The following is a 461,373-nucleotide window of genomic DNA, read 5'->3' as shown; positions in this document are numbered from 1 at the left end:
CCATGGAAAAAGCCCGCCTGGCCGGAAACAGCGCAAGCGGGCTTTCAAAAATGGCGCGGCTGGCAGGATTCGAACCCACGACCCCTTGGTTCGTAGCCAAGTACTCTAATCCAACTGAGCTACAGCCGCAAAACGATGGGCCTTGTTGCTGGCGGGTGCCGCTAAAAACGGCAGCGCATTGAGCGCAACAAGACTTTGAAAATGGCGCGGCTGGCAGGATTCGAACCCACGACCCCTTGGTTCGTAGCCAAGTACTCTAATCCAACTGAGCTACAGCCGCTGAAAACCGAGATTCTAGCACAGAAAAAACGCTCCTCGGAAAAACAAGGCCTTCAGGCCACGGGCGCTTTTTCGACGCCGATGGTGTGCGCCAGCCAGGGCTTGCGCGCCAGACGTTCGGCCTCGAAGGCGCGGATCTTGTCGGCATGGCGCAAGGTCAGGCCGATGTCGTCAAAGCCGCCCAGCAGGCAGTATTTGCGAAAGGGCAGGATGTCAAAGGGCAGCTCCTCGCCTTGGGGCAGGACGATGCACTGGCGCTCCAGATCGATGGTCAGGGTGTAGCCGGGGAAGGCGTAGACCTCGTTGAACAGGCGATCGACGACGCTGGCCGGTTGCACGATGGGCAGCAGGCCGTTCTTGAAGCTGTTGTTGAAGAAGATATCGGCATAGCTGGGTGCGATGATGGCGCGAAAGCCGTATTGCGCCAGCGCCCAGGGGGCGTGCTCGCGCGAGGAGCCGCAGCCGAAGTTCTGCCGCGTCAGCAGGATGGAGGCGCCCTGGTAGCGCGGTTGGTTGAGCACGAAATCCGGATTGGGCTTGCGCTCGGACTCGGGCACGCCCGGCTGGCCGGGCTGGTCCAGGTAGCGCCATTCATCAAACAGATTGGGCCCGAAGCCGGTGCGCTTGATGGATTTGAGGAATTGCTTGGGGATGATGGCGTCGGTGTCGACGTTTTCACGGTCGAGCGGCGCCACCAAGCCTTGGTGGATGGTGAACTTTTGCATGTCAGTCGGACGAAGGCTTGGCGGCGCGCTGCTGCGCGCGCCAAAGGCGGAATTTGTGCTCGAAGCCCAGCAGGCGGCTGAGCTCGAAAAACAGCAGGCCCAGCAGCATGCTGCCGAACTGCAAGGGCCTGAGCGAAAACAGCGAGCTGAGCAGATCCAGCACCTTGGGGCCGGCTTTGTGGATGGGCACCAGATCCACGGCCGCCAAGACCCAGAGCAGCTGCAGCGGCGCAAGCACGGCCATTAGGTAAATCAAGGCCATGCCGGCACGGCGTAGCCAGGTGATGGGGCCAGGAAACAGATAGGCGTCGAGCAGGTGCGGGTCTTGGCTCAGCAGGGTCAGGCGGTACAGCGGCAGGGCCAGCACGAGCGCGGCCAGCAGCAGAGAGACCAGGGACATCAGCAGGCTCATGAGCCGGCTGATGTCCCAGTAAAGCACTTGCATGATGCTCAGGAACAGCACCAGCAGCGTGGTGCCGGCCGAGAGCATCAGTGCGATCAGGTTGATCGCATAGGCCAGGCGGAACTGGGGCGTGACGCGGATCATGGGCGCAGTACCGGCAAGAAGTGATGGGTCGCAGCCCTCTTTCTGAGAGAGAGGAGGGATGCGACAGGCGTGCCGCCGGGATTACTTGGCGGCGCGTTCGATGGCGCGGCCGCCTTGCTGCACGTCTTGGCCGACGCCTTGCACGGTGTTGCAGCCGGCCAGGGCCAGGGCGGCGACGAGGGTGGCCAGGATGCTGGATGCGATGGTTTTCATCATGATCTCCTTGTGGGGCTGCCTGAACATTTTCTGCAAGGCAGCAGGGTTGTGAAAAAGGCTGGGCAGTTTGTAGCCCAATCGCGCCGGCCAGGCAACTGCCAGGGGCGCTCAATGTGTGTGTTCAATGCGCGCTCAAGGCGCGTTCAGGCAAAGCGCCGGATGTCGACGAAGTGGCCATGGATGGCAGCGGCAGCGGCCATGGCGGGGCTGACCAGGTGGGTGCGCCCGCCGGCACCCTGGCGGCCTTCGAAGTTGCGGTTGCTGGTGGAGGCGCAGCGCTCGCCTGGCTCCAGCCGGTCGGCGTTCATGGCCAGGCACATGGAGCAGCCCGGCTCGCGCCACTCGAAGCCAGCGGCCTTGAAGATCTGGTCCAGCCCTTCGCGCTCGGCCTGTTCCTTGACCACGCCCGAGCCGGGCACGACCATGGCCAGCTTGATGTTGCGCGCCACTTTCTGGCCGAGCTTCTTGACCACGGCGGCCGCCTCGCGCATGTCCTCGATGCGGCTGTTGGTGCATGAGCCAATGAACACCTTGTCCACGAAGATGTCGTGCAGCGGCTTGCCTGGCTCCAGCGCCATGTAGCTCAGCGCGCGCTCCATGGCGCTGCGCTTGACCGGGTCTTTTTCCTTGTCCGGGTCGGGCACGCGGGCGTCGATGCCCAGCACCATCTCGGGCGAGGTGCCCCAAGTGACCTGTGGCACGATCTGCGCCGCATCAAGCTCGACCACCTTGTCGAACACAGCGCCGGGGTCGGAGTGCAGGGTTTTCCAGTACTGCACGGCCTGTTCCCACTCCAGCCCGGTGGGCGCCAGCGGCCGGCCCTTGATGTAGTCGATGGTTTTGTCGTCCACGGCCACCAGGCCGGCGCGGGCGCCGGCTTCGATGGCCATGTTGCACACCGTCATGCGCCCCTCCATGGACAGGTCGCGGATGGCCGAGCCGGCAAATTCGATGGTGTAGCCCGTGCCGCCGGCGGTGCCGATCTTGCCGATGATGGCCAGCACGATGTCCTTGGCGGTGACGCCAGGCGCGGCCTTGCCTTCGACCTTGATGAGCATGTTCTTGGCCTTTTTGGCCAGCAGCGTTTGCGTGGCCATGACGTGCTCGACCTCGCTGGTGCCGATGCCGTGCGCCAGCGCGCCAAAGGCGCCGTGCGTGGAGGTGTGGCTGTCGCCGCAGACCACGGTCATGCCCGGCAGCGTGGCGCCGTTTTCCGGGCCCATGACGTGCACGATGCCCTGGCCCTTGGACATGAAGGGGAAGAAGGCCGCCGCGCCGAATTCGTTGATGTTGGCGTTGAGCGTGACGATCTGCTCCTTGCTGATCGGGTCTTCAATGCCGTCGTAGCCGCGCTCCCAGCCGGTGGTGGGGGTGTTGTGGTCGGCGGTGGCGACGATGGAGCTGACGCGCCAGACCTTGCGGCCGGCCTCGCGCAGGCCTTCGAAGGCCTGCGGGCTGGTGACTTCGTGCACCAGGTGGCGGTCAATGTAGAGGATGGCGGTGCCGTCCTCCTCGGTGTGGACGACGTGCTCGTCGAAGATCTTGTCGTAGAGGGTCTTGTTCATGGGGCGGGGCAATCAGGGGTAGCGGTGGATGTTCTGGGTGCGCAGTAGTGGGCGCGCATTGTAGGTGGCACAGGCCCTCAAGTCTGAACAGGCGGGGCCTGGGCTCGGTGCTGCAAATGCTCGGCCAGCAGGCGGGCCGCTGGTGGCAGGGCCTCGAAATCGCGCGCAATCAGCCAGGACTGGCGCTGCGCCCAGGCGTCGAGCAAGGGCATGGCGCACAGCCCACCCCAGCTTTGCATCAGCGCAAAGGCGCGGTCGGGCATGAGGCCGATGCCCAGGCCGTTGTCGATCATGCGGCACATGGCATCCAGCCCGGTGACCTGGATGCGCTGGCGCAGGGTCTTGCCAGCCGCCGCGGCAGCCTGCCGCATCAACAGGCCGATGCTGCTGTCGCTGTGCAGGCCGACGAAATCGGCCTCCAGGGCCTGCGCAAAGGCCAGGCCAGGCGCGCCGCCAGCGTTGGCCAGCGGGTGGCTGCGTGGCATGACCAGTACCAGGCGGTCGCGGTGATAGGGGCGCGCCTGCAGTGCAGCGGGCGGCTGGCCGGGCGTATGGCAGATGCCCAGGCCTACGGCGCCCTCCTGTACTGCGGCCAGGGTGTCGCGGCTCATGCGCTCCTGCAGGTCGATCTTGATGGCCGGGTGCTGGCGCACGAAGTGGCCCAGGTCTTCAGGCAGGAATTGCACGATGGCCGAGAGGTTGGCAAACACCTGCACATGGCCGCGCACGCCTTCGGCGTATTCCTGCAGATCGCTGTGCAACCGCCTGATTTCGTTGAGGATGCTGCGCGCGTGCTGCAGCAGGTTTTGCCCTGCCGGGGTAGGGCGCACGCCCCGGCTGTGGCGCTGCAGCAGTGGCATGCCAATTTCTCGCTCCAGATCGGAAAGGCGCTTGCTGACCGCGGAAGCGGCGATGAACTCACGCTGCGCCGCATGTCCGATGCTGCCGCTGTCGCAGACGGCCACGAACAATTGCAGCGTCGTCAGGCTGGGCGGGCGCAGCAGGCGGGGAGCGAGGGGCGTGGGCGTCATGGCTTTTGGTATCGCTTTTTGCGAATTTGCTTAATTATTTCCGATAAAAATGCCTTTTGGTTTCGTGGGTTGAGATGCTTTGCTTGACGGCTGGGCATCGCAGCATTGCGCTGCCCGTGGACGCGAGGGGATTTTTGCCGGCTGTTACGTCTGTTGGGGGTGCCGGCCAGATGGCGGCAGTTCACTTTTATCTACAATCGCGCCCTTCATTTTTTTGAAGGGCTTACCGGGGTGGCTGTGCTGCATGCCCCGCAGCCCATTTGATCGATTTGACTACTTCACCAATGAACAATGGACACAGTCTTCTGAAGATTGCCGTGATTTACGACGGCAGCTTCTTCTGGCGCATCAGCAACTACTACCGTTTCACCCACGAGCGCCAAAGCCATTTGAACATTGGCGCGCTGCACAACTACCTGCGCCACCACATCAGCGCCATCGAGAAAGACGGCCTGACCGGGCTGTGCCAGATTGCGGAGGCGCATTTCTTCCGTGGCCGCTTCTCGCTCAAGGCCGTGCAGGCCACCCGCGATCCGCTCAAGCAACTGGAGACGGACCGCTTCCAGGACCAGGTGCTGATGTGGGCGGGCGTGATCCCACACTACCAGCCCATGAACGAGGCGGTCAGCCCGCCGGAGGAAAAAGGCGTGGACATCAGCCTGGCGCTGGAGACCTACGACCTGGCCTTGCACCACCGCTTCGATGTCGTGGTGCTGTTCACCGGCGCGGCCGATTTCTCCCCGCTGGTGCGCAAGTTGCAGGGCATTGGTTGCCGCGTGATGGTGCCTGAGTTCGACCTGCCCAACTACGCCAAGACTTCACAGCGCCTGCTGGAAGAAGCCGCCTACGTGCTGCCGCTGTCGGAGCTGATCGACGGCCACGTGGACGACGAGTACGAAACGCTGCTGGAAGAAGTCTTCCGCTGAACTTGCGGTTTCGGCAGGCCAGGCCTATGGCATAGTGGGCGCGCTTTGTGCGTTTGAAACGGTCGGTGTGCAGCCACAGGCTGCTCACAGACGTTGAGATTTCCAACAGCACCTCACAAACAAGGAGCCCAAAGTGCCGCATACCAAGTTTCACCTTTCGATTTTGCTGGGGCTGACGGCCTGCATCACGGCAGGCAGCGCATGGGCTCAGCAGGATGCGCTGGGGCGCTTGATCGAGGAAAAAACCTCAGCAGGCCAGCACCGGCCCGCTGCCTCAGGGGCTGCCTTGCCTGCAGGCCTTGGCACTGGGCTCGCTGGTACGTTGGCGCCAGGCGGCGCCTTGGCTGGGCTGGGTATGCCCAACCTGCAGGGCACGCCGCTGAGCAATATGGCCGGGGTGCTGGAATATTGTGTGCGCCAGCGCCTGCTGGAGCAGACGGTCCGCGTGACTGGGCTGCGCGACGGCCTGTTGGACCGTGCGGGTCTGGCGCCAGCCACTGCACAGTCACAGGACAGTCACTATGCCAGCGGCCTGGCTGGCCAGCTCATGGGCAGTGGCTCCAGCCTGGATTTCGGCAAGCTGCAAAAAGAATTCAAGGCCAAGGCCTGTGAATATGTGCTCAAACACGCGGCATCGCTGCTCTGAGGGAGCCGCGCACGAATCGCCGCGCCATGTGCCCCATCTCCATCTGCAGCGCATAGGCATACTGGCTACTGAGTTTGCGCAGCGTTTTCTGGCCGTGTCGCTGCCAAGCCGTGCTGCGGGAGGCCATCACCGCAGCCGCTGCTGGAACGCATTGGCCTTGGGCATGGCGGCGGCCTTGGCGCTACCCCAGGCTTGGGCCGAGTCGGCGCAGCCCGATCCGAAAGCGGTGCAGCCAGCGCACATGATGCTGGCCCAGGAATACCGTGGCCAGGCCGTGGCCGGTTGGTTGATGAGCGAGAAGCTCGATGGCGTGCGTGCGTTTTGGGATGGCCGCCAGCTCATTGGGCGTTCGGGTAAAGCCTTCACGGCGCCAGCGTGGTTCACGCAGGGCTTTCCGCCGTTTGCGCTCGATGGCGAGCTGTTTGCCGGCCGGGGCCGCTTCGAGCTGGCCGCAGCGGCCGTGCACAGCAGCGATCCACAGGCCTGGCAGCCACTGCACTATGCGGTGTTCGACGTGCCCAATGCCGCAGGCGGCCTGCTGCAGCGCCTGCAAGTGCTGCGCGACTATCTGGCGCAGAGTGCGGCTACTGCTGCTGCTACTGGGGCCGCTGGGGCTGGGCCGGGCCGCATCCGTATCGTGGAGCAGCGCCCGGTGGCCGATGCGGCGGCGGCTCAGGCCTTCTTGCGCGAAGTCGAAGCCGGCGGCGGTGAGGGCGTAATGCTGCGCCACCCTCAGGCGGCCTATCCGCGCGGGCGCAGCGAGCTGCTGCTGAAGATGAAAAGCGCGCACGATGCCGAATGCGTCGTGGTCGCGCACCATCCAGGCCGGGGGCGTTTGCAGGGGCGGATGGGCTCGCTCAGCTGCGAGAACGCGCAAGGCCGCTTTCGCATCGGCTCGGGCTTTAGCGACAGCGAACGCAGTGCCTCGCCGCCCATTGGCAGCACCATCACCTACCGCTATCGAGGCCTGACCGCCAAAGGCTTGCCGCGCTTTGCCACTTTTGTGCGCATTCGCCCCGCGCAGGGCGATTGAGCGTTTTGCCTGGGGTATAAACGGGCGCTGGCGCTGCCTTGGGGCTTGTGGGTTTCTCTTGCGGGATGCACAGCCAAGGGCCTTGCCAGTCCTGAACATCCCTGCACATGCCCAGCCAGCCCATTGAAGACGCCCCCGCCGTGCCGCACGGCATGGCCCGCCCGCTGTCGCCGCGCCGGCGCGCCTGGCAGCGCTTTCGGCGCAACCGGCTGGGCTACTGGAGCCTGCTGCTGTTTGCCGCGCTGCTGTTGCTCAGCCTGATGGCCGAGCTGCTCTCCAACGACAAGCCGCTGCTGATGCGTTATGAGGGGCGGCTTTACCTGCCGCTGCTGCACAGCTACCCGGAGACCACCTTCGGCGGTGATTTCGAGACCGAAACCGATTACCTCGATCCGCTGATCCTGCAGCGCATCACCAGCGCAGGCAATTGGGCGCTGTTTCCGCCCAATCGCTATGGCCCCAAAACCATCAATTACTACAGCAGCGCCCCGGACCCGGCGCCGCCCTCGCGCGAAAACTGGCTGGGCACGGACAACCGCGGCCGCGACCTGCTGGCCCAGCTCATCTATGGCTTTCGCGTCAGCGTGCTGTTTGCGCTGGCGCTGACGGCCATTGGCGTGGCGCTGGGGGTGGCCGCCGGCGCGGTGCAGGGCTTTTTTGCCGGCAAGGTGGATTTGGTCGGCCAGCGCTTTCTGGAAGTCTGGGGCTCCATGCCTGAGCTGTTTTTGCTCATCATCCTCAGCGCCATCTTCCAGCCCAGCATTGGATTGCTGCTGCTGATTTTGAGTCTGTTTGGCTGGATGGGCCTGTCGGACTATGTGCGCGCTGAATTCCTGCGCAATCGCCAGCTCGATTACGTCAAGTCCGCGCGGGCGCTGGGCGTGAGCAATTGGCAAATCATGCGCCGTCACATCCTGCCCAACAGCATGACGCCGGTGGTCACCTTCCTGCCCTTTCGCATGAGCGCGGCCATTGCCTCGCTGGTGGCGCTGGACTTCCTGGGCCTGGGCGTGCCGCCGGGCACGCCCTCGCTGGGCGAGCTACTCAACCAGGGCAAGAGCAATCTCGACGCCTGGTGGATCGGGGTGTTCACCTTCTTGCTGATGGTGCTGACGCTGCTGCTGCTGACGCTCATGGGCGATGCGCTGCGCGATGCGCTCGATCCGCGCAAGCAGGCCGCATGAGCGGCACTCCAACAGCCCATGCACCATTCACCGATGAGCCAATACTCCAACCAGCAAGCCAATGCCCGCCAGCCGTTGCTCGATGTGCAAGGCCTGAGCGTGGCCTTTGGCAGCCAGCAGGTCGTGCACGGCGTGGATCTGCGCATTGCCCAGGGCGAGCGCCTGGCGCTGGTCGGGGAATCGGGCTCGGGCAAAAGCGTCACAGCGCTGAGCCTGCTGCGCCTGCTCGAAGGCGCGCAGCTGAGCGGCCGCGCACTGCTGGCCGGGCGCGATCTGCTGACCATGGACGAGGCGCAGCTGCGCGCCGTGCGCGGCGGCGAGGTGGCGGTGATCTTTCAAGAGCCCATGACCGCGCTCAATCCATTGATGACGGTTGGGCGGCAGATTGCCGAGGTGCTGCAGCTCAAACAAGGCCTGTCATTGGCTGCTGCGCAGCAGCAGGCCGTGGCCTTGCTGGAAAAAACCGGCATCCCGGAACCCGCGCGGCGTGCGCACAGCTACTCGCACCAGCTCAGCGGCGGCCAGCGCCAGCGCGCCATGATCGCCATGGCGCTGGCCAACCGCCCGGCGCTGCTGATCGCCGACGAGCCGACAACGGCGCTGGACGTGCAGCTGCGCCAGCAAATCCTGCAGCTGCTGGCCGATCTGCAGCGCGAGACGGGCATGGCCATCCTGCTGATCACGCACGACCTGAACCTGGTGCGCCAGTTTGCCGATCGCATCGCCGTCATGCAGGCCGGGCGCATCGTCGAGCAAGGCCCAGTGCAGCAGCTGTTCGCGGCGCCGCAGCAGCCCTACACCCGGCAGCTCATCGGCAGCCGCCCAGTGCGCGATGTCGTCGAAGCGCCCGACAAGCCCCCCGCGCAGCAGGCATCCCAGCCTGCGCCCGCCATCGAGGCGCGCGGCCTGGCGGTGCACTACGAAGTGCCCATCCCCGGTCTGCGCGGCTGGCTGCGCAAGGGGCGTTTTACCGCCGTGCAGCCTATGGACTTCACGCTCGCGCCGCAGCAGACGCTGGCCATTGTGGGCGAGTCCGGTTCGGGCAAGACCACGCTGGCCCAGGCCGTGCTGGGCCTGCTGCCCATGCAGGGGCAGCTGCGCATCAATGGCCAACCCTGGCAACAGCCGGCCATGCGCAACAGCGCGCACAACCAACGATTGCGGCGGCAAATCCAAGTCGTGTTCCAGGATCCGTTCTCGGCCCTGTCGCCGCGCCTGACCGTGGGCGAAATCGTCGAGGAGGGCGCGCTGGCGCACGGCTTGGGCCTGAGCGCGGCCCAGCGCCGGGCCAAGGCCCTGGCGCTGCTGGCCGAAGTGGGGCTGACGCTGGCGCAGTTCCCCCAGCTGCTGGAGCGCTACCCGCACGAATTCTCCGGTGGCCAGCGCCAGCGCATCGCCATCGCCCGGGCGCTGATGGTCGAGCCTTCCATCCTGGTGCTCGACGAGCCCACCAGCGCGCTCGATGCCACCATCCAGCAACAAGTGCTGGCCCTGCTGCAGCGCTTGCAGCGCGAGCGCGGCCTGGCCTATTTGCTCATCACCCACGACGTGGACGTGGTGCGCGCCATGGCCCACCATGTGCTGGTGATGAAAAACGGCCAGGATGTCGAGGCCGGCCCCATCGCCGCTGTGCTGCAGCGCCCGCAGCACCCCTACACCCAGGCGCTTTTGGCAGCTGCTCAGGCCCCGGCGCCGCACCATTCATGAGCTGCGCCAATGCCGCGCAAGGCGGCCTTGGCGTTTGTTATACAATGCGCGGTTTGCAGCGTTTTTGCCCCGCAGCAAAACGGCATGGCTGATGCAGCGCCTGGCTTGCCAGGCTTTTGTTTTGTGGCCCACGCCGCCCACCACCTAAGAGGCTCCGCTCCAAGAAGAGCACCGACCGTGGCAATAGGGCAAGTTTCTTGTTTTCAAAGGAAAACCGCATGTCTACATTCAGCGCAAAACCCGCTGAGGTGCAACATGAGTGGTTTGTGATCGACGCCACCGACAAGGTGCTCGGCCGGGTAGCCAGCGAAGTTGCCCTGCGCCTGCGCGGCAAGCACAAAGCCATTTACACACCTCACGTTGACACGGGCGACTATATCGTCGTCATCAACGCCTCCAAGCTCAAGGTCACCGGCAACAAGAGCCTGGACAAGATGTACTACCGCCACACCGGCTATCCCGGCGGCATCCGCGCCACCAACTTCCGTGACATGCAGGCCAAGCACCCCGGCCGCGCACTGGAGAAGGCCGTCAAGGGCATGCTGCCCAAGGGCCCGCTGGGCTACGCCATGATCAAGAAGCTCAAGGTCTATGGCGGCGCCGAGCACCCGCATACCGCCCAACAGCCCAAAGTGCTGGAAATCTAAGGAGCCTGCAACATGATTGGTGATTGGAACAATGGCACCGGCCGCCGCAAATCCAGCGTGGCCCGTGTCTTCCTGAAAAAAGGCTCCGGCAAGATCGTCATCAACGGCAAGGAGATCGAGAACTACTTCGGTCGCCAGACCTCGATCATGATCGCCAAGCAGCCCCTGGTGCTGACCGACCATGTCGAAACCTTCGACATCCAGGTCAACGTGCACGGCGGCGGTGAATCCGGCCAGGCCGGCGCAGTGCGCCATGGCATCACCCGCGCGCTGATCGACTACGACGAGACGCTCAAGCCCCAGCTGTCCGCTGCCGGCTACGTCACGCGCGATGCCCGCGAGGTTGAGCGCAAGAAGGTTGGTCTGCACTCCGCCCGTCGCCGCAAGCAGTTCTCCAAGCGTTAATTGCTGGTGTGCGGACAAAAGCCATGCTTGGCAACAAGCATGGCTTTTTTTATGCCTTGTGCCCCGCCTTGAATCTTGCTTTGGTGTGTTCCATTCGCGCTCCGTTCAATGGTTTTGCAGATGAGTCTGACCGAGCTCCCGCCCGAGCCGCGAAGGCAGCAGCAGCAGCGATAATCGCGCCACTATGAGCGGCAGCACCTTTGGAACCCTATTTCGCGTCACCAACTTTGGTGAATCCCACGGCCCGGCCATTGGCTGCGTGATTGATGGCTGCCCGCCGGGCATGGCGCTGGCCGAATCTGACATCCAGCGCGAGCTTGACCGCCGCCGCCCTGGCACCAGCCGCTTCGTCACGCAGCGCAACGAGCCTGACCAAGTGGAAATCCTCTCGGGCGTTTATGAGGGCAAGACCACCGGCACGCCAATCGCGCTGCTGATCCGCAACGTCGATCAGCGCAGCAAGGACTATGGCGAGATTGCGCGCCAGTTCCGCCCCGGCCATGCCGACTACAGCTACTGGCACAAGTACGGCATCCGCGATCCGCGTGGCGGCGGGCGCTCCTCGGCGCGCCTGACCGCGCCCACCGTGGCCGCCGGTGCGGTGGCGCGCAAATGGCTGCAAGAGCAGTACGGCACGCAGCTGCACGGCTTCATGGCGCAGCTGGGGCCACTGGAGATCGGCTTTGAATCGCTGGAGTACGTAGCGCAAAACCCGTTCTTCGCCCCGGTGCGAGACACCAGCGCGCTGGAGCAGTACATGGATGCGCTGCGCAAGCAGCACGACTCCTGCGGCGCCATCGTGCGCGTGATCGCCAGCGGCGTGCCCCGGGGCCTGGGCGAGCCGCTGTACGACCGGCTCGATGCCGACATCGCCTACGCCATGATGGGCCTGAACGCCGTTAAGGGCGTGGAGATCGGCGCGGGCTTTGCCAGCGCCACGCAGCTGGGCAGCGAGCATGGCGACGCCATCACCCCGCAGGGCTTTGCCAGCAACCACGCCGGCGGCATCCTGGGCGGCATCAGCACCGGCCAGGATATTGAGGTGCGCATTGCCATCAAGCCCACCAGCTCCATCCTCACGCCCCGGCCCTCGATCGACGTGGACGGCCAGCCCGTGCAAGTCGTCACCAAGGGCCGGCATGACCCTTGCGTGGGCATTCGCGCCGCGCCCATTGCCGAGGCCTTGCTGGCCCTGGTGTTGATGGACCACGCCCTGCGCCAGCGCGCCCATGCGCCGGCGTCCATCCCCGTTTGAATAAGGCTGAGCCCTGCACGGGGCAGGGGGGGCTTGAAGGCAGTCCCTCAGCCGCGCGCTTGCTGCAGCTGCCACAGCGTGGCGAAGTGGCTGATGGGGCCGTGGCCCTGGCCGACCTGCAGCGCATCGGCGTGCCGGATGCTCTCGGTCAACCAAGCCTTGGCGCGCGCCACGGCCTCGGCCCAGTTGGCCGTTTGCGGGCGCAGTGTGGCCAGCGCGGCGGAGTACGAGCAGCCCGTGCCATGCGTGTTGCGCGTGGCAATGCGCTCACCGGGGAACTCCTGCACGCTGCCATCGGGCGCCACCAGCGCATCGGGCACCAGCGCGCCTTGCAGATGGCCGCCCTTGGCCAGCACGTGCACCTGGTAACGATTGGCCACCTGCTGTGCCTGCTGCAGCACCTGCGGCCAATCGCTGGCCTCGGCGGCATCGGCCAGAACGGCCAGCTCGGGCATGTTCGGGGTGATGAGATCGGCCTGGTGCAGCAGGGCGCGCAGCGCATCCTCGGCGGCGGCGTCCAGCAGACGATCGCCGCTGGTGGCGACCATCACCGGATCGAGCACCAGCACCGGCGGGCGGTGCTGGGCCAACCAATCGGCCACCGTGGCGATGATGTCCGCTGTGCCCAGCATGCCGATTTTCAGCGCGTCGATGCGCACATCATCGCTGACGGCATCGAGCTGTTCGCGCAAGAACGACATCGGCGGCACATGGATGGAGCGCACCCCTTGGGTGTTTTGCGCCACCAGCGCTGTGACCACGGCCATGCCATAGCCGCCGTTGGCGGCAATGCTTTTGAGATCGGCCTGCACGCCAGCGCCGCCGGTGGGGTCGGTGCCGGCAATGCTGAGCACGCGCGGAATGCGGGGCGCAGTCGGGGCCGCGCCGGTGGAGGAGGGGCTGGAGGCAGAGTTCATGGGCATGCAGTTCGGGTGGATGGAAGTGAATGGCTGGAGCTTTGGCGGGCCTCATGCGCCGTGCTGCCAGGCCTGCAGCAGCGCCTGCGCGGCCTGGCTGGGATCGGGCGCGGCGCAAATGGCGCTGACCACGGCCGCGCCATCAAAGCCTGCGGCGCGCAGCCCGGCCATGTCGCCGCTGCCGATGCCGCCAATGGCCACGGCCGGCAGGCGCACGCCCTGGCGCAAAGCCTGCAGCGCCGGCAGGCCCAGCGCCGGCGGCGCATTCTTCTTGGTCGTGGTGGTGTTGAGCGGGCCAATGCCCACGTAATCCACCACGCCGCAGCGCTCGGCTTCGGCCAGTGCAGCGGGCGTGGCCGCGCTCAGGCCCAGGATGGCCTGCGGGCCAATCAGCTGGCGCGCCAGCTCGGCCGGGATTTCCGATTGGCCAATGTGCACCCCGGCCACGCGCGCGCCGGCGGCGCGGGCCGCCAGGAACACGTCGATGCGGTCGTTGACCAGCAGCGGCACCTGCGCGGGCAAGACCTGGGCGACGGCGCAGACGTTGGCGAGGAACTCGCGCGCGCCGGCCTCTTTTTCGCGGATCTGCACGATGCGCACGCCCCCTTCGACGGCGCGCAGCACCGTCTCCTGCAGGCTGCGGCCGGCGCGGGCGCACTGGCCCGAATCGGTCACCAGATACAAGGCAAGATCAAGAGACATGGTTCAGGGCCTGTTCACAAAACTGAAGAGCTTGCACTGGCAGCGCCCGCGCGCTCAATGCCTTGCACCTGCGCGTGCGTGAGCACATCGTGCGCCGTGATGAGCGCCAGCCGGTCGATGAACTGCACGGCAAAACTGCCTGGCCCCTGCTGCTGGCGGGCCACCTGCTCGGCAGCCATTTCCGCGGCGATGGTGTAGACCAGCACGGCCGCAGCGGCCAGTGGCAAATGCTCGGCGCGGGAGTTGGCCAGCGACAAAAACGCCGCCATCACGCTGCCCAAAGCGCAGCCGCCGCCGGTGACCTTGGTCAGCAAAGGCGTGCCATTGGCCAGGCGGATCTGAGACTGCCCATCGGTCAGAAAATCCACGGGTCCGGAGACCGCCACCACCGCGCCGCTGGCCGCTGCCAGCTGCATCGCGGCCTGCTCGGCCTGGGCCACGCTGGCCGTGGCATCCACCCCGCGCCCGCCCGCGCCGCAGCCGGCGGCGGCCAGAATCTCAGAGGCATTGCCGCGCACGGCGCTGGGGCGCTGCTGCAGCAACTGCGCCGCCAGCGCCGTGCGCACCGGCAGGCTGCCAATGGCCACCGGATCGAGCACCCAGGGCGTGCCCGCCTCGGCCGCAGCGCAGGCAGCCTCCATCACCGCCTCGGCCTGCGAAGGCACGGGCGTGCCCAGATTGATCAGCAGGCCCGAGGCCATGCGCGCAAACGGCCCGGCCTCGCGCGGAATGTCCACCATCGCCGGCGCCGCCCCCAGCGCCAGCAGGACATTGGCGGTGAAATTGGCCACCACCGTATTGGTGATCGATTGCACCAAGGGCGTGCGCGCACGCAGCAGCGTCAAGGCCTGCGCAGCAAACGCAGGCAGGGTCTCAGGGTTCAGGGCGGTGGCATCGGGCAGGGCAGCGCTGGTGGTCGTGGCGGTCATGGCGTGGCACTCATCGCGGAGGATGGTCGAAGAAGCGGCCAATCCTAACCGCAATCGCAGCGCAGGCTGCAGCCAGCGCGGCTTGACCGCAGCCCCTGATGCCAGGCCGGCTCAGCCGGCGATGCGTTTGGCAAAGTTCTGTCAAAATCGCAGCCATTATTCGATCGCGCGTCGCGCTGCGATCTTTTGTTTTTTGCAACCCACAGCGAGAACCTGCCATGTCCAATGCCCTCACATCCCCCGTGACCGATGCCAACTTCGAAGCCGAAGTGCTGCAGTCGCAGACCCCAGTGCTGCTGGACTTCTGGGCCGAATGGTGCGGCCCATGCCGGCAAATCGCCCCCGTGCTCGAAGAGCTGGCCGCGGCCAACCAAGGCAAGCTGCTCATCAAGAAAATCAACGTCGATGAAAACCGCGAAGTGCCCGCCAAGTACGGCATCCGCGGCATCCCGACGCTGATGCTGTTCAAGAACGGCCAGGTCGCAGCCACCCAGGTTGGCGCGCAAGGCAAGACACAAATCCAGGCCTTCATCGACGGCGCACTGAACGCTTGAACGCCTGAGAAGCCGCGCGCGCGGCGGGGTCCTCAAGCCAATGCCGCGCCGCATCCCCAAAAAGCCCGGCCCTGGGACACCAGGGCCGGGCTTTTTGGCGTGAGACGTGAAGCATTTTCTCCCTGCCTGTTGCCATCTGTTGACCTGCTAATGCCATCAAGCTCTTTGGATTCTCATGTTCACAGCGCCTCGCCCGGCCGCGCCTGGCTGGCGGTGCTGGCCTTGGCCTTGGCGGCGTTTGTGTTCAACACCACGGAGTTCGTGCCCGTGGGCCTGCTCGGCGCCATGGGCGAGAGCTTTGGCATGCGCGCCGAGCGCGTTGGGCTGATGCTGACGGTTTATGCCTGGGCGGTGGCGCTGGCTTCGTTGCCCTTGATGCTGGCCACGCGCCGCATGGAGCGCCGTGGGCTGTTGGTGGGCCTGTTCGCGCTGTTCGTGGCCAGCCATGGCGTGTGCGCGCTGGCGCCCAATTTCAGCGTGTTGCTGTTGGGGCGGCTGGGTATTGCGGCGGCGCATGCGGTGTTCTGGTCGATCACGGCTTCGCTGGTGGTGCGCGTGGCGCCGGCCGGGCGCAAGGCGCAGGCGCTGGGCCTGCTTGCCGGCGGCACTTCGCTGGCCATGGTGCTGGGCATTCCGCTGGGGCGGGCGATGGGCCAGTGGCTGGGCTGGCGGGTGACCTTTGCCGGTATCGGGGCCGTGGCGCTGCTGGTGTTGCTGCTGCTGTGGTGGCTGTTGCCGCGCTTGCCCAGTGAACGCAGCGGCTCACTGCGCAGCCTGCCGCTGCTGCTGCGCCGCCCGGCGCTGGTGAGTGTGTATGTGCTGCTGGTGGCTGGGGTGACGGCGCATTTCATGGCCTACAGCTATCTGGAGCCTTTCATGCAGCGTGTGGCCGGGCTGGATGGGCCGCCCATCACCCAGATGCTGCTGCTGTTTGGCGCGGCCGGGCTGGTGGGCAGTGCCTTGTTCAGTTGGCAGGGGCTGCGCCATCCGGCGGCGTTCTTGCTGTGCGCCTTGGCGGCCTTGGTGCTGTGCCTGGGCCTGCTGCGCCCGGCGGCGGCGCAACCCTGGGCGCTGGCGGCGCTGCTGGGCCTGTGGGGCGCGGTGTTCTTGTGCTTTGCGCTGGCCATGCAGGCGCGGGTGCTGGGCCTGGCCGCCGATGCGGGCGATGTGGCCATGGCCTTGTTTTCCGGCCTGTTCAATGTGGGCATTGGCGCCGGGGCCTTGCTGGGCAGCGGCGTCATCGGGCACTGGGGCGTGGCCCATGTGGGCTGGCAGGCCAGCCTCCTGGCCTGCCTGGCGTTGCTGGGCGCTGGCGCTGCGCTGCGGCGTTGGCGCAGCGCCTTTGCCCAGGGGCGTCTGGTCGATTGAACTGAGCTGATATGGATCAGCGGCCCACCATGTTCTCAGGCACCACCCACTGGTCGAACTGCTCGGCCGTGAGGTAGCCGCTGGCAATCGCCGCTTCGCGCAGGCTGGTGCCTTCCTTGTGCGCTTTCTTGGCGATGAAGGCGGCCTTGTCGTAGCCGATGTGCGGGTTCAGCGCGGTGACCAGCATCAGCGAGTTGCCCACCAGCTCGGCAATGCGTTCGCGGTTGGGTTCGATGCCCACGGCGCAGTGGTCGTTGAAGCTGCGCATGCCGTCGGCCAAGAGGCGCACGCTTTGCAGGAAGTTGTGGGCCACCACGGGGCGGAACACGTTGAGCTCGAAGTTGCCCGATGCGCCGCTGATGTTGATGGCCACGTCGTTGCCCATGACTTGCGCGGCCAGCATGGTCACGGCTTCGCTTTGCGTGGGGTTGACCTTGCCGGGCATGATGGAGGAGCCAGGCTCGTTCTCGGGGATGGTGATTTCGCCGATGCCGCTGCGCGGGCCGCTGGCCAGCCAGCGCACGTCGTTGGCGATCTTGGTCAGGCTGGCGGCCAGGGTTTTGAGCGCGCCGTGGGCGTGCACCAGCGCGTCTTGCGAGGCCAGCGATTCGAACTTGTTGGGCGAGGTCACAAAGGCCAGGCCGGTGATTTTTGCCAGCTCCTTGGCCACGCCTTCGGCATAGCCCTTGGGCGCATTCAGGCCCGTGCCCACGGCGGTGCCGCCCAGGGCCAGCTCGCAGAGGTGGGGCAGGGCGTCCTGCACGTGTTTCTTGCCGTGTTCGAGCTGGGCGACCCAGCCGGAGATTTCCTGCCCCAGCGTCAGCGGCGTGGCGTCTTGCAAGTGGGTGCGGCCGATCTTGACGATGCCGTCAAAGGCCTTGGCTTTTTCGGCCAGGGTGTTTTTGAGCAGGTCGATGGCGGGCAGCAGCTTGTGGGTCAGGGCATCGACGGCGGCCACGTGCGAGGCGGTGGGGAATACGTCGTTGGAGGATTGGCTTTTGTTCACGTCGTCATTGGGGTGCACCAGGCGGGCCTCGCCGCGCTCGCCGCCCAGCAGCTCGCTGGCGCGGTTGGCGATGACTTCGTTGAGGTTCATGTTCGATTGCGTGCCCGAGCCGGTCTGCCAGACCACCAGCGGGAATTCGTCCGGGTGCTTGCCCTCGATCACTTCCTGCGCGGCGGCGATGATGGCCTTGGCTTTTTTCTCGTCCAGCAGGCCCAGCGCGTGGTTGACGGCGGCCGAGGCGCGCTTGACCTGCGCCAGCGCCTTGATGATTTCACGCGGCTGCTTCTCGCCGGAGATGTCGAAGTTTTGCAGCGAGCGCTGGGTTTGCGCGCCCCAGAGCTTGTCGGCGGGCACTTCGATGGGGCCAAAGGTGTCTTTTTCGGTGCGGGTCTGCTGTGTCATGGTGCGGTGCAAAGGGTTTTGAAGTCGAGAAGCAGGATTATTACTGCAAATTATTCTTATTCTTCGGTGCTTGCGCTGTAGAGCCAAGCCCAGGCAGAAGTTCCATAGAATCCGCGCAGCCAATTTTCCGAACTGATTGAAGAACCGCATAACGGAGCCCGCCTGTGCAAGTCGCCCCCAGTGTTTTCAAAGCCTACGACATCCGCGGCACCACGCCCGTGACCATCAACGAAGCCCTGGCCGAAGCGCTGGGCCGCGCCTTTGGCACGCGCGCGTTGGCCGAGGGGCAGCGCACCGTGGCCGTGGGGCGTGACGGGCGGCTCTCCGGCCCGGCGCTGGCCGCAGCATTGATGCGCGGGCTGGTGGCGGTGGGCATCGAGGTGATCGACATCGGCCAGTGCACCACGCCCATGCTGTACTTCGCCGCCAGCACCTTGTGCCAAAGCGGCATCCAGGTCACGGGCAGCCACAACCCGCGCGACGACAACGGCTTCAAGATGGTGCTGGCCGGCCGCGCCATTTACGGCGATGAGATCCAGGCGCTGCGCCGCATCATCGAAGAAGAAAGCTGGCAATTGAAAGAGGGCGGCAGCATGCGCCAGGCGGACGTGCTGCCCGCTTACCGCGAGCGCATCGTGGGCGACGTGCGCCTGGCGCGCCCCGTGCAAACCAGCGGCCAAAGCGCCAGCGCGGGCCTGTGCGAAATCAAGCAGACGATGACGCGCCCCATGAAAGTGGTGGTGGACTGCGGCAACGGCGTGGCCGGCGCATCGGCCCCTGGCATCCTGCGCGCCCTGGGCTGCGAGGTGATCGAGCTGTTCACCGAGGTGGACGGGCGCTTTCCCAACCACCACCCCGACCCCTCCAAGCCCGAAAACCTGCGCGACGTGATCCGCATCCTGCAAGACACCGACGCCGAGCTGGGCCTGGCCTTCGACGGCGACGGGGACCGCCTCGGCATCGTCACCAAGGACGGGCAAACCATCTTCCCCGACCGGCAAATGATGCTGTTCGCGCAGGACGTGCTCACCCGCGTGCCCGGCAGCACCATCGTGTTCGACGTCAAATGCAGCCAGCGCCTGGCCCCTGCCATTGAGGCCGCGGGCGGCGTGCCGCTGATGCACAAGACCGGCCACTCGCTCGTCAAGGCCAAGATGAAGGAAGTCGATGCCCCGCTGGGCGGCGAGATGAGCGGCCACATCTTTTTCAAGGAGCGCTGGTACGGTTTTGACGACGGCACCTACGCCGCAGCGCGCCTGCTGGAAATCCTCAGCCGCTATCCCGACCCCAGCGCCGTGCTGAACGCCTTGCCCACCAGCCACAGCACGCCCGAGCTGAACGTGCCCTGCGCCGAAGGCGAGTCGCACCGCCTGGCCGCCGAACTGCAAGCGCTGGCGGCCGATGCCTTCAGCGCCCCTGCGCAGGTCAACACCATCGACGGCCTGCGCGTGGACTGGCCCGACGGCTTCGGCCTGATCCGCGCCAGCAACACCACGCCCGTGCTGGTGCTGCGCTTTGAAGGCCACACGCCCGAGGCGCTGGCGCGCATCGAAGCCGACATGCTGGCGCTGCTGCGCCGCGTCAAGCCCGATGCGCAAGTGGGCGGGGCAGGGCATTGAGGCTTGGCGCAGGCTTTGAGGCTCTACTCTCCGCCAAAGGAGCAGCCATGCACGATGGATATCCGTCTTCTACCTCCAAGGCCGCTGATCTTTCGTCCGGAGTCTTGCCTGAAGCTTTGCGGCGCCAGCTCGCTCCTGATGAGCAAGTGCTGTGGCACGACAGCCCTCGTCAAGGCTTGATGCTGCGCCCCGCCGACGCAGTGCTGATTCCGTTTTCCCTGCTTTGGGGCGGCTTTGCCATTGCTTGGGAGATCAACGCCCTGAGCATGGATATGCCCCTGATCTTCAAACTCTGGGGCATCCCCTTTGTGCTCGTTGGGCTGTACCTCATCGCCGGGCGTTTTTGGTGGGATGCCCGCCTGCGGGCGCATACGCATTACGCACTGACCAACGAGCGCATCCTCGTTGTCAGCGGCTTCAATGGTCAGAAAGTGCAATCGCACCCCTTGCGCACATTGCCACCCATCACCCAAACCGAGCGTGCCGACGGCAGCGGCACCATCGCCTTGGGCAGCCCTGCCTTGATCCAGCTCCCCTTCGGCTGGCCCGGGGCCGCCGCCACGCCAGAGCTGCACATCAAAACCAATGTGCAGCAGGTTTTTCGGAGCATTCTTGACGCCCAGCGTCGTCAAAACATGTAAGAGCCTGTTCAAAATCTTTGCACGGCGGTCAAGAGAGCGGATTTGGGCGCTCTGCTGCGTTGCAAAGCCTCGCCATAGCCCCAGCTATGGCTGCGTTTTGCGCCTTGCAGCCCATCCCAAACCGCTTCTTGCCCATTCGCGCCGAGATTTTGAACAGGCTCTAACAGGCTGCTGAAATACTGAATCGACAGGCGGAAAAGCCCCAGACTTGCCGCCTCAAGCCATCGTAAATCGTTGATTTATGGTCGGCGAAGGGGAACTGAGGGCATCTGTTGGATGTTTTTCGCCCATCTTCGGCAGTATTTCAGCAGCCTGCTAAGAAAAAAAACCAGTCGATCTCAAAACGAAGTTTGAAATCGACTCAGTCAATCAGTGGGTAGTAGCGCCTTGCTGTTCCTCAGTGGCCTGCGTGAAATATTTGAACCTTTGATGGGTATCAGGAGGGGGCAGCATTGGATTGTTGTCTCTGGTCATGGCTCAAGCCAATTGAAATCAAAGTCGGTGCATTTTTGTATGCAATCGTCCGTCAAACAGAAAGAGTCGCCGGTATAGATGGCCCCATCCGGCCTTTGCTGCGTGCTGCCAAAGCCAAGCCAGTAATAGCCGTATGGGTCGATGTCCGTGACCAGCGATTTGCGCCCGATATAGCGCATGAATCGGAAGAATTCCTCCAGGCTGGAATCTGAGACCAGCCAGTCAGGGATTTTCTTCAGCAGCACGACATCGCCCACAGCCACGCCTGGTGCCAGCACTTGTTTGACAGCCATTGTGTGGTGCCCCCCTTCTTGGCCTATTGCGCCGCCGCAGGCCCCATCCAATGGATCAGGGCGGCCAGTGTGGCCACTGAGGCGATGGTGGAAAACAGCACGGTGCGCGCCGTCACGCTGCCGTCGCGGCCGTACAGGTCGGCCAGCATGTAGGGGCCGGTGCCGGTGGGCAGGGCGGCCAGCAGCACGGCCAGCAGCAGCGGCGTGGCCGGCAGCTGGAAGACCCAGGCGCCCAGCGCCCAGGTCAGCATTGGCAGCAGCAGGAGTTTGATGGCCGTCAACTGCCAGGCCAGGGCGCTGGCCTGCCTGTCGCCCAGCGCCTGGGGCGCGGCGCTGCCGGCCGATGCGGCTGGGCTGGCCAGGAACAGCCCCAGGCTGACCAGCGCGCAGGGGCTGGCCGCGCCCGCGAGCAGTTGCAGCAATTGCGCGCCGCTGGCCGGCAGCGGCCAGCCGGTGGCGGCATACAGGGCGCCGGCCAGCGGCGCGGCGATCAAGGGGTTTTTCAGCAGCGACCAGGTGATGCGTGGCAGCAGCAGCCAGGGCTGGCGCTGCCCGGTGGGCAGGCGGGCGTATTCGATCAGCAAGATGGCCAGGCCGAACATCACGCACACCACCAGCATGGTGGCAATGGTGGTGGGCACCAGCGAGGCCTGGCCGGCGAGCAAAAAGGTCAGCGGAAAGCCCATGTAGCCGGTGTTGGGGTAGGCCGCGGCGAGGGCATCGACGCTGGCATCGGCCAGGCTGCGGCCGCGCCAACGCTGCACGGCGGCCACAGCGGCAAACAGGCCCAGGCCGGCCAGCGCGAAGGTGGCCGTGAAGGCCGGCTGGTACAGCTGGCGCCAGTCGGCCTTGGCCATGCTGAGAAACAGCATGGCTGGCAGGGCCAGCCAGACCACGAAGCGCCCCAGCTCGGCAGCGGCGGCCGGGCCCAGCACCCGCAGGCGGCGGCACAGCCAGCCGGCCAGGATCAGGCCGAACACGGGGAAGATGATGGCGAGGATGGAGGACACGCGAGGCACCGGGGGTATGGATGGCAGGGCGGCACAAGCGGGGCGCTGCGCCAAGCGCGGCGGCAAGTGTAGAGGGTGTCGAGACTGAGTGTTGCAGCGGTGTTCTCGGTCGAAACCCGCAGCTGCTGCGTTGAAAACGCTGGCAAGGCGCTCAAGCTTGGGCGCACTGGCACCTGGCACCTGGCAGCTGCGGTTTCCCCTTGAACAACTGCTTCGCAAACCGTCTCTCAATCGCGCTATCTCATCAGTTCCCGGCGCTGGGCGCGATGCTTTCATAATGGCGGGCTTTTTTGATGTGGGCGCGGCCTTTCGGCTGTGCCGCTTGGGGTTGAGCCTTGTCCAGTTCCGATTGCCCGCAGGCGCTGCAAATCCTGCAACAGGTGTTTGGCTATCCGCAGTTTCGCGGGCTGCAGGCCCAGATCATCGACACCGTCATCGCCGGTGGCGATGCGCTGGTGTTGATGCCCACCGGCGGCGGCAAATCGCTGTGCTACCAGATTCCGGCGATTGCCCGGCGCGAGCAGGGCAAGGGAATGAGCATCGTGGTCTCGCCGCTGATTGCGCTGATGCACGACCAGGTGCGCGCGCTGCAGGAGGTGGGCGTGGCCGCCGATGGCCTGCATTCGGCGCTGGATTTTTCCCAGGCCCAGGCCGTGCAGGCGCGCGCCTGGCGCGGCCAGACCTGCCTGCTGTACGTGGCGCCCGAGCGCATCACCACGCCGGGCTTTCTGGAGTTTCTCGATGGCCTTTACCAACGCGGCCAGCTGGCGCTGTTTGCCATCGACGAGGCGCACTGCGTGAGCCAGTGGGGCCATGACTTCCGCCCCGAGTATCGCCAGCTCAGCCTGCTGCACGAGCGCTACCCCACGGTGCCGCGCATTGCGCTGACGGCCACGGCCGATGCCATCACCCGCGCCGACATCATTGAGCGCCTGCAGTTGCAGCAGGCGCGGCAGTTCATCAGCAGCTTCGACCGCCCCAACATCTTCTACCAAGTGGTGGAAAAGAGCGATGCGCGCCGCCAGCTGCTGCGCTTCATCGAGGACGAGCACGAGGGCGATGCCGGCATCGTCTATTGCCAAAGCCGCAAAAAGGTTGAGGACACGGCCCAGTGGCTGCTGGAGCAGGGCGTCGACGCCTTGCCCTACCACGCCGGCCTGCCGCCCGATGTGCGCCAGCGCCACCAGGACCGCTTTCTGCGCGAGGACGCGCTGGTGATGGTGGCCACCATCGCCTTTGGCATGGGCATCGATAAGCCCGACGTGCGCTTCGTGGCGCATCTGGACATGCCCAAGAACATCGAGGGTTACTACCAGGAGACGGGCCGCGCCGGGCGCGACGGCGAGCCCGCCGATGCCTGGATGGCCTATGGCCTGGCCGACGTGGTCAACCAGCGGCGCATGATCGACGACCCGCAAAGCCCGGCCAGCGAGGCTTACCGGCAGGTCATGCGCGCCAAGCTCGATGCGCTGCTGGCCATGGCCGAGACCACCGAATGCCGCCGCCAGCGGCTGCTCGCTTACTTTGGCGAGCAGGCCCAGCCCTGCGGCAATTGCGACAACTGCCTGAATCCGCCGGCCACCTGGGACGCCACCGACGCGGCGCGCAAGCTGCTCAGCTGCATCTACCGCGTGCAGCAAAAAAGCGGCATTCACTTCGGCGCGGGGCACCTGATCGACATTCTGCGCGGCAAGGCCACGCCCAAGGTCGAGCAATACGGCCACCAGGGCCTGAGCACCTTCGGCATTGGCCAGGAGATCGGCGAGCGCGAATGGGGCAGCGTTGTGCGGCAGCTGATTGCCATCGACGCCATCGTGGCCGATGCTCAGGCCTTCAACACCCTGCGCCTGGGCCCGGCGGCCCGCAGCGTGTTGGCCGGCCAGCGCCCGCTGCAGCTGCGCCGCATCGAGCGCGAGGCCCGGCGCGGTGTGCGCCGCGCCGCGCCGGGCGCGCAGAGCGGCAGCGCACGCCAAAGCCGCCAGGAGCGCCTGGCCGCGCTGGACGATGCCAGCCGACAGCGCTTTGAGGCGCTCAAGGCCTGGCGGCGCGAAGTCGCCCAGCAGCACCAGCTGCCGGCCTTCGTGGTCTTTGCCGATGCCACCTTGCTGGCCATTGCCAGCGAAAACCCCCGCAGCCTGCAGGCGCTCAGCGCCATCTCCGGCGTGGGGCAAAAGAAACTCGATGCCTATGGTCAAGAGCTGCTGCGCGTGTGCGCCAGCAGTTGAGGCGGGCAAGTCAATGCATAGCCCGCTGGGGCAGGGCGCTCCAAGGCCTGTTGAAGCCCTGTTGAAGGTCGGTTCAAAGGCCCTGAAACCCGCCCTGCAATACCCCCTGCGGCGCAGTAACCCTTCACCTGTCTGAGCGGCTTGAAAAGCATAGAATGCCCCGCACATGGGCTATGGCTGTGACACAACGCAGAGTAGTTGGCCCTGGCGCCTGTTGGCAGCGAGCGGGGCACGCCCAGAGCGATGCAGCGCGCCTTTTGTTTTTCCTCAACCTCTTTTTCCGACCCAGGCGATCAGCGCCGCCAGGCCTGGGTGGCTGGCCCGATGGCGGCAGCGGCACGATTACTCAGTACTCAGGAGCAGTGGCTTGAACAATCAATGGATTTCCAAAGTGGCGATGTGGCTGGTGCTGCTCGTCGTTTTGTTTACCGTATTCAAACGCTTTGATGGCGGCCCCGGCGCTGGGGCCACGTCGGTGGCGTACTCCGACTTCATCACCGCCGTGCAAAACGGCGAGGTGCGCGAGGTGAACGTGCAGGACACGGGCACGGGCAGCTTCGACATCCTGGCCATCCGCAATGACGACCGGCGCATCCGCACCACCGGCTCCATGGCCGACCGCGGCCTGTTTGACGATCTGCTCAACAGCAACGTCAAGCTCAACCTCAAGGAGCGCGAGCAGCGCTCGCTGCTGGGCTCGCTGCTCATCAGCTGGGGGCCGATGCTGATTCTGATCGGCGTGTGGATCTACTTCATGCGCCAGATGCAAGGTGGCGGCAAGGGCGGGGCCTTCAGCTTCGGCAAGAGCAAGGCGCGCATGCTCGACGAGAGCAACAACACCGTGACCTTTGCCGACGTGGCCGGCGCTGACGAGGCCAAGGAAGAAGTCAAGGAGGTGGTGGACTTCCTGCGCGATCCGCAGAAGTTCCAGCGCCTGGGCGGTCGCATCCCGCGCGGCCTGCTGCTGGTGGGCCCGCCGGGCACCGGCAAGACGCTGCTGGCCAAGTCCATCGCTGGCGAGGCCAAGGTGCCGTTCTTCTCCATCAGCGGCTCGGACTTCGTGGAAATGTTCGTCGGCGTGGGCGCGGCCCGCGTGCGCGACATGTTCGAGAACGCCAAGAAGAACGCGCCCTGCATCATCTTCATCGACGAGATCGACGCCGTGGGCCGCCAGCGTGGCGCAGGCCTGGGCGGCGGCAACGACGAGCGCGAGCAAACCCTCAACCAGATGCTGGTGGAGATGGACGGCTTCGAGACCAACCTGGGCGTGATCGTGGTGGCCGCCACCAACCGTCCGGACATCCTGGATTCGGCGCTGCTGCGCCCAGGGCGTTTTGACCGCCAGGTGTATGTCTCCCTGCCAGACGTCAAAGGCCGCGAGCAAATCCTGAACGTGCACATGCGCAAAATCCCCGTGGGCGCGGATGTGGACGCCAACGTCATCGCGCGCGGCACGCCTGGCATGTCCGGCGCCGATCTGGCCAACCTCTGTAACGAGGCCGCGCTGATGGCCGCGCGCCGCAATGCCCGCGTGGTGGAGATGCAGGACTTCGAGGCCGCCAAGGACAAGATCTTCATGGGCCCGGAGCGCCGCTCGGCCGTGATGGACCCCGAGGAGCTGAAGAACACCGCCTACCACGAGGCCGGCCACGCGCTGATCGGTCGCCTGCTGCCCAAGTCCGACCCGGTGCACAAAGTCACCATCGTGCCGCGCGGCCGCGCCCTGGGCGTGACCTTCACCCTGCCCGAGAAAGACCGCTACGGTTACGACAAGGAATGGGCGCTGGCGCGCATCTCCATGCTGTTTGGCGGCCGCATTGCCGAGGAAGTGTTCATGAACCAGATGACCACCGGCGCCTCGGACGACTTCAACAAGGCCACGCAGCTGGCGCGCGATATGGTCACGCGCTACGGCATGTCCGACGAGCTGGGCCCGATGGTCTATGCCGAGAACGAGGGCGAGGTCTTCCTGGGCCGCTCGGTGACCAAGACCACCAACGTCAGCGAGGCGACCATGCAAAAGGTCGACAAGGAGGTGCGCCGCATCATCGACGAGCAGTACGCGCTGGCGCGCCGCCTGATCGAGGAGAACAAGGACAAGATGCACGCCATGGCCAAGGCCCTGCTGGAGTGGGAGACCATCGACTCCGCACAGCTCGACGAAATCATGGCCGGCAAGCCGCCCACACCGCCCAAGGACTGGGTGCCCAAGAAGCAGCCCTCGGTCGATGGCGGCAATGGCAACAACAGCGGCGGCGGCGGCGCAGCCGTGGATTCCGACCCGGCGCCGACGGCGGCCTAAGAGCTGGGTCTAAGGGGGGCTGTTGAGACAGCCATTCAGACGCAAGGAGAAAACGCTTGCAAGGCATGAGCGCCTTGCAAGCGTTTTTCAATGTGGCAGTTGCACAGTTTTGACCGACAACACCGCCGCAACACCAAATTTCAACAAGCCCTAAACTCCAGCCCCAGCGCAGCACCCATTCCCATTTGGGGTGTTGCGCTGCGAGCTGAAGTGCAAGCTGCCAGCCGCATCATGCGGCGGCGTTTTTTCAGGAGAGTTTTCAGGAGGTGAAGATGAAAAACAAGGCTGTTCGGTGCATTGGCGGGCTTGCGCTCGGGCTGTTGCTTGCTGGGCAGGCAGCTGCTTATTACGGCGGAACGTTTTCGTGGTCAGACCCTGGCGGCGGCTACGCCGATTGGTCGCGCGCACGGATGTATCAACAAACCGTTGATTACAACCGAAAACTGGCGCAGCGCTACAGCAGTCGCAGCAGTGGAAAAAACAGCGACAAAGGCAGCAACAAAAAAGAAGTTGCGCCCAAGCCGAAACTCAACCCCTCGGCGTATGAATATCAGCCCTCTGCGGCCGTGAGTGCGGCGGTCATGGAAGATTTCCTCAATGAATTCCATGCCCATGCACAGAAAAACGGCGCAGATGCGCAAACGCTTGCCGATATTCGCGCGATGCGCAACTGGGGGGCGATGGATTTGATGCGCCAACAGATCAAAGCAAACGGCCTGCCCCCCGACAGCCTTGCCACCGCGATGACGCTCTGGCTTGCCGTCAATTACGGAGCCATCCATCAGCACGAAGGCACAGAGAAGCTCAATAGCGGGCTATATACGCAATTGCGCGCGGCGATGAGCGAGGATAAAACCGTGCTGGCGATGAATGACGAACAAAAACAGCGCGCTGCCGAAGGCATGCTGTGGATGACGTTTGTGCAGATCTATGCGCAGGCAAAATTGGAAAACGATCCGCAAGGCCGCAGCGAAGCGGCGAAACTGGCGCGGCAAAGCCTGAAAAGCGGCGGTATCGATCCCGATTTGATGCACATCACCAAAAACGGGCTGGAATTGAAATAAGCAATGCGGGATGGGCAATCAAGGCGCAGGGCTTGTATGCCTTTTTGGCCCACCCCCCAGTTTCTTTCCGCTTTTTTTCAGGTCTTCTCCCGTAGGGGAAAAGGCCTTTCAAAGTTTCTGAACGAATTCCGCCTGCGGCTTGCGCAGGCCTGCTTCCCTCACTTTCCCGAGCGGGGCGCCCCGGCGATGGCTTGGCCACCGCCACATGGGGGCCCTGCCGCATCATGGAGCCATGCCACCCGTGCCCAACAGCGCCCCCAGCCCTGCGCGGCCCTGCGCCCCGGCCAGCGATCACGCCACTAATCAGGCCGCGCATCAGGCCAGCGGCCAGCGCGGCGCGCCGGCCATCTGGCAGACCGCCCGCCACGCGCTGAGCCTGCAGCGCCCGCTGCTCATGGGCATCGTCAACCTCACGCCCGATTCCTTTTCCGATGGCGGGCGGCATGCCAGCGTCAGCGCCGCGCTGCGCCATTGCGAGCAGCTGATCGAGGAGGGCGCGGACATTCTGGACATCGGCGCCGAATCCTCGCGCCCGGGCAGCGCGGCCGTGCCGCTGGAGGAGGAGCTGCGCCGCCTGCAGCCCGTGCTGGCCGAGGCCGTGCGCCTGGGCGTGCCCATCTCGGTCGATACCTACAAGCCCGAGGTCATGCGCGCGGCGCTGGCGCTGGGCGCGGACATCGTCAACGACATCTGGGCGCTGCGCCAGCCCGGCGCGCTGCAGGCCGTGGCCGAGCACCCGCGTTGCGGCGTGTGCCTGATGCACATGCACGGCGAGCCCGAAACCATGCAGCGCGAGCCGCTGACCGGCGATGCCGTGGCCACGGTGCAGGGCTTTCTGGCCGGGCGCGCCCAGGCGCTGCGCCAGGCCGGCGTGGCTGCCGAGCGCATCGTGCTCGACCCCGGCATTGGCTTTGGCAAGACCGTGGCGCAGAACTTCGCGCTGCTGGCGCAGCAGCCGCAGCTGCTGCAACTGGGCTACCCACTGCTGGCGGGCTGGTCGCGCAAATCCTCGCTGGGCGCGGTGACTGGCCGCGATGTGGGCCAGCGCCAGGCCGCCAGCGTGGCCGCCGCGCTGCTGGCCGTGGAGCGCGGCGCGCGCATCGTGCGCGTGCACGACGTGGCCGCCACCGCCGATGCGCTCAAGGTCTGGCAGGCCATGCAGGCCCAGGGCCAGGCTTGAAACCTGGGGCAAGGCCTGGGCCGGAGCGATGGCTTGTGCAATTGCGCTGCGCAATAGGGCAGGGCGCTTGCGGCAAGAATCGTAATCAAAGGTTTCTGCCCTCTGGCCTGGCGTTGGCAGGCCAAAAGCCTGCTCCACAATAGCGGCGCATGAGCAAACAGTATTTCGGCACCGACGGCATTCGCGGCACCGTCGGTCGCAGCCCCATCACCCCCGATTTCATCCTGCACCTGGGCCACACCGTGGGCCGCCTGCTCAAGGCGGGCAACGCCGCCGCGACGGTGCTCATCGGCAAGGACACGCGCATCTCTGGCTACATGCTCGAAAGCGCGCTGGAGTCGGGCTTCAACTCCGCCGGCGTGGACGTGGTGCTGCTGGGCCCCATTCCGACCCCGGCCGTGGCCTACCTGACGCGCGCCGTGCGCGCCGATCTGGGCGTGGTCATCAGCGCCAGCCACAACCCTTTCGAGGACAACGGCATCAAATTCTTCAGCGCCCAGGGCAGCAAGCTGCCCGATGAGTGGGAGGAAGAGGTCGAGCGCGGCCTGGCCCTGCCGCCGCAGTGGGCCCCCTCGGCCGCGCTGGGCAAGGCGCGGCGCATGACCGACGCGGCCGGGCGCTACATCGAGTTCTGCAAGAGCACCTTCCCCACCGAGCTCAGCCTCAAGGGGCTGAAGCTGGTGGTCGATGCCGCCCACGGCGCGGCCTACCAGTGCGCGCCCAAGGTGTTTCACGAACTGGGTGCCGAAGTCATCGCCATGGGGGCCGAGCCCGATGGCTTCAACATCAACCTGGACGTGGGCGCCACCGCGCCGCAGGCGCTGATCGAGCGCGTGCGCGCCAGCGGCGCCGACTACGGCATCGCGCTCGATGGCGATGCCGACCGCCTGCAATTGGTTGACGCCACTGGGCGGCTGTTCAATGGCGATGAGCTGCTGTACCTGATGGCGCGCGCCCGGCTGGAGGCCGGCGAGCCGGTGCAGGGCGTGGTCGGCACGCTGATGACCAACCTGGCCATCGAGCAAGCCTTTGCCCGCCTGGGCATCCCGATGCAGCGCGCCAAGGTCGGCGATCGCTACGTCATCGAGGCCTTGCAGCGCAATGGCTGGGTGCTGGGCGGCGAAAGCTCCGGCCACCTGCTGGCGCTGGACCGGCACACCACCGGCGACGGCATCATCAGCGCGCTGCAGGTGCTGCAGCAGGTGGTGCGCGGCGGCCACAGCGTGGCCCAGGCGCTGCAGGGCGTGCAGCTGTTCCCGCAGACCATGATCAACGTGCGCCTGGCCGACCGTGACTCCTGGCAACAGCACGCGGCCTTTCAAAACGCCATGCGCGAAGCCGAGGCTGCGCTGCAAGGCCAGGGCCGCCTGCTGGTGCGCCCTAGCGGCACCGAGCCGGTGCTGCGCCTGATGGTCGAAGCCCAGGATCCGGCCCTGGCGCAACACTGGGCCGAGCGCCTGGCCAGCGTGCTGCAGGACTGAGCCTGTTCAAAACAAAACAAAAGCCCGCGCGAGCGGGCTTTTGTTTTGAACAGGCGCGCGGGCCTTGGCATGCACGCAGTCTGCGGCGCGCGTTGCCGTGTGCCCGCAGCGCCCGCAGTGCTCGTTCAATCGGCCTGCACGCGCAGCAGGGCCTGCCGGCCCGCGTAGTACAGCGTCTGGCCGTCGCCGGCGGCGAATGCCATGCCCTGCAGTTGCGGGTGCTGGGCATGCACGGTCGTGCCTTCGATCGGCTGCGCGCGCTGCAGGTCATACAGCTGCAGTCTGCCAGGTTGATCGGGGTCGCGCCGCCAGGCCCGCCCATTGCCAGCCAGCGCCACCAGCCACGCAAAGTCTGCCCTGGGCAGGCTGTATTGCTGCCCGCTGGGCAGCTCCACGGCGGTTACCTGCTGTGGCGCATCGCCGTCCGGGCGCAGCGCGGCCAGCGCCCGCCCGGCCGCGCCGCACACCAGCCCCTGCAACTGCCGGCCCTGTGGCCCATGCCGCAGCGTCGTTACTCGGCCATCGAGGTCGATGCTGCGCAGCACGCCGGCATCCAGCGCGTAAAAGCGCTGCGGCTCGTGCGAGGCGCACAGCGCCGTCAGCGATGAAAAACTGGCCGCAGGCCCTTGTCCATCCCGGAACGGCCCTGGCGCGCCTGACCGATTGGGCGTGGCAAAGCCTGCCAACTGTTGCAGCTGGCCATTGGCGTGCAGCAGCCAAAGGCCATTGCCAAAACCGGGCTTGTCGCGCCGGGTGATGCCCAGCCCGCCGGTGAAAATGTCCGAATCGGCAATCAGGTAGCGCCCCTGGCCCAGATCCAGCACGGCGCTGGGCGAGAGCAGCGACTGCGGCTGCGCCGCAGAAAAATCGGGCCGGGCCGCCGTGTACACGGTGTGCATCTGGCCGTTGCCCAGATCCAGGCGCCGCAGGCGCCATTGCCGATCGCAGGAGCCTTGCTCCAGCGTCAGCAAGGCGGCGCTGGCGCTGGCATGGGCCGGCGCCAGCGCCTGGGTGTGGCCCAGCAGCGGGCCGCCCTCCGTGCCGCTTGGGCCATCCACGCAGCCCGCTTGCTGCACGCGGGCCGCGTCGCTGACCGGGCGCAGCGGGCCCCACAGCAGCGCCAGCCGCGCCCGTGGCTGGGCCGTGATCAGCTCGGCATCGGGCGTGCCCGGCTGTTGGCTGCCAGGGTCTGGATTGGCGCCAGGGCCGGGGCCCTGATCGCTGCCGCTGCCGCAGGCGCACAGCAGCGCTACGGCCGAAGCGATCAGGGTGGAAAGCAATGTGGTGCGCATGTGAGAAAACTCCTTCAATGGTGATGTGTTCTTCAATGGTGATGTGAACAGGCCCCAGCTAAAGGCCGCCAAAGCCAATTGTTGCCCAGCGCCGGTGTATTGAGGCAGCGGGATTTCCCCCGCTGTCCTGTGTCCCAGGCCTTGTAATGCGTGCAGGCCTTCAGGCCTGAAGGCGTGCGGTGGCTGCAGCAGGTCGTGTGAATTGGGGGTGGCGCTGGCCTTGTGGCACACTCACGCGCTTTTCGTTTTTGAGCAGCTTTTTCAAGCGCCTCAAGCCTTTGCATGCGGCTTCGTGCCGCCAGACCCTCGACCGATTTGCCATGTCTTCTGCAGCCATCGCCCCCAGTACCCAACAGGCCATCGAGCAATTGATTGCAAAAGAGCTGGGCGCGGCTGCGCGCCAGGTCGAAGCGGCCGTCAAGCTGCTGGACGAAGGCGCGACCGTGCCCTTCATCGCGCGCTACCGCAAGGAAGCCACTGGCGGGCTGGATGATGCCCAACTGCGCACGCTGCAAGAGCGCCTAGGCTACTTGCGCGAGCTGGAAGAGCGCCGCCGGGCGGTGCTCAAGAGCATTGAGGAGCAAGGCAAGCTCACGCCCCAACTGGCCGCCTCCATCGCCCAGGTGCAGACCAAGCAGGAGCTGGAAGACCTGTACCTGCCCTACAAGCCCAAGCGCCGCACCAAGGGCCAGATCGCGCGCGAAGCCGGGCTGGAGCCGCTGGCCGATGCGCTGTTTGCCGACCCGAACCTCACCCCCGCCGAGGCCGCGCAGCCCTACGTCAAAGCCGAAAAAGGCGAGGACGGCAGCGACTTCACCACCGTGCAGGCAGTGCTCGACGGCGCACGCGACATCCTGGCCGAGCGCTGGGCCGAGGACGCGGCGCTGGTGCAGGCCATGCGCCAGTGGCTGTGGGAAGGCGGCGTGCTCAGCAGCCGCTTGATCGAGGGCAAGAACCCGCAAGACCCGGAAATCGCCAAGTTCAAGGACTACCACGAATACGACGAGCCGATCGCCAAGGTGCCCTCGCACCGCGCCCTGGCCGTGTTCCGTGGTCGTGCGCAGGACATCCTGCACCTGCGTCTGGCCCAGCCGCAAGAGCCCGAAGCGGGCCAGCCCAGCCTGGCCGAAGGCCACATCGCCCTGCAACTGAAGTGGAACCACCAGGGCCGCCCGGCCGACGACTGGCTGCGCAAGGTGGTGGCCTGGACCTGGCGCGTCAAGCTCAGCCTGTCGCTGGAGCGCGATTTGTTCGCCCGCCTGCGTGAAGCGGCCGAGGCCGTGGCCATCAAGGTCTTTGCCGACAACCTGCACGATTTGCTGCTGGCCGCGCCCGCGGGCGCGCACACCGTGATGGGGCTGGATCCGGGCATCCGCACCGGCGTCAAAGTCGCCGTGGTGGACGCCACCGGCAAGCTGCTGGACACCGCCACTGTCTATCCGCACGAGCCGCGCCGCGATTGGCAAGGCAGCCTGCACACCCTGGCCGCGCTGTGCGCCAAGCACCAGGTGGCGCTGATCGCCATCGGCAACGGCACGGCCAGCCGCGAGACGGACAAGCTCGCCGGCGAGCTGGTCAAGCTGCTGGCCGACAAGGCCGGCCAGCGCGTGCAGAAAGTCGTCGTCAGCGAGGCCGGGGCCTCGGTCTATTCCGCCAGCGCCTTTGCCAGCGAGGAAATGCCCGACGTGGATGTGAGCCTGCGCGGCGCGGCCAGCATCGCCCGCCGCCTGCAAGACCCGCTGGCCGAGCTGGTCAAGATCGACCCCAAATCCATCGGCGTGGGCCAGTACCAGCACGATGTGAACCAGACTGAGCTGGCCCGCACCCTGGGCGCGGTGGTGGAAGACTGCGTCAACGGCGTGGGCGTGGACCTGAACACCGCCAGCGTGCCGCTGCTCTCGCGCGTCTCGGGCCTGAGCGCCTCGGTGGCGCGCTCGGTGGTGCGCTGGCGCGAAGCCAACGGCGCGTTCAAAAACCGCCAGCAACTGCTCAAGGTCACCGGCCTGGGGCCCAAAGCCTTCGAGCAAAGCGCGGGCTTCTTGCGCATTCGCGGCGGCGACAACCCGCTGGACATGACCGGCGTGCACCCCGAAACCTACCCTGTGGTGCAGTCCATCCTGGACGGCACGGGCAAATCCGTCGAGCAAATCATGGGCGACACCGCCTTGCTCAAAAGCCTCAAGCCCGAGCAATTCGCGCGCGAAGGCTTTGGCGCCATCACCGTCAAGGACATCCTCGCCGAGCTGGAAAAACCCGGCCGCGACCCGCGCCCGGACTTCGTTGTGGCGCGCTTCAACGAAGGCGTGCAGGACATTGCCGACCTGAAACCCGACATGGTGCTCGAAGGCACGGTCAGCAACGTCGCCCAGTTCGGCGCCTTCGTCGATCTGGGCGTGCACCAGGACGGGCTGGTGCACGTGAGCCAACTGGCCAACAAATTCGTCGCCGACGCGCGCGAAATCGTCAAGACCGGCCAGGTTGTCAAAGTCAAGGTGCTGGAAGTGGACGTGCCGCGCAAGCGCATCAGCCTGACCATGCGCCTGGACGCCAGCGCCGCCAACCACAGCCAAGGCGCTGCCGCGCGCAACGCCGCGCGCCAGGCCCAACCGCAATCGGCCATGCAATCGGCCTTTGCCAAGTTGCAGGGGCTGAAGAAGTAAGCGTTTGCGCAGCAAGGTCTGTACGAATCGCCGTGCCGCGTGCCTCTGCAGATTCGCGCGGACTGTGTCGCCTCTTGTTCTTGCAACAGATTTCCCTTGGCACAATGCGCGGCTTGCGCCCGTGTTGGGCGCGGCGCGCTTGGCATGCAGGGCATCCCAAGGGTGTGAGAACCTTTCAAAGCAAAGGAAGACGCTGCGATGAAATTGGGGATTGAAGGGCGCTGGGCCCTGGTGTGTGGCTCCAGCGCCGGGCTGGGCCTGGGCTGTGCCAAGGCGCTGGTGCAAGAAGGCGTGAACGTGGTCGTCAATGCCCGTGGCGCGGTGCGGTTGGGCAAGGCTGCCGATGAGCTGCGCAAGCTGGCGCGCTGGTATGCGCAGCAGCACAGCGATACGCATGCGCCGCAGCCGCAGGTGCTGCCAGTGGCCGCGGACGTGACCACGGCGGCCGGCCGCGAGCAGATTTTTGCCGTCGAAGGCGGGCCGGGCGTGGATTTCGACATCCTGGTGACCAATGCCGGCGGGCCGCCGCCGGGCGACTTCCGCCAGTGGGAGCAGGCGCAGTGGCTGGCGGCGCTGCAGGCCAATATGCTGACCCCGATCGAGCTGATCAAGGCAGTGCTCGATGGCATGGCCGGGCGCGGCTTTGGCCGCATCGTGAACATCACCTCCAGCGCAGTGAAGGCGCCCATCGAGGTGCTGGGCCTGTCCAACGGCGCGCGCAGCGGGCTGACGGGCTTTGTGGCCGGGCTGGCGCGCTCGCCCATGGCCGCGCAAGGGGTGACGATCAACAACCTGCTGCCGGGCAAGTTCGACACCGAGCGCCTGCGCAGCACCATGCACGCCCAGGCTCAGCGCATGGGCCTGAGCGATGAGGACTTGTGCGCGCAGCAGCGGGCGCTGATCCCGGCCGGGCGCTTTGGCACGGCCGAGGAGTTTGGCGCCATCTGCGCCTTTTTGTGCAGCCAGCAGGCGGCCTATGTGAACGGGCAGAACTGGCTGATCGATGGGGGCGCCTATCCAGGCACGTTTTGAGCGTTTGTTTTGAGCGTTTGTTTTGAGCGTTTGTTTTGAGCGTTTGACCAAGAGGAAATGGAACGACTATGGCAATGACGGTGCAAATCGCCCAGTTCGGTGGGCCCGAGCAAATGAAGCTGGTGGATCTGCCGCTGCCGCCCGTGCAAGCCGGGCAGGTGCATGTGCGGCACAAGGCCATCGGCGTGAACTTCATCGACGTATACCACCGCACAGGCCTGTACCCCAATGAGCTGCCGCTGGCGCTGGGCATGGAGGCTGCAGGCGAGGTGCTGGCCGTGGGGTCGGGCGTGGAGCATTTGCGCGTGGGCGATCGGGTGGCCTATGCGACCGGGCCCATGGGCAGCTACACGCAAGAGCGCGTCATGCCGGCGCAGAACGTCTGCCGTCTGCCCGATGAGATCTCTTTCGAGACGGGCGCAGCAATGATGCTCAAGGGCCTGACGGCGCAGTATCTGCTGAAGAAATGCCGCCCGATGGAGGGGCTGGAGCCGGGCGACCACGTGCTGTTTCACGCCGCCGCCGGGGGCGTAGGCCTGATTGCCTGCCAGTGGGCCCGGCACCTGGGCCTGCAGCTCATTGCCACGGCCGGCACGGACGAGAAATGCGCGCTGGCGCTGGCCAACGGCGCGGCCCACGCCATCAACTACCGGCGCGAGGATTTTGCCGCCCGCGTGCAAGAGATCACGCAGGGCCAGGGCGTGAAGATCGTGTATGACTCGGTCGGCAAGGACACCTGGGAAGGCTCGCTGGCCTGCCTGCGCGCCTTTGGGCTGATGGTCAGCTTCGGCAATGCCTCGGGCCCGGTGCCGCCGTTCGCCCCGGCCGTGCTGGCGGCCAAGTCGCTGTTCGTGACGCGCCAGACGCTGTTCACGCACACCAGCTCGCGCCAGCGCACCCAGACCATGGCCGACGACTTGTTCGCCGTCGTGCAGCAGGGCGCGGTGAAAATCCACATCGAACAGCGCTTTGCGCTGCAGGACGTGCAGCAAGCGCACCAGGCGTTGGAAGCGCGCAAGACCACGGGCTCGACCATCTTGCTGCCTTGAGGGCCTGTCTCGAATTTCTGCACGGACAGGTCAAGAAAAAAAGACTGCCTTTTGGTAGCGCCGTTTACTGAGCCCAGTGAGCGGCATTACCGCAAGAAGCCTGTTATTGACTCAACTATGGGAGAAGCTTGGCTGCATCAAAACGCGCCTCCCAAGTGTTTTCCTGTGCAAATGCACGGTCTACGCCTGTACCGCCTTTGAATTGCAGGGCGGCCTCAGCCATCGCAGGCACGTCAGCCTCGATCTGCGTGATAAATACGCCACGCTCTCCTGCGCGCAGGCTCATTTCTCCAAAATCCGTAGAGACCACTGGCAGGTTCAGTGCGCGATATTCGTAATATTTGATCGGATCAACCGAGGCAGTCAGCGCATTTTTTCTGAACGGAATCAGCCCAGCGTGAAACTGCGTCATCGCTTTCAAAGCAGTCGCATGATCACAGGTAGGCAACAAGGTAATGTTGTCGGGCAGCTTACTGGGCGAGCGGTTGAAAATCGGGCCAATCAAGCGAATTTCGTCGTTCGGCCTGGCCCTTGCCAAAGCGCACACCCAGTCCCAGTCGAACCATGAAGCAATGGTTCCAACATAGCCAAAGACTTTTTTGCTGGATGCAGCAGGCCCCTGCTGCATGCTTGGCATCACCGACAGATCCAGCCCGTTGTAAACCAGCCGCACATCCTGATGTACGCGCGCCCAGCGTGATTTAAGCTCTGTGCTCGAAACTGTGATGATGTCCACACAATGGGCAATTTCCAGCTCCCGCCGAGCCAGGGTTGACCGGGAAAAGCCTTCATAAAAGGCCGGAAACTCATCCATGGCGTCGTACAAGGATGGGCAGTCACGCAGGCGCTTCAAGAGATTGCGCGCAAGAACCGATGGCTTGCCAATCACCAACCAGGTTCTGGACTGATTGGCAAAATCAGTCATTTGGAGCCATTGGCGTTGCCACAAGCGCCCATTCACCCAGCCGGAGCCCGGCAATGGTTCAATAGGCACAGCACTGGGCTTGAGCACCGTAAGCCAAGCGGGCCTGTTGTTGTGCAGATCGTGCGACGCAGAGGGGCGCAGCCGCCGCAAATCCCTCCAATTGGGAAAACGGGTGGGATAGGGATCGACCCACAGGACAGAGCCGCCTGTCCGGCTATGGAACCACTCTACGAACTTATGCGGTCGCTGGGCAAAGCTATTCCACGGCACTGGCGATAAATAGATGAGCTGCATCAGCTGAAATGCGCGCGCAGCGTCTTCACAATTCGTTCGGCGGCATGGCCATCGCCATAAGGCGAAACGCCGCGCGCCATCGCACGATAGGCCGACTCATCATCGAGCAAACGTTGAGCCTCGCTGACGATATGCTCAAAGTTTGCCCCAACCAACTTGACTACCCCTTGCTCAACCGCCTCTGGCCGCTCTGTTTCGTCTCGCAGCACCAGCACAGGCTTGCCAAGGGCCGGGGCCTCCTCTTGTACGCCACCAGAATCGGTCAGGATGATGTGGGCGCGCTTCATCGCTGCAATGAACGGGGCGTAATCCAGCGGCTCGCACAACATGAAATTGGGCAACCCAGCCAGAAACTCATGGGCCACATCCTTGACATTGGGATTGGGATGCACTGGGTAGAGAAACTGGACCGACGGGTTATTCTCAGCCAGCGTGCGCAGGGCGCGGCAAATGTTGCGCAATGGCTCGCCAAAATTCTCTCGGCGGTGGGATGTCACCAAAACCAGCCGCTTGTCAGAATCCAGTGGCACTGCAAGCTCCAGCTCCTTGGATGCCGTGATCAGCAATGCGTCGATGACAGTATTACCGGTGACAACAATCTCGGTATCCGGCACACCCTCCTTCAGCAAGTTCTGCCGAGAACCCTCGGTCGGTGCAAAGTGCCAGCGCGCCAGCTTGCCGGCAATAACCCGGTTGGCCTCTTCCGGAAAAGGGTTTTGCATATCCCAGGTGCGCAGCCCCGCTTCGACATGCCCGATCGGGATGCGGTGATAAAAGCAGGCCAATGCCACCGTCATCACGGTGGTCGTGTCCCCTTGCACCAATACAGCATCCGGCTTCTCCGCCTGCAAAACATCGTCGAGCTCAAGCAGCAACCGGGCCGTCAAAGTCGTCAGCGCTTGATTGGGCCGCATGATATTCAGGTCAATATCTGGAGCAATGCCAAAAAAATCATTGACCTGATCGAGCATATGACGGTGCTGCGCAGTTGCAAGAATCCGCACGTTCGCCCACGGCTCCTTCTGCAAGGCCAGAATGACAGAGGCCATTTTGATGGCTTCCGGGCGGGTGCCGATGACACAAAGTATTTTTTTACTCATTATTCAAACCTTTAAAACATTCTTCCAATGCCTTCGCTCGCGCTCTCCAATCATTCTTGTCGGCAAGGGTACGCAGTTTGGACTTGAATTTCTTCGAGTCTTTTACCTGTAGGGCCGAATCAAAGGCATGACTTAGGTCAGCCGCTGAGCCTCCTTTGAATACTTCGCTGTAGGCCGTGCATTCATCCATATCTGATGTCACAACGACTGGTTTTTCTAGTGCGAAATATTCAAAAAGCTTTAGAGGGGAAGTTGTTTTCGCAATGTCGCCCGGTTTGAACGGTATGAAGCAGATATCAAACTGTCTAGCGTAGGCGGGGAGTTCCTTGTAATCGACTGTACCCATATACAGTACATTTTCAAACTTGGGGAGTTTTTCAATTCCGCCATAGTAGTCCGGGCCAATAAAAACAAACCCGAGATCGGGTCGCATTGCTGCAAGTTCACTCATAACTTCATACCAAAGCCAGGGCGCAATTGCACCAAAGTAACCGACAATGGCCTTGTGCTTTTCCTTGAAATCAACAAGTGATTGTGGAATAATTGTTTTCAGATGGGTCGGGCTGCGATAATGTCGCGTGTCGACGCCGTTAGGAACCATAATGACCTTTTCTTTCCCAACGATCGAGGCGGCTTCATCGTAAAGTTTCTTTGCGGAAGCAATCACGTAGTCGGCACCACCCTCGAAGGCAAATTTCTTTTGATTTAAGAGCCGTTTGATGTTTTCGTTATCGCCGCTAATTTCTGGATCTATGTGGTCAATGTATTCGTAGATAATGCGTCCACGTTTTCCGTTTTGCATTATCAAATCTGGAGTTTGGACGTATGCCGTTGAATATATTGATCGAATGACATCATGAATGGTGTCCACTTCTGGGCTGTTGGTAACCCAGACGTTGGTGCCAACCTTTCTGAAACCATTTACGTCATCCGCAACCCAGTTTACAGTCCGATATATGACCAGATAGCCCAACCTTCCTAATGCAGAAGAAATATGTTGAGGTCGCTGATACAAGGGCACATTCCAGTCGATAACTGCCTCCTGGACAAAAATCCCCTTGTATTCTGCCCTATTGGCAAGAACCGTTTCGTTAAACTCTGACCAAGAGAGATCAGCATTGTTTTGGTTGCTGGTGTCTTGGTGCTTACGGGCTGGCAGGCCACGTACATATCTCACAAAGGCGTGGCGAGGACCATGCAGGCTCTGCCGCACACCAGAAGGCAGACTCCAAAATAATTTTCGAACTATCGAATAGGCCGTTCTTTTGGGTGAAATGACAAGATTCTTGGTGACGCGAAACGGTGATGTTATTTTCCAGGAATTGGACTGTTTGATATTTGTAATTTGATAGGTTAACGCGTTTATCTCGCCATCGCGTTCGGCTACCGTTTGGTTGAGCTTGGCAAGCTGCCCATCACGCTCGGCTACGGCTTGATTAAGCAGGGCAAGCTGGCCGTCGCGCTCGGCTAGCAACAGGTTCTGATTGGCAATCTGTCCGTCACGTTCGGTTATGGCTTGATTGAGCTGGCTGAGTTGCCCGTTGCGCTCGACTATCGTTTGGTTGAGGTTGACAAGCTGCTCATCACGTTCGGCTACCGATTGATTGAGGTGAGCAAGCTGGCTGTCACGCTCGACCACGGTTTGATTGAGGTGGGCAATCTGCGCATCGCGCTCAGCTAGCGCCAGATTCAGGCTGGCAATCTGTCCGTCACGTTCGGTTATGGCTTGATTGAGCTGGCTGAGTTGCCCGTTGCGCTCGACTATCGTTTGGTTGAGGTTGACAAGCTGCTCATCACGTTCGGCTACCGATTGATTGAGGTGAGCAAGCTGGCTGTCACGCTCGACCACGGTTTGATTGAGGTGGGCAATCTGCGCATCGCGCTCAGCTAGCGCCAGATTCAGGCTGGCAATCTGTCCGTCACGTTCGGTTATGGCTTGATTGAGCTGGCTGAGTTGCCCGTTGCGCTCGACTATCGTTTGGTTGAGGTTGACAAGCTGCTCATCACGTTCGGCTACCGATTGATTGAGGTGAGCAAGCTGGCTGTCACGCTCGACCACGGTTTGATTGAGGTGGGCAAGCCGCTCATCACGTTCGCTTACCGCCTGATTGAGATGAGTAAGCTGGCCGTCGCGCTCAGTTGCCGTTTGGCTGAGACTGGCGATCTGCTCATCGCGCTCAGCCAGTGCCAGATTCAGGCTCGCAATCTGCCCGTCGCGCTCGGCCACGGCCAGATTGACTTCGTTGCTCGCCTGCCTTTGCCGGCAGAGCGAAACGGCAGCCAACAGTCTTGGGTCGTAGAATTTCTTGCTGCATACCACCGCCTCTATCTGATCCAATAGCGCTTTGCTGTAGAGGTATGGTGTTGTTCCAGTGATCGTGTTTGTGGAAAGATGGTGGTGCAAACCGGTCAATACCGTAGTGGCCGGAGCCGGTATCGAGCTCATCTTGTCTAGGAAGCGGGTCCATGCATGGTGCGCGTTGAAGTGCGTTCTGGCAAATTCAAAAACATCAGAAATGTGTTCCCTGCCTGTCTTGGCGCCTAGCTGGTCAAGCAGTTCATTGTCGTCAATGACAGGAAGGTTGCGGCCGGAAAAATTATGTTCGGCTGCTTGCGTCAACAGTTGTTCGTCGACAACGCCCTTCACCCCATCATAGCCCACCAACACCACGGGTTTGTGCGACGAAACTCCCTCAAGAACCACGCGCCCCATTCCCGCAATGCCGGAAAATTTTTGAATCAGGGTGGGAATTTCGTTGCTCGGTCCGATCAATTCAACGTAATCCGAATCTCCATGTTCTTCAAGCATTTGGCAGAGCTGTTGCTTCGCTGGCCCATCGCCGGCAATCACTACGCCAGGTATTCCGCACGCTTTTGCCTTGCGGCAGAAATCGAAAATGCCTTGTATCTTGAATTCATCCATTCGAGATACAACCAGCCAGCGCGGATCCAGCGGGCTGACTGCTGAATTTGCGCCATGAGGCTCTTCAAATAGCACCGAATTTGGGATGTAAGCAACGGATTGATCGGATGCATGAATGCTCAGTAGATCCTGAACCTCTGGCGATACCGCAACAATCAAGGGCGTGCTGGGCAGGATGATGTCCTTGACCAACAGGTCATAAATCGGCCCGTAGCTGGCCATGGAGGCTGGGCCGTGCAGCGTGATGGCATAAGGTACGGACTCCAGTTCGGCTGCCGCAACAGCAGGAATGATTGACGTGAAAGGGTGAATATGAACGTATCCGATTGCGTGCCGGCGAATGATCTGTCGGAGATGCTGGATCACCGACAATAGCTCTTCGGGTGAACACTCAGGCCCCAGAGGCAATCCATGTGTTATAGAAGTCAGTTCGGCGGGCAAGAGTGCATCTTCAAAAGCCTTACCGGCAGCCAAATGAACGGTAACGCCTGCCTTGCTGAGATACTCAATCTCTCCACGAATGTGCGTTTCGAGACCCCCTAAGGTAAATTGCTCAGTGACGATTAGTAGCGATTTCATGCTTTCGTTCCCAACTCAGTTACCATCACCTTTGTATCAAGCATGGCTATGCCGCTGGCGAGAATGCGAGGTTGATGTACAGTAAAAACAATGACATCGGTCTTGCGGTCAAGGTAGGTCATATCGCCGTGTGATATCGCCTCCGCTATTGCTAGAGTAGCAAAGTAAGTCCCGGCGCACAGGTCGGCGCGCAACTCGAAATCAAAAACAAGGCGTGTGCCGGGTTGGGCGTTGGTAAAGTTCTTTTGGTGATAAAGCGTACTCGTTCCAAATGCACTGACGCCCTCCACGGTGCGGATCAAGAGGCCTGCCTGGATTTCATCAATAGGACGCAAAACATCCGCACAGAAACGAAGCGTCATTGTCTCACCGGTCATGAACTGATCGCAGGGGTTGCCTGAAGCATCCAGAATCTGCCAATGGGCGATCACGGCGCGCATGCCTGTCGTGTTGGTTTCTCCCTCATCGCTAATGAGGGATTCTGCCTGCTGATGCGTTGTTGTTTGATCAGCTGATGCCAGGGGGGTGTCCGTTGCCTGGCTTTGCTGAAGATATCGAATATAGGTTTTCTCGTCCGAGTAAAGCAGGGCGTGATACTGATCGACGATTTCCTTGGCGGGGCCAATGCCGTGAACGTTGCCTTTGTGCAAAAGCACGCCGCGTTGACAAAATTTTTCCACAGTAGCGGTTGAATGCGTTACCAGTAGGATGGAACATCCTTCCTCACGCAACCGCTCGATGTAATCGAAACATTTCCTCTGGAACTTTTCGTCACCCACGGATAGTGCCTCATCAACAATGAGCACCTGGGGTGACACGCAGGCTTGCACGGCGAAGGCCAGGCGAACAACCATACCGCTGGAGTAAGTTTTGATCGGCCGATCAAGGTGCTCCCCAATATCAGCAAAGGCAGCAATCTCATCAAACCGTTCATCCATTTCCTGTTTGGAAAAACCCAGGATTGAACCATTGAGGTAAACATTCTCTCGGCCAGTGAAATCAGGGTTGAATCCTGAACCCAGCTCCAGCAGTGCGGCAATGCGGCCGTGGGTTTCAACCCATCCGGAAGTGGGTGCCAGTGTCCCGGTGATGATCTGCAGCAGCGTGCTCTTACCACTGCCATTACGCCCAAGAATGCCGACGGTTTCCCCCTTTCTGACGTCTAAAGTGACACCCTTCAATGCCCAAAATTCGCGGTAATACTGTTGGGGCTGTTGCCAGAGCAACCGTTGCAGGCGTGGCAGTATGAATTGCTTGAGTCGATCTCGAGGTTGCTCGTAGATTTGGTAACACTTTTTCAGGTTTTCAACCTTGATGGCAGTTTCATAGGACATCGGCAAAACCTTTCCTGGTTTTTTGGAACCATGCGAATCCAAGCCATGCAATGAAGGCTGAAAACAGTGTGTAGATGCCTAACAACTCAAAATCGGGTAGTTTGCCCCAATAGAGCACGTCCCGCGTCTGCTCAACTATCGGTGCGAGTGGATTAAGATAGAGCCATTGACTGAACTCTTCTGGAAAGGCGGTTGTTGGGTAAAAAATCGGCGCCATGAACATCGAAACCAGCACAAGAGAGCCAATGAACTGTGAAACATCGCGAAGGTACACACCCAGCGAGGCCAGCAACCAGCTCAGGCCGAGGATAATCAGCAGTAATGGCAGGATGACCAAGGGAAGATAGAGCACGGTTGGCTGCGGTACGCCGAAGAACAACATATAGCCGATCAGCCAGACACAGAGACTGACGAAGCCATGAAACAGGGCAGAGAGCAGTGAGACGACAGGCAAGATTTCCAATGGGAAGATCGCCTTCTTGACATAGTTGACGTTGGCAACCACCAATGACGGCGCCCGGTTGATGGTTTCACTGAACAGAAAAAAGACGATTAGGCCAGCAAACAACACAAGTGCAAATTCGGTCTTGGATTCGGTTTCCACATTCCAGCGCGCCTTGAACACAACGCTGAATACAAACGTGTAGACCGTAAGCATCAAGAGCGGGTTGAAAAATGACCATAGCAAGCCCATTACAGAGCCACGATAACGCCCCAGCACTTCGCGTTTGGTGGATGCCATGATCAGTTCACGGTTGCGCCAGAGAGCGCTAAACATTTCCAATGGTGCAATTGAAAAGTTCCGCATCAACGCCTCTCTTTCACGCCATTAAAGGCTTGTAAAATCATACGTGGTTTTTTCAGTTTATCTTTGCCTTTGGCGCATGCATGCCAATTTTATTGGGATTCTCATTCTGAACCGAAGTGGCCGAACTTGAATCTGAACAACAAGTAGTGGAATCGCCAAAGCGGCAAGATGTTTTGGCGTGAAGCACTGTGGAGAGGTGCTTCCAAAATCCTGTCGGAAAATGAGTCCATAAAATGGGATAAATAATGCGCAGACTTTTGATGCTAATGTTATTGATATCACACTCAAAAGCCAACAGTGTTTCAAATGATATCTCAATCACAGCGTAAAGGCGGGCGCTTTAAAGAGGGATATTAAAGATTACATCGATCCTAGCAATACCCCAAGTTGCGTCAAGATAGCAAAGTATACCTGTCTCAATTCAATCGATTGTCAATAATTTTTTAACATCAATTTTTTACTTGATGCTGCTGATATTGGCAGCCAATGTAACCACAGCAAGCTATAGCGTGGCAGGCCGCGTCACTTACGGGCGTGACCCATTTCGTTGTAGTCGAGAACAGCAGCAATACGCTTTGTGAGCAACAAGATTGGAGGCAGACGGGGAAGGTCAACGAACCGCGGGGATGACAGCGTCACGGAGCTGCCCTCAATTGCGTTTGTGGGCCTTGACCAGCTCGGTATTACCTGATGCACGATGCAGTTTTTGTCGAGTCTGGGATGCTTTGCTCGCCTACAACCTGATCAGATTGGAGAGGTCGAAGTTGTCAAGCAATAGGGGGGTGCCCACGGACTTGCGCTTTACCGTGGCTTTGACCTATATGCGCTACGAGTGGCTCAGCCTGACGAGCACCAGCCAGGGATTTGTTGCTCAGGTACTTGCTGTGGCTGCTCCAGCGCTTGGGCGAACAACCGCGCCCAAACAACAACGGGGGCGACAGCGCCCCCGTTGTTGTAAGCAATTTGCCTGCTTGCTATCCGTGCAGGCTGGTTTGTGCATGCTAAATGCGTGGCATTACCCAGGCTCTTGGCCTTGGGCTGTCGCACTGCAGGGGCAGTGCAGCTTGCATCAGCCCTGGCCGCCCTGGCAGGCAGGGGTGGCCGCATCCCAGGCGTCGAGCACGGCGCCTTTGCTGGCGCTGGCGGCGTTGTGGGCGAATTTGGCCAGCACGCCACGGGTGTAGCGCGGCGCGGGTTGCTGCCAGTGCTTGCGGCGCTCGGCCAGCTCCTCGTCGCTGACGTGCACTTGCAGCAGCAGTTGCTTGGCGTCGATGGTGATGGTGTCGCCCTCGCGCACCAGGCCGATGGTGCCGCCCACGTAGGCTTCGGGGGCGACGTGGCCGACCACCATGCCCCAGGTGCCGCCGGAGAAGCGCCCGTCGGTGATCAGGCCCACGCTCTCGCCCAGGCCCGCGCCGATGAGCGCGCCGGTGGGGGCGAGCATTTCGGGCATGCCGGGGCCGCCTTTGGGGCCGAGGTAGCGCAGCACCATCACGTCACCGGCCTTGATCTTGCCTTCCAGAATGGCTTGCAGGGCCGATTGCTCGTCGTCGAACACGCGCGCGGGGCCGGTGATGGCGGGGTTTTTCAGGCCGGTGATCTTGGCCACCGCGCCTTCGGGGCTGAGGTTGCCGCGCAGGATGGCCAGGTGGCCCTGGGCGTACAGAGGCTTGTCGATGGGGCGGATGACGTCCTGATCGGCGCGCGGCGCATCGGGCACGTCGGCCAGGGTTTCGGCGATGGTCTTGCCGGTGATGGTCATGCAGTCGCCGTGCAACAGGCCGGCGTTGAGCAGGATTTTCATGACCTGCGGAATGCCGCCTGCGCGGTGCAGATCGACGGCCATGTATTTGCCCGAGGGCTTGAGGTCGCAGATCACGGGCACTTTCTTGCGGATGCGCTCGAAGTCGTCGATGCTCCAATCCTCGATGCCGGCGGCGTGGGCGATGGCCAGAAAGTGCAACACGGCGTTGGTGGAGCCGCCGGTGGCCATGATGACGGCCACGGCGTTTTCCAGTGCCTTGCGGGTGACGATGTCGCGCGGGCGCAGGTTGTTGCGGATGGCTTGCAGCAGCACTTTGGCCGATTCCTTGGCGGAGTTTTGCTTCTCGTCGTGCGGGTTGGCCATGGTGCTGGAGTAGGGCAGGCTCATGCCCAGGGCCTCGAAGGCGCTGGACATGGTGTTGGCCGTGTACATGCCCCCGCACGAGCCGTTGCCGGGGATGGCGTGCTGCTCGATTTCCTTGAGCTCCTCATCGCTCATGTTACCGGCGGCGTTCTGGCCCACGGCCTCGAACACGCTGACGATGTTCAGGTCCTGATCCTTGTAGCGCCCGGGCAGGATGGTGCCGCCGTAAACGTAGATGGCGGGCACGTTGGCGCGCAGCATGCCCATCATGCCGCCGGGCATGTTCTTGTCGCAGCCGCCGATGACCAGCACGCCGTCCATCCACTGCCCGCCCACGCAGGTCTCGATGCAATCGGCAATGACTTCGCGGCTGACCAGCGAGTACTTCATGCCCTCGGTGCCCATGGACATGCCGTCGGAGATCGTGGGCGTGCCGAAGATTTGCGGGTTGCCGCCCGCTTGCCGGATGCCCTCCACGGCGGCATCGGCCAGGCGTTGCAGGCCTGCGTTGCAGGGCGTGATGGTGGAGTGGCCGTTGGCGATGCCGACCATGGGCTTGTCGAAATCGCTCTCGGTGTAGCCCAGCGCGTAGTACATGGAGCGGTTGGGCGCGCGCGATTTGCCCTGGGTGATGTGGGCGCTGCGCTCGTTGGCGGGGCGGATGGGGATGGTTTTTTGCTCGCTCATGGTCTTTCTCGGGGTGGGGCAGGGGCGATGCGCGGGCGGGTGGGGCCCGTTCACGAAAAGTGTCTATTGTGCCGCCTGCTGTGGCCTGGGGCGGGCTTGCGTGGGCCTGTCTGACTTTGGCGCGGTCTTCTTCCAGCTTGCGAACGGCCTCAGGGCTTGGGGCTGGCAGCAGTTGCTCACTGCCCGACATCAGCGCCCGAGATATAAGCTCATGCCATGTCGTTGTGTAGCCTTGATCACAATGCGCTGCACGGGCGCTCCGGTTGGTCGGGCGCTGATGGAGAGTCACTATGAACATTCGCAACATCAATCGCCGCGCTGCGCTGGGCGCATTGGCCTTGCTGGGCGGCGCGGCCACGCTGGCCGTTTCTGCCTGGGCCAGCGGCGGGCAAAAGCTGCCTGAGCAAACAGCCACGCAGGCGGCACAGTCAGTCGCCAGCTGGCCCGCGCAGCCCATCACACTCATCATGGCTTTTCCCGCCGGCTCGGGCGTGGATGTGATTGCGCGGCTGATTCAAGAGCCGCTGGCCAAGGCCCTGGGCCAGCCCATCATCATCGACTACAAGCCCGGCGCGGCTGGCAACATCGCCAGCGAGTTCGTCGCGCGCGCCCGGCCCGATGGCTACACGCTGGCCTTTGGCACGGCGGCCACGCATGGCAGCAATGCTGCGCTGTACAAGAATCTGCCCTTCGATGTGGAGGCCGACTTCGTGCCCGTGGCGCCGATCAACGATGTCTCCAACGTGTTGACCATCAACCCCGAGGTCATCGACGTGAAGAATCTGGCCGAGTTCGTGGCCGAGATCAAGGCCCATCCGGGCAAGTACAACTTTGCCTCCACCGGCAACGGCACGGGCACGCACATGGCCTTTGCCGAGTTCAACTCGCGCCTGGGGCTGGACATGGTGCACGTGCCCTATAAGGGCGGGCCGGACGCCATTGGCGCCGTGCTGCGCGGCGAGACCTGCTGCATCATGAACCAGGTGCAGACCGTGTTGCCGCACGCCAAGGCGGGCAAGGTGCGCCTGCTGGGCGTGACCACGGCCCAGCGCGTGCCGGCCGTGGCCGACGTGCCGCCCATTGCCGACAGCGGCCTGCCCGGCACGCAGGGCTTTGACAGCGCCATCTGGTTTGGCGTGTTTGCCCCCAAGGGCACGCCCGCGCCCATCGTGCAGCGCCTCAATGCCGCCATCACGGGGGTGCTAAAGCAGCCTGCGATGCGCGAGCGCATCGAATCCATGGGCAATGCCGTGCGCATCGAAACGCCCGAGCAGTTCGCCATCACGGTGCGGGACAATCGCCGCAAGTGGGCGGAGGTGGTCGAGGCTGCCAAGGTGCAGATCAACTGAGGCCCGCATTGCTATGCCAGCAAGCGATCTTTCAACCATTCCTCCCTCCAGCCCCAGCGCCCCAGAGGCTGCCTGGGCCGAGCGCATCCTGCCGCCTGTGCCGCCACAGGCCCTGGCCAGCGCGCGCGATACGGCAGCGCTGGCGCGCCTGGCCCAGCAGGCGCGCGCCGATCTGGCCCGGCTGAACTGGCCCGTGCCGGACTGGTCGCTGCCCGCAGCGCAACCCGGCGGCGGCCATGCGCTGGACGTACTCATCGCCGGCGCTGGCATGTGCGGCCAGACCGTTGCTTTTGCCCTGATGCGCGAAGGCATCGGGCGCATCCGCCTCATCGACCGCGCCGCGCGCGGGCAGGAGGGCCCCTGGGGCACCTACGCGCGCATGCTCACGCTGCGCAGCCCCAAGCACCTGACTGGCCCCGATCTGGGCGTGCCCAGCCTGAGCTTTCGCGCCTGGTACGAGGCGCAGCACGGCGCTGATGGCTGGGCCGAGCTGCACAAGGTGGGGCGGCTGGACTGGCGCGACTACCTGCTGTGGGTGCGCGACACCGTGGGCCTGCCGGTGGAAAACGGCGTGCAACTGCTGGACGTGGCGCACGACGGCCCACTGCTGCGCGTGCGCCTGCACGGCCCGCAGGGCGAGGAGAGCGTCTACACCCGCAAGCTGGTGTTGGCGCTGGGCCGCGATGGCAGCGGTGCGCCGCGCTGGCCGCATTACCCCAGTCTGCGCCGCGATGACCCCCTGGCCGCTGGACGGGTGTTTCACAGCGCCGATGCCATCGACTTCGCCGCGCTGGCTGGCCGCCACGTGGGCGTGCTGGGCGTGGGCGCCTCGGCCTTCGACAACGCCGCCTGCGCTCTGGAGGCTGGCGCGCGCGTGACGCAATTTGCCCGCCGCGCCCAACTGCCGCAGGTCAACAAGAGCAAATGGACTTCGTTCCCTGGTTTCTTCCACGGCTTCGAGCGGCTTGATGACGCGCAGCGCTGGCGTTTTTACACCTACATCTTCAGCGAGCAAGTGCCACCGCCTTGGGAGACCGTGCGCCGCTGCGATGCCCATGCCGGCTTCAACCTGCAGCTGGGCCAGAACTGGCTGGACGTGGCGCCCGATGCGCAGGGCGTGCGCGTGACCACGCCGCAGGGCCAGCAGCGCTTTGATGCCGTGATCTTCGGCACCGGCTTTGACGTCAACCTGCTGGACCGCCCCGAGCTGGCCCCCTACGTCAGCGCCATCGACACTTGGGCGCAGCACGTGCCCTCAGAGCAAGCCGCCAGCCACGCCGAAGCCGCGCGCTTTCCCTACCTGGGGCCGGGCTTCGAGCTGCGCGCCAAGGCAGGCCAGCCGCAGGAGGTGGCCCAGGCGCTGGCGCGCATGCACCTGTTCAACTGGGGCAGCACCCTCAGCCACGGCGCGCTGGCCGGCGACATTCCCGGCCTGGGCATTGGCGCGCGCCGTCTGGCCGCGGCCATCGCCAGCGATCTGTTCACGCTCGATGCCCAGGCCCACTGGCAGCGCCTGCTGGCGCACGACGAGCCTGAGCTCAAGGACACGCGCTGGTACGTGCCGCCCCTGTCCCAGCCCTGAGCTGAAACAGGCCCATAGTTTTCCCCTTGATGGCTGCCTGCCGCAGCCCCATCACCGCCTTGCCATGACCATCAACGCCCCCGAGGACAGCGCCACGCTGGCCTGCTACTACAGCCTCTCTTCCCCCTGGGCCTACTTCGCCGGCCCGCAGCTGCAAGACATCGTGCGCCGCCACCGTGTGCGCCTGGTCTTCAAGCCCTTTGACTTCCAGGCCGTGGTGCCGCAGACCGGCGGCATCCCACTGCGCACCCGACCTGCGGCACGGCGCAGCTACCACCAGGAAGAACTGGCCCGCTGGAGCGATTACCTGGGCCTGCCCATCGTGCTGCAACCGCGCCATTACCCGCAAGGCGCGCACCCCGACCCCCACTGGAACAAACACGCCGGCTGGATGCTGATTGCCGCCCAGGCCCAGGGGCTGGATGTGCAGGCCCTTTCGCACGCGCTGCTGCGCGCGCTGTGGCTGGAAGAGCGCGATACCGCTCTGGCCGAGGTGCGCATTGCCGTGGCCAATGAAAACGGCTACGACGGCGCAGCCCTACAGGCGCTGGAGCAAGCCCCTGCCACCCAGGCCCTGTACCGTCAGTACACGCAGGAAGCGCTGGAGCAGGGCATCTTCGGCGCGCCCACCTACGTTCTGGATGGTGTGCGCTACTGGGGGCAGGACCGGCTGGGCTTTGTGGACCGCGCACTGGCGCAGCGCGCGGCTGGCTGCCGCTGACGCGTGTGGCGCCCTGCACGGCAGGCCATCCTGCAGATCAGGGCGGCTTGCGGTTTTGCGCCATTGCGCCTTGCAGCCCGGCCCGAGCTGCTGCCCACTCGCGCCTCGATCTTGAACAGTCTTGAACAGGCGCTTAACAGGCGTTCAAAAAGCCTGGCTATTGCCGCGCACCAGCGACATGAGCCGCGTGGCATTCAGGCCCTGCGCTTGCTGGCGCATGTCCGGCAGGTATTGCGTGTGCAGTTGGCGGCCGTCCTGCAGCATGTGGGCATAGCTGTCCTTGAGCATTTGCGCCGAGATGCTGCGCCCAGCAGCGTAGTACTGGTTGGCGACGTGGCCCAGCGCGTAGGTGGAGGCAAAGCTCATGCCGGAGCTGACGGCCTGTTTGCCCAGGCCGCCCAGCAGCCCCTTGCCCGCCTTGCCCAGCAGGCCGCCCAGCAACTTGCGCCCGGCCTGCTCCAGGTATTGCGAGGTCATGCCCACGCCGATGGTGGCCAGGAAGTCGCGGATGTGGCCCTTGTCCAGCTCGTAGCCGTAGCTTTGGCCGATCTGATAGACCAGGCGCATTTGCAGCGGGATGATGGCCATGGTGGAGAGCGACTCGGGCAGCAGCTCGATGGCGCCATTGAGCGTGGCGGCGCGCAGGATTTTTTGTCTCATGGCCTGCTCGTCGAGCGTGCTGGGGCGCCCAGCCGGCTGGGCCGTGGCCGCTGTCTGGGGCGTTATCGGGGCCGTCACGGCGCTGGCAGCGGCCACGGGCGCGGCAGAGGCCGTTTGCAGCGGCGCCTGGGCCATGGCCTCGCCATCGTGCAGGGTTTGCTGGGCGAATTGCTGCTCCAGCCCCAACGCCTGGTGCAGCTCACCCAGGAAGGCGCGTTCGCGCTCGCTGGTGCTGCCATCGGCATCGCAGACGCACACGGCCATCTCGTAGGCCAGCTGGCGGCTTTCCATGCTGGGCAGCCCGGCAACGGCCTGCGCCAGATTGGTGCGCTTGAGCAGCACGTCCTGGTACAGCGTGGGCAGATTGACTTCATCGGCCTGGCTCAACCCTTCGGCGATGCGGCGGATTTCCTCGCGCTCGCGCGTGTGCTTGTCGCTGTCGGCATAGGCGGCCAGCAGGCTGATGGTGAGTACGGAGCGGATTTCCTGGGTGGTCATGGTCATGGGGTGCCTTGGCTGTGAAAGGGATGGGATACCGGCGCATGTGCCCCGGCGCAGGTGCGGGCCCATTGTCGGCGCAGATCAATGGCCGTGCCCGGGCGCGGCCAATGGGCTGGCCAGGGGCCTATACTCGGCGCTTTTTCGCGCGGGCCTGCGCCGTGCGCATGCCAATACAGAGCATGTTTGGCACAGCGGCCTGCAGTTCTTGGCGGATTGGCGGCTTTTCAAGCCCCATGATGGTGAAAATTGAAAACGACGCTCAAAGACGTGCGCGACCGCTACGACCAGTACGCGCAGATATACGACAAATTGTTTGGCTTGGTGCTGGAGCCAGGCCGCCGCGCGCTGGCGCAGGAGCTGCAGCGCAGGCCGCCGCAAAGCATTCTGGAAATCGGCGTGGGCACGGGCCTGCTGCTGCCGCTGTATCCGGCCCATGTGCCGGTCACCGGCGTGGATTTGTCGCCCGGCATGCTGCAAAAGGCGCGTGGCCGGGTGGATCCGGCGCGCGCCGCGCCGGTCACGCTGCTGGTGGCCAATGGCGAATCGCTGCCGTTTGCCGATGGGCAGTTCGATTGCGTGACCTTGCCCTACACCTATTCGGTCACGCCCGATCCGCAGGCCTTCATCCGTGAAGTGCGGCGCGTGTGCCGCCCGGGCGGGCGCATTGTGGTGCTGAACCACTTCTCCAATGCAGGGCCGGTGTGGCGCGTGCTCGAACGCATGGCCAAGCCTTTCACCAAGCGCATTGGCTTCGATTCGGACTTTGCCTACGACCAGCACATCGAGCGCTACGACTGGCGCATCGAATCGGTGCGCCCGGTCAATGCGCTCAATCTCTCGCGCCTGGTGGTGATTGAAAACCGCTGATGCGCCAATGCGTCGATGGCTGATGCGCCGATGCAGCAATGGCGTGGCGCATTCAGTCGGCAGAGCCGCGTGGGCCTGGGCGCGCGCGGCGCGACTCGAAGAACAGCAGGTAAATCAGCGCGGCGATGTTGAGCAAGGCCAGCGTGAACCAGGTCAGCGCGTAGCTCAGGTGGTTGTTGCGAAATTGCAGCTGCGTCAATCCCGGGCGCGGCCACATCTGGGCGGCGCTGCCCCCAGCGGCGGGCAGCGTGTGGCTGGGTTCGATCTGCTGCGCATCGACGAAATAAGGCGCTGTCACTTGAGTGGGCAGGGCCTGCGCGGCCGATAGCTCGGCCGGGTTGCGCTGGTACCAGCGTTGCTCGGCCGGGCGGTTGTCGCGCGAGAACCAGTGCGGGCGCGGCGGCAGGCGCAGCAGGCCGGTGACCTGCACGCTGCGCTCGGCTTCGGCAGCTGGTGCGCTCAGGCGGGCGTAGTCCGGGCTGTGGCGCATGGCCGTGGGGATAAAGCCGCGGTTGATCCAGACCACGCCGGGCGCTGTGGCGCGCGCGTCGGCGCTGGTGTTTGCATTGGTATTCGTACTGGCATTTGCACCGACATCGGCAGGCTGCGACGCCAGTTGCAGCGGCGCCATGAGCCAGTAGCCCGGCCCCAGATCGGTGTTGGCATAGACGGGGATGCTGCGCTCGGTCAGCAACTGGCCGGCCAGTTGCAGGCGTCGGTATTCGTCGCCTGTGCTCAGCTGCGGCCATTGCGCGGGGGCGGGCGGGGCCTCGGGGCTGGCCTGCACGCGCGCCTGCACGCGCGCGATCAGGTCTTTTTTCCAGCCCAGGCGTTGCACCTGCCAACTGCCCAGGCTGCAAAACAACAGCGTGTTCAGGCTCAAAAAGGCCAACAAGGCCCAACGTTTGGTTTTGGAAGGCGCGGCGGTGGCGGCGCCTGCTGCAGAGCGGGTGTCAGGCATGTGGGGGGAGTCTCCAATCTGCCATCTGCCGCGCGCCAGGGCGATGGCCGCGATGGCGGCGGGGCAGGGCGGGGGGCTGAATTCGCGCCCGGTGCTCATTCACGCCAGTGCGCGGCAATCCAGCGGGCCGGGCGGATGTAGCGAAAGCGGCGGTTGCGCCGGCCGGCCAGGGCATCGGGCGGATTGCATTCGCCATGGAAGATGACGATTCTGGCCTGCTCGGGGATGAAGGGCTCGCGCCAATAGTTGCTCGGCCAGGTGGGGATGCCGTGGTACTTGAAGCTGGGGCACCAGGGCTCTGGCCAATAGGCCAGCTGGCCCTGGCGGTGCAGGTAGTCCGACAGATAGGCCTGCTCGTTGCGAAACTGCTGCTGCACCTGGGCCACGTTGCGCTGGAAGTATTCCAGCACGTCCGGGTGGGCGCCGATCTCGAAGCGGTAGACGGAGGAATTGCCGGTGATGCGGCGGCGCTTCCAGGGCCGTGGGTAGTCGTGGATGATGCGAAAAGGCCCGGGCAGGGTGAAAAAATCATCGAGCGGGCCGACGACCACCACATCCAGATCGAGAAACAGCGCCACGCCTTGCAGGCCATAGCGCTCGCGCAGATCGGGCGAGAACGTGGCCAGCTTTTTCCACGCGCGGTCGGGCTGGCGCGGGTAGCGTTGCCAGTCCAGCTCGGGGATGGGAAAGCACTCCACCTCAGGGCGAATGCCCTGCACGTCGTCGGTCAGGCAGACGAAGCGAAACGCCCCCTGCAGGTGGCGCTGCGCCATGGCGTAGAGGCGGTTGACGTACTCAGGGCCGTATTTGTTGCCCCATTTCATGCACAGCACATGCCGCGTGGCGGCAGGGGCTGGGGTATCGTGCAAGCGCATGTCTGCGGCGTTGGGGTGGGTGGCGGCCTGCATCAATCCAGCGACTTTTTCTTGGCCGAGCTTTGGCGCGGCTTGGCCTTCTTGACGTTGCCGCCGGCGGTCAGGCGCTGGTTGCCCAGCACGCGCACGTGCTTGATCTCTGGGCGCTGGCCGGCGCGCTTGCTGGGCTTGACGACCTTGACATCGGTGGGGGCCTTGCCGCCCGTGCCCGCTGCGCGGGCCTTGGGCGCCTGCGGGCGCCAGAGCACCAGCAGCTTGCCGATGTGCTGTACGGCGGCGGCGCCGAGTTGTTCGCACAGCTGCTGCAGATATTGCTCGCGCAGCTGGCGGTCGTCGTTGAAGACGCGGATCTTGATCAGGCCATGCGCTTGCAGGGCGGCCTGGACTTCCTTTTCGACGGCGGGGCTCAGGCCCTCCGCGCCGATGAGAACGACCGGGTCGAGGTGGTGGGCATCGGCGCGCAGGCTGCGGCGCTGGGCCGGGGTCAGGGTCAGGACAGTCATGGCATGATTATCGGCCATGCGGCCAGGCTCTCAGAGCCTGGCCGCCCTCTTTGACCATATCGCAAGGCGCAATCTGGAGAGCATCGATTCATGACGGGCAAGCACAGTCGTGCGGGCAACGCCGGCAAGACCGGCAAGGTCAACAAGGCCTGGCTGCACGACCATCTCAATGACCCTTACGTCAAGCTGGCGCAGAAGGAGGGCTACCGCGCCCGCGCGGTGTACAAGCTGCAGGAGCTCGATCAGGAGTTCCTGCTGCTCAAGGGCGCGCGCGTGGTAGTCGATCTGGGCTGCGCCCCCGGGGCCTGGTGCCAGTACCTCAGCCGCAAGCTGGAGCTGGGCCGCGCGGCGGCCGAGGGCGAGGCGGCAGGCCAGGGCGCAGCTGCTGCGCCGCTGGTGGTCGGGGTGGACTTGCTGCCCATGGAGCCGGTGGCCGGCGTGCATTTCATCCAGGGCGATTTTCAGCAGGACGAGGTGCTGCAGCGCCTGCAGCAGGCCGTGCAGGGCAGGGCTGTGGATCTGGTGGTCTCTGACATGGCGCCCAACCTCAGCGGCCATGCCACCACCGATGGCGCGCGCGTGCAGACATTGGTGGAAATGGCCGTGGACTTTGCGCAGGCGCATCTGCACAGCGATGGCGCCATGGTGGCCAAGGTGTTTCACGGCCCTGGCTACGATGATCTGATGGCGCTGTTTCGCCAGACTTTTCGCAAAAGCCGACCCTACAAGCCCAAGGCCTCGCGCAGCCGCTCGGCCGAGGTTTTTCTGATCGGCCAGGGCTTGCGCGGCGGCCAGGACTGAGCGCCCATCGCCATCTGCCCTTTGCCACCGAACGACGCCAAGCACCGACAATCGAGCAGCGACACGCACCATGCGCATTCCCACCTCCTCATACCGCCCCATCGCCGACTTGCCCGACACCCTCATCAGCCAGATCGCGGCCGGAGAGGTGGTTGAGCGCCCGGCCTCGGTGGTGCGCGAGTTGCTGGACAACGCCCTGGACGCCGGCGCCAGCGAAATCCAGCTGCGGCTGTTGGCTGGCGGTATCCGCCACATCGTGCTGGAGGACAACGGCCGCGGCATGCCGGCCTCGGACCTGCCGCTGGCCATTCGCCGCCATGCGACCAGCAAGATCCGCAGCCTGGACGATCTGGAGTCGGTCACCACCATGGGCTTTCGCGGCGAGGCGCTGGCCGCCATCGGCTCGGTGGCGCAGCTGCGCATTGTTTCTCGCACAGCCAGCCAGCCCCAGGCCATGATGATTGACGCGGCCAGCGGCGAGCTTGAGCCGGCCGCGCGGGCCGTGGGCACGACGGTGGACGTGCAGGAGCTGTTCTTCGCCACGCCGGCGCGACGCAAATTCCTCAAGGCCGAAAACACCGAGCTGGCGCACTGCGTGGAGACCGTGCGCCGCCATGCGCTGGCCCGGCCTGACGTGGGCTTTGCCATCTGGCACGGCGGTAAGCTGCAGCACCAGTGGCGCGCCGTGCCGGCGCAGGCGCAGCCGATGCAGGCGTCCAAGGATGCGGCGCAGCCTGTGCCGACCGGCTTCAAGCTGCTGGAGCCGGCGCAGTGGGAGCGCCGCATTGCCGACATCATGGGCGCGGAGTTCATGGCGCATTCCGTGCCCGTTGCGCATGAGGAAGGGGGCGTGGCCGTCTATGGCCGCGCCGGCATGCCGACCCACTCGCGCGCGCGCGCCGATCAGCAGTACAGCTTCGTCAACGGGCGCTTCGTGCGCGAGAAAACCCTGGCGCACGCCGCGCGCGCTGCCTACGAGGACGTGCTGCATGGCCAGCGCCAGCCGGTGTACGTGCTCTACGTCGAGATCGACCCGCAGCAGGTGGACGTGAATGTGCACCCGACCAAGATCGAAGTGCGCTTTCGCGATGGGCGCGTGGTACACGCCGCCGTGCGCCACGCGCTGGAGCGCGCCCTGGCGCCTTCGCGGGCGCTGGCAGGCGCTCCACCCGCTGGCGCCGCTGGAATCGATGCCGCCGTGGCCCTTGACGCGCCGGGCGGCATGGCCCAACCCATGGCGGCGCGATCGCCCTTGCCGCTGGCACAGCAGCGCCGCCTGGGCTTTGCGGCCGACATCGAAAAAACCCGCCAGACCCTGGCTGCGTTGTGGGGCGATGGCCGCGATGCGCAGGCCGCAGCCCCTGGGGCGGCAGAGCCCCTGGCCCAGCCGCCCCAGGGGCTGGGCGCTGCCGCCTATGCCATGCCCGCTGCAGGCGCTGCAGCGCTGGCGCTGCACGAGCCAGTTCGGCCCTGGCCAGCGCAGGCTGAAGCCCAGACCGAGGCGCAGCCCGAGTGGCCGCTGGGGCGGGCGCTGGCGCAGCTGCACGGCGTCTACATCCTGGCGCAGAACCAGCACGGCCTGGTGATCGTGGACATGCATGCCGCGCACGAGCGCATCGTGTACGAACGCCTCAAGCAGGCATTGCACGACGCCCACATCCCCAGCCAGCCGCTGTTGCTGCCCGCAGCCTTTGCCGCCACCGCGCTGGAGATGGCCACGGCAGAAAAGCACGCCCAGTTGCTGGTGCAGCTGGGTCTGGAAGTCACGCCGCTGGCAGCGCAGCAGCTGGCGGTGCGCTCCATCCCTTCTGAGCTGCGCCAGGCCGACCCCGTCGAGCTGGCGCGCAGCGTGCTGGGTGAATTGGCCCAGCACGAAGACCTGGGCATGCAGGCAGCGCCAGCCAGCGGCCCAGCGGACGGGCAGGGCGCGCTGGCCGCAGCGCCGCCCACCCAGCGCAGCGCCGTGCTGCAGCGCGCGCGCGACGAGGTGCTGGCCACCATGGCCTGCCACGGCTCGGTGCGCGCCAACCGCCAGCTGGGCATCGAGGAAATGAATGCCCTGCTGCGCCAGATGGAGGCCACGCCCCGCTCGGACCAGTGCAACCATGGCCGCCCCACCTGGCGCCAGCTGCGCATGGCCGAGCTCGACCAGCTGTTCCTGCGCGGGCGCTGACCTGGGGGCTGACAGGGCGCTGCGTGGCCGCCGCAATGCGCTGATCCGTATGTATAATGCGCGGTTTCCTTGCCACAGCCGCTGTTTGACGCTGCGGGTGGCAGTTCATTCCACAAGGGAGTTCAACGATGCGTCACTATGAAATCATTTTGCTGATCCACCCGGACCAGAGCGAGCAGGTGCCAGCCATGCTGGAGCGCTACAAGAGCATGGTCACCGAAGGCGGCGGCAAGATCCACCGCGAGGAAGACTGGGGCCGCCGCCAGCTGGCCTACCCGATCAACAAGCTCTCCAAGGCGCACTACCTGTGCCTGAACATCGAGGCCGGCCAGGCCGTGATGGACGAGCTCTATCACGCCTTCCGCTTCAATGATGCCGTGCTGCGCCAGCTGACGGTGCAGAAGAAAAAAGCCGAGACTGCACCCTCCTCGATGATGAAAACCGTCGAGCGCGAGGAAGCTCGCAAGAGCGCACAGGCCGCTGAGGCAGAGCAAAAGGCTTGAGGGCGAGACCGCTTTCTTGAGCTTGCATCCCCAGACAGCTTTATTTATCAAGATTTCATCAGGAGCCCATCATGGCTGGACCTAAGCGTTTCAATAAAGATCGCCGCCCCAAGCGCAACAACCAGAACCTGCTCTTCCGTCGCAAGCGTTTCTGCCGCTTCACCGTCGCCGGTGTGGAAGAAATTGACTACAAGGACGTGGACACCCTGCGCGATTTCATTGCCGAGAACGGCAAGATCATCCCCGCCCGCCTGACCGGCACGCGCGCCATCTACCAGCGCCAGCTCAACACCGCCATCAAGCGCGCGCGCTTCTTGGCCCTGCTGCCCTACACCGACCAGCACAAAATCTGAGATAGGCGGAGCACACCATGCAAATCATTCTTCTGGAAAAAGTCGTCAACCTGGGCAACCTGGGTGAGATCGTGACCGTCAAGGACGGCTACGCCCGCAACTTCCTGATCCCCACTGGCCGCGCCCGCCGCGCCACCGCCGCTGCCAAGGCCGAGTTCGAAGCCCGTCGCGCCGAGCTGGAAAAGGCCGCTGCTGAAAAGCTCGCCGCTGCCCAGGCCCTGGGCGAGAAGCTCGCTGGCCAGACCGTGCGCCTGTCGCAAAAGGCCGGTGTGGACGGTCGCCTGTTCGGCTCCGTGACCAACCAGGACATCGCTGCCGAGCTGGTCAAGCAAGGCTATGAGGTGCACAAGTCGCAGGTGCGCCTGCCGGCAGGCCCAATCAAGACCGTGGGCGATTCCACCGTGGTCGTGGCCCTGCACACCGACGTGGACGTGGAAATCACCGTGGCCGTTTACGGCGAAAGTGCCTGACAGTGTTTGCGTGCAGCGGGCAGGCGCTCCGAGCCCCGCTGCCATTGAAAGCCGCCTCGCAAGAGGCGGTTTTTTCTTTGTCGCCTGCCGTTGGTGTGGTGATGCCGGCGGGCTTTTGGGCACAGCTTATCCACAGCTTGTGCACGGTTTGCCCCATGCCCATCCACAGGCTTGTGCGGTGACAGCCCCGCCTGGCCTGCGTAAGATGCGGCGCGCAGCCGGTGCGCCGGTCGTGGCGGGACAACATGGAAATGGTGAGAGTCAATGGATGAGAAGGGCCGTGGCGCCATGGGCGTCGAAGTGATGGATTTTTCCGAACAGCCGGTGCGCGGCGGCATGCCTCTGGGGCCGCTGGGGCAGGGCGCTGACCCGCAGGTGGCCGATCTGCGCCTGCCGCCGCAGTCGGTGGAGGCCGAGCAAAGCGTGCTTGGCGGCCTGCTCTTGGACAACCAGGTCTGGGAGCGCGTCTCCGATCTGCTCAAGCAGTCGGACTTCTACCGCAGCGAGCACCAGCAAATCTTCCAGGCCATCGCCGCGTTGCTGGAGAACGACCGCCCGGCGGACGTGGTGACGGTGTTCGAGCACCTGCGCGGCATCGGCAAGGCCGAGGAAGTGGGCGGCATCGCCTACCTGAACTCGCTGGCGCAGTACGTGCCCAGCGCGGCCAACATCCGCCGCTATGCGGAAATCATTCGTGAGCGCGCCATCCTGCGCAAGCTGATCGCCGCCAGCGACGAGATCGCCTCCAACGCCTTCAGCCCCAAGGGGCGCGAGGTCGGCCGCATCCTGGACGAGGCCGAGGCCAAGATCTTCAGCATCGCCGAGGAAAGCTCGCGCATGAAGCAGGGCTTTCAATCGCTCGATGGCCTGGTGGTCAACCTGCTGGATCAGGTCGAGGAAATGGCGCAAAGCCCGCACGACATCACCGGCGTGCCCACGGGCTTCAGTCATCTGGATCGCATGACCAGCGGCCTGCAGCCGGGCGATCTGATCGTGCTGGCGGCGCGCCCTTCGATGGGCAAAACCGCGTTTGCCATCAACATTGCCGAGCATGTGGCGCTGCGCGAGAGCATGCCGGTGGCCATCTTCTCGATGGAAATGGGCGCATCGCAGCTGGCGGTGCGCATCGTTGGCTCTATTGGCCGCATCAACCAGCAGCGCCTGCGCACGGGCAAGCTGCTCGACGAGGAATGGCCGCGCCTGACCGAGGCGGTCGAGCGGCTGCGCAACGTCTCGCTGCACATCGACGAAACCCCGGGGCTGACGCCCACCGAACTGCGTGCCAACGCGCGCCGCCTGGCGCGCCAGTGCGGCAAGCTGGGCCTGATCGTGGTGGACTACCTGCAGCTCATGAGCGGCTCGGGCAACTCCTCGGACGAAAACCGCGCCACCGAGCTGGGCGAGATCTCGCGCGGGCTGAAGATGCTGGCCAAGGAGCTGCAATGCCCGGTGATTGCGCTCTCGCAGCTCAACCGCAGCGTCGAGCAGCGCACCGACAAGCGCCCCATGATGAGCGACCTGCGCGAATCGGGCGCCATTGAGCAGGATGCCGACGTCATCATGTTCATTTACCGCGACGACTACTACAACAAAGAAAAGAGCACCGCCCCCAACCAGGCCGAAATCATCATCGGCAAGCAGCGCAATGGCCCCACCGGCACCGTGAACCTGTACTTCCAGAAAGACCAGACCCGCTTCGAGAACCTCAGCCTGCACGAAGACACGGGGCCGATGTAAGCGCCTTTCGCAGCCTTGGCGCGATGGCTCTTTGGGCAAGCCGTAGATCGCGGCAGGCGGGGTGCGCTGGCATCCGGCCGCATAATGCCCAGTTTGCCCACCGCCGCCGCAACTGTAGGCATAAGCGCGGCGGGCCGACTTTTTTGCCTTTGCCATGAACGCTGCATTGCACACCGGGCCCCGGCCCGTGGACTTGATCGCCTTCGACTGGGATGGGACCTTGTTCGACTCCACCGCGCTGATTGCGCGCTGCATCCAGCAGGCCGTTCGCGACGTGGGCGGCACGCCGCCCGATGAGCAGCAGGCGCGCTGGGTCATCGGCATGGAGCTGGGAAGCGCGCTGGCGCGCGCCGCGCCCGATGTGCCGCCCAGCGCCTATGCCGAGCTGGCGCGCCGCTACCGCTACCACTACGTGCAGCAGCAGGACGAGATCGTGCTGTTCGACGGCGCGCTGGAGCTGTTGCACAACCTCAAGGCGCGCGGTTTTTTGCTGGCCGTGGCCACGGGCAAGAGCCGCCGCGGCCTGGACCACGTGCTGGCCAGCCACGATCTGCACGGCCTGTTCGACGACTCGCGCACCGCCGACGAAACCGCCGGCAAGCCCAATCCGCTGATGCTGCAGGAGCTGATGCAGGTGCACGACGTGGCGCCTGCGCGCCTGCTGATGATTGGCGATACCAGCCACGATCTGGAAATGGCGCGCAACGCCGGTTGCCCCAGCGTGGGCGTGGCCTATGGGGCCCATGCTGGCGATGGCCTGCAGCAGTTCGCGCCGCTGGCCGTGGCCGACTCCGTGGCCGTGCTGCGCCAGTGGCTGGAGCAACACGCCGAGCCGGGGCGCCGCCCATGAGCGCCGGCGCATTGCCCCCGCAGCCGCTGTGCAGCAGCCAGGCCCTGGCCGAAGGCGGCTCGGCCGTGGTGTTCGAGGTGCGCTACCAGGGCCAGCAGCAGCAGGCCTTTGCCGTGCGCGTGGCCGGCCTGCCGCGCGCTTACCTGAACCGCTGCACCCACGTGGCCATGGAGATGGACTACCCGCGCGGCCAATTCCTCGACGACAGCGGCCAGTGGCTGATCTGCGCCCACCACGGCGCGGCCTATGATGCGGCCACCGGCGCTTGCGCCGGCGGGCCTTGCCAGGGGCCTTTGACCTCGATTGAACTGAGCGAGCAGGGCGGGCAGGTGTACTGGCACCCGCAAGGCGCGCTCCAACCCGTGGAGTTCTGAATGCAACCGTACGACCCATCCTCTTCCCCCACCGCTGCAGGTAGCGGCAGCGACGTCTGGGCCGAGCGCCCGGGCATCGACCCCGCCGCCGCGCAGGCGCATGGCGCGAGGAAAAAAACCGCCAAGGGCGGCCCCGGCGATGGTCACTGGGAGCGCAGCGTGCTGGAAAAGCTGGCCATGGCCAGCATCAAAGAGCAGCGCGCCGCGCGGCGCTGGCGCATTTTCTTCACGCTGATCTTCCTGGGCTATCTGGGCTTCATCACCTGGAGCGTGCTGCAGAAAACCGTGCTGCAGGCTCCGTTGGCCGAGACCCACACGGCCGTGGTGCGCATCAAAGGGCTGATCGCCGACGAGGAGGAGGCCAGCGCCGGCAACCTCTACCGCTCGCTGCAAAAAGCCTTCGAGGCGCCCAATGCCAAGGCCGTGCTGCTGCAGATCAACTCCCCCGGCGGCAGCCCGGTGCAGGCCGGCATTTTGCGCGACGAAATCCTGCGCCTGAAGGCCAAGCACAGCAAGCCGGTGTACGCCGTGATCGGCGAGCTGGGCGCCTCGGCGGCCTATTACGTGGCCGTGGCCGCTGACCGTATCTATGTGGACAAGGCCAGCATGGTCGGCAGCATCGGCGTGCTGATGAACGGCTTTGGCTTTACCGGCACCATGGACAAGCTGGGCGTCGAGCGTCGCCTGCTCTCGGCCGGCGAACACAAGGGCTTTCTCGACCCCTTCAGCCCGCAGGATCCGGCCGACGTGGCCCACGCCAAGACCATGTTGCGCCAGATCCATGCGCAGTTCATCGCCGTGGTGCACGAAGGGCGCGGCGCGCGCCTGAAGGAATCGCCCGAGCTGTTCAGCGGCCTGGTGTGGACGGGCGAACAGGCCATCGAGCTGGGCCTGGCCGATGGCACGGGCTCGGTGTACTCCGTGGCCCGAGACGTGGTCAAGCAAGACAAGATTGTTGATTACACGCAGCGCAAGAGCCTGGCCGACAAGCTGGTGCGCCAGCTGGGCAGCACGGCAGGCCACGCCCTGGGCAGCAGCCTGGGGCAAGAGGCGGCCCAGGCCTTGCGCGCCCAGGGCCCGCAATTGCGGTGAGCCGGTTTGCGCGCCCAGGCCATGGCATGCCGGGCGCACCGCACGCCGCTGTGCGTCTTTGCATGTCCTCATGCTCCCATGCGCTCATGCGCGCCATGCTGAACAATGCCCGGGGCGCGAAGCGCCGCCCCATGCCGCCCGCAAAGGGTTTGTCCGATGGAAACCTCCCAATCGCCTGATGTGCGCCACATCGCACCCGGCACGACTTCAAGCCCAAGCCCAAGCCCGGCCATGCGCTCAGTGGCCCTGGGCCTGAAAAGCCTGCAGCGCGATTGGCGCGCCGGTGAGCTGACGGTGCTGCTGCTGGCCGTGCTGCTGGCTGTGGCGGCGCTGTGCGCCGTGGCTTTTTTTGCCGACCGGCTGCAGGCCGGCCTGCAGCGCGATGCGCGCCAACTGCTGGCTGCCGATGCCGTGCTGGCCAGCGACCACGGCATCGAGCCAGCCTGGCGCCAGCAGGCCCAGGCGCTGGGCCTGCAAACGGCCGTGACGGTGGTTTTTCCCACCATGGCGCGCGCCGACGATGCCCAGGGTGGCGCCAGCCGGCTGGTTTCGCTCAAGGCCGTGGAGCCGGCCTACCCGCTGCGCGGCGCGCTGCGCATTGCCCGGCAATGGGATGCACAGACCACACCTGCGGCGCTGGCCGCCGCTGGGCAGGCGGTCGCCGGCGGCCCGCCGCCCGGCCAGGCCTGGGCCGATGCGGCGCTGCTGGCCAATCTGGAAATCGGCCTGGGCGATACCTTGCACTTGGGCGATGCGGCTTTTGTCGTCAGCGGCGTGATCGCGCAGGAGCCCGACCGTGGCGCTGGCTTTCTGAACTTTGCCCCGCGCGTCATGATCGGCATGGCGCAGCTCGAAGCCACGGCTCTGGTGCAGCCGGCCAGCCGCCTGAACTGGCGCCTGCTGGTAGCCGGTGAGGCCGACAGCGCGGTGCAGCGCTTCGAGCGCCAAATGCAGGCGCTGCTCGATGCAGGCACACAGCGCGGCCTGCGCCTGCTGACGCTGGAGGGCAGCAGCCCGCAGATGCAGCGCACGCTCGAGCGCGCCGAATCCTTTCTGCGCCTGGTGGCCTTGCTCTCGGCGCTGCTCTCGGCCGTGGGCGTGGCGTTGGCGGCGCGCTCCTTCGCGCAGCGCCACCTCGACGCAGCCGCGCTGTGGCGCGTGCTGGGCCTGAGCCAGCGCGCCATCATGGCCGCCTATCTGGTGGAGTTCGCCGTGGCCGCTGTGCTGGCCAGCCTGCTGGGCGTGGCGCTGGGCTATGGCGTGCATGCCCTGTTCGTGCACATGCTGGCCGATCTGCTGCAGGTGCAGCTGCCAGCGGCCAGCGCCTGGCCGGTGCTGTTGGGCCTGGGCATGGGCTTGAGCCTGCTGATGGCCTTTGGCCTGGCGCCGGTGCTGCAATTGGCGCAGGTGCCGCCGCTGCGCGTGCTGCGCCGCGATCTGGGCGGGCTCAAGGGGGCATCGCGCAGCGTGGTGCTCGCCGGCCTGGCCGGCTTTGCCGTGCTGCTGTTTCTGGTCAGCGGCAATTGGCGTCTGGGCGCCATCGCTGTGGGCGGCTTTGCCCTGGCATTGCTGCTGTTTGCTGCGCTGGCAGCGCTGGCCCTGAAGCTGCTGCGCTGGGGGGTGCGTGAGGGCAAGGCGCCGCGCTGGCTGATGCTGGCCACGCGCCAGCTGGCGTCGCGGCCGTTCTTTGCCGTGCTGCAGGTCGGCAGCCTGGCGGTGGGCCTGCTGGCGCTGGTGCTGCTGGTGCTGTTGCGCACCGATTTGATCCAGAGTTGGCGCCAGGCCACGCCGGCCGAGGCCAACGACCGCTTCGTCATCAACATCCAGCCCGAGCAGGCGCAGGCCTTCCGTCAGGCCTTGCAGCAGGCCGGGGTGCGCGACTACCAGTGGTACCCCATGGTGCGCGGTCGGCTGATGGCCATCAATGGCCGCGCCGTGCGCGCCAGCGACTACGCCGATGAACAGGCGCGCCGCCAGGTCGAGCGCGAGTTCAACCTCAGCCACAGCACCGAGCTGCCGCGCGACAACCAGATCGTGGCCGGGCGCTGGCTGCCCGGCCAGGCCCAGGGCCTGAGCATCGAAGAGGGCATTGCCCAGCGCCTGGGCATTGCGCTGGGCGACCGGCTGCGCTTTGACATCGGCGGCCTGCCGCACGAGGCCGAGGTGACCTCGGTGCGCAAGGTCGATTGGGCGAGCATGAACGCCAACTTCTTTGTGCTGTTCCCGTTGGCGGAAATGCCGGGCCTGCCTGTGAGCTACCTCAGCGCCTACCGGGCGCCGGCCACGCCGGGCTTTGACAACGCGCTGGTGCGGCAGTTTCCCAACATCACCAACATCGACCTCTCGGCCACGCTGCAGCAGGTGCAGCAGGTGCTGGGCCAGGTCAGCCGCGCTGTGGAGTTGCTGTTTGGCTTTGCGCTGGCCGCCGGCATGGTGGTGCTGTTTGCGGCTGTGACCGCCACGCGCGAGGAGCGCGCGCGCGAATACACCATCATGCGCGCCATGGGCGCCAGCGCCGCGCTGCTGCGGCGCGTGCAGCGCGCCGAGCTGGCTGGCGTGGGCGCGCTGGCCGGGCTGCTGGCCAGCGTGGCGGCCATCGCCATCGCCTGGGCGCTGGCGCATTACGTATTTGACTTCACCTGGCGCTGGCCGCTGTGGGCGCCCCTGCTCAGCGCCGTGGCCGGCGCGCTGCTGGCCTTGTTGGCCGGTTGGTGGGGGCTGCGCGGCATTCTGCGTCGCTCGGTCAGCAGCAGCCTGCGGGCCTTGGTGCAATGAATTCGCCCATTCCCGTGCCCATGCCTTCGCCCAGCGCTGCCGCCATGCCCGATGCCGGGCACGCGCACTGGATGCGCCTGGCCCTGGCCGAGGCAGAGCAGGCCGCCGCCGAAGGCGAGGTGCCTGTGGGCGCGGTGCTGGTGCGCGATGGCCAGCTGCTGGCGCGCAACCACAACCGCACGCGCCAGTTGGCCGACCCCAGCGCCCATGCCGAAATGTTGGCGCTGCGCGAAGGCGCGGCCCGGCTGGGCAACCACCGGCTGGGAGATTGCACGCTGTACGTGACGCTGGAGCCCTGCGCCATGTGCAGCGGCGCGGTGTTCCAGGCCCGCCTGGCCTGCGTGGTCTTTGGCGCCAGCGAGCCCAAGACGGGCGCGGCAGGCTCGGTGCTGGATTTGTTCGCCCATCCGGGGCTGAACCACCACACCCAGCTGGTGCGCGGCGTGCTGGCCGATGAGTGCGCGGCGCTGCTGGAGCAATTCTTCCAGCAGCGCCGCCGCCAGCAGGCCCAGGCCAGCCAGCCGCTGCGCGACGATGCCTTGCGCACGCCAGAGGCCTGCTTTGCACCATGCCCCGCGCCCGGCCACTACACCAGCGCTTTACCCGAGCTGCAGGGCCTGCGCCTGCACTACCAATATTGGCCCGAAAGCCTGCCCCAAGGCCAGCCCAATCACCCACCGGCCCAGCCGCGCACGGCGCTGCTGCTGCTGCACCCGCCCTGGCACTGGAGCGCCTGGTGGGCGCCGCTGCTGCAGGCCTTGCCGCGCGGCGCTTATCCGGTGCTGGCCCCCGATCTGGTGGGCTGGGGGCGCAGCGACAAGCCCAAGAAAAGCCCCTGGCACGATGCGGCCCGCCATGTGCGCATCCTGCTGCAGCTGCTGGATGCGCTGGGCCTGCGGCAGTTCACGCTCGTGAGCCTGGAAGGGGCGGGCCCCAGCCTGGCCCCGGCCTTGCTCCAGGCTCTGGCGCAGGCCGAGCCCGCTCGGCTGGCTGGCTGGCTGCGCCTGCTGCCCGCACAGGGCGAGCCCGACGCACTGGAGCCGCTCTGGCCCATCGCGTCTGGCCACATGGACAAGCGCTGGTGCGTGGCGGCGCATCTGCGCCGCTGTTTGCCCACAGGCGCTGACCAGGAGCTGCTGCTGCAGGCGGCAGCGCCATACCCCAGCGCTGCCCATGCGCGCCACTGGCTGGCGGCGCAGCTGCAAGCGCCTGCCAACGTGGCGTCACACTCCATCGCCTTGCCGCCAGAGCGCCAATGGCAGCTGCGGCTGCAGCCTGCAGGGCTGGCTGGCTGGCCAGGGCTGCCGCCGTCACAGGCCATTGATGCCGTGCACCGCCGCTGGCTGGCGCACAATGGCCCTGGCGCTGACAGCCAGTGACAATGATGGCGCTACGACGGTTCTGAGGAGAAGATGCGATGCAGTTCGATTGGACGGGCCCGTTGATAGCCGCCCTGGCGGCGGCCTGGGGTTTGTACGTGTTGGTGCTGGTGGTCTGGGTGGTGTTGCAAAAGCGCCCGCCGGAGGCCACCATCGGCTGGATTCTGGCCCTGGCCCTGCTGCCTTATGTGGGCTTCTTCATCTTCTATTTGTTCGGGCCGCAGCGCCTGCGCAAGCAGCAAATGCGCCGCCTGCGCCACCAAATGGCCAGTTACGTCAGCGGCGATCTGGAGGCGCTCAAGCAGCGCACGCACAGCTCGCCGGGCACCCTGCGGCAGCTGGCGCGCCTGGGCATTGCCAGTACAGGCATTTACCCCTGCAGCGCGCAATCGGTCAAGCTGCTCAACAGCGGCGCGCAGACTTTCGACGCCATCTTCGAGGCCGTGGCCCAGGCGCGCCAGCATGTGCACCTGGAGTACTACATCTTCGAGCCCGACCAGACCGGCACGCGGCTGCGCGATCTGCTGATTGCCAAGGCCCGCGAAGGCGTGCAGGTGCGGCTGCTGGTTGATGCGCTGGGCTCCAAGCGGCTGCGCAAGAGCTTTGTGCAGCCCATGCTGGATGCTGGCGTGCAGTTTGCGCGCTTTCACGATACGCGCTTTGGCCGACGCTGGCGCCCGGTCATCAACTACCGCACGCACCGCAAGATCGTGGTCTGCGATGGCACGCTGGCCTTCACCGGCGGCGTGAACATCACCGATGAGGAGGACAAGCGCATCCGCGCCGATGCCTACCACGATGTGCACGTACAGCTGCAGGGCAACCCGGCCTTCTGGCTGCAGGTGGTGTTCTTGGAGGACTGGGTCTATGCCACCGGCCGCCCGCTGGAGCAGGAGGTGCCCGACTGGCGCAGCTTGTTGCCCGTCAGCGACGTCGGGCCCTACAACGTGCAGGTGCTGACCTCGGGGCCCAACAACCCGCTCGAGCCCATCCACCGCTGCTATATCGAGGCCATCCACGATGCGAGCGAGCGCGTGCTGCTGACTACGCCGTACTTCGTGCCCAGCGCGGCGGCCAAGACTGCGCTGACCAGCGCTGCCCTCAGTGGCGTGGACGTGCAGGTGTTGGTGCCGCGCCAGTCCGACTCACACCTGGTGACACTGGCCGCGCGCTCTTACTACGACGAGCTGGTGGCCGCTGGCGTGAAGGTGTGGGAGTACGACGACGGCATGCTGCATTCCAAGACACTGGTGATTGATGACCAGTTTGGCTTCATCGGCACGGCCAATTTCGACATCCGCAGCTTTCGCCTGAACTACGAAGTGGGCGTGGCCGTGTTCTGCGAGCACTTCAACCAGGCCCTGGCCGAGCAGTTCCGCCAGGACGTGGCCCGCTCGCGCGCCGTGCCCGCGCAGCGGGACATCGGCTTTGCCAGCGAGCTGGCCGAAGCCACGATGCGGGTGTTCTCGCCAATGCTGTGATTGGGCCAGCGCCGGCGCTGGCTCAAGCGCGCTCGTCAGCCAGGGCCTGCAGCGCCGCGCCGCTGAGGCGGTAGCGCAGCCATTCGCGCTGCGGCTGGGCATCCAGGCGCTCGTAGAACTCGATCGCCGGGGTGTTCCAGTCCAGCACGCTCCACTCGAAGCGGCCGCAGTCGCGCTCGACGGCGATGCGCGCCAGATGCTGCAGCAGCGCCTTGCCGCCGCCCAGGCCGCGCCCCTCGGGCGTGACGTACAGGTCTTCAAGGTACAGGCCGTGGCGGCCCTGCCAGGTCGAGTAGTTGAAGAAATAGATGGCAAAGCCGATAGGCTCATTGCCGGCCTGCAAGATCAGCGCGAACACCGCAGGCTGCGCGCAAAACAGCGTGCGCTGCAACTGTGCTTCGCTGGCCTGCACGGCCTGTTCCGCCTTTTCGTAGCGCGCCAGCTCACGGATGAAGCGCAGGATCAAGGCGCAATCCTGCGGCGTGGCTTCGCGAATGTGCAGCTGGGCCGGGGCGTTTGCGTTGGTGGGGCAGTTGGGCATATGGGTTTTTGCTGCGAGGGCTTCAATTTCAATGTGAACTTTGAACAGAGGCGCAACGCATCAGGGCGCCAGCCGCTGGCGTTGCCAGGCGGCTGCACCATCGCCCTGCGCTGGGCGCAGGTAGGCAATGCGGTCGTGCAGTCGGCCGCTGCGGCCTTGCCAAAACTCCCAGTAGCTGGGCCGCAGCCGGTAACCGCCCCAGAAGGGCGGGCGCTGCGGCGCCTGGCCGCTGGCGGCAAGCTCGGCCTCGATGCGGGCGAAGGCCTCATCCAGCGCCTGGCGGCTGGCCACGGGCTGGCTTTGCGGGCTGGCCAGGGCGCCAATGCGCGAGGCCAGCGGGCGGCTGTCGAAGTAGCTGGCGCTGTCTTCGCCATCGATTTGTTCCACCACGCCTTCAATGCGCACGCTGCGCTGCAGCGGGCCCCAGTAAAACAGCAGCGCGGCCTGCGGGTTGCCGGCCAGCTCCTGCCCCTTGCGGCTGTGGTAGTTGGTGAACCAGACCAGGCCGCGCGCGTCATGCCCCTTGAGCAGCACGATGCGCGCGCTGGGGCGCAGGTCGCTGCCCACGGTGGCCAGCGTCATGGCATTGGGCTCGTGCAGCTGGGCCTGCACGGCTTGCTGCAGCCAGGCATCGAACAGCGCTGCCGGCTCGGCCGGGGCCTGCTGCTCGCACAGCTCGGCCAGGGTGTAGTTCTGGCGCATGGCGGCCAGGTCCAGGCCGGCGCTCTGCGGGGCCTGGGGCGGCGGCTGATGGCTGGGCGTGGCGCTCATCGCAGGCCCCCGCCAGCGGCCTGGGCATTTTTTCTTTCTATCAATTCGATTTTGTAGCCGTCCGGGTCTTCCACGAAGGCGATGACGGTGGTGCCGCCCTTGACCGGGCCGGGCTCGCGCGTGATCTTGCCGCCGGCCTGACGGATGCGCTCGCAGGCGGCGTAGGCATCGGGCACGCCCAGGGCAATGTGGCCGTAGGCCGTGCCCATCTCGTAGCGCTCGGTGCCCCAGTTGTAGGTCAGCTCCAGCTCGGCCTGGGCCGGGTTGCCGCCCCCGAAGCCGAGAAAGGCCAGGGTGTAGCGGTATTCGGGGTTTTCGGAAGTGCGCAGCAGCTGCATGCCCATGACCTGGGTGTAGAAGTCGATGGAGCGTTGCAGATCGCCCACGCGCAGCATGGTGTGGAGAAATTGCATGGCAGTTTTGATGGATCGGGGGGAGTGGCAAAAAAAATGGCTTGACGTGCGCATCATCCAAAAGGGATGGCAAGTCTGGGCAGCGGCTGGCTGAACAAGGCGGGGGCAATGATTGAGAACTCCAGCCACCTCAGCACCATCAGGGCGATGGCCAGCAGCAGGCCCAGGGCCATGGGCGAGAAATCGATGCCGCCGGCCGTGGGCAGCAGGCGGCGCAGCGGGGCCAGCCAGGGGGCGCACAGGCGCTCGCTCAGGCTGTGCAGCCAATGTCCTGGCAGAAGCCAGGACAGCGCTACGTACAGCAGCAAGATGCCCAGCGCCAGGTACAGGCCCAAGCGCAGCAGCGAGAACAATGCCTGCAGTGGCGCCAGCGCAATCAGATTCAAAGGCAGGTTGCCGGCCCACAGCAGTCGCTGCAGCAGCCACATCAGCAGCCAGTGCGCCAGCAGCACGGCGTAGGCCAGCAGCAGCGTCAGCCAATCCCAACGGCCCTGCGGGCGCAGCACGCGGCGCGCCGGGCGCACCAGCCAGTCCGTCAGCGCCAGCAGCAGCTGGCCCAGTGGGTTGCTGAAGCTGATGCGCTGCGCTTGCAGCAGCACTCGCAGCAGGCAAGCGCCGGCGATGGTGCAGGCGATCGAATACAGTACGAACGAAAAAATAGTGAGCAGCAGCATGGCGCGCGATCTTAGAGCCTGTTCAAAGCCTCTGCACGGCTGGCAAGAAAGTGGATTTGGGCGGCCTGCTGCGTTGCAAAACCTCGCCATAGCCCCAGCTATGGCTGCGTTTTGCGCCTTGCAGCCCATTCCAAGCCACTTTTTGCCCGCTCGCGCCAAGACTTTGAACAGGCTCTTAGAGCCTTCTGTGCGCCAACGCCCGCCAGGGCAAAGGAAATTTGCATGAGCCATATACCACCGCGCAGCCTGGCCGCGCAGCCCAGCCCCTTGGCCGATGCCGCGCCGCAACCCAACACGCGGCAGCGCCATCACCGGCAGTTGCTGCTGACGCCGGCGCAAATGGGCCAGGCCGATGCCGCCACCATCGCCAGTGGCGTGCCCGGCATCGAGCTGATGCGCCGCGCCGGGCAGGCCGTGGCGCTGGCCGTGGCCAGGCGCTGGCAGCCCTGCCGCGTGGCCGTGCTGTGCGGGCCGGGCAACAACGGCGGCGATGGTTTTGTGGCGGCGCAGTGGTTGAGCGAGCGGGGCTGGCCGGTGCGCGTGTTTCTGCTCGGTCAGCTTGAGCGCTTGCGCGGCGATGCGGCCTGGGCCGCCAGCCAATGGCAGGGGCAGACCGAGGAGGTCGCAGCCTTCAACCCCGCGCAGTGCGACATCGCCATTGATGCGCTGTTCGGCGCTGGCCTGTGCCGGCCGCTCGATGGCCTGGCCGCCGATCTGGTGCAGCAACTGGCTGCCAGCGGCCTGCCGGTGTGCGCGGTGGACGTGCCCAGTGGCCTGGATGGCGCCAGCGGCCAGCCGCAGGGGCCGGTGGCCGCTGCGGCGCTGACGGTGAGCTTCTTTCGCGCCAAGCCTGGGCACTGGCTGTACCCGGGCCGCGCACTGTGCGGCGAGCTGGTGCTGGCCGACATCGGCATTGCGGACGATGTGCCGATCCAGCCCGCGCCCAGGCTGTGGCGCAATGTGCCCAGCCTGTGGCAGGGGCTGCTGCCGCAGCCGGCGGCGCAGGGCCACAAATACCAGCGCGGCCATGTGCTGGTGCTGGGCGGGGCGCGGTTGACTGGCGCGGCGCGGCTGTGCGCCCAGGCAGCGCAGCGCAGCGGCGCCGGACTGGTGACGGTGTTGGCGCCGCAGACGGTCTGGCCCGTCTATGCCCAGGCGCTGCAGGCCAGCATGGTGCAGCCCTTTGCCGATGCGCAACAGCTGGGCGCGCTGCTGGACGATGTGCGCGCCCAGGTCTGTGTCATCGGCCCGGGCGCCGGGGTGCAGGCGCTGACGCGTCAGGCCGTGCTGGCTGCAGCGCAGCGCGGCAAGGCTTTGGTGCTGGATGCCGATGCGCTGACGGCTTTCGCGCAGGAGCCGCAGGCGTTGTTCCAGGCCCTGGCGGCCAACCGGGCCGCCACAGCGGTGCTGACGCCGCACGAGGGCGAGTTTGCCCGGCTGTTTCCTGAGCTGACTGGCAGCAAGCCCGAGCGGGCCGCGCAGGCCGCGCGCCTGGCCCAGGCTGTGCTAGTGCTCAAAGGAGCCGATACCGTGATTGCAGCGCCCGATGGCCGCGTGCTCATCAACAGCAATGCGCCGCCTGAGCTGGCCACGGGTGGCACGGGCGATGTGCTGGCCGGCATGGTGGCGGCCTGGCTGGCCCAAGGCGCGCCAGCATTGGCGGCAGCCTGCGCGGCAGTCTGGCTGCACGGCCAGGCGGCGCAGCGAGCCTTGGAGCGTGGAGGGGCTGTCGGCTGGGGGAGGCGCTTGACGGCCGAAGATTTGCTGCATGCGCTGTGATGCGCAGCCGCTACGGCCTGTGCGCGCACATGTGCGCTTCGGTATAAGCATCTATGGCAAAGTCGGTAAGGGGCAGGCACACTGTATTCCCAGCCTGCCAAGAAGCAGGGAACATTCAGCGACAAGGAGAGTTGCCATGTGCCATGCGTGCGTCATCGAAACCGTCAAGAAACAAATGTTGGCGCAAGGGCGCCACAGCCAGGCAGAGGTCGATGCCCAGGTGGCTCAGGCCCCGGCGGCGCTGCGCAGCGGCCATGAAATGGTGGTGGACATGACCCATGTGCTGGACGAGGACTTCCCGACTTTTTTCGGCCAGCAAGAGCTGTTTCGTCAGGCGCGCTACCAATTTGAAGAACATGGCTTCAACCTCAGTGAGCTGCGTTTGCACGAGCACATCGGCACACATGTGGATGCGCCGCTGCACTTCAGCGCCGATGGGCAGTCGATTGCTGAAATTCCCATAGGCAATCTGGTCGTGCCCTTGTGCGTGGTGGATATCCGTGAGCGCGCCGCTGCCAATGCCGACGCGCAGCTCACGCCCGAGGATATTCAGGCATGGGAAGCCAAGCACGGCCCGCTGCCGCCCCAAGCCTGCGTGGCCATGATGTCAGGCTGGGACAAGCTGGCTGCGACTGAGCGCTTTCGCAACGCCGACGAGGCGGGCGTGATGCACTTTCCGGGTTTTCATCCCGATGCCGTGCAGTACCTGATGGAAAACTCCCAGGCGGTGGGGATTGCCGTGGACACCTTGTCGCTGGACTATGGCGCCTCGGCAGACTTCGCCGCCCATCGCATGTGGCTGCCATCGGGGCGCTGGGGCCTGGAGGCCATCAGCAATCTGGAGCAAGTTCCGGCCGCGGGGGCCACGCTGGTGGTTGCGGTCTCCAAGATCGCGGGCTGCTCCGGCGGTCTGGCGCGTGTCATGACCTTGGTTTGAACAGGCTCTGAAGGCTGGGGCGAACACAAAAAAGCCGGTGGGCGTGTGCAGCGCCACCGGCTTGTTTTTTGACGGTTGACGGCGGGCCTGTTCAAGCCCGACGATGCAATCACTTCACGTTGGCGATGCCGTCGCTGATTTCCTTGTGGGCTTCATCAATGCCGGCCCAGCCCAAGACCTTGACCCATTTGCCTTTTTCCAGATCCTTGTAGTGCTCGAAGAAATGACTGATGGCATTGAGCGTGCCCTCGTTGACGTCGGCAATGCTCTTCATGTGGGCGTAGGCCGGCAGGATTTTTTCCGTTGGCACAGCCAGCACCTTGGCATCGACGCCGGACTCATCTTCCATGCGCAACATGCCCAGCGCGCGGCAGGGCACGACCACGCCAGGCTGCAGCGGATAGGGGGTGAGCACCAGCACGTCCACTGGATCGCCGTCGCCAGAGAGCGTTTGCGGCACGTAGCCGTAATTGGCCGGATAGAACATGGCCGTATTGATGAAGCGGTCGACAAAAATTGCGCCCGTTTCCTTATCGACCTCGTACTTGATCGGGTCGGCATTCTGCGGAATTTCAATGATGACGTTGAACACTTCCGGGGCCTTGCTGCCGGCGGGGACTTTGCTCAGGGACATGATGGTCTTGCTTATGGTTGAAGGGGGGAGAGGGGGCTCTGAAGCCTGATGGAGGGTTTATGCGGCTTGTTTTTCAGAGGCTTTCTTCAGGGCCTTGACGGCCTTGAGCACTTCGTCTACGTGACCGGGCACCTTCAGGCCGCGCCACTCCTGCGCCAGCGTGCCGTCCGGGGCTACCAAAAAGGTGCTGCGCTCGATGCCCTTGACCTTCTTGCCATACATGATTTTGTTTTTGACCACGCCGAACATATGGCACATCTTCTCCTCGGTGTCGGCAATCAGCTCAAAGGGCAACTCCAGCTTTTCCTTGAAGCCATCGTGCGATTTCATGTTGTCGCGCGAGACGCCAAACACCACCGCGCCGAGCTTTGTGAATTTGTCGTACTTGTCGCGAAACTGCATGGCCTCGGTGGTACAGCCGGGCGTATTGTCCTTGGGGTAGAAGTAAAGAATCATGATCTGGCCATTGTGTGAGGTGTTGCTCACCGTCACACCACCAGTTGCGCTGGCTTCAAACTCAGGAAGAGGCTTATTGACAACGATCGCCATATGTATAAGTGTCTCTCAGTCTAGGGCTGGGAATTGCAGCGGCGCGGCTGCGCTGCCTTACAACGGTAAAACAGGGCAGGCCACACCAAGGCAAACCCAAGGTGTCGTTGAAACATGTCGAACCGTGCGCGAAATTGCAAAAAAAGCTTGACAACCCAAAAGCAGCCCGCAAAGATGCGCATTCTGCAAAAAATGCAACGGCGCATTTCGGCGTTTTTGACGATTTCGCTGCAGCAAGTCGCTGCCATGCAAGAAGCGGCGCATGCAGGCGGACAGCAACCAGTGCAGGCACAGCCAATGGGCACTAGGCTGTGCAGTTTGTGCTCAAGGGGATTTGCTCAGCCGAAAGCCACGGGCGCCGCGAGGCTGTGGCTGGCCAAAGTGCCAAGGCAAAAGGGCTTGCCGGTGGGGCAGGCCTTGCGCCAAAGGGGTCAAGCCAAGCAAACCATTCAGAGGGTGGTTGTTGCCCGATCCCGTGACGCCCTTGCAGTCAAATCTTCTTGTTGCTCTTTCTCTGGTTGCTGGTTTCGCTTGCAGTTGCCACAACCTGCATTTGCAGGCCCGGCGCAACCTGCGATTGTAGCGCATTCGCGATTGGCATCGCCGCGACATTGCGCCTGAGAAAGCCTATATCGACTCGGCGCTGCGTTCGAGAATCAATCCGGCGAGCACTCGGCGGCCTTCACCGACTAGGATATTGAAGGTGCGGCAGGCGGCCGCTGTGTCCATGACCTCCAGCCCCAACTGTTGCGTGATGAATGGGCGCAGCCATGCCGTGGCGGGAAAGCGGGTGCGTGCGCCGCTGCCCAGCAATACGACCTGGGCCTGGTGCTGACGGGCAGCATCGGCCAAGGCCTGCAGATGCGCTTGCTGTAAAGCGTCGAAGCGGGGGCAGGCCCAGGGCTGATGCCAGCCTTCGCCGCTGAGCAGCAGGCTGTGCTCGAGCCGTTCTTGGGGCAGCTGCAGCCAGCCGTCGCCGTAGGCGATGATGGAGCTGGCAAGGGGCAGATCGGCGTGAAGTTTCATGGCGGTGTTGGCTGCAGCGGCTGCCACAGGCCCATGGCAAGAGTGCGCAAAATCGGCCCGGGGGCCGGGCCATCTGTGTTCAAATTATAGGTTTTACGATTTTGCGCCGGCCTGCTTGGGGCGGCGCCAGGGCAGGGCGCCGTTGGTTGCGCGGCCTGCCGATGCCGGGTGCGGCACCTGAATCACACTGTCATGAAACCCATTCACAAATCCGCCAAGCTGGCCAATGTGCTGTACGACATCCGAGGGCCGATCGTCGATGAGGCGCGGCGCATGGAGGACGAGGGCCAGAAGATCATCAAGCTCAACATCGGCAATCTGGCGCCGTTTGGCTTCGATGCTCCGGAGGAAGTGCAGCAGGACATGATCCGCAACCTGCCGGCATCGGCAGGCTACTCGGACAGCAAGGGTATTTTTGCCGCGCGCAAGGCCGTCATGCATGAGACCCAGCGCCAAGGCATTGCCGGCGTGACGCTTGACGATATTTACCTGGGCAATGGCGCCAGCGAGCTGATCGCCATGGCTACCAATGCCTTGCTTGACGATGGCGATGAGTTGTTGCTGCCCGCGCCGGATTACCCGCTGTGGACGGCGGTGACCAACCTCTCGGGCGGCACGCCGGTGCACTATCTGTGCGACGAGGCCAACAACTGGGAGCCCGATCTGGACGACATCCGCAGCAAGATCACGCCGCGTACCAAGGGCATCGTCGTCATCAACCCGAACAACCCCACGGGCGTCATCTATTCACTGCAGACGCTGCTGGGCATTGTGGAGATCGCGCGCGAGCACGGTCTGGTCATCCTCTCCGATGAGGTCTACGACAAGGTGCTCTACGACGGGCACACGCACACCGCGCTGGCCAGCCTCAGCAGCGACGTGCTGACGCTGACCTTCAACTCACTGTCCAAGAGCTATCGCTCCTGCGGCTATCGCGCAGGCTGGATGGTGGTCTCGGGCGACAAGGGCTGCGCGCGCGACTACATCGAGGGCCTGGACATGCTGGCCAACATGAAGCTGTGCTCCAACGTGCCTGGGCAATGGGCCATCCAGACTGCGCTGGGCGGCTACCAGAGCATCAATGAGCTCACCGGCGAGGGCGGGCGCCTGAGGCGTCAGCGCGATCTGGCCTACGAGCTCATCAGCGCCATCCCGGGCGTCAGCTGCGTCAAGCCCCAGGCCACGCTGTACATGTTTCCCAAGCTGGATCTGCAGGTCTATCCGATCACCGACGACCGCCTGTTCTTTCTTGAGCTGCTCAAGGAAACGCGCGTCATGCTGGTGCAGGGCACGGGCTTCAACTGGCCCCACCCCGACCATTTCCGCATCGTCTTTCTGCCACACGAGCCCGACTTGCGCGAGGCCATCGAACGCATCGCCCGCTTTCTGAAAACCGTGCGCGAGCGCAAGAACAGTAGGCTGCATGCGGGCCACCCTACAGCGGGCAAGGCATCTGCAACGTCATCCGCCTGATGGGCCACAGCGCCCACTGCCCGATTTCCTCTCTTTTCTCTCCATCTTTTTCACACATGACTCGCATCCGAGTAGGCCTGCTGGGCATCGGCACCGTTGGCGCCGGCACATTCACGGTTCTCAAACGCAATCAGGAAGAAATCAGCCGCCGCGCTGGTCGGGAGATCGCCATTACCGTGGTGGCCGATTTGGACACCCAGCGCGCGCGCAGCATCGTCGGTGATGACGTGGAAGTCGTCAGCGATGCCGCCCAAGTCGTGGCGCGCGACGATGTGGATGTGGTGATCGAGCTCATCGGCGGCTATGGCATTGCCAAAACCCTGGTGCTGGCCGCCATCGAGGCGGGCAAGCACGTCGTTACCGCCAACAAGGCATTGCTGGCCGTGCATGGCGCGGAAATCTTCGCCGCTGCGGCTCGCAAGGGCGTGATCGTCGCCTACGAAGCCGCCGTGGCCGGTGGCATCCCCATCATCAAGGCGCTGCGCGAAGGGCTGGTGGCCAACCGCATCAACTGGGTGGCCGGCATCGTCAACGGCACGACCAACTTCATCCTCTCGGAAATGCGCGACAAGGGGCTGGACTTTGCCACCGTGCTCAAGGAGGCCCAGCGCCTGGGCTACGCCGAGGCCGATCCGACCTTCGACATCCAGGGCATCGATGCGGCCCACAAAACCACGCTGATGTGCGCCATCGCCTTCGGCGTGCCGGTGCAGTTCGACAAGGCCCATGTCGAGGGCATCACCAAGCTGGAGAAAACCGACATCCAATACGCCGAGCAACTGGGCTACCGCATCAAGCTGCTGGGCGTGACCCGCCGCACGGACAAGGGCATCGAGCTGCGCGTACACCCGGCACTGGTGCCCACGCGCCGCCTGCTGGCCAGCGTGGAAGGGGCGATGAACGCCGTCGTCGTCAATGGCGATGCGCTGGGCACCACGCTGTACTACGGCCAAGGCGCAGGCTCCGAGCCCACGGCCAGCGCGGTGATCGCCGATCTGGTGGACATCGCCCGCTTGTATGGCGCTGATCCCAGCCATTACACGCCAGTGCTGGGCTTTCAGTCCGCCAGCCTGGAGGCCGCGCAGGGTAGCCTGCCGGTGCTGCCGATCGAGGAAGTCATCACCAGCTACTACCTGCGCGCGCGCGTGCTCGACGAGCCTGGCGTGCTGGCGCGCATCACCACCATCCTCGCCGAGCATGGCATCAGTATCGACGCCATGCTGCAGCGTGAATCGGACGACTTGCTGGGTGAGGGCGCAGATCAGACGGACCTCATCATCCTTACGCATCGCACGCGCGAGGGCACGATGAATGAGGCACTGGAAAAAATCCAGGGCCTGCCCACAGTGTTGGGCTCGGTCGTGCGCCTGCGCAAGGAAGAGTTGAACTAGTTCGAGATTCTTACCCGCCATTTCCTACATCACGCCCGGCTTGCCGGGCTTTTTTTGCAAGGCGGCCGCCTTGCCTGCGAGCCCTGCGGGGCCAGAGAAAAAACATACACATGCCAGCTTCACTGCCCCTGACGCCTTTGCCATTTGCCCGCCGCTCCCAGTGCGCCCCCAGGTCCGATACCGCTCGGGCGCTGGGTGCACGCCTGCTTTGCTGGCTGCTGGCCTGCTGGGCTTTGCTGCCCGGTGCCGTGCAAGCAGCCAGCCTGGATGGCGCAGCACTGGGTTTGTGGTGGGGTGTGCCGTTTGCCGGCGTATTGCTGTCCATCGCCATCCTGCCGCTGCTGGCGCCCAGGCTTTGGCACGGTCATTACGGCAAAATCACAGCGGCCTGGGCCTTGGCCTTTTTGCTGCCCTTTGCCGTGGTCCATGGCTGGCATGCTGCACTGGCCAATGTGGTACACGCGCTGCTGGCCGAGTACATCCCTTTCGTGCTGTTGCTGACGGCTTTGTTCACCGTCTCGGGCGGTATCTATCTGCGCGGTAACTTGCGCGGCACCCCGGCGCTCAATACTGCCATCCTGGCGCTGGGCACGCTACTGGCCAGCCTCATGGGCACCACGGGCGCTTCCATGCTGCTGATCCGCCCGCTGCTGCGCGCCAACGATGACCGCAAGCATCGGGTGCATGTGGTGGTGTTCTTCATCTTCCTGGTCTCCAACATCGGCGGCTCGCTCACGCCCTTGGGCGATCCCCCGTTGTTCCTGGGCTTTCTCAAGGGGGTGCCGTTCTTCTGGACCATGCAGCACATCTGGTCAGAGACGTTGTTCCTGGTGGTGGCGCTGTTGGTGATCTTTTATCTGCTCGACAGCTGGTTCTACCGCACCGAGGGCCGCTCGCGCTTCGACCCTACGCCCACCGACAGTGAAAGCCTGCGCATTGAAGGTGGCGCAAACTTCATCTGGCTGACTGGCATTGTCGCGCTGGTGCTGATGAGCGGCATCTGGAAGCCGGGCATCACCTTCGACATCATGGGCACGGAGGTCGGCCTGCAAAGTCTGCTGCGCGATCTGGGCTTTGTCGGCATCACGCTGGCCTCGCTCAAGCTCACGGCGCGCCACATCCATGAGTCCAATCAATTCAATTGGGAACCGATGCTGGAGGTTGCCAAGCTCTTTGCCGGCATCTTCCTGACCATCATCCCGGTCATCGCCATGCTGCAGGCGGGCGTGCATGGCCCGTTTGCGCCCGTGGTCCGGGCCGTCACCGGCGCCGATGGCCAGCCCATCCCGGCCATGTACTTCTGGGCCACCGGCGTGCTCAGCGGTTTTTTGGACAATGCGCCGACCTACCTGGTGTTTTTCAATTCCGCCGGCGGCGATGCCCAGACGCTCACGACCACGCTGGCTGCCACCCTGACGGGCATCTCCGCCGGGGCCGTGTTCATGGGCGCGCTGAGCTACATCGGCAACGCCCCGAACCTGATGGTCAAGGCCATCGCCGAACACCGTGGCGTGCCCATGCCCAGCTTCTTCGGCTACGTGGCCTGGGCCGTGTGCATCCTCACGCCGCTGTTCATGCTGCAGACCTTGCTCTGGTATCTGTAAGAGCCTGTTCAAAGTCTTGGGCGCACACATGGCCCCTGCAAGCAAACCACGGGTGCTGGTGGCCACAGCCCACCTTCAACGAAGTGCTGCAGCAACTGCGCGCGCATTTCGAGGCGCACGCGCCTGGCCATGGCCCAGCTGGCTGCCGACAACCTGATGGCCTTCTTCGAAACCGGCCGCGCCTTAACGCCGGTGACGCGCTGAGTGCCGGCCCTTGGCCTTGGCGCGTTGGCCAGCAAAAAGCCCACGCCGCCATGGCTGGCGTGCGCGGGCTGGTCAGCAGACCCTCAAGTCTTTCAGGAGCGGCGCAGGCGGCCCAGCCCCAGGGCGGCCGTGGCCAGGCTCAGCAGCCACAGCATCCAATGGCCCAGGGTGGGTACGGGCGTGGCATTGCCGGGCACTGGCGCTGGGCCAGCACTCACCGTGAAGCGGATCGCAGCCTGCACGCACTGGGCAGGTGTACTGCGATCGCACAACTGGTATTGCAGCGTGTAGCTGCCTGCAGGCACCGATGCGGCCATGCGCACTTCGCCCGTGTTCGTATTCAGCGTGATGCCCGCAGGCCAAGTCCCCACCATGGAGACCGTGGCATTGCCGCCGGTGCCCAGCGTGGCGGGCTGGCCATTGATGGTGTCGTTTTGGACGATGTTGTCCACCACGATGCCCTCCGTGCCAGCAGGCAGTGCCTGCGGGCGGATGTCGTCCGCAGCGGCCACAGGCGTTGCCGAGACCGTCAGCGTGATCGTGCTGTCCTGGCAATTGGGCGTGGGCGTGGCGCGGTCGCACAGCTTGTAGTTCAGCGTGTGCACGCCTGCTGGCGTGGCCGCCGTGGTGCTGACGACGCCGGTGTCCGGATCGAGCGTGACGCCAGCGGGCCAGGCGCCGACCGTGGCCACGGTGGCATTGCCGCCGGCGCCCAGCGTGGCGGGCTGGCCGTTGACGAGGTCATTGGCGGCGATGTTGGGCACGGCATCGGGCTTGGCGGCGCCGGCGGTGGCGTTGCCGCTGTCGGGCTGCGGCGCGATGTCCGGGTCGATGCGCACCTTGATGGTGGCGCTGTCGCACAACGGGTCGGGTTTTGTGCCGGCGTTGCAGATCTTGTAGCTCAGCGTATGGATGCCTGGGGCGGCGGTGTCGGCCACGGCGAGCGTGCCATCGGCATTCAGGGTGATGCCGGGCACAGTGGCGGTCAGCTCCGGGTTGGCCACGTTGGCCTGCGTGGCCTGGGAGCGGTTGACGGTGTCGTTGGCGAATACCGGCCCGATGGTGGCGGTCGCGCCTGCCGGAATGGGGGTGCTGGTATAGTCGTCATCGACGGCGTCGATGTAGGTGGCCGGGTCGCTGGGGTCGAACAGGGCGCTGGGCGGAATGTCTTCGATCGCGCCGCCCGGGGTGACCCATTGCACGTTCAGGTTTGCGTCCGAGCCCCAGTTGTTCCAGGCCACGCGCAGGTTGTACAGCCCTTCTTGCAGCGCGGCGGAATTGGGCGCGTCGTAGCCGCCCTGGGGCGTGCCGATAGTGGCGCCGATGACCAATTTTTGGTCGTAGTTCAGATCGCGATAGCCCAAGCCGCCGTCGCGGTTGGCGTCGATCAGCGCGCCGTCGTTGCCCTGCTGCACGCGCAGCTTGTAGCCCGCTGCGGGCAAGTGCACGGCCACGTACATCACCGCGCCTTCGATGCCGTTCTTGCAGGCGGCCTCGCCGGCCTGGGACCAGGTGCCGCCGGCGCGGTTGTATTCGCACAGCACATTGGCCCCACTGGGGATGTTCAGCGAGGGCAGGGTCTTGGTCAGCGCGGTGCCGGCCACGGGCGCCGGGGCGCCGGTAACGCCGGAATCGACCGCATTGCCGCCCGGCGGCGTGGCATGGGCCAGCAGCCGCTGCAGGGCGGCCAGACGCGCTTCGGGCGTGCCTGCGGATGGGTTGGCCGAATTCAGGCGCGGGATGTTGTCGTAATAGGGCTCCAGCGCCTTGCCGGGCAGCCAGCGCGGGAAGTTGACGTTGTTGGTGGCAGGCGGCAGCATGGGGCCTTCATGGCCCCAGCCGCGGTAGGAATCGACTTGCACGGGATCGGCAGCCAGGGCCCAGGGGCTGGCTGCCAGCAGGCTCATCAGCAGCGCCGCAGGGCGGGCCGCTGGCCGTTGGGTGGAGCGTGGATGGCGCATGGGGAAATTCTCCTCTCGGTGCGAAAAAGCCATGAATTGTGTATCCGCGCGCGATTGTCGCGCCTGCGGGGCGCGTGCGGCATACATTTTTTAGCGAATTGTTTCTTTTGCACAGATGGCAGTGGCTTGGCGCGGCATGTCAGCGCACCAGCAGATTGCCCATCATGCCCAGGTCTTCGTGTTCGAGGATGTGGCAGTGGAACATGCGCAGGCCCGGCTCGGTGATGCACATGCGGATGCGGGCGCTTTCGCCAGCGCGCAGGTTGAGCATGTCGCGCCAGGCCAGGAAGGGCTCGGGCGTGACCTGGCCCTGGTATTCGCGCTCGATGACCTGGAAGTGCCCGCCGTGGATGTGGAAGGGGTGGTCCATGCCCATGGCCGAGGCGTTGACCAGAGTCCACTCCTCGACGGCGCCGAGCTGGCCTTCGATGTCCACGCGCTGCAGGTCGTAGGCCTGGCCGTTGACGAGAAACAGCATGTCCTTGGGGCGCTCGTAGGGGTTGGATGGCGGCGCAGCCTGCAAATCCACATAGTCAGAGAAGGCCACCATGTGCTGTGCCGTGGGGTTTTGCAGCTCGGCGATGGGGCGCAACACGTCGGGAATATCCAGCGCAGGGTGCTGGGGCGAGAGCAGCATGTCGATGTCGGCCAGCAGGCGCCGTTGCGACGGCCCGGCCAGGCGGCCCATGGCGCCACGGTCATAAGGCTCGGCAATCAGCTGCGCGCGCTGCTGGCCCGGCTGGGCGCTGACGATGATCTCGGCGCGCTCGGCCGGCGCCAGCAGCAGCTCCTGCAGGTTGCGCCGCGGCGCGCCCAGCAGCCCGCCATCGGTGCCCACCAGGGTGAAGGGCACGCCGTCCAGGCTCAGGCGCAGGTAGCGCGCGCTGCAGGCGTTCCAGATGCGCCAGCGCTGCGTGCCGGCCAGGGTGATGAGCGGCAGTTGCCGGCCATTGATGAGGATGAACTGGCCCTCGCGCCCGTTCATCCAGTCCTCGCGGTCGTTGGGCAGGATCTGGCCGTCCTGACCGAGCTTGAGGTCCGAGATGAACAGCTCCTGCTCGGGGATGTGGCGCAATGGGTCGTTGCGGTCGCGCACGATCAGCGCGCCAGCCAGGCCGCGGTAGACCTGCTCGGCCGTGAGCATGTGCGGGTGCGGGTGGTACCAGTGCGTGCCGGCGCTGCCCGGTGGCAGCGTGAACTGGTAGCGGCGGTGCCCGCCAGCGGGGATGAAGTCCTGTGGCGCGCCGTCCTGGTCGGCGGGGATGGCCAGCCCGTGCCAGTGGATGGTTGAGGGCTGAGGCAGGCGGTTGAAGAAGTCGATCTCGACGCGGTCGCCTTCATAGACCTCCACCAGCGGTCCGGGCGTGCTCAGGTTGTAGCAGTAAGCGGCGGTGCGCCCGCGCTTGGCCAGCTGCAACTGCGCTGGCATGGCCACGATGCGGCCGCGAAACAGCCCCGGGCGGCGCGAGCGGTTGGGCAGGCGTGGCAGGCGTTGGTGTGCGCGGTGCCGGTGCAAGGCCGAGAGGGGGGCCAGCTCGCTGGAGCCCGTATAGACCAGCTCGGCGTGCGAATCCATGGCTGCGCGCAGGCCCAGTGGGGCCAGTGCGGCGCTGGCGCCCAGGCCGAGCACGAGGCGGCGGCGCTGCTGCTGCAAATGTGACAAGGGCATGTGAGGAATCGGTGGAAAAGGGCGGATGTCCTGTGCGGCTCAGTGTCGAGAGCTGCCAGCTTGCGAATCGCACCGGATTGTGCGCCATCTTGGTGACGGCCCCGCAGGCGGTTGCCGGCGCGCAGGCCAGAAGCCCCCACTACAATAGGCCGCTTTGGCCGCAGGGCCACCGATTTGCCGATATTTGCCTGCCCTGCCTGCTTTCTCACGGCCTTGACCACCATGCGTGCCGCACCCAAAACAGAACAAGCAAAGCGTGCGCCGATGGGCTTGCGCCCGCCGTGGGCATGGCAGCCGCTGAGGCCCGAGCGGGGCTGCAGCGCTCTGGGCCTGGCGCAGTGCGCCGGGCCTGCTCACCGTTTTCTTACTTCTGGAGTCTTCCCATGTCTGAACGCTTTGCAGCGACTGCCCTGGTCGTACCGTTTGAAAACCTGAGGATGAGCGACGTCGAGGTCGTCGGCGGCAAGAATGCCTCGCTGGGCGAGATGATCTCGCAGCTGCCGCAAGGGGTGCGTGTGCCCACCGGCTTTGCCACCACGGCCCATGCCTTCCGCGAATTTCTCAAGCACGATGGCCTGTCGGACAAGATCAGCCAGCGTCTGGCGGCGCTGGATGTGGATGATGTGCGCGCCCTGGCCGAGGCCGGCGCGCAAATCCGCGCCATGGTCCAGGCCCAGCCCTTCCCGCCCGAGCTGGAAAAAGCCATCCGCGAGGCCTTTGCCACGCTCAGCGAAGGCAATGCGCAAGCGTCGTTTGCTGTGCGCTCCTCGGCCACGGCCGAGGACTTGCCCGATGCCTCCTTCGCCGGTCAGCAGGAAACTTTCCTGAACGTGGTGGGCATCGAGGCCGTGCTGGAAAAGACCAAGGAGGTCTTCGCCAGCCTCTACAACGACCGCGCCATCAGCTACCGCGTGCACAAGGGCTTTGCCCATGACGTGGTGGCCCTCTCGGCTGGCGTGCAGCGCATGGTGCGCTCGGACACTGGCGCCGCTGGCGTGATGTTCACCATCGACACTGAATCGGGCTTCGAGGACGTGGTCTTCATCACCGCCAGCTACGGCCTGGGCGAGACCGTGGTGCAAGGCGCCGTGAATCCGGACGAGTTCTACGTGCACAAGCCCGCACTGCGCGCAGGCAAGCAGGCCGTGATCCGCCGCAACCTGGGCTCCAAGCTGATCCAGATGGTGTTTGCCACGCCCGAGGAAAAGGCCGCTTCTGGCCGCCTGGTGCAAACCGTGGACGTGCCGCCCGAGCAGCGCAACCGCTACGCCCTCAGCGACGAGGAGGTGATGGAGCTGGCGCGCTACGCGCTGGTCATCGAGCAGCACTATGGCCGCCCGATGGACATTGAATGGGGCAAGGACGGCGGCGACGGCCAGCTCTACATCCTGCAGGCCCGCCCGGAAACCGTCAAAAGCCAGCAAAAGGGCAAGACCGAGCAGCGCTACAAGCTGGTGGGCACCGGCCAGGTGCTCAGCGAAGGCCGGGCCATCGGCCAGAAGATCGGCACCGGCCCGGTGCGCCTGGTCAGTGACGTGGCCGAGATGGAGAAAGTCCAGACCGGCGATGTGCTCGTCACCGACATGACCGACCCCAACTGGGAGCCTGTGATGAAGCGCGCCAGCGCCATCGTCACCAACCGCGGCGGGCGCACCTGCCATGCCGCCATCATTGCGCGTGAGCTGGGCATCCCGGCCGTGGTCGGCTGCGGCGATGCCACGGCCAGGCTCAAGGACGGCGCGCTGGTCACCGTCAGCTGCGCCGAGGGCGATACCGGCAAGATCTACGACGGCTTGCTGGAGACGGAAGTCACCGAAGTGCAGCGCGGCGAAATGCCCGCCATCGGCACCAAGATCATGATGAACGTGGGCAACCCGCAGCTGGCCTTTGACTTCGCTCAGCTGCCCAATGATGGCGTGGGCCTGGCGCGGCTGGAGTTCATCATCAACAACAACATTGGCGTACACCCCAAGGCCATCCTGGACTACCCCAACGTTGATGCCGATCTGAAAAAAGCCGTGGAAAGCGTGGCGCGCGGCCACGCCAGCCCGCGCGCCTTCTACGTCGATAAAGTGGCCGAAGGCGTGGCCACCATCGCTGCGGCCTTCTGGCCCAAGCCCGTCATCGTGCGCTTGTCGGACTTCAAGAGCAACGAATACCGCAAGCTCATCGGCGGCAGCCGCTACGAGCCCGAAGAGGAAAACCCCATGCTGGGCTTCCGTGGCGCGACGCGCTACATCAGCGAGGACTTTGGCGCCGCCTTCGAGATGGAATGCCAGGCCCTCAAGCGCGTGCGCGAGGACATGGGCCTGACCAATGTGGAAATCATGGTGCCCTTCGTGCGCACGCTGGGCCAGGCCGCCGCTGTCGAGCAACTGCTGGCCAAGAACGGCCTCAAGCGCGGCGAGCATGGCCTGCGCCTGATCATGATGTGCGAGGTGCCCAGCAACGCCATCCTGGCCGAGCAGTTCCTGCAGCACTTCGATGGCTTCTCCATCGGCTCCAACGATTTGACCCAGCTGACGCTGGGCCTGGACCGCGACTCCGGCCTGGAGCTGCTGGCCGCCGACTTCGACGAGCGCGACCCGGCGCTGCAATTCATGCTGGCCCGCGCCATCAAGGCTTGCCGCGATCAGGGCAAGTACGTGGGCATTTGCGGCCAGGGCCCCAGCGACCACCCGGACTTTGCGCAATGGCTGGCCGACCAGGGCATCTCCTCGATCTCGCTGAACCCCGACAGCGTGGTCAGCACCTGGAACCAACTGGCCAAGAAGGCCGGCTGACGCACAGCGCCTGTTCAACGATCTCGGTGCGACGGAGATTCTGAACAGGCGCTCAAAGAGCAGCCATGAAAAAGCGGCCCATACGGGCCGCTTGCTTTTTTGTCTGCCGCCCTTGCTGGCGGCTTGCCGTGGCCCGCAGGATGCGCGGCCACGGCAAGGCTTTTACACCTTCTCCACCCGCACTGGCAGGCCCTGGCGTACGACGGCGCCAGAGACCCAATCGATCCAGACGTTGTCGTGCGCCGGGCGGGTCGGGTCGGTAAAGCCCAGGCGGTTGAGGTTCACGCCCCGGCCATGCTGCGGGTTGTGCGCCGTGGGCTTGCCATCCACCAAGTGCGCCACCGTGCCCAGTTGGGTGTGGCCATAGCCGTACTCGATGGCGATGGCGCCTTTGGCGATGCCGCCGCGCACCAGCGCCACGCCTTGCAGCGAGCCGCCGGGGGTGGTGACGCGGATGTGGTCGCCATTGGCAATGCCCAGGGCCTGCGCATCCTCGCGGTTGATGGAGATGGGGTTGTGCGGGTGCACCTGGCGCAGGCGCGAGGCGGCGATCGACATGGAGCTCATCAGATTGGATTTGTAGGAGCTCATGGTCAGCGGCCAGTCCTTTTCCGGGTAATGCTCGCGCATGGCGCTGCCGTCGGCAAAGCGGGTGGGGTACCAGGTGGGGCAGCCGCTGTAGCGCTCGCCGGTCATGGAGTGGCGCATCTTGGCCAGCGGCTCGTGCCAGATTTGCACCGGCTTGGCGTAGGCGGCCTTGATGTGATCGCCCTTCCAGGCTGCGTCGATGCTGTCAAAGCGCCCGCCACGGCTCATGACCATGGCCACGCGGCGCACTTCCTCGGGTGCCAGGCTTTGCTCCAGAGTGGGCATCCAGCGCGTCAGGCCGGTGATGGCGATGTCGTCGTCGCTGGCCTCGGGCACGGGCTTGCCGGCCTGGTAGGCGATGTTGCCCATGCCGCGCAGGAAGAACTGCTCGGGCGTGTCCAGATCCAGCGGCTGACCTTCCTTGGTGGACATGCCGTTTTTGCCAAAACCGGGCAGGCCGAGCTTTTTCGCCACGGCGAAGAGGAAGGTTTCGCAGTTGATGGGGCGGCCTTCAGCGGTTTTGGCGGTGGCCGGCTCCACCACGGGCCAGCGCACGGTGGAGGTTTTGGCGATCACATCGGCCCAGGGCGCGCCGATGCCCCAGCTTTCGTAGGTGACGGTGTCGGGCACGATGTAGTCGGCCAGCGCAGTGGTTTCGTTGATGAAGGGGTCGATGGAGATGAACAGCGGTAGTTTTTGGGTGTCTTTGACGCCTTCGACCAGGGCCTGCTCGAAGCCGCAGATCGAGTACACCGGGTTGCTCATGTGGTTGATCCAGGCCTTGATGCCGTAGGGGTAGCCCATCAGGCCGGCGGCCAGCATTTCGCTGCTCATGGGGCCGGGCGCGGGATACCAGGGGGCCTTGGCTGGATAGGGGTTTTCGCCCGCTTCTTTTTTGCGCTTGAATTCGCTGGTTTTCTCGTAGGGGAAGCGCGTGCGCGAGAGGGTTACGCCCTTGGCGGCAACCATGCCGTCGAACTTGGCGAAGTTGTAGCGCGGGCCAGGGCCGAAGGGGCCAAACGGGCCTGCATCGAGCACCCAGCCGCCTTTGACGTTGAGGTTGCCGATCAGGTTGTTGAGCATGGCAATGGCGTAGGCGGTGTAAAAGCCCGCGCCGCTCATGGTGCCGCCGTGGGAGTTGGCGACAGCGCGCTTGCCGTGGCTGGTGAATTCGCGTGCCAGGTCTTCGATCTCCTTGACGGGCACGCCACACAGGTCGGAATACTCCTGCAAGGTTTTGAGCCGGGCCTGCTCGCGCAGTTTGAACAGCGAGCTGCACACGGCCACTGGCACGGGCGGCAGGGGCGCGGCGGCGGCTTGTGGTGTTGCTGCAGGTGCGGCGGCCTGCCCCTCGGCGGCAGGGGCTGGCGCAGGAGTAGGCGGCAGGATTTCCACCATGCGCTCGACGAACAGCTCGGCAGCTTGGGCCACGGTGTGTGGCGCCAGCGTGCCATCGGCCAGTTGCACGACATACACATCCTCAGCCGGGGTTTTCTCATCCTTGGGCGCGGGCATGGGCCAGCCCATGTCTGCGCCGCGCAGGAACTGGCCGTAGCGCGGGTGCTTGGGGTCGTTGATGAGCAAGTGCGTGGCATTGCTCCATGAGGCCTCGCCCGCCGCAGTCATGGCCGCAGGGCCGGGCTGGGCGAGGAATTTCGCGTCGTAGCGCTCGTTGTCGATGATCCAGCGGATCAGGCCCATGGCAAAGGCCAGATCGGTGGCGGGCTTGATGGGCAGCCAGCGGTTGTTGTCGCCTGCGGCGTGGCTGGAGGAGGTGGGCAGCAGCGGCGAGACGACCACGTACTGGTAGGTCTTCTCATCGCGTGAGCGCGCCTCGGCCAGCTCGCGGCCCATGCGCTGGAAGGGGTTGCCTGCCTGCGCGGGCGCGGTGCCCAGAAACAGGCCAAAGCGCGAGTTCTTCCAATCGGGCTTGCCGTGCTTCATGGCCGGGATGTCGCCCAGCGCCGCGGCTGTGCCCACGCGGTAGGACTGGCCGCAGTAAGCGCCGTGGTTGGCCAGGTTGTTGGTGCCAAAGGATTGTTTGGCAAAGCGGTTGATGAGCGGGCGGCGGCCTTCGTTGGAGGCGTCGGTGAACAACAACTGGTTGGCCTTTGGGCCGTATTCGGGGTTGTCGGGGTCGATGGGCGTTTGCACATCGCGGATGGCGCGCAGGCCTTCCACGTGGCCTTCGCCGAACAGGTCGCCGCCTTCGCAGACTTCTTCAATCAGTTGCTCAAAGGAGATGGTCTGCCACTGGCCCGAGCCGCGCGGCCCCACGCGCTTGAGCGGCGCGAGCACGCGGTGCGCTGCGGTTTGGTGCTCGAACATGGACGAGCCGCGCGCGCAGGAGGTGGCGCGCCCCTCCAGGCCGTTGTCGCCGCCCAGCATGGCGTACACCTCGCGCACGGGCGTTTCCATCGGCGCGGGGTGGGTGGTGGCCAGCGGGTGGTAGGGGTTGCCGGCCACGCGCAGGATTTTGTTGTTCTCTGTATCCACGCGCACGCGGATGCCGCACTGCGTCCAGCAGCCCAGGCAGCTCGATGGGCTGACGACTTGGCCGGGCTGGGTGTCCAGCAGGCCGGTGGCGGGGTTGATGCGGAACTCTGGTTGCAGCGAGTTGCCGCGCGTGGCATTGGCCGTGGGCACGCCCGAGGTGCCGGTCAAAAGGCCCTTGGCGCCCTTCATCAGGGTTTCGCCATAGCCTGCGGCAAAGGCTGCCGCGCCGCCTGCGACCAGGCCGCCGCGCAGCAGATTGCGGCGGTTGGCATCGGGGGAAGAGGTTTTTTTCTTGTCAGTCATGGGGAAATCCTTTGGCGATGCAGCCAACTGAGGCTGCGTGGCTCACGATTTTTTTAGAAGGGGGCGCGCCGCTGCGGCGCTGCCGCCCCGGATGGGCTCGGCAATGTGGCTCAGGCTGCGCGCAAGACGGCAGCGGGCTGGCGTTGCGGCCACAGATCCAGCGCCCACAGCACCAGCGTGAGCACCGCGACGCACAGGCCGAATACCCCAACGATGCCCATCAGCCCTTCGCCACCCAGCGGCATGTGGTAGACGTACAGCCCGGCGCCGTACTTGGGCACGCCCTGCACGCCCATGAACAAGGCCCAGCGAAAGCCCCAGGCGGCGGCGCACACGGCCGTACCCAGCACCGCGATCATGGCCGGCGAGTGCAGCCAAAGGGCGGGGCGCAGCCAGAACACCATCACCAATGCGCCGAAGATCACCGACAGCCACAGGCTGATGCGCCAGATCGGGAAGTTGGCATACAGCTCCTTGGCGGCTAGGAACGACGGGGTTTGCAGCCAGTGCCCGCCAATGGCCCAGGCGCAGGCCACGGCCAGCAGCGCCAGGCTCAGGCCAAGGCCCAGCTTGCCCAGCCAGGCCCGCACGGCCACGTCGCGCCCGGCCTGCATCCACAGCGTCAGTCCCAGCGCGCAGCCCACGGCTGCCAGCCAGGCTGTCAGCGTCAGGTTCAGCGGCACCCAGGGGTTGCTCCACAGCGGGCGGGCGCGGACGATGGCAATCTCGGCGCCGGTATAGACCGCAATCGTGATGGATGAGAACACCAGCGCCAGCGCCAATGCCCGCATCCAGCGGTGCCAGCCCAGCCACCAGGTCAGGCACACGCCCAGCGAGAGCGTCACGAACACCGGCAGCAGCAAGGCGCCCAGCGACATCCACGACCAAGGGGTGAAGTGGGCATAGAAATGCCAAAAGCGCGCCGGCTGGTGCAAGTCCGCCAGCAAGGCCACTGGCGCGCTGATGGCAGTGACGGCCAGCAGCACGATGGCCAGCGGCAGGGCCTTGGCCGCCGGATGCTGGGCCGGGGCCCAGGCGCCCCAGGCGGCCAGCATGGCCGCACCTGTGGCCATGCCGATGAGGAAGAAGTACTGCACGGCCCAGGGCAGCCATGCGGCTTCGTAATACGGTGTCAAAAGCTCAATGATCTCCATGATGGAAGTCCTTCGGGGATGGATCGAATCTGCGTTGAATTGCGGCGCGGCGCTCAATGCTCGGCAATCAGGCGCACGCTGGCTTGCCCATCGACGCCATTGACGAACTCATCGGGCAGGCCGATGTAGAACACGCGGGGGGCGGTATTCATGCCGGGCTTGAGGACTTTGATCTCCTCCTTGGACTCGGCCATGCGGCGGTTGATCTCGCTGTTCGGATCCATCAAATCGCCAATCACGCGCGCGCCGCCCACGCAGCTCTCCACACAGGCGGGCAGCAGGCCCACCTCCAGCCGGTGCTCGCAGAACGTGCACTTGTCGGCCGTTTGCGTCTCGTGGTTGATGAAGCGCGCGTCGTAGGGGCAGGCCTGCACGCAATAGCCGCAGCCCACGCAGCGGGTGTTGTCCACCAGCACCACGCCGTCCTCGCGCTGGAAGGTTGCCTGCACGGGGCAGACTGGCACGCAGGGCGGGTTGTCGCAGTGGTTGCACAGGCGCGGCAGGCTCACCATCGCGGGGGCCGTGCCATCGTTGCGGTCAATCTCGTACTGCAGTACCGTGGTGCGGAACTGCCCAATGGGCGGCTGGTTCTCCGCCGAGCAGCTGACCGTGCAGGCCTGACAGCCGATGCACTTGCGCATGTCGATCAGCATGCCAAAGCGCTTGCCTTCCATGCCTGGGCGGCGCGGCGGCTGGTCGTTGATGCCAGCGCGCGCGGGCAGGATGGGGATCACCGTGGCCGTGGCGCTCAGGCCCAGCAGGCCCTTGAGAAAGCCGCGCTTGCCACGGCTGGGCTTGGCGCCCGAAGCGCAGGGAGAGGAGGGTTGGTTCATGGCCGCACCTCCAGAGAACGGGCAAGGACTGGGTAGGAAATTGAAATTTTGGTCATCGTGGCACCTACTGCAAATCTCATGACTTGCCAGAGTAAGTGGCTATTGACCATTTTTCAATTGGGGGCTTTGGCCAGTGCCCTAGATGAAATTACCTATTGCCTTGTGTGTGGCAAGTGTTTGCAGGCGCGGCGCACGCTGCCAGGGCCAGCGCGGGGGGCAAAGTGCATAACACGCTCTAAAGGCCTTTGCGTCGCAGTAGAGCGCTGCAGTTGGAGATGGCTGCAAGGTGCGCTCATTGCTTTGCATGTCGCAAAACGGGGCGCGAACAAACTTTGGGTGTGAGCAGGCCCTAATCCAGCGCCTGCGCATCGGCGGCGAGCATGAGTCTGGTCAGCTCGGCAGCGTTGGCGACTTCGGTTTTCTCCAGCACGTGCTGGCGGTGCACATGCACGGTTTTTTCGCTGATGTCCAGCAGGCGGGCCACGGTTTTGTTGGGGTGGCCTTGCGCGACCAGGCGCGCCACTTCGTGCTCGCGCGGCGAGAGCCGTTGCAGCCGTGCGCGGGCGCCGGCCTGGCGCTGGTTGTGCTGCTGCAGTTCGCGCGTACGCTGTACGGCCTGATCCACGGCATCGAGCAAGGCCTGGTCTTTGAAGGGCTTTTCCAGAAAGTCGCAGGCCCCTGCCTTCATGGCCTGCACGGCCAGCTCGACATCGCCGTGGCCGGTCATGAAGACGATGGCTGCGTGCCAGCCGCGGCTGCGCAGGTGCTGTTGCAGCACCAGGCCGCTCATGATGGGCATGCGGATGTCCAGCAGCAGGCAACCCAGGTCGGCGGGCGGCTGCGCGTGCGCGTCCAGAAAGGCCTGGGCGCTGTCGTATTGCACGACCGTCCAGCCCACGGAATCGAGCAAAAAGGCCACGGAGCGGCGAAAGGCGGCGTCGTCGTCCACCAGGTAGATGGAAAGGTCTTGGGCTGTGTTCATGGGGCGGGCAGGCTGAGGGAAAACACCATGCCGGGGCCATCGGCGGGGCGATGGCCTTGCAGCTGTCCGCCATGGGCCTCGGCAATGCTTTTGCAGATCGACAGGCCCAGGCCTAGGCCTTCGTCCTTGGTGGTGTAGAAGGGCTCGAACAGGCGCTGCAGTTGCGCATCGGACATGCCGATGCCGTAGTCGCGCACATGGATCCAGGCCCAGCCCTCGGTCTGTTCGAGCTCGATGCGAATGTGTTGCTCGCCGGCGGGCACGGTTTGCATGGCGTCCTGCGCGTTTTTGAAGAAGTTGAGCAGGATTTGCTGGATTTGCAGCGGGTCGGCCTGCACCCGCAGCTGTGGGGGCAGGCGGTCGAGCACCTGAATGTAGGGGGCGTTGCGCTGCATGCCCTGAAACAGGGCGATGGCATCCTGCACCAGCGCGGGCACGGCGCAGGGCTCGCGCACGTTGGTGCGCTTGCGCACGAAGCCTTTGATGCGCTTGAGGATTTCGGCAGCGGCGTGGGCTTGCGTGACGATGCTGGAGGAGGCCTCGCGCACGGCGTCGTCGGTCAGGCGGCCGTTGTCCAGGCGGCGCAGCAGGCTTTGGGCGTAGTTGCTCACACCGGCCAGCGGTTGGCTGAGCTCGTGGGCCAAGGTGGTGGAGAGCTCGCCCAGCACCGACAGGCGCGAGAGGTGCTCGGCCTGCTCCTGGTTGGAGCGCATGCGTATCTCGAAGGTCTCGCGCTCGTGCAGGGCGCGCTCCAGCGCGGCCGTGCGGCTGCGCACCAGGTAATTCACGCGCAGCGTGTAAGCGGCCCAGCACAGCAAGGCCAGCAAGGCAAAAGGCCAATACTGCTGCGCGATGCGCTGCAAATGGCTGCTTTGCAGATATTGGTAAGAGCCCAATTGCAGTTGACGGAACACGTCGTGGATGGGCTGGTAGTCGGCCGGGGCCGTCCAGCCGATGCCATGCTCGGCGGGCTCCATCTGCAGCAGGGCAATGGCCATGGCGCGCGCCAGCTCCGCAGGGGTGCTGCGCAGCCCGGCCATGGGCCAGTTGGGGTATAGGCGCGATGAGACCGAGCAGCCCAGCGCAGGCACGAACTGGCCCGAGAGCACTTTGTAGCGCTGGCGCCAGTCGGGCAGGGTCTCCAGCAGGCAGGCGCGCACCACGCCAGCATCGGCGCGTCCCTCGTCGATGGCGCGCAGCACCTGAGGCATGGGGTAGCCCACGAACAGCAGCCGGGCCAGGTCGCGCCGTGGGTCGATGCGCAAATCGTCAAGTTCGCGCCAAAGGATCTGGTAGCCGCCAAAGCCTTCAGAGGAGATGGCCGCGAGCGTCTTGCCGCGCAGGTCTTCCAGCGTTTGCAGGTCGCTGCGGTCGTGCCGAGCCACCACCGTGGCTGCAACCGCCAGACTGGAGGTGGGTGAGCGGCCATGCTCCAGCGTGGCAATGCGGCGCAGGCCAAAGGCCGTCTCCAGCTCCACATACTGGCCCGGATTGGTCAGTACGAAATCGACGTTGCCTTGTGCCACGGCTTGGCGCAAGGTCTCAAGCCCTAGGTATTGCAGCACCACTTGGTGCTGCGGCAGGGCCGTTCGCAAGTAGTCTGCCAGGGGCTGCCATTCCTGGGCTGCTGCTGCCTCACCCAGATAAGCCAGGATGCCGATGTGAACGATGGAGTCGCCCGCAGGCGCATCGGACGCATCGGGCGATGAGGCCGTGGCCTTGGGCGCTGTCAGATGTGCGCTGATCTCATTCGGATGCCCAGGTGCAGCTTGCGCTGCACAGAGCAGCATGGACAAACCCACCAGTAGACAGCTTGTGGCTAACCAAGTCCGCCAGCGCGAGCAGGGCAGGGCGCTGGCCTGGGCTGCACTGCGTGGCAGAGTACGGTCCGAAGTCACAAGGTTCTGGGCAGGCATGGTGGGCAGTGGGCGATGATACGCAACAAAACCAACGCCAAGCCGCAGCCTTGGCTACGGCGGGAAACTCGCTAACTCTTATATAAGACATAAGAATTGAGCGATGGGTATAAACCCGGGTACAATGCCGGGTTGCGCGCTGGCTTGCGACTGCTGTTTGGGTGTGGCCTTTGTGGCCTGTCGTGCTGACAGTGGTGCAACGCGCCGTTTTCCTTCAAACCTAGTGGAGTTTTCGTATGAGCAAAAAAGCCGCACGCGTCGCGGTGACTGGCGCTGCCGGTCAGATTGGTTATGCCCTGTTGTTTCGTATCGCCTCGGGCGAGATGTTGGGCAAGGATCAACCCGTGATCCTGCAATTGCTGGAAATTCCCGACGAAAAAGCCCAGAAAGCGCTGCAAGGCGTGATCATGGAGTTGCAAGACTGCGCCTTCCCGCTGCTCGAAGGCATTGTGGCCACGGGCGACCCTGAAGTGGCCTTCAAGGATGCCGACTACGCCCTGCTGGTGGGCGCCCGTCCGCGCGGCCCTGGCATGGAGCGCGCCGATCTGCTGGCCGCCAACGCCCAGATCTTCACTGCCCAGGGCAAGGCCCTGAACAAAGTGGCCAGCCGCGACGTGAAAGTGCTGGTGGTGGGCAACCCGGCCAACACCAATGCCTACATCGCCATGAAGAGCGCGCCCGATCTGCCGCGCGAGAACTTCACCGCCATGCTGCGCCTGGACCACAACCGCGCCGCCAGCCAGATCGCCGAGAAAACCGGCGGCAAAGTCGGCGAGATCGAAAAACTCACCGTCTGGGGCAACCACTCGCCCACCATGTACGCCGATTACCGCTTTGCCACCATCGGCGGCAAATCCGTCAAGGACACCATCAACGATCAGGAATGGAATGCCAACGTGTTCCTGCCCACCGTGGGCAAGCGCGGCGCTGCCATCATTGAGGCGCGTGGCCTGTCCTCGGCCGCATCGGCCGCCAACGCCGCCATCGACCACATGCGCGACTGGGCGCTGGGCTCCAAGGGCCAGTGGGTCACCATGGGCGTGCCTTCCAACGGCGAATACGGCATTCCCAAGGACGTGATCTTCGGCTTTCCCGTGACCACCGAGAACGGCAAGTACAAGATCGTCGAGGGCCTGGAAATCGACGCCTTCAGCCAGGAGCGCCTGGACAAGACGCTGGCCGAGCTGCAGGACGAGCAGGACGGCGTCAAGCACCTGCTGTAAATTGGCACAAGCGCTTGCACCTGCATTCTCGCGGGTGCGGCGCTTTTGTCTTGCCCTCTTGCAACGCCTTCCTTCGTCCATCGCACTATGTCTGCCGCTTCTTCCCACCCCCGTAACGTCCTGCTCGGAGCCCAGGCATCGGCCTGGTTGCTGCCAGTGTGTGACCACTACAGCGGTGTGGAGGCGCGCATGCGCAAAAGCCTGCAGCTGCAGGCCGAGATGGCCCAGGAGTTTGGCGCCTGCGTGTTCGACGTCACGTTGGACTGCGAGGACGGCGCGCCCGTGGGCGGCGAGCGCGAGCATGCCGCCTTGGTGGTGGAGCTGCTGCGGGGCGTGGCCCCCGGCATGCGGGTTGCAGCGCGCGTGCATGCGGTGGATCACCCCAGCTTTGCTGAGGATGTGGCCTGCATTGTTGGCCAGGCGCATCAGCGCATGTGCCATTTGATGGTACCCAAGGTCGAGAGCCTGCAGGACGTGCAGCGCGCAGTGGCCCATGTCGACGCCGCAGGCGGCGTTGCCTTGCCGCTGCATGTGTTGATCGAGTCGCCACTGGCAGTGCACAACGCGTTCGAGATTGCTGCGCACCCGCGCGTGCAGTCGCTCAGCTTTGGGTTGATGGATTTTGTTTCGGCCCATGGCGGGGCCATTGGCGCCGATGCCATGGGCGTGAGCGGGCAGTTTCGCCACCCGATGGTGCTGCGCGCCAAGCTGGACATGGCCGCCGCCTGCCACGCACACGGCAAGACGCCGTCGCACTGCGTCGTGACCGAGTTTTCCGATACAAAGGCCATGGCTGCCGCAGCACGCCAGGCCAGCCGCGAGCTGAGCTACACGCGCATGTGGAGCATCCACCCGGCGCAGATCCGCCCAATCTTGCAGGCCTTCGCGCCCGATGCCGCCGAGATCGAGGCCGCATGCCAGATCATCGAGGCGGCCCAGGCGGCGCAGTGGGCGCCGATCAGCCACCAAGGTGTGCTGCACGATCGAGCCAGCTACCGCTACTACTGGCAGGTGTTGGAACGTGCCTGGCGCACCGGCCAGTCTTTGCCGCATGCGGTGCGTGCCTGGTTGGCGGCCTGATGCGTGTGCAGGGGCATTGGTCTTGTTTTTCCGTAGTTGGTGCCGAATACGTTCCAATACGGCCCATGGCGTGGCGCTCGTGAACTCTGCTGGCAGATGGCACGGTAATAGCTCAGCCCTTTCTTCAACTCACCCCAACGATTGAACCACCATGCGAGTGTTATCGAAACTCCCCGTACTGGCCTTGGCCGCATACGCCTTGGCGGGCTGTGACATGGGAACGCTGCCGTTTTTGAGCAAGGCCAATGGTGCCTCCATGCCTGCAGTCCAGACAGGCGGCCAGCAAGATCAAGCCATCGCCGACCCGCCAGCGCCTGCGCCAGGGCAGTTTGGCAAGGCCCCCGCAGCGCAGGCTGCACAGGCGCAACAGCCCGCGCCGCTGACCGGGATCGACTACGTCATCAGCAAGGTCAAGCGCGGTGATTTCCTTTGTGCAGGCGCTGTGACGATCAACGTCAGTGACGCCGCAGATAACCCGCGTGAGTTCGTCATCAAGAGCAAAAGCTTTGAGTTCCGCATGGTGCCCGTAGTCACCGCCAGCGGTGCCGTGCGCTTGGAAAATGAAGCCAAAGGAGTGATCTGGCTGCAAGTGGCTAACCGCGCCATGCTGATGAATCAGAAAAAAGGCCAGCGCATGGCTGCAGAGTGCTTGGCCAAGACCTGATGCCCAGCACTTGAACATGCACTGCCCAAGCACAACCTAAAACGAAACCGATCAATAGCCCCAGGAGAAAAAACATGCTCAATGAGTACCGCCAACACGCCGCCGAGCGCGCCGCGCTCGGCATCCCGCCGCTGCCGCTGGACGCCAAGCAGACTGCCGAGCTGATCGAGCTCATCAAAAACCCGCCAGCAGGTGAAGAAGAATTCCTGATGGAGTTGCTCACGCACCGCGTGCCGCCGGGCGTGGACGATGCGGCCAAGGTCAAGGCCAGCTTCCTGGCCGCCGTGGCGCATGGCGACGTGCAGGTTGGCCTGATCTCCAAGGCCAAGGCCACCGAGCTGCTGGGCACCATGGTGGGCGGCTACAACGTGCACCCGCTGATCGAGCTGCTGGACGACGCCGAAGTGGCCGACGTGGCCGCCGAGGCGCTGAAGAAGACGCTCTTGATGTTCGACTTCTTCAACGACGTGGCCGAAAAAGCCAAGGCCGGTAACGCCAAGGCCAAGGAAGTCATGCAAAGCTGGGCCGATGCCGAGTGGTTCACCAGCCGCCCCAAGGTGGAGGAGAAGATCACCGTCACCGTGTTCAAGGTGCCCGGCGAGACCAACACCGACGACCTCTCGCCCGCGCCCGACGCCTGGAGCCGCCCGGACATCCCGCTGCACTACCTGGCCATGCTGAAAAACACCCGGCCTGACGCGGCCTTCAAGCCCGAGGAAGACGGCAAGCGCGGCCCCATCCAGTTCATCGAGGACCTGAAGAAGAAAGGCCACTTGGTCGCCTACGTGGGCGACGTGGTGGGCACCGGCTCGTCGCGCAAGTCCGCCACCAACAGCGTGATCTGGGCCACGGGTCAGGACATCCCCTTCGTGCCCAACAAGCGCTTTGGCGGCGTCACGCTGGGCGGCAAGATCGCGCCCATCTTCTTCAACACGCAGGAAGACTCCGGCGCGCTGCCCATCGAGGTGGACGTGAGCCAGATGGAAATGGGCGACGTGATCGACATCTTCCCCTACGAGGGCAAGATCGAGAAAAACGGCCAGAAGATCGCCGACTTCCAGCTCAAGAGCGAAGTGCTGCTGGACGAAGTGCAGGCCGGCGGTCGCATCAACCTCATCATCGGCCGCTCGCTCACGGCCAAGGCGCGCGAGGCCCTGGGCCTGCCCGCCTCCACCGAATTCCGCCTGCCCAAGGCCCCGGTCGATACCGGCAAGGGCTTCACGCTGGCGCAAAAAATGGTGGGCCGCGCCTGCAGCCTGCCCGAAGGCCAGGGCATCCGCCCCGGCACCTATTGCGAGCCGCGCATGACCACCGTGGGCAGCCAGGACACCACCGGCCCCATGACCCGCGACGAGCTCAAAGACCTGGCCTGCCTGGGCTTTTCCGCCGACATGGTGATGCAGTCCTTCTGCCACACCGCCGCTTACCCCAAGCCGGTCGATGTGAAGACGCATCGCGAGTTGCCCGCCTTCATCAGCAACCGCGGCGGCGTGGCCCTGCGCCCGGGTGACGGCGTGATCCACTCCTGGCTCAACCGCCTGCTGCTGCCCGACACCGTGGGCACGGGCGGCGACTCGCACACGCGCTTTCCGATCGGCATCAGCTTCCCCGCAGGCTCCGGCCTGGTCGCCTTTGGCGCAGCGACTGGCGTGATGCCGCTGGACATGCCCGAGAGCGTGCTGGTGCGCTTCAAGGGCGAGCTGCAACCGGGCGTCACCCTGCGCGACCTGGTGCACGCCATCCCGCTGTACGCCATCAAGGCCGGGCTGCTGACGGTGGCCAAGGCCGGCAAGAAAAACATCTTCTCCGGCCGCATCCTGGAAATTGAAGGTCTGCCCGACCTGAAGGTGGAACAAGCCTTTGAACTCTCCGACGCCTCCGCCGAGCGCTCGGCCGCCGGCTGTACCATCAAGCTCAACAAAGAGCCGATCATCGAGTACCTGACCTCCAACATCGTGCTCATGAAAAACATGATCGCCGATGGCTACGAGGACGCCAAAACCCTGGCGCGCCGCATCGAGAAAGTGGAGCAATGGCTGGCCAAGCCCGAGCTGCTGGAAGCCGACGCTGACGCCGAATATGCCGCCGTGATCGAGATCGACATGAACGAGATCAAGGAGCCCATCGTCTGCTGCCCCAACGACCCAGACGACGCCAAGTTCCTCTCCGAAGTGGCGGGCGAGAAGATCGACGAAGCCTTCATCGGCTCGTGCATGACCAACATCGGCCACTTCCGCGCCGCGGCCAAACTGCTGGGCGGCCAACGCGACATCCCCGTCAAGCTGTGGGTGGCCCCGCCCACCAAGATGGACCAGAACGAGCTGATCAAGGAAGGCCACTACGCCGCCTTCGGCACCGCTGGCGCGCGCACCGAAATGCCCGGCTGCTCGCTGTGCATGGGCAACCAGGCGCAGGTGCGCGAGGGCGCGACGGTGATCTCCACCAGCACGCGCAACTTCCCCAACCGCCTGGGCAAGAACACCAACGTCTACCTGGGCAGCGCCGAGCTGGCCGCCATCGCCTCGCGCCTGGGCTACCTGCCCACGCCCGAGGAATACCTCAAGGAAATGGGCGTGATCGACGCCGACAAGGCCAGCGTGTACCGCTACATGAATTTCAACGAAATTCCCGAGTATGCGGAAGTGGCCGAAGGCGTAAAGAACGCGCTGGAGCAACATCCCTAACGGTCACATCCCGCACGCTTTGATGTTTTTGCGTGATCACTGAAGTAAAAACGGCACCGCGTTGTGGTGCCGTTTTTTTGCTTTGGCGGGGGGGCTTGCGCAGCACCACGCTGTTGAAGTAGGAGCTTGACAGGCGCCAGGGATTGGAGTTTGCCCTGCCCAGAATTTGAAATGGCTGCGGATGCTTGCTTGTACACTCGGCGGGTTACGAATTGTTTGACCCTGCCGTCCTTTGGAAAGCCCATGAGTACTTCTGAATTCAAGTCACACAGTATTTCCGACTGGGAAAAAGCCGCCAACAAGACCGCGCCCGGTGGTGATTGGCAGAACCTGAACTGGACCACGCCCGATGGCATCGTCGTCAAGCCCCTGTACACGGCTGAGGACACCAAGGATTTGCCCTACACGAACACACTGCCGGGGCTGGAGCCGTTCATCCGCGGGCCGCAGGCCACCATGTACGCTGGCCGCCCCTGGACGATCCGCCAGTACGCGGGCTTTTCCACGGCGGAAGAATCCAACGCTTTCTATAAAAAGGCGCTGGCTGCAGGCGGGCAGGGCGTTTCCGTGGCGTTCGACTTGGCCACGCACCGCGGCTACGACTCCGACCACCCGCGCGTGACGGGCGACGTGGGCAAGGCCGGGGTGGCCATCGATTCGGTCGAGGATATGAAAATCCTGTTCGACGGCATTCCGCTGGACAAGGTGTCGGTCTCCATGACCATGAACGGTGCGGTGTTGCCGATTCTGGCCGGCTACGTGGTGGCGGCCGAGGAGCAGGGCGTTTCGCAGGATCAGCTGGCGGGCACGATCCAGAACGACATCCTCAAAGAATTCATGGTGCGTAACACCTACATCTACCCGCCCAAGCCGTCCATGCGCATCATCGGCGACATCATCGAGTACACGGCGCAGAACATGCCCAAGTTCAACTCGATCTCCATCTCCGGCTATCACATCCAGGAGGCGGGCGCCAACCAGTCGCTGGAGCTGGCCTTCACGCTGGCCGACGGCAAGGAGTATGTGAAGACCGCACTGGCCAAGGGCATGGACGTGGACGCCTTTGCCGGCCGCCTGTCCTTCTTTTGGGCGGTGGGCATGAACTTCTACCTGGAAATCGCCAAGATGCGCGCCGCGCGCCTGCTGTGGTGCCGCATCATGAAGGAGTTCAACCCCAAGAACCCCAAGAGCCTGATGCTGCGCACGCACAGCCAGACCTCGGGTTGGTCGCTGACCGAGCAAGACCCCTACAACAACGTGGTGCGCACCACCATCGAGGCCATGGCGGCCGTCTTCGGCGGCACGCAAAGTCTGCACACCAACGCGCTGGACGAGGCCATTGCCCTGCCCACGGAATTCTCCGCCCGCATTGCGCGCAACACCCAGCTCATTATTCAAGAAGAGACGCACATCACCAGCGTGGTCGATCCCTGGGCGGGCAGCTACCTGATGGAAAAGCTCACCCAAGACATGGCCGATGCTGCCTGGGCCATCATTGAAGAAGTCGAGCAAATGGGCGGCATGACGCAAGCGGTCGATTCAGGCTGGGCCAAGCTCAAGATCGAGGCCGCCGCCGCTGAAAAACAAGCGCGCATCGACAGCGGCAAGGACGTGATCGTCGGCGTCAACAAATACAAACTGGCCAAGGAAGACCCGGTCGAAATCCTGGAAATCGACAACATGAAAGTGCGCGATGGCCAGATCGCGCGGCTGAAAAAAATCCGCGAAACCCGCGACAGCGCTGCCGTGCAGGCCGCGTTGGATGCGCTCACCGCCGCGGCCGAGAGCGGCCAAGGCAACTTGCTGGATTTGTCCATCAAAGCCATCCGCCTGCGCGCCACGGTGGGCGAGGTTTCTGATGCGCTGGAAAAAGTCTTTGGGCGCCACCGCGCCGATACGCAAAAGGTCACTGGTGTGTACGCTGCCGCTTACGACTCGGCCGAAGGCTGGGAAAAACTCAAGCAGGAAATCAACCAATTTGCCGAAGAACAAGGCCGCCGCCCGCGGGTGATGATTGCCAAGCTCGGGCAGGACGGGCACGACCGAGGCGCCAAAGTGGTGGCCACGGCCTTTGCCGATCTGGGCTACGACGTGGACATGGGCCCGCTGTTCCAGACCCCCGAAGAGTGCGCGCGCCAGGCCATTGAAAACGACGTGCACGCCGTGGGCGTCTCCACCCTGGCTGCAGGCCACAAAACCTTGGTGCCGGCCATCATTGCCGAGCTGAAAAAACAGGGCGCAGACGACATCATCGTCTTCGTCGGTGGCGTGATCCCGGCGCAGGACTACGACTTTCTGTTCCAGGCAGGCGTCAAAGGCGTGTATGGCCCGGGCACCCCCATCCCGGCCAGCGCCAAGGACGTGTTGGAGCAAATCAGGAAAGCCGTGGCCCTTGAGGGTTGAAGTGGCTCTCGTGATACAGTAATACGGCAATTGATCTTTTGGGAGTTGCATCATGGCCGTATCTGTTCGCATGGAACCGCTGCTGGAAAAAGAGCTGGAGCTGGCCGCTCAGCGCAAAGGCATCACCAAGTCGCAATTCATCATCGACGCGGTAGAGCGTGCGCTGGGGCGCAAGGACCCGTATCAGCTTTTTCTCAAGGTGAAAGCTGAGTCTGCACAGGATCCTGATGCGCAAAGACTGGCCCAGGCTTTCGTGGCTGAGCCTGGCGTGCCCTACGACACCGAGGCCGCGCGCGCCGCGTTGATCGCCAAGCTGAAAGCCAAGCATGGCATCAGCCTTGATTGACGCCAGCGCCCTGGTGGCCCTTTTTGGCCCGGGCCAGCCCCACGGTGAGCGCTACCGCGACCTGCTGGAGCTCGCCGGTCTGGAGCGCTGGGTGCTCTCCACCACTTGGCCTTGCGTAGTGGAAGCCAGCTATCTGCTGGCACCGCCGCAGCGCTTTGACATGCTCAACTGGCTGGGCGAGGGGGCGGTCTCGGTCTTCCCATTCGGCCAGGAGGCATTGCTGGATTTTGTGCCGCTGATGCGGCGCTACACCGAGCGCCCCCGCACCGAGATGGACTTGGCCGATGCGTCGCTCTACTGGCTGGCGGCTGATACGGGCATCACCCGCATCATGACGCTGGACAAGCGCGATTTTTCACGCTATCGGCTGCCCGATGGGCGGGCGTTCGAGATTTTGTGAGGCGTCTGCCATGCGCATTCCTTTGGCACGAGAAGAGAACTTTGACATGCAAGAAATTCGAGGCGCTCAATATGCTGTCGCGCCGCCAATCACAGCATGGCTGCGTTGGGAGGCACTCACGGGCCTGTTGCTGGCGCTCGGGCTCTATGCTCATATGGACTTTGCCTGGGGCAAGTTTGCCCTGTACTTTTTGCTTCCGGATGTGGCCTTGCTGGCTTACCTCTTCTGCAATGCGCATTACGCGGCCTGGCTCTATAACCTGACCCACAACACCATAGGCGCTGCGCTGCTGGGGGTGATGGCGTTGGCTTGGAATATGCCCGTGCTCTTGCAAGCCAGCCTGATCTGGTTTGCTCATGCCTGCTTTGACCGCGCATTGGGCTACGGCCTGAAATACGGGCTAGGCTTTCATGTGACGCACTTGGGTGTCATCGGCTTGCGCGGCTTGGGGAAAAAGCGGGCTCAAGAGGAGCGGGCATGATGAATACCCTCATGCAGGATCACATCCTGCACGGCAACGCCGCGCAGCAACGCCGCGCCATGGCCAAGGCCATCACGCTGCTGGAATCCACCCGCGCTGACCACCGGGCGCAGGGCGATGAGCTGCTCACGCAACTGCTGCCTCACACCGGCAAAGCCTTGCGCCTGGGCATCAGCGGCGTGCCGGGCGTGGGCAAGTCCACCTTCATCGAGGCCCTGGGCATTCACCTGATTGAGCAAGGCCACCGCGTGGCGGTGCTCAGCATCGATCCGTCCTCCAGCGTCTCGGGTGGCTCCATCCTGGGCGACAAGACGCGCATGGAAAAGCTCTCCGTCAACGAGCGCGCCTACATCCGCCCCAGCCCCAGCGGCGGCAACCTGGGCGGCGTGGCCGAAAAAACCCGCGAGGCCATGCTGGTGTGCGAGGCTGCGGGCTACGACGTGGTGATTGTGGAGACCGTCGGCGTGGGCCAAAGCGAAACCGCCGCCTGGGGCATGACCGACATGTTCGTGCTGCTGCAACTGCCCAACGCGGGCGACGATCTTCAGGCCATCAAAAAAGGCGTGATGGAAATGGCCGACCTGGTGGTCATCAACAAGGCCGACATCGACCCCAAAGCAGCCACGCGGGCGCAGGCGCAAATCACTTCATCGCTGCGGCTGTTGGGCATGCACGGCACGGCCGAGCAGCACGATGGGCGGCACTGGTCGCCCAAGGTGATCCAGATCAGCGCCTTGCTAGGCCAAGGGGTGGAGAACTTCTGGGCCACAGTGAGCGAATACCGCCAGCTGCAGACCGACAATGGCGAACTGGCCCAGCGCCGCCAGCGCCAGAACATGGCCTGGATGTGGGAGCGCATCGACGCCGGCCTCAAGCTCGCCTTCCGCCAACACGAGGCTGTGCGCCAGCGCCTGCCGCAGCTGCAGCAGCAAGTGCTGGGCGGTCAGCTGGCAGCCTCCACAGCGGCGCGCCAGCTGCTCGACGCCTATGGCGCTGCCTCGACCGCCACGGTGGCCAAGGCCGCAGACAACACCTCAGAGAGCGCGGGCGCTGATCGCCCGGCCTCTTCATAGCGCCGCACACTGCCATGGCAGTGTGCGCAAACCGTAGACAATGCGCGGTTGCCGCCCTGGGGGCTCCAGCCGCAAGCCATTCGATCGACCCAAAGGAAGACCATGCAAGACATCGTTGAAAAACTCAAAGAAAAACGCGCCCAGGCCCGCATGGGCGGCGGGCAAAAGCGCATCGATGCGCAGCACGCCAAGGGCAAGCTGACTGCGCGCGAGCGCATCGAGCTGCTGCTCGACGAAGGCACGTTTGAAGAATGGGACATGTTCGTCGAGCACCGCTGCTCCGACTTCGGCATGCAGGACACCAAAATCCCCGGCGACGGCGTCGTTACCGGCTACGGCATGATCAACGGCCGCCTGGTGTTCGTCTTCAGCCAGGACTTCACCGTCTTCGGCGGCGCGCTCTCCGAGGCCCATGCCGAGAAAATCGTCAAGATCATGCAGCAGGCCATGAAGGTCGGCGCCCCGGTCATCGGCCTGAACGATTCGGGCGGCGCGCGCATCCAGGAAGGCGTGGCCTCGCTGGGCGGCTATGCCGACGTGTTCCAGCAAAACGTGCTGGCCTCGGGCGTCATCCCGCAAATCAGCGTCATCATGGGCCCCTGCGCAGGCGGCGCCGTGTACTCGCCGGCCATGACGGACTTCATCTTCATGGTCAAGGATTCGAGCTACATGTTCGTCACCGGCCCCGAAGTCGTCAAAACCGTCACCCACGAAGAAGTCACCGCCGAAGAACTCGGCGGCGCGCTCACCCACAGCAGCAAGAGCGGCGTGGCCGACATGGCCTTCGAGAACGATGTCGAAGCCCTGATGATGGTGCGCAGGCTCTACAACTACCTGCCGCTGTCCAACCGCGAAAAACCGCCCGTGCGCCCCACCAGCGACCCGGCCGACCGCATGGACTACAGCCTCGACACCCTGGTGCCTGCCAACCCCAACCTGCCCTACGACATCAAGGAGCTCATCCTCAAAGTCGTGGACAACGACGACTTCTTCGAGCTGCAACCGGACTACGCCAAGAACATCGTCATCGGCCTGGCGCGCATGAACGGCCAGACCGTGGGCATCGTCGCCAACCAGCCGCTGGTGCTGGCCGGCTGCCTGGACATCAAGAGCAGCATCAAGGCCGGGCGCTTCGTGCGCTTTTGCGACGCCTTCAACATCCCCATCGTCACCTTCGTGGACGTGCCCGGCTTCATGCCCGGCACCGCGCAGGAATATGGCGGCATCATCAAGCACGGCGCCAAGCTGCTTTTTGCCTACGCCGAGGCCACCGTGCCCAAGATCACCGTCATCACCCGCAAAGCCTATGGCGGCGCCTACGACGTGATGGCCTCCAAGCACCTGCGCGGCGACGTCAACCTGGCTTGGCCCAACGCCGAAATCGCCGTCATGGGCGCCAAGGGCGCGGTGGAAATCATCTTCCGCCAGGACAAGAACGACCCGGAAAAACTCGCCGCCCGCGAGGCCGAATACAAAGCCCGCTTTGCCAACCCCTTCGTTGCAGGCGCGCGCGGCTTCATCGACGACGTCATCCACCCGCACGAAACCCGCAAGCGCATCTGCCGCAGCCTGACCATGCTCAAGGACAAGCAGCTGGACAACCCCTGGCGAAAGCACGACAACATTCCGCTGTAATGGCTTCAATCAATGGTTCTGATATGAGCGGTAGAGTGCATAAAATGAGCTCAATCGCTCATATTTGGACAATTGATATGGATTGTGCATTGCATGTTGTCTCTGACTCCCCCCGAATCGGTCTGCCAAGCGCTGGGCGAGCGCCTGCGCGCGCTGCGGCTGGCGCGCAACATCTCGCAGCAGGAGTTGGCCGCGATGGCCGACGCTTCGCTGTCGTCCATCCGGCGGCTGGAGGCTTCGGGCCAGGCCTCGCTGGAGCTGCTGGTGCGCGTGGCGCAGGCCTTGCAGGTGGCGCAGGCGCTCGATGCCTTGTTCGTGCACGTGCCGCAAACCATCGCCCAGGCCGAGCAGCAGGCCGCCGCCGCCCGGCGCCAGCGCGCCAGCAAGCGCGCGCGGGGCGCACCTGGCGCATCTGGCGGAGCGGGTGCATGAACCTGAGCCTGTCGCCCATCACGCGCCTGAACGTCTTTTATGGCGGCTGGGGCGAGCGCTGGCTGGCCGGGCAATTGGCGCAGGTGGGTGGCCGCCTGCTGTTTGAGTATTCGCGCGAGGCCATTGAGCGCGGGCGCGAGTTCTCGCCCCTGCACGCGCCTCTGCCGCGTGCGGGCGCTGCGCCTGCGGCCTTGACCGGGCCGGCCCATGCGCACGGTTTGCCAGGCTTCATTGCCGATGCGCTGCCCGACGGCTGGGGCATGCTGCTGATGGATCGCGCCCTGCGCCGCCAGGGGCGCGATCCGCGCGCCGTGTCCGTGCTGGAGCGTCTGGCCATGGTGGGCGAATCAACCATGGGCGCATGGTCTTTCGAGCCTGCGCACCCTTTGGCCGAGCCTTTGCCCGCAGGCCTCAGCCTGGCCGCGCTGGCGCGCGACGTGCAAAGCCTGCTGGCCAGCGTGGAAGAAGGGCCGGATGCCACGCCCGAGGCCCAGTTGCAGCGCCTGCTGCTGGTGGGCGGCTCGCCCCAGGGCGCACGCCCCAAGGCCTTGCTGCGTTGGATGCCAGAGGCAGCGCGTTTCATGGCCGACACGCCTGTCACGTCCGATGCGTCAGCCGCCCAGGCCCAGGGCGAACCCTGGCTGATCAAGTTCCCCGCATGGGGAGAGCACCGCGAGGTTTGCGCCATCGAAACGCTGTACGCCCGCCTGGCGCGCGCTGGCGGCATGGACATGCCCGAGCCGCGCCACTTCGCGCTGGCTGGCGGCCACGCCGCCTTTGGCGTGCGGCGCTTCGACCGCCTGCGCCTGCCCGGCAGCGGCGCTGAAGTGCGCGTGCCCATGCTCAGCCTGGCCGCCGCGCTGCACGCCGACCACCGCCTGCCTGCGCTGGACTACAGCACCGTTCTGCTGGCTACCGCGCGCCTGACGGGCGATTACCGCGAAACCCTCAAGGCGTTCGAGCGCTGCGTGTTCAACGTGCTCACCCACAACCGCGACGACCACGCCAAGAACTTTGCCTACCTGATGGACGCCGATGGCCGCTGGCGCCTCTCGCCCGCGTTCGACATGACGTTCAGCCACGGCCCCGGCGCCGAGCACAGCACCAGCGTAGCCGGCGAAGGCCGCACCCCCGGTCGCCGCCAGCTGCTGCAAGTGGCGCGCCAAGGCGGCATCAAGCCCAAGGACGCCGAGCGCGTCATTGAGCACTGGCTGCAAGCCCTGCAACCGGCGCCTGATCTTTTGCAGGACTTACCCATCCGCGCCACGACGATGCAGCAGATGCGCGCAGCCTTGACGCCGGTGTGGCAGGCGGTGCAAAGCCACTGAAGCCCAATTTGTTCCTACCATGATGAACACCCAAACCATCCGCAGCCGCGACTTCAGCGCCGACCGCCCCTGGGGCAGCCTGCCCATTGCCAGCATGAACGGCGTGACCGTCAAGCTGCACTGGACCGACCAGCCCTACATCTGGCACGTCAACGACGGTGAAGAAGTCTTTGCCGTCATGGACGGCGCGGTAGACATGCACTACCGCCAAGGCGGTCAGGAACACGTGGCGCACCTGCAAGCGGGCGATATCTTCTACGCCGGCATCGGCGCCGAGCACGTGGCGCACCCCAGGGGCCAGGCGCGCATTCTCGTGATCGAGAAGGAAGGCAGCGTGTGAGCATTCCGCAAGCCAGTGCGATCAAGGCGGCCTTGCCGTCCCCAGCACCCGCAGCGCGCAAACACGGGACCAAGCGCATGAGCGCCGCCGCGCAGGATTACCCGGCCTTAAAAAACGTGCTTGCCCACCAGATCGACAGCCAGAGCTACGAAAAATCGCTGCTCGGCCAGACCAATTTCGACCAGACGCTGACTGCGGACTTGCGCGCGCAGGCCAAGCTGGCCGTGAAAGACGAATACACCTTTCAGGAAATAAACCGTGCATGCTCAAGAAAATCCCCATTGTCAACCGCGACGAAAACGCGGCTTTATCAAACCGCCTGCTGCGCGCAGCGCAGGCAGGTGATTTAGTCGCCCGCACGCCAGTCATTAGCTGAAAGGCCCATCGCATATGTTCAAGAAAACCCTCATCGCCAACCGCGGCAAAAACACCGTTTCACCCAATGGCCTGCTGCGCGCAGCGCAGGCAGGCGATTTCGTCGCTTCCACGTCAGTCATTAGCTGAAAGGCCCATCGCACATGTTCAAGAAAATTTTGATCGCCAACCGCGGCGAAATCGCCTGCCGCGTCATTGCCACGGCCAAGAAAATGGGCATTGCCACCGTGGCCGTGTATTCCGACGCCGACAAGGAGGCGCGCTTTGTGCAAATGGCCGACGAGGCCGTGCGCCTGGGGCCGCCGCCTTCGCGCGAGTCCTACCTGCTGGGCGACAAGATCATCGAAGTGGCCAAAGCCACGGGGGCCGAGGCCATCCACCCCGGCTATGGCTTCTTGAGCGAGAACGAGGAGTTCGCGCGCAAGGTGGAGGAAAACGGCATCGCCTTCATCGGCCCCAAATACGAGGCCATTGCCGCCATGGGCGACAAGATCGCCTCCAAGAAGCTGGCCAACGAGGCCAAGGTCAACACCATCCCCGGCTACAACGATCCGATCGACACTGCCGAGCAGGCCGTGGAAATCGCCAAGGGCATTGGCTACCCGGTGATGATCAAGGCCAGCGCCGGCGGCGGCGGCAAGGGCCTGCGCGTGGCCTTCAACGACAAGGAGGCGCTGGAAGGCTTCGAGTCCTGCCGCAACGAGGCGCGCAACTCCTTTGGCGACGACCGCGTGTTCATCGAGAAATTCGTCGAGCAGCCGCGCCACATCGAAATCCAGGTGCTGGGCGATGCGCACGGCAACGTGGTCTACCTGCACGAGCGCGAGTGCTCCATCCAGCGCCGCCACCAGAAGGTGATTGAGGAAGCGCCTTCGCCCTTTATCAGCGCCGAAACCCGCAAGGCCATGGGCGAGCAGGCCGTGGCGCTGGCCAAGGCGGTGAAGTACCAGAGCGCGGGCACGGTGGAATTTGTGGTGGGCAAGAACCAGGACTTTTACTTCCTGGAGATGAACACCCGCCTGCAGGTGGAGCACCCGGTGACCGAGTGCATCACCGGGCTGGATCTGGTGGAGCAAATGATCCGCGTGGCCGCCGGTGAAAAACTCGCCTTCACCCAGGCCGATGTGAAGCTGGAGGGCTGGGCCATCGAGTGCCGCATCAACGCCGAGGATCCGTTCCGCAACTTCCTGCCCTCTACCGGGCGGCTGGTGCGCTTTGCCCCGCCTGCGCAAAACCTGTTCCAGGGCCAGGCCAGCACGGATTTGGGCGTGCGCGTGGACACGGGCGTGTATGAGGGCGGCGAGATCCCGATGTACTACGACTCCATGATCGCCAAGCTCATCGTGCATGGCAAGGATCGCGCGGACGCCATTGCCCGTATGCGCGAGGCGCTCAACGGCTTTGTCATCCGCGGCATCAGCAGCAACATCCCGTTCCAGGCGGCGCTGCTGTCGCACCCGGATTTCGTCTCGGGCAACTTCAACACCGGCTTTATCGCCCAGCACTACCCCGAAGGCTTCCGCGCCGAGGATGTGCGCCACGATGAGCCTGAATTCTTGCAGGCGCTGGCGGTGTGGACGACGTTGCGTTTCCGCGACCGCGCCAGCCGCATCTCCGGCCAGTTTGCCGGCCAGGAAGTGCGCGTGGGCAAGGAGTTCGTCGTCGTTGAGCTCGATGCGCGCCAGGGCCAGCACACTTACGTGGATGCGCTGGTCGAGCAGTACGACCACGAGCAGGACGACAAGGCCGTGGTCGTGATCGGCGGCAAGCGTTACGAGCTGCAGGCGCAGACTGTGCTGGGCCACCAGGTGGCGGTGCAGGGCATGGTCAACGGCCAGCCCTTCACGGCGCAGATCGAGCGCGGCGTGGGCAAGAGCCCGCTGGCGCTGCGCATCAGCCACAACGGACGCCAGATCGAGGCCATGGTGCTGTCCACGCGCCGCGCCGAGCTGTTTCGCCTCATGCCCTTCAAGGCGCCGCCCGATCTGTCCAAGTTCCTGCTCTCGCCCATGCCGGGGCTGCTGGTCAACGTCGAGGTCGAGCCTGGCCAGAAGGTGCAGGCCGGCGAGCGCCTGGCGGTGATCGAGGCCATGAAGATGGAGAATGTGCTGTTTGCCGCGCAGGATGGCGTGGTCAGCAAGGTCGTCGCCAGCAAGGGCGAGTCGCTGGCCGTGGACCAGGTGATCCTCGAATTCGAGTGATGCACCGCTGACCTGCATGGGCATGCGGCATGGCTTGCGCACCAGGCCATGCCGCAGCGCCTTGCGCCCTGTGCCCTGCGGCTGTGCCCAGGGCCATTGCCTGCTTGGGGGGAAGAATCGCCATGAACATGAACTATGTACACATCGTCGCCTTGCTGGCCATCGCCCAGTTTTTGGCCTTTGGCGCGCTGGTGGGCCGCATGCGTGCAAAGTACGGCGTCAAGGCGCCGGCCATGACCGGGCATGAAATGTTCGAGCGCGCGTTGCGCGTGCAGATGAACACGCTGGAGCAGCTGGTGTGCTTTCTGCCCGCATTGCTGATTGCCAGCCTGTACTGGCCCAATGCCGTGATCGCTGCCATCGGAGTGGTCTACCTGGCAGGGCGGCTGCTGTACTGCCGCCAGTACCTGGCCGATCCGGCCAGTCGCGCGCCCGGCTTTTTGCTCAGCGTCATCCCCAACATGGTGCTGCTGCTGGCAGCGCTGGCCGGGGCGCTGTTGCGCCAGCCGGCGTGATTTTTTGGGGGGGGCTCCAATGGCGATTGGCCTGCGCTTTGGCATGAAGTGCGACCCATCTGGCGCACTGGCTCGTGCCAGAGTGGCCCAGGCGAAGAACAATCAGGCCGGGCTGCAGGCCGCTGGCACAGGCGGCCTCTGAATGCAGCACAACGCATTGCAACGCACACCGGAGGCTGCGCCCCGCCGCGGGCGCGGCCATGAGAAAAAGGACGGAGATGGAAAACTACACCACACCACTTGAGGCCCCCGCTGCGCAGTTCGATGGCGGCCAGCCACTGGTCTTTCACACGCCGCGCAGCAAAAAAACGCCAGCCGATGCCAAGCCCCAGCGCTGGAGCGTGGAGGCCGTCCAGCAACTGCTGGATTTACCTTTCATGGACTTGCTCTACCAGGCCCAGACCGTGCACCGCCAACACTGGCCCAAGGGCGATGTGGAGTTGGCCACGCTGCTGTCGGTCAAGACCGGCGGTTGCCCCGAGAACTGCGGCTATTGCCCGCAATCGGCGGAGTACGACACGGGCGTGAAGGCGCAAAAGCTCATGGCCGTGGACGAAGTGCGCGCCGCCGCCCAGGCCGCCAAGGACGCGGGCGCGACCCGCTTTTGCATGGGCGCAGCCTGGCGCGCGCCCAAGGACCGCGACATCGAAAAAGTCGTCGAGCTGATTGCCGCCGTCAAAGGCCTGGGCATGGAAACCTGCGCCACCATGGGCATGCTCCAGCCGCACCAGGCCAAGGCCCTGCGCGCCGCCGGGCTGGATTACTACAACCACAACCTCGACACAGCGCCCGAATACTACGAATCGGTGGTCGATACCCGCAACTACCAGGACCGCCTCGACACCCTGCAGGCCGTGCGCGATGCGGGCATCAACGTCTGCTGCGGCGGCATCATCGGCATGGGCGAGGCGCCCGTGCACCGCGCCGGGCTGATCGCGCAGCTCGCCAACCTCGATCCCTACCCCGAATCCGTGCCCATCAACAGCCTGGTGCCCGTGCCTGGCACGCCGCTGGCCGATTCCGACCCCGTCGATCCGCTGGACTTCGTGCGCATCATCGCCGTGGCCCGCATCACCATGCCCAAGGCGCGCGTGCGCCTCTCCGCCGGCCGCCAGCAACTGGGCGAAGCCGTGCAGGCCCTGTGCTTTCTGGCCGGGGCCAACTCCATCTTCTACGGCGACAAGCTGCTGGTCACCGGCAACCCCGAGGCCGGCGACGACGCCCGCCTGCTGGCCAAGCTGGGCATCAACGGCCGCCACACCCAGGTCGAGGACGAACACCACGCCCACAGCCACGCCCATCTGAACATCCAGCAAGGCGCAGCCCGCTGACGCCAGGGCTTTCAAGGAGAAACAACACATGAGCACCCAAGCAACACGCCCCTTCAAGGTGCTGGGTATCCAGCAAATCGCCATCGGCGCGCTGAGCAAGGGCAAACTGCGCCAGCTGTGGGTTGACGCCCTGGGGCTGCAAGTGACTGGCCACTTCCGCAGCGAGCGCGAGAACGTTGACGAAGACATCCTCAGCATGGGCCAGGGCCCCTACAAGGTCGAGGTCGATCTGATGCAGCCCATCGACCCCGAAGGCAAACCGGCCGTGCACGCCACGCCGCTCAACCACGTTGGCCTGTGGATCGACGACCTGCCCAAAGCCGTCGAGTGGCTCAGCAGCCAGGGCGTGCGCTTTGCCCCCGGCGGCATCCGCAAGGGCGCAGCCGGCCACGACATCTGCTTTCTGCACCCCAAGGCCAATGACGAATTCCCCATCTCGGGCGAAGGCGTGCTGATCGAACTGGTACAGGCCCCGCCGGAGGTGATTGCGGCGCTGGGGTGATGGGCGTTTGCGGCCGGCCTTGTGTGCCCTGATGTGTGCCTTTGTTCAAGCCAAAGAAAGGAACCCGTCATGAACCTGAACCGCATCGCCTGCATTGCCGTGCTGCTGGCGGCCAGTCTGGCCTTTTCGCCCTGGGTGCAGGCTGAGGAACCGAAGTCGGAATTCGCTGTTGTTCAGGCCGAGGCGCAAAAAGGGGATGCGCATTCGCAGTACGTTTTGGGATTGATGTATGACCTAGGCGAAGGCGTACGCCAGGACGATGCCCAGGCCGTGGAGTGGTACCGCAAAGCCGCGCAGCAGGGGCATGCGGAAGCGCAATTCATCCTTGGGGCGAGCTATGCCGAAGGCCAAGGTGTGCGCCAGGACTATGCCAAAGCAATGGAGTGGTATCGCAAAGCTGCGCAGCAGGGGCATGCAGATGCGCAACGCAACCTGGGGGTGATGTATGACCTAGGCCAAGGCGTGCGCCAGGACTACGCCAAAGCAATGGAGTGGTACCGCAAAGCTGCGCACCAGGGGGAAGCGAAGGCGCAATACAACTTGGGAGTGATGTATGCCCAAGGCCAAGGCGTGCGCCAAGACTACGCCAAAGCAATGGAGTGGTTCCGCAAAGCTGCGTACCAGGGAGAAGCGAAGGCGCAATACAACTTGGGAGTGATGTACGACCAAGGCCAAGGTGTGCGCCAGGACTATGCCAAAGCAATGGAGTGGTATCGCAAAGCTGCGCAGCAGGGGCATGCGAAGGCGCAATACAACCTGGGGGTGATGTATGACGAAGGCCAAGGCGTCAGACAAAACACCGCTACAGCCAAAGAATGGTTCGGCCAAGCCTGTGACAACGGCCTTCAAGAAGGCTGCGACGAATACGCCCGCTTGAACAAGGCAGGTTTTTGAGCACCATCAGATGAAGCAACGGTGCTTTTTTTGAGCGCACAGAAAGAGCGAGCGGATTGGGGCCGTAGCAAGAGCGAGGGAGTGCCACTGGTTGGCGTATGTTTTTGTAGTGCCGCCACAGGCTTTTGGAAAGGAATGAGATGACACGCATTCTGGAATCGTTCTGGCGCGCCCTGGTCGACAGCTTTCGGCCGCGCATCATCGCCTTGTCGCTGCTGCCGCTGGGGCTGATCATTGCCGCCAGCCTGTTGCTGGGCTATCTGTACTGGGACAGCGCCACCGCTGCCATGGCTACTTGGATGGAGGGCAGCAGCATTTGGGGCTGGTTCGATGCGCGGCTGGTCGAGCTGGGCTTTGCCAATGCCACGGCGTTTTTTGCCCAGCTGCTGGTGGTGATGCTGGTCACGCCGCTGCTGATCGTGCTCAGCCTGATGCTGGTGAGCCTGTTCATGACGCCGATGATGGCCAAGGATGTGGCCGGGCGGCGCTTTCCGGGGCTGGAGCGGCGCGGCGGCAACCAGTTCTTTCAGAGCCTGGGCTGGTCGCTGCTGTCCACCGCCATGGCCTGCATGGCGCTGCTGGCCACGCTGGTGCTGTGGCTGATCCCGCCGCTGGCGCTGGTGCTGCCGCCGCTGATCTGGGGCTGGCTGGCCTATCGCATCCTGAGCTTCGATGCGCTGGCGCAGTACGCCAGCCCTGCCGAGCGGCGCCAGATCATGGCCCGGCACCGCTGGCCGCTGTTGCTCATCGGCGTGCTGTGCGGCTTCCTCAGCGCTGCGCCCAGCGTGGTCTGGGCCTCGGGCCTGATCTTTGCCGTGGCCTTCGTGGTGCTGATCCCGCTGGCCGTCTGGCTGTTCACCTGGGTGTTTGCGCTCACTTCGCTGTGGTATGCGCATTACTGCCTGGATGTCTTGGCCGCGCAGCGCGGCCCGCTGGCAATGGCGCCGTCGACCCCGCCGACCCCGCCGACCCCGCCGACCCCGCCGACCCCGCCGACCCCGCCGACCCCGCCGACCCCGCCTGTGCCGCCTGTGCCGCCGTTGCCCAGCCCTGTGCCGCCCCAGCCGCCTTCCACCCCGGCGCTGCCATCTGCTGACGACGTGGGCGATACCGGCCCCGGTGCGACGCCCGATGCCGCCGCTGACGAGGCGCGCCGCGCGGACTCTGCGCCAGCGCCCGTGGCTGGCGCTGCAGCCCCTGGCCCTTTGGGCAATGCCCAGTCCGATGCTGGGGCAGCGTCTGCCCAGCAGCGGCCTGCCCAGGGATCGACAGGCGCAGCAGGCGCTGCAGGTGCGGTGGCCACGCCAGTGCCGCAGTCGCCCACGCCACAGCCGCCAGAGGCCAGCGCCCCTGCGCAGCCCAGCGCGTCGCCCGCGGCTGAGTCAGGGTCGGAGCCAGGATCGTCCAGCGCCTCGGCATCCGCCTGAAAGCCTGCCCGGCGCCGCTGGGCAGGGTGCGCAGCTATGGTATGGTTTGCGCCGGCCTGCGCACGCAGGCCGTTTTGCCGCTGCCCGCACGGGAGGCCCTGGGGCTGGTGGCGCATTGATCTGTTCTGGAGCGTGTGATGCACTTTGCGCGGGGGCGTGAAGCGCATCACATGCTCTAAGCCCCGACGAGAACAAAGCAAAGAGAGGTTGGCCATGCATTCAAGGAACCGAACCATCGCCCCATCATCTTCAACTGCCCCCGCCGCAGTCCGCAGGCTGGGGGGCGGCATGGCCAGCGCGCTGCTGGCAGGCCTGCTGGCAGCGTGCAGCAGCACGCCCTTGCCGCCGTGGGAGCAGGGCACAGTCGTGCAGGCCGGGCAGGTGCATCGTCTGCCCCCGGGCCAGGCAATGCCCATGGGTGTGCAGGGCGAGGCGGCAGCGCCCTACAGCCCGGCCGTGGTGGCGCGCTTTGCCGAGCCGGCCGTGCGCTATGCCACGCCGGGCCTGCAGCAAGGGCGCGAACAGTTCAGCAGCAATGAGGAAATCCAGTCCTTCCTGGGCCAGTTGGCGGCCCGGCCTGTGGCTGGCGTTGCGTCGCAGCCGCTGGTGATTGGTCGCTCGCAGGCCGGCGCGCCCATCCATGCGCTGTTGGTGGGCAAGGGCGTGACGCTGGATCCGGCGGGCTTTGCGCGCTCGGGCAAGCCCACGGTGTTGCTCATAGGCCAGCAGCATGGCAATGAGCCGGCTGCTGGCGAAGCCCTGCTGGTGGCGGCCGAGCAATTGCTCAATGGGCAGTGGGCCTCGGCGCTCAATCAGCTCAACGTCATCATCGTGCCGCGCGCCAACCCCGATGGCGCGCTGGCGGGCCGGCGCGCGCTGGGCAACGACATCGACCTCAACCGCGATCACCTGCTGCTGCGCACGCCCGAGGCGCGCGCGCTGGCGCAGCTGGTGCGCGATTACCGGCCGCTGGTCATCGTGGACAGCCACGAGTTCAGCGTCATGGGGCGCGTGCAGCAGAAGTTCCAGCTCGTGCAGGCCTACGACGCCATGCTGCAGTACGCCAATACGCCCAACATTGGCGACTTCACCATCAAGGCGGCGAACGAGTGGTTCGTGCAGCCCATGTTCCAGGAGCTCAAGCGCCACGACTTGCGCGCGCAGTGGTATTTCACGACCTCCAGCGACATGCAGGATCAGTCGTTGTCCATGGGCGGCATCCGCCCGGACACGGGGCGCAACGTCAACGGCCTGAAGAACGCCGTGAGCCTGCTGATCGAGACGCGCGGCGTGGGCATCGGCCGCCACCACATCCAGCGCCGCGTGCACACGCATGTGGTGCTGGTGCGCAAGGTGCTGGAGCAGGCCGCCGTGCGCGCCTCGCACCTGCAACAGGTCAAGAGCTATGTCGAGCGCGAGGCGGCTTCCTCGGCCTGCAGCGGCCAGGTCGTCATCGAGGCGGCGCAGACGCAGGAGCACAAGGAAGTGCTGCTGCTGGATCCGAACACCGGCGCCGACGTGGTACGCAAGCTGCCCTGGAAATCCTCGCTGCAGCTGCAAAGCACGCGCCAGCGCAACCGCCCCTGCGGCTACCTGCTGGCGCAGAGCGAAGGCGATGCCGTGGCCCGTTTGCAAATGCTGGGCGTGAACGTGCTGCGCGTGGCCGAGACTGGCGCCCTGCAGGTCGAGCGCTACCAGGAAACGGCCCGCGAGCAAGGCCAGCGCCAGGATGTGCTCGGCCCGATGGGCAGCGAAGCGCAAATCCTGCGCGTGCAAGTGCAACTGGCGCGCGAGCGCGTCACCGTGCCGGCGGGCAGCTACTACGTGCCCATGGGCCAGCCGCTGGCCAACCTGGCCATTGCCGCGCTGGAGCCCGACACGCAAAACAGCTACTTCGCCAACCGCATCCAGCACGACCTGGGCAGCCTGGTGCGCGTCGTCGAGCCGCCCGCGCTGGTCTTTGAAGAAGTCGAATAAGCCCGGCCAGGAGCACGCACGCATGGACGGCATGGACGGCATGGACGATCTGGCCCAGCGCCTGCAGCGCCCCAGCTGCATCACCGATGTGCCGGGCATTGCCGCCGGCCACGCCCAGATGGCTGGCCGCGCCACCGGCTGCACCGTGGTGCTGGCCGCCGGTCATGCCCATGCCGCGCCGGGCGGGCAGGGCGCCATTGCGGCAGTGGACGTGCGCGGCGCCGCCCCCGGCACGCGCGAGACCGATTTGCTCGCCCCAGGCAACCTGGTAGAGAAAGTCCACGCCATCGCTTTGTGCGGCGGCAGCGCCTTCGGCCTGGACGCCGCCAGCGGCGTGGTGCGCTGGCTGGAAGAGCAGGGCCAGGGCCTGGACACTGGCGTGTGCCGCGTGCCCATCGTGCCTGCGGCCGTGCTGTTCGATCTGCTCATCGGCGATGCGCGCATCCGCCCCGATGCCGGCTGCGGCCATGCGGCCTGCGTGGCCGCCCAGGCCCAGGCCAGCGCCCGCACGCCGCTGGCGCAGGGCAATGTGGGCGCGGGCAGTGGCGCCATCGTGGGCAAGATGTTTGGTCTGGAGCGCGCCATGCGCGGCGGCATCGGCTCGGCCTCGGTGCGCGTGGGCGGCGTCACCGTGGGCGCGCTGATCGCCTGCAATGCCGTGGGCGACGTGCGCCACCCCGAGCGGGGCGCCATTCTGGCCGGCGCGCGCAGCGCGCCAGGCAGCCTGCAGCCTTGCGATGCACAGCGCGCCCTGCTGGCCGGCCAGGCGCCATTGCCCGCGCTGGCTGGCAGCAACACCACCATCGGCGTGATCGCCACCGATGCGCCGCTCACCCGCCCCCAGGCCCTGCGCCTGGCCGGTCAAGGGCACGATGGCCTGGCGCGCTGCATCACCCCCGTGCACACGCAGTCTGACGGCGATACCTTGTTCATGCTCTCCACCGGCCTGGCGTCCAGCTCGCCCGGCACCATGGTGCTGGGCGCCATGGTGGCCGAAGCTGTGGCCCTGGCCACGCTGCGGGCCGTGCTGCACGCGCAGGACTATGCCGATGCGCAGCTGTGCATCCCTGCCGTGGCGGCCGCGCAGCGCCACGCTCTGCTGGGCGAGTGAAAGGAAGAAGGGAGCGGCACATGCAGGCATTGGTGCAACGCGTGGCGCAGGCCCAGGTACAGGTCGATGGCCGCACCGTCGGCGCCATTGGCCAGGGGCTGCTGGTGCTGGTTTGCGCCGAGCACGGCGACGGCAGGCCACAGGCCGACAAACTGCTGGACAAGCTGCTGAAGCTGCGCATCTTCAGCGACGCCCAGGGCCGCATGAACCGCAGCGTGCAGGACGTGCAGGGCGGGCTGTTGCTGGTCAGCCAGTTCACGCTGGCGGCCGACTGCAGCGGCGGCAACCGCCCCAGCTTCAGCGCCGCCGCAGCGCCCGAGCTGGCGCGCCAGCTCTACGACTACTTGCTGGCCCAGGCTCGCGCCCGCCACGCGGACGTGGCGCAAGGCATCTTCGCGGCCGACATGCAAATCGCCCTGGTCAACGACGGGCCTGTGACCATCCCCCTGCGCATTGCGCCGGCAGCTGCCGACGCTGAATAAGGCACAGGCAGGGCTTCTTGGCAGTTGCCATGTCTGCATAGGCATGGAGGCCGATCAGCGGAAATCACCAGACTGACAGCCCGATTGCGAGAGCCAGAACATCAATACGTCAAAAACGCCCCGCAGCATGGCGGGGCGGGGCGGGCGTCAGTCAGAGTCTGCTTGCAATTTTCACAGCGGGCCAAGGCACTGGTCTGGGCGTGCCGCCGCCGTTGCAGGCCGGCCAAGCTGCACTGTGAGGGCGGGCCCTTTTAAGCCTGTTGTTCCAGAAAGCGCTGTGCGTCCAGCGCGGCCATGCAGCCGGTGCCGGCGCTGGTGATGGCCTGGCGATAGACGTGGTCCTGTACGTCGCCAGCGGCGAACACGCCGGGCACGCTGGTTTGCGTAGCAAAGCCCTCATGCCCGCCCTGGGTGAGGATGTAGCCGTTTTTCATCTCCAGCTGCCCTTGGAAGATCTCGGTGTTGGGGGCGTGGCCGATGGCGATGAAGGCGCCTTGCAGGGCCAGATCCTCGGTGCTGTCGTCCTGCACGTTGCGGATGCGCACACCGGTGACGCCGCTGGCATCGCCGAGGACTTCGTCGAGCACGCTGTGCAGCTTGAGCTCGATCTTGCCGGCCTGAACCTTTTCCATCAGCTTGTCGATCATGATGGCTTCGGCGCGGAATTTGTCGCGGCGGTGGATCAGCACGACCTTGCTGGCGATGTTGGAGAGGTACAGCGCCTCCTCCACGGCAGTGTTGCCACCGCCGACGACGGCCACGGGCTGGCCGCGATAGAAAAAGCCGTCGCAGGTGGCGCAGGCCGAGACGCCACGGCCCATGAAGGCCTGTTCGGAGGGCAGGCCCAGGTATTTGGCTGAAGCGCCGGTGGCGATGATCAGGCTGTCGGCGGTATAGCTGCCGCTGTCGCCATGGAGTTTGAAGGGGCGCTGCGAGAGGTCCACGCTCTGGATGTGGTCGAACACGATCTGGGTGTTGAAGCGCTCGGCGTGCTTGAGAAAGCGCTCCATCAGCTCCGGGCCTTGCACGCCGGCGGCATCGGCGGGCCAGTTGTCCACTTCGGTGGTGGTGGTCAGCTGCCCGCCCTGGGCCATGCCAGTGATGAGCACGGGCTGCAGGTTGGCGCGCGCGGCGTAGATGGCGGCGGTGTAGCCTGCCGGGCCGGAGCCGAGAATCAGAACTTTGGCGTGTAATGTGTTGGTAGTGCTCATGTTTTTCACCAAAAATGAGGTTGCGGATGAAGCGTTTCAGCCGCTCTTTGCGATAATGCGGGCTTTGTTTGCCAAGAGCCTGCCATTGTAGGGATTTCCTGTATTGGCGGCCTGTGGCAATGCTTTGATGGCCCTCGCCCCAGGGTCTGTTCAACACCATGAGTTCCCGTTCCCGTTCTCGCTCCCGATCCTCTGGCAACACCTTCAATTCCTCGCCCCAGGAGGCTGGGCCGGGCTTTCTGAGCCGTTTTGGTCAGGACGTGCTGCTGTTCATCGCGTTGGTGGTTGGGGCTGCCTGGGTGGCGGCGCTGCTGAGCTATTCGCCGCAGGATCCGGCCTGGTCTTCGTCGGGGCAGGGCGTGGCTGCGCGGGTGCCGCACAATTGGCTGGGCAGTTTGGGGGCGTACTGGTCGGATGTGAGCTATTTTTTGCTCGGCTACACGGTCTGGGTGCTGGTGGCGGCGCTGGCGCTGCTGTGGTGGTGGGCTTTTCGCGCCTGGCTCAGCGGCAAGAGCCTGGCGCGCAGCGATGGGCGGCTGATGATGCTGCGCATCTGGGGCAAGCGGTTTTTCTGGCTGGGCAGCGTGTTGCTGCTGCTGTGCGCCTGTGCTGTGCTGGAGTGGACGCGCTTGTACCGATTCGAGGGCCAATTGCCAGACCATTCCGGCGGGGTGCTGGGCTATTGGGTCGGGCCCCTGGCCGTGCGTTGGCTGGGCTATACCGGCTCGACCGTGGCGGCGCTGGTGCTGGCGCTGCTGACGCTGTCGTGGGTGCTGGGTTTTTCCTGGGGCAAGGTGGCCGAGCGCACGGGCGCCTGGATCGAGCGCTGGATCGACCGCGTGCGCCTGGGCCATGAGCATTTGCGCGATGCCCGCGCCGGGCGGCGCGCCCAGCGCGAGCGCGAAGAGCATGTCAGCAAGGAGGCCGTGCTCACGCGCGATGCCTTGAGCGATGCGCTGCCCGAGCACCTGGCAGACATCCCAGAGGAGCAGCTGCCGCAGTTGCAGGAGCTGCCCGAGGCCGCATTGCCAAAAGCAGGCATTGCGCCTGCCAGCGCAAGTGATGCGGGCGCCGAGCCGGCTGCGCCCCCCCCGGCCTACAGCGAAACCGTGGATTTGCCCTGGGACGAAGAGCCCGAGCCAGGCAAGAGCTACGCCACGACGCGCCCGGAAGACCGCATTGAGCCGCTGTGGGACGACCCCAGCCCGGCTGCGGCCAACGAGACGGCCCTGATCTCCACCCCCGTCAAGCGCCAAAAGCACTTGTTCGATGACGCCAGGAGCGGTGCGCTGCCCTCGGTGACGCTGCTTGATCCGATCGCGGCCAAGCAGGAAACCGTCACCCCCGAAACGCTGGAGATGACCAGCCGCCTGATCGAGAAAAAGCTCAAGGACTTCGGCGTGGAGGTGCGCGTGGTCGAGGCCCAACCCGGCCCGGTGGTCACACGCTACGAGATCGAGCCGGCCACGGGCGTCAAGGGCGCGCAAATCGTCAACCTCTCCAAGGACCTGGCGCGCTCGCTGTCGCTGATGTCCATCCGCGTGATCGAGACCATCCCTGGCAAGAACTACATGGCGCTGGAGCTGCCCAATGCGCGCCGCCAGTCCATCCAGCTCAAGGAGATCCTCTCCTCAGAGGTGTACCAGGACGAGAAATCCAAGCTCGCGCTGGGCCTGGGCAAGGACATCATCGGCAAGCCCATCGTGGCAGATCTGGCCAAGATGCCGCACTGCCTGGTGGCCGGCACCACCGGCTCGGGCAAGTCCGTGGGCATCAACGCCATGATTCTCTCGCTGCTGTTCAAGGCCGAGCCCAGCGAAGTGCGCCTGCTGATGATCGACCCCAAGATGCTGGAGATGAGCGTCTACGAAGGCATTCCGCATCTGCTGTGCCCGGTGGTGACCGACATGAAGCAGGCCGCACACGGCCTGAACTGGTGCGTGGCCGAGATGGAGCGGCGCTACAAGCTCATGAGCAAGCTCGGTGTGCGCAACCTGGCGGGTTACAACGCCAAGATCAAGGCCGCGCAGGAAGCCGGCGAGATCATCGGCAACCCCTTCAGCCTCACGCCCGAAGACCCCGAGCCGCTGGACGCGCTGCCGCACATCGTCATCATCATCGACGAGCTGGCCGATTTGATGATGGTGGTGGGCAAGAAGATCGAAGAGCTTATCGCCCGCCTGGCGCAAAAGGCGCGCGCCGCTGGCATCCACCTCATCCTGGCCACGCAGCGCCCCAGCGTGGACGTCATCACCGGCCTGATCAAGGCCAACGTGCCCACGCGCATTGCTTTTCAGGTCAGCAGCAAGATCGACAGCCGCACCATCCTCGATCAGATGGGCGCAGAGGCCCTGCTGGGCATGGGCGACATGCTCTACATGAAAGGCGGCACCGGCTTGCCCGTGCGCGTGCACGGCGCTTTTGTCAGCGACGATGAAGTACACCGCGTGGTCGAATTCATCAAGCAAAGCATGGGCGAGGCCGAATACATCGACGGCGTGCTCGATGGCGTGAGCAGCGAGAGTGAAAGCGACTGGGCCGTGGACTTTGAAGGCACGCCCGCTGGCGCAGGCGGCGGCGAAAAAGACCCCATGTACGACCAGGCGGTGGAGATCGTGCTCAAGGATCGTAAATCCAGCATCTCCCATGTGCAGCGCAAGCTGCGCATCGGCTACAACCGCGCCGCGCGCATCCTGGAGGACATGGAAAGCGCTGGCCTGGTCGGTGCGCTGGGCAGGAATGGCCAGCGCGACATTTTGGTGCCCCACCGTGGCGAATGAGCCCGTTGCCGTCGCGGCTGCCGATGGCGCCGCTGCGCCGCTGCGCCTGATCGGCCTGTGCGCCGCCTGGTGCGGCGTGTGCCGCCAGTTCGAGCCCATTTTTGCGCGGCTGCGTCGCAGTCATCCGCAGGTGCACATCACATGGCTGGATGTGGAAGAGCCGGCTGTCAGCGATGCCCTGGGCGAGTTGGACATTGATACCTTCCCCACCATCGCGCTGGGCCGCGGCCAGCAGCTGCTGTTCTGGGGCAGCATCGTGCCGCAGGTGGCGGTGCTCACTCGCTTGCTGCAAGAGGGCGCGGCCATGGGCGGGCCGCACGCCAGCGCCACCAGCCCTCAGCCGCTGGAGCAACAGGCCTGGCGCTCCCTGCAGGCCATGCTCGATGGCGCGTCAGGCAAGGCATAGCTGCGCGCTGCCAGCCAAAAGCCCACCAGGCCCAGCGGCGTTTTTGGCTTGCATGGTGTGAACACGCTCTAATCCGAAGCGTTCGGCGGCTGGGCCAGGGCATTGCCCTGCGGCTGCAAGCCATTGGCTGCGCCGTTGGCCGAGCGCGCGGGCCATTGAAAATACACCGGATACAACTGCGCCACGGCCTGGCCGTTGAAGTCCCAGGTCATGCAGCCGCCCAGGTGCGGCGGCGGAGGCCGGTTGGCATCGGGCGGCAGGCCGTGGAAATGTGCCAATGCCATGGGGGCCAGCGTCTGGTATGCCGCAGTGGCCATGTTGTAGAGCAGCTCGCGCATGTGGGTGCAGCCCTGCACGCCGCCCAGGTGGGCGTCGATGCTTTTGCGCCAGCCCTTGGCCATGGTGCTGCCAATCATCTTGCGCATGTGCTGGTCGGCCTCGTGGCAGGAGCCGTGCGGGAAATTGGCCATGCGGGTGGCAATGTCGCGCACCACCAGATGCTGATCGATGGTCAGGCGGATCTGCATGCGATGCAGCGCTTGCCCAGGCGGCAGGCCGCTGCCATCGGCCAGTGCAAATTCAAATGGTTTGGTATCCACCATTTCCGCTTCGATGTCCCACAGGCCATCGTCACGCTGATAGCCGTGAAAAGTGGTCTGACGGGTATGGGACAAGCGGCGCGGGGCGGGAGGGGGCAGAGTCATCGCGGGTTTCTTCGTCATGGGCGTTCGCGCATGGACAAGCCCATGCGCCAGCAGCCGGGCGGCAAGGGTAATGGATTTTCCAGCGCGGCGCTGTCACACGTTATCAGGTCGGTGCGCAGCCGTTAGCAGGCACGCCCGCAGGCATGAAAAAACCCGGCCCTGAAAAAGGGCCGGGTTGTATCAGAGCCGGCAGGGCGCTGCCGCCTGCCAGTTTATGGGGCCTCAGCGGCGCTGACGGCGGGCCAGGCCAGCCATGCACAGCGCCAGCAGTGCCAGCATCCAGGGCGCGCCCACGGGCACAGGCACGGTGCCTGTGGGGCTGGGCGCGGCGATCACTGGCACGGCAGCGTTGCGGGCCGAGCAGCCGGTGGCCGGGTCGCAATCCACGTTGCTGGGCAGGTCGCTCAGCGTGGCGACGTTGATCACCTGGCTGCCCACTGGCAGGGCGGCATCGGTAGTGGCCTCAATCTGGAAGCGGACCTGGCCGCCGCTGGGCAGTTGGGTCAGCACGGCATTGAGCGCGCCACTGCCCTGATCGGGCGTGGGGCAGCTGGCGCCGCCTGTGGCTGCGGTGCAGCGCCAGGTCTGGCTGGCGATGCCCGCTGCCAAGGGGTCCTGAATGCGCACGCCGTGCGAGTCACGCCCGCCGCTGGCCGAGACCACGATGTCAAAGGTGATCTTGCCGCCGGCAGTGACACTGGTGCTGCTGGCCGTCTTGCTCACGGCCACGACGCCATTCGACGGAATGGGGCCAGGGCCAGTCGAGGTGGGAACCTGGGCGCTGGCCTCACAGGTGGATGCGGGGTCGCACGTCGCGCCAGCAGGGGGCGTGATGCGGGCCGTGTTGACGACTTGCGCCGGCAAGTTGGCAGCTTCGGCCGTGGCCGTGATGGCGATGGTGGCTGTGGCGCCAGCGGGCAGATCCAGCGTCAGGCTGATGGCGCCATTGCCTGCGGCGCTGGAGCAGCTGCCAGCGGGCGCGGCAGCGCAGGTCCAAGCCTGGCTGGCAATGCCGGCAGGCAGGGCGTCGTTGAATTGCACCGCATTCACTGCCGTAGTGCCTGTGTTCTGCACTTGTACGGTGAACTGTGCCGTGCCGCCAGGCGTGAGCTGTGTGCTGCTGGTGGTTTTGGTGATGCGCAGCACAGATGCCGGCGGCGGGGGCAGGGCGCCAGGCGTCAGGCTGACCGGGGCCTCACAAGCCTGGCCTGCGGGCTGGATGCCTCCAGCGACCTGGCAGAAGCCGTCTGCAGGCGGCGTCAAGCGTGCGATGTTCTCCAGATTACCAGTGAAGCCGGCAGGCACTTGCACTGCCACCGTATAGGTCTGGCGCGCGTCAGGGGCCAGCACCAGGGCGGGCAGATCCAAGGCGCCCGCGCCATTGCCGCAGGCGTTGCTGGCCTGGTCCATGCACTCCCAGCTCATCACGGTGGTGCCTGCGGGCAGTGCGTCCTGCAGGCGCACGGTGGCCTGGCTGGTGGTGCTGAGGTTGCGCACCTCGACGGCGAACTTCACCTCGCTGCCTGGGGTGTAGCTGGTGGTGCCAGCGGGCAGGGCCGTCTTGCTCAGTGCCACCAAGGTGGCGCCGATGCTGGCATCGGCTTTGCAGGGCGGGGGCGCGGACTGGTTGGTGGCCGGGTCGATACAGCCAGCGCCTGGCGGTAGCTCCAGCGTGGCGCTGTTATCCACCTGAGTCGGCAGCTGACCAGCAGGCAGCTTGCCCTTGATGGTCAGGGTGATCTCGCCCACGGCAGTGCTGCTGGTGGCTGCTGGGATGACGGCGCCAACCGAGATGGTCTCGCCGCCAGCGCCAGCGCCATTGGGCGTGGCGCAGGAGCCGCCGGCCGTGCCGGTGCTGGCGCAAGTCCAGGTGAAGGACTCGAACATGGCGGGCACGGTGTCCTTGATGGTGCCGTTGGTGGCCGAGGCGCTGATGTTGCTGGCCACGATGGTCCAGGTGATCTCGCCGCCGGGCTGCAGCGGGCCTTGTACGGTCTTGGCCAGCTTGAGCTGCGGGCCGGAGATCAGATAGGTGTCCTTGCTGGCATTGAAGCCAAAGGGATCCAGGTAAGTGGGCCCGGTGCCAGCGCCGTTGTGGGGATCGACGTCAGCCCGTGTCTCATTGGTGTGCAGGCCGGCAGTCAAATCCTTGCCCTTGATGGTGCAGCGGATTTCCGCGCCGTCCTCGATCTCTGGGACGGTGACCTTGAACTCGTTATTGGCGCCGATGTTCGCCGCCGAGACTGGCGGGTTGGGCAGCACGGCATTGCCTTTGACCACCTCACAGCTCACGCCATTGGCGTCGGCCGTGAAGCTGGCGGGCAGGGGATCGCTGAGCACCACCTGCTTGAGCGGGTTGACGGCGCTGCCCACAGGGCTGATCAGGCCGGTGTTGGCGCTGGTGGAGTTGGTGAATCGCAGCCTGAACTCCACATCGTGCGGGGCGCTGGTGATCACAGCGTCCTTTTGTGCGGTCATGGACACGCACAGGGGCAGCTCTGCCAGCAGCTCCAGCGGGGTTTGGTGGGTGCCGGTGGGCGAGTCGGCGGGCGCGCCGTCGGACTCGATGTTGCCGGAGAACACGATGCCTGCGTCTTCGGGCTGTCGCTTGACGGCCTCGACGTTCAGCGCATTGACCATGGTGTTGATGTTCTTGCGGCACACCGGGGCTGCGGTACCAGGGTTGTGGCGGTATTTCACGGCCAGACGCAGCGTGACGGTCTCATCCAGGCCCAAGGCAATCTGATCCCACATGGCCGAGCCGCTGCCGCTGACAATCGGGCCCCAGTCCTTGCCGTGGTTCGGGTTGCTGGGGTCAAAGCCATGATCTGTCGGATTGCGCAAGGCGCAGGCCTTGCCCGGGATGCTGCTGGTGCAGCTTTCCACCTTGATTTGCTCCTGCAGGGAGTTGTTGGGGTGGAAGCTCGGCGCTGTGCCAAAGTTGCCCGTGCGGTACAGGTCGTACAGCGTGAACAGGATGTCATTGGGCGTGTTGGGCCGGGCCAGGTAGTCTTCCAGCGTTTGCGTGCGTCCGTTGGTGACCTTGATTTCAAACACGGCGGTGGACTCTGCACCAGGGCCCGGGTTGGGCAGGGCCTGCGTGCCTGTGCCCGTGACGGGCTGGCCGTTGATTTCCACCAGCTTTTTCGTTGCTTGGAGGTTCAGCTCGACGGCCTGGCACGCCCCCTGGGCGCCCAAGGGCAGGGCCAGAAACACCTCATCGATGCCCCTGCCGTTGCCTTGCCATTGCACCTGCATGGACTGGGCGCTGTTGGAATATTTGTTGACCTCCCACTCAATGCCATTGCGCAGCAGGGATTCACCGCAATCGGAAGGCTGGTAGGTGCGGTCGTACTCCAGCACCATGGTCTCGCCTGCGGCCAGCATGACGCCGCTCATGGGGCGCCGGATCTCAATGGGGCGCAGATCCGTGCCTTGGCCGCCGTTGAGCTCGATGTCGGCAATGTTGGGGTCGTTGTCAACCACTTCCGGGCAGACCGATTGTGTGGCTGTGCCCGGTGGTTGAGGCGTGTTGTGCTCCACGACGCAGCTGGCGTTGGTGGTGGTGGAGCTCACCGGGCGGTGGTGGCTCAGCCAACGGGTGCCGCGGCCAATGGGGTATTCGTAATCGCCCCAATAATCGTTGAGCTCGCCCAGGTTCAGCGGCACGTCCGAGGCGTTGGTAAAGCGCAGTTGATAGCGCACAGGCTGGTCATAGCCAGCCTCAAAGGCCTTGATGCCGGCCAGATCAGGATCGGCCGATGGATTGGCTGGCTGGCCATTGATTTGCACAATGGTTTTTTCCACCTTCAGCGCCACGGCTTTGACGGCCACGGTGCGGTTGCTGTCCACCAGCACAGGATCGGTGGCGCCGGCCTGCTGGCTGTCTGCCGGGCCGGTGGCCACTTGGGCAGCAAAGGCGTAAGAGCCAACCATCAACGGCGCTGCCTCGAAGACGTACTCGCAGCTGGCGTTGGGTGCCAGCGAGGCAATGGTCCAGGAGACGGTGTGACCACCGCCAGAGCTTGCCGGCACGTCAATGGGCGCAGTAGTGCAGTTGGCCGCGCCGCTGGAGATCAGCTTCAGCCCGCCCAGGTTGGGGGGCAACTGCAGCTCGACCGGTGCGTTGGTGGCCGTGCCCGGCAGGGACGGTTCATTCTTGATGACGACCTTGATCTGGTGCGGCTCCAGCGTCAGGCCGTTGATCGAGCCGGGGTCGAGATTGATCCCCAGCAATACGGTGTCGGCTTGCGCGACACCGGCCATCGCGGCCCATGCAGCCGCTACGCCAATGGCGCGCAGCGCATGCTTGCTTCTTCTTTTCATGTGAAAGTTCCCCCTGAAATATTGAAGCTGTTGTAAAAGGTTGCGAACGTGCAATATATCGGGCTTACCCGTAGCTTGGAAGCTGGGGGCTGCATTGTTTGCAAAAGCACACAGTTGAAACATGAGCGACTGCGTTGCCTGTCTGCGCTGCCCGTGTGCGGGTGCGGGTGCGGGTGCGATGTGGCGCAGGGTGGCAGGCGCTGCCTGCAGGATAATCCGCCCCCGATGAATTCCGACTCCGCCACCGACTCCGCATCTGGCCCGTCCCGGCCCGCTCGCCCTCGCTCCGGCCTTGCCGCCACGCCGCCCTCGGCACCGAACACGCCCGCTACACCAGCGGCCCCGTTGCACATCAGCTTCCCAGACAGCCTGCCCGTGTCCGCGCGGCGGCAGGAGATTGAGCGCGCCCTGCGTGCGCATCAGGTGGTCATCGTCTGTGGCGAGACCGGCTCGGGCAAGACCACGCAACTGCCCAAGATCGCCCTGGCGCTGGGTCGGGGGCTGGGGCGCGGCCAGCGCGGCAAGGATGGGCGGCGCGGGCAGTGGATTGGTCACACCCAGCCCAGGCGCATTGCCGCCTCCAGCGTGGCCAAGCGCATTGCCGAGGAGCTGCAAACGCCGCTGGGCGAGGTGGTGGGCTACAAGGTGCGCTTCAACGACCGGCTGGGGCCCAACGCGCGCGTGAAGCTGATGACCGATGGCATCTTGCTGGCCGAGACGCAGACCGACCCACTGCTCAAGGCCTACGACACGCTCATCATCGACGAGGCGCACGAGCGCAGCCTGAACATCGATTTTTTGCTGGGCTACCTCAAGCAAATCCTGCCGCGCCGGCCCGATCTCAAGCTCATCATCACCTCCGCCACCATCGATGCTGAGCGCTTTGCCCAGCATTTCGCCTCGGCCAAGGGGCCAGCGCCGGTGTTGTACGTCTCGGGCCGCACCTATCCGGTGGAAATCCGCTGGCGGCCGTTCGAGGAAAGCCGCGAGACGGACTTGAACACCGCCATTGCCGATGCCGTCGATGAGCTGTGGCAAGGCCGCCCGGGCGGGGACATTCTGGTGTTCCTGCCCGGCGAGCGCGAGATCCGCGAGGCCGCCGACCACGTGCACAAGCACCTCTCGCACGACCCGGTGCGCCGCCACTGCACCGTGCTGCCGCTGTTTGCGCGCCTCTCGCAGGCCGAGCAAGACCGCGTGTTCGAGACCGGCGGGCCGCCGCGCGTGGTGCTGGCCACCAACGTGGCCGAAACCTCGCTGACCGTGCCTGGCGTGCGCTATGTGATCGATGCGGGCACGGCGCGCGTCAAGCGCTACAGCTATCGCAGCAAGGTCGAGCAGCTGCTGGTCGAGCCCATCAGCCAGGCCGCGGCCAACCAGCGCAGCGGGCGCTCGGGGCGCGTGGCCGATGGCGTGGCCATCCGCCTGTATGAGGAAGCGGACTTTGCCGCCCGAGCGCGCTTTACCGATCCGGAAATCCTGCGCTCCTCGCTGGCCGGGGTGATTTTGCGCATGAAGTCGCTGGGCCTGGGCGCGGTGGAGGAGTTCCCGTTTCTCGAAGCGCCCTCGCAGCGCGCCATCACCGATGGCTACCAGCTCTTGCAGGAGCTGGGCGCGGTGGACGAGCAGCGCGAGCTGACCGAGATGGGCCGCCAGATGGCGCGCCTGCCGCTGGACCCGCGCGTGGCGCGCATGCTGATCGAGGCGCGCGCGCGCGGCGCCTTGCAGGAGGTGCTGGTGGTGGCCGCCGCCCTGTCGGTGCAGGACGTGCGGGACCGCCCGCTGGACAAACAGGCCCAGGCCGACCAAGCCCACGCGCGCTTTGACGACGAGAAAAGCGAGTTCACCAGCTACCTCAAGCTCTGGCAGTGGATTCACGACGCGCGCGGCGGCAAAGCCGCCAACCTGCCCTCGGCGCGCCAGCAGGCCCAGGCCGCTGCGCAGGCGCAAGGCCGTGGCAAGGCCAGGCGAGGCCACGCAGCCCTGCCGGTGGCGCAGCGCGCCGTGGCCGCGCCCGCCCCCGCCCCACTCGCAGCGGCCACCACGCCCGCAGCGCCAGGGCCGGAGGGCGCAGCGCCAGCCCAGGCCACGCACCGCCTCTCCAACCGCCAATACGAAAACCTGCTGCGCAGCCACTACATCAATGTGCGGCGCGTGCGCGAGTGGCGCGACATCCACCAGCAACTGGCCGCCGCCGTGGCCGAACAGGGCTGGAAGCTGCACGAGCAAAACGGCCCGGCCAGTTACGAGGCGCTGCACCTCTCGCTGCTGGCCGGCCTGCTGGGCAACGTCGGCTTCAAGCCCGAAGAGGCTGAGCATTACCTGGGCGCGCGCGGCATCAAGTTTTACCGCCACCCCGGCGCGCGGCTGCGCAAAAAGCCCGGCCGCTGGGTGGTGGCCGCCGAGCTGGTGGAAACCACGCGCCTGTATGGCCGCGGCATGGCCAACATCGAGCCGCAATGGCTGGAGGAAGTGGGCGCGCACCTGCTGAAAAAACAACTGCTGGAGCCGCACTGGGAGCAAAAAGCGGCCGAGGCCGTGGCGCTGGAGCGCGCCACGCTTTACGGCCTGGTCGTCTACAGCGGGCGGCGCGTGCCCTTTGCCCGCATCGACCCGGCCGCCGCGCGCGAGATCATGATCCGCCAGGCGCTGGTGCAGGGCGACTACGCCAGCGAGTGGGAGCGCAAATTCCCCTTTCTGGTCACCAACCGCAAGCGCATCGCCAAGGTCGAGGAGCTGGAGCACAAATCGCGCCGCCAGGATGTGCTGGTCGATGAGGAGCTGATCTACGCCTTCTACGACCGCCTCATCCCCGAGGCCGTGTGCAACGGCCGCCAGCTCGAGCAGTGGTACCGCCAGGAGCGCCGCCAGCAGCCGCAACTGCTGGAGCTGCAAAAAGACGAGCTGATGCGCCACGAGGCCGCGGGCATCACCACCGCCGCCTTCCCGCCCACCATCAAGCTGGCGGGCATGGATTTGAACGCCAGCTACCTGCACGAGCCGGGCAACCCGCGCGATGGCGTCACCGTCACCATCCCGCTGTACGCCCTTAACCAGGTGCAGGAAGCGCGCGCCGACTGGCTGGTGCCCGGCATGCTCAAAGCCAAAGTGCAGGCCCTGCTCAAAAGCCTGCCGCAGCGCCCGCGCTCGCGCCTGCTGCCGCTGGCCGAAACGGCAGAAGCCATCGCCAAGGCCTGGCTGGAGGAGGGCAGCTTTGCCCAGGGCGATTTGCACGAGCGCCTGCGCCAATGGGTGCGCGCCAAGACCGGGCTGGAGATCAAGCCCACGGACTTCAAGGCCGACATGCTCAGCGCGCACTTGTTCATGAACTTCCGCGTCGTGGACGAGCACGGCCGCCAGCTCGGCCAGGGCCGCAACCTCGCCGCCCTCAAGGCCGAGCTGGGCCAGCAAGCGCGCGGGGCGTTTCAGGCCCTGGCCGGGCTGAAACTGGCGCAGAGCGAGGAGGGCGGCAAGAGCAGTGGCGAAAAAACGGGCGAAACAACGGCTGAAAAAGCGGGCAAAGAAGCGAGCAAAAACGCTCGCCCAACCACCGCTGCAACGCCCACCGCCGCCAGCGGGGCAGGGCAGGGCAAGGGACAAACGCCCGCTGCCCAGAGCGAGTCCAACACCCTGGGCGAGCCCGAGCAACGCCACACCAGTTGGGACTTTGGCGAGCTGCCCGAAATCATGGAATGGGGCAAAGGCAGCCGCAAACTCATCGGCTTTCCGGCCCTGGTCGATCAAGGCGACGCTGTCACCATCGAAGTCTTTGACGAGCCCGAAGCCGCCGCCCAAGTCCACCGCCAGGGCCTGGCGCGCCTGTTCGCGCTGCACATCAAGGACGCGCTCAAATACCTGGAAAAAAACATCCCCGAGCTGCAAAAAATGGCCGTGGCCTACATGCCGCTGGGCACGCTGGAGGAGCTGCGCGCGCAAATCATCGCCGTCGCTATCGACCTGGCCTTCCTGCAAGAGCCGTTGCCCATCAACGCCGAACAATTCGAGCAGCGCTTCAAGGATGGCCGCCCGCGCCTGTCGCTGCTGGCGCAGGAGGTGGCGCGCCTGGCAGGGCAAATCCTGGCCGAATACGCCCAAATCGTGCGCAAGCTCAAGGACATGAAAGGCGCCGAGCAGGCCGTGGCCGACGTGCGCCAGCAGCTCGAGCGCCTGATGGGCAAGCGCTTCGTGCAGGCCACGCCGCAGGCCCAGCTCAAGCACTACCCGCGCTACCTCAAGGCCATGCTGATGCGGCTGGACAAATACCGCGAAGACCCCGCGCGCGACCAGGCCCGCCAAGGGGAAATCGCCCCGCTGGAGGCGCGCTACTGGAAGCTGCTGGCCCAGCGCAAGGGCCAGCAAGACGCGGCCTTGCAAGACTACCGCTGGCTACTGGAAGAACTGCGCGTGAGCTTTTTCGCCCAGCAACTGCGCACCCCGCAGCCGGTGTCCGTCAAGCGGCTGGAGAAAGTCTGGGCGCAGGTGGTGGCTTGAGCGCCTGCTCAAAGTTGCTGCACGGGCGGGCAAGGGCGCGGATTTGGGCGGTCTGTGGGGTGGTTTTTTCGTTAGTCCATGCCAGCCCCCTGCACGAGATGGCATGGGATAGTTGCTGCCTGCGCCGGCTTTGAGGGCCGAGGCCGGGATGTGCGCCCGGCGGCGCAGTCACTTTCTTTTTTGTCGAAAAAAGAAAGTGACCAAAGAAAAACGACCCTGCTGCCTGCGACCCCGGCGCTGCGCGCCGGAGCGACCTGTGCCGCTGACCGGCCAGGGCGGGTGCTGCGGAAACTCGCTGCGCGGCTTTGCCGCTACGCTCAGACAGCCGCAGCGAAATTTGATTTTTGGAAGCAGGCCCACTGTGTGTGGGCCTGCCCGCCCTGGCCGGCCAACGGCATAGGCGCAGTCAAAAAGGGGCGCTGCCCGGGCCATCGCTACGCTCGGCCTTGGGCCGTCGTCGCCCAAGCGCCAGTTCTCAACATTGCCGAGAAATAGAGCCGTTTCGATTCTCACAAAGACATTTCCTTCAAGCGCAGCTGGTTCTCGTCACACCCGCGAAGGCGGGTGTCCAGTTGCGACGCTGACAGGGGCGACGCTGACGGGGCGGCGCTGCCGTTGCCCCCCCTCTCGTGCACAAGTGTGGCGCTGGATGCCCGCCTTCGCGGGCATGACGAGAGCGACCTGCGAGATGGCGACGCCAGTCAGCGGCCAGGTCTTGGATTTGTCAACGTTCGAGAAGAACACGCTCTGGCGATTGCGCCGGGCGCACATCCCGGCCCCGGTACGAAACACTGGCGCAGGCGGCAGCCACCAAGTGCGATCTCTGCATGGGGTGTAAAAGCGGGCGCTCGCACTGCGGTACGAAAGGTCATGAAAGGGCACAAAGGGGCAGGCTCTGCGCCATGGCCTGTCCGCGTCATCAATGCCTGCCGGCGGCCAGCGGTTTTTCGCGCACAATGGCGCAGCCGCGGTCACAGCGGTGGAGAGACACAGCCATGAGGGAGCATCTGCACGCAGCCAACAGCGCCGCCGCATTGAAGGCGGCCGCGCCGTCCACCAAGCCGCCCGCCGCGCCGCAGCCGGCACCGCCAGCGCGCGAGCTGATTTTTCGCGCCCAAGGTCTGACCAAGGTCTATGGCATGGGCGAAGTGCAGGTGCAGGCGCTGCGCGGCATTGACCTGGAGTTGCACGCGGGCGAATTCGTGGTGCTGCTGGGGCCTTCGGGCAGCGGCAAGTCCACGCTGTTGAACATCCTGGGCGGGCTGGACGTGCCCAGCAGCGGCCAAGTCTGGTACTGCGGGCAGGATCTGAGCCGCGCCAGCGATGCGGCGCTGACGCGCTTTCGGCGCGAGCACGTGGGCTTTGTGTTCCAGTTCTACAACCTCATCCCCAGCCTGACCGCGCGTGAGAACGTGGCCATCGTCACCGAGATCGCGCCCGACCCGCTGGAGCCGGCCCAAGCGCTGGCGCTGGTCGGGCTGGACAAGCGGCTGGACCACTTCCCCGCCCAGCTCTCGGGCGGCGAGCAGCAGCGCGTGGCCATTGCCCGCGCCATTGCCAAGCGCCCGGCGGTGATGCTGTGCGACGAGCCTACCGGCGCGCTCGATTCGGCCACCGGCGTGCTGGTGCTGCAGGCGCTCGAGCGCGTCAACGCCGAGATGGGCACGACCACGGTCATCATCACCCACAACGCAGACATCGCCCGCATGGCCGAGCGCGTGCTGTGGATGCAGGACGGGCAGATCGTGCGCGAGCAGCGCAACGCCCAGCGCCTGGCCGCGCAGGAGCTGCGCTGGTGATGCGGCGCATGGCGGCCAGGCCGGGGGCAGGCCCGCGATGAAGGCGCTGCACCAAAAGGCCCTGCGCGATCTGTGGCGCATGCGCGGCCAGGCGCTGGCCATTGCGCTGGTCATCGCCTCGGGCATTGCCATGCTGGTGATGTCGCAGGCCACGCTGGAGTCGCTGCGCAGCACGCGCGCGCAGATCTACCAGGAAAGCCGCTTTCCTGACATCTGGGTGCAGCTCAAGCGCGCGCCGCAAAGCCTGGCGCGCCAGCTGGCTGAAATCCCCGGCGTGGCCGAGGTGGAAACCCGCCTGGCCGCTGGCGCGAAGCTGGAGATCCCCGGTTTTGACGAGCCGACCCAGGCGCTGGCGCAATCGCTGCCCGACGATGGCCGCCAGCCGCGCCAAAACCGCCTGTACCTGCGCGCCGGGCGCCTGCCCAGCGCGGCCGATGAGGTGCTGGTTGGCGAAGCCTTTGCCAAGGCGCACCGGCTGGGCCCTGGCGATGCGCTGCGCGTGACGCTGCAGGGCCGCGCGCAGCGCATGCGCATCAGCGGCATTGCCATGTCCGCCGAGCACATCTACCAGGTCAAGCCCGGGGCCATGTTCCCCGACGAGGCGCGCTACACCGTGCTGTGGATGCCCGAGCGCAGCCTGGCGGCGGCGCTGGACATGAAGGGCGCTTTCAACCAGGCCACCATCGCCCTGGCCCCCGGCAGCAACGAGCAGGCCGTCATCGGCGCGCTCAACCGGCAGCTGGCGCGCCACGGCAGCAGCGTGGCCACCGGCCGCATGGAGCAGCTCTCGCACCGCATCCTGCATGAGGAGTTCCGCCAGCTGGCGACCATGACCTGGATGTTCCCGGCCATCTTCATGGGCGTGGCCGCCTTCTTGCTGAACATGGTGTTCAAGCGCCTGATCAGCCTGCAGCGCGATCAGGTGGCCACCCTCAAGGCCTTTGGCTACAGCACGGCGCAGGTGGCGCTGCACTATGGGCTGATCGTCGGCTTGATCTGCGCGCTGGGCACGCTCATCGGCGTGGCCGCCGGCATCTGGCTGGGCCAGGGCATGGCCGGGCTCTACCAGATCAACTTCCACTTCCCCTATCTGCGCTTCAGCCTGAACCTGCACGTGGTGGCCATCGGCGCGGGCATCAGCCTGCTGGCGGCGCTGGTGGGCAGCGGTCATGCGGTGTATGCGGCCGCGCGCGAGCCCGTGGCCCAGGCCATGCGCCCGCCCGCGCCCGAGCGCTTTGGCCGCACCGTGCTCGAGCGCCTGGGGCTGGCGCGCTTTCTCTCCCAGCCCACGCGCATGATCTGGCGCCAGCTCGAACGCCGCCCCGGCAAGGCGCTGCTGAGCCTGCTGGGCCTGGCCGCGGCCGGCGGCATCGTCGTGGTGGGCAACTTCCAAAGCGCCTCGGTGCGCCACATGCTGGACGTGGAGTACCGCCTGGCGCGCCGCCACGATGTCTCGGTGGCCTTCGTCGAGGCCATGCCGCGCAGCGCGCTGCACGAGCTGGCGGCGCTGCCGGGCGTTGAGCAGGTCGAAGGCCAGCGCAGCGTGCCCGTGCGCCTGCACCTGGATGGGCGGCAAAAGCTGCTGATGCTCGAAGGCCTGGCCGGCGATGCGCAGCTGCGCCAGCTGCTCAGCCCCGCGCTGCAGCCAGTGGCGCCGCAGCCCGGCGGCATCATCCTGGGCGATTACTTTGCCCAGTGGTTTGGCCTGCGCGTGGGCGATCGCATCTGGGTCGAAGTGCTCGAAGGCCGCGGCAAGATGCTGCAACTGCCCGTGGTGCAAACCATCTACGACCTCAACGGCAGCTCGGCCTACATGGAGCTGGGTACGCTCAACCGCAGCCTGGGCGAAGGCCCGCTGGTGAGCAGCGCCGTGCTCACCGTGCTGCCCGGCCATGAGCTGGGCGTGCTGCGCGCGCTCGATGCGCGCCCCAAGGTCGTGGGCACCGATCAGCGCCACACCGCCATCGAAGCCTTTCTCGACATGATGGCCCGCGTCAGCGGCACCTTCTCGGCCATCGCCATCGTCATGGGCATGATCGTCAACGTCGGCGTGGTCTACAACGCCATGCGCATGGCCCTGTCCGAGCGCGGCCGCGAGCTGGCCAGCCTGCGCGTGCTGGGCCTGAGCCAGGGCGAGGTGGCCTACATCCTGCTGGGCGAGATGGCTGTGCTGGTGCTGCTCTCGCTGCCGCTGGGCATGGCCGTGGGCTACGGGCTGATCGCCGCCATGATCGCCGGGCTGCAAAACGACCTCTACCGCATCCCGCTGGTCGTCGAGCCCAGCACCTACGCCATCGCCGCCTTGACGACCCTCACCAGCGCCGCGCTCTCGGCCCTGGTGATCGTCTGGCGCCTGCGCCGCCTTGACCTCATCGAAGTCCTGAAAACCCGGGAGTGACCCCCATGCTTCGCAAAATCCTGCTCGTGATCCTGGCCGCCGCCGCCGTGCTGGCCCTGCTGGCCGTGGCGCTGCGCGAACCCACGCAACTGGTGGCCACGGCCAGCGCCAGCCAGGGGCCGCTGACCGTCAGCTTCACCGAAGAAGGGCGCACGCGCATCCGCCAGCGCTACGTGCTCAGCGCGCCAGTGGCAGGCCAGCTGCGCCGCATCGCCCTGCAGGTGGGCGATGCCGTGCAGGCCGGGCAAACCCTGGCGGAAATCGAGCCGGCCACCTCGGGCCTGCTGGACGCGCGCACGCGCAGCCAGCTGCAAGCCCAGCTGCGCGGCGCCCAGGCCACGCTGGCCGCCAGCCGCCAGCGCAGCGCCGCCGCCCAGGCCGAGCTGCAACTGGCGCGCAGCGAACTGGCGCGCCTGACGCCGCTGCAGGCCGCAGGCGCGGCCAGCGCCGGGCAGCTCGACCAGGCCCGCAGCCGCGCCGAAACGGCGCGCGCCCAGCTCGCCGCCGCCCGCGCCGAAGAGCGCGTGGCCCAGCAAGGCATCGAAGCGGCCCGCGCCCAACTGCAACAAGGCAGCAGCCAAGCCCCCGATGGCAGCGCCGCGCCGGTGCTGGCCGTGCGCGCGCCCATCGACGGGCAGGTGCTGCGCCGCATGCAGGAAAGCGCCACGCCCGTGGCTGCCGGCCAGCCCCTGCTGGAAATCGGCGATCTGAGCGATCTGGAACTGGAAGTTGAGGTGCTCTCGGCCGACGCCGTGCAACTGGCCCCCGACATGGCCGCGCAAGTGCTGCGCTGGGGCGGCCCCGGCCAGCTGCAGGCGCGCGTGCGCCGCATCGAGCCGGCGGGCTTCACCAAAGTCTCGGCCCTGGGCGTGCAAGAGCAGCGCACCCGCGTGCTGTTGGACATCACCAGCCCCCGCGCGCAATGGCAGGCGCTGGGCGACGCCTTCCACGTCGAGGTCGAATTCATCACCCAGCAACGCGAGCAAGTGCTGCAAGTGCCCGCCAGCGCGCTGTTTCGCAGCGCCGAGGGCTGGGCCGTCTACCGCATCGAACAAGGCCGCGCCCGCCACACTCCGGTGCAAATCGGCCTGCGCGCGGCCAGCGCCGTGCAAATCGAACAAGGCCTGCAAGCGGGCGACACCGTGGTGCTGCAGCCCGACAGCCAACTGCACGACGGCGCACGCGTGCGCAGCAGTGGGGATGGGGCTGTTTAACGCGTGCCATGCGCTTTGCGCCCCCCATTGCTTGGATGACCGGGCTTGGCTGAAAAAGCCATGAATCCTCCAGGAGTGAAAGTGAAATTCAATGATTTGCCTTGGGATGATGCCTGTTTGATGGGCTTGCACATCGACAGAAGCCGCCCAGGGCATCAGGATGAAATCGGCATTGACATTGCCTGGGGCTCTGGCAGGCGACAAAGGCTGGTGTTTTCCGACTGCTATCAATGCAATATGGCGATGAATATGGGTGTCATTGCCGAAGAAAAACTGTTGTATGCCAATGCGGCTTTTGTAAAGGACAAAGACGAGCAATTCCTGCAAAAGTGGGCGCGCATTGAGGTCGATATTGCCCCACTGCAGTGTTTTTCATTCGTGACGGAAGCTACGCACAGCAAGATTGAAATCTACGCCATGCAGTTCATCGTGCTTGATCTTTGAATGTGGGCGAACAATTCGCGGAAATTTTCAGTTGGCCTTCAAAATGTGCTGTCAATGACTCAGCGCCTCTTCCTCAAGGCGCGCGACACGCTTTAAAAGTCGCCAAAAATAATCTGCACGAATCCAGCGGCCAAGCGCGCTGATATTCGTGCAGATCGTTTTGAAGGGTTGATTTAAAATCTTTCCATTAAGGCTGCAAAGGCTTTGAATAAACCCTAAGCCTGCACCACCGGATAAAACGGCCGCGCCTGAAAGCGTTCGGGCGCCTCCATCATCACCGCCAGCATGGCAGGCAATACCCGCGCCAGAATCACCCGGCCATCGCGCACCTGCGAGCGGTTGACCGAGCTGCCCCAGGTCGCCCCGCCGTGCATCAGCTGATTGCGCAAGGTGTAAAGCCGCTGGAACACCACGAACAGCACTTGCGCCGTATCCTGGCGCGCCAGCGCCTTGCCTGCAGCGGCCTTGGCCCTGTCAAACGCAGCACGCCACTGCGCCTCATCACCGCCGCTGTTCCAGCATTCCCAAAACGGCTGGAATACATATGGGTTATCCAGCAGCACCCGGATTGGCCCGGAAAATTCGCGCCACACCAGCCCATACAGCAAATTCGCGCGGTCCAAATCGCAAACCTGCTGCATAAAGTTTTTGAACGTGCCTTTTTCCGTATAACCCGGCAAATCCTGCGCATACGCTGCGTTGAACGCAATCCAAAGGCAAATGAAGGCCACATCGTCGTCATCGCCCGCATCCTCCGCGCGCTGCAACCAGCTCAAGGCCCGATGCATGCGCAAGGTGAAATCGGTGCGGCCCTGCGCAACGAGGACTTGATGGCGGATTAATAGATTTTTCAATTCACAGTCGTTTTTAGAGGAGATACTCACTCGAAAACCCCTTAAGAACGAAAAAAATCTTCCAAATAAGATTGAAAAACTTCGATCTTGTTTGCCGTACTGGATTTCAGTGGTTGAGTATTGCAACGTGGGCAACGATCAAAATAATCTACACCTCTGGCCAAGGCATCGCTTGAGGGTCTGACGGTTTTGCTCCAGCCGCAGGCTGGGCAGCGGTAGGTACATGGTGGTGGTGGGATGGGCATGCGACATCCTTTGTCTTAAGTTATTGATCCGAAAAAAACAACTTGAACCAATAAATCGGTCAGGCTGCATATTTGACACGGTCCTGTTGGAAAGCCTGTCAGCTAAGGCTTTGCTGCCTTCTTCCTCGTAGCGCTTGCAGATCTCGAAAACATCTGTGCGAGACAAGCTCAGCTCGGTACCAATGGCTTCGTACGTCCACCCCTGCCGACGCAGCTTGATGACCTGTCTGCGCCGCTTCTGCCGCGCCTCAGGAGTCAGTCTTCTCATGTCGATCATTTCCATGAAATACTATCTGCAGATTGAGGCTTTTATTTCAATTTTTATTTCGGATTAATAATCTCTGCAAAGTGCCGAAAATCACCTCATCAAGGCTTATGATGAATTTCGGGCTTGCAGAGATGTTTTTTAGTCTTCTTTTTTAGGGAATTTTTTGTTTTTGAGTTCCTCGTTGATTTCTTTAATCAGTCCTTGCATCATTAGCTCATGCTTTTTTCTTAAAAATGCTACCTGAGCTACGGCAGGGATGGTGACCCTAGTTGCCGGGCCTGCGATATCCCAAGCGGTCCATAATCCAGTTAATGTCCAGCCAATAGGGCCAGTCATAATGGATGCTGCGCGCATCAGTGCAGCATTTCCGGCAAGCTTTAAGCCATGTCCAAAAATGCTTCTCATCACCGTGTTCACAATGGTTAGAGTTAGTTGATATGATTTAAATCCCCCGGCCTTAAAGATAACCTGAAAGGCTGCAAATAATGCTTCTGGACTGTATGAGACGGCATCACTCAGAGAGAACTCATGACCTAACTCTTTCAGTTGATCGGGAGTCATTTTGTTTACTGACTCATAAAGCAGCCTCATAAGAAGCTTCTCTTCAATGTCCTTGGGCTCATCAGATTTTTTATAGGATATTTTTAGCTTGTCAGCAACATCCCTCAAAATTTCTTCATACAGAACACCTTTACCACCACGAAATAGAGTGGCTAGGCTGTTTGCGCCAAAGCACTGAATTTCTGCGGCAATTTCTTGCCAGTACTTTTGATGGTCGGGATGATATTTTTTGTATTTTTCTGATCCTGTCAGTTCTTCAGTCAGTCGTGGGCTTCCATCCTTGTCCTTGATCAGGCAGTGGACGAGACCATTGAGGTCCTCGCTGTCCATGTCTTCAAGAAATCTTAAATGAGGGTCTTCACGATATGCCATGGCTGTCCTCTTATTTATTGAAGAATTTTTTGAAAATGAAAGATGCGGCAGGAGCGATCGTTGATATTACTTCTTTTGCAGGCTTTGCAAGTTGCGTGGCGCTTTCCAAGATATTTTTCACATTCTGATAAATTTCCTTTCCACTCTCGGAGATATTTTGAATGGCTTCCTTGATGTTCTCGATAAGAGAGTTTTGAAATAATCCATCGAGGGATTGGATGTAGTCTTTCGCTTTATCGTTAGTGGCAAAATTCTCTTCATTCTGATTGATGTCGTTGATGACGGAGATGCGCTTTTTGCTGGGGAGCTTTTCCGTGATGAAGTTTAAAAGCTTGGCCAGGTTGTATGGTTTTGGATCAATGCCCTCTTCCTTATAGCCTGCGCTGTAATAAATGGCTTCAATATCAAGATTTGTGTCTTCTTTGATTCTTGATTTGGTTGTTGCTACTTTTTCATCCAGGAATTTTTTTAATTCTTCATTTGGTTCGCTCTTGCTGTAATCCCAGTTGCGGCCTTTCATCGCCATGTCGGCTTGGTTGATGGCTACCAACAAGCGTTTCTCGCACCCTTCTTCCTTGCTGCCAAGATTGGGAGCAATAATTTCATTGATGAGGGTATATGCGGAGCTGTAGTCGCGAGAGCCTCCATCGATCAAGAGTAAGACCAAGTCAATCAAGAAGTTCCCATTTTTGTCTTTTTCCAGCAGCTTGTTTTTAATCTGCTCCTTGTAAATATTATCTTTTTGGGTGCTGTCACCAAGGCCAGGAGTATCCCAAAGCACCATGTTGTTCAACTCGTAGCAAGCGATTTCGTTGGTCTCCGGAGTAGTGCCTCGCCCGACTTTAGCGCAGTCCATGGAGAAAATGGCGTTGATTGTGGAGCTTTTGCCAACTCCTGTGCCGCCAACAATCAGAAGATTGATTTTGGTGTTTCTTATTTTTTCCAGCACCATCTGGAGTGCTTTTTTGCTCGCTCCAGAAAGCTCAGCATTTTGTGTAATGTCTTCGAATGGCTTGTTCATGTGACCTCCATGTAAGGTTGGGTTGGTGGGTAAAGAGAAAGTGGGCTTCATTTCGGAAAACAAATTGATCTTAATCATTTTGATTTTTCGAGAGTTTTGGCTGACTTGGATCTGGATTTATTTCTGCATATTTTTACATTGTGGGTAATTTGTGAAACAATTGCTCGAAATCTCATATGTTCCAAGTGAGTGAGGCATTTCATTGGTGGTCTTTTGTTTGCTTTAATGTTAATAAGACTTTCATTGCTTCAAAGTATTAACCATTTAGAAAAACATAAGCCATTTTCTCAAGAAAATTTGCCCTGCTGATAAATAAAGGAAAGGAACCGCATTTGGGGCATGATTCAGGGGCAAGTGGCGGGCCATAGGACCTGAAAGTGACTTTTGCGGGCTTGATTTTTTTTCCATCCGCATGCGCTGCAACGACAGACAAAAATGCCATCTACAACCGTTGAGCTATCGCACATGAAAATGGGGTCATATGCTTTTTTCGGATTTCTACTCATGTCATCCCCCTTTGATCAGGCAAAACGCTGCTCAGAATCTGCTGTTTGATTTTTTCAAATTCCGCTGGCGCAATCACGCCTTTTTCCCGCAGCGCATCGGCTTCGCGCAATTGGGCCAGTGCGGCGCTCATGGGTGATTCCTTTGGCGTGGTTTGGGGCGCGGCTTGAGGGGCGGCTTGAGGGGCGGACTGGGCGCGCGGCGCGCGTTTGGTCTCGCGTGGGTTTTCAATGACGGTGACGTCTGTTTTTTCGGTGAGTTGTAGTGGCTTCGGAGCCTCTTCGATGTCTTGCGCGCTGCGCTGGATATGGCGGCGCTTGCTCCAGCGCCGGGCGGCGTCCTTGGCGTTGCCGAACAGGGAGGCAACGCCCCAGAGAAAGCAAAACAGCAGAAACAGGCCCACAGCAATCAGTACCGGCATGACGCGTCCTTTCAAAAACAGGGTGGTTGGATGTCAGTGGCCGGCGGCCTGGGGAGCGGCGCTGGTTGCAGTGCCGCAGTCACAAGAGCAACCCCAGCGCTGCAGGGCCTGCTGCAGGCTGTGCACCAGCGCCTCGTGCCATGGCTGTGGCTGGAGGATGCGCACATGCGGCAGCCAGTAGCGCACCACGGGCAGCAGTTGCTCGGGGTGGGCGATGCGGGTGGTGACCAGCAGGCTTTGGTCGCTGTCGTCGCGCCGGTGTTGCTGCTCGGGCAGCAGCTCGCGGCGCATGAAGTAGCGGGCCACTTCAGGGGCCACGCGCAGCGTGACTTCAGTGGTCTCGGGGCTGAACCACACGTCCCTCTTGTGGTGGATGTAGTCCAGGTGCTTTTGCTGCGGGGCAAAGCGCGCGGCCTCGTCAAGCTGCAGCGCCTCGATGCGGGCAATGCTGAAGTTTTTCAGCCTGCCGCCTTCCACGGCGGCCAGATACCAGATGCCGTTTTTGTGCACCAGCCGATAAGGTTGGGCGCGGCGGGGCGTGTTTTTGTAGGTGAACAGGCACTCGCAGTGCTGCTCGATGGCCTGCTGCAACTGGGCAAAGCGCCGGTCGCCCCGGGGCAGGGCCTCCTGCGCGGTGGGTTGCACGTGCAGCGGGCGCTGGGCCGCTGGGGTTTGCAGCTGGGCAATGACCTGGGCCAGGCTGTAGTCCGGAAACAGCGCGCTGGTGCCGGCCATGGCCGCATATTCATTGAGCATTTGCGCGGCCACGGTGCTGCGCAGATGGGGCCTGAGCTGCCAATGCCCATTGGCGCCGCGCTCGATCAGCCCGTGCATGCGCTCGTGCAAATCGCGCTCGATGGTGCGCACATCGACGTTGAACTGCGCGGCCAGCTGGTGCTTGTCCAGCGTATCGCCCTGATGCAGCAGGGCCAGGATGTGTGCCAGGCGGTAGGCCAGCCGCTCACTGGCCGGGCGTTGTGCGCCGCTATGCGGCATGTGGGATTGGGGTGCTTTCTGCATGAGTAACAAACGGTGTGGATGTGGACTCGATGGGCGGCAGTCTAGAAAGCGTTGCCGACAGGGTTTGTCGGGCCTGGAATGCGAAAGCGGTGATGAAGTGAAAAAAGATGCAAGTGATTGTATCTTCATTTTGCAGTATATATGCGGCAGATTAAGGAACTCCTGTCGCATCCTGCTTGGCCATGGGCGATGTGGTCGATCAGGCACTGGGGCAGACCTTGCGAAAGCTGCGCATGGAGCGTGGCTGGAGCCAGTCGGAGCTGGCCTTGCGTGCGCAGATGGATCGCAATTACCTGTCTTTGATTGAGCTGGGGCGCAACAGCCCCAGTGTGCGCATGCTGGTGCGCCTGTGTTCGGCGCTGGATGTGCGCACAGCCGACGTGCTGGAGGATATGGAGCGGCGCGTGCAGGCCCAGCGGCCGTTTTGATGCGGGCCGCGGGGCGTGGGGCTCTTCGTCAGGCCAGAGGAGGGTTTGCGGCGCATGGCTGCAGCCATGCGGGTGGGCGCCAGGGCCCTGTGCGTGCTCTGCCTGCGCCTACGGCATCAACGCGCAGGATGGCGCGGGCTTGCTGAAATTGATTGCCTCGCGCACGCCCGAGCAGCAGGCTGCACTGCTGGCGGTGGCCTTTGAGGGGGAGTATTGGCGCCCCACTTGCGCCAGTTGTGGCGTGAAGATGGCCGAGCGCGCCCACGGCAAGACGGGGCAGCGCTTCTGGGGCTGTGTGAATTACCCGCGCTGCAGGAACACGCTGGCCATGCGTTAGGGGTTGTTGAGATTGAGTGTTGCGGCGGTGTTTTCGGTCAAAACCCTCAACTGCTGCGTTGAAAACGCTTGCAAGGTGTCCAACCTTGCGCGCGCTTTCTCCTTGCATTTGCGGCTTTTGCCTCGAAAAACCGCTTCGCAAACCCAATCTCAACCAAAGGGGCTTCTGCGCTGGCTCAGCGAAACGCCACGTCGGCGTGGCTGCGCAGTTTGCGGCTGTGCAGGCGGGCGTGTTCCTGCGCTTGCAGGATTTGGATGGCCTGGATGCCGATTTGCAGGTGTTGCAGCACGCGGCCGCGGTAGAACTGGTTGGCCATGCCGGGCAGTTTGAGCTCGCCGTGCAGGGGTTTGTCGCTCACGCACAGCAAGGTGCCGTAGGGCACGCGGAAGCGGTAGCCGTTGGCGGCGATGGTGGCGCTTTCCATGTCCAGGGCGATGGCGCGGCCTTGCTTGAAGCGCGTCAGCGGGGTTTGGTAGTCCAGCAGCTCCCAGTTGCGGTTGTCGGTGCTGGCCACGGTGCCGGTGCGCATGATGCGCTTGACCTGCAGGCCGCTGACGCCGCAGACCTGGCCCACGGCTTGCTCCAGCGCCTGCTGCACTTCGGCCAGCGCGGGGATGGGCACCCAGGTGGGCAGGTCTTCATCGAGCACGTGGTCGTCGCGGATGTAGCCGTGCGCCAGCACGTAGTCGCCCAGTTGCTGGCTGCTTTGCAGCCCGGCGCAGTGCCCGAGCATGATCCACACGTGCGGGCGCAGCACGGCGATGTGGTCGGTCATGGTTTTGGCGTTGGCCGGGCCGATGCCGATGTTCACCAGGGTGATGCCCTGGCCGCCGGGCTGCACGAGGTGGTAGGCGGCCATTTGCGGCAGGCGGCCGGTGCTGTGGCCGCTGGCGGCGTGGTTGGCGCTGCCGCTGGCCTGGGCGGTCTGGGCTGCCAGTGCGGCCAGCCAGGGTTCGACCTGGGCGCTGGCCGGGCCCAGGCCGCTGCGCCAGCTGATGCGGTTGCCCGGTTCGATCAGCGCGGTGTAGGCACTGTCCTCGCGGGCCAGCTCGGCCTGCGCGGTGCGCAGGAATTCTTCGATGTAGAACTGGTAGTTGGTGAACAGCACGTAGTGCTGAAAGCACTCGGGCGCGGTGCCGCTGTAGTGGCGCAAGCGCTGCAGCGAGAGGTCCACGCGCTGGGCGGTGAACAGCGACAGGGGTTGAGGCTCGCCGGGGGCGAAGCGGGCCGTGCCGTTGGCCACGTCATCGTCCACGCGCAGCAGGTCTGGGGCGTCGAAGTACAGGTGCAGCAGCTGCTTGCGCTGCGGGCTCAGCGGCGCATCGGCCAGGGCCTGCTCGACGTCGGCAAAGTGCAGCGCCATGGGCTCGCCGCTCAGGCCCACTTGCAGCGGCACGCGGTGGTGCTGCAGCAGCAGCGCAAACTGCTCGCGGTAGTAGTCGGCGAACAGGTCAGGGCGCGTCAGGGTCGATTGGTAACAACCCGGCCCGGCTACGAAACCATAGGCCGATTGGGTGTTGAAGGAGGCCAGGGCGCTGTCCACAGTGTGGGCTGGCGTGATCCGCACCTGTGGATAGCAGGCCCGCACGGGGCCCGTGTCCTCACCGGCCAGAAAGCGCTGCAGACCGTGGCGCAGCAGGCTGGTTTGCTGCTGGTACAGCGCGGCCACGGCGGCCAGCGCGCTGTCGGCGTCGGTGTGCAGGCTCCAGGAGGAGGGGCAGGGCGTATCGGGCTCGGGGCTGTCGTGCAAGAGGGGCTCGGGCATGTTGGGGCGCTGGGGGTTTCCAGAGATGGGCCAAACCCCGCAGTATGCCCGGCGATTGTGACAATGGCCGGCATGGCACGATGGGCCACTGCAAGGCACAGCAAGGCACAGCGAGGCACGATGTGGCACCGCGAGGCATGACAAGGCGCGATGGGCTACGGTCTGGAATCTGCAAAAAAGGGTAATTGCCGCTTGGGGCGCTGAACTGTGCAGGCGCGTCTGCCTCCAAGGGAAGTTTTTTGCCGTGGCTGGCTTGGGCACAATGCGGGCCAGTCTGTTCCCAAGAATCTGTTCACAAGGCCTGGCGCTGCGCTGGGCCTGTTTTTGATTTGATGAAAGCCTTTCCCATGAAGAAAACCGCAGTTTCCCTGGCGCTGGCCTTGTTGGCCCCCTGGGCCTGGGCCGATGGCCTGCAGGCGTTGGAGCGTTTTGTGCAGCAGGTGCAATCGGGCCAGGCCAGCTTCACGCAGACGGTGACGGCGCCGCCGCGCGATGGCGAGGCTGGGCGCGTGACGCGCTCGAGCGGCACGTTCGCCTTTGCGCGTCCGGCCGGGCAGTTCCGCTTTGATTACCTCAAGCCATTCCCGCAACAAATCGTCGGCGATGGCAAGACGCTGTGGATTTACGACCCCGATCTGGAGCAGGTCACGGCGCGCGATCAGCAGCGGGCGCTGAGCAGCACGCCGGCGGCCATCGTCTCCTCGGCCAGCACGCGCGCTGCGCTGGAGCGCGACTTCAAGCTGGAGAGCGCCCCGGATGCCGATGGCCTGCAATGGGTGCTGGCCACGCCCAAGGCCAGTGATGGCACGCTGCGCAGCGTGCGCATTGGCTTTGCCGGTGATGCCCTGGCGGCGCTGGAGATCGAGGACAACTTCGGCCAGCGCTCGGCCCTGCGTTTTGAGGGCTTTGAGAAGAACGTCGCTTTGCCGACCAAGCGCTTTGAGTTCACGCCGCCGCCAGGCGTGGACGTGGTGCGCGACCCAGCGCAGTGAAGCTGCGGCGCGGGCAGCCGCGCCTTTGCCTTGATTGGAGATAGAAAAAAGGCGTGCTTACCGGGATTGCCAGCGTTGCCGCGCCAAGCTGCTGCGGGCAAATTTGCTGCCTGCGGCGTGGATGCCCCAGATCAGCTCCACCAGGGCGCGGTTGTTGAGCAGCGGCTCGCCGCCGAGGATGAGCCAGTAGCCCACGCCGTCCACCCAGAACAGGGCCAGTGAGGTGTCGGGCATCAGCATGTCGATGCCTTGGTAGAAGGAGATGGCGCGGCCGCTGTTGTGCCAGCCGCGCTGCTGCTGGCGCTGCATGAAGTCGCTGAAATCGGCCGCGACGGCGCACAGGGTCTCGGCCTGGCGCTCGTCGTAGCCCACGCGCCCCAGGCAAAAGCCCTGGTCCGAGGCCAGCGCGGCGGTGCGCGTGCTGGACAGGCCGGCGATGGCGTGCGGCAGGTAGTGGTCGAGGTTGAGCGTGGGCGCGGGCAGGCTGCGCGGCAGCTCATCCACCCAGCCTTCGTACAGCGCGCGCGCCAGCACGGCGCGGTGCTCGGGCGATTGCGCCAGCCAGGCGCTGCGGCGCGGCGTTTGCTCGCCGTGCATCAGGCTTTGCAGGGCGGCGCAGGCTTCGTCAGGCTGGCGCAGCGCATGGCTGTGCAAGGCGCCTGCGGGAGTGAGCATCAAAAAGGCGTCGTCCATGGTGATCAGCCCTGGTGCGAGCCGTTGAAGGGATCAATGCCGTAGATCAGGGCCTTGACCAGGATGGCCATGTGCGCGCGGTTGCGCGCGTCGGTGTCCATGGCTGTGGGCGGCAGCCCCAGCTCCAGCAGCGTGCGCGAGAGGGTGTGGCGCACCTGCGGGCTGCGGCTTTCGCTGTGGGTGATGCCCACCACCAGAGAGGTTTTGTCGATGAAGGGGCGGAAGGCCTGGGTGTAGGTGCGCAGGTCGGCCACTGGGTCGGGGGCGCTGGCCTTGATCATCAGCACCAGGCCCAGCGCATTTTCGGTGAGGATGTCCCACATGAAGTCAAAGCGCTTTTGCCCGGGCGTGCCGTACAGGCGCACCTGATCGCCGCTGGCGAGCTTCATCAGGCCGTAGTCCATGGCCACGGTGGTGGTTTGCTTGAGCAGGCGCACCTCGTCGGAGGCATTGGCTTCGGTGCGAACGACCTCGATGTCCGACAGGGACTGGATGGCCGTGGTCTTGCCCGCGCCCACGGGGCCGGCGAAAACGAGCTTGTAGGTATTGGCCATGGCAGCAGGGTCAGAAGAGCTTGTCCAGCAAGGACTTGAAGAAGCCGCGCCGCGCCTTGGCGGCGCCGCTGGCGGGGGCTGGCGCTGTTGCCGGGGGCGCTGCTGCAGGTGTGGGCTTTGCCGTGGCAGCCTGATCGGGGCTTGGGGTGTCTTTGTGCTGGTGGGCGGGCGTGTCCAGCACCACTGCCAGGCCGCAGGCCACGCTCAACGTGATAAAGCGCAGCACGGCCTGTTCATGGCGGGGGAAAGCGCGCAACAGGTCATTCACGGATTGGGGGATGCGGGCACAGATGGCTGCCAGCTGCACGTCCAACGGATCGCTGCGCGTGAGGTGCGGGAAGTTGGGAAAGCTGCGCAGTTGCAGCGTGAAGTCGTCCTGCGCCTGCAGCGTCAGGCCGTCCAGCGATTCGCTGAGCAAATCCCAGGCCAGCACATCCAGCGGTCTTTGCATGCGCTCGAAAGACTGCCCAAAGAACTGCTGGACTGCGCTGGGCAACTCATCGGCGGGCAGGGATTGGCGCTGCACGCGTTGCAGCAGGCCGGGGGTGTGCACCATTTTTTGCAAGGTGGCCGCCGGAGCTGTCGTGGCCATCCAGCCCTGGCGCACATGCACCAGGCAAACGACTGGGCCAATGCGCCAGAGTTGCAGGCCTTCGCCCAGTGTGTCCTGCAGCGTTTGGCCGATAAAGTCTGCCAGCGCAACCCCCTTCAGGGCTGGCAGGGTGCGCAGCAGCTGGGCCCAGGCACCTGTGCGCAGGCCCATGGCTTGGGCGGACAAAGGCACGGCTGGCGGGGCCACGGACAGGCTTTCGGCTGCCCCTGTCTGGCTTGGCGGGGCTGCTGCGATGCTGCGGGCAGGCGCCTGGGCGCTGCGGGCCGGGTGACTGGCCGGGCGATTGGCCACTGGCTGTGGGGGTGTGGGGGCGATGGGATCGCGCGGCGGGTTCGGGGTTGGTCGAGCGCTTGGCGCTGGGGGCGGGGCGGGCTGCTGGGCGGCAGCGGGCTGGCGCGCGCTGCGCTCGGCGTGCAGGCGCTCGGCCAATTGCAGGGCGCGGCGCCAGGCGGGCATGGGCGCGGGCGCCGTGGCAGGAGCAGGCGCGGGGGAGGGCGCAGAGCGGGAAGGTGCAGAGCGCGACGGCATGGCCTCCGCGCGCGGCCTGTCAGCCGCTGCGTCGTCAGTGACGCGGGATTGAGTTGCTCCTGCGGACGAGGCAGATGGCGCTGATGCGGCGGCATGCACAGGCTGGCGGGCGCTGGGCTGGACTGCGGCAGGCGGGCGCTGCGCATCGGCGGCGTTGGCGTTTTTGATTTTCTGCAGGGCATCGCGCAGGGCGATGCTGCTGTAGGGCATGCTCAGGCAGGTGATGTGCTGGCCAGGCTGCAGCGGCAGCAGGGCGTCGAACCAGCCGCTGCCGCTGCCGCGCACCAACAGCACGGCAGAGCGGCCAGCCAAAAACTGCAGCAGCAGAACTTCGTTTTCGGGCGAATGCTTGCGCAGCCCCAGGCTGAACAGGTCGATGACGCAGTAGCGACAGGCTTTGGCCTGCGCAGTCTGCTCAGGGATGCTCAGCGAGAGGTCGCGGCGCAGGGTAATGCAGCGCTGGTCGCGCCAAGTCATGTTGATCATGATCTCGATGGCGGCGGCCTCGTGGTCGGTCAGCCCGGCCAGCAATACCCAGTTGTCGTTCATGCATCCATCCTTTGCTGCAGCGCCTGCATGGTGTGCTCCCATTGCGGGGACAGCGCGATGCTCTGGCGTTGCAATGCACGGCGCGCGAGCATGAAGGCCAGGGTGTCGTGCGAGCCCAGGCAGTGCGCCAGAAAGTCTTGCTCGGCTTCTGCATCGCCTGCCTGCAATGGGGCCAGCGCGTGCGCGGCAATGTTGCGCGAATCGTCCACCCCGCACAGCCAAGCCCGCTGCGGCACATCCAGTGAGGGGCTGGCCAGTATGCACCAGCGGGTGGCCAGCGGCGTGACGCGCGGCAGCGACCGGCCGCTTTGCGCCTGGGCGTGCAGCGCTTGCCAGGCGGGGGCGGGCAGGCGCTCGCGCACGGCCGGCTGGGCCAGCACCTCGCACAGTGCCTGGGGCGGGGCTTTGCAGCCGCACAGCATGTCCACCAAGGCCGCTTGCAGCGGCTCTGTACCCGGCAAGGCCAGGGCCATTTGGATGCGCTGGGCATGCAAGGCCAAGTCTGTTGGCGCTTGCAGCACCAGACGGCTGGCCTGACGCAAGCGGGCGCGGGCGGCATGATGGGCCTGCGGCGCGGCCAGGCCGGCGGGCGCCGTGGCGCCCTGGGCCTGGGCGGTCTGGGGCAGTCTGGCCGGGTGCTGTTGCGCGGTCATGGGGTGTGCCGCCGTTTCAGTCCAGCAGGGTGTCCATCAGGTCGATCATGAACTCTGCATCTTCCTCGCTCATGGCTTCAAAGCCGCCGCCCATGCCCAGCTCATCGAGCACGGGCTGACCATCGGGCGTGCCTTTCAGATCCAGCAACGCCGCGCTGATGCGCTGGGCCGCATCCGGCTCGATGCCGCCTTGCACCAGCAGCACATGGGTGATGTCGGCCAGTTTGCTTTCGATCAGTGGCTTGAGCTGCGAGCGCGTCAGGCGCGAGAGCGAGTGGTAGGCCTCGGCCAGGAAGAAACTGGCATCGACCTCGCCCTTGATGGCCAGGCGCGCGGCGGCCTGGTAGTTGTCCACCAGCTGCCATTGCACGTCGGCTTCTCCCAGGTCGGCCGGCTCCAGCAGGCGCAGTCCGATGAGCTTGACGTCCTTGTTGTCGGTCAGCGCGATGCGCGCGCCGGGCTGCAGGTCTTCCACGCTGTTCAGCGCCGACCCAGCGCTGGTGGCGATGACCATTTCATCGGATTTGCCCACGGGCCGCGCGATGGCGCGGTAGCCGGCCTCGCGCACCATCGAGGCGGCATCGAACGGGTTGGCATAGACCAGGTGCACCTGGCCCTGGGCGATGAGCTCGGCCTGCTCGGCCGCCGAGGCCGGGGTCAGCAGGTGCAGGTGCAGGCCCGACTTCTTCTGCAGCAGGGTGTTGAGCATGTGCCAGCCGGCAAAACGCTCGGGGGCGAAATCCGGTGCGATCAGCAGATTCAGTGTCATGACGCGCTCCCTTCGGCGGCCAGCCATTGCTGATACAAGGCGCTCATCTCAGCAATCTTCTTGCGAGATGGCTTGCGACGCACCGAGGTGTAGCCCACGATTTGCCCGTTGCGCACATTGGGCACGGCCGTGGCGTAGACCCAGTAGTGCGCGCCGTCCTTGCGCAGATTTTTCACGTAGCCGTGCCACTTTTTGCCAGCGGCGACGGTGTCCCACAAATCCTTGAAGGCCGCGCGGGGCATGTCCGGGTGGCGCAGCACGCAATGGGGCTGGCCGATGAGCTCCTCGCGCGTGTAGCCTGAGAGCTCGACGAAGGCCTCGTTGGCGTGGGTGATGATGCCTTGCAGGTCGGTTCGGGAGATGATCAGCCGCCCGTCCGGGTAGGGGATTTCACGCTGACTGACCTGCACGGTGCGGCTGCTGCCGTCATGAAAGTGCAGCGTATGCGTTTGCTGCGCGTCGTCAGCGGGTTGCATCGGGGGGAATGCCATTGGCCGGCCCTCCTTGCGTCAAACCAGCTTGGACAGCGCTTCGGCTGCGCGCTTGATGTCCAAAAACAGCAGGCCGAGCTTGGCGTTGTGCTTGGCCAGCACGGTCAGCACCGCTTCGGTGCCAGAGGAGCTCATGATGACGTAGCCGCGATCGCCCTGCAGCAGCACGCGCTCGAGCGTGCCGCGCGCCAGCTCGCGCACGGCGCGGTCACCCAACGACAGCAGCGCCGCCGACATCGCGCCCACGCGGTCCTCGTCCATGCCGTTGGGCAGGGCGGAGGCAATCATCAGCCCGTCGGTGGAGATCAGCGCGGAAGCCTCCACATCGGCCGAGGAGCCCTTGAGTTCTTCCAGCACCTGCTGGAGCATGTCGGTACGCATGGTCAGTCCCTTCTTTTTCAGATTGAATGCCCAGCGCCAAAACCTGCCTGCAGCGGCGCAGTCGCCCTGCGCCGCTGTGGCCAGGTGGCCATGGGCTCAAGAGATGCCCTGCAAGAATCCAGCAGCCAAGCAGGCGCTGGATTCTTGCAAGGCACCCCTGACAGCAATTGCTACATTTGAATACAAAATAGCACAAAAAGGAAGATTTCGCCTGAATTTGCTTGGATCGAAAGTCACATTCTTGCAGGGCTTTTAAAATTGTGATAGCGAGTTTATGCGATAGTGTCGTCAAAGCGAATCGCTGTTTGACCAGGCCCTGTTCACGCTGGCGAGGCTCGGCACGGCAAAGTGACGCTGGCTTTTGCCCAGCTTGATTTGCCAGTCTTATGGGTTGCTGGGTACGGTGGGCGGGCAAAGGCATCGTTTACAATTTTGTATCAATGTTTCCAATCGCCTGCCAGTCCAGCCCAATTGACGCTGCGGCGCAGCAATGGGTGATGGCGCCAGCGACGGCCAGATCAATTTTTCAAGGGAGTTGCCATGCTGTTCGGGAAGCTCTTGCCTCGTGAGGGCAATTTTTTTGCGCTGTTCAACCAGCACGCCGATTACGTCATGCGCGCGGCCCAGGCGCTGCTAGAGCTGGTGGACAACTACAGTGATCCGGCTGCGCGCGAGCGCCACAACCGCGCCATCGACGATGCCGAGCACGAGGCTGATGCGATCACCAACCAGGTCAACAGGGCCATTCACCAGACCTTCATCACCCCTATTGACCGTGAGCAGATCCACAGCCTGATCAATGCGCTGGACGATGTGGCCGATCTGATTCAAGACGTGGCTGAGGCGCTGGTGCTCTACGACGTGCAAAAGCTCACCCCAGCCATGCGCAATCTGGCGGAGCTGGACTTGCGCTGCTGCGAGCGCCTGCACAGCGCCATCGCCATGCTCGACAAGATTGCCGATGCCAGCGTGGCCGAGGCGGCCCTGAAAACCTGCGAGGAGATCGACCAGCTCGAAAGCGATGCCGACCGCGTGCTGCGCACGGCCATGAGCGCGCTGTTCCGCGAGGATCTTGACGACGTGCGCGAGCTCATCAAGCTCAAGGCCATCTATGAGTTGCTGGAGACCATCAGCGACCGCTGCGAGGACGTGGCCAACATCGTCGAAGGCATCGTGCTGGAAAACTCCTGAACATGCCTGGGCCTGGGATGCGCAAAGCCCAGCTGGCCTAGCGTGCGCCTTGGCTATGCCCTTAAACCCGTTTTGCAGGATTGAGCGATGGAAGTGATGGCAGTGACGCAGGCCGCCCTGTGGGTGGTGGTCTTGCTGGTGGTATTGGCCCTGGTGTTTGACTTCATGAATGGCTTTCACGATGCGGCCAACTCGATTGCCACCGTGGTTTCCACAGGCGTGCTCAAGCCCACGCACGCTGTGCTGTTTGCGGCTTTTTTCAACTTCATTGCCATCTTTGTTTTTCACCTGAGTGTGGCCGCCACCGTGGGCAAGGGCATTGTTGCGCCGCAGTTCGTCGATACCCATGTGGTTTTTGGCGCGCTGGTCGGGGCCATCAGCTGGAACTTGCTGACTTGGTATTACGGCATCCCCAGCAGCTCCTCGCATGCGCTGATCGGCGGCATTGTGGGCGCTGTCATCGCCAAGTCCGGCCCGGGCGCGCTGGAGCTGCTGGGCGTGGCCAAGGTGGTGCTGTTCATCTTCGTCTCGCCGCTGCTGGGCTACCTGCTGGGCTCGCTGATGATGGTGGCCGTGGCCTGGCTGTTTCGGCGCACCCGGCCCGGCCATGTGGACAAGTGGTTCCGCCGCCTGCAGTTGGTCTCGGCCGGCGCCTACAGCCTGGGCCATGGCGGCAACGATGCGCAAAAGACCATCGGCATCATCTGGCTGCTGCTCATTGGCACCGGCTACATGGGGCAGGAGGCCAGCGCCCCGCCGATGTGGGTGATCCTCTCGTGCTATGCGGCCATTGCGCTGGGCACCATGTTCGGCGGCTGGCGCATCGTTAAGACCATGGGCCAGAAGATCACCAAGCTCAAGCCCGTGGGCGGCTTTTGCGCCGAAACCGGCGGCGCGCTGACGCTGTTTCTGGCCACCATCATCGGTATTCCCGTCTCCACCACGCACACCATCACTGGCGCCATCGTGGGCGTGGGCTCCACCCAGCGCGCCAGCGCTGTGCGCTGGGGCGTGGCTGGCAACATCGTCTGGGCCTGGATCTTTACCATCCCGGCCAGCGCCTTTGTGGCTGCGCTGGCCTACTGGCTCAGCCTGTTGATTTACTGAAGCCTATGAATCGCCTGCCCCGAGCCATGATCTGCACGCAGGCGCTTTGAAACCACCGATCAGGATTGCCCCATGAGCATCAACCACGACACGCTGCACATCGTCGATCACCCGCTGGTGCAGCACAAACTCACGCTGATGCGCGTCAAGACCGCCAGCACCAGCAGCTTTCGCCGCCTGCTGCACGAGCTGAGCACGCTCATGGCCTATGAGGTCACGCGCGACATGCCAGTGCACATGGTGCAGATCGAAACCCCGCTGGAGACCATGCAGGCGCCGATGATCGACGGCAAGAAGCTGGTGCTGGTGTCGATCCTGCGCGCCGGCGGCGGCATCCTCGAAGGTGTGCTCGACGTCGTGCCTGGCGCGCGCGTGGGGCATATCGGCCTGTACCGCGACCCCAAGACGCTGCAGGCCGTGGAGTACTACTTCAAGATGCCTTCCGAGGTGGCCGAGCGCGACGTCATCCTGGTCGATCCCATGCTGGCCACCGGCAACTCGGTCGTGGCCGCCGTCGATCGCGTCAAATCGCTGGGGCCGCGCTCGATCAAGTTCCTGTGCCTGTTGGCCGCGCCCGAGGGGGTGCAGCTGCTGCAAAAGGCCCACCCGGACGTGCACATCTACACCGCCGCGCTGGATCGTGAGCTCAACGAGCACGGCTATATCCTGCCTGGCCTGGGCGACGCGGGCGACCGCATCTTCGGCACCAAGTAAGCGGCCGCACGCCACGCCAGCCGCGCATTGCGCCCCACGCGGCTGACTGGCCCAGCCAGGCCAGAGGGCGGCATGCATCGCGCCCGCCATTGCACAGGCTTGCACAGGCGCGATGGCAGGCGCTCAGGCTTTTCAAGCCTCCTGCCGGTGGCGCAAGGCAGGGAACAGGATCACGTCGCGGATGCTGGCGCTGTCGGTCAGCAGCATCATCAGCCGGTCGATGCCGATGCCGCAGCCGCCTGCGGGCGGCATGCCGTATTCCAGCGCACGAATGAAGTCGTGGTCGAAGTACATGGCCTCGTCATCGCCGCTGTCCTTGGCCTGCACCTGGGCGTTGAAGCGCGCGGCCTGATCCTGCGCGTCGTTCAGCTCAGAAAAGCCATTGGCCATTTCACGACCGGTGATATAGAGCTCAAAGCGCTCGGTCACTTCCGGGCGCTGGTCGTTGGCGCGCGCCAGCGGCGAGATCTCCGTGGGGTGCTCCATGATGAAAGTGGGCTGCCAGAGCTTGGCCTCGACCACTTCCTCGAACAGCAGCACCTGCAGGCCGGCCAGACTGCGGCGCTCGAGCTGCTGCTCCTGCGCGTCGATGCCCGCGCGCGCCAGCGCCTGCAACAGCCACTGGCGATCGTCCACGGCGCTGCCGCCTTCGCAATGCTGCATGATGGCCTCACGGATGGTCATGCGCGCAAAGGGTTGGGCCAGATCCACGGCCTGGCCTTGGTAGTTCAGCTTCAGGCTGCCTGTGGCCTGCAAGGCGGTGTGGCGGATCAGCGCCTCGGTGAAGTCCATCAGATCGCGGTAGTTCCAGTACGCGGCGTAGAACTCCATCATCGTGAACTCGGGGTTGTGGCGCACCGAGATGCCTTCGTTGCGGAAGTTGCGGTTGATCTCGAACACGCGCTCGAAACCGCCGACGATCAGGCGTTTGAGGTAGAGCTCGGGGGCGATGCGCAGGAACATGTCCTGCTCCAGCGCGTTGTGGTGCGTCACAAAGGGGCGCGCATTGGCGCCGCCGGGGATGGGATGCAGCATCGGCGTTTCCACTTCCAGAAAGCCATGCTCGACCATGAAGGCCCGCATACCGGAAATGGCCTGGCTGCGCTGCACGAAGCGCTGGCGCGTGCTGGCATCGCTGATGAGATCCACATAACGCTGGCGGTATTTGAGCTCCTGATCGGCCACACCGTGGAACTTATCGGGCAGGGGGCGCAGGCTTTTGGTGAGCATGCGCAGTTGATCGGCCTGGATGGACAGCTCGCCGGTCTTGGTTTTGAACAGCACCCCCTCGGCGGCAATGATGTCGCCCAGATCCCAGCGTTTGAACTGGGCATAAAGCTCCTCGCCCACGCCATCGCGCGTGATGTAGAGTTGGATGCGGCCTGTGGCGTCCTGGATGGTGGCAAAGCTGGCCTTGCCCATGACGCGCTTGAGCATCATGCGTCCGGCTACGCGCACGCGCTCGCCCTGGGCCTGAAGCTCCTCGGCCGTGCGCATGCCATGTGCATCCTGCAGCGGCTGGGCGCGGTGGCTGGGCTGGAAATCGTTGGGGAAGACCGGCGCGCCGCTGGCCTGGGCGGCCTCGCGCAGCTGCTGCAGCTTTTCGCGGCGCTCGGCCAATAGCTGGTTTTCATCGACCGCAGGGGCCGCATCGGCCTGGTGCGGAGCTTGGCTCGAAGAGGTGGGGGTGGACTCGGACATGCCAAAGGCCCGGCGTAGCGGGCAGTTGCAAAAAACCGCGCATTTTAGAACCTGTTGGCGGCCTGCACCGGCCTGCCAGGCCCAGCAGGGCACTGCCCGGCCCATGCCAGAATGGCCAGGCGCGATGCGGTGCATTGTTCGGTGGCAGGCAGGCCTGGGCGCTGCGTGCATGATTGACAAGAAAAAGGAGAAAACCTTGTTCAAACCAGCAATCTTGTGCGCTTGTGCCTGGCTGTGCGCCGGCGCAGCCTTGGCCGATGAGGCCCGCGGCACAACGCCGCCGGGGCAGGGCGGCGGCATGCAGGCCACGTTCACGCCGCCGCTGAGCCAGGCGCCAGCGGCGCTGCGGGCGCGGCTGCGCGATTGCGATCGGGCCTGCCCGCAGCTGCAACTGCGCTACGCGGCCACGCCGCAGGCGGCCATCAACCGCCGCATCAATGCCGAGATCAACCGGCAATTGCAGGCGCACCTGGGCGCGGCGGCCTTGCGCCAGGCCGGGCTCGACGAACATGGGATTGCGCGCGACTTTGCGCCGATCTGGGCGGCCTTTGATGAGGCCATGCCGGGCAACAGCAGCCTCTCGCTCGAGGTCAGGTACCTGGGCGCTTACCGTGGCTGGCAGCAATTTGAGCTGCAGTCAGGCCATTACTTCGAAGGCAAGGCCCACCCGGAATACGCGCAGTGCAGTTACGTGATCGATGACCAGGGCCAGGCCCTGGATGTGCAGGGTCTGCTGCAGCCAGGCCAACAAGCGGCTTTGCTGGCCTTGTTGGAGCAAGCGCGCCAGGGGGCCTTTGACGGCCCGGCGCAGCACTATGCGCAGCTGCGCGCGCAGTTTGCCACCTTCATCAGCCCCTGCTTTCACTTCTCCGAGGATGGCAGCGAGCTGGTGTTTCTTTACAGCCCCTATGAGCTGGGGCCTTTCACCGATGGGCTGCAGGAGCTGCGCCTGCCGCTGGACAGGCTGGACAAGATCCTGCGGCCGCAGTGGCTGGGGCCTATCCAGAATCGTTGATGACGCCCAAGCGTGCATCGCAAGATTGGCACACCCGCTCCGCTTCCATGCCTGATCCTGACCGTGCCCTGCTCGATTTCCCGCTCGAGCGCCTGTGGGCGCTCTTTCCCATGCGCCTTCAAGCGCACTGCGCTGCATGGCAGGCGTGGTACGCAGAAGAAAAAGCGCAACTGCAAACACTGCTTGGCGAAGACGCCCTGGCCATCCACCATATTGGCAGCACCGCCATTGCTGGCATCCGCGCCAAGCCCATTGTCGACATCCTTGTGGAAACGCCCGACCCGGCCGCCCTGCAGCGCGCTGCCAAGCGCCTCGATGAGAGTGGCTATCTGCCCATGTCGCGCAGCGATGGCCGTATCACCTTCAACAAAGGCTACACCCTGCAAGGCTACGCCGCGCGCGTTTTTCACATCCATCTGCGCCTTGCCGGCGACACTGACGAAGTGGCCTTCCGCGACCTGCTGCGCAGCCGCGCCGATCTCGCGCAAGCCTACGAGGCGCTGAAAATCCGCCTGCTCGCAGAACACGCGCCCGACCGCGATGCCTACACCGCAGGCAAAAGCGCTTTCATCAGTGCGAGCAAGGGTAAGGGCAGAGGCAAAGCATGTTAGTCACTGCGCGCCTCGGCGCTGCTGGGGGGCGCAGCGCTGGCATTGGTTTGAGCAGTGCTGGATGCAATACCGTCTGACGAGGCGGCGGGCGCTGGCGCGCTGGCAGCGGCCTCGGGCTGCAGGGGCGAGGCATCGCCGGGGGCGCTGGGCGGCTGCGGGGCGTTGCTGTCGGCCTGGGCCTGGGGCTGCTCTGGCGCTGGCAGCGGCGTGGCTGGGGTTTCGTCCGAGGCGCTGGGGGCCTGGGTTTCTGGCTCGCTGGGGGCGTTGCCGCTGGCGGCGGCGTCGCTGCGCGGGGTGGCCTCGGGCAAGGCCTGGTTCAGGGCGCGCAGCACATCGGTCTGGGTGATGATGCCCAGCAGGCGCTGGTTTTCGCCCACCACGGGCAGGTGGTAGAGCCCGCCCTGGCACAGCAGGCCCAGCAGCTCCAGCACGGGCTGCTCGCCATGGGCCACGGCCACCGAGGGCACCATGATGTCGCGCACGCGCTGCGGTGCGGTGGGTGTGGGTTCGGGCGCTGGTGGCTCGGGCGGGGCGGCCAGGGCTTTCCAGGGCAAGCGCATCCACTGACGCCAGCGGCTGCTCTGGGCTTGCTGACCGGCGCTGTCGGCAGCGGCGGCTTGGGTTGCAGCCTGTGCGGCAGGCTGCTGGTCTTGTAGGTCCATCCATTGCGCCAGGCCGACTGTGCCCAGCAAATGCCCGTCGGCATCGAGCACGGGCAGCTCGCGGTGGCGGTACTGGCGCATGTAGGCCTCGAATTCGTCGATGGCCATGTCGGCCTGCACGCTGTGCACCTGGGTGGTCATGACGTCGGCGCAGCGCAGCTCGCCAAAGGTGCGCTCGTAGGCTGCGCCACTGGCTTTTTGCAGCATCTTTGTCAGGTCGTTGCGGCTGATGGCCAGCAACTCGTTGTGCCGCGCCAGCACCTGGTCCACATCGGTTTGGGTGAGCAATTGCTTGCCCTGCGCGCTGGCTTCGTCTGGAGCGGCGGTGCTGATTTGCCGGTGGGGGTAGCGCCGCCCAGTGGCGTGGTTATAGGCAATGGCAATGGCAATGAGCAGCAGCAGGTTGAAACCGATCGGAAACAGCAGCACGCTCGGGGCGTGGATGTGTTGCAGTACGGCGTACAAGGCCAGCGAGGTGGCTGGCGGATGCACGGCGCGCAGATAAATCATGGCCACGATGGCCAGTGGCACGGCCAGGCAGGCGGCCAGCACGGTGTTGTGCCCCAACAGCCAGGAGCAGGCCATGCCCACGGCCGTGCACAGCAGGCTGCCCATCAGCACGGCCCAGGGCTGGGCCATGGGGCTGAAGGGCAGTGCGAACACCAGCAGCGCCGAGGAGGCCAGCGTCGCGCCATGCCAGAACAGCTCCAGCTGGCTTTGCGCCAGCCACTGCGCCAGCGTGGCGACAATGCCCACCGAGAGGGCGCAGCCGCCCATGATGCGCAAGCACTCCTTGAGGGCAATGCCCGTTGGGGCCGGGCGCAGGTCGAGCAGCAGTTGGTGCAGGCGATGGGTCAGGGAAGAGGGCGTGGACATGGCAGGGCGCGGTGCAAACAGGTTTTCAGCGCGAGGGCTGCCGGGCCTGGCTGCGCTGACCAAGGGGAGGCCTGCACACATTGCAGCGCCGCGTGCAACTGCGGATTCGGGCCGTTTGCTGCGGCTTGCGCCTTGCAGCCCAGCCCGAGCCTCAACGCCCGCGCTGCCGCTGGATGGATGTGGACTTCCCAAGGCGGCGATTGTGCCGCAAGGCATTCATCGCACAGGCCAGCCTGGCAGCGAAAAAGTGGCGTATCAGTGGCGCGCCTGCTCAGCCCTGCGTCTGTGCGGCAGGCTTGGGCAGCAGGGTGTAGGCGCTCACGCCCAAGGCCATCACCAGGGCGATGCAGACAAACACGGTGAAGAAGGGCTCGCGCCCGTGCGCCAGGGCCCAGCCGGCGGCGGCGCCGGTGAGGGTTTGCATGACCGCCACGCCCAGGAACATGGACATGGTGAACAAGGCCATGGCCCGGCCCGTCATGTGGCTGGGGTAGGCGGCGCGCACGTCGGCGTATTGCCATACGCCATAGCCGCCCAGCACGGCAATGCTCAGGATGGCGGCCACGGCCAGCCACAACTGCTGCGTGGCCGCCAGCAGCAGAAACAGCGCCACGATCAGCCAGGGCAGCCGCATCAGCAGCCAGCGTCGGCGCTGGTTGCTGCCAGGATCCAGGCGGCCAAACAGCGAGGGCGAGAACAGTGAGATGACCGACAGCGCCAGCGCGATGTTGCCGCTGAAGATCAAATCCTGGCCAAAGCGTTGGTCCAGGTAGGGGGCCAGCCACAGGCCGCGCAGCGCGATGAAGGCGGCATAGCCGACGAACACCAATGACAGGATGCCGGCGGTGTGCGGCATGCGCAGCAGCATGCCGTAGCCCTTGAGGGCCTGCCAGGGCGATTCGCGCTGGGCTGGGGCGCTGGTCGCGCTTTGGTGGGCGTTGGCGCTGGCCGGATCGCTGGCCGGGGCGCTGGGCTCGAACACGCGCCAGTAGATCAGCAGCCAGGCCAGCAGGCTCAGGCCGGCCAGCAGGCCAAAGCCGGTTTGCCAGCCAAAGCGCTCGACCAGCCAGGCCAGTGGCGTGCCGGTGAAGATCATGCCCAGGCTGCCCACGCCCAAGGCCAGGCCGGAGATGGCGGCAAAGCGATGCGCGGGAAAGTAGCGCGCAATGAAAACGGTGCAGACCAGAAAGGCCGGTGCGCAGCCCACGCCGATCAGCGCCTGGCCCAGCACCAGCTGCGCGGCCGAGCTGGCCAGGGCCGAGAGTGTGGCGCCGGCGATGGTCAGCGGGAAGGCCAGCAAGATGGTGCGGCGAATGCCGAACAGATCGATGCCGATGCCCATGAGCAGCTGCATGCCGCCAAAGGCGTAGTGGAAGGTGGCGGCAATCAGGCCCATGGTTTGCGGACTGAGCTGGAAATGCTCGGTCAACGGCACAGAGAGAATGCCCGCCAGCGTGCGGTAGGCCTGGCTGAGGGCGAAACCGCTGATCAGCGTCAGCAACATCAGCCAGGCGCTGCGCAGCGGCAGCTGGGGCAGGCCGGGCTGGGTGGCAGGCGTGGCGGCTGGCATGGCGGCAATCGGGCGGTGCAGGTGATGGCGGCGCTTATGGTTTGCGAGGGGCGGCCGTCACTGGCTGGTGCGCAGGCTCCACAGCTCGGGGAACAGCACCACGTCCAGCATCTTGCGCAGATAGCTCACGCCGCCGGTGCCGCCAGTGCCTCGGCGAAAGCCGATGACGCGCTCGACGGTGGTGACGTGGCGAAAGCGCCAGAGGCGGAAGGCGTCTTCCAGATCGACGAGTTTTTCGCCCAGCTGGTACAAGTCCCAGTACTGCTGCGGATTGCGGTAGACCTGCAGCCAGGCGGCTTCGACCTGCGCATCGGCGCTGTAGGGCTGGCGCCAGTCGCGCTGCAGGTGGCTGGCGGGCACGGTCAGGCCTTGCTTGGCCAGCAGCTGCAGGGCCAGGTCGTACAGCGAGGGCGCCTCGTAGGCGGCCTGCACCTGGGCCAGCAGGTCGGGGCGGTGTGCGTGCGGGCCGAGCATGGCGGCGTTCTTGTTGCCCAGGCGGAACTCGATGCAGCGGTATTGGTAGCTCTGGAAGCCGCTGGAATGCCCCAGGTAAGGGCGGATGGCGGTGTACTCGGGCGGCGTCATGGTCGAGAGCACATCCCAGGCGGCCACGAGCTGCTCCATGATGCGCGAGGCGCGCGCCAGTTTCTTGAAGGCGTTGGGCAGTTGGCCGATAGCCACGTCCTGCATGGCCGCGCCCAGCTCGTGCAGCATGAGTTTCATCCACAGCTCGCTGGTCTGGTGCTGGATGATGAACAGCAGCTCATCGTGCTCGGGCGAGAGCGGCTGCTGTGCGCTGAGGATGGTGTCCAGCTGCAGGTAGTCGCCATAGCTCATGTCGCGGCTGAAATCCAGCTGCGCGCCTTCCTGGTGGACGATGGCCTCGGCGCTGGCCGGGGCTGCGGCAGGCTGGCGGGGGGCGTGGGCGGTGCTCATGGTGTGGGGTCGTGGCAGTGGGGATGCAAAAGGCTTTGAACAGGCCAAGAGAGCCTGTTCAGAATCTCAGGTCACGGCCTGGCGCTGGTTGAAGCGCGGCTCGCGCCATTGGCCCGAGTCCAACACGTCGCGCAGCTGGGCCACGGCCTGCCAGACGTCCTCGAAGCCGACGTACAGCGGCGTGAAGCCAAAGCGCAGGATGTCCAGGTGCGGGCTGCCAGGGCCGCCGCCGGCGCGGAAGTCGCCGATCACGCCGCGCGCGATCAGCGCCTGCATGATGGCGTAGGCGCCACTGTCCTGGCCATCGGCGCCGGCGCCCCAGGGGCGCGTGAGGCTGACCTGCGAGCCGCGCCGCGCGTGCTCGCGCGGCGTGGCCAGGCCCAGCTGGTGGCCGGCGCATTCCTGCTCGACCAGGGCGATGAACAAGTCCGTCAGGGCCAGTGATTTCTTGCGCAGCGCGGCCATGCCGCCCAGCGCCTGGGCCTGGTCGAACACGTCCAGCCCGCATTGCAGCAGCGAGAGGCTGACGATGGGCTGGGTGCCGCACAAGTAGCGGGCAATGCCGCTGGCGGGGCGGTATTGCGGGTCGAACTGGAACGGTGCGGCGTGGCCAAACCAGCCCGACAGCGGCTGCCAGAAGCGGTCCGCATGGCGCGGGTTGACCCAGACAAAGGCCGGCGCGCCGGGCCCGCCGTTGAGGTATTTGTAGCTGCAGCCCACGGCGAAATCGGCCCCGCTGCCGCTCAAATCCACCGGCACGGCCCCGGCGCTGTGGCACAGGTCCCAGATGGTCAGCAGGCCCTTGGCCTGGGCGGCGGCGGTGATGGCGGCCATGTCGTGCATGGCGCCGGTGCGGTAGTTGACGTGCGTGAGCATCAGCACGGCCACGCCAGCGGCGCGCTCGGGTTGCAGCCAGGCGGGCAGTTCCTCCGGCTCGATCAGCGCCAGCTCGAAGCCCAGCTGCTGGCACAGCGACTGGGCGATGTACAGATCGGTGGGGAAGTTGCTGCGCTCGGAGACGATGGTCTTGGCCTGCGGGCGCTCGCTGCGGGCGATGTGCAGCGCCGCGTGCAATACCTTGTAGAGGTTGATGGAGGTCGTATCGGTGACCACCACTCCATCGGCGCCAGCGCCGATCAGCGGCGCCAGCTGCGCGCCCAGGCGCTGGGGCAGGTCGATCCAGCTGGCCGAGTTCCAGGCGCGGATCAGCTCCTGGCCCCATTCCTGGCCGACGACCTGCTGCGCGCGCGCCAGCGCGGCCTTGGGCTGCGCGCCCAGGGAGTTGCCGTCCAGGTAAATCACGCCCTCGGGCAGGTGAAAGTGCGCGCGCAGCGGCGCCAGCGGGTCTTGCGCGTCCAGCGCGCGGCAATCGGCTTGGGTGATGCGGGTGGGGGTGTGAGCGAGGGCGTTCATGGCAAGAGCGTTTTCAGTCAGGCACTCATTCTTGTGCTGCCGCTGCAGCGGCTGGCGCGCGGTGGCGGTAGTGCACTTGGTAGGCGATGGTCAGCGCCAGCAGGAAGGGCACGCCCACGAGCAAGGTCATGCGGAACTGCGGCACGAACAGCGTGGTCAGCAAGATGGCGAACATGAGCGCCGCGCCCAGCAGCGTGAGCCAGGGAAAGCCCCACATCTGAAACGGCAGCGCCGGCGCCTGGCTGCGCTGGCGCTGTCGACGGAAGAACCAGTGCGTGACGAACACCATGAACCAGGTGAACATGGCGCCGAACATGGAGATGGCCATCATCAGCAAGAAGGCCTGCTCGGGCTTCCAGAGGTTGAGCACCATGGCCACGGCAATGCCCATGCAGGAGATGGCCAGCGCTGCCAGCGGGATGCCGCGCGCATTGAGTCGCCCCATCGCAGCCGGGGCGTGGCCGGCGCGCGCCAGGCTGAACATCATGCGCGTGGTGATGTAGAGCTGGCTGTTCATGGCCGAGAGCGCGGCCACCAGCACGACGAAGTTCAGCACCGCCGCGGCGTGCGGGATGCCGATGATCTCCATGACCTTGACGAACGGGCTCTTGTCGGTGCCGGCGCTGCTCCAGGGCACGATGGCCAGCATCAGCGCCAGCGTCAGCAGGTAGAACACCACCAGGCGCAGCACGCTGGAGCGGAATGCGGTGCGGATGGCGCTTTGCGGGTCGCGCGCCTCGCCGGCGGCCACGGCGATCATCTCGATGCTCAGGTAGCTGAAGATGGAGATGATCACCGCCACCCACATGCCCCAGGCGCCCTTGGGGAAGAAGCCGCCGTGCGCGGTGTAGTTGTGCAGCCCGATCTCTGGGCGCTGCGCGCCGAACACCACCCAGCAGCCCACCAGGATGAAGGCCACGATGGCGATGACCTTGATGCTCGAGAGCGCGTACTCCATCGCGCCAAAGGCCTTGACGCTGGTGGCGTTGATGGCGATGAGCAACGCCGAGAACAGCAGCACCCACCACCACTGCGGCACATCCGGGAACCAATAGGCCATGTACAGGCCCACGGCCGTGACCTCTGTGCCCACGGCCAGCACCACCGCAGCCCAGTAGGCGTAGCGCACCAGAAAGCCCGCCAGCGGCGAGACGAAATGCTCGGCATAGGCGCCGAAGGAGCCGGCCGTGGGGTGCGCCACGGTCATCTCCGCCAGGCAGCCCATCAGCAGCAGCGCCACCAGCGCGCCAATGGCGTAGCTGAGGATGACGCTGGGGCCGGCAAAGCCGATGGCAAAGCCGCTGCCCAGAAACAGGCCGGTGCCGATGGCCCCGCCAATGGCGATCATGGCCATTTGGCCGGCGCTGAGGTGGCGCTGCAGGCCGGATTCACGCTCAATGATGTGGTTGAAGCTTTTCATGGTGCAAGCAAGATCAGGGGCAGGGACGATGGATGCGCGCTCAGGCCGCCGTGGCCTGGCGCACGGCGTGCTCCCAGGCCTGCATGGATTCGGTGGCGCGCTCGGCGCTCATGGTGGGCAGGAACTGGCGCTCGGCCTGCCAGAGGCTGGCCAGCTCGTCCGTGCCGGCGTACAACCCAGCGCCCAGCCCGGCCAGCCAGGCCGCGCCCAGGGCCGTGGTCTCCACCACCTGCGGGCGCAGCACCGGCACGCCCAGCAAGTCGGCCTGGAACTGCATCAGCAAGTCGTTGACGCAGGCGCCGCCGTCCACGCGCAGCGCCGTCACCGGCGCGGCGCCGGCGGCTTGGGCGTCGCGCTGCATGGCCTGCAGCAAGGCTGTGCTTTGGTAGGCGATGCTCTCCAGCGCGGCGCGGGCGATGTGGGCGATGCTGGTGCCGCGCGTGATGCCGGTGATGGTGCCGCGCGCATCGGGCTGCCAGTAGGGCGCGCCCAGGCCAGTGAAGGCCGGCACCAGCATCACGCCGCCGCTGTCGGGCACGGTGGCGGCCAGATCCTGCACCTGGCTGCTGTGGCTGATGGCTTTCAGGCCGTCGCGCAGCCATTGCACCACGGCGCCGCCGACGAACACGCTGCCTTCCAGCGCGAACTGCGGCGCGCCCGGCGCGGTTTGCGCGGCGCTGGTGGTCAGCAGGCCATTGCCCGAGAGCTGAAACTCCCCGCCGGTGTGCATCAGCATGAAGCAGCCCGTGCCGTAGGTGTTCTTGCTCATGCCGCTGTCAAAGCAGGCCTGGCCGAACAGCGCGGCCTGCTGATCGCCGGCCACGCCGCAAATGGGCATGGCCTGGCCCAGCCAGTCGGCATGCACCTGGCCGAAGGCGCTGGCCGAGGGCTGCACCGTCGGCAAGATGGCCGGCGGGATGCGCAGCAGCTCCAGCAGCTCTTGGTCCCACTGGTTGCGCTGCACATCAAACAGCATGGTGCGCGCGGCGTTGCTGACGTCGGTGACGTGCGCCGCGCCGCGCGTGAGGTTCCAGATCAGCCAGCTGTCCACGGTGCCGAAGGCCAGCTCGCCGCGCTCGGCCTGGGCGCGTGCGCCGGGGATGTTGTCCAGCAGCCATTGCAGCTTGGTGGCCGAAAAGTAGGCATCGACGCGCAGGCCGGTGCTGCGCTGGATGCGCGCCTCATGCCCGCCCTGGCGCAGCGCCGCGCAGGCCGGCTCGGCGCGCCGATCCTGCCAGACGATGGCATGGTGCAGCGGCTTGCCGCTGCTGCGATGCCACAGCACGGTGGTCTCGCGCTGGTTGGTGATGCCCATGGCGCGCACCTGGCGGGCTTGGATGCCTGCCTGTTTGAGCGCTTGGCGGGCCGTGGCCAGCTGGCTGTGCCAGATCTGCAGCGGGTCGTGCTCGACCCAGCCTGGGCGAGGGTAGATCTGCGGCAGCTCCTGCTGCGCCATGGCGTGGATGCGCCCTTGGGCGTCGAAGACGATGCTGCGCGAGCTGGAAGTGCCCTGGTCAAGGGCGAGAAGATAGGTCATGGCAAGGCGAGGCAAGGGCAGTAGAGGCGGGCAATGCAATGCGGCCGGGCAGGGCGCGGCCGATTATTGCTTGAGCGGAATGGGCGTGGCGTGGTCCACTGGCACGGCCGCGACGCTGTTTTGCGGCGATCCGTCAATCAGCCGATCCGAGTACGTCAGATACACCAGCGTGTTGCGCGGCGCATCCACCATGCGCACCACGCGCAGGCGCTTGAAGACCAGCGAGGTGCGCTCGCTGAACACCTGCTCTTGCTGGCGCAGCGGCTGGGCAAACTGCACTGGGCCGACCTGGTGGCAGCTGATGGAGGCCTCGGAGCGGTCCTCGGCTAGGCCCAGCGAGCCTTTGATGCCGCCGGTGCGCGCGCGCGAGACATAGCAGGTCACGCCCTGCACGGCCGGATCGTCGTAAGCCTCGACGATGATGTCGTGGTCGCGGCCGATGAGCTTGAAGGCTGTGTCAACCGTGCCAATGGTCGTTGGCCCCGCAGCCAGCGCCGCGCCCGCCGGCCATGCCAGGCAGGCGGCCAGCCAGGCCAGCCAGGCAGACAGCGCCTGGTGGCGCAGGCGCTTGAACTTCGCAGAGCGTGCAGGAGGCGAGGGGCAAAGGGCGGCAGAAAAAGGCAATGGCAAAGTCATGGCAATCGATGTGGATGGTGTGGCAGGTTCTATCTAACGACGGGGGCGATTGTGCGCCATGCCGTGGCCATTGCTGCCTCTGCTGGAGGTTAGTATCGGTGCGTCTGCACAGCCCTTGTTTGCCCCTTGCCCGTATCGCCCACCATGCTTGCCGCCCACTGCCCTGAAGCTGTCATGCCAACGCCGGCCCAAATTGCGCGCGATGCCTGCCTGGCAGAGGCGGCCGTGGCGGTGGTCATCCCCTGCTACAAGGTCAGCGCGCACATTTTGGAGGTGCTGCGGGCCATGCCTGCGGGGGTGCGCCACGTGCTGGTGGTGGATGACGCCTGCCCGCAAGGCAGCGGCCAACTGGTGCAGCAGCAGGTGCGCGATGCGCGCGTGCAGGTGCTGTTCCACGCCGAGAACCAGGGCGTGGGCGCGGCTGTGATGACCGGCTATGCGCGGGCGCTGGAGCTGGGGGCGCAGGTAGTGGTCAAGGTCGATGGCGATGGCCAGATGGACCCGGCGCTGATTCCCAAATTCGTGCAGCCCATCGTGCGCGGCCAGGCCGACTACACCAAGGGCAACCGCTTCTACCGCCCCGAGTCGTTGCGCGGCATGCCTGGCGTGCGCCTGCTGGGCAATCTGGCGCTGTCCTTTCTCACCAAGCTCAGCAGCGGATATTGGCCCAACATGGACCCGACCAATGGCTACACCGCCATCTCGGCCAAGGTGCTCAAGGCGCTGCCGCTGCAGCACATCGCTCGGCGCTATTTTTTTGAGACGGACATGCTGTTTCGCCTGGGCACGCTGCGCGCCGTAGTGCGCGACGTGCCCATGGATGCGGTGTATGCGCAAGAAGTCTCGAACCTGAAAATCCGCCAGGTGCTGCCGCAGTTCCTGCTGGGCAATCTCTCGCGCGCGCTCAAGCGCTATGCCTACAGCTATTGGGTGCGCGACTTCAACCTGGGCTCGCTCTACAGCGCCATGGCCTTGCTGCTGCTGGGCTTTGGTTTGCCCTTTGGCATCTACCACTGGCAGCACAGCATTGCCACCGATGTGCCGGCCAGCAGCGGCACGGTGATGCTGGCCGGCTTGACGGTGATGGTTGGCGTGCAATGCCTGATTGCCTTCTTGCACTACGACGTCAGCAACGTGCCCACGCAACCCATTGCCGATGCGCTGGAGTGAGCGCTCGCTGAGAATCTGTTCAAAGCCCCGGTGCGAGCTTCGGTCAAGACTTGCAACTGCCGCGTCGAAAGTGCTTGCAAGGTGTTCAGACCTTGTGCGTGCTTTCGCCTTGCATGTGCGACTTTTGCCTCGAAAAACCGCTTCGCAAACCCAATCTCAACAACCCCGACAAAGAAGCAAAGAAAAAAGCTCAAATTCAACCTTTAATTGACATTTGACTTGCTTGCTTCTGTTACAAACCCGACTGGGCTGTTCAGAGAAATGTGGGAGAGGCCGTCGGCGTGGCGTACCGCGACAAACCCCGAAAAAGAATCCGGCAGCCCAAGGCCAGGCGTAATGGCAAGGCGGTTGCGCTTTGCAATCTTTGTGTGCCCGCCGTGCCTGTCAGCCTGTTGAGGAGTGGATGGCTTGCAAGCAAAGCCAAAGGCTTGCAGCCGTACCGTCAAGAAGAAGAGGGTTTGTCATGACCATTGCATCATCCCCACCGCCGGAGAAAGAGGCGCAAGCCGCGCCTTCCGCGTCGCACAACCCACCCAATGCCGCAGCGGCACAGACCACGGCATTGCCACCGGCGCCACAGCCCCCATCCCAAACCCTGCCTTCGCTGGGCATGCTGCTGGGCCTGGGCTCTGCCGTGGCCTCGCACACCCTGCGCAGCTCCAGCGGCCTGGCTGCCATGGTGGCCTTTACGCTGGCCGCCTGCGGCGGTGGGGGCGACGATGCAGGCGCGCCCGCGCCGGGCATGCCGCCGGCGCCCGGGCCCAACCCTGGGCCGACGCCAGCGCCCGCCCCAGGCGCGCCGCAAAGCCCGCCCGTGGCCGGCCCGCCGCCAGATCCGAACCGCCCGCCCGCGCCCATTCCCCCGGCGCCCGCGCCTGTGCCCACGCCGCCGCCTTCGCCCACACCTTCGCCCGCGCCCGCACCAGCGCCGACCCCTGGCCCGGCCCCAGCCCCAGGCCCGGTGCCTTCGCCAGCGCCATCTCCGTCACCATCCGTGCTGCGGCCCCAGACGCCTGCCCAGGCGGCCTCGTTCATTCTGCGCTGCCAGCACTACGTGACGGAAAAGGACATCGAGGACGTGCTGCGCATGGGCTACGAGCCTTGGCTGGATGCGCAGCTGGCCGCGCCGCAAAAAGAAGTCACCGGCTGGCAGTGGAGCATCAACGAGAAGCTCAACACCCTGGAGACCATCAACTACCAGGATGTGCCCTACATGATGTGGTACATGCTGATGAACCCCATCGACGGGGTGCGCAAGCGGGTGGCGCTGGCCTTGTCGGAGATCTTCGTGGTTTCCACGGTCGAACTGCGGGGCGAGTCGTCCCAGTTCAAAGTGGCGGCGTATTGGGACTTGCTGATGCGCAATGCCTTTGGCAGCTACCGCACGCTGTTGACCGATGTTTCGCTCAGCCCGGCCATGGGCGTGTACCTGAGCAGCCGCGGCAACCGCCGCGCCAATCCGCGCACGGGCCGCATCCCCGATGAGAACTACGCGCGCGAGGTGATGCAGTTGTTCTCCATCGGCTTGTACGAGCTCAACCAGGACGGCAGCCTGAAGCTGGCAGGCGGCAAGCCGATTGAGACCTACACGCAGGAGACCGTGAGCAACATGGCGCGCGTCTTCACCGGCTGGGACTACGACATGACGGGCCACATAAAGGGCACGAACCCGCTGCGCGAGCGCAACCCCATGGCCCTCAGGCCTGAATTGCACTCGCCCGAGGACGTGACGCTGTTTGGCCAGACCATGGCCGGCTCCGAGCCGGCGCGGCGCAAGCTGGACTGGGCCTTGGACCTGCTGTTCAACCACCCCAACGTTGGGCCTTTCATCGGCCGTCAATTGATCCAGCGCCTGGTCACCAGCCACCCCAGCCCGCAGTATGTGGCGCGCGTGGCGGCGGCCTTTGCCAACAACGGCCGCGGCGAGCGCGGCGACATGAAGGCCGTGCTCAAGGCCATCTGGCTGGATCCGGAGGTCATGGCCGTCACGCAAGGGCAGGCGTTGCCCAATGACTTTGGCAAGCTGCGCGAGCCCATGCTGCGCATCGCCCAATGGGGCGCGACCTTCAAGGCGCGCAAGAAGGCCGGCTCGACATCGCGGCTGTCTTACCCATTGCCTCTTTTCATGCAGGAGATTGGTCAGCACCCGCTCAACAGCCCGTCGGTGTTCAATTTTTTCCGCCCTGGCTATGTGCCGCCGCAAACGGCCATGGCCGCACGGGGCATGACGGCGCCGGAGTTCCAGATCCTGGACGAATACACCGTGGCCAGCTACATCAATGTGATCTCGGAGCTGGTGCGCGATTTCAGGCAGGTGGTGGGCGATTACAGCCGCGAGATGCCCATGGCCGACGAACCCTCGCGTCTGGTCGCGCACCTGAACCTCATGCTCACGGGCGGCCAGCTCTCGCAGCGCAATTTCGAGCGCATCGTCCGGGCCACCGAGGCCATTGCCGTCAAGGATGAAGCAAGCCGCAAAAACCGCGTGCGCACAGCCATCTTCATGGTGATGTGCAGCCCCGAGTACATCGTGCAGAAATAAGAAAGGGTGTCAGTCATGGATGATTTCAACAAGACTTCGCGCCGTGCCTTTCTGCGTCGGCTGGGGCACCTGGGGGTGGCTGGCAGTGCTGCGCCCTGGGCCTTGAACCTGGCGGCCATCGGCGAGGCGGCCGCCTTCAATGCCCCCAACGGCGATTACAAGGCCCTGGTGTGCGTATTCCTGACCGGCGGCAACGACAACGGCAATACGCTGATTCGTGTTGATGCGGACGGCTATGCGTCCTACGAGACCATGCGCACGCAGGCGTTTGCCTTCCCACTGGCCGATCTGCGCGCCACCACATTGGCTGCCGACTCGGGGCAACCCAGCGGCCAGCGCTTTGCGCTGGCGCCGCAGCTGGGCGATCTGAAAAAGCTCTACGACCAGGGGGTAATGGCCATTCAGCAAAACGTCGGCCCGCTGATCGTGCCCACCACGCTGCCCGATTACATGGTGCGCAGGGTGCCGCTGCCACCCAAGCTGTTCTCGCACAACGACCAGGAGTCGATCTGGCAGGCCTCCCACCCCGAAGGGGCTGTCAAGGGCTGGGGCGGGGCGCTGGGTGATCTGGCGCTCTCCAGCGGCGCCACCAATGCCACCTTTGCCTGCATTTCGGCTGCGGGCAAGGCCGTGTTCCTCTCCGGCCAGGCGGCGCTGACTTACCGCGTCAGCATCGACGGCGCGGCGCAGGTCAGGGACTTGGTTGGCAGCCGCGCTGGCGGTTGCATGAACGTGCAGGAATGCACGGACATCTTGCGCGAAATGATCACCGAGACGCGCACGCACCTCCTCGAAGATGAGGTCAACCGCATGATGCGCCGCTCGATCGCCGCCAGCGACAAGATCGATGCCGCCTTACAGCAAAACAGCGTCGATGGGTTTGCCGGCATGCCCAATACCACCCTGGGCAAGCAATTGAAGATCGTGGCCCGCCTGATTGCTGGCAATACCTCTCTTGGCGTGCGCCGGCAGGTGTTTTTTGTCTCCTTGGGCGGCTTTGACCAGCACGTGGGCCTGGACACCACGCACCGCGACAAGCTCAAGGAAGTCAACGATGCGCTTTTCCAGTTCTACGAACAGATGCGCCAGCTGAACATGGCCGACAAGGTCACGGCCTTCACCGCTTCGGAGTTCGGGCGCTGCATGGTCACCAACGGCAATGGCTCCGACCACGGCTGGGCGGGCACGCACTTTGTCATCGGCGGTGCCGTCAAGGGCGGCAAGATCTATGGCACCACGCCCAGCTACCGCACCGACAAGGACTACAACCCGGACACCGGCCACGACGTGGGTCAGGGCCGCGCCATTCCCACCACCTCGGTGGACGAATACGCCGCCACCTTGGCGCGCTGGTTCGGCGTGACGGACTCGGAGATGCGCCTGGTCGTGCCCAATATCGGCAATTTCGCCAGCCCCAACCTGGGCTTTTTCCGGTGAAGACGCGCTGAAAAGCCGGTGTGATTTGGCCTCGGGCTGTGGCGTTCATTCCCAGAGCCCAGGCCGCCTTGCTGCCTGCCCAAGGCACTCAAGCTGCAAGGACGGATTGGCTGTCCTCAAGCCCGTAACGCGCGTGGGCGATGCGCATGACATGCAGCGCGGCTGCGGGCGTTGAATTGATAGTGAAAAGGCTGTTTGTTATGAAGATTGAATCAACTCAAACCGAGCAAGAGTCACGGCCTGAGCAGCCTGGCCAGTCGATGCCGCAACGCGAGTCTGCGGCGACTGCGGCGAACACGGCTCAGGCCGTGCCTGCGCCGCCTGCCGATGCCGCGCAGATTTCGCTGGGTAGCCTGCTGGGCCTGGGGTCTGCCCTCGCTGGATCGACGCTGCGCAGCTCCAGCGGGCTGGCTGCCATGGTGGCCTTTACGCTGGCCGCCTGCGGTGGCGGGGGCGACGATGCGGCCCCGCCCGCGCCAGGCATACCGCCTGCACCTGGCCCTAACCCTGGGCCAACGCCCGCGCCGGCGCCAGGCGGCTCTCCGCAAAACCCGCCGGTGGCCGGCCCACCGCCAGACCCGAACCGCCCGCCTGCGCCCATTCCCCCGGCCCCGGCGCCCACGCCTTCGCCAACCCCAGGCCCGGCACCCACGCCTGCGCCACAGCCTGCGCCGCCCGGCGCGACGCCATCGCCCACGCCGGCCCCAGGCCCAACGCCCGCGCCCAGTCCGACGCCGGCTCCCAGCCCAACACCGGCGCCTTCGCCCACGCCGTCACCATCCGTGCGGCGGCCCAAAACGCCCGAGCAGGCGGCCTCGTTCATCCTGCGCTGCCAGCATTTCGTGACGCCAAAGGACATTGAGGATATCCAGCGCATGGGCTATGAGCCCTGGCTGGATGCGCGGTTGGCTGCGCCGCAGCGCGAGATGACCGGCTGGCAATGGGCCATGCGCGAAGGCCTGAACACCGAGGAGCACATCAACACGCAGTACACGGGCTACATGTCGTGGTACCTGCTGATGAACCCCGTCGATGGCGTGCGCAAGCGGGTGGCGCTGGCCTTGTCGGAAATCCTCGTGGTGGCCAGCCGTGAGGTATTGATCGACTTTCCCACTTTTGCCATGGCGGCGTATTGGGACTTGCTGATGCGCAATGCCTTTGGCAACTACCGCACGTTGCTGGGCGAGATCTCGCTCAACCCCGCCATGGGCGCTTACCTGAGCAGCCGTGGCAACCGCCGTGCCAATCCGCGCACGGGCCGCATCCCCGATGAAAACTACGCGCGTGAGGTGATGCAGCTGTTCTCCATCGGCCTGTATGAGCTCAACCAGGACGGCAGCCTGAAGATGGCTGGCGGCAAGCCCATCGAGACCTACACGCAGGAGACCGTGACCAACATGGCGCGCATCTTCACCGGCTGGGACTACGACGAGCGTGGCCACGTGCGCGCCACGAACCCGCTGCGTGTGCGCAACCCCATGGCCCTCAAGCCCGACTGGCACGCCACCGAGGACGTGACGCTGTTTGGCCAGACCATGGCCGGCTCCGAGCCGGCGCGGCGCAAGCTGGACTGGGCCTTGGACCTGCTGTTCAACCACCCCAACGTCGGCCCCTTCATTGGTCGCCAGCTCATCCAACGTTTGGTCACCAGCAACCCCAGCGGGCAGTACGTGGCGCGCGTGGCGGCGGCCTTTGCCAACAATGGCCGCGGCGAGCGCGGCGACATGAAGGCCGTGATCAAGGCCGTGCTGTTGGACCCGGAAGTCATGGCCGCCACCGAGGGCCGGGCGCCCAACGACTTCGGCAAGCTGCGCGAGCCCATGCTGCGCATTGCTCAATGGGGCGCAACCTTCAAGGCGCGCAAAAGGGCCGATGCGCCCAACAAGGCCTCATTTCCCATGTACGACTTGACGGAATACGTAGGCCAGACGCCGCTCAACAGTATGTCGGTGTTCAACTTCTTCCGCCCTGGCTACATCCCGCCGCAAACGGCCATGGCGGCCAAGGGGGCCACAGCACCGGAATTCCAGATCCTTGATGAATACACGGTCGTGGGCTACATCAACACCATGAATGCCTTGCTGCGCAGCTGGCATCAGGTGGAGGGCGACTACCGCCATGAGCTGACGATGGTGGAGGACCCCTTGCGGCTGGTGCGCTACCTGAATCTGATACTGGCTGGCGGCCAGCTGTCGCAGCGTACGGTCGAGCGCATTGCCCAGGCGACCGAATCCGTCCGCATTGGAGGCAGCGATGAGTCACGCATGAACCGCGTGCGCGCAGCCATCTTCATGGTGATGTGCTGCCCCGAGTACATCGTGCAGAAATAACAAAGAAAAGGTATCAGCCATGGACGATTTCAATACCACCTCGCGCCGCGCCTTCCTGCGCCGTTTTGGGCAACTGGGCCTGGCCGGCGCGGCTGCGCCCTGGGCGATGAACCTGGCGACCATCAGCGAAGCTGCGGCCTTCAACGCCGGCAATGACTACAAGGCGCTGGTGTGCGTGTTCCTCTACGGCGGCAATGACAACGGCAACACGCTGGTCCGTGTGGACGACGCCGGCTATGCCTCGTATGCGCAGATGCGCGCGGGCTTTGCCACCCCGCGCGCCGATCTGGCTGCCACCACGCTGGCGGCCAGCGCAGGCCAGCCCAGCGGCCAACGCTTTGCTCTGGCGCCGCAGCTGAGCGGCCTGAAAAGGCTCTACGACCAGGGGGCGCTGGCCATCCAGCAAAACGTGGGCCCGCTGATCGTGCCCACCACGCTGGAGCAATACCACAGACGCTCGGTGCCACTGCCGCCCAAGCTGTTCTCGCACAACGACCAGCAATCGGTCTGGCAAAGCTCCCACGCCGAAGGCTCGGTCAAGGGCTGGGGTGGGGCCATGGGCGATCTGGCGCTCTCCAGTGGCGCAACCAATTCCACCTTTGCCTGCATCTCGGCTGCAGGCCAGGCGGTGTTCATCTCCGGCCAAAGCGCGCTGACCTACCGCATCAGCACCCAGGGCGCGGCGCGGGTGCGCGACTTCAACAACCAGACTGGCGGCTGCGCCAGAACCCAGCAGTGCGTGGACGTGCTGCGCGAGCTGGTGACCGAGGCGCGCCCGCACATGCTTGAAGAAGAGCTCAACCGCATGATGCGCCGCTCCATGGCCGCCAGCGACAAGGTCGATGCCATGCTGGCCATTGGCACGGAGGACAGGGTGTCTGACATTCCCGACACCAACCTGGGCAGGCAGCTGGCCATCGTGGCGCGGCTCATTGCCGGCAACAGCGCCATTGGCGTGCGCCGCCAGGTGTTCTTCGTCTCGATGACGGGCTTTGACGACCATGCACTGCTGGCTACGCGCCACCCGGAAAAGCTCACCGAGCTCAACGACGCGCTTGTGGGCTTTTACGAAAGCATGCGTAAGCTGAACATGGCCGACAAGGTCACGGCTTTCACCGCCTCGGAGTTCGGGCGCTGCATGGTCACCAATGGCAATGGCTCCGACCACGGCTGGGGCAGCACCCACATGGTCCTGGGCGCTGCGGTCAAGGGCGGCATTTACGGCAAGACACCGATCTACCGCGTCGATGCGGACTACGACCCCAGCACGGGCCTGGACGTGGGCCAGGGGCGCATGATCCCCACCGCCTCGGTGGACGAATACGCCGCCACGCTGGCGCGCTGGTTCGGGGTGAGCGATTCGGAGATGCGCTTGGTCGTGCCCAACATCGGCAACTTTGCCAGCAGCAACCTGGGGTTCTTGGGCTGAAGTCAGCGCCTTTCAAGCCCTTGTGGGCTTGAAGGGTTTGAGCATTGCGCCTGTGACCGGCGCCCTGCAGGCCGGGCCAGGCCGGGCCAGGCTGCGCAGGGGCGGTATGCTGGTGCGGTGTGACTGCCCGGCACCCAAGCCTTTGGGCCGCAGGCTGGGCCCGCTTAAGTCGCATTGCCTGTCCGTGGCCTGTGCCACGCCGATTCGTCATAAGGGGTTCAACGATGTCGAGTTCATCCTCTCGCCAGTTGGGTGATGCTCCAGGCCCGCTGCCTGCGCAAGCTGAGTCAGAGCAGGCCCTGGCACCCGCAACGCCAGCTGCGGCGCTGCAAGGCAAGCACTTGCTGGGCAGCCTGCTGGGCATTGGCGCGGCGCTGGGCTCGCCAGCGCTGCGCAGCGCTGGCAGCCTGTCCACCATGTTGGCTTTTACCCTGGCCGCCTGTGGCGGCGGGGGGGATGATGCAGCCCCGCCCGCGCCGGGCGTGCCGCCTGCGCCCGGCCCCAACCCCGGCCCAACACCGGCGCCCGCGCCGGGCGGTGCGCCGCAAAACCCGCCAGTGGCCGGCCCGCCGCCAGACCCGAACCGCCCGCCTGCGCCCATTCCGACCCCGGCACCCGCGCCCGTGCCCACACCGCCGCCGGCACCTACGCCATCGCCCACGCCATCGCCAACCCCCGGCCCTGCACCAACGCCCGCGCCACAGCCTGCGCCGCCTGGCCCTACGCCATCACCCACGCCGGCTCCAAGCCCAACACCGGCGCCCAGCCCGACACCCGCACCCAGCCCAACGCCAGCGCCATCCCCCACGCCAGCGCCGGCACCGACCCCAGCCCCAGGCCCGGCACCAGCGCCGGGTGTGCCCCGGCCACAAACGCCTGCCGAGGCGGCGGCCTTCATCCTGCGCGCGCAGTACTACGTCACCGAGCAGGACATTGCCGATGTCATGCGCCTGGGCTATGAGCCCTGGCTGGATGGCAAGCTGGGGGCCGCGCAGTCGGAGATGACGGGCTGGGACTGGCTGCTGCGTGAGAGGGCCAATCGCATGTCGGCCCTGTACTCGCATGAGTTTGCGACCCACATGATGTGGGCGCTGCTGATGAGCCCCGTCGATGGGTTGCGCAAGCGGGTGGCGCTGGCGCTGTCGGAGATTTTCGTCATCTCCAACGCCGGGCTGCCCATCGAATCGCCTTCGTTTGCCGTGGCCGCCTATTGGGACATGCTGATGCGCAATGCCTTGGGCAACTACCGCACGCTGTTGACCGACGTCTCGCTCAGCCCGGCCATGGGCGTGTACCTGAGCAGCCGCGGCAACCGCCGTGGCGATCCGCAAACCGGCCGCATTCCCGACGAAAACTACGCGCGCGAGGTGATGCAGCTGTTCTCCATCGGCCTGTATGAGCTCAATCAGGATGGCAGCCTGAAGATGGCAGGTGACAAGCCCATCGAGACCTACACGCAGGAGACCGTCACCAACCTGGCGCAGGTGTTCACCGGCTGGGATTTCGATCCGCGCAATCACGTCCAGGCCACGCGGCCGGAGAACGTGCGCAACCCCATGGCCGTCAAGCCCGAATGGCATTCGAGCGAGGACGTGCACATCTTCGGCCAGACCATTGCCGGGGCCACGCCGCCACGGCAAAAGCTCGACCGGGCGCTGGATGTGCTGTTTCAGCACCCCAACGTCGGCCCCTTCATTGGCCGGCAGCTGATCCAGCGGCTGGTCACCAGCCACCCCAGCAGGCAGTACGTGGCGCGCGTGGCCGCAGCCTTTGCCAACAATGGCGCGGGCGAGCGCGGCGACATGAAGGCCGTGCTCAAGGCCATCTTCCTTGACCCTGAGGCCATGGCTGCCGGGCAGGGCAGAGCAGGGCGCACCTTTGGCAAGCTGCGCGAGCCCATGCTGCGCGTGGCGCAATGGGGCGCGACCTTCAAGGCGCGCAAAAATCCCAAGGTCGCCGCTAGCGGCACGTTCCCGCTGTGGAGCCTGGCCGAAGATCTGGGGCAAAGCCCGTTCGACAGCGCCTCGGTGTTCAACTTCTTCCGGCCTGGCTTCGTGCCGCCTCACACCGAAATGGCCGCGCAAGGCATCACCGCGCCGGAGTTCCAGATCATGGACGAGTACACGGTGGTGCGCTACATCAACCTGATGACGGCGTTGGTGCGCGACTGGTATCCCGTGGCCGGGGTGTACACCGCAGAGTTGGCGCTGGCCACCAAACCGCAACAGCTGGTCGAGCGCATGAATCTGCTGCTGGCCGGCGGCCAGCTCTCGCCAGAGACGATGAACACCATCACCCAGGCCGTGCAAGCCGTGCCGCTGGACTGGGAGGAGGGCGACAAGAACCGGGTTTGCGCAGCCATCTTGCTGGTGATGAGCTGCCCTGAATACATTGTTCAGAAGTGAGAGGCCCAGTCATGGATGATTTCAACACCACTTCGCGGCGCGCTTTTCTGCAGCGCTTTGGCCAGTTGGGCCTGGCCGGTGTGGCCGCGCCCTGGGCAGTGAACCTGGCGGCCATGGGCGAGGCTGCGGCCTTCAATGCCGGCAATGACTACAAGGCGCTGGTGTGCGTTTTCCTCTACGGTGGCAACGACCACGGCAACACCTTGATCCGCGTGGACCAGGCCGGCTATGCCGCCTACGCCAAGATGCGCCAATCGCTGGCGCTGGAGCGCGCCAGCCTGGAGGCCAGCACGCTGGCGCCGGCCAGCGCGCAGGCCGAAGGCCGGCAGTTTGCCCTGGCGCCGCAGCTGGCCGGGCTGGGGAGGCTGTTCGATGCCGGGGCCCTGGCCATTCAACAAAACGTCGGCCCGCTGCTGCGGCCGATGAGCCTGCCGCAGTACAAGCAAGGGGCCATGCCGCTGCCGCCCAAGCTGTTCTCGCACAACGACCAGCAGTCCGTCTGGCAAAGCTCCAAGCCCGAAGGCTCGGTCAAGGGCTGGGGCGGCGCGCTGGGGGATCTGGCGCTGTCCAGCGGCGCAAGCAACGCCACCTTTGCCTGCATCAACGCATCGGGCAATGCGGTTTTTCTCTCGGGCGACAGCGCACTGGCCTATCGCATCGGCGTGGACGGCAGCGAGCAGCTGCGCGATTTCAACAACCTATGGGGCGCCTGCAGCAACAACGCCACCTGCATCAACGCCTTGCGCACGCTGATCACCCAATCGCGCCAGCACATGCTGGAAAACGAACTCAACCGCTTGATGAGTCGCTCGCTGCAGGCCAGCAATGTGGTCCAGAGTGCGCTGGCCACTGCGCCTGAGAGCCTGGCTGCGAGCATCCCCAAAAGCACGCTGGGCAAACAGCTGGCGATGGTGGCCAGGTTGATTGCCGGCCGCAACACCATTGGCGTGCGCCGCCAGGTGTTCCTCGTCTCCCTGGGGGGATTTGACAACCACAGCGACCTGCGCAAGCTGCACCCGCCGCTGCTGACCGAGCTTAACAACGCGCTGGTGGGCTTTTACGAGACCATGAAACAGCTCGGCCTGGGCCAGAGCGTGACAGCCTTCACAGCCTCGGAGTTTGGCCGCTGCATGGTGGCCAATGGCGATGGCTCCGACCATGGCTGGGGCGGAACGCACTTCATCATTGGCGATGCCGTCAAGGGCAAGGACTTGTACGGCAGCACACCCGTGTACGAGCAGGACGCCGAGTTTGACCCGGCCACGGGCCATGACATTGGCCAGGGGCGCTTGCTGCCCACCACCTCGGTGGACCAGTACGCAGCCACCCTGGCCAAATGGTTTGGCGTGCCCGATTCGGATTTGCCGCTGGTGGTGCCCAATATCGGCAGCTTCTCGCAACGCGATCTGGGCTTTTTCCGCTGAGGGCTTGTGCAAAATCCCGGTGCGAGTGGGCAACAAGTGGTTTGGGATGGGCCGCAAGGCTCAAAACAGGAGGTTTTTCATGAAGCACCACCAACAACTGATGCGCATCTGCGCGCTGTGCACGGCCGTGGCCCTGTCCGTCTCCGCCTGTGGCGGCGGCGATGGAGACGGGCCATTGCCCCCGCCACCGCCGCCCCCAGCGGGCTCGCCGTCGCCGGCCCCGGCGCCTGGAACACCGGGCGGGCCCATCACGCCCCCGGCACCAGGGCCAGCTCCGCAGCCGCCAGTGCCTCAACCACCGGCACCTCAACCACCGGCACCTCAACCGCCTGCGCCTGAGCCCCCTGCGCCGGCGCCGCAGCCACCAGCTCCGCAACCGCCCGCGCCTCAACCTCCCGCACCGGCTCCGCAGCCGCCCGCACCTCAACCGCCAGCGCCACAGCCGCCGGCACCTCAGCCCCCTGCACCTGCGCCGCAACCGCCTGCACCACCGCCTCCAGCCCCGCAACCGCCAGCGCCACAGCCGCCGGCGCCGGCTCCGCAGCCACCTGCACCTCAACCGCCTGCGCCGCAGCCGCCAGCTCCGGCCCCTGCGCCCGTTGCACAAAATCCATTCGACGCGCTGTACGCGCGCGACTTCCGTCTGCGCCCCTTGTCGCTCGATCCGATCGCGCCGGCGCCCAGGCCGCCGCGCGCCCAGGGGCTGGGCGATGCCTTTGTCGATCCAGCCTATGGCGTGCGCATTTACCGGGCCACAGCCTCCAGCGAGGCAGAGCCCGATGGCAACGGGCTGCGCCGTGTGCGCCATTTCTATAGCCGCCGTCAGGCCTTCAATGCCGACAACAGCCGCTATCTGGCCTGGGGCGGCAATGGCGCCTGGTATTTGTACGACGCCAAAACGTTCCAGAAAATCAAGAAGATCGGCGCTCTGGGCGGCGCGGCCGAGCCGATCTGGCACCCCAGCGATCCGCGCAAGCTGTTCATGACCTCCAACGGCGGGCGCATGGTCTGGTGGGTGCTGGACGTAGAGACCGAGAACAAGCAGGTGCTGTTCGACTTCACCGGCAAGACCCCCTGGCCAGAGGCCAGCGATTACTGGACCTACAACGAGGGTACGACCAGCGCCGATGGCCGCTATATGGGCTTGATGGCCACGCGCTACGACAGCGCCAGCCAGCGCGTCAAGGTCTATGGGCTGCTGACGCTGGATTTGGTGGAAAAGAAGATCGTTGGCACGCTCGATGCCGATCGCTTTCCTGTGCCGGGTGCGCGGCCCGATCACGTCAGCATTTCCGCCAGCGGCAAATATGTGGTGCCCTCATGGGGCAGCGCCTATGCCTATACGCGCGACTTCAGCCAGGTCAAGCTGCTGGCCAAGCACTCCGGGCATTCGGATCTGGCCTTTGGCCCGAATGGCGAGGACTTCTTCGTCTGGGCCGATGACGGCAGCGACCCGGCCACGCTGGGCCACGTGCAGGCCATCAACATCGACACCATGCAGCGCTTCCCGCTGCTGGACATTTATCCGGCGCGCGGCGAGTTCTACGCCCTGCACATCAGCGGGCAGGCCTTTGACAAGCCCGGCTGGGTGGTGATTTCCACCTACAAGGACGGCCGCAGGTACGAGGATCCGCCCGGCTCGGGCAATTACGTCACCGAGTTCCCCTCGCGCCACCGGCGCGCGCAGTACCAGAAGGTGATATTGGCAGAGCTCAAGCCCGGTGGCCGGGTGCTGAACGTGGCGCACATCCGCAACTCCAACAACTTCCACCAGCTGCCTGGCGCGCAGGCCTACTTCCTGGAGCCGCAGGCCAGCGCCGCGCGGGATTTGAGCCGCATCATCTTTGCCACCAACTTTGGCAGCGGGCAGCCCGAGAGCTACGTCATCGGTTTGCCCAGCTGGTTCGACAAGTAGGGTCTGCGTGTAGCGGGCAAAGGAAAAGGCGCCTTGCGGCGCCTTTTCGTCGGCTTGCTTCGATTGTGTTGCTTGTGGCTGCTGGCGCTGCTTGGGCGCTGCCGCCTGTTTGTCTCCTCGGCCTCTCATGCAGCGGGGCTTGGTGGTCAAAGGCTTTTGCCAAGGCCTGCGGGCCCGCGCTGTGAGTGGCTGCACTATAGAGGCGGCTGGCCAGCGGGGGTATTGGGGCTTTCCCTTTCGGGGCTTTCCCTGCCAGCGTGCAGGCAGGTAGCGGAGCTGCGTGCAGCCTTGGCAGGCTTTTGACAGCCGCTGGCTGCAGGGCTGGCATTTGCAGGGCACAATGCGGCGGTTTTTGCGCGTTGCGAGCCCCGTTGCCCCATCTCGCCCCCTTGTCCTTTCGTTCTTTGCTTCCTCGCTCTGCACCTGCTGTGACGCACCCCCAGCTCCATATCCAATCGACGGCTGAGCATCAGCCAGCCCAAGCCTTGCTGCAGGGCCGCTGGGGGGCTGCGGCATTGTCCGAGCGCCGCCGCACCAAGGCTTTGATCGGCCAGTTGCAGCGGGCGCAGCGCCAGGGCGTGGCGCACTGGGATCTGCGCGAAATGCAGGGCTTTGATTACGTCACGGCCCAATTGCTGTGGGACAGTTGGGGCCGGCAAATGCCTGCGCAGTTGCAGGCGCTGCCGCAGCAGCGCGCCATTCTGGAGCGTGTGGCTGAGCTCAGCGCCGTGCCCGCAGCGCCGGCGCAGGGCGAGGGCTGGCTGGCGGGCTTTGAGCACATCGGCCAAATCAGCCTGGGCGCTTGGGGCCATGCCGTGGGCATGGTGCAGCTGGTGGGGCAGTTGCTGCTCGATGGACTGCGCCTGCTGCGCCGGCCTTTGCGCGGGCCCTGGCACGATGTCTCGGCCCATTTGTTCCGCATGGGCGCCCAGGCCCTGCCGATCACGGCGCTGGTGGGCTTTTTGATCGGCGTGGTGATTGCTTACCTGCTGGCCTTGCAGCTGCGGCAGTTTGGCGCCGATGCCTTCATCGTCAACATCCTGGGCATCTCGCTGACGCGCGAGCTGGGCCCCTTGCTGGCGGCCATTTTGGTGGCCGGGCGTTCGGGCTCGGCCATCACGGCGCAGATCGGCGTGATGCGCGTCAATGAGGAGCTTGACGCCATGCGCGTGATGGGCATCTCGCACGGCTTCAGGCTGGTGTTGCCGCGCGCCATGGCGCTGGCGCTGGCCATGCCGCTGGTCAGCCTGTGGACGACCCTGGCGGCCCTGTTGGGCGGCATCTGGGCTTCGGATTTCTCGCTGGGCGTCTCGCCAGCCTATTTCTTCCAGACACTGCCCAGCGCCGTGCCCATTGCCAACCTGTGGCTGGGGCTGAGCAAATCGGTGGTGTTCGGCCTGGCGATCGCCCTGATCGGCTGCCACTGGGGCCTGTGGGTCAAGCCCAATACCGAAAGCCTGGGCAATGGCACGACGGCCTCGGTCGTCACGGCCATCACGGCGGTCATCGTCATCGATGCGGTGTTCGCCATCATCTTCCGCAACGTGGGGTTCTGATGGGCACGGGCATGCAAGCTGTCACCAAGGCCGACACCGACACCGACACCGGCGCTGGCGCCGACGCCAAGGCACTGGTGCAGATCGACAAGCTGTGGACGGTGTTCGGCCAGGGCGCCAATGCCTTTTCCGTGCATCAGGATCTGGATTTGCAGGTGCGGCGTGGCGAAATCCTGACCATCGTCGGCGGCTCGGGAACGGGCAAGACGGTGCTGCTGCGCCACATCCTGGGCCTGACGCGGCCGAGCAAGGGCACGGTGAAAATCGACGGCACGGCCGCAGCCGAGCTGCCCGCGCAGGGCGCCTCGGCGCGCATGGGGATGCTGTTCCAGCACGGGGCGCTGTTCTCGGCCTTCAGCGTACTGGACAACATCGCCTTCCCGCTGCGTGAGCAGGGCAGCCTGCCCGAGCAGGTGGTGCGCGATGCAGCGCTGGTCAAGCTGCAAATGGTGGGCCTCAAGCCCGAGCACGCCACGCGCATGCCTTCGGACCTCTCCGGCGGCATGATCAAGCGCGTGGCGCTGGCGCGCGCCCTCATCATGGATCCGCCGCTGCTGCTGCTGGACGAGCCCACGGCCGGGCTGGATCCGCGCGGCTCGGACGAGTTTTGCGAGCTGCTGCTGCGCCTGCACCAGGAGCTGGGCCTGACGGTGGTGATGGTCACGCACGACCTGGACACGCTCTACGCCCTGAGCACGCGCGTGGCTGTGCTGGCGGAAAAGCGCGTCATCATTGCCGGCACGCCGCAGCAGGTGGTGGCCTTCAAACACCCCTTCATCGAACAATTTTTTCTTGGCGAGCGCGGCCGCCGCGCCCTGGAGCCTGCGCCCGCCGGCGCGGCCGCAGGCGCTGACGCAGCCGCCAAGGCGTAGAAGACATCGTTATGGAAAACAAATCACATGCCATTGCCGCTGGGGTATTCGTGCTGGCGCTGCTGGCGCTGCTGGCCGGCCTGGCGCTGTGGCTTACGCGCGACCAGGGCAGCTACGAGACCTATGAGCTTTCCACTCCCCAGGCCGTCACCGGCCTGCAGCCCCAGGCGGCGGTGCGCTACAAGGGCGTGTCCGTGGGCAAGGTGGCCTACATCGGCTTTGACCGCGAGGTCGAAGGCAATGTGCTCATCCGCATCGAGGTGGACGAAAACGCCCCTGTGACGCAAAACACCTTTGCCTCTCTGGGCTACCAGGGCGTGACGGGCCTGGCCTACATCGACTTGGACGATGCGGTCACCCCCTTCGCTGCTGAGCCGCTGGTGTCCTCCAGAGGGTACAAACGCCTGCCCATGCGCCCCTCCAACCTGAGCCAGCTGGCGGCCATGGGGCCTGAAGTGATCGGCGACGTGCGCGAGACCATGGCGCGCATCAACAGCCTGCTCAGCGACGAGAACCAGCGCGTGCTGATTGGCACCATCGCCCAATTCGGCCAGGCCGCGCAGGGTACGACGCAGTTGCTGGCGCAATTGGAGAGCAGCTGGTCCAAAGACATCGGCCCCACGGTCGCCAGCCTGAGCCAGGGCATGGGCAGCAACATGCAGGCGCTGAACAAGACGGCCGCCAGCATCAACGCCATGAGCCAGGAGATCACCAAAGCCGTGGCCAGCCTGGGCCGCAAGGGCGGGGTGCTCGACCAGCTGGGGCAGTCCATGCAGTCCTTCGCTGGCGTGGCCGATGAGGTCAACAGCGCCACGTTGCCGCGCATTCTGCGCACGCTGGGCGAGGTCAGCGCGGCCATGCGCGAGATCAGCCTGCTGGCGCGCGAAGTGGCCGACAACCCCCAGGCCCTGATCTATGGCCCCAACATGGCCCAGCCAGGCCCGGGCGAGCAAGGCCACGTGGCGCCGCGCCGCCGTTGATGGCAGCCCGCCGCCTGGCGCAGCCTTAACACCGTGCGCAGCAAGCAGCCGCCGCGCGCGGTCTGTTTCCCCGCATTTCAAGCAGGATTGCAATCCATGACTTCTTCCACCATGCCCCTCCATGCACAGCCCCGCCGCCTGGGCCTGGCGGCGCTGGGCCTGGCCGCAGCGCTGCTGAGCGCCTGCGCCGCCTTGCCCACGCCGACGGCTGCGCCCGCGCTGTACGACTTCAGTGCGGCCACCGATCAGCAGGTCGATGGCGCCAAGGGCGCCGCCATGGCCGCCAGCGCGCAAGCGGCGCAATCTGGCACGCAACCGTCGGCCCCATCGGCTGCGCCATTGCTGCTGGGCAAAGTCAGCGCGCACGGCCTGCCGGCCAACAGCCAGGCGGTGCTCTACCGCTATGCCTATGCCGATGCCCAGCAGCTGCGCGCCTACCAGCAGGCGCGCTGGAGCCAGCCTGTGCCGCAGCTGCTGAGCCAGCAGCTGCGCCAGCAACTGGAGCTGCACCGCCCCGTGCTGGAGGATGGCTTCAGCCCGGCGCGCTTGCGTCAGGAGCAGCAAGCGCCGTTGGCTTTGCAGGTCGATGTGTTGCAGTTCGAGCAGGTCTTCACCAGCGAGACGCAAAGCCATGCACAGGTGCGCCTGCGCGCCACGCTGTGGGCGCCGCAGCCGCAGGGCGACCGCCTGCTGGGGCAACGCACCTTTGAATACCAGCGCCCGGCGCCCACGCCCGATGCGGCAGGCGGCGCCTGGGCGCTGGCACAGGCGGCGCAGGCGGCAGTGGCCGCCATCGACAGCTGGCTGAGTCAAATGCCGCAAACGCCCTGAGGGCGGCGGCAGGGGCCGCGCCTGCGTTGCCTGCCGCCGCTGGCTTGCTGCGCCCTGCGCCGTAGCGCGCAGCAAGGCAGGAGCGCCAAGGGGTGGTGAAGGGGGTGACAGGCTTGGCTTGGGCTGCGCAACGCGCTCGACAGAGCGCCGAGCGCCTTATTCCTAAGCCCCTTCCTTATTGCGCGGCAAACTGCAGCAGCGCCTCGTAGAACAGGTCCGAGCCATCGGCGCTGTTGCCGGGCTCCAGCCGCATGCGGCTCACAGCGTTGGATTCAGGCGCTTGCAGATGCTTTTCCGGCGCAATCGAGAAGTAATAGGGGCTGATGAAGTGCGCGCCAGCGTTGTAGTGCCCCGCCAGGGCCTGCGCGATGGCGCGGCGGTCCTTCCACTGCTGGGGGTGGAACTCGGGCACGCCATAGCCCGATGGGCCGGCCTGCAGCTGGCCGATCAGGGCCTGGGTCGGCGCCGACCAGACGCCGCCGCCGTAGAGGTTGAAGCCTGGCTTCCAGGGCAGGCCGGGCGCCACGCTGCGCTGCGTGGCAAACAAATTCGCATTCCAGCTGGAGTTGAGCTGCGGCAGGATCTGGTGTGAGAACAGCAGCTCGGGCGCAAAGCCAATCTCCACGGCCCAGTCGAACAAGGCCTGCATGTAGCGCAGCACCTGGGCCTGGCGGAATTCGTTCCAGTCGCGCGCCAGCGGGTTGTAGCCCAGCGGCAGGTCCCAGCTTGGGGCGTCGAGGTGAAAGCGCAGCGCCTGCGGCCCTTGGCCTTCGCTCACGCAGCGCGGCAGCTTGCCCTGCAGGCTGGTGAAGACGCGGTGCTGGTCGCGCCAGTCGAAGCGCGCGCCATCGCGCCCGAGGATGTTGACCACGCGCTCGTCCAGCAGGCATTCGCGCTGGCCGCGCACAGCGCTGACGCTGACCATGTGCCGTCCGGCGGGCAGGGCGTCAAAGGGCAGCTCCAGGCGAAAGCCGCTGGCCGGCGTGCCCACCTCATCGAGCTGGCGGTATACGTCCAGCCGGTTCAGGCCCTGCTGGGCCGGGCCGATGAGCTGGCCGTCCAGGTACACGCGCAGGGCCTGGGTTTTCTGCAGCGCGTCCCAGTACCAGCCGTGCACGGCCAGCTGGCCGTGGCTTTGGCCGTCGTAGTGCTGCAGGTAGGGCGTTTGCGGGTCGTTGCGGAAGTTGCCCGCAGGCGGCTCGATCTGATCGAAGTCCGTGTAGCCGGGCAGGGCGCTGCCGTTTTGAGCCTGCCTGCCCCAATAGGCGGCATTGAGCGCCGCAATGCTGCCGTAGCGCTGCTGCAGCCAGTGGCGAAAGGCCTGCACCGAGGCCGGGCTGTGGTCGGTGACGGCCGGGCGCTCGAACTCGCCCATGCCGTCGGCGAAGTTTTGGTAGAAGTGGTGCGTCTCCCCGCCCAGGAAGATGGCGACGATTTTCTGGCGGTGCTGCGGCGCCATGGCCGCCAGCATGGCATGCACCTGCTGCAGCGCCTGGCGCTTGTAGCGGTTGACGGCCAACTCGGGGTTGGGATCGAGCGTGTAGGGCACGATGGGGTAGCTGAAATAGTCCAGCGTGCGCGGCTGGCGATCGGCAAACAGGGCCAGGTTGGTCGCATCCTTGGCCAGCTCGGCCGGCAGCGGCCCCAGCGTGTCGAAGTGGGTCGAGGACAGGTACAGCGCCACGGGCCGATCGAGCTTTTCCACCAGCCGCAGCTCGCGCGCCAGCGGCGCGGGGTCAAACTGCCACTGGCCATCGGCCGCGCGCTGGAACTGGCTCAGCAGCTTGGTGGTGATGACGTAGCCGACCTGGATTTTCCCGGCTGCGCCGCCAGGCTCGATGCGTTCGAGCAACTCGCCCAGGCGCTGGGCATTGTCCAGGCCGTGGCGCGCGCAGTAGCGCTCCAGCGTGGCGTTGTCCACCACCTCGGGCGCGCCCTCGCCCTCGGCGCAATAGGCCAGGCCCTCGACCGTGAGCAGCAAATACATGGGCTGCTTGCGCGGCGCGCGCAGCAGCTCGCGCACGGGCTGCTGCAGCCGGGGCAGGGCCGCTTGTGGTTCGGCCTCGGGCCATTGCCTGGGCAGGCCCTGCAGGCCCCAAAACAGGCTGAGCGCAGACAGGGCGAGGGCAGCGGGGAGGGCAGCGCGCATGGTCGGAAAGCAGGTAAGGAAAGGTCGTGGGGCAAGCGGATTTGCGGCGGGCGCTCGCTGAGCGATGACGGCGGGGAGGCGGGGCAGTTCAGGGAAACAGGCGGCGCGTCGATGCTCAGCGCGCGCTGCTCTCCAGCGTGTAGGCCGCGTGCGAATCCTGCGCCAGCAGGCGCGTGAGCACCGGCAGGGCCTGCTGCAATTGCGGCTGCAGCGTGTAGGGCGGGTTGACGATCAGCACCCCGCTGCAGACCATGCCCGGGCGCTGGGCCTGCTGGCCGGGCAGGCGCAGGCCGCTGCCCTGGCCGCTGCGCACCGCCAGCGTGGCATGCAGCCAGGGCTTGCCGGCCTGCTGGGCCAGGGCCTTGAGCTTGCGCGGCAGGGCATGGGCCTCGGGGCGCGGGATGACCGGATACCAGACGATGTAGCAGCCGGTGGCGAATTTGCGCAGCGCCTGGCCCAGCCATTGCGCGGCCTGGGCGTAGTCGCTCTTCATCTCGTAGCTCGGGTCGCACAGCAGCAGCGCGCGCCGCGAAGGCGGCGGCAGCAGGCGCAGGCTGCCTTGCCAGCCGTCCTCGTGCCAGACGTGGCAGCGCGCCGCATGCGGGCCTTGCTGCAGATTGCCCTGCAGCGCGCGCATGTCGGCCGGTTGCAGCTCGAACACGTGCAGCTGGTCTTGCGCGCGCATGTGCTGCTGCAGCAACGCAGGCGAGCCTGGATACACCAGGCGCTGGCTGCCAGCGCCTGCAGCGGCTGCAGCGGTGTTGTGCGCCAGCACGGCCTGTACATAGCGCTGCAGTGCCTCGGGCCAGTCGGCTGCGCCTTCGCCAGCCTCGCCCTGCTGGTAGGCCCAGAGCAGCTTTTGGATGCCGTGCTGGCTTTCGCCGCTGGTCTGGGCAAAATCCCCATCGAGCCGGTACAGCCCGTTGCCGGCATGGGTGTCCAACAAGGCCAGCGCCGTGTCTTTCTGGAGAAGGTGGTCGAGCGCGGCCAGCAGCACGGTGTGCTTGAGCACATCGGCATGGTTGCCGGCATGGAAGGCGTGGCGGTAGCTGAACATGGGCGGCGATTATGGCAAAGAGCGGCCTGTTCCCAAGAGCAGGCCGAGCGTTTGGAAAGGGCAAGACGATGAGATGGCAGTGGAGATGGCAGGGTGTGCTGTGGCTGGCCCTGCTGGCTACCCAGGTGGGGCAGGGCCTGCAGGCACAGCCCGCGCCGCTGGCCAGCGGGCCGGCGCTGCAGCAGGGCAATGACGCCAACCGGCACTGGCAGGGCGCGCCACGCGCAAGCGCAGAGCGCAAACGGCAGCTGCGCCAGCAAAGGGCCAGTCAGCCATCGCAGCGCCAAGCCGGCAGCGCCCGGCGCAGCGGCCGGCAGAAAAACCAGCAGGCCTGCGACATGGCCCGGCGCAGCCTGCGCATCCAGCAAGACAGCGCCCGGCCCGACAAGGACAGGCTCCAGCGGCTGCGCCAGCAAGTGCGGAGCTATTGCTGAGAGCTGGCCGTGACAGCGGCGCTGTTCAGCCGGGCCTGCCGGGCCTGCGCCGCGATGGCTGCGGCGGGCAGATCCTTGAGGCGGTGGTCGCTCCAGACCTGGCGCCAGGCCTTGGCGCCAGGCTGCCCATTGCGCAGGCCAAGCATGTGACGCGCGATGTGCGGCGGCGAGACGCCTGCGGCCTGCTGGCGGGCCATGTAGCGCACCATCTCTTCTTCCACGGCGTCGCGCTGCAGTTCGCTGGGCGAGCGGCCGAACAGGGCGGCGTCCCATTGCGTGAGAAACCAGGGGTTGTGGTAGGCCTCGCGGCCGACCATCACGCCATCGAGGCGCTGGCCCTCAGCCCCCTGCAAATGCGCCTGCATTTGCGCCAGCGTGGCGATGCCGCCGTTGACGACGATGCCCAGCTGCGGGAAGTCGGCCTTGAGCTGGCGCACCACCTCGTAGCGCAGCGGCGGGATTTCGCGGTTTTCCTTCGGGCTCAGCCCTTTGAGCCAGGCATTGCGCGCGTGGACGATGAACACCCGGCAGCCGGCCTCGGCCACCTGGCCGACGAAATCGCGCAGCGGGCCATAGCTTTGCTGCTGATCCAGGCCGATGCGGTGCTTGACGGTCACGGGGATGCTGCAGGCATCGACTATGGCCTTGACGCAATCGCTCACCAAGGCCGGTTCGGCCATCAGGCAGGCGCCAAAGCTGCCGCGCTGCACCCGCTCGCTGGGGCAGCCGCAGTTGAGGTTGACCTCGTCGTAGCCGGCCGCTTGCGCCAGTTGCGCACAGCGCGCCAGATCGGCCGGCTCACTGCCGCCCAGCTGCAGCGCCAGCGGGTGCTCTTCTTCATTGAACTGCAAAAAACGCTGGCGCTGGCCGTGCAGGATGGCGCCGGTGTGCACCATCTCGGTATAGAGCCGCGCGTGCCGACTGAGCAGGCGATGGAAATACCGGCAGTGGCGGTCGGTCCAATCGAGCATCGGCGCCACGCAGGCCGTCCAATGGCTGTAAGTGATTGATTTTTCAGAGTCAGTCATGTGTTCCACAAGCCCTAAGGCCACGCTGAATCAGTCCCCGCAGTGCGGCGCACACCTGTGTGGGGATGGGATGCAAGGCGCAAATCGCAGCAATAGCCCCGCTATTGCGAGGCTTTGCTTGCGCAACAGACCGCCCCAGACAGGGATGCGCCGTGCGCGCGAGACTTGTTCAGCGCTGCCCTAACGTTCGTGAATCCTCGTGATAGCGCCCGGCTTCGTTGCGGCTTGCGCCTGGTATCCCATCCCCTGATCCGCAGTGCATATTGGGGCGTTGCGATTTGTGCAGAACTTACTTTGGACACGCTCTAAAGCGCCACCACCTCGAATGGCTGCTGCGGTTGCACGATCTGCGCCTGCTGCTCGATCAGCGGCAGGTCGCGCTGGCCATCCTGGGTGTGGCCCACCAGCGCGTACAGGCTGGCCGTGGCCTGTTGCAGCGCCTCGGGCAGTGGGCGTTGTTGCAGCAGGTGCGCCAGCAAAATGGCCGAGAACGCATCGCCCATGCCATTGGGCAGCGGCGTGCGCGCAATGATGGGCGTGTGCACGGCCCAGGCCTGCTGGGCGCGCACGGCCAGCGTGGCCAGTTGGCCCTTTTGGGCAATCTCAGGCGTGAGCAGGCTGGTGATGACCACTGTCTTGCCCGTGCCTGCAATGTGGCGGCGCGCCACCTCGACCGCGTGGGCGGTCGATTGCAGCGTCACTCCCATGAGCTGCTCGAACTCGAACTGGTTGGGCGTGATGATGTCCGCCGCCGCCAGGGTGTGGTCGCGGTGGTATTCGGCAATGCCTGGGCGCACGAACACGCCGCGTCCCACGTCGCCGAACACCGGATCGCACAGGTACAGCGCCGCCGGGTTGGCCTGGCGCACGCGCTGGGCAATGTCGATGATGGCATCGCCAATGCTGCTGTCGCCCATGTAGCCAGAGAGCACGGCAGAAATTTTCGGCAGCAGGCCGCGCTCCTCGATGCCCTGGAACACCTCGCGCAGGTGCGCCACATCGAACACCTGGCCACGGAATGCGCCATAGCCCGTGTGGTTGGAGAACTGCACCGTGTGCACAGGCAGGACTTCAATGCCCAGGCGCTGCATGGCAAACACCGCCGCCGAATTGCCGGCATGGCCGTAGGCGACGTGCGATTGGACGGAAAGGACGAGAGGTGCGCTCATGGTCGGTGAGAAGAAAGGGGCTGCAGAAAAAAAGAGCGCAAGTATGCCTGCAAGCCGTGGCGGCAGGCGGCTTGCCGGGCCAGAAAAGTGCCGCCCGGCCAGGTTGGATGGCGACATTGCGGGTTTTCACAAAGCAGGCGGAGAAAGCCCCGAACCTGCTCAAGCGCTTTTGCCCGCCCGAGCCAAGAGGTTGAGCGGGCAGCTTACGCGGCTTACAGCGCGCGCAGCGTGTACAGCCCTTCGCCCATGTGGCGTTGGGGGCCGAACACGGCCTGCATGGCCTGGGTTTCGGCCAGGCGCCAGCTTTCGAAGACGTGGCGCTGGGCGTCGGGCAGGTTTTCCACGTCGATGCCTTCGGCGCTGCCCGTGCCCTGGGCCTGCACGATGGCGACGAAGGCCTGGTAAGTGGGCAGCACCAGCGCCGCATCGCCCAGGGATTGGGCCAGTGCCTGGGCGAAGGCCTGTTGCGCCTGCTGGCGCTGGCGCGGCGGCAGCTCTTCGGGCAGCCAGAGTTCGATGGCAAAGGGCAGGGCGGTGTGGGGCATGGGGCAGGGGTGGCTGTGGCGGGCGGGCCGATTGTAGGCAGCGCATGGGCAGCAGCACATGGGCGCGTGCAGGCAGCGTGCTGGCCGCGCGCCTGGCTTGGCCAGCGGCCCTTGCGCTGACTTGGGTGCGCTGGTTTGGGCTCATTGGTTGTGGCGCACCGGTCAGCCAGGCTCCGAGAAGTTGATCGCGGCAGACGCTTTGTCGGCGCTGCAGGGCGCAAGGCGTGCGACACTTGCGGCGCTTTTTTTGACATACGGCATTGCGCATGGCTCGAAAGAAATCCCCCGAAAAATCCACCGCTGTTTTTGATGCACAGGCCCAGCCGCTGGCGCTGCCCAGTGGCGAACAAGGCAAGTTGCCAGTGCAGGCGTCGCAGCAGCCAGAACAGCCCAGGCCGGGCAAGGGCTCGAAAGCGGCCAAGCAGCGCAGCGATCGCAAGAAGACTGCCAAGGCCAGCAAGGCGGATAAGGCGGGCAAGGCCGCAAAGCAGGCCAAACCGCCCAAACCATCCAAGCAGGTCAGGCAAACCCAAAAGACCGGCGCCGCCGTGCCGCAGCCTGGCGCGCTGGTGCTGCGCCGCGCCGATGCCGACAGCCTCAGCGATGCGCTGCGCACGGCCCAGGCGTTGCAGGCCACGACGGGCTCGGCCTGGAGTTTGAACCGCAAGCAGATCGAGGCCGAGAGCGAGCTGATCGTGCACCTGGCGCGCCCCGATGGCATTGCCTGGCTGGATCGGGACGGCAGCATTCTGGATTTCAACGAGCGGGTGTTCGACTGGGCCGAGCGCGACGATGTGCCGCTGCTGGAGCGGCTGCGCTATCTGTGCATCGTCTCCTCCAACCTGGATGAGTTCTTCGAGGTGCGCGTGGCCGACCACTTGGAGGCCGCGCGCGATGGCGTGGAGGACGATGAGTTTTCCGTGCAGAGCTATGCGCGGCTGTCGCACAAGGCGCAGCAGCTGGTGCAGCGCCAGTACGCGCTCTACAACAAGGCGCTGCTGCCGGCGCTGCAGGAGCAGGGCATCCAGATCTTCTCGCACGGCAAGCGCAATGCCGGCCAGCGCCGCTGGGTCAAGGAGTATTTCGATCGTGAGGTGCGGCCGCTGCTGACGCCGGTGGCGCTCGATCCGGCGCACCCCTTCCCGCAGGTGGCCAACAAGACGCTGAATTTCATCGTGCGCCTCGATGGCGAGGACGCCTTTGGCAACCGCAACGAGATCGCCATCGTCAAAGTGCCGCGCGTGCTGTCGCGCTTTGTGCGCCTGCCCGATGCGCTGGCCGGGGGCAAGGGCAAGATCGGTGTGATCAGCCTATCGAGCATCATCCGCACGCACCTGCCCGAGCTGTTTCCGGGGCGCAAGGTGGTGGAGTTTTCGCAGTTTCGCGTCACGCGCCACTCGGATCTGGCCGTCACTGAGGGCGAGGTGCAGAACCTGCGCACGGCGCTGCGCAGGGGCCTGCAGCACCGGCACTTCGGCAAGGCCACGCGCATCGAGGTCTCGCACGGCTGCTCGGCGCCCATCGTGAATCTGCTGCTGGCCGAGTTCGAGCTGCCCGAGCAAGCGCTGTACCGCGTCGAGGGGCCGGTGAACCTGGTGCGCCTGAACCAGGTCATCGACCTGGTCGATGGCGAGCGCCCGGCGCTGCTGTTCCCGCGCTGGATTCCGCAGTGGCCGCGCTCGCTCAAGAACAGCGAGAACCTGTTTGCACGCATCCGCCAGAAGGACGTGCTGATCCACCAGCCATTCGAGAGCTTTGATGCCGTGGTGGAGTTTCTGCGCCAGGCCGTCAAGGATCCGGACGTGCTGGCCATCAAGCAGACTGTCTATCGCACTGGCGCGGACTCGGTGATGATGGAGCTGCTGCGCGAGGCCGTGCGCAAAGGCAAGGAAGTCACCGCCGTTGTTGAACTCAAGGCGCGCTTTGATGAGGAGAACAACATCAACTGGGCCGAGATGCTCGAAGCCATCGGCGTGCAGGTGGTCTATGGCATCGTCGGCTTGAAGACGCACGGCAAGATGCTGCTGGTCACGCGCCGCGAGGCGCGCGGCCTCAAGCGCTATGGGCATTTGTCCACGGGCAACTACAACCCGCGCACGGCAAAGCTCTATACCGATCTGAGCTATTTGACGGCCAACGACGCCATTACCGCCGACATGGATGCCGTCTTCACGCTGCTGGCCAGCCAGGTGGCATTGCCGCCGCTCAACCGCCTGCTGGTGGCGCCCTTCACGCTGCATGCCACGCTGATGGAGCACATCGCCCAGGCCCAGGCCGCGGCCCAGGCCGGCCAGCCGGCGCGCATCGTCGCCAAGATGAACGCGCTGACCGACTGGAAGCTGGCCGCCGCGCTGCACCAGGCGGCCCAGCACGGCGTGCAGATCGACCTGATCGTGCGCGCGGCCTGCGTGCTGCCGGCGCTGCACGCCACGCCTGCCGGCGGCGCCATCCGCATTCGATCCATCGTCGGGCGCTTTCTGGAGCACACGCGGGTGTTCTTCTTCCAAGCCGGCCAGCAAGAGCAGCTGTACCTGGCCAGCGCCGACTGGATGAACCGCAACATGGCGCGGCGCGTGGAGCTGGCCTGGCCGGTGCGCGACGCGGCGCTGCGCCAGCGCATCGTGGACGAATGCCTGGTGGCCTATCTGATGGACGACCAGGATGCCTGGGTGCTGCAGGAGGAGGGCCAGTACCGCCGCCTCGATGGCGACACCGTGGGCGTCAGCGCCCAGCAAATGCTGGCGCATTACTTCAGCACGGCCTCGGCCCTGCGCCCGCGCCCGCGCAGCGCCGGCTCCTCCTCTGCCGCGCAGCTGACGGCACGCACCAAAAGCGCCAAGAAGAAGTAGTGACATGCCAAAAGCCAGCGCCAGCATTGCCTGTCTGCGCTGGCGCGCCACGCATGGGCCAAAACAAAGCCCGGCTCGCGCTGGTGCGATACAAAGCCCGGCTCGCGCTGGTGCGATACGACATGCAGTAAGCTTCGCGCCGCGCGCGGCGCCCGCCAGCGTGCAGAGGTTTTTTCAGGCCGGCCTGGGCGGTTACGGCGCCTTGGGCTTTCATGCCCCACCCAATTTCCCCACCGAGTTTTCCTACGAGCAGGAGTGCCCTTATGGCAAAAACAGTCGATGACGTCATGGCAATGGTCGAAGAAAACGAAATCAAGTTCGTTGATTTCCGCTTCACCGACACCCGTGGCAAAGAGCAGCACGTCACCGTGCCGGTGTCCCATTTCGATGAAGACAAGTTCCACAGCGGCCATGCGTTTGACGGCTCCTCCATGCCCGGATGGAAAGGCGTCGAAGCCTCGGACATGCTGCTCATGCCCGACCCCGACACCGCCAACATCGACCCCTTCTTCCAGGAGCCCACGCTGTTTCTGACCTGCGACGTGGTGGACCCAGCCGACGGCACCCCCTACGAGCGCGACCCGCGCAGCATTGCCAAGCGCGCCGAGGCCTATCTGAAAGCCTCCGGCCTGGGCGACACCGCCTACTTCGGCCCCGAGCCGGAGTTCTTCCTCTTTGACGGCGTGCGCTGGGAAAACAGCCCCGGCAAGGCTGGCTTCGAGATCGAGGAGTACGAAGCGCCCTGGAACACCGGCGCGCGGCTCGAAGGCGGCAACCGCGGCCACCGTCCCACGGTCAAGGGCGGCTATTTTCCTGTGCCGCCGGTGGACAGCACGCAGGACATGCGCGCCGAGATGTCGTTGGTGCTTGAGTCACTGGGCATCCCCGTGGAGGTGTTTCACCACGAAGTGGCTGGCGCAGGCCAGAATGAAATCGGCACGAAGTTCAGCACCCTGGTTCAGCGCGCGGACTGGACGCAGCTGCAAAAGTACGTCATCCACAACGTGGCCAACCTCTACGGCAAAACGGCCACCTTCATGCCCAAGCCCATCGTGGGCGACAACGGCTCGGGCATGCACGTGCACCAATCGGTCTGGAAGGACGGCAAGAACCTCTTTGCCGGTGAGGGCTACGCGGGTCTGTCGGACTTTGCGCTGTACTACATCGGCGGCCTCATCAAGCACGCGCGCGCGCTCAACGCCATCACCAACCCCGGCACCAACAGCTACAAGCGCCTGGTGCCCGGCTTTGAGGCGCCGGTCAAGCTCGCCTACTCGGCCAAGAACCGCTCGGCCTCCATCCGCGTGCCCTTCGTCACCAACCCCAAGGCGCGCCGCGTGGAAGCGCGCTTTCCCGATCCGCTGATGAACCCCTACCTGGGCTTTGCCGCGCTGCTGATGGCCGGGCTGGACGGGGTGGAAAACAAAATCCACCCCGGCGAGGCGGCCACCAAAGACCTGTACCACCTGCCGCCCGAAGAAGACGCGCTGATTCCCACCGTCTGCCACAGCCTGGATCAGGCGCTCGAAGCGCTGGACGCTGACAGGGCCTTCCTCACCAAAGGCGGCGTATTCACCGACGCCATGCTGGACGCCTACATCGAGCTGAAGATGGGCGAAGTCACGCGCTTTCGCCAGGCCGTGCACCCGCTGGAATTCGAGATGTATTACTCGCTGTGAGCGCCTGTTGGTGATCTCTTGCTCACTCGCGCTGGGGCGCGTGCGGATTTTTAGATGTCTTGTATTCCAATGCGGTAAGCCTTGACGAAATCTGGCCAATCCCGGTGCATATCCAGGTCGATGTCGTCATCGACGCGCAGTTTGGCGGCCGCACGATCGAACAGCGCGATGCTCTTGGCCGGGTAGTTGTTGCGCGATGGATAAAGCACGCCGTCAAACAATGGCTGGCCGTTGCACCCTTGCAGGGCATGCACCTGGGCCGACAAGCGCTGTGTGTGTGCGTAGTCCCGGCAGGCCAGCTGCGCCAGATTCATGCCCAGGCCAGAGGCCATGAACCCCGGTGCTGTGAAATCGGCCAAGTGGATGTTGGCCATCACCTCGATGACGCGCACCATCCGCTGCCGAACCTCCTGCAGCGTGATGGCGCGGCTTGGAGCCTCAAGCCACAGGTGTTTGTGAAACACCGACTCCATCAGCGCAGTGGCCAGCTCAAAGCCCAGATAGAGCACGCCATAGCCTCGCGCCGGATCGTCGTAGCGGTTGGCTGCATTTCGGCCAAAGTGCAGGGGCGTGTGCCGATAGGCGGTGCGGCTTACATGCTGCAAGAGTTCACCGGCCTGGATCTGGAATGACGGCCAGTCATGCATGGGCGCGCCGCATCAACGTGCCTGAACGCCCAGGGCGTTGCACACGGCTTCGAGTACGGATTGGAGCGTCTCAGGCGTCACCGCTGCCACCGGCGAGCGCCCCCCCAGACCTTCCAGCGGTTCGGACAATGCGCGGTAGAGGCTCCAGTGATCAATGCCTGGGAGCTGCTCAAGCGCGGCCTGTGTCAATTGCTGCTTGACCGGATCAAGCTGCCAGTCAGGCAGTCTTTGGCGCTGCGGGCCCACTTTCAGCGTCAGCAGTTTGCGGGCGGCGATGTCCTTGTAGATTTGCTGGCGCGATTTGTCTGCAAGTTTGGCGAAATCAGCAGGGCTGAGGTTGTGCGGCTGCTTGAAAGTCTGCAGCAGCATGGCGCGGCCTCGTTGAATGTCGGTTTCACTCGGCGTCCAGCGCGTATCCGCGCGCAGCGCGGCTGCCTTGCTGACCAACGGTTGCGAAGCCGCGTCCACCGCAGGATTGGGCATAGACAGCTTTGCTGCGGCAAGACGCTCCTGGAAAAAGGCCTGCAATTGAGCCGCAAAGGCCTTGGCATCGCGGATTTCGATGCTGTTTGCAAAGCGCTGCACATCGCGCACCGTCACAGCTGGCAGATGTTCGCTCATGAATTCGATGGCTTTAGGCATACCGGACTCCCGACTGGGCATTCGATGATGAAGAATCTATTCTCCTTTGTCGCGTTTGTCAATTTTGACTCGTTTGGATTCCATGCCTGACTGTCAGAGCCCTCGCCTATGGCTGCATCGTGCAGCTGGCCCGCTCAACAGGTTCCAAAGCAATAAATGACACGGCTTTAAATGGCGCGGCTTTTCAAACCCGCCACTGCCTGGCGCCTTGCTGGGCGCGCCAGAGGGCGGCGTAGCGGCCATCTTTGGCCAGCAGTTGGGCGTGCGTGCCTGCCTCCAGGGCGCGGCCCTGGTCGATGACGATGATTTGCCCGGCCCCGGCGATGGTGGAGAGGCGGTGGGCGATGACGATCACGGTGCGCTCGCGCACCAGCGCCTCGATGGCGCGCTGCACGGCCAGTTCGCTTTCGGTATCGAGCGCGGCGGTGGGCTCGTCCAGCACGACGATGGGTGCATCTTTCAGCATCGCCCGGGCGATGCTGATGCGCTGGCGTTCGCCGCCCGAGAGGCTGGCGCCCATTTCGCCGATGCGGGTGTGCCAGCCCTGGGGCAGGCGTTCGATGAAGTCCAGGCACTGCGCGGCGCGGGCGGCCTGGCGCACTTCGTCCTCGCTGGCTTCGGGGCGGGCCATGCGGATGTTGGCCAGCACGCTGTCGTTGAACAGGTACACATCCTGAAAGACGACGGAAACCAGCCGCCCCAGCGCCTCGGGCGGGATGTGGCGCACGTCCACCCCGCCGATGCGCACCTGGCCGGCCTGCGGATCGGCATGGCGCATGAGCAGGCGGGTGATGGTGGTCTTGCCCCCGCCTGAGGGGCCGACCAGCGCCGTCATGCTGCGCGCGGGCAGGCGGGCGCAAAACCTTTGCAGCACGGGCGGGGCGCCGTCGGCGTAGGCGAAGTCCACGTTCTCAAAGGCAATGTCGAAGGCCGTGGGCTCCTGCGCGGGCGCGGCCTGCGGCAGCGGCGGCACGGCCAGCAGGGTGTGGATGCGCTCCAGCCCGGTTTCGATGAGTTCCACGATGGCCGTCATTGACACCACGGTCGAGAGCGGCTCGCCAAAGCGCGCCAGCATCACGGCCACGGCGGCCAGCACGGCCACGTCCATCTGCCCGCGCACGGCCCAGCTCACCCCCGCGGCCATGACCAGCAGTAGCGACAGCTCCACCACGCTGCTGATGATGAGGTTGGGCCGCAGCCCTTTTTTCTGCCCCAGCGCCTGCATGCGCTCCAGCCGCTCGAAGCTCTCTTGCAGGCGCGCGGCGCGCGCGCCGGTGCAGCGCGCCGCGCGCAGCACGGCCAGGCCCTGGGCGTACTCCAGCACGTCGCCGCTGCACTGCGCGTTGGCCTCGGCCAGCGCGCGCATGCCGCGCCCGAAGGCGGGCCGCCGCCAGCGGTACAGCGGTATCAGCGCCGGAAACACCAGCAGCAGGGCCAGGCCCAGCCGCCAGTCCCAGGCCAGCACGCCCAGCGCGGCGGCCAGCGGCGTCAGCGCCGACTGGGTGATGAGCGTGGCGATGGTGATGGTGTAGTTCAGCCCCTCGTCCACGTTGCCCAGCAGGGCCGCGCCCATTTCGCCCGCGCGTTTTTGCTGCAGTTGCAGCAGCGGCATGCGGCGCAACTGCTCGCCCGCCAGGCTGCGCAGGCGGTGCACGGCATCGGCCTGCTGGCCGCCGTAGTCGAACCACTGCGCCCGCCAGCGCAGCGCCAGCGCGGCCAGCGCCAGCGCCCCGAAGCCCAGCAGCCAGGGCAGCGCCGCCGCCAGCGCCTGCGCGCCCGCTGCGCGGCCCTGCGCCGCAGGCAGCAGCGCGCTGAAGATGGGCAGCATCAGCGCCAGCGCCAGCCCTTGCAGCACGGCGGCGGCGGCCAGCATCAGCAGGCTGCGCCGCAGCGCGTGCGCATGGGGCGCGGCGCTGTCGATGAGCAGCCGCCAGGTGGCGCGCCAAGACCGGGAGCGGGTGGGGGCGCGTGCAGGGGCGTTCATGCCTGCCCCCCTGGCAGGCGCCAGCCCTGCGCCTGCTCCCAGCTGTGCCACAGGCGGGCGTAGCGCCCGCCGCGCGCCAACAGCGCCTCGTGCCGCCCCTGCTCCAGCAGGCGGCCCTGGTCAAACACCAGGATCTGGTCGGCGTCCTGCACGGTGGCCAGGCGGTGCGCCACCAGCAGCACGGTCTTGCCCCGCATCAGGGCTGCGAGCGCCTGCACCAGCGCGGCCTCGTTCTCGGGATCGGCAAAGGCAGTGGCCTCGTCCAGCACCAGGATGGGGCGGCCCTGCAAGATGGCGCGGGCGATGGTGATGCGCTGGCGCTGGCCGCCCGAGAGCTGCACGCCGCGCTCGCCCGCCGGGCTGTCGTAGCCCTGCGGCAGCGCCATGATGAAGTCGTGCGCCTGCGCCGCGCGGGCGGCAGCCATCACCGCGTCCATGCTGGCCTCGGGGCAGCCCAGGCGGATGTTGTCGGCGATGCTGCCGGCAAAGAGAAAAGTGTCCTGAAACACGAAGGCCACCTGCTGCATCAGCGTGTCGGCCCGCATCTGGCGCACGTCCGCGCCGCCCACCAGCACGCGGCCCGCGCTCACGTCCCAAAAGCGCGGAATCAGCCGCGCCACCGTGCTTTTGCCCGCGCCCGACGGGCCCACCAGCGCCGTCACGCGGCCTGCCGGGGCCGTGAAGCTCACCCCTTGCAGCACGGGCGCGCCGCCTGCTTCGTAGCGGAAATGCACGTTGTCAAACACCACGCTGGCGTCCTGCGGCTGCGCCCCTGGCGCGGCCACTTCGGGCAGGGGCGGCTCGGCCAGCAGGCGCTGGATGCGGCCCACGCTGAGCTTGGCCTTTTCGATCAAGTGGTGCAGGCTCATCAGCGGCATCAGCGATTCGGCCAGCCCCGCGCCCAGCAGCAGCGCCGCCACCCACACATCGAATGTCAGCCTGCCGCCCGCCAGCAGCCACGCGCCCAGCCCCAGCAGCACCGCCAGCGTAGGCAGCATGGAGAGAATGGCGATCGAAAAGCGCGCCACGAAGCGCACGCTGGCGTACCACTGCAGCAGCACCTGCCGGTAGGCCGCCAGCGCCGCCTGGTAGCGCCCGAAGCTGGCGCTGCCCGTGTCAAAGGTGCGCACCACCGGCATGGCCTGCACGAACTCGACGATGGCCGCGGCCACCTGCTCGCGCGCGGCGTTGTAGCGCGCGCTCACCTCGCGGCTGCCGCCGACGACGAGCGCCATCAGCGCAAAACCCAGCGCGGGCACGGCCAGCGCCGCCAGCGCCAGCCGCCAGTCCAGCCACAGCAGGGCCGCCAGCGCCGCCAGCGGCGCGGCGCAGGCGCGCGCGAGCAGCGGCGTGGAATCGGCCACGAACACATGCAGCGCCTGCACGTCGTCGTGCATCACCTTGGCCACAGGCCCCGCGCCCAGCGCCTGCGCCCGCCCCAGCGGCAGCCGCGCCAGGTGCGCCGCCAGCTGCGTGCGCAGCAGCACCTCCAGCCGGAAGGCCGCGTGGTGCGACACGTCAAAGGCCAGCAGCCGCAGCACAAAGGCCGCCACCGTGCACAGCGCCAGCGCCAGCATGGGCGTCCAGGGCCACTGCCCCGGCGCCAGCAGCAGCGCGCGCAGCGCCAGCGCCAGACAGGCCAGCGCCCCCACGCCCAGCGCCGCCGAGGCGCAGGCCAGCGCCATGGCCAGCCCCACGCGCTCGCGCACCGGGGCCATGATGCGCCAGGGGCTGTCCCGCATGTCCTCGCTGCGCATGCGCATCACTCCGGCAGCCGCAGCCAGCACACGCCGCCGGGCAGATGGTTGACAAAAGGCGTGCGCTCCAGCAGCGGCACCAGCCAGCGCAGCGGCCCGCGCGGGAAACGGAAGCGCACGTGCTGCACCGCCACGGGCTGCCCCAGCCAGCGCGAGATGAGCGGCTGCAAGGCATCGCGGCGCACGCCCCAGGGCATGGGCGGCGTGCGATAGTGGGGCGTTTTCATCCAGCCCTGCGCGCTCAGCGAGCGCGCCGACAGGCGGGGGTGGAGGTGGTCGAACATCAGCCACTCGCCAGGAAAGCGCGTTGCCATTGCGCGCAGCAGCGCGGCCACGTCCTGCTCGCGCAGATACATCAGCAGGCCTTGCGCGCTGATGAACACGGCGCGCCCAGGCGGCACGGCGTCCATCCACGCCAAGTCCATCGCGCTGGCGGCGATGTGGCGGTGCTGTGCATCGGGGGCAATGAAGCGCTCGCGCAGGGCAATGGCCTCGGGCAGATCGACGCTCAGCCAAAGCGCGCGTGGCGCGTGCACGCGAAAGCGGTGCGTCTCCAGCCCCTCGCCCAGATTGACGATGACGCCATCGGGGTGCGCGGCCACAAAGGCGCGCATGCGCTCGTCGAACAGCTGCGAGCGCACGCCGTGCGAGGCCTCGGCGGGGCCGAAGCGACGCTCGTAGTCGTAGTCCAGCGCGCGGTAAATCTCCAGGCACTTGGGGTCGCGGATGCAGCCGTCGGGCCGCGCGGCTTCGCTGGCGCGGTTGTGCAGCGTCCACAGCGTGGTTTCGGGCACGTCGCGCAGGCCGGGCGGGATGGGGGCGGGTGCGGTGGCGTTCATGGCTTGGCTGGCTCCAGTGTTAGCGACTGGCTGCGCCGCCACAGCCAGGGGATAAGCAGGCACATGAGCGCGCCCACGCCTGCGGCCAGCGCCAGCAGGCCGGCGTAGCCCATGCGCCCGGCCAGCGGCAGGGCCAGGCCGCTGGCGGCGAAACCGGCGCAGGTGTACAGGCCGTATTGCATGGAAAAGTCGGTGGCCGGGGCGTGGACGCTGGCCTGGCCCATCATCAGCGCGGCGGCCAGCGCGCCCAGCGGCATGTACAGCGCCAGGTAGCCGATCACCCCCAGCATCACCCAGGTATCGCCCGCGCCCAGCAGCAGCGGCGCGGCCAGCAGCGCCACGGCCAGCACTTGCGCGGGCAGCATCCAGCGCAGCGCCCGCGCGGGCGAGGTGCGCCGCATCAGCCACCCCAGCGCCAGCATGACGGCCACGCTGGCCACGCTGGCGTAGATGTTGATGACGCGGCCAATCTTGCCCGCGCTCCAGCCCGCGTCCACCAGCATGGGCGTGAGCACGCCGTAGGCCATGCACACGCCCGCTTGCAGCAGGGCCAGAAACGCGGCCCAGGGCCAGCCGGTGTGCGGCTGGCGCCAGAAAGCCAGCAGCTGCCGCCAATGCGAGCGCATGCGCTGGCGGCCCTGCACGGGGTCGGGGCGGGCGTGAGGCGGCTCGCGGTAAGCCAGCGCCAGCGCCAGGGTCAGCAGGTTGAGCGACGTCAGGCAGAGCACGGCCCAGCGCCAGCCCAGCGATTCATACAGCAGCAGCACGCCGCCGCCGCCCAGGGCAAAGCCCAGCATGCCGCCGGCCATTTGCACGGCATTGCCCAGGCCGCGCTGGCCGGGTCCCAGCAGCCGGCACGACAGAGCATCGGCCGCCATGTCCTGGCAGGCCGTCAAAAAGGCAACCAGCACGCTGCCGGCCGCCAGTGCGTCCAGCGGCAGCGGCGCTGGCGCATCCATTGGCAAGGCGGACAGCCACAGCAGCGCGGCAATCAACAGCGCCTGCATCAGCGCCAGCCACACGCTGTAGTGCCCGCGCCGGCCAAAGCCCCAGCGGTCCATCAGCGGCGCCCACAGAAACTTCAGCCCGGTGAACAGCCCCAGGCTGTAGAGCCAGCCCATGTGCGCCAGCGGCACGCCCCGCTCGCGCAGGATGACCATCAGCGAGACGAAGAAAAAGCCATAGGCCATGTACTGGCTCAGGTAAACGCACACCAGCAGCGCCCATTCCAGCCCGCTCAAGGCGGGCTGCTGCGCAGCGCCAGGGGCTGCGGTTGTGGTTGTGGGGGCCTGCGGCGGCGCCGGGCTTGCGGGCGGGATTGACATGCCAATGCTCAATGGGGCTTGCCATCAGAACTAGAACTGGTGCGTCAGCCCGATGCCGAAGCTGCGCCCGCGCGCGGGCATGCCAGCGCTCAGGCCGGGGGCGATGTGGTGGCCGTAGAGGTCGTAGCGCTCGTTCAGCAGGTTGTCGCCCCACAGGTACAGCTCGGTGTTGCCGCTGATCACGCTCAGGCGCAGATCTACTTTGTTGTAGCTGTCCAGGTCAAAGCTGTTTTGCACATCGGCGGCGCGTTTGCCCACGTGGCGCAGCGTCAGGCGCGTGTTGAGCACGGGCGAGCGCAGGCTCCAGAAGGCAGGCAGCGCGCGCTGCCACTGCACGCCCAGCAAGGCCGACAGGCGCGGCACGTCAGGCAGGCGGTTGCCCGCGCGCACGTCGCCCGCCGGGGTGTTGGTGACCACGTCGCGGCGGATATCGCCATTGATCCAGCTCAGCGCACCGCTGAAAGTCAGCCCGCCTCCAGCGCGCCACTGCGCATCCAGCTCCAGCCCCTGGCTGCGGGCATCGGCGTTGATGTACTGGTTGGCCAGGGTGCTGGGGTTGAAGGCGATCAGGTGGTCGTTTTTGACGCGGCTGGCAAACAGCGCCGCGTTCAGGTGCAGGAGGCCGCCTGCCAGCTCGTTTTTGACGCCCAGCTCCAGCGTGTCCACCTTGCTGCTGAGGTAGGGCACGCCGTCGGCTGCCTGCGTGGCATATTCGTTGAAGCCGCCGGCCTTGGCGCCGCGCGCATAGGTCAGGTAGACGTTGGTTTGCGCGCTGGCGGCCCAGCCCAGGCCCAGGCGGCCGGTGGTCAGGCCATCGCTCAGGCTGCGGCTGTCGGATGCGTTGGCAAAGCCCCGCGGGCTGTAGAAGGCGTCGTAGTTTTTGCGCTCGCGCGTGTGGCGCAGGCCGGTGGTGAGCTTGAGCTGCTGGCCCAGCGGCCAGGTAGCTTCGCCATAAATGGCGCTGGCGCGGGTGTCCATGTTGTGGTCGAACAGGCCGCCAGGGTGGCTTTGCATGTAGCGGCGGCCGCTGTGGTAGTGGTTCAGGCCCGCGACCCAGAAGGTGCGGCTGCCCGGCAGCGAGGCAAGGCGCAGGTCGTGGTTCCAGTTCGTGCCGTCTTCCAGCACCCGCTGGGGCAACTCCATGTTCACGCCGAGCATGGGCAGGACGACTTCGCTGCCGGTCATGTTGATGACATCGCTGTCCGTGCGCTCATGGCTGCTGGCCGCCGTCAGCCGCGCCCAGGGCAGATCGTGCTGCAATTGCACGGCGTATTGGCCGATCTGGCGGCGGTTGTCGTCGATCAGCCCGTCGCGGCTCAGGCTCTGGCCCGGCGCATCGCCATAAGGGCGCAGCAGCATGGATCCCTGATAGCGCCGGGCGTCGTGGCCGCTGGCGCGCAGCACGACCTCGGTAGCGGCCTGCGGCTGCCACAGCAGGCTGGCGCGCCAGCTCAAGTCGCGCGGGTGCGAGACGGGCTTGCCCGTGTTCAGGTTCACGTAGTCGTAGTCCTGCGCGTTGTGGCGCAGGGCCAGACGGGCGGCGGCGCGCTGGCCCAGCGGCAGATTGAACGCGCCTTCGGCCAGATGCTGGTGGCCGCTGCCCGCTTCGGCGCGGGCGTGGCCGCCGGTGTGGCCCAGCACAGGACGGCGGGTACGGATATTGAGCGCGCCTGCGCTGCTGCTGCGGCCAAACAGGGCATTTTGCGGGCCTTTGAGCACTTCGACCTGTTCCACATCGAGCAAGCCCAGCGCTGCGTTGCCCACGCTGGTGGGAACGCCATCCACATCGACGACCACGGACGTGTCGTCCGGCCCTGACTGGTAAAGCGAGCCGATGCCGCGTATGCGCACGTTGGCGTTGCTGGCGCCGCCCCAGGTGTTGACCTCCACGCCCGGCGTGCCGCGCAGCAGATCCTCCAGATGATTGAGGCGGCGCTCCTCCAGCTCGACCTCGTCCATGACCTGCACCGTCAAAGGCAAGTCGCGCGCCTGCTCGGCGCTGCGGCGGGCCTGTACGGTGATGGCGGGCAGGGTGGTGATGCTCTCTGGATCGGCAGGGGCAGCCGGCGCCTGCCCCGCGGCAGGCAGCGCGGCGCAGGCCAGCAGGGCGGCGGCCAGAGAGGGGCAAACACGGCCCGGGGGCCAGGGCTGAAGAGGGGGCACGGCAGTCTCCTTGTCCCTTCACGAAGAAGGCGGGTGCAATGTTTGAATGCAAGTCATTTTTGTTGACTTGCCATCGCCAAAACGGGAAACGGCTGGCCCGGACGGGAAATTAATCAGGCGTCAGGATGTGCGCTCGCGCAGGCTGGATGGCAGGTGGCCGTGCGCCTGCGCAAAGGCGCGGGCAAAGCGGCTGGCGCTGGCATAGCCCACGTGGCGGGCCACCTCCTGCACGCTCAAGCGCCCTTCTTCCAGCAAGGCCGCGGCCTGCTGCATGCGCAACTGGCGCAGGTAAGCGGCCACGCCCAGGCCGGTGCGGGCCTTGAAGTCGCGCTTCAGATAGCACTCATTGGTGCCGATGCGTCGCGCCAGCGTGTGGATGGAAAGGGGCTGGGCGTATTCGGCGTGGATGATGTCCAGCGCCTCATCCACGGCGCGGCGCTGGCGCGCGTGCAAGGGGCTGTGCGCGTGCGCATCGGGCAGGGCCAGCCACTGCCCCAGCAGGCCCAGGGCCAGCCCTTCGAGCTGCAGGCTGTGCGCCAGGGTCATGCCCGGCGCGCTGCCTGGCCCGTTGCTGCCCTGCCAGGCCATGTGCAGGGCCAGCAGGCGGGCGGCGTCGCGCCGCATGGCCGCGTCCATGGGCAGGGCGTTGATGGGCTGCAAATCATTGCGGCGCCGCAGGCAATGCAGCAGGCGCTGCTCGGCCAAGTGCCCTTCGGGCTGGGCCAGCCAGTGCAGCAAGGCGGTATGCGGCAAGGCCAATGCCACGTAACGCACCGTGCCGGGGTGAACAAGCTGACCCCTCTGGCAATCGGCCACGCCGCAGCCCCAGTACATCGCGCCCTCGCCATCCATGTGCTCGCGCTGCCCGCTGCTGTCGCGCCAGCTCATGCCGCCAGCAATCGGGTAGAACAGGGTGAGGGCGCTGGCATCGGGCTGGTCTGCGGGCTTGAAACGAACCCCTTTGGGCGTCTGCATGTGAAAGCTGCACAACGCCAGGCCGCCGGGCATTTCCGCCAGGCCCGCGCAGCCGCGCATGGCGCTCTCGGCGAACACGCTGCGCGCCTCGCGCCGCCCGCCGGCCACGTCGCTGACCGGCAGCCAGCGCCCCAGATTGCGCTGCATGCAGTCAAACGGCAGCAAGGGCTCGCCGCCGCTGGCCGTGGCCGCAGCAGCGGAGGCAGACAAGGCATCAGGGGCGCACGACATGCGGCAAGGCTCCAATCCGGGGTGTCCCGACAGTCCGGCAACCCGGCAGGGCGGGCCTGCGGAATGCCGTATTGCAAATGACTTGCATTTTGCATCAAAGGGCTGCCCATCTCGTCTGCATCGTATGAACAGGTGTATGGATGCCGCACGTTAGAGCATTCCAATGGCTACGGGAGCACTTTCAGCGCCAGCAGTTTGCGGGCGCTGATGTCCTTGTAGATGCTGTTGTGAGGCAGCTTGAGAGCTTGCAGCAGCTTGACGCCAAAGCACAGAGCCTCAGCCATTGCCTGCGATCGCATCGCGCAGCCGCCAGCTCAGCGCGCAGACCAGGGCCAGCCAGGCTGTCAGTGCGCCCAGCATGGCGCCGTAGCCCAGGTGGTCGAGCAGCAGGCCAGCCAGCAGCGGCGCCAGCGAGCGGGCGCTGATGAACAGGCTGGACTGGATGCCGTAGTCCAGCGCCTGCAGCGGCGTGCGGGTGTGGCGCATCATCAGGCCGAACAGCAGCGCTGCGCTGGCGCCCATGGCCATGGCCAGCGTAGCGGCGGCGGCCAGCAGGGCCGGTTTGCCCAGGCCGCTGGCCACGGCAGTGCCCAGAGCGGCCATGGCCAGCAGGTTGAAGCCAGCAAACAGCGGCAGGGTGCGGCGCACGCCTATCCGGTGGGTCAGGTGTGCGCTGGTCAGGCTGGCCAGGGCGCTGAGCAGGCCGCCGGCCACGCCAACGCCCCAGGCGATGTGTTCTTCGGCAAAGCCTTGGTCGAGCATCAGGGGCTTGAGATACACCCAGCCAGCGCCCACGGCGGGGAAATAGCACAGCAGCAGCAGCGCCCAGGCCCGGCGCGGCTTGGGCTGGAAATAGGCCAGTACATTGGCTGGCACATTGGTCAGCCGAGCTTTTGGGCGTGCCGCTTCTGGGGGCTGCCCGGCGCCTTGGGGCGGTGGCGGGATGGCTGCCGTTGTGGCGCTCGTGTGCAGCGGCAGCAGAAGCAGGGCCAGGATGCCGACGAGCACGGCGATGGCCAATGTGGCAAAGGGCCAGAACCAGCCCAGCCGGGCGTGCAGCACCAGCATCAGACCGCCGCCTGCGATGGCGCCCAGCGAGGTGGCGGCCGAGCGGATGGCGCCCGCGCGGGTGTGCTCGGATGGCGGCAGGATGCGGATGGCCAGGGCGTTGATGGGCACGTCGGCCCAGGTGCCCAGCAGGTTGGCGAGCATGAGCAGTGCGAACAGGGTTTGGGGTGTGGTGTTGTGCAGCGGGTGCAGCGCCAGTGCCAGCAGCGCGGCGGCGTAGGCCAGGCCCAGCGCCAGGGCCCAGTTGCGGTAGTTGAGCGCGCCGTGCCTGCCAGCGCCACGCAAGTTAGCGTCACGCCCCAAGGGCCAAGGCAAGGGCCAGCGCTCGATGGGGGCGGCGAGGGCGAATTTCAGCATGGCGGGCAGGCCGGCCAGTTGCAGCAGGCCGATGTCGGTGCCGCTCCAGCCGTGCTGGCGCAGCACCAGCGGCAGGCCGATGAACAGATAGACGGTGGGCGCGGTCAGCGCCAGGTTGAGCCAGCCGATCAGCCCTTGCTGCGGCCACCAGTGGCGCGATGGCGTGTGCGTTTGCCGTGTGTGCATGGGATTTCAGCTCAGAGGGGCGCGGCCTGCATGTACCCAGACCGGGGCCATGGGCAAGGTAGCCAGGCCCAGGGTTTGGATTTCCGTCAGGCCCGCCTGCGCCATCAGGCGGGGGATTTCGCCTTCCTGCGGCAGGTATTGGCCGCGCAGGGCCAGGGGGCCATAGAAGGGCAGGGTTTGAGCCGCCAGTTCGGCGTGGCGGGTCTGCTCGGCATGGGCCAGCAGCAATAGGCCGCCGGGCTGGAGCGCGGCGCGGGCCTGACGCAGCAGGGCCAATGGGTCGCGCAGAAAGTGCAGCAGGGCCGAGCACCAGATCAGGCCGTAGCCTTCTTCCCCCGCCAACGCGGGAAAGTCTTCATTCAGATCGCAGGCCTGGGCGCGCAGGCGGGCGCTCAGGCCCGCAGCCTGGATGTTGTCCTCTGCCACAGCTGCCGCTTCGGCCTGGTCGCACACCGTGCCCTGCCAGCCGGGCAGGCGCTGCGCCAGGGCGATGGCAACCCAGCCTGGTCCGCCGCCCAGGTCGAGAAAGTGGCCGCGCTCGGGCAGCGCGTGCAGGGTGTCGAGCAAGGCCAGGGCGGCCGGCGCGGTGATGGCCTGCTGCTCTTGCGCGATGTGCTGGCGCGCGGCCTCGCCCCAGGTGGTCAAGGGCGCGGGCGTGGCAGCGGGGGCGTTGCCGCCGTGGCGCAGCAGCGCAGGCCATTGCGCGGCGAACTGGCGCAGAAAGCGCATGCGAAACAGCCAGGCCTGGGCGATGTTCTCGCCGCTGCCCTCGGTCAGCCAGCGCTGCGCCTGGGGCGAGGCTGCGTACAGCGGCGCGCCGGGGTGGGCGGAGCGCTCGTGCCGGGCCAGCCAGCCCATGCTCCACAAAAGCTCCAGCCACAGGGCCGTGGCCTTGGGGGCCAGCGCCAGGCGCTGAGCTACGGCGTCGGCTGGCAGGGGCTGGCGCAGCAGCGGCAGCAGACCCAGCTCCAGCGCCTGCTCCAGTGCGTTGGCCTGCATGGGGGCGGCGGCCATGGCCCATAGCGAGGGCAAGGGGTTGTGCAAAGGGGCATGCAAGGGCATCGCGCACCTCAATGCTGCCAGCTCAGGCGCAGGCCGATTTCGCGCGGCGGGCTGTAGACGGTGACAAAGCCGTTCTGATAGCCCACGGCGTCGTAGGCGGTGTTGCCGGCATTGCGCACGTGGGCGCTGATCTCCCAAGGCCCGCGCTGGTAGCCTGCGGCCAGGTTGAGCAGCACGTGGCCACGGCGCTGGTGGCGGTTGGCGGCATCCAGATAGACCTTGCCGCTGCCCGTCAGGCCGGCTTGGGCGTACCAGCCCTGAGGCGCGTCGTAGCGCAGGCTGGCATGGCCGCTCAGGCGCGGCGCAAAGGGATTGCGTTTGCCGCTGTAGTCGGCCGCGCCATCGACAAAGCGCGCAAAGCGCGTGCGGTTGGCGGCCAGCCCGGCCTTGAGTTGCCAGCCCCCGCCGAGCAAATAGTCCAGATCCCACTCCAGCCCTTGGGAGCGCGCGCTGGCGGCATTGGTCAGGTACATGAAGCCCGGCCTGGGCATTTGCATCACCTGCATGTCGCCGATGCGCATGTGGTAGAGCGCCAGCGTGTAGCGCAGGCGCTTGTCCAGCGCCCAGCCCTTGAGGCCGGTTTCGTAGGACCAGCTCGTCTCCGGCGCGAAGGGCGCGTGGTCGGTGGCCACCGACAAGGCATTGAAGCCGCCGCTGCGCACCCCTCGGCTGACGCTGGCATACCACTGCTGCTGGGGCTGCAATTGGTATTGCAGCGCCAGCTTGGGCGAGAGGTGGCGCCAGGACTGCCGCTGCGCGGCCTGGCCCTGCGGCGTGATGCGGGCGCGCTGCTGCTCGATGCGCGCACCGGCGGCCAGGCTCCAGCGCTCGCTCAAAGGCAGGCTCCAGTGCGTGAACCAGGCCAGCGTGCGCTTGTCCATCTGCGAGCGCGGCTGGTCGAGCTGGCCCATGCGCTGGCTGCGGTAGTGCAGGTGGTGGCGGTCTTGTCCAAGATAGAGGCCGCCCAGCCATTGGGCCTGACCCAGCCGCCCTTCCACCCGCAATTCCTGCGACAGCGTGCGCAGCCGGTTGTCGCGGCCGACGTGCAGTGCATCGGCCGGGCCGAAGTCCGTGTCCTGCTGCGTGTGGTCGGAAAAACGGCTCCAGGCCGTGATGGCATGCCAGCGCAGGCCAGCGCCCCCATCGTGCGTGGCGTGCAGCGACAGCGATTGCCCTTTGCTGCGGTTCCAGCCGGGCGTGCCCGAGGCCACCTGCGCGCGCGGCTGGCGCGGGCTGCCCCAGCGGTTGGCGCCGTCGTCGTAGTCCTGCCGCGCGTAGCGCAGCACAGCCTCGGTGTGGGCCGTGGGCGTCCAGCGCAGGCCCAGCTTCAGCTGGCTGTTTTGGCGTGCGTCGTCCCGCCCGCCCGTGTGCTGGTTGCGGATGAAGCCCTGCTGGCGCATGGCGCTGGCGGCGATGCTGGCGTAAAGCTGGCCCTCGACCACAGGCCGGCTGAGCGCGAACTGCGCGCGCCGCAAATTGCGGCTGCCCAGCTCGGCGGCCACGCGGGTGCGCGGCGTGCCATCGATGGGCTGGCTGTGGATGGCGATCACCCCGGCCTGGGCGTTGGCGCCGTACAGCGTCGATTGCGGGCCGCGCAGCACTTCGATGCGCGCCACATCCAGCAGCGCGTCCTCAAAGCCCTGCGCCGTGGGCGTGGGCACGCCATCGACCAGGAGCAGCGCCGAGGTGGCAAAGCTGTTGAAGTTGGCCGTCAGCCCGCGCAGCACTGGCGCATTCAGGCCCGTCTGGCCGAAGGGCTGGAAGGACAGGCCCGGCGCTCGCCCTTCGAGCTGGCTCAGGCTGTGCAGGTTGTCGGCCTGCACGTCCAGCGCATCGAGCACGACCACGCTGGCGGGCGTTTGCTCCAGCGCCTGCGGCGTTTTGTCGGCGGTGACGATGATGGCGGGCAACTGCGCCGGGGCGGCCGCGCCCTGTGCCAGGGCTGTGGCAGGCAAGGCCAGCGCCAGCGGCAGGGCGCTGGGCCAGCGGGAAAAACGGGTTCTCATGTCGTGCTCCGAAAGGCGTTTTTGTGCCTGGGCACTGTAAATTTTTTGTGAGAATTGCTCTCATTCAAAACATAGGCATTCCGGAGCAAGACATAGGCAATCCGGACTGTCAGGCTCCCGCGTGCCAAGGGGCAGGGGCCCAAAGCCACAAGCCAAGGACGACGCCATGCCAGAACCCGCCGCAACCGCCAGCGCCGCAAAGCCCATCGAAGACAACGCCATCACCAGCGCCGACGGCGCGGCCAGGGCGCGCGGCTGGCAGCGCCAGGCGCTGCCGCCACAGGCGGGCGAGTGCTACAGCGAGTTCCTGCCCGTGGCAGATGGGCTGACGCTGGCCTATTCGCACTACGCGCCCCGCCGCGATCTGGTGCAGCGCAGCGAGCAATCCCACGCCGGGCGCGTGCTGATCTTGACGCTGGGCCTGCAAGGGCATTCCTTCACCCTTGATGGCGCAGGCCAGCGCTTTGACTTCGCCAGCGGGCACAGCACCATCAGCGCCTTTGCCCGCGTGCAGGGGCAAAGGCATTTCCCCGCCGGGCAGACCACCCGCCAGTTGCGCCTGCTGGTGCAAGAGCGCGCCTTGCACCAGTACGGCTTGCAAGCCGCGCTGGCCGATATGGCGCAGGCAGAGCAGGCGCGGCTGCTGTTCTTTGGCCGCAGCGATGGCGCGGCCCAGCACCTGGCCCAGCGCCTGCTGCACCTGCGCGCGCAAAGCCGCGCATCCCAGGCGATGAACTCGGCCATGACTGCGCCCAGCCCTCTGCAGTGGCACATCGCCAGCCTCAGCCTGCTGGCCGAGCTGCTGCGGCATCTGCCAAGCGGCGCACCAGCCCAGGCCGATGCCACGGCCCCTGCGCGTCGCTTGCGCGGCAGTGAGCAAGACAGCCTGCTGCGCGCCCGCGAGTTGCTGATGCAGCAGTACGCCCAGCCGCTGAGCATCGGCTACCTGTGCACGGCCGTGGGTTTGAGCGAATGCCAGCTCAAGCGGGGCTTTCGGGCGCTGTTTGGCACCAGCGCCTACCGCATGCTGACCGCCATCCGCATGGAAAAAGCCCGGGAGCTGCTGGAGCAGGGGCTGTACGTCTCCACCGTCGCCTACCGCGTGGGCTACCAGCATCCCTCCAGCTTCAGCGCCGCCTTTGAGCGCTACTACGGCATGCCGCCCAAGAGCCTGATCGCAAAGTCGTCGCGCACGCGCGGCTCCAGCAGCGCCGCGCCGTTGCGGTAGCGCAGATTGCCGCTGGCGCCCAGGATGCGCGCCGGCGCGTGCAGCAGGGTCTGGAAGAAGCTGGCCGCATCGGCAAAGCGCCGGTGGCCGGCGAGGGCGTCCGTCTCCGACAGCAGCACGCAGCCGGCCAGCGGCCCTTGCGTGGGCAGGATCCAGTATTCGCGCTCCATGCCGCACTGGGCAAAGCACACGGCGCTGTGCAGCCAGTCGGGCAGGGCGCCTGGCTGCTCGGGCCAGCCGTGCTGGCGCGCCGCTTGCAGCATGCGGGCCTGTTGCTGGGCCCATTGCTCGATGGCAAAGAGCTGCAGCCCGACGGTATCGCCGTGGCAGAACAGGCGCGCGCCGTTGTGGCTGGCGTAGGCGGCCAGCAGACTGGTCAGCGGCGCGCCCCACAGGGCTTGGTAGAACTCCAGCAAATCCGGCTCGGGCGCGGGCTGGCTGTGGTGTTGCATGGGCAGCCAGGCGCTGGCGCCATCGGCCAATGCCTGCAGCGCCAGGCCTTGGTGCGCTTCGATGATGGCGTGCAGGGCTGGCGGCTGGCCGGGGCCATCGCCCTGCAGCCTCTGCGGGTGGGGTGGCGTTTGCAGCTGGGGGGCGTGGGCATCCGCGCCGCCAGTGGTGAGCGTAGCGTGGGCGCTGGCGGTGATGGCGGCGGGCAAGGGCAGCTGGGCCAATTCATCGCGCAGCAGCTGCGCCACGGTGTGGGCAAAGGCTTCGCCATGCAGGTCGATGGCGGCGTCGGTGCCGGCCCAGTCCTGGCCGTCGAAATGTTCCTGCTCGGTGGCCTGAGTGCTGAAGTGCAGGTCTTCGTGGCCGAGTTGGCTGAAGGTGATGGTCAGCGGCGGCTGGGCCTGGCCTTGCAATGCCTGGCTGAGGATGTCGGCCAGCATCTCCTGCCCGGCCAGCGCGGCCAGGGCCTGGATGCGCTGCAGCGCTGCGCGCTCGTGCGCCAGCCAGAGGGCGATGGACTGCCTGCCCAGGCAAAAGCGCAGCAAATCCCACCAGCCCTGCCAGGCCGGCTGCAGCGGCCCCTGGGCCTGCTGCGCCTGCAGCTGCTGATGCAGCTGGTCGAGCAGCCAGAAGGGGCTTTTGTGCGCGGCCTGCCGGGCCAACTGTTCGAGCAGCGGCTCGCCGACCGGCGTGGCAGGGCTTGAGGTGGGCGTGGGCGTCATGGCTCAGAACCTGTGCGAGATCTCGGGGCGAGTGGGCAAGAAATGGTTTGGGATGGGCCGCAAGGCGCAGAGTACAGCGGCTATGGCGAGGCTTTGCAACGCAAGCAGATCGCCCCGATCCGCGCGCTTGCCCGCCGTGCAGGGGTCTTGACGGGCGCTGACTCAGTGGCCGGGCTGGCCCAGCGCGGCAGAGATTTTGCTGGCGGTGGTCTGCAGCCTGGGCACCCAGCTTTCCTCCAGGCGGCCGCTGGGCGCGGAGATGGACAGGCCGGCCACCAGCTTGCCCTGGTCATCGTAGATGCCTGCGGCAATGCAGTTCACGCCCAGCTCCAGCTCCTCGCGGTCTTGCGCCAGACCGCTTTGGCGCACGCGGTGCAGCTCGCGCTCGAGCACGTCCAGCTTGGTGATGCTGTTGCGCGTATTGCCTGCCAGGCCGGTGCGTGCAGCGTAGGCGCGCACCCAGTGCGGCTCCTGCGCGGCCAGGAACAGCTTGCCGGTGGATGTCAGGTGCAGCGGCGCATGGCCGCCAATGGCGCGCACCACCTGCATGCCCGAGCGCTCGCTGAAAGCGCGCTCGATGTAGACGATCTCATCGCCCTGGTGGATGGACAGGTTGATGGCCTGCTGCGTGCTGCGGTGCAGCTCGCGCATCAGCGGCAAGGCCACGTCGCGCACGCTCAGCCGCGCCTTGACCAGATTGCCCAGCTCCAGCAGGCGCAGCCCCAGGCGGTAGCTGCCGGCCTCGGGCCGCTCCACCAGCCGCCCGATGACCAAATCGTTGAGGATGCGGTGCGCGGTCGAAGGGTGCAGCCCGGTGGCCTCGCTGATCTCTTTCAGGGAGATGGCCTGGGCGTGGCTGGCCAGAAAATCCAGGATGGCGTACATGCGCTCGAAGACCTGGATGCTGGGCGTTTGCCGTGGGGGTGTGTCGTGAAGGCGCATGGCAGAAAGTGGCGTGGCGGCAGGCACCTGCTCAAAAAACAATGCTCGGTGTGAAATGGGCAATCTTAGAGCCTGTGAAGCGCATCCAATCAGGCCAATCCATTACAGTCTGCCTCCAGCACAGCATCCAAGGCCTGAAATACAGATGAACTTCCCCAGATCTTTCGCGATGTTGAAACCTCGGGCTGAAGGCCAAGGGCGAGGACAACGGGCATGAGCACGGCCATTGAGCAACTCCTGCTGCAGCCTGAAGGCAAGACACTGGAGTTCAAGCGCGACCTGAGCTCACCGCGCAATGCGCTCAAGACACTGGTGGCATTCGCCAATTCGGCCGGTGGGCGTTTGGTGATTGGGGTGGATGACGCGCGCCAGGTGACGGGTGTGATCGAGCCGCTCGATGAGGAAGAGCGAATCTGCAATCTGATTGCAGACTCGATCGCTCCGCGTCTGGTGCCCCAGGTGGAGCTGGCCAGCATTGACGGGCGAACGGTGCTGGTGGTCGAGGTCTTTCCCAGCAACTCTCGTCCGCATTATTTGAAGTCACTGGGCCCGCAGCAGGGTGTGTATGTGCGGCTGGGCTCCAGCAGCCGCCAGGCGGGGCCAGAGCTGGTGGCTGAGTTGGGCCGAGCTGCGCAAGGCGTTGTATTCGACGAGTTGCCCATGCCCGAGTTGGGCCCGCAGGATCTGGATCTGCAAGCGGCGCAGCGCTGGTTCGGGCCTCGTCGCATATTGGATGAGAAGGCGTTGACGACGCTCAAGCTGCTGCGCCACGAGCAAGGCCGACTGGTGCCCACGCAAGGGGCAGTGCTGTTGTTCGGCAAAACACGTGCGCAGTACTTCCCCGATGCCTGGGTGCAGTGTGGTCGCTTTCGAGGCCGCGACAAGGTGGAAATTTTCGATCAAACGGAGATCCACGAACACTTGCCCGATGCGATGACGGCGATCGAGCTGTTTCTGAAAAAACATGCCTTCAAGAGCGCCCAGTTCGGGGCCATGCGCCGCAAGGACGTTTGGAGCATCCCGCTGGGCATGTTGCGCGAGGCCATCGTCAACGCGCTCGTGCACAGCGACTACTCCCAGCGGGGCACGCCCATCCGTGTGGCGTTCTTCGACGACCGCATCGACATCGAAAGTCCGGGCCTGCTGCTGCCGGGCATGACGGTGGAGGACATGAAAAACGGCGTCTCCCGGATTCGCAACCCAGTCATTGCTCGCGTGTTCCGTGAGTTGCAGCTGATCGAGCAATGGGGCAGTGGTGTGCGCCGCATCTTTGCCGATGCCGCCGAACAGGGCCTGCCCGAACCCGTCATCACCGAGATCGCAACGGGGCTGCGCCTGAGCATTTACCTGCGAGAGCCTATGCAGGTCGATCGCCAGAGCCCAGAGTCCCTGGGGGCCCAGTCAGAGGCCCAGTCAGAGGCCCAGTCAGATAGGGTATTGCAGTTGCTGACTGCCGGCCCCTCATCTGCCAATGCCTTGGCTCTGGGACTGGGCCTGAAGACCAAGACCGGGGCGCTCAAACGCACGATCAAGGCTTTGGTCGAGCAGGGCCTGATCGCCTACACGGTGCCGAACAAGCCCGACAGCCGCCTGCAGCAGTACCGTTTGACCGAAGCAGGCCGGAAAGCCTTGGCACGCCTGACCCCTGCCGCTTCATTGAAAGATGACCATGCGTGATACCCGAGAGTCCCGAGAGCCTGCTTCCCCTTGCCCTGAGGGCCTTGAGCCGCAACTGCTGCAGCTGCCGCCGCCCGGCGAGCGCGCGCCCGGTTGCGCGCTGTGCCAGGAAGGCGGCGGGCGCGTGGTGTTTGCCCACCCCTTGCTGCGTCTGGTGCACGCCCAGGAGCCGGGGCTGGAGGCCTTCTACCGCATCGTCTGGACGGCGCACGTGCGCGAATGGAGCGAGCTGCCCGCGTCGCAGCAGTGGCTGTGCATGCAGGCCGTGGCGGCGGTGGAGCGGGCCATGCGCGAGGTGATTGCGCCGCACAAGGTGAACCTGGCCTCGCTGGGCAATGTGGTGCCGCACCTGCACTGGCACATCATTGCCCGCTATGAGTGGGATGGGCATTTCCCCGCGCCGGTCTGGGCGCCGGCGCACACCGCGCCGCAGGATCTGCCGCCGCAGCGCCTGCAATGGCTGCGCGAGCGCCGTCCGGCGCTCGAAGCGGCCATGTGCGCTGGCTTGCAGGCGGTGTTGCTGCGCAGTTGAAAGTCTGTGCCGGCCAGCAGTGCTTGGCGCATGCACTGCAGACCGCCCGATCCGCTTCATTGCCCGCTGGGCAGCGATTTGGGAACTGGCCGTTGGCAGCTTTCAGGGCGAGAACAGCTGCGGCGCGATGGCGGCCGTGGCCTCGGGGCCGGTGAGCTCGGCGTGCAAAAAAGGCACTTGCAACGTGCGCAGCTGCGCGGCGTAGGGGGCCCAGAGCTGGGCCTGCAGATGCGGCTTGTGCTGGTGGTCGCGCCCGGCGCGTACGTGGGTGAGCAAGCCCTCGTAGCGGCGGTGCTGGTGCTGGCGGATGAGGCGGTTGGTGTCGGTGACTACGCGCACCACGCCGGCCAGCGCGGCATCGGGCAGGTGGCCCAGGGCGGTGTCGCCCTGGCGCAAAAAGGCAATGACTTTGTCCTGGGTGTCCAGCTCGGGGTGGCCTTCGGGGTCGTAGCCGGCCACGGCCAGCAGGGCGCGCAAGGCCTGAATGGGGCTGGGCTCGGGCTCGGCGCGCCAGGCGTCGGCAGGGTAGGCGTCCAAGAGCGCCAGCAGGCCGACGCTGCCGCCGTTGGCCTGCACGTGCACGGCCATGGCCTGGGCGATGATGCCGCCCACCGACCAGCCCAGCAGGTGCAGCGGCCCCTGGGGCTGGATCTGGCGCGCGCGCTGCACGTACTGCGCGGCCAGCGCGTCGATGCTGTGCGGCAGTGGTTGATCGGGCGCCAGCGCGGGCGATTGCAGCGCGTAGACGGCGCGCGGCCGGGCCTGGGCCGGCATGCCCGGCGTGCGCTGCGGGTGCGCCAGGGCGCGAGCCAGGTGCCGGTAGCCCCAGCCGATGCCGCCGGCGGGGTGGATGACGAACAGCGGCGCGGCGTCGCCGCCCAGGCTGCCGCTGGGCTGGGCCTGCCGAGGCGCCGGGGCTGTGGCTGCGGCTGCGGCAGTGGTTTCGGCCGTCTCGGCAGCGCTGGGCGTGGCCAGGGCGATCAGCGGCGCCAGGCCGTCGTCGAAGGACACGCGCTCGTCGTCGATCAGCGCCGCCAGGCCTTGCACGCTGGGCTGGGCGAAGACGCCGCCCAGCCCCGGGTTGCGCTGCCAGTGTTGCTGCACAGCCAGCAGCAGCTGCACGGCGCTCAGAGAATCGCCGCCCAGGCTGAAGAAGTCGCTGTCGGCGCCAATGTGCGCCAGCGGTTGCTGCAGGACCTCGGCAAATATCTGGGCCAGCTGGCGCTGCGTGGCGGTTTGCAGCGGCTGCGGCGCAACCCCCTGGCCAGGGCGGCCAAAGTCTGGCGCGGGCAGGGCGCGGCGGTCGAGCTTGCCGTTGGCCGTGACGGGCCAGCGTTGCAGCGCCACGGCGGTGCTCGGCACCATGTAGTCGGGCAGTTGGCTGGCCACGCAGCGCAGCAGCGCGGCGCTGTTGAGCGGGCTGTGCTCGGCCTTGGGCTGTACGTAAGCCACGAGTTTTTTATCGCCGCGCTCGTCCGTGTGGACGATGACGCTGGCGCGTTCGAGCATGCCGCTGCGCAGCAGGGTGGCGTCGATCTCGCCCAGTTCGATGCGCAGGCCGCGCAGCTTGATTTGCTGGTCGCTGCGGCCCAGGTATTCGAGTGCGCCGTCGGCGCGCCAGCGCGCCAGGTCGCCGCTTTTGTAGATGCGCTGGCCAGGGCGGTGCGGGTCAGGCACAAAGGCTGCGCCTGTGAGGTCCTCGCGCCCCAGATAGCCGCGCGCCAGTTGCACGCCGCCCAGGTACAGATCGCCGGCCACGCCCGGCGGCAGTGGGCGCAGCTGGGCGTCGAGCACGTACAGCCAGGTGTTCCAGACCGGGCGGCCAATGGGCACGGGCTGGGCGTTGTCGTCCGGCCCGGCGTCCCAGTAGCTCACGTCCACGGCGGCCTCGGTGGGGCCGTAGAGGTTGTGCAGCTGGCTGTGCAGCGTGGCGTGCAGGCGCTGGCGCAGCGAAGCGGGCAGCTCTTCGCCGCTGGTGAAGATGCGCCGCATCTGGATGCCGCGCGCTTGTGGCTCGGCCAGGAAGGCCGCCAGCATGGAGGGCACGAAGTGGCAGGTGCCGATGCGCTGCTGGCGGATGATGCGCGCCAGCCAGGCCGGGTCGCGGTGCGCCTCGGGCGGGGCGATGACCAGCGTGCCACCGCACAGCAGCGGCAGGAAGAACTCCCAGACGGAGACATCGAAGGTGGCCGGGGTTTTTTGCAGGATGCGGTCGCTGGCGTCGAAGCCGTAGTGCTGGCGCATCCATTCCAGCCGGTTGACGATGGCCTGGTGTTCGATCATCACGCCCTTGGGCTCGCCGGTGGAGCCGGAGGTGTAGATCACGTAGGCCAGGTGCTGGGGCTGGGGCGCGGGCAGCGGCTGGGCTGCATCGGGCGCGGCCGGCGCAGTGGGCCAGGCCGCTGGCGGCAGGCAAGGCAGCCCGGCGGGCAGGCGCGCGGCATCGGCCTGCAGCGCCAGGGCGCAAACGGGGCGGGCCAGCTGCAAGATGCGCGCCAGTCGCTCGCTGGGGTGTTGCAAATCCAGCGGCAGGTAGGCGCCGCCGGCGCGCAGCACGGCCACCAGGGCGATGAGCAGCTCCAGCGAGCGCGGCAGCGCCACGGCCACCAGGGCGTCGGGCCCCACGCCCTGGGCAACCAGCGCCTGGGCCAGGGCGCTGGTGCGCGCATCCAGCTCGGCGTAGCTCAGGCTTTGGCCTTCGTACTCCAAGGCCGTGGCCTGGGGGCTGCGCTGCATTTGCGCTTCGATCAATGCGGCCAGCGTGGTGTGCGGCACCGGGTGCGCGGTGGCATTGAAGTCGAACAGGCAGCGCTGGGCCTCGGCCTGGCTGGCCAGGCGCAGCTCGCCCAGGGTATTGGCCAGCCACGCCTGAGCGATGAACTCGGGCAGGCGCTGCAGGTGCGCCTGCAGTTGCTCTGGCGTGTAGAGATTGGGGTTGGCCTCCAGCTCCAGCTCCAGCGCCTGGCGGGCATCTCCGCGAAAGCCGATGGTCAGATCGTCGATGGGGCCGGTGCCCAGGATTTCCAGCTCCGTCTGCAGGCTTGGCAGGCGCACGGGCTGGTAAAAGGGTTGGACGTTGATCAGCGCGCCATACAGGCGGCGCTGCCCGCCCAGCAGACCCAGGTCGCGGCGCAACTGCTCGCTGCGGTAGCGGCCATGGCGGCGCGCCTGCAGTTGCGCGCGGGCCATGGTCTGCAGCCAGGGGGCCATGGCCTGCTCGTCACTGGCGGCCACGGGCAGGGGCAGCACATTCATCACCATGGCAGGCACGCGGGCGCTGGCGCTGCCCAGCCGTCCCATGAAGGGGATGCCCACCACGGTTTGCGCGGCTGCAGCCATGCGCTGGCAGTACAGCGCCACCAATGCCGTGAGCACGTCGGGCCAGGGGATGGCCTGCTGCTGGGCAAAGGCCAGCAGGGCCTCGCGCCAGGCCTGCGGCAGTGCGATGCTCAGGCGCAGGCAGTGGTGCGCGGCCTGGGCCTTGGCGTGCGGCTGGGCCGAGAGGCTGGCGACCTCGATCGCGGGCGTGAACAGCTCGCGCCAATAGGTCGCATCGGCCTGGCAGGGCGCGCTGTCCGGGTAGGCCAGAGCCTCGTCGATGACCGGTTGCAGCGGCCCCAGCGGGCGCGATGCAGCGGTGCTTGTGGCCGCATCGGGCCGGGTTTGGCGGGCCTGCAGCGCGGCGTCGTACAGCGCAGTGACGCGGCCTTCCCACAGCGCCATGCCGTAGCCATCGCACAACAAATGGTGGGCGCGCTGGTACCAGCAATAGCGTCCGGGGCCGAGTACGAACAGGCATTGGCGCGCCAGTCGATCGCGCGTGGGATCGAGCGGGCGGGCCATGTCGGCCTGCATGGCCTCTTGTGCGACCTGCTTGGCCTGCTCTGCGTGCTCTGCGCACTGGCTGGAGTCTGGCTGGGACTTTGAACAGGTTCTCAGGTCAATGATTTCCAGCTCGGGCACGTGCGCTGCATCCAGCCACTGCTGCACGCCCTGGCCATCTGCGCGCAGGCCAAAGCGCAGGCACAGCGCCTGGGCCTCGCGCGCGGCCTGGTTGGCCGCCTCTGCAAAGGCCGCTACGTCCAGCGAGCCTTGCAGCCACAGTGCATGGCCGGTGTTGAAGCTGGGGTTGCCAGGGTCGAGCTGCTGGGCATACCACAGCCCGGTTTGGGCGGGCGTCAGCGGCCAGGGACCACTGGATGCAATGTCGGCTTGCGCCGCATCGGAAGACGTCTGGGCGGACATGGCGCGGGGGCTTCAGTGGCCCATTTGCGCCAGGCGCTGCTGTACCACTTGCCACCAGCCGCGCAGCGTGGTGTGTTCGGCGATCTCGGAGAAATCCAGGCCAATGCCGGTTTCGTTCCAGGCCAGCAGCAGGTTGAGCACGCGCATGGAGTCCAGGCCCCAGTCAATCAGGTTGTCGTCCAGCGCGATGGCGTCTGGGCTTTCGTGCAGCATGCGGGCAATGTCGGCGCGCATGCGCTCCAGGGTGAGCAGTTCTTGGGGCATGGGAGAGGTAACAAGGCCTGTGCAGCGCTTGCCAGGCCGAAAACAAGGGACAATCCGCGATTGTGCCAGAGCCTGGGGAATGAAAATCGTTCTTGAAGCCTGCCCACTGGCACAGACGCTTGCCTCTGCCCTAGCCCCGCACAGCATCCACAGGCTTTGCACGACACACATACACGATCTATGAAACTCACCATCCTCGTAGGCACGGTCAGCGACACGGCCTGGTACGTGGCCCAGGCCGTGGAGCAGGCCCTGCGCAGTACGGCCGCCCCTGGCCAGGAGCTGGAGATCGAGCTGCTGCTGGCCGACGCGCAATGCACGGGCGAGCTGCTGGAGCAAATCAGCGCCCAAGGGCTGCTGCTGGTGTGCACCTCCACCCACGGCAGTGGCGAGGTGCCGGAGAACCTGCAGCCGCTGTACGCCGATCTGGACATGCGGCCACGCTACCTGGGGGCCTTGCGCTATGGCGTCATCGCGCTGGGCGATCAGTTTTACGGCGAGACCTTTGCCGCAGGCGGGCGTCTGTTTGATGCCCGCCTGCAGGACCTGGGCGCGCAGCGCATCGGTGAGCTGCTGGTGCTCGACGCCAGCGACCCGGCCGACCCCGAAGAACAGGCCGCCGCCTGGGCGCCGGGCTGGCTGCAGCAGGCCCGTGAGGCCTTTGGGGATGGTTTGGCTTGAGGAGCTGGGCACAAATCCGCAGAGGCACACGGCGCTGCGCCCCGGGCAGTTATTTCTTAACATCCCCGCATGGAGACCATCAAAAAAATCGCCATCCTTGCCGATGCGGCCAAATACGACGCTTCCTGCGCATCCAGTGGGGCAGGCAAACGCAATTCGGTCAAAAGCGGCGGCATCGGCAGCACCGAGGGCATGGGCATCTGCCACAGCTACACCCCGGACGGGCGCTGCGTCTCGCTGCTCAAGCTGCTGCTGACCAATTTCTGCATCTACGACTGCGCCTACTGCGTCAACCGTCTCTCCAGCAATGTGCCCAGGGCGCGTTTTGCCATCGATGAACTGGTGAAGCTGACGCTGGATTTCTACAAGCGCAACTACATCGAAGGGCTGTTTCTCTCCAGCGGCATCATCCGCTCGGGCGACTACACCATGGAGCAGATGATCGAGGTGGCGCGGCGGCTGCGCGAGCAGCATCGTTTTGCCGGTTACATCCATCTGAAGACCATTCCTGGATGCAGCGATGCGCTGCTGGCCGAGGCGGGGCGCTATGCCGATCGCCTCAGCGTCAACATTGAGCTGCCCACGGAGGCTGGCTTGGCTGAGCTGGCGCCGGAGAAAACCCATGCCGGCATCCACGAGGCCATGGGTGCCGTGAAGTGGCGCATCGACGAGGCGCGCGAGGCGCGCTCGCCCAAAGTGCGGGCCATGGCGGGCCGCCCGGCCGGGGTACGCGCGCCGCGTTTTGCCCCCGGCGGGCAGAGCACGCAGATGATCGTGGGCGCCGATGCGGCCAACGATGCGCAGATCCTGCGCACCAGCGCACGGCTGTATGGCGATTACCACCTGCGCCGGGTGTATTACTCGGCCTTCAGCCCGATCCCGGATGCCTCGCGCCGCCTGCCAGCCAAGGCGCCGCCCTTGCTGCGCGAGCACCGCCTGTACCAGGCCGATTGGCTGCTGCGCTTTTACCAGTACGAGGTCGAGGAAATCGCCGATGCCCGCAGCGATGGCATGCTCGATCTGGACATCGACCCCAAGCTGGCCTGGGCGCTGCGCCATCCCGAGCGCTTTCCGGTCGATCTGAACCGCGCGCCCAAGGAGATGCTGCTGCGTGTGCCTGGCCTGGGCGTGCGCAATGTGCAGCGCATCATCGCCAGCCGCCGCAGCGGCGCCTTGCGGCTGGCCGACATCGCACGGCTGCGTGCGCCGATGAAGAAAATGCTGCCCTTCATCCTGCTCCCCGACCACCACCCGCGACGCCAGCTCGATGATCCGGCCGCACTGCGGCAGTGGCTCACGCCCAAGCCACGGCAGGGGGATTTGTTCGCATGAGCCACTGGCAGGCACGGGTGACGCCGCCATGGTCGCTCGAAGCCTGGCGCGCCCAGGCCCGCCAGGCCTGGTGCGCGGCCATTGCGCCCGAGGCGCTGGACTGGCTGGCCGGCGATGAACGCACTTTGATCGCTGCTGCGGCAGTGGCCCAAGCGCCTGTGCAGCGGCCTGCGCCCCATGTGCCCAAGAATTTCCTGGCGCTGGCCATGCAGGTGCTTTGCCACCGCGATCCGCAGCGTTTTGCCCTGCTGTACCGGCTGTTGTGGCGGCTGGCCTCGGGCGAGCGTGGGCTGCTCGACAGAGTGACCGACCCGGATGTGCATCACGCAATGCGCCTGGCGCAGGCCGTGCGCCGCGATACGCACAAGATGAAAGCCTTCGTGCGTTTTCGCGAACTGCCCGGGCAGACCGATGCTTTTGTGGCCTGGTTCGAGCCCGAGCACTGGATCGTCGATCGCGTGGCGCCGTTTTTTGCCCGGCGCTTCACCGGCATGCGTTGGTGCCTGCTGACCCCGTACCGCAGCGCCGCCTGGGATGGCACGCAGCTGCAATACGGCCCCGGTGCGCAGCGCGAGGCCGCGCCCGGCGAGGATCCGGGCGAGGCGCTGTGGCAGACCTATTACGCACACATCTTCAACCCCGCGCGCCTGAACCCGCGCATGATGCGCCAGGAGATGCCGCAGAAATACTGGCATCTGTTGCCTGAGACGCAGCTCTTGCCCCAGCTGATGGGCGAGGCCGGCGCGCGGGTGCAGGCCATGACCGAGCGCGAATGGCAGCCGCCCAAGCGCCGCATTGGCAAGCCGCCAGCCTGATGGATGCCCTGCACGAATCGCCGCGCCCAGTGCATTTGCAGGCTCGGGCGGTTGAGCGCTGCAAGGCGCGGGCTATTCGATCACCAGGTCGTGCAGGCTGAAGCGGCCGGCCTGGCGGTCGGCGAAGAAGCGCTGCAGGGTCAGGCGCGTGGTGTGGAAGGCCAGCTCGTCCCAGGGGATTTCGTCTTCGGCGAACAGCTGCGCTTGCTGGGTTTCCGGGCCGGGGGCGACTTCGGGCCCGTGCATGGCGGCCTGGTAGAACAGGTGTACCTGGCCCACGCGAGGCACGCTGATGATAGAAAACAGTGGGCCCAGCGCGACTTCAATACCTGCTTCCTCGCGGGTTTCGCGCGCCGCGCCCTGGGCGGTGGTTTCGTCCAGCTCCATGAAGCCGGCCGGCAGCGTCCATTTGCCACGGCGCGGCTCGATATTGCGCAGGCACAGCAACACCTTACCCTGCCAGACGGGGATGGTGCCGACCACGTTCAGCGGATTCAGGTAGTGGATGGTGTGGCAGGCCGGGCAGACGGCGCGCACCCGGGTGTCGCCATCGTCGGGCACGCGGTGCTCTACAGGCTGGCCGCAGGCGCGGCAGAAGCGGATCAGGTGGCGCGGTGTCGTCATGGCGGTATTTAAAGCACCATCACGCGCAGCTCGGGCAGGCCGGCGATGCGCGCCTGCATCTGCTGGCCAGGCAGCACGGGGCCGACGCCGGCGGGCGTGCCGGTGAAGATCAGGTCGCCCGGTTGCAGCTCCCAGGCCTTGGAGAGGGTGGCGATGACTTCGGCCACGCTCCAGATCAGCTCGGCGGTGTTGCCGCTTTGGCGCAGCTGGCCGTCCACGTCCAGTTCGATGCTGGCCTGCTCGATGGCGCCGACCTGGGCCTTGGCCACGATGGGGCCGATGGGCGCGCTGTGCTCGAAGCCCTTGGCAATGGACCAGGCGCGGCCGGCTTTTTTCTGCTGCGCCTGCAGGTCGCGGCGCGTCATGTCCAGGCCCACGGCGTAGCCCCAGACGTGCTCCAGCGCCTGGGCCACGGGGATGTCGCGCCCGCCGCGGTGCAGGGCGGCGACCAGCTCGACCTCGTGGTGCAGATCTTCGGTCAGGCTGGGGTAGGGCATCTGGCCCACCAGGCCGCCTTCGGCCACGCTGAGGATGGCATCGGCGGGCTTGAGGAAGAAGAACGGCGGCTCGCGGCCGCTGGCGCCCATCTCCTGGGCGTGCTTGGCGTAATTCTGGCCCACGCAGTAGATGCGGTGCACGGGAAAGCGCTCGGCCTGGCCGAGGATGGCCACGCTGGGGATGGCCGGGGCGGGGAAGAGAAAGCTCATGGTGGCTTTGGGGCAGGGCAGGGACGAAAGGCTCAAAGCAGCCGGGGTGTGCAGGCCTTGGCCTGGGCCAGGGCTTGTTGCACGGCCGGGCGGGCGCTCATGCGCGCGTAGTGGGCGGCGACTTTGGGGAATTCCTCGATGGCCACGTCGTCGCTGGGCAGCCAGCCGGTGACGGTGTAAAGGTAGGCATCGGCCACGCTGTAGTCCTGCCCCAGCGCCCAGTCGCTGCCCTCTGGCAGGTAGTGCGCCTCGATGTAGGCAAAGGCCTCGCGCATGTTCTGCGGCACCTTGGCGCGCATGCTGTCGTGGGCGGCGGCATCGTCGCTCCAGCGCGCGCCGCGTCGGCCGTGGGCATGGGCCACGTGCACGGTGGAGGCCAGGTAGCTGTTGAACTCCTGCAGCCGGGCAAAGGCGAAGGCATCGCCCAGCGGCGCCAGACGCGCGGCGGGAAAGCACTGGGCTATGTAGGCCAGCAGCGCCGGGGTTTCGGTCAGCAGGCCTTGCTCGGTTTGCAGCGCGGGCACGCGGCCCTTGGGGTTGAGGGCCAGATAGGCAGCACTGCGCTGGGCTTGCTGGGTGAAGTCCAGTTGCACCAGCTCAAAGGGCGCGCCCGCCTCGAGCAAGGCGATGTGCGTGGCCTGGGCGCAGGTGCCAGGGGCGGAGTACAGGGTCAGGGTGCTCATGGGGGCTCCAGCAAGAATGGGGGCGGCAAGGCCGTGGGCGCGCGTTATTTTTGCGCGTTATTTTTCTGTATCCACCAGGCCTTTGACGAACCAGCGCTGCATCAGCACCACTACCAGCGCAGGCGGCAGCATGGCCAGAATGGCGGTGGCCATGACCACGTTCCACTGGTTGCCCGAATCGCCGCCAGCGATCATGCGCTTGATGCCAATGACCACGGGGTACATGTCTTCGGAGGTGGTCACCAGCAGGGGCCAGAGGTATTGGTTCCAGCCGTAGATGAACTGGATCACGAACAGCGCGGCAATGCTGGTCTTTGACAGCGGCAGCAGCACATCCTTGAAAAAGCGCATCGGCCCGGCGCCATCGACGCGGGCGGCTTCGACCAGCTCATCGGGCACGGTCAGGAAGAACTGGCGGAACAGGAAGGTGGCCGTGGCCGAGGCAATCAGCGGGATGGTCAGGCCGGCGTAGCTGTTGAGCATGCCCAGGTCGGAGATGACCTGGTAGGTCGGGCCAATGCGCACTTCCACCGGCAGCATCAGCGTGACGAAGATCAGCCAGAAGAACAGCCCCTTGAGCGGGAAGCGGAAATACACGATGGCAAAGGCCGAGAGCAGCGAGATGGCGATCTTGCCCACGGCGATGACCATGGCGGTGACGAAGCTGATCCACATCATGCGCGCTACCGGCGCGGTCGAGCCTGCGCCCTCGCCGCCGCCGAGCAGAGCGGTTTTGTAGGTTTCCCAGAAGTTGCTGCCGGGCAGCAGCGGCATGGGGGCTTGCACGATGTCTTGCGCCGTGTGGGTGGAGGCGACGAAGGCCAGATACAGCGGAAAGCCCACCACGGCAATGCCCAGCAGCATCACTGCATGGGCCAGGATGGTCAGCATCGGGCGGCGTTCAACGATGGTCAACATATCAGTACTGCACTTTTTTCTCGACGTAGCGGAACTGGATCACGGTCAGCGCGATGACGATGACCATCAGCACCACCGATTGCGCAGCCGAGCTGCCCATGTCCAGCGCCTTGAAGCCGTCGTAATAGACCTTGTAGACCAGGATGGCGGTTTCGCGCCCGGGGCCGCCCTCTGTGGTGGCGTCGACAATGGCGAAGGTGTCAAAGAAGGCATAGACCACATTGATCACCAACAGGAAGAAGGTGGTGGGCGAGAGCAGCGGGAACTGCACGGACAGAAAACGCTTGAGCGGGCCGGCGCCGTCGATGGCGGCCGCTTCGAGCAGCGATTTGGGGATGGCCTGCAGCCCGGCCAGGAAGAACAGGAAGTTGTAGGAGATTTGCTTCCAGACTGCGGCCATGACGATCAGCGCCATGGCGTGGTTGGCATTGAGCAGGTGGTTCCAGCGCATGCCGGCCTGCTCCAGCAGGTAGGCCACCACCCCCAGGCTGGGCGAGAACATGAACAGCCACAGCACGCCGGCCACGGCCGGCGCGACGGCGTAGGGCAGCAACAGCGCTGTTTTGTAAACCAGTGCGCCTTTGATGATGCGGTCGGCAAAAACGGCCAGCAGCAGCGACAGGCCGATGCCAGTGACGGCCACCAGCACCGAGAACACCGCCGTGATGCGGAACGAGGCCAGGTAGTTCGAATCATTGAACAGGCGGCGGAAGTTCTCCAGCCCAACCCATTCGCGTGAGAAGCCAAAGGCGTCCTCCATCTGGAAGGACTGCACCAGCGCCTGCCCGGCAGGCCAGAAGAAAAAAATCAAAATCACCGCCATCTGCGGCGCCAGCAGGACCCAGGGCAACCAGGTCGAGCGGAACAAAACCCGTTTTTCCATGCGAAGCGATCAAACGTTCAAAAAAACCCGCGCTGCTCATGGCGCGGGTATGGGGCAAAAGGTGCTTGCCGCAGCGGGCAAGGCGTGTGAGGCAATGCAGTCGATCAGGCGCTGGCGTCCTCCTCAGGCCAATCGCGGATATAGGCCTTGAGCAGCTTGTTCTCCAGGTTCTGGCTGTCGACCACGGTCTTGGCCACGTCGTAGAGGCTGATCACGCCCATCAGCATGCGGTTGTCGATCACCGGCATATAGCGGGCATGGCGGTCAAGCATCATGCGCCGCACTTCGTCCAGTGAAGTCTGTTGCGTGCAGCTCATGGGCGACTCGTCCATGTGCGCGCGCACCGTCACCTTCTCCAGCGCGCCACGGTGTTGCACCATGGCCAGGATGACCTCCCGGAAGGTCAGAATGCCGACCACCTCGCCGTGCTCGACCACTACCAGGGAGCCGATGTCGCGCTCGGCCATGGTCTCGACGGCAACGCTCAAGGCTTCATCGGCGCGCACGGTGTACAGGGTATTGCCTTTGACTCTGAGAATATCGCTGACTTTCATGCGCGGGGTCTCCTGGGTTTTGTCGTGCTGGGCGCTGCGGCCTGCCAAGCTGCGGCATGGGCGACAACAAGCGCCCGGCCTGCGCCAATCAGGCGTGGAATATAGCCCACAATAGCGCCCTCGCAGCCCAAGGACCGCCCTTGGCGGGCGCTTCTGGTGCGCTGCCCGCAAACCTTCCTTTGAACAGGTTCTTAACCAATAACAGGAGACCAACCCCATGGCTGGCTACAGCGATCCCGGCTTTGACACCCTGGCATTGCATGCAGGCGCCGCGCCCGATGCGAGCACTGGCGCGCGCGCCGTGCCTCTGCACCTGAGCACCTCGTTCGTCTTTGAATCTTCCGAGCACGCGGCCTCGCTGTTCAACATGGAGCGCGCCGGCCACGTCTATTCGCGCATCAGCAACCCCACCACGGCGGTGTTGGAGCAGCGCATGGCCGCGCTCGAAGGCGGCGCGGGCGCCATCGCCACGGCCAGCGGTCAGGCTGCGCTGCACCTGGCCATTGCCACGCTGATGGGCGCGGGCGGGCACATCGTGGCCAGCAGCGCCATCTACGGCGGCTCGCAAAACCTGCTGAATTACACGCTGCGCCGTTTTGGCATCGACACCACCTTCGTGCACCCGGGCGATCTGGACGCCTGGCGCGCCGCCATCCGCCCCAACACCCGGCTGCTGTTTGGCGAAACCGTGGGCAACCCCGGCCTGGACGTATTGGACGTGCCCGCCGTGGCCGAGATCGCCCGCGCCGCGCGCCTGCCGCTGCTGGTGGATTCGACCTTCACCACGCCGTATCTGATGCAGCCGCTGGCGCTGGGGGCCGATCTGGTTTACCACTCGGCCACCAAATTCCTCTGCGGCCACGGCACCGTGGTGGGCGGCGTGATCGTCGATGGCGGCGCTTTCGATTGGGATGGCAGCGGCCTGTTCCCTGAGCTGACCCAGCCCTACGAGGGCTTTCACGGCATGGTCTTCAGCGAGGAGGCCACCGCCGGCGCCTTCTTGCTGCGCGCGCGCCGCGAGGGCCTGCGCGACTTTGGCGCGGCGCTCAGCCCCCACAGCGCCTGGACGATTCTGCAAGGCATCGAAACCCTGTCGCTGCGCATGCAGCGCCACATCGCCAACACGGAAAAGGTGGTTCAGTTCCTGGCCAGCCACCCCATGGTCGAGCGCGTGGGCCACCCGCTGCTGGAGAGCCACCCCAGCCATGCGCTGGCGCAAAAGCTGCTGCCCCGTGGCGTGGCCTCGGTGTTCAGCTTCGACCTCAAAGGCAGCCGCGCCCAGGGCAAGGCGTTCGTCGATGCGCTCAAAATCTTCAGCCACCTGGCCAACGTGGGCGATTGCCGCTCGCTGGTCATCCACCCGGCCAGCACCACCCACTTCCGCATGGACGATGCCGCCCTGGCCGGCGCGGGCATCGCCCAGGGCACCATCCGCCTGTCCATCGGGCTGGAGGAGGCCGATGACCTGATCGACGACCTCAAGCGCGCCCTGAAAGCGGCGGAAAAAGCCGCTGCATAAGAAAAACCAGGACAAGGAGCGATACAAATGCAGATCTCCCTCAATGGCCACCCGCTCTATGCCTACACCGGCGGCACGGCCCACAAGCCGGGCCAGCCTTGGCTGATCCTGATCCACGGCGTGCTCAATGACCACAGCGTCTGGGCGCTGCAAAGCCGCTGGTTTGCACACCACGGCTGGAACGTGCTGGCCATCGACCTGCCCGGCCATGGCCGCAGCGCCACCAGCGAGGCGCCCGCCAGCGTGCAGCAAGCCGCCGACGCCATCGCCGCCCTGGTGCAAACGCTGGACGATGCGCCACTGGCGCTGGCCGGGCACAGCTTTGGCTCGCTGATCGCGCTGCAGGCTGCGGCCCAGCTGGGCGCGCGGGTGAGCAAACTGCTGCTGCTGGGCACGGCCGCGCCCATGCGCGTCTCGCCCGCGCTGCTGGAGCTGTCGCAGAACGCACCGGAGAAAGCCATGCACCTGGTCAACGTGTTCTCGCGCAGTACGCTGGCGCCGCCGCCCTCGGCGCTGGGGCCGGGCACCTGGCCCTACGGCATGGGCATGGCGCTGGGACGCCGCGTGCTGCGCAGCAACCCGCGCGAGAACATCTTCCACAAAGGCTTCGTGGCCTGCGACAGCTACGAAGGAGGGCCTGAGGCCATGGCCCAGGTCAAGGCCCAGGTGCTGATCCTCAGCGGCAGCCAGGACCAGATGACCCCGGCGCGCGCGGCCAAGCCCTTGGTGCAGGCCGCGCAGCAAGCGGGCGTGGCGCTGCAAACGGCCAGCATCGACGTGGGCCACAACCTGATGACCGAAGCGCCAGAGGCCACGCTGCAGGCCATGCGCAGCTTTCTGCAAGCGCCCTGAACCGGCCGTTGGTGCGCGCTTTCGGGCGCGCAGGCGCTGCCGCACCAGCGCCTGCGCTCTTCATCGATCGACCTGCTGCCAGCGCCCATTGACGAGCACTTCGTGGGGCACAAAGCGCGCCTTGTAGGCCATCTTGGGGCAAGCGGCAATCCAATAACCCAGGTACAGATAGGGCAGGCCCAGTTGGCGTGCCCACTGGATTTGCCAGAGGATGGCCCAGGTGCCCAGGCCCTTGGCGCTGGCCGCGTCGTAGAAGGTGTAAACGGCGGAGATGCCGTGCCCGAGCAGATCGACCACGCTGACCATGCGCAGTTGCGGCGGCTCTTGCCCGGACGGATCGATGCTGGAGAACTCCAGCAAGCGCGTGTGTACGTGGCTGCGCAGCAGGAACTGCTCATAGTCCGCCGGGCTGTCGTGTTCCATCTGGCCGTCGCCGTGGCGCTGCTGCAGATAGCGCTGGTAGAGCGCGAAGTGCTCGGGCTGCAGCAGCGGCGGCATGACGCGCACCGACAGCTGGCGGTGCTGCTGCCAGGTGCGGCGCTGGCTGCGATTGGGGCGGAACTGCGCCACGGGGATGCGCAGCGTCTGGCAGGCTTGGCAATGGTCGCAATGCGGGCGGTAGGTGAACAGACCGCTGCGGCGAAAGCCCTGGGCGATCAGCTGGTCGTACACCGGCGCGCCGACCAGCTCCCCCGGGCTGACGACCTGTGAGCGCGCCATCTGCCCAGGCAGATAGCTGCACGGGTAGGGTGCCGTGGCGTACAGCTGCAGGGCAGGGCGGCGCTGGTTCATCTGGCCCCTATTGAAGAAGATCGCGCTGAGGCCACTGCGGCAGCTGCGCCCAGAGCGCATCGCTGAACTGCCAGCGCGGCGCGGGCTGCTGCACCAGGGGCGCCAGTTGCTCCAGGAACTGCGCGCGGCGCATCTCGCGCGCGCCCAGCGAGGCCAGGTGGGCGGTGTTTTGCTGGCAGTCGATCATCGGCAGGCCGTGCGCGCGACACATGGCCACCAGCGCGGCCAGGGCGATTTTCGAGGCATCGCTGCGCAGCGCGAACATGGATTCGCCAAACACCGCCTGGCCGATGTTGACGAAGTACAGGCCACCGGCGAGCTCGCCGTCCAGCCAGGTCTCCACGCTGTGCACCAGCCCGGCCTGGTGCAGCCGCTCATAGGCCTGCTGCATCTGCGGCACGATCCAGGTGCCGCTCTGGCCGGGCCGCACCACATTGGCGCAGCAGCGCAGCACCGTGCCAAAGGCGCTGTCCACACGCACCTGCAGGCGCTGCGCGCGCAGCAGCCGGGCAATGCTTTTGCGCAGCGAGGTGTGCAGCCGAAAGTCCTGCACCTGCAGCACCATGCGCGGATCGGGCGACCACCACAGGATGGGCGGCGCGGAAAACCACGGGAAGATGCCCTGACGGTAGGCGGCCTGCAGCGTCTGGGGCTGCAAATCCCCGCCCACGGCCAGCGGGCCCAGCTCCTCACTGACCGAGCCATAGGCCGGGAAGGGATCGCCCGGCTGCAGAAAGGCAAAGGCTTGGCGCTGGGTCATAGAGAAAGAGGGCTGAACGGAATTGGGCAAGCGCCTGGGCCTGGCGGCGGGTGGCTCGGCGCTCAATAAGCCAGGTCGCGCAGCAGCAGCGACAGCTGTGGCACGTAGGTGATGATGGCCAGGCAGGCCAGCACCACGCCCACCAGCGGCAGCAGCGGGCGCACGATTTGCTCCAGCGAGACGCGAGCGATGGCGCAGGCGGCAAACAGGTTCACACCCATGGGCGGCGTGACCATGCCCAGCGCCAGGTTGACGATCATGATGATGCCGAAATGCACCGGATCGACGCCGAACTGCACTGCCACAGGCAGCAGCAGCGGCGCGAGCACGACGATGGAGGCCGAGGTCTCGATGAACATGCCAATCACGAACAGCGCCAGGTTGATGCCCAGCAGGAACAGGTATTTGCTCTCGAACAGGCCGCCCAGCCACTGGCCCAGCATGTCGGGCACGCCGGCGCGGTTGAGCAAAAAGCTGAACACGCCGGCGTTGGCGATGATGAACATGATCACGGCCGTGCCGGTGACTGCGCGGTGAAACACCGGCCCCAGCGCACGCAGGCCGATGCTGCGGTAGACGAACAAGCTGAGCACCAGCGCATAGACCACGGCCACGACCGAGGCCTCCGTAGGGGTGAATACGCCGCCGTAGATGCCGCCGAGGATGATGGTGGGCATCAGCAGCGCCAGCCAGGCGCGGCGCAGCGCGGCCCAGACGGGCATGCTGCCCTGGCCGTCGTTGCGGCCCAGGCCGGTGCGGCGGGCGTAGAACCAGGCGTAGGCAATCAGCGCCGCGCCCAGCAGCAGGCCGGGAAGGATGCCGGCGATGAAAACCTCGCCGGTGGAGGTTTCGGTGGAGACGGCGTACAGAATCATCGGCACCGAGGGCGGGATGATCACGCCCAGCTCCGCCGAGGTGGCCTGCAGCGAGGCGGCAAACGGCGCCGGGTAGCCGTGGCGCACCAGCGCAGGAATCAGGATGCTGCCCACGGCAAAGGTGGTGGCGACGCTGGAGCCGGCCACGGCGGCAAAGATCATGCAGGTCAGCACGCAGGTGATGGCCATGCCGCCTTGCACGCGGCCCACCAGGCTTTTGGCGAAGTCCACCAGCCGCTGCGAGATGCCGCCGGCCTCCATCAGATTGCCCGCCAGGATGAAGAACGGGATGGCCATCAGCGGGAATTTGTCCAGCGCGGCAAAGATTTGCTGCGGCATGACCAGCCAATTGACCCCGGCGTAAGCAATGCCGGTGATGCTGGACAACCCAATGGCCACTGCCACGGGCAGGGACAGGGCAAAGAAAATCAGCATCGTGACGATCATCAACTGCGACATGGCGCGCTTTCGGGATTGGAGGCTTGGGATATAGGGGATGCTTTGGAGGCGCTCAGAGCGGGGCGGGCTCGGCAGGCGTTGCGCTGGCCTGCGGCGCCATCAGCCAGTGCAGCAGCACCGCCAGGGCCGAGAGCGCTGCGCCCACCGGGATGGCCAGATACACCCAGGAGATGGAAATCTCCAGCCCGGCCAGGCTCTGAAAACGCACGCGGTAGGTGATTTGCGCGCCGATCCAGGCCAGAAACAGCAAAAAACCCACGCAGGTGGCGCCGATGAAGTGCTCCAGCCAGCGGCGCGCCGGGCCGCGCAGGCGGCTGTGCAGGAATTGCACGGCAATGGCCGTGCCGCTGCGAAAGGCCAGCGCCGTGCCCAGCATCACCACCCAGATGATGGCCGCGCGCGTGAGCACCTCGCTCCAGTCCAGCGGCGAATGCAGCACAAAGCGCGCCACGACCTGGAAAAATCCCATGGCCACGGCCAGCCAGAGCAGCAGCTGGGCCAGAAAAGAAACAAGACCGAATAGCGCGCGGTCAATGGCTTGAAGGGCAGGCATGGCAGCAGGGGATGCGGGCGTTGCGCAAGGCAAGCAGGGGTAGGGGGGCAGACGATGGGCTTGGCCGGGCACGCGCCCCAGCCTGTGTGCGGCAGCGGCGGGCCATGGCGCAGGCAGCGGTGGCCCGCGCCATGGCATCACGCACTATCACGCAAGCAATGGAGCGCTGCCCGACAGGACCAAGATTACTTGGTGTCGCGGATGCGCTGCAGCAAATCGGCGCCAAAGCGCTTGTTGTAGTCCTTGTAGGCCGGCTCCACGGCTTTCTCGAAGGCGCTGCGGTCCACCTCGGTGATTTGCATGCCCTCGTCCTTGAGCTGCTGCACGCCCGACTTCTCAATGTTGGAGACGAAATCGCGCATCGCCTGGCCCGCGTTTTCCGCTGCCTTCTTGAACAAGGCCTTGTCCGCATCGGAGAGCTTTTCATACACCGAAGGCGAGACGATGATCACCGCCGGCGCATAGACGTGGCCCGTCAGCGAGAGGTGCTTTTGCACCTGCGAGAGCTTGGCCGAGGTGATGACCGACAGCGGATTTTCCTGCCCGTCAATGGTGCCCTGTTGCAACGCGGTGGAAACCTCCGGCCAGGCCATGGGCGTGGGCAGGATGCCGATGGCGCGGAACGCGGCAATGTGCAGTTGATTTTCGGTGGTGCGGATCTTCAGGCCCTTGGCATCGGCCGGCGAGGCCACGGCGCGCACGTTGTTGGTCAGGTGGCGAAAGCCTTGCTCGCCCCAGGCCAGGGCCACCAGGCCGCGCTTGTTGAACTCGGCCAGCATCTCCTGGCCGATCGGGCCATCGAGCACCTTGCGGGCGTGCTCCAGATCGCGCAGCAAGAAGGGCACGTCGAACACTGCAGCGGCAGGCACGAAGTTCATGGTCGCGCCGGTGGAGAGCACGGCCATGTCGATGGTGCCCAGCTGCAGGCCCTCGATGACCTCGCGCTCGCCGCCCAATGCGCTGTTGGCGAACTGCTGGATCTTGTACTTGCCGCTGCTGCCTTCCTCCAGGGTCTTGGCAAAGGCATTGCCCGCTGCGCCGTAGTGCGATTGCTGCGAGAGCGCGTAGGCCATTTTGTAAGTGGTTTGCGCCAGTGCAGCGCCGGGCAGCACGCTGGCTGCAGCGGCAGCCGTGCCGATCAACGCGGGGGCCAGCCAGCGCAGCAGGGGGCGAAGTGTGGTGTGCATGATGGATCTCCAGAAAAACACCAGGGGGAAAAAGCGCATGGGCGCTGTGGCCAGTGCGCACGGCGCGCCGCAGCGCAAGCGATGAAGAGGCCACGCGAATCGCAGCATCGTGTGCGCCAGCGGATTCGGGGCAGCCTTGCAAAAAGGCGCGACTTTACTGCCGATTCATGCCCCCAGCAACGAAGCAAGCGGTGTTACCAAATGCCATTGGGCCCCTCAGTGCCGAAGCGCTTGGATACAGCCGCAACGCCATGCTTGCGCGACCGCGCCAGCTGGGCCGTTAGGCTGCGCCCATTCCGCTGGGGCTGTGTCGCAAAACCTGCGCAGCCCTTTTCCGCAGAGAGATTCAAGGCCCTGGCCTTGAATCGATTGGCAGAGTCATCTGCATCAGGAGGCAGTCATGCAACCCAAGGAAAAAGCCATCCAAGTCATCGCCGTCACCAGCCTGGCCTTTGGCCTGTCGGCCTGCGCGACCTGGGACAACATGAGCTCGCGCGAACGCAGCGCCGTGGGCGGCGCGGCCATCGGCGGCGTGGCCGGCGCAGCCATCAGCAATGGCGGCGTGCTGGGCACCGTAGGCGGCGCAGCCATTGGCGGCGTGGTCGGTGACCAACTCGGCCGCGACCGCCAGCGCCGCCGGCGCTGAGCGGGCCCGCCACAGCCTGCCAGAAGCCGAAAAGCCGGTGCGCGCAGTGGCCGCACACCGTCATTGCCTATTGCTCTATTGCCTGCTTTTTCAGATCTGATTCAGCCCCCGGCTGAACAGGGCGCAGCGCACGTCTGGCCGGATCGGCCTTGCCGCTGGCGGCCTACGCCCCCGCCGGCATGCGCCCGGTGCGCAGCGCATGGGCCCAGTCAGGGCGGGCATTGCGTTCGGCCTGGCGGGCGGCAGCTTCGTGGTCGTAAGGCACGGCATGCAGCGTCACGGCCCAGGCGCTGCCCGATGCGGCAGGCAGGCGCTCTGCCACGGCATAGCGGGCATGGGGCGAGCCGTTTTCGACCACATGCGGCTCTGGCCGTTCATCGTCATAGGCGGGCAGGCCTACGCTGCCGGGGTTGACGAGGGTCTGGCCGCGGGCTGTTTGCAGCACGCCGGGCAAATGGGTGTGGCCGCAGGCCACAAGGCGCGCGCGTTCGCCGCCCAGCCGCTCGTCGATCTCTTGCGCTGTGGCCAGGCACAGGCGGCCTGCCACTATGCTGTGCAAGAAGTAATGCCGATCGCTGCCAGGCGTGCCGTGGCAGAGCAAGACATCGGGCGCGGGGCGCAAGGTGGCGGGCAGTTGGCGCAGCCAGTCGAACACGGCCGGGCTGAGCTGTGCGTGCGCGTATGCGTCCGATGCGCCCATGCGCTCAGACGGCAGGCTGAGCAGTTGCCGCTCGTGATTACCCGCCAGCGTGGGCCAGCCTTGCTGCATGAGGCATTGCGCCGTCTCCAGCGGCCACAGGGGGCCGGAGAGGCTGTCGCCCAGATTCACCACCTGCGCGATGCCTTGCGCGCGCAAGCACGTCAGCACGGCTTGCAGCGCCGGCAAATTGCCGTGAATGTCGGAAAGCAGGGCGAACTTCATCGCAGGGCCATGCAGCGCCGTGCTCAATCGGCTTTGATCGTCTGGCGCAGCTGGCGCTTGAGCAGCTTGCCGCTGGGGTTCTTGGGCAGGCTGTCGGCAAAGACCACGCGTTTGGGCGTTTTGAAGTGCGCCATGTGGGCGTTGCAGAAGTCGATGACCTGCTGCTCGCTCAGCTCGGCGCCGTCCTTGCGCACCACCACGGCGGTGACGGCCTCCACCCATTTCGGGTCGGGCAGGCCGATCACGGCCACTTCGCTGACTTCAGGCATGCGGTAGATCATTTCCTCCACCTCGCGGCTGGCCACGTTTTCGCCGCCGGTCTTGATCATGTCCTTCTTGCGGTCGACGACGCTGATGTAGCCCTCCTCATCAATGGTGGCCAGATCGCCCGAGTGGAACCAGCCGCCCTCGAACGCGGCGGCGGTGCGCTCCTCGTCCTTGAAGTAGCCCAGCATCAGGTGCGGCGAGCGGTGCACGATCTCGCCCACTTCGCCCACGGCCACGTCCTGCATGTCGTCATCGACGACGCGGGTTTCCACATTCAGCACCGGGCGGCCGCAGGAGCCGGGTTTGCGCAACTGGTCCTCAGGGCCGAGGATGGTGGCCAGCGGCGCGATTTCGGTCTGGCCGTACAGGTTCCACAGCCGCACATCGGGCAGGCGGCGCGCCATTTCCTTCATCACCTCCACCGGCATGATGGAAGCGCCGTAATAGCCCTTGGCCAGCTTGGACAGGTCGGTCTGGTCAAACAGCGGCGAGCGCAGCAGCGCAATCCACACCGTAGGCGGGGCGAAGAAGCTGGTGATGCCGTGGCGCGCCATCATGGGCAGCAGGTTGTCGGGCGTGGGTTTGGCGGTGATGAGGTTGGTGCAACCCATGTAGATGGCCGGGCCGAGGAACACGTCCAGCTGCGCGCAGTGGTACAGCGGCAGCGCGTGCAACAGCACGTCATCCTCGGCAATGGCGGCGTTGACCACGCAGCTGACGTACTGCCACAGCACGGCATCGTGTGTGAGCATGGCGCCCTTGGGCAGGCTCTCCGTGCCGCTGGTGTAGACGATTTGCAGCAGCCCGTCGCTGCTGGGGCCGGCACCTTCGGGCAGGGGCGCGGTGCAGGCGGCCAGCTCGTCCAGCGTGGTCATGCCGGCCACAGGCTCGCCCGGCTCCTCGGCGGGCAGCCAGAGGAAATGCGCCACTTCCGTATCGAGCTTGGCCGCCGCCTGGGCCAGGCTGGCCAGGCCGCTGTCGGTGGCCAGCCAGCGCGCCTCGGCGTGGCGCAGGATGTAGGCCACCTCATCGGCGGTGAGCATGAAGTTGATGGGCACCAGCACCGCGCCCAGGCGCGCCAGCGCAAAGCGCAGCGCAGCAAAACCGTGTGAGTTGCGCGCCAGCACGGCCACCCTGTCGCCCGCGGCCACGCCGCGCTGCGCCAGGCCCGCGGCCACGCGCGTGACCAGCGCGTCGAACTCGGCATAGCTCCAGCGCACATCGCCGCAGATCACGGCGGTTTTCTCGGGCAGGCGCTGCGCGGTGCGGCGCAGCACATCGGCCACGCTTTGACGGCGCACGATGGGGGACAGGGTGGTCATGAATGGGATCTCCTTGGCAGTTTGAAATGTTTGGGCTCACGACAAAAGCTGGGGCTGCAGATCGCAGGCAGGTCATGCGTGTGATTGCGCACCAGACCTGGCGATTATGGCCACAGGCCCTGAACTGCCCGGCCAGAAAGCCCAAAAACGCTGCCGCCCGCTGCCAAGTGTGGCAGCGGGCGGCAGCGGAGCGCTCAGGAGCGGAAAAGAGAAATGAAGGGCGCGGTGCTTCAAGTCGCACTGCCATCATCGAGCATGCCGTGCATCTTGAGCTTTTTTCGCAAGGTATTGCGGTTGAGCCCCAGCCACAGCGCAGCGCGCGATTGGTTGTGGCCCGCGCGCGCCATGACCTCGCGCAGCACGGGCCTCTCGACCAGGTGAATCACCATGTCGTACACATTGCTGGGCTCTTGCCCATCGAGGTCTTTGAAGTACTGCTGCAGGCTGGCCTGCACGCTGGCTTCCAGAGGGGATTTCATATTGGGCGTGGTTAATAAGGCGGCGCCTGACCATGTAAGGCGGCGCCTGGCCATGCACAAAAAGTAGGCGTTGCGGCCAAGCGCACCGGTGCCTTGTGCTGAAAAAGACAAGGGGCCAGTTTTTACGGAGGCGGGACTATACCGCAGCTTGCCGCAGCCGCCGGCAAGGGCGGATGGGGCGCGTGCGCCTCGGCGTTGACACCGCTGGCCAAGCGCGCCGGGCGCTCAGTTTCTACCGCTATACTTGCCGCGCCAAATGAAGGGTGAAGGCCCTAGGGGTTGTTGAGATGGAGTGTTGCGGCGCTGTTTTCGGTCAAATGCTTGCAAGGTAACCAAGCTTGCGCGCATTTTCGCCTTGCATCTGCGGCTTTTGCCTCGAAAAAACGCTTTGCAAACGCCATCTCAACAACCCCTAGCGCGCTTTTCTTTGCTGGCTGCACCCGGCGCGCGCCGAGACTCCCCCATTCGATTGCCTCCGATTGCCAATACACCATGCAAACGCGCTTTCACAAGGTGGCGGTGCTGGGCAAGCACCAGATCACGCCCTCGCGCGACGCACGCCACGCCGCCCGCATCGTCGTTGAAGACGTGGTGCAGTTTTTGTTGCGCTACGGCTGCGATGTGGCGCTGGAGCAAGACTCGGCGCAGCACCTGGAAATCGAACACTACCCGCGCCTGAGCCCTGCGCAGATTGGCCAGCAGTGCGATTTGTGCATTGCCATCGGTGGCGATGGCACCATGCTGGGCATTGCGCGTGAGCTGGCCCCCTACGGCACGCCGCTGATCGGCATCAACCAGGGGCGGGTGGGGTTTGTCACCGATCTGCCGCTCAACCACTACAAAGACCAGCTCGGCCCCATGCTGCACGGCATCTACGAGCAGGATCAGCGCCCCTTGATTCACGCCTGGGTCGAGCGCGGCGGCCTGCGGGTTTTCGAGGGCGATGCCGTCAACGATGTGGTGATCTCGCGCGGCGCGCTCTCAGGCATGCTGGAGCTGCGCGTGGAGGTCAATGAGCAGTTCGTCTCCAACCAGCGCGCCGATGGGCTGATCATCGCCACGCCCACGGGCTCGACGGCCTATTCGCTGTCGGTGGGCGGGCCCATCGTGCATCCGGCCACCTCCGGCTGGGTGGTCGCGCCGATTGCGCCGCACAAGCTCTCGAACCGGCCCATCGTGCTGCCAGGCGATGCCGAAATCGCCGTCAAAGTGCTGGCCGGGCGCGACATGAGCGCCAAATTCGACATGCTGACCATGCCTGACCTGCTGGTGGGCGACTGCCTGCACGTGCGCCGCTCGGCGCACAGCGCCTGCTTTTTGCACCCCAAGGGCTGGAGCTATTTCGCCATGCTGCGCAACAAGTTGGGCTGGACCGAAGGGGGCAGCTGATGGCATTGCAACGCATGGCGCTGCGCGATTTCGTGCTGGTGCAGGCGCTGGAGCTGGAGTTGCAACCGGGCTTTACGGTGCTCAGCGGCGAGACCGGCGCGGGCAAGTCCATCCTGATCGATGCCATGCAGATCGCGCTGGGCGCACGCGCCGATGCTTCGCTGGTGCGCGAAGGCGCGCAGCGCGCCGAAGTGGTGGCCGAATTTGACCTGCCAACCCAGCCGGCACTGCTGGCCTGGCTGGACGAGCACGGCTTCGAGCCCGGCAGCTCGCTGCTGTTGCGCCGCACCGTGGATTTGCAGGGCAAGAGCCGCGCCTGGATCAATGGCTCGGCCGCCACGGCCAGCCAACTGCGCATCCTGGGCGAGGCGCTGGTGGACATCCACGGCCAGCATGCATGGCAAAGCCTGATGCGCCCGCACTCGGTGCGCGGCCTGCTCGACGCCTTTGCCGGCGCCGACGAAGCGCCCGTGCAAGCGGCCTGGGCGCAGTGGCGCCAGGCCCAGCAGGCGCTGCAAAAGGCGCAGGACAACCAGGCTCAATGGCAGCAAGAGCGCGAGCGCTTGCAGTGGCAGCTCGACAGCATCGAAAAACTGGCGCCAGGCCAAGGCGAATGGGAGCAGCTCAACCAGCAGCACACGCGCTTGACGCACATGCAAGACCTGCAGCAGGCCGCGGCCCAGGCCTGGCAGGCGCTGGAGGGCAGCGAGGCGGGGGGCGAGGGCGGCGCGCTGCCTGCGCTGGCCCAGGCCCTGCAGGCGCTGGAGCAGCACGGCCACATCGAGCCGCAATTTGCCCAATTGCAGGAGCAGTTGCAGCCACTGGCCGATCAGCTTCAGGACGCGGCACGCCAGCTGCGCGACTACGCCCAAGCCCAGGAGTGGGATGCGGCCGAGCTGGAGCAGCTCGACGCCCGCGTGGGCCAATGGCTGGCCCTGGCGCGCCGCCACCGTCAACCGCCTGAAGATTTGCCAGCGTTGTGGCAGCAATGGCAACAGGCCCTGCAGGCGCTGGATGCAGGCATCGACCTGCAGGCCCTGCAGGCCGCCGAGCAGCAGGCGCGCGAACACTTCATGGCGCTGGCGCGCGAGCTCTCGCAGCAGCGCCAGCAGGCCGCGCCGAGACTGGCCCAGGCCGTCACCGACAGCCTGCAAGAGCTGGGCATGGCCGGCAGCCGCTTTGGCATTGCCTTGCAAGCGCTGGAGCAGCCCCAGGCCCACGGCCTGGACGATGTGCAATTTCAGATCTCCAGCCATGACCAGGGCGCGCCGCGCGCGCTGGCCAAGGTGGCCTCCGGCGGGGAGCTCTCGCGCATCAGCCTGGCCATTGCCGTGCAAACCAGCCGCTTGGGCCAGGCCGGCACGCTGGTGTTCGACGAAGTGGACACGGGCATTGGCGGCGCCGTGGCGCACCGCGTGGGGGCGCTGCTGGCCCAGCTCGGGCGCGATCGCCAGGTGCTGGCCGTGACCCATCTGCCCCAGGTGGCTGCTTGCGCGCACCAGCACCTGCAGGTGCGCAAGCAGCGCCAGGGCGCAAGCATCAGCAGCAGCGTGCAGCCCGTGCAGGGCGCGCAGCGCGTGGCCGAGATTGCCCGCATGCTCGGCAGCGACGCGCCCAGCCAAGCCACGTTGGAGCACGCCACAGAGATGCTGCAGGCCGCAGCCCAGGCGCAGGCTGAAACGCCCGCGCAGCCCGCCGCCGCACGCGTGGGCCGCGCAGCGCATGCCAAGGCGGAGGCCGGCCGGGCCACTGGCAGCCGGCGGCGCTGAGGGCAATGGAAGCACAGACCCTGGCTGGAATTTCTGGAGCAAGACGCAATGCGTGAACTGGTGGTGATTACCGGAATGTCCGGTTCGGGCAAATCCGTGGCCTTGAGCGCCTTGGAGGACGCGGGCTATTACTGCATCGACAACCTGCCGCCCGAGCTGCTGCTGCCCAGCCTGACGCTGGAGCGCAACCAGCAGATCTCGCGCATGGCCATCGTCATTGACGTGCGCAGCGCAGCCTCGCTGCCGCTGGTGCCGCCCATTCTGCAGAACGTGCGCGACCAGGGCGTGAACGTGCGCGTGCTGTTCCTCGACGCCTCGACCGATGCGTTGGTGCGGCGCTTTTCAGAAACGCGCCGCAAGCACCCGCTGGCCGCCGATGCCGATGCGCACGGCGACGACGCGCTGGTGCAAATCATTCTGCGCGAGAGGGGGCTGATGGGGTCGCTGCGCGACATGTCGCTGGTCATCGACACCAGCCTGACCCGCTCGGCCGAGTTGCAAAGCCAGCTCAAGCAAATCCTGCGCCTGGGCCCGGGCCATCTGGTGCTGATCTTCCAGTCCTTCTCCTACAAGCGGGGCATCCCGCGCGATGCGGACTACGTGTTCGACGTGCGCATGCTGCCCAACCCGCACTACGACCCGGCGCTGCGCCCGCTGACCGGGCTGGACGCGCCCGTGGCCGAATTCCTCGCGCGCGAGCCGCTGGTGCATGTCATGCAGCACGACGTGACGGCCTTCTTGCACAAATGGCTGCCGCAGCACGCGCAAAACCACCGCAGCTACGTCAGCGTGGCCATCGGCTGCACGGGCGGCCAGCACCGCTCGGTCTATCTGGTCGAGCAGCTGGCCGAGCAATTCGCGCAGGAGGAATGGCAAACCCTGCGCCGCCACCGCGAGATCGAACGCCGCGCCAACGCCGCCGCGGGCCAGTCATGAGATCGCGCGCCAGCTTACGTGCCAGAAGTTTGGCGCGCCCCCACGGCGTTGTCAGTTGCCGCGCAGGCGCGCCAGCGCAGCCTCCACGCTCAGCCCCAGGCCCAGGATGCGCGCATCGGCCAGCGCTGGCCCGGCCAGCATCAGGCCCACGGGCGCGTCACCAGGCGCATGGCAGGGCAGCGACAGAGCGCAGCCATCCAGAAAATTGATCAGCGTGGGGTTGCGCAGCATCAGCAGATTGGTCTGGCCGTACAGCGCATCGTCGGCTTGCAGCGCGGCAATGGGCGGTGCAATGTGCGGTACGGTGGGCATCAGCAGCGCATCGAAGGGCGCCAGCCGCGCCTGCACCTGGGCAATCCAGCGCTGGCGAGCGGCGCGCAGCTCGATGTAATCGGCCGCGTCCATGCGCGCGCCCGCCTCGATGCGCACGCGCACGCGCGGGTCGTAGCCGCTGGCTTGCTCGGCCAGCAGGCGGCGGTGCCAGGCCCAGGCTTCGGCGCCGGCCAGGGTGCCGCGCGCATGCAGCGCGGCCAATTCGGCAAATTCGGGCACGGGCAGGCTGTGGATGCGCGCGCCGGCCTCGCGCAGGCAAGCCAGGGCGCGTTCGAAGGCGGCGGCCACGGCCTCATCCAGGTCATCGAGCGCCACTTGCGCGGGCACGGCCAGGCGCGCGCCGGCCAGCGGCAGCGGCGTGGGCATGGCCTGCGCACCGGCGCCAGCCAGCACGGCATCGGCCAGGGCGCAGCAGTGCACGCTGGCGGCCAGCGGACCGACGGAATCGAGTGAGGTGGACAGCGGCAGCGTGCCGGCCGTGGGCACGCGCCGCTGGGTGGGCTTGAAGCCCGTCAGCCCGCACAGCGCTGACGGAATGCGCACCGAGCCGCCGGTGTCCGAGCCAATGGCGAGCGCAGCCATGCCATCGGTGACAGAGACGGCTGCGCCGCTGGAAGACCCCCCAGGGATGCGCCCGGTGGCGCGGTCCCAGGGGTTTTTCGGCGTGCCGTAGTGCGGGTTCAGCCCCAGGCCGGAAAAGGCGAACTCCGTCATGTTGGTGCGCCCGACGATGACGGCGCCGGCGGCCAGCAGGCGCTCGATCACTGGCGCGTTGTGCGTGGCCACCGGGGCCTGGCGCAGCACGGCCGAGCCAGCCGTGGTGGCCTGGCCGGCCACGTCGAACAAGTCCTTGACCGACACGGGCACGCCCTCCAGCGGCGAGCGCACGATGCCGGCGGCGCGCAAGCCATCGCTGGCGCGCGCCAGCGCCAGCGCGCGCTCGCGGTCGATGCGGGTGAACACGCGCGCGCCTTCGCCGGCCGGATCTTCGGCGCGCGCCAGTGCGGCCTCGGCCAGTTGCAAGGCCGTGGTGCGGCCAGCGGCCAGCTCATCGGCCAGTGCGGCCAGCGTGGGGATGGGGCAGTTCATGGGCGTGACTGTCGAACCAAGTGAAATGTCGGGCCAGCTCAGGCCACCTCGGGCAACACATCGATGGCGTAGCTGTGTTCGATGCGGCGGTCGCGCAGCGGATCCAGCAAGGCCATGGAAAAGCGGCTGGCAGGGCGGATGCCGCCCAGGGCGGCCACGGTGCCACAGCTCATGCCCGTGCCCGGGGGCAGGGCCAGGGCGCCGCCGGTGTAACCGGCAATCAGTTCTTGCGGGCTGCGCAGGCTGGCCAGCGGGCCGTCTTGATACAGCACTTGGCTGCCGTTTTCAACGATGTGGGCCTGCAGGCGCAGGCTGTCCCAATGGCCGGCCACATCGGCCAGGCGCCATGCGCTGCGCGCCACAGGCTTGGGGCAGACCTGCTTGGAGAGCGCGACGCTGGCGGCCTCGAGCTTGCGATCGGTGTGGTCCGAGAGCAGGCTGACGAGCAGCTGCCCGTCAGCGGCCGCGAAGACGAAGGCCTCGACCTCGCCCGAGCTGTGCGGGCCGACCACTTGCACGCGGGCTTGCTGCGTCAGCTGCTGGGCCGAGACGCGGTAATACAGCGGCACCTTGGACGGGCGCGGCACGCCCAGCGCGACCAGCTCCTCGATGTGGTGTTCGATGGCGGCCAGATCGCGCCCGGCCCAGCCGGCAATGACCAGTTGGTCCAGTTCGACTTCGATCGGGCGGGTGCCTTCATCGGTATGGAGTTCGAAATGCAACAGCATGGCAGGAGATCATCCAAAAAGAGTGGGCAGCCACAGCGCCATCTGCGGGAATAGCGCCAGCAGGGCGACCATGGCAAACAGCGCCAGCACGAAGGGCAGGGCGCCGTAGATGACGGCTTGCATCGAGCCTTCGGGGCGCAGGCTTTGCACCACGAACAGGTTCAGACCCACTGGCGGCGTGATGAGCGCGGTCTCCACCAGCACGATGATGACGATGCCCAGCCAGACCGGATCGAAGCCCAGGGCCATCATCACCGGCGCGACGATGGGCACAGTGGTGATCATCATCGACAGGGTTTCCATGAAGCAGCCCAGCACGATATAGAACAGCACCAGCGCCAGCAGCATCCACATGGGCGAAAGCCCCAGGCCGGTGATGGCATCGGTCAGCGCCGTGGTCAGGCCGATGGCCGACATGATGAAGTTCAGAAAGGCCGCGGCAATGACGATGAGCATGATCATGGCCGTGGCGCGCATGGTGTTTTCCGAGGCCTCGCGCAGCATGGCCAGCGACATCCGCCCGGACAGCGCCGCCAGCAGCAGCGCGCCGGCCACGCCCAGCGCGGCAGCCTCGGTCGGGGTGGCCAAACCTGCGTAAATGCTGCCCACCACCAACAGGAAGATGCCCAAAGGCGGCAGCAGGTGAACCAAGCTGCGAATGCGCTGGCCCCAGCTGGCGCTGATGCGCTGGCCGCCCCAGCCGGGGCGCAGCAGGCAGGCGCCAACAATCACGGCCATGAACAGCAGCGCCATCAGCACGCCCGGGATGATGCCTGCCAGGTAGAGCTTGGGCACCGAGGTATTGGTCAACACGCCGTAGATCACCAGGTTGATCGAGGGCGGAATCAGAATGCCCAAAGTCCCCCCAGCCGCGATACTGCCCAGGAACAAGGGCTCGTGATAGCCGCGGCGGCGAATCTGCGGCAGGGCGACCGTACCCACCGTGGCGGCGGTGGCAACACTGGAGCCGGAGGTGGCCGAGAACAGTGTTGACGCGCCGATGTTGGCGTGCATCAGCCCGCCGGGCAGCCAGGACAGCCATAGCGCCATGGCATCGTACATGCGCTGGGCAAAGCCCGAGCGCAGCAGGATCTCGCCCAGCAGGATGAACAGCGGAATGGCCACCAGCAAAAATTCGTTGCTGGAGCTCCAGGCCATCTCGCCCATGGCGCGGGTCAGGGGCAGGGCGGAATACAGCGGATCGAGCACCAGCCCGAGCACGCCCAGCGCTGCCGCAACAGGAATGCTGATGCCGATCAGCACCAGCAGCAGGATCAAGGCGACGGCAATCATGGCTGCGGGCCTTTCTGCGCTGCGGCGGCAAGCTCGGCCTGCACCAGGCGCTCGCCAGCGGCGGCCTCTTCGCCGGCTTCCTCAACGGCGGACTTGATGCCGCAGACCGCACGCAGCAAAGCCAGATCACCCGTCACCAGCGCCAGCGAAGCACGCAGCAGCATCAGCGCCAGCACGATGACAAACCACAGCAGCCCAGCGGCCCACAGGGCCTGGGGCAGCACCAGCGGCGTGCCCAATGGCGTATTGGCGCTGGAGCGCATTTCGAACGAGGCCAGCGCCACCTGGGCGGCATACCAGCACAGCACCACGGCAAAGACGCTCAGCGCCACCAGAGAGAGCCAATCGGCCACGGCAGCCACGCGCAATGGCAGGCGCTGGTAGAGCACGTCAACGCGCACATTGGCCCTCTCCAGGGCTGTGAAGGCCAGGGCCCAGCTCACGCTGATGGCAAAGGCATAGCCAGACAGTTCATCGGCGCCGCCCATGCTCACGCCCAGCAAGCGCCGGGCCAGCACATCGGCGCAGATCAAGGCCACGCTCAGCAGCGTCAGCGCGCCGCCGACCCAGACTGCCGCCCGCGACAGGCGCCGCGCCCAGGCCAGCGCGCGGCCCAGCCAGGAAAAATCACCGGTGGTGTTCATGTGCGAAAGGCCAGGCGGTTATTTCTTCTCGGCGCTCAGGCCCAGCAGCTTGCCCACGGTGTCGTTGAAGTCACTGACACACTGGGCGTTGCAGCGTTGGGCCCATTTGGCGATGACCTGGCCGCGAATGTCCTTGAGCAAGGCCTGATCGGCCTCGGAGGGTTGAACCAGCACCATCTTGCCCTTCACGGGTTCGGTGCAAGCGTCTGCGCCGGTATTGCAGTCGTAGCCCTGCTGGGTCTGGCGACCGGCCGCATCCCAGATGCTGTTCACCAGGCCATTGATTTCAGTCTGCAGGAATTGCTGCACCTTGGGGTCGAGCTTGGCCCAGGCCTTGGCATTGACGGCGTGGATTTGCTGATTCCAGTTGATGGGCAACGCCACCAGGTGGGTGGACACCTCATACCACTTGGCCGAATAGCCCGATAGCGAGCCAGTGATGGCGCAGTCCACCACTTTGTTCTGCAGCGCCGGCACCACCTCGCCAAAGGCCATGGTCACGCTGGCGCCACCCAATGCTTCGATGAAATCGGCCTGCGTGCGGCTGGAGGTGCGCACTTTCTTGCCCTTGATGTCGGCCAGGCCGCTGATGGGCGCATTGCAGAACAGCACCTGGGCCGGATAGGTGGAAATGCCCAACAGCTTGACGTTGTTGCCCTGGCCGTAGAACTTGGCGTAAACCGGCTCGAATGCAGCAGTGACCTCGCGCGCCGTTTTCAGATCAGGGGCCAGGCCGGCCAGGTCGATGGCTTCGTTGATCGGGTTATCGCTGGCGAAATAAGCCAGCGTGGCCGTGCCAAACTCGACCACGCCGCTGCCCATCAGGCGCAGCATCTCTGGGCCCTTGAGGCCCATCTCGTTATAGCCCTTGATGTCCGCGGTGATGCGGCCGGCGCTTTTTTCAGGAATGCTCTTGCTCCAGAACGGCAGCTCGTAATCCTGGTAGGCCGACAGGTTGGACAGGCCACCGGTCACTTTCAAATGGGTCTTGGGCAGCTCTTGGGCCAAGGCAGGGGCGGCACTCAAAGCGGCAGCGGCGGCCAGCAGGGCAAAGGATTTCATGGCAGGTCTCCTGTTCGATGGAAAAAGCAAGGGCAGGGCGGGCGCAGCCTGGCTGGCAAGGCAGCCGCTTGGCAGCGAGAGCCTGCTCAAAATCTTTGCACGGCGGGCAAGAGCGCGGAGTTCGCTGGTCTGCGGCATGGCAAATGCCTTGCCGCCCAGCCTAAACCGCTTCTTGCCCATTCACACCGAGGTTTTGAACAGGCCTGAGTGCAAGGCGCGCGCCGTGCTCCCGAAGGCTGGCGGATTTCAGCCGAAATGCCTGTCGCTGTCCAATTCCATGTTTCGATGCTGATTAATCAAAAATTTGAATCAGTGGTCAACCCATTGGCCACCTGCACAGCCAGCCGCGCAATGGCTGCGGCCACATGGCTGTCGCTGCCGCGCCGCCATGATGCGGTGAATACCAGCTCCGGCAATGCCTGGCCCGTCACCTCAAGCAGTTGCAATTGCCCTTCGGCCAGTTCCCGCGCCAGGATCGCCGGGGCCACGACCCCCACGCCCATGCCGGCCTGCACCATGTGCACCGTGGTGCTGAGCGATGCCGAGCCATACATCTGCGGCGCTGGCACCCCCGCGCGAAGCAGCATCTGCCGCAAGGCCTGGTGTGGCTTGCTGCTGGCTGGGTAGGTGATGATGGGGTGCTCACCAATTCGCGCCAGCGGCACGGGCTCTGGCCCCAGTGTTTGCGCCATCCTGGGGCTGGCCACCCACGTCAGCGGGTACTGGCACAGTGGCAGGTTTTCCACCTGCGCGTCGTCCAACGGGCCCATCAAAAAGGCCAGGTCAACCTGCCGCGCCAACAGATGGGCACGCATCACAGCCGTGGTGTCCACCTCAATTTCCAGCAGCAAATTGGGAAAAGTGCTGTGCACCCGCTCCAGCAATGCGGGCAGCCAGGTTTGGACGATGGTTTCGGCCACGCCAAGGGTCAGCCGCCCGGCAATGCCATCTTGCTCACGCGCTGCGCGCAGCATGTCCTGGCGCAACTGCAACATGCGCTCGGCATGGGTGAGCAAGGCCTGGCCGCGCACCGTCAGCCGCACGCCGCGCGTATCACGATCAAACAAACGCACGCCCAGGGCTTCCTCAAGCTGCTGAATGCGCTGGGATATCGCTGGCTGGCTGGCATGCAGCTGCTCGGCAGCCGCGCGAAAGCCTCCCAGCGTGGCTACCCAATAAAAAGTCTCGATGCCGCGCAAGTCAATCATGGAGTGGAATCAGGTGTGGTTTGTAGTGACAGCGAAGCAAGGCGCTTGTGCTGCACACAGGGCAAGCAAGCATCCATGCGCCGTGCAAGCTGAATGCTTGAATGCTTCGCAGGATGGTCAGCAAAGCAGGCAATGCCGCCGAAAAATAACGGCAACGTGGACGGCAGACCGGGGTGCTGGCCTTGCACGGAGCTGGGATTCATCCATTTGATATTTGACATAATATACATCGTATCAAGTATCAGGCGGGAGGCTGAAATGTGCAGCAAGGTGTGTTTCGCGCCGGTCCCGCACTCTCGAGGATGCTGGCAGCAATTCAAGCCATTGCCGCCAGCCCGTCCTTGCACCCAAGCGGCCATGCGGATGCCTGCAGGCGCGCGTCTGGATTCAGGATCTCAGCCCCATTTGCTCAGCAGATCCTGCGGGCGGGTGCTGTCGTATTGCTCGAAGGGCTGGTGGATCCAAGGGTTGGTGGGCAGCTCCTCGGCAGAGTAATCGGCGCGGAATGTCGAAATGCCTTTGGTCCAGATCACGGCGCTGCGCAATTCGGTGATGGGCGGATAGTCCCGACGCAGCATCTCGACCACGGCGTGCAGCGTGTGGCCAGTGTCGGCCAGGTCATCGACCAGCAGCACCCGCCCCGAGAGCTCGCCCTTGGGCGTAGTGATGTATTTGGCCAGATCCAATTTGCCCTGGATGGTGCCTGCGCCAGCACGGTAAGAGCTGGTGGACATGATGGCCAGCGGCCGGTCGAAGATGCGGCTGATGATGTCGCCCGGACGCAGACCGCCGCGCGCCAGGCACAGCACGTTGTCGAACTCCCAGCCTGAGCGGTGGATTTGCAGCGCCAGCTTTTCGATCAGGTTGTGGTATTCGTGGTAGCTGACGTACAGGTGCTTGCCGTCTTCGGTGAGCATGGGGCGAGGTCTCCTGAGGGTGTTGGTGCTGGGAACTGAGGCTGTGGGGCGCTCAGCCCCGGTGCTCGAAGGGCCGGTGGCGCAGGATGGTGTGCTCGCGGTCGGGGCTGGTGGAGATCACGGCAATGGGGACGCCGCACAGGGCTTCGATGCGCTCCAGATAGCGACGTGCGTTCTCCGGCAGCTGGGCATAGTCGGTCACGCCGACGGTGGATTCGCTCCAGCCTGGCAGGCTTTCGTAGATGGGGCGGCAGGCGGCGATTTCGTCGGCTCCCAGCGGCAACAGATCGATGCGTCGGCCGTCCTCGAGTTCGTAGCCCACGCAGATTTGCAGCGTTTGCAGGCCGTCGAGCACATCGAGCTTGGTGATGCACAGCCCGCTCAGGCCATTGACTTGCGCGCTGCGTTTGAGCAACGCGGCATCGAACCAGCCACAGCGGCGCGCCCTGCCCGTGGTCACGCCCTTTTCGGCGCCTACGGTGCTCATGTGGTAGCCGGGGGTGCCTGGGGTCTGCCAGTCCAGCTCGGTGGGGAACGGTCCGCTGCCCACGCGGGTGCAATAGGCCTTGGTGATGCCCAGCACGTAATGCAGCAATGATGGCCCTACCCCTGCGCCTGCGGCAGCGTTGCCGGCCACGCAGTTGCTGGAAGTGACGAACGGGTAGGTACCGTGGTCGATGTCCAACAAGGTGCCTTGCGCGCCTTCGAACAGCAGGTTGTCGCCGCGTTGGTGCGCGGCGTTGAGCTCGGCCGAGACGTCGGCCACCATCGGCATCAGCCATTGGGCTTGACGCTGGACTTCCTGCAGGATGGGTTCGAGCAGCAGGCGCCCGTCCTTGACGAAGGGCTGCAACGCCTCAGGGGTTTGCACTTCGGGCGAGCGCAGATACTGCACCAGCACGTGGTTGTAGAGATCGAGCTGCTCTTTGAGCTTGTCGGCCAAACGTTCGGGATGGCGCAGATCCTGTACGCGCAGCGCCCGGCGCGCGACCTTGTCCTCATAGGCTGGGCCAATGCCGCGACCAGTGGTGCCGATCTTTTCGCTGCCGCCGCGCTCGCGGTGGTGTTCGCGCACGATGTCCAGATAGGCATGTTGCGGCAGGATCAGCGGGCAGGCCTCGCTGACGCGCAGGCGCTCGCGCACTGGCACGCCGGCGGCCTCCAGGCCGGCGACCTCCTCCATCAGTTTGGCCACGGACACCACCACGCCATTGCCGATGTAGCAGATCACGCCTGGGCGAAGAATGCCGCTGGGCACCAGATGCAGCGCGGTCTTGACGCCATTGACCACCAGCGTATGGCCCGCATTGTGGCCACCGTGAAAGCGCACCACACCTTGGGCGCTTTCGGTCAACCAGTCCACCAGCTTGCCTTTGCCTTCGTCACCCCATTGGGTGCCGACCACGACGACATTGCGCCCTGGGCGTGCTGTGGCGGGGGCGGCAGCGGAGCTTGCAAAACTTGCCTGTGTGTTCATACGGTTTCCTGTGGAGACGTCAAAAATCATTCAAAGGTTTGGCGGCTGCGCTGGCAGGCTGTGTGGGCCAGGTCATTAGTGCACGGCGCTTGCTGCGGCGCAGGGGCTGTGGCCGTGTACTCAGCGGGATGTTTCCAACAAGCCCTCTTGGGCGGCTGCGGGCTGTAGGGCGGCCTGATGCACCTGCCACTGCCCATTGCTCAGCCGCAATTCGCGGTCGCAGCGCAGCGCGTCGTCCGCAGCCTCGCTGCCGGGCAGGGTTTGCAGCACCACTTCGCCCTGGCTGCGCAGGCGGGTGATGGCGTTGCGCAACGCGGCATCGCCCTCTACCCAGGGGGCGCGGATGGCCATGGCCTGGGGGCCTTGGCTGGCCACGCGGGCCAGTTGCTTGACGTCCAGGCTGAAGCCTGCTGCCGGGCGGTTGCGCCCAAAAACGGCGCCGGCTTCATCGTAGCGGCCACCGCGCACCAGCGCATCGTTGCAACCGGGCACGTAGAGCGAGAAGCGCACGCCGCTGTAATAACCGTAGCCGCGCACGTCGGCCAGGTCGTAGCTCAAAGGCAGGGCCTGATCTTCGGCTTGCAATTGCTGCGTCAGCCACTGCAGGCCATCGAGCACCTTCAGCGCAGCGGGGAATGAGGCCAGCCGCTGCCTGGCCTGGGCCATGACGGGCCCGGGCTCGCCGTACAGGTCCAGCAAGGCGGCCAGGCCTTCGCGTTGGGCCTGGGGAAAATCGGCCGTGGCCACCTGCAGCGCGCTGGCATCCTTGGCGGCCAATGCGGTGTGCACAGCAGCCAAGGCATCCATGCTGGTCATCACGCCGGCCAGCAGGCTGCGCACAATGCGCACGTCGCCCAGCACCAGCACTGGCGCGGCAATGCCCGGCTGGCGCGTGCAGGCCAGGGCCAGTTGCACGATTTCCAGGTCGGCTTCGGGGCCTGCGTGGCCGTAGATTTCAGCGCCGAATTGCAGCAGTTCGCGCGAGGCCCCTGGGCGCTCGGGGCGGGCATGCAGTACCGGGCCGCAATAACACAGCCGCGCCACGCCCGGGCGGTTGAGCAGGTGGGCGTCGATGCGCGCCACCTGGGGCGTGCTGTCGGCGCGGATGCCCACGGTGCGGCCCGAGAGCTGATCCACACTTTTGACGATCTGCAGATCCAAGGCCTGGCCGCTGCCGGTCAGCAGCGACTCCAGGTATTCCATCAATGGCGGCACGATCAGCTCATAGCCGAAGCTGGCGGCCACGTCCAGCAAACTGCGCCGCAGCCCTTCCAGGTGGCGCGCTTCGCAAGGCAGGACATCGGCAATGTGGTCGGGCAGTACCCAGGCGGACATGGCAAAAGGCAAAGGGCTGGCGGGGGCCTGGCTCGCATGCAGACATGCGGGCGAGAGCGGGCACAGCGGGCGCGCTGTTCAGCAAAAAGGCCCCGGGGCCGATCCAAACCCCATGGGACCAATGAGCTGCTGTGCGCCCTGCTTTGCGCTGGCCTCCGCAGTTAAAAAGCGTATTCTACCGGCCCCGCGCCCTTGCCTAAGAACCAGTTCCAGCTTTCCTGCCCATGCCCCCTGCCCCATCGCCCCAGGCCGCCGGCCCCCTTGATGCCACTTGGCGCGCAGGCATGTCCTATGCCCTGCTGGCCTATGGCGTGTGGGGCTTTAGCGTCATGTATTGGAAGCTGTTGCCCTGGGTGCCCCATAGCCTGCTGATTGCGCAGCGCGTGCTGTGGTCTGTGGTGTTCCTGCTGCCGCTGCTGCTGTGGCTGGGCCAGTGGCCTGCCTTGCTGCGCCTGTTGCGCCAGCCTCGGGTGCTGGCCATGCTGGGCCTGAGCGGAGCCTTGATCACGGCCAACTGGCTGATCTTCGTCTGGGCCATTGCACAGGCGCGGGTGACCGAGGTCAGCCTGGCCTACTTCATCAACCCGCTGCTGAGTTTGCTCCTGGGCGTGCTGCTGCTGCGCGAGCGCCTGCGGCCTTTGCAATGGGCTGCCGTGCTGGTGGTGGCGCTGGGCGTGGGCTGGATGGCGCGTGGCCTGGGCCAGTGGCCATGGGTGTCGCTGTTCCTGGCCGCGAGCTTTGCGTTGTACGGGCTGCTGCGCAAATTCACGCCCGTCTCGGCCACCGTCGGGTTGGCTGTGGAAACGCTGCTGATGCTGCCATTTGCGCTGGTCTATATGGCTTGGTGTGCCTGGAGTCTGCCCGAGCCGATGTTCTGGCGCCACGGCTGGCCAGGGGCGCTGGCCATTGCCGCCTCGGGCATCGTCACCGCCTTGCCGCTGTTGTGGTTTGCCAATGCCGCGCAGCGCCTGCCGCTGTCCACCTTGGGGCTGGTGCAGTACCTGGCGCCGTCGATTCAGCTGGCCCTGGCGGTACTGCTCTATCACGAGGCCTTCACGCGCACGCACTGGGTGGCTTTCGCGCTGATCTGGCTGGGGCTGGCGATGTATGGAGCCGATGCGCTGCGCGCCACGCGGCGGCAGCGCTGCCCATGAGGCCGCGGCTCACAACGCCCTGGCGCGCGCAGTGTCAGCGCGCGGGTCCGGTGCTGGCGGGCAGGCAGCCCGTGACTTTGAAGTGGCTTTGAACAGGCGCTTACTCTGGCTGCTCGTGGGGCGGGCCTGCCCAATCGCCCTGCCCTGGCGCTGCTGGGCTGGTCTGGGCCGCTGCGCGCTGCGCCCTGGGCGCTTGCAGCAGCGCTGGCGTGGGCGTGGCCGGCGCAATCGGTGCGATCGGCGATTCCGTGGCGCTGGCGCTGCCCTGCAGGCGCTGCTGCGCCGCCTGTTGCAGCTGCTGGCTGACGGCCAGCAGGCGTGCATGGGCCTGCACGTCGGCGCTGGCAGCCTTGCTCTGCGCGTGCTGCGCTTCCCACTGCGCCAGCAGCGGTGGCACGGCGGCAGCCTCCTCGGCGGCCTGCTGCCAGCGGGCTTGCGCAAAATGCTCGGCAGCGCGCACGAATGCGTGATGGGCGGCCGCATCGTGTCGGTATTCGCGCCAGAGGCGGGCTTCGGCCGGCATGCGCCAGACCGATACCAGCGCGTAAAGCAGCAGCAAGCCCAGCATGAAGACCAGGGCCAGCAGCAGCAGCAGCAGGTTCAGCGACATGTCCACCCGGTAGGGGAACCAGAACAGCGTGACGGTGGCGCCATTGTTGCTCAGGAACAAAGCTGCCGCCACGGCGGAGGCAAACAGCATCAGCACCCACAGCGCGCTGCGCATCACTGCCGCCCCTGCGGATGGCTGGCTGCAGCCGGCGCAGCGGTAGCGTTGCCGCCCTCCTCCTCGCCTGCTGCATGGGCTGCGCCGCCCTGGCCGCCGGCCGGGCGCAGGGTATCTTGTGCGGCAGCGATGGCCAGCAGCGTGTCCGTGATGGCCGGCGGCTGCACGGCCTGGATGTGCTCCTGCAATTGCTGCAGGGTGCGCAGCGCCTGACGGGTACGCGGCGCGTCCAGATCGTAGTACTTGCGCAGCAAGGCCTGCACACCGGCCAGATCGGTGCGCGCCGAGGCACTTTGCCGGGCCAGCAGGGCCATGCGGGCATTCATCAGTTGCAGGCGCAGGTTTTCGCGCAGGAAGAAGGCCTGCTCCTGTGTCAGCAATGCCGCGTCCGGGTGCTCGATGCGCTGCACGCGCACCAGGCCGTGAAAGGCCTGGCGCAATCCGGCCCAGAAGCCGCCCTCGTCGTCTTGCGTTTCGGCATGCTGGGCTTCTTCCATTGCCGCCGGGGCCTCTGTTGCGTCAAGCCTTGTTTGCGGGGGCGGCGTTTGTGGCGGCTGTGCAGGCGCTGGCTCGGCTGGCGGCTGGGCTGGGGTGCTGGCCTGCGGGGCAATGGTGCTGCCGGGCAGCACGCCCAGGGCCTGGGCCTCGTGGTCGGAGATGGCCACGGGCGCGCGCACGGCCCGCTTGCGGTTGCCCCTGCCCACGGCGTTGCCCAGTGGCAGACTTTCCAGTTGCAGCAGCAGCGCATCCATGCGGCCGAGCAGACCGGCCGTGTCCGTCACGGCCGTGCTGCTCAGGCGCGCCAGGTCGCGGTCGATGGCGGCCACAATGGGCGTCAGGCGCGGCTGCTCGGCGCGCTGCAGGCGGTGGCTGGCATTGCGCAGCGCGGCGATGAGTGGATCGGCCAAGCCGGTCAGCTGGGCCTGTTGCTGCGCCAGCCGCAGCGAGGCCTCGATGTCGATCAGCATGGCCTCGTCGCGCGTGCGCGAGAGTTCGAAGGCCAGCTGCTCCAGGTGCGAGCGCTGCAGCGTGTATTCATTGATGCGCGCTTCGCTCAGGCTGGCGCGGGTGGCTGCCTGCTGCGCCAGGGCCTGAGCCTGCTGCGAGAGGCTGCGCGCCTCGATGGCCTCGGCCTGGGTGGCGGCCGATTGCTGGGCCAGGCGCTCCTGCAGGTGGTTCAGGCGCTTCCACTGCCCATGGGCCAGCCACAAGGCCAGCGCCGCCGTCAGCGACAGCAGCCAGATGCCCCAGGCCGGCAGCGTCAGGGGCTTGCGCCAGCGCGCCAGCAGCTGGGGCAATGGAGCAGCGGCTGGTGGCGGCGCGGGGGGCGGCGTTGGCGGGGCGTCCACGGCAAAAGGCTACAGCAGGTCAAAGGCGCGATTGTTCCACAGGCCGGCAGGGGGGCCGGCAAGCAGGCGCGTGGGGCCGTGGCTCAACCGCCACGGCGCATCATGTCGAAGAACTCGTGGTTGTTCTTGGTGGCCTTCATGTTCTTGAGCATCAGCTCCATGGATTCGATCTCGTCCATGTTGAACAGGAACTGGCGCAGGATGCGCGTTTTCTGCAGCACCTCGGGCGCCAGCAGCAGCTCCTCGCGGCGCGTGCCGCTCTTGGACAGCTCGATGGCCGGGAACACGCGCTTTTCGTACAGGCGGCGGCTGAGGTGGATTTCACTGTTGCCCGTGCCCTTGAACTCCTCAAAGATCACCTCGTCCATGCGGCTGCCCGTGTCCACCAGCGCGGTGGCGATGATGGTCAGGCTGCCGCCCTCCTCCACATTGCGCGCGGCGCCAAAAAAGCGCTTGGGCCGGTGCAGGGCATTGGCATCCACACCGCCGGAAAGAATCTTGCCGCTGGTGGGCACGACGTTGTTGTAGGCGCGCGCCAGGCGGGTGATGGAGTCCAGCAGGATCACCACGTCCTTTTTCAGCTCCACCAGGCGCTTGGCACGCTCGATCACCATCTCGGCCACGTGCACGTGGCGCGCGGCGGGTTCGTCGAAGGTCGAGGCGATGATCTCGCCCTTGACGGTGCGCTGCATCTCGGTCACTTCCTCGGGGCGCTCATCGACCAGCAGCACCATCAGGTGCACATCCGGGTTGTTGGCCGTGATGGCGTGGGCGATGTGCTGCATCATCATGGTCTTGCCACTTTTGGGCGGCGCGACGATCAGCGCGCGCTGGCCACGGCCCAGCGGGGCAACGATGTCGATGATGCGGCCGGTGATGTTCTCCTCGGCCTTGATGTCGCGCTCGAGCTTCATCTGCTGCTTGGGGAACAGCGGCGTGAGGTTCTCGAACATCACCTTGTGCTTGTTCTGTTCGGGCGGGCCGTCGTTGATGCGGTCGAGCTTGGTCAGCGCAAAGTAACGCTCGCCATCCTTGGGGATGCGCACCTCGCCCTCGATCATGTCGCCCGTGTGCAGGTTGAAGCGCCGCACCTGGCTGGGCGAGATGTAGATGTCGTCCGTGCTGGCGGTGAAGCTCGTGTCCGGGCTGCGCAAAAAGCCAAAGCCATCGGGCAGGATTTCCAGCACGCCATCGGCAAAGACCTGCTCACCCTCCTTGGCGCGTTTCTTGATGATGGCGAACATCAGCTCCTGCTTGCGCATACGGCCGGTGTTTTCGATGCCCAGGGCCTCGGCCTGCTTCAATACCTCGGACACATGCAGTGCCTTGAGCTCATTCAAGTGCATGAATACGGTCTCCAGAACTAAGAGAGTGTGTGGGGAATGGGGAAGATGTCGCTGCCGCGCATGCGCGCGATGCGGCCCAGGCCTGGGCTTGCCCGCCGTATTGGCGCGTTTGGCAAGACAGGAACAAATAAGCAAGGCGGCCAACGGGGCCGCAGGGGCTAATGAGGGAGCAAACGCAGCACGCCTGGCTGGCATATACAGGCGTGGCGCAGCGCCGGGGCAAGAGACTGCTCTGCGATGAGCAGTTGCTGCGCCTGACGCCATGGACTGGCGCGGCGCGTCAACAACGGCAGCCATTGCGCAAGCCAAGCCCTGCGGAGAAACAAGGCGGGCAGCACGCGGCGCACGCCGCCGTTTCTCGAAGCGCGCGAATTATGACAGCAAAAGCCAGCCGCCCGCCCGCCTGCGCCCGGCATGGCGCAAAAAATACTGCGCGCAGCCCTGTTCGGCAGGATTGGCTTCGCAGCAGGAGTCAGGCCGGCTTGGCGGCGCGGGCGCGCAATACGGTGGCGGTCAGGCCGCTGAGCACGATCAGCGCCATGCCCAGCCAGCCCCAGGCGCCGATGCGCTCGCTCTGGAACAGCAGCAGCCCGTACAGGGAGGCAAACACGATGCCTGAATACTGCAGGCTGGCCACCATCAGCGTGTTGCGCGCGCTCGATGCGGTGGAATAGGCATGGGTCATGCACAGCTGGCCCAGCGTGGCCAGCAGGCCGATGGGCAGCAGCCACAGCGCCGCTGGCGTGGCCAGGCTGTGCGCGCCCGTGGCGGCCATGACGGCGCCTCCGGCGAGCGTGCCGCCCAGCGCGAAATAAAACACCACGCGCGTCTCGGGCTCGCCCAGGCGGCCCAGCGCCGCCACCTGCATGTAGGCCAGCGCGGCCATCATGCCCGAGAGCAAGCCGACGATGGCCGCAAAGCTCTGCTCAGCGGCAAAGCTCGGGCGCAGCATCAGCACCACGCCGGCAAAGCCCACCAGAATCGTCAGCATCAAAGGCCCATGCAGCGGCGGCTTGCCGTGGCGCGCATCGGGGCGCCAGTGCAGCAGCGTGCCGGCCAGCACGAACACGCCGATCCAGACGCTGCTCATGTAATTGAGCGTCATGGCCGTGGCCAATGGCAGCTTGCCGATGGCGTAGAACCAGGCCCCCAGCGCCGCCACGCCGACGATGCTGCGCCAGACGTGCATGCCAGGGTACTGCGTGGCCAGGCCCACACCTTGCCGGCGAGCCAGCGCCGCCAACAGCAGCACGCCAATGGCGCTGCGGTAGAACACCATCTCCGCCGGTGAAAAATGTGCCGACGCATATTTGACGCACACCCCCATCGTCGCAAATAGGAACGCGCCCAAAACCATCCACAGTGCATGCATGCCCTACCCCTGCCATTCGCACGCAAGGCCAGCATGGCATGCGGCTTCATCGGGCTGCGGGCCATCTTTGCTCGGCCGCAGCGATTCAAAGCCTGTTCATGATCTTGGCGCAGGCCAGAGATCGTGAACAGGCTCTAAGAGCCTGTTCAAAATCTTTGCACGGCGGTCACGAGAGCGGATTTGGGCGCTCTGCTGCGTTGCAAAGCCTCGCCATAGCCCCAGCTATGGCTGCGTTTTGCGCCTTGCAGCCCATCCCAAACCGCTTCTTGCCCACTCGCGCCGAGATTTTGAACAGGCTCTAAGATTCTATGCTTTGCCCGCCGCCCCAGTCGCCCCATGCCCTCCCCCGCCGACATCGCGCATTACCAGCGCCCTGGCCTGCTGCAATTGCAGGAACTGCCACCCCTGTCGCTGTATCTGCACCTGCCCTGGTGCCTGCGCAAATGCCCTTATTGCGACTTCAACTCGCACGCCGTGCGCGGCGCGGCGCCGGGCGCGGGCCTGGGGGCGGAGCAAAAGCTGCGCTATCTGCAGGCGCTGGAGGCCGACCTGGATGCGGCGCTGCCGCTGGTCTGGGGGCGCAGCGTCATCAGCATCTTCATGGGCGGCGGCACGCCCAGCCTGTTCGATGCCGAGCACATCGACCGCCTGCTGGCCAGCGTGCGGGCGCGCCTGCGGCTGGTGCCCGGCTGTGAGATTACGCTGGAGGCCAACCCCGGCACCTTCGAGACCGACCGCTTTGCCGCCTACCGCGATGCGGGCGTGACGCGCCTGTCCATCGGCGTGCAAAGCTTTGGCGATGCGCAGCTGCACGCCCTGGGCCGCGTGCACAGCCGCGCCCAGGCCCTGGCGGCCGTGCAGGAAGCGCGCGAGGCCTTCGAGACCTTCAACCTCGATCTGATGTACGCCCTGCCCGGCCAGGATCTGGCGCTGCTGCGCGAGGACCTGGCCACGGCGCTGGCGCTGCAGCCGCCGCACCTGTCCGTCTATCACCTGAGCATCGAGCCCAACACCTTGTTTGCCAAGTACCCGCCGCGCCTGCCCGATGAGGACCTGGCCTACGACATGCTCGACCACATCACGGCCGGCACTGCGCAGGCTGGCCTTGAGCGCTACGAGGTCTCGGCCTATGCCCAGCCTGGCCATCAGTGCCGCCACAACCTGAACTATTGGCAATTTGGCGATTACCTGGGTCTGGGCGCGGGCGCGCACAGCAAGCTCAGCTTCGCGCACCACATCGTGCGCCAGGTGCGCGTGCGCGATCCGCAGCGCTACATGCAGGCCGCGCTGGCCAGCCAGGCCATCGCGCAGGAGCACGAGGTGGCCCGCCAGGATCTGCCCTTCGAGTTCATGCTCAATGCGCTGCGGCTGCGCTCGGGCTTTTTGCTCTCCGATTACCAGCGCCGCACCGGCATGCCGCTGTCGAGCATCGAGCCGGCCTTGCAGCAGGCGTTGCAGCGCGGCCTGCTGGAGCAGCCCGGCCCCGATCTGCTGCGTCCCACCGAGCGCGGCTTTGATTTCCTCAGCGATTTGCAGCAGCTGTTCATGCCCGGCTGAGCAGCGCGGGCCGATACACCTTGATACCACTCCGGCGCGGCCCACACCGTGACAATGCCGCCCATGAAAAGCACTCTGCCCCCCATCGCATCCTCCGCCCTGCCGGGCCTGTTGCCCGCCATGCTGCTGGCTGCGCTGCTGTTGACTGCGCTGCCAGTGGCGGCCCAGCCCGCCAGCGCCCAGCCCGCCAGCGCCCAGGCCGCAGCGCAGGCCACGCCGCCCCAGGCAAAGGCCGCCGCCGCCCCGCAGGATCTGGCCGAAGGCCAGCGGCTGGGCCAGTTCGTCAACCGCTATGGCTTTCGGCACTTGTACGTGCGGGTGCCCGCCGGGCTGGACGATGCCCGCATCATTGCGCTGGCGCAGCAGTGGCACCAGCGCGAGCCCGATGCCTGGCTGTGGCTGCTCGACGACGACAGCCAGTTCCAGCAGTTGCTGGACAGCCTGCCCAAGATCGAGCAAGGCGATCTCGGCGACTTTCCCGCCCAATGGTTCAAACAGCACGCCGTGGCCAATCTGGTGCTGATGCTTCACCCGGACCGCAGTCGGCGCTGGGCGCTCTACCGGGGCGCCCACCGGAGCGACAGCATGGCCGAGCTGCCCTGCATCCAGGGCAAGGGCGGTTGCAAGCCTTGAGCGTGTGATGCACTTTGCGCCCCCCCCAATCGCACTGCATTGGCGCAGGCCATGGCTTTGAACACGCTCTAAAATCGCGCCCTGTTTTCAACCGGCCATCGGGGTTGCGGAACGCGCCCCGCACCACCCAAGCGATCGAACCACCATGATTACGCTGGCCCTGTCCAAAGGGCGCATCTTCGATGAAACCCTGCCGCTGCTGGCCAGCGCAGGCATTGCTGTGCTCGATGACCCAGAGACATCGCGCAAGCTGATCCTGCCCTGCAACCGCGAAGGCTTGCGCGTGGTGCTGGTGCGCGCCAGCGACGTGCCCACCTACGTGCAGTTTGGCGGTGCCGACATTGGCGTGGCCGGCAAGGACGTGCTCATCGAGCACGGCGGCGAAGGCCTGTACCAGCCGCTGGATCTGCGCATTGCCCGCTGCCGCATGGGCGTGGCCGTGCCTGCCGGTTTTGACTACGCCAGCGCTGTGCGCCAGGGCGCGCGCCTGCGCGTGGCCACCAAGTACACCACCATCGCGCGCGAGTTTTTCGCCCGCAAGGGTGTGCACGTCGATCTGGTCAAGCTCTACGGCAGCATGGAATTGGCGCCGCTGACGGGCATGGCCGATGCCATCGTGGACTTGATCTCCACCGGCAGCACGCTGCGCGCCAACCAGCTCGTGGAAGTCGAGCAAATCATGGACATCAGCTCCCAGCTCATCGTCAACCAGGCCGCGCTGCGGCTCAAGCAAGCGCCGCTGCGGCAGTTGATCGAGGTCTTTGCCCAGGCCACCGCCGTACGCAGCGCGGCAGCGGCCTGAGGTTTGCACCCCTGGCCGCCGCCATCCACTCCAAGTCCCGCCGCTGAGCTGCGCCGCCCGCCGCCATACCGGATTGCCGCAGCGCCAGCGACCAAGTGTCCCAGCGCCTTCATTGCCCGCCCTTTTTGCCATGACCCTCAAAGCCAGCCCTCTGCGCCTGTCCACCCAGTCGCCCGATTTCGAGGCCCAGTTCCAGCAGCGCCTGCATTGGAGCGCCGATACCGACGCGGCCATCGAGCAGCGCGTGGCCGACATCCTGCAGGCTGTGCGCCAGGAGGGCGACGCCGCCGTGCTGCGCCTGAGCCAACAGCTCGACGGCCTGCAGGCAGCCAGCGTGGCCGAGCTGGAAATCCCCGCCAGTGAGCTGCAGGCCGCCTTCGATGGCCTGCCCCAAGCCCAGCGCCAGGCGCTGCAACAGGCCGCAGCGCGCATCCGCAGCTACCACGAGGCACAGAAAAAGGCCGCCGGCCAGAGCTGGAGCTACCGCGACGAGGACGGCAGCCTGCTGGGTCAGAAAGTCACGCCGCTGGATCGCGCCGGCATCTACGTGCCCGGCGGCAAGGCCGCCTACCCCTCCAGCGTGCTGATGAACGCCATTCCCGCACAGGTCGCTGGCGTGGGGCAAATCATCATGGTCGCCCCCACCCCCAGGGGCGAGAAAAACCCGCTGGTGCTGGCCGCAGCCCACGTGGCCGGCGTGCACCGGGTGTTCACCATCGGCGGCGCCCAGGCCATTGCCGCGCTGGCCTATGGCACGCAGACCGTGCCCAAGGTGGACAAAATCACCGGCCCTGGAAACGCCTACGTGGCCAGCGCCAAGAAGCACGTCTTCGGCCAGGTGGGCATCGACATGATTGCCGGGCCCAGCGAAATCCTGGTGCTGGCCGATGGCAGCACCCCGCCGGACTGGGTGGCCATGGATTTGTTCTCCCAGGCCGAGCACGATGAGCTGGCGCAAAGCATTCTGCTGTGCCCGGATGCGGCCTACATCGACGCCGTGCAGCAGGCCATCGACCGCCTGCTGCCCACGCTGCCGCGCGCGGCCATCATCGCCCAGAGCCTGAACGGCCGTGGCGCAATGATCCAGACCCGCGACATGGACGAGGCCTGCGCCATCAGCAACCGCATCGCACCCGAACACCTGGAAATCTCCAGCCGCGAGCCCCAGCGCTGGGAGCCGCTGCTGCGCCACGCCGGCGCCATCTTCCTGGGCGCCTACACCAGCGAATCGCTGGGCGATTACTGCGCCGGCCCCAACCACGTGCTGCCCACCAGCGGCACGGCGCGCTTTTCCTCGCCGCTGTCGGTCATGGATTTCCAAAAGCGCAGCTCGCTGATCGAAGTCAGCCCGGCCGGCGCGCGTCATCTCGGCGCCATCGCCCAGGTGCTGGCCGAAGGCGAAGGCCTGCAAGCCCACGCCCAGGCCGCGGCCATGCGCATGCAGGCGGGCGACTGAGCAGATTGCCTCGGGCGCAAGCGCGGTGCGCGCTGCAGGCCGATTGGGTCTGGGCGCGCCCGGCTGCTGCCCCGTCGTATTTCACTCGGCTCTCGCAACCCGCCCACGGCCCTTTTCTTTCTGCTGCCATGTCTGCCGCACCCACTCTGGCTTCGGCCACGCCCGCCATCGCTTCGCGCCTGCCCCAGGTGGGCACCACCATCTTCAGCGTCATGTCCGCGCTGGCGGGCGAGCACCAGGCCATCAACCTGGGCCAGGGCTTTCCCGACTTTGGCTGCGACCCGCGCCTGCCCGAAGCCGTCAGCGCCGCCATGCAGCAGGGCCACAACCAGTACCCGCCCATGGCCGGCGTGCCCGCGCTGCGTCAGGCCATCGCCGCCAAGACCGAGGCGCTGTACGGCCGCGCCTATTGCGCCGAGCGCGAGATCACCGTCACCGCCGGGGCCACGCAGGCCATCTTCACCGCGCTGCTGTGCTGCGCCGGGCCGGGCGACGAGGTGATCGTGCTCGAACCCTGCTACGACAGCTACCTGCCCGGCATCGCCCTGGCCGGCGCCACGGCCGTGCGCGTGCCGCTGATGCTTGGCAGCTTCCGGCCCGACTTCGACAAGATCGCCGCCGCCATCGGCCCCAAAACCCGCGCGCTCATCATCAACACCCCGCACAACCCCAGCGCCACCGTGTGGTCACGCCAGGACATGCTGCGCCTGCAGGAGCTGCTGGCGCCCACCAGCGTCCTGCTCATCAGCGACGAGGTGTACGAGCACATGGTCTACGCCCCGCTGCGCCACGAAAGCGCCGCGCGCTACCCCGGTCTGGCCGCGCGCGCCTTCATCGTCAGCAGCTTTGGCAAGACCTTCCACGTCACGGGCTGGAAGGTGGGCTACGTGGCCGCCCCTGCCGCGCTCAGCGCCGAGTTCCGCAAGGTGCACCAGTTCAACGTGTTCACCGTCAACACCCCCATGCAGCACGGCCTGGCCGCCTACATGCAAGATGCCGCGCCCTACCTGGGGCTGCCGGCCTTCTACCAGGCCAAGCGCGACCTGTTCCGTGAAGGTCTGGCGCAGACCAAGTTCAAGCTCTTGCCCTGCGAAGGCAGCTACTTCCAGTGCGTAGGCATTGAAGAGCTCACCGTGCCCGAGCGCGACCTGCCGGAAGACCAGTTCTGCCAATGGCTCACGCGCGAGATCGGCGTGGCCGCCATCCCGCTGTCGGCCTTCTATGGCGACGGGTTTGACCAGAAGGTCATCCGCTTTTGCTTTGCCAAGCAGGATGAGACGCTGCGCGCCGCATTGCAGCGACTGGCGCGGCTGTAGCGGCGCGCCGCCCCGTTCAAAGCGTGTTCAAGGGGGGCGATCATCAAGGAGCGATCAAGGCGCATCCTCGCCTTCAGGCTGCTGGCCGCCAGCGCGGCCCAGCGTGGCCAGGGCCGCGGCCATGTCGCCGCGCGCTGCGCGCTGCGTGAAATAGTCGGCCGTCTTCAGCGCCGCCAGCTTTTCGGCCACCGCGCTGACGATGAACTGGTTCAGCGTGCTGCCGTCCTCGCGGGCGACTTGTTCGGCGCCGGCTTTCAAGGAGCGCGGCAGGCGCAGGGCATAGTTGCTGGGGGTTCCCATTTCAATCTCCTTCGATGATTTGCCGGGGTGAGACAAGCGCCAGGCCAAAGTGCCGGGCTTGGGGAAGATAGTCGCGCTGGTTAAAGGTCACGATGCCCACGGGCCGGCCCCAGCGCTGGGCATTGACGGCCAGCTCCAGCACCATGTCGTCGTGCGGATCGCGCAATTGGGGCCTCCATAGGAAGTGAATCTCCACGGTTTGCACGACACCGGCCAGCACATCCAGCACATTGCACACCGCTGATGCAGACAGCTCAGCCGCAGCCAGATGTTCGGGCCGCAACAGAACGGCTTCGTACTCCATGAACACCGGCACGCTGCACGCCACGCGCAAGCGGCCCAGCAGCGTGCGCCGCAGCAGCTCTGCAGAAAACCCCGCCGGGCTGCGCAATGCGGCCACAAGCACATTGGTATCCAGCACGTACAGCATCATATCGCCTGCAATATATTGCAGTGGCTGCGTGATGGCAAGCAACAGCCCTGCGCTTTCCAGAGCGATGCCCACGCCTGCCCCAGTCAGGGGCAAACCCCCAGGCAATAGCCGCTGGGCAACAGGTAGATGCTGTTGTGCCCCACATCGCCTTCGGGCAAAGGCACGCCCTCGGGCACATAGAAGTGGGCCGAATAGCCGCCGTACATGCCGCTAGGAAAGCGCATGGCTTGCAGGATGCGGTAGTGGTCTTGGACGGGGGCATCTGGCTGGTTGCGCAGATAGGCGCGCTGGCCACGCTGCTGCCGGTTGGCCGCGTATTCACGCTCGGTGACCTGGCGCACGATGCCGCGCTGCAGCAATTGCGCCATGCCGCCCTGGCCCGAGTGCAGCTCATCGCTGCCTTTTTGCAGGCTGGCGATGTGGCCGTGCGATATCCACCGGGCGCTGGGCTCGCCGATGAGCACTTCGCCCGTGCGGTCGCTGCTGAACTTCTGCGCCTGGCTGGCAAAAGGCGGCAGGCCCTGGGGGCGGTGGCTTTTGCAGCGCGGTTCGTCGTGGGAGGTGGTGAGCACGGGCACTTGCTCATCGGTGCCGATGGGGTATTGGCGGTGGTAGCCGCTGGCCCAGACGGCGGCGATGCGCGTCTGCGGGCTGCGCGAGATCTGCCAGATGGCGGGGTAGTAGCTGGTCAGCAGCAGCACGACGGGCTTTTCCGGCTGATTGATGCGCGCCTGCACGTGGTAGACCACGCCGCCGCCGCTGTCGTCGCCCTTGAGCTGGATGCCCTGCAAGCGCTTGCCCTGGCCGATGCGGGCGGGCTGGTCGATGTGCAGCACCGTGAAGTCCGGCGGCAGCGCCGCCATCCACTCCTGGCAAGGGGCGTCGCTTTGCGCGCTGCGCTCCTTGTAGATGCGCTGCTGCTCGTCGGCGCTGGCCTGGTTGCGGGCGTACCACTGCTGGCCTTGCACGATGCGATCCATGGCCTCGGGCGTGACGCTGCGGCAGGCCGCGCCGGGGCGCAAGGGCGCATCGGTGTAGCACTGGTCCCTGGTCGCTTTCTCCAGCGCCAGGCGCCGGCCGGCAAAGCGTGCTGGCGCCTGGGCAGTAAAGCGCAGCGTCACGCCCGCTTGGTTGCGCGCTTGCGCCGCGCTTTGAAAGACCGGGGCCAACAAGGCGGGCTGCAGCGGCTGGCCCGACGGTGGCGGCGCGCCCATTGGCCCGCTGGCCCCGCGCTGGTAAGCCTTGGCTTCGCGAATGGCCTGGGCCATGATTTGGGCATCGCTGGCCCCCTCGCCGCCCCCTTGCGCCAGGGCTGGCCAGGCAGTTGCCAGGCCTATCAACGCAATGAGCCAGGCCGCCTGGGCTGCGCTGGCGGCATTGGCCGTCGTGAATGCTGGTGCGTGCATGTTGCGTCCTCCTCCCTCGTAATAACGCCATGTGCTGGCTGCGCCGCTGGCCCCTTCTTTGGGGGCTTGAGCGCTCAGCGCTTCTGCGGCGGCAAGTCCGTGCAGCTGCCGTGCGCCACCTCGGCGGCCATGCCGATGCTCTCGCCCAGCGTGGGGTGGGGGTGGATGGTCTTGCCGATGTCGATGGCGTCCGCGCCCATTTCGATGGCCAGGGCGATTTCGCCAATCATGTCGCCCGCGTGCGTGCCGACGATGCCGCCGCCCACGATCTGGTGGGTGGCTTCGTCAAACAGCAGTTTGGTAAAGCCTTCGTCGCGGCCGTTGGCGATGGCGCGGCCGGAGGCGCTCCAGGGGAACAGGCCTTTTTTCACCTTCACGCCCTGGGCCTTGGCCTGGTCTTCGGTCAGGCCGACCCAGGCGACTTCGGGGTCGGTGTAGGCCACGCTGGGGATGACGCGGGCGTTGAAGGCGGCGCGGGCCAGCTTTTCGTCGCCCTTGAGCTCACCAGCGATGACTTCGGCTGCCACGTGCGCCTCGTGCACGGCCTTGTGCGCCAGCATGGGCTGGCCCACGATGTCGCCAATGGCGAAGATGTGCGGCGCGTTGGTGCGCATTTGCACGTCCACGGGGATGAAGCCGCGCTCGGTGACGGCCACGCCGGCGTTTTCGGCGCCGATTTTCTTGCCGTTGGGGCTGCGGCCCACGGCTTGCAGCACCAGGTCGTAGGTTTGCGGCGGCGGCGCGCCTTCGCCCTCGAAGGTGACTTCGATGCCCGCGTCGGTGGCGCGGGCGGCCACAGTTTTTGTGCCCAGCATGATGTGGTCAAAGCGCGGGGCGTTCATCTTCTGCCAGACCTTGACCAGATCGCGGTCGGCGCCTTGCATCAAGCCGTCCATCATTTCCACCACGTCAAGGCGCGCGCCCAGGGTGCTGTAGACGGTGCCCATCTCCAGCCCGATGATGCCGCCGCCCAGCACCAGCATGCGTTTGGGCACGCCCTTGAGGGCCAGCGCGCCGGTGGAATCGACCACGCGTGGGTCTTCGGGCATGAAGGGCAGGCGCACGGCCTGGCTGCCCGCGGCGATGATGGCGCGCTGGAATTGCACGACTTGCTTGGCGCCGGTTTTCTCTTGCCCGCTGCCGCTGGTTTCTTCCACCTGCACATGGTTGGCGCCGACGAAGCTGCCATAGCCGCGCAGCACTTTCACCTTGCGCATTTTGGCCATCGCCCCCAGGCCGCCGGTGAGCTTGGCGATGACTTTTTCCTTGTGGGCGCGCAGTTTGCCGATGTCGAGCTTGGGCGCGCCGTAGTTCACGCCCAGCGCGGCCAGGTGGCCCACTTCGTCCATCACGGCGGCCACGTGCAGCAGCGCCTTCGACGGGATGCAGCCCACGTTCAGGCACACGCCGCCCAGCGTGGCGTAGCGCTCGATGAGCACCACGTTCAGGCCCAGATCGGCGGCGCGGAAGGCCGCGCTGTAGCCGCCGGGGCCGCCGCCGAGCACGAGCACGTCGCATTGCACATCGGCGCTGCCTTGGTAGCTGGCGGCTTGGGGCGCGGGTTGGGGCGCGGGTTGGGGTGAGGGCGCGGCCACCGCCGCTGGGGTGGAGGCGCTTGCCCCCACCCTACCCTCCCCCAGCGGGGGAGGGTTCGCCGCAGCACTGGCCTCGCTGGCCTCCAGCGTCAGGATGACCGTGCCTTGACTGACCTTGTCGCCCAGCTTGACCTTCAATTCCTTCACCACGCCCGCGTGGCTGCTGGGGATTTCCATGCTGGCCTTGTCGCTCTCCACGGTGATGAGCGACTGCTCCACCTTCACCGTGTCGCCCGGCTGCACCAGCAGTTCGATGACGGCCACGTCGGCAAAGTCGCCGATGTCGGGCACTTGGATGTCGATGGTGGACATGGAAAGTCTCCTGTTTTTGTTCAATTCAAAGTTGGGCAGGCAGCGGCGCGGGCAGAACTTGCACGGCGTGCACGGGCAGACTCACGCCCAGCCGCGCCAGCATGTCTTGCAGGCCCGCCAGCGGGTAGGCGGGCGAGGCGGTGGCCAGGCAGACCACGCGGCCCACGCCATCAGCGCCATCAGCGCCATCAGCAGGGCCAGCGTGCGCCGCCGCGCCCTCCGGCGGCGGGGCGGGCAGGCGCGCGGCCAGCTCGTCCACCACGGTCTGCGCCGGGTCCAGAAAGGCCAGGCCGGGCGCGGCCTGCTCGAAAAAGGGGCGCAGCCAGGGCAGATGGGTGGACGAGAGCGTGCACACGTCCAGCCCCGGCTGCTGCTGGCGCAGCGCCTGCATGAAGTCGCTGACCAGCGCTTGCGTGCCGGCCGGGTCGGACAGGAAAGCGCCGCTTTCCACCAGCTCGACCAGGGGCGAGGCATTGACCACCCGCACCGGGCGGCCCTGGGCCTGGCGCGCCACGTAGTCGATGATTTGCGGGCTGCCCGCCAGCGAGGCCACGCCCAGCAGCGCCACCTGACCGCTGCGCGAGCGCGCCAGCGCCTCGCGCACGGGCGGCAGCACGCCCAGCACGGGCACGGGGCTGCGCGGGCGCACGGCGTCCAGCACCATGACGGAGGGCGCGTTGGAGGCCAGCACCACCGCCGCCGCGCCCCAGCGCGCCAGGGCGGCGATGGCCGCTTCCACGGCATGGGCCAGCTCAGCAGGCGTTTTGCCGCCATAGGGGAAGCTGGCGCGGTCGGCCAGGTAAATCACGTCCTGCCACGGGCAGCGCTGCTGGATGAGCCGCACCAGCGCGTAGCTGCCAATGCCTGCGTCGAACACGCCCACGGGAGCGCGCAGGCCGCGCAGGGCCTCTTGCACAGCCTGCACAGCCAGCGCGGCCGGCGCATCAGGCATGTCAGGCACGCCAGACGCGGCTGGTGCGGCCGTGGCGGCAGCGGCAGAAACCAAGCTCACAGCATGACCCGGCGGAAGTCCGCCAGCACCTGGGCCAGATAGGCGTTGAAGCGCGCAGCCGCCGCCCCGTCAATGACGCGGTGGTCGTAGCTCAAGGACAGCGGCAGCATCAGGCGGGGCTTGAATTTCTCGCCGTTCCAGCGCGGGCGCATTTCGCTGCGGCATACGCCGAGGATGGCCACTTCGGGCGCGTTGATGATGGGCGTGAAGTAGGTGCCGCCAATGCCGCCCAGGCTGCTGATGGTGAAGGTCGCGCCCTGCATGTCAGCCGGGCTGGCCTTGCCGTCGCGGGCTTTTTTACTGAGTTCGGCCAGCTCCTGGCTGATTTGCATCACGCCCTTGGCGTCGGCCTGCTTGATGACGGGCACGACCAGGCCATTGGGGGTGTCGGCGGCGAAGCCAATGTTCCAGTACTGCTTGTAGACCAGGTTGTCGCCGTCCAGGCTGGCGTTGAATTCGGGGAATTTCTTCAGCGCCGCCACGCAGGCTTTGATGAGGAAGGCGAGCATGGTGACTTTGACGCCGCTCTTTTCGTTTTCCTTGTTGAGCTGCACGCGCAGGGCTTCGAGCTCGGTGATGTCGGCATCGTCGTGGTTGGTGACGTGGGGGATCATCACCCAGTTGCGCGCCAGGTTGGCGCCGCTGATCTTCTTGATGCGTGACAGCGGCTTGGCCTCGACGGGGCCGAACTTGGCGAAGTCCACCTTGGGCCAGGGCAGCAGATCCAGCCCGGCGCCGCCAACACCTGCACTGCTGGCGGGCGCGCGGGCGGCCTGGGCCTGGGTTTGCAGGCTGCCGGCCATGACGGCCTGGGTGAATTGCTGCACGTCCTGCTGCGTGATGCGGCCCTTGGGGCCGCTGCCCTTGACCTCGGCCAGCGGCACGCCCAGCTCGCGCGCGAACTTGCGCACGCTGGGGCTGGCGTGGGGCAGGCCCAGCGGGGGTTTGGTGGGGTCGTGGGCGGGGGCGGCGGTGCCAGCGTTGGCGACCGCCCTGCCCTCTCCTGCCTGGGCGGGAGAGGGGGAAGAAGCGGATGCAGCGGCGGCAGAGGCCGCAGCGGGCGCGGGCGCAGATTCACGCTCAACGCCAGACGCCGAACGCTGAACCGGCGGCGCAGCCGCCTCCAGCACGGCGATCACGTCGCCCATGTTGAGCTTGTCGCCCAGCTTGACCTTCATCTCCTTGACCACGCCCGCATGGCTGCTGGGGATTTCCATGCTGGCCTTGTCGCTCTCCACGGTGATGAGCGATTGCTCCACCTTCACCGTGTCGCCCGGCTGCACGAACACCTCGATCACGGCCACGTCCTTGAAGTCGCCAATGTCGGGCACGCGCACTTCGACCGGGCCGCTGGCGGCGGGGGCTGCCGCTGCCGGTGCTGGTTCCGCCGGCGCGGCGCTTGCTTCGTTTTTGATAGCTGCTTGCGCTGGCGCAGCGGGCGCTGGGGCCGTTTTTTCTTCCGCCCCTTCGGCCTCCAGCAGCAGCACGACGGCGCCTTCGCTGACCTTGTCGCCCAGCTTGACTTTCAGCTCCTTGACCACGCCAGCGTGGCTGCTGGGGATTTCCATACTGGCCTTGTCGCTCTCCACGGTGATCAGGCTTTGCTCGGCCTTCACCGCGTCGCCGGGCTGCACCAACAGCTCGATGACGGCCACGTCCGAGAAGTCGCCAATGTCGGGGACCTTGACTTCAACCAATGCCATGTGTTGTCTCCTTCCTGGCCGCCTCAGGCGTGCAGCGGGTTGATCTTGTCGGCCTGGATGCCGTATTTGGCGATGGCCTCGGCCACGCGCGCGGCGGGCAGCTTGCCCTCGTCGGCCAGGGCCTTGAGCGCGGCCAGCACGATGTAGTGGCGGTCCACCTCGAAGTGCTCGCGCAGCTTGCGGCGGAAGTCGCTGCGGCCAAAGCCGTCAGTGCCCAGCACGGTGTAGCTGCGGGCCGCGCCTTGCTCGTTTTTGGGCATGAAGGGGCGGATTTGCTCGGCGTAGTTCTTCATGTAGTCGGTGGCGGCGATCACCGGCCCCTCGTGCCCGGCCAGCTGCTGCGCCACGAAGGGCTGGCGCGGCGTCTCGGTGGGGTGCAGCAGGTTCCAGCGCGCGCAGTCCTGGCCGTCGCGCGCCAGTTCGTTGAAGCTGGGGCAGCTCCACACGTCGGCGGCAATGCCCCAGTCCTGCGCCAGCAGGGCCTGGGCGGCGATGCTCTCGCGCAAGATGGTGCCGCTGCCCAGCAGCTGCACGCGCTGCACGGGCGCCTGCGCGCCGCGCTGGCACAGGTACATGCCGCGGATGATCTGCTCCTCGGTGCCGGGCGTGAGGCCGGGCATGGCGTAGTTTTCGTTGAGCAGGGTCAGGTAATAGAACACGTTGTCCTGCTTTTCCACCATGCGCTTGAGGCCGTGGTGCAGGATGACGGCCACTTCGTGCGCGAAGGTGGGGTCGTAGCTGATGCAGTTGGGGATGGTGCCGGCCAGGATGTGGCTGTGCCCGTCCTCGTGCTGCAGGCCCTCGCCGTTGAGCGTGGTGCGCCCGCTGGTGCCGCCCAGCAAGAAGCCGCGCGCCTGCATGTCGCCCGCGGCCCAGGCCAGATCGCCCACGCGCTGGAAGCCGAACATGGAATAGAACACGTAAAACGGCATCATGATGCGGTTGGACGTGCTGTAGCTGGTGGCCGCCGCAATCCAGCTGGCCATGCCGCCGGCTTCGTTGATGCCTTCTTGCAGGATCTGGCCGTCGGTGGCTTCCTTGTAGTACATCACCTGGTCTTTATCGACCGGGGTGTACTGCTGGCCGCGCGGGTTGTAGATGCCGATCTGGCGGAACAGCCCTTCCATGCCGAAGGTGCGCGCCTCGTCCACCAAAATGGGCACCACGCGCGGGCCAAAGGCCTTGTCGCGCAGCAGCTGCGTGAGAAAGCGCACGAAGGCCTGGGTAGTGCTGATCTCGCGGCCCTCGGCCGTGGGCTCCAGCACGGCCTTGAAGGTCTCCAGGCTGGGGATGGTGAAGCTCTCGTCGGCCTTGGTGCGGCGCTTGGGCAGGTAGCCGCCCAGGGCCTGGCGGCGCTCGTGCAGGTACTTCATCTCCGGCGTGTCGTCGGCCGGCTTGTAGTAGGGCAGCTTGTCCAGCTCGCTGTCGGGCACGGGGATGCCGAAGCGGTCGCGGATGTAGCGCACGTCCTCGTCGCTGAGCTTCTTGGTCTGGTGCACGGTGTTCTTGCCCTCGCCGGCCTTGCCCATGCCGTAGCCCTTCACCGTCTTGACCAGCAGCACCGTGGGCTGGCCCTTGTGGTGGTGCGCGGCGTGGAAGGCCGCGTACACCTTGCTCGGCTCGTGGCCGCCGCGGCGCAGCTCCCAGATCTCATCGTCGCTCATGTGCTCGACCAGCTTGGCCGTCTCCGGGTACTTGCCAAAGAAGTGCTTGCGCACGTAGGCGCCGTCGTTGGCCTTCAGCGCCTGGTAGTCGCCGTCCAGCGTCTCCATCATCAGCTGCTTGAGCTTGCCGCTCTTGTCGCGCGCCAGCAGCTCGTCCCAGCCCTTGCCCCAGATCAGCTTGATTACGTTCCAGCCGCTGCCGCGGAACTCGCCCTCCAGCTCCTGGATGATCTTGCCGTTGCCGCGCACCGGGCCGTCCAGGCGCTGCAGGTTGCAGTTGATGACGAAGATCAGGTTGTCCAGGTTTTCGCGCGCGGCCAGGCCAATGGCGCCCAGGCTCTCGGGCTCGTCCATCTCGCCATCGCCCATGAAGGCCCAGACCTTGCGCCCCTCGGTGTTGGCGATGCCGCGCGCCTGCAAGTACTTCAGAAAGCGCGCCTGGTAAATGGCCATCAGCGGCCCCAGGCCCATGCTGACGGTGGGGAACTGCCAGAACTCGGGCATCAGCTTGGGGTGCGGGTAGCTGGACAGGCCCTTGCCATCGACCTCCTGGCGGAAGCTGTCCATCTGCGCCTCGGTGATGCGCCCTTCCAGATAGGCGCGCGCGTAAATGCCCGGCGCGCTGTGGCCCTGGATGTAGAGGCAGTCGCCGCCGTGGTACTCGCTCTCGGCGTGCCAAAAGTGGTTGAAACCCGCGCCCAGCATGGAGGCCAGCGAGGCGAACGAGCCAATGTGCCCGCCCAGATCGCCCCCGTCGTCGGGGTTGAGGCGGTTGGCGCGCACCACCATGGCCATGGCGTTCCAGCGCATGTAGGCGCGCAGGCGCTTTTCAAGGGCGATGTTGCCGGGGCAGCGCGCCTCCTGCTCAGGCTCGATGGTGTTGACGTAGCCGGTAGTGGCGGAAAACGGCAGGTCGATGCTGTGCTGGCGCGCGTGCTCCAGCAGCTCCTCGATCAGAAAGTGCGCCCGCTCGGCGCCCTCGCGGTCGATCACGGCGGACAGCGCATCCAGCCACTCGCGGGTTTCCTGGGCGTCGGTGTCCACGGCGTCCGTGGCCGCCAGTGCCTTGCCCGTCATGCTTGTCTGATCGCTCATATCGTCCAGTCTCCATTTCATGAAATCACGATGCTTTGCAGCACACCGCTGGAAATCTACCCGAGTCCACCGGGCTCAGCAGCCAGAAAGGCAGCGGCAATACCTAGGGGAAACGCGGAATCTTTACCTGCCACCGGCCCGCCCGCCTTCATACAAAGCGAGCGGGCGGGGCGCCCATCACAGGGGTGGCAACAGGGGTGGCAGCGGCTGAAGTGTCGCACGTTTGCCGGGAGGGTTTTTCAAATTGAGACAGTGTTTTTCGCATCAAGAAAATTAAAGCGGATTTCTGCGGCCGCAAAGGCTTCTTGAGAGGTTTGGCCAGGCCATTGCAACGGGCCGGCACAATAAGCCCCCTTTTCTTTGACGACTTGGGCATGGGCATTTCCCCCTTGCCCGCCCTGCGCATGCCCGAAACCGCCTCCCCGCTGCACAACCCCATCCGCGCTGCCAATGGCAAGAAAACGCCCACTTGGCTGCGCCTGGAGCGGCTCAGCGTGCTGATTCCGCTGCTGTCCGTGGTGCTGTTTGTTCTCGTCATGGCTGGGGCGTATGGCTTCCTGCGCAGTGAGGAGCAGGCCCGTGAGAAGCAACTGCTGCAGCAGCACACACAGTTTCTGCTGCTGCGCTTGAACGAGCAGCTGCTCTCGCGGCAGGATCAAATCCAGCGTCTGGTGTTGGACATGCTCTCGCCCAACTCCAACACTGGCTTTGACCAGGGCGCACGCACGCTCATCGGGCGTGACCGGGCGCTGTACGCGCTGACCTGGTTCGATGCCAGCCAGCGCGTTGTCAGCAGCCACCATTCGGCCATGGTCCCCAGCAGCCTGCGCCGCAATCTGGGGCAAGTGGTGCATGGCATCGCGCCCGAGGATGCGCTGCAAAGCCATTGGCGCAGCGTAGCCGGGCAAGAGCAGCAAAGCCAGGAAGTCCATCCGGCCGTGCTGCAGTTTTTCATCCCCATCGCAATCAACGGCCACCCGCTTGGGGCGGTGATGGCGGAGTACGCGCCGCACCTGCTGCTCAATGCCGCGTTGAACGAGGCGCGCCTGACCAATGGCCTGGCTGTGTCATTGCTCGATGCGCAAGGCCAGCTCATTGCTGGCGCAGCGCCGGCACAAGCTGCTGATGCCAAAGCCAGCTTCGCTTGGGATCCTGCTCAGCAGGCCCCGACGCAACTGGCCGTGCCTGTGCAGGCGCTGGGAGGGCAATGGCGCCTGAATGTGGCTCTGTATCGCTCCGACCGGGACATGACCACGCGCGCGCTGTCGCTGCTGCTGCTGCTGCTGGGTTTGAGCACAGTGGGCATGCTGTGGATGAACTGGCGCTTGAGCCGCAGGCGCTTGCAAACGCAGCGCCATCTACGCCAGGAGTACAACTTCCGCCTGGCAATCGAAAACGCCTTGACCACCGGCATCCGCGCACTGGACATGCAGGGCACGACGACCTATACCAACGCGGCCTTCAGCCGCATGGTGGGCTGGAGCCAGGACGAAATGGTGGGCATGAAGGCGCCCTTCCCCTACTGGCCGCGCCAGGATCGGGAGATTTTGCAGCAGCGCTTCCAGGCCGAGCTCGATGGCAGGCACTATCCGGGTGGTTTGCAGCTGAGGATGCGGCGCAAGAATGGCACCTCGTTCGATGCCCGGGTTTTTTTGACGCCGCTGCGCGACGAGAGCGGCACGCAGGTCGGTTGGCTGACCACCATCAACGACATCACCGAACCCAACCGCATCCGCCAGCAGCTGGCCACCGCACACGAGCGCTTCACGCTGGTGCTCGAATCGCTCGATGCCTCCATCAGCATCACCCCGCTGGGCAGCAAAGAGCTGCTGTTTGCCAACCGCCTTTACCGCCAATGGTTTGGCACGCACAGTGCCGGGCATTTGCAAATGCTGGCCCAAGCTGGCGAGCGCAGCTCCAGCCAAGCTCAGCAAGGCAGCGCGGAGGGCCAAAGCGATGCGGAGCCCGAGGATTTGCTGATGGGCCTGCCGGCGGACATGCTCACCAGCGCCAGCTCCGAGCGCGCCGAAATTTACGTCGAATCCTTGGGCAAATGGCTGGAGGTGCGCTCTCGCTACCTCGAATGGGTCGATGGCCGACTGGCGCAGATGCTGATTGCCACGGACATCAGCAAGCGCAAGCAGGCCGAGGAACAGGCCTCACGTCAGATACAGAAAATGGAAAGCGTCAACCGCCTGATGACCATGGGGGAGATGGCCTCCAGCGTGGCGCACGAGCTCAACCAACCCTTGGCAGCCATCAGCAACTACGTGGGCGGCATGATTGCGCGCATTCAGAGCAATTCCATCGAAAAGGAGCAGCTGCTGCTGCCGCTGGAGAAGACCGCCCACCAGGCTGTGCGCGCTGGGCAAGTCATCCACCGCATTCGCTCCTTCGTGCAACGCAGCCAGTCGCAGCGCGAGCCCTGCCAGGCCCAGCGCCTGGTTGGCGAGGCCGTCGAGCTGGCCAACATCGAAATCCGCCGGCGCAATGTGCGTCTGAGCGTGCAAACCGAAGCCCATTTGCCGCCACTGCATGCCGATGCCATCCTGATTGAGCAGGTGCTGATCAACCTGTTGAAAAATGCCGCCGAGGCCATTGATGGCGCTGATCTGCCGCCGCAGCGGCGCGGCATCGAGCTGATCGTGCACCGCGACGGTACAGGCCTGCGGTTTCGCATTGCAGACCAAGGCCCCGGCTTGCCCGAAGAAGTCTTGCAGCACCTCTTTGATGCGTTTTATTCCACCAAGCAAGATGGCATGGGCATCGGCCTGAATCTGTGCCGCAGCATCATCGAATCCCACCAAGGAAAAATGCAAGTGCGCAACCTCTACAATGACGCCCTGGTAACAGGCTGTGAATTTTCCTTCTGGCTGCCGGCCGCGCAGAACCCACATGCGCCCGAGGCTGGACCAGCCGATCCCATTTTGGGCTGAAGGACGGCGCAGCCCTGAGCCCAAGCCCCCGCACAGGCCCCGCTGTGGCCTGCCCCAGCGTCCCGTACAAGCAGGGGGGCTGCGGCAATGCACCCCCACACCATGACAGGACGATGGCATGACGATTGGCAATAAAAAAGGCACGGTTTATATCGTGGATGACGATGAGGCCATCCGCGACTCTCTGCAGTGGCTGCTGGAGGGGCGCGACTTCCATGTGCGCTGCTTTGACAGCGCCGAATCCTTTCTGAGCCACTACGACCCGCGCGAGGTCGCCTGCCTGATCACTGACATCCGCATGGGCGGCATGTCCGGGCTGGAACTGCAGGAATCGCTGGTCGAGCGCTGCCCTGCCCTGCCCGTGGCCATCATCACTGGCCACGGCGACGTGCCCATGGCCGTGGAAACCATGAAAAAAGGCGCGGTCGATTTCATCCAAAAACCTTTTGAAGAGCAAGCCATCACCGGCTTGGTGGCGCGCATGCTCGAACAGGCCCAAAGCAGCTTTGCCAACCAGCAGCAAGCGGCCACGCGCGAAGCCCTGCTCGCCAAGCTGACGGCGCGCGAATCCCAAGTGCTCGAGCGCATCGTCGCCGGGCGCCTGAACAAGCAAATTGCCGATGACCTGAACATCAGCATCAAGACGGTGGAAGCGCACCGCGCCAACATCATGGAAAAGCTCGGCGCCAACACCGTGGCCGATCTGCTCAAGGTGGCCCTGGGCGGCCCAGTGGCCTGAAAACAGGCGATGAGAGCCTGTGCAAAACGGGTTCTGAAACTTTTTTTCTGCGGACTTTCCGCCCCCTCCCTTCGTGACGACTTGACACCATGCCCGCCCAACTCATCGACGGCCTTGCCCTTTCGAAAAAACTGCGACAGCAAATCGCCCAGCAAGCCCAGGCCCTGACCGACCAGGGCCTGCGCCCCGGGCTGGCCGTGGTGCTGGTGGGCGAGGACCCGGCCTCGCAGGTCTACGTACGCAACAAGATCAAGGCCTGTGAGGAAACAGGCATCCACTCCGTGCTGCAAAAGCTGCCGGCCCAGACCAGCCAGGAAGAGCTGCTTGGGCACATCGCAACGCTCAATGCGGATACCAGCATTCACGGCATCCTGGTACAGCTGCCCCTGCCCAAGCATCTGGATGCCGATGCCGTGATCGAAGCCATTGCCCCGGAAAAGGACGTCGATGGCTTTCACGTCGCCAGCGCCGGCGCGTTGATGACCGGCCTGCCAGGCGGCTTCTGGCCCTGTACGCCGCACGGCTGCCTGCAAATGCTGGACGCCATCGACTATGAGCTGCGCGGCAAGCACGCCGTGGTCGTCGGGCGCAGCAACATCGTTGGCAAGCCCATGGCCATGATGCTGCTGGCGCGCAGCGCCACCGTCACCGTCTGCCACAGCGCCACAGCCGATCTAGGGGCCATCACGCGCCAGGCGGATGTACTGGTTGCGGCCGTAGGCAAGGAAAAGCTGATCACGCGCGAGATGGTCAAGCCCGGGGCCGTGGTCATCGACGTGGGCATGAACCGCAACGCTCAGGGCAAACTCTGCGGCGATGTGGACTTTGAGCAAGTGCAGCAAGTGGCCTCCTGGATTACCCCTGTGCCCGGTGGCGTCGGCCCCATGACCATCACCATGCTGCTGGCCAACACCATCGAATCGGCCCAACGCGCTCTAAGCGCCTGATCGGACGCATTTTTCCAACCCTCTTGTCTTGTCCAGCACAGTCTGCCGCAGGGCCTCTTCAAGGGGGGCTTGGTTTAGAATCGATGCCGAAAATGCGCGTCGTCAGCCAGATAAGGCGCTGCAATTGGCGTCAGGGCCGCATCGCCCCATGCCTTGGCCTGTACAGACCCACGGCATGCAGCATTGGCAGCCGGTGATTCCAATCAATGAGAGAGTGTCGTCATGAAAAAATCCAGCGTGATCGCTTTGGTGCTCGCAGTCCTGGGGACTGCCGCCTTCGCGCAAGAGCGCGTCTACCGCTGCGGCAATGAGTACACCAATGCCTCGGGCGCATCCAAGCGCCAGGGGTGCAGGCTTGTCGAGGGTGGCAATGTCACCGTCATCCAAAGCTCTGGAAGGGCTCCGGCAGCGCGGCGCAGCACATCCTCATCCTCCTCAGGCGGCAGTCAACGACAAAGCAGCGCCCCCGCACCGGTCAATGCGCCCAGGGTCGATCAATCCACGCAGCGCAACCGCGATGCCGATGCCCGCACCATCCTGGAAGCCGAATTGCGCAAATCCAAAGAGCGTCTGGCCACGCTGGAGGCTGAATACAACAACGGCGCTCCTGTGCGCACGGCGTTGGAGTTGCGCAACCCCCAGGGCTACATTGAGCGCACGGCAGAACTCAAGGCAAATATCGAGCGCGTGCAGGCTGACATCGAGGGCATTCAGCGCGAGATCAGTCGTCTGCGCTGAGACCGCTGGCCACCAACCTAAGGACCTTTGAGCTGCGCCGCCTATCCGGCGGCGCAGGCATTTCGCAGCATCATCTCTTACCCCAACACTCCCAAGGAGCATCGCGCAATGACCCGCATGGTTCAGTGCATCAAGCTGGGCACCCAAGCCCCCGGTCTGGACTTCCCCCCCTACCCTGGGGAACTTGGCCAACGCATTTTCAACAACGTCAGCAAGGAGGCCTGGGACGCCTGGCTGCGCCACCAGACCATGCTGGTCAATGAAAACCGCCTGAACCTGGCCGATGCACGCGCACGCCAGTACCTGGCGCGCCAGATGGAGCAGCACTTTTTCGGAACGGGCGCCGATCAGGCGGCTGGCTACGTTCCGCCGAGCAGCTCCGCTACTTGAGCACTATTTTCAAAGTCTTTGCATGGCCTTGCCCGGCTCGTCTGCGGCACGGCCATTTTCTTTTCCTTTGCTCTCCAAACCCATGGCACTGACCCTCGCCTCTTGGAATGTGAATTCACTCAATGTGCGCCTGCCACAGGTACAGCAGTGGCTTCAGGCCAATCCGGTGGATGTGCTGGGCATGCAAGAGCTCAAGCTGACCGACGAGCGCTTTCCCCACGCGCAGTTGCAGGAATCGGGCTACTGCGCCACGGTGCTGGGCCAGCCCACATACAACGGTGTGGCGCTGCTGCACCGCAGCCCGGCGCATGAAGTGGTGCGCAATCTGCCGGGTCTGGACGATCCACAGTCGCGCGTCATCAGCGCCAGCGTGGACTCGGAATGGGGCCAGCTGCGGGTTATCAATGCCTATTTCGTCAATGGCCAGGAGCCTGGCAGCGAGAAGTTTGCCTACAAGATGCACTGGCTGGCGCACCTCAAGCAGTTCGTGCAGGCGCAGCTGCAGCAATACGAGTATCTGGTGTTGATGGGCGACTTCAACATCACTGCGCAGGACTGCGACTCCTGGGATCCGGAAGGCTTGCGCGGCAGCATTCATCACACGCAGCAGGAGCGCCAGGCCTTTCAGGATTTGCTGGATATGGGCCTGGTGGATGCCTTCCGCTGCTTTGAGCAGCCCGAGAAAAGCTTCTCGTGGTGGGATTACCGCATGCTGGGTTTTCAGAAAAACCGTGGGCTGCGCATCGACTACATCCTCGTCAGCACTGCGCTGCGCCCAAAGCTGCAGCGCTGCTGGATTGACCGCACTCCGCGCAAGTGGCCAAAGCCCAGCGACCATGCGCCTGTCTTGATCGAGCTGGGGGAGGCCAAAACGCAGGCCGGGGCATAGGGGCGCCGTCCTTCCTGCGTCAAGCCCAAAGCTTGTTCAAAGGCCTTTCGGGCACTCAGCGGCAGGCTCTTTTATTCGTTCAGAGCCGTAAAGTGCCCCTGCTGGTACAGCTGCACCAGGCGGCGGTAGGTCATGGTTTGGTTGCTGCCATCGGCAGACGTGAACATCATCAGCCCCCGCTCGGGGTTGGCCCAGGTCAGCTGGGTGCGCAATGGCTGCCCTGTCTCGCCGATCATGTACCACTGGCCCACCCGCATTTGCTGCAAGGCGTCGGGCAGCTGGCCTGTGCCTTCAGCTGGTAGCGCCTCAGACGATGGGGCTTGTTGGTCTGCCATGTGCTCATGCGTCAACTTGGGCAGGGTGCCGCCATGGGATTGAGCCGCGGCGGAGGCTCCTGCTGGGGCAGCAGCAGCTGCCGCTGCCAAGGCTTGCTGGTGCAGCTTTTTGATCTTGGCAATGACCGATTCGGCCTGATTGCGATCAACCCCCACACTCAGCAAACCCACATGCAGCTTTTGGTGCATTTCGGCAATGGAGTGCAGCAAACCTGGTTCGGCCTGCTGCAAATACTGCTTTTGCACACTGGTGAGCAGCAGCGGCACCAGAGCCGCATAGCCCTTGGGATCTTTGGCCAGCAGGGTTTGTACATCCAGGCCAGCTCCCTGCTGCGGCTCCTGTCGCAAAATCGCACGCACGATGACCTTGGCCCAGGGCCCTGCAATGAACTTCTGCACCCAAGGGTCGGCAGCAGCAAAAAATGGCAAAGCCTGGGCCCGTGTCACAACGGCATCGAACAAGGCCTGAGCCTGGGGTGAGGGTGCAGGCTTTGCTGCGACTGGTTGGCCTGAGTGATGCGTGCGCGCTGCAGCCTGCGATGCCTGCGCCGTCGTCACAGCTGCTGTTCCCATCTCGCCCGCTTGCAACTGGGCGTAGGCCAGTTTGAAAGGCTCTGCCGAGCGGGCTTGCGCCAGGCGACCGGTGGCGCTGATGCTGGCCACTCGGCGCAGAAAATCCTGGCATCCAGGGCTATCCACATGGGGGAACTGTTTGGCAACTGCCTGGACTTTGCTCAAGAACAAGCGCGCCGGATGATGGGCATCACGCAGGAACGCCGGGTCGTTTTGTACCAGGCGACGCAGGCAGGGCTGCAGCTGCGCCACGATTTCCTTCAAAGGCTGCAGGTGGGCCACGTCCCTCACCACGGCAAGCAGCAAATCCTGCAGGCTGCTGAGCTTGCCTTCGCTCACCTCGCCCCCCATTGACACTGTTGTCGATGTTGGGCTTGGGGCTTGCTGGGGCGGCATGGGGCGCGCCGAACTCTGCGGTGGAGCTGGCGGAGCAACAGCGTTGGAGTCGGCGCGCTCTTGTGCCCCCGCCTGAAGCAACTTTTTGCTTTTGAGCATGTAGTGCGCAGCATCCGCCCCCAGGCCTTCGAGTAGCTCCTCTCTGGTGAGCAACCGCTCTGCAGCCGGATCGATGGCGTTGACCTGCAAATAGGACACATCACCAAAGCCAGTGGTCATGGCGCCAAAGCCTGTGGCCCGTTTTTGCACCGACTCAATGCCTGCCTCGGACATTTGATTGGTCAGCAGGAAATAGGTGCGGTTGAGCACCGGCGCCAACGCGGCGGCAAAGCTTTTCAGGATCAAAACCCTGACGATTTCCTCTCCTTCGCTGGCTTCGAGCATTTTCTGCATGGCATGCAGGTAGTTCTCCGGCCGCAGAGGGTTGCGGTTGCTGCGGATGTAGTCGTAGCCCCGCGCCGCGCTGACCAGGCCATCCAAGCGCTCCAGAGCGTTTTCCACCGCCGCTTCCAAAGTGCGGTGTACATGCATCAGGTCAGATTTGGACTGGATCGAAAACGTGGTGTGCAGGTCAATATCCCCAAGACCTGAGATGACTTCATCATCTTGGCTGTAAGGATCGAACTCCAGCACCTCCGAGAAGGCTTGCAACAAATAGCCCGGGTAGGCCTGCACCCATTGCTCATGATGCAAATCCATCCAGCGCAATGCCTTGGAAATCAGCTGTGGATTGGCAGGGCCAGCGCCGCCCTCCTGATTTTGGGCCACCCGCGCACCAGTGTCGCGCAGCACCCGGCGAATCAGACCCGAGCTCTCGCGCAAAGCTGCAACCACCCCGTTTCTGAATATTGGCCAGTTGGCCTGGTTTTGCACCATGGGTCATTCCTCCTCTACGTCGGCATGGGTCTGTGCCTGTCCATGCCATGCTGCCGACTCGCTGGCCGCCCCCGGCAGCCGCCTCACTCAGCGTCTGGCGCGGGCCCTTTGCTTTCGTCCGAAGTCGACGAGAACCAAGAGCCCGGCGCAACAAAGGCGCACGCCGGTTATTTCAGCGCCTTGAAGCGCACCCGCTTGGGCTGTGCAGCTTCTTCACCCAGACGCTTTTTCTTGTCAGCTTCGTATTCTTGGTAGTTTCCGTCGAAGAATACCCACTGGCTGTCGCCCTCAGCAGCCAAAATGTGCGTGGCAATGCGGTCAAGGAACCAGCGGTCGTGGCTGATGACCAACACCGTGCCCGCGTATTCGAGCAAGGCGTCTTCGAGCGCGCGCAGCGTTTCTACGTCCAAATCGTTCGAAGGTTCGTCCAGCAGCAGCACATTGCCACCAGTCAGCAAGGTCTTGGCCAAGTGCAGGCGACCGCGCTCCCCGCCGGAGAGGTTGCCGACCTTTTTCTGCTGGTCGCCGCCATTGAAGTTGAAGCGGCCGGCATAGGCCCGGCTGGGCATCTGGAATTTGCCCACAGTGATGATGTCCAGCCCGCCAGAGATGTCCTCCCAGACGGTTTTGTCGTTGGCCAGGTCATCGCGCGCTTGGTCCACATAGGCCATTTGCACGGTCGGCCCAATCTCCACCGTACCGCTGTCGGGCTGTTCGCGCCCGGCAATGAGCTTGAACAGCGTGGACTTGCCCGCGCCGTTGGGGCCAATGATGCCCACGATGGCGCCAGCCGGGATGTTGAAGCTGAGGTTGTCGATCAGCAGGCGGTCGCCAAAGGACTTGCTCACGTTCTTGAACTCGATCACCTTGGTGCCCAGGCGCTCGGCCACAGGGATAAAGATCTCCTGCGTCTCGTTGCGCTTTTGGTATTCGTAGTCCGACAGCTCCTCGAAGCGAGCAATGCGAGCCTTGCTCTTGGCCTGGCGGCCCTTGGCGTTCTGCCGCACCCACTCCAGCTCTTTCTTCAGCGCCTTGGCGCGGGCTTCCTCGCCCTTTTGCTCGGCCTCCAGGCGCGCCTGTTTTTGCGTCAGCCATTCGCTGTAGTTGCCCTTGTAGGGGATGCCATGGCCACGGTCGAGCTCCAGGATCCACTCGGCCGCGTTGTCGAGGAAATAACGGTCGTGCGTAATGGCCACGACAGTGCCCGGAAAGCGCTGCAGGAACTGCTCCAGCCAATCCACGCTTTCGGCATCCAGGTGGTTGGTCGGCTCATCGAGCAGCAGCATGTCGGGCTTGGACAGCAGCAGACGGCACAGCGCCACGCGGCGCTTTTCCCCGCCCGAGAGGTGGCCAATGACAGCATCCCAAGGGGGTAAGCGCAAGGCATCGGCGGCAATTTCCAGCTGGTGCTCAGAGTCCGTGCCTGCCGCGGCAATGATGCCCTCCAGGCGCGCCTGCTCGGCGGCCAGCGCATCGAAATCCGCATCGGGCTCGGCATAGGCGGTATACACCTTTTCCAGCTCGGCGCGCGCGGCCAGCACTTCGCCCATGGCCTCCTCCACGCATTCGCGCACGGTTTGCTCAGGGTTGAGCTGAGGCTCCTGCGGCAGATAGCCGATTTTCAGGCCCGGCATGGGGATGGCTTCGCCCTCGATCTCCTTGTCCAGCCCGGCCATGATCTTCAGCAGGCTGGACTTGCCCGAACCGTTCAGGCCCAGTACGCCAATCTTCGCCCCCGGAAAAAAACTCAGGGAAATGTCTTTGAGAATCTGCCGCTTGGGCGGAACCGTCTTGCTCACACGGTTCATCGAATACACATACTGTGCCATTGAAAAATCAATTCCTAAAAAAACAAACGCCACGCGGGCTGGCCGTGGGCATGGGATCGGCCCACTTCGGGTACAGGGCCCATTGCAGGGAAGATTTCATACGGATACATAAAAATCCGCACAGCGGCGCTACTTATGAGAGAATGCGCGCGTTTTGGATTGCAGTCGACCAAAACCACAGACCCTCGTTGCGTTGCCCCGGCTGGCTGGACCGCGCTTTCCACAGCCGCACAATTCTAATCAACAACGCCTACCGCCCTGTACTGCGCAGCCCAGCAGCCCTTGCTGGCTGCGGGCAATAACCCAACCCCGAGCACCCTTGAGTGCCCTTTGCTGTGACATTTGAATCCTTGACGCTGTCGGCCGACATCATCGCGGCCGTGACAGAGTTGGGCTACACCCAGCCCACTCCCATTCAAGCCCAATCCATTCCTCTGATTCTTGCCGGGCACGACCTGCTCGCAGGCGCCCAGACCGGCACTGGCAAGACAGCCGCCTTCACCCTGCCCTTGCTTGAGCGCCTGCGCCAGGCCCCGGCGCCCGCAGGCCAGGCCCGAGCCATCCGCGCCCTGATCCTCACCCCCACCCGTGAGCTGGCCGCGCAGATCGAAGACAACATCCGCGCCTACAGCAAGTACTTGGACATCCAGTCCACCGTGATTTTTGGCGGAGTTGGCATGACGCCGCAGATCCAGCGCATCCAAAAGGGCGTGGACATTTTGGTGGCCACGCCCGGCCGCCTGCTGGACTTGCATGCCCAGGGCCATGTGGATTTGAGCGGGGTGCAGTACCTCGTGCTTGACGAAGCCGACCGCATGCTCGACATGGGCTTCATCCACGACGTGCGCAAGGTGCTGGCGCTGTTGCCGGCGCAAAAGCAATCGCTGCTGTTCTCAGCCACGTTCAGCAATGAGATCAAACAGCTGGCGCAGGGCTTGCTGCGCAATCCGCAGCACATTCAGGTCACGCCGCCCAACACCACCGTGCAGCGCATCAGCCAGGTGATTTGCCCTGTTGGGCGCCAGCAGAAAAAGGCCGCCCTGCTGCACATCATTACCTCGCGCGACTGGAGCCAGGTGCTGGTCTTCACCCGCACCAAGTTCGGCGCCAACCATGTGGCCGAATTCCTCAACAAGAATGGCGTTTCCGCCATGGCATTGCATGGCAACAAGAGCCAGTCGGCGCGTACGCAGGCGCTGTCGCGCTTCAAGTCCGGCGAGCTGCGCGTGCTGGTGGCCACAGACATCGCCGCGCGCGGCATCGACATCGACGAGCTGCCGCACGTCGTCAACTACGAAATCCCCAACGTACCTGAGGACTACGTGCACCGCATCGGACGCACGGGCCGCGCAGGCAACGAGGGCCATGCCGTCAGCCTGGTTTGCCTCGACGAAGAAGGCTTCATGATGGAGATTGAGCGCTTCACCAAGCAGGAGATCCCCGTCGAGCCCATGCCCGAGTTCGGCCCCGCAGAAGGCGAAGTGGCAGAGCCCATCGCAATGGGACGCCAAACCCTTTGGGGCGGAGCCGGCAAGCCACCCAGCCGCGAAGTCATGCAGGCCGCCGCCAAGGCCGCACGGCGCGAAATGCTCGAGCGCATCAGCGCCAAGAAGAACACCGCCCCCAGCCGCAAGAAAGCACAGCCTGCAGCCGAGCCATCGGGCCCATCGCAAGATCCGCACGAGCAGCAAGCGCAAAGCAATGCAGATGCGGAGCACAGCGCGCCTACATCCCAGCGCCCGCTGGATGCCAACGGCAAGCCCATCAAGCGGCGCAACCGCTTCCGCGCTGGAGGTCGCAGCAATCGCCCAGCGCGCAGTACGCCGGCCACCAAAGATGAGGCCGCAGGGGCAACGAACGCTCCAACGCGGGCCCGTGCGCCGTCCAACAAATCGCAGCGCAGCGCCAATAAGCCGCGAGGTACGGGCAACGCCTCGGGCCAACAGCGCTCGCCGCGAGATCCTATGCTGCGCGCCGATGCGCACCTGGGCACGCAGGCGGGAATGTCTCTGGCCCCAGCCTATCGCGGTGACAGCGGTCGCCAACCAGACCCTATGCGCACTAGCGTGGACAGCATGGCCGAACGCACACGCCGCCGCAGTGGCAATGCCGGCAACCGCAACAAATCCGGGCACAAAGGTGGTATATCGCCGTTGCAGCACAGCGGCTTGGCTATTGGCGGGCGCCGACGTCCCTGAAAGTCACATGGCGCGCAGGCCCAAAAGCGTGCCGCCTGTTGCCTGCTGTGCTGAGTGCCCGTTTACGATTTTGCTGCGGGCGCTCAATCATGGGATGAGGCCCTTGTCTTTATGTCCACCCAGCAAAGCCTGTTCTTGATCGTCGTGCTCATCGTCGCCAGCGGCTTTTTCTCGATGGCGGAAATTGCCCTGGCAGCCTCGCGGCGCATTCGCCTGCGCCAGTTGGCCGCAGATGGCGACCAGCGCGCGCCCAAGGTATTGCAGATGCAGGAGCAGCCGGGCGACTACTTTACCGTCGTGCAGGTGGCGCAGAACGGCATTGCCATCCTCGGCGGCATCATCGGCGAAGGTGCTTTCAGCCCCTTCATCAGCAGCGTGCTGGCGCATTGGCTGGATAGCAACCATGCCAGCACATTGGGGTTTTGGATTTCATTCCTGTTGATCACGTCGCTGTTCATTCTGTTTTCCGACATCCTGCCCAAGCGCCTGAGCATGGTTGAGCCCGAACGCGTGGCCATGCGGGTTTACCGGCCCATGCTGCTGGTGATCACGCTGCTCAAGCCCTTGGTGTGGTTCTACAGCAAGATCAGCGATTTGGTCTTCAAGGTATTGGGCTTGCCCATGTTGCGTGACGAGCGCATCACCTCCGAGGACATTCTGGCCATGACCGAGGCCGGCACCCAGGCCGGGGTACTTGCCCAGAACGAGCAGCGCGTCATCGCCAATCTCTTCGACCTGGACAACCGCCTAGTGACCAGCGCTATGACGGCCCGGGATCGCATTGCATTTTTCCTGCAAAACGACAGCGATGCGCTGATCCGGGCCCGAATCGGGGCTGAGCCCTACTCCACCTATCCGGTGTGCGACCGCGACATCGACCACGTGATCGGCTATGTCGATGCCCAGGATCTGCTGCAGCGAGCGCTGAACAACCAGCCCATTTCCTTGAGCGATGACAGCTTGCTGCAAAAGGCGCTGGTGATTCCCGACCGGCTGTCGCTGGCCGAAACTCTGGAGCAGTTCCGCCAGGCTGGCGAAGATTTTGCCGTGGTGGTCAACGAATACAGCCTGGTGGTGGGCGTGGTCACCCTCAACGATGTCATGAGCACAGTCATGGGCGACCTGATCGGGCCAGACGATGAGGAGCTGATCGTGCAGCGCGACGAACACTCGTGGCTCATCGATGGCATCACACCCATTGAGGATGTGGTCCATGCGCTGCATATCGCTGAATTCCCGCACTTCGAGGACTACGACACCATGGCGGGCTTTTTGATGGTGATGCTGCGCCGCATCCCGCGCCGCACGGACTCGGTCAACTGGGGCGGCTACAAGTTCGAAGTCATGGACGTGGACAGCTACCGCATCGATCAGGTGTTGGTCACCCGCTTGTGCGCAGAAGGCATGGAGCCCAAGGACCAGGAAGCCGCCAACCTGAGCGCGCCAGCGCACTGATGGGCACAAGCACATTTTCGATGGGATGGCGCGGGCCAAGGCAGGCCAAGAAAAAGCAGCGGCCTTAAGCCGCTGCAAACTCCCACCAAGAAAATGTGTCGTGCTTCTCTCAACCCTGGACCTCAAGAATATCGCAATCGCGGGAAAATTTCACCCTGCCGCAGCAGTCTCAGTCTTTGTTGCCGGTGACTGGCTGTGCCGATCCTCAAACTCCCATTGGCGCTGGGCGGCAAACACTGCATTGGGGTAGGTGGCTCGTCCCCTGCTGCCGTTGTAGCGCCCAAGGGCCATGAACAGATTGCCTTTTTCAATGTCCAGGTAGTGGCGCATGATGACATTGCCAAAGCGCAGATTGGTCTGCATGTGAAACAGCTTGGCAGGATCGCCATCGCCAATCACACGCGTCCAAAACGGCATGATCTGCATGTAGCCCAAAGCACCAGCGTGTGAAACCACATGCTTGCGAAAGCCGCTCTCTACCTGGATCAGACCCAGAATCATCGCCGTGTCAAGGCCGGCGCGTTTGCTTTCGTACCAAACCGTTTGAAGGAACTCGTGGCGCACCGCCACGCTGGGCATGCGCCGCGCCAGCTTGTCGCTGGTAGCCGTCAGCCAGCGAAGATAGGCCAGACGGCTGGCAGTGTCCGCGAACACGGGCTCTGGCGGGGTGGCATTGGCAATGGCCGCCTGCAATGCCGAGCGCACGGAATCGACCAAGGGCTCTTCCAGTTGCTGGGCCACTGTCTCTTGCCATGGCCACAAAGACGCGGCCGGCGCTGCCAAGACCCCTGTACCCAGGCTGAGCAGGCGCCGCCGGGTGATGTGGGCCGCTTGGCTTGCTGGCAGATGGGTCCTCTCCTCTGCCCTGTCTGCCGCATCATGTTTGTGCTTGCTGTTGTTCGTCACCATCGTCGAGAAAGTCTTGCGCGCCGCCGTGCCTCATGAAAAAGCGGCTGGCGCCAGTTGCTGCCCCTTCTCCAGCAGCACCACACGAGGGACAGCGCACAGGACTTGAGGCAGGTTTCTACAACACGCCACGATCTTGCAGAAAGGCCGTAACGTTACCCAATGTTACCCTTTCTGCGTTGGTTTGGCGACGGTGCTGGTATTCAACCTGACCTTCTTTCAAATTCCGTTCCGAAATCACGACACGGTGCGGCACGCCAATCAGCTCCCAGTCGGCAAACATGGCGCCGGGGCGTTCGCCACGATCGTCCAGGATCACGTCTACGCCGCTGGCCAGCAGCTCGGCGTGCAGTTGCTCTGCCGCCTCTCGCACGGCCTCGCTGCGGTCCATGCCGATCGGGCAGATCACGAGCGTGAAGGGCGCGATGGCGTCGGGCCAGATGATGCCGCGCTCATCATGGTTCTGTTCGATGGCTGCCGCAGGCAAGCGCGAGATGCCAATGCCATAGCAGCCCATTTCAAAGCAGCGTGGCTTGCCGTCCTCATCCAGGAAGGTGGCCCCCATGGCTTGGCTGTATTTGGTGCCCAGATAAAAGATGTGCCCCACCTCAATGCCGCGCTCGACCGCCAGCACCCCTTTGCCATCGGGCGACAAATCCCCAGCCACGACGTTGCGCAGATCAGCCACCTGCTCGGGCTCGGGCAAATCGCGGCCCCAGTTCACACCGGTGTAATGGAAGTCGGGCTCGTTGGCGCCGCAGATCCAATCGCCCATGACAGCCACCTCGCGATCGGCCACGATCTTCACAGCGCGAGCACCTTCGCGGTCCAGGCCGACGGGGCCCAGATAGCCGGGTTTGCTGCCAAAGTGCGCTGCGATTTCGGCCTCGCTGGCAAAGCGAAAGCCTGCATCCAGGCCAGGCACCTTGCCGACCTTGATCTCATTCATGTCATGGTCACCGCGCAGCAGCAACAGCCAGATCTGCGTGCCAACCGCAGCGCCCTGCTCATCGAGCTCATCGGTGGCCAGCACCAGCGATTTGACCGTGCGCTGCAACGGCACGCCCAGCAGTTGGGCCACTTCGGCGCAGGTGCTCTTGCCGGGCGTGGGCGTTTTTTGCAGCGCGGCGCTGGCGGCCGCGCGCGGCTGCTGGGGCGCCAGGGCCTCGGCCTTTTCCAGATTGGCGGCGTAGTCGCTCTCGGGCGCGTAGATGATGGCGTCTTCGCCCGTGGCAGCGATGACCTGGAATTCCTCGCTCAAATCCCCGCCAATGGCGCCGCTGTCAGCCGCCACAGCGCGGTAGCGCAGGCCAAAGCGATCAAAGATGCTGCGGTACGCCTGGCGCATGCTTTCGTAGCTGCGCTGCGCGCCCGCCACATCCTTGTCGAAGCTGTAGGCATCCTTCATGATGAATTCGCGCCCGCGCATCAGCCCAAAGCGTGGCCTGCGCTCATCACGGAACTTGGTCTGGATCTGGTAGAAGTTCACCGGCAGCTGCTTGTAGCTGCGCAGCTCATTGCGCGCCACATCGGTGACGACTTCTTCACTGGTGGGTTGAATGACGAAGTCCCGCCCATGGCGGTCGAGCACGCGCAGCAACTCCGGCCCCATTTTTTCGAAGCGTCCAGTCTCTTGCCAGAGCTCGCCGGGCTGCACCATGGGCATGCTCATCTCCACGGCTCCTGCGCGGTTCATCTCTTCACGCACAATGGCCTGCACCTTGTGCAGCACGCGTAAGCCCATGGGCATGTAGGTGTAGATCCCTGCACTGACGCGCCGGATCAGCCCAGCACGCATCATGAGCTGATGGCTGATGACTTCGGCGTCGGCGGGCGCTTCTTTGTAGGTGGAAATAAAAAACGTCGATGCTTTCATCGCAGATGCTCTTGGGGCCGGGCACACTGCTTGCCGCTGCCCATGCTTGGCAGGCCGCTGGGAGCAGGGGCTTCCGCAAACAGCCAACCGAGCGCGTGTTCGGGTATGCGCCGATTGCGCCAGCGGGCGCGCAAGGCATAATACGGCCCAGTTACAAAAAAGGTGCAATTATGCTGGACAGGGAAGGTTTCAGACCGAACGTCGGCATCATATTGCTCAACCAGAAAAACCAGGTTTTCTGGGGCAAGCGAATCAAGACGCACAGTTGGCAATTCCCTCAAGGGGGGATTGATCGTGGTGAAAAACCCGAGCAGGCCATGTATCGGGAACTGCATGAAGAAGTCGGCCTGCATCCCCATCATGTGCGCATCATTGCCCGTACCCGTGACTGGTTGCGCTATGAGGTGCCCGATCGCTTTATTCGCCGCGACGCTCGTGGTCATTACAGAGGCCAAAAGCAGATTTGGTATTTGCTGCAATTGCTGGGCAATGACTGGGATCTGAACTTGCGCGCCACCGATCACCCAGAGTTCGATGCTTGGCGCTGGAACGATTACTGGGTGCCATTGGACGTGGTTGTGGAGTTCAAGCGCGGCGTTTATGAAATGGCCTTGACGGAGCTCTCTCGCTTTGTGCCGCGCTACGACGCGCGCAACCGCTATTTGCGCAACGGAGCGCGCAGTCAACGCAGCGGCGTCAATGCAGGCCGTGACGAGCGTCAACGCAATGCTGCTGGCATGCAAGCGGCCCCTCTGCCGCGGCCTGTTGCGCCGCGCATGGCCCACATGCTCGTGGGCGCCAATGCACCTTTACCGCCAGGCGCCAGCTTTGATCCTGACCCCTCGCGCAGCAGTTGAACGCTTCGCAGGCCTTCGCGCCGACGCGCATGCGCCAAGCGAACCTGAGTGCTTGGCGCCGATCAGATCGCTCGCAATGACAAAGCCATGCGGCCTCATAAATTGAGTACGATCGCTGCCCAGTTGGTTGGCAAAAAAATCAGGCCCGAGCGGCCTGCAAAGCAGCCAAGCCTGGGGAGTGACATCACTGGCTTGGTTGTGCGCTGCGCTTTCACTGCTCATCTCAAAGCGCTTTTTGCGCACTCGCCCCCTGGTGAATAGGCTCTAAAAGTCGTGATCCCGTTCTGAATCGTGAACATGCGTCGCCCCGCACCTGCCTCGCCGCCTGCAGGCCCTCGCCTTTCTACCCATGGCGCAGACTCAGGCAGTTTCGGCCAGCACATGCACGAATGGTGGCTGTTGTGGTGGAGCAATCTGTACCTGGGCAGCTCCATGCTGGTGCTGCTGTGCCGCCCAGGCCGGCATTGGTGGCGAATCTGGCAAGTCGTTACAGCACAGGTCTATGCCCGCTTGCGCTGGTCATTGCTGGGCTTTTTGCTCATTGCCTATATTCTGGGCAGTGTGGCAACGCAAATCACGCAGCAAACCCTGCACAGTTTTGGCCTGGCCCATTTCACCCCCAGTCTGATGGTGCGCATTCTGTTGGTGGAGGTTGTGCCTCTGGCTGCTGCTTTGGTGGCCGCCATCAAGTTGACAATTCCCTTGGGGGCCGAGCTGGCCATGTTGCGGCACCGCAAGCACCTAGCGCGATTGGAGGCAGCAGGCATTGATGCCTTGCAGACCGAGCTTCTTCCCCGCTTGTTGATGGGGGTGTATGCCTCCATCATGTTCGCGGCCATAGGCAGTGCCACAGTCATGGTCACGCTGTATCTCAATATCTATGGGTATACGCTGGCGGGCTTGGAGGTGTTTACACACGCCTTCGGGCGCACCATGACGCCGCTGTTCACCTTCATCTTTGCGGCCAAGGCCGTGGCGTTTGGCTACATCGTGGCTTTGATCCCGCTGACGGCAGCCTTTACCGATCCCCGCTACGGCCTGCGGCGCGATTCGGAGCTGGCCACGCTGGCGCGCATGCTCGCCCTGCTCATTCTGGTGGAAGTGTTATCCTTGGTCGCCAATTACTACTGAGCGCCCTGCAAGCCCTGTATCGGGCGCTCAAATCCATATGCTCTGCCTGACCGGGCCTTTCTGCCCCCACCGTTTTGTGCCTGTGCGACCCTGCCCTGACAGCATTTGTTCATGAGCCAAGCGCCGCACCAGCCCCCTGCCCCGTCTGCCCCCAATACTCAGCCCGGGGCGCCAGCCGATGGCCAAAGCAAACAGCGCGCCACGCAGCAGCCCACCGCTCCCAGCCCATCGCTGGGTCTGGCGCCGCTGGCGCCCGTGCCGCATCTGCATTTCAAGTCGATTCTGCTGATGCTCATCACCATCGCGCTGAGCATTGGCGCCCTGGGGTATCTGCTGTATGCGCGTGGCGCATTTGAGAACAAGCAGATTCTGATACTCACCGCAGATGACTCAGAAGGTGTCTCGCTGGGGATGGATTTGACCTTCTCTGGCTTTCCCATCGGCAGGGTCAGGCGCATCGAGCTGGCCGACGATGGCAGCGTGCGCATCCAGATTGAAGTGCCTGAAAAAAACGCCCATCGCCTGCGCGAGTCCAGCATCTTTACCATGGTGCGCAATATTCTGGGTGTCACAAGCCTCAAGGCCTACACCAGCGATTGGGACGACCCGCCCCTGCCCGACCGGGCCGTCAGGCCTGTGCTCTATGGTGACGCGTCGGCGGAAATCCCCCAGCTCATGGCCTCGGTGCGCAACCTGGTCAACAACCTCACCGGCCTGACCGCCAGCGACTCAGACCTGGCGCAAAGCATGGCCCGCATCAATGAGCTGGGCGGCAGCCTCAGCCAGGCGGCCAGCCAGGGCGGGGCTCTCAAGATTCTGCTGGGCGAGGGCCAGGAGCTGCAGCAGCTGCAAAAAGCCCTTACCCAAATCAACACCTTGCTGCAATCGCTCAACCGCACAGTCAACCATGCAGACAGCCAAGTGTTCGGGCAACGTGGTCTGCTGCGCGATGCCCAAAGCGCCACTCAGCAGCTGACACAATTGCTGCAAGCCAGCCGCCAAAGCCTCAAGCAGATTGACGCCATCCTGGGTGACACCAAAACCATCACTGGTCACGTGAGCAGCAACACGCAGGATCTGCAAACACTGCGCGCCAGCATCGAGAGCAATTTGCGACAAATCGATGCCTTGATGGGCCAGCTGCAAAACACCTGGCCGTTCGCCAAAGAGCATCAAATGACCTTGCCATGAGTTTTCGCACTCCTTTTTTTCCCTCCAGCAGCGCATCCAACCAAGGCACGGCCTGCCAGCGTGAAAATGGCAATGACCGAGACGCCAACAGCAGCAGCCCATGGCCTGCCATGGCACGCGCTTGCGCAGCACTGTTGCTGTCCTCCGTCCCACTGGTCGTGACGCATCAGGCCCTGGCGGCCGGTACAGCGCCTGCCACCACGCAGCAGCGCATACGCATACCGCCTGCGGCCCATTTGCAATTCGATGCCAAAGGCAAGATCAGCGGCTTTTCCTACAGTGCCAGCGCCCAGCTGCATTGGCAGCACGATGGGCACAGCTACCGGGCAGAGCAAAGCATCAAAGCGCCACTGATGGGCACGCGCTCGCAAGTCAGCAGCGGGCGCATCCAGGCCGGGCATTTGCAGCCCCTGCAATTCACAGACTCGGCACGCAAAAAACGCAACCTGCGCTTCGACCCAGCCACGGGCAAAGTCACCGTAGTGGCCAGTGGGCAGACTGAAAGCGTTCCCCCAGATGCCCAGGATCGCCTGAGCGTATTCTTCCAACTGGCCGCTCGCGTTGCCGCCGATCCCGGTCTGCGTGTCAAGGGCCAGCGCATTGCCATCTGGACTGTGGCCAGCAACAAACAGGAAAGCTGGGTCTTCGAGGTCGATGGTCAGCAATCCCTGCCCCTGCCTGCAGGCACGCTGCCCAGCATCAAGCTGCGCCGCCTGCCACGCAAGGCCGACGACCAGCAGGCCGAAATCTGGCTGGCCGCATCCACAGGTTATTTGCCCGTGCGCATTCTGTTGCAAGACGATGGCGACGCCGTTGACTTACAAATGAAGCGCTACACCCCCACCAAAGCCCAGCAGTAAGAGCCTGCTCGCGCTGAGCCTTTGAACAGGCCTTAACGTGTTTGAAACCGACCAGCGCTCCATGCGACGCTGCCTGCCATAGGGTGGCGCTTGCGTATGCCAGCGAGGCCGCTGCGGGCGCATCAATATCAGTGATAGCCCTGATGCCAAAGCCCCTGACAGGGCCCTTGCAAGAATCTTTTTTCAGTTACGATTGCCGCCGCTTGGCAGCCAGCGCCATGGCCCCGGTGGGCCTGGATCTCGATGGCTGCCTTCGTCTGAATGACGCACTGTCCCCATCCATTCCCCCGAGGAGATTGCATGAACCGCATTCCCATGATCGCGCGCGGCGCTGGCCGCCGTCAGTTGCTGCAGGCCGCTGCCGCAGCCCTGCTGGGCCTGAGCGCCCTGACCAGCACCAGCGTATATGCGCAAGCCAAGTCCGTGGCCGTCACAGCCATCGTCGAACATCCGGCGCTCGACGCCGTGCGCGATGGGATCAAGGAGGAACTTGAAGCCAGCGGCTTCAAGGGCGACAAGCTCAAGTGGCAATACCAAAGTGCGCAAGGCAACCCCGGCACCGCTGCGCAGATCGCACGCAACTACATCGGCCAGACCCCGGATGTGATCGTGGCCATTGCCACGCCATCGGCCCAGGCCGTGGTCGCTGCCAGCAAGAGCATCCCCACTGTGTATTCGGCAGTCACCGATCCAGTGGCAGCGCAGTTGGTCAAGAACATGGAGCCCAGCGGCACCAACGTCACCGGTGTGTCTGACGCCCTGGCGCTGGAAGACCAGGTCAACCTGATCAAGAAAATTCTGCCCAACGTCAAGCGCATCGGCATGGTCTACAACCCCGGCGAGGCCAATTCCGTCGTGGTGGTCAACGAGCTCAAGCGCATCCTGCCCCCGATGGGCATCGAGCTGGTCGAGGCCACAGCCCCGCGCACCGTGGACATCACGGCTGCAGCCCGCAATTTGGTGGGCAAGGTGGACGTGATCTACACCAACACCGACAACAACGTGGTCTCGGCCTACGAGTCGCTGGTCAAAGTGGCCACCGATGCCAAGCTGCCCCTGGTTGCATCGGACACCGACAGCGTCAAGCGCGGCGCCATCGCTGCCCTGGGCGTGGACTACCGCGATCTGGGCCGTCAGACCGGCAAGATCGTTGTGCGCATCCTCAATGGCGAAAAGCCTGGCGCCATCGCTTCCGAGCGCAGCACCAATCTGGAGCTTTACGTCAACCCCAAGGCCGCTGCGGCTCAGGGCGTGACTTTGTCGCAGGAGCTGATTCAGTCCGCCAAAGAGGTGGTTGAATAAGCCCCCACATGGCCTTGCGCTTCCGGCGCGCTGGCCATGAATAACCGCAGCAGGGCAGGCTTTTGGGCCTGCCCTGCTGATGTTCAGGCCGCTGCCCACGCAAGCTGTAAGCAGGCCCACACCGCCTGCATGCACACCAGGGCCTGACCAACACCAAAAAACGTTTGCTGCGATGACTTTCTACTCATTCATGGGGGCGCTGGAAATCGGCCTGATCTTCGGCCTGGTTGCCCTGGGGGTGCTGATCTCCTTTCGCATTCTGAATTTCCCTGACCTGACGGTCGATGGCTCATTCCCATTGGGGGGCGCCGTCGCAGCCACACTGATCTCCACAGGCAAAGATCCTTTCCTGGCCACCTTCATTGCCACCTTGGCTGGCGCGTTGTCTGGCTTTGCCACCGGCTGGCTCAATGTGCGCCTGAAAATCATGGATTTGCTGGCGGGCATTTTGATGATGACCGCGCTGTATTCCATCAATCTGCGCATCATGGGCAAACCCAATGTGCCGCTGATTCTGGAGCCCACGGTGTTCACCGTACTGATGCCTGGCATCTGGGCCGACTACATCGAAAAGCCGCTGATTCTGTTGGTCGTGGTGCTGATCGCCAAATTCATCCTGGATTGGTATTTCGCCTCCGAGCGCGGCCTGGCCATGCGCGCCACGGGCGCCAATCCGCGCATGGCCAGCGCCCAAGGGGTAGCCACCAGCTGGGCCAAACTCGTGGGCCTGGCCATCTCCAACGCGCTGGTCGCTTTGGGCGGCGCGCTGTTTGCACAAAGCCAGGGCGGCTCGGACATTTCCATGGGCATCGGCACCATCGTGATTGGCCTGGCCGCCGTCATCATTGGCGAAAGCGTGCTGCCTTCGCGGCGCATTTTGTGGGCCACGCTGGCCGTGATCATTGGCGCCGTGCTCTACCGCTTCTTCATTGCGCTGGCGCTCAACAGCAGCTGGATTGGCTTGCAATCTCAGGACTTGAACCTGATTGCCTCCGTACTGGTCATCTTGGTGCTGGTGTTCCCGCTGCTCAAGCGCCGCCTCAAATCGCTGGCCCAATAAGCACAGCCCCCTAGGAGTTGCTCCATGCTCAAAGCCACTGATTTGCGCATCACCTTCAACCCCGGAACGCCTATTGAAAACCCGGCGCTGCGCGGTGCCAGCCTGGAAATCCCCACTGGTCAGTTCGTGTCCGTGATCGGCTCCAACGGCGCAGGCAAGTCCACATTTCTCAACGCCATCTCCGGCGACCTGATCATGGATTCGGGGCGCATCGAGATCGATGGCGTCGACGTCACGAAGAAACAGGCCTGGCAGCGCGCAGACCTGGTGGCGCGGGTGTTCCAGGATCCCATGGCCGGCACCTGCGAGGCCCTGACCATTGAGGAAAACATGGCCCTGGCCATGGCGCGCGGGCGCAAGCGCCGCTTTGGCTTTGCGCTGAACAAACAAAACCGCGAGCTGTTCCGCGAAAAGCTCGCCATCCTGAACCTGGGCCTGGAAAAACGCCTGACGGATCGCATCGGCCTGCTCTCTGGCGGCCAGCGCCAGGCCGTCAGCTTGCTGATGGCATCGCTGCAGCCCTCGCGCATCCTGTTGCTGGACGAACACACGGCCGCGCTCGATCCGAAGACAGCGGCCTTCGTGATGGATTTGACAGCCCGCATCATCGAAGACAACCAGCTCACAGCCATGATGGTCACGCACAGCATGCGCCAGGCATTGGATTACGGCAGCCGCACAGTCATGCTGCACCAGGGCAAGGTTGTGCTGGACGTCAGCGGCAGCGAGCGTGCAGGCATGGACGTGCCCGATTTGCTGCAGATGTTCGAGCGTACCCGGGGCGAAAAACTGGCCGACGACGCCCTGCTGCTGAGTTGATGCCTTTCCCGGCTTGCTCTTGAGCAAGCCACAAGTCCACTTGTGCAAAGGGCGCCCGGCAATTGCCCTTCGGGCGGCTGCAGATCGCATACAATCGCCGCCGACGGGCCTTCCCGCATGGTGAAGCAGCCAACCGGGTCAGGTGGGGAACCAAGCAGCCCTAACTGTGTAGCCAGTGCCGGGGTCAGGCTCGTCACCTTCTTCTCTCTTGCCGCCGTCTGCTGGCAACTCCTGCCTTGGCCAGCGGCATTGGCACAGCACATGCCAAGGGCCATCTGCCCATCCGATCTGTCGCGCAGTGCCCCGGCCCGCCCCCCTCCCATCCCTGATACTGACTCGCCCAGCGACGCAGAACGCGGCTTGGGCAGCGCAGTTTGCTGCCCTGGGCATTGATTGCATTGCCTTGCCGCTGATCCACATCCAGTTCCTTGACGACGCCACCAGCGTGCAACGCCGCCTCAGCGCGCTGGCAAAACTGGATCAATGGGCCGCCATCATGCACGTCAGCCCCAACGCCGTGCAGGGCTTCTGGGATGCCCAGGCCATGCAACTCTGGCGGCAGCTGCTGGCCACTGGCGCCAACCTGCCGCGCCTGTGGGCGCCCGGGCCGGGGACGGCCCAAGCCCTTCAGGCCCAGGGCTTTGCGCTTGAATGGCTCGACCAGCCGGCAGCCGATGCCGAGCAATTCGATTCCGAAGCGCTGTGGCAACAAGTGCAAACGCAGATCTCTCCCGGCGCCCAGGTGCTGATTCTGCGCGGCAGCCGCGCCGTTGCAGGCACTGCAATCCCGGCAGCCCCTCGCCAAGTGCAGGACGAAGGCCATGGGCGCGACTGGCTGGCGCGCCAACTGCAGCAACGCGACGCACAACTGCATTTCCTGCCCGTCTACCGGCGCAGCCCGCCCACCTGGGACGCCGGGCAACGCGACCTTGCAATGGGCGCTGCCGCAGCGCGGCGCATCTGGCTGCTGAGTAGTTCGGAAGGCGTGCAACACCTGCCGCAGCTGCTGCCCGGGCAAGGCGAGGCCTTCTGGCGCGCGCAATCGGCCATTGTCACGCACCCGCGCATCGCCCAAGCGGCGCAGCGCATTGGCTTTGGCCAAATCCATGCCAGCGCCCCCACTGTGCAGGCCATCGCCCTGTGTCTGCAAGGCTTGGAACGATAAGGCTCAGAAAAGCAAAAAGCCAGTGCCTTTGCGGACACTGGCTTTTCTCAGTGTGCCCAGTCAGGGCATCACTGAAGCATGAGGGCTTGGGCCCTGTTGGCCTGTTTACTGAATACGGGCAATCTGACCGTTTTGCACCTGGACGCGATCATTGATGCGCAGGCCACCCGGATCGCTGACGTCGTACATGCGGTACTGGCCGTTATCCACGCGGATGGTGATGCGGTAACCGTAAACCTGCCCTTGCGCGCCGCCATTGTTCATGCGGCCTTCAATGGCGTTGCCCGCCACGGCGCCGCCAACGGCGCCAGCAATGGTGGCTGCCGTGCGGCCGCTGCCGCCACCAACGTGGTTGGCGGCCAAGCCGCCGACGACGGCACCGAGCAGAATGCCCGCGCCAGTGCTGCCACGGTGGGTGTTTTGCAGTGCCTGGATGTCGGTCACGTAGCCGTACTCCAGCATGTTGGCCGGGGCTCGGCTGGGTGCGGTGCCCACGTGGCCACCGCCGCCGCGGTAAGGGTCGGCAGGATACAGCGGCGTGCTTTGGCAGGCCGCCAGGGTCAGGGCCAGCGCGGTGGTCGAGGCCAGATAGGCGATGCGCGATGAGGACATGATTTCCTCCCTTTCTTCAGGACTGTTGAGAGTTCAATCGCTGGATGCAGCTCGTGCCACCAAAGGGCGGCAGCTGCACGGCGGCGCCATCGTAGCGCCGCTGCCTAGTGGCCACAGTACGCTAAGTGTAAAAGCCGGTAAACGTCTGGTGAATTGCTACTGGCTCTGCCACCCAGAAAAATCCCTGCACATCCAACCTGACCTTTCACGCCAGCAGGGTTTGACGCGCAGGCCATGGCGGTTTTTGTGCAGGCATCTGAGCAGCAGCACACAACGGGCAACTTGCAAGAGCCAGGTTTGAGCAGGTATTCAGGCCTCAACCAGAATGCGCAGCATGCGGCGCAGCGGCTCGGCTGCGCCCCACAGCAGCTGGTCGCCGATGGTGAAGGCGCCCAGGTACTGCGGGCCCATGGCCAGCTTGCGCACGCGCCCGACAGGGATGCGCATGGTGCCGGTGACAGAGACTGGCGTGAGCTCTGCCAGGGTGGCCTCCTTGGTGTTGGGCACCAGCTTCACCCAGGGGTTGTCGGCAGCAATCATGGCCTCGATCTCATCGAGCGGCACGTCCTTTTTCAGCTTGAAGGTCAGCGCCTGGCTGTGGCAGCGCATGGCGCCGATGCGCACGCAAAAGCCGTCGACCGGGATGGCCGGCGTGCCAAAGCCTTCACCCATACCCAGGATTTTGTTGGTCTCGGCCATGCCTTTCCATTCCTCGCGGCTGACGCCGTTGCCCAAGTCGGCGTCGATCCATGGGATCAGCGAGCCGCCCAGTGGCGCCAGGAAATGGGCCGTCTCTGCCTCGCTCAGGCCGCGCTGCTTGGCAATGATCTTGCGGTCGATCTCCAAGATGGCGCTGTGCGGATCGGCCAGCAGATCGCGCACCTCGGCGTGCAGCGTGCCGAACTGCGTCAGCAGCTCGCGCATGTGCTGCGCGCCGCCGCCCGATGCGGCCTGGTAGGTCTGGGTGCTCATCCATTCGACCAGCCCGGCCTTGTACAGCGCGCCAACGCCCATGAGCATGCAGCTGACGGTGCAGTTGCCGCCTACCCAGGTCTTGCCGCCCTTGCTCAAGGCGTTCTGGATCACCGGCAGGTTGACCGGGTCGAGCACGATGACCGATTCACTCTCCATGCGCAGCGTCGATGCGGCATCGATCCAGTGCCCATTCCAACCGGCAGCGCGCAACTTGGGATAGACCGCCTTGGTGTAATCGCCGCCCTGGGCGGTCAGGATGATGTCGCAGCGCTTGAGCGCCTCGATGTCGTAGGCGTCCTGCAGGCGTGTTTCGTTTTTGGCCTGGGCCGGGGCCTGGCCGCCGGCGTTGGAGGTCGAGAAAAACACCGGTTCGATGCAGTCGAAATCGCCCTCGGCCTGCATGCGTTCGAGCAGCACGGAGCCGACCATGCCGCGCCAGCCGACCAAACCTGTACGTTGTGCCATGTGGATAACCCTTCTTTCAATGGAGATTGCAGAAATATCGGAACTCTCTGCCCCGGCTCGTCTGGCCGGCTTGAAAGACGGGCGCGACGAACCAGAGCTGCTTCAGCCCTTCGTCGTCTTGGTGATGATCACCGCCACAGCAGCGCAAGCTGCCGGTGCAGGGCGCACAGGCAGCGCACATGCCAACGCCAGGCCCTGGGCCTGGCGTGGTGCGCAATCGGAAAAGCGGTGCTGCAGCATGATGGCGCGCAGTATAGCGAGTTTGCGCCGCTGCCAGCCTGTAGCGCCTGGCAGCACGCAGCCGCACTCATGGGGCACGATCTACAATCGCCGCCCTATGGCAAAACAAGCACCTTCCGCCCCGATGGCCGCCAGCAGCGGCAATGGCTACTCCGAGAGCTCGATCAAGGTCCTCAAAGGTCTGGAGCCGGTCAAGCAGCGCCCGGGCATGTACACCCGCACCGACAACCCGCTGCACATCATCCAGGAGGTGCTGGACAACGCTGCCGATGAGGCCCTGGCTGGCCACGGCAAGAAAATCCGTTTTACCCTGCACGTGGATGGCTCGGTCAGCGTCGAGGACGAGGGGCGCGGCATTCCCTTCGGCCTGCACCCGGAAGAAAACGCGCCGGTGGTGGAGCTGGTCTTCACGCGCCTGCACGCGGGCGGCAAGTTCGACAAGGACTCGGGCGGCGCCTACAGTTTCTCCGGCGGCCTGCACGGCGTGGGCGTGTCCGTCACCAATGCGCTGGCCACGCGCCTGGAGGTGGACATTCACCGCGATGGCCAGGTGGCGCGGCTGGTGTTCGGCAACGGCGGCGAGGTGATCGAGCCGCTGACGGTGCGCAAGGCCCAGCCCGGCGAGCGTCGCCAGGGCACTACGGTGCGCGTCTGGCCTGATGCGCGCTACTTCGAATCCAAGGCCTTGCCCATGCCCGAGCTGCTGCACCTGCTGCGCAGCAAGGCGGTGCTGATGCCCGGCGTGGCCGTGACGCTGCGCAACGAAAAAACCGGCCAGCAGCAAAGCTGGCAGTACAAGGGCGGCCTGGCCGACTACCTGAGCCAGGCGCTGCCGGCCGAGCCGGTCATCCCGCTGTTCGAAGGCCAGGGCTATGCCGACCGGCACAGCGACAGCTTTGTCGTGGGCGAAGGCGCCGCCTGGTGCGTGGCCTTCACCGAGGAAGGCCAGCCGCTGCGCGAGAGCTACGTCAACCTCATCCCCACCACGGCCGGCGGCACGCATGACAACGGCCTGCGCGACGGGCTGTTCCAGGCCGTCAAGAGCTTCATCGACATGCACGCGCTGCTGCCCAAGGGCGTCAAGCTCATGCCCGAGGACGTGTTCTCGCGCGCCAGCTACGTGCTCTCGGCCAAGATCCTCGATCCGCAATTCCAGGGCCAGATCAAGGAAAAGCTCAACTCCCGCGATGCCGTGCGCCTGGTCTCGGGCTACGTCAAACCCGCCATGGAGCTGTGGCTGAACCAGCACGTGGACTACGGCCGCCGCATTGCCGAGCTGGCCATCCGCGCCGCGCAAACGCGCCAGCGCGCTGGGCAAAAGGTGGAAAAGCGCAAAGGCTCGGGCGTGGCTGTGCTGCCGGGCAAGCTCACCGATTGCGAAAGCCGCGACCTGGCCTACAACGAGGTCTTTCTTGTCGAGGGCGACTCAGCCGGCGGCAGCGCCAAGATGGGCCGCGACAAGGAAACCCAGGCCGTGCTGCCGCTGCGCGGCAAAGTGCTCAACACCTGGGAGGTGGACCGCGAACGCCTGTTTGCCAACACCGAAGTGCACGACATCGCCGTGGCCATCGGCGTCGATCCGCACGGGCCGGGCGATGAGGTCGACCTCTCCGGCCTGCGCTACGGCAAGATCTGCATCCTGAGCGACGCCGACGTGGACGGCGCGCACATCCAGGTGCTGCTGCTGACGCTGTTCTTCCGCCACTTCCCCAAGCTGATCGAAGCCGGGCACGTTTTTGTGGCCCAGCCGCCGCTCTACAGCGTTGCCGTGCCGGCGCGAGGCAAAAAGCCCGCCGCCAAGCTCTACGTGCTCAGCGAGCAAGAGCTGCAGCGCGCATTGGACAAGCTGCGCAAAGACGGCGTGCGCGAAGGCGCCTGGAGCATTGGCCGCTTCAAAGGCCTGGGCGAGATGAACGCCGAACAGCTTTGGGAAACCACCCTCAACCCCGACACCCGCCGCCTGCTGCCCGTGCAGCTGGGCCACTTCAGCTTTGCCCAGACCGAGGGCTTTTTCACCCAACTCATGGGCAAGGGCGAGGCCGGCGCGCGCCGTGAGCTGATGGAGCTGCACGGCGACGCCGTGGACATTGACGTGTGACGGCGCCCGCCATGACGGACTGGCTCTCCCTCTTGCTGCTGCTGGCCGTGCTCGGCTGGGTGCTGTGCCTGCGCTACCAGCGTCAGCGCATCGCCTTTCTGGGCCAACACCTGGCAGGGCTGAAGATCGAACACCACATGGGCCTGCTCACCCAGGGCTATCTGCGCGCCATCCATGAGGACGACCCGCAGCGCCAAGCGCAAATCTGGGACACCTTCGCCCACAGCGAGCGCAGCGTGGCCGAGCACATCGAGCGCCTCAGCGCCGCCATCGCCCAGGCCCCGGCAGAGCGCACCCGCATCGGCCGCTGGGCCCTGTGCCTGCCCTATGTGGAGCAGCTGCTGCCATCGGCCACGCGCGACTTCAAGGCCCTGCTGCGCCTGCATGCCCAGGGCGTGCGCGCGGTGGTGGACAACACCCAGGGCCTGCCGCCCAAGGCCCGCGCCTATCAGCTGATGGCTGAGCTGCTGCTGTTGCAGCACAGCTGCCACTGGTTCTGCAAATCGCGCCTGGTGGCCGACGCACGCCTGCAGGCGCGCCACCAAGTCACGCACCAGAAAGTGCTGGATTCGGTCTCTGACGCCACCGCCCAAGCCTACCGCCAATGGCTTCAAAGCTAAGAGCCTGCTCAAAGAAAGATTTGCACAAATCGCCACGGCTGAGTGTGTGCCGTGGCTTGGCATGACATGCAAGGCGCGAGCTGCAGCAACGGCTGCAGTCATTGAGCGCGCGAGTCATGCTGTGGGCTCCCAAGCCCGCAGCATGACGGTATCGCGAGGATTCTGAAGCGTGATGGGGTGACTCAAGCCTCAGCGCCGCCGTGCCGTGCGCACGCCGGGCACCTGGGCGACGGCCGCGAGCACGCCTTGCAGACGGGTGGCGCTGTGCACTTCGACGGTGAAGACCATCGTGGCGGTGTTGTTCTTGTGGCTGCGCGTTTGCACGCCGATGACGTTGGTGCGCTCACGCGTGAGCACGTCGGAGATGTCGCGCAGCAGGCCCTGGCGGTCCTGGGCCTGCACGTGGATTTCCATCGGGTACAGGGCCTTGCCGCTCGCGTCGGCGCCGCCAGCGGCGCCTGCGCTGTCGCGCCATTGCACTTCGATCAGGCGCTCGGGCGAGGTATTGCGCATTTTCTGAAAGTTGCTGCAGCTGCTGCGGTGGATGGCCACGCCCTTGCCGCGCGTGACGAAGCCGCCGATCTCGTCGGGCGGCGCTGGCATGCAGCATTTGGCCAGGTGCGTCATCAGTGAGTCCATGCCCACCACCAGCACCTTGCCGCTGCCGCCGCTGCGCGGCTTGCGCAGCACCACGGTGTCGCTGCTGGCCTGGCCCGGCTCCTCGCCCGGCGCGGGGCGCAGCAGGGCTTCGAGCGTGCGCAGCGAGAACTCGTCCTTGCCCACGACTTCGAAAAAGGCGTCGGCGGATTTGAAGCCCAGCTGTTCGGCGATCGACTCGAGCTTGAGCGCCGTCTTGCCTTCGCGCTGCAGGATTTTCTCCACCACCTCGCGCCCTTTGGCGATGGTCTGCTGCTGCAGCTGGGCGTTGAACCAGGCGCGCACCTTGCTGCGCGCACGGTTGCTGCTCAGATAGCCCAGCTCAGGGTTGAGCCAGTCGCGCGAGGGGCCGCCGTCCTTGGCGGCGACAATCTCCACCGTCTGGCCGTTTTGCAGCGGCGTGTTCAGCGCCACCATGGCGCCATCGACCTTGGCGCCGCGGCAGCGGTGCCCCAGGCTGGTGTGCACGGTGTAGGCAAAATCCAGCGGCGTGCCGCCCTTGGGCAGCTCGACGATGGAGGCATTGGGCGTGAGCACGTAGATGCGGTCGTCGAACAGGCCCAGCGCGCGCACTTCGTCGCTGTCGGCAAATTCGCGCTCCCAGGCCAACAGCTGGCGCAGCACGGCGATCTTGGCGTCGTACTCGCCACTGGCGGACACGCCGGCATAGCCCTTGGTGCCTGCCTCCTTGTAGGCCCAATGCGCGGCCACGCCGGTCTCGGCGTGCTCATGCATGGCCTGGGTGCGGATCTGGATTTCCACCGCCCGGCCCTGCGAATCGCGCACCACGGTATGCAGCGATTGGTAGCCGTTGGGCTTGGGCTTGGCGATGTAGTCGTCGAACTCGGCCTCGATGGGCGTGAAGTGCGTGTGAATCCAGCCCAGGGCCTCATAGCACTCGGGCACGCTGGGCACGATGATGCGCATGGCGCGCAGGTCAAAGAGCTGCTCGAAGGCCAGCGACTTGCCGCGCATCTTCTTGACGATGCTGTAGATGTGCTTGGGCCGCCCCTGCACGACGGCCTGCACGCCCCTCTGCTGGAGCTGGCTGCGCACCTCATCGCACAGCTGCTGCATGTACTGCTCGCGCTCGCGCCGCTTGGCCGCGAGCTTGCCGGCCACTTCGTGGTAGGTTTCGGGCTCCAGAAAGCGGAAGGCCAGATCCTCGATTTCCCACTTGAACTGCCAGATGCCCAGCCGGTTGGCCAGCGGCGCAAACACGTACAGGCTTTCATCGGCCAGCAGCGGGTCGATGGGCACCTTGCTGCTGGCGTGGTAGCGCAGCGTCTGCAGGCGCGAGGCCAGGCGGATGAGCACTACGCGCAGATCGCGCGAGAATGCCAGCAGCATCTTGCGCACCGTCTCGGTGTGCTCGATCTTGGCCTCGCCCTGCTTGCGCGCGCCCGATCCGCTGCGCGCCTGGCCCTGCACCTGCATGAGCTTGGAGGTCTCCACCGCCAGCGCCGCATAGGTTTCGCCAAAGCGGCGTGCAATGGCCTCCTGTGGCTGGTGCAGGTGGAACGAGGCATAGATCAGGTAGGTGGCAGCCTGCATGGCCTCGGAGCCACCGATCCCCTGCAGCAGCGCGGCCACCGCATCGGCGTGCGCCAGCACCCCTTCGCCATTGCGCAGCACTTCGCCGGCCAGCAGCGGCTGGGCAAAGGCGCGCGCGCGCGCCAGCATGTCCGTCTGGCTGGGCAGCATGGCTGCTGCCGCGCTCAGCAGCAACGGCGGCGCCGGGGCAGCGGCGCCGAGCCCGTCCAGGGGCAGCGTAGGGGTCTCTGCAAGGGGGGAGTTCATAGCAAACCGTGAAGTCCGGGGCGTGCGCCGCGTGCCGCGTCGGGCGCAATGTGCGCACTATAGGACAAGCTGCGCGCGCATAGGCGCATAGGCGCAAAGGCGCATGGCGCTGGTTCAGGCCTCGCCCAGCAGGAATTGCTCGACCACGGCCAGCTGTTCGGGCTGCACCAGCGTGGGCGCATGCCCCACGCCTTCGAACTGCACCAGCTGCGCCTGCGGGCCGCGCCGGGTCATGGCCTGGGCGGTGGCGGCGCTGAGCAGATCGGACTGCGCGCCGCGCAGCAGCAGCGTGGGCAAGCGCAGCGCATCGTACAGGCTCCAAAGCACCTGCTCGCCTGCACTGGCCGCCTCCTGAGTGAAGGATTGGTAGGGCTGCGCAATGGCCGGGTCGTAGTGCAGGGCCAGCCCGCCTGCGCCATCGCTGCGCAGCATCGGCGCCGACAGCGCCAGCCACTGCGCGTCGCTGTGCGGGCCAAAGCCCACGGCAATGCGCCGCAGGTACTCTGCCCCTTGCTGCAGGTCGGCAAAGCGCAGCGGCTGGCCCAGGTAGCTGCCGATGCGCTGCAGCGCCTGCCATTCGATGCTCGGCCCCACGTCGTTGAGCACCAGCCGCCCCAGCGGCAGCGGCAGGCTTGGCTGGGTCAACAGCCCCAGGCCGATCAGCCCACCCATGCTGGTGCCGACCCAATCCATGCGGGCGATGGGCTGGCCCTGCGCCTGGGCCTGTTGTGCCAGCTCGGCCAGCAGCGCCAGCATGTCGCCCACATAGGTGGGGATCTGGTAGCCGTGGGCATCGGCCAGCCAATCGCTGCGCCCGCGCCCGACCACGTCCGGGCAGATCACGCGCGCCTTGCGCCGCAGGCGCTGCGCCAGCACGTCGAAGTCGCGGCCATTGCGCGTCAGCCCATGCACGCAGACGATGAGGTGGGCATTGCCCGCATCATCGGCTGCGGGCCAATCCCAGTAGGCCATGCGATGACTTTGCGCATCGCCTGCGCCGTGCGGCCCGGCCTTGCTGGCGCCTGGGCACTGCACGTGGCGCAACTGCGCTGGCGGTGGCGCATCGGCGGCCCAGGCCGCGCGGGCGGTGCCAGTTGAGTGCTCATGCTGCAATTCGGACATGCCTTTTCCCTCCAGTCCAGGGCCTTGCACAGGCTTTCGGGCAGGCCGCAGCAGCACAGCCGGCAAAGCTGCGAGAATGCGGCCTGCAAAGATTTTCCATGCCACGGCCCCGCACCAGACGGGGCCGCTTCGCGCACATCCTAATTGAAATCCGCAACCTGAAATCTGCAACCGATACGGAGGCTTGTCATGCATCTCAAAGGAAAAACCGCACTTGTCACCGGCTCCACCAGCGGCATTGGCCTGGGCATTGCTCAGGTGCTGGCCGCACAGGGCGCCAACATCCTGGTCAACGGCTTTGGCGATGCCGACGCGCCGCGCCGCGCCATCGAGCAGGCCGGCCAGGCGCACGGCATCCGCACCGCCTACCACGGCGCAGACCTGAGCAAGGTGGGCGAGATCGAGGATTTGATGGCTTACGCGCAAAAGGAATTCGGCCGCGTGGACGTGCTCGTCAACAACGCCGGCATCCAGCACACCGCCCGCATCGAGGACTTCCCGCCCGAGCGCTGGGACGCCATCATCGCCATCAACCTCAGCAGCGTGTTCCATACCACGCGGCTGGCGCTGCCGGCCATGCTCCAGGCCAACTGGGGGCGCATCATCAACATTGCCTCGGTGCATGGCCTGGTGGCCTCGGTGGAGAAATCGGCCTACGTGGCGGCCAAGCATGGCGTGGTTGGACTGACCAAGGTGACTGCGCTGGAGACGGCCACCACTGGCGTGACGGCCAATGCCATCTGCCCCGGCTGGGTGCTGACGCCGCTGGTGCAAAAGCAGATCGACGACCTGGCAAAGAACAACGGCATCAGCACCGATCAGGCCCAGGCCCAGCTGCTGGGCGCCAAGGAGCCCTCGCTGCGCTTTACCACGCCAGAGGAACTCGGCGAGCTGGCTGCCTTTTTCTGCTCGCCCGCCGGCGACAACGTTCGCGGTGTGGCCTGGAACATGGACGGCGGCTGGGTAGCCCAATAACCGGCTGCGCAAAGTCTCAGCGCCCTGCGGATCACATACTGTGACCGCTGCCACCATGCAATCCATCCGTGGCCAGCCCTGCCCTGGGTGCTGGCCCGCATCTTTTTCCTTCACTGTTTTCTGCCCTACCCAACACCATGACCCAAGCCTTGCAAACCCTGATCGAAAACGCCTGGGAAGAGCGCGCTGCGTTCTCCCCCTCCTCCGCACCGGCCGATGTGCGCCAGGCCGTCGAGGACGTGCTGACCCAGCTCGACAGCGGCGCCTTGCGCGTGGCCTCGCGCAATGGTGTGGGCGACTGGACGGTGCACCAGTGGGTGAAAAAAGCCGTGCTGCTGTCTTTTCGCCTCAACGACAACAACCTGATGCAGGCCGGCGACCTGGGCTTTTACGACAAAGTGCCCACCAAGTTCTCGGGCATGTCGGCGCAGCAACTGGCCGCCACCGGGGTGCGCGTGGTGCCGCCGGCCGTGGCGCGACGCGGCAGCTTCATTGCCAAGGGCGCGATCCTGATGCCCTCCTACGTCAACATCGGCGCCTACGTCGATGAAGGCACCATGGTCGATACCTGGGCCACCGTAGGCTCCTGCGCACAGGTGGGCAAGAACGTGCACCTCTCCGGCGGCGTGGGCCTGGGCGGCGTGCTCGAGCCTCTGCAGGCCAATCCGACCATCATCGAGGACAACTGCTTCATTGGCGCACGCTCGGAAATCGTCGAGGGCGTGATCGTGGAGGAAAACTCCGTCATCTCCATGGGCGTGTACATCGGCCAAAGCACGCCAATCTACGACCGCACCACCGGCGAGGTCAGCTACGGTCGCATTCCCGCCGGCTCCGTGGTCATCAGCGGCTCGCTGCCCAAGGATGGCGGACGCTACAGCCTGTATGCGGCCATCATCGTCAAGCGCGTGGACGCACAGACCCGCGCCAAGACCAGCCTCAACGACCTGCTGCGCGATTGAAGCCTCGGCCCAAGCCTCTCACCCTTATCAGCGGCGGCCTTCGGGCCGCTTCTTTCATGCAGCTTGGGGCCGCATCTGGGCGGCCTCCAAGCCGCTGTTTCACAGCAAGAATTCATCACAGAAAATGCCTCGAAGTGTCTGATCTCATTGGGGTAATCCCCAGTCAAGTTGCATAACAACAACACTTTGAATCGCTCTGTGCGGGCAAATGCAAATAATGCTTAAGCATCGTGCAGCGCCGCCCGTACACTCGGCAGCGTCGATGCATTGCCAGGCCTACCACAGGCACAGCGCAACAGACGAACACAGCCCCGGCCTGCCTACCCCATGCAGCCGGGCATTGTTTCAATCTTTGGGACTCCCGCCATGAAAACCTCACACCTGTCCATCGCCCTGATCCCCCTGCTGGCCTTTGGCGCTGCCCATGCGCAAAGCAGCGTCACGCTCTATGGCCGCATCAACACCACCGTGGAACACCAGAAGTTCCAGGGTGAAGACGCCACCACCGGCCTGCACAGCAACTCGTCGTACATCGGCTTTCGCGGTGTGGAAGACCTGGGCGGCGGTTTGAAAGCCGGCTTCGTTTTCGAACAAAAAGTGGACTCCACCACTGGCGCGGCCACCGACGGCTTTGCCCGCCAGTCCGAGCTGTACCTGGGCGGCAACTTCGGCAAGCTGCGCCTGGGCAACTACAACTCCACGGTCTACAGCAACACCGCTGATTACATCAGCATGCACAACCACGACACCGGCTCGTCTGCCGATGCCTTGTATGCCTACATCGTGCCCAATACCGCCAAAGTCGGCTACGTGACGCCGGAGCTGGGCGGCTTCTCGCTGGAGCTGGGCTATGGCTTTGAAGACAACCACAACGGCAAGTCGCCCTACGACCTGAGCGTGAGCTACAAATTCGGCAATTTCGACCTGGCCGGCGGCTTTGCCAAGCACGACAAGGCCGAGGCCTACACGCTGCGCGCCCTGTACGCCACCGACACCATCGCACTGGGCGGCTACGTGCAGTTTGACGAGAACGGCCATGGTGCGAACCTGGGCGACCGTCTCTCGGCACGTCTGGCTGCGGCCTACTTCGCCGGCGCATCGGAATTCCATGCCAACGTGGGCTGGGCCGATGAGTACGACAACGTGGCCAAGAGCGGCGCAACCCAATTCACGCTGGGCTACAACTACAACCTGAGCAAGCGCACCAAGCTGTACGGCTTCTACACCCGCATCGACAACGAGCGCAACGCCAACTACGGCGGCGCACCGGCCGCAGGCAAGGACTTCAGCTCCTTCGCTCTGGGTGTGCGTCACCTGTTCTGATTCACGCACAGCATTGACCGGCTTGCATGCCCGAAGCCCTGCCCAGCCGGCAGGGCTTTTTTTGTGGCCTGTCGCTCAGGGGCCCTAGCTGCCCAGCTGCTCGAACAGGCGCTGGTACAGCGCATAGCGGCTCGCGGCAATGGCCGGCAGGTCCCGGGGCGCGGCCTCTGGCGTAGGCGACTGCCCTACCACAGTGTCGTCATCGGGATGCGGCGCATCGTCCTCGGCCACGGCGGCGCGCACCACGCAGCCGGGTTCATGGCGATGGCTGCAATTGTGAAAGCGGCAGCCAGTGGCGTGGCGCGCAATATCGGGCATCCAGCGCGGCAAGTCCTGCCGGCGGATGTGGTTCAGGCCAAACTCCTGAAAGCCGGGCGAATCCAGCACCGCAGTGCCGCTGGCGCGGTCCAGCCAGTACCAGGTCGTCACCGTCGTGGTGTGGCGGCCGCTGTTGAGGGCGCGGGAGATTTCTGCCGTCTGCGCTGCCGCATCGGGAATCAGGCGGTTAATCAACGTGCTCTTGCCCACCCCGGAAGGGCCCAATACCAGGGTGGCCCTGCCCTGCAGGCGCTGGCGCAGCTGGGCAAAGTCGCTGCCGCCGTGCTCGGCATCCAATTGCAGGCGCAGCACCGGGTACAGCGGCTGGGCTGGCGCACCCGGTTCTTCTTGCGGCCAAAGTTGGCGATAGGCGCGCAGGCGCTGCCACGCGCGCTCGAACGGGGGCTGCACATCCTGCTTGTTCAGGCCGATGAGCACCTCAATGCCTGCGGCCTGCGCCGCCACCAGGGATTTGGCCAATTGCTCCTCGGAGAACACCGGCTCGGCCGCCAGCAACACCAGTATCTGGTCGATGTTGGCGGCGAAAGCCTTGGTGCGCACTGCATCCTGGCGATAGAACAGGTTGCGCCGGGGTTCGATGGCCTCAATGCTGCCCTCCTCGTCCAGGCCGGTGGGCGCTGCCAGCCACTGCACGCGGTCGCCCACCACGGCCTGGCTTTTCTTGCCGCGCGGATGGCAGATGCGCCGCGAGCCATCGCTGGCCTCAACCACATAGTGGCGACCATGGCCCGTCACTACCAGGCCGTGCTGCAAGTCAGTTCCGGGGCGAGTCATAGTCATGACTGCACCTGCTGCCCCATGCGGGCCAGACGCTCGCTGGCCGGCGGGTGCGAATAATGAAAGCGCGCATACAGCGGGTCGGGCGTGAGCGTGGCGGCGTTGTCCTCGTACAGCTTGAGCAGGGCCGCGGCCAGATGCTGTGCGCTGCTGTGGCGTTCGGCATAGGCATCGGCCTCGAACTCATGGCGGCGCGAGAGCTGTGCCCACAGCGGCTGCAATAGCCCGCCCAGCACGCCCGCGACAATGGAAAACAGCAGCAGCGCCAATGCGTTGTGGGCCTGCGGCAGCAGGCCGCCCTGGGCATCGAGCTGCGGCGTCACGCCCAGGGCCGTGAAGAATGCCGGCTGCTGCAGCAGCCAGCCCAGCGCAGCAAAGCCCAGGACGCTGAGCAAGGCAAACAACGCCAGGCGCTTGGCGATATGCCGGTGCTTGAAGTGCCCCAGCTCGTGGGCCAGCACGGCCTCGATCTCGCCATGGTCCAGCTTGCGCAGCAAGGTGTCGAAAAACACCACCCGCTTGGCGCTGCCCAGGCCGGTGAAGTAGGCATTGGCATGGGCGCTGCGGCGGCTGCCATCCATGACGAACAGGCCCTGCGCCTTGAAACCGCTGGCCTGCATCAGCGCGCGGATGCGCTCCTCCAGCGCCTGGTCCGCCAGCGGCTCGAAGCGGTTGAACAGCGGCGCAATCCAGGTCGGATACAGCCACAGCATGAGCAGGTTGAAGCCCATCCACAGCGCCCAGGCCCACAGCCACCACAGGCCGCCTGCGGCCTGCATCAGCCACAGCAGCGCCGCCAGCAGCGGCACGCCCAGCAACAGCCCCAGCAATACCGCGCGCAGCGCATCGGCCAGCCACAGGGCCCAGCTCATTTGGTTGAAGCCGTGGCGCTGCTCGATGACGAAAGTTTTGTACAGACCCAAGGGCAGGCTCAGCAGCGCGGAGATGGCGCCAAACGCCAGCATCAGGGCCAGTTGCTGGCCCAGGCCAGGCCCCATCCAGCGCAGCAGCGCCTGGTTGAGCGCATCCAACCCGCCGCCCAGCGTCCAGATCAGCACCACCAGGGCGGACAGCGCACTCTCCCACATGCCCAGCCGCACCGTGTCGGCCGTGTAATCGGCGGCGCGCTGGTGCGCCGCCAGCGTGATGCGCTGCGCGAATGCCGTCGGCACCTGAGCGCGGTGGCGCAGCACATGGCGGCGCTGGCGCCGGGCCAGCCACAGCTCCAGCGCCGTCTGCAACAGCAGCGCGGCCACGAAGGCCTGCGCCAACCCAGCCAGCGGCAGCGCCCCAGGGGCGGGGGCGAAAGCACTCCAGTCAGACATCGTGGCCTCCGGCAAAAAGCAAAGCGGGCATTGGCCCATTGCCGGCGCTCTGGCTCAGATCGCCCTGCGCGCAAGCCTGGGAAATGGCGATGATCACGGCCGGGGGCTGCACGGCTGTCAGGCTGTGCCGCTCTTTCTTGAGCTTGCCAGCGCCGCTTTGGTGGATGGAGATGGTGGTCATGGTGTTGCCTGTCCCTGTTCTCAAAAACAAACCGCCGCGCGTTGCCGGGCGGCGGTCTTGTTGCGGGGTTGCGCGGGCATTATGCCGCCAATGGCAGCACCACGCCCTACAGCCCCAGCCGGCGCTCAAGCCATGCCTTGCAACGCTGGGCAAGGCGCCCAATGCTGGCCACACGCCCCAGACGCCAGGCCAGCGCCAAGCCCGCGAGCGCGCCAGCGAAGGACACGAGCGCCGCAGCGGACACCGGCCGGTATGCGGACCACACGGCATGCACCTCCATCACCTGTATGCCCCAGTGCGCCAACACCCATTGCACAGTCAGCATCGGCAGCCCGATCCAGGCGAGCAAGGTCAGAGCGCCCCACAAAAAGTGGAGCAGAAAAGCCGCAAAGCTGTCTTGCCCGAACCCGCGCAGCAACCGCTCGCACGCCCAGGTGCTGAGCGGCCACAGCACCAGGCCCAGCGGTCCCATCGCCAGGCCACTGAGCAAGCCGATGATCAGCTCCTGAGCGACGGGCGAATGCATGGGCGGGCGTGCTTTTCAGCGCCGCGGCGCTGTTTCGCGCGCCTCAGGCGCCCAGTAGCGCGTGCATTTCCTGCACCGAGATCACGTCCAGATCGGAAAGCGCTTTCATGCCCTCCACGGCCGCCTCGGCGCCGTAGATGGTGGTGAAGATGGTCACGCGCCCTTGCAGCGCGCTGGTGCGGATGGAGCGGCTGTCGGCAATGGCGTTGCGGCGTTCTTCCACGGTGTTGATGATCATGGCGATCTCGCCGTTCTTGATCATGTCCACGATGTGCGGGCGGCCTTCGGCGACCTTGTTGACGACTTTCACGGCCAGGCCTTCGGCCTCGATGGCTGCGGCCGTGCCGCGCGTGGCCACCAGCTCGAAGCCCATGGCCAGCAGATCGCGGGCGATGGCCACGGCGCGCGGCTTGTCGCTGTCGCGCACCGTCAGGAACACAGTGCCGCTGGCGGGCAGGCGCTCACCCGCCCCCATCTGGGCCTTGGTATAGGCCTCGCCAAAGGTCTTGCCCACGCCCATGACTTCGCCGGTGGATTTCATCTCGGGGCCGAGGATGGTGTCCACACCGGGGAACTTGACGAAGGGGAACACCGCTTCCTTGACGCTGAAGTACGGCGGCGTGACCTCCCCGCCCACGCCCTGCTCGGCCAGGCTCTGGCCGGCCATGCAGCGCGCGGCGATCTTGGCCAGCGGCAGGCCGGTGGCCTTGCCGACGAAGGGCACGGTGCGGCTGGCGCGGGGGTTGACTTCCAGCACGTAGATCACGTCTTTCTTCTGGCCGCCTTCTTCCTTTTCCTGGATGGCGAACTGCACGTTCATCAGGCCCACCACGTTCAGCCCCTCGGCCATGGCGCGGGTCTGGCGCTTGAGCTCCTCGATGGTCTCGGCGCTGAGGTAGTACGGCGGCAGCGAGCAGGCCGAGTCGCCCGAGTGCACGCCGGCCTGCTCGATGTGCTCCATCACACCACCGATGAGCACCTGGCCTGTGGCATCGCGCACCGCGTCCACATCGCATTCAATGGCGTTGGACAGGAAACTGTCGAGCAGCACGGGCGAGTCGTTGCTGACCTGCACTGCTTCGCGCATGTAGCGTTCCAGCCCGGCTTGCTCATGCACGATTTCCATCGCACGGCCGCCCAGCACGTAGCTGGGGCGCACCACCAGCGGATAGCCCAGCTCGGCGGCTTTTTCCAGCGCCTCGGCCTCGGTGCGGGCCGTGGCGTTGGGCGGCTGGCGCAGGCCCAGCTGGTGCAGCAGTTGCTGGAAGCGCTCGCGGTCTTCTGCCGCGTCAATCATGTCGGGCGTGGTGCCGATGATGGGCACGCCGGCTTTCTCCAGGCCCAGCGCCAGTTTCAGCGGTGTCTGGCCGCCGTACTGCACGATGACGCCGGCAGGCTTTTCCTTGTCCACGATTTCCAGCACGTCCTCCAGCGTCAGCGGCTCGAAGTACAGGCGGTCGCTGGTGTCGTAGTCGGTGGAAACGGTTTCGGGGTTGCAGTTGACCATGATGGTTTCGTAACCATCCTCGCGCATGGCCAGCGCGGCGTGCACGCAGCAGTAGTCGAACTCGATGCCCTGGCCGATGCGGTTGGGGCCGCCGCCGAGCACCATGATTTTTTTCTTGTCGGTGGGCTGGGCCTCGCACTCCTCGTCGTAGCTGGAGTACATGTAGGCGGTGTTGGTGGCGAACTCGGCCGCACAGGTGTCCACCCGCTTGTACACGGGGCGCACGCCCAGCGCGTGGCGGCGCGCGCGCACGGCGTGCTCGTCGGTGTGCAGCAGCTTGGCCAGGCGGCGGTCGGAAAAGCCTTTTTGCTTGAGCGCGCGCAGCGTGGCCTCATCCAGCGCGGCCAAGGCCTGCTCGCCCTTTTCAGCATAGAACTTGTCCAGATCCAGCTCGATGCGCACGATTTGCTCGATCTGCACCAGAAACCACTTGTCGATCTTGGTGATGGCATGCACCTCGTCCAGCGACCAGCCCGCGGCAAAGGCATCGCCTACGAACCAGATACGCGATGGGCCTGGCTCGCCCAGCTCGCGCTCGAGGATTTCGCGATCCTGCGTTTTTTCATTCATGCCATCCACGCCCACTTCCAGGCCGCGCAGGGCTTTCTGGAAGGACTCCTGGAAAGTGCGGCCCATGGCCATGACCTCGCCCACGGACTTCATCTGCGTGGTCAGACGGTCGTCGGCCTGGGGGAATTTCTCGAACGCAAAGCGCGGCACCTTGGTGACCACGTAGTCGATGCTGGGCTCGAAGCTGGCCGGCGTGGCGCCGCCAGTGATGTCGTTCTTCAGCTCGTCCAGCGTATAGCCCACGGCCAGCTTGGCCGCGACCTTGGCGATGGGAAAGCCTGTGGCCTTGGAGGCCAGCGCCGAGGAACGGCTCACGCGCGGGTTCATCTCGATCACGATCATGCGCCCGTCTTTGGGGTTGACCGCGAACTGCACGTTGGAGCCACCCGTATCCACGCCAATCTCGCGCAGCACTGCCAGACTGGCGTTGCGCATGAGCTGGTATTCCTTGTCGGTCAGCGTCTGCGCTGGCGCCACGGTGATGGAGTCGCCCGTGTGCACGCCCATGGGATCCAGGTTCTCGATGGAGCAAACGATGATGGCGTTGTCAGCCTTGTCGCGCACCACCTCCATCTCGTATTCCTTCCAGCCCAGCAGCGATTCCTCGATCAGCAGCTCGTTGGTGGGCGATGCCTCCAGGCCGCGCTTGGCGATGGTCTCGAACTCCTCGGCGTTGTAGGCCACGCCGCCGCCCGTGCCGCCCAGCGTGAAGCTGGGGCGGATGATGGTCGGGAAACCCACCGTCTTTTGCACCTCCCAGGCCTCGGCCATGCTGTGGGCGATGCCGCTGCGCGCACTGCCCAGGCCGATGCGCGTCATGGCGTCCTTGAACTTCTGGCGATCCTCGGCCTTGTCGATGGCCTCGGGCTTGGCGCCGATCAGCTCGACCTTGTATTTGTTGAGCACGCCGTTGCGCCACAAGTCCAGCGCGCAATTGAGCGCCGTCTGCCCGCCCATGGTGGGCAAGATGGCGTCAGGGCGCTCCTTGGCGATGATTTTTTCCACCGTCTGCCAGTTGATCGGCTCGATGTAGGTCACATCCGCCGTGGCCGGGTCGGTCATGATGGTGGCCGGGTTGCTGTTGATGAGGATGACCCGGTAGCCTTCTTCGCGCAGCGCCTTGCAGGCCTGCACGCCGGAGTAGTCGAACTCGCACGCCTGCCCAATGACGATGGGGCCGGCGCCGATGATGAGAATGGATTGGATGTCGGTACGTTTGGGCATAACTCGGGGGACTCAATAGAGACAAAACGGCAGGCTAAGTCAGGGCCGGGGCATGGCAGTGTGTCTGCAGGCACAGAAAAGGCGGTTGTTGAAACCGCCCGCCGCTGCGGCCAGGCCCAGGCCATGCGACCCGTACAGTGCCTGGCACTTGCCATCGCTCTGTGTTGCAGGCCACATCAGGCAGCGCCGCTGATGGTGCGCGATTGGATGTGCGCCAGCAGCTTTTCCAGGCGCTCGGGCTGCACTTTCTTCTGCATCAGCTGCAGCATGCCCTCGCCTTCGGCGATGGGGCGCAGCACGTCGACCTCGGCCGGGTAGAAATTCACATCCCAGTCGAGCAACTCCTGCTCGAACTCTTCATCGCTCCAGTTCTTGCCCTTGGCAATGAAGATCACCAGCGGCATGGCCTTCTTCTCGATGAAGGCCTTTTTGTAGGGCTTTTGCGCCCAACGCTCGGAAAACCACTCGCGCGCGCCGGGCTCCAGCGTCAGCATGCGCTTGGCGATGGCCTTTTCCAGGGCCGTGGCAGGAAAGCTGAAGAGTTTCATGGATCAGATGCTCGAATCAAGTCGTGGATGAAAGGCCAGCACCGCAGCCTTTGCTGCCAGCCCGCACTCACGCAGCCTGGCGGCGCATGAGCTGGATGAAATGGTCGAAAAGATAGGCGATGTCGTGCGGGCCGGGCAAGGCCTCCGGGTGGCCTTGGAAGCAGAACGCGGGCTTGTCGGCATGGGCCAGGCCCTGCACCGTGCCATCGAACAGGCTGGTGTGCGTCACCCGCACCGTGGCCGGCAACGACTGGGCATCGACGGCAAAGCCGTGGTTCTGGCTGGTGATGCTCACGCGGCCGTTGTCGTGGTCCTTGACCGGGTGGTTGCCGCCATGGTGGCCGAACTTCATCTTGTAGGTCTTGCCGCCCAGCGCCAGCGCCATGATTTGGTGACCCAGGCAAATGCCAAAGGTCGGCAGACCGCTGTCGATCGCGCGGCGCGCGGCCTCGATGGCGTAATCGCAGGGTTCAGGATCGCCAGGCCCGTTGGAGAGGAACACGCCATTGGGCTGCATGGCCAGCACTTCATCAAACGGGGTCTTGGCCGGCACCACCGTCACCCGACAGCCCTTGTCGGCCAGGATGCGCAAGATGTTGCGCTTGACGCCAAAGTCGTAGGCCACCACATGCAGCTTGGGTTCGGTCTGTTGACCGTAGCCCTGACCCAGCACCCAGGATGTCTGCATCCACTCGTAAGGTTTGTCGGTGCTCACGCGCTGCGCCAGATCCAGGCCACTCATGGACGGCGCGGCCTGGGCCTGCTGCCGGGCCTTGGCGATCACCTCCGGCGAGGCCTGCTCGCCAGCGGGCAAAGCCATGATGCAGCCATTTTGCGCACCGTTTTCACGCAGATGGCGCGTGAGCTTGCGCGTGTCGATGTTGGCGATGGCCACCACGCCACGGCGACGCAGGAACTCCTGCAGCGACTGCGTGCTGCGGAAGTTGCTGGCCAGCAAGGGCAAATCCTTGATCACCAGGCCGGCCACGAAGGTCTGGGTGGACTCGTCGTCCTCGTCATTGGCGCCGCAGTTGCCGATGTGGGGGTAGGTCAGCGTCACGATCTGCTGACAGTAGCTCGGGTCGGTGAGGATTTCCTGATAGCCCGTCATCGAGGTGTTGAACACCACCTCACCGACCGTGGAGCCCTCGGCCCCGATGGCATTGCCCGTGAACACCGTGCCGTCGGCCAGCACCAAAAGCGCAATGGGGAAATCCCCCTGCTGTAGAGACAAAAGCACGCAATCACCTCAAAAAGGATTCGTCAGGCCCCGCCCTGCCTGTGCATTTTTCGATCTGGCAGCAGCGCGCAAAAATGGCCGCTGGCAAGGCGCAGGCCAAGCCCAGCGAGGCCCGCCGCAAGCGCTTTCAGGTGACCAACGGGCCAGATCAGAACGGGTGAGATAAACCGGTTGAGTATAACTGAAGGCCCTGCCCCCCAATGCCCGGCCAGACAGGTCTGCCGGGTTGGTTCAACAGGCATCACCCGGCTGCTGCAGCCATTGGCAAAGCTGCAACAGATCGGCCGCTTGCGGCGGCAGCGGCCCGGCTTCGGCAGGCCAGGTCTTACCTTCACGATTGAGCCAGAACGCCTGCATGCCGGCATTGCGGGCCCCGGCCACGTCCAGCAGCGGATCATCGCCCACGTGCAGCACGGCCTGCGGTGGCAGCCCAAGGCGCTGCGCGCCCAGCCTGAAGATGCGTGCATCGGGCTTGGCATGGCCAGCCTCGCGCGCCGGCAGGCTGGCGGTAAAGCAGCGGCCGATGGGCATGGCCAGCACATCGGCATTGCCATTGCTCAGCGCCAGCAGCGGGTAGCGCGCCGCCAGCCAGTCCAGCGCCTGGGCCACCTCGGCAAACGGCTGCACCCGCTGGCGCGCGGCAAAAAAGACCTCGAAGGCCTGCTGCGCGCGCTGCGGCGCGGCCTGCTCGCCGGCGGCCTGCATGGCCAGGGCAATGGTTTGCAGGCGCAGAAACGACAAATCGTGCGCCCGCTGCGGATGGGCGGCCTCGACCTGCGCGCGCCAGGCCCGCGCCGCGCCCGGCTCGGCCCAAAGCCGCGCCGCCGCCGGGGTGTGCGTCTGCATCCAGGCCAGCAAATCAGCCTCGGCCTGCGCAATGGCCGGCCAGACGGGCCAGAGCGTATCGTCCAAATCCAGCGAAATGGCCTGAATGCGCGCCGATGGCGCAGCTTGGCGTTCTTTTTGATCTGCATGGCATGTGGTCATGCGCGAAAGCATAGGGCATCGCGCTGCCCCGATGCGCAAGCAGCTCGACACCAGGCACGCACGATTCATACAGCCCCATGCCACACCGAGCCGATAATCGCGCCCCATGAATCCGCGCCTTCAATCCCTGCACCCTTATCCGTTCGAGCGCCTGCGCCAGTTGTTTGCCGGTGTTGCGCCCAATGCGGCGCTGGCGCCCATCAGCCTGGGCATTGGCGAGCCGCGCCATGCCACGCCGCAGCTGGTGCTCGATGCCTATGCCCAGGCCCTGCACGACCCGGGCCTGGCCAACTACCCGGCCACGGCGGGCACGCCGGCGCTGCGCCAGGCCTGCGCGCAGTGGTTGCAGCGCCGCTATGGCGTGCAGGCCGATGCCGAGCGCGAGGTGCTGCCGGTCAACGGCTCGCGCGAGGCGCTGTTTGCGCTCACCCAGGCCGTCGTCGATCCGGGCGATGCGCAGGCCATCGTCGTCTGCCCCAACCCCTTCTACCAAATCTACGAGGGCGCGGCGCTGCTCGCTGGCGCGCAGCCGTATTACGTCAACAGCGATCCAGCGCGCAATTTCGCCGTGGATTGGGATGCCGTGCCCGAGGCCGTCTGGCAACGCACGCAGTTGGTGTTCACCTGCTCGCCGGGCAACCCCACCGGCGCGGTGATGCCGCTGGCCGAGTGGGACAAGCTGTTTACGCTGAGCGAGCGGCACGGTTTCGTTATCGCCAGCGATGAGTGCTACAGCGAAATCTATTTCCAGGATGAAGCGCCGCTGGGCGCGCTGCAGGCGGCGCGCCAGCTCGGGCGCGACTGGCAGCGCCTGGTCATGCTCACCAGCCTGTCCAAGCGCAGCAATGTGCCGGGCATGCGCAGCGGCTTCGTGGCCGGCGATGCGGGCATCCTGCAGCAGTTCTTGCTCTACCGCACCTACCACGGCTGCGCCATGGCCCCGCCGGTGCAGGCCGCCAGCATCGCCGCCTGGGGCGATGAGACGCACGTGGCGCACAACCGCCAGCTCTACCGCGAGAAGTTCGCCCAGGTCACGCCCGTGCTGCAGCCCGTGCTGGACGTGCGCCTGCCCGATGCGGGCTTTTACCTGTGGGCCGGCATCCCGCCTCAGCTGGGCCTGAGCGATATGCAGTTTGCCCGTGCGCTGTATGAACAGCAGGCCGTCACCGTGCTGCCCGGCAGCTATCTGGCGCGCGAGGCCGCGGGCATCAACCCCGGCGCAGGCCGCGTGCGCATGGCGCTGGTGGCCGAGACCGCCGAGTGCCTGGAGGCCGCCGGGCGCATCGCCGCCTTTGTGCGCAGCCTGCAGAACTGATCTGATGCCCTGCCTGATGCCCCTGTGTTGAACGGGCCCTGAAACCGCCCGTTGCCTTTACTGCCTTTACCATTGGCGGCTTTTGCTTTTGTTTTGTAGTGGCAGCGCCCGGCGGCATCCAGGTCGCCACGCGCGCCGCCGCAACAGTCCAGCCCGTTTTCCCTCCGTGCGCCTCAATTCCATCAAGCTCGCCGGCTTCAAGTCCTTTGCCGAGCCGACCAACTTCCTGCTGCCAGGCCAGATGGTGGGCGTGGTCGGCCCCAATGGCTGCGGCAAGTCCAACATCATGGATGCGGTGCGCTGGGTGCTGGGCGAATCCAAGGCCAGCGAGCTGCGCGGCGAGTCCATGCAGGACGTGATCTTCAGCGGCACGCACACACGCAAGCCTGCCAGCCGCTCCAGCGTGGAGCTGGTGTTCGACAACGCCGACCACCGCGCAGGCGGGCAGTGGAACCAATTTGGCGAAATCGCCGTCAAGCGCGTGCTCACGCGCGAGGGCGCCAGCAGCTACTACATCAACAACCAGCAGGTGCGTCGCAAGGACGTGCAGGACGTGTTTCTGGGCACCGGCCTGGGCCCGCGCGCCTACGCCATCATCGGCCAGGGCACGATCAGCCGCATCATCGAATCCAAGCCCGAGGAGCTGCGTCTGTTCCTGGAGGAAGCGGCCGGCGTCTCCAAATACAAAGAGCGCCGCAAGGAGACCGAGGCGCGCCTGAAGGACACGCGCGAAAACCTCACCCGCATTGAAGACATCCTGCGCGAGCTGGGCAGCCAGCTGGGCAAGCTGCAGGCCCAGGCCGAGGTCGCCGCGCAGTACACCCAGCTGCAAGAGCGCGTCACCCAGGCGCAGCAGCAACTGTGGCTGCTGCGCCAGCAAAAGGCCGAGCAGGAACTGGCCCAGGCCCAGGCCGCCGGCCAGCAGGCCATGGATGAGCTGCAGCAGCACACCGGCGAGATCGAAATCGCCGCTGCGCAACTGGAGCAGGCGCGCGAGCAGCACTACGCCGCCGGCGAGCAGGTCAACAGCGCCCAGGGCGCGCTCTATGAAGCCTCGGCCGAGGTCGGAAAGCTCGAAGCCGAAATCCGCTTCGTGCTCGAAGGCAAGCAGCGCGCCGAACAGCGCATTGGCACGTTGCAGCAGCAGATGGCGCAGTGGCAGCACAGCTCCAACCAATCCAGCGAGCACCTGAGCGCGCTCGAAGGCGACGACGCCAGCGCGCTGGAACGCAGCGAAATCCTTGCCGCCCAGCTCGACGAGCACAGCGCCCAGCTGCCCGAGCTGGAGCAGGCCTGGCGCCAGGCGCGCGAGCAGGCCGAGCAGGCGCGCCAGCAGGCCCAGCACGTGCAGCAGCAGCTGCAGGTGTTGGCCGCCGAGCAGCGCGGCCTGGCCGAGCGCCAGCAGCAGCAGCAGGCCCGCATGGAGCGCATCGAGCAAGAGCGCCGCGGCCTGCAGCCCATCGACGAGCAGCAGCTGGCCCAGCAACAGCAGGCGCTGGAGCTGGCGCGCGAGGAGGCCGAGCTGGCCCAGGCCGCCTGGGCCGAGTTGGAGGACAGCCTGCCCGAGCTGGACAACCAGCGCCGCCAAGCGCAAAACGCGCTGCAGGCCAGCGCCGGCAAGCTCGCCAGCCTGGAGGCGCGGCTGCAGGCGCTGCGCGCCCTGCAAGACAAGGTGCAGGCCGAAGGCAAGCTCGCCCCCTGGCTGGCCGAGCACGGGCTGGAGCAGTTCGAGCCGCTGTGGCGCCAGCTGCACGTGGACAGCGGCTGGGAGCAGGCCGTCGAAGCCGCGCTGCGCGAGCGCATGGCCGCCCTGCCCGTCTCCGACCTGGAGCGCATCCGCGGCTTTGCCAGCGCCGAGCGCCGCCCACCCGTCAAGCTGGTGTTCTACGCCAGCGGCCCTGACCACACACCCGCCGCGCCCGCCGCCACACCGGCCGCCGCCCCCAACCCGGCCATGACCCTGCCACCGCTGAGCGAGAAAATCCGCTGCGACAACCCGCAGCTGCAGGCCGTGCTGGCCGACTGGCTACAGGGCTGCTACAGCGCCGCCCACCTGGACGACGCGCTGGCCGCCCGCAGCCTGCTGCGCTCGGGCGAGCAAATCCTGCTGGCCCAGGGCCACAGCGTCACCGGCCACAGCCTGGGCTTTTACGCCGAAGACAGCGAGCAGGCCGGCCTGCTGGCGCGCGCCCAGGAGATCGAGGCCCTGCAGGCCGACTGCCAGGCGCAAGAGGCCACCGTGCAGGCGCAGCGCAGCGCCCAGGCCCAGGCCGAGAGTGCCTACCAAGAGGCCGCCGCCGCACTGCAGCAGCGCCGCAGCGCCGCCGATCAGGCGCAAAAACAGGCCCACCAGCTGCAGGTCGAAGTCATGCGGCTGAGCCAGCAGGCCGAGCAGCTGCGCGCCGCGCACGCTCGGCTGGAGGACGATTGGCAGGAGCTGCAGCAAGGCCAGGAGGAATTGCAGGCGCGCAGCATCGAGACCGAAGCACGCTTTGAGGAGCTCGACGCCCAACTGGCCGAGGCCCAGGCCCTGCAATTCACGCAGGATGAGGCCGTGGACGCGGCCGAACGCCAACTGGGCCAGGCGCGCGAGCAGCTGCGTCAACTCGAGCGCCAGCTGCAAGAGTCGCAGTTCGGCCAGCAAAGCATCCAGCACCGCCGCCAAGAGCTGCAGCGCAGCCTGGCCACCGCCGATCAGCAGCTGCAGGCCCTGCAGCAGGAGCTCGAACAGGCGCAGATCGAACAGGCGCGCTTTGCCGAGACTGGCGCACTCGACGGCCTGGAGCAGGCTCAGGCCGTCAAGCTCGACTGCGAGCAGCGCCTGCAGCAAGCGCGCCAGCACTACGACGAAATGGGCCGTCAGCTGCGCGCCTCCGACGAGGCCCGCATGCACAAAGAGCGCGCGCTGGAGCCGCTGCGCCAGCGCATCACCGAGCTGCGCCTGAAAGAGCAGGCCGCGCAACTGGCCTGGCAGCAATTCGAAGAGCTGCTGACCGAGGCCGAGAGCGACAAACAGGCCGTGGCCCACAGCATCGCCCAGGGCAAGGTGCGTCTAGAAGGCCTGCAAGGCGAGATCGAGCGCATGCAGCGCCAGATGGAGGCCTTGGGCCCCGTCAACCTGGCTGCGCTGCAGGAGCTGGGCCAGGCCAATGAGCGCAAAACCTACCTGGACGCGCAGGCCAGCGACCTGCAAGAGGCCATGGCCACGCTGGAAGAAGCGATTCGCACCATCGACGCCGAAACCCGCGAGCTGCTGCAAAGCACCTTCGACACCGTCAACCAGCACTTTGGCGCCATGTTCCCCGAGCTGTTCGGCGGTGGCCAGGCCAAGCTCATCATGACGGGCGAGGAAATCCTCGACTCAGGCGTGCAGGTCATGGCCCAGCCGCCGGGCAAGCGCAACCAGACCATCCATCTGCTCTCAGGCGGCGAAAAGGCCTTGACGGCCATTGCCCTGGTGTTTGCCATCTTCCAGCTCAACCCTGCGCCCTTCTGCCTGCTCGACGAGGTGGACGCGCCGCTGGACGATGCCAACACCGAGCGCTATGCGCGCCTGGTCAAGCGCATGAGCGCGCACACCCAGTTCCTCTACATCAGCCACAACAAGATCGCCATGGAAATGGCCGAGCAGCTCATCGGCGTGACCATGCAAGAGCGCGGCGTCTCGCGCATCGTGGCCGTGGACATGCAGGAGGCGCTGAGCATGGCCGATGCCTGAAGCCTTGCCTGAGAGAGGGCCTGATCACGGGCCTGATCACGCTCTGCGCAAGACGGGAGAGATGGCCGAGCGCCTGCACACGGACAGGCGCTGATCGAGGGATCAGAAGGCGCAGGCCACCGCCCCGAGCAGGGCTTGGCGCAGCAGGCTCAGGCCGCGCGCTCGACGCGCAGACCGCTTTCGGCGTCGAAGAAATGCAGGCGCCCGGCGCGGGGCTGCACGTACAACGTCTGGCCCGGCTCGGGCACGAAATGGCCTTCCTCGATGCGCACGATCAGGCTTTCGTCCTGCAAGCGGGCGTAAATCAGGCGCTCGGCGCCCAGCAACTCCACCGATTCGACCACCACGGGCCAGCCCTGGCCAGGCTCGACCAGATCCAGATGTTCGGGGCGGATGCCGGTCATCAAGCCATCCGGGCTGCCGGGGGCGTGCTTGAGCAGGTTCATCGGCGGCGAGCCGATGAAGCTGGCCACGAAGGTCGTCGCTGGCGTGTGGTAGACCTCCTCGGGCGTGCCAAATTGCTCCATGTGCCCGCCGCTGAGCACGATCATGCGCTGCGCCAGCGTCATGGCCTCGACCTGATCGTGCGTGACGAACAGCGAGGTGATGCCCAGCTCGCGGTGCAGCTTCTGAATTTCCAGCCGGGTCTGCGCGCGCAGCTTGGCGTCCAGGTTGGACAGCGGCTCATCGAAGAGGAACACCTGCGGCTGGCGCACGATGGCGCGGCCCATGGCCACGCGCTGGCGCTGCCCGCCCGAGAGCTCGCGCGGCTTGCGCTCGAGCAAATGCCCCAGCTCCAGGATTTGCGCGGCCTTGTCCACGCGGCGCTTGATTTCATCGGCCGGGGTCTTGGCGATCTTCAGGCCGTAGGCCATGTTTTCGAACACGCTCATGTGCGGGTACAGCGCGTAGTTCTGGAACACCATGGCAATGTCGCGCCGCGCCGGCTCCAGGTCATTGACGACCTGCCCTCCAATGAGGATCTCGCCGCCGGAGATTTCCTCCAGCCCGGCCACCATGCGCAGCAGCGTGGACTTGCCGCAGCCCGAGGGGCCAACGATCACGATGAACTCGCCATCGGCAATCTCTGCGTTGATGCCGTGAATGACCTGATTGACCTTGGCACCACGGCCGTAGCGTTTGATGACGTTGCGCAGGGAAATGGATGCCATGGGAGAAGGGGCAAAAAAGAGAAAAAACGGAACACGCGCCAGGCGCAGCGCAAAAAAATACCCGCACAAGGGCTTGTGCGGGCTCTCTGGCCCGGGCGGGGCCGTACTATACCCAAACTCACCCCCTGCTTTGCCCTGCCCGCCCCACAGAACACCACATGCACACCGACAGCACCTCTCCGACCATTGCCTTTCTGGGTACCGGCCTGATGGGCCAGCCCATGGCGCAGCGCCTGCTGGATGCGGGTTATGCGCTGCACGTCTGGAACCGCACCGCCAGCAAGACCGAGGCCCTGTGCCAGGCTGGCGCGCACGGCCACGCCAGCGCCGCGCAGGCCGTGGCGGCGGCCGACATCACCATCGCCATGCTCGAGAGCGGCGCCATCAGCCGCGAGGTGCTGCAGGCGCACGGCGTGGCGCAGGCGCTGCGACCTGGCAGCCTGTTCATCGACATGGGCTCGATGCAACCGCGCGAGGCGCGCGAGCACGCCGCGCTGCTGCAGGCGCGCGGCGTGCTCGCGCTGGATGCGCCTGTCTCGGGCGGCACCGTGGGCGCCCAGGCCGGTACCCTGGCCATCATGGTCGGCGGGCCGGCCGAGGTCTTCGAACGCGCCCAGGTGCAGGCCCTGCTGGCCGTGCTGGGCCGCGCCACCCGCGTGGGCGAGGCTGGCAGCGGCCAGCTGGCCAAGCTGGTCAACCAGATGATCGTGGGCATCACCATCGGCGCCGTGGCCGAGGGCCTGCTGCTGGCCGAAAAAGGCGGCGCCGACCCGGCCAAAGTGCGCGAGGCCATGGCTGGCGGCTTTGCCCAAAGCCGCATCCTGGAGCTGCACGGCCAGCGCATGGTGGCGCACGATTTTGCGCCGCGCGGGCGCATGAGCGTGCAACTCAAAGACTTGCGCAATGTGCTGGTCAGCAGCGCCGAGCTGGGCTTTGAAGCCCCCATCACCGCGCTGCTGGCGCAGCTCTACCAACAGGCGCTCGATGGCGGGCTGGGCCCGCTGGACCACAGCGCGCTGTTTTTGCAGCTGGCGCAGCGCAACCACATGCACACTGGCCTGGCCCAGGCCCAGCTGGCCTCGGCGCAGGCCCAGTCGGACGATGGCCTGGCAACAGCCCCGGCACCGGCCGCAGCGCCTGCGCCATGACGCCCCCTGCCCGCCTGCCAGCCCCCCGCCACGCCTGGGGCCACGCCCTGCGCCATTGGCCTGCGCGGCTGCTCGCCCTTCCTCTGCGGCTGCGGTGCCTGCTTTGCCTGGCCTGGCTGCTGCTGCCCATCGGCCCGGCCCAGGCTGCCGGCGCGCTGGCCACGCCGGCGCAGTGCATCGTCACCCGCGTCTCCGATGGCGATTCGCTGCAGGCGCGCTGCCAGCACGGCGCGCGCGCGCAACGGCTCAAGCTGCGCCTGCGCGCCATCGACGCGCCCGAGCTGCGCCAGCCCTACGGCCAAGCCGCCAGGCAGGCGCTGCTCGCGCTGTGCCTGCACCAGCGCGTGCAACTGCCCGCGCGCGCGCAACGCGACCGCTATGGCCGCACCCTGGTCGATCTACACTGCGGCGGCGTGCCCGTGGCCGAGCGCCTGGTCGCGCAAGGCCTGGCCTGGGTGCACCGTGCCACGGCGCGCGACTACCCGCGCCTGCTGCGCCTGCAGCAACAGGCGCAGCGCAGCGGCAAGGGCCTGTGGACGCAGCGCGAGCCCACGCCCCCCTGGGCCTGGCGGCACGCGCACCCTCAACCGCCACGGCGGTCGCAATGATTTTTCTAAAAGGAGAGCTTGCAATGACAACGACACAAAAAGTGGCCCTGATCACCGCCGGCGGCAGCGGCATGGGCGCGGCCGCCGCGCGGCGTCTGGCCGCCGATGGCTTTGCCGTGGGCATCCTCTCCTCCTCCGGCAAGGGCGAGGCGCTGGCGCGCGAACTCGGCGGCGTGGGCGTGACCGGCTCCAACCAATCGCCCCAAGACCTGCAGCGCCTGGTGGCCCTGGCCGAGCAGCGCTGGGGCCGCGTGGACGTGCTGGTCAACAGCGCCGGCCACGGCCCGCGCGCGCCGGTGCTCGAGCTCCGCGACGAGGACTGGCACCGCGGCATGGACACCTATTTGCTCAACGTCGTGCGCCCGACGCGCCTGGTCGTGCCGTTGATGCAGCGCCAGGGTGGCGGCGCCATCATCAACATCTCCACCGCCTGGGCCTTCGAGCCCAGCGCGATGTTCCCCACCTCGGCCGTATTCCGCGCTGGGTTGGCCAGCTTCACCAAGCTGTTTGCAGACCAGTTCGCCGCCGACAACATCCGCATGAACAACATCCTGCCCGGCTGGATCGACAGCCTGCCAGCCACCGAGGAGCGCCGCCAGAGCGTGCCGCTGCAGCGCTACGGCAAGAGCGAGGAAATCGCTGCCACAGTAGCCTTTCTCGCCTCGGATGGCGCGGCCTACATCACCGGCCAAAACCTGCGCGTGGACGGCGGCCTGAGCCGCTCTGTCTAAGAACCCGTTCCAAGTCTTCGCACACCTGCCCCTTCATGCCCGCCTACTCCTTCGAAGCCATCGACGAACTGGGCCAGCCGCGCAAAGGTACGCTGGAGGCCGACTCCGCGCGCAGCGCGCGCTCGCAACTGCGCACGCAGGGCCTGGTGCCGCTGCGCGTCGATGCCGTGGCTGCCAGCGCCCCGGCGCAGGCCGCCGCAGGCGGCGGCTGGCTGCGGCGGCGCGTCTTCAACGCCGCCGCGCTGGCTATCTGGACGCGCCAACTCGCCGGCCTGGTCTCCTCCGGCCTGACGCTGGAGCGCGCCCTGGCCATGCTGGCCGAGGAAGCCGAAGACCTGCGCCAGCAGCACCTGGTGGCCAGCCTGCGCGCCGAGGTCAACGCCGGCAGCAGCTTCGCCCGCGCCCTGGCCGCCTGGCCGCAGGAATTCTCCGAGGTTTATGTGGCCGTGGTCGGCGCCGGCGAGCAAAGCGGCGAGCTGGCGCTGGTGCTCGAGCGCCTGGCCGACGAGCTGGAAAACCGCCAGGCCCTGCAAGCCCAGATCACCGGCGCGGCGCTGTATCCGGCCATCGTCACCGTGGTGGGCGTCGTCATAGTCATCTTCCTGCTCAGCTACGTCGTGCCACAAGTTGCCAGCGTCTTTGCCGGCGGCCGGCGCAGCCTGCCGCTGCTGACGGAAATCCTCATGGGCATCAGCGCCTTCTTGCGCGCCTACGGCCTGTGGCTGCTGGCTGCGCTGGCGCTGGCGACCTGGCTGTTCGGACGTTGGCTGCGCATCCCCTCACAGCGCGAGAAATTCGACGCCGCCTGGCTGAAGCTGCCCATACTGGGCCGACTGGCCGCGCAATTCAATGCAGCGCGCTTTGCCTCCACACTGGCCATGCTCAGCGGCGCCGGCGTGCCCATCCTCAAGGCCCTGCAAGCGGCCGCGCAAACCGTGGGCAACCGCAGCATGCGCCGCGACGCGCTGGAGGCCCTGGCCCTGGTGCGCGAAGGCGCGCCGCTGGCGGCCGCGCTGGCACAGAAAAAACGCTATCCGGCGCTGCTGTCCATGTTCGCGCGCCTGGGCGAGCAAACCGGCCAGCTGCCGCTGATGCTCGAACGCGCCGCCCGCCAGCTACAAAGCCAGGTGCAGCGCCGCGCCGTGCGCCTGGCCACCATGCTCGAGCCGCTGCTCATCGTGGCCATGGGCCTGGCCGTGATGGTCATCGTGCTGGCCGTTTTGTTGCCCATCATCCAGATGAACACCTGGGTGCGCTAAAGCGCCGCCATGCCCTGTCCCTCCTCCCCATTCATCCCTATCGCGCCGCCCGGCCTGCACACGCTGCAGCTGGACGATGGCGGCACGCTGGCGCTGCTGCGCCCCGATTGGCCGGCCCCGCCCTGGGTTCGGGCACTGTTCACCACCCGCCAGGGCGGTTGCAGCCCCGCGCCCTGGGATGGCTGGAACCTGGGCGACCACGTGGGCGATGCGCCTGCGCGGGTGGCCGCCAACCGCGCGCTGCTGCAGCGCGCCATGACGGCGCTGGACGCGCGCGCGCCGCAGCCGGTGTTCGTACAACAGGTGCATGGCTGCGATGTCTTGCCGCTCGATGCCCTGTTGCGCGATGGCCTGCCGCCTGCCGGGGCTGGCTGCAACGGGCCGGACTGTGATGCGGCAGTTGGCCAGCGGCCCGCGCCGTTGGTGGCCGATGCCGCGCTGGCCAGCCAACCTGGCCTGGCCTGCACCATGTTGGTGGCCGATTGCCTGCCCGTACTGCTGGCCCATCGGCAGGCCCGCGTCGTGGCGGCCATCCACGCCGGCTGGCGCGGCCTGGCTGGCCACAATGGCCAGGGCGTGCTGGAGCACAGCCTGGCGCAGTTTGCCCAGGCTGTGCAGCGGCGCTGCGGCCTGCCTGCGGCGCAGGCTGCGCGCGACACGCTGGCCTGGCTGGGCCCGTGCATCGGCCCCGCGGCCTTCGAGGTCGGCAACGAGGTGCGCCAGGCATTTCTGGCCGGCCTGCCCGCCAGCGCCCATGCGGCTGCAGCCCGCTACTTTGCCGCCCCTTCGCCCGCCCTGCCGTCCGCCCCTTCTGCGGCGCAGGCCAGCCCCGCCCCCGGCACTGCCGATCCGATGCGCTGGTACGCCAACTTGCAGGCGCTGGCGAGGCAGCGCCTGCAGGCGCTGGGCGTGGAGGCGATCTACGGCAACGATGGCAGCGCGCCCTGGTGCACGCTGAGCAATGCGCAGTGGTTCTTCTCCCATCGACGAGATGCGCGCCGCCTGGGCAGCAGCGGCCGCATGGCCGCCTGCATTTGGATCGACGAGGCCCAGCCCCTGACGCAGTGATGGCCCGGGCGCTTGGCCGATAATCGCCCTCTTTTTTTCCGTCGCCCCCCTGCCCTGCCATGCTGCAATTTCAGCTTCTCGCCACCGATGCCTCCAGCCACGCGCGCCGTGGCGCGCTCACGCTCAACCACGGCGTGGTGCAAACGCCCATCTTCATGCCCGTGGGCACCTATGGCACCGTCAAGGGCGTGATGCCCCGCAGCCTGCATGAAATGGGCGCGCAAATCATCCTGGGCAACACCTTTCACCTGTGGATGCGCCCCGGGCTGGATGTGATGCGCTCCTTTGGCGGGTTGCACGCTTTTGAGCAATGGCACAAGCCCATCCTGACCGACAGCGGCGGCTTTCAGGTCTGGAGCCTGGGCGAGATGCGCAAGATCACCGAGGAAGGCGTGCACTTTGCCAGCCCCGTCAATGGCGACAAGCTGTTCATGTCGCCCGAGATCAGCATGCAAATCCAGACAGCGCTGAACTCGGACATCGTCATGCAGCTCGACGAATGCACGCCCTACGAAACCAAGGGCCACATCACCACCGAGGCCGAGGCGCGCAAATCCATGGAGATGAGCCTGCGCTGGGCGCGCCGCAGCCAGGAAGAATTCGCCCGCCTGAACAACCCCAATGCGCTGTTTGGCATCGTGCAAGGCGGCATGTTCGAGCACCTGCGCCAGGAATCGCTGGAGCAACTGGTGGCGATGGACTTTCCCGGCTACGCCGTCGGCGGCGTCAGCGTGGGCGAGCCCAAGGAAGAGATGCGCCGCATCATGGCCCACACGCCGCACCGCCTGCCCGCACACAAGCCGCGCTATCTGATGGGCGTGGGCACGCCCGAGGATTTGGTCGAGGGCGTGGCCTGCGGCGTGGACATGTTCGACTGCGTCATGCCCACGCGCAACGCGCGCAACGGCACCATCTTCACCCGCTATGGCGATTTGAAGATCCGCAACGCGCGCCACAAGGCCGACCACCAACCGCTGGACCCTTCCTGCACCTGCCACGCCTGCGCAGGCAGCAGCGGCGTGAGCTGGGAAAACGGCGGGCGCGAAGGCTTCTCGCGTGCCTACCTGCACCACCTGGACCGCTGCGGCGAAATGCTCGGCCCCATGCTCACCACCATCCACAACCTGCACTACTACTTGAACCTGATGCGCGAAGTGCGCGAGGCGCTGGAACAGGGCCGCTTTGCCGCCTTCCGCCAGCAATTTGCTGCCGATCGCGCGCGGGGGGTGTAAGCATCGCCATGCTGCTCTCGGGTCTGTGCTGCGCGCTTTACCTCACGGCGCTGCTGCTGTTTGCCGCCCTGCACCGACTGGATCGGTCTGTGCATTGGCTACATGACCCGGTCAGCCAGTACATCAGAGGCCCATACGCCACGCTGTTTCGCTGGTACGGCCACATTGGCACGGCCGCGGCGCTGCTGCTGACCATCGAGCTGTTTCACGCCAGCGCGCCCATTTTTGCGCCCAAGGTTGTGATCAGCATGGCTTTGCTGGTCGTGCTGCGCGTCGGCGTGGTGCTGATTCCCACCGATCCCAAACACGCGCCTGCCACGGCCAAGGGGCGATTGCATCTGGCCCTGGCCATCGCCACATTCGCGGCGGCCTACACGGCCATTGCCAGCGCCACGCCAGCGTTTGCGCTGGATGCTGCAACGCCTCTCGTCCTGAGCCTGATTGCCATGCGCTACCTGGCGCTGGCCTCGCTCAGCGCCGTGGTTCTCACTATGCTGCCCGGCCTGAAAGCGTTTTTCGGCCTGGCCGAGCGGGCCTTTCTTGCCAGCACACAGCTCTGGTTTCTTGGGTGCAGCCTGTGGTTTACCGTAACACGCATGGGCTGAGTGGCACAGCACGCAAAAAAACTGGCTGGCAATCAAAATGCCGTCTGAATGAAAAACCCCGCAACAAGCTGCGGGGTTTTTCATTCAGACGGCTTCAAATCAGAAATCAGCCTAATCAGTACCGAGTGATCACGGCCATGCCGAAATCCGGGTTGACGCTGGCCATGCTCTGGTTGTTCACGAAGCGGACGCGGCCATTGTTGGCAAGGACTTTCTCGATGATTTCATCGACGATGTCCTCATAAGCGTTGTTGTCCTTGGAGGGGGCAGCCAATTGCGCCGACTCCAACAGCTTGAGCTGGCGGCCATCCTCGCTGACTTCTGCGGGGATGCTCAAATCCTCCTCGACCACCAGCACCTCGACACGGCCATCGATCGCTGCCTGCCAGACTTCATTCAGGCCGCCGACGAACAGATGGTTGCTCTTGGCGCTTTCCAGCTCGGTGAAGATTTTCTGGCGCTCTTCATCCAGGGCTTCCTTGATTTGCGGCCAGATTTTCTTGGCCAGCTGATGCGCATCCTCATCGTGGTGGCCGCTGTGGATGTAGAGCATGACGTCATCGCTGTTGCGCGCGCCGTCACGGAAATGGCCGATATTGCGATCCACACCCACGACCACAACCGGAGCGGGCGTGTCTTTCTGGGCTGCTGCAATGGCTTCCCCGACCTCGCGCATGCTGTCGGTCACGATTTGATCGCGCACATGGCTGATGTCCTGGCTGGGGTTGGCGTTTGCCACGCTGCCCTTCAAGCTGAACGGGAAGCCATAATCATTGATCTCGTTGAGATAATCCTTGCGGCCAATAAAGAGGCGTGTGCCGTTCTCGCTCAAAACCACCAGCAGATAAAGCGGGCTGCGATTCATGGCATACACCAGATCGCGGGTCAGGAAGTTATCCTCAATGCTCACCCGCTCAGGCAGGCGGAAAGGCAGCTTGAATGACTGGCTGTATTCAGCACTAGCAAAAATCACCAGTCCATCCAGATTGTGCTCATGATCGACCTCGTCTGCCATGCGCCGAATAGCGTCTGCAATGTCCATGGTTTCGCGCTTGCCAAATTTAGACTCCAATTGTTCGATGGCTTCGCTCACCAAGTTTTTCAAACGAATGGGATCCTTGTCGTTATCGGGCGAGGTGCGATAAGTAGGCAGCGTGATAGTCACGCTGGGGTCGGATCTCTTGGACTGGATCTCTTTGATAGTATTCAGGTTCACAAAATTCCTTTCGGGATCAATAATGAAAGCAAATGCTCAAATGGATTACAAAGAACATCCACCTAAAAAAACGGTGAGAGATAAAAAATGAAATCCACTTATGCCTTGCAGCATAGCAGAAAAAATAAAATTCGTCAAGAAAGCCCTCTAAAACCCAACCAATGCATTCATTGTTATATGAGAAATCAATGCCCCATACCCCAATATCTGCAAATCAAATTTTCGGCAGGGAGAGGGGGGATTTCCTCAAAATCCTTTTTCGACCCACACGAATCGCAGCCCATTGAGTTTTGCTTATTTTTTACACAGCCTTTGTAGAACCCGCCATGCCAGGCCATTGCTTCCTCACACGCTCCGCTCTGCGTGGCCTTGCGGCAAAAGCCTGTGGCTTTGGCATCGCAGGCATGTGGCCGAGACGGCGTGCGGTGAGGCTTTGCAGCGCCGCAGCACACAATCGCAACACGCTCTAACCCTTTTGGGTTCCGCCCAACGTACAAAGGGATGTAGCCTGACTGCGTGCGCCACTCTTGTGCAGCCCTGTTTGGCTGCAGGATTTGTTATTCCCCCCTTCTTGATGGAAAGGAGCCTCCCATGTCCCGTTTTCGCACCCATGTCCATTGCCACGCAAAGCCACGGCCCCAGGCCCGTGGTGGCTTGCAGCTCTTGCGCCCGCGCCATGGGCTGCCAGGGCTGGGGCTGTTGGCGCTGGCCAGCCTGCTGGCGGCCTGTTCCGGCAGCCCCGGTGGACATTCGGCATCCAGCCCCCAGCGCGAGTCGGCGCCGCAGCCGCCCGCCCCATTGGCCGCCCCGGCTCCTGAGTACGCATCGGCCATAGATGCCGCCACGACCACCAGGTCCATGGCCCAGCAATCGGTCACGCTCTACGCCACTGGCATGCAGCCCATGCCCGATGTCGTGCGGCCCAGGCAGGAGCGAGAACGCTATGACGAGGTCAAGGACAATCCGGTCAAACGGACGGCGCAGGAAAGCGTCTCCACCCTCAGCCTGGATGTGGACACCGGCGCTTACGCCAACATGCGCCGCTTCATCCAAGCTGGCCGCCTGCCGCCCAAGGACGCTGTGCGCGTGGAAGAGCTGATCAACTACTTCCCGTTCGATTACCCGCAGGCCAGCGGCGCGCACCCGTTCTCCGTCACCACCGAGCTGGCGGCCGCGCCCTGGAACCCTCAGCACCAATTGCTCAAGATCGGCGTGAAGGCTGTGGAGGCACAGGCCAGCGCCATGCCGCCGGCCAACCTGGTGTTTCTGGTCGATGTCTCGGGCTCGATGAACTCTGCCGACAAGCTGCCGCTGGTGCAGGCCAGCCTGCGCCTGCTGGTCGAGCGGCTGCGCCCGCAAGACAAGGTCTCGCTGGTGGTCTATGCCGGGCGCACGGCGGTGGAGCTCGAGCCCACCAGCGGCAAAGACAAGCAAAAGATTCTTGCCGCCATCGAACGGCTGCAGGCCGGCGGCTCCACCGCGGGCGAGGCCGCGCTGCGCCTGGCCTACCAGCAGGCGCGCGCCGGCTTCATCCAGGGCGGCATCAACCGCATCCTGCTGGCCACCGATGGCGACTTCAACGTCGGCATCAGCGATGTGCGCCAGATCCGCGACATGGTCGAGCGCGAGCGCAAATCCGGCGTCTCGCTGACCACGCTGGGCTTTGGCACGGGCAACTACAACGAGGCCCTGATGCAGCAAATCGCCCAGGTGGGCAATGGCAATTACAGCTACATCGACAGCCTGCAGGAGGCGCGCAAGGTGCTCGATGAGGAGCTCTCGGCCACCTTCAACACCGTGGCCGCCGACGTCAAGCTGCAGTTGGAGTTCAACCCCGCCACCGTGGCCGAATGGCGCCTAATCGGCTATGAAAACCGCGTGCTGGCAGAAGCAGACTTCCGCAACGACGCGGTCGATGCGGTCGAGATCGGCGCGGGCAAGAGCGTCACCGCGCTCTACGAGATCACGCCCGTGGGCCAGCCCACGCTGCACGTGCCGCGCCGCTACGGCCAGCAAAATGCAGCCCAGCCGCCGGCAGGCGATGCGGCCAAGCGCAACGAGCTGGGGGAGCTGCGCATCCGCTACAAGAAGCCGGGCCAGGCCAGCGCCACTGAGCTGAGCCAGCCCATTGCTGCGGCTGCCAGCGGCCAGCCCAGCGCCGAATGGCAGTTTGCCGCCGCCGTGGCTGGCTATGGCCAGCTGCTGCGCGGCAGCCCCTTCCTGGGCCAGTGGGGCTATGGCGACGCCAAGCGCCTGGCCCAGCAAGGCCTGGGCAAGGATCCGCAAGGCTACCGCCGCAGCTTCATCGAGCTGATCGACCTGGCCGCCAGCCTCTCGCCCAAGCCTTGAGGCTGTACTCGCAGCGGCCTCAGGCCGGCGCATACGCGAGCCTTGGCAAAACAGGGCTCGCTCAATCGCCCTGGCCGGCCTGCTCGATCAGCACGATGGCGCACTCCTGCTCAGCGTGGGGCTGATGCTCCACGCCCTTGGGCATCACAAAGAGCTCGCCGGCGCGGATGCGCACTGGCGCTGCATCCTTGAAGCGAATGCCCATTTCGCCGCTGAGCACCAGCACGGCCTTGTCGCTGTGCGCATGGCTGTGCCATTCAAAGTCGCCCACAAAACGCACGAAGCGCAGGCCGAAATCGCCACGGTTCAGGATGAGCGGCTTCCAGTGCTCGTGCAGCTGCGCCAAGGTTTCTTGCAAAGAAATGGGGGCGTCAAAGGGTGCGTCAATGGGGGCGTGCATGGCTGCCATTCCTTGGGATGTCTTGCCGCTCAAAAATCCACTGTGGCCGAGAGCTGGAAGCTGCGCGGCGCGCCCAGGGCCAGACTGGTGTAGTGGGGCTTGGCCCAATAGGTCTTGTTGGCGGCGTTGGCCACGCTGGCGCGCAACGTCAGCGGGTAGCTGGCCAGGCGCGTGGCGTAGCGTGCGCCCAGGTCGAAGACGGTGCGGCCGGGAATGGACAGTGCATTGTCGGCGCTGAGGTATTGGCGCGATGCGTAGTTTGCGTGGGCGCTGAGCGTCAGCCCCGGCAGCGCCGGCACATCCCACTCCGCGCCCAGCTTGGCCTGCCATTTGGAGAGGCCCGTGGCCTGCCTGCCCTGGTGCGCGGCTGCGGCGGCCTTGAGCACCTCGGCCTGTGCGTGGGCAATGCCACCCATCAGGCGCCAGCCCTGGGCCGGCGCGCCGAAAAAGCCCCATTCCACGCCGCGGTTGCGCTGCAGCCCCCCGAACGAGAAAACATTGCTGACGGGATCGACGTAGCCGCTGGGGCGCTCGATCTGGTAAAGGCTCAGCGTGTGGGCCCATTCGCCCTGGTCGAACTTGAAGCCCAGCTCTTTTTGCGTGCTCTTGTAAGGCGCAAAGACCTCACCGGCGTTGGCGGCCGTGGCCGGCGCGGTGGCGCCCTGGCTCAGCCCCTGCGCGTAGTTGGCGTACACGGACAGGCGCTGCGTGGCTTTGAGCAGCACGGCCGCCACGGGCGTGGTCGCGGCCTGGTCGTAGCGCGGGCCCAGGGCCGCGCCCGTGGCGGCGTTGAAGCGCTCTGCGACGACTTGTTGACGGCGCAGCCCCAGGGTCAGCTGCACCCGATCGCCCATGAAGGACAGGGTATCGGCCAGGCCCAGGCTGCGCAGCTGCGTTTGCGTGCGGCTCAAGGCCTGCAGTGGGCGCGGCAGGGCCGGGCCCCAGGCGGGGTGATGGATGTTGCTCGTCCAGCTCTCGCGCAAGCGAAAGCCATCGAGCGCGATGCGCTCGTCAAAATGGTTGAGGTGCAGCGCGAACTGGTGCCCCACGCTGCCAGTGCGCAGCTGGCCCTTCAGGCCCGCCTCAGCCGTCTTGCGGGTGATGGTTTCGTCCACGCCGCCAAAAGTCAGGCGCATGCTGCCTGCCGCATCGAGCACCGTGGGCAGGCCCATCATCGTCTCCAGCCCGCTGGTGCTGCGCCCGGCTGCGGCCCAGGCGGTCAGTCGCTCGCTCACATCGAATTCACCGCGCAGCGTGGCGCCGCGCGCGCTGGCCTCGTAAAAGGCCCAGGGCGGGTTCCACGATACCGTGGCCCGCGGCGGCTGGGGCACGGCCAGGCCCGGCGCCAGCGTCAGGCCGCGCGTCATGCCGTTGAGGCGGTCGCTCGTGCGGTAGAAATCGGCAAACACGCGCGCACGCGGGCCGCGCCAGTCCAGCGCCAGCGCGCCCAGGTGGGCTTGCTTCTTTTGCGTATCGACGGCGGTCTCGCCGCTGCGGGCCATGGCGTTGAGGCGCACGCCCCACTGCTGACTGGCGCCAAAGCGCCGCCCCAGATCCAGGTGGGCGCGTCCATGCGCATCCGACTCCAGGCCGGCCGTCAGCCGCGTCAGCGGCGCGCTGCCCGCGCGCTTGGACACCAGGTTGACGGCGCCGCCCACCGAACCTTTGGGCGGCATGCCGCCCAGCATGGCCGCAGGCCCCTTGAGCACCTCGATGCGCTCGAAGCGCTCGGCCAGATTGCGGTAGCTCGAGCCCATGCCAGCGAGGCCATCGACACTGACATCGCCCGCATCCATGGCAAAACCCCGGATGAAGTAGCTCTCCAGATGCTCACCGGCAATGCCGCTGAGGGAAACGGCCGGATCATTCCTGGCAATCACGCCCTGCACGTCGGCAAGGGCTTGCTCGGCAATGAACTGCTCGGTGTAGCCGATGGTGGCAAACGGCGTTTCCATGAAATCCCTCTCGCCCAGCAAGCCCATGCGGCCGCCGCTGCTCACCTGGCCGCCGGCGTAGGGCGCGCTGGCCAGCCCGGCCTGACCAGTCACCGTCACGGCAGGCAGCGTCTTGTCCTGTGGCTGTGACGCTGCTGCAGCCTCAGCCTGTGGGGCCTGGGGCAGCGCCTGGGCCGCCTGGGCAATAGCCGGCGCCCAGACTCCCATACCGCTGCAAACGCCCAACCCCACAGCCAGCCATTGGCGCACAGCCGCCGCGCGGCCACCGCAAGGCGGGCTTGCATGGCCACAAGGCGACCTGGCCTGGGTTGCGCGCACGGCTGCTGGAGTGGTGGATGGGGGCTGGCCTCGGGTCATGCCGGATTCCTTTCAATTGGTACTTGGGGGGAGATGGGGCAACCTTGGGCGGCTTTGCCATCAGCGCAGCCAAGTGGTAGCGGGCGGTGTCGGGTCGTGTCGGGTGGTTCGCCCATACACTCTTTTGATCTGTGACACGAATTAGTTTCATAACTATAAACTAATTCGGCGCGCACACCGCCCAGATGACAGGCCAAATACCAGCCAAGAGCGCCGCGCGCCCGACCGAGAGGATTTGCCATGAAGAAAATGCCGCCGCCAGCCCCCTGCTCTGCCCCAGCGCCCGCTGCCGCGCCGCGCGGCCGCCCGCCCAGCATCACGCGCGCGCGCATTGCCGAGGCCGGGGTGACCATCGGCCTGCCGCACATCACCTTCACGGGGGTGGCCGCTGCGCTGGGGGTCAGCCACATGGCGCTGTACAAGCACGTGCCCAGCCTGGCAGCGCTCAAACAATTGGTGGCTGAGGAAATCTTTACCCGCTGGCAGTTGCCCGAAGTCGATGAGCAACGGCGACAAGGGCTGCGCGACTACCTGCTGGCCTTCAGCAGCGCCGCGCGTGCGTTCGTCCGTGCGCATCCTGGGCTGACGCCCTATGTGCTGCGCCGCCAGGCCGCCACCCCGGCCATGCTGGACAAGATCGAGGCCCACCACCGGCACATCGCACGCATCTACGATCTACGCCCGGCGCAGGCGCGCTGGCTGCTGAGCACCGTGGCCTTTCATTGCATCGCCGTCTCCGACACGGTCTACAGCCTGGCCTGCCCCTCGGCCCAGCCCGACGAAGAGCCGGAGGATCTGGCCAGCGCCGCCGCGTGCGCCGCCCAGCAGTCCGAGATGGAGGCCGAGCTCGAACAAGGCATGCAGGCGCTGATCGTTGGCGCGCTGGCGCTGTTGGAGGAGAAAAGGGATTAGGACCTGGTCAGCCACCTGCCAGCGGCACGCAGCCGCTGTGGCACGCAGCCGCTGTGGCACGCAGCCCATGGCCCCACCGCTCATTCGGCGGCGGTTTCCTCTTCCTCCGGCTTGGGCTTGGCCTCTTTCTTGAGCGGCGTGATGTCCAGCTGCACTTCGTCCTTGACGCCGCCCTGGCCATCGTCCACCTGCTTGAGGCCGATGACCACGCGCCCGCCATCGGCCAGGCCGCCGAACAGCAGCTCGTCGGCCAGCGACTTGCGGATCGTGTCCTGGATCAGGCGCTGCATGGGGCGCGCGCCCATCAGCGGATCGAAGCCTTTCTTGGCCAGGTACTTGCGCAACTCGTCGGTGAAGCTGGCCTCGACCTTCTTCTCAGCCAGCTGGCTTTCCAGTTGCAGCAGGAACTTATCGACCACACGCAGGATGATCTGCTCATCGAGCGGCTTGAAGCTGACGATGGCGTCGAGCCGGTTGCGGAACTCGGGCGTGAACATGCGCTTGATGTCGCCCATTTCGTCGCCGGCCTGGCGCGGGTTGGTGAAGCCGATGCTGGCCTTGTTCATGGTCTCGGCGCCGGCGTTGGTCGTCATGATGATGATGACGTTGCGGAAATCGGCCTTGCGACCGTTGTTGTCCGTCAGCGTGCCGTGGTCCATCACCTGCAGCAGGATGTTGTAGATGCTGGGGTGGGCCTTCTCGATTTCGTCGAGCAGCAGCACGGCGTGCGGCTTCTTGGTCACGGCCTCGGTGAGCAGACCGCCCTGGTCAAAGCCGACGTAGCCCGGCGGCGCGCCGATGAGGCGGCTGACGGCGTGCGGCTCCATGTATTCGGACATGTCAAAGCGGATCAGCTCAATGCCCATGATGTAGGCCAACTGGCGCGCAGCCTCGGTCTTGCCCACGCCGGTGGGGCCGGAGAACAGGAAAGCGCCAATGGGCTTGTCGGGCTTGCCCAGGCCCGAGCGTGCCATCTTGATGGCGCTGGCCAGGGCCTCCAGCGCGCCGTCCTGGCCGAACACCACGCTCTTGAGGTCGCGCTCCAGGGTCTTGAGCTTGCTGCGGTCGTCCTGCGAGACGGCCGCCGGCGGGATGCGGGCGATCTTGGCAACGATGTCCTCGATCTCGGCCTTGCCGATGGTCTTGCGGCGCTTGGAGGGCGCGAGAATGCGCTGCGCCGCGCCAGCCTCGTCGATCACGTCGATGGCCTTGTCGGGCAGCTGGCGGTCGTTGATGTAGCGCGCCGAGAGCTCGGCCGCGGCCTGCAGGGCGGCATTGGCGTATTTGACGCTATGGTGCTCTTCGAAGCGGCTCTTGAGGCCCTTGAGGATGTCCACTGTCTCGGCCACGCTGGGCTCGACCACGTCGATCTTCTGAAAGCGCCGCGACAGCGCCGCGTCCTTCTCGAAGATGCCACGGTACTCGGTGAAAGTGGTTGCGCCGATGCACTTGAGTTGGCCGCTGGAGAGCGCCGGTTTGAGCAGGTTGGAGGCATCCAGCGTACCGCCCGAGGCCGCGCCGGCGCCGATCAGCGTGTGGATTTCGTCGATGAACAGCACCGCATCGGGCTTTTCGCGCAGGCTTTTGAGCACGCCCTTGAGGCGCTGCTCGAAGTCGCCACGGTACTTGGTGCCTGCCAGCAGCGCGCCCATGTCCAACGCGTACACCGTGGCGTTTTCCAGCACCTCGGGCACATCCTTTTGCGTGATGCGCCAGGCCAGGCCCTCGGCAATGGCGGTCTTGCCCACGCCAGCCTCGCCCACCAGCAGCGGGTTGTTCTTGCGGCGACGGCACAGCACCTGGATGGTGCGCTCGACCTCCTGTTGACGCCCGATCAGCGGATCGATGCGGCCTTGGGCTGCGGCCTGGTTCAGATTGACGGTGTACTGCTCCAGCGGGCTGAGTTTCTCACCGCGCTCGCCGCCAGGCTGCTGGCCTTCTTCCTGCCCGCCCATGGCGTCGGCGCTGCCGGCCTTGTCGCCGGCCTCGTCCTTGCGGATGCCATGCGCAATGAAATTCACCACGTCCAGCCGAGTGATGTTCTGCAGCTGCAGGAAATAGGCCGCATGAGAATCCTTCTCGCCAAAGATGGCCACCAGCACATTGGCGCCCACAACCTCCTTCTTGCCGTTGCCGGTGGACTGCACGTGCATGATGGCGCGCTGCACGACGCGTTGAAAACCCAGCGTGGGCTGGGTATCGACCTCATCGCTGCCGCCCACTTGAGGCATGTTGTCGTCGATAAACCCCGTCAGTGCACTGCGCAACTCCTCGATATTGGCCTTGCAGGCGCGCAGCACCTCGGCGGCGCTGGGGTTGTCCAGCAGGGCCAGCAGCAAATGCTCAACGGTGACGAATTCATGGCGCTTTTCCCGCGCCTCGACAAAAGCCTTTTGCAAGCTGACTTCCAGTTCCTGGGCAATCATTGATACGAACTCCTTGTGCTTGCGAAAAATAAGATACCGGGCAGGTGCGGCCGCCCTGAAAAAAATCAATAGGCCATTGATCGACCATTGACACAGCCAATCGAGTCAAGCACCGCCGGCCACTCACCGCTTTGAGCCCAGCGGGCGCGCCGCATGGTGAAGCATTTGCTGCATGGCGTCAACGGCGCGTTTTCCATTGGCCAATGCCCTAGGCCCTTCGGTGCCGATCGGCCTTTGCTGTTGAGCTTATGAGGCCAGCGGCTCACTCAAGCATTGCAGCGGGTGACCCGCGCTGGCAGCGGCGCCCATGACCTGATCGACCTTGGTCTCGGCGATCTCATGGGGATACACCCCGCAGACGCCACGACCTTCGAGGTGGATCTTGAGCATGATCTGCGTGGCCATATCCCGGTTCTTGCCAAAAAACTCCTGCAGCACGGCAATGACAAACTCCATCGGCGTGAAATCGTCATTGATCATCACTACCTGGTAGAGCGGCGGTTGCTTGGGCCGGTGCAGTTGGCGCTCCACCACCGCAGTTTCTTCTTCCTGCAACGGCAATACCGTGGGCGGCGCCGGGGGCTTGATGGGCTGGTTGGAGGCTTCTGGAACATTCATGGCGCTGGATTCTAGAGCGTGTTCATGACTTCGGCGCGAGTGGGCCAAAGCGGTTGGGGCTGGTTGCAAGGCGCCAAGGCACAATCAAGGCAGGCATGCCCCGCCACGCTTGCCATGTACAAGTTTTTACGCCCGCAGTGCAGTGCATGCCGCGCAACTGCCGCTACGATGCCGGCCCAGCAAGATCACACCACTGCACGTTTTCTGCCATGCATCTGAAACACACGCTCACTCTGTTGCGCCGTGCCAATGCTGCGGCGCTGGCCTTGGCACTGGCGCTGCCCACCGCGCTGCAAGCCCAGGCGCCACAGGCGTCGGGCCAGCCGCAGCTGGACCTGCCGCGGCTGACGCTGTCGATCAACATGTTTCGCATCGATGCCCAGGTGGCCAGCACCCCTGCGCAACGGCAGATTGGTTTGATGTTCCGCCCGAGCATGCCGCAGCACGAAGGCATGCTGTTCGTCTTCGAGCAAGCTGGCGTGCAGTGCTTCTGGATGAAAAACACACTGCTTCCGTTAACGGCGGCTTTCCTGGCCGACGACGGTACGGTGGTCAACTTGGCTGACATGCAGCCCTTGAGCACCGAGCAGCACTGCTCGGCACAGCCGGTCCGCTATGTTCTTGAGATGAACCAGGGTTGGTTTGCCCAGCGCGGCATTGCAGCGGGCATGCGCCTGCGTGGCCAGCCTTTCGAGACAGCCAGCACACGCAAAGCCCAGCAGCCCTGATGCCCTGCGCGCCCCAAGCCCTCTGTTGAAAATGCACCGCCGCATCTAGAATCAACGGCTTGCAAAAAGCGCATCAAGAATCCGCCGGGGCGCGCCCGATGGGCTCGTCCTTGGCACCATCCAGCGCCAGCACCCACACCGCCAGCCTTCACCGCCACCGCCGTGATCCTGTACGAATACCCTTTCAACGAGCGCATCCGGACTTACCTGCGTCTGGAATACCTTTTGCTGCGCCTGCAGGAGCTGCTCAATCGCTCCGACGTCACCGACCACCAGTACGCCCTGCAGACCATTTTCGAGGCCATCGAGGTCGCCTCGCGCACGGATCTGAAAACCGACATGCTCAAGGATCTGGAGCGCCAGCGCGCCGCGCTGCAGATCTATAAGGACTACCCCGACATCGACCACGGCGTGCTCGACCGCATCTTTACCCGCATCGATTACTGCGCCAAGAACCTCACCACCATGCCTGGCAAACCCGGCCAAATCATTGCCGACAACGAGTGGCTCAACACCGTGCGCAGCCGCATGGGCATCCCGGGTGGCACCTGTAATTTCGATCTGCCATTGCTCCACCATTGGAAACACCGCCCATCGGCCACCCGCCTGCGCGATCTGGAAACCTGGGCCAACAGCCTCACGCCCGTGGCCGACACCGTATTCCTGCTGCTCAAGCTGGTGCGCGACACCGGCACGGCGCACCGCGTGGCCGTCACCAGGGGGCAATTCCAGCAGAACCTGCCCCCCACGCGGGGCTTTCAGCTGCTGCGCCTGTGGGTCGATCCGCGCGACGACGTCACGCCCGAAATCAGCGCCAACCGTCTGCTGGTCTCCGTGCGCTTCATGGAGCCCAATCTGGAAGGCAAGCCCACGCCCGCACACAAGGATTTGTCGCTGGAAGTGGCCATTTGCGGCCTGTAACCGCCCCCAGGCCGTCCGCCCCCACATTCGCCTTGCCATGAGCCACTCATCCCCACCAGCAGATCAGCCCAAAGCCAACGATCAGCCTGCCAACGCTGGCCCCATCGTGGCCTGCCCCCAATGCCAGCAACCCACACACTTTGCGCCCAGCAACCCTTGGCGGCCTTTTTGCAGCGAGCGCTGCCAGCGCATCGACATGGGGGCCTGGGCCAGCGAGCAGTTTCGCATTGCCGGCAAGCCCGGCGATCCCCAAAGAAGCGAGCAGGACTGAAGCGCCCTACCCTGCAGCCGCCACCCCAGACCGATGGCGGCCAGCGCAAGCCATAGTTTCACTACAATCGGACGCCCGCACGCCCTCTTTACCGGGGTTTGCCCAGGGTGATCTTCCAGGCTCAGAGCCTGTTCAAAATCTCGGCGCGAGTGGGCAAGAAGCGGTTTGGGATGGGCTGCAAGGCGCAAAACGCAGCCATAGCTGGGGCTATGGCGAGGCTTTGCAACGAAGCAGAGCGCCCAAATCCGCTCTCTTGACCGCCGTGCAAAGATTTTGAACAGGCTCTCAGGGTGAGCCCAAAACCGTTAAGGGCCTGTTCAAAATCTCTACTGCCCTGCAGCCCACTCACACCGCCTCTTGTCCAATCGCACCGAGACTTTGAACCGGCTCTGAGCAAGGTCTGGCATCAGCCAGTCACACAATGCAAGGGCTGCAGTGCAGCCGCGCTGTTTTCTCGACGACCATTTTTTCCGCATGTCCTGGCTTGACAAAATCATTCCCTCCCGGCTGATTCGCAGTACGGAAACCAGCTCGCGCCACCAAATCCCCGAAGGCCTTTGGTCCAAGTGCCCGGAATGTGAAACCGTGCTCTACCGCTCCGACCTGGAGAAAAACCTCAATGTCTGCCCGCACTGCGGCGCCCACCAGCGCATCGGCGCGCGCCAGCGCCTGGCTGCCTTTTTGGATGAACAAGGCCGCTACGAAATCGGCCAGGAAGTCACGCCGCTGGATGCGCTCAAGTTCAAGGACAGCCGCAAATACCCCGAGCGCCTGAAAGAAGCCCACAAGGCCACCAACGAAAGCGATGCGCTGATTGCCATGGGCGGCACCCTGCATGGACTGCCCGTCGTGGCGGCCTGCTTCGAGTTCGACTTCATGGGCGGCAGCATGGGCAGCGTGGTCGGCGAGCGCTTCGTGCGCGCCGTGCAGGCCGCGCTGCACAAAAAAGTGCCTTTCATCTGCTTTACCGCCACGGGCGGCGCGCGCATGCAGGAAGGGCTGCTGTCACTGATGCAAATGGCCAAGACCAACGCCGCGCTGACGCACTTTGCCCAGCAGCGCCTGCCCTTCGTCAGCGTGCTGACCGACCCCACCATGGGCGGTGTCAGCGCCAGCTTTGCCTTCATGGGCGATCTGGTCATTGCCGAGCCCAAGGCCCTGATTGGCTTTGCCGGGCCGCGCGTGATCGAATCCACCGTGCGCGTCAAACTGCCCGAAGGCTTTCAGCGCGCCGAATTCCTGCTGGAAAAAGGCGCCATCGACATGATCGTCGATCGCCGCCAACTGCGTGACGTGATCGCGCAAAACCTGGCCATCTTGCTGGGCCGGCCCAGCATTGCCGCTCCCACCATGCTCTTGCCCCCGGCTGGCAGCGCCGCAGAGGCAGCCAATCAGCCAGCAGCAGCCTCGGGCCACGACACCGCCCAGCCCCAGCAGCCGTCCGAGGCTGGCAGCGAGGGGGAGGCAAACCTCAAAGAAGCCGGCAAGGGCTGAGGGACAAGGCCAGCGGGGCTCTCCACAGACCACTGCGCGTGGGGCCCCCTGCAAACGGCGGCCTTCGTGCTGCTTCGCACTATTGCAATGGCTCATCCGCCCCTTCGGGCAGGGGCAGCACGGGGATGCCCTCGTCCAGCAACTCCAACATTTGCTGCACGCTGGCTTGGCCGTGGATGGGCCGCTCTGGCGCCTGGCCTTCGTGGATGCGGCGGGCCTCGGCGGTAAAGCGCTCACCAACGTTTTCGGCATTTTTCAGCAAGGCGCGCGCCTGGCTCAGCCACTGGGCCTGGCGTCTGCGCTGCTCGGCCATGGCCTGCTGCGCGCCAGGGCTGGGTGTATGCATTTCTGCCTGACTGGGCGCCGCCTTGTCGGCCCCAGCTGGCGGCAGCTGCTGGGCGGCAGCATTGGGCTGGCGGTTGCTCTTGGCCTTCAAGTGCGGCGCGCTGAGCAGCTTGTCGATTTGCGCGCTGCCACATACCGGGCATTGCAGCAGGCCACGCTGGCACTGCGACTGGTAATCCTCAGCCGAGGCGAACCAGCCTTCAAACACATGCCCGTGCGCGCAGCGCAGATCGAAAACTTTCATGGATGCCAACTCCTGGCGTAGACGCTGGCTTTGCCTGCGAGAGAACGCTTGGGCACGTCGTGCCAGCCGAGCCAGATTGTGAAGCAAAAACCCCTGCCAGACACCGCAAGGTGCTGCAGGGGTTGTGCGAAGGGATGCGTCTTTGACTGATCAGGCCAATCCCGTGCCGTCCCCTCAAGTCAAGTGCGCAAGGCGTTGAGCACGGCCTGCGCGCAAATGGCCATCAGCCCGCCCGGGAACAGGCCCAGCACCAGCATCAGCGCACCATTGGCGGTCAGCACCAGCTTCACGTCCCAGCCGGCCTCAAGCGGGCGTGCCTGGATGTCGGGGGCGTCGAAGTACATCACCTTGACCACACGCAGGTAGTAGAAGGCGCCGATCAACGACATGATGACGGCGAACACCGCCAGCGCAATGTGCAGGCTGGAGCCCGTGGCCAGCAGGGCCTGGAGCACGGCGAACTTGGCATAAAAGCCCACCAGCGGCGGGATGCCGGCCATGGAGAACATGCACAAGGCCATGATGCCTGCGTACAGCGGGCTGCGCTGGTTCAGGCCGGCCAGGTCGGTGATCTGGTCGGCCTCGAAGCCTTCACGGGCCAGCAGCATGATGATGCCGAAGGTGGCCAGCGTGGTCAGCACGTAGGTCACCACGTAGAACATGGCCGAGCCGTAGGCGGCCTGGGCGCTGTCGGCATTGAACTCGCCGCCCTGCACACCGGACATCAGACCCAGCAGGATGAAGCCCACATGCGAAATGGTCGAGTAGGCCAGCATGCGCTTGAGGTTTTTCTGTGCAATGGCCACCAGGTTGCCGATGAACAGCGAGGCCATGGCCAGAATGCCCAGCATTTGCTGCCAGTCGGTGGCCAGGGGCAGCAGGCCATCGACCAGCATGCGCATCACGATGCCGAAGGCGGCCAGCTTGGGCGCCGAGGCAATCAGCAGCGTCACGGCCGTGGGCGCGCCCTGGTAGACGTCGGGGATCCACATGTGGAAGGGCACGGCCCCCAGCTTGAAGGCCAGGCCGGCGACGATGAACACCAGGCCGAAAACCAGCACCTGCTTGTGCTCGAACAGGCCCTGGTTGATGACGCGGAAAATCTCCCCAATATCCAGCGAGCCCGTGGCGCCGTAAAGCATGGACATGCCATAGAGCAGGAAGCCGCTGGCCATGGCGCCGAGCACGAAGTACTTCATTGCCGCCTCGGTGGCCTGGCTGTCGTCACGGCGCAGGGCCACCAGCGCATAGCTCGACAGCGTCAGCAGCTCCAGGCCCAGGTACAGCAGCAGCAGGTTGTTGCCCGAGATCATGAAGTCGATGCCCAGCAGCGCCAGCAGGGACAGCGAGAACAGCTCACCGCCGCGCAGCATGTCGCGCGAGGCCGAATAGGGGCGCGCATAGACCAGCGCCACCAGCACGCTGACGGCGGCAAAGCCCTTGAGCCAGCTGGCCATGGAATCGACCACCATCATGTTGCCAAAGCCGTACAAGGTATTGCCGTGGCTGGCGTAGGTGAAGTTCATGCCGGCCACCACGGCCAGCGTGGCCAGCGTCAGCCAGTGCGTGGTCGGGCGCAGGCGCTGTTTTTCCTTCAGGTCCACCAGCGTGATGGCACAGGCCATGACCATCAGCACCAGCTCCGGATACACGGCCACCCAGCTATATCTGTCAATCATCGTAAAACTCTCTTCTGGGCAATTACTGCAGCTTGGCCTGCGCGATGTTGGCCAGCAGTTGGGCGACGGAGGCGTCCATCACGTCGGTAAAGGGCTTGGGGTGAATGCCCATGTAGAGCACGCACACGGCCAGCACGACCATGACCAGCATTTCACGCGCATTGATGTCCTGCAGCGCGCGCACCTCATCGTTGCGCACATCGCCCAGGTAGACCTTTTTGTACATCAGCAGCGAATAGGACGCGCCCAGGATCAGCGCCGTGGCCGCCAGGATGCCTACGGTGAAGCTGTGCTGCACCGAGCCCAGGATGACCATCCACTCACCGATGAAGCCGGCCGTGGCTGGCAGGCCAGCATTGGCCATGGCAAACAGCAGCGCGAAGGCGGCAAACTTGGGCATGGTGTTGACCACCCCGCCGTAGGCGGCGATCTCACGGGTGTGCATGCGGTCGTAGAGCACGCCGATGGCCAGGAACATCGCAGCCGAGACGAAGCCGTGCGCGATCATCTGCACCAACGCGCCGGTCATGCCCAGCTGGTTGAAGAGGAAAAAGCCCAAGCTGACGAAGCCCATGTGCGCCACCGAGGAATAGGCCACGAGCTTTTTCATGTCCTCCTGCACGATGGCCACCAGACCCACGTAGATCACCGCGATCAGCGACAGCGCGATCATCAGCCAGGCATATTCCTGCGCGGCATCGGGGGCGATTGGCAGCGAGAAACGCAGAAAGCCGTAGGCCCCCAGCTTGAGCATGATGGCCGCCAGCACGGCCGAGCCGCCCGTGGGCGCTTCCACGTGCACGTCAGGCAGCCAGGTGTGCACCGGCCACATCGGGATCTTCACGGCGAAAGCGGCGAAGAAGGCAAAGAAGATCCAGGTCTGCTCCAACAGCGACAGCGGCTGGGCATGCCAGGTCAGGATGTCGAAGCTGCCGCCCGAGACGTTGTAGAGGTAGATCACCGCCACCAGCGTCAGCAGCGAACCCAGCAGGGTGTAGAGGAAAAACTTGAACGCGGCGTAGATCTTGCGCGGCCCGCCCCAGACGCCAATGATCAGGTACATCGGGATCAGTGTGGCCTCAAAGAACACGTAGAACAGCATGCCATCCAGCGCGGTGAACACGCCCACCATCAGGCCCGAGAGGATCAGGAATGCACCCATGTACTGGTTGACGCGCTCAGTGATGCTCTCCCACGAGGCAATCACGACGATGACGGTGATGAAGGCTGTCAGCGGCACGAACCAGAACGACAGGCCATCGACGCCCAGGTGGTAATGCACGTTGAACGCGGCAATCCAGGGTGTTTTTTCGACGAACTGCATCTGAGCCGTGCCAGTGTCGAAGCCGGTATAGAGCGGCAGCGTCACCAGCAGGCCCAGCACGGCGCCGGCCAACGCCAGCCAACGCACCAGGTTGGCCTGCCCAGGCTTGCCCAGGGGCAGCAGCAGGATGCCCGCCACGATGGGCACCCAGATCGCGAGACTTAACCAAGCCATTTTTCTTGTTCTCCTAGTGGCTCCGCCACACGAAATACGCCATGAGCGCGAACACACCCAGAATCATGACCAGCGCGTAGTAGTAAATGAAACCCGATTGGAACCAGCGCACCACGCCGGCCAGCCAGCCCACCAGTCGCCAGGATCCGTTGACCACGGCGCCATCGATCAGCGCCTGGTCGCCCGCCTTCCAGAACACCCGCCCCAGCTTCATGAAGCTGCCTGCGATGCCATCGATCCAGAGCTTGTCCATGAAGTACTTTTCCTCGAACAGGCGGTAGATGGGGTGGAAGGCGCGTTGGAAGAATGCCGGCACGGCGGGATTGACCATGTAGCAATACCAGGCGGTCGCCACACCGGCCAGCGCCAGCCAGAAAGGCGCCGTGACGAAGGCGTGCAGACCCAGCTCCAGCCAGCCGTGGATGTGCTCGGCCAGGTAGGCCATGGCCGGGTGCTTGGCCGCATCGACGAAGATCACGCCCTTGAAGAAATCACCGAACAGGAAGCCCATCAGCACGCAGGCGCCAATGGCCACCGAAGGAATGGTCAGCAGCAGCAGCGGCACCGTCACCACCCAGGGCGATTCGTGCGGCTTGGCGCCATGACCATGGCCATGGTCGTCGTGGTGGTGCTCATGCGCGTGCGGATCCTCGTCGTAGCGCTCGCGGCCATGGAAGACCAGGAAGTACATGCGGAACGAATAGAACGCCGTGATGAATACGCCCGAGAGCACGGCCCAGTAGGCCAGGCCCGAGGCCGGCAGGTTGCTGGCGCCCACGGCCATGATGATGGCGTCCTTGGAGTAGAAGCCGGAGAAGAACGGCGTGCCGATCAGCGCCAGCGAACCCAGCAGCGAGGTGATCCAGGTAATCGGCATGTACTTCCACAGCCCGCCCATATAACGCATGTCTTGGTTGTGGTGGCAACCCATGATGACCGAACCCGCGCCGAGGAACAGCAGCGCCTTGAAGAAGGCGTGCGTCATCAGGTGGAACACCGCCACGTGGTAGGCCGAGGCACCCAGGGCCACGGTCATGTAGCCCAGCTGCGACAGCGTGGAATAGGCCACGACGCGCTTGATATCGTTCTGGATCAGGCCCAGCAGTCCCATGAAAAAGGCCGTGATGGAGCCGATGATGAGGATGAAGTTCAGCGCGGTGTCCGACAGCTCATACAGCGGCGAGAAGCGCGCCACCATGAAGATGCCGGCCGTCACCATGGTGGCGGCGTGGATCAGCGCCGAGATCGGCGTCGGGCCTTCCATCGAATCGGGCAGCCAGACGTGCAAGGGGAACTGCGCGCTCTTGCCCATGGCGCCGATGAACAGGCAGATCAGCGCCGCCGTCAGCAGGCTACGGTCGGTGCCTGGCAGATTCAGTGTTGCCAGATGGTCGGCGCGGGCAAAGACCTCGCTGTAGTTGAAGGTACCCACGCTGGCCACCAGCAAACCGATGCCCAGAATGAAGCCGAAATCGCCCACGCGGTTGATCAAAAAGGCCTTGAGGTTGGCGAATACGGCAGTGGGCTTGGTGTACCAGAAGCCGATCAGCAGGTAGGACACCAGGCCCACAGCCTCCCAACCGAAAAACAGCTGCAGCATGTTGTTGCTCATCACGAGCATCAGCATGGAGAAGGTGAACAGCGAGATGTAGGAGAAGAAGCGGTTGTAGCCCGGGTCGCCCTCCATGTAGCCGATGGTGTAGAGGTGCACCATCAACGAGACGAAGGTCACCACCACCATCATCATGGCCGAGAGACTGTCGATCTGGAAGCCGACCTCCATCGCGGTATTGCCCAGCACAGCCCATTGGTAGAGCGTCTGGTTGAGCACCGGCGCGCCGTTCATGACTTTCCACAGGGTCATGGCCGAGAGCACGAAGGCGATGAACACGCCGGCGATGGTGATGCTGTGCCCTGCCCTGCGGCCCAGCAGATTGCCGCCCATGGCGGTGCCGAAGATGCCGACGATGAAGGCGCCGATCAATGGGGCCAACGGCACCCAGAGCAAGGTCGATGCGGAAAGTGTTGGAGTCATGGTCTGCCTTGCCTCGTGCTCAGCCTTTGAGGGTCGTCAAGTCATCGGCGCTGATGCTGGTGCGGGCGCGGAACAGCTGCACCAGGATGGCCAGGCCAATGGCCGCCTCGGCCGCTGCCACGGTCATGATGAAGAACACGAACACCTGCCCGTGCAAGTCGCCCAGGAAGTAGGAGAACGCCACGAAGTTCATGTTCACGGCCAGCAGCATCAGCTCGATGGCCATCAACAGCACGATCAGGTTCTTGCGGTTGAGGAAGATCCCCACCACGGCCAGGGCGAACAGGATCGCCCCCAGCGACAAAAAATGCCCCAGTGTCAGACTCATGGCTTGATCTCCTCTTGCGCGGCCTGTGCCGGCTCAACCGCAGGCGCGCGGCGCACTGCAGGCATTTGCACGACGCGCATGCGATCCTCGGCCTTGACGTGCACCTGCAGCGAGGGGTCGATGGCCTTGGTGTCGCGGCGCGTGCGCAGCGTCAGTGCGATCGCGGCAATCATGCCCACCAGCAGGATCACGCCGGCGACCTGCACTGGCAGCACGTATTCGGTGTACATCAGCTTGCCCAGCTCACGCGTGTTGTTGTAGCCAGGCTGGGCGGCGATGAGTTCGCCAGCGGCATCGGTATCGGGAAAGCCCAGCCAGAGCACGGCCACCATCTGGCCTACGACCACGGCCAAAATCACCAGCGCCGCCGGCAGGTTCTTCTTCAGTGCGCCCTGCATGCGCTCGATGCGGATGTCCAGCATCATCACGACGAACAGGAACAGCACCATCACCGCCCCCAGGTACACCATCACCAGCAGGATGGCCAGGAACTCGGCACGCATCAGCAGCCAGACCCCTGCGGCCTGCGAGAAGGCAAAGATCAGGTAGAGCACCGCATGCACCGGGTTGCGCGCCGTGATGACGCGCAAGGCTGCAAACAGCAGCGCTGCGGCAAAAAGGTAAAAGAATGCGTTTCTGACGTCCATGACGGTCTTCTTCTCAGCCTGCGCCTTCGGCGCTGCAAAGGTCTTCGTAAGGAATGGGATGTACGCCCCTGGAATCCAGCCCGCTGCTGGCGCAGGGCTTTAGCGGTACGGGGCATCGGCCGCCTTGGCCGCGGCAATCTCTTTCTCGTAGCGGTCGCCCACGGCCAGCAGCATTTCCTTGGTGAAGTACAAATCGCCGCGCTTTTCGCCGTGGTATTCGAAGATCTGCGTCTCGACGATCGAATCCACCGGGCAGCTTTCTTCGCAAAAGCCGCAGAAGATGCACTTGGTCAAGTCGATGTCGTAGCGTGTGGTGCGGCGTGTACCGTCATCGCGAACGTCCGACTCGATGGTGATGGCCATGGCCGGGCAGACCGCCTCGCACAGCTTGCAGGCGATGCAACGCTCCTCGCCGTTTTCATAACGGCGCAGCGCATGCAGGCCGCGAAAACGCGGTGACAGCGGAGTTTTCTCCTCAGGGAACTGCACCGTGATGCGACGGCTCATGGCGTAGCGGCCGGTCAGCATCATGCCCTTGAGCAACTCCCAGAGCATGAAGCTCTTGAAGAAGTCCTTCAGGGAAAAGGCGTTGCCGGAGATCGTGGGTTTGGCTTGCGTGGTGTGTGCCATCTGCTTGTTCGCTCCATCAATGCCAGATGTTCAGCGGCGAGAACAGCCAAATGCCGACCACGACCACCCACACCAGTGTCAATGGGATAAAAATCTTCCAACCCAGGCGCATGACCTGGTCATAGCGGAAACGCGGGAAAGTGGCGCGGATCCAGATGAACCAGCTGACGACCAACGAGGCCTTGATTCCCAGCCAGATCCAGCCAGGGATGAAGTCCAGGAAAGCCAAAGGCGCATCCCAGCCGCCCAGGAACAAGATTGCCGCCAGGAACGACACCAGCCACATGCTGGCGTATTCGGCCAGGAAGAAGATCGCAAAACCCATGCCAGAGTACTCGACCATGTGGCCGGCGACGATCTCGGCCTCGCTCTCGACCATGTCGAACGGATGACGGTTGGTTTCGGCCACGACCGAGATCATGTAGACCACGAACAGCGGCAGCAGCGGCAGCCAGTTCCAAGACAGGAAATTCAGGCCCATGTCGGCAAAACGGCCCACCTCTTGCACGCGCACGATGTCGCTGAGGTTCATGCTGCCCGTGACCATGACGACCGCGAGAAAACAAAAGCCCAGCGCGATCTCATAGCTGATCATCTGCGCCGAGGCGCGGATTGCGCCCAGGAACGGGTATTTGGAGTTCGAGGCCCAGCCGGCAATGATGACGCCGTAGACCTCGATGGAGGTAATGGCCATGATCAACAGCACACCGGCATGCACGTTGGACAGCGCCATGTCCGGGCCGAATGGGATGGCAACCCAGGCAGCCAGCGCCGGCATGATGGCCATCACCGGGCCAAGCAGGTAGAGCTTGAAGCTGGCCGCCGAGGGGCGAATGATTTCCTTGGTCAGCAGCTTCAGGCCATCGGCCATGGGCTGCAGCAGGCCCCAAGGGCCAACGCGATTGGGGCCATAGCGCACCTGCATCCAGCCCAGCAGCTTGCGCTCCCACAGCGTCAGGTAGGCCACGGCAATCATCAGCGGGGCCACGATGGCCACGATCTTCAGCAGGTTCCACAGCACTGGCCAAGCCAGGCCGTTCCACCATGCGGCGTCGATCGCGTTGAAGCCCAGGTTGTAGAAGGATTCGATCATGCGCTCACCTCATCGACAGCGCGGGCAATTGGGGAGTTGGGCTGCGCTGCATCGCGTTGCACCTCGGCCCAGCCAGCGCGCTCGCCCAGGCGGGCATCGGCCGTGGCCTGCAGGGCCGGGGCACGGCGCACCAAGCCGTCGAGCTGATAGATGCTGGCCACGACCGGGCGCACTCCAGCGACGCGCACATCGACCTGGGCGATGTCGGCACGATTGCTCAATGTCGCAGCCGGCACGAATGCAGGCTTGCTCTCGCCGGTGCGTTCGCGCGCAAAGCGCGCCAGCACTTCGGGCGATTCTTCGTAGTCGAAGCCGGGCAAGCCCAGCAGATTGCCCAGCACGCGCAGCACTTTCCAAGCCGGGCGGGTTTCGCCCAGTGGCTTGACCACGGCATGGAAGCTCTGCACCCTGCCTTCGGCATTGACGAAACTGCCGGAGGTTTCCGTGAACGGCGAGATCGGCAGCAGCACGTCGGAGAACTCCAAGTTGGTCTTGAACGGGCTGAGCGTGACCACCATCTCGGCCTGCTGCAAGGCGGCCACGGCATTCTGGCCGGCAGCACTGTCCCACTGCGGTTCGGTGTTGAGCAACAGCAAGGCCTTGGCCCCACCGGCCAGCATCTGCCCGGCATTCAGGCCATGCGCGCCCGGCAAGGCTGCGGCCCATTGAGCGCCCACGGTATTGGCCGCCTCGGTCAGGAAGCCGACGCTAGCGCCGATGTGCTCGGCCAGCCAGTTGGCCAGGGCCAGCAAGGCCGTGGCCTGCGGATGGTGGGCCACGGCATTGCCCAGCAGCACGGCCTTGGCCACGCCACCGGCGCCAGCCAGCAATTGCTTGGCCAAGGCCTGGTCTTGCGCATGCACCTGGGCCTCAAGCGGCGCTGGCAAGCCCTTCTCGGCGGCCACGGCCGCTGCCAGGCTGGCCAGCTCGGGCAGCCAGTGCGTGCTGGGCACGATCCAGTTGTGTGCCACGGGCATGGCCCAGTCATAGGCATGCTCGGTAAAGGCATAGACCTGCGCGCCATGGCGCGCGGCCTGGCGGATGCGCGCGGCAAACAACGGGTGCTCCTTGCGCAGGTTGGAGCCGATGACCAGCGCCTGACCCAAGGTAGAGAGCGACGCGATTGAGGTGCCCAGCCAACGCACGCCGACCTGCTGAGCGAATTCGGCATGGCGCAGGCGGTGGTCGATGCTGTCGCTGCCCAGGCCCTGCATCAGCTGCTTGGCCAGGATCAGTTCTTCAAGGGTGCAGTGCGGACTAACCAGTGCGCCAATGCGGTGCGCGCCGTGCTCGGCCTTGATCTGGCTCAGACCTTGCGCCACGTATTCCAGCGCCTGCTGCCAGCCCACCTCTTGCCATTGCCCCCCCTGCTTGATCATGGGCGTGCGCAGGCGATCGGGGCCATTGAGGGCTTCGTAGGAGAAGCGGTCGCGGTCGGCGATCCAACATTCGTTGACAGCTTCGTTCTCGAACGGCAGCACGCGCATGACGCGATGGTTCTTGACCTGCACGATCAGGTTCGCGCCCGAGGAATCGTGCGGCGCGATCGACTTGCGGCGCGACAACTCCCAGGTACGGGCGCTGTAGCGGAAGGGCTTGCTGGTGAGCGCGCCCACGGGGCAAATGTCGATCATGTTGCCGGAGATTTCAGAATCGACCGTATCGCCTTTGACCGTGGTGATCTCGGAGTGCTCGCCACGATTGATCATGCCCAGCTCCATCACGCCGGCCACTTCCTGGCCGAAGCGCACGCAGCGTGTGCACTGGATGCAGCGACTCATCTCCTCCATGGAAATCAGCGGGCCGACGTTCTTGTGCAGCACGACGCGCTTTTCCTCCTGGTAGCGCGAGCGGCCCTGACCATAGCCCACAGCCAAATCCTGCAACTGGCATTCACCGCCTTGATCGCAGATCGGGCAGTCCAGCGGATGGTTGATGAGCAGGAACTCCATCACCGATTGCTGGGCCTGCACGGCCTTGGCGCTGTGCGTATGCACCACCATGCCTTGCGTCACCGGCGTGGCACAGGCAGGCAGGGCCTTGGGGGCTTTTTCAACGTCCACCAGGCACATGCGGCAGTTGGCGGCGATGGAGAGTTTCTTGTGGTAGCAAAAGTGCGGGATGTAGGTGCCTGCCTTCTCGGCCGCATGCATGATCATGCTGCCTTCCTGCACCTGGACTTTTTTGCCGTCGAGTTCGATTTCAACCATATCGCGGGTTCTCCATCATCGATCAGGCGGCCGCGCGCTGCGCCGCGTGGGCGGCCACAACGGCCTCCAGCGCCCCGGCCATGCCTGGGAGGACTGGCTCTGGCGGCTGCACCTGCGGCTGGGCCGCAGCGATCTTGGCCTCAAACTCATGGCGGAAGTGCTTGAGCATGGCACGCACCGGCATTGCAGCGGCATCGCCCAGTGCGCAGATGGTGCGGCCCTGGATGTTGCCAGCCACAGAGTCCAGCAGCTCCAGATCGCCGGGACGGCCGTGGCCGTGCAAAATGCGGTGCACTACGCGCGAAAGCCAGCCCGTGCCCTCGCGGCAGGGAGTGCACTGGCCGCAGGACTCATGGGCGTAAAAGTAGGACAGGCGCGCCAGCGACTCGACCATGCAGCGCGTGTCGTCCATGACGATCACCGCGCCCGAGCCCAGCATGGAGCCGGCCTTGGCGATGGAGTCGTAGTCCATCGTGCATTCCATCATCATCGCCGCCGGAATCACAGGCGCGGACGAGCCACCGGGGATCACGGCCTTGAGGGTGCGCCCTGGGCGCACGCCGCCAGCGAGCTCCAACAACTTGGCAAAGGGCGTTCCCATGGGAATTTCATAATTGCCTGGCAGCTGCACATCGCCACTGACCGAGAAGATCTTGGTGCCGCCATTGTTGGGCTTGCCGCATTCCAGATAGGCCTGGCCGCCATTGCGCACAATCCAGGGCACGGCGGCAAAAGTCTCGGTATTGTTGATGGTGGTGGGCTTGCCAAACAGGCCGAAGCTGGCTGGGAATGGCGGCTTGAAACGCGGCTGGCCTTTCTTGCCTTCCAGCGATTCCAGCAGAGCTGTTTCCTCGCCGCAGATGTAGGCGCCAAAGCCGTGGTGGGCATGCAGCTCGAAGCTGAAGTCCGTGCCCAGGATGTTCTGCCCCAGGAAACCCGCCGCGCGCGCTTCCTCCAGAGCGGCCTCGAAGCGCTCATAGACCTCGAAGATTTCGCCGTGGATGTAGTTGTAGCCCACGCTGGCGCCCATGGTGTAGCCCGCCAGGATCATGCCTTCGATGACGATGTGCGGGTTGTACATCAGGATGTCGCGGTCCTTGCAGGTACCCGGCTCGCCCTCGTCGGAGTTGCAGACCACGTACTTCTGCCCCGGGAAGTTGCGCGGCATGAAGCTCCACTTCAGGCCGGTAGGAAAGCCCGCGCCGCCACGGCCGCGCAGACTCGATTCCTTGAGCAGCGCCACCATGTCGTCCTGGCTCAGGCCTTGGCCGCCGTCCTTGCCCAGCACCTTTTTCAGCGCGCGGTAGCCGCCGCGGTTTTGGTAATCGCGCAGCGACCAGTTGCTGCCGTCGAGGTGGGCGTAGATCTGAGGCTCAATGTGGCGACCGTGAAAGCAGGTCTCACGGCCGGTGGACTTGAACGGCTGAAGAATGTCTCGCAGGCTCATTGGCTGCCCTCCGCACGCAAGGCGTCGACGAGTTGGTCGAGGCGCTCGTTGCTCATGAAACTGCACATGTCGCGGTCGTTGACCAGCATCACCGGCGCATCCGCGCAGGCACCCAGGCACTCACACTGCTGCAGCGTGAACATGCCGTCGACCGTGGTCTCGCCCATGTGCACTTTCAGACGCTGCTCCAGATGCTGCAGCGCCTCTTTGCCGCCGCGCAGCTGGCATGGCAAGTTGGTGCAAACAGCCAGCTTGAACTTGCCCACTGGCTGCTGGTTGTACATGTTGTAGAAGGTCGTGACTTCGTGCACGGCAATCTCGGGCATGTCCAGATAAGCGGCGATTTCGGCCTCGCTTTGCTGGCTGATGTAGCCCTGCTCCTGCTGCACGATGGACAGGCAGGCCATCACGGCCGATTGCTTGCGCTCGGGTGGGTATTTGGCGACCTCGCGCGCAAAGCGCGCCTTGGTGGCTTCGGTAATCATCGGTCAACCTCCCCAAACACGATATCCAGCGTCCCCAGAATCATCACTGCATCCGAGAGCATGTAGCCGCGCGTGACGGCATCCATGGCCGACAGGTGCGCAAAGCCGGGCGCGCGAATCTTCATGCGATAGGGCTTGTTGGCGCCATCGCTGATCATGTAGATGCCGAACTCGCCCTTGGGATGCTCGACTGCGGCATAGGTCTCGCTCTCGGGCACCTTGAAGCCTTCGGTGAACAGCTTGAAGTGGTGGATCAGCTCCTCCATGCCCGACTTCATATTGGCGCGCGGCGGCGGCGCCACTTTGCGGTCGGCGGTGATGACGGGGCCGGGGTTGGCGCGCAGCCAGTCCACGCACTGCTTGATGATGCGGTTGGCCTCGCGCATTTCGCGCATGCGCACCAGATAGCGGTCGTAGCAGTCACCGGTCACGCCCACGGGCACGTCGAACTCAACGCGGTCGTACACGTCGTAGGGCTGCATCTTGCGCAAATCCCAGGCCACGCCCGAGCCGCGCAGCATCGGGCCGGTCATGCCCAAGTTCAATGCATCCTCGGCGCTGACCACGCCAATGCCCACGGTACGCTGCTTCCAGATGCGGTTGTCGGTCAGCAGCGTCTCATATTCATCCACGCACTTGGGAAAGCGCTGCGTGAAGTCGTCGATGAAGTCCAGCAGGCTTCCCTGACGCGCTTCGTTGAGGCGGTCCAGGCTGCGCTGATTGCGCACCTTGGAGGCCTGGTACTGAGGCATGGAGTCGGGCAGGTCGCGGTACACGCCGCCCGGGCGGAAATAGGCCGCGTGCATGCGCGCGCCGGACACTGCCTCGTAGATGTCGAACAAATCCTCGCGCTCGCGGAAGGCGTAGATCAGAATGGTCGAGCTGCCAGCATCGTTGCCATTGCCGCCCAGCCACATCAAGTGGTTGAGGATGCGGGTAATCTCGCTGAACATCACGCGGATGTACTGCGCTCGCAGCGGTACCTCAATGCCCAGCATCTTTTCGATGGCCAGGCAGTACGCATGCTCGTTGCACATCATGGAGACGTAGTCGAGACGGTCCATGTAAGGCAGCGACTGGATGTAGGTCTTATGCTCGGCCAGCTTCTCGGTGGCGCGATGCAGCAGGCCAATGTGCGGGTCGGCGCGCTGCACCACCTCGCCATCGAGCTCCAGCACCAGACGCAGCACACCGTGCGCAGCCGGGTGCTGCGGGCCAAAGTTGAGCGAATAGTTCTTGATTTCAGCCATCGTGTCGTTCCCAACCTTCGGGCGCGCTCAGCGCCAATTCAGTGCGGGCCTCCATAGGTATCCTCACGGATCACGCGCGGCGTAATCTCGCGCGGCTCGATGGTCACAGGCTGGTACACCACGCGCCCCTGCGCCTCGTCGTAGCGCATCTCCACATGTCCGGAGAGGGGAAAGTCTTTGCGGAACGGGTGACCGATGAAACCGTAGTCAGTCAGAATGCGGCGCAGGTCATCGTGTCCATCGAAGACGATGCCATACAGGTCAAACGCCTCTCGCTCATACCAGTTGGCCGAGCGCCAGATGCCAATCAGCGAAGGCAACACAGGGAAGTCATCGTCCTCGGCCAAGCAGCGCACGCGCACGCGCTGATTGAGCTGGACCGACAGCAGCTGCACCACAACGCCAAAGCGCGCCCCTTCCCACACGCCATTGCCATAGTCGGAATAGTCCACGCCGCACAGGTCGATCAAGGTGTCGAAACGGCAACCCTGGGCCTGCTGCAGCTGCTGCATCACCGCCAGGTAATTGGCAGCCGGCACGTCAATCACAACTTGATCGAGCGAAAGCGACACGCGACGCACACGCTCCCCCAACAGAGCTTGCAATTGGGCACAAAGAATTTCGGGATTGACTGCCTGCATGGCTGACTGCAGGGACTCTTGCTTGTTCATCGTGGTGCTCATGAGGCTTAGACCCTGGCAATGGTGTTCGTGCGACGCACCTTTTGCTGTAACTGGATGATGCCGTACATCAAGGCCTCGGCCGTGGGCGGGCAGCCTGGCACGTACACATCCACGGGCACCACACGATCACAGCCGCGCACCACCGAATAGCTGTAGTGGTAGTAACCACCGCCATTCGCGCAAGAGCCCATGGAAATCACCCAACGCGGCTCGGCCATCTGGTCGTAAACCTTGCGCAAGGCAGGCGCCATCTTGTTGCACAGCGTACCGGCCACGATCATCAGATCGGCTTGCCGGGGGCTGGCGCGAAACACCTCAGCGCCAAAGCGAGAGAGGTCATAACGGGCCGCCGCAGTGTGCATCATCTCCACGGCACAGCACGCCAAGCCAAAAGTAACGGGCCACAAAGAGCCCGATTTCGCCCAGTTCGCCACCGCATCGTAGGTCGTGGTGACAAAGCCCTGCTTGAGGACGCCTTCAATCATTTTTATTCTCCTCGGCGGAGTGCATCCGCCAACCGGGAAACCCGATCACTCCCAGGTCAGAGCGCCTTTTGCCCACTCATAGGCAAAACCCACCACCAGAATGGTCAGGAATATCAACACCGCAACGAAGCCAACCAAGCCAACATCGCGCAATGCCACTGCCCAAGGAAAAAGGAAGGCAATCTCCAGATCGAACAATATGAACAGAATTGCCACCAGGTAGTAGCGCACATCGAACTTCATGCGCGCATCATCAAAAGCCTCGAAGCCACACTCGTAGGCCGAATTCTTGGCTGCATAAGGCCTCGTTGGCCCCAAGATCCACCCCAGCACCAGGGGAACCACCCCGACCAGGCCACCAACCAGAATGAACAACAGGACGGGCAAATACTGATCAAGAGTCATGGATAAGGGCCATCGTGCGAAGCCTGACATTGCACTGCGAAGCCATGCGTGCAATGAAGACTTTTGTAATCTGGTTATGGTGCCGTCGGCGAGACTCGAACTCGCACAGCCATGGGCCACTACCCCCTCAAGATAGCGTGTCTACCAATTCCACCACGACGGCGCAATGTACTTGCTTTTGATGTGCTTGCAGCGCTGAAGATCAGAAGAGCAGGCTTGCAAGCACCTGTCCCATTTGCAGGACAGCAAGTATTCTAACCACGTTTTCACGCGTCTCCGGGCTTCTAACAACCCCGGAGGTCGTTATTTTTTCTTTTTCATGACAATCTGCCTCAGCGCCTGTTCAAAGCCTTGGCAGAAGCGGGGCCTCCTGTTGCGCAACTGCAGGCATGCCACCGCAGCACACAGACCTGTACCGGGCTTTAGCCAACAACCATTACTGGTTGCTGCCATCCGTCGTAGCCGTGGAGGGCGCAGCCCCTTGGTTGGCCTGTGCTGCATTGCTGGCGGCCGCCTCGCCCGCAGCGGGCTGCGCTGCCGCAGGCGCCTCGGCGGATGCTGGAGCAACGGCAGACGCTGGGGCAGATTCAGACGCAGTCGGCGTCGGCGCAGGCGTAGCCGGCGTGGCATCCGGGATGGCATTTGCGCCAGTGGCGCCTGCGGCTGCAGCATTGCTGGCAGCAGCCGGGGCTGGGGCCGAAGCGCCAGGAATGGCCGCTGCTGGGCCGCTCTCGGGCAGCGGCGCAGGCGCGCTGCTGGCAGGCAGGCTGTCCAGCACACTGCTGCCGCTTTCATCAGCGGGACGCTGCATGCCCTGACTACCCAGGTAAGCCAGCACCAGCGTAGCGGCAAAGAACACCGTAGCGCACAGCGCCGTCATGCGCGAGAGGAAGTTGGCCCCACCCGTGGCACCAAACAGGCTGCCAGAGCTGCCGCTGCCAAACGCGGCCCCCATGTCGGCGCCCTTGCCGTGCTGAAGTAGGATCAGGCCCGCCATGACCAAAGCGGCCAGGATCTGGACCATCAGTACCAGTGTCATCGTCATGCTCATGTCGTATCCCTTTTTCGTTCAATCAAAATTCGTGGTTGGCTCAGGGCTGCTTCAGGGTCGTGCTGCGGCAATGATGTTGAGAAAGTCCGGCGCCTTGAGCGCCGCCCCGCCGATCAGGCCGCCGTCGATGTCGGGCTGGGCCAGCAGCGCGGCGGCGTTGGCCGCGTTCATGCTGCCGCCGTAGAGGATGCGCACGCGCTCGGCATGGGCTGTGGCGGCCTTGAGCTGTGTGCGCAGCACGGCGTGCACAGCCTGGGCCTGCTCGGGCGTGGCGGTCTGGCCGGTGCCGATGGCCCAGACGGGCTCGTAGGCCACGACGATTTCGCTGATGCAGTGGCCGTTGAGGTGGATCACCGCCGAGAGCTGGCGTTTGACGATGAACTCGGTCATGCCCTGCTCGCGCTCTTGCAGCGTCTCGCCCACGCAGACGATGGGCGTGATGCCGGCGGCCAGCGCGCGCTGGGTCTTGACGGCCACTTGCACGTCGCTCTCGCCCTGGTACTGGCGGCGCTCGCTGTGGCCGACGATGGCGTAGCGCACGCCAAACTCGCGCAGCATGGCGGCCGAGACATCGCCGGTGAAGGCGCCGCCTTCGTGCTGCGAGAGGTCCTGCGCGCCCAGCGCAATGGCCTGCTGGCCTGCCAGCAGCGCCTGCACTTGGGCCAGGTAGGCGGCGGGCGGGCATACGGCCACGTCCACCGCGGCATCGCCTGCCGCCTGGCCGATGCCTTCGCGCAGCGCCTGCACCAGCGCCTCGTTGGCGGCCAGGCTGCCGTTCATCTTCCAGTTGCCGGCGATCAGTTTGTTCTTGCTCATGTCAATGCTCCCAGGTCAGCACGATCTTGCCAATGTGCTGGTTGGACTCCATCAGCGCATGGGCGCGCGCGGCGCCGCTGGGCAGGCCATCGGCCGCTTGCAGTGCATCAAAACTGGCATGCAGCACGGGCTTGACGGCGCCGCTTTCCAGCCAGGGCCAGACCTTGGCGCACAACGCCTGGGCGATGGCGCCCTTGAAGGCCACCGGGCGCGGGCGCAGCGTGCTGCCGGTGATGGTCAGGCGCCTGCGCAGCACCAGCGCGGCGTTGAAGCCGCTGTCCACGCCGCCTTGCACGGCGATGATGAGCAGCCGGCCGTCCTCGGCCAGGCATTCGACTTCGCGCTGCACGTAGCTGCCCGCCACCATGTCGAGGATGACGTCCACGCCCCGGCCATCCGTCAGGCGGCGGGCTTCTTCGGCGAAGTCGGCCGTCTTGTAATTGATGGCGTGGTCGGCGCCCAGTTCGCGCGCGGCGGCGCATTTGGCATCGGAGCCGGCGGTGACGATGACCGTGGCCCCAGCCGCCTTGGCCAGCTGGATGGCCGTTACGCCAATGCCGCTGGTGCCGCCTTGCACCAGCAGGGTTTCACCCGGCTGCAAGCGGCCCCGCTCGAACACATTGCTCCAGACGGTGAAAAAGGTCTCGGGCAGCGCAGCGGCCTGCGCGTCGCTCAAGCCGCGTGGCACGGGCAGGCATTGCGCCACGGGGGCGGTGCAGTACTGCGCATAGCCGCCACCGGCCAGCAGCGCACAGACGCGATCGCCCACGGCCAAGCCAGCCTGGGCCAGCGCGGCGGCATCACCGGCTTCGATGACGCCGGCCACTTCCAGCCCGGGCAGGTCGGAAGCCCCAGGCGGCGGCGGGTACAGGCCGCGGCGCTGCACCACGTCGGGCCGGTTCACGCCGGAGGCGCTCACGCGGATCAGCGCCTCGCCGGGGCCGGGCTGGGGCTGTGGGCGCTCGGCCGGGCGCAGCGCTTCAGGGCCGCCGGGGGCGCTTATTTCGATGCACTTCATGGTGTTGCGCAAATGGGTTGGCATGCAAAGGATGCAGGCAAACGGGGCAGCCGCGCCGCGTCAGCACGCAGGCAGCTCACCCCTTGATCGTTCCCAAGCGGGAGCCGCTCAGGCCTGCGGCTCCATGCCGCCGTGGCTGTCTTCGGCGGCGGGGCGGTCTTCACGCTCGGCGCGCTCGGCACGTTCAGTAGCGCGTTCGCCACCGCGCTCGGTGCGCTCGCCACGCGGGCGGCGCTCGCCACGGGGTTCGCGCGGCTCGCGCGGTTCACGGGGTTCGCGCGCCGGGCGCTCGTCGCCGTTGCCGCCAAAGCCATTGCCCTCGCCGCCTTCGCGCGCGGGGCGCTCCAGCAGCGCCTTCATGGACAGCTTGATGCGACCCTTTTCGTCGGTCTCCAGCACCTTGACCTTGACCACCTGGCCTTCCTGCAGGTAGTCGCTCACTTTTTCCACGCGCTCGTGCGCGATCTGGCTGATGTGCAGCAGGCCGTCCTTGCCGGGCAGGATGTTGACCAGCGCGCCAAAGTCCAGCAGCTTGGTCACCGGGCCTTCGTAGACCTGGCCGACCTCGGCCTCGGCGGTGATTTCCTCGATGCGGCGGCGGGCCTCGTCAGCGCGTGCGCTGTCGGTGCTGGCGATGGTGATGGTGCCGTCCTCGGCGATGTCGATGGTGCAGCCCGTTTCCTCGGTCAGCTGGCGGATGGTGGCGCCGCCCTTGCCGATCACGTCGCGAATCTTCTCCGGGTTGATCTTCATGGTGTAGAGCTTGGGCGCGTAGCTGCTGATCTCGGCCTTGGCCTCGCCCATGGCCTCCTGCATCTTGCCCAGGATGTGCATGCGCGCTTCCTTGGCCTGGGCCAGCGCGACCTGCATGATTTCCTTGGTGATGCCCTGGATCTTGATGTCCATTTGCAGCGCGGTGATGCCGCTGGTGGTGCCGGCCACCTTGAAGTCCATGTCGCCCAGGTGGTCCTCGTCGCCCAGGATGTCGGTCAGCACGGCGAAGCGGTTGCCCTCTTTGATCAGGCCCATGGCGATGCCGGCCACGTGCGCCTTCATGGGCACGCCCGCGTCCATCAGGCTCAGGCACCCGCCGCAGACCGAGGCCATGGACGAGGAACCGTTGGATTCGGTGATCTCGCTGACCACGCGGATGGTGTAGGGAAACTCGTCCTTGGCCGGCAGCAGCGGCACCAGGGCGCGCTTGGCCAGGCGGCCGTGGCCGATCTCGCGGCGCTTGGTGCTGCCCATGCGGCCGGCTTCGCCGGTGGCAAAGGGCGGCATGTTGTAGTGAAACAGGAAGCGGTCCTCGAACTCGCCGGCCAGCGCGTCGATGCGCTGCGCGTCGCGCTCGGTGCCCAGCGTGGTCACCACCAGCGCCTGCGTCTCGCCGCGCGTGAACAGGGCCGAGCCGTGGGTGCGCGGCAGCACGCTGCTGCGGATTTCGATGGGGCGCACGGTGCGCGTGTCGCGCCCGTCGATGCGCGGCTCGCCCGCCAGGATCTGGCCGCGCACGATGCTTGCCTCCAGCTCGAAGAGCTGGTTGTCCAGCTTCACCTCGTCATACGCCGCTTCTTCGGCGGCCAGCGCGGCCTTGATGGCGGCGTAGGCCTCGCGCACAGCCTGGGTACGGGCCTGCTTGCTGCGGATTTGGTAGGCGGCGCGCAGTTTTTCTTCGGCCAGGCCTTGCACCTTGGCGATGAAGGCCTCGTCCTTGGCCTCGGGCGTCCAGGTGCCGTCCTCGGCCCACAGCGGCTTGCCCGCCTCGCGCACCAGCTCGTGGATGGCCTCGATGGCGATCTTGCCCTGCTCGTGGCCGAAGACCACGGCGCCCAGCATCACATCCTCGCTGAGCTGGTCGGCCTCGGACTCGACCATCAGCACGGCGGCTTCGGTGCCCGCCACCACCAGATCGAGCTGGCTGTTCTTGCGTGCCGTGGGGCCGGGGTTGAGCACATACTCGCCATTGATGTAGCCCACGCGCGCCGCGCCAATGGGGCCGTTGAACGGAATGCCGCTGATGGACAGCGCCGCGCTCACGCCAATCATGGCGGCGATGTCGGCGTCCACCTCGGGGTTGAGCGACAGCGTGTGGATGACCACATGGACTTCGTTGAAGAAGCCTTCGGGGAACAGCGGGCGGATGGGCCGGTCGATCAGGCGGCTGGTCAGCGTTTCCAGCTCGCTGGGCTTGGCCTCGCGCTTGAAGAAGCTGCCGGGGATCTTGCCGGCGGCGTAGGTTTTTTCGATGTAGTCCACCGTCAGGGGGAAGAAGTCCTGACCCGGCTTGGCGCTTTTGCTGGCGGCCACGGTGGCCAGCACCACGGTGCCGTCGATGCTCACCAGCACGGCGCCGGTGGCCTGGCGGGCGATCTCGCCCGTTTCCATGACGACGGTCTTGTCGCCCCACTGGAAGGACTTGGTGACTTTGTTGAAGAGACTCATGGTTTGCTCCTGGTTGTATGGTGTGACATGGGCTCTGCGGCCTTCTGGGGCCCGCCCTTAGAGCAGAACACGATGCCATTCCATGGAGGCTCGCGCCGCCGGTTGTCGGCGTGGAGGCATCAGCCCCCATGGAATGACACAGCTTCGATCTGCCCTGCCCGCCGCCACGAATGGCGATCAAGCCATCGCCTGCGGCAAGGAAAAAGAAAATGCAGGAACGCCTGAGTGCTTCAGAGCAAACCCAGGCGTTCCTGCATTCGAGATCCGATTAGCCCAATTCCCAGTGACAGCATGGCTCAATTGCGTTCGCCGGCCTTGCTCTGACAATGCCTGCGCTCACACTTGCCGCCCTGTTGCCACCGGCAAATGGCATTACTTGCGCAGACCCAGTTTGGCGATCAGCGCGGTATAACGATCCGCATCCTTGCGCTTGAGGTAGTCCAGCAGCTTGCGACGGCGGCTGACCATGCGCAGCAAGCCGCGACGACCGTGGTGGTCTTTGGCGTGCTGTTTGAAGTGCGGCGTCAGCTCGTTGATGCGCGCCGTCAGCAAGGCCACCTGCACTTCGGGGCTGCCAGTGTCATTGGCGCTGCGCGCGTTGTCCTTGATGAGTTCAGCCTTGGTCGATGCTTCGATCATGATGTCAATTTCCTTCTTTTGAGGGCCGCTGCCCCCGTTACCACAGGCGCCGCAACAGGAAATGCGTCACGGCGTGAAAAACGCGCGATTATAGCCAGACTCTGCGCCATTTCGCCCTTTGGATGCCAGATACAGCCAGACGCCCCTGCCCACAGCGGATGACTCAGCCCCGACGCCATGCGCATGCCGAGACCGCCCTGCCCCACCTACAATCGGCGGCGTTTCCGCTCCACGCCTTGACCGGCCTCTTTGCCATGCCTTCTTCCGACGCCCTGCCGCCTGCCCAGCTGCAGATGCAGCGCAATCTTGCCAACATGCAGCAGCGCATTGCCGCTGCCTGCGCCCGCGCCGGACGTGATCCATCGCAAGTGCGCCTGCTGCCAGTGAGCAAAACGGTGCCTGCCGAGCAGTTGCGCCTGGCCTATGCCGCTGGCCTGCGCACATTAGGCGAGAACAAGGTGCAGGAGGCCTACGGCAAATGGCAGGCGCTGAGTGATCTGCCAGGGCTGCGCTGGAGCATCATCGGCCACTTGCAAAGCAACAAGGCGCGCCAGGTGGCCCAGTTTGCCGATGAGTTCCAGGCCCTGGACAGCCTGCCGCTGGCGCAGGAGCTCGATCGCCGCCTGCAGCAGCACGGCCGCAGCCTGGACGTGCTGGTGCAGGTCAACACTTCGGGAGAGGCCAGCAAGTTCGGCCTGCCCGCCAGTGAAGTGCCGCGCTTCGTACAGCAGCTGGCGCCGTTTTCTGCGTTGCGCGTGCGTGGCCTGATGACACTGGCCATGCCCAGCAGCGACGCTACGCTGGTGCGCGGCTGCTTCGTGCAGTTGCGCCAGTTGTTGGAGCGTTTGCAGCAGGAGACGGCCCTGGGCGCGCAGCTCAGCGAGCTGTCCATGGGCATGTCGGGCGATTTTGAGTGGGCCATCGAGGAAGGCGCCACCATCGTGCGCATTGGCCAGGCCATCTTCGGCGCCCGCCCCAGCGCCTGACTAGGGTCTAGGGTCGCGCCCCTGCGCATCACGCCATGAACCAGCTTCTGCCGCGCACTGCCGCCATCCGCGTATTCCTGCTGTTTGCGCTGGTGTATCTGCTCTCGATGCTGGTGCGGGCCGTCACCGCCACGCTGGCGCCCGAGCTCAGCGCCAGTTTCGCGCTGGACTCTGGCGCCCTGGGGCTGCTGGCCGGCAGTTATTTCATCGGCTTTTGCCTGATGCAAATCCCGCTGGGCATTTGCCTGGACCGCTTCGGCCCGCCGCGCACCGCCGTGGCTTTCCTCTGCGTGGCATTGCTGGGCGGCGCCATGACGGCCGCAGCCCAGACTTTCCCTCAGATGCTGTTGGGCCGAACGCTGCTGGGCCTGGGGCTGGCCGCCGGCCTGATGGCGCCGCTGACGGCCTACCGCCGCTGGTACAGCCCGGCGGCTCAGGTGCGCGCCAACGCCTGGATGCAAATGGTCGGCGCGCTGGGCATGTTGCTCTCCACCCTGCCCGTGCAATGGCTGCTGCCGCAGCTGGGCTGGCGCGGCGTGTTCTGGGCCTGGTGCGGCGTGGGCGCGCTGGCGCTACTGGGCCTGCTGTTGGGCCTGCCGCGCTGGTCGGCATCGGGCAGCGTGCTGGCCCCGCCCGGCGTGGGCGCGCCGGCCTCGGTGCTGGACATTCTCAAAGGCTACGGCGTGGTGCTGCGCAATCGCCGCTTCATCAGCGTCGCCCCGCTGGCCTTTTTCGGCTATGGCGGGCTGTTTGCCATCCTGACACTCTGGGCCGGCCCCTGGCTGCGCGATGTTTCCGGGCAAACGGCCGAGCAGGCCGCCGCCGGCCTGCTGGGCATCAACACCGCCATGATGTTGGCCTTTTTTGCCTGGGGCCTGGTGGCCGCGCCGCTGGAGCGACGCGGCATGCAACTGGAGTCGTTGACGCTGGGCACCATGCTGCTGGGCCTGCTGGTGCTGCCTTGGGTCGTCTGGCAGGGCGCGGACAGCCGCTGGCCGCACTGGGCGGTTTACTGCCTGAGCCTGACCGGCTTTTCTCTGGTGCAGCCCAAGCTGGCCCAGCAATTCCCCAGCCAGTTGGCCGGGCGAGCGCTGACGGCCTTCAATCTGGTGATCTTCACGGGCACCTTCTTCGTGCAATGGGGCCTGGGCCTGGCCATTGACCTGCTGCAAACGCTGGGCTGGTCGCAGCCGGCAGCCTACCAGGGCGCGATGCTGCTGCTGTGGCTGTGCAAGCTGCTGGCGCTGGGCTGGTTCCTGCGGCGGCACCTGCCACCCGCACGGCCCAACGCCGGGCCGGACGAGCACGCACAGCGCGTATGATCGGCGCAACGCCTGCACTTTGCCCAGGCTCTTGCACACCTGCCATTTCCCCAACCATTGCCCATGCCCGCCTGCCGCATCCTGATCGTCGCCCACGCCCCTCTGGCCAATGCCCTGAAGGCCTGCGCCGCCCATGTGCTGGCCGAGCTGGCGCAGGACGTGCTGACACTGGACGTGCAGCCCACGCACGACACCGCCTGGGGCCTGGCACAGGCGCCTGCCCTGCTGGGCGCATCGCCCGCGCCCGTGCTGCTGCTCACCGACGTGGTGGGCGCAACCCCTTACCACGTAGCCTGCGCGCTGCAGCAATGGTGTGCCGCGCATGGCATTAGCGCCCAGGTGCTGACCGGCGCCAACCTGCCCATGCTGCTGCGCAGCCTGACCTACCGCCACGAGCCGCTGCCCGTGCTGCTCGAGCGCGCCCAAAGCGGCGGCGTGCAAGGCATTGCCGCCGTGCCCAGCGCGGCCCCATCACCCAGCCCAGCCTCCGCATGATTCAAACCACCGCCACCATCGTCAACAAATTGGGCCTGCACGCACGGGCCTCCGCCAAGCTGACCAAGCTGGCCAGCAGCTTTCCGTGCCAGGTGTGGATGGCGCGCAACGGGCGCCGCATCAACGCCAAAAGCATCATGGGCGTGATGATGCTGGCTGCCGGTCAGGGCGCGCAGGTGCAGCTCGAAACCGAAGGCGAACAAGAAGAACAGGCCATGCAAGCCCTGCTGGAGCTGATTGCCGACCGCTTTGGCGAAAGCGAATGAGCGGCGCGTCACAGCCGCCGCCAGCGGGCACGGCCGGCAATGCCGACGCGGCACATTTCGAGGAGAGGAGAACACGCATGAAACCACCCATCCAAGGCATCGCCGTCTCAAGTGGCATCGCCATTGGCCGGGCCTTGCTGCTGGGCAAGGAGCCACTGCCCGTGCAGCACTACCTGGTCGGCAAGGCCCAGGTGGCGCACGAGCTGCAGCGCCTGGAAAAAGGCTTTGCCCTGGCCATCGGCGAGCTGCGCCGCGTGCAGCACAGCATTGCCGAAGACCCTGCCTCCAGCGATCTGCACGCGCTGCTGGACGTGCACGCCATGCTGCTGGAGGACGAAGCGCTGCAGCAAGGCGCTGCCGCCTTTGTGCGCCAGCGCCGCTACAACGCCGAGTGGGCGCTGATGCAGCAACTGGCCCAGTACGCGCGCGAGTTCGACGCCATGGACGACGACTACCTGCGCGAGCGCAAAACCGATCTGGAGCAGCTCGTCGCCCGCGTCGTGCAATGCATTCAGGCGCAGGATCGGCAAGGTCGCGGCCAGGCCGCTGCACCGCCGCCGGGCGCCTTGGGCGCGGCCCTCAGCAGCATCCAACAAACTCAGGCCACTCTCAAGGCCCCAACGCCTCAGGCAACTCAACAAAATCCACAACAGGCCAGTCAGAGCCACCCAACAGCAGAAGATTTGCCGCTGATCGTCGTCGCCCACGAACTGGCTCCGGCGGACATGCTGCACTTTCGGCAAAACATCTTTGCCGGCTTCGTCGTCGACACCGGCGGCGCCACTTCACACACCGCCATCGTTGCGCGCAGCCTGGACATCCCCGCCGTAGTCGGCGCCAAAGATGCCACCAGCCGCGTCACCCAGGACTGTCTGCTGATCGTCCATGCCGATGCTGGCCAGGTCATCGTCAACCCCGATGCCGCCACCCTGGCGCACTACCGCCAGCTGCAGCAGCAGCTGCAACAGGTGCGCCAGCGCCGCCAGCGCCTGCGCTACACCCCGGCCATCACCCACGACGGCCAGGGCATCGAGCTGCTGGCCAACATCGAGCTGCCCGGAGACTGCGCCGCTGCGCTGAACAACAGCGCTGTTGGGGTTGGACTGTTCCGCAGCGAGTTTCTCTTCATGGGGCGACAAGGCACATTGCCCGACGAGCAGGAACAATACCGCGCCTACCGCGACGCCATGCTGGCCATGCAAGGCCTGCCCGTGACCATCCGCACCGTCGACATCGGCGCGGACAAGGCGCTGGACGGCCAGGCCGTCAGCCGCCAGACGCAAGAGCACTCCGCGCTGGGGCTGCGCGCCATCCGCTGGAGCCTGGCCAGCCCGGCCATGTTCCGCACCCAGCTGCGCGCGTTGCTGCGCGCCGCAGTGCACGGACCGCTGCGCATCCTCTTCCCGATGCTGGGCCAGCGGCAGGAAATCCAGCAGGTGCTGAACCAGCTGGAGCTGGCCCGCGAGGAGTTGCGCGCCAGCCAGACGCCATTCGGCCCCGTGCTGGTGGGCGCGATGATCGAGGTGCCCGCCGCCGCGCTGACCATCGACCAGTTCCTGCAGCACTTCGACTTCGTCTCCCTGGGCACCAACGACCTGACGCAATACACCCTGGCTGTGGACCGCGCCGACGAATCCGTGGCCCATTTGTTCGACGCCACCCACCCGGCCGTGCTGCAACTGATTGCCCACGTCATCCAGCGCTGCCAGGCGCGCGGCAAACCCGTGTGCGTCTGCGGCGAAATTGCCGGCGAGCCCGAGCTGACCGAGCTGCTGCTGGGCCTGGGGCTGCGCTCCTTCTCCATGCACCCGGCGCAAATCCTGGCCGTCAAGGAGCGCATCCTGCTGGCCGACACCCAGGCCCTGCAGCCCTGGGCCCGCAGCGTGCTGCAGGCCGAAGACCCCAAGGCCCTGCTGCAGCAAAGCCCTTGCAACGCACCTGAGGCCGCGCCGCTGCAGCCCCGCAGCGCCCACCCCTGCCCAGAGCCCACTGCGCTCAACGCATAGCCGCGTCACGCCCGCGCAGCCCTGCTGCGCTGCCAAGTGATGCCTTGGTTACTGCCGATCAGCGCTTTTTGCGTTGCAATGGCGCGCTTTTTCTTTGAACAGGCTCTTGCAGCAGGCCACTTGCGCACCGCAAGCAACCTGCCTGTACCGCCATCCCCAACCCACAAGGAGCCCACCCATGCACGCATGGCTTTGCAGCGACCCATCCGGCCCAGAGAAACTGCAGTGGCAGCAGCAGCCCACGCCCAGCCCCGGCAAGGGCCAGGCGCTGGTGCGCATCCACGCCGCCAGCCTGAACTTCCCCGATCTGCTGATCGTGCAGAACAAATACCAGATCAAGCCGCCCCTGCCCTTCGTACCCGGCTCGGAATACGCCGGCGTGGTTGAGGCCGTCGGCGAAGGCGTGCAGCATCTGCGGCCCGGCCAGCGCGTGGCGGCTCTGAGCGGCACGGGCGGCTTTGCCACGCACACCCTGGTCGACGCCAAGCTGTGCATGCCGCTGCCCGATGCCTTCAGCTTCGAGGATGCGGCCGCCTTCATCATGACCTACGCCACCTCCCACCACGCGCTGATCGACCGCGGCGCACTGCAGCCCGGCGAGACCGTGCTGGTGCTGGGCGCAGCCGGCGGCGTGGGCACAGCGGCAATCCAAATCGCCAAAGCCCAGGGCGCCCGGGTCATCGCAGCAGCCTCCAGCGCCGAGAAATGCGCCCTGTGCGAGCAGATCGGCGCCGATGCCAGCATCAACTACCAGGAGCAGGACCTGCGCGAAGCGCTCAAGACGCTGACCGACGGCAAGGGCCCGGACGTGATCTACGACCCCGTGGGCGGCCCATGGGCCGAGCCGGCCTTTCGCTCCATCGCCTGGCGCGGGCGCTATCTGGTGATCGGCTTTGCCGCCGGCCCCATCCCCGCGCTGCCGCTGAACCTGCCGCTGCTCAAGGGCGCGTCCATCGTCGGCGTGTTCTGGGGCGCCTTCAGCCAGAAGGAGCCGGCCGCCAACGCCGCCATGCTGCAGCAGCTGGCCCAGTGGTATCAACAGGGCAAGATCAAGCCCGTGATCGACGCCACCCTGCCCATGCGCGAGCTGCCCCAGGCTTACGCCCGCATGGGCCAGCGCAACGTGCGCGGCAAACTGGTGCTGGTCAACGACGCGCAGGAGTAACCCGCCACAGCGCGCTGCCCGCCCGCCTGCGCGATGGCAGCGCAGGTGGAAATGGGTATCCCAGGCCCAAAGCAAGCCCAGCAGCAGTCCAAGGGCCGAGCGCAGCGCTGGCCCGGGCCAAACCCCCTGCTACGGACAACTCCCTATGGACAAATGAGCGATTCGAACTGAAGCTTTGAAAACAACTGCAACTGAAAATTGCAAAAAACAAGCCACAGCCAAGGCCTTGTCAAGAATCGCTGTGCAACGATCCAAGCGTCAAAACAGCGATGTTGCGCATGCCAGGCGTTGTGGTCAACGAGGGAGCTTGCCGTGCAGCGTTCAACACCATCGCCTCGCCGATTCAGGATCGGGTCAGCGCTTTTTCTGTTTGTGCTGTGCTGCCTTTTCATGGGCGCTCACGGCTGGGCACAGGCGCCAGCGCCGGCCGATGCCGCATTGCAGCGCGGGGCCAGCTGGCTCCAGGCGCAAGTCCAGCCCAATGGGCAACTGGCGTCCGAGCCTGCTTCCGCCGCGCTGCCGCTGCAGGCCCGCTCTGAAACGGCCCGCACGCTCAAGGCGCTGGCCATGCAGCCGCTGCCGCCTGCGCTGCTCGGCGCCATCGACAGCCCCGCGGCCAACACCACCGAGTACCTGGCGCGCCAGGCCATGGCCCGCCAACAGGCCGGCACGGCCGATGCCGCCCTGCTGGACGGGCTGATCGCCCTGCAGAACACCGACGGCAGCTTCGGCGCTGCCGCAGGCCATCCAGGCAACGCGCAAGATACCGCCTGGGCACTGCATGCCCTGGCCGCCAGCCGGGCATCCGGCGCGGCCGCAGCCCAGGCGCTGGGCTGGCTGATCGCCGCGCAGCAGGCCGATGGCGCATGGCCGCTGATGCCCGATGGCGATGCCATCGTGAGCACGGCGCTGGCCGTCCAGGCGCTGACCCCGTATCGTCAGCAGCCCACGGCCCGCGAGGCCTTGGCCAAGGCCCGCGCGTGGCTGACGGCCCAGCGCGATGCCAGCCAGAGCTGGGGCAGCGACTTGCGCACCGCCCAGGCCTTGCTGGCAGTATTGCCTGGCCTGGATACCGCCGCCGGCATGCAAGCCCCCCTGGCCGCCTTGCGGCAATCGCAGCGCAGCGACGGCAGCTGGGCGGGCGACCCGCACCTGAGCGCGCTGGCCCTGCACGCGCTGTGGCTGGCCGGGCAGCCTGCCACCAACCCGGATCTGGCCAGCGTGCAGGGCCGGCTGCTCGATGCGCAGACGCGAGCCCCCTTGGCAGGCTTTGCCGTGCGCCTTCAAGGGCCCGCAGATGCCCAGGCCACGGCCGATGCCACTGGAGCCTTTGGATTGACAGGGCTGGTCGCAGGCAACTACACCCTGAGCGTTCCCGCACAGGGTGAATTCCTGGAGCTGCGGGCCCAGCTCGTTCTGGCCCAGGGTCAAAAGTTGGATGTGGGCTCCATCCTGCTCAATCGCACGGCCCAACCCAGCACGGCCACGGTGCTGGGCACCGTCACCCATGCCGACACCGGCGCGCCCCTGGAAGGCGTGGCGGTCTCCGCCGCAGGCATGACGACCACCACGGCGGCCGATGGCAGCTATCAAATGCTCAACGTGCCGCCGGGCGATCTGGATCTGCTGGCCGGCAAGGCCGGTTTTCGCCGCGTTGCGGGCAAGGTGCGCCTGCAGGCGGGGGAGACGGCCATTTTTTCGCCGGCGCTGAAACCGCTCCCAGCCGGCGGCGCGCCCCAAGGGGAAATCTCCGGAATCGTCTCGGACATCCTGAGCGGCCAGGCCATTGCGGCGGCAGAGGTTGCCGTCACGGGCGCCTTTTCAGCCACCGTGCAAACCGATGCGGCAGGCCGCTACCGGATTTCGCCCCTTGCGCAGGCCGGCGAGATCCAAATCACGGTCACGGCCGCAGGCTATCAGCAGGCCTCGGGCGCGGCGGTCGTCGCCGTGGATTCGGCGCTGGACTTCTCCCCCAGGCTGGTTCGGGCGGGCGCAGCCCCAGGCACGGGCAAGATCCACGGCGTGGTGCTGGACGCAGACACCGCCATGCCGCTGGAGGGCGCGCTCATCCGCGCCGGCAGCCTGACAGCCACCAGCAACCAGGATGGCAGCTATCTCATCGACCATGTGCCAGCGGGCGCCGTGCGTTTGACGGCCAGCCTGCCCGGCTACGCCAGCGCCTCGGCCGAGGGAGCGATGATTGCCGGCGGCCTGCTGGAGTTTTCCCCCCGGCTGAGCAAGGCAACGGCTGCGCTGGCCGCCAGCGCCATTTTTGGCACGGTCACCCAACAAAAAAATGGCCAGCCCGTGGCGGGCGCGCAGGTCTATGCGTCCGGGGTACAAAGCCACTCGGCGCTCACGGACGCACAAGGCCGCTACCGCATCGAAGGGCTGGCCGAGGGCAACTACTCCGTCACCATCAGCCACGATGGCCTGGCCGCCGCCACGGTGAACTTCGACTTGCCAGCGCGCACCGAAATGGACTTCTCCCCCATGCTCAGCGAGTCTGGCGCTTCATCGGTGGTGATCCCCAACAGCGCCACGCTCTCGGGTCGGCTGATCGACAGCGTCACCCAGCAGCCCATTGAGACGGCAACGTACCGGCTCGAAGGCCAGACGCGCGAGCGCGGCGTCAACCGCCTCGGCCGCTTCAACATCCTGGGGGTGCACGATGCACGGGTGAGCGTGGTCTTCAGCGCGCCAGGCTACCACCCGCTGCAGGTGCAGCTGCCCGTGACCCCATTGCTCCAGCAGGACGTGGGCGACCTGCACATGCAGCGCATCGTTGCCGCGCGCCTGCCGGACCTGGCCATTGCGCGGTTCGACGTCTCAAGCCTGCAGTCCGACCCCGACACGCTGCAGCTCTCCGGGCAGGTACAGGTCGAAGTGATCAACCAGGGGGCGCAGGACGTCAGCCAGCCGTTTTCCGTGCTCGTCTTCGAGGACGTCAACCGCACTGGCAGCTACGAACCGGCGCAAGACCGCATGCTGGGCAAGGCCCAGGTGCAGGCCGGCCTGCCCATTGGCCAGCTGCAGGCGCTGGACATTGCCGTAGGCGGCCAGCTGCGCTTTCGCGATGCGCCGCTGGCGCTTTGGCTCGACAGTGAGCATCAGGTCGTCGAGCTCGACGAGGCCAACAACCTCGATGGCTACGGCACGACGGCACAGCAAGCGGCCAAGCTGTACGACCAGGCACAGGATTTTGCAGAAGGGCGCCGCATCAACGTGGCTGTCAATGGCGCCGGCACGGCCTTGCAACTGGCCGAGCACACCCGGGCGTTCGACAACATCTGGATTGCCAATTCCGGGCGCGGCACCATTTTGAAAGTCAGCATTGCCACAGGCGCCGTGCTGGGCGAATACCACAGCGCCCCGCAAGGCATGGGCAAGAACCCCTCGCGCACCACCGTGGACAAGAACGGCAATGTCTGGGTGGGCAATCGCAACGAATCCTCAACTGTCGAGGCCGATGCCATCGCCCCCGGCCTGCCTGCGCAAAGCCGCGCGATGGGCTCCATCGTCAAGATCGGCCTGCTGGAAAACGGTCAGTGCGAGGACCGCAACGGCAATGGCGTGATCGACACCTCCACGGGCCTGGGCGACCTCAGGGACTGGAGCAACGCAGGCGATGCCGATCGCCTGGGCGGAGTCGCCACCGCCGAGGACGAATGCATCCTGGCCTATGCACGGGTCAACTCGGCGGGCACGCGCCACATCTCGGTCGATCGCCGCAACCAGGTCTGGGTCAGCGGCACCGGAGGGCGCCACTTCGACTTGGTCGATGAGCAAGGCCGCATCGTCCGCCAGGAAAGCAGCGTGGGCTGGGGCGGATACGGCGGGCTGATCGACGCCAACGACGTGATCTGGTCCTCCAGCGGCGGCTGGGGCCTGCTGCGCTGGGACGTTCAGCACCCATTGAGCGGCCCCAACGGCGTCCACTGGCATGGCATGGGCCGCGCCAGCTATGGCCTGTGCATCGACAGCCGCGGCAATGTCTGGGACAGCCGCGGCAGCGTCTACCGCCCCGATGGTTCGCTGCTGCGCACCTATGCGGGAGGGCATCAAGGCTGCGCAGTCGATGACAACGACAACGTCTGGGTTGCCACAGGCTCTTACGTCAACCGCTACACCAATGAAGGGGTATTCGTCGGCGCCATCCAGACTGGCGGCACGACCGGCCTGTCCACCGACGCCAATGGTTACGTCTGGGCCGTGGGTGGCAGCCGCTACCAGCGCATCGACCCCGCCGCCGGCGCCGTGGGCGCCGATGGCCTCACCCCCATTGGCGCCATCGACATCGTGGGCCCCGACCTGGGGCCGGGCAGCTACCTGTACAACTACAGCGACATGACCGGCAGCACGCTCTCGGGCAAGCCCCAGCAGGGCACCTGGACGGCCATCTACGACAGCCAGCGCGCAGCAACGCCCTGGGGCATGATCGATTGGCATGCCCAGGCACTGGGCGATGGGCAGCTGACGGTCACCGCCTCCAGCAGCGAGGACTGCCAGCGCTTCTCGCCCCCTGTTGCGGTGGTCTCGGGCCAGGCACTGGCCCAGGTGCCCGCCGGCCGCTGCCTGCAAGTCAGCGTGCACTTCAGGCGCGCCAGCACCGGCGAAAGCCCTGTGCTGTACGACCTGAAGATTCGCCCTGCCGTGCCAGACCTGACGGCCGGGCAGATCCAGGCCGTGGATGCAGGCGCGGGCCAGGTGGCGCTGCAAGCCACCATTGGCAACGCCAGCCCATTCAATGCGGGGGCCTTCGAAGTCGCCTTCTGGCGCGGCCAGCCCGGCGCAGGCGGCGCCCTGCTGGGCACTGTGCCCATCGCCGCCATGGCGGCAGGCCAGCACATGCCCGTGCGCCTGCCTGGGGTCGACCCCGGCCTGCTGGGCCTGGGCGAGTTCGTCACCATCCATGCCGACAGCGCCGATGCCCATGCGGAGTACAACGAGGACAACAACACCGTGGCCGCCCCACTGAGGGCGCGCAACCTGCTGGCCGCCATCACCGTCGCCACCGATCAGCCCGTCTACCCCAGCCAAAGTCCGGTGGAGCTCTCGGCGCTGGTGCGCAACCTGGGCAGCTTTGATGCCGCGCTGAGCGTGGCCTTGCAGGTGCGCGATGCGCAGGGGCAGAGCGTGGCGCAATTCCCGCCCCATGCCCTGGGGCAGGTGGCCGCAGGGGCGCAAACCCCGCACAGCCAGGCCTGGCACACCGGCGCCCTCAGCGCGGGCGGCTACACCCTGCACGGCCAGGCGCTTGCCCCCGATGGCCAAGTGCTGGCACAGGCCTTCACCCCCTTTGCCATTGCCGCCAGCGGCCCAGGCGCGCCCGCAGCCGCGCTCGGCGTTGCCACTGACCGGGCCCAGTACAGCCCCGATGACCGCGTGCGCATCGATGCCCTGGCGCGCAACCTCACGGCCAATGCCGCCATCGACGATGCCCGCATCACCCTGGAGGTGCGCGGCCCGCAAGGCCAACTCATCGCCAGCCACACCCTGCCCGTGGGGCAGTTGGCCGCCGGCGCGCTGCGCGTCGTGGATGTGCTGCAACCCCTGCGCCAGGCGCCGCTGGGCGCCTACACCATCGCCGCCACCCTCATCGGCAGTGGCCGCTTCCACGGCAGCGCCGTGCAGGATGTGGCCCTGGCCAGCGCCAGCGCCCGTTTCGAGGTGGTGGCCCAAGGCGGCCCCGGCCCCAGCCCCGGCGCGCAGGCCGACTACAGCATCCGCAAGAGCGCGCCCCAGCCCGCCATCGCCACAGGCGGCCAGGCCCGCTGGGTCATCACCGTCGCCAACCAGGGCCCGCACGATGGCCACGGCGTGCTGATCGAGGACGCCCTGCCCTCCGGCCTGACGCAAGCGCAATGGACTTGCAGCGCCAGCGGCCAGGCCCAGTGCGGGCGCGCCAGCGGCCAGGGCCCCGTGCGGCTCGATGCCCTGATCCCCAGCGGCGCGGGCCATGCCGTCACCATCGTCGTCACCGCCACCGCCCCTGCTGCGGGCACTTTGGACAACACTGCCCGCATCAGCGCGCTGGGCGGCAGCATCGATGTCAACAGCGCCAACAACCAGGCCAGCGCCCGCATCACCGTCACAGGCCCCGCGCCCACGCCGGGGCCCGTGCCAGGGCCGGGGCCAGGGCCAACGCCCAACACAGGCGCCACGCCGGGCACGCCCCCGGTGCCCGTGCCCGTCGGCGCGCCCTGGGCCATCATCGGCCTGCTGGCGCTGCTGCTGGCCGCACACCCGGCAAGCCGCGCAGCCAGGCGCCCGGCCGCGCGCCAACCCCATTGCAAGAACAAAAAACCGTGAGGAGAGCCGCCATGCCCATCGCCCGCCCAGGCCCCGCCAGCCGCGCACGCCCCCAGGAACACCCCCACGGGCAAGGCGTGGGCTGGTTCAAGAAAAGCATCTGCACGCTGTTTTCTCTGGCCCTCATCAACACCCTGGCCATGCCGCTGACCCAGGCCATGCAAATCGAGCGCCACAAGCAGGCCCTGCAAGAGCTGGCCACGCCCAGCCCCGCCGAGCACTACGCCCAGGCCCTGGCCGCGCTCGGCCTGGCCCTGGCTGGCGATGACGCCCACGCCCGCCCATCGGCCACGCAACGCCCCTCGGCCCCAACGCCCGCCCTGGCCGAGCTGGCGCCCCAGCTGGCCCGGCACGCCCAGCGCCTGCAGCAGCAATGGGATGAATTGCGCCAAGGCTGGGCAGACGCTGGCGTCGATGCCGCCATCCTGGCGCGCCAGCGCCAGATAGAGGCCGACTTCGCCAGCCAGCACCGCCAGCTCATGGCCCTGCTGCGCGAGGCCGCAGCCCAGCCCGCCAGCGCCAGCGCCCGCCAGGCCCTGGCCGACTTCGTGCAAACCCAGCGCCCGCGCCCCAGCCAGCTGCCCCTTGACCTCAACCACCTGCCCTGGCAGGTGCTGCGCCCCAGCCCCCAGGCGCCCGCGCAAACCGCGCAACAACTGGAGCAAAACCTGCTGCCAGAGCCAGAAACCCCGCCCGCCAGCGCCCAGGCCAGCACAACCCAGGCAGGCAAAGCCCAAACCGCCCCACCCCAGGCCCCGGCCGCGCCGCGCCCCATCAGCTACCGCCTGGCCATCGATGCCGATGCCAGCGCCGCCGCCGCCTCAAACGCCAGCGCCAAATCGGCCCAATCCACCCCCGCCAAATCCGCCAGCGCCCCCACCGCTGCCGACCTGGCCGCCACGCCCGAGGCCCCGCACAGCCCGCAGATCCAGGCCCTGGCCCAAAGCCTGGGCGGCAATCCCTTCAAAATCCACCAGTGGGTGCACGACCACATCCACTTTCACCCCAGCCACGGCAGCGTGCAGGGCGCGCAGGACACCCTGGACAAGCAACGCGGCAACGCCTACGACACCGCCAGCCTGCTCATCGCCTTGCTGCGCAGCTCGGGCATCCCGGCGCGCTACGTCTATGGCACGGTGGATATCCCCATCGCCCAGGTTCAGAACTGGGTCGGCGGCGCGGCCACCGCCCATGCCGCGCAGCAAATCCTCGGCCAGGGCGGCGTGCCCAATGTCATCCTCACCCGCGGCGGGGTGGATGTGGCCTTTCGCCTTGAGCACGTCTGGGTCGAGGCGCTGATCCAGTACCACCCAGGCCGCGGCACGCGCCACGTGCCCGGCCAGAGCCAGCCCGATGCCTGGGTGCCGCTGGATGCCAGCTTCAAGCAGTTCGATCACTCCAGCGGCATGGATTTGCAAGCGGCCGTTCCTTTTGATGCCAACGCCTTGCTCTCTGCCGCCCAACAAGGCGCGCGCATCAACGAGGCCGAGGGCTGGGTGCAGCATCTCAATACCCAGGCTGTGGATAGCCAACTGCGCACTTACCAGAATCAGCTCAAGGCCCATATCCAAAGCCACAACGGCGGCAACAGCACGGTGGGCGATGTGCTGGGCACGCGCAAGCCCCGCATTTACGCCCTGCCCTATCTGGCGGGGACTTTGCCCTACGCCGTCCGCGCCAGGGCTGCGCCCATGAGCGAGATTCCTGCGCGCCACAAGGCGCAGTTCCAATACGCCATCTATGCCGACCAGCGCAGCGCCGCCTGGGGCGATGGCCCGCTGCTGCAATGGCAAGCGCCCACCGCCGAGATCGCCGGCAAGAAGCTCACCATCGCCTGGGTGGCCGCCACGCCGGCCGATCAACAGGCCATCGAGGCCTTGATCCCCACGCCAGCGCCAGGCCAAGAGCTGGACCCCAGCCAATTGCCCCAGGGCCTGCCATCGAGCATCCATCTCAAGCCGGAAATCCGCCTCGATGGCCAGACCGTGGCCACCGGCAGCGCCATGCGCGCCGGCGCCGAGCCTGTGGGAGTTGGCGGCTTTACCCGTTACGGCAGCAGCAACCAATGGGATACCAGCCGCGATCAACTCATCGCCGGCCAGCAAACGGCCATTGGCCTTTCCATCCAGGGCATCAGCCAAGGGCAAATGCAGCGGCTCAAGGAACGCATGGAGGCCACCAAGCAAAAGCTCGAACAAGCCCTGGCGCTGCCGCCCAACCAAAGAGCAGCCGCCCTGCAAGGCATCACCGGAGAACACCTCACCGGCGACATGCTCACCGCCACCGTCTGGGGCTACTTCGCCAGCCTGCAAAGCTATGGGGCCATTGCTGGATCACAGGCCCAAGTCATCGACTTGCCCGCATTGCAATACGGCCTGTTCCATGCCCAGGTGCAGCCACGCAAACCCTTTGGGCTGGTCACCACCGGCATCAGCTTCAAGGGGCTGAACATGGACATTGGGCATGTGAGGAGTATTCGCTGGGTCAAGGACGATGATCCCAACAGCCCCATCAACAACAAGCCCGAGCTGACACAAAACGGCAAGACTGCGGCGCAGAACCGCTGGATTGCCTACAACAAGGCCAAGGGGCAGTACAGCAGTGCGCAGGAGCACGCCACGCCGGAGGCTTTCTGGGTGGATAAAAACCAGTGCCGCTACATGGACGCAAACGGCACCATTCAGAATCCGACAATGCAGCCCTGTGCAGAAGGCATCAGCGCCGTCAAGGCCATCGCCATTGCGCAGCAGCAGGGGCAGAAGATTTACACCATCACACAAGCCAACGCTGCAACAGCATTGCCCAAACTGCCCATCGGGGGCGAAATAGGCGCTGAAATCCGCAATGCCATCCAGGCAGGTAAAGAAGTCACCTTCCACGAAGCCCGCATCCATGAGCACGGCTGGAGCGGCTATGGGTACAGCATCGTGGATCCGGAAACAGGGGCCGGGGCTTATTTGATTGAGGGGAAGGGGAATGGGGGGTGGTTAGATATCGCAAAAACAAAAATATTGCAGATAATTAACTTAGCAAATGACGCATATACACTATTCGGAATTTTTAATGACTTCTTTGCCACTTTCTCAAATATACTCGATGTAATCAATTCAGAAAATTGTGGACTCGGCATTAAGGCACAAGCCATCATAACATTTATTGGCATTCTCATGGCTAGCATAACATTTATTGCGCTAACGATTGCGGTTAGCGGATTTGTGATGGCAGCAATAGGCGGAATCGGTGGCTATTTGATGAGCGAGGCGCAAGGAATGCTGGGAAATTTTTGGCGAGAAATTTGCAATTAACGAGGAGCCACATGATGAAAAGCATCAATCTAAAATCTTTTATCATTGCATCACTATTCGTTATAGCCACTGAATTTTTTCTAATCAAACACTTATTAAAAACCAACTTTTTCCATGAATCCAGCCTAGCAATAATCCAGAGAAAGCTATACCTCCCTGTAATCATCGTTGGAGCTCCTGTTTATTTGATTTGCAATGCTTTTTTCACAAAAAATAAGCAATCAAAAAACAAAACCAATAATTCATGACCGCACCGGCGACATGCTCACCGCCACCGTCTGGGGCTACTTCGCCAGCCTGCAAAGCTATGGGGCCATTGCCGGGTCACAGGCCGAAGTCATCGACCTGCCCGCATTGCAATACGGCCTGCTCCATGCCCAGGTGCAGCCACGCAAACCCTTTGGGCTGGTCACTACCGGCATCAGCTTCAAGGGGCTGAACATGGACATTGGGCATGTGCGCAGCATTCGTTGGGTCAAGGACGATGATCCCAACAGCCCGATCAACAACAAACCAGAGCTGACACAAAACGGCAAGACTGCGGCGCAAAACCGATGGATTGCCTACAACAAGGCCAAGGGGCAGTACAGCAGTGCGCAGGAGCACGCCACGCCAGAAGCCTTCTGGGTGGATAAAAACCAGTGCCGCTACATGGACAGCAATGGGCAAGTGCAGAATCCGACAATGCAGCCCTGTGCAGAAGGGATATCGGCAGTCAAGGCCATTGCCATTGCGCAGCAGCAGGGGCAGAAGATTTACACCATCAATGAAAACAACCGAGACACTGCCCTGCCCAAACTGCCCATTGGCGGAGAAGTGGGCGCTGAAATCCGCAATGCCATCCAGGCAGGTAAAGAAGTCACCTTCCACGAAGCCCGCATCCATGAGCACGGCTGGAGCGGCTATGGATACAGCATCGTGGATCCTGAAACCGGGGCCGGGGCTTATTTGATTGAGGGGAAGGGAAATGGGGGGTGGTTTTCGTTAGTAGCCCTAGCTGCAGTCGCACTTTTTTTACTTTTCGGAATTATCGGAAGCTTAGCATTGGGCGGATTGATTGCATCTATTGCATTGCTTCCATTCTACACACTAGCAATTGGAGCACTTGCTCTATTATCTTCTCTTTTAGCAGACAACAATGGTGGATTTGATTATGATTGCGGAGGAATTTCAACCTGTGACTCAAGCGATTATATCGTCATGATCTTAGCCGCAGCATCTTCCATAGCATTAATTACCTCTGGCAGCATCCTTGGAGTTGTAGTCGGCATCCTTTTATTTGTCAGCTTCATTAGAGGGAAATATGTCCCTAACCCTTGATAAAGATCAATTCAAACCATGCACCTTCTTATAACCCTCACCCTTTCCAGCATAGCCATCATTGTAATTTTTTTTCATGTAACACGTCTAGTCAGAGATGCCACATTAACTCTCAAAGATCACGGATTTTCGTATGAACATAAAATCATTGAAGCGCACATTTCCTACAACAACATAAGGAGCATAAAAATTAAAAAAAGTCCACTTGGAAAGAAAATTATTTTAAATGGAGAATTCAAAATAAAAATCAAAAACTTTGGACAACAACCCAGAAGCACTCTAGAAATCCATGAATCCAAAAATTTTGACATTGATGATGCCTTTTCTGTGATTTTTAATCACGCAAACAAAATAACTAATAAAATTCAAAAACAAGACTTATGAGCTCACAAAATTAGCAGTAACCGTATCTATCGCGCTAACAGCACCACCTTCATTCTTGGAATTAATTCTTGGCATCTACCTATTCATATTGTTCGCAAAGGGTCACTATGCCTACTAAGTCAATAATATTTTTTGCCTTAATTTTTTCATTATTTTTAATTATGAATCTGCTTTCCAATAAAATCAAAAAAGAAATAATCTTTCGAGAAAATTATTTCATATATAAAGGAAATAATTTCCTTGTAAAAATTCCATACAGGGAAATAAAACAAATATTGCTAGAAAGAAAAATGTTAACGAAAAGAGTGATTGTAAAGGGGGATTTTTTCATAAATCACAGAACTATAAGCAGTCACAGAATATCCATTCTGCCAATAGAAGAACAAGGCAACTTGAATGCGGAAGAAATATTTAACACAATCAAGTCACGAATGAATGAGGCCATTAACGCGGCAAAAAATAATACTGCACTCGATTGACTTATTTTAATATCATCTACAACAGGGTGAATCAGGGATAAAATGAGCGACTTTGCGAGACTGTGTTTAGTAACCGGCATAATTGATGGAATTTCGTCAGTAAGCACGCTCGCCTTGTATGCAACCGGTGTAACTGCTACCGTTATAAGAGTGTTAGGTTACCTTGGTCTTGCTTCACTTGGAATATCGCAGCACGTACCGTCTCGAGAACAGTGCTGGATCTACGAGGATTGAAATGAAAATCGCAATCATCATAACATTTAGCATTTTAGCAGTCACATCAGGAATTTGCCTTTTTCTGGAAGATACCTTTAAAGTAAAACTTCCAATTTCAAGAATTAATGTATTCAAATTGATGGTTCTATCGTTTTTTTTGATTGGATTTGCAATCAGGAGCTAAAGCAAACCCACCACACCAGCTCATATGCAAGTCAACATTTGGCAAGCCCCAGCACGCCGCATCGTAGATATTCGCAAAAACCTATGAATTCTTGTCACAACAACGAGAGGCTTCATTCGCAAGTTTTTTTCGGGGCAGCACATTAGGCGATTAAAACCATCCGAAATTTATGGCTGATGAAAATTTTGCGTGGGCTTGTACTGCCACGGGAATTCACCTGGAGTCGTAATGCACATTGCCATGCACAAAGCCCCCACCGCCGCCGACCTGGCCGCCACGCCCGAGGCCCCGCACAGCCCGCAGATCCAGGCCCTGGCCCAAAGCCTGGGCGGCAATCCCTTCAAAATCCACCAGTGGGTGCACGACCACATCCACTTTCACCCCAGCCACGGCAGCGTGCAGGGCGCGCAGGACACCCTGGACAAGCAACGCGGCAACGCCTACGACACCGCCAGCCTGCTCATCGCCTTGCTGCGCAGCTCGGGCATCCCGGCGCGCTACGTCTATGGCACGGTGGATATCCCCATCGCCCAGGTTCAGAACTGGGTCGGCGGCGCGGCCACCGCCCATGCCGCGCAGCAAATCCTCGGCCAGGGCGGCGTGCCCAATGTCATCCTCACCCGCGGCGGGGTGGATGTGGCCTTTCGCCTTGAGCACGTCTGGGTCGAGGCGCTGATTCAGTACCACCCAGGCCGCGGCACGCGCCACGTGCCCGGCCAGAGCCAGCCCGATGCCTGGGTGCCGCTGGATGCCAGCTTCAAGCAGTTCGATTACTCCAGCGGCATGGATTTGCAAGCGGCCGTGCCTTTCGATGCCCATGCCCTGCTCGCCGCCGCACAGCAAGGCGCGCGCATCAACGAGGCCGAGGGCTGGGTGCAGCATCTCAACACCCAGGCGGTGGACGCCCGCCTGCGCGCCTACCAGAACCAGCTCAAGGCCCATATCCAAAGCCACAACGGCGGCAACAGCACGGTGGGCGATGTGCTGGGCACGCGCAAGCCCCGCATCTATTCATTGCCTTATCTGGCCGGCACCCTGCCCTACGCCGTCCGCGCCAGGGCTGCGCCCATGAGCGAGATTCCCGCGCGCCACAAGGCACAGTTCCAGTACGCCATCTATGCCGACCAGCGCAGTGCCGCATGGGGCGATAGCCCGCTGCTGCAATGGCAGGTGCCCACCGCCGAGATCGCCGGCAAGAAGCTCACCATCGCCTGGGTGGCCGCCACGCCGGCCGATCAACAGGCCATCGAGGCCTTGATCCCCACGCCAGCGCCAGGCCAGCAGCTCGACCCCAGCCAATTGCCCCAGGGCTTGCCATCGAGCATCCACCTCAAACCGGAAATCCGCCTCGATGGCCAGACCGTGGCCACCGGCAGCGCCATGCGCGCCGGCGCAGAGCCTGTGGGAGTTGGCGGCTTTACCCGTTACGGCAGCAGCAACCAATGGGATACCAGCCGCGATCAACTCATCGCCGGCCAGCAAACGGCCATTGGCCTTTCCATCCAGGGCATCAGCCAAGGGCAAATGCAGCGGCTCAAGGAACGCATGGAGGCCACCAAGCAAAAGCTCGAACAAGCCCTTGCACTGCCGCCCAACCAAAGAGCAGCCGCCCTGCAAGGCATCACCGGAGAACACCTCACCGGCGACATGCTCACCGCCACCGTCTGGGGCTACTTCGCCAGCCTGCAAAGCTATGGGGCCATTGCTGGATCACAGGCCCAAGTCATCGACTTGCCCGCGCTGCAATACGGCCTGTTCCATGCCCAGGTGCAGCCACGCAAACCCTTTGGGCTGGTCACTACCGGCATCAGCTTCAAGGGGCTGAACATGGACATTGGGCATGTGCGCAGCATTCGTTGGGTCAAGGACGATGATCCCAACAGCCCGATCAACAACAAACCAGAGCTGACACAAAACGGCAAGACTGCGGCGCAAAACCGATGGATTGCCTACAACAAGGCCAAGGGGCAGTACAGCAGTGCGCAGGAGCACGCCACGCCAGAAGCCTTCTGGGTGGACAAGAACCAGTGCAGGTACACCGACGAGAACGGAAACATCAAGAACCCTACTCTGCAACCGTGTGCGGAAGGCATCAGTGCAGTGAAGGCCATCGCCATTGCGCAGCAGCAGGGGCAGAAGATTTACACCATCACACAAGCCAACGCTGCAACAGCATTGCCCAAACTGCCCATCGGGGGCGAAATAGGCGCTGAAATCCGCAATGCCATCCAGGCAGGTAAAGAAGTCACCTTCCACGAAGCCCGCATCCATGAGCACGGCTGGAGCGGCTATGGATACAGCATCGTGGATCCTGAAACCGGGGCCGGGGCTTATTTGATTGAGGGGAAAGGTTAAACTCAACGTCCAAGTGCAACATCCATCCCCACATTTGGAGTGTTGCCATGTCCAGAACCTACCAGCATCTCAACGCGGGCGAATGCGTCCCCAAGCGCTTGTCCCGATAAAAGAAATACCATTTTTGGAGAAAGACATGAAAGGTTTGAGCGGTATCGCGATTGTCATTGCCCTGATTGCCGCATTGGCGGCGCTTGCCATTCCTGGCTACAACCGCTTGCAGGGGCTGGACGAGGATGTCAATGCACGCTGGTCGGAGGTGGTGAGCCAGTACCAGCGCCGCGCCGATCTGGTGCCGAATCTGGTTGAGACCGTCAAGGGCTATGCGCGCCACGAGGAAGCGGTGTTCACGCAGGTGACCCAGGCGCGCGCCAAGGTCGGCAGCGTGACGCTCACTCCGGAGATGCTGGGCGACGAGGCGGCAATGCAGCGCTTCCAGCAGGCGCAGGGCGAGCTGACTTCCGCCCTGTCGCGTTTGCTGGTGGTGGCGGAGAATTACCCCGAGCTCAAGGCCAATACCAATTTCGAGAATCTGATGACCCAGCTTGAAGGCACGGAGAACCGCATCACCACGGCGCGCCGCAACTATATCGAGGGCGTGCAGGCCTTCAATACTGCGGTACGCACCTTCCCCACCAGCCTGATTGCGCGCCTGGCCGGCTTGTCGCGCCGCGCGCAGTTCACGGTCGAGAACGAGGCGGGGATTTCCACCGCGCCGCAAGTGCAGTTCAACTGATGCGACACATGTTGCGCGCCCTTTTCCTGGGGCTGGCCTTTTGCGCGGCAGCGGTATTTGCCGTGCCCGCCGATAGTCTCAAGCTCGACACTCCAGTGGTGGATCAGGCGGGCGTGATCGCGCCAGAGGCCGAGCGCGAACTCAATGCGCTTTTGCGCAGCTGGCATGCCCAGGGCTTGATGCAGGGCGCGGTGGTCCTGGTCGATTCCACTGACGGCATGGATGTGTTCGATTACGCCATGCAGCTTGGCAAACGCTGGCAGCTTGGCGACAAGGCGCGCGACAATGGCCTGCTGCTGCTCGTGGCCGTCAATGACCGCAATCTGCGCATCGTCACCGGCAGCGGCATCGAAGGCGTGCTGCCCGACATTTCTGCAAAGAAAATCATCCGCGAAGACATCACCCCCTATTTCCGCAACGGCAACTACGCAGGCGGCGTGCGCGCCGGGCTGGAAGCGGCGGCGCAACGTTTGCAAGCCGATCCGCAGGTGCAGGCGGAAATGGTGGCCGCCGATCGCCAAACGGCATCGTCCGGCCCCGCCGCATCAGCCCACCCCGATGTGCGCCTTTTGGGCCTGTTGCCGATCTTTTTCATTCTTATCTTCGCCACGAGCATGCTGCGACGCAAAAACGCTGTGGCGCGCGGTCTGTCCGGCCTTGCCGCCGGCGGCTTTGCCGGCATCATCACCTGGCAGATCACCCATGTCTTGCTGCTCGCGCTGGGCATGGCACTCTATTTCGGGCTGGCTTTTTCCCGCAGCAGCGACACGCGCGCCACGGGCCGTCGCCACAGAGGCGATGACGATGATGGCAACGACTGGTTCAGCGGCGGCTTCGGGGGAGGCTTTGGGGGAGGAGGCTTCGGCGGCGGCTTTGGAGGCAGTGGCGGCGGCGGTTACAGCGGCGGCGGCGGCAGTTTTTCCGGCGGCGGCGCCGGCGGATCCTGGTAGGAGGAGCAATGGCGATGCAACAATCCCTCTCGCGCACTCTGCGCAGCCTCACCAGCCCTCCCTGGCAGCACCGCTGGCTCAACGATAAAGCCATGCACACGCTGGAGAGCGTGCTGGCCGAAGCCGAGCGCGGCCACAGCGGCGAAATTCGTCTGCTCATCGAGCGCCACTTGCCCCTGAGCGTGGCCTGGCATCAGGACGCGCGAGCGCGCGCCGAAGACTGCTTCGCCCATCTGCGCGTGTGGGATACCGCCGCGCGCAGCGGCGTGCTTGTCTACGTCAATCTTGCACAGCGGCGGCTGGAAATCGTCGCCGATCGCGGCATCAGCGCCGTAGTCACGCAAGCGCGCTGGCAAGCGCTGTGCGACGCAGCGCTGAATGCCATGCGCAGCGGCCAATATGTCCGCGCCCTGAGCCAGCTCCTGGAAAACATCGGCGCGGAGATGCGCACGCATTACGGCATGCCCGACGACCCGCACGGCAACGAGCTGCCCAACCGCATCGAAACAAGATAGGCCTCAACGTGCACGTTTTTTGGCTTGGGGCTTGGCAGGCTTTGGGGGCCATTGGCCCTGGCCTGCCAAAGCAACTGGCCTGCTTCAAAGCCTGTTCAAGGCTTCGGCTCCAAGGCCCAAAGGCCCAAAGCAGGCTTGGGGCTTGTTGAAATTTGGTTTGCACAGTGCAAAACCGCGCTACAAAAAACCCCAAGGCCGAGCTTTGACAAGCGCAAGGCCTTGAAGGCGCTCAACACGGATAGATCGCGCCCAGAATGCGCGGGCCGGCGGCCTGCGTCACCGCCGGCAGATTGCCCGGCAGGCCCAGCAGGCACTGGCGCGCCAGCCAGGCAAAGGCGCAGGCCTCGACCAACTCCGGGGCCAGCCCCCATTGGGCCGTGCTCTGCACCGCCACCGCTGCGCCCAGGTGGTGTTGCAGCCGCGCCATCACATGGCGGTTGTAGGCCCCGCCGCCGCACACGCCCAGCACCGGCTGGCCTTGCTGATAGCGCGCATAGGCCTGGGCGCAGCTGATGGCCGTCAGCTCCGCCAGGCTGGCCTGCACGTCCTCGGGGCGCAGCGCCGGCGCAGCGCCACCAGCATCGCCCTCTACCTGTGCGCACTGCGCCAGGCATTGCTGCAGCCAGTCCAGATTGAACACATCCAGCCCCGTGCTCTTGGGCGCAGGCTGCTGGAAATACGGCTGCGCCAGCATGCAGCGCAACAGCCCTTCATGCACCTGGCCACTGGCGGCCCATTGGCCGTCCCGGTCGTAGGGCTGGCCGGTGTGGCGCAGGCACCAAGCGTCCAGCAGCGTATTGGCTGGGCCGCAGTCAAAGCCCAACGTCTGCCCTTGGGCGTCGATCAGGCTGAGGTTTGCAATGCCGCCCAGATTCAGCACCGCCAAGCCTGCGCCGCCGCCCTCAGCAGGACCGAACAGCGCCTGATGAAAGGCCGGCGCCAGCGGCGCGCCCTGGCCGCCGGCGGCCATGTCGCGGCGGCGGAAATCTGCCACCACGCTGATGCCAGTGTGCTCTGCCAGCCAGGCCGGGTTGTTCAGCTGGATGGTGTAGCGCTGCAGCGGCACGCCCTGCGGCCGGTGGCGCACCGTCTGCCCGTGCGCGCCGATGGCCGCCACCTGCCGCGCCGCGATGCCAGCCTGCTGGCACAGGCGCGCGACAGCCTGCGCGCAGCACTGCGCCAGCGCATTGGCCGCCAGCGCCGCCTGGTGCAGCTCGTCCTGACCGGGGAAGTTCAGCGCCATCAGCACCTCGCGCAGGCTGGCCTCGAAGGGCTGGTGCACATGGCCGCCAACCTGCACTGCCACTGCACCCAGCGCCCCGGTCTGCGCCTGTTGCCCAGCGCGCGGCGCAAAACGCGCCAGTACGGCGTCCACACCGTCCAGCGAGGTGCCTGACATCAGGCCGATGTACCAGCCATCGCTGGCATTGGTGGTGCAGTGTGCAGGCAAGGTCATGGCAACAAGGGGAAATAGTGGCTCGGGGCAGGCGGCGGCCATTGTAGGAGCCTGCCGCAGCCAGTAAGAACGCGGTTTGCACGCCCCCAGCGGCAAAGCGGGCACTGCGGCCCGGAATGGGATGCAAGGCGCGCAACCACAGCAATGGCCCAGCCATTGCGAGGACGAGCAACGCAGCAGAGCACCTGAATCCGCCGATGCGTACCGCTGCGATGCCCATAGAGCTTTCATAATTCGCACCATGATCGTCTTGAAGAATGTCGTGCTGCGCCGGGGCAGCAAAGTCCTGCTCGATGGCGCCAGCGTCAGCCTGCAGCCAGGGGAAAAAGCCGCGCTGGTAGGGCGCAACGGCGCGGGCAAATCCACCCTGTTTGCATTGCTCACCGGCCAGCTGCACGAGGACGGCGGCAGCTTTTCCATGCCGGCGGGCTGGCGCATTGCGCAGGTCGCGCAGGACATGCCCGAAACCGCCGCCAGCGCCACCGATTTCGTGCTCGGTGGCGATGCGCAGCTGCAGGCCCTGCAGGCGCGGCTGGCAGAGGCCGAAGCCGCCGGCGACGGCCTGGCCATGGCCCAGCTGCACGCCGAGCTGGCCGACGCCGGAGCCTACGATGCGCGTTCGCGCGCCCAGGCGCTGATCCTCGGCCTGGGCTTTGCGCCCGATGAGCTCGAACGGCCAGTCAACAGCTTTTCCGGCGGCTGGCGCATGCGCCTGCAGCTGGCGCGCGCACTGATGAGCCCCAGCGACCTGCTGCTGCTGGACGAGCCCACCAACCACCTGGACCTGGACGCGCTGATCTGGCTCGAAGGCTGGCTGGCGCGCTACAGCGGCACGCTGCTGGTCATCAGCCACGACCGCGAATTCCTCGACGCCACCACCCAGGTCACGCTGCACCTGGAGCACCAGGGCCTGACGCGCTATGGCGGCAACTACAGCTTCTTCGAGGAGCAGCGCGCCCTCAAGCTGGAGCAGCAGCAGGCAGCCTTTGCCCGCCAGCAAGAGCAAATCGCCCATCTGCAGCACTTCATCGACCGCTTCAAGGCCAAAGCCACCAAGGCCCGCCAGGCGCAAAGCCGCGTCAAGGCGCTTGAGCGCATGCAGCGCATCGCCCCCGTGCTGGCCGAGGCCGAGTTCAGCTTCAGCTTCAAGGAGCCGCTGGCCCTGCCCAACCCCATGCTCAGCGTGCGCCAGGCCGACATGGGCTACCAAAGCAAGGACGGCAGCGAGCACAAGACCATCCTGCGCAGCGTCAAGCTCTCGGTGCAGGCCGGGCAGCGCATCGGCATCTTGGGCGCCAACGGGCAGGGCAAGTCCACGCTGATCAAATCCATCGTCGGCGACATCCCGCTGCTGTCAGGCGAGATCATCCAGGGCAAGGGCCTGGCCATCGGCTACTTCGCCCAGCAGGAGCTGGACGTGCTGCACGCTGGCAGCAGCCCGTTGGAACACTTCATCCGCCTGGCGCGTCAGTACGGCGCCCAGCCGCCCAACCCCGCGCGCGAGCAGGATCTGCGCAACTTCCTCGGCGGCTTCCAGTTCAGCGGCGACATGGTCGCCCAGCCCGTGGGCACCATGAGCGGCGGCGAAAAAGCCCGCCTGGTGCTGGCCATGCTCGTCTGGCAGCGCCCGGGCCTGCTGCTGCTGGACGAGCCCACCAACCACCTGGACCTGAGCACGCGCGAGGCGCTGAGCCTGGCCCTCAACAGCTTCGAAGGCACGCTGATGCTGGTCAGCCACGACCGCGCGCTGCTGCGCAGCGTCTGCGAGCAGTTCTGGCTGGTCAGCCAGGGCAGCGTGCGCAGCTTCGACGGCGACCTGGAGGACTACCAACAGCACGTGCTCGAACAGCAAAAGGCCCAGCGCGCCCAACTCGAAGCCCAGCGCCCCGGCCAGTCTCAAGCTGCCGCCAGCCCCCCTCCCCCAGCCAACCAGCGCGAGCAGCGCCGCCTCGACGCCCAAAAGCGCCAGCAGCTGGCCGCGAAAACCCAGCCGCTGAAAAAGAAACTGCAAACCATCGAGCAGCAACTCAGCGACTGGCAGACGCAGAAAACCACCCTCGAAGCCAGCCTGGGCGAACACAGCAGCCCGGCTGACTGGGCCGAAAGCGGCAAGAAAATCAAGGAGTTGCAAAGTGCCATCGACGATGCCGAGGAGCAATGGCTGAGCCTGTCGGAAACCCTGCAGGCCCTGCAGCAAGACGCCGACGCTTGAGCCCTTCAGAGCACTTCAAGTGCCGCGCGGGAAATTTTTCGGATTTTTTTGCGCGGCCTGTCAACGCCCTGGCCGGGGCGGCGTTGAGGGATGCATTGTGATTTTTTGAGGATAGAGACATGAACACCAAAAGCACCCGCATCTGGCCCGACGACGAGCGCGATCGCAAACGCTGAGATTGCCTTCTCTCACCGGCAATCGCGCTGCCGGGCCACGCTGAGCCGCCTCCAAACAGTGGCCGGCAACCCAATAACTCGAACAACAGTCCATGCACCATTTACACCCCGCCTCTAGGCGGGGTTTGTCTTTTCTGGGAGCGACACCTGCAATATTCTGCTTTGCCCACCCTACACGAAAAAGGAGAGCCCCATGCTCAAAATACTTCCGGCTGTGACGCTCGCCCTCATTCTCCCTGCCAAAGCAGACTCCTGCCCTGAACCGGCAACCCTCGATGCAGCCTATACGCAAACCGGCCTACACGGCTTCAACAACGGCCTGCTCGCTGTCAAAAAAGATGGACTCTGGGGCTTTGTGAATCGCAAAGGCCGCCTCGCCATCCCTGCCCGATTCGAAGAAACACAAGGCTTTTCCGAAGGCAAGGCCGCCGTCAAGCTCAACGGAATCTGGGGCATTATCGACAGCAACGGAAAAATCCTCGTGCAGCCGCGCTATCAAAATGCCCGTCGCTATTTCAGCGGGCTGCTACCAGTCAGCAAAAATGGTAAAGACTATCTCGCGCTAGACCACCATGGGCGCGAAACCGAGCTGCCACGATGGGACGTCCGCCCCGACACCCCGCTGCACAAATTTCACACCGAAGATTTCAGCAAAATCGGCTACAAAGACCACAACGGCAACATCGTCGTTGCTGCGCTCTATGAGCGAGGTGTAAACCATTTTTCCGAAGGCATGGCCGCCGTGAGAAAAAACGGCCTGTGGGGCTTCATCGACGCCGAAGGCAACGAGAGCATTGCCCCGCGTTACACCCTTCCCCAAGGACAATGGGACATTAGCTTCAGCGACGGCCTCGCCAAAGTCGCCCTCGATGGAAAAATCGCATTCATCGACAAACAAGGCTGCACCATCCTGCAGCAAAAATAGCGGCTTCCTATCAGCATGCAAGGCTTTTCTCGGCAAAAAGCCTCAACTTTAGGATGTCTGTCATCCGGCCCCTATAAAAATGCGAATGTATTTTTATGGAAATCGCAAACTTTGGCATCCCAAACCATCCGGTCGGGCAAATATTGGTCAAGCAACGCCAGCTCACATCCTCTGTGCCTCATTCAGCGCATGAATCTGCCTCATGCGCCTGGGCTGTCCGTTACTTCCACCAGATCGGTGGGCGTAGCGCCCATGTGGAAGACGCGACAGCGCATGTCCAGCAACACGCGTTTTTGCGCCTCGGCCTGCTCGCGGTTGAGAAAGACAAAGCGCACCTCCTTCAGTGGTTCGCCCTTATCCAACTGCTTGTTGAAGCGCCAGTGCAAAATCTGCGCCACTTCACGCGGGGCAATGTCAACGCCGGGATCGGCCCAGGCGGTCACATCCAGCGTCTGTGTTTCGGCCTGATAGTGCATGGACTGGATGATGCCTTGGCCTTGCTGGAAATAGTCTTGCTCCTCGGGATTTACAGAAAAACCCGTCATGCCACTGGCCAGCGCGCCGTAGGTGGTCAGCTTCGGCTTGGCTGCACGCGCCATTTGCCATTGCGCAGGGTATGTTGCCTGCTTAAAGGCCAACTCATCAATGATCGCGGGCGCGCGGCCCACCAGCATCCGCCCGTCCCCCAGATCACGCTGCGTGGACCAGGCTTGCCAGTACACCGATGGGTCTTCGTAAGCGGTCTCCACCTCGCTCTTGCGCACGATGCGAATCAGATCGCCGATATAGGCCAGCGGCGGGCTGGGGGCAAAGCCGTTACGACCCCGATCCATCACCAGATCCAACACATCGAAGTGGTCACAGAGAAAGTCCACCAGCGAGTGGGCCGCTGCAAAACTGGTTTGCGCTCGAGACAGTGCTTGATCATCCAGAAAGTCGGTTAAATCAAGGGCGATGCAGTGAGCGTGACCAAAGGTATTTCTTTGCTTGTCACCACGCCGTTGCTCGTCGTAGGTAAGCAGAAAAATTCTCCCGAACTGATCTGGTGAGGAGAAAAGCAAGTCTCTTAAAGCGGGGTTGGTGTATATGTCCGGCGTGGGCGGACCTTCTTTTTCGGTTTTGCCGTACTCCAATTTTCCATTGGCCTTCAAGTTGTGTGCAGGCATCCACTGCTCAATCAGCGCAGTCGCCACCTCGGCCAAAGTGTACCGAGGCGACAAGACGCATTGCATGCGAATCAAAAATGGGGGCCTCATTTTTAGTTCCATAAAAATCAATATTCTAATTGGGCTCCACTCTACCCAGAATAATGGCTTTCAGCGTGGCTTTGGAGGCAAATAATCTGCCGCCATGAAGCACAGCTTTCGGGTATTTGGATTGGCATAAATATCTCGAATGGGCGCTTTTTAGGTCTCAACCCATTTTTCGCCGCGCTCGTAATCAAAACCACCCTTGGCCACGAATTGATGCTCAGGCCTCCATTTTTCTAACAGGGCTGTGGCCACATCTGCCAAAGCGTGCTTGGGTGCCAGTGCGCAGCGAATGCTGATGTGATGGGGGTTTCTGACATGCTTCATTTGCTTGAAGGCTCCAATGTGATGGCCCGCTTCGATGGCTTGCCGGCAGTCTGCGGCCCATCCCCAATCGATTCTTTCCCTCCCCCGCGCCAAGATGCTGAAGCGGTTTTGAGACGCGATCGATCAGGCAGCAGGCCTGCCGCCAATGGGCGGCCTGCCTGCAACCAGCGCCGCCAGGGCAGGTGGCCTCATTCGCCCAGGTAGGCCGCGCGCACTTTGGGGTCGTGCAGCAGTTGCGCGGCTGGGCCTTGCAGGATGACCTGGCCCGATTCCATGACGTAGCCGCGCTGGCTCAGCTGCAGCGCCAGTTTGGCGTTTTGCTCGATGAGCAAGATGGTCACGCCCGATTGGGCGATGCCGCGCACGACTTCGAAGATTTTCTCGACCATGATGGGCGCCAGGCCCATGGTGGGCTCGTCCAACAGCAGCAGCCGGGGCTTGGCGAGCATGGCCCGGCCCATGGCCAGCATTTGCTGCTCGCCGCCCGAGAGGGTGCCGGCCGTCTGGCGGCGGCGCTCGGCCAGGCGCGGAAACATGGCATAGACGTGCTCAGTGTCCTGCGCGATGGCGGCCTGGTCGCGGCGGCTGTAGGCGCCCATGAGCAGGTTTTCCTCGATGGTCAGCTGAGGGAAGATGCCGCGCCCCTCGGGCACCATCACCAGGCCCTGGCGCACCAGGGTGTAGCTGGGTTTGCCAAGCAGGCTTTGGCCCAGGTAGCGGATGTCGCCGCTGGCGGCGGGCACCAGGCCGCAGATGGCGCGCAGCGTGGTGCTTTTGCCCGCGCCGTTGGCGCCGATGAGGGCCACCAGCTCGCCTTGGTGCACGTGCAGATCGAGCTGGCGCACTGCACGGATGCCACCGTAGGCCACGTCCAGGCCGGAGATTTCCAGCATGGGCTGCTGCCCAGCATTGGCGGTTGCCGCCGCCGCGGTTGCGGTAATGGTGTCAGCCATGGCGCGCGCCCTCCTCTGCTGCGGCGGCAGCGTCGCTGGCGGGCAGCAGGCCCAGCTCCTGCGCCGCGCCCTTGCCCAGGTAGGCTTCGATGACGGCCGGGTTGCGCTGCACGGTCTGGGGCTCGCCTTGGGCCAGCACTTTGCCGTATTCCAGCACCAGCACCTGGTCGCACAGGTTCATGACGAGTTTCATGTCGTGTTCAATGAGCAGCACGGTGATGCCACTGGCGCGGATTTTCTCGATCAGCGCGCGCAGCACCAGGGTTTCCGACGGGTTCATGCCGGCGGCCGGCTCGTCCAGCGCCAGCAGCTTGGGCTCGGTGGCCAGCGCGCGGGCGATCTCCAGGCGGCGCTGGTCGCCATATGAGAGCGAGGCGGCCACTTCGTTGGCGCAGTGGGCGATGCCCACATAGTCCAGCAGCTGCAGCGCGCGCGCTTCGATGCGCGCTTCCTCGGCGCGGGTGCGCGGCCCGCGCAGGATGGCGCCCAGCACGCCGGCGCGGGTGCGCAGGTGCTGGCCGATCATGACGTTTTCCAACGCACTGAGGCTGGAGAACAGCCGGATATTCTGGAAGGTGCGCGCCAGGCCTTGCTGGGCGATCTGGTGCGGCTTGAGCCGCGTCAAGTCCACGCCCTGGAACAGGCAGCTGCCCGCCTCGGGCACGTACAGCGCGGTCATGACGTTGAACAGCGTGGTCTTGCCCGCGCCGTTGGGGCCGATCAGGCCGAAGATCTCGCCCTGGCGGATGGTGAAGCCCACGTCATCGAGCGCCTGCAGGCCGCCAAAGCGCTTGCTCAGGCCTTTGGCCACGAGCAGCGGCTGGCCGATGGCCGGGCGCGCCGGGCTGGCGCTGGCTCTGGCTGCGGTGGTGGTGGCCTGCATCATGCTCCGCCCCCCCTTTGCTGGTTGGCGTGCAGCTCACGCTTGCGCACGGCCGAGGGCCACAAGCCTTCGGGGCGGAAGATCATCACCAGCACCAGCGCCAGGCCAAAGAGCAGCATGCGGATGGCGTCCGGGTCGATCACCACGGCGCCAAACAGGCTGTGCTGCAGCGGCTCGACCACGGCGCGCAGGAATTCCGGGAACACGGCCAGCAGCAGCGCGCCAAGGATCACGCCGGGCACGTGGCCCATGCCGCCGAGCACCACCATGCAGAGGATGGCGATGGATTCGGTCAAGCCGAAGCTCTCGGGGCTGACGAAGCCCTGCATCGAGGCGAACAGGCAGCCGGCCACGCCGCCAAAAGATGCGCCCATGGCAAAGGCCAGCAGCTTGATGTTGCGGGTGTTGATGCCCATGGCCTTGGCGGCCACTTCATCCTCGCGCACGGCCTCCCAGGCGCGGCCGATGCGCGAGTTCTGCAACCGCACGCAAATGAAGACGATCAGCAGCACCAGCGCCATCAGCAGGTAGTAGTACTTCTCTGGCCCGGTGATGCGCCAGCCCAGGATGGTCTCGGCCCGGCCAAAGGCAAAGTCGCCGACGCGGAAGGTGTCGATGCGGTTGATGCCCTGCGGGCCGTTGGTGATGTTGACCGGCGCATCCAGGTTGTTCATGAAGATGCGGATGATTTCGCCAAAGCCCAGCGTGACGATGGCCAGGTAATCGCCGCGCAGGCCCAGCACCGGAAAGCCCAGTAGCATGCCCGCCAGCGCCGCCAGCATCACGCCCAGCGGCAACACGACCCAGAACGGCAGATGCAGGCCAAAGTGCGGCGAGGCCAGCATCGCCCAGACGTAGGCGCCCACGGCATAGAAAGCGATGTAGCCCAGGTCGAGCAGCCCGGCAAAGCCCACGACGATGTTCAGCCCCAGCGCCAGCATCACGTACAGCAGCGCGAAGTTCAGGATGCGCACCCAGCCCTGGCCGGCCACGCTGCCCAGCACGAAGGGCAGCACCAGCAGCACCGCGCCGATGAGCAGCGTGCCCAGCCAGACGCGGGCCGGAATGGCCCGGCGCTGCGGCGCGCCGGGCTCGGGTCGGGAGGAAGTGGATACAGCGCTCATGCCCGGTCTCCTGCACGCTCACCCAGCAAACCGGATGGGCGGAAAATCAATACCGCGATCAGCACGATGAAGCTGAACACGTCCTGGTAATGGCTGCCGAACACGCCGCCGGTCAGATCGCCGATGTAGCCCGCGCCCAGGGCCTCGATCAGGCCCAGCAGCAACCCGCCGAGCATGGCCCCGGGCAGGTTGCCGATGCCGCCGAGCACCGCCGCCGTGAACGCCTTGAGGCCGAGCATGAAGCCCATGGTGTACTGGGCCACGCCGTAGTAGGCGGTGATCATCACGCCGGCCACGGCCGCCAGGGCCGAGCCGATCAGGAACGCAGCGGAGATCACGGTGTTGATGTTCACGCCCATCAGCCCGGCCACCTCGCGGTTTTGCGCCGTGGCGCGCATGGCCGTGCCCAGCCGAGTCTTGAGCACCAGCAGCAGCAGCGCGCCCATGATGAGCGCGGCGCTGGCGATGATGCCGATCTGCAGCAGGCTGATGCGCGCCTGGCCCAGCTGCAGCACCACCGGCTCGATGACGTGCGGGAAGTTCAGATAGCCGCGCCCCCAGAACATCATTGCCAGGTTCTGGATGATGATGGACACGCCAATGGCGGTGATCAGCGCCGCCAGCCGTGGCGCGCGGCGCAGCGGGCGGTAGGCGTAGCGCTCGGCCGTCCAGCCGATGGCCATGCACACCGGGATGGCCGCCAGCAGCGCCAGGCCCAGCAGCGCCAGCGCCGGCCAGGCCGCGCCGCCGCCGGCCAGCGCCAGCACCACGCTGGTGGCCACCATGGCGCCCACCATGACCACATCGCCATGCGCGAAGTTGATCAGGCCGATGATGCCGTACACCATGGTGTAGCCCAGCGCCACCAGCGCATAGACGCTGCCGACCGTCAGCCCGTTGATGATTTGTTGCAAAAAGGTATCCATGCGGGAGCGCTCCAGGCCCCGGGGCCGCAGACGGCCACAGCGGAAGAAAACGACGAGAAGAAAAAAGACGAAAGAAAAGCGCCGCCAGGGCGAGCCCATCCATCAGAGCTGCCCGCTGCCGCCACGCAAAGTGCGCAGCGGCAGCGGGCAGCTTCGTGCAGCAAGATCAATGCGGCGGCGGGCTTATTTGGCCGAATCCACCATGGTCTTGACCATTTCCCACTTGCCGTCCTTGACCTGGTAGATGGTCACCGACACCTCGTTGAGGTCGCCGCGCTCGTCGTAGGCAATGTTTTCGCTGGTCGCGCCGCTGCGCTTGAGGCCTGCGAGCTTGCTCAGGTACTTCTCGGGCTTGGCCGAGCCTGCTTGCTGCATGGCGCTGATCATGTTCCAGGCGCCGTCGTAGGCATAGGGCGAGTACACGCCCGGCTCCTTGTTGAAGCGCTTCTTGTAGGCCTCAGCGAACTTGCCGCCCTGGGCCATGCTGTCGATGGGCACGCCCGCCAGCGAGGCATAGGTGCCGTTGGCCGTGTCGCCAGCCAGGCGCAGGAAGGTGTCGCTGCGCGTCATCTCGCCCGAAACCAGCGGGGCCTTGATCTCCAGCGTGGCCATCTGGCGGCGCATCGGGCCCGATTGCGCATCCAGCCCGCCGAAGAAGATCGCATCGGCGTTCTTGGCCTTGATGTTGGTCAGGATGGCGGTGAAATCGCTGGCCTTGTCGGTGGTGTACTCACGCGCCACGATGGTGCCACCGGCGCGCTGCACAGCCTTGGCCACCTGGTCGGTCAGGCCCTGGCCATAGGCGGTGCGGTCGTCGATCAGGGCAATGTTCTTGGCGCCCAGATCCTTGACCATGAACACGCCCACGGCCGCGCCCTGCTGCGTATCGCTGGTCATCATGCGGAAGGTCGTGTCGTAGCCCTGCTGGGTGTACTCGGGCGAGGTCGCCATGGCAATCTGCGGCAGGCCCGCGTCGTTGTAGATGCGCGAGGCCGGGATGGTCGTGCCCGAGTTGAAGTGGCCCAGCACGCCCTGCACGCCCTCATCGACGATTTGCTGGGCGACCTGCACGGCCGTGCGCGGGTCGGCCTGGTCGTCCTTGGAGACCAGCTCGAACTGGGCCTTGGAGCCATCGAGCTCGATGCCTTGCGCATTGGCCTCCTCCAGCGCCAGCTGCAAACCATTGCGCATGTCTTCACCGTAGTGGGCCTGTGGGCCCGTCAGCGGCGCGGCAAAGCCCAGGCGCACAGTCTCGGCCTGGGCCGGGGCGGCCAGCGCGCAGGCTGCGGCCATGCTGGTGGCCAGCAGTTTGAATGTCGTCTTCATGGTCGTTGACTCCTTTGATGCAAGGTGAAAAGCCCACGGGCATGGCCGCAGGCATGGCAATGAGGGAAGCGATTATGGCCTTGACGGGGCGCGCCGCAGGCATAGCCAAGTCACGCTCATAGGGAAAGCGAGGATGCCCTCGCCCTGCCATCCGGCCTTCAGAGGCAGCCGTAATCCCTGCATGGCCACAAATGCCTTGCGGCGTATTGCGAAAAGGTGAAAAATCCAAAGGCCGCTTTGCAGCAGCCCCTTCGGGGCAGTTCGGCATTGCTCCAAAAGCATTGCCTCAATGCCCAATCAAAATAAAAAACCATAACAATAAAATTAATTCTTAACCAATGAAAACCTTTTGATATTCCCATGGATTCAAGATGACTTCATCCAATATTCTGCACAAACCATTTCTGGCAGGCGCATTCCTGAGCATTTTCGCTGGAGTGACGATCGCGCAAGTACAAGTGTACAAATGCGGCAACACCTACAGCCAGACCCCTTGCGGCCACAATGCAGAAAAAATCGTGGTGACTCCGGCCTACCAATCGCCGCAACAGACGGACCACCAAGATTCCTACACGCCAATGAGCCGAACCGAGAAGCTGCACCAGCAAATCCGCGCCAGCCAAGACAAACGGCGGCTGCATGACTTGCAAAATCATCTAATTCCCAACCTGAGACGAAAAATCGCCGCAGACACCGAGGCGTGCGAAAAATCCATTTCTGATCGGGACAGAAGCAAAATCTATTGGCTGAAAAATGTGGCCAAGCAAAACAAAAAAGAAATGGAAGAAATGCTCAATCAATGCCAAAAGAAGGCCGATGCCATGACGGCCAAGCTGCGCCGCCTGGAGGAAGAGGCGCAGAGCTTGTCCTTATCAAAATAATTTCCAAGAAGTCGGCGGCATAGGGCTGCCTTCTTGCCTCTTGCTGCCTGCATTTTTACAAGCATTCATCATAAAACAGAATTTTTCAACATCCAAAACAAGAGGATTCTCGAGAAATCAAAATGCCTTCATTGAATTTTTGCCACAAAGATTTCTTGACCAGCGCATTGCTGATTGCTCTCGCTGAAGCTGCAGGCGCACAAGTTTACAAATGCGGCAATACCTACAGCCAGATTCCCTGCGGGGAAAACTCACAAAAAATAGCGATTACCTCGACCAGCCCATCGCAGCATCCATCAGATGGTCAAGGTGTCCAGCCACAAACAACCCAAGCCGAGAAGCTACGTCAGCAAATCCGCGCCAGCCAAAACAAGCGGCGGCTGCATGATTTGGAAAATCACCTGATTCCCAACCTCAAAAGAAAGATCGCTGCAAACAGCGAGAAATGCAATCAAGCCATTTCCAATCTAGAGAGCAGCAAAATCTATTACATGAAAAATGTCGCCATATTGAATGCCAGAAAAATGCATGAGATCACCCAACAATGCCAAAAAAAGGCCGATGCCATGACGGCCAGGCTGCGCCGCCTGGAGGAGGAGGCGCAGGGCTTATCTCTATCGAAGTAATTCAAAAAGTAGGATGGACCAGGGCTGCTTTTGCACCTTGCAGCCCATGCCCACACGCCGTATACCACTCACACCGAAATTTTGATCAGGCCCTCAGCCATGCCCTGATGGCGCGTCGATGCTCATCAGGCTGGCATTGCCGCCAGCGGCGGCCGTGTTGATGCTGATGGCCACTTCGCGCAGCAGGCGCTCGTGGCGGTAGTGCACGCCCTGGGCCAGTTCTTCAGCGCTCAGGCCCTGCACTGCCAGCAGCGGGCCGCTGCGCTGGGCGGCTTCAGTTTGGAAGGCCAGCAGCTCGTCGGCATCGCCCTCGAACAGCGCAGCCTGCAGCGGCAGCGCGGCGATCTCCTCGGGGCGGCACCAGTGCAGCGCCACGTCCTGCGCGGCGTGATCAGGCGGCGCCTCTTGCGCCATCCCTTGCAGCCATTGCGCATACAGCTCGCGCAGTGCCTGGGTGTCGGCCAGCACCATGCCATTGCCCGATTGCGCGCAGGCCAGCCACTGGCACTGCAAGCCCAGCAGGCTGCGCGGCAGGCACCAGACCTGGCCGCGCGGCAGCAAGCGGTAGCGGTTGAGTTCGCCAGTGGGGCCTTGCAGCGTCCACTCTGCGCCGGGGCGCAGCACTTGCGCGCCAGGCTGCGGCCCGCGCACCAGGCGAGGCAGGTACAGCGGCCCGCCGGCCTTGGGGCCGGTGCCCGAGAGGCCCTCGCCGCCAAAGGGCTGCACGCCGACCACCGCGCCAACGATGTTGCGGTTGACGTACAGGTTACCGGCCTGGATGCGCGCGCTGACCTGGGCGATGGTTTCGTCCAGCCGAGTGTGCACGCCAAAGGTCAGGCCAAAGCCCAGCGCATTGATTTGCGCAAGCAGCGCATCGAAGCCGCTGCGCGGGTAGCGCAGCACGTGCAGCACGGGACCGAACACTTCGCGCTGTACGTCGGCCACGCGCTGCACCTCGATCAGCGTGGGGGCCACGAAAGTGCCCTGGCGGCACACGGCATCGAGCTGCAGGCGCTGCACGCCAAAACCGGCCTCGCGCATCTGCGCCACGTACTGCTCGATCTCGGCCTGGGCCTGGGCGTCGATCACCGGGCCGACGTCGGTATTGAGCTGATCGGGCCGGCCCACGCGCAGCTCCTGCATGGCGCCGCGCAGCATCTGCAGCAGGCGCTCGGCGCAGTCCTCCTGCACGCACAGCAGGCGCAGCGCCGAGCAGCGCTGCCCGGCCGAGTCGAAGGCCGAGCTGAGCACGTCGGCCACGACCTGCTCGGCCAGCGCCGAGGAGTCGACCACCATGGCATTGATGCCGCCGGTCTCGGCAATGAGGGGGATGGGCTTGCCGTGCTCGTCCAGCCGCGCGGCCAGGCTGCGCTGGATGGTCTGGGCCACGGCGGTGGAGCCGGTGAACACCACGGCCTTGACCTCAGGGTGCGCCACCAGCGCCGCGCCCACGGTCTCGCCCGGCCCGGGCAGCAGCTGCAGGGCGTCGGCGGGCACGCCGGCGCGGTGCAGCAAGGCCACGGCCTGGGCGGCGATCAGGCAGGTTTGCTCGGCCGGTTTGGCCAGCACGACGTTGCCCGCAGCCAGCGCCGCGGCAATCTGGCCAACGAAGATGGCCAGCGGGAAGTTCCACGGGCTGATGCACAGCACTGGCCCCAGCGGCGCGCCCTGCAGCGGCTGCGCGGGCGGCAGCGCCGGTGTGTCAGACGCCCCAAGCGCCCCAGCTGTGCCGGGCGCGCTGGCTGCATCGGGTGCGCCGCCCTGGGCTGACGGGGGCGGCGGCTGCAGCCCCAGCTGCCAGCCCTCTTCGGCCTGGCGCGCGTAGTAGCGCAGAAAGTCCACGGCCTCGCGCACCTCGGCGATGGCGTTGGGCAGGGATTTGCCGGCCTCGCGCACCAGCAGGCCCATCAGCGGCTGCAGCTGGTCTTCCAGCCATTGCGCCGCGCGCAGCAGGGCCTGGGCGCGCTCGGCCACGGGCGTGGCCTGCCAGATCGGCGTGGCGGCCACGGCGCGCGCCACGGCCTGCTGGGCCTGCTCGGGCGTGGCCATGCGCACGTGGCCGACGAGGTCGAAACGGTCGGCCGGGTTGCGCACCTCCTGCAGGGCCGTGCCGTCCTGGCCATCCTGGGCCTCGTCGCCAGCGGAGCCGGCCGGCTGCGCCAGCCAGCGCTGCTCGGCGCTGACCAGCAGCGCGGCCGAGAGCGAACCCAGGCGCTGCTCGTTGCTCAAGTCCAGGCCCATGGAGTTGCGCCGCCCCTGGCGCTGGTACAAATCCACCGGCAGCGCGATGCGCTCGTGCGGGCGGCCCAGCGGCTGCAGCTGCAGCGCGGCCTGTACGGGGTCGGCCACCAACTGCTCGATGGGGATGGACTCGTCGCCAATCTGATGCACAAAAGAGCTGTTGGCGCCGTTTTCCAGCAAGCGCCGCACCAGATAGGCCAGCAGGGTTTCGTGCGAACCCACCGGCGCGTAGATGCGGCAGGGCCGCCCGAGCTTGCCCTGCGCCACGGGGCCGACCACCTCTTCATACAGCGCCTCGCCCATGCCGTGCAGGCACTGGAATTCGTACTGACCGGGGTAGTAGTTCTGCCCGGCCATGTGGTAGATGCTCGCCAGAGTCTGCGCGTTGTGCGAGGCAAACTGCGGGTACACCGCATCGGGCGCGGCCAGCAGCTTGCGCGCGCAGGCCAGGTAGGCCACGTCGGTGTGCAGCTTGCGGGTGTAGACGGGGTAGCCCTCCAGGCCGTCGAGCTGGGCGCGCTTGATCTCGCTGTCCCAGTAGGCGCCCTTGACCAGCCGCACCATCAGCCGGCGGCGGCTGCGCCGCGCCAGCTCGATCAGCCAGTCAAGCACGAAGGGCGCGCGCTTCTGGTAGGCCTGCACGACAAAGCCAATGCCATTCCAGCCCGCCAGGCTGGGCTCCAGGCACAGGCGCTCCAGCAAATCCAGCGAAAGCTCCAGCCGGTCGGCCTCCTCGGCGTCGATGTTCAGGCCCACGTCGTACTGCCGCGCCAACTGCACCAGCGCCAACAGGCGCGGGTAGAGCTGCTGCATGACGCGCTCGCGCTGGGCGCGGCTGTAGCGCGGGTGCAGCGCCGAGAGCTTGACCGAGATGCCTGGCCCCTCGTAAATGCCCCGGCCCTGCGCGGCCTTGCCGATGGCGTGGATGGCCTGCTCGTAGGACTGCAGGTAGCGCAGCGCATCGGCCTCGGTGGCCGCGGCCTCGCCCAGCATGTCGTAGGAGTAGCGAAAGCCTTTTTCCTCCCACTTGCGGCTGTTGGCCAGCGCTGCGGCAATGGTCTGGCCGGTGACGAACTGCTCGCCCATCATGCGCATGGCCGTGTTCACGCCCTGGCGGATCAGCGGCTCGCCGCCTTTGGCGATCAGGCGCGTGAGCGCCGCGCCCAGGCTGCGCTCGCTGTGCACGGCCACCAGCTTGCCGGTGATCATCAGCCCCCAGGTAGCGGCATTGACGAACATCGAGGGCGAATCGGCATGGACCTTCCAGTCGCCCTGGCTGATCTTGTCGCGGATCAGCGCATCGCGCGTGGCCCGGTCGGGGATGCGCAGCAGCGCCTCGGCCAGGCACATCAGCGCCACCCCCTCCTGGCTGGAGAGCGAATACTCCTGCACCAGCGCCTCGACACCGCCGCTGCGCTTGAGGCGCTTGGCGCGCAGCGCCTGCACCAGGCGCATGGCCAGCGCGCGCACCTGCTCGGGTTGCTGGGCGCGCGCGGCCTCGATCAGCACCGGCAGGCACTCGGTCTCGGGGCGGCGGTAGGCGGCCGTGATGGCCGCGCGCAGCACCGATTGCGGCTGCACATCCTGCGCCAGAGCCAGAAAGGGCGCGCTGCTCTCCACCAAGGCCGGCAAGGCCGCCGCATCGGCATCGCCACTGGGCTGTGCCGCGCCCTGGCCCTGCTGCTGCCAATACGCCAGCTCCGGCGGCAGCACGCCTTTTTCGATGGCTTCGATATAAGCCAGCAGCGCCTGCTTGTGCAACCAATGCGGCGAGCAACCCAGCTGCTGCGCCGCCTGGCGCAGGCGCTCACGAATGCTTTCATCGACCTTGATGCCCAGCGTCGTTCCCATGGCGTTTCACTCCATCCAAGCCTTGACAGGCTGGCATTGTAGAAAGGTTAACCATCCAAACATCTGGAGTTAACCGTTAAGAAAATCCTGGTAAACCGTCGCTGTTGCCTGCACCCAGACAAGCCAAAGCCCCCTGCAAGGGGGCTTGTAGCAAGTAGCGATGTCAAAACGATCGGCCGCCCCGCTCAGCCTGCAGGCCATCCGGAGCGGCAGCGCCATCGCCGATCAGTCTCGCAATCAGTCGTCGCGCTTTTCACGCAGCACGGCGCCAGTGCGCGGATCCAGGCGCAGATCGACCCGCAGCCCGGCCGGGTTGATGGCTTCGGCCTCCCAATAGCCGTCGTCGAAATCCAGATCGTGGATGTGGCGGTAGCCTGCACGCTGCAGGCGCGCAATCACCTCACTGGCCGGCAGCACGCCTTGCGGGCCCCAGGCTGGCTGCTGCACTTGTGGTGCGACTGGCGGGCGGTGGCGGTCGTCATCGCCCACTTCACTGAGCAGCTCCAACGTCACCGGATGCAATGTCAGATCCACAGACACCCCACGGCGGTTGATGGCATCGGCAGTCCAGAAGCCGTCGTCCATTTCCACATCGCGCACATGCTGGTAACCCAGGCTGTGCAAGCGTTGCAGCACATCCTGCACCGAAGCAATCTGGGCCTGGCTGGCGGGGTTGCCCACTTCGGCCACGCGGCCAGCGCCATCGAGCAACAACTGCACGCGGGTGCCGCCTTGGGTCGTGGCTTCGGCCGTCCAGTGCTGGTGCTTGAATTCCAGATCATGGATGGCCACATAACCCTGGTCTGTCATGGCCTGCACTGCCTGCGAGGCATTGCCGGCAGCCTGCACAGGGCTGGCCAACAGCGCCGCGGCCAGCAAAGCGGCGGCGCCAGCGCCCGCCCGGCGGGCGCGTACAGCGTTCAGGGCAAAGGGGAATGCGGTGTTCATACGGGTTTCCTTTCTTTCAAGTGTGAGGGCAGCCTTGTGATGGGCATGGGCAAGATTGTGAAAAGCCCTGCCTAAACACCGCCTGAAGCCAAGATTCATCATTGGTTTAGACTGCCGCCCCCACCATTGCCGCCCATGCTTGCCCGCCGCCTGCCTTGCCCCTCTTTCGCCCCCGCGCGCGCTGCCCAGCCAGAGCCTGCCGGGGGCTTTGCCATGCCCTGGCTGCGCGCAACCTCGCTGGCCTGTGCGCTGGCCTGTGCCGCGCTGAGCCCGGTCGCTGCACAAACCGATCAGCAGCGCAGCGTGCGCGAGGCTGTCTCCAGCGGGCGCTACAAGCCGTTGGCCGACATCCTGCGCATTGCCGAGCAGCACATCCCCGGCCGCGTGCTGGAGGTGGAGATGGAAACCAGCCGCGTCTACGGCCCGGTCTATGAGATTGAAGTGCTCGACCACAACAACCGCAAGCGCGAAATCAAGCTCCAGGCCGAAACCGGCCAGCTCGTGGAACTGGACGACACCCCCGTGGCCCAGTCGGGGCTGATGCCACTGCCAAGCATCCTGCGCCAGCTGGCGCAGCAGCACCCGGGCCAAGTCGTCGAAGCGGAGCTGCAAGCCTCGCAACAGCAGCAGGCGGTGTACGAGCTCAAGCTGCTGCAGCCGGACGGCCAGCAACAGGCGCTGGTCGTCGATGCGCGCAGTGGCGCTATCTTGCGCGGCGCGCCCAATCCAGGCCAGGCCGCCGGCCAGATGCTGCCGCTGGAGCAGATTCTGGAGCGGCTGCTCGATCAATTTCCAGGCACGGTCATGGAAGTCGAACTCGAGCGCGAGCGCTCGCACAGCGGCGATACTTGGTACTATGAAATCGACATCCGGCTGCAACAAGGCGGCACCATGGAACTGCACGTGGATCCGCACAATGCCGCCGTGCTGCGCCAAAAGCGCAAAGAGTGATTTGCCCATTGTCGCCGTTGCCGCCATTGCCGCGCCCGGCTTGAGCGCGCGCGGCACAGCCTTGTGCATTCACAGTTTCTGGCCATGCTGCCGACCATCCCCATCACGCAGCCCCACCCCATTCCATCACCGCATGCGCATCCTGATCGTCGAAGACGATGCCACCCTGGCCAGTCAGCTCCAGCGAGTGCTCACACAAGCTGGCTTTGTTGCTGAACACACGGCCGATGGCCAAGAGGCCGTCTTTCTGGCCGAGACCGAGAGCTATGACGCCGCAGTGCTCGACCTGGGCCTGCCTGGGCTGGACGGCATCTCCGTACTGCGGCACTGGCGCGAAAGCGGCTGCCACATGCCGGTGCTGATCCTCACCGGGCGCAGCCGCTGGAGCGACAAGCTCGCCGGCTTCCAGGCCGGCGCCGACGATTACCTGACCAAGCCCTTCATGCAGGAAGAAGTCGTGCTGCGCCTGCGCGCCCTGCTGCGCCGCAGCCAGCCGCTGTCCAGCCAGAACGGCCAAGGCGGCGATACCGTGCTGCGCTCGGGCGGGCTGGAGTACGACTCCGTGACGCAGCGCGTGTACGTGGACGGCCAACACATCGCCCTGACGGCGCAGGAGCTCAAAATCCTGGCCTATCTGATGCACCGCCCAGGCGCCACCGTCACGCGCACGGAGATCGGCGAGCACGTGTACTCGCGCGATCTGGACCCGGACTCCAACTCGCTGGACGTACTCATCGGCCGCATCCGCCGAAAGATTGGCGCAGCCCGCATCGAAACCCAACGCGGCCTGGGCTTTCGGCTCGTCGATCCGCAGCAAGCGGACAACGCCAACTCCCCCAAGGAAAGCCGCCAGGCATGATGCAGCGCCTGGGGCTGACGGCCCGCCTACTGGCCCTGGGCCTGCTGCCCAGCCTGGCGGCGCTGCTGCTGCTGGGCGCGCTGCTGCAAGCGAGCATGCGCGACAGCCTGCACACTGGCCTGGCCCAGCGCCTGGGCGACAGCGCCGACCGCATCCAGGCCCATGTCAGCTTGGCTGCAAACGGCCAGTGGCGCTACAGCGAAAGCACCCCGGGCGGGGCCTTCAATCAAATTTTCTCTGGCGCCTACTGGGTCTTGCAGGCACCGGGCCAAACTCTGTATTCGCGCTCGCTGTGGGATGCCAGCCTGCACCCCCAAGCCCCTGCTGACCGCAGCGGCCTGCTGCGCAACCGCGACCCGCGCGGCCGCGCGCTGCTCGGCCTGGAACGCCCCATCGAGCAAGATGGCCAGCAAGCCACGCTGCGGGTGTACGTGCTGGCCGAGGAGACCGACCAGGCCCTGGCACGCATCCAGCGCATCCTCTTCATGGGTTTGGGCGCGCTGTTCATCGGAGCGGCGCTGACCACTGTGCTGCAAGTGCGCTGGGGCCTGCGGCCGCTGGCGCGCCTGCAGCGACGTCTGGCCGGCATGCACGGCGCCGCCCCCACAGACTCCATGCCCAGAGGCGACACTGGGCACACAGCGCTGGGCAGCGGCTATGGCCCTGACCTGGATCCGCTGGCCCATGAGATCGACGCCCTGCTCGAACGCAACACGCGCATGCTGGCGCGTGGCCGCGCCCATGCCGCCGACCTCAGCCATGCGCTCAAGACCCCGCTGGCGCGGCTGAGCGCGCAGGCCAGCCAAACCCCGCAAGTGCCCAGCCCCCTGGTGCTGGCCCAAGTGCAGAGCATGAACGGCCTGATCGAGCGCCACCTCAGCCGCACCAGCAGCAGCGGCGACGAGCATGCTGCCAGTGCCAACCGCCAGGCTGTGCCTGTGTATGAGGTGCTGCAACAGCTGATGCAACTGATGCAACACATCCGCCCGGAAAGAGGCCTGCACTGGCAGCTTGACGCGGGCCCCAGCGCCCAGGCCCTGCACTGGCGCGGCGACCGCGCCGATCTGGAAGAAATGCTGGGCAACCTGCTGGACAACGCCAGCAAATGGGCCAGCCGCCGCGTGCACATCCAGCTGCAGGCAAGCGCCCCGGCCAAGGCCTCCGCTCGGCCCCGCGCGGCGCTGTGCATCTGCATTGCCGACGACGGCCCCGGCATCGCCGCCGAGGATTTGCAGCACGCCGGTCAGCGCGGCCAGCGCTTTGACCAAAGCACGCCTGGCAGCGGCCTGGGCCTGTCCATCGTGGCCGACATTGCCCACAGTTGGGGCGGCCAGCTGCAGCTCAGCCCCAGCCTCACACTGGGCGGCCTTCAGGCCCAGCTCTGGCTGCCGGTCTGAGACAAAGCACTGCCAAGAGCACCGTGGCGGGGCATTTGCAAATGCCGCCAATCAGCTCAAACCGCTTGATGGCAAGAGTTCAAAGCAGTCCCACTGCATCAACCCGCCCCATCCGGCGGGTTTTCACTGCCCCATTGCAGATATTCGAGCTCCTGCTCGGTGAAACCTGCCGCGCGGCGCGCGTCCAGGTTCAGCGGCGGCTTGGGCCGCGGCGCCTCATACTGCGCCACCAGCTGCGGGTACAGGGCCACTGCGTCCAGGCCGCGCTGGTGGCACAGCCAGCGGTACCAGTAATTGCCGATGGCCACATGGCCCACTTCCTCTCGCAGGATGATGTCGAGCACGGCGCAGATGGCGTGCGCGTCCTCGGTATCGACCTGGCGCAGCTTGTGCTGGATCAAGGGCGTGGCGTCCAGGCCGCGCGCCTCCAGCGTGCGCGGCACCAGCGCCATGCGCGCCAGGATGTCGTGCCGGGTCTTGCTGCACATGGCCCACAGCCCTTGGTGCGCGGGGAAGTCGCCATAGTCAAAACCCATGGCCTGCAGCTGCGCGCGCAGCAGCTGGAAGTGGCGCGCCTCCTCGGCGGCGATCTTCAGCCAATCGCCGTAGTACGAAGCGGGCATGCCGGCAAAGCGCCACACGGCGTCGAGCGCCAGGTGGATGGCGTTGTACTCAATGTGCACGATGGCGTGCACCAGCACCGCACGCCCTTGCAATGTGGCTGGCGAACGCCGCGCCACCTCGGTGTGCGGCGCCAGCCGCAGGCCAGGCGGCATGCCCGGCTCATCGGGCTCGGGCGCGGCCAGGGCCTGCCGCACGTCCAGCTCCATCTGGGCCTGGCTGGCGTGCAGCTGCAGCACGGCCTCGGCCTTGGCGGTGGGGTCTTGCCACTGCAGCAGCTGCCGCGCCCGCTGGCGCAGGCAGGCCGCTTCGGTAGCAGTGGGGGTCTGGCAGGCCTGGATCATGGGCGGCGATTGTAGGCGGCGTTCTGGGCGATGTTCTGGACGGCGGCAGGCTGTGCAGGCTCCCTACAATCGCAGACTCATGCAAGCAAACGCTGCCCACGCAGGGCAGTCTCCAGCCCCACTGCTACCCCCACCACAGGAGGAGAAACCCATGGCCCTGTATGAACTCGACGGCATCCGCCCCACCCTGGAGCCCGGCAGCTGGGTGGCCGACTCGGCCACGGTGCTGGGCCATGTCACGCTGGAGGCGCACAGCAGCGTCTGGTTCGACGCCGTGATCCGTGGCGATGGCGATCACATCCGCGTCGGCGCGGGCAGCAACGTGCAGGACGGCAGCGTGCTGCACGTCGATCCAGACAAGCCGCTGGACATTGGCCGTGACGTGACCATCGGCCACCAGGTCATGCTGCACGGCTGCACGATCGGGGACGAATCGCTCATCGGCATCGGCGCCGTGGTACTCAACGGCGCCAAGATTGGCAAGAATTGCCTGGTCGGCGCGCGCGCGCTGGTCACCGAGAACAAGGAGTTTCCCGACGGCTGCATGATCCTGGGCAGCCCGGCCAAGGTGGTGCGCATGCTCACGCCGCAGGAGATCGAAGGCCTGCGCCGCAGCGCGCGCCACTACCGCGACAACGCACAGCGCTTTGCCCAAGGCCTCAAACGCGTGGATTGAGGCCAGGCGCCAAAGCCCAGCCAATGCCCACGCAACACTTGCGTGGCATCCTTGAAAACAGCTGGCCCAACACCATCTGTGCGGCATTCGTTCGCCCAGGCGCTGCCGCGCCCTGCCCTATCTGTCCGCCCCATGTCCGAAATCCAGAAATTCCTCTTTGAAGGCCTGCCCGTGCGCGGCTCCATCGTGCGTCTCGACGCCCCCTGGCAGGAGATGCTGGCGCGCCGCGCCGCCAACACCGAAACCGGGCCCTACCCCGAATGTGTGGCCCAGCTATTGGGTGAGATGAGCGCCGCAGCCCTGTTGATGCAAGCCAACATCCAATTTGACGGTGCGCTGGTGCTGCAAATCCAGGGCGATGGCCCGCTGCGCCTGGCCGTGGCCGAGGTCAAATCCAACCTGCGGCTGCGCGCCACGGCCCAGCTGGCCCCCGATGCCGCTGCCGCGTTGCAGGCCCTGCCAAGCCCCGATCTGCAGGCGCTGTGCAATGCGCACGGCCAAGGCCGTTGCGCCATTACCCTCGATGCCGAGCACAAGCAGCCCGGCTACCGGCCTTACCAGGGCATCGTCTCGTTGACAGACGCTCAGGGCCAGACCCTGCCCTCGCTGGCGGCCACGCTGGAGCAGTACATGCAGCAGTCCGAACAGCTCGATACCGTGCTGTTGCTGGCCGCCGATCAGCGCGTGGCCGCCGGGCTGCTGCTGCAACGCATCCCCGTCAAGGGCCAGGCCAACCTGGGCGGCGCACTGCAAAACACCGACGACGAAGACGCGCAAGGCCAGAACGAGCACTTCAACCGCATTGCCACGCTGGCGCGCAGCCTCACGCGCGAGGAATTGCTGACGCTGGACAGCGCCACCATCCTGCGCCGCTTGTTCTGGCAAGAGCAGCTGCAGCCGCTGGACACTGCCGGCCTCGCGCCGCACTTTGGCTGCCAATGCAGTCGTGAGCGCGTAGCCGCCATGCTGCAATCGCTGGGGCAGGCCGAAGTACAAGCCATGCAGCAGGAGCAGCCAGGCCAGCCGCTGGAGATCGGTTGCGAATTCTGCGGCGCGCAATACCGTTTTGACGCTGTGGACACCGCCCAGCTATTCACTCCGCTGGCCACACCCGGGCAGCAGGACCAGCGGCATTGAAAGCCACGCTGGGTTTGTGCGCAACATCCGTGGGGCATACTAGCCGCTTTTGCCCGGATCATGCCCATGAGCCCAGCCCCCAGCACGCCATCGCCCCAGTCCCAGGCCCAAGCAGCCGGCGCCAAGGCGCAATCAAGCAGCAGTTGCTGCGCTTGCCAAAGCGGCTGTGTCGGCAATGCCCCGCCCAGCGGCGCAGGCAACGACGCAAGCAGCAGCGCTGGCAGAGAAAGCGATGCGCAGCCAACACTCCAAGACCATGCCAATGGTCAGAGCTGGCACTATTTGCGCATTCCCGACATGGACTGCCCCAGCGAAGAGGCCCAAATCCGTCAGGCGCTTGCAGGCATTAGCGGCATTGCACAGCTTCAGTTTCGGTTTGGCGAACGCCTGCTGGGTCTGGCCGCGCCAGCTGCGCAACTGCCTGCTGCGCTGGCCGCCATCCGCGCCGCGGGCTTTGAGGTCGAGCCGCTGACAGCAGCCCCCTCCATCGCCGCCGGGCGTCGCCGCAGTCTGTGGGCCGGCAACGGTCGGCTGCTGCTGGCGCTGGGCCTGGCCATCGCGGCCGAGCTGCTGTTCTTCACGCACCACGCGCCCGGCAGCGCGCTGACGCAGGGCAGCATGTGGCTGGGCATGGCCCTGGCCGCACTGGCCATTGCCCTGGCCGGCAGCGCCACCTACCGCAAGGGCCTGACGGCGCTGCGCCAGGGGCGGCTGAACATCAACGCGCTGATGACGGTGGCCGTCACCGGCGCCTTTCTGATCGGTCAATGGCCCGAAGCAGCCATGGTCATGAGCCTGTACGCACTGGCCGAAGCGCTGGAGGCTCGCGCCGTGGATCGCACGCGCCAGGCCATCCAGGGCCTGCTGGCGCTGGCCCCGCAGCAGGCCGAGGTGCAGCAGGCCGACGGCCAGTGGCTGCTCCAACCGGTGGCGGACATCGGCCCCGGCGCCCTGCTGCGCGTGCGCCCGGGCGAGCGCATTGCCCTGGACGGGCAGGTCGAGCGCGGCCACAGCACGGTGGACCAATCGCCCATCACGGGCGAGAGCCTGCCGCTGGACAAAGGCCCGGGCGATGCCGTCTATGCCGGCACCATCAATCAGGCCAGCGAACTGCAGGTGCGCGCCAGCACCCCGGCCACGGACAGTACGCTGGCGCGCATCATCCTCGCTGTCGAGCAGGCCCAGGCCACGCGCGCGCCCACGCAACAACTGGTCGATCGGCTGGCCGCCATCTACACCCCAGCGGTGTTCGCCATCGCCCTGGCCGTGCTGCTGCTGTTGCCACTGCTGGGCCAGGCCAGTTGGCTGCAGGCGCTCTACCAAGCGCTGGTGCTGCTTGTCATCGCCTGCCCCTGTGCACTGGTCATCTCCACGCCGGTGACGGTGATCAGCGGGCTGACGGCCGCCGCACGCCGCGGCGTCCTCATCAAAGGCGGCGCATACCTGGAGGGCGCGCGCCGCATCCGCGCAGTGGCGCTGGACAAGACCGGCACCATCACCACCGGCAAGCCGCAGCTACTGCTTGCCCAATGCCTGGACGATGCCGCAGACCACGCCGCCACGCACCGCCTGGCGCGCAGCCTGGCGCAGCGCTCGGACCACCCAATTTCGCAGGCCATCGCCCAGGGCCTGGCGCAGGCCACCGTGGATGCGCACTGGCCAGTCGAGGACTTTCAGGCCGTGGCCGGGCGCGGCGTGCAGGGGCGCATTGGCGCGCAGCCCTATGTGCTGGCCAATGCCCGCTGGCTGGACGAGCGCGGCCAGTATCCGGCCGAGCTGGCCGCGCTCGTGCAGGCGCAAACGCAGCAGGGCCACAGCGTCACGCTGTTGGCCGATGGCCAGCGCGCGCTGGCGCTGTACGCCGTGGCCGATGCCATCAAGCCCAGTTCGGCCCAGGCCATTGCCGCGCTCAAGGCCCAGGGGGTACACACCGTCATGCTCAGCGGCGACCATCTGGCCGCAGCGCGCCACATCGCCACGCAAGCCGGCATCGACGCCGTGCATGGCGAATTGCTCCCCGAGGACAAGCTGCAGGCCATTGCCGCGCTGCAGCAGCGCCTGGGCCCAACAGCCATGGCCGGCGACGGCATCAACGACGCCCCGGCCCTGGCCCAGGCCGACATCGGCTTTGCCATGGGCGGCATGGGCACCCATGTGGCCATGGAGGCAGCCGACGTGGTGGTCATGAACGACGACCTGCGCCGCCTGCCCGAGACCATTGCGCTGTCGCGCCGCACCCACACGCTGCTGTGGCAGAACATCGCCCTGGCCCTGGGCATCAAGCTGCTGTTTTTGCTGCTGGCCATGACCGGCCAGGCCAGCATGTGGATGGCTGTCTTTGCCGACATGGGCGCCAGCCTGCTGGTACTGGCCAATGGCCTGCGGCTGCTGCGCCCGGCGCGGGCCTGGGCCGATGACGACAGACCCATCCAGTAAAAATGCACCCATGAAAAAGCCGCCCCTTGAAGGGGCGGCTTTTTCATGGGTGCTGGCCGTGCCGGTTCAGCGTTCCGGCATGGGAGCCATGCTTACTGCGCCAGAGCGGCGGCCGTGGCCTGATCCAGGCGGCCGGTGACGGCCAAGCCATTGTCACGCTGGAAAGTGCGCAGCGCGTTGGCCGTGCGCTGGCCCATGCGGCCATCGGCCGTGCCAGCGTTGTAGCCCAGCTCGTTCAGGCGCGCCTGGGCGGCGCGCAAGTTCATGCGGCCGCCGGCAGCAGCGGGCTCGCCGGCGCGAGTTTGCGAAGGGGCCACGCCGCCATCAACGCCGAGGCGGCCGCCGCCGCCCAGGCCCTGGCCCTGCACGCTTTGCGAGCTGTAGCCGCGCAGCGAAACCACCATCTGGTTGTAGGCGTCCATGAACGCGGCGGTAATGACCTTGCCCTGCGGCGTGCTGCTGTAGCCGCCCAGACCGGCGCCGGCGCGGCCAAACAGCCCGCCAAAGCCGCCGATGTCCATCTTGGAGGCGCTGCCCTGCGCCGCAGCCACCTGCACGCCTGAGCGGTTGTCCACCAGCGTCAGCATGGCGGCGGCCTCGCGGCGCTGGGTGCCCGCGCCAATGGCAGCCAGGGCGCGGCCGCTGCCGCCGCCGATCAAACCGCCCACTGCGCCCATCAGCGCGCCAGTGTTGTCGTCGCTGAAGATAATTTCAGGCGAGAGCGCGTAGTCCGAGGCCACGACCTGGCCACGGCCAAAGTTGCTGCCACGGCGCATTTCGCCGCTTTGCATCAGCTCACGCTCACGGCTCATGGCGTTCATGCCGGCAGCGCCGCGCTCGACCACGACGAAGCAGTTGGACTGCTGGATCATCAGACGCAGCAGGTTGGCCGTGGGCGGCAGGCGATATTCATTGCGCAGGATGGTGTACCAGCCGGCGGCCTCGTTTTCCACCAGCGATACCGTACCCAGCGGCGAGTCGCAGCGCTCGAGCTGGGTGTTGGCGCCCGTGGCATTGCCACCGGCCGCGCCACCCGTGGCCACGGTGTTGCCGCCGCCCAAGTTCATCCCCATTGTCTGGCACCCGGCCAACGTCAATGCGGCCGCACAAGCCACACCCAAAATACCGATACGCTGCATAAAGAAATGCCTCACTAAGAAAGTTGTTGAATGGTTTGCCGTGCGCAGGGCCACTTGCCAGGGCCAGGCCTTCACACGCGAACACCGAAGCGGCACTGCGCAGCACACAACAGCACGCTGCGCTGGCTTACTTCGGCGAACGGCGAGCGATTCTAGCGGCCAGGGCTGGCTGCGCGAACAGTGCAAACAACATGTTACGCAACCAGCGCGTGCCCTCATCCCGGTGAAAACGCGGATGCCAGAAGCAATAGGTGCGCAGCACCGGGGCCTGTCGCCCCAGGCGCAACTGCCAGGCCCGCAGCGGCAAAACGGCCGAAAAAGTGCGCGCCAATTGCGCCGGCACCAGCGCCACGGCATCCGATTGCGCCACCAGCAGCGGCAGCGTCAACAGGCTGGCGCAGCGGTAGTGGGCCGGCTCTGCCCCTTGCTTCGCGCTGGCCACAGCCTGCACCGTCACATCAGCTCCCCGTCGTTGACGCCTGGCGGCGCTGCCTGCCAGCGCCAACAGGGCCTGCTGTGCTTGTGCATAAACGCCCTGCGGTTGTTGCAGCAGCGCGCAGGCAGCACCAGCCAGGCAGGCGGCGTCCAGCTGCGGCTGCTGGGCCAACCAATGGCCCAACGGCAGCGGCTGGACGGCGCGGGCCGCGCGGCTGCGGGCCGGGTCAGGGCCGGGGCCGGGCGTGGCGGCATCGGGCAGAGCCGGGTGGCCGCTGCGCGCCAGCAGCACGAAGGGTTGCTCGAACAGCAGCTGCTGCAGCGCGCCTTGCGGCATGTCCTCAAAAGCGCCGATGGCCAGATCCACCGTGCCTTGCAAGAGCGCGGCCTGCACGCCGCCTGCGGCCTGCAACGGCGTTTGCACGGCAATGCCAATGCGCGGCGCATGGCGCTGGCAGTGCGCGACCAGCGCGGGCATGAAGTGCGCCTCGGCCGCATCGAGCATGGCGATGGTGAACTGGCGCTGGCTGCGCGCCGGGTCGAAGTCGGCGCGCACGCGCATGCTGCGGCTGATGCCGGCCAGCGCATCGGCCACCGGGCCGGCCATTTGCTCGGCCAGCGGGGTGGGCTGCATGCCGCTGCGGCCGCAACGCACGAACAGTGCATCGCCCGCCGCTTGGCGCAGGCGCGCCAGCGCCGCACTGACGGCCGGCTGCGACATGCCCAGCGCCTGCGCCGCGCGCGAAACGCTGCGCGTATCCATCAGCGCATGAAAGATCAACAGCAGGTTCAGGTCGAAGCGGCGCAGGCTGTCCAAAGACATAGGGGCAAATCCAGGGTTGATCCATCAGCTTGGTGAATAGTATTTATAACGCCATCTTTATTGCAAATAAACCAGCCATGGCCACAATGGCCGGCTCTGCTGCGTCCACGGTTAGAGCGTGTGATGACCTGGAATGCAGCGCCACATCCAAGGGAATACAAGGAGACACCCCATGCCCACCACCACCGATGCGCCGCTGCAATACCTGAGCGGCTTTGCCAATGAATGGGCCACCGAGGCCCTGCCTGGCGCGCTGCCCGTTGGCCAGAACTCGCCGCAGACCTGCCCCTACGGCCTGTACGCCGAGCAGATCTCCGGCACGGCCTTTACCGCGCCGCGCCGCGCCAATCGCCGCACCTGGTTCTATCGCATGCGCCCGGGCGCGGCGCACCAGCCCTTCGAGCGCATGGACAACGGCGGCATCACGCAGGACTTCCTCGAGCAGCCCACCACGCCCAACCAGTTGCGCTGGGATCCGCTGCCGCTGCCGGCCGATGGCCAGGCGGTGGACTTCATCGACGGCTTGCACACCATGGCTGGCAATGGCGATCCGCACGCGCAAAGCGGCTCGGCCATTTACATCTACGCCATCAACCGCAGCATGCAGGGGCGTTTTTTCTACAACGCCGATGGCGAAATGCTCATCGTGCTGCAGCAGGGCCGGCTGCGCTTTGCCACCGAATGCGGGCTGATCGAGGCCGAGCCGCAGGAGATCGTCGTCATCCCGCGCGGCATCCGCTTTCGCGTCGAGGTGCTCGATGGCAGCGCGCGCGGCTACATCTGCGAGAACTACGGCGTGCCCTTCCAGCTGCCCGACCTGGGCGTGATCGGCTCCAACGGCCTGGCCAACCCGCGCGACTTCCAGACCCCCGTGGCCTGGTACGAGGACGTGGAAGGCGACTTCGAGCTGGTGGCCAAGTTCATGGGCAACCTCTGGCGCGCCAAGATCGGCCATTCGCCGCTGGACGTGGTGGCCTGGCATGGCAACTTCGCGCCCTACAAGTACGATCTGCGCCGCTTCAACACCATCGGCTCGATCAGTTACGACCACCCGGATCCGTCGATCTTCCTGGTGCTGCAGTCGCCCTCGGACACCGCAGGCTGGGACAACATCGACTTCGTGATCTTCCCGCCGCGCTGGCTGGCCGCCGAAAACACCTTCCGCCCGCCCTGGTTCCACCGCAACATCGCCAGCGAATTCATGGGCCTGATCCACGGCGAGTACGACGCCAAGGCCGATGGCTTCCGGCCCGGCGGCGCCAGCCTGCACAACTGCATGAGCGGGCACGGCCCCGATGCAGCCACCTATGAAAAGGCCAGCCGCATCGACACCAGCACGCCGCAGAAGGTGGATGCCACCATGGCCTTCATGTTCGAGACGCGCCACGTCATCCGCCCCACCAAGGCAGCGCTGGCCTCGTCGCAGCTGCAGGCCAACTACCACCAGTGCTGGCTGGATGTGAAAAAATACTTCAACCCCGAGCAGCGCTGAGCTGCGGCCAGCAGCGCAACGACAAGCCAAGGCCTGGCGCCTTGGCTTTTTGCTGCTTTGTGTTGCTTCGTATTGCTTCGCGCCGCGCTGCCCCTGATACCCCATGACCTTGGACACCGCCATGAACCCCAGCCTGAACATCGACCACACCCACGACGCCAGCGCCACCAGCTGGGTGGCCTCGGCCAACGCCGCAGGCGCTGACTTCCCGCTGCAAAACCTGCCCTGGGGCCGCTACCGCGAAGCCGGCAGCCAGGCTGCCTGGCGCATTGGCGTGGCCATTGGCGACCAGATCCTCGACGCGCGCGCCGCCGGCGTCATCGACACCGACGACATGAACGCCCTGATGGCCCTGCCGCCTGCCAAGCGCCAGGCCCTGCGCCATGCGCTGTTCGATGGCCTGCGCAGCGGCAGCGCCAAGCAGCAAGAGTGGCAGGCGCTGCTGCTGCCCCAGGCCCAGGCCGAAATGGCCCTGCCCTGCCGCATCGGCGACTACACCGACTTCTACACCGGCATCCACCACGCCACGGCCGTGGGCCGTCTGTTCCGCCCCGACCAGCCGCTGATGCCCAATTACCAATGGGTGCCCATCGGCTACCACGGCCGCAGCTCCTCCATCGGCGTGAGCGGCCAGAACGTGCGCCGCCCCAACGGCCAGACCAAGGCCCCCGATGCCAGCGCCCCGGCCTTCGGCCCCTGCCAGCGGCTGGACTATGAATTGGAGCTGGGCTTTTTCGTCGCGCAAGGCAATGCCCTGGGCGAGCCCATCGCGCTGGAGCAGGCCGAGGCGCATTTCTTCGGCGTGGTGCTGCTCAACGACTGGTCGGCGCGCGACATCCAAGCCTGGGAATACCAACCGCTGGGGCCATTCCTGGCCAAGAATTTCGCCTCCACCATCTCGCCCTGGATCGTCACCAGCGAAGCCCTGGCGCCGTTTCGCCGCCCCTTTGTCCGCCCGGCCGCCGATCCCCAGCCCCTGCCCTATCTGGATGGCGCCACCAATCGCGCCAAGGGTCAGCTGGCCATCACGCTGGAAGTGTTGCTGCAGACCGAGGCCATGCGCCAGGCCGGCGAACCCGCCGCGCGCCTGACGCTGGGCCGCGCCGACCAGGCCGCCTACTGGAGCGCCGCGCAGCTCATCACCCACCACAGCTGCGGCGGCTGCAACCTGCAACCCGGTGACCTGCTGGGCTCGGGCACCCTCTCGGGCCCGCAGCGTGAGGAGGCCGGCTCGCTGCTGGAGCTGACCGAAGGCGGCAAGCGCCCCATCACCTTGCCCAACGGCGAGGAGCGCCGCTTCCTGCAAGACGGCGACTGCCTGATCCTGCGCGCCTGGTGCGAGGGCGAAGGCGCACGGCGCATCGGCCTGGGCGAGGCCAGCGCCACGGTGCTGCCTGCGCCCGCCCTGCCTGCAGCGCAGGTTTGAGGCGCCTGCCGCACCAACCACCCTGCACCACTTCCAAAGCCACCCGGCCCAGCGCCGGGCTTTTTACTATCATCGAATTAATTATTTTCAATCATAAAACCAACAACGATAGATCAAAACTAAATACAATCTCGCCATCCCAGCGCAGACTATCGCCTGGCGCCCCTACCCAACCACCCCGCAACCACACCATTAAAGGGTTTCCCATGAACGACCAAACCAAAAAGTGCCCCGTCACCCACCTCACCACCGCCTTTGGCGCTCCCGTGGTGGACAACCAAAACAGCCTCACCGCCGGCCCGCGCGGCCCGCTGCTGGCACAAGACCTGTGGCTGAACGAAAAGCTCGCCAACTTCGTGCGCGAAGTCATCCCCGAGCGCCGCATGCACGCCAAGGGCTCTGGCGCCTTCGGTACCTTCACCGTCACCAAGGACATCACCAAGTACACCCGCGCCAAGATCTTCAGCGAAGTGGGCAAGAAAACCGAGATGTTTGCCCGCTTCACCACCGTGGCCGGCGAGAGGGGCGCGGCCGATGCCGAGCGCGACATCCGCGGCTTTGCGCTGAAGTTCTACACCGAGGAAGGAAACTGGGACATGGTGGGCAACAACACCCCCGTGTTCTTCATGCGCGACCCGCGCAAGTTCCCCGACCTGAACAAGGCCGTCAAGCGCGACCCGCGCACCAACATGCGCAGCGCCACCAACAACTGGGACTTCTGGACCCTGCTGCCCGAGGCCTTCCACCAAGTCACCGTGGTGATGAGCGACCGCGGCATCCCCGCCAGCTACCGCCACATGCACGGCTTTGGCAGCCACACCTACAGCTTCATCAACGCGCAAAACGAGCGCTTCTGGGTCAAGTTCCACTTCCGCACCCAGCAGGGCATCAAGAACCTGACCGACGCCGAGGCCGAAGCCCTGATCGGCAAGGACCGCGAAAGCCACCAGAAGGACCTGTTCGAAGCCATCGAGCGCGGCGACTTCCCCAAGTGGACGATGTACGTGCAGATCATGCCCGAGCTGGACGCCGAGAAAGTGCCCTACCACCCCTTCGACCTGACCAAAGTCTGGCCGCACGGCGACTACCCGCTGATCGAAGTGGGCGAGTTCGAGCTGAACAAAAACCCGGAAAACTTCTTCCTCGACGTGGAGCAATCGGCCTTCGCGCCCAGCAACGTCGTGCCCGGCATCAGCGTCAGCCCTGACCGCATGCTGCAAGCGCGCCTGTTCAACTACGCCGACGCACAGCGCTACCGCCTGGGCGTGAACCACCACCAGATCCCGGTGAACGCCGCACGCTGCCCCGTGCACAGCAACCACCGCGATGGCATGGGCCGCGTGGACGCCAACTACGGCGGCCGCATCCACTACGAGCCCAACAGCTTTGGCCAATGGCAAGACCAGGCCCAGTACAAGGAGCCCCCGCTGAAAATCAGCGGCGACGCCGCCCACTGGGACTTCCGCGAGGACGATAACGACTACTTCAGCCAGCCGCGCGCGCTGTTCAACCTCATGAACGCCGAGCAAAAGCAGGCCCTGTTCGACAACACCGCCCGCGCCATGGGCGACGCGCTGGACTTCATCAAGCACCGCCACATCCGCAACTGCCACGCCTGCGACCCGGCCTATGGCGAAGGCGTGGCCAAGGCCCTGGGCATGACCGTAGCCGACGCCCTGGCCGCCCGCGACAGCGACCCGGCCCAAGGCCAGCCCGGCTTGCTGTAATCACCAAGGGGGGCGTTCACCAAGCCCCTCCCGAGCTTGGGCCATCGCAGCCCCAATGAATGCCCCGGCGCACCCCACGGCGCCGGGGCTTTTTTCGTTGGCAGCACAGGGCGCGCCCGCATCCTGCCTCATCCAATGGCCTACGATGCGCGCCATCTCCTGCCCAGCAAGACCGCCGCCCATGCCCCACGCCGCCCGCCCACTGCGCTTTTACGCCTGCCTGTCCATCGCCGCCGCCCTGGCCACCATGGCCCTCAAAGGCACGGCCTGGCTGCTGACCGGCTCGGTCGGCCTGCTCTCGGACGCCATGGAGTCGCTGGTCAACCTGGCCGGGGCCGTCATGGCGTTGTGGATGCTGGGCATTGCCGCACGCCCGGCCGATGCCGATCATGCCTTTGGCCACAGCAAGGCCGAATACTTCGCCAGCGGCTTCGAGGGCTTTCTCATCATGGGCGCAGCCTGCGCCATCGCCTGGGCCGGGGCCCAACGCCTGCTCTCGCCCGCGCCGCTGCACGACGTGGGGCTGGGCCTGCTGGTCTCGCTGCTGGCCTCGGCCATCAACGGCGCCGTGGGCCTGGTGCTGCTGCGCGCCGCACGCCAGCACCGCTCCATCGCACTGGAGGCCGATGCCCGGCACCTGTTTGCCGACGTCTGGACCTCCGCGGCCGTGCTGCTGGGCCTGCTGGCCGCCTGGGCCAGCCGCTGGTGGTGGCTCGATCCACTGCTGGCCCTGCTGGTGGCCGTGCACATCGTGCGCGAAGGCCTGCGGCTGGTGCAGCGCTCGGTCTCCGGGCTGATGGACCAGGCCCTGCCGCCGCACGAGCTGGGGGCCATCGAGCGCGTGCTGGACACCTACCGCGCCCAGGGCATCGCCTTTCACGCCCTACGCACGCGCCAAGCCGGCGCGCGCAGCTTTGCCGCCATGCACGTGCTGGTGCCCGGCGCCTGGACGGTGCAACAAGGGCATGACATGCTGCACCAGCTGGAATCGGCCCTGCAACAAGCCGTGCCCCAACTGCACGTCATCACCCACCTGGAGCCCATCGAAGACCCGGCCTCATTCAATGAGCCAGGCCTGTAAATGGCCCGCCCCAACCTGCTTGCGCGTTGGAGCACCGCCCATTGCAGTGATTGCAAAAAAACGCAGCCACTACTGCCAACGGCCCCATCCCTCCCCATGAACACCCTTGACCTCTTTGCCAGCGCGCCCGAGCCAGCGGCCAACCTGCTGCCGTGCGATGGCATCGTCAACGATTACGGACTGCTCTATTCCGCTGTCGAGGCCGATCAGTTATTGCAGCTGCTGCTGACGCAGATCTCCTGGCGGCATGACGAGGCGGTGATTTACGGCAAGCGCATCGTCACCGCGCGGCAGGTGGCATGGTATGGCGACGCGGCGTTCGACTACCGCTACTCCGGCGCGACCCGCACGGCGCTGCCGTGGACGGATGCGCTGCTGGCCATCAAGGCGCGGGTGGAGGCGGCGATTGCCCCGATCAGCCCCACGCGCTTCAACTCCTGCCTGCTCAACCTCTACGCCGACGGCTCGCAAGGCATGGCCTGGCACAGCGATGACGAAGCCGAGCTGGGGCCGCAGACGGTGATTGCCTCGCTCAGCCTAGGTGCCACGCGCAAATTCGCCTTGCGCCACCGGCGCAGCGGCGAGAAGCGCGAGTTGCTGCTGCAACACGGCCAGCTGATCGTGATGCGCGGCGCCACGCAAACGCATTGGCAACACGCGCTGATGAAGTCCACGCGCGTGCATGCGCCGCGCGTGAACCTGACCTTCCGAACCTTTCGCAGCTTGTCGTCCAGCAGTTGAGCGCCGAGCCAGCGGCTCTGGCTTCAGTGCGTCTCCAGCCCGGCCATTTCCAACTGCGCCACGCGCTGGCGCCAGGCGCGCCAGACCAGCAGCGCCATACCGCCCAGCTGCAGGGCCAGCGCCAGCCAGTGCAGCGCATCGAGCCGCAGCGGCGGCATGAATGGCGCCAGCCAGGGTTGCACGGCCAGCGCCAGTGGGAAGTTCCCCGTACCCAGCAGCATCATAGGCAGCATGATGCCCAGCGCCACCCAGCCAAGGCTCAGCGCCGGGCCCAGGCGGCGCATCCCGATGGGCTGCAAGGCCCACAGCAGGACGAAGCCGGCATCGCGCAGCAGCGCCAGCAGCAGCAAGGGCAGCGCGCGCTGGAATGTGCCAGCCCCCGCGTCGGCAGCCGGCCACAGCAGCAGGGCCAGCGTTGCGGCGGCTGCCAGGCACCAGCTCACCGGCCACAAGGGCATGGCCTGCAAGCCGGCCAGCCAGCGCTGCTGGCCCCAGCAGGCCTGCACGCGGCGCCATTGCGCAAAGGCCGTTTCGCGCTGGCTCAGGCAAGTCAACAGGCTGCAGCCCAGGGCCAGGTATGCCGTCACGACCAGCCAGTGCCGGGCACCGGGCGCGTGCGGCCACAGGCCGGCCAGCATGGCCGCGGCCGCCATGCAGCCCAGCGGCATGGCCCAGGGCAGCGCCGGCACATCCAGGCGCATGCCCATGGTGCGCCACAGGGCCAGCAGGTTCAGGCCCAGCGCGGCCAGGCCAAACAGCCAGCCCAGCTCGAAAAAGCCCAGCGACTGGCCCCACCAGCGTTTGAGGCCGAAATCCAGTATTTGCTCTTGCTGCAAGGTCGAAAACAGCATCCAGGCCAGCATGACCAGCACGGCCACGCGCATGCCGGGCTGATTGCGGCGCTGGCGCTCGGTGTCGATCTTCATCGGCGCGCTGGCCATGGCAAAGGCCTGCAGCGCCAGGCCCCACAACAGCGCCAGCAGGGCCAGCTTGGGCACCAGCCAAACCAGTTCGGCCAGGTGGGCATGGGCCTGTATCGGCTCGGCCAGCAGCGGCGCCCAGGCGCCACCCTCTTGCGGCAGGCTGGCCAGGCGCCAGTGCCCGAACCAGGCCAGCGCCTGCGCCAGCGCGGCGCACACCAGCGCCAGCAGCCACATCGGCAGCGTGCTGCCCAGCAGCTTGCCCCAGGCCATTTGCCAGGGGCCCAGCGCGCTCAGGCGCTGCCAGTCCCAGGTGTTTTGCACCAGCTCTTCCTGCAGGCTTCTGCCCGCCGTGCTGGCCCCGGGGAACACCGGCGCCAGGCACATGGTGAGCAAGGCCACGTACAGCACGTTGCGCAGGCGCTCGCCGGGGGCGGACAGCACGGCCACCACCAGCGCCGCCAGGGCCACGAACAGCAGCAGCCACAGCCCATGCCAGGGGCCCCAGCGCAGCCAGAGCTGGCGTTGGAATTCAGGGTTGCCAAGCATCATGGGCGCTCTCCTGCGTGTGGGGGTTGCTCGGTCGGCCACGGGCTGGGCGGCTCGGTTTGCAAGCTGCGCGCGTAGCGCTCTTGCAGGCGCTGACGCAGCGGCCACAGCCCGGCCACCGGAAGGCCTGCGGCCACCAGCTGCTGCACGAGCTGGGCGCGCGCGGCCGCAGCAGCGGGCAGCCAGAGCTGCCATTGCAGGCTGGCCGCAGGTTCTGCGCCATTGGGGGGCAAGTGGGCCTGCCCTGCTGGCGATGGCGGCAGGGCCGATGGCGGCGATGCCGATGCGTGACGCGCTGGCGGCGGCAGGCCCTGGCTGTGCGGCAGCTGGGCCCAGGCGGCTTCGAGGCGGGCCTGCAGCGCCTGCTCCTGGCCAGGGGCGCAGGCCAGTTCCAGCAAATGCGGATACAGGTGCGGATCCCGCTGCTGGCGCTGCGGCGCATCTGCTGCCGCTGGCGCACCTGGCCCAGCAGGCTGGGGCCAGTGCAGGCTGGCGCGCAAATCCTCATGGCTGACGATGCGCCCCTGGCGGATGCTGAGGATGTGGGTGCTGTATTCGTCCAGCTCGCTGAGGATGTGGCTGGAGACCAGCAGCGTCATGCCCTGCGCCTGCAGTTGGCGAAACAGCGCCGCCAGGCTGCTGCGCGCCTGCGGGTCCAGACCACTGGCCGGCTCGTCGAGCAACAGCACCTGCGGGCTGTGGATGATGGCCTGGCCAATGGCCAGGCGCTGGCGCTGCCCGCGCGAGAGCTCGCCCGGGCGGCGCTGCAGCAACGCCGTCAAGTCCATGGCCTGCGCCACCTGCGCCACGCGCCCTGGCAGCTGCTGCCGCGCTACCCCCACGGCCAGCGCGGCATAGGCCAGGCATTGCCGCACGCGCAGGCCTTCGTACAGGCCGAAGAAGTCCGAGAGATAGCCCAGCTTGCGGTGCACCTGGCGCGGCGCATCGATCACCGAAATGCCATCGATGCGGATCTGCCCGGACAGCGGCGTCTCCAGCCCGGCCATGCAGCGCAGCAAGGTGGACTTGCCCGCCCCGTTGGGCCCCACCAGCGCCGTGACGCTGCCGCGCTCCAGGCGCAGGCTGATGCCATCGAGCGCGCGGTGCCCAGGGTATTCGAATACCAGTTGGTCGATCTCGATCAAGGCCATGGCCTTTTGCTCCTCCTCATGGCCTGGCCCGTGGTTGGCGACTACCGCCGCCCACCTGCCGCCAACAAAAGCCGGACATACGACAAACAACAGCGGGGCATTGTGCCAGCGCCGCCGCTCGGCTTTGCTCAGCCCAGGTCGCCGGCTGCTGGTTCGCTGCGGGGCTCGGTTTCAGGCTCGCTGGCGCGCAGCAGTTGCTGCATCAGCAGCGCGGTTTGCGCCTCCATTTCGCGCAGCCGCGCCGTCAGCGCCTCATTGGCATAGGCGGGCAACTGGGGGTCGTGCATCTCGGCCAGCACCTGCAGCCGGTGCTCGCTGCGCTCGGTGTAGAGCTCGGCCAGCTCGCGCGCCTTGGCCGGCTCGATGCCCAGGGCCTGCAGCGCCAGCCGCGCGCTGTGCATGGCGGCGTCGAAGGTTTCGCGGATCACGTGGTCGGCCCCGGCGCGGTGCAGCTCGTAGCCATTGCTCTGGTCGTAGGCGCGGGCGATGATGGGCAGCTTCGGGTAGTGGCGCCGCACGAACTGGATGATCTCCAGCGCGCGGCTGCGGTCATCAATGGCCACGATCAGCAGCTTGGCCTCGTGCAGCCCGGCAGAGGCCAGCAGCTCCGGGCGGTTGGCATCGCCGTAATAGGTTTTCAGGCCAAAGCGGGTCAGGCCCTCGACGGTCTCGGCGTGGTAGTCGATCACCGTCGCGTGAAAGCCGCAGGCGGCCAGCATGCTGTTGACCTGCACCCCAAAGCGCCCATGGCCCAGCAGGATGATGGGCTTGCCTGCGCCGATCTCGTCGTGCGGCCGCTCCTGCGCGTCCTCGGGCTGCGCGCCGCGCGCGGCCACCCAGTCGTAGAGCAAGAACAGCAGCGGCGTGGCCACCATCGACAGCGCAATCACCAGCAGCAGGCGGTCACCAATCAGCGGCGGCAGCAAATGGCTTTGCGTGCTGATGGACAGCAGCACGAAGCCGAACTCGCCGGCCTGCGCCAGGCTGAACACGAACAGCGTATTGGCCGCGCGGGGCAGGCGAAAGGCCCGGCCCAGCACATACAGCACCAGCATCTTCAGCAGCAGCAGGCCCAGCGTCAGGCCCAGAATCAGCCACAGCTCCGCGCCCAGCAGCCGGAAGTTGATGCCCGCGCCCACGGTGATGAAGAACAGCCCCAGCAGCAGGCCCTTGAACGGCTCCAGATGGCTTTGCAGCTCGTGCCGGTAGGCGCTCTCGGCCAGCGCCACCCCGGCGATGAAGGTGCCCAGCGCGGGCGAGAGGCCAATGACCGACATCAGCTCGGCAATGCCCACCACCAGCATCAGCGTGAACAGGGTGAACATCTCGCGCAGCCCGGTGCGGCCAATGTGGCGCAAGGCTGCCGGCACGATGCGGCGCACGCCCAGCACAATCGCCAGCAGCATCAGCGCCGTGGCCAGCGCCTGCAGCCACACCGGCTCGCCAGCCAGCAGATTGATGGAGTGATCGACCCCCTCGGCCTGGGCCGCCGCGCCGGCCGCGCCCAGCAGCGGCAGCAGCGCCAGCATTGGGATTGCCGCCACGTCCTGAAACAGCAGCACCATGAAGCTGGCCTGCCCGCCCTGGCTGGACAGCAGGCCCTTCTCGCCCAGGGTTTGCAGCACGATCGCGGTGGAGGACAGCGCCAGAATGCAGCCGGCGGCCACGCCGATCTGCCAGCTTTGCCCCAAGAGCACCGCCACGGCGGCAATCAGCGCCGCCGTCAGCCCCACCTGCAGGCCGCCCAGGCCCAGCAGCTTGCTGCGCAAGGCCCAGAGCTTGTTGGGCGCCAGCTCCAGACCGACCAGAAACAGCATCATCACCACGCCGAACTCGGCCACCTGCTGGATGGTTTGCAGCTCCTTGCCCACCAACCCCAGCACCGGGCCGATGGCAATGCCCGCCACCAGATAGCCCAGCACCGAGCCCAGGCCAAAACGCTTGGACACCAGCACCGCGGCCACCGCCGCGAACAAATAAATAAAGGCGTAGAGCAGGATCTGGGTCATGGGGCAATCATCGGGCAAGCCAGCACAGAGCCAGGCCAAAACCAACGCAGCCAGTCGGCCATCGCGCAGCGGCAACATGCCAGACTCCATCACCTGCGCAGCACATGGCCTGCATGCCGATTCCATCTAGAGCGTGTTATGCACTTTTCGCCCCCCGCGAAAAGTGCATAACACGCTCTAGAATTTGCGCCATTCCGTCCAGGAAGGTCTGCACCAAGCCGCCAGCCCAGTGTGCGCTGCGCCGCGTGCAGCCTTCCTTCAACCGCAAGGAGCGCCCATCATGAGCACCAGCTGGCCAATGCAAGAAGCCAAGAGTCGCTTTGGCGAAGTGATCGAGCGTGCCTTGCGCGAAGGCCCGCAGACCGTCACGCAGCGCGGCAAGCCTGTGGTCCGCGTGGTGGCTGTGGCCGGCGCTGACGCGCCGCCTGCACCAACGGCTTCGCAGGCAGGCGATTTTCTGACGTTCTTGTTGCACATGCCCAAAGTGCAAGGCGGCCTGCCTCACATGCCACGCCAGCGCAGTGCGGGCCGCCCGCCGCTGTTTGCCGATGATGAATGAGCCCCCCCTGCAGGCACGCTGGCTGCTGGACACCTGCGCCATTTCGGAGCTGAGCAAGCCGCACCCCGACGAGGGGCTACGCCAATGGCTGATGCAATACGCTGACCAGTGCGTGCTGTCCTCCGCATCGCTGGGGGAAATTCACTACGGCATCGCCTGTCTGCCCACAGGCGCCAAGCGCAACCAGCTCTACGCCTGGGCCAACTTGCTGGCGCAGCAATTCTCGGGCCGCATCATGAGCACCGACGACAACACCTGGAAATGCTTTGGCGAGCTCAAGGCCTCGCTGCGCGCCATGGGCCGCATGCAGGATGCGCTGGACATCGTCATTGCAGCCACCGCCATGGCGCATGGCCTGACCCTCGTGACCCGCAACACCCGCCATTTCACCGATACCGGCATTGCGCTGATCAATCCCTGGAAACCATGAACTACCTCTCCACCCGTGGCGACGCCACCCCCCGCCAGTTCTGCGACATCCTGCTCGAAGGGCTGGCGCCCGATGGCGGCCTGTACCTGCCCGAGCGTTACCCGCAATTGACGAGCGCCGACTTGGCCCGCCTGCGCGCCGTGTACCAGCAGCAAGGCTATGCTGCGCTGGCGTTAGAGATCCTCAGCCTCTACATCGACGACATCCCCGCCGCCGATCTGCGCGCCATTTGCGACAAGACCTACACACAGCAGGTCTTCGGCACGGCTGAAATCACGCCGCTGAAGAAATTGAGCGACGGCTTTTACCTGGAAGCCCTCTCCAACGGCCCCACGCTGGCCTTCAAAGACATGGCCATGCAACTGCTGGGCCATCTGTTCGAGTACGAACTGGCCCGGCGCGGCCAGCAACTCAACATCCTGGGCGCCACCAGCGGCGACACCGGCAGCGCCGCCGAATACGCCATGCGCGGCAAGCAGGGCATCCGCGTCTTCATGCTCAGCCCGCACGGGCGCATGAGCGCCTTCCAGCAGGCGCAAATGTTCAGCCTGCAAGATGCCAACATCCACAACATCGCCATCGAGGGCGTGTTTGACGACTGCCAGGACATCGTCAAAGCCGTGAGCAACGATCTGGCCTTCAAGCGCCAGCACCAGATCGGCACCGTCAACTCCATCAACTGGGCGCGGCTGCTGGCGCAGGTGGTTTACTACTTTGCGGGCTGGTTCCAGGCCACCCAATCGGCTGACGAGCCAGTCGATTTCACCGTGCCCAGCGGCAACTTCGGCAACGTCTGCGCCGGCCACGTGGCGCGCATGATGGGCCTGCCCATCGGGCAGCTGGTGGTGGCCACGAACGAAAACGACGTGCTCGACGAATTCTTCCGCACCGGCCGCTACCGCGTGCGCGGCAGCGCCGACACGTTTGAAACCAGCAGCCCCAGCATGGACATCAGCAAGGCCAGCAACTTCGAGCGTTTTGTGGCCGACGTGCTAGGCCGTGATGGCGCGCGCGTCCAAGCCCTGTTTGCCGATGCGCTGGCGCGCGATGGCCAATTCAGCCTGCCTGCCGAGCTGCAAGCCTGGCGCGACAAAGGCCAGCTTTGGGCCAGCGGCAAAAGCACCCACGCCGACCGCCTGGCCACCATCCGCAACGTGTACGAGCAACATGGCGTGATGATCGACACCCACACCGCCGACGGCGTGAAGGTCGCGCGCCAGAACCAGCGCCCTGGCGTGCCCATGATCGTGCTGGAGACCGCTCTGCCCATCAAATTCGCCGCCACCATCCGCGAAGTCCTGGGCCGCGAGCCGGAGCGCCCGGCGGGCCTGGAAGGCATCGAAAACCTGCCGCGCCGCGTGCAGGTGCTGCCCGCCGATGCGCAGCAGGTCAAGGCGCTGATCGCTCAGCACTGCGTCCAGCACGAGTAACGCACCCGATGCGACTGCCAGGCCACAGAGTTTCGATGAAGGAGGATGCACCATGCCCGACCAACAACCACCCCAATCCGCCTGGGCCCGCTTCTGGCAGGGCCTGTTCACCTACCTGTCGGCCGAAATCATCGTCAAGGGCCTCATCGCCATTGTCAGCGTCGTCATGCTGTTCTGGTTTCTGCGCGGGGGGCGCTGAAGCTGCACCAGGGCTTGTGGAGATGACGTGTTGCAGCGGCGGTGTTTTCGATCAAAAAACCGCTTCGCCCACCCAATCTCAACACCCCCTAAGCCCACGCTGAAGCCGCACCGCCATTCCAACGTTTCCATGTTCGCTACCCTCAGTCTGCTCGCAGGCGGCATTGGCCTGTTCCTGCTGGGCATGGTGTTGATGTCCGACAGCCTCAAGGCCATGGCCGGCGAATCGCTGCGCACAGGCCTGGCGCGGCTGACGGGCCGGCCCTTCAAGGCCATGCTCGCCGGCATGGGGGCCACGGCCGCCGTGCAGTCCTCCACCGCCACGACCATGGCCACCATCGGCTTCGTCAGTGCCGGCCTGCTGAGCTTTCAGAACGCCATCGGCGTCATCATCGGCGCCAACATCGGCTCCACCAGCACGGGCTGGATCGTGGCGCTGCTGGGCATGAAGTTCTCCATCTCCAGCCTGGCCATGCCGCTGTTGGGCCTGGGCGCAATCATGAAGCTGCTGGGCAAGCACCGCATGGCCCTGGTGGGCCTGACCATGGCCGGCTTCGGGCTGATCTTCGTGGGCATCGACTTCTTGCAACAGGCCATGGCCGACATGGCCCAGCGGGTAGATTTCACCCCGTTTTCCGACTCCAGCTGGCGCACGCGCCTGGTGCTGGTGGCCATCGGCATCGTCATGACGATTCTGTTGCAGGCCTCCAGCGCCGCGCTGGCCACCACGCTGGCGGCGCTCTCCAGCGGCACCATCGACTTTGATCAGGCCACCTCACTGGTCATCGGCCAGAACATCGGCACCACCGCCACCGCGCTGCTGGCAGCCACCGGCGGCAGCGCCAGCGCCAAGCGCACCGCGCTGGTGCATTTGCTGTTCAACCTGTGCTCGGCCGTGCTGGCCCTGCTGGCGCTGCAACCGCTGTTCCTGTACGCCATGCAGACCTGGGCGCCCGCCATGGGCGGCGTCAACCATGCCGTGGCGCTGGCGGCCTTTCACACCGCCTTCAGTGTGCTGGGCGCGCTGGTGTTCTTGCCGCAAACCTCGCTGCTGGCGGGCATGGCCAGCCGCTTGGTCAAAGAGTCGGCCCCGCCGGCGCTGCGCTATCTGGACAACTCCCTGCAATCGGTGCCTGCGCTGGCCATTGCCGCCGCAGAAAAAACTCTGTGCCTGGGCCTGGCCGATAGCTGCACCCTGCTGGCGCACCGCCTGCAAGGCCAGCCGCTGACGCCCAGCAAAAGCGGCATGCCGCTGGACAAGCTGCTCATCGCCGTCGATGCCTACCTGGCCACGCTGCCCGTGCCGCAATCGAGCAGCGACCAGCAGCGCCTGATCCATCTGCTGCTGCTGATGGATCAGACCCGCGTGCTGCGCGACGATCTGGAGAGCATCGAGCACGCCGAGGTGCTGCGCGAGCGCCCTGCCCTGGCCGAGCTGGCCCAGCGCCTGGCGCCAGTGCTCGAGCGCAGCGCCCAATGGCTGGCCGACGACGCCCTGGCCCTGCGCGAAGACGTGACCGAAGAGCTGCGCCAGATCAGCGCCTGGGTCAATGAGCAGCAGGGCGCAGCGCGCCGTGCCGTGGTCGAGGGCGCAGCCAATTACCGCGTCAGCGCCGCCGCCGCCCTGGAGCAGCTGACCGCACAGCGCTGGCTGGAGCGCGTGACCAAGCACATGACGCGCATTGCCAATACCTTGGGCGAGGCCCGTGCGCTGTATGGGGGATGAATGAGGTTTTGGGCGCGGCCGCTTGAGCTGGGGCTTGTGCCCGGCCCCTGCCGCCCGCACCGCACAGGCCCGGCAAAAAAATCAGCAAAAAAACTGTCCGGTTCTGCACGGCTGTTTCGTCTTCACGGTTGTACCGCTGGCCGCAAACCCCGGCCCACACTGGCCCAACCGATTGAAAGGACAAGACAGCATGCCTTCCACCGCCTCGCCCTTCCCGCTCGCATCCGCCCTTGAACCTGCTTCAAAAGCAAGCCCTTCGCCCGCCGCCCTGCCGCACAGGCGGCAGGCCTGGGCCTGCACCGCCGTGGCTTCGGCCTGCGCCTGGCTGGCGCTGACGGCGACTGCGGCTGCGCCAGCACAGGCGCAAACCCAACCCAACGCAGCCGCCCCGCAGGCCCAGCGCGCACACGCCATTGCCCTGCCCGCGCAGGATCTGGCCCAGGCCCTGAACGCACTGGCGCGGCAGACCGGCCAGGCCATCTCGGCCGACCACGCCCTGATGGCGGGCAAAACCGCCCCCGCCGTGGCCGGGCAGCTCACCACCGCCCAGGCGCTGCGGCAACTGCTGGCCGGCAGCGGCTTGCAGGCCGAAGCCGTCGCGGGCGGCTGGGTGGTGCGCCGCGCCCCAGCCGCCACACCGGCCCAGCCCGCCGCTGCCGCCACGCGAGGTGAGGCCCAAACCTTGCCCGCCGTCACCGTCACCGCCGCGCCGGATGTGAGCGGCACCACCGAAGGCACGCGCTCCTTCACCACCCGCGCCATGTCCAGCGCCACCGGCTTGGCCCTCTCGCCGCGCGAGACGCCGCAGTCGGTCAGCGTCATCACGCGCGAGCGCATCGAGGCCCAGGGCATGAGCAGCCTGAGCGACGCCGTGGCGGCTGCGCCGGGGGTGCACAGCGCCACCGTTGATGGCCGGGGCGAGAGCTATAGCGCCCGCGGTTTTGGTCTGAACGCCATCCAGATCGATGGCACCCCCATGAGTTGGGGAAGCGGCTGGGAGGCCGGTGAGTCGCGTAACAGCCTGGCCATTTATGACCGGGTGGAAGTCGTGCGCGGCGCCACAGGTCTGCTGACCGGCGCGGGCGATCCCTCTGCGTCGGTCAACCTGGTGCGCAAGCGCGCCGAGGCCGATACTTTCACCGGCCATCTGCAAGGCCGCCTTGGCAACAGGCGGCAGCGCAGCGCAATGGCGGATTTGTCCGCCCCGCTCAATGCCAGCCGCAGCGTGCGCGCCCGCATCGTGGCGCAAGCGACGGGCGAAGATGGCTTCAACATGCGCGAAAAAGCCAATGGCAAGGTGTTTTTCGCCACCGCAGAGGCCGATCTTTCCCCCGCCACCCGCCTGACGGCCGGATTCGATTGGCAAGACAACCAGCGCCCGGGCATGCCCTGGCGCAGCCTGGTGATCTGGCATGACGATGGCAGCATCATCGACTGGCCGCGCGGTTACAGCCTGGCACCACACTGGGCCGCATGGAACACGCAGCAAAAAAGTGCTTTCGCCAACCTGGAGCACCACTTTGGCAATGACTGGCGGCTGAAGCTGGATGCGCAGCACATCCGCAACAACGTCGAGGAAATCCTGTCTTTCACCGACGGCCTGCTCCATCGCGGCAGCGGCCTGGGCCTGGCGGCAGAGCCCATCCAATACGACGCCCGGCGCAAGCAAAGCAATTTCACGCTGAACCTGCAAGGCCCGTTCAATGCCTGGGGGCGCAAGCACGAGGCCATGCTGGGCCTGTCGCAATCGCGGCAGGACTTTCTTTCGCTGCGCACGGCCGCCAACGATGAAAGGCCCTTGGGCAACGCCTGGACATTCGATGGCAATACGCCTGGCCCCTTGCCGCTGACCCCGCCCGAGCGTGTGGTGGACACCGTGACCAAGCAGCGCGCCGCTTACGGTGCCGTGCGCCTGCACGTGGCCGAGCCGCTGCGCCTGATTGCCGGCGCCCGCCTGACCCACTGGCAGCAGCAAAGCCCGCAGACCGAATGGAACAGCCCCTACCACATGCGTCACCCGCACGTGGTTACGCCCTATATCGGCGCGGTGTACGACTTGGACGGCAGCTACTCGGCCTATGCCAGCGCCACGCGCATCTTCAACCCGCAGGACAGTCGCGACCGGCATGGCCGCTACCTCGACCCGCTCAAAGGCCAGAACCTGGAAGCTGGGCTGAAGGCCGAATGGCTGGGCGGCCAGTTCAATGGCAGCTTTGCGTTGTTCCAGACTACGCAGGACAACTTTGCCGTCGAAGACGGCGACTTGATCGTGCCCGGCACGGAAGACGAGCAAGCCTATCGCGCCGCCAAAGGCGTGAAAACGCGCGGCTACGAATTGGAACTGGTCGGCCGCCTGGCCGACGGCTGGGACGTGGGCCTGGGCTGGACACAGCTCAGCAGCAAGAACGCACAGGGCGAACGTGTACAGACCGGCCGCCCCAGCCGCATGCTCAAGCTCCATACCCAGTACCGCCTGTCTGGCGCGTGGAATAAGCTGACGCTGGGCGGCGGTCTGTACTGGCAAAGCGGTATTCACGAGTGGCGCAATAACCCCGTGCTCGGGCAGCGCGTACGTTTGGAGCAAAGCGCCTATGCGCTGCTCAACCTGAGCGCGCGCTACCAGTTCACGCCGCAAATGGCTGCCCATCTGACCGTCAACAACGCACTGGACAAAACTTACTGGGCCACCCTGTGGCGGCGCACCTGGGGCGCCCCGCGCAGCGTGATGCTGACGGTGGATTACCGCTTCTGAGCGCGCCACAAAAATCCGCCCACGCGCCCTGGGCCTGGGCGCACTTGCCCTTCATGCCTGGCGCTCTTTGCAGGCATGGAGGGCAATTTCCTTTGTGGAGATAGGCTCTTCGGGAAAATCGCAATCTCTCTTTGGGAGGGCGGCAACAGAAAATTAATAGAATGCAAACCCTTCCTATTTAGATTGCACGCATCGCGCGTGCTTTTTTGCAGCCTGGGCCGCCCAACCCTTCTTGGCTTGCCTTTTTGCCTTGCACGCGCATGTCCTTCACCCGCCATTACGACGAATTGCTGGGCCACTTCACCCGCGCCACGGGCGACCGCGAGGCCGCGCGCGATGTGGTGCAAGAAAGCCATGCCCGCGCATGGGCGCTGGGGCCGAGGCTGGATGCGGTGCTGGATTTGCGCGCGCTGCTGTTTCGCATTGGTCGGCATTTGGTGATCGACGAGGCGCGCCGCCGCCGGGCCGAGGCCCAGGCCCTGCACAACCTGGCGATGCTGTGCGAGCAGGATGCCGCCCCCAGCGCCGAGCGCTGCTGCGCGGCCAGCCAGCAGCTCGAACGCCTGAGCGCGCGGCTGGCGCTGATGCCGCTGCGGCGGCGCACGGCTTTCATCTTGGTGCGGGTGCATGGTTTCAGCCATGCCGAGGCCGCGGCCCACATGGGCGTGAGCGTGGCCGGCATTGAAAAACACGTGGTGCGCGCCACGCTGGACTTGGCCCCGCGCGCGCTGCTGGCCGCTGCCGCTGCAACGCCCACGGCGGCTGCCGCCACCGCCCTACCATGAAGATGCCGCCGCCCCACGCCGCCGTGGCGCATGACAGCTTGCCGGATGAGGCTTTGATGGACGAGGCCCCGAGCAACGATGCCCTGGTCAGCGAGGCCCTGTTGCTGCTGGCGCGCAGCCACGGCGGCGATGCGCAGCAGGCGCAGGCGGCCCAGGCCGAGCTGCAAGCGCGCAGCGCGCGCGAGCCGGCCTTTGCCGCCGCCTGCCAGGTGGCGCGCCAAATCTGGCAGGCCACGGACGGCAGCGCCCTGCGCGACAGCCTGAGCCTGCCGCCCAGCGCCCGCGAGCGCCAGGGCGCGCCGCGCCGCGCCGTGCTGGGCCTGATGGGCGTGGCGGCGCTGACGCTGGGGCTGGGCGCAGCCGGGCGCTGGCTGTGGCTGCGGCCGACTTTTGCGCAGGCGCTGGCCACCGGCCAGGGCGAAATCCAGCGCCTGAGGCTGCCCGATGGCACCGAGCTGGCGCTGGATGCGCAAACGCGCGTGCGCGTGGCCCTGTACCGCCAGCGCCGCGAGCTGCACCTGGAGCGCGGCGAAATTCACCTGCAAGTGGCCCCGGATGCAGACAGCCCGCTGACGGTGTTCACCGCCCAGGGCCGGGTGCGTGTGCTGGGCACGCGCTTTAGCGTGGCCGTGCGCCAGGCGCACATGCACGTGGCTGTGGCCCAAGGGCGCGTAGCCGTGTGGGCGCAGGCCGATGCCCCGGCCGCCCAGGTCGAACCAAGCGCGCCGCTGGCGGAGCTGGGCGCGGGCCAGCAATTGCGCCTTGGCGCAGGCCACAGCGGCCAGCCCCAACCCATCGACGCCGCCGACGTGGGCGCATGGCAAGGCGGTATGGACGGTGGCTGGCTGGTGTTCCACGCCACGCCGCTGCCCGAAGTGGTGGAGCGCTGGAATGGCTACCTGCGCCCCGGCCTGCGCCTGGCGGGCAACGCCCAGCGCCTGCAAGCGCTGCGGCTGACGGGCAGCTTTCCCATCCGCGATCCGGGCGCTTTTCTGGCCAGCCTGCCGCGCACGCTGCCCGTGCGCGTGCAACGCCAGGGCGACGGCGGCTGGCTGATTGCGCCGCGCTGAAGTATGGCGTTGATGCACGGCATTGGTACACGGCATTGGTGCATCGCGTCGATGCCATGCCATCTGCTGCGCTCTGCTACGCGCCATGCGCCATCAGCCAATGGCGCGCCACGCCCCCAGCCACAGCGCAGCCAATAAACAGGCGGTCGCGCCCCAGGCCACAAAACGATGGGCGCGGGCGCTGGCGTAGGTCAGCAGCAGGCCCAGGGCCAAGGCGGCAAAAGTCAGCAGCCCCAGCCAGACCAGCACTGCCAGCGCCGCAGGCCATTGGCCCAGGCAAAACAACAGCGCCAGGCCCAGGGCGGCTGCGCCCTGCCCCCGCCTGCGCCGCAAACTGCCCAGCCAAGGGCTGGGCGCAAACTCATCGCAGTGGCGCTGCATGGCGCTGGCCAGCAGCACGAAACCCGTAAAACTCAAGGCCAGGATCAAGGGCATGGCGTGCCAGGTGCTCATGCGCTGGGCTCCTGGGCAGCGATGCTGGCGGCTGTTGCCGCAGTGGTTGCCTTGGATGAGGCAGCAGCCTTGGCTGGCCGCGCCTGGGTTTTGGCGCGGTTCAGCCGCCAGGCGACTGCGCCGCAGGCAGCGGCCATCAGCAGCGCAATCGCATCCACGCTGGCCACGCCCCATTGCTGGCGCGCCAAGGCAAACGGCCATGCGACGCCGCCCGTCAAGGGGTTGAGCAGTGGCAGCAGCGCAAACAGCAAGGCCGCTGCGCTCATTTGCTCTTGCCAAGCACGGCCGTGGCTGCGCAGCCAGGGGTGCAGGGCGCACAGCAGCCAGACCAGGAAAAAGCCGCGAATTTCCCACAGCGCGCGATCGGCCAGGCTGGCAGGCAGCAGGCGGTTGAGCCAGAAGTAGCTGGCCGTGGCCACGCACAGCCCGGCGATGGCGGCGACGTTGAGCTGCTCGACCAGCCGGTGCCCGCGCGGGGTGTAGCCCTGCTTGGCGCGCTGGGGCAGGCGTTTGACGACCCAAAGCGCCATACCGCTGCCGACCATCGCACAGCCGAGCAAGCCGGAGAGAAACAGCAGCCAGCGCACGGCAGGCTCGGCAAAGCGGCCCAGGTGCGGGGCCACGAGGATGTTGTAGCTGGCCCGCACCCAGGAGGGCTGGGCCGGCGCAGCGACCGGCAGGGGCGCGCCGTGGGCGTCAAAACGCAGGCTGCGGGCGTTGTGGTTGCGCGCGCTCAGGTGCTCGCCCCCGCCTTCGCGCAGCTCCACCGTGGCGCTGGGCGAGTAAGGGGCCTGGATGCTGATGCGGCCCACGCCGCGCTCTGGCCATTGCGACTGGGCCTGCACCAGCAGGTGTTGCAAGGTGGCGGCGCTGATGGCCGGCTCATCCAGGCGCTGTTGCGCACTGGGGCCGCGCGCAGGCCCGGCGGCAGGCAAGGCCGATGCACGGCCTGCTGTGGCGGTTGGGGCTGACGGGGCTGACGGGGCTGATGAGGCGGGCGCCAGGCCGCGCGACTCCATGAAATACGCCGTGGTATCGCCCTTGTAAACGGTCTGGGTGGGCCAGGGCATAAGCATGTTGGCCAACAGCAGCAGCCCGCTGAAGGTGATGACGATGTGAAAAGGCAGGGCCAGCACGGCGCTGGCGTTGTGTGCGTCCAGCCAGGAGCGCTGGCCTTTGCCGGGGCGGAAGGTGAAAAAGTCGCTGAAGATTTTCTTGTGCGTGATGACGCCGCTGACGATGGCCACGAACATCATCATGGTGGCGATGCCCACCAGACAGCGCGCCCACAGGCGCGGCAGGCCATACAGCTCGAAGTGGAAACGGTAGAGAAAGCTGCCCCCGCGCGTCTGGCGCGGCGTCAGCGGCTCGCCCGTGGCGGCGTCCAGGTAATGGGTGATTTGCCCTGCCCGGCCAGGCGGCGCGCTGCCTGCCGCTGCCGCCGCTGCGCCAGGGCGCTGGGGGGCGCGCCAACTGACCGCCAGCGCCGTCTGCCGGGCGCTGGGCAGGGCAATCGTCCAGCTGTCGGCCTGTGGGGCCAGCCGCTGCAAAGCCTGCAAGGCATGGCCGGCTGCCTGCGCGGGCGGTGTGGCGGGCGATGCAGCATGCAGCTCAGGGCGCATCCAATCGTCAATTTCGCTGCGCATGTAGCTGAGCGTGCCAGTGAAAAAAATGGCAAACAGCAGCCAGCCCAGCAGCAGGCTGCTCCAGGTGTGCAACCAGGACATGGCCTGGCGCAAGCCCTCGGGTTTTCCATCGGGCCTCATGCCGCACCCGCCCCGGCGTGCGCCCACCACAGCAGCGCCGTGCAAGCCAGCACGCCCACGCCCAGCACGCGCCAGACGCGCCAGCCACTGGAGCAGGCAAAAGCCCACAGCAGCGCGCAGGCGTAGAGGATGAAGGCCAGCATGACCGCGAGGGTGACGGCATCGGCGCGCGGCATGCCCAACGCCTGCCACAGCAGCGCCAGCAGCGAGGCCGCCTGGGCTGCCAGCACGTACCCCAGGCCCACGCCCGCCAGCGCGCGCGAGGCCACGGCCAGTCGATATCGCCAAGGCAGTGCGGGTGCCGCAGGCCGCGCAACAGCAGAAGATGAGGGCTTGCTTGTCATCATGGTGTGCCTGTGCATGGCCAATGCTTGTCAACAGCCTTTGTGCGCATCGCAGGACATGCGCGCACTCAGAGCGTGTTCAGAACTGCGCCGTCACGCCGATGTGCCAGCGTCGGCCATCGAGCGATTTGCCGAATACGTCGCGCGTGATTTGCTTGTCCAGCAGGTTGTAGATGCCGCCGAAAACCTGCCATTGCGCGCCGATGTCGTAGGCCATGCCCACATCCACCAGGGTGTATGCGGGGTACTGGTTTTGGCCGTCCTCCAGCGTCTTGCCTTTGTATTTGGCCTTGCCCCACACCGTCCAGTGCGTGTTGACGGACCAGTCGGCGCCGAGGTTGAGCATGTGCCGGGGCAGGTTGTTCAGGGGCTTTCCCAGATTGGCGCCACGGGTGATTTCACTGTCCGACCAGGTGTAGCTGGCCTTGAGCAGCACCGGCCCCAGCGGGGCCTTGGCGGCCAGCTCCAAACCCTGGAGCTTGGCGCGATCCAGGTTGATGTATTGATTGATGCGCTGTCGCACCTCGCCGTTGTAGTGGCAGTTGGGCGCATTGGCCGGGCTGTTGCAAATGCGCGTGGTGGAGATCTTGTCCTTGAAGCGCGTGTTGTAGTAGGTGATGCCCAGGCTGCGCGGACCATCGGCCCAGACGGCGCCCAGCTCGTAGTTGGCACTGCGCTCGGGCTTGAGCTGGGTGTTGCCCTTGTCCCAGGCCGCGCCGCGCGCGGCGATCTCTACGATGTTGTCATCGGCCTGCTTCAGCGAGGGGGTTTTGTAGCCGCCGCCCATGCCGCCCTTGAGCGACCACTGCCCGCCCAAGCGATAGACCGCATACAGGCGCGGGGTGATTTCCGTGCCGTAGTGCTGATTGCGATCGAGCCTCAGGCCGCCCGTGAGCGAGAGCGCATCGCCGAGCGCAAACTCATCCTCAGCGAACAGGGCCGCCTGCCAGCGCGAGAGATTGGTTTTGATAGAGCCGGGAAAGCGCGATGCCATATGGCGGGTTTTCTCCTGCTTGACATCGGCACCCACGGTCAGCATGTGCCGCGCCAGTGGCACCACGGTCTTGCTGTTGAGGCTGGCCATTTCATAGGACGAGCGGTTGCCGCCGTTGCGCACGGAGACTTTCTCGTGCGTGGCAAAGGAACGCGTGCTCATCCCCTGCCCCCATCGCAGCTCGTGCGTCAGCGCCCACTGGGGGCGGCGGTTGGACATGTCTTGATCCACCCCCGAGCGTGCCTGGGTGCGCAGGTTTTCGTTGCGGCTCAAGCCCGCTTCCAATTCCAGGCTTTGCGCCTGGCTGAGCGCCCAGTGCAGGCGCGCCGTGGCATGTTCGCGGTCTTTCTTGGCCCAACCGTCCTGAACCTTGTCTTCTGCGCGGCGGAACTTCGAGCCAGACAGCGTCAGCCCCACTCGCTCGCTCAATGGCCCGCTCAGGTAGTAAGCGGCCTGCCAGGAATCGCCCGCCTGCCCAGCCTGTTGCTGCACGGTATCCACCGTCAGGGAGCCAGACCACTGCATGCCCTGCTTCTTGGTGATGATGTTGATCACTCCGCCCAGCGCGCTGGAGCCGTAAAGCGAAGACATGGGGCCACGGATGACCTCGATGCGCTCAATGGCCGACATGGGCGGCAGTTGATTGATCTTGGTTGCACCGCCAAAGCCGTTGTAGTAGGCCTCGGCCGAATCGCCCAAAGGCTTGCCATCCACGAGAAACAGCACGTAGCTCTCGCCCATGCCACGGATGGTGATGGAGGTGGATTCCAGACGCCTGCTGGCGCCGCCCTCCACACTCAGGCCTGGCACATCCTGCAAAGCGTCACTCACATCGCGGTAGTACTTGCCTTGCAAGTCCTGCGCCGTGATGACGGAAATCGTCGCTGGCGCCTCGGCCAAGGCTTGCTCATAGCCCGCAGCGCTGATGACGACCTCATCGAGCTCCACATCCTGCGCCTGTTGCACTTGCTGCGCCTGCACAACGGGCGTGATTGCCGCCTGCTGCGCGCTGGCGCCCAAGGACGCCAGCGGCCCTACCGCACAGACCAGCGCCCATGTGCGCCAAGGCAGCGCGCGCTGCCTCCGGTTGCCGTTGCGAATCATCCGCCTTCCCTTTCCAAGAACAAAAAAAGCGTGTCGGCGCCAATGGCTGACACGTTCTTTTGTAGATCATATAGGAATTATTCTTATTACCGTTAACTTTCAATAAAATTTTTCTGTGTGTCATGCAGTCCTGCCTTCCTGCAGTGCACGAATCGGGCCAAAAATCCCACCGCTTGCGCCTGCACGCAGCATCTGAGGGTTTGCACGACCTGCCAAGGCGGCATGTGCTTGCTAGGATAGCGCCCGGCCTGAGCAGGGGTCACCCGCCCCGTGACGGCAGTGGCTTTGCAGGGCGACACACTCGCCCGCACAAGTCGATTTTTCCTGGGTCTTTGCCCCACATCCAAACCCCGCCAGGCCCGGCCCGGCGGGGTTTGCGTTGCAAGAGCGGCAGAGCCTGCAACCAATGGTGGACACAATCCACTGGGAGACACCAACCATGCGCAAATCCAAGGCCCCCGCGCAGGGGCCAGGCAAAGGCAGGCTGCGCCTGCAAGTCCCGGAGCCATCGGCGCGACCGGGGCAGAAGACCGATTTTTCCTTCTTGAAGCTCTCCAAGGCCGGCGAAGTGCCCCGCCCGGCCATCGACTGCGCGTATGAGGACACCATCTCGCTGAAGAACAGCTTGATCCGGGTGCTCGACGAGAACCACCAGGCCCAGGGCCCGTGGGATCCCAAGGCCAGCGTCGAGGAGCTGCGCCGCGGCCTGCGGCTCATGATGCTCACGCGCGCCTTCGACGCGCGCATGGTGATCTCGCAGCGGCAGAAGAAAACCTCCTTCTACATGCAAAGCCTGGGCGAGGAGGCCATTGGCGTGGGCCAGGCCATGTCGCTCAACCAGGACGACATGTGCTTTACCTCCTACCGCCAGCAAAACATCCTGCTCACGCGCGGCATGCCGATGGTGCAGATGATGAACCAGATCTACTCCAACACGGCCGACCCGGTGAAGGGCCGCCAGTTGCCGGTGATGTACTCGGCCAAGGACTATGGCTTTTTCTCCATCTCCGGCAACCTGGGCACGCAGTACGTGCAGGCCGTGGGCTGGGCGATGGCCTCGGCCATCAAGCACGACTCGCGCATTGCCACGGCCTGGATTGGCGATGGCGCCACGGCCGAGGCGGACTTCTACACCGCGCTGGTGTTCGCGCAGGTCTATAACGCGCCGGTCATCATGAACGTGGTGAACAACCAGTGGGCGATTTCCACCTTCCAGGCCATTGCCGGCGGCTCCACCGCCACCTTTGCCGCGCGCGGCACGGGCATGGGCATTGCGTCGCTGCGCGTGGATGGCAATGATTTCCTGGCCGTGCTGGCCGCTTCGCGCTGGGCCGCCGAGCGCGCGCGCGGCAACCACGGGCCGACGCTGATCGAGTGGGTCAGCTACCGCGCCGGGCCGCACTCCACCTCCGACGACCCGAGCAAGTACCGCCCGGCCGATGACTGGCAGCGCTTCCCGCTGGGCGACCCGATCGTGCGCCTGTCCAAACACCTGACGGGCCTGGGCGCCTGGAGCGAGGCCGAGCACGAGGCCGTGCAGGCCGAGGTCGAAGCCGAGGTGCTGGCCGCGCAGAAGGAGGCCGAGGGCTACGGAACCCTCATCAGCGGCCCGCAGCGCAGCGCCGCTGATATGTTTGACGACGTGTACGAGCAGATGCCGCCGCATCTGATTGCGCAACGCCAGCAGCTGGGGGTGTGAGCATGGCCAAGATGACAATGATTCAAGCGCTGCGCTCGGCCATGGACGTGATGCTCGAGCGCGACGACAACGTGGTGGTCTATGGCGAGGACGTGGGCTACTTTGGCGGCGTGTTCCGCTGCACCGAGGGCCTGCAGGCCAAGTACGGCAAGAACCGCGTGTTCGATGCGCCGATCACCGAAAGCGGCATCGTCGGCGCCGGCGTGGGCATGGCCGCCTACGGCCTGCGCCCGGTGGTGGAGGTGCAGTTTGCCGATTACGTCTATCCGGCGCTGGACCAAATCATGAGCGAGGCGGCGCGGCTGCGCTACCGCTCGGCGGGCGATTTCTCCGCGCCAATGGTGATCCGCATGCCCTGCGGCGGCGGCATTTACGGCGGGCAGACGCACAGCCAAAGCCCCGAGGCGCTGTTCACGCACACCTGCGGCATCCGCACCGTGATGCCCAGCAACCCGTATGACGCCAAGGGCCTGCTGATCGCTGCCATCGAGAACAACGACCCGGTCGTGTTCCTGGAGCCCAAGCGCCTGTACAACGGCCCGTTCGACGGCCACCATGACCGCCCGGTCGTGCCCTGGTCCAAGCATGAGCTGGGCGAGGTGCCCGACGGGCATTACACCGTGCCGCTGGATTCGGCCAAGATCGTGCGCCCAGGCAAGGCCGTGACGGTGATCGCCTACGGCACCATGGTGTTCGTGGCCGAGGCTGCGGCGCAAGAGTCGGGCATCGATGCCGAAATCATCGACCTGCGCAGCCTCTGGCCGCTGGATCTGCCCACCATCGTGCAGTCCGTGCAAAAAACCGGCCGCTGCGTCGTCGTGCACGAGGCCACGCGCACCGCTGGCTTTGGCGCTGAGCTGCTGTCGCTGGTGCAAGAGCACTGCTTCTACCACCTGGAAGCGCCCATCGAGCGCGTCGCTGGCTGGGACATCCCCTACCCGCACGCACAGGAATGGTCGTACTTCCCCGGGCCCGAGCGCGTCGCCCAGGCCCTGAAGAAAGTGATGGAGGCATAAAGCAATGGGTATTCACATCATCAAGATGCCGGACATCGGCGAGGGCATCGCAGAGGTCGAGCTGGTGGCCTGGCATGTGCAGGTCGGCGACACGGTGCGCGAGGATCAGAACCTGGCCGACGTCATGACCGACAAGGCCGCCGTCGAAATCCCCTCGCCTGTGGCTGGCAAAGTGCTGGCCCTGGGCGGCAAGCTGGGCGAAATGATGGCCGTGGGCTCGGAGTTGATCCGCCTGGAGGTCGAAGGCGAAGGCAATGTCAGCGCCGACGAAGCCGCCGCCCCCGCTGCGGCTGCCTCGGCCACAGCTGCCGCTGCCACGCCCCCTGCACCGGCAGCGGCCCCTGCAACCCCAGCGGCCCAGCCAGCAGCTGCACCGCCCCCCGCCGCCAAGGCTCCGGCCAGCGCGCCGCGCACGGGCAGCGCCGCCCCGGTTGCCCAGGCAGCCCCTGCGGCGCGCAACTTTGGCGAAGCGCCGCTGGCCTCGCCTGCGGTGCGCCGCCGCGCCTGGGACCTGGGCATCGAGTTGCAATTCGTGCCCGGCAGCGGCCCGCACGGGCGCATCCTGCACGAGGATCTGGACGCCTACATGCAGCGCGCCAGCGGCCAGGGCGGCCCGGCCAGCCATGCCGGCAGCGGCTACGCCATGCGCACTGGCGTGCAGCAGGTGCCCGTCATCGGCCTGCGCCGCAAGATCGCCGAGAAGATGCAGGAGTCCAAGCGCCGCATCCCGCACTTCACCTATGTGGAGGAGGTGGACGTCACCGAGCTGGAAGCCCTGCGCGGCAAGCTCAATGCCCAGTACGGCAAGGAGCGCGGCAAGCTCACCATGATCCCCTTCATCGCCCGCGCCATGGTGGTTGCGCTGCGCGACTTCCCGCAAATCAATGCGCGCTTTGACGACGACGCGGGCATCGTCACCCGCTACGACGGCGTGCACCTGGGCATTGCCGCGCAGACCGATGGCGGCCTGGTGGTGCCTGTGCTGCGCCATGCCGAATCGCGCGACTTGTGGGGCAATGCCGCCGAAGTGGCGCGCCTGGCCGAAGCCGCTCGTGCGGGCAAGGCCACGCGCGACGAACTCAGCGGCTCGACCATCACCCTCACCAGCCTGGGCGCGCTGGGCGGCATCGTCAGCACCCCGGTGATCAACCACCCCGAGGTGGGCATCGTCGGCGTCAACCGCTTGGTGGAAAAGCCCGTGGTGCTGGGCGGCCAGATCGTGATCCGCAAGACCATGAACCTGTCCTCCTCGTTCGACCACCGCGTGGTGGACGGCATGGACGCGGCGCGCTTCATCCAGGCCATCCGCGCCCTGCTGGAAACCCCGGCGCAGCTGTTCATCGACTGACTCACCAAGGGCGGGCGGGCCTGACCCTTGCCAGAGCCCGCCCGGCACCACTGAAGCGATACCAGACTCTTTATGCAAACCCTTCAAACCAAACTGCTGATCCTCGGCGGCGGCCCCGGCGGCTACGTGGCTGCCATCCGCGCCGGGCAATTGGGCATCCAGACCACCCTGGTCGAAGCCCAGGCCCTGGGCGGCACCTGCCTGAACATCGGCTGCATCCCCTCCAAGGCGCTGATTCACGCCGCCAGCGAATACGCCCGCGCCCAGGCCCAGGCCAGCGGCGACAGCCCGCTGGGTATCCGCGTGCAAAAGCCCAGCCTGGATCTGGCCCAGACCATCGCCTGGAAAGACGGCATCGTGCAGCGCCTGACCGGCGGCGTGGGCGCGCTGCTCAAACGTCAGAAAGTCCAAGTCGTGCAGGGCTGGGCGCACATCCTTGATGGCAAGACCGTCGAAGTGCGCGACGCCCAGGGCCAGGCCACGCAGCGCATCCAGTGCGAGCACCTGCTGTTGGCCAACGGCTCGCAGCCGGTGGAGCTGCCCATGCTGCCCTTTGACGGCCAGCGCATCATCTCCAGCACCGAGGCGCTCTCGCCCCAGCAGCTGCCCAAGACGCTGATCGTCGTCGGCGGCGGCTACATCGGCCTGGAGCTGGGCATCACCTACCGCAAGCTGGGCGTGGCCGTCAGCGTCGTCGAGGCCGCGCCGCGCATCCTGCCCGCCTACGACGCCGAGCTGACCCGCCCCGTGCAGGCGCGGCTGGAAAAGCTGGGCATCGCGCTGTACCTGAACCACCAGGTCGTCGGCCCGGCCTCGGGCAAAGCCACCGGCGTGGACATCCGCCCCGCAGGCGAGGCCAATGCCAAGCCCACCACTCTCAAAGCCGACCAGGTGCTGGTGGCCGTGGGCCGCAAGCCGCGCACCGAAGGCTACGGCCTGGAAGACCTGCAGCTGAACATGAAAGGCCGCGCCGTACAGATCGACGAGCAATGCCGCACCAGCATGCGCAATGTGTGGGCCATTGGCGACCTCACCGGCGAGCCCATGCTGGCGCACCGCGCCATGGCCCAGGGCGAAATGGTGGCCGAGATCATCGCGGGCAAGACGCGGCGCTTCCAGCCCGCGCAAATCCCGGCCGTGTGCTTTACCGACCCCGAGGTCGTCAGCGTCGGCCTCTCGCCCGAGGAGGCCAAGGCCGCCGGCCACGAAGTGCTCAGCGCCCAATTCCCCTTTGCCGCCAACGGCCGCGCCATGACGCTGGAGGACAGCGAAGGCTTCATCCGCGTCGTGGCCCGCAAGGACACGCACCGCATCCTCGGCTGGCAGGCCGTGGGCGGCCACGTCGCCGAGCTGGCCGCAGCCTTCTCGCAATCCATCGAAATGGGCGCGCACCTGGAAGACGTAGGCCACACCATCCACGCCCACCCCAGCCTGGGCGAAGCCATTCAGGAAACCGCCCTGCGCGCCCTGGGCCAGGCGCTGCATGTGTGAGGGGCTGTTCAATACAGCTTGCCCTGTTGACAGCTTCGGCCGAGCCCACAGGGCCCGACCGAGGCTTTACAACGCCGTAGACCGCCCAAGTCCGCGTCATCGCCCGCCATGCAGAGGCTTTGAACAGGCGCTCAAGCCCAATGCCACCAAAGCCGCAAGACATTGACCGGCTGGCGGACGCCACACACAATCGCTGCAGCCAACTACCAGGAGGATGTGCCATGCCCATCAATGTCGCCCTCGGCAATCACTTCGAGGCCTTCATCCGCGATCAGGTGCAAAGCGGTCGCTTCAACAACATCAGCGAAGTCGTGCAGGCAGGATTGCGCCTGCTGCAAGAGCAAGAGGGGCGCAGGCAGCTCGAGCTCCAAGCCCTGCGCGAAGAAATCGCTGCAGGCCACGCCAGTGGCACTGCCCAGTGCGCCGATGCGGTGTTCGAGCGCCTCGAAACCAAGTACGCCTCGCAAGCCGATCGCTGATGCGCCTGGCCCTTACCCCGCTGGCCGAGCAAGACCTCGAAGCCATTGCTGATTACATCGCGGCCGACAACCCCGTACGCGCCCTGAGCTTTGTGCGCGAGTTGCGCGCGCAGTGCCAGCGCATTGCCCTCAGTCCACGCAGCTATCGCCTGCGTCCCGAGCTGGGCAAAAGCATCCGTTCATGTGCCCATGGCCGCTACGTCATCTTCTTCGAGTCTGACGAGCACGATGCCGTGCTGATCGTGCGCATCCTGCACGGCGCACGTGATCTGCCCGCCTTGTTCCAGGCAGGTGAACCCGGGGATTGAACCACTGAGCGTTCGCAGCCTGCCGGGCAAACGCAATAGCCGGCCGCCCGCTGCCCCGGCAGATGAAACAAACCCCTGTGCGCCATTGGCGCACAGGGGTTTGTTTCAGGCCTGACCACAACGGGCCAGTGCAAGCGGCCCGCTGTGATGGTCAAAGAGCAGGCTTACTTCTTCGCCTTGGTCGAATCTTTCTGGCCTTCTTGCTGGCGGGCTGCGCCTTCGCCGCGCTTGGGTGCCGGCAGCGAGGCATCGACCTGATCGACGCGACCATCGCTGTTGCGGTCGACGCGCTGGAACATGCGCATGCCGCTTTGGACGAATTCTTCCGCCTCCAGGAAGTCGCTCTTGTCGGCGTCGAGGATGCCAAAGCGCACGCGCGCCTGGGTCATCTGCCGTGCCATGAGTTCGCTCACGCCTGCGTCAATGCGCAGATCGAACTCGGTGGCGTATTCGCCCAGGCTCAGGCGCCCGTCGCCATTGACATCGGTGCGCTTGAATTGCTCTTCGCGCACTTTGTCAAACTCCTCGCGCGTGAGCTTGCCATCGCGGTTGAGGTCGTACAAAGCCATCATGCCAGCCTTGCTGTGATTGGTGGGCATGGCCAGCATGTTGGGGCGCTGCTGGCCTTGGCCTTTCTCGGCCTTGTCGCCATGGCCATGGCCATGCGCTTGGCCTTGGCCCTGTTTGCTGGCAGAGAGCTTCTCCGGCAACTTGCCCTGCGCGAAGGCGGCGAAGGCGCGCTCGCTGGCCTGGTCGTAGCGGCTGCGGCTGACGTGGCTTTGCCCTTCACCGGCCAGGGAATTGAAGCGCACCAGCGTCATGCGGTCGATTTCTGCGCGGTCGCCCACCATGCCGGCTTGCAGACGCTGCTGAAATTCGCTCACGTACTCCTGAATGTCGATCTTGCCGTCGCGGTTGGCATCGACGCGCTGGAAGTGCTCCATGCGCTGGGCGCGCACCTCCTCGGCAGTGACAGCGCCATCCTTGTTGCCATCCATGACCTGGATGTATTCACCAATGTCATTGCCATGGCCGACGGAAGCTGCGGGCCGGCTGCCCTGTACGGGGGTGGCCTGCTTGTGCTGCTCGGCCGGGGCCTGCGGCTGGGTGCTGGCGCAAGCGGCCAGCAACATGGGCAGCAAGGCGAGGGCAAGGTGACTTGGTTTGCGTGTGGGCATGGCTGTAGAACTCCTTGTCGTTGATGGAAAAACTGTGCCGCAACCAGGCAGCGTTGCCACCTGGGCTGCTGGCCTTTCGGCCTGTCCTCAAACTCCTCGCGCCACACCTGGGGTTGTTGACATGCTTAGTGTTGCAGCGGTGTTTTCGGTCAGAACCCGCTTTGCAGGCCCAATCTCAACACCCCCTTGTCCGAGGCATGGCGCTAGGAGCGGTGCGAGGCGCTTGGGAGGACAGGAAAAGCAGGCGTTTATTTTTCAAATTGTACAGAACAATATCAATGCTTATTCTCATTTGTATTTTTGAGCATTGAGCGCTGGCTCCGCAAGCTCAAAAGGCCAAGCTGCGCGGCGCATACGGGTTTTGCAGGAATGCTTCTGCACAAGCAGCCTGCCAAAATGGCTGGGCACACCACAACTGTAACGGAGCGCATCTTGCCATGTCTGGTGCCCCGCCCGATTCCACACAGTCGCTCATTGGCAGCGTTGCAGAGCTGCCTGTTCACAGCGTCTGGATCGACAACGCCCGGCTGCTGGCCTGCGCCGCCGTGGTGCTGCTGCACGTGGCCGCCAGCGCCGTGGTCTATGCGCCGCTGGGCTCGGCAGACTGGTGGGCCGGCAATGCCTGGGATGCGGCCATGCGATGGAGCGTGCCGGTATTCGTCATGCTCAGCGGCTGCCTGCTGCTCACGCCGCACAGCGCCGCTGCCAGTTGGCAGGCGCAGCGCCGGCGCATGGCACGTGTGCTGGCGCCGCTGCTGTTCTGGGGCCTGTTCTACAACGCATGGCTGTTGCTGCAGCAAGCCCAGCTACCAAGCAGCCTGAGTGCGGCCTGGCAGGCGCTGGCGCCCGGCCTGGCGCGATCCTGGCTGGCTGGCGCGCCGCACTTTCACCTGTGGTTTCTGAGCATGCTGGCCGGGCTGTACCTGCTCACCCCCTGGCTTTCGCGTCACAGCGCTGCCATGCCTATGGCACAGCGTCGCGCCCTTTCCTTGGCCCTGCTGGCCATTGCCGCCATGATGAACTTGGTGCAGCACGGCGGCCTGCGCCTGCTGCCAGCGCTGTTCTTCACCCTCTGGCTGCCTTTTCTGGGCTACTACCTGTATGGCAGTACGCTGCAGCAGGCACCAGCAACGGCGCCGCGCCGGTCGGCCGCAGCGCCGCTGCTGTTTGGCTTGGCCATGTTGGCCACCATGTTTGGCCTGTATGCCGTAGCGCTCCGCCATGGCCTGGCTGCCGGCCTGTACTTTTACGATTACTTCAGCCCCGGCGTCATCGCCATGTCGCTGGCGGCAGTGCATCTGCTGCGCCGCCTGCAGCGCCCGTTACTGGGCAGAGCAACCAGTGCCGTGGCACGCCACACACTGGGCATTTACCTGCTGCACCCGCTGGTGCTCGACGCCATCGGCAGCTACCGGCTGCTGCGCCCCGACGCGCTGACGCAATGGGCATTCATCCCGCTGGTTGCAGCCTGCACGCTGCTGATCTCACTGCTGCTCAGCGCCCTGCTGGCCCGCCTGCCAGGCCTGCGCTGCGTGGTGTGAGCCAGCCCCGCTCAAGCCTTTCCTGCCCCTCTGGCCTTGTGCGCAGCGCTGCAGCCCCGGCCATCCCAGGCAAAAAACAGACATAGAATCAAGAACGATTCTCATCCCTGAAAATGCTTGGCGCCCACCCCACCTCCCCACAGCCCATGACTGCCGGCGCAGCGCTGGCCGTGTTTGGCCAGCACTATGAAGGCCTGGTGCGCTTTTTGCGCCAACGCACTGGCTGCAGCGATGCCGCGCACGAGCTGGCGCACGAGACCTGGCTGCGCCTGGTCGTGCATGCCGATGCGAACAGCGCCCAAGACAGCCCTTGCAGCACAGCACAGCCCATACTGGCTGGCCGCTGGCCCGAGGAGCCAGGCGCTGCCGCCCAGCACGATTCGGCTCGGGCCTATATCTATGCCGTAGGCGCACGGCTGGCGCTCAACCGCCTGCGCGATCAGGGCAGGCAACAGCAGTGGATCGAAGTGGCCGGGCACGAAGATACCGAGCAGCCCTGCCACTGGCCACAAACTCACGCCAACCCGGCCCGCGCCCATGAGTTGCGCCAGGCCTTGGCTGCGATCGACCAGCACCTGGGCCAGCTGGGCCAGCGTCAGCGCCAGGTGTTGTTGGCCCATCGGCTCGATGGCCTGCCCCAGGCCGAGCTGGCGCAGCAGCACGGCGTCTCCATCAAAACCATTGAGCGCGACATTGCCGCAGGCATGGCGGCCATTGAAGCTGCGCTGTACCAATGGCGTGGCGAAGCGCCGACGACGCTGACTGCGCCCAAAGCCTCAGGCACAACAGCCACGGCACCCCAGCCCACCATGTCAACCGCGCGCCGCCACGGCGGGCGGCGCCAAGCGCTTTCTGCCCTTCTGGGGCTGGGTGCGATGGGCGGACTGGCGCTCTTGCTGCGCCCCTGGCTGCTGCGCCAGGGCGGGCTGGGCGCGCCGCAATGGACGCTGGCGCTGGACAGCGGCATCGGTCAACTGCAGCGGCAAGATCTGCCCGACGGCAGCCAGCTCACGCTGGATGCCGCCAGCCACGTCGTGCTGCGCTATTTCAGCACCGAGCGCCAGGCCCAGCTGCACCGAGGCAGCGCCTTCTTCGCCGTCGCGCCCGATGCGCAGCGCCCCTTCACCGTGCATACCACGCTGGCCCACATCACCGTACTGGGCACCCGCTTTGGCGTGGAGTGGCAAGGCACGCCCCAGTCACCGCAGCTGCGCATCGCCGTACAAAGCGGCCAGGTGCGAGTGCAGCCGCTGCCTGGCGCCCCCGATCAGCCCCGTCCTGCCCCCTTGCTGCTGGGCGCGGGCCAGCAAGTCATGCTCGATGCCCATGGCCAGGCCCACCACACCCAGCTGGAGCGCCCCGAGGACGCCGCTGCCTGGCAGCACGGCTGGCTGCTCTTTGACGGCGAGCCACTGGCCGCGGCTGCGCAGCGCCTGGCGCGCTACCACCACGCCCCCATTCGCGTTGCCCCAGGCGCCGCTGCATTGCCGGTGCTCGGTCGCGTGCGCATCGCCATGGCCTACGAGTGGTTGCGCCTGCTGCCCCAATCCCTGCCCGTGCGCGTCCAACGCGCCAGCGACGGCGGCATCGACATCCTGCCCGCGCCGCAGGGCTGATGCGGCGCCAGAGAAGAGCATCCCCATTGCCAAGGGCTCGCGCCTGAGCGCCCTTGCCTACAATCGCGCGCTGTGACTCAACGCCCCATCAAAAGAACGATATGAAAGACGGTGAACGCTTGGCCGCTGTGGATCTGGGCTCCAACAGCTTCCGGCTGGAAATCAGCATCCTGCACAACGGCCATCTGCAGCGCGTGGACTATTTGAAGGAAACCGTACGCCAAGGCGCAGGGCTCGACGCCGACAGCTGCCTGGACGAAGCGGCCATGCAGCGCGGCTGGCAATGCCTGGCGCGCTTTGGCGAGCGGCTGCGCGACTTTGCCCCCAACCAGGTACGGGCGCTGGCCACACAAACCCTGCGCGAGGCGCGTAACCGCGCGCAATTTCTCGAACGCGGCGAACAACTGCTGGGCCACCCCATCGAAGTCATCTCCGGCCAGGAGGAAGCGCGCCTGATTTACCAGGGCGTGACCTATCTGCTGCCGCGCAACGTGCAGGAGCAGCGCCTGGTGATCGACATCGGCGGGCGCTCCACCGAGCTGATCGCCGGCATTGGCCAAACGCCACTGGAGGCTGTGTCCTTCCCCTTCGGCAGCGTTTCCTGGTCACAGCGCTTCTTCAGCGACGGGCGCCTGAGCGCCAAGGCCTTCGCCAAAGCCGAGCTGGCCGCCAGCGCCATCATTGAGGAGCACTTGGCGCGCTTTGCCCGCTACCCGCGCGAATGCGTCTATGGCGCATCGGGCACCATGGGCGCGGTGGCGCAAATCCTGCATCAACTCGGCGACGCGCCGCAGACCATCACCCGCAGCAGCGCCGAGCAGCTCAAGGCCCGGCTGATTGCAGCCCAGCACGTGGATCGGCTGTGCTTTGAAGGTTTGCGCGAAGACCGCAAGCCCGTCATCGGCGGCGGCATTTCCGTGCTGCTGGCATTGATGCAAATGCTTGACATCGAGCGCATGCAAATCTCCGACGGCGCCCTGCGCCAAGGTGCCCTGCTGGACCTGATCCAACGCGATGACCACGACGCCAAACAACGCGACATCCGCCACAACTCCGTGGCCAGCCTGCTGCAGCGCTTCGGCTACGACCGCCAGCAAGGCCAGCGCGTGGCCGAAGTGGCCACGCACATCTGGGCCGCGCTGGACCCCGGCCACTGGGGCCAGGACGATCTGCAGGTGCTGCAATGGGCCGCCCAGCTGCACGAAATCGGCATCAGCATCGCCTATGAGCGCTTTCACCACCACGGCGCCTACATCCTGCGCCACGGCGACTGCCCGGGCTTTCTGCCCTCCGAGCGCGAGCGCCTGGCGCGGCTGATCGTAGGGCATCGGGGCAAGC

Annotated in this window: 376 protein-coding genes, 3 tRNA genes, 1 other RNA gene and 2 pseudogenes (1 of these 382 running past the window's edge); 200 read left to right on the top strand and 182 right to left on the bottom strand. The window is 65.4% G+C overall.

Annotation, left to right across the window (positions count from 1 at the left end):
• Positions 1-51: 51 nt before the first annotated feature.
• The 7 genes from CLI93_RS02150 to CLI93_RS02120 all read right to left on the bottom strand — a co-directional run bounded on the left by CLI93_RS02150 (position 52) and on the right by CLI93_RS02120 (position 4,363).
• Positions 52-129, bottom strand: a tRNA-Arg gene (locus CLI93_RS02150).
• A gap of 73 nt (positions 130-202) precedes the next feature.
• Positions 203-280, bottom strand: a tRNA-Arg gene (locus CLI93_RS02145).
• A gap of 52 nt (positions 281-332) precedes the next feature.
• Complete coding sequence (leuD, locus tag CLI93_RS02140) at positions 333-1,004, bottom strand: 3-isopropylmalate dehydratase small subunit (RefSeq protein ID WP_095541288.1); 672 nt, start codon at positions 1,002-1,004, stop codon at positions 333-335.
• A 1-nt stretch (position 1,005) separates the two neighbouring features.
• Complete coding sequence (locus tag CLI93_RS02135; RefSeq protein ID WP_095541289.1) at positions 1,006-1,551, bottom strand: hypothetical protein; 546 nt, start codon at positions 1,549-1,551, stop codon at positions 1,006-1,008.
• A gap of 81 nt (positions 1,552-1,632) precedes the next feature.
• A complete protein-coding gene (locus tag CLI93_RS02130; RefSeq protein WP_095541415.1) occupies positions 1,633-1,764 on the bottom strand; it encodes an entericidin A/B family lipoprotein in 132 nt (43 codons plus the stop codon).
• 146 nt (positions 1,765-1,910) lie between these two features.
• Positions 1,911-3,332: a 3-isopropylmalate dehydratase large subunit gene (gene leuC / locus CLI93_RS02125; protein ID WP_095541290.1), complete on the bottom strand. Its 1,422-nt coding sequence runs from the start codon at positions 3,330-3,332 to the stop codon at positions 1,911-1,913.
• 77 nt (positions 3,333-3,409) lie between these two features.
• On the bottom strand, positions 3,410-4,363 hold the full coding sequence (locus CLI93_RS02120; RefSeq protein WP_095541291.1) for a LysR substrate-binding domain-containing protein: 954 nt from the start codon (positions 4,361-4,363) through the stop codon (positions 3,410-3,412).
• A 284-nt stretch (positions 4,364-4,647) separates the two neighbouring features.
• Between CLI93_RS02120 and CLI93_RS02115 the strand changes: the two genes are divergently transcribed.
• From CLI93_RS02115 to aroC, 8 genes are all read left to right on the top strand, one after another.
• Positions 4,648-5,289 (top strand): NYN domain-containing protein, encoded by a 642-nt coding sequence (locus CLI93_RS02115; protein ID WP_095541292.1) that lies wholly within the window; start codon positions 4,648-4,650, stop codon positions 5,287-5,289.
• A gap of 133 nt (positions 5,290-5,422) precedes the next feature.
• Positions 5,423-5,935, top strand: coding sequence for a DUF2501 domain-containing protein (locus CLI93_RS02110; RefSeq protein WP_143326312.1), 513 nt, complete (start codon positions 5,423-5,425; stop codon positions 5,933-5,935).
• A 28-nt stretch (positions 5,936-5,963) separates the two neighbouring features.
• A complete protein-coding gene (locus CLI93_RS02105; protein WP_238946656.1) occupies positions 5,964-6,968 on the top strand; it encodes a DNA ligase in 1,005 nt (334 codons plus the stop codon).
• A gap of 107 nt (positions 6,969-7,075) precedes the next feature.
• Positions 7,076-8,152 (top strand): ABC transporter permease, encoded by a 1,077-nt coding sequence (locus tag CLI93_RS02100; protein ID WP_238945697.1) that lies wholly within the window; start codon positions 7,076-7,078, stop codon positions 8,150-8,152.
• A gap of 18 nt (positions 8,153-8,170) precedes the next feature.
• Positions 8,171-9,859, top strand: coding sequence for an ABC transporter ATP-binding protein (locus tag CLI93_RS02095; protein ID WP_238945698.1), 1,689 nt, complete (start codon positions 8,171-8,173; stop codon positions 9,857-9,859).
• A 218-nt stretch (positions 9,860-10,077) separates the two neighbouring features.
• A complete protein-coding gene (gene rplM / locus CLI93_RS02090) occupies positions 10,078-10,506 on the top strand; it encodes a 50S ribosomal protein L13 (RefSeq protein ID WP_095541295.1) in 429 nt (142 codons plus the stop codon).
• A gap of 12 nt (positions 10,507-10,518) precedes the next feature.
• Positions 10,519-10,911, top strand: a complete 393-nt coding sequence (rpsI, locus tag CLI93_RS02085; RefSeq protein ID WP_095538823.1) for a 30S ribosomal protein S9 — start codon at positions 10,519-10,521, stop codon at positions 10,909-10,911.
• A 184-nt stretch (positions 10,912-11,095) separates the two neighbouring features.
• The gene (gene aroC / locus CLI93_RS02080; RefSeq protein WP_095541296.1) at positions 11,096-12,166 is read left to right on the top strand and encodes a chorismate synthase; all 1,071 of its coding nucleotides are present in this window, start codon (positions 11,096-11,098) and stop codon (positions 12,164-12,166) included.
• 47 nt (positions 12,167-12,213) lie between these two features.
• Here aroC and thiD read toward each other — a convergent pair whose 3' ends face one another.
• From thiD to thiM, 3 genes are read right to left on the bottom strand one after another with little or no spacing between them, the layout of a single operon-like run.
• Positions 12,214-13,083 (bottom strand): bifunctional hydroxymethylpyrimidine kinase/phosphomethylpyrimidine kinase, encoded by an 870-nt coding sequence (gene thiD, locus CLI93_RS02075; RefSeq protein WP_095541418.1) that lies wholly within the window; start codon positions 13,081-13,083, stop codon positions 12,214-12,216.
• 51 nt (positions 13,084-13,134) lie between these two features.
• Positions 13,135-13,785: a thiamine phosphate synthase gene (gene thiE / locus CLI93_RS02070; protein WP_095541297.1), complete on the bottom strand. Its 651-nt coding sequence runs from the start codon at positions 13,783-13,785 to the stop codon at positions 13,135-13,137.
• 14 nt (positions 13,786-13,799) lie between these two features.
• Entirely contained in the window at positions 13,800-14,714 is a 915-nt protein-coding gene (thiM, locus tag CLI93_RS02065; RefSeq protein ID WP_095541298.1) for a hydroxyethylthiazole kinase, read from the bottom strand.
• Positions 14,715-14,932: 218 nt separating this feature from the next.
• On the opposite strand from thiM, the gene trxA reads away from it, so the two are divergent.
• Both trxA and CLI93_RS02055 read left to right on the top strand, forming a co-directional pair.
• Positions 14,933-15,268: a thioredoxin gene (trxA, locus tag CLI93_RS02060; RefSeq protein WP_095541299.1), complete on the top strand. Its 336-nt coding sequence runs from the start codon at positions 14,933-14,935 to the stop codon at positions 15,266-15,268.
• A gap of 165 nt (positions 15,269-15,433) precedes the next feature.
• A complete protein-coding gene (locus CLI93_RS02055; RefSeq protein WP_238945699.1) occupies positions 15,434-16,636 on the top strand; it encodes a sugar transporter in 1,203 nt (400 codons plus the stop codon).
• A gap of 16 nt (positions 16,637-16,652) precedes the next feature.
• Here the strand turns inward: CLI93_RS02055 and fumC are convergent, their stop codons facing one another.
• Positions 16,653-18,044: a class II fumarate hydratase gene (gene fumC, locus CLI93_RS02050; RefSeq protein ID WP_095541301.1), complete on the bottom strand. Its 1,392-nt coding sequence runs from the start codon at positions 18,042-18,044 to the stop codon at positions 16,653-16,655.
• Between the two features lie 164 nt (positions 18,045-18,208).
• On the opposite strand from fumC, the gene CLI93_RS02045 reads away from it, so the two are divergent.
• The gene (locus CLI93_RS02045) at positions 18,209-19,663 is read left to right on the top strand and encodes a phosphomannomutase/phosphoglucomutase (RefSeq protein ID WP_095541302.1); all 1,455 of its coding nucleotides are present in this window, start codon (positions 18,209-18,211) and stop codon (positions 19,661-19,663) included.
• 47 nt (positions 19,664-19,710) lie between these two features.
• Positions 19,711-20,304 (top strand): hypothetical protein, encoded by a 594-nt coding sequence (locus CLI93_RS02040; protein WP_143326313.1) that lies wholly within the window; start codon positions 19,711-19,713, stop codon positions 20,302-20,304.
• A 470-nt stretch (positions 20,305-20,774) separates the two neighbouring features.
• Here CLI93_RS02040 and CLI93_RS02035 read toward each other — a convergent pair whose 3' ends face one another.
• Both CLI93_RS02035 and CLI93_RS02030 read right to left on the bottom strand, forming a co-directional pair.
• Positions 20,775-21,071, bottom strand: coding sequence for a hypothetical protein (locus tag CLI93_RS02035; RefSeq protein ID WP_095541304.1), 297 nt, complete (start codon positions 21,069-21,071; stop codon positions 20,775-20,777).
• 23 nt (positions 21,072-21,094) lie between these two features.
• Entirely contained in the window at positions 21,095-22,081 is a 987-nt protein-coding gene (locus CLI93_RS02030) for an AEC family transporter (RefSeq protein ID WP_095541305.1), read from the bottom strand.
• 335 nt (positions 22,082-22,416) lie between these two features.
• On the opposite strand from CLI93_RS02030, the gene recQ reads away from it, so the two are divergent.
• From recQ to glmM, 5 genes are all read left to right on the top strand, one after another.
• The gene (recQ, locus tag CLI93_RS02025; protein ID WP_238945700.1) at positions 22,417-24,306 is read left to right on the top strand and encodes a DNA helicase RecQ; all 1,890 of its coding nucleotides are present in this window, start codon (positions 22,417-22,419) and stop codon (positions 24,304-24,306) included.
• A 367-nt stretch (positions 24,307-24,673) separates the two neighbouring features.
• Positions 24,674-26,608 (top strand): ATP-dependent zinc metalloprotease FtsH, encoded by a 1,935-nt coding sequence (ftsH, locus tag CLI93_RS02020; protein ID WP_095541306.1) that lies wholly within the window; start codon positions 24,674-24,676, stop codon positions 26,606-26,608.
• 272 nt (positions 26,609-26,880) lie between these two features.
• Positions 26,881-27,672, top strand: coding sequence for a DUF6683 family protein (locus CLI93_RS02015; protein WP_143326314.1), 792 nt, complete (start codon positions 26,881-26,883; stop codon positions 27,670-27,672).
• 394 nt (positions 27,673-28,066) lie between these two features.
• Positions 28,067-28,852: a dihydropteroate synthase gene (folP, locus tag CLI93_RS02010; protein WP_238946612.1), complete on the top strand. Its 786-nt coding sequence runs from the start codon at positions 28,067-28,069 to the stop codon at positions 28,850-28,852.
• A gap of 149 nt (positions 28,853-29,001) precedes the next feature.
• Positions 29,002-30,333: a phosphoglucosamine mutase gene (gene glmM, locus CLI93_RS02005; RefSeq protein WP_095995642.1), complete on the top strand. Its 1,332-nt coding sequence runs from the start codon at positions 29,002-29,004 to the stop codon at positions 30,331-30,333.
• 125 nt (positions 30,334-30,458) lie between these two features.
• Here glmM and CLI93_RS02000 read toward each other — a convergent pair whose 3' ends face one another.
• The gene (locus CLI93_RS02000; protein WP_095995641.1) at positions 30,459-31,625 is read right to left on the bottom strand and encodes a hypothetical protein; all 1,167 of its coding nucleotides are present in this window, start codon (positions 31,623-31,625) and stop codon (positions 30,459-30,461) included.
• Between the two features lie 320 nt (positions 31,626-31,945).
• Here CLI93_RS02000 and CLI93_RS01995 point away from each other — a divergent pair, with 320 nt between their 5' ends.
• The 3 genes from CLI93_RS01995 (at position 31,946) to CLI93_RS01985 (ending at position 36,366) form a co-directional block, all read left to right on the top strand.
• The gene (locus CLI93_RS01995; protein WP_095541421.1) at positions 31,946-34,285 is read left to right on the top strand and encodes a Tex family protein; all 2,340 of its coding nucleotides are present in this window, start codon (positions 31,946-31,948) and stop codon (positions 34,283-34,285) included.
• A 198-nt stretch (positions 34,286-34,483) separates the two neighbouring features.
• The gene (locus tag CLI93_RS01990; protein ID WP_095541310.1) at positions 34,484-35,317 is read left to right on the top strand and encodes an SDR family oxidoreductase; all 834 of its coding nucleotides are present in this window, start codon (positions 34,484-34,486) and stop codon (positions 35,315-35,317) included.
• A gap of 68 nt (positions 35,318-35,385) precedes the next feature.
• Positions 35,386-36,366, top strand: a complete 981-nt coding sequence (locus tag CLI93_RS01985) for a quinone oxidoreductase family protein (protein ID WP_095541311.1) — start codon at positions 35,386-35,388, stop codon at positions 36,364-36,366.
• Positions 36,367-36,481: 115 nt separating this feature from the next.
• Here the strand turns inward: CLI93_RS01985 and CLI93_RS01980 are convergent, their stop codons facing one another.
• The 6 genes from CLI93_RS01980 to ilvD form a co-directional block, all read right to left on the bottom strand.
• Positions 36,482-37,291: a glycosyltransferase family protein gene (locus tag CLI93_RS01980; protein ID WP_238945701.1), complete on the bottom strand. Its 810-nt coding sequence runs from the start codon at positions 37,289-37,291 to the stop codon at positions 36,482-36,484.
• A gap of 293 nt (positions 37,292-37,584) precedes the next feature.
• Positions 37,585-38,685, bottom strand: a complete 1,101-nt coding sequence (wecB, locus tag CLI93_RS01975) for a non-hydrolyzing UDP-N-acetylglucosamine 2-epimerase (protein WP_095541313.1) — start codon at positions 38,683-38,685, stop codon at positions 37,585-37,587.
• Entirely contained in the window at positions 38,678-42,187 is a 3,510-nt protein-coding gene (locus CLI93_RS01970) for a glycosyltransferase (protein ID WP_095541314.1), read from the bottom strand. Before CLI93_RS01970 ends, wecB begins: the two co-directional genes overlap by 8 nt.
• On the bottom strand, positions 42,184-43,521 hold the full coding sequence (locus CLI93_RS01965) for an ABC transporter ATP-binding protein (protein ID WP_095541315.1): 1,338 nt from the start codon (positions 43,519-43,521) through the stop codon (positions 42,184-42,186). Before CLI93_RS01965 ends, CLI93_RS01970 begins: the two co-directional genes overlap by 4 nt.
• On the bottom strand, positions 43,511-44,329 hold the full coding sequence (locus CLI93_RS01960) for an ABC transporter permease (protein WP_095541316.1): 819 nt from the start codon (positions 44,327-44,329) through the stop codon (positions 43,511-43,513). The genes CLI93_RS01965 and CLI93_RS01960 overlap by 11 nt, the downstream gene beginning before the upstream one ends.
• Before the next feature lie 1,069 nt (positions 44,330-45,398).
• A complete protein-coding gene (ilvD, locus tag CLI93_RS01955; protein ID WP_095541317.1) occupies positions 45,399-47,144 on the bottom strand; it encodes a dihydroxy-acid dehydratase in 1,746 nt (581 codons plus the stop codon).
• Positions 47,145-47,434: 290 nt separating this feature from the next.
• Between ilvD and CLI93_RS01950 the strand changes: the two genes are divergently transcribed.
• The 3 genes from CLI93_RS01950 (at position 47,435) to CLI93_RS01940 (ending at position 50,796) form a co-directional block, all read left to right on the top strand.
• Positions 47,435-48,493 (top strand): Bug family tripartite tricarboxylate transporter substrate binding protein, encoded by a 1,059-nt coding sequence (locus CLI93_RS01950; protein ID WP_095541318.1) that lies wholly within the window; start codon positions 47,435-47,437, stop codon positions 48,491-48,493.
• A 13-nt stretch (positions 48,494-48,506) separates the two neighbouring features.
• Positions 48,507-50,075, top strand: a complete 1,569-nt coding sequence (locus CLI93_RS01945; protein WP_172424199.1) for an FAD/NAD(P)-binding protein — start codon at positions 48,507-48,509, stop codon at positions 50,073-50,075.
• 64 nt (positions 50,076-50,139) lie between these two features.
• Positions 50,140-50,796, top strand: a complete 657-nt coding sequence (locus CLI93_RS01940; protein ID WP_095541320.1) for a 2-hydroxychromene-2-carboxylate isomerase — start codon at positions 50,140-50,142, stop codon at positions 50,794-50,796.
• A 144-nt stretch (positions 50,797-50,940) separates the two neighbouring features.
• Here the strand turns inward: CLI93_RS01940 and CLI93_RS01935 are convergent, their stop codons facing one another.
• The gene (locus CLI93_RS01935; RefSeq protein ID WP_095541422.1) at positions 50,941-51,954 is read right to left on the bottom strand and encodes a YcjF family protein; all 1,014 of its coding nucleotides are present in this window, start codon (positions 51,952-51,954) and stop codon (positions 50,941-50,943) included.
• A gap of 249 nt (positions 51,955-52,203) precedes the next feature.
• Between CLI93_RS01935 and CLI93_RS01930 the strand changes: the two genes are divergently transcribed.
• Positions 52,204-52,824, top strand: a complete 621-nt coding sequence (locus CLI93_RS01930; RefSeq protein ID WP_095541321.1) for a class I SAM-dependent methyltransferase — start codon at positions 52,204-52,206, stop codon at positions 52,822-52,824.
• A 52-nt stretch (positions 52,825-52,876) separates the two neighbouring features.
• Here CLI93_RS01930 and CLI93_RS01925 read toward each other — a convergent pair whose 3' ends face one another.
• The 3 genes from CLI93_RS01925 to CLI93_RS01915 form a co-directional block, all read right to left on the bottom strand.
• Complete coding sequence (locus tag CLI93_RS01925; protein ID WP_095541423.1) at positions 52,877-53,785, bottom strand: SURF1 family protein; 909 nt, start codon at positions 53,783-53,785, stop codon at positions 52,877-52,879.
• A 95-nt stretch (positions 53,786-53,880) separates the two neighbouring features.
• Positions 53,881-54,693, bottom strand: a complete 813-nt coding sequence (locus CLI93_RS01920; RefSeq protein WP_420823093.1) for a glycosyltransferase — start codon at positions 54,691-54,693, stop codon at positions 53,881-53,883.
• Positions 54,693-55,163, bottom strand: a complete 471-nt coding sequence (locus CLI93_RS01915; RefSeq protein ID WP_095541425.1) for a YhbY family RNA-binding protein — start codon at positions 55,161-55,163, stop codon at positions 54,693-54,695. The genes CLI93_RS01920 and CLI93_RS01915 overlap by 1 nt, the downstream gene beginning before the upstream one ends.
• A 90-nt stretch (positions 55,164-55,253) precedes the next feature.
• Between CLI93_RS01915 and CLI93_RS01910 the strand changes: the two genes are divergently transcribed.
• The 12 genes from CLI93_RS01910 to cls all read left to right on the top strand — a co-directional run bounded on the left by CLI93_RS01910 (position 55,254) and on the right by cls (position 69,151).
• On the top strand, positions 55,254-55,964 hold the full coding sequence (locus tag CLI93_RS01910) for an RlmE family RNA methyltransferase (RefSeq protein ID WP_095541322.1): 711 nt from the start codon (positions 55,254-55,256) through the stop codon (positions 55,962-55,964).
• Positions 55,965-56,034: 70 nt separating this feature from the next.
• Positions 56,035-58,137: a DNA mismatch repair endonuclease MutL gene (gene mutL / locus CLI93_RS01905; protein ID WP_095541323.1), complete on the top strand. Its 2,103-nt coding sequence runs from the start codon at positions 56,035-56,037 to the stop codon at positions 58,135-58,137.
• Positions 58,138-58,265: 128 nt separating this feature from the next.
• On the top strand, positions 58,266-58,640 hold the full coding sequence (gene rpsF, locus CLI93_RS01900; RefSeq protein ID WP_095538798.1) for a 30S ribosomal protein S6: 375 nt from the start codon (positions 58,266-58,268) through the stop codon (positions 58,638-58,640).
• 71 nt (positions 58,641-58,711) lie between these two features.
• Positions 58,712-58,993, top strand: a complete 282-nt coding sequence (rpsR, locus tag CLI93_RS01895) for a 30S ribosomal protein S18 (RefSeq protein WP_095538797.1) — start codon at positions 58,712-58,714, stop codon at positions 58,991-58,993.
• 17 nt (positions 58,994-59,010) lie between these two features.
• Positions 59,011-59,463, top strand: coding sequence for a 50S ribosomal protein L9 (gene rplI / locus CLI93_RS01890; protein ID WP_095541324.1), 453 nt, complete (start codon positions 59,011-59,013; stop codon positions 59,461-59,463).
• Positions 59,464-59,799: 336 nt separating this feature from the next.
• Entirely contained in the window at positions 59,800-61,200 is a 1,401-nt protein-coding gene (gene dnaB / locus CLI93_RS01885) for a replicative DNA helicase (protein WP_095541426.1), read from the top strand.
• 154 nt (positions 61,201-61,354) lie between these two features.
• Complete coding sequence (locus CLI93_RS01880) at positions 61,355-62,050, top strand: HAD family hydrolase (RefSeq protein ID WP_172424200.1); 696 nt, start codon at positions 61,355-61,357, stop codon at positions 62,048-62,050.
• Complete coding sequence (locus tag CLI93_RS01875; protein WP_095541325.1) at positions 62,047-62,424, top strand: Rieske (2Fe-2S) protein; 378 nt, start codon at positions 62,047-62,049, stop codon at positions 62,422-62,424. The genes CLI93_RS01880 and CLI93_RS01875 overlap by 4 nt, the downstream gene beginning before the upstream one ends.
• Complete coding sequence (locus tag CLI93_RS01870) at positions 62,425-63,516, top strand: S49 family peptidase (RefSeq protein ID WP_095541326.1); 1,092 nt, start codon at positions 62,425-62,427, stop codon at positions 63,514-63,516.
• 231 nt (positions 63,517-63,747) lie between these two features.
• On the top strand, positions 63,748-66,291 hold the full coding sequence (locus tag CLI93_RS01865; protein ID WP_095541327.1) for an ABC transporter permease: 2,544 nt from the start codon (positions 63,748-63,750) through the stop codon (positions 66,289-66,291).
• Entirely contained in the window at positions 66,288-67,670 is a 1,383-nt protein-coding gene (gene tadA, locus CLI93_RS01860; RefSeq protein WP_095541328.1) for a tRNA adenosine(34) deaminase TadA, read from the top strand. The genes CLI93_RS01865 and tadA overlap by 4 nt, the downstream gene beginning before the upstream one ends.
• Before the next feature lie 38 nt (positions 67,671-67,708).
• On the top strand, positions 67,709-69,151 hold the full coding sequence (cls, locus tag CLI93_RS01855) for a cardiolipin synthase (RefSeq protein ID WP_095541329.1): 1,443 nt from the start codon (positions 67,709-67,711) through the stop codon (positions 69,149-69,151).
• A 22-nt stretch (positions 69,152-69,173) separates the two neighbouring features.
• On the opposite strand, the gene CLI93_RS01850 is transcribed toward cls, so the two are convergent.
• The 4 genes from CLI93_RS01850 to CLI93_RS01835 are packed head-to-tail and all read right to left on the bottom strand — an operon-like array spanning position 69,174 to position 71,550.
• Positions 69,174-69,692 (bottom strand): GNAT family N-acetyltransferase, encoded by a 519-nt coding sequence (locus CLI93_RS01850; RefSeq protein WP_095541330.1) that lies wholly within the window; start codon positions 69,690-69,692, stop codon positions 69,174-69,176.
• 60 nt (positions 69,693-69,752) lie between these two features.
• Complete coding sequence (gene pdxH, locus CLI93_RS01845; RefSeq protein WP_095541331.1) at positions 69,753-70,463, bottom strand: pyridoxamine 5'-phosphate oxidase; 711 nt, start codon at positions 70,461-70,463, stop codon at positions 69,753-69,755.
• Entirely contained in the window at positions 70,460-70,876 is a 417-nt protein-coding gene (gloA, locus tag CLI93_RS01840; RefSeq protein WP_095541332.1) for a lactoylglutathione lyase, read from the bottom strand. The genes pdxH and gloA overlap by 4 nt, the downstream gene beginning before the upstream one ends.
• Before the next feature lie 53 nt (positions 70,877-70,929).
• The gene (locus tag CLI93_RS01835; protein WP_172424201.1) at positions 70,930-71,550 is read right to left on the bottom strand and encodes a YggT family protein; all 621 of its coding nucleotides are present in this window, start codon (positions 71,548-71,550) and stop codon (positions 70,930-70,932) included.
• A gap of 222 nt (positions 71,551-71,772) precedes the next feature.
• Here CLI93_RS01835 and CLI93_RS01830 point away from each other — a divergent pair, with 222 nt between their 5' ends.
• Together CLI93_RS01830 and CLI93_RS01825 are read left to right on the top strand one after the other, a co-directional pair.
• Positions 71,773-73,329 (top strand): NAD(P)H-hydrate dehydratase, encoded by a 1,557-nt coding sequence (locus tag CLI93_RS01830; RefSeq protein ID WP_095541333.1) that lies wholly within the window; start codon positions 71,773-71,775, stop codon positions 73,327-73,329.
• Between the two features lie 136 nt (positions 73,330-73,465).
• Complete coding sequence (locus CLI93_RS01825) at positions 73,466-74,266, top strand: cyclase family protein (protein ID WP_095541334.1); 801 nt, start codon at positions 73,466-73,468, stop codon at positions 74,264-74,266.
• Positions 74,267-74,375: 109 nt separating this feature from the next.
• On the opposite strand, the gene ppa is transcribed toward CLI93_RS01825, so the two are convergent.
• The 3 genes from ppa to CLI93_RS01805 all read right to left on the bottom strand — a co-directional run bounded on the left by ppa (position 74,376) and on the right by CLI93_RS01805 (position 76,475).
• Positions 74,376-74,900 carry an inorganic diphosphatase gene (ppa, locus tag CLI93_RS01820; protein WP_095541335.1) on the bottom strand — a complete coding sequence of 175 codons (525 nt, stop codon included), beginning with the start codon at positions 74,898-74,900 and terminating at the stop codon, positions 74,376-74,378.
• Between the two features lie 57 nt (positions 74,901-74,957).
• Positions 74,958-75,449, bottom strand: a complete 492-nt coding sequence (locus CLI93_RS01815; protein ID WP_095541336.1) for a peroxiredoxin — start codon at positions 75,447-75,449, stop codon at positions 74,958-74,960.
• A 627-nt stretch (positions 75,450-76,076) separates the two neighbouring features.
• A complete protein-coding gene (locus tag CLI93_RS01805) occupies positions 76,077-76,475 on the bottom strand; it encodes an Mth938-like domain-containing protein (protein WP_095995680.1) in 399 nt (132 codons plus the stop codon).
• Between the two features lie 192 nt (positions 76,476-76,667).
• Between CLI93_RS01805 and CLI93_RS01800 the strand changes: the two genes are divergently transcribed.
• The 3 genes from CLI93_RS01800 to CLI93_RS01790 all read left to right on the top strand — a co-directional run bounded on the left by CLI93_RS01800 (position 76,668) and on the right by CLI93_RS01790 (position 80,943).
• On the top strand, positions 76,668-77,948 hold the full coding sequence (locus tag CLI93_RS01800) for a pyridoxal phosphate-dependent aminotransferase (RefSeq protein WP_095541338.1): 1,281 nt from the start codon (positions 76,668-76,670) through the stop codon (positions 77,946-77,948).
• A 56-nt stretch (positions 77,949-78,004) separates the two neighbouring features.
• Positions 78,005-79,339, top strand: coding sequence for a homoserine dehydrogenase (locus tag CLI93_RS01795; protein WP_095541339.1), 1,335 nt, complete (start codon positions 78,005-78,007; stop codon positions 79,337-79,339).
• Positions 79,340-79,587: 248 nt separating this feature from the next.
• Positions 79,588-80,943 (top strand): sodium:proton antiporter, encoded by a 1,356-nt coding sequence (locus tag CLI93_RS01790; protein WP_238945703.1) that lies wholly within the window; start codon positions 79,588-79,590, stop codon positions 80,941-80,943.
• Positions 80,944-81,239: 296 nt separating this feature from the next.
• Here CLI93_RS01790 and CLI93_RS01785 read toward each other — a convergent pair whose 3' ends face one another.
• Entirely contained in the window at positions 81,240-83,108 is a 1,869-nt protein-coding gene (locus CLI93_RS01785) for an IPTL-CTERM sorting domain-containing protein (RefSeq protein WP_143326315.1), read from the bottom strand.
• 139 nt (positions 83,109-83,247) lie between these two features.
• On the bottom strand, positions 83,248-84,777 hold the full coding sequence (locus CLI93_RS01780) for a multicopper oxidase family protein (protein WP_095541342.1): 1,530 nt from the start codon (positions 84,775-84,777) through the stop codon (positions 83,248-83,250).
• A gap of 383 nt (positions 84,778-85,160) precedes the next feature.
• Between CLI93_RS01780 and ppsA the strand changes: the two genes are divergently transcribed.
• Complete coding sequence (gene ppsA, locus CLI93_RS01775; RefSeq protein ID WP_095541343.1) at positions 85,161-87,560, top strand: phosphoenolpyruvate synthase; 2,400 nt, start codon at positions 85,161-85,163, stop codon at positions 87,558-87,560.
• Between the two features lie 162 nt (positions 87,561-87,722).
• Here ppsA and CLI93_RS01770 read toward each other — a convergent pair whose 3' ends face one another.
• The 5 genes from CLI93_RS01770 to CLI93_RS01750 form a co-directional block, all read right to left on the bottom strand.
• Entirely contained in the window at positions 87,723-90,947 is a 3,225-nt protein-coding gene (locus CLI93_RS01770; protein ID WP_095541344.1) for a tetrathionate reductase subunit A, read from the bottom strand.
• A gap of 110 nt (positions 90,948-91,057) precedes the next feature.
• Positions 91,058-92,101 (bottom strand): NrfD/PsrC family molybdoenzyme membrane anchor subunit, encoded by a 1,044-nt coding sequence (gene nrfD, locus CLI93_RS01765; RefSeq protein WP_095541345.1) that lies wholly within the window; start codon positions 92,099-92,101, stop codon positions 91,058-91,060.
• Positions 92,102-92,154: 53 nt separating this feature from the next.
• A complete protein-coding gene (gene dsrO, locus CLI93_RS01760) occupies positions 92,155-92,934 on the bottom strand; it encodes a sulfate reduction electron transfer complex DsrMKJOP subunit DsrO (RefSeq protein WP_095541346.1) in 780 nt (259 codons plus the stop codon).
• Positions 92,935-93,283: 349 nt separating this feature from the next.
• Positions 93,284-93,916 (bottom strand): response regulator transcription factor, encoded by a 633-nt coding sequence (locus tag CLI93_RS01755; RefSeq protein WP_095541347.1) that lies wholly within the window; start codon positions 93,914-93,916, stop codon positions 93,284-93,286.
• On the bottom strand, positions 93,913-95,706 hold the full coding sequence (locus tag CLI93_RS01750; RefSeq protein WP_095541348.1) for a sensor histidine kinase: 1,794 nt from the start codon (positions 95,704-95,706) through the stop codon (positions 93,913-93,915). Before CLI93_RS01750 ends, CLI93_RS01755 begins: the two co-directional genes overlap by 4 nt.
• A 362-nt stretch (positions 95,707-96,068) precedes the next feature.
• Here CLI93_RS01750 and CLI93_RS01745 point away from each other — a divergent pair, with 362 nt between their 5' ends.
• The 23 genes and pseudogenes from CLI93_RS01745 (at position 96,069) to dtd (ending at position 120,736) form a co-directional block, all read left to right on the top strand.
• Entirely contained in the window at positions 96,069-97,055 is a 987-nt protein-coding gene (locus CLI93_RS01745; protein WP_095541349.1) for a malate dehydrogenase, read from the top strand.
• Between the two features lie 87 nt (positions 97,056-97,142).
• The gene (locus CLI93_RS01740; RefSeq protein ID WP_095541350.1) at positions 97,143-98,135 is read left to right on the top strand and encodes an HpcH/HpaI aldolase/citrate lyase family protein; all 993 of its coding nucleotides are present in this window, start codon (positions 97,143-97,145) and stop codon (positions 98,133-98,135) included.
• Between the two features lie 151 nt (positions 98,136-98,286).
• Entirely contained in the window at positions 98,287-98,799 is a 513-nt protein-coding gene (locus tag CLI93_RS01735) for a hypothetical protein (RefSeq protein ID WP_143326316.1), read from the top strand.
• Positions 98,800-98,873: 74 nt separating this feature from the next.
• Complete coding sequence (acnB, locus tag CLI93_RS01730; RefSeq protein ID WP_095541352.1) at positions 98,874-101,483, top strand: bifunctional aconitate hydratase 2/2-methylisocitrate dehydratase; 2,610 nt, start codon at positions 98,874-98,876, stop codon at positions 101,481-101,483.
• Between the two features lie 243 nt (positions 101,484-101,726).
• Positions 101,727-103,886 (top strand): methylmalonyl-CoA mutase, encoded by a 2,160-nt coding sequence (gene scpA / locus CLI93_RS01725; protein WP_095541353.1) that lies wholly within the window; start codon positions 101,727-101,729, stop codon positions 103,884-103,886.
• 52 nt (positions 103,887-103,938) lie between these two features.
• Positions 103,939-104,232 (top strand): hypothetical protein, encoded by a 294-nt coding sequence (locus CLI93_RS01720; RefSeq protein ID WP_143326317.1) that lies wholly within the window; start codon positions 103,939-103,941, stop codon positions 104,230-104,232.
• Positions 104,213-104,632: a type II toxin-antitoxin system VapC family toxin gene (locus CLI93_RS01715; protein WP_095541355.1), complete on the top strand. Its 420-nt coding sequence runs from the start codon at positions 104,213-104,215 to the stop codon at positions 104,630-104,632. The genes CLI93_RS01720 and CLI93_RS01715 overlap by 20 nt, the downstream gene beginning before the upstream one ends.
• A 10-nt stretch (positions 104,633-104,642) precedes the next feature.
• A complete protein-coding gene (locus tag CLI93_RS01710) occupies positions 104,643-105,113 on the top strand; it encodes a DUF4260 domain-containing protein (RefSeq protein ID WP_172425510.1) in 471 nt (156 codons plus the stop codon).
• Positions 105,110-106,186: a methylmalonyl Co-A mutase-associated GTPase MeaB gene (gene meaB, locus CLI93_RS01705; protein ID WP_095995637.1), complete on the top strand. Its 1,077-nt coding sequence runs from the start codon at positions 105,110-105,112 to the stop codon at positions 106,184-106,186. The genes CLI93_RS01710 and meaB overlap by 4 nt, the downstream gene beginning before the upstream one ends.
• Before the next feature lie 102 nt (positions 106,187-106,288).
• Positions 106,289-107,821, top strand: a complete 1,533-nt coding sequence (locus CLI93_RS01700; RefSeq protein ID WP_095995636.1) for an acyl-CoA carboxylase subunit beta — start codon at positions 106,289-106,291, stop codon at positions 107,819-107,821.
• A gap of 93 nt (positions 107,822-107,914) precedes the next feature.
• Positions 107,915-108,253, top strand: coding sequence for a helix-turn-helix domain-containing protein (locus CLI93_RS01695; RefSeq protein ID WP_095995635.1), 339 nt, complete (start codon positions 107,915-107,917; stop codon positions 108,251-108,253).
• Positions 108,250-109,581: a type II toxin-antitoxin system HipA family toxin gene (locus tag CLI93_RS01690; RefSeq protein ID WP_238946603.1), complete on the top strand. Its 1,332-nt coding sequence runs from the start codon at positions 108,250-108,252 to the stop codon at positions 109,579-109,581. The genes CLI93_RS01695 and CLI93_RS01690 overlap by 4 nt, the downstream gene beginning before the upstream one ends.
• Positions 109,582-109,603: 22 nt before the next feature.
• Positions 109,604-109,921: a cupin domain-containing protein gene (locus CLI93_RS01685; RefSeq protein ID WP_238944916.1), complete on the top strand. Its 318-nt coding sequence runs from the start codon at positions 109,604-109,606 to the stop codon at positions 109,919-109,921.
• A gap of 110 nt (positions 109,922-110,031) precedes the next feature.
• Positions 110,032-110,166 (top strand): annotated as a pseudogene (locus CLI93_RS15590) (DUF1016 domain-containing protein); the annotation flags it as partial.
• Between the two features lie 273 nt (positions 110,167-110,439).
• The gene (gene accC, locus CLI93_RS01675; RefSeq protein WP_095995634.1) at positions 110,440-112,497 is read left to right on the top strand and encodes an acetyl-CoA carboxylase biotin carboxylase subunit; all 2,058 of its coding nucleotides are present in this window, start codon (positions 110,440-110,442) and stop codon (positions 112,495-112,497) included.
• 122 nt (positions 112,498-112,619) lie between these two features.
• Positions 112,620-113,012, top strand: a complete 393-nt coding sequence (locus CLI93_RS01670; RefSeq protein WP_238945980.1) for an MAPEG family protein — start codon at positions 112,620-112,622, stop codon at positions 113,010-113,012.
• 218 nt (positions 113,013-113,230) lie between these two features.
• Positions 113,231-114,343, top strand: a complete 1,113-nt coding sequence (gene bioB / locus CLI93_RS01665; protein WP_095541364.1) for a biotin synthase BioB — start codon at positions 113,231-113,233, stop codon at positions 114,341-114,343.
• Positions 114,344-114,371: 28 nt separating this feature from the next.
• Positions 114,372-114,845 (top strand): VOC family protein, encoded by a 474-nt coding sequence (locus tag CLI93_RS01660; RefSeq protein ID WP_095995633.1) that lies wholly within the window; start codon positions 114,372-114,374, stop codon positions 114,843-114,845.
• Between the two features lie 69 nt (positions 114,846-114,914).
• The gene (locus CLI93_RS15520) at positions 114,915-115,739 is read left to right on the top strand and encodes a tetratricopeptide repeat protein (RefSeq protein ID WP_095995632.1); all 825 of its coding nucleotides are present in this window, start codon (positions 114,915-114,917) and stop codon (positions 115,737-115,739) included.
• A 140-nt stretch (positions 115,740-115,879) separates the two neighbouring features.
• On the top strand, positions 115,880-117,166 hold the full coding sequence (locus CLI93_RS01650) for an EI24 domain-containing protein (protein WP_095995631.1): 1,287 nt from the start codon (positions 115,880-115,882) through the stop codon (positions 117,164-117,166).
• 288 nt (positions 117,167-117,454) lie between these two features.
• The gene (locus CLI93_RS01645) at positions 117,455-119,143 is read left to right on the top strand and encodes a M14 family metallopeptidase (RefSeq protein WP_238946601.1); all 1,689 of its coding nucleotides are present in this window, start codon (positions 117,455-117,457) and stop codon (positions 119,141-119,143) included.
• 40 nt (positions 119,144-119,183) lie between these two features.
• Positions 119,184-120,254, top strand: coding sequence for a P1 family peptidase (locus tag CLI93_RS01640; protein WP_095995678.1), 1,071 nt, complete (start codon positions 119,184-119,186; stop codon positions 120,252-120,254).
• A gap of 20 nt (positions 120,255-120,274) precedes the next feature.
• Positions 120,275-120,736 (top strand): D-aminoacyl-tRNA deacylase, encoded by a 462-nt coding sequence (gene dtd / locus CLI93_RS01635; RefSeq protein ID WP_095541368.1) that lies wholly within the window; start codon positions 120,275-120,277, stop codon positions 120,734-120,736.
• Positions 120,737-120,987: 251 nt separating this feature from the next.
• Here dtd and trxB read toward each other — a convergent pair whose 3' ends face one another.
• Complete coding sequence (trxB, locus tag CLI93_RS01630; protein WP_095995629.1) at positions 120,988-121,947, bottom strand: thioredoxin-disulfide reductase; 960 nt, start codon at positions 121,945-121,947, stop codon at positions 120,988-120,990.
• Positions 121,948-122,105: 158 nt separating this feature from the next.
• Between trxB and CLI93_RS01625 the strand changes: the two genes are divergently transcribed.
• Both CLI93_RS01625 and CLI93_RS01620 read left to right on the top strand, forming a co-directional pair.
• Positions 122,106-124,727, top strand: coding sequence for a DNA translocase FtsK (locus tag CLI93_RS01625; RefSeq protein ID WP_095995628.1), 2,622 nt, complete (start codon positions 122,106-122,108; stop codon positions 124,725-124,727).
• Positions 124,717-125,133: a thioredoxin family protein gene (locus CLI93_RS01620; protein WP_172425509.1), complete on the top strand. Its 417-nt coding sequence runs from the start codon at positions 124,717-124,719 to the stop codon at positions 125,131-125,133. Before CLI93_RS01625 ends, CLI93_RS01620 begins: the two co-directional genes overlap by 11 nt.
• A gap of 68 nt (positions 125,134-125,201) precedes the next feature.
• Here the strand turns inward: CLI93_RS01620 and CLI93_RS01615 are convergent, their stop codons facing one another.
• Positions 125,202-125,855 (bottom strand): DUF2889 domain-containing protein, encoded by a 654-nt coding sequence (locus CLI93_RS01615; RefSeq protein WP_238946600.1) that lies wholly within the window; start codon positions 125,853-125,855, stop codon positions 125,202-125,204.
• Between the two features lie 204 nt (positions 125,856-126,059).
• Complete coding sequence (locus CLI93_RS15515) at positions 126,060-130,163, bottom strand: DUF11 domain-containing protein (protein WP_172425508.1); 4,104 nt, start codon at positions 130,161-130,163, stop codon at positions 126,060-126,062.
• Between the two features lie 225 nt (positions 130,164-130,388).
• On the opposite strand from CLI93_RS15515, the gene hrpA reads away from it, so the two are divergent.
• The 5 genes from hrpA (at position 130,389) to CLI93_RS01585 (ending at position 140,509) form a co-directional block, all read left to right on the top strand.
• Positions 130,389-134,654 carry an ATP-dependent RNA helicase HrpA gene (gene hrpA, locus CLI93_RS01605; RefSeq protein WP_095995625.1) on the top strand — a complete coding sequence of 1,422 codons (4,266 nt, stop codon included), beginning with the start codon at positions 130,389-130,391 and terminating at the stop codon, positions 134,652-134,654.
• A gap of 1,139 nt (positions 134,655-135,793) precedes the next feature.
• Positions 135,794-136,453 carry an ABC transporter ATP-binding protein gene (locus tag CLI93_RS01600; RefSeq protein WP_238945941.1) on the top strand — a complete coding sequence of 220 codons (660 nt, stop codon included), beginning with the start codon at positions 135,794-135,796 and terminating at the stop codon, positions 136,451-136,453.
• A 37-nt stretch (positions 136,454-136,490) separates the two neighbouring features.
• Positions 136,491-138,851 carry an ABC transporter permease gene (locus CLI93_RS01595; protein WP_095995624.1) on the top strand — a complete coding sequence of 787 codons (2,361 nt, stop codon included), beginning with the start codon at positions 136,491-136,493 and terminating at the stop codon, positions 138,849-138,851.
• Between the two features lie 5 nt (positions 138,852-138,856).
• Entirely contained in the window at positions 138,857-140,065 is a 1,209-nt protein-coding gene (locus CLI93_RS01590; protein WP_143326976.1) for an efflux RND transporter periplasmic adaptor subunit, read from the top strand.
• Positions 140,066-140,110: 45 nt separating this feature from the next.
• Positions 140,111-140,509, top strand: coding sequence for a hypothetical protein (locus CLI93_RS01585; protein WP_143326456.1), 399 nt, complete (start codon positions 140,111-140,113; stop codon positions 140,507-140,509).
• 215 nt (positions 140,510-140,724) lie between these two features.
• Here the strand turns inward: CLI93_RS01585 and CLI93_RS01580 are convergent, their stop codons facing one another.
• From CLI93_RS01580 to CLI93_RS01555, 6 genes are all read right to left on the bottom strand, one after another.
• Complete coding sequence (locus CLI93_RS01580; RefSeq protein ID WP_238945914.1) at positions 140,725-141,489, bottom strand: HEPN domain-containing protein; 765 nt, start codon at positions 141,487-141,489, stop codon at positions 140,725-140,727.
• A gap of 12 nt (positions 141,490-141,501) precedes the next feature.
• A complete protein-coding gene (locus tag CLI93_RS01575) occupies positions 141,502-141,891 on the bottom strand; it encodes a helix-turn-helix domain-containing protein (protein ID WP_095543403.1) in 390 nt (129 codons plus the stop codon).
• Positions 141,892-142,014: 123 nt separating this feature from the next.
• Positions 142,015-142,809 (bottom strand): YaaW family protein, encoded by a 795-nt coding sequence (locus CLI93_RS01570; RefSeq protein ID WP_095543404.1) that lies wholly within the window; start codon positions 142,807-142,809, stop codon positions 142,015-142,017.
• Between the two features lie 10 nt (positions 142,810-142,819).
• A complete protein-coding gene (locus tag CLI93_RS01565; RefSeq protein WP_172424352.1) occupies positions 142,820-143,830 on the bottom strand; it encodes a GTPase family protein in 1,011 nt (336 codons plus the stop codon).
• Positions 143,831-144,332: 502 nt separating this feature from the next.
• Positions 144,333-144,737: an SHOCT domain-containing protein gene (locus tag CLI93_RS01560; protein ID WP_143326457.1), complete on the bottom strand. Its 405-nt coding sequence runs from the start codon at positions 144,735-144,737 to the stop codon at positions 144,333-144,335.
• A gap of 51 nt (positions 144,738-144,788) precedes the next feature.
• On the bottom strand, positions 144,789-145,751 hold the full coding sequence (locus CLI93_RS01555; RefSeq protein WP_143326458.1) for a helix-turn-helix transcriptional regulator: 963 nt from the start codon (positions 145,749-145,751) through the stop codon (positions 144,789-144,791).
• Between the two features lie 206 nt (positions 145,752-145,957).
• On the opposite strand from CLI93_RS01555, the gene CLI93_RS01550 reads away from it, so the two are divergent.
• Together CLI93_RS01550 and CLI93_RS15275 are read left to right on the top strand one after the other, a co-directional pair.
• Positions 145,958-146,203, top strand: a complete 246-nt coding sequence (locus CLI93_RS01550) for a helix-turn-helix domain-containing protein (RefSeq protein ID WP_095543408.1) — start codon at positions 145,958-145,960, stop codon at positions 146,201-146,203.
• 139 nt (positions 146,204-146,342) lie between these two features.
• Positions 146,343-146,540: a topoisomerase DNA-binding C4 zinc finger domain-containing protein gene (locus CLI93_RS15275; protein WP_238945915.1), complete on the top strand. Its 198-nt coding sequence runs from the start codon at positions 146,343-146,345 to the stop codon at positions 146,538-146,540.
• Between the two features lie 175 nt (positions 146,541-146,715).
• Here CLI93_RS15275 and CLI93_RS01540 read toward each other — a convergent pair whose 3' ends face one another.
• Positions 146,716-148,305 (bottom strand): AMP nucleosidase, encoded by a 1,590-nt coding sequence (locus CLI93_RS01540; RefSeq protein WP_095543410.1) that lies wholly within the window; start codon positions 148,303-148,305, stop codon positions 146,716-146,718.
• Positions 148,306-148,652: 347 nt separating this feature from the next.
• On the opposite strand from CLI93_RS01540, the gene lolA reads away from it, so the two are divergent.
• Positions 148,653-149,297 (top strand): outer membrane lipoprotein periplasmic chaperone LolA, encoded by a 645-nt coding sequence (lolA, locus tag CLI93_RS01535; RefSeq protein WP_095543428.1) that lies wholly within the window; start codon positions 148,653-148,655, stop codon positions 149,295-149,297.
• 57 nt (positions 149,298-149,354) lie between these two features.
• Here the strand turns inward: lolA and CLI93_RS01530 are convergent, their stop codons facing one another.
• The 7 genes from CLI93_RS01530 to CLI93_RS01500 are packed head-to-tail and all read right to left on the bottom strand — an operon-like array spanning position 149,355 to position 154,528.
• Entirely contained in the window at positions 149,355-149,990 is a 636-nt protein-coding gene (locus tag CLI93_RS01530; RefSeq protein ID WP_095543411.1) for a sigma-70 family RNA polymerase sigma factor, read from the bottom strand.
• A gap of 5 nt (positions 149,991-149,995) precedes the next feature.
• Positions 149,996-150,544: a GTP-binding protein gene (locus CLI93_RS01525; RefSeq protein ID WP_095543412.1), complete on the bottom strand. Its 549-nt coding sequence runs from the start codon at positions 150,542-150,544 to the stop codon at positions 149,996-149,998.
• A 10-nt stretch (positions 150,545-150,554) separates the two neighbouring features.
• Positions 150,555-152,234: a RodZ family helix-turn-helix domain-containing protein gene (locus tag CLI93_RS01520; RefSeq protein WP_095543413.1), complete on the bottom strand. Its 1,680-nt coding sequence runs from the start codon at positions 152,232-152,234 to the stop codon at positions 150,555-150,557.
• Positions 152,231-152,887: a hypothetical protein gene (locus tag CLI93_RS01515; RefSeq protein ID WP_095543414.1), complete on the bottom strand. Its 657-nt coding sequence runs from the start codon at positions 152,885-152,887 to the stop codon at positions 152,231-152,233. The genes CLI93_RS01520 and CLI93_RS01515 overlap by 4 nt, the downstream gene beginning before the upstream one ends.
• A gap of 16 nt (positions 152,888-152,903) precedes the next feature.
• Positions 152,904-153,656, bottom strand: a complete 753-nt coding sequence (locus CLI93_RS01510; protein WP_095543415.1) for a phosphate/phosphite/phosphonate ABC transporter substrate-binding protein — start codon at positions 153,654-153,656, stop codon at positions 152,904-152,906.
• Entirely contained in the window at positions 153,653-154,147 is a 495-nt protein-coding gene (locus CLI93_RS01505; protein ID WP_095543416.1) for a PAS domain-containing protein, read from the bottom strand. The genes CLI93_RS01510 and CLI93_RS01505 overlap by 4 nt, the downstream gene beginning before the upstream one ends.
• Before the next feature lie 18 nt (positions 154,148-154,165).
• On the bottom strand, positions 154,166-154,528 hold the full coding sequence (locus CLI93_RS01500; RefSeq protein WP_095538735.1) for a roadblock/LC7 domain-containing protein: 363 nt from the start codon (positions 154,526-154,528) through the stop codon (positions 154,166-154,168).
• Here CLI93_RS01500 and CLI93_RS14685 point away from each other — a divergent pair.
• The 4 genes from CLI93_RS14685 (at position 154,515) to upp (ending at position 157,540) form a co-directional block, all read left to right on the top strand.
• Entirely contained in the window at positions 154,515-154,784 is a 270-nt protein-coding gene (locus tag CLI93_RS14685) for a hypothetical protein (protein WP_172425507.1), read from the top strand. The genes CLI93_RS01500 and CLI93_RS14685 overlap by 14 nt on opposite strands.
• 284 nt (positions 154,785-155,068) lie before the next feature.
• Positions 155,069-155,719 carry a DUF47 domain-containing protein gene (locus CLI93_RS01495; protein ID WP_095543417.1) on the top strand — a complete coding sequence of 217 codons (651 nt, stop codon included), beginning with the start codon at positions 155,069-155,071 and terminating at the stop codon, positions 155,717-155,719.
• Between the two features lie 96 nt (positions 155,720-155,815).
• On the top strand, positions 155,816-156,826 hold the full coding sequence (locus tag CLI93_RS01490) for an inorganic phosphate transporter (protein WP_095543429.1): 1,011 nt from the start codon (positions 155,816-155,818) through the stop codon (positions 156,824-156,826).
• A 72-nt stretch (positions 156,827-156,898) separates the two neighbouring features.
• Positions 156,899-157,540, top strand: a complete 642-nt coding sequence (gene upp / locus CLI93_RS01485) for a uracil phosphoribosyltransferase (RefSeq protein ID WP_095538733.1) — start codon at positions 156,899-156,901, stop codon at positions 157,538-157,540.
• A gap of 132 nt (positions 157,541-157,672) precedes the next feature.
• Here the strand turns inward: upp and lysS are convergent, their stop codons facing one another.
• Entirely contained in the window at positions 157,673-159,241 is a 1,569-nt protein-coding gene (lysS, locus tag CLI93_RS01480; protein ID WP_095543418.1) for a lysine--tRNA ligase, read from the bottom strand.
• Between the two features lie 196 nt (positions 159,242-159,437).
• On the opposite strand from lysS, the gene CLI93_RS01475 reads away from it, so the two are divergent.
• Complete coding sequence (locus tag CLI93_RS01475) at positions 159,438-160,256, top strand: RsiV family protein (RefSeq protein WP_143326460.1); 819 nt, start codon at positions 159,438-159,440, stop codon at positions 160,254-160,256.
• Positions 160,257-160,303: 47 nt separating this feature from the next.
• On the top strand, positions 160,304-160,867 hold the full coding sequence (locus CLI93_RS01470) for a GrpB family protein (RefSeq protein ID WP_095543430.1): 564 nt from the start codon (positions 160,304-160,306) through the stop codon (positions 160,865-160,867).
• On the opposite strand, the gene CLI93_RS01465 is transcribed toward CLI93_RS01470, so the two are convergent.
• From CLI93_RS01465 to CLI93_RS01435, 7 genes are all read right to left on the bottom strand, one after another.
• The gene (locus tag CLI93_RS01465; RefSeq protein WP_172424353.1) at positions 160,864-162,405 is read right to left on the bottom strand and encodes an HPP family protein; all 1,542 of its coding nucleotides are present in this window, start codon (positions 162,403-162,405) and stop codon (positions 160,864-160,866) included. The two genes, CLI93_RS01470 and CLI93_RS01465, sit on opposite strands and share 4 nt — an antisense overlap.
• Positions 162,406-162,676: 271 nt before the next feature.
• Positions 162,677-163,975, bottom strand: coding sequence for an MFS transporter (locus tag CLI93_RS01460; RefSeq protein WP_095543421.1), 1,299 nt, complete (start codon positions 163,973-163,975; stop codon positions 162,677-162,679).
• A 57-nt stretch (positions 163,976-164,032) separates the two neighbouring features.
• Positions 164,033-164,911, bottom strand: a complete 879-nt coding sequence (kynA, locus tag CLI93_RS01455; protein ID WP_095543422.1) for a tryptophan 2,3-dioxygenase — start codon at positions 164,909-164,911, stop codon at positions 164,033-164,035.
• 66 nt (positions 164,912-164,977) lie between these two features.
• Positions 164,978-166,324, bottom strand: coding sequence for a kynureninase (gene kynU, locus CLI93_RS01450; RefSeq protein WP_095543423.1), 1,347 nt, complete (start codon positions 166,322-166,324; stop codon positions 164,978-164,980).
• 25 nt (positions 166,325-166,349) lie between these two features.
• A complete protein-coding gene (locus tag CLI93_RS01445; protein WP_095543424.1) occupies positions 166,350-167,744 on the bottom strand; it encodes an amino acid permease in 1,395 nt (464 codons plus the stop codon).
• Positions 167,745-167,784: 40 nt separating this feature from the next.
• Entirely contained in the window at positions 167,785-169,281 is a 1,497-nt protein-coding gene (gene glpK, locus CLI93_RS01440; RefSeq protein WP_095543425.1) for a glycerol kinase GlpK, read from the bottom strand.
• Between the two features lie 63 nt (positions 169,282-169,344).
• Entirely contained in the window at positions 169,345-169,917 is a 573-nt protein-coding gene (locus CLI93_RS01435; protein WP_095543426.1) for a CreA family protein, read from the bottom strand.
• 174 nt (positions 169,918-170,091) lie between these two features.
• Here CLI93_RS01435 and CLI93_RS01430 point away from each other — a divergent pair, with 174 nt between their 5' ends.
• The 7 genes from CLI93_RS01430 (at position 170,092) to CLI93_RS01395 (ending at position 182,654) form a co-directional block, all read left to right on the top strand.
• On the top strand, positions 170,092-171,087 hold the full coding sequence (locus CLI93_RS01430; protein WP_095543427.1) for a glycosyltransferase family 2 protein: 996 nt from the start codon (positions 170,092-170,094) through the stop codon (positions 171,085-171,087).
• 463 nt (positions 171,088-171,550) lie between these two features.
• Complete coding sequence (locus CLI93_RS01425; protein WP_095999802.1) at positions 171,551-173,629, top strand: DUF1800 domain-containing protein; 2,079 nt, start codon at positions 171,551-171,553, stop codon at positions 173,627-173,629.
• 15 nt (positions 173,630-173,644) lie between these two features.
• Positions 173,645-175,066, top strand: coding sequence for a DUF1501 domain-containing protein (locus CLI93_RS01420; protein WP_095543502.1), 1,422 nt, complete (start codon positions 173,645-173,647; stop codon positions 175,064-175,066).
• 200 nt (positions 175,067-175,266) lie between these two features.
• A complete protein-coding gene (locus CLI93_RS01410; protein ID WP_143326975.1) occupies positions 175,267-177,396 on the top strand; it encodes a DUF1800 domain-containing protein in 2,130 nt (709 codons plus the stop codon).
• A 19-nt stretch (positions 177,397-177,415) separates the two neighbouring features.
• Complete coding sequence (locus CLI93_RS01405; protein WP_095543724.1) at positions 177,416-178,825, top strand: DUF1501 domain-containing protein; 1,410 nt, start codon at positions 177,416-177,418, stop codon at positions 178,823-178,825.
• A gap of 224 nt (positions 178,826-179,049) precedes the next feature.
• A complete protein-coding gene (locus CLI93_RS01400) occupies positions 179,050-181,230 on the top strand; it encodes a DUF1800 domain-containing protein (RefSeq protein ID WP_143326974.1) in 2,181 nt (726 codons plus the stop codon).
• 11 nt (positions 181,231-181,241) lie between these two features.
• Positions 181,242-182,654, top strand: a complete 1,413-nt coding sequence (locus CLI93_RS01395; RefSeq protein ID WP_095543500.1) for a DUF1501 domain-containing protein — start codon at positions 181,242-181,244, stop codon at positions 182,652-182,654.
• A 248-nt stretch (positions 182,655-182,902) separates the two neighbouring features.
• On the opposite strand, the gene CLI93_RS15060 is transcribed toward CLI93_RS01395, so the two are convergent.
• Entirely contained in the window at positions 182,903-183,268 is a 366-nt protein-coding gene (locus CLI93_RS15060) for a hypothetical protein (protein WP_172424364.1), read from the bottom strand.
• Positions 183,269-183,306: 38 nt separating this feature from the next.
• Between CLI93_RS15060 and CLI93_RS01385 the strand changes: the two genes are divergently transcribed.
• From CLI93_RS01385 to CLI93_RS01365, 5 genes are all read left to right on the top strand, one after another.
• A complete protein-coding gene (locus CLI93_RS01385) occupies positions 183,307-184,569 on the top strand; it encodes a WD40 repeat domain-containing protein (RefSeq protein WP_095543499.1) in 1,263 nt (420 codons plus the stop codon).
• A gap of 428 nt (positions 184,570-184,997) precedes the next feature.
• The gene (locus CLI93_RS01380) at positions 184,998-186,125 is read left to right on the top strand and encodes an MlaE family ABC transporter permease (protein WP_238945922.1); all 1,128 of its coding nucleotides are present in this window, start codon (positions 184,998-185,000) and stop codon (positions 186,123-186,125) included.
• 11 nt (positions 186,126-186,136) lie between these two features.
• On the top strand, positions 186,137-186,997 hold the full coding sequence (locus CLI93_RS01375; RefSeq protein WP_095543505.1) for an ABC transporter ATP-binding protein: 861 nt from the start codon (positions 186,137-186,139) through the stop codon (positions 186,995-186,997).
• An 11-nt stretch (positions 186,998-187,008) separates the two neighbouring features.
• Positions 187,009-187,977, top strand: a complete 969-nt coding sequence (locus CLI93_RS01370) for an MlaD family protein (protein ID WP_095543498.1) — start codon at positions 187,009-187,011, stop codon at positions 187,975-187,977.
• A gap of 96 nt (positions 187,978-188,073) precedes the next feature.
• Positions 188,074-188,808: an ABC-type transport auxiliary lipoprotein family protein gene (locus CLI93_RS01365; protein ID WP_238945921.1), complete on the top strand. Its 735-nt coding sequence runs from the start codon at positions 188,074-188,076 to the stop codon at positions 188,806-188,808.
• 175 nt (positions 188,809-188,983) lie between these two features.
• Here the strand turns inward: CLI93_RS01365 and CLI93_RS01360 are convergent, their stop codons facing one another.
• Positions 188,984-190,957: a beta-galactosidase gene (locus CLI93_RS01360; protein WP_095543496.1), complete on the bottom strand. Its 1,974-nt coding sequence runs from the start codon at positions 190,955-190,957 to the stop codon at positions 188,984-188,986.
• A gap of 115 nt (positions 190,958-191,072) precedes the next feature.
• The gene (locus tag CLI93_RS01355) at positions 191,073-192,014 is read right to left on the bottom strand and encodes a 23S rRNA (adenine(2030)-N(6))-methyltransferase RlmJ (RefSeq protein ID WP_095543495.1); all 942 of its coding nucleotides are present in this window, start codon (positions 192,012-192,014) and stop codon (positions 191,073-191,075) included.
• A 68-nt stretch (positions 192,015-192,082) separates the two neighbouring features.
• On the opposite strand from CLI93_RS01355, the gene CLI93_RS01350 reads away from it, so the two are divergent.
• Positions 192,083-192,448, top strand: coding sequence for a hypothetical protein (locus CLI93_RS01350; RefSeq protein WP_143326466.1), 366 nt, complete (start codon positions 192,083-192,085; stop codon positions 192,446-192,448).
• Here CLI93_RS01350 and dusA read toward each other — a convergent pair.
• The 3 genes from dusA to CLI93_RS01335 all read right to left on the bottom strand — a co-directional run bounded on the left by dusA (position 192,439) and on the right by CLI93_RS01335 (position 195,190).
• Positions 192,439-193,476 carry a tRNA dihydrouridine(20/20a) synthase DusA gene (gene dusA / locus CLI93_RS01345; protein WP_095543493.1) on the bottom strand — a complete coding sequence of 346 codons (1,038 nt, stop codon included), beginning with the start codon at positions 193,474-193,476 and terminating at the stop codon, positions 192,439-192,441. The two genes, CLI93_RS01350 and dusA, sit on opposite strands and share 10 nt — an antisense overlap.
• Before the next feature lie 305 nt (positions 193,477-193,781).
• Entirely contained in the window at positions 193,782-194,645 is an 864-nt protein-coding gene (gene pdxY, locus CLI93_RS01340) for a pyridoxal kinase PdxY (RefSeq protein ID WP_095543492.1), read from the bottom strand.
• Positions 194,646-194,857: 212 nt separating this feature from the next.
• Positions 194,858-195,190, bottom strand: coding sequence for a hypothetical protein (locus CLI93_RS01335; protein ID WP_095543491.1), 333 nt, complete (start codon positions 195,188-195,190; stop codon positions 194,858-194,860).
• A gap of 266 nt (positions 195,191-195,456) precedes the next feature.
• On the opposite strand from CLI93_RS01335, the gene ppk1 reads away from it, so the two are divergent.
• Both ppk1 and glnA read left to right on the top strand, forming a co-directional pair.
• The gene (ppk1, locus tag CLI93_RS01330) at positions 195,457-198,039 is read left to right on the top strand and encodes a polyphosphate kinase 1 (RefSeq protein ID WP_095543490.1); all 2,583 of its coding nucleotides are present in this window, start codon (positions 195,457-195,459) and stop codon (positions 198,037-198,039) included.
• A 263-nt stretch (positions 198,040-198,302) separates the two neighbouring features.
• Entirely contained in the window at positions 198,303-199,718 is a 1,416-nt protein-coding gene (gene glnA, locus CLI93_RS01325) for a type I glutamate--ammonia ligase (RefSeq protein WP_095543489.1), read from the top strand.
• A 50-nt stretch (positions 199,719-199,768) separates the two neighbouring features.
• On the opposite strand, the gene CLI93_RS01320 is transcribed toward glnA, so the two are convergent.
• The 11 genes from CLI93_RS01320 to CLI93_RS01270 all read right to left on the bottom strand — a co-directional run bounded on the left by CLI93_RS01320 (position 199,769) and on the right by CLI93_RS01270 (position 214,960).
• On the bottom strand, positions 199,769-200,365 hold the full coding sequence (locus CLI93_RS01320) for an RES family NAD+ phosphorylase (protein ID WP_095543488.1): 597 nt from the start codon (positions 200,363-200,365) through the stop codon (positions 199,769-199,771).
• Positions 200,366-200,377: 12 nt separating this feature from the next.
• Positions 200,378-201,007 carry an integrase gene (locus CLI93_RS01315; protein ID WP_095543487.1) on the bottom strand — a complete coding sequence of 210 codons (630 nt, stop codon included), beginning with the start codon at positions 201,005-201,007 and terminating at the stop codon, positions 200,378-200,380.
• Positions 201,008-201,191: 184 nt separating this feature from the next.
• Positions 201,192-202,991 carry an ABC transporter ATP-binding protein gene (locus CLI93_RS01310; protein ID WP_095995821.1) on the bottom strand — a complete coding sequence of 600 codons (1,800 nt, stop codon included), beginning with the start codon at positions 202,989-202,991 and terminating at the stop codon, positions 201,192-201,194.
• The gene (locus CLI93_RS01305; RefSeq protein WP_238946624.1) at positions 202,988-204,748 is read right to left on the bottom strand and encodes an ABC transporter ATP-binding protein; all 1,761 of its coding nucleotides are present in this window, start codon (positions 204,746-204,748) and stop codon (positions 202,988-202,990) included. Before CLI93_RS01305 ends, CLI93_RS01310 begins: the two co-directional genes overlap by 4 nt.
• Before the next feature lie 5 nt (positions 204,749-204,753).
• A complete protein-coding gene (locus CLI93_RS01300; RefSeq protein WP_095543588.1) occupies positions 204,754-205,587 on the bottom strand; it encodes a class I SAM-dependent methyltransferase in 834 nt (277 codons plus the stop codon).
• Positions 205,584-206,912: an MFS transporter gene (locus CLI93_RS01295; protein WP_095543589.1), complete on the bottom strand. Its 1,329-nt coding sequence runs from the start codon at positions 206,910-206,912 to the stop codon at positions 205,584-205,586. Before CLI93_RS01295 ends, CLI93_RS01300 begins: the two co-directional genes overlap by 4 nt.
• 30 nt (positions 206,913-206,942) lie before the next feature.
• A complete protein-coding gene (locus CLI93_RS01290; RefSeq protein WP_095543590.1) occupies positions 206,943-209,075 on the bottom strand; it encodes a TonB-dependent receptor in 2,133 nt (710 codons plus the stop codon).
• Positions 209,076-209,195: 120 nt separating this feature from the next.
• Positions 209,196-210,260 (bottom strand): helix-turn-helix transcriptional regulator, encoded by a 1,065-nt coding sequence (locus tag CLI93_RS01285; protein WP_172424371.1) that lies wholly within the window; start codon positions 210,258-210,260, stop codon positions 209,196-209,198.
• Between the two features lie 297 nt (positions 210,261-210,557).
• Positions 210,558-211,892: an MFS transporter gene (locus CLI93_RS01280; RefSeq protein ID WP_095543592.1), complete on the bottom strand. Its 1,335-nt coding sequence runs from the start codon at positions 211,890-211,892 to the stop codon at positions 210,558-210,560.
• Positions 211,893-211,898: 6 nt separating this feature from the next.
• On the bottom strand, positions 211,899-212,954 hold the full coding sequence (locus CLI93_RS01275) for a class I SAM-dependent methyltransferase (RefSeq protein ID WP_143326473.1): 1,056 nt from the start codon (positions 212,952-212,954) through the stop codon (positions 211,899-211,901).
• Positions 212,955-212,962: 8 nt separating this feature from the next.
• The gene (locus CLI93_RS01270) at positions 212,963-214,960 is read right to left on the bottom strand and encodes a TonB-dependent receptor (protein WP_095543594.1); all 1,998 of its coding nucleotides are present in this window, start codon (positions 214,958-214,960) and stop codon (positions 212,963-212,965) included.
• Positions 214,961-215,126: 166 nt separating this feature from the next.
• On the opposite strand from CLI93_RS01270, the gene CLI93_RS01265 reads away from it, so the two are divergent.
• Positions 215,127-216,188: a helix-turn-helix transcriptional regulator gene (locus tag CLI93_RS01265; protein WP_095543595.1), complete on the top strand. Its 1,062-nt coding sequence runs from the start codon at positions 215,127-215,129 to the stop codon at positions 216,186-216,188.
• Here the strand turns inward: CLI93_RS01265 and CLI93_RS01260 are convergent.
• The gene (locus CLI93_RS01260; RefSeq protein ID WP_095543596.1) at positions 216,110-217,360 is read right to left on the bottom strand and encodes a hypothetical protein; all 1,251 of its coding nucleotides are present in this window, start codon (positions 217,358-217,360) and stop codon (positions 216,110-216,112) included. The genes CLI93_RS01265 and CLI93_RS01260 overlap by 79 nt on opposite strands.
• A 162-nt stretch (positions 217,361-217,522) precedes the next feature.
• The gene (locus CLI93_RS01255) at positions 217,523-218,302 is read right to left on the bottom strand and encodes an IclR family transcriptional regulator (protein WP_095549130.1); all 780 of its coding nucleotides are present in this window, start codon (positions 218,300-218,302) and stop codon (positions 217,523-217,525) included.
• A 213-nt stretch (positions 218,303-218,515) separates the two neighbouring features.
• Between CLI93_RS01255 and CLI93_RS01250 the strand changes: the two genes are divergently transcribed.
• The gene (locus CLI93_RS01250) at positions 218,516-219,979 is read left to right on the top strand and encodes an AlbA family DNA-binding domain-containing protein (RefSeq protein WP_095995822.1); all 1,464 of its coding nucleotides are present in this window, start codon (positions 218,516-218,518) and stop codon (positions 219,977-219,979) included.
• The gene (locus CLI93_RS01245) at positions 219,972-220,511 is read left to right on the top strand and encodes an HIT family protein (RefSeq protein ID WP_095995834.1); all 540 of its coding nucleotides are present in this window, start codon (positions 219,972-219,974) and stop codon (positions 220,509-220,511) included. Before CLI93_RS01250 ends, CLI93_RS01245 begins: the two co-directional genes overlap by 8 nt.
• 102 nt (positions 220,512-220,613) lie before the next feature.
• Here the strand turns inward: CLI93_RS01245 and CLI93_RS01240 are convergent, their stop codons facing one another.
• Positions 220,614-224,756, bottom strand: a complete 4,143-nt coding sequence (locus CLI93_RS01240; RefSeq protein ID WP_095995823.1) for a non-ribosomal peptide synthetase — start codon at positions 224,754-224,756, stop codon at positions 220,614-220,616.
• A 12-nt stretch (positions 224,757-224,768) separates the two neighbouring features.
• On the bottom strand, positions 224,769-225,020 hold the full coding sequence (locus tag CLI93_RS01235) for a phosphopantetheine-binding protein (RefSeq protein ID WP_095543507.1): 252 nt from the start codon (positions 225,018-225,020) through the stop codon (positions 224,769-224,771).
• A 180-nt stretch (positions 225,021-225,200) separates the two neighbouring features.
• On the opposite strand from CLI93_RS01235, the gene CLI93_RS01230 reads away from it, so the two are divergent.
• From CLI93_RS01230 to CLI93_RS01220, 3 genes are all read left to right on the top strand, one after another.
• Positions 225,201-225,701 (top strand): flavodoxin domain-containing protein, encoded by a 501-nt coding sequence (locus CLI93_RS01230; RefSeq protein WP_095543508.1) that lies wholly within the window; start codon positions 225,201-225,203, stop codon positions 225,699-225,701.
• 69 nt (positions 225,702-225,770) lie between these two features.
• Positions 225,771-227,033, top strand: a complete 1,263-nt coding sequence (locus CLI93_RS01225; protein WP_095543509.1) for a putative DNA modification/repair radical SAM protein — start codon at positions 225,771-225,773, stop codon at positions 227,031-227,033.
• Entirely contained in the window at positions 227,030-227,848 is an 819-nt protein-coding gene (locus CLI93_RS01220) for a TIGR03915 family putative DNA repair protein (RefSeq protein WP_095543510.1), read from the top strand. The genes CLI93_RS01225 and CLI93_RS01220 overlap by 4 nt, the downstream gene beginning before the upstream one ends.
• A gap of 72 nt (positions 227,849-227,920) precedes the next feature.
• Here the strand turns inward: CLI93_RS01220 and CLI93_RS01215 are convergent, their stop codons facing one another.
• The 6 genes from CLI93_RS01215 to CLI93_RS01190 form a co-directional block, all read right to left on the bottom strand.
• Positions 227,921-228,472, bottom strand: a complete 552-nt coding sequence (locus CLI93_RS01215) for an NUDIX hydrolase (protein ID WP_095543511.1) — start codon at positions 228,470-228,472, stop codon at positions 227,921-227,923.
• 8 nt (positions 228,473-228,480) lie between these two features.
• Positions 228,481-229,179, bottom strand: a complete 699-nt coding sequence (locus tag CLI93_RS01210; protein WP_095543512.1) for a fumarylacetoacetate hydrolase family protein — start codon at positions 229,177-229,179, stop codon at positions 228,481-228,483.
• A gap of 32 nt (positions 229,180-229,211) precedes the next feature.
• The gene (locus tag CLI93_RS01205; protein ID WP_095543513.1) at positions 229,212-229,862 is read right to left on the bottom strand and encodes a glutathione S-transferase family protein; all 651 of its coding nucleotides are present in this window, start codon (positions 229,860-229,862) and stop codon (positions 229,212-229,214) included.
• 57 nt (positions 229,863-229,919) lie between these two features.
• Positions 229,920-230,771: a sn-glycerol-3-phosphate ABC transporter permease UgpE gene (ugpE, locus tag CLI93_RS01200; protein ID WP_095543526.1), complete on the bottom strand. Its 852-nt coding sequence runs from the start codon at positions 230,769-230,771 to the stop codon at positions 229,920-229,922.
• A gap of 10 nt (positions 230,772-230,781) precedes the next feature.
• Positions 230,782-231,663 carry a sn-glycerol-3-phosphate ABC transporter permease UgpA gene (ugpA, locus tag CLI93_RS01195; RefSeq protein ID WP_095543514.1) on the bottom strand — a complete coding sequence of 294 codons (882 nt, stop codon included), beginning with the start codon at positions 231,661-231,663 and terminating at the stop codon, positions 230,782-230,784.
• A 104-nt stretch (positions 231,664-231,767) separates the two neighbouring features.
• On the bottom strand, positions 231,768-232,217 hold the full coding sequence (locus tag CLI93_RS01190; RefSeq protein WP_095543527.1) for a CBS domain-containing protein: 450 nt from the start codon (positions 232,215-232,217) through the stop codon (positions 231,768-231,770).
• Between the two features lie 217 nt (positions 232,218-232,434).
• Between CLI93_RS01190 and CLI93_RS01185 the strand changes: the two genes are divergently transcribed.
• Both CLI93_RS01185 and CLI93_RS01180 read left to right on the top strand, forming a co-directional pair.
• A complete protein-coding gene (locus CLI93_RS01185) occupies positions 232,435-233,736 on the top strand; it encodes an O-acetylhomoserine aminocarboxypropyltransferase (RefSeq protein WP_095543515.1) in 1,302 nt (433 codons plus the stop codon).
• Between the two features lie 27 nt (positions 233,737-233,763).
• Positions 233,764-234,588, top strand: a complete 825-nt coding sequence (locus CLI93_RS01180; protein WP_095543516.1) for an alpha/beta fold hydrolase — start codon at positions 233,764-233,766, stop codon at positions 234,586-234,588.
• Positions 234,589-234,648: 60 nt separating this feature from the next.
• Here CLI93_RS01180 and CLI93_RS01175 read toward each other — a convergent pair whose 3' ends face one another.
• The 5 genes from CLI93_RS01175 to CLI93_RS01155 all read right to left on the bottom strand — a co-directional run bounded on the left by CLI93_RS01175 (position 234,649) and on the right by CLI93_RS01155 (position 239,214).
• Positions 234,649-235,380, bottom strand: a complete 732-nt coding sequence (locus CLI93_RS01175) for an arginyltransferase (RefSeq protein ID WP_095543517.1) — start codon at positions 235,378-235,380, stop codon at positions 234,649-234,651.
• A 7-nt stretch (positions 235,381-235,387) separates the two neighbouring features.
• The gene (gene aat / locus CLI93_RS01170; RefSeq protein WP_095543518.1) at positions 235,388-236,140 is read right to left on the bottom strand and encodes a leucyl/phenylalanyl-tRNA--protein transferase; all 753 of its coding nucleotides are present in this window, start codon (positions 236,138-236,140) and stop codon (positions 235,388-235,390) included.
• 62 nt (positions 236,141-236,202) lie between these two features.
• Positions 236,203-237,474, bottom strand: a complete 1,272-nt coding sequence (locus CLI93_RS01165) for a TRAP transporter large permease (RefSeq protein ID WP_095543519.1) — start codon at positions 237,472-237,474, stop codon at positions 236,203-236,205.
• Between the two features lie 52 nt (positions 237,475-237,526).
• Positions 237,527-238,027, bottom strand: a complete 501-nt coding sequence (locus CLI93_RS01160) for a TRAP transporter small permease (protein ID WP_095543520.1) — start codon at positions 238,025-238,027, stop codon at positions 237,527-237,529.
• A gap of 185 nt (positions 238,028-238,212) precedes the next feature.
• A complete protein-coding gene (locus CLI93_RS01155; RefSeq protein ID WP_095543528.1) occupies positions 238,213-239,214 on the bottom strand; it encodes a TRAP transporter substrate-binding protein in 1,002 nt (333 codons plus the stop codon).
• Positions 239,215-239,614: 400 nt separating this feature from the next.
• On the opposite strand from CLI93_RS01155, the gene CLI93_RS01150 reads away from it, so the two are divergent.
• Entirely contained in the window at positions 239,615-239,860 is a 246-nt protein-coding gene (locus tag CLI93_RS01150; RefSeq protein ID WP_095538689.1) for a glycine zipper 2TM domain-containing protein, read from the top strand.
• Between the two features lie 163 nt (positions 239,861-240,023).
• On the opposite strand, the gene CLI93_RS01145 is transcribed toward CLI93_RS01150, so the two are convergent.
• The 3 genes from CLI93_RS01145 to CLI93_RS01135 form a co-directional block, all read right to left on the bottom strand.
• Positions 240,024-240,782: a metallophosphoesterase family protein gene (locus CLI93_RS01145; protein ID WP_095543521.1), complete on the bottom strand. Its 759-nt coding sequence runs from the start codon at positions 240,780-240,782 to the stop codon at positions 240,024-240,026.
• Positions 240,783-240,805: 23 nt separating this feature from the next.
• Complete coding sequence (locus CLI93_RS01140) at positions 240,806-242,371, bottom strand: acyl-CoA synthetase (RefSeq protein ID WP_238945924.1); 1,566 nt, start codon at positions 242,369-242,371, stop codon at positions 240,806-240,808.
• 230 nt (positions 242,372-242,601) lie between these two features.
• The gene (locus CLI93_RS01135; RefSeq protein WP_095543522.1) at positions 242,602-242,850 is read right to left on the bottom strand and encodes a helix-turn-helix domain-containing protein; all 249 of its coding nucleotides are present in this window, start codon (positions 242,848-242,850) and stop codon (positions 242,602-242,604) included.
• Positions 242,851-243,342: 492 nt separating this feature from the next.
• On the opposite strand from CLI93_RS01135, the gene CLI93_RS01130 reads away from it, so the two are divergent.
• The 3 genes from CLI93_RS01130 to rapZ are packed head-to-tail and all read left to right on the top strand — an operon-like array spanning position 243,343 to position 246,944.
• Positions 243,343-244,239 carry an NAD kinase gene (locus CLI93_RS01130; RefSeq protein WP_095543523.1) on the top strand — a complete coding sequence of 299 codons (897 nt, stop codon included), beginning with the start codon at positions 243,343-243,345 and terminating at the stop codon, positions 244,237-244,239.
• The gene (recN, locus tag CLI93_RS01125) at positions 244,239-246,008 is read left to right on the top strand and encodes a DNA repair protein RecN (protein ID WP_095543524.1); all 1,770 of its coding nucleotides are present in this window, start codon (positions 244,239-244,241) and stop codon (positions 246,006-246,008) included. The genes CLI93_RS01130 and recN overlap by 1 nt, the downstream gene beginning before the upstream one ends.
• 48 nt (positions 246,009-246,056) lie before the next feature.
• Complete coding sequence (gene rapZ / locus CLI93_RS01120; RefSeq protein WP_095543525.1) at positions 246,057-246,944, top strand: RNase adapter RapZ; 888 nt, start codon at positions 246,057-246,059, stop codon at positions 246,942-246,944.
• A gap of 51 nt (positions 246,945-246,995) precedes the next feature.
• Here rapZ and CLI93_RS01115 read toward each other — a convergent pair whose 3' ends face one another.
• The 5 genes from CLI93_RS01115 to CLI93_RS01095 are packed head-to-tail and all read right to left on the bottom strand — an operon-like array spanning position 246,996 to position 252,093.
• Positions 246,996-248,366 carry an amidase gene (locus tag CLI93_RS01115; RefSeq protein WP_095995824.1) on the bottom strand — a complete coding sequence of 457 codons (1,371 nt, stop codon included), beginning with the start codon at positions 248,364-248,366 and terminating at the stop codon, positions 246,996-246,998.
• 38 nt (positions 248,367-248,404) lie between these two features.
• Entirely contained in the window at positions 248,405-249,094 is a 690-nt protein-coding gene (locus tag CLI93_RS01110; protein WP_095542004.1) for a DUF2848 domain-containing protein, read from the bottom strand.
• 9 nt (positions 249,095-249,103) lie between these two features.
• Positions 249,104-250,387 carry a TRAP transporter large permease gene (locus CLI93_RS01105; RefSeq protein WP_095542003.1) on the bottom strand — a complete coding sequence of 428 codons (1,284 nt, stop codon included), beginning with the start codon at positions 250,385-250,387 and terminating at the stop codon, positions 249,104-249,106.
• Complete coding sequence (locus CLI93_RS01100) at positions 250,384-251,031, bottom strand: TRAP transporter small permease subunit (protein ID WP_095542002.1); 648 nt, start codon at positions 251,029-251,031, stop codon at positions 250,384-250,386. The genes CLI93_RS01105 and CLI93_RS01100 overlap by 4 nt, the downstream gene beginning before the upstream one ends.
• An 18-nt stretch (positions 251,032-251,049) precedes the next feature.
• Entirely contained in the window at positions 251,050-252,093 is a 1,044-nt protein-coding gene (locus tag CLI93_RS01095) for a TRAP transporter substrate-binding protein (protein ID WP_095542001.1), read from the bottom strand.
• On the opposite strand from CLI93_RS01095, the gene CLI93_RS14680 reads away from it, so the two are divergent.
• Positions 252,092-252,385, top strand: a complete 294-nt coding sequence (locus CLI93_RS14680; protein WP_143326354.1) for a hypothetical protein — start codon at positions 252,092-252,094, stop codon at positions 252,383-252,385. The genes CLI93_RS01095 and CLI93_RS14680 overlap by 2 nt on opposite strands.
• Positions 252,386-252,389: 4 nt before the next feature.
• Here CLI93_RS14680 and CLI93_RS01090 read toward each other — a convergent pair whose 3' ends face one another.
• From CLI93_RS01090 to CLI93_RS01075, 5 genes are all read right to left on the bottom strand, one after another.
• The gene (locus CLI93_RS01090; RefSeq protein WP_095542000.1) at positions 252,390-253,301 is read right to left on the bottom strand and encodes a LysR family transcriptional regulator; all 912 of its coding nucleotides are present in this window, start codon (positions 253,299-253,301) and stop codon (positions 252,390-252,392) included.
• Positions 253,298-253,660 (bottom strand): hypothetical protein, encoded by a 363-nt coding sequence (locus CLI93_RS15055; protein WP_172425733.1) that lies wholly within the window; start codon positions 253,658-253,660, stop codon positions 253,298-253,300. The genes CLI93_RS01090 and CLI93_RS15055 overlap by 4 nt, the downstream gene beginning before the upstream one ends.
• A 36-nt stretch (positions 253,661-253,696) precedes the next feature.
• Entirely contained in the window at positions 253,697-254,218 is a 522-nt protein-coding gene (locus CLI93_RS01085) for a phosphoribosyltransferase (protein ID WP_095541999.1), read from the bottom strand.
• Positions 254,219-254,270: 52 nt separating this feature from the next.
• Positions 254,271-255,695: an adenylosuccinate synthase gene (locus CLI93_RS01080; protein WP_095541998.1), complete on the bottom strand. Its 1,425-nt coding sequence runs from the start codon at positions 255,693-255,695 to the stop codon at positions 254,271-254,273.
• 120 nt (positions 255,696-255,815) lie between these two features.
• A complete protein-coding gene (locus CLI93_RS01075; RefSeq protein ID WP_095541997.1) occupies positions 255,816-257,030 on the bottom strand; it encodes an ATP phosphoribosyltransferase regulatory subunit in 1,215 nt (404 codons plus the stop codon).
• Between the two features lie 284 nt (positions 257,031-257,314).
• On the opposite strand from CLI93_RS01075, the gene rarD reads away from it, so the two are divergent.
• Positions 257,315-258,184, top strand: coding sequence for an EamA family transporter RarD (gene rarD / locus CLI93_RS01070; RefSeq protein WP_095542028.1), 870 nt, complete (start codon positions 257,315-257,317; stop codon positions 258,182-258,184).
• Between the two features lie 100 nt (positions 258,185-258,284).
• On the opposite strand, the gene CLI93_RS01065 is transcribed toward rarD, so the two are convergent.
• From CLI93_RS01065 to CLI93_RS01050, 4 genes are all read right to left on the bottom strand, one after another.
• Positions 258,285-258,908 (bottom strand): heme biosynthesis HemY N-terminal domain-containing protein, encoded by a 624-nt coding sequence (locus CLI93_RS01065; RefSeq protein WP_095541996.1) that lies wholly within the window; start codon positions 258,906-258,908, stop codon positions 258,285-258,287.
• The gene (locus CLI93_RS01060; protein WP_095541995.1) at positions 258,908-260,257 is read right to left on the bottom strand and encodes a uroporphyrinogen-III C-methyltransferase; all 1,350 of its coding nucleotides are present in this window, start codon (positions 260,255-260,257) and stop codon (positions 258,908-258,910) included. Before CLI93_RS01060 ends, CLI93_RS01065 begins: the two co-directional genes overlap by 1 nt.
• Before the next feature lie 83 nt (positions 260,258-260,340).
• Positions 260,341-261,603: a transcription termination factor Rho gene (gene rho / locus CLI93_RS01055; RefSeq protein ID WP_095541994.1), complete on the bottom strand. Its 1,263-nt coding sequence runs from the start codon at positions 261,601-261,603 to the stop codon at positions 260,341-260,343.
• 472 nt (positions 261,604-262,075) lie between these two features.
• Complete coding sequence (locus tag CLI93_RS01050) at positions 262,076-262,975, bottom strand: DMT family transporter (protein ID WP_095541993.1); 900 nt, start codon at positions 262,973-262,975, stop codon at positions 262,076-262,078.
• A gap of 336 nt (positions 262,976-263,311) precedes the next feature.
• Here CLI93_RS01050 and hemW point away from each other — a divergent pair, with 336 nt between their 5' ends.
• The 5 genes from hemW to CLI93_RS01025 all read left to right on the top strand — a co-directional run bounded on the left by hemW (position 263,312) and on the right by CLI93_RS01025 (position 268,739).
• A complete protein-coding gene (gene hemW / locus CLI93_RS01045) occupies positions 263,312-264,532 on the top strand; it encodes a radical SAM family heme chaperone HemW (RefSeq protein WP_095541992.1) in 1,221 nt (406 codons plus the stop codon).
• 63 nt (positions 264,533-264,595) lie between these two features.
• Complete coding sequence (locus tag CLI93_RS01040) at positions 264,596-265,165, top strand: hypothetical protein (protein ID WP_143326353.1); 570 nt, start codon at positions 264,596-264,598, stop codon at positions 265,163-265,165.
• 145 nt (positions 265,166-265,310) lie between these two features.
• Positions 265,311-265,967 (top strand): ATP phosphoribosyltransferase, encoded by a 657-nt coding sequence (gene hisG / locus CLI93_RS01035; protein ID WP_095541990.1) that lies wholly within the window; start codon positions 265,311-265,313, stop codon positions 265,965-265,967.
• Between the two features lie 130 nt (positions 265,968-266,097).
• Positions 266,098-267,423 (top strand): histidinol dehydrogenase, encoded by a 1,326-nt coding sequence (gene hisD / locus CLI93_RS01030; protein ID WP_095541989.1) that lies wholly within the window; start codon positions 266,098-266,100, stop codon positions 267,421-267,423.
• A gap of 128 nt (positions 267,424-267,551) precedes the next feature.
• Complete coding sequence (locus CLI93_RS01025; protein WP_095541988.1) at positions 267,552-268,739, top strand: pyridoxal phosphate-dependent aminotransferase; 1,188 nt, start codon at positions 267,552-267,554, stop codon at positions 268,737-268,739.
• A 54-nt stretch (positions 268,740-268,793) separates the two neighbouring features.
• Here the strand turns inward: CLI93_RS01025 and CLI93_RS01020 are convergent, their stop codons facing one another.
• From CLI93_RS01020 to aceE, 7 genes are all read right to left on the bottom strand, one after another.
• On the bottom strand, positions 268,794-269,039 hold the full coding sequence (locus CLI93_RS01020) for a YlcI/YnfO family protein (protein ID WP_172424242.1): 246 nt from the start codon (positions 269,037-269,039) through the stop codon (positions 268,794-268,796).
• Position 269,040: 1 nt separating this feature from the next.
• The gene (locus CLI93_RS01015) at positions 269,041-269,469 is read right to left on the bottom strand and encodes a putative toxin-antitoxin system toxin component, PIN family (RefSeq protein WP_143326357.1); all 429 of its coding nucleotides are present in this window, start codon (positions 269,467-269,469) and stop codon (positions 269,041-269,043) included.
• 86 nt (positions 269,470-269,555) lie between these two features.
• The gene (locus tag CLI93_RS01010; protein WP_095541986.1) at positions 269,556-270,878 is read right to left on the bottom strand and encodes a hypothetical protein; all 1,323 of its coding nucleotides are present in this window, start codon (positions 270,876-270,878) and stop codon (positions 269,556-269,558) included.
• 74 nt (positions 270,879-270,952) lie between these two features.
• Positions 270,953-272,785 carry a dihydrolipoyl dehydrogenase gene (lpdA, locus tag CLI93_RS01005; protein WP_095541985.1) on the bottom strand — a complete coding sequence of 611 codons (1,833 nt, stop codon included), beginning with the start codon at positions 272,783-272,785 and terminating at the stop codon, positions 270,953-270,955.
• 25 nt (positions 272,786-272,810) lie between these two features.
• Positions 272,811-273,737, bottom strand: coding sequence for a glutamate racemase (locus CLI93_RS01000; protein ID WP_095542027.1), 927 nt, complete (start codon positions 273,735-273,737; stop codon positions 272,811-272,813).
• Between the two features lie 56 nt (positions 273,738-273,793).
• Positions 273,794-275,500, bottom strand: a complete 1,707-nt coding sequence (gene aceF / locus CLI93_RS00995; RefSeq protein ID WP_095995825.1) for a dihydrolipoyllysine-residue acetyltransferase — start codon at positions 275,498-275,500, stop codon at positions 273,794-273,796.
• A 23-nt stretch (positions 275,501-275,523) separates the two neighbouring features.
• Positions 275,524-278,259 carry a pyruvate dehydrogenase (acetyl-transferring), homodimeric type gene (gene aceE, locus CLI93_RS00990; protein ID WP_095541983.1) on the bottom strand — a complete coding sequence of 912 codons (2,736 nt, stop codon included), beginning with the start codon at positions 278,257-278,259 and terminating at the stop codon, positions 275,524-275,526.
• A gap of 374 nt (positions 278,260-278,633) precedes the next feature.
• Here aceE and CLI93_RS00985 point away from each other — a divergent pair, with 374 nt between their 5' ends.
• The 6 genes from CLI93_RS00985 (at position 278,634) to xth (ending at position 284,898) form a co-directional block, all read left to right on the top strand.
• Positions 278,634-281,195 carry a PAS domain-containing sensor histidine kinase gene (locus tag CLI93_RS00985; protein ID WP_095541982.1) on the top strand — a complete coding sequence of 854 codons (2,562 nt, stop codon included), beginning with the start codon at positions 278,634-278,636 and terminating at the stop codon, positions 281,193-281,195.
• 118 nt (positions 281,196-281,313) lie between these two features.
• Positions 281,314-281,934: a response regulator transcription factor gene (locus CLI93_RS00980; RefSeq protein WP_095541981.1), complete on the top strand. Its 621-nt coding sequence runs from the start codon at positions 281,314-281,316 to the stop codon at positions 281,932-281,934.
• 89 nt (positions 281,935-282,023) lie between these two features.
• Positions 282,024-282,881: a bifunctional methylenetetrahydrofolate dehydrogenase/methenyltetrahydrofolate cyclohydrolase FolD gene (gene folD, locus CLI93_RS00975; protein ID WP_095541980.1), complete on the top strand. Its 858-nt coding sequence runs from the start codon at positions 282,024-282,026 to the stop codon at positions 282,879-282,881.
• Positions 282,882-283,103: 222 nt separating this feature from the next.
• Positions 283,104-283,619: a hypothetical protein gene (locus tag CLI93_RS00970; RefSeq protein WP_095541979.1), complete on the top strand. Its 516-nt coding sequence runs from the start codon at positions 283,104-283,106 to the stop codon at positions 283,617-283,619.
• A 108-nt stretch (positions 283,620-283,727) separates the two neighbouring features.
• Positions 283,728-284,009, top strand: a complete 282-nt coding sequence (locus CLI93_RS00965; RefSeq protein WP_095542026.1) for an oxidative damage protection protein — start codon at positions 283,728-283,730, stop codon at positions 284,007-284,009.
• An 88-nt stretch (positions 284,010-284,097) separates the two neighbouring features.
• Positions 284,098-284,898 carry an exodeoxyribonuclease III gene (xth, locus tag CLI93_RS00960; protein ID WP_095542025.1) on the top strand — a complete coding sequence of 267 codons (801 nt, stop codon included), beginning with the start codon at positions 284,098-284,100 and terminating at the stop codon, positions 284,896-284,898.
• 71 nt (positions 284,899-284,969) lie between these two features.
• Here the strand turns inward: xth and CLI93_RS00955 are convergent, their stop codons facing one another.
• Together CLI93_RS00955 and ettA are read right to left on the bottom strand one after the other, a co-directional pair.
• Positions 284,970-287,078 carry a DUF1631 family protein gene (locus CLI93_RS00955; RefSeq protein ID WP_095541978.1) on the bottom strand — a complete coding sequence of 703 codons (2,109 nt, stop codon included), beginning with the start codon at positions 287,076-287,078 and terminating at the stop codon, positions 284,970-284,972.
• Between the two features lie 167 nt (positions 287,079-287,245).
• Positions 287,246-288,907 (bottom strand): energy-dependent translational throttle protein EttA, encoded by a 1,662-nt coding sequence (ettA, locus tag CLI93_RS00950; RefSeq protein ID WP_095541977.1) that lies wholly within the window; start codon positions 288,905-288,907, stop codon positions 287,246-287,248.
• Positions 288,908-289,242: 335 nt separating this feature from the next.
• Between ettA and CLI93_RS00945 the strand changes: the two genes are divergently transcribed.
• Together CLI93_RS00945 and paeA are read left to right on the top strand one after the other, a co-directional pair.
• The gene (locus CLI93_RS00945) at positions 289,243-291,105 is read left to right on the top strand and encodes a DEAD/DEAH box helicase (RefSeq protein WP_095541976.1); all 1,863 of its coding nucleotides are present in this window, start codon (positions 289,243-289,245) and stop codon (positions 291,103-291,105) included.
• 111 nt (positions 291,106-291,216) lie between these two features.
• A complete protein-coding gene (gene paeA, locus CLI93_RS00940; RefSeq protein WP_095541975.1) occupies positions 291,217-292,560 on the top strand; it encodes a polyamine export protein PaeA in 1,344 nt (447 codons plus the stop codon).
• Positions 292,561-292,710: 150 nt separating this feature from the next.
• On the opposite strand, the gene CLI93_RS00935 is transcribed toward paeA, so the two are convergent.
• Together CLI93_RS00935 and CLI93_RS00930 are read right to left on the bottom strand one after the other, a co-directional pair.
• Entirely contained in the window at positions 292,711-293,301 is a 591-nt protein-coding gene (locus CLI93_RS00935; RefSeq protein WP_338066613.1) for a lytic transglycosylase domain-containing protein, read from the bottom strand.
• Between the two features lie 283 nt (positions 293,302-293,584).
• Positions 293,585-295,342, bottom strand: coding sequence for a proline--tRNA ligase (locus tag CLI93_RS00930; protein ID WP_095541973.1), 1,758 nt, complete (start codon positions 295,340-295,342; stop codon positions 293,585-293,587).
• A 170-nt stretch (positions 295,343-295,512) separates the two neighbouring features.
• Between CLI93_RS00930 and CLI93_RS00925 the strand changes: the two genes are divergently transcribed.
• The 9 genes from CLI93_RS00925 to CLI93_RS00885 all read left to right on the top strand — a co-directional run bounded on the left by CLI93_RS00925 (position 295,513) and on the right by CLI93_RS00885 (position 303,727).
• Complete coding sequence (locus tag CLI93_RS00925; protein ID WP_420823100.1) at positions 295,513-296,199, top strand: RNA pyrophosphohydrolase; 687 nt, start codon at positions 295,513-295,515, stop codon at positions 296,197-296,199.
• A gap of 381 nt (positions 296,200-296,580) precedes the next feature.
• Positions 296,581-297,330 carry an ABC transporter permease gene (locus CLI93_RS00920; RefSeq protein ID WP_172424241.1) on the top strand — a complete coding sequence of 250 codons (750 nt, stop codon included), beginning with the start codon at positions 296,581-296,583 and terminating at the stop codon, positions 297,328-297,330.
• Between the two features lie 111 nt (positions 297,331-297,441).
• Positions 297,442-298,521 (top strand): MlaD family protein, encoded by a 1,080-nt coding sequence (locus CLI93_RS00915; RefSeq protein ID WP_143326352.1) that lies wholly within the window; start codon positions 297,442-297,444, stop codon positions 298,519-298,521.
• A gap of 110 nt (positions 298,522-298,631) precedes the next feature.
• Positions 298,632-299,381, top strand: coding sequence for a DUF3108 domain-containing protein (locus CLI93_RS00910; protein ID WP_172425506.1), 750 nt, complete (start codon positions 298,632-298,634; stop codon positions 299,379-299,381).
• A gap of 300 nt (positions 299,382-299,681) precedes the next feature.
• Positions 299,682-300,683: an ABC transporter substrate-binding protein gene (locus CLI93_RS00905; RefSeq protein WP_238945767.1), complete on the top strand. Its 1,002-nt coding sequence runs from the start codon at positions 299,682-299,684 to the stop codon at positions 300,681-300,683.
• 172 nt (positions 300,684-300,855) lie between these two features.
• Positions 300,856-301,743, top strand: a complete 888-nt coding sequence (locus tag CLI93_RS00900; protein ID WP_095541969.1) for an ABC transporter permease — start codon at positions 300,856-300,858, stop codon at positions 301,741-301,743.
• 24 nt (positions 301,744-301,767) lie between these two features.
• Positions 301,768-302,562 (top strand): ABC transporter ATP-binding protein, encoded by a 795-nt coding sequence (locus CLI93_RS00895; RefSeq protein WP_095541968.1) that lies wholly within the window; start codon positions 301,768-301,770, stop codon positions 302,560-302,562.
• Positions 302,563-302,664: 102 nt separating this feature from the next.
• Positions 302,665-302,760, top strand: an RNA gene (gene ffs, locus CLI93_RS00890) — signal recognition particle sRNA small type.
• 100 nt (positions 302,761-302,860) lie between these two features.
• On the top strand, positions 302,861-303,727 hold the full coding sequence (locus tag CLI93_RS00885) for a uroporphyrinogen-III synthase (protein WP_172424240.1): 867 nt from the start codon (positions 302,861-302,863) through the stop codon (positions 303,725-303,727).
• A 105-nt stretch (positions 303,728-303,832) separates the two neighbouring features.
• Here the strand turns inward: CLI93_RS00885 and CLI93_RS00880 are convergent, their stop codons facing one another.
• Together CLI93_RS00880 and asd are read right to left on the bottom strand one after the other, a co-directional pair.
• Positions 303,833-304,339, bottom strand: a complete 507-nt coding sequence (locus CLI93_RS00880; RefSeq protein WP_095541966.1) for an outer membrane lipoprotein — start codon at positions 304,337-304,339, stop codon at positions 303,833-303,835.
• A 309-nt stretch (positions 304,340-304,648) separates the two neighbouring features.
• A complete protein-coding gene (gene asd, locus CLI93_RS00875; protein ID WP_095541965.1) occupies positions 304,649-305,779 on the bottom strand; it encodes an aspartate-semialdehyde dehydrogenase in 1,131 nt (376 codons plus the stop codon).
• Between the two features lie 337 nt (positions 305,780-306,116).
• On the opposite strand from asd, the gene CLI93_RS00865 reads away from it, so the two are divergent.
• Complete coding sequence (locus CLI93_RS00865) at positions 306,117-308,117, top strand: DNA topoisomerase IV subunit B (protein ID WP_238945765.1); 2,001 nt, start codon at positions 306,117-306,119, stop codon at positions 308,115-308,117.
• 11 nt (positions 308,118-308,128) lie between these two features.
• Positions 308,129-308,737, top strand: a complete 609-nt coding sequence (locus CLI93_RS00860) for a hypothetical protein (RefSeq protein ID WP_095541962.1) — start codon at positions 308,129-308,131, stop codon at positions 308,735-308,737.
• Positions 308,738-308,926: 189 nt separating this feature from the next.
• On the opposite strand, the gene CLI93_RS00855 is transcribed toward CLI93_RS00860, so the two are convergent.
• Together CLI93_RS00855 and CLI93_RS00850 are read right to left on the bottom strand one after the other, a co-directional pair.
• Positions 308,927-311,194, bottom strand: a complete 2,268-nt coding sequence (locus CLI93_RS00855) for a RelA/SpoT family protein (protein WP_095541961.1) — start codon at positions 311,192-311,194, stop codon at positions 308,927-308,929.
• Between the two features lie 114 nt (positions 311,195-311,308).
• Entirely contained in the window at positions 311,309-312,316 is a 1,008-nt protein-coding gene (locus tag CLI93_RS00850) for an alpha/beta fold hydrolase (RefSeq protein ID WP_095542022.1), read from the bottom strand.
• A 189-nt stretch (positions 312,317-312,505) separates the two neighbouring features.
• Here CLI93_RS00850 and CLI93_RS00845 point away from each other — a divergent pair, with 189 nt between their 5' ends.
• The 3 genes from CLI93_RS00845 (at position 312,506) to CLI93_RS00835 (ending at position 315,576) form a co-directional block, all read left to right on the top strand.
• Entirely contained in the window at positions 312,506-313,291 is a 786-nt protein-coding gene (locus CLI93_RS00845; RefSeq protein WP_095541960.1) for a 3-hydroxybutyrate dehydrogenase, read from the top strand.
• A gap of 137 nt (positions 313,292-313,428) precedes the next feature.
• Positions 313,429-314,253 carry a 2,3,4,5-tetrahydropyridine-2,6-dicarboxylate N-succinyltransferase gene (gene dapD, locus CLI93_RS00840; protein ID WP_095995826.1) on the top strand — a complete coding sequence of 275 codons (825 nt, stop codon included), beginning with the start codon at positions 313,429-313,431 and terminating at the stop codon, positions 314,251-314,253.
• Between the two features lie 366 nt (positions 314,254-314,619).
• Positions 314,620-315,576, top strand: coding sequence for a porin (locus CLI93_RS00835; RefSeq protein ID WP_095541958.1), 957 nt, complete (start codon positions 314,620-314,622; stop codon positions 315,574-315,576).
• A gap of 84 nt (positions 315,577-315,660) precedes the next feature.
• On the opposite strand, the gene rsgA is transcribed toward CLI93_RS00835, so the two are convergent.
• The 8 genes from rsgA to CLI93_RS00795 form a co-directional block, all read right to left on the bottom strand.
• Positions 315,661-316,689 (bottom strand): ribosome small subunit-dependent GTPase A, encoded by a 1,029-nt coding sequence (rsgA, locus tag CLI93_RS00830; RefSeq protein ID WP_095995827.1) that lies wholly within the window; start codon positions 316,687-316,689, stop codon positions 315,661-315,663.
• 2 nt (positions 316,690-316,691) lie between these two features.
• A complete protein-coding gene (locus tag CLI93_RS00825) occupies positions 316,692-318,017 on the bottom strand; it encodes a M48 family metallopeptidase (protein ID WP_095995828.1) in 1,326 nt (441 codons plus the stop codon).
• On the bottom strand, positions 318,010-318,198 hold the full coding sequence (locus CLI93_RS00820) for a GreA/GreB family elongation factor (protein WP_095549034.1): 189 nt from the start codon (positions 318,196-318,198) through the stop codon (positions 318,010-318,012). Before CLI93_RS00820 ends, CLI93_RS00825 begins: the two co-directional genes overlap by 8 nt.
• A 106-nt stretch (positions 318,199-318,304) precedes the next feature.
• A complete protein-coding gene (locus CLI93_RS00815) occupies positions 318,305-318,724 on the bottom strand; it encodes a hypothetical protein (protein ID WP_095995829.1) in 420 nt (139 codons plus the stop codon).
• A 43-nt stretch (positions 318,725-318,767) separates the two neighbouring features.
• Positions 318,768-322,025: a carbamoyl-phosphate synthase large subunit gene (gene carB / locus CLI93_RS00810; RefSeq protein WP_095995830.1), complete on the bottom strand. Its 3,258-nt coding sequence runs from the start codon at positions 322,023-322,025 to the stop codon at positions 318,768-318,770.
• Positions 322,026-322,201: 176 nt separating this feature from the next.
• Positions 322,202-322,573 carry a hypothetical protein gene (locus tag CLI93_RS00805; protein ID WP_095541954.1) on the bottom strand — a complete coding sequence of 124 codons (372 nt, stop codon included), beginning with the start codon at positions 322,571-322,573 and terminating at the stop codon, positions 322,202-322,204.
• A 67-nt stretch (positions 322,574-322,640) separates the two neighbouring features.
• On the bottom strand, positions 322,641-323,813 hold the full coding sequence (gene carA, locus CLI93_RS00800) for a glutamine-hydrolyzing carbamoyl-phosphate synthase small subunit (protein WP_172424239.1): 1,173 nt from the start codon (positions 323,811-323,813) through the stop codon (positions 322,641-322,643).
• A 231-nt stretch (positions 323,814-324,044) separates the two neighbouring features.
• Complete coding sequence (locus tag CLI93_RS00795; protein WP_095542021.1) at positions 324,045-324,800, bottom strand: HAD family hydrolase; 756 nt, start codon at positions 324,798-324,800, stop codon at positions 324,045-324,047.
• Between the two features lie 106 nt (positions 324,801-324,906).
• On the opposite strand from CLI93_RS00795, the gene dapC reads away from it, so the two are divergent.
• Together dapC and smc are read left to right on the top strand one after the other, a co-directional pair.
• Positions 324,907-326,115, top strand: a complete 1,209-nt coding sequence (gene dapC, locus CLI93_RS00790) for a succinyldiaminopimelate transaminase (RefSeq protein ID WP_095541952.1) — start codon at positions 324,907-324,909, stop codon at positions 326,113-326,115.
• 166 nt (positions 326,116-326,281) lie between these two features.
• The gene (smc, locus tag CLI93_RS00785) at positions 326,282-329,833 is read left to right on the top strand and encodes a chromosome segregation protein SMC (protein WP_095541951.1); all 3,552 of its coding nucleotides are present in this window, start codon (positions 326,282-326,284) and stop codon (positions 329,831-329,833) included.
• Between the two features lie 149 nt (positions 329,834-329,982).
• On the opposite strand, the gene CLI93_RS00780 is transcribed toward smc, so the two are convergent.
• Positions 329,983-331,005, bottom strand: coding sequence for a sn-glycerol-3-phosphate import ATP-binding protein UgpC (locus tag CLI93_RS00780; protein ID WP_095541950.1), 1,023 nt, complete (start codon positions 331,003-331,005; stop codon positions 329,983-329,985).
• Between the two features lie 158 nt (positions 331,006-331,163).
• Between CLI93_RS00780 and CLI93_RS00775 the strand changes: the two genes are divergently transcribed.
• From CLI93_RS00775 to CLI93_RS00745, 7 genes are read left to right on the top strand one after another with little or no spacing between them, the layout of a single operon-like run.
• The gene (locus CLI93_RS00775; RefSeq protein ID WP_095541949.1) at positions 331,164-332,153 is read left to right on the top strand and encodes an NAD(P)-dependent oxidoreductase; all 990 of its coding nucleotides are present in this window, start codon (positions 331,164-331,166) and stop codon (positions 332,151-332,153) included.
• Positions 332,150-332,761 carry a thermonuclease family protein gene (locus tag CLI93_RS00770; protein WP_095541948.1) on the top strand — a complete coding sequence of 204 codons (612 nt, stop codon included), beginning with the start codon at positions 332,150-332,152 and terminating at the stop codon, positions 332,759-332,761. The genes CLI93_RS00775 and CLI93_RS00770 overlap by 4 nt, the downstream gene beginning before the upstream one ends.
• Before the next feature lie 23 nt (positions 332,762-332,784).
• Positions 332,785-333,492: an SDR family oxidoreductase gene (locus tag CLI93_RS00765; RefSeq protein WP_095541947.1), complete on the top strand. Its 708-nt coding sequence runs from the start codon at positions 332,785-332,787 to the stop codon at positions 333,490-333,492.
• Positions 333,493-333,527: 35 nt separating this feature from the next.
• Positions 333,528-334,751: a type II secretion system inner membrane protein GspF gene (gspF, locus tag CLI93_RS00760; RefSeq protein WP_095541946.1), complete on the top strand. Its 1,224-nt coding sequence runs from the start codon at positions 333,528-333,530 to the stop codon at positions 334,749-334,751.
• A gap of 9 nt (positions 334,752-334,760) precedes the next feature.
• Entirely contained in the window at positions 334,761-335,819 is a 1,059-nt protein-coding gene (locus CLI93_RS00755) for a purine nucleoside phosphorylase YfiH/LACC1 family protein (RefSeq protein WP_095541945.1), read from the top strand.
• A 59-nt stretch (positions 335,820-335,878) separates the two neighbouring features.
• Complete coding sequence (gene tgt / locus CLI93_RS00750) at positions 335,879-337,051, top strand: tRNA guanosine(34) transglycosylase Tgt (protein ID WP_095541944.1); 1,173 nt, start codon at positions 335,879-335,881, stop codon at positions 337,049-337,051.
• Positions 337,052-337,059: 8 nt separating this feature from the next.
• On the top strand, positions 337,060-337,656 hold the full coding sequence (locus tag CLI93_RS00745) for a DUF998 domain-containing protein (RefSeq protein WP_095541943.1): 597 nt from the start codon (positions 337,060-337,062) through the stop codon (positions 337,654-337,656).
• Between the two features lie 115 nt (positions 337,657-337,771).
• On the opposite strand, the gene CLI93_RS00740 is transcribed toward CLI93_RS00745, so the two are convergent.
• Positions 337,772-338,872: an AOC03_06830 family ribosome hibernation factor gene (locus tag CLI93_RS00740; RefSeq protein ID WP_095541942.1), complete on the bottom strand. Its 1,101-nt coding sequence runs from the start codon at positions 338,870-338,872 to the stop codon at positions 337,772-337,774.
• Between the two features lie 591 nt (positions 338,873-339,463).
• Between CLI93_RS00740 and CLI93_RS00735 the strand changes: the two genes are divergently transcribed.
• On the top strand, positions 339,464-341,221 hold the full coding sequence (locus tag CLI93_RS00735) for a vWA domain-containing protein (RefSeq protein WP_095541941.1): 1,758 nt from the start codon (positions 339,464-339,466) through the stop codon (positions 341,219-341,221).
• A 61-nt stretch (positions 341,222-341,282) separates the two neighbouring features.
• On the opposite strand, the gene CLI93_RS00730 is transcribed toward CLI93_RS00735, so the two are convergent.
• Positions 341,283-341,621, bottom strand: a complete 339-nt coding sequence (locus tag CLI93_RS00730; protein ID WP_172424238.1) for a cupin domain-containing protein — start codon at positions 341,619-341,621, stop codon at positions 341,283-341,285.
• Between the two features lie 29 nt (positions 341,622-341,650).
• Positions 341,651-343,783: a TonB-dependent receptor gene (locus CLI93_RS00725; protein ID WP_095541939.1), complete on the bottom strand. Its 2,133-nt coding sequence runs from the start codon at positions 343,781-343,783 to the stop codon at positions 341,651-341,653.
• 390 nt (positions 343,784-344,173) lie between these two features.
• Between CLI93_RS00725 and CLI93_RS00720 the strand changes: the two genes are divergently transcribed.
• Positions 344,174-344,845, top strand: a complete 672-nt coding sequence (locus CLI93_RS00720) for a TetR/AcrR family transcriptional regulator (protein WP_238945763.1) — start codon at positions 344,174-344,176, stop codon at positions 344,843-344,845.
• A gap of 80 nt (positions 344,846-344,925) precedes the next feature.
• On the opposite strand, the gene clpA is transcribed toward CLI93_RS00720, so the two are convergent.
• Together clpA and clpS are read right to left on the bottom strand one after the other, a co-directional pair.
• Positions 344,926-347,271 (bottom strand): ATP-dependent Clp protease ATP-binding subunit ClpA, encoded by a 2,346-nt coding sequence (gene clpA, locus CLI93_RS00715; protein WP_095541938.1) that lies wholly within the window; start codon positions 347,269-347,271, stop codon positions 344,926-344,928.
• Between the two features lie 246 nt (positions 347,272-347,517).
• The gene (gene clpS / locus CLI93_RS00710) at positions 347,518-347,889 is read right to left on the bottom strand and encodes an ATP-dependent Clp protease adapter ClpS (protein ID WP_095538601.1); all 372 of its coding nucleotides are present in this window, start codon (positions 347,887-347,889) and stop codon (positions 347,518-347,520) included.
• 209 nt (positions 347,890-348,098) lie between these two features.
• Here clpS and CLI93_RS00705 point away from each other — a divergent pair, with 209 nt between their 5' ends.
• The 4 genes and pseudogenes from CLI93_RS00705 to accD form a co-directional block, all read left to right on the top strand.
• The gene (locus CLI93_RS00705; protein ID WP_095995831.1) at positions 348,099-348,617 is read left to right on the top strand and encodes a DUF192 domain-containing protein; all 519 of its coding nucleotides are present in this window, start codon (positions 348,099-348,101) and stop codon (positions 348,615-348,617) included.
• Between the two features lie 162 nt (positions 348,618-348,779).
• Complete coding sequence (gene zapD / locus CLI93_RS00700; protein ID WP_095541936.1) at positions 348,780-349,538, top strand: cell division protein ZapD; 759 nt, start codon at positions 348,780-348,782, stop codon at positions 349,536-349,538.
• A 37-nt stretch (positions 349,539-349,575) separates the two neighbouring features.
• Positions 349,576-349,809, top strand: coding sequence for a DNA gyrase inhibitor YacG (locus CLI93_RS00695; protein WP_095995832.1), 234 nt, complete (start codon positions 349,576-349,578; stop codon positions 349,807-349,809).
• Positions 349,810-350,283: 474 nt separating this feature from the next.
• Positions 350,284-351,150 (top strand): annotated as a pseudogene (gene accD, locus CLI93_RS00690) (acetyl-CoA carboxylase, carboxyltransferase subunit beta); the annotation flags it as partial.
• A 232-nt stretch (positions 351,151-351,382) separates the two neighbouring features.
• Here accD and CLI93_RS00685 read toward each other — a convergent pair.
• From CLI93_RS00685 to rpsO, 21 genes are all read right to left on the bottom strand, one after another.
• Entirely contained in the window at positions 351,383-351,892 is a 510-nt protein-coding gene (locus CLI93_RS00685; RefSeq protein WP_095541933.1) for a DUF1178 family protein, read from the bottom strand.
• Between the two features lie 179 nt (positions 351,893-352,071).
• A complete protein-coding gene (nuoN, locus tag CLI93_RS00680; RefSeq protein WP_095541932.1) occupies positions 352,072-353,571 on the bottom strand; it encodes an NADH-quinone oxidoreductase subunit NuoN in 1,500 nt (499 codons plus the stop codon).
• 22 nt (positions 353,572-353,593) lie between these two features.
• Positions 353,594-355,069: an NADH-quinone oxidoreductase subunit M gene (locus CLI93_RS00675; protein WP_095541931.1), complete on the bottom strand. Its 1,476-nt coding sequence runs from the start codon at positions 355,067-355,069 to the stop codon at positions 353,594-353,596.
• A 13-nt stretch (positions 355,070-355,082) separates the two neighbouring features.
• Complete coding sequence (gene nuoL / locus CLI93_RS00670; protein ID WP_095541930.1) at positions 355,083-357,104, bottom strand: NADH-quinone oxidoreductase subunit L; 2,022 nt, start codon at positions 357,102-357,104, stop codon at positions 355,083-355,085.
• Positions 357,105-357,123: 19 nt separating this feature from the next.
• Positions 357,124-357,432 carry an NADH-quinone oxidoreductase subunit NuoK gene (gene nuoK / locus CLI93_RS00665; RefSeq protein ID WP_095538593.1) on the bottom strand — a complete coding sequence of 103 codons (309 nt, stop codon included), beginning with the start codon at positions 357,430-357,432 and terminating at the stop codon, positions 357,124-357,126.
• Positions 357,429-358,079 carry an NADH-quinone oxidoreductase subunit J gene (locus CLI93_RS00660; protein WP_095541929.1) on the bottom strand — a complete coding sequence of 217 codons (651 nt, stop codon included), beginning with the start codon at positions 358,077-358,079 and terminating at the stop codon, positions 357,429-357,431. Before CLI93_RS00660 ends, nuoK begins: the two co-directional genes overlap by 4 nt.
• Positions 358,080-358,178: 99 nt before the next feature.
• Positions 358,179-358,709 carry an NADH-quinone oxidoreductase subunit NuoI gene (gene nuoI / locus CLI93_RS00655; RefSeq protein ID WP_095541928.1) on the bottom strand — a complete coding sequence of 177 codons (531 nt, stop codon included), beginning with the start codon at positions 358,707-358,709 and terminating at the stop codon, positions 358,179-358,181.
• Positions 358,710-358,725: 16 nt separating this feature from the next.
• Positions 358,726-359,802, bottom strand: a complete 1,077-nt coding sequence (nuoH, locus tag CLI93_RS00650) for an NADH-quinone oxidoreductase subunit NuoH (protein ID WP_095541927.1) — start codon at positions 359,800-359,802, stop codon at positions 358,726-358,728.
• On the bottom strand, positions 359,799-362,012 hold the full coding sequence (gene nuoG / locus CLI93_RS00645; protein WP_095541926.1) for an NADH-quinone oxidoreductase subunit NuoG: 2,214 nt from the start codon (positions 362,010-362,012) through the stop codon (positions 359,799-359,801). Before nuoG ends, nuoH begins: the two co-directional genes overlap by 4 nt.
• Before the next feature lie 22 nt (positions 362,013-362,034).
• Positions 362,035-363,459, bottom strand: coding sequence for an NADH-quinone oxidoreductase subunit NuoF (gene nuoF, locus CLI93_RS00640; protein WP_095541925.1), 1,425 nt, complete (start codon positions 363,457-363,459; stop codon positions 362,035-362,037).
• A complete protein-coding gene (locus tag CLI93_RS00635) occupies positions 363,456-363,944 on the bottom strand; it encodes an NADH-quinone oxidoreductase subunit NuoE family protein (protein WP_095541924.1) in 489 nt (162 codons plus the stop codon). The genes nuoF and CLI93_RS00635 overlap by 4 nt, the downstream gene beginning before the upstream one ends.
• On the bottom strand, positions 363,941-365,194 hold the full coding sequence (locus CLI93_RS00630; protein WP_095541923.1) for an NADH-quinone oxidoreductase subunit D: 1,254 nt from the start codon (positions 365,192-365,194) through the stop codon (positions 363,941-363,943). Before CLI93_RS00630 ends, CLI93_RS00635 begins: the two co-directional genes overlap by 4 nt.
• Positions 365,195-365,232: 38 nt before the next feature.
• The gene (locus CLI93_RS00625; protein WP_095995835.1) at positions 365,233-365,835 is read right to left on the bottom strand and encodes an NADH-quinone oxidoreductase subunit C; all 603 of its coding nucleotides are present in this window, start codon (positions 365,833-365,835) and stop codon (positions 365,233-365,235) included.
• A gap of 47 nt (positions 365,836-365,882) precedes the next feature.
• Positions 365,883-366,362 (bottom strand): NuoB/complex I 20 kDa subunit family protein, encoded by a 480-nt coding sequence (locus tag CLI93_RS00620; RefSeq protein WP_095538587.1) that lies wholly within the window; start codon positions 366,360-366,362, stop codon positions 365,883-365,885.
• A gap of 45 nt (positions 366,363-366,407) precedes the next feature.
• Positions 366,408-366,767 (bottom strand): NADH-quinone oxidoreductase subunit A, encoded by a 360-nt coding sequence (locus tag CLI93_RS00615; RefSeq protein WP_095550377.1) that lies wholly within the window; start codon positions 366,765-366,767, stop codon positions 366,408-366,410.
• Positions 366,768-366,844: 77 nt separating this feature from the next.
• Positions 366,845-366,930 (bottom strand) — tRNA-Leu (locus CLI93_RS00610).
• Between the two features lie 273 nt (positions 366,931-367,203).
• Positions 367,204-367,818, bottom strand: a complete 615-nt coding sequence (gene secG / locus CLI93_RS00605) for a preprotein translocase subunit SecG (protein WP_095541922.1) — start codon at positions 367,816-367,818, stop codon at positions 367,204-367,206.
• 51 nt (positions 367,819-367,869) lie between these two features.
• A complete protein-coding gene (gene tpiA / locus CLI93_RS00600; RefSeq protein ID WP_095541921.1) occupies positions 367,870-368,634 on the bottom strand; it encodes a triose-phosphate isomerase in 765 nt (254 codons plus the stop codon).
• A 1-nt stretch (position 368,635) separates the two neighbouring features.
• Positions 368,636-369,652: an NAD(P)H-quinone oxidoreductase gene (locus CLI93_RS00595; protein WP_095542017.1), complete on the bottom strand. Its 1,017-nt coding sequence runs from the start codon at positions 369,650-369,652 to the stop codon at positions 368,636-368,638.
• Positions 369,653-369,760: 108 nt separating this feature from the next.
• Positions 369,761-372,094 carry a polyribonucleotide nucleotidyltransferase gene (gene pnp / locus CLI93_RS00590; protein ID WP_095541920.1) on the bottom strand — a complete coding sequence of 778 codons (2,334 nt, stop codon included), beginning with the start codon at positions 372,092-372,094 and terminating at the stop codon, positions 369,761-369,763.
• Positions 372,095-372,466: 372 nt separating this feature from the next.
• Positions 372,467-372,733 carry a 30S ribosomal protein S15 gene (gene rpsO / locus CLI93_RS00585; RefSeq protein WP_095541919.1) on the bottom strand — a complete coding sequence of 89 codons (267 nt, stop codon included), beginning with the start codon at positions 372,731-372,733 and terminating at the stop codon, positions 372,467-372,469.
• A 254-nt stretch (positions 372,734-372,987) separates the two neighbouring features.
• Between rpsO and CLI93_RS00580 the strand changes: the two genes are divergently transcribed.
• From CLI93_RS00580 to CLI93_RS00520, 15 genes are all read left to right on the top strand, one after another.
• On the top strand, positions 372,988-373,719 hold the full coding sequence (locus tag CLI93_RS00580; protein ID WP_095541918.1) for a YggS family pyridoxal phosphate-dependent enzyme: 732 nt from the start codon (positions 372,988-372,990) through the stop codon (positions 373,717-373,719).
• 35 nt (positions 373,720-373,754) lie between these two features.
• A complete protein-coding gene (locus tag CLI93_RS00575) occupies positions 373,755-375,041 on the top strand; it encodes an MFS transporter (RefSeq protein WP_095541917.1) in 1,287 nt (428 codons plus the stop codon).
• 63 nt (positions 375,042-375,104) lie between these two features.
• Entirely contained in the window at positions 375,105-375,536 is a 432-nt protein-coding gene (locus tag CLI93_RS00570) for a PTS sugar transporter subunit IIA (protein WP_095541916.1), read from the top strand.
• Complete coding sequence (locus CLI93_RS00565) at positions 375,533-375,802, top strand: HPr family phosphocarrier protein (protein ID WP_095541915.1); 270 nt, start codon at positions 375,533-375,535, stop codon at positions 375,800-375,802. Before CLI93_RS00570 ends, CLI93_RS00565 begins: the two co-directional genes overlap by 4 nt.
• Before the next feature lie 77 nt (positions 375,803-375,879).
• On the top strand, positions 375,880-377,808 hold the full coding sequence (ptsP, locus tag CLI93_RS00560) for a phosphoenolpyruvate--protein phosphotransferase (RefSeq protein WP_095541914.1): 1,929 nt from the start codon (positions 375,880-375,882) through the stop codon (positions 377,806-377,808).
• A gap of 178 nt (positions 377,809-377,986) precedes the next feature.
• On the top strand, positions 377,987-378,973 hold the full coding sequence (locus CLI93_RS00555) for an NADPH:quinone oxidoreductase family protein (protein WP_095541913.1): 987 nt from the start codon (positions 377,987-377,989) through the stop codon (positions 378,971-378,973).
• Positions 378,974-379,363: 390 nt separating this feature from the next.
• Complete coding sequence (locus CLI93_RS00550; protein ID WP_095541912.1) at positions 379,364-385,285, top strand: carboxypeptidase regulatory-like domain-containing protein; 5,922 nt, start codon at positions 379,364-379,366, stop codon at positions 385,283-385,285.
• 11 nt (positions 385,286-385,296) lie between these two features.
• Complete coding sequence (locus tag CLI93_RS00545; protein ID WP_095541911.1) at positions 385,297-388,590, top strand: transglutaminase-like domain-containing protein; 3,294 nt, start codon at positions 385,297-385,299, stop codon at positions 388,588-388,590.
• A 195-nt stretch (positions 388,591-388,785) separates the two neighbouring features.
• Entirely contained in the window at positions 388,786-389,910 is a 1,125-nt protein-coding gene (locus CLI93_RS00540) for a hypothetical protein (RefSeq protein ID WP_143326973.1), read from the top strand.
• A gap of 18 nt (positions 389,911-389,928) precedes the next feature.
• Entirely contained in the window at positions 389,929-390,294 is a 366-nt protein-coding gene (locus CLI93_RS14675) for a hypothetical protein (RefSeq protein WP_143326350.1), read from the top strand.
• A gap of 68 nt (positions 390,295-390,362) precedes the next feature.
• Positions 390,363-390,773 (top strand): hypothetical protein, encoded by a 411-nt coding sequence (locus CLI93_RS14670; RefSeq protein WP_143326349.1) that lies wholly within the window; start codon positions 390,363-390,365, stop codon positions 390,771-390,773.
• 640 nt (positions 390,774-391,413) lie between these two features.
• On the top strand, positions 391,414-393,528 hold the full coding sequence (locus tag CLI93_RS00535; protein ID WP_172424237.1) for a transglutaminase-like domain-containing protein: 2,115 nt from the start codon (positions 391,414-391,416) through the stop codon (positions 393,526-393,528).
• Positions 393,529-393,664: 136 nt separating this feature from the next.
• Positions 393,665-394,264: a LemA family protein gene (locus CLI93_RS00530; RefSeq protein WP_095550386.1), complete on the top strand. Its 600-nt coding sequence runs from the start codon at positions 393,665-393,667 to the stop codon at positions 394,262-394,264.
• A 98-nt stretch (positions 394,265-394,362) separates the two neighbouring features.
• Positions 394,363-395,214: a TPM domain-containing protein gene (locus CLI93_RS15050; protein WP_172425735.1), complete on the top strand. Its 852-nt coding sequence runs from the start codon at positions 394,363-394,365 to the stop codon at positions 395,212-395,214.
• 14 nt (positions 395,215-395,228) lie between these two features.
• Positions 395,229-395,729: a TPM domain-containing protein gene (locus CLI93_RS00520; protein WP_172425504.1), complete on the top strand. Its 501-nt coding sequence runs from the start codon at positions 395,229-395,231 to the stop codon at positions 395,727-395,729.
• A gap of 229 nt (positions 395,730-395,958) precedes the next feature.
• Here CLI93_RS00520 and CLI93_RS00515 read toward each other — a convergent pair whose 3' ends face one another.
• Positions 395,959-397,185, bottom strand: a complete 1,227-nt coding sequence (locus CLI93_RS00515; protein ID WP_095541905.1) for an anhydro-N-acetylmuramic acid kinase — start codon at positions 397,183-397,185, stop codon at positions 395,959-395,961.
• Positions 397,186-397,426: 241 nt separating this feature from the next.
• Between CLI93_RS00515 and CLI93_RS00510 the strand changes: the two genes are divergently transcribed.
• Together CLI93_RS00510 and CLI93_RS00505 are read left to right on the top strand one after the other, a co-directional pair.
• Positions 397,427-399,397: an ABC-F family ATP-binding cassette domain-containing protein gene (locus tag CLI93_RS00510; protein ID WP_095541904.1), complete on the top strand. Its 1,971-nt coding sequence runs from the start codon at positions 397,427-397,429 to the stop codon at positions 399,395-399,397.
• Between the two features lie 369 nt (positions 399,398-399,766).
• Positions 399,767-400,498, top strand: a complete 732-nt coding sequence (locus tag CLI93_RS00505) for a WG repeat-containing protein (protein ID WP_095541903.1) — start codon at positions 399,767-399,769, stop codon at positions 400,496-400,498.
• A 200-nt stretch (positions 400,499-400,698) separates the two neighbouring features.
• Here the strand turns inward: CLI93_RS00505 and CLI93_RS00500 are convergent, their stop codons facing one another.
• From CLI93_RS00500 to CLI93_RS00475, 6 genes are all read right to left on the bottom strand, one after another.
• The gene (locus tag CLI93_RS00500; protein WP_143326348.1) at positions 400,699-401,664 is read right to left on the bottom strand and encodes a hypothetical protein; all 966 of its coding nucleotides are present in this window, start codon (positions 401,662-401,664) and stop codon (positions 400,699-400,701) included.
• A 599-nt stretch (positions 401,665-402,263) separates the two neighbouring features.
• Complete coding sequence (locus CLI93_RS00495; protein WP_095541901.1) at positions 402,264-403,028, bottom strand: ABC transporter ATP-binding protein; 765 nt, start codon at positions 403,026-403,028, stop codon at positions 402,264-402,266.
• On the bottom strand, positions 403,021-403,914 hold the full coding sequence (locus CLI93_RS00490) for an ABC transporter ATP-binding protein (RefSeq protein WP_238945762.1): 894 nt from the start codon (positions 403,912-403,914) through the stop codon (positions 403,021-403,023). Before CLI93_RS00490 ends, CLI93_RS00495 begins: the two co-directional genes overlap by 8 nt.
• The gene (locus tag CLI93_RS00485; RefSeq protein ID WP_095538568.1) at positions 403,911-405,035 is read right to left on the bottom strand and encodes an ABC transporter permease subunit; all 1,125 of its coding nucleotides are present in this window, start codon (positions 405,033-405,035) and stop codon (positions 403,911-403,913) included. The genes CLI93_RS00490 and CLI93_RS00485 overlap by 4 nt, the downstream gene beginning before the upstream one ends.
• Complete coding sequence (locus CLI93_RS00480) at positions 405,032-405,961, bottom strand: branched-chain amino acid ABC transporter permease (protein ID WP_095538567.1); 930 nt, start codon at positions 405,959-405,961, stop codon at positions 405,032-405,034. The genes CLI93_RS00485 and CLI93_RS00480 overlap by 4 nt, the downstream gene beginning before the upstream one ends.
• Positions 405,962-406,144: 183 nt before the next feature.
• The gene (locus CLI93_RS00475; RefSeq protein ID WP_095541900.1) at positions 406,145-407,287 is read right to left on the bottom strand and encodes a branched-chain amino acid ABC transporter substrate-binding protein; all 1,143 of its coding nucleotides are present in this window, start codon (positions 407,285-407,287) and stop codon (positions 406,145-406,147) included.
• 371 nt (positions 407,288-407,658) lie between these two features.
• Between CLI93_RS00475 and CLI93_RS00465 the strand changes: the two genes are divergently transcribed.
• Both CLI93_RS00465 and CLI93_RS00460 read left to right on the top strand, forming a co-directional pair.
• On the top strand, positions 407,659-408,168 hold the full coding sequence (locus CLI93_RS00465) for a hypothetical protein (RefSeq protein ID WP_095541898.1): 510 nt from the start codon (positions 407,659-407,661) through the stop codon (positions 408,166-408,168).
• Positions 408,169-408,290: 122 nt separating this feature from the next.
• Positions 408,291-408,794 (top strand): hypothetical protein, encoded by a 504-nt coding sequence (locus CLI93_RS00460; protein WP_143326347.1) that lies wholly within the window; start codon positions 408,291-408,293, stop codon positions 408,792-408,794.
• A 93-nt stretch (positions 408,795-408,887) separates the two neighbouring features.
• On the opposite strand, the gene putA is transcribed toward CLI93_RS00460, so the two are convergent.
• On the bottom strand, positions 408,888-412,886 hold the full coding sequence (gene putA, locus CLI93_RS00455; RefSeq protein ID WP_095541896.1) for a bifunctional proline dehydrogenase/L-glutamate gamma-semialdehyde dehydrogenase PutA: 3,999 nt from the start codon (positions 412,884-412,886) through the stop codon (positions 408,888-408,890).
• Between the two features lie 237 nt (positions 412,887-413,123).
• Positions 413,124-413,834, bottom strand: a complete 711-nt coding sequence (locus CLI93_RS00450; protein WP_172424234.1) for a PepSY domain-containing protein — start codon at positions 413,832-413,834, stop codon at positions 413,124-413,126.
• 135 nt (positions 413,835-413,969) lie between these two features.
• Between CLI93_RS00450 and CLI93_RS00445 the strand changes: the two genes are divergently transcribed.
• The 3 genes from CLI93_RS00445 (at position 413,970) to CLI93_RS00435 (ending at position 417,041) form a co-directional block, all read left to right on the top strand.
• On the top strand, positions 413,970-414,785 hold the full coding sequence (locus tag CLI93_RS00445) for a PepSY domain-containing protein (RefSeq protein ID WP_095541894.1): 816 nt from the start codon (positions 413,970-413,972) through the stop codon (positions 414,783-414,785).
• Between the two features lie 133 nt (positions 414,786-414,918).
• Positions 414,919-415,644: a response regulator transcription factor gene (locus CLI93_RS00440; protein WP_095541893.1), complete on the top strand. Its 726-nt coding sequence runs from the start codon at positions 414,919-414,921 to the stop codon at positions 415,642-415,644.
• Entirely contained in the window at positions 415,641-417,041 is a 1,401-nt protein-coding gene (locus CLI93_RS00435; RefSeq protein WP_095541892.1) for a sensor histidine kinase, read from the top strand. The genes CLI93_RS00440 and CLI93_RS00435 overlap by 4 nt, the downstream gene beginning before the upstream one ends.
• 98 nt (positions 417,042-417,139) lie before the next feature.
• Here the strand turns inward: CLI93_RS00435 and CLI93_RS00430 are convergent, their stop codons facing one another.
• Positions 417,140-418,006: a ferritin-like domain-containing protein gene (locus CLI93_RS00430; protein ID WP_095541891.1), complete on the bottom strand. Its 867-nt coding sequence runs from the start codon at positions 418,004-418,006 to the stop codon at positions 417,140-417,142.
• A 151-nt stretch (positions 418,007-418,157) separates the two neighbouring features.
• On the opposite strand from CLI93_RS00430, the gene CLI93_RS00425 reads away from it, so the two are divergent.
• From CLI93_RS00425 to CLI93_RS00415, 3 genes are all read left to right on the top strand, one after another.
• Complete coding sequence (locus CLI93_RS00425; protein ID WP_095541890.1) at positions 418,158-418,682, top strand: gamma carbonic anhydrase family protein; 525 nt, start codon at positions 418,158-418,160, stop codon at positions 418,680-418,682.
• Positions 418,683-418,814: 132 nt separating this feature from the next.
• Positions 418,815-419,819, top strand: coding sequence for an Hsp33 family molecular chaperone HslO (gene hslO, locus CLI93_RS00420; RefSeq protein WP_095541889.1), 1,005 nt, complete (start codon positions 418,815-418,817; stop codon positions 419,817-419,819).
• Between the two features lie 66 nt (positions 419,820-419,885).
• A complete protein-coding gene (locus CLI93_RS00415) occupies positions 419,886-422,255 on the top strand; it encodes a heavy metal translocating P-type ATPase (protein ID WP_095541888.1) in 2,370 nt (789 codons plus the stop codon).
• A gap of 92 nt (positions 422,256-422,347) precedes the next feature.
• On the opposite strand, the gene CLI93_RS00410 is transcribed toward CLI93_RS00415, so the two are convergent.
• Positions 422,348-423,394, bottom strand: a complete 1,047-nt coding sequence (locus CLI93_RS00410; RefSeq protein WP_095541887.1) for a peptidoglycan-binding protein — start codon at positions 423,392-423,394, stop codon at positions 422,348-422,350.
• Between the two features lie 127 nt (positions 423,395-423,521).
• A complete protein-coding gene (locus tag CLI93_RS00405; RefSeq protein ID WP_095541886.1) occupies positions 423,522-424,652 on the bottom strand; it encodes a LysR family transcriptional regulator in 1,131 nt (376 codons plus the stop codon).
• Between the two features lie 172 nt (positions 424,653-424,824).
• Between CLI93_RS00405 and hmgA the strand changes: the two genes are divergently transcribed.
• The 5 genes from hmgA to CLI93_RS00380 all read left to right on the top strand — a co-directional run bounded on the left by hmgA (position 424,825) and on the right by CLI93_RS00380 (position 431,119).
• Positions 424,825-426,144: a homogentisate 1,2-dioxygenase gene (hmgA, locus tag CLI93_RS00400; RefSeq protein ID WP_095541885.1), complete on the top strand. Its 1,320-nt coding sequence runs from the start codon at positions 424,825-424,827 to the stop codon at positions 426,142-426,144.
• A 103-nt stretch (positions 426,145-426,247) separates the two neighbouring features.
• On the top strand, positions 426,248-427,570 hold the full coding sequence (gene fahA, locus CLI93_RS00395) for a fumarylacetoacetase (protein WP_238946635.1): 1,323 nt from the start codon (positions 426,248-426,250) through the stop codon (positions 427,568-427,570).
• Between the two features lie 206 nt (positions 427,571-427,776).
• Positions 427,777-429,297 carry a catalase gene (locus CLI93_RS00390; protein WP_095995919.1) on the top strand — a complete coding sequence of 507 codons (1,521 nt, stop codon included), beginning with the start codon at positions 427,777-427,779 and terminating at the stop codon, positions 429,295-429,297.
• Between the two features lie 181 nt (positions 429,298-429,478).
• Positions 429,479-430,378, top strand: a complete 900-nt coding sequence (locus tag CLI93_RS00385; RefSeq protein ID WP_095995920.1) for a cation diffusion facilitator family transporter — start codon at positions 429,479-429,481, stop codon at positions 430,376-430,378.
• A gap of 96 nt (positions 430,379-430,474) precedes the next feature.
• A complete protein-coding gene (locus tag CLI93_RS00380) occupies positions 430,475-431,119 on the top strand; it encodes an alpha-ketoglutarate-dependent dioxygenase AlkB family protein (RefSeq protein ID WP_095541883.1) in 645 nt (214 codons plus the stop codon).
• Between the two features lie 23 nt (positions 431,120-431,142).
• Here CLI93_RS00380 and CLI93_RS00375 read toward each other — a convergent pair whose 3' ends face one another.
• The 3 genes from CLI93_RS00375 to CLI93_RS00365 form a co-directional block, all read right to left on the bottom strand.
• Positions 431,143-432,591 (bottom strand): hypothetical protein, encoded by a 1,449-nt coding sequence (locus CLI93_RS00375; RefSeq protein ID WP_095541882.1) that lies wholly within the window; start codon positions 432,589-432,591, stop codon positions 431,143-431,145.
• Complete coding sequence (locus CLI93_RS00370; RefSeq protein ID WP_238945760.1) at positions 432,588-433,739, bottom strand: ABC transporter ATP-binding protein; 1,152 nt, start codon at positions 433,737-433,739, stop codon at positions 432,588-432,590. The genes CLI93_RS00375 and CLI93_RS00370 overlap by 4 nt, the downstream gene beginning before the upstream one ends.
• Positions 433,740-433,867: 128 nt before the next feature.
• Positions 433,868-435,748, bottom strand: a complete 1,881-nt coding sequence (locus CLI93_RS00365; protein WP_095995941.1) for a cation:proton antiporter domain-containing protein — start codon at positions 435,746-435,748, stop codon at positions 433,868-433,870.
• A gap of 280 nt (positions 435,749-436,028) precedes the next feature.
• On the opposite strand from CLI93_RS00365, the gene CLI93_RS00360 reads away from it, so the two are divergent.
• The 8 genes from CLI93_RS00360 (at position 436,029) to CLI93_RS00330 (ending at position 444,698) form a co-directional block, all read left to right on the top strand.
• On the top strand, positions 436,029-436,307 hold the full coding sequence (locus CLI93_RS00360) for a type II toxin-antitoxin system prevent-host-death family antitoxin (RefSeq protein WP_095550410.1): 279 nt from the start codon (positions 436,029-436,031) through the stop codon (positions 436,305-436,307).
• Positions 436,300-436,737, top strand: coding sequence for a type II toxin-antitoxin system VapC family toxin (locus CLI93_RS00355; RefSeq protein ID WP_095550411.1), 438 nt, complete (start codon positions 436,300-436,302; stop codon positions 436,735-436,737). The genes CLI93_RS00360 and CLI93_RS00355 overlap by 8 nt, the downstream gene beginning before the upstream one ends.
• Positions 436,734-438,167, top strand: a complete 1,434-nt coding sequence (thrC, locus tag CLI93_RS00350; RefSeq protein WP_095995921.1) for a threonine synthase — start codon at positions 436,734-436,736, stop codon at positions 438,165-438,167. Before CLI93_RS00355 ends, thrC begins: the two co-directional genes overlap by 4 nt.
• A 52-nt stretch (positions 438,168-438,219) precedes the next feature.
• Positions 438,220-438,366 carry a hypothetical protein gene (locus tag CLI93_RS15045; RefSeq protein WP_172424232.1) on the top strand — a complete coding sequence of 49 codons (147 nt, stop codon included), beginning with the start codon at positions 438,220-438,222 and terminating at the stop codon, positions 438,364-438,366.
• 129 nt (positions 438,367-438,495) lie between these two features.
• Positions 438,496-440,091 carry a Na/Pi cotransporter family protein gene (locus tag CLI93_RS00345; RefSeq protein WP_095995922.1) on the top strand — a complete coding sequence of 532 codons (1,596 nt, stop codon included), beginning with the start codon at positions 438,496-438,498 and terminating at the stop codon, positions 440,089-440,091.
• Between the two features lie 190 nt (positions 440,092-440,281).
• Positions 440,282-442,843, top strand: a complete 2,562-nt coding sequence (locus CLI93_RS00340) for a TonB-dependent siderophore receptor (protein ID WP_095995923.1) — start codon at positions 440,282-440,284, stop codon at positions 442,841-442,843.
• 260 nt (positions 442,844-443,103) lie between these two features.
• The gene (locus CLI93_RS00335) at positions 443,104-443,628 is read left to right on the top strand and encodes an RNA polymerase sigma factor (protein ID WP_095995924.1); all 525 of its coding nucleotides are present in this window, start codon (positions 443,104-443,106) and stop codon (positions 443,626-443,628) included.
• A gap of 2 nt (positions 443,629-443,630) precedes the next feature.
• Positions 443,631-444,698: a FecR family protein gene (locus tag CLI93_RS00330; RefSeq protein WP_238946655.1), complete on the top strand. Its 1,068-nt coding sequence runs from the start codon at positions 443,631-443,633 to the stop codon at positions 444,696-444,698.
• Positions 444,699-444,791: 93 nt separating this feature from the next.
• Here CLI93_RS00330 and CLI93_RS00325 read toward each other — a convergent pair whose 3' ends face one another.
• The 4 genes from CLI93_RS00325 to CLI93_RS00310 all read right to left on the bottom strand — a co-directional run bounded on the left by CLI93_RS00325 (position 444,792) and on the right by CLI93_RS00310 (position 449,359).
• Entirely contained in the window at positions 444,792-445,151 is a 360-nt protein-coding gene (locus tag CLI93_RS00325; RefSeq protein ID WP_095995925.1) for a DUF3325 family protein, read from the bottom strand.
• On the bottom strand, positions 445,148-446,878 hold the full coding sequence (locus tag CLI93_RS00320) for a PepSY-associated TM helix domain-containing protein (protein ID WP_238946637.1): 1,731 nt from the start codon (positions 446,876-446,878) through the stop codon (positions 445,148-445,150). Before CLI93_RS00320 ends, CLI93_RS00325 begins: the two co-directional genes overlap by 4 nt.
• 35 nt (positions 446,879-446,913) lie before the next feature.
• Entirely contained in the window at positions 446,914-447,264 is a 351-nt protein-coding gene (locus CLI93_RS00315) for an iron transporter (RefSeq protein WP_238946638.1), read from the bottom strand.
• A gap of 76 nt (positions 447,265-447,340) precedes the next feature.
• Entirely contained in the window at positions 447,341-449,359 is a 2,019-nt protein-coding gene (locus tag CLI93_RS00310) for a TonB-dependent receptor domain-containing protein (RefSeq protein ID WP_095995926.1), read from the bottom strand.
• Positions 449,360-449,798: 439 nt separating this feature from the next.
• Between CLI93_RS00310 and CLI93_RS00305 the strand changes: the two genes are divergently transcribed.
• The 6 genes from CLI93_RS00305 to CLI93_RS00280 all read left to right on the top strand — a co-directional run bounded on the left by CLI93_RS00305 (position 449,799) and on the right by CLI93_RS00280 (position 455,700).
• Entirely contained in the window at positions 449,799-451,058 is a 1,260-nt protein-coding gene (locus CLI93_RS00305) for a thiamine pyrophosphate-dependent enzyme (RefSeq protein ID WP_095542006.1), read from the top strand.
• A gap of 2 nt (positions 451,059-451,060) precedes the next feature.
• The gene (locus CLI93_RS00300) at positions 451,061-452,074 is read left to right on the top strand and encodes an alpha-ketoacid dehydrogenase subunit beta (RefSeq protein WP_172424231.1); all 1,014 of its coding nucleotides are present in this window, start codon (positions 451,061-451,063) and stop codon (positions 452,072-452,074) included.
• Between the two features lie 4 nt (positions 452,075-452,078).
• Positions 452,079-453,422 (top strand): dihydrolipoamide acetyltransferase family protein, encoded by a 1,344-nt coding sequence (locus tag CLI93_RS00295; protein ID WP_095995927.1) that lies wholly within the window; start codon positions 452,079-452,081, stop codon positions 453,420-453,422.
• A gap of 72 nt (positions 453,423-453,494) precedes the next feature.
• Positions 453,495-454,913 (top strand): dihydrolipoyl dehydrogenase, encoded by a 1,419-nt coding sequence (lpdA, locus tag CLI93_RS00290; RefSeq protein WP_095543196.1) that lies wholly within the window; start codon positions 453,495-453,497, stop codon positions 454,911-454,913.
• A gap of 221 nt (positions 454,914-455,134) precedes the next feature.
• Positions 455,135-455,392: a type II toxin-antitoxin system ParD family antitoxin gene (locus tag CLI93_RS00285; RefSeq protein ID WP_095543195.1), complete on the top strand. Its 258-nt coding sequence runs from the start codon at positions 455,135-455,137 to the stop codon at positions 455,390-455,392.
• The gene (locus CLI93_RS00280) at positions 455,392-455,700 is read left to right on the top strand and encodes a type II toxin-antitoxin system RelE/ParE family toxin (RefSeq protein ID WP_095543194.1); all 309 of its coding nucleotides are present in this window, start codon (positions 455,392-455,394) and stop codon (positions 455,698-455,700) included. Before CLI93_RS00285 ends, CLI93_RS00280 begins: the two co-directional genes overlap by 1 nt.
• A gap of 164 nt (positions 455,701-455,864) precedes the next feature.
• On the opposite strand, the gene CLI93_RS00275 is transcribed toward CLI93_RS00280, so the two are convergent.
• Entirely contained in the window at positions 455,865-456,878 is a 1,014-nt protein-coding gene (locus CLI93_RS00275; protein WP_095543193.1) for a hypothetical protein, read from the bottom strand.
• Here CLI93_RS00275 and CLI93_RS14650 point away from each other — a divergent pair.
• The 4 genes from CLI93_RS14650 to CLI93_RS00260 all read left to right on the top strand — a co-directional run.
• Positions 456,877-457,182, top strand: a complete 306-nt coding sequence (locus CLI93_RS14650; RefSeq protein WP_143326445.1) for a hypothetical protein — start codon at positions 456,877-456,879, stop codon at positions 457,180-457,182. The genes CLI93_RS00275 and CLI93_RS14650 overlap by 2 nt on opposite strands.
• A gap of 133 nt (positions 457,183-457,315) precedes the next feature.
• The gene (locus CLI93_RS00270) at positions 457,316-458,419 is read left to right on the top strand and encodes an acyltransferase (protein WP_095543192.1); all 1,104 of its coding nucleotides are present in this window, start codon (positions 457,316-457,318) and stop codon (positions 458,417-458,419) included.
• Between the two features lie 146 nt (positions 458,420-458,565).
• Entirely contained in the window at positions 458,566-460,035 is a 1,470-nt protein-coding gene (locus CLI93_RS00265) for a sigma-70 family RNA polymerase sigma factor (RefSeq protein WP_172424335.1), read from the top strand.
• Between the two features lie 101 nt (positions 460,036-460,136).
• Positions 460,137-461,373, top strand: the 5' portion of a protein-coding gene (locus CLI93_RS00260; RefSeq protein ID WP_095543190.1) for a Ppx/GppA phosphatase family protein. The gene runs 263 nt beyond the window's last position; the window shows 1,237 of its 1,500 coding nt (coding positions 1-1,237); the start codon lies at positions 460,137-460,139; the stop codon falls past the right edge of the window.

This window comes from Vandammella animalimorsus, from assembly GCF_002288875.1.
In the GTDB taxonomy this organism is placed as follows: domain Bacteria; phylum Pseudomonadota; class Gammaproteobacteria; order Burkholderiales; family Burkholderiaceae_C; genus Lampropedia; species Lampropedia animalimorsus.
The sequence above is the reverse complement of the archived record's forward strand: the minus strand, read 5'-3'. Positions and strand labels throughout refer to the sequence as shown.

Bases quoted from the DNA above. Each gene is read 5' to 3' on its own strand.
- leuD (WP_095541288.1), bottom strand. From the start codon at position 1,004: ATGCAAAAGTTCACCATCCACCAAGGCTTGGTGGCGCCGCTCGACCGT.
- CLI93_RS02135 (WP_095541289.1), bottom strand. From the start codon at position 1,551: ATGATCCGCGTCACGCCCCAGTTCCGCCTGGCCTATGCGATCAACCTG.
- CLI93_RS02130 (WP_095541415.1), bottom strand. From the start codon at position 1,764: ATGAAAACCATCGCATCCAGCATCCTGGCCACCCTCGTCGCCGCCCTG.
- leuC (WP_095541290.1), bottom strand. From the start codon at position 3,332: ATGAACAAGACCCTCTACGACAAGATCTTCGACGAGCACGTCGTCCAC.
- CLI93_RS02120 (WP_095541291.1), bottom strand. From the start codon at position 4,363: ATGACGCCCACGCCCCTCGCTCCCCGCCTGCTGCGCCCGCCCAGCCTG.
- CLI93_RS02115 (WP_095541292.1), top strand. From the start codon at position 4,648: ATGAACAATGGACACAGTCTTCTGAAGATTGCCGTGATTTACGACGGC.
- CLI93_RS02100 (WP_238945697.1), top strand. From the start codon at position 7,076: ATGCCCAGCCAGCCCATTGAAGACGCCCCCGCCGTGCCGCACGGCATG.
- CLI93_RS02095 (WP_238945698.1), top strand. From the start codon at position 8,171: ATGCACCATTCACCGATGAGCCAATACTCCAACCAGCAAGCCAATGCC.
- rplM (WP_095541295.1), top strand. From the start codon at position 10,078: ATGTCTACATTCAGCGCAAAACCCGCTGAGGTGCAACATGAGTGGTTT.
- rpsI (WP_095538823.1), top strand. From the start codon at position 10,519: ATGATTGGTGATTGGAACAATGGCACCGGCCGCCGCAAATCCAGCGTG.
- aroC (WP_095541296.1), top strand. From the start codon at position 11,096: ATGAGCGGCAGCACCTTTGGAACCCTATTTCGCGTCACCAACTTTGGT.
- thiD (WP_095541418.1), bottom strand. From the start codon at position 13,083: ATGAACTCTGCCTCCAGCCCCTCCTCCACCGGCGCGGCCCCGACTGCG.
- thiE (WP_095541297.1), bottom strand. From the start codon at position 13,785: ATGTCTCTTGATCTTGCCTTGTATCTGGTGACCGATTCGGGCCAGTGC.
- thiM (WP_095541298.1), bottom strand. From the start codon at position 14,714: ATGACCGCCACGACCACCAGCGCTGCCCTGCCCGATGCCACCGCCCTG.
- trxA (WP_095541299.1), top strand. From the start codon at position 14,933: ATGTCCAATGCCCTCACATCCCCCGTGACCGATGCCAACTTCGAAGCC.
- fumC (WP_095541301.1), bottom strand. From the start codon at position 18,044: ATGACACAGCAGACCCGCACCGAAAAAGACACCTTTGGCCCCATCGAA.
- CLI93_RS02040 (WP_143326313.1), top strand. From the start codon at position 19,711: ATGCACGATGGATATCCGTCTTCTACCTCCAAGGCCGCTGATCTTTCG.
- CLI93_RS02035 (WP_095541304.1), bottom strand. From the start codon at position 21,071: ATGGCTGTCAAACAAGTGCTGGCACCAGGCGTGGCTGTGGGCGATGTC.
- CLI93_RS02015 (WP_143326314.1), top strand. From the start codon at position 26,881: ATGAAAAACAAGGCTGTTCGGTGCATTGGCGGGCTTGCGCTCGGGCTG.
- folP (WP_238946612.1), top strand. From the start codon at position 28,067: ATGGGCATCGTCAACCTCACGCCCGATTCCTTTTCCGATGGCGGGCGG.
- glmM (WP_095995642.1), top strand. From the start codon at position 29,002: ATGAGCAAACAGTATTTCGGCACCGACGGCATTCGCGGCACCGTCGGT.
- CLI93_RS02000 (WP_095995641.1), bottom strand. From the start codon at position 31,625: ATGCGCACCACATTGCTTTCCACCCTGATCGCTTCGGCCGTAGCGCTG.
- CLI93_RS01995 (WP_095541421.1), top strand. From the start codon at position 31,946: ATGTCTTCTGCAGCCATCGCCCCCAGTACCCAACAGGCCATCGAGCAA.
- CLI93_RS01990 (WP_095541310.1), top strand. From the start codon at position 34,484: ATGAAATTGGGGATTGAAGGGCGCTGGGCCCTGGTGTGTGGCTCCAGC.
- CLI93_RS01985 (WP_095541311.1), top strand. From the start codon at position 35,386: ATGGCAATGACGGTGCAAATCGCCCAGTTCGGTGGGCCCGAGCAAATG.
- CLI93_RS01980 (WP_238945701.1), bottom strand. From the start codon at position 37,291: ATGACTGATTTTGCCAATCAGTCCAGAACCTGGTTGGTGATTGGCAAG.
- wecB (WP_095541313.1), bottom strand. From the start codon at position 38,685: ATGAGTAAAAAAATACTTTGTGTCATCGGCACCCGCCCGGAAGCCATC.
- CLI93_RS01970 (WP_095541314.1), bottom strand. From the start codon at position 42,187: ATGAAATCGCTACTAATCGTCACTGAGCAATTTACCTTAGGGGGTCTC.
- CLI93_RS01965 (WP_095541315.1), bottom strand. From the start codon at position 43,521: ATGTCCTATGAAACTGCCATCAAGGTTGAAAACCTGAAAAAGTGTTAC.
- CLI93_RS01960 (WP_095541316.1), bottom strand. From the start codon at position 44,329: ATGCGGAACTTTTCAATTGCACCATTGGAAATGTTTAGCGCTCTCTGG.
- ilvD (WP_095541317.1), bottom strand. From the start codon at position 47,144: ATGAGCGAGCAAAAAACCATCCCCATCCGCCCCGCCAACGAGCGCAGC.
- CLI93_RS01950 (WP_095541318.1), top strand. From the start codon at position 47,435: ATGAACATTCGCAACATCAATCGCCGCGCTGCGCTGGGCGCATTGGCC.
- CLI93_RS01945 (WP_172424199.1), top strand. From the start codon at position 48,507: ATGCCAGCAAGCGATCTTTCAACCATTCCTCCCTCCAGCCCCAGCGCC.
- CLI93_RS01940 (WP_095541320.1), top strand. From the start codon at position 50,140: ATGACCATCAACGCCCCCGAGGACAGCGCCACGCTGGCCTGCTACTAC.
- CLI93_RS01935 (WP_095541422.1), bottom strand. From the start codon at position 51,954: ATGACCACCCAGGAAATCCGCTCCGTACTCACCATCAGCCTGCTGGCC.
- CLI93_RS01925 (WP_095541423.1), bottom strand. From the start codon at position 53,785: ATGCCTGACACCCGCTCTGCAGCAGGCGCCGCCACCGCCGCGCCTTCC.
- CLI93_RS01920 (WP_420823093.1), bottom strand. From the start codon at position 54,693: ATGCAGGCCGCCACCCACCCCAACGCCGCAGACATGCGCTTGCACGAT.
- CLI93_RS01915 (WP_095541425.1), bottom strand. From the start codon at position 55,163: ATGACTGTCCTGACCCTGACCCCGGCCCAGCGCCGCAGCCTGCGCGCC.
- CLI93_RS01910 (WP_095541322.1), top strand. From the start codon at position 55,254: ATGACGGGCAAGCACAGTCGTGCGGGCAACGCCGGCAAGACCGGCAAG.
- mutL (WP_095541323.1), top strand. From the start codon at position 56,035: ATGCGCATTCCCACCTCCTCATACCGCCCCATCGCCGACTTGCCCGAC.
- rpsF (WP_095538798.1), top strand. From the start codon at position 58,266: ATGCGTCACTATGAAATCATTTTGCTGATCCACCCGGACCAGAGCGAG.
- rpsR (WP_095538797.1), top strand. From the start codon at position 58,712: ATGGCTGGACCTAAGCGTTTCAATAAAGATCGCCGCCCCAAGCGCAAC.
- rplI (WP_095541324.1), top strand. From the start codon at position 59,011: ATGCAAATCATTCTTCTGGAAAAAGTCGTCAACCTGGGCAACCTGGGT.
- dnaB (WP_095541426.1), top strand. From the start codon at position 59,800: ATGCCTCTGGGGCCGCTGGGGCAGGGCGCTGACCCGCAGGTGGCCGAT.
- CLI93_RS01880 (WP_172424200.1), top strand. From the start codon at position 61,355: ATGAACGCTGCATTGCACACCGGGCCCCGGCCCGTGGACTTGATCGCC.
- CLI93_RS01875 (WP_095541325.1), top strand. From the start codon at position 62,047: ATGAGCGCCGGCGCATTGCCCCCGCAGCCGCTGTGCAGCAGCCAGGCC.
- CLI93_RS01870 (WP_095541326.1), top strand. From the start codon at position 62,425: ATGCAACCGTACGACCCATCCTCTTCCCCCACCGCTGCAGGTAGCGGC.
- CLI93_RS01865 (WP_095541327.1), top strand. From the start codon at position 63,748: ATGCGCTCAGTGGCCCTGGGCCTGAAAAGCCTGCAGCGCGATTGGCGC.
- tadA (WP_095541328.1), top strand. From the start codon at position 66,288: ATGAATTCGCCCATTCCCGTGCCCATGCCTTCGCCCAGCGCTGCCGCC.
- cls (WP_095541329.1), top strand. From the start codon at position 67,709: ATGCAGTTCGATTGGACGGGCCCGTTGATAGCCGCCCTGGCGGCGGCC.
- CLI93_RS01850 (WP_095541330.1), bottom strand. From the start codon at position 69,692: ATGCCCAACTGCCCCACCAACGCAAACGCCCCGGCCCAGCTGCACATT.
- pdxH (WP_095541331.1), bottom strand. From the start codon at position 70,463: ATGAGCGCCACGCCCAGCCATCAGCCGCCGCCCCAGGCCCCGCAGAGC.
- gloA (WP_095541332.1), bottom strand. From the start codon at position 70,876: ATGCAATTTCTCCACACCATGCTGCGCGTGGGCGATCTGCAACGCTCC.
- CLI93_RS01835 (WP_172424201.1), bottom strand. From the start codon at position 71,550: ATGCTGCTGCTCACTATTTTTTCGTTCGTACTGTATTCGATCGCCTGC.
- CLI93_RS01830 (WP_095541333.1), top strand. From the start codon at position 71,773: ATGAGCCATATACCACCGCGCAGCCTGGCCGCGCAGCCCAGCCCCTTG.
- CLI93_RS01825 (WP_095541334.1), top strand. From the start codon at position 73,466: ATGTGCCATGCGTGCGTCATCGAAACCGTCAAGAAACAAATGTTGGCG.
- ppa (WP_095541335.1), bottom strand. From the start codon at position 74,900: ATGTCCCTGAGCAAAGTCCCCGCCGGCAGCAAGGCCCCGGAAGTGTTC.
- CLI93_RS01815 (WP_095541336.1), bottom strand. From the start codon at position 75,449: ATGGCGATCGTTGTCAATAAGCCTCTTCCTGAGTTTGAAGCCAGCGCA.
- CLI93_RS01805 (WP_095995680.1), bottom strand. From the start codon at position 76,475: ATGAAACTTCACGCCGATCTGCCCCTTGCCAGCTCCATCATCGCCTAC.
- CLI93_RS01800 (WP_095541338.1), top strand. From the start codon at position 76,668: ATGAAACCCATTCACAAATCCGCCAAGCTGGCCAATGTGCTGTACGAC.
- CLI93_RS01795 (WP_095541339.1), top strand. From the start codon at position 78,005: ATGACTCGCATCCGAGTAGGCCTGCTGGGCATCGGCACCGTTGGCGCC.
- CLI93_RS01785 (WP_143326315.1), bottom strand. From the start codon at position 83,108: ATGCGCCATCCACGCTCCACCCAACGGCCAGCGGCCCGCCCTGCGGCG.
- CLI93_RS01780 (WP_095541342.1), bottom strand. From the start codon at position 84,777: ATGCCCTTGTCACATTTGCAGCAGCAGCGCCGCCGCCTCGTGCTCGGC.
- ppsA (WP_095541343.1), top strand. From the start codon at position 85,161: ATGTCTGAACGCTTTGCAGCGACTGCCCTGGTCGTACCGTTTGAAAAC.
- CLI93_RS01770 (WP_095541344.1), bottom strand. From the start codon at position 90,947: ATGACTGACAAGAAAAAAACCTCTTCCCCCGATGCCAACCGCCGCAAT.
- nrfD (WP_095541345.1), bottom strand. From the start codon at position 92,101: ATGGAGATCATTGAGCTTTTGACACCGTATTACGAAGCCGCATGGCTG.
- dsrO (WP_095541346.1), bottom strand. From the start codon at position 92,934: ATGAACCAACCCTCCTCTCCCTGCGCTTCGGGCGCCAAGCCCAGCCGT.
- CLI93_RS01755 (WP_095541347.1), bottom strand. From the start codon at position 93,916: ATGAACACAGCCCAAGACCTTTCCATCTACCTGGTGGACGACGACGCC.
- CLI93_RS01750 (WP_095541348.1), bottom strand. From the start codon at position 95,706: ATGCTGCTCTGTGCAGCGCAAGCTGCACCTGGGCATCCGAATGAGATC.
- CLI93_RS01745 (WP_095541349.1), top strand. From the start codon at position 96,069: ATGAGCAAAAAAGCCGCACGCGTCGCGGTGACTGGCGCTGCCGGTCAG.
- CLI93_RS01740 (WP_095541350.1), top strand. From the start codon at position 97,143: ATGTCTGCCGCTTCTTCCCACCCCCGTAACGTCCTGCTCGGAGCCCAG.
- CLI93_RS01735 (WP_143326316.1), top strand. From the start codon at position 98,287: ATGCGAGTGTTATCGAAACTCCCCGTACTGGCCTTGGCCGCATACGCC.
- acnB (WP_095541352.1), top strand. From the start codon at position 98,874: ATGCTCAATGAGTACCGCCAACACGCCGCCGAGCGCGCCGCGCTCGGC.
- scpA (WP_095541353.1), top strand. From the start codon at position 101,727: ATGAGTACTTCTGAATTCAAGTCACACAGTATTTCCGACTGGGAAAAA.
- CLI93_RS01720 (WP_143326317.1), top strand. From the start codon at position 103,939: ATGGCCGTATCTGTTCGCATGGAACCGCTGCTGGAAAAAGAGCTGGAG.
- CLI93_RS01715 (WP_095541355.1), top strand. From the start codon at position 104,213: ATGGCATCAGCCTTGATTGACGCCAGCGCCCTGGTGGCCCTTTTTGGC.
- CLI93_RS01710 (WP_172425510.1), top strand. From the start codon at position 104,643: ATGCGCATTCCTTTGGCACGAGAAGAGAACTTTGACATGCAAGAAATT.
- meaB (WP_095995637.1), top strand. From the start codon at position 105,110: ATGATGAATACCCTCATGCAGGATCACATCCTGCACGGCAACGCCGCG.
- CLI93_RS01700 (WP_095995636.1), top strand. From the start codon at position 106,289: ATGCAAGACATCGTTGAAAAACTCAAAGAAAAACGCGCCCAGGCCCGC.
- CLI93_RS01695 (WP_095995635.1), top strand. From the start codon at position 107,915: ATGTTGTCTCTGACTCCCCCCGAATCGGTCTGCCAAGCGCTGGGCGAG.
- CLI93_RS01690 (WP_238946603.1), top strand. From the start codon at position 108,250: ATGAACCTGAGCCTGTCGCCCATCACGCGCCTGAACGTCTTTTATGGC.
- CLI93_RS01685 (WP_238944916.1), top strand. From the start codon at position 109,604: ATGAACACCCAAACCATCCGCAGCCGCGACTTCAGCGCCGACCGCCCC.
- accC (WP_095995634.1), top strand. From the start codon at position 110,440: ATGTTCAAGAAAATTTTGATCGCCAACCGCGGCGAAATCGCCTGCCGC.
- CLI93_RS01670 (WP_238945980.1), top strand. From the start codon at position 112,620: ATGAACATGAACTATGTACACATCGTCGCCTTGCTGGCCATCGCCCAG.
- bioB (WP_095541364.1), top strand. From the start codon at position 113,231: ATGGAAAACTACACCACACCACTTGAGGCCCCCGCTGCGCAGTTCGAT.
- CLI93_RS01660 (WP_095995633.1), top strand. From the start codon at position 114,372: ATGAGCACCCAAGCAACACGCCCCTTCAAGGTGCTGGGTATCCAGCAA.
- CLI93_RS15520 (WP_095995632.1), top strand. From the start codon at position 114,915: ATGAACCTGAACCGCATCGCCTGCATTGCCGTGCTGCTGGCGGCCAGT.
- CLI93_RS01650 (WP_095995631.1), top strand. From the start codon at position 115,880: ATGACACGCATTCTGGAATCGTTCTGGCGCGCCCTGGTCGACAGCTTT.
- CLI93_RS01645 (WP_238946601.1), top strand. From the start codon at position 117,455: ATGGCCAGCGCGCTGCTGGCAGGCCTGCTGGCAGCGTGCAGCAGCACG.
- CLI93_RS01640 (WP_095995678.1), top strand. From the start codon at position 119,184: ATGGACGATCTGGCCCAGCGCCTGCAGCGCCCCAGCTGCATCACCGAT.
- dtd (WP_095541368.1), top strand. From the start codon at position 120,275: ATGCAGGCATTGGTGCAACGCGTGGCGCAGGCCCAGGTACAGGTCGAT.
- trxB (WP_095995629.1), bottom strand. From the start codon at position 121,947: ATGAGCACTACCAACACATTACACGCCAAAGTTCTGATTCTCGGCTCC.
- CLI93_RS01625 (WP_095995628.1), top strand. From the start codon at position 122,106: ATGAGTTCCCGTTCCCGTTCTCGCTCCCGATCCTCTGGCAACACCTTC.
- CLI93_RS01615 (WP_238946600.1), bottom strand. From the start codon at position 125,855: ATGACGAAGAAACCCGCGATGACTCTGCCCCCTCCCGCCCCGCGCCGC.
- CLI93_RS15515 (WP_172425508.1), bottom strand. From the start codon at position 130,163: ATGAAAAGAAGAAGCAAGCATGCGCTGCGCGCCATTGGCGTAGCGGCT.
- hrpA (WP_095995625.1), top strand. From the start codon at position 130,389: ATGAATTCCGACTCCGCCACCGACTCCGCATCTGGCCCGTCCCGGCCC.
- CLI93_RS01600 (WP_238945941.1), top strand. From the start codon at position 135,794: ATGGGCGAAGTGCAGGTGCAGGCGCTGCGCGGCATTGACCTGGAGTTG.
- CLI93_RS01595 (WP_095995624.1), top strand. From the start codon at position 136,491: ATGAAGGCGCTGCACCAAAAGGCCCTGCGCGATCTGTGGCGCATGCGC.
- CLI93_RS01590 (WP_143326976.1), top strand. From the start codon at position 138,857: ATGCTTCGCAAAATCCTGCTCGTGATCCTGGCCGCCGCCGCCGTGCTG.
- CLI93_RS01575 (WP_095543403.1), bottom strand. From the start codon at position 141,891: ATGGAAATGATCGACATGAGAAGACTGACTCCTGAGGCGCGGCAGAAG.
- CLI93_RS01570 (WP_095543404.1), bottom strand. From the start codon at position 142,809: ATGGCATATCGTGAAGACCCTCATTTAAGATTTCTTGAAGACATGGAC.
- CLI93_RS01565 (WP_172424352.1), bottom strand. From the start codon at position 143,830: ATGAACAAGCCATTCGAAGACATTACACAAAATGCTGAGCTTTCTGGA.
- CLI93_RS01555 (WP_143326458.1), bottom strand. From the start codon at position 145,751: ATGCCGCATAGCGGCGCACAACGCCCGGCCAGTGAGCGGCTGGCCTAC.
- CLI93_RS01550 (WP_095543408.1), top strand. From the start codon at position 145,958: ATGGGCGATGTGGTCGATCAGGCACTGGGGCAGACCTTGCGAAAGCTG.
- CLI93_RS01540 (WP_095543410.1), bottom strand. From the start codon at position 148,305: ATGCCCGAGCCCCTCTTGCACGACAGCCCCGAGCCCGATACGCCCTGC.
- lolA (WP_095543428.1), top strand. From the start codon at position 148,653: ATGAAGAAAACCGCAGTTTCCCTGGCGCTGGCCTTGTTGGCCCCCTGG.
- CLI93_RS01530 (WP_095543411.1), bottom strand. From the start codon at position 149,990: ATGGACGACGCCTTTTTGATGCTCACTCCCGCAGGCGCCTTGCACAGC.
- CLI93_RS01525 (WP_095543412.1), bottom strand. From the start codon at position 150,544: ATGGCCAATACCTACAAGCTCGTTTTCGCCGGCCCCGTGGGCGCGGGC.
- CLI93_RS01520 (WP_095543413.1), bottom strand. From the start codon at position 152,234: ATGAACGACAACTGGGTATTGCTGGCCGGGCTGACCGACCACGAGGCC.
- CLI93_RS01515 (WP_095543414.1), bottom strand. From the start codon at position 152,887: ATGACCGCGCAACAGCACCCGGCCAGACTGCCCCAGACCGCCCAGGCC.
- CLI93_RS01510 (WP_095543415.1), bottom strand. From the start codon at position 153,656: ATGACACTGAATCTGCTGATCGCACCGGATTTCGCCCCCGAGCGTTTT.
- CLI93_RS01505 (WP_095543416.1), bottom strand. From the start codon at position 154,147: ATGGCATTCCCCCCGATGCAACCCGCTGACGACGCGCAGCAAACGCAT.
- CLI93_RS14685 (WP_172425507.1), top strand. From the start codon at position 154,515: ATGTCGGTACGCATGGTCAGTCCCTTCTTTTTCAGATTGAATGCCCAG.
- CLI93_RS01500 (WP_095538735.1), bottom strand. From the start codon at position 154,528: ATGCGTACCGACATGCTCCAGCAGGTGCTGGAAGAACTCAAGGGCTCC.
- CLI93_RS01495 (WP_095543417.1), top strand. From the start codon at position 155,069: ATGCTGTTCGGGAAGCTCTTGCCTCGTGAGGGCAATTTTTTTGCGCTG.
- CLI93_RS01490 (WP_095543429.1), top strand. From the start codon at position 155,816: ATGGCAGTGACGCAGGCCGCCCTGTGGGTGGTGGTCTTGCTGGTGGTA.
- upp (WP_095538733.1), top strand. From the start codon at position 156,899: ATGAGCATCAACCACGACACGCTGCACATCGTCGATCACCCGCTGGTG.
- lysS (WP_095543418.1), bottom strand. From the start codon at position 159,241: ATGTCCGAGTCCACCCCCACCTCTTCGAGCCAAGCTCCGCACCAGGCC.
- CLI93_RS01470 (WP_095543430.1), top strand. From the start codon at position 160,304: ATGCCTGATCCTGACCGTGCCCTGCTCGATTTCCCGCTCGAGCGCCTG.
- CLI93_RS01465 (WP_172424353.1), bottom strand. From the start codon at position 162,405: ATGTCCACGCCCTCTTCCCTGACCCATCGCCTGCACCAACTGCTGCTC.
- CLI93_RS01460 (WP_095543421.1), bottom strand. From the start codon at position 163,975: ATGCCAGCCGCCACGCCTGCCACCCAGCCCGGCCTGCCCCAGCTGCCG.
- kynA (WP_095543422.1), bottom strand. From the start codon at position 164,911: ATGAGCACCGCCCACGCCCCCCGCCAGCCTGCCGCAGCCCCGGCCAGC.
- kynU (WP_095543423.1), bottom strand. From the start codon at position 166,324: ATGAACGCCCTCGCTCACACCCCCACCCGCATCACCCAAGCCGATTGC.
- CLI93_RS01445 (WP_095543424.1), bottom strand. From the start codon at position 167,744: ATGAAAAGCTTCAACCACATCATTGAGCGTGAATCCGGCCTGCAGCGC.
- glpK (WP_095543425.1), bottom strand. From the start codon at position 169,281: ATGACCTATCTTCTCGCCCTTGACCAGGGCACTTCCAGCTCGCGCAGC.
- CLI93_RS01435 (WP_095543426.1), bottom strand. From the start codon at position 169,917: ATGACTTTGCCATTGCCTTTTTCTGCCGCCCTTTGCCCCTCGCCTCCT.
- CLI93_RS01430 (WP_095543427.1), top strand. From the start codon at position 170,092: ATGCCAACGCCGGCCCAAATTGCGCGCGATGCCTGCCTGGCAGAGGCG.
- CLI93_RS01425 (WP_095999802.1), top strand. From the start codon at position 171,551: ATGACCATTGCATCATCCCCACCGCCGGAGAAAGAGGCGCAAGCCGCG.
- CLI93_RS01420 (WP_095543502.1), top strand. From the start codon at position 173,645: ATGGATGATTTCAACAAGACTTCGCGCCGTGCCTTTCTGCGTCGGCTG.
- CLI93_RS01410 (WP_143326975.1), top strand. From the start codon at position 175,267: ATGAAGATTGAATCAACTCAAACCGAGCAAGAGTCACGGCCTGAGCAG.
- CLI93_RS01405 (WP_095543724.1), top strand. From the start codon at position 177,416: ATGGACGATTTCAATACCACCTCGCGCCGCGCCTTCCTGCGCCGTTTT.
- CLI93_RS01400 (WP_143326974.1), top strand. From the start codon at position 179,050: ATGTCGAGTTCATCCTCTCGCCAGTTGGGTGATGCTCCAGGCCCGCTG.
- CLI93_RS01395 (WP_095543500.1), top strand. From the start codon at position 181,242: ATGGATGATTTCAACACCACTTCGCGGCGCGCTTTTCTGCAGCGCTTT.
- CLI93_RS15060 (WP_172424364.1), bottom strand. From the start codon at position 183,268: ATGGATTTTGTGCAACGGGCGCAGGGGCCGGAGCTGGCGGCTGCGGCG.
- CLI93_RS01375 (WP_095543505.1), top strand. From the start codon at position 186,137: ATGCAAGCTGTCACCAAGGCCGACACCGACACCGACACCGGCGCTGGC.
- CLI93_RS01370 (WP_095543498.1), top strand. From the start codon at position 187,009: ATGGAAAACAAATCACATGCCATTGCCGCTGGGGTATTCGTGCTGGCG.
- CLI93_RS01365 (WP_238945921.1), top strand. From the start codon at position 188,074: ATGACTTCTTCCACCATGCCCCTCCATGCACAGCCCCGCCGCCTGGGC.
- CLI93_RS01360 (WP_095543496.1), bottom strand. From the start codon at position 190,957: ATGCGCGCTGCCCTCCCCGCTGCCCTCGCCCTGTCTGCGCTCAGCCTG.
- CLI93_RS01355 (WP_095543495.1), bottom strand. From the start codon at position 192,014: ATGTTCAGCTACCGCCACGCCTTCCATGCCGGCAACCATGCCGATGTG.
- CLI93_RS01350 (WP_143326466.1), top strand. From the start codon at position 192,083: ATGAGATGGCAGTGGAGATGGCAGGGTGTGCTGTGGCTGGCCCTGCTG.
- dusA (WP_095543493.1), bottom strand. From the start codon at position 193,476: ATGACTGACTCTGAAAAATCAATCACTTACAGCCATTGGACGGCCTGC.
- pdxY (WP_095543492.1), bottom strand. From the start codon at position 194,645: ATGAGCGCACCTCTCGTCCTTTCCGTCCAATCGCACGTCGCCTACGGC.
- CLI93_RS01335 (WP_095543491.1), bottom strand. From the start codon at position 195,190: ATGCCCCACACCGCCCTGCCCTTTGCCATCGAACTCTGGCTGCCCGAA.
- ppk1 (WP_095543490.1), top strand. From the start codon at position 195,457: ATGGCTCGAAAGAAATCCCCCGAAAAATCCACCGCTGTTTTTGATGCA.
- glnA (WP_095543489.1), top strand. From the start codon at position 198,303: ATGGCAAAAACAGTCGATGACGTCATGGCAATGGTCGAAGAAAACGAA.
- CLI93_RS01320 (WP_095543488.1), bottom strand. From the start codon at position 200,365: ATGCATGACTGGCCGTCATTCCAGATCCAGGCCGGTGAACTCTTGCAG.
- CLI93_RS01315 (WP_095543487.1), bottom strand. From the start codon at position 201,007: ATGCCTAAAGCCATCGAATTCATGAGCGAACATCTGCCAGCTGTGACG.
- CLI93_RS01310 (WP_095995821.1), bottom strand. From the start codon at position 202,991: ATGAACGCCCCTGCACGCGCCCCCACCCGCTCCCGGTCTTGGCGCGCC.
- CLI93_RS01305 (WP_238946624.1), bottom strand. From the start codon at position 204,748: ATGCGCAGCGAGGACATGCGGGACAGCCCCTGGCGCATCATGGCCCCG.
- CLI93_RS01300 (WP_095543588.1), bottom strand. From the start codon at position 205,587: ATGAACGCCACCGCACCCGCCCCCATCCCGCCCGGCCTGCGCGACGTG.
- CLI93_RS01295 (WP_095543589.1), bottom strand. From the start codon at position 206,912: ATGTCAATCCCGCCCGCAAGCCCGGCGCCGCCGCAGGCCCCCACAACC.
- CLI93_RS01280 (WP_095543592.1), bottom strand. From the start codon at position 211,892: ATGCACACACGGCAAACGCACACGCCATCGCGCCACTGGTGGCCGCAG.
- CLI93_RS01275 (WP_143326473.1), bottom strand. From the start codon at position 212,954: ATGCCCTTGCATGCCCCTTTGCACAACCCCTTGCCCTCGCTATGGGCC.
- CLI93_RS01270 (WP_095543594.1), bottom strand. From the start codon at position 214,960: ATGAGAACCCGTTTTTCCCGCTGGCCCAGCGCCCTGCCGCTGGCGCTG.
- CLI93_RS01265 (WP_095543595.1), top strand. From the start codon at position 215,127: ATGCCAGAACCCGCCGCAACCGCCAGCGCCGCAAAGCCCATCGAAGAC.
- CLI93_RS01260 (WP_095543596.1), bottom strand. From the start codon at position 217,360: ATGACGCCCACGCCCACCTCAAGCCCTGCCACGCCGGTCGGCGAGCCG.
- CLI93_RS01255 (WP_095549130.1), bottom strand. From the start codon at position 218,302: ATGCGCCTTCACGACACACCCCCACGGCAAACGCCCAGCATCCAGGTC.
- CLI93_RS01250 (WP_095995822.1), top strand. From the start codon at position 218,516: ATGAGCACGGCCATTGAGCAACTCCTGCTGCAGCCTGAAGGCAAGACA.
- CLI93_RS01245 (WP_095995834.1), top strand. From the start codon at position 219,972: ATGCGTGATACCCGAGAGTCCCGAGAGCCTGCTTCCCCTTGCCCTGAG.
- CLI93_RS01240 (WP_095995823.1), bottom strand. From the start codon at position 224,756: ATGTCCGCCCAGACGTCTTCCGATGCGGCGCAAGCCGACATTGCATCC.
- CLI93_RS01235 (WP_095543507.1), bottom strand. From the start codon at position 225,020: ATGCCCCAAGAACTGCTCACCCTGGAGCGCATGCGCGCCGACATTGCC.
- CLI93_RS01230 (WP_095543508.1), top strand. From the start codon at position 225,201: ATGAAACTCACCATCCTCGTAGGCACGGTCAGCGACACGGCCTGGTAC.
- CLI93_RS01225 (WP_095543509.1), top strand. From the start codon at position 225,771: ATGGAGACCATCAAAAAAATCGCCATCCTTGCCGATGCGGCCAAATAC.
- CLI93_RS01220 (WP_095543510.1), top strand. From the start codon at position 227,030: ATGAGCCACTGGCAGGCACGGGTGACGCCGCCATGGTCGCTCGAAGCC.
- CLI93_RS01215 (WP_095543511.1), bottom strand. From the start codon at position 228,472: ATGACGACACCGCGCCACCTGATCCGCTTCTGCCGCGCCTGCGGCCAG.
- CLI93_RS01210 (WP_095543512.1), bottom strand. From the start codon at position 229,179: ATGAGCTTTCTCTTCCCCGCCCCGGCCATCCCCAGCGTGGCCATCCTC.
- CLI93_RS01205 (WP_095543513.1), bottom strand. From the start codon at position 229,862: ATGAGCACCCTGACCCTGTACTCCGCCCCTGGCACCTGCGCCCAGGCC.
- ugpA (WP_095543514.1), bottom strand. From the start codon at position 231,663: ATGGAAAAACGGGTTTTGTTCCGCTCGACCTGGTTGCCCTGGGTCCTG.
- CLI93_RS01190 (WP_095543527.1), bottom strand. From the start codon at position 232,217: ATGAAAGTCAGCGATATTCTCAGAGTCAAAGGCAATACCCTGTACACC.
- CLI93_RS01185 (WP_095543515.1), top strand. From the start codon at position 232,435: ATGGCTGGCTACAGCGATCCCGGCTTTGACACCCTGGCATTGCATGCA.
- CLI93_RS01180 (WP_095543516.1), top strand. From the start codon at position 233,764: ATGCAGATCTCCCTCAATGGCCACCCGCTCTATGCCTACACCGGCGGC.
- CLI93_RS01175 (WP_095543517.1), bottom strand. From the start codon at position 235,380: ATGAACCAGCGCCGCCCTGCCCTGCAGCTGTACGCCACGGCACCCTAC.
- aat (WP_095543518.1), bottom strand. From the start codon at position 236,140: ATGACCCAGCGCCAAGCCTTTGCCTTTCTGCAGCCGGGCGATCCCTTC.
- CLI93_RS01165 (WP_095543519.1), bottom strand. From the start codon at position 237,474: ATGTCGCAGTTGATGATCGTCACGATGCTGATTTTCTTTGCCCTGTCC.
- CLI93_RS01160 (WP_095543520.1), bottom strand. From the start codon at position 238,027: ATGCCTGCCCTTCAAGCCATTGACCGCGCGCTATTCGGTCTTGTTTCT.
- CLI93_RS01155 (WP_095543528.1), bottom strand. From the start codon at position 239,214: ATGCACACCACACTTCGCCCCCTGCTGCGCTGGCTGGCCCCCGCGTTG.
- CLI93_RS01150 (WP_095538689.1), top strand. From the start codon at position 239,615: ATGCAACCCAAGGAAAAAGCCATCCAAGTCATCGCCGTCACCAGCCTG.
- CLI93_RS01145 (WP_095543521.1), bottom strand. From the start codon at position 240,782: ATGAAGTTCGCCCTGCTTTCCGACATTCACGGCAATTTGCCGGCGCTG.
- CLI93_RS01140 (WP_238945924.1), bottom strand. From the start codon at position 242,371: ATGACCACCCTGTCCCCCATCGTGCGCCGTCAAAGCGTGGCCGATGTG.
- CLI93_RS01135 (WP_095543522.1), bottom strand. From the start codon at position 242,850: ATGAAATCCCCTCTGGAAGCCAGCGTGCAGGCCAGCCTGCAGCAGTAC.
- CLI93_RS01130 (WP_095543523.1), top strand. From the start codon at position 243,343: ATGCAAACGCGCTTTCACAAGGTGGCGGTGCTGGGCAAGCACCAGATC.
- recN (WP_095543524.1), top strand. From the start codon at position 244,239: ATGGCATTGCAACGCATGGCGCTGCGCGATTTCGTGCTGGTGCAGGCG.
- rapZ (WP_095543525.1), top strand. From the start codon at position 246,057: ATGCGTGAACTGGTGGTGATTACCGGAATGTCCGGTTCGGGCAAATCC.
- CLI93_RS01115 (WP_095995824.1), bottom strand. From the start codon at position 248,366: ATGAACTGCCCCATCCCCACGCTGGCCGCACTGGCCGATGAGCTGGCC.
- CLI93_RS01110 (WP_095542004.1), bottom strand. From the start codon at position 249,094: ATGCTGTTGCATTTCGAACTCCATACCGATGAAGGCACCCGCCCGATC.
- CLI93_RS01105 (WP_095542003.1), bottom strand. From the start codon at position 250,387: ATGATTGCCGTCGCCTTGATCCTGCTGCTGGTGCTGATCGGCATCAGC.
- CLI93_RS01100 (WP_095542002.1), bottom strand. From the start codon at position 251,031: ATGAACACCACCGGTGATTTTTCCTGGCTGGGCCGCGCGCTGGCCTGG.
- CLI93_RS14680 (WP_143326354.1), top strand. From the start codon at position 252,092: ATGGCAGGTCTCCTGTTCGATGGAAAAAGCAAGGGCAGGGCGGGCGCA.
- CLI93_RS01095 (WP_095542001.1), bottom strand. From the start codon at position 252,093: ATGAAATCCTTTGCCCTGCTGGCCGCCGCTGCCGCTTTGAGTGCCGCC.
- CLI93_RS01090 (WP_095542000.1), bottom strand. From the start codon at position 253,301: ATGATTGACTTGCGCGGCATCGAGACTTTTTATTGGGTAGCCACGCTG.
- CLI93_RS15055 (WP_172425733.1), bottom strand. From the start codon at position 253,660: ATGGCCGCTTGGGTGCAAGGACGGGCTGGCGGCAATGGCTTGAATTGC.
- CLI93_RS01085 (WP_095541999.1), bottom strand. From the start codon at position 254,218: ATGCTCACCGAAGACGGCAAGCACCTGTACGTCAGCTACCACGAATAC.
- CLI93_RS01080 (WP_095541998.1), bottom strand. From the start codon at position 255,695: ATGAACACACAGGCAAGTTTTGCAAGCTCCGCTGCCGCCCCCGCCACA.
- CLI93_RS01075 (WP_095541997.1), bottom strand. From the start codon at position 257,030: ATGTCCGCCTGGGTACTGCCCGACCACATTGCCGATGTCCTGCCTTGC.
- rarD (WP_095542028.1), top strand. From the start codon at position 257,315: ATGTCCTATGCCCTGCTGGCCTATGGCGTGTGGGGCTTTAGCGTCATG.
- CLI93_RS01065 (WP_095541996.1), bottom strand. From the start codon at position 258,908: ATGCGCAGCGCGCTGTGGGTGCTGATGCTGTTTGCCTCCGCCGTGGCG.
- rho (WP_095541994.1), bottom strand. From the start codon at position 261,603: ATGCACTTGAATGAGCTCAAGGCACTGCATGTGTCCGAGGTATTGAAG.
- CLI93_RS01050 (WP_095541993.1), bottom strand. From the start codon at position 262,975: ATGCATGCACTGTGGATGGTTTTGGGCGCGTTCCTATTTGCGACGATG.
- hemW (WP_095541992.1), top strand. From the start codon at position 263,312: ATGCCCTCCCCCGCCGACATCGCGCATTACCAGCGCCCTGGCCTGCTG.
- CLI93_RS01040 (WP_143326353.1), top strand. From the start codon at position 264,596: ATGAAAAGCACTCTGCCCCCCATCGCATCCTCCGCCCTGCCGGGCCTG.
- hisG (WP_095541990.1), top strand. From the start codon at position 265,311: ATGATTACGCTGGCCCTGTCCAAAGGGCGCATCTTCGATGAAACCCTG.
- hisD (WP_095541989.1), top strand. From the start codon at position 266,098: ATGACCCTCAAAGCCAGCCCTCTGCGCCTGTCCACCCAGTCGCCCGAT.
- CLI93_RS01025 (WP_095541988.1), top strand. From the start codon at position 267,552: ATGTCTGCCGCACCCACTCTGGCTTCGGCCACGCCCGCCATCGCTTCG.
- CLI93_RS01020 (WP_172424242.1), bottom strand. From the start codon at position 269,039: ATGGGAACCCCCAGCAACTATGCCCTGCGCCTGCCGCGCTCCTTGAAA.
- CLI93_RS01015 (WP_143326357.1), bottom strand. From the start codon at position 269,469: ATGCTGTACGTGCTGGATACCAATGTGCTTGTGGCCGCATTGCGCAGC.
- CLI93_RS01010 (WP_095541986.1), bottom strand. From the start codon at position 270,878: ATGCACGCACCAGCATTCACGACGGCCAATGCCGCCAGCGCAGCCCAG.
- lpdA (WP_095541985.1), bottom strand. From the start codon at position 272,785: ATGTCCACCATCGACATCCAAGTGCCCGACATCGGCGACTTTGCCGAC.
- CLI93_RS01000 (WP_095542027.1), bottom strand. From the start codon at position 273,737: ATGCCTGATGCGCCGGCCGCGCTGGCTGTGCAGGCTGTGCAAGAGGCC.
- aceF (WP_095995825.1), bottom strand. From the start codon at position 275,500: ATGGCATTGGTTGAAGTCAAGGTCCCCGACATTGGCGACTTCTCGGAC.
- aceE (WP_095541983.1), bottom strand. From the start codon at position 278,259: ATGAGCGATCAGACAAGCATGACGGGCAAGGCACTGGCGGCCACGGAC.
- CLI93_RS00985 (WP_095541982.1), top strand. From the start codon at position 278,634: ATGGGCATTTCCCCCTTGCCCGCCCTGCGCATGCCCGAAACCGCCTCC.
- CLI93_RS00980 (WP_095541981.1), top strand. From the start codon at position 281,314: ATGACGATTGGCAATAAAAAAGGCACGGTTTATATCGTGGATGACGAT.
- folD (WP_095541980.1), top strand. From the start codon at position 282,024: ATGCCCGCCCAACTCATCGACGGCCTTGCCCTTTCGAAAAAACTGCGA.
- CLI93_RS00970 (WP_095541979.1), top strand. From the start codon at position 283,104: ATGAAAAAATCCAGCGTGATCGCTTTGGTGCTCGCAGTCCTGGGGACT.
- CLI93_RS00965 (WP_095542026.1), top strand. From the start codon at position 283,728: ATGACCCGCATGGTTCAGTGCATCAAGCTGGGCACCCAAGCCCCCGGT.
- CLI93_RS00955 (WP_095541978.1), bottom strand. From the start codon at position 287,078: ATGGTGCAAAACCAGGCCAACTGGCCAATATTCAGAAACGGGGTGGTT.
- ettA (WP_095541977.1), bottom strand. From the start codon at position 288,907: ATGGCACAGTATGTGTATTCGATGAACCGTGTGAGCAAGACGGTTCCG.
- paeA (WP_095541975.1), top strand. From the start codon at position 291,217: ATGTCCACCCAGCAAAGCCTGTTCTTGATCGTCGTGCTCATCGTCGCC.
- CLI93_RS00930 (WP_095541973.1), bottom strand. From the start codon at position 295,342: ATGAAAGCATCGACGTTTTTTATTTCCACCTACAAAGAAGCGCCCGCC.
- CLI93_RS00925 (WP_420823100.1), top strand. From the start codon at position 295,513: ATGCTGGACAGGGAAGGTTTCAGACCGAACGTCGGCATCATATTGCTC.
- CLI93_RS00920 (WP_172424241.1), top strand. From the start codon at position 296,581: ATGCACGAATGGTGGCTGTTGTGGTGGAGCAATCTGTACCTGGGCAGC.
- CLI93_RS00915 (WP_143326352.1), top strand. From the start codon at position 297,442: ATGAGCCAAGCGCCGCACCAGCCCCCTGCCCCGTCTGCCCCCAATACT.
- CLI93_RS00910 (WP_172425506.1), top strand. From the start codon at position 298,632: ATGGCACGCGCTTGCGCAGCACTGTTGCTGTCCTCCGTCCCACTGGTC.
- CLI93_RS00905 (WP_238945767.1), top strand. From the start codon at position 299,682: ATGAACCGCATTCCCATGATCGCGCGCGGCGCTGGCCGCCGTCAGTTG.
- CLI93_RS00900 (WP_095541969.1), top strand. From the start codon at position 300,856: ATGACTTTCTACTCATTCATGGGGGCGCTGGAAATCGGCCTGATCTTC.
- CLI93_RS00895 (WP_095541968.1), top strand. From the start codon at position 301,768: ATGCTCAAAGCCACTGATTTGCGCATCACCTTCAACCCCGGAACGCCT.
- CLI93_RS00880 (WP_095541966.1), bottom strand. From the start codon at position 304,339: ATGTCCTCATCGCGCATCGCCTATCTGGCCTCGACCACCGCGCTGGCC.
- asd (WP_095541965.1), bottom strand. From the start codon at position 305,779: ATGGCACAACGTACAGGTTTGGTCGGCTGGCGCGGCATGGTCGGCTCC.
- CLI93_RS00865 (WP_238945765.1), top strand. From the start codon at position 306,117: ATGGCAAAACAAGCACCTTCCGCCCCGATGGCCGCCAGCAGCGGCAAT.
- CLI93_RS00860 (WP_095541962.1), top strand. From the start codon at position 308,129: ATGACGGACTGGCTCTCCCTCTTGCTGCTGCTGGCCGTGCTCGGCTGG.
- CLI93_RS00855 (WP_095541961.1), bottom strand. From the start codon at position 311,194: ATGAACTCCCCCCTTGCAGAGACCCCTACGCTGCCCCTGGACGGGCTC.
- CLI93_RS00850 (WP_095542022.1), bottom strand. From the start codon at position 312,316: ATGTCCGAATTGCAGCATGAGCACTCAACTGGCACCGCCCGCGCGGCC.
- CLI93_RS00845 (WP_095541960.1), top strand. From the start codon at position 312,506: ATGCATCTCAAAGGAAAAACCGCACTTGTCACCGGCTCCACCAGCGGC.
- dapD (WP_095995826.1), top strand. From the start codon at position 313,429: ATGACCCAAGCCTTGCAAACCCTGATCGAAAACGCCTGGGAAGAGCGC.
- CLI93_RS00835 (WP_095541958.1), top strand. From the start codon at position 314,620: ATGAAAACCTCACACCTGTCCATCGCCCTGATCCCCCTGCTGGCCTTT.
- rsgA (WP_095995827.1), bottom strand. From the start codon at position 316,689: ATGACTCGCCCCGGAACTGACTTGCAGCACGGCCTGGTAGTGACGGGC.
- CLI93_RS00825 (WP_095995828.1), bottom strand. From the start codon at position 318,017: ATGTCTGACTGGAGTGCTTTCGCCCCCGCCCCTGGGGCGCTGCCGCTG.
- CLI93_RS00820 (WP_095549034.1), bottom strand. From the start codon at position 318,198: ATGACCACCATCTCCATCCACCAAAGCGGCGCTGGCAAGCTCAAGAAA.
- CLI93_RS00815 (WP_095995829.1), bottom strand. From the start codon at position 318,724: ATGCATTCGCCCGTCGCTCAGGAGCTGATCATCGGCTTGCTCAGTGGC.
- carB (WP_095995830.1), bottom strand. From the start codon at position 322,025: ATGCCCAAACGTACCGACATCCAATCCATTCTCATCATCGGCGCCGGC.
- CLI93_RS00805 (WP_095541954.1), bottom strand. From the start codon at position 322,573: ATGAAACTCTTCAGCTTTCCTGCCACGGCCCTGGAAAAGGCCATCGCC.
- CLI93_RS00795 (WP_095542021.1), bottom strand. From the start codon at position 324,800: ATGACCACATGCCATGCAGATCAAAAAGAACGCCAAGCTGCGCCATCG.
- dapC (WP_095541952.1), top strand. From the start codon at position 324,907: ATGAATCCGCGCCTTCAATCCCTGCACCCTTATCCGTTCGAGCGCCTG.
- CLI93_RS00780 (WP_095541950.1), bottom strand. From the start codon at position 331,005: ATGGCATCCATTTCCCTGCGCAACGTCATCAAACGCTACGGCCGTGGT.
- CLI93_RS00775 (WP_095541949.1), top strand. From the start codon at position 331,164: ATGCACACCGACAGCACCTCTCCGACCATTGCCTTTCTGGGTACCGGC.
- CLI93_RS00770 (WP_095541948.1), top strand. From the start codon at position 332,150: ATGACGCCCCCTGCCCGCCTGCCAGCCCCCCGCCACGCCTGGGGCCAC.
- CLI93_RS00765 (WP_095541947.1), top strand. From the start codon at position 332,785: ATGACAACGACACAAAAAGTGGCCCTGATCACCGCCGGCGGCAGCGGC.
- gspF (WP_095541946.1), top strand. From the start codon at position 333,528: ATGCCCGCCTACTCCTTCGAAGCCATCGACGAACTGGGCCAGCCGCGC.
- CLI93_RS00755 (WP_095541945.1), top strand. From the start codon at position 334,761: ATGCCCTGTCCCTCCTCCCCATTCATCCCTATCGCGCCGCCCGGCCTG.
- tgt (WP_095541944.1), top strand. From the start codon at position 335,879: ATGCTGCAATTTCAGCTTCTCGCCACCGATGCCTCCAGCCACGCGCGC.
- CLI93_RS00745 (WP_095541943.1), top strand. From the start codon at position 337,060: ATGCTGCTCTCGGGTCTGTGCTGCGCGCTTTACCTCACGGCGCTGCTG.
- CLI93_RS00735 (WP_095541941.1), top strand. From the start codon at position 339,464: ATGTCCCGTTTTCGCACCCATGTCCATTGCCACGCAAAGCCACGGCCC.
- CLI93_RS00730 (WP_172424238.1), bottom strand. From the start codon at position 341,621: ATGCACGCCCCCATTGACGCACCCTTTGACGCCCCCATTTCTTTGCAA.
- CLI93_RS00725 (WP_095541939.1), bottom strand. From the start codon at position 343,783: ATGGGAGTCTGGGCGCCGGCTATTGCCCAGGCGGCCCAGGCGCTGCCC.
- CLI93_RS00720 (WP_238945763.1), top strand. From the start codon at position 344,174: ATGAAGAAAATGCCGCCGCCAGCCCCCTGCTCTGCCCCAGCGCCCGCT.
- clpA (WP_095541938.1), bottom strand. From the start codon at position 347,271: ATGATTGCCCAGGAACTGGAAGTCAGCTTGCAAAAGGCTTTTGTCGAG.
- clpS (WP_095538601.1), bottom strand. From the start codon at position 347,889: ATGAATGTTCCAGAAGCCTCCAACCAGCCCATCAAGCCCCCGGCGCCG.
- CLI93_RS00705 (WP_095995831.1), top strand. From the start codon at position 348,099: ATGCATCTGAAACACACGCTCACTCTGTTGCGCCGTGCCAATGCTGCG.
- CLI93_RS00695 (WP_095995832.1), top strand. From the start codon at position 349,576: ATGAGCCACTCATCCCCACCAGCAGATCAGCCCAAAGCCAACGATCAG.
- CLI93_RS00685 (WP_095541933.1), bottom strand. From the start codon at position 351,892: ATGAAAGTTTTCGATCTGCGCTGCGCGCACGGGCATGTGTTTGAAGGC.
- nuoN (WP_095541932.1), bottom strand. From the start codon at position 353,571: ATGATTGACAGATATAGCTGGGTGGCCGTGTATCCGGAGCTGGTGCTG.
- CLI93_RS00675 (WP_095541931.1), bottom strand. From the start codon at position 355,069: ATGGCTTGGTTAAGTCTCGCGATCTGGGTGCCCATCGTGGCGGGCATC.
- nuoL (WP_095541930.1), bottom strand. From the start codon at position 357,104: ATGACTCCAACACTTTCCGCATCGACCTTGCTCTGGGTGCCGTTGGCC.
- nuoK (WP_095538593.1), bottom strand. From the start codon at position 357,432: ATGAGTCTGACACTGGGGCATTTTTTGTCGCTGGGGGCGATCCTGTTC.
- CLI93_RS00660 (WP_095541929.1), bottom strand. From the start codon at position 358,079: ATGGACGTCAGAAACGCATTCTTTTACCTTTTTGCCGCAGCGCTGCTG.
- nuoI (WP_095541928.1), bottom strand. From the start codon at position 358,709: ATGGCACACACCACGCAAGCCAAACCCACGATCTCCGGCAACGCCTTT.
- nuoH (WP_095541927.1), bottom strand. From the start codon at position 359,802: ATGATCGAATCCTTCTACAACCTGGGCTTCAACGCGATCGACGCCGCA.
- nuoG (WP_095541926.1), bottom strand. From the start codon at position 362,012: ATGGTTGAAATCGAACTCGACGGCAAAAAAGTCCAGGTGCAGGAAGGC.
- nuoF (WP_095541925.1), bottom strand. From the start codon at position 363,459: ATGAGCCTGCGAGACATTCTTCAGCCGTTCAAGTCCACCGGCCGTGAG.
- CLI93_RS00635 (WP_095541924.1), bottom strand. From the start codon at position 363,944: ATGATTACCGAAGCCACCAAGGCGCGCTTTGCGCGCGAGGTCGCCAAA.
- CLI93_RS00630 (WP_095541923.1), bottom strand. From the start codon at position 365,194: ATGGCTGAAATCAAGAACTATTCGCTCAACTTTGGCCCGCAGCACCCG.
- CLI93_RS00625 (WP_095995835.1), bottom strand. From the start codon at position 365,835: ATGCAGGCAGTCAATCCCGAAATTCTTTGTGCCCAATTGCAAGCTCTG.
- CLI93_RS00620 (WP_095538587.1), bottom strand. From the start codon at position 366,362: ATGATTGAAGGCGTCCTCAAGCAGGGCTTTGTCACCACGACCTACGAT.
- CLI93_RS00615 (WP_095550377.1), bottom strand. From the start codon at position 366,767: ATGACTCTTGATCAGTATTTGCCCGTCCTGTTGTTCATTCTGGTTGGT.
- secG (WP_095541922.1), bottom strand. From the start codon at position 367,818: ATGAGCATGACGATGACACTGGTACTGATGGTCCAGATCCTGGCCGCT.
- tpiA (WP_095541921.1), bottom strand. From the start codon at position 368,634: ATGAGCAAGAACAAACTGATCGCCGGCAACTGGAAGATGAACGGCAGC.
- CLI93_RS00595 (WP_095542017.1), bottom strand. From the start codon at position 369,652: ATGAAGTGCATCGAAATAAGCGCCCCCGGCGGCCCTGAAGCGCTGCGC.
- pnp (WP_095541920.1), bottom strand. From the start codon at position 372,094: ATGAGTCTCTTCAACAAAGTCACCAAGTCCTTCCAGTGGGGCGACAAG.
- rpsO (WP_095541919.1), bottom strand. From the start codon at position 372,733: ATGATCGAAGCATCGACCAAGGCTGAACTCATCAAGGACAACGCGCGC.
- CLI93_RS00580 (WP_095541918.1), top strand. From the start codon at position 372,988: ATGCCTTCTTCCGACGCCCTGCCGCCTGCCCAGCTGCAGATGCAGCGC.
- CLI93_RS00575 (WP_095541917.1), top strand. From the start codon at position 373,755: ATGAACCAGCTTCTGCCGCGCACTGCCGCCATCCGCGTATTCCTGCTG.
- CLI93_RS00570 (WP_095541916.1), top strand. From the start codon at position 375,105: ATGCCCGCCTGCCGCATCCTGATCGTCGCCCACGCCCCTCTGGCCAAT.
- CLI93_RS00565 (WP_095541915.1), top strand. From the start codon at position 375,533: ATGATTCAAACCACCGCCACCATCGTCAACAAATTGGGCCTGCACGCA.
- ptsP (WP_095541914.1), top strand. From the start codon at position 375,880: ATGAAACCACCCATCCAAGGCATCGCCGTCTCAAGTGGCATCGCCATT.
- CLI93_RS00555 (WP_095541913.1), top strand. From the start codon at position 377,987: ATGCACGCATGGCTTTGCAGCGACCCATCCGGCCCAGAGAAACTGCAG.
- CLI93_RS00550 (WP_095541912.1), top strand. From the start codon at position 379,364: ATGGGCGCTCACGGCTGGGCACAGGCGCCAGCGCCGGCCGATGCCGCA.
- CLI93_RS00545 (WP_095541911.1), top strand. From the start codon at position 385,297: ATGCCCATCGCCCGCCCAGGCCCCGCCAGCCGCGCACGCCCCCAGGAA.
- CLI93_RS00540 (WP_143326973.1), top strand. From the start codon at position 388,786: ATGCTTTTTTCACAAAAAATAAGCAATCAAAAAACAAAACCAATAATT.
- CLI93_RS14675 (WP_143326350.1), top strand. From the start codon at position 389,929: ATGCACCTTCTTATAACCCTCACCCTTTCCAGCATAGCCATCATTGTA.
- CLI93_RS00535 (WP_172424237.1), top strand. From the start codon at position 391,414: ATGCACAAAGCCCCCACCGCCGCCGACCTGGCCGCCACGCCCGAGGCC.
- CLI93_RS00530 (WP_095550386.1), top strand. From the start codon at position 393,665: ATGAAAGGTTTGAGCGGTATCGCGATTGTCATTGCCCTGATTGCCGCA.
- CLI93_RS00520 (WP_172425504.1), top strand. From the start codon at position 395,229: ATGCAACAATCCCTCTCGCGCACTCTGCGCAGCCTCACCAGCCCTCCC.
- CLI93_RS00515 (WP_095541905.1), bottom strand. From the start codon at position 397,185: ATGACCTTGCCTGCACACTGCACCACCAATGCCAGCGATGGCTGGTAC.
- CLI93_RS00510 (WP_095541904.1), top strand. From the start codon at position 397,427: ATGATCGTCTTGAAGAATGTCGTGCTGCGCCGGGGCAGCAAAGTCCTG.
- CLI93_RS00505 (WP_095541903.1), top strand. From the start codon at position 399,767: ATGCTCAAAATACTTCCGGCTGTGACGCTCGCCCTCATTCTCCCTGCC.
- CLI93_RS00500 (WP_143326348.1), bottom strand. From the start codon at position 401,664: ATGCCTGCACACAACTTGAAGGCCAATGGAAAATTGGAGTACGGCAAA.
- CLI93_RS00495 (WP_095541901.1), bottom strand. From the start codon at position 403,028: ATGGCTGACACCATTACCGCAACCGCGGCGGCGGCAACCGCCAATGCT.
- CLI93_RS00490 (WP_238945762.1), bottom strand. From the start codon at position 403,914: ATGATGCAGGCCACCACCACCGCAGCCAGAGCCAGCGCCAGCCCGGCG.
- CLI93_RS00485 (WP_095538568.1), bottom strand. From the start codon at position 405,035: ATGAGCGCTGTATCCACTTCCTCCCGACCCGAGCCCGGCGCGCCGCAG.
- CLI93_RS00480 (WP_095538567.1), bottom strand. From the start codon at position 405,961: ATGGATACCTTTTTGCAACAAATCATCAACGGGCTGACGGTCGGCAGC.
- CLI93_RS00475 (WP_095541900.1), bottom strand. From the start codon at position 407,287: ATGAAGACGACATTCAAACTGCTGGCCACCAGCATGGCCGCAGCCTGC.
- CLI93_RS00465 (WP_095541898.1), top strand. From the start codon at position 407,659: ATGACTTCATCCAATATTCTGCACAAACCATTTCTGGCAGGCGCATTC.
- CLI93_RS00460 (WP_143326347.1), top strand. From the start codon at position 408,291: ATGCCTTCATTGAATTTTTGCCACAAAGATTTCTTGACCAGCGCATTG.
- putA (WP_095541896.1), bottom strand. From the start codon at position 412,886: ATGGGAACGACGCTGGGCATCAAGGTCGATGAAAGCATTCGTGAGCGC.
- CLI93_RS00450 (WP_172424234.1), bottom strand. From the start codon at position 413,834: ATGAACACCGCATTCCCCTTTGCCCTGAACGCTGTACGCGCCCGCCGG.
- CLI93_RS00445 (WP_095541894.1), top strand. From the start codon at position 413,970: ATGCTTGCCCGCCGCCTGCCTTGCCCCTCTTTCGCCCCCGCGCGCGCT.
- CLI93_RS00440 (WP_095541893.1), top strand. From the start codon at position 414,919: ATGCGCATCCTGATCGTCGAAGACGATGCCACCCTGGCCAGTCAGCTC.
- CLI93_RS00435 (WP_095541892.1), top strand. From the start codon at position 415,641: ATGATGCAGCGCCTGGGGCTGACGGCCCGCCTACTGGCCCTGGGCCTG.
- CLI93_RS00430 (WP_095541891.1), bottom strand. From the start codon at position 418,006: ATGATCCAGGCCTGCCAGACCCCCACTGCTACCGAAGCGGCCTGCCTG.
- CLI93_RS00425 (WP_095541890.1), top strand. From the start codon at position 418,158: ATGGCCCTGTATGAACTCGACGGCATCCGCCCCACCCTGGAGCCCGGC.
- hslO (WP_095541889.1), top strand. From the start codon at position 418,815: ATGTCCGAAATCCAGAAATTCCTCTTTGAAGGCCTGCCCGTGCGCGGC.
- CLI93_RS00415 (WP_095541888.1), top strand. From the start codon at position 419,886: ATGAGCCCAGCCCCCAGCACGCCATCGCCCCAGTCCCAGGCCCAAGCA.
- CLI93_RS00410 (WP_095541887.1), bottom strand. From the start codon at position 423,394: ATGCAGCGTATCGGTATTTTGGGTGTGGCTTGTGCGGCCGCATTGACG.
- CLI93_RS00405 (WP_095541886.1), bottom strand. From the start codon at position 424,652: ATGTCTTTGGACAGCCTGCGCCGCTTCGACCTGAACCTGCTGTTGATC.
- hmgA (WP_095541885.1), top strand. From the start codon at position 424,825: ATGCCCACCACCACCGATGCGCCGCTGCAATACCTGAGCGGCTTTGCC.
- fahA (WP_238946635.1), top strand. From the start codon at position 426,248: ATGACCTTGGACACCGCCATGAACCCCAGCCTGAACATCGACCACACC.
- CLI93_RS00390 (WP_095995919.1), top strand. From the start codon at position 427,777: ATGAACGACCAAACCAAAAAGTGCCCCGTCACCCACCTCACCACCGCC.
- CLI93_RS00385 (WP_095995920.1), top strand. From the start codon at position 429,479: ATGCCCCACGCCGCCCGCCCACTGCGCTTTTACGCCTGCCTGTCCATC.
- CLI93_RS00380 (WP_095541883.1), top strand. From the start codon at position 430,475: ATGAACACCCTTGACCTCTTTGCCAGCGCGCCCGAGCCAGCGGCCAAC.
- CLI93_RS00375 (WP_095541882.1), bottom strand. From the start codon at position 432,591: ATGATGCTTGGCAACCCTGAATTCCAACGCCAGCTCTGGCTGCGCTGG.
- CLI93_RS00370 (WP_238945760.1), bottom strand. From the start codon at position 433,739: ATGGCCTTGATCGAGATCGACCAACTGGTATTCGAATACCCTGGGCAC.
- CLI93_RS00365 (WP_095995941.1), bottom strand. From the start codon at position 435,748: ATGACCCAGATCCTGCTCTACGCCTTTATTTATTTGTTCGCGGCGGTG.
- CLI93_RS00360 (WP_095550410.1), top strand. From the start codon at position 436,029: ATGAGCACCAGCTGGCCAATGCAAGAAGCCAAGAGTCGCTTTGGCGAA.
- CLI93_RS00355 (WP_095550411.1), top strand. From the start codon at position 436,300: ATGAATGAGCCCCCCCTGCAGGCACGCTGGCTGCTGGACACCTGCGCC.
- thrC (WP_095995921.1), top strand. From the start codon at position 436,734: ATGAACTACCTCTCCACCCGTGGCGACGCCACCCCCCGCCAGTTCTGC.
- CLI93_RS15045 (WP_172424232.1), top strand. From the start codon at position 438,220: ATGCCCGACCAACAACCACCCCAATCCGCCTGGGCCCGCTTCTGGCAG.
- CLI93_RS00345 (WP_095995922.1), top strand. From the start codon at position 438,496: ATGTTCGCTACCCTCAGTCTGCTCGCAGGCGGCATTGGCCTGTTCCTG.
- CLI93_RS00340 (WP_095995923.1), top strand. From the start codon at position 440,282: ATGCCTTCCACCGCCTCGCCCTTCCCGCTCGCATCCGCCCTTGAACCT.
- CLI93_RS00335 (WP_095995924.1), top strand. From the start codon at position 443,104: ATGTCCTTCACCCGCCATTACGACGAATTGCTGGGCCACTTCACCCGC.
- CLI93_RS00330 (WP_238946655.1), top strand. From the start codon at position 443,631: ATGCCGCCGCCCCACGCCGCCGTGGCGCATGACAGCTTGCCGGATGAG.
- CLI93_RS00325 (WP_095995925.1), bottom strand. From the start codon at position 445,151: ATGAGCACCTGGCACGCCATGCCCTTGATCCTGGCCTTGAGTTTTACG.
- CLI93_RS00320 (WP_238946637.1), bottom strand. From the start codon at position 446,878: ATGTCCTGGTTGCACACCTGGAGCAGCCTGCTGCTGGGCTGGCTGCTG.
- CLI93_RS00315 (WP_238946638.1), bottom strand. From the start codon at position 447,264: ATGATGACAAGCAAGCCCTCATCTTCTGCTGTTGCGCGGCCTGCGGCA.
- CLI93_RS00310 (WP_095995926.1), bottom strand. From the start codon at position 449,359: ATGATTCGCAACGGCAACCGGAGGCAGCGCGCGCTGCCTTGGCGCACA.
- CLI93_RS00305 (WP_095542006.1), top strand. From the start codon at position 449,799: ATGCGCAAATCCAAGGCCCCCGCGCAGGGGCCAGGCAAAGGCAGGCTG.
- CLI93_RS00300 (WP_172424231.1), top strand. From the start codon at position 451,061: ATGGCCAAGATGACAATGATTCAAGCGCTGCGCTCGGCCATGGACGTG.
- CLI93_RS00295 (WP_095995927.1), top strand. From the start codon at position 452,079: ATGGGTATTCACATCATCAAGATGCCGGACATCGGCGAGGGCATCGCA.
- lpdA (WP_095543196.1), top strand. From the start codon at position 453,495: ATGCAAACCCTTCAAACCAAACTGCTGATCCTCGGCGGCGGCCCCGGC.
- CLI93_RS00285 (WP_095543195.1), top strand. From the start codon at position 455,135: ATGCCCATCAATGTCGCCCTCGGCAATCACTTCGAGGCCTTCATCCGC.
- CLI93_RS00280 (WP_095543194.1), top strand. From the start codon at position 455,392: ATGCGCCTGGCCCTTACCCCGCTGGCCGAGCAAGACCTCGAAGCCATT.
- CLI93_RS14650 (WP_143326445.1), top strand. From the start codon at position 456,877: ATGGCTGTAGAACTCCTTGTCGTTGATGGAAAAACTGTGCCGCAACCA.
- CLI93_RS00275 (WP_095543193.1), bottom strand. From the start codon at position 456,878: ATGCCCACACGCAAACCAAGTCACCTTGCCCTCGCCTTGCTGCCCATG.
- CLI93_RS00270 (WP_095543192.1), top strand. From the start codon at position 457,316: ATGTCTGGTGCCCCGCCCGATTCCACACAGTCGCTCATTGGCAGCGTT.
- CLI93_RS00265 (WP_172424335.1), top strand. From the start codon at position 458,566: ATGACTGCCGGCGCAGCGCTGGCCGTGTTTGGCCAGCACTATGAAGGC.